This is a genomic window from Mycobacterium sp. BMJ-28, assembly GCF_054404835.1.
Genome location: NZ_CM136783.1, coordinates 1,357,278 through 1,814,567, shown reverse-complemented (window position 1 = coordinate 1,814,567; position 457,290 = coordinate 1,357,278). Strand labels below are relative to the sequence as shown.

The 457,290-nt window shown below is 66.6% G+C and carries 451 protein-coding genes, 2 tRNA genes, 3 rRNA genes and 2 pseudogenes (2 of these 458 running past the window's edge); 195 read left to right on the top strand and 263 right to left on the bottom strand.

What is annotated here, in order from left to right; genetic code table 11:
- Positions 1-1,267: the 3' portion of an MFS transporter gene (locus ACXPWS_RS09065; RefSeq protein ID WP_458712122.1), read on the top strand. It extends 11 nt beyond the left edge of the window; only the last 1,267 of its 1,278 coding nucleotides appear in the window; the start codon falls outside the window, past its left edge; its stop codon occupies positions 1,265-1,267.
- On the opposite strand, the gene ACXPWS_RS09060 is transcribed toward ACXPWS_RS09065, so the two are convergent.
- Complete coding sequence (locus tag ACXPWS_RS09060) at positions 1,264-2,928, bottom strand: alpha/beta hydrolase fold domain-containing protein (RefSeq protein WP_458712121.1); 1,665 nt, start codon at positions 2,926-2,928, stop codon at positions 1,264-1,266. The two genes, ACXPWS_RS09065 and ACXPWS_RS09060, sit on opposite strands and share 4 nt — an antisense overlap.
- 178 nt (positions 2,929-3,106) lie before the next feature.
- The gene (locus tag ACXPWS_RS09055; protein WP_458713469.1) at positions 3,107-4,315 is read right to left on the bottom strand and encodes a low temperature requirement protein A; all 1,209 of its coding nucleotides are present in this window, start codon (positions 4,313-4,315) and stop codon (positions 3,107-3,109) included.
- A 70-nt stretch (positions 4,316-4,385) separates the two neighbouring features.
- Between ACXPWS_RS09055 and ACXPWS_RS09050 the strand changes: the two genes are divergently transcribed.
- A complete protein-coding gene (locus ACXPWS_RS09050) occupies positions 4,386-5,099 on the top strand; it encodes an IspD/TarI family cytidylyltransferase (RefSeq protein WP_458712120.1) in 714 nt (237 codons plus the stop codon).
- Here the strand turns inward: ACXPWS_RS09050 and ACXPWS_RS09045 are convergent.
- The 5 genes from ACXPWS_RS09045 to ACXPWS_RS09025 are packed head-to-tail and all read right to left on the bottom strand — an operon-like array spanning position 5,083 to position 10,986.
- Positions 5,083-5,664, bottom strand: a complete 582-nt coding sequence (locus ACXPWS_RS09045) for a 2-C-methyl-D-erythritol 4-phosphate cytidylyltransferase (protein ID WP_458712119.1) — start codon at positions 5,662-5,664, stop codon at positions 5,083-5,085. The two genes, ACXPWS_RS09050 and ACXPWS_RS09045, sit on opposite strands and share 17 nt — an antisense overlap.
- A gap of 6 nt (positions 5,665-5,670) precedes the next feature.
- Complete coding sequence (locus tag ACXPWS_RS09040) at positions 5,671-6,684, bottom strand: patatin-like phospholipase family protein (RefSeq protein ID WP_458712118.1); 1,014 nt, start codon at positions 6,682-6,684, stop codon at positions 5,671-5,673.
- A gap of 22 nt (positions 6,685-6,706) precedes the next feature.
- Positions 6,707-8,143 (bottom strand): FadD3 family acyl-CoA ligase, encoded by a 1,437-nt coding sequence (locus ACXPWS_RS09035; RefSeq protein WP_458713468.1) that lies wholly within the window; start codon positions 8,141-8,143, stop codon positions 6,707-6,709.
- Positions 8,144-8,175: 32 nt separating this feature from the next.
- Positions 8,176-9,366: an amidohydrolase family protein gene (locus ACXPWS_RS09030; protein ID WP_458712117.1), complete on the bottom strand. Its 1,191-nt coding sequence runs from the start codon at positions 9,364-9,366 to the stop codon at positions 8,176-8,178.
- Positions 9,367-9,426: 60 nt separating this feature from the next.
- Complete coding sequence (locus ACXPWS_RS09025; RefSeq protein ID WP_458712116.1) at positions 9,427-10,986, bottom strand: AMP-binding protein; 1,560 nt, start codon at positions 10,984-10,986, stop codon at positions 9,427-9,429.
- Between the two features lie 58 nt (positions 10,987-11,044).
- Here ACXPWS_RS09025 and ACXPWS_RS09020 point away from each other — a divergent pair, with 58 nt between their 5' ends.
- Positions 11,045-11,761: an enoyl-CoA hydratase/isomerase family protein gene (locus ACXPWS_RS09020; protein WP_458712115.1), complete on the top strand. Its 717-nt coding sequence runs from the start codon at positions 11,045-11,047 to the stop codon at positions 11,759-11,761.
- Between the two features lie 78 nt (positions 11,762-11,839).
- On the opposite strand, the gene ACXPWS_RS09015 is transcribed toward ACXPWS_RS09020, so the two are convergent.
- From ACXPWS_RS09015 to ACXPWS_RS08990, 6 genes are all read right to left on the bottom strand, one after another.
- Positions 11,840-12,364: a VOC family protein gene (locus ACXPWS_RS09015; RefSeq protein ID WP_458713467.1), complete on the bottom strand. Its 525-nt coding sequence runs from the start codon at positions 12,362-12,364 to the stop codon at positions 11,840-11,842.
- A 7-nt stretch (positions 12,365-12,371) separates the two neighbouring features.
- Positions 12,372-12,632, bottom strand: a complete 261-nt coding sequence (locus ACXPWS_RS09010) for a cytochrome C oxidase subunit IV family protein (RefSeq protein WP_458712114.1) — start codon at positions 12,630-12,632, stop codon at positions 12,372-12,374.
- A 1-nt stretch (position 12,633) separates the two neighbouring features.
- Complete coding sequence (locus tag ACXPWS_RS09005; RefSeq protein WP_458712113.1) at positions 12,634-13,203, bottom strand: cytochrome c oxidase subunit 3; 570 nt, start codon at positions 13,201-13,203, stop codon at positions 12,634-12,636.
- On the bottom strand, positions 13,203-13,952 hold the full coding sequence (locus tag ACXPWS_RS09000) for a hypothetical protein (RefSeq protein WP_458712112.1): 750 nt from the start codon (positions 13,950-13,952) through the stop codon (positions 13,203-13,205). Before ACXPWS_RS09000 ends, ACXPWS_RS09005 begins: the two co-directional genes overlap by 1 nt.
- The gene (locus ACXPWS_RS08995) at positions 13,949-14,647 is read right to left on the bottom strand and encodes a hypothetical protein (RefSeq protein WP_458712111.1); all 699 of its coding nucleotides are present in this window, start codon (positions 14,645-14,647) and stop codon (positions 13,949-13,951) included. The genes ACXPWS_RS09000 and ACXPWS_RS08995 overlap by 4 nt, the downstream gene beginning before the upstream one ends.
- A 74-nt stretch (positions 14,648-14,721) precedes the next feature.
- Positions 14,722-15,393: a TetR/AcrR family transcriptional regulator gene (locus tag ACXPWS_RS08990; protein ID WP_458712110.1), complete on the bottom strand. Its 672-nt coding sequence runs from the start codon at positions 15,391-15,393 to the stop codon at positions 14,722-14,724.
- A gap of 169 nt (positions 15,394-15,562) precedes the next feature.
- Here ACXPWS_RS08990 and ACXPWS_RS08985 point away from each other — a divergent pair, with 169 nt between their 5' ends.
- The 5 genes from ACXPWS_RS08985 (at position 15,563) to ACXPWS_RS08965 (ending at position 19,698) form a co-directional block, all read left to right on the top strand.
- Positions 15,563-16,843 (top strand): cytochrome P450, encoded by a 1,281-nt coding sequence (locus tag ACXPWS_RS08985; protein ID WP_458712109.1) that lies wholly within the window; start codon positions 15,563-15,565, stop codon positions 16,841-16,843.
- Between the two features lie 79 nt (positions 16,844-16,922).
- Positions 16,923-17,534, top strand: a complete 612-nt coding sequence (locus ACXPWS_RS08980) for a TetR/AcrR family transcriptional regulator (protein ID WP_458712108.1) — start codon at positions 16,923-16,925, stop codon at positions 17,532-17,534.
- Positions 17,535-17,644: 110 nt separating this feature from the next.
- Positions 17,645-18,097 carry a hypothetical protein gene (locus tag ACXPWS_RS08975; protein ID WP_458712107.1) on the top strand — a complete coding sequence of 151 codons (453 nt, stop codon included), beginning with the start codon at positions 17,645-17,647 and terminating at the stop codon, positions 18,095-18,097.
- Between the two features lie 174 nt (positions 18,098-18,271).
- Complete coding sequence (locus tag ACXPWS_RS08970) at positions 18,272-19,069, top strand: VirB8/TrbF family protein (RefSeq protein WP_458712106.1); 798 nt, start codon at positions 18,272-18,274, stop codon at positions 19,067-19,069.
- A complete protein-coding gene (locus ACXPWS_RS08965) occupies positions 19,066-19,698 on the top strand; it encodes a hypothetical protein (protein WP_458712105.1) in 633 nt (210 codons plus the stop codon). Before ACXPWS_RS08970 ends, ACXPWS_RS08965 begins: the two co-directional genes overlap by 4 nt.
- A gap of 9 nt (positions 19,699-19,707) precedes the next feature.
- On the opposite strand, the gene ACXPWS_RS08960 is transcribed toward ACXPWS_RS08965, so the two are convergent.
- The 13 genes from ACXPWS_RS08960 to ACXPWS_RS08900 form a co-directional block, all read right to left on the bottom strand.
- Complete coding sequence (locus tag ACXPWS_RS08960) at positions 19,708-20,172, bottom strand: hypothetical protein (RefSeq protein WP_458712104.1); 465 nt, start codon at positions 20,170-20,172, stop codon at positions 19,708-19,710.
- Positions 20,172-20,573, bottom strand: a complete 402-nt coding sequence (locus ACXPWS_RS08955; protein ID WP_458712103.1) for a hypothetical protein — start codon at positions 20,571-20,573, stop codon at positions 20,172-20,174. Before ACXPWS_RS08955 ends, ACXPWS_RS08960 begins: the two co-directional genes overlap by 1 nt.
- 9 nt (positions 20,574-20,582) lie before the next feature.
- Complete coding sequence (locus ACXPWS_RS08950) at positions 20,583-21,083, bottom strand: Rv2253/PknI dimerization domain-containing protein (protein WP_458712102.1); 501 nt, start codon at positions 21,081-21,083, stop codon at positions 20,583-20,585.
- A gap of 31 nt (positions 21,084-21,114) precedes the next feature.
- Positions 21,115-22,779, bottom strand: coding sequence for an MCE family protein (locus ACXPWS_RS08945; protein ID WP_458712101.1), 1,665 nt, complete (start codon positions 22,777-22,779; stop codon positions 21,115-21,117).
- Positions 22,780-24,093, bottom strand: a complete 1,314-nt coding sequence (locus ACXPWS_RS08940; RefSeq protein ID WP_458712100.1) for an MCE family protein — start codon at positions 24,091-24,093, stop codon at positions 22,780-22,782.
- Positions 24,090-25,544 carry an MCE family protein gene (locus tag ACXPWS_RS08935; protein WP_458712099.1) on the bottom strand — a complete coding sequence of 485 codons (1,455 nt, stop codon included), beginning with the start codon at positions 25,542-25,544 and terminating at the stop codon, positions 24,090-24,092. Before ACXPWS_RS08935 ends, ACXPWS_RS08940 begins: the two co-directional genes overlap by 4 nt.
- Before the next feature lie 20 nt (positions 25,545-25,564).
- Positions 25,565-26,641: an MCE family protein gene (locus ACXPWS_RS08930; RefSeq protein ID WP_458712098.1), complete on the bottom strand. Its 1,077-nt coding sequence runs from the start codon at positions 26,639-26,641 to the stop codon at positions 25,565-25,567.
- A gap of 25 nt (positions 26,642-26,666) precedes the next feature.
- The gene (locus ACXPWS_RS08925; protein ID WP_458712097.1) at positions 26,667-27,695 is read right to left on the bottom strand and encodes an MCE family protein; all 1,029 of its coding nucleotides are present in this window, start codon (positions 27,693-27,695) and stop codon (positions 26,667-26,669) included.
- Positions 27,692-28,888: an MCE family protein gene (locus tag ACXPWS_RS08920; RefSeq protein WP_458712096.1), complete on the bottom strand. Its 1,197-nt coding sequence runs from the start codon at positions 28,886-28,888 to the stop codon at positions 27,692-27,694. Before ACXPWS_RS08920 ends, ACXPWS_RS08925 begins: the two co-directional genes overlap by 4 nt.
- A gap of 13 nt (positions 28,889-28,901) precedes the next feature.
- Entirely contained in the window at positions 28,902-29,759 is an 858-nt protein-coding gene (locus ACXPWS_RS08915) for an MlaE family ABC transporter permease (RefSeq protein ID WP_458712095.1), read from the bottom strand.
- 5 nt (positions 29,760-29,764) lie between these two features.
- On the bottom strand, positions 29,765-30,574 hold the full coding sequence (locus tag ACXPWS_RS08910) for an MlaE family ABC transporter permease (protein ID WP_458712094.1): 810 nt from the start codon (positions 30,572-30,574) through the stop codon (positions 29,765-29,767).
- Between the two features lie 504 nt (positions 30,575-31,078).
- Entirely contained in the window at positions 31,079-32,287 is a 1,209-nt protein-coding gene (locus ACXPWS_RS08905; RefSeq protein ID WP_458712093.1) for a CaiB/BaiF CoA transferase family protein, read from the bottom strand.
- Positions 32,287-33,780: an aldehyde dehydrogenase family protein gene (locus ACXPWS_RS08900; RefSeq protein WP_458712092.1), complete on the bottom strand. Its 1,494-nt coding sequence runs from the start codon at positions 33,778-33,780 to the stop codon at positions 32,287-32,289. The genes ACXPWS_RS08905 and ACXPWS_RS08900 overlap by 1 nt, the downstream gene beginning before the upstream one ends.
- A 241-nt stretch (positions 33,781-34,021) precedes the next feature.
- On the opposite strand from ACXPWS_RS08900, the gene ACXPWS_RS08895 reads away from it, so the two are divergent.
- From ACXPWS_RS08895 to ACXPWS_RS08870, 6 genes are all read left to right on the top strand, one after another.
- Positions 34,022-34,723: an SDR family NAD(P)-dependent oxidoreductase gene (locus ACXPWS_RS08895; protein WP_458712091.1), complete on the top strand. Its 702-nt coding sequence runs from the start codon at positions 34,022-34,024 to the stop codon at positions 34,721-34,723.
- 19 nt (positions 34,724-34,742) lie between these two features.
- Positions 34,743-35,603 (top strand): mycofactocin-coupled SDR family oxidoreductase, encoded by an 861-nt coding sequence (locus ACXPWS_RS08890; protein WP_458712090.1) that lies wholly within the window; start codon positions 34,743-34,745, stop codon positions 35,601-35,603.
- Positions 35,604-35,622: 19 nt separating this feature from the next.
- Positions 35,623-35,814 (top strand): ferredoxin, encoded by a 192-nt coding sequence (locus ACXPWS_RS08885; protein ID WP_458712089.1) that lies wholly within the window; start codon positions 35,623-35,625, stop codon positions 35,812-35,814.
- A gap of 25 nt (positions 35,815-35,839) precedes the next feature.
- A complete protein-coding gene (locus ACXPWS_RS08880; RefSeq protein WP_458712088.1) occupies positions 35,840-37,204 on the top strand; it encodes a cytochrome P450 in 1,365 nt (454 codons plus the stop codon).
- A gap of 75 nt (positions 37,205-37,279) precedes the next feature.
- On the top strand, positions 37,280-37,822 hold the full coding sequence (locus ACXPWS_RS08875; protein WP_458713466.1) for a TetR family transcriptional regulator: 543 nt from the start codon (positions 37,280-37,282) through the stop codon (positions 37,820-37,822).
- A gap of 233 nt (positions 37,823-38,055) precedes the next feature.
- On the top strand, positions 38,056-38,394 hold the full coding sequence (locus ACXPWS_RS08870; RefSeq protein WP_458712087.1) for a hemophore-related protein: 339 nt from the start codon (positions 38,056-38,058) through the stop codon (positions 38,392-38,394).
- A gap of 54 nt (positions 38,395-38,448) precedes the next feature.
- Here the strand turns inward: ACXPWS_RS08870 and ACXPWS_RS08865 are convergent, their stop codons facing one another.
- Both ACXPWS_RS08865 and ACXPWS_RS08860 read right to left on the bottom strand, forming a co-directional pair.
- Positions 38,449-39,636, bottom strand: a complete 1,188-nt coding sequence (locus ACXPWS_RS08865) for an acyl-CoA dehydrogenase family protein (RefSeq protein ID WP_458712086.1) — start codon at positions 39,634-39,636, stop codon at positions 38,449-38,451.
- Positions 39,620-40,648, bottom strand: coding sequence for an acyl-CoA dehydrogenase family protein (locus ACXPWS_RS08860; RefSeq protein ID WP_458712085.1), 1,029 nt, complete (start codon positions 40,646-40,648; stop codon positions 39,620-39,622). The genes ACXPWS_RS08865 and ACXPWS_RS08860 overlap by 17 nt, the downstream gene beginning before the upstream one ends.
- Positions 40,649-40,901: 253 nt before the next feature.
- On the opposite strand from ACXPWS_RS08860, the gene ACXPWS_RS08855 reads away from it, so the two are divergent.
- The 4 genes from ACXPWS_RS08855 (at position 40,902) to ACXPWS_RS08840 (ending at position 44,506) form a co-directional block, all read left to right on the top strand.
- Positions 40,902-42,011 carry an amidohydrolase family protein gene (locus ACXPWS_RS08855; protein WP_458712084.1) on the top strand — a complete coding sequence of 370 codons (1,110 nt, stop codon included), beginning with the start codon at positions 40,902-40,904 and terminating at the stop codon, positions 42,009-42,011.
- A 19-nt stretch (positions 42,012-42,030) separates the two neighbouring features.
- A complete protein-coding gene (locus tag ACXPWS_RS08850) occupies positions 42,031-43,173 on the top strand; it encodes an amidohydrolase family protein (protein ID WP_458712083.1) in 1,143 nt (380 codons plus the stop codon).
- Positions 43,173-43,562, top strand: a complete 390-nt coding sequence (locus ACXPWS_RS08845; RefSeq protein ID WP_458712082.1) for a Rieske (2Fe-2S) protein — start codon at positions 43,173-43,175, stop codon at positions 43,560-43,562. The genes ACXPWS_RS08850 and ACXPWS_RS08845 overlap by 1 nt, the downstream gene beginning before the upstream one ends.
- 86 nt (positions 43,563-43,648) lie before the next feature.
- The gene (locus tag ACXPWS_RS08840; RefSeq protein WP_458713465.1) at positions 43,649-44,506 is read left to right on the top strand and encodes an alpha/beta fold hydrolase; all 858 of its coding nucleotides are present in this window, start codon (positions 43,649-43,651) and stop codon (positions 44,504-44,506) included.
- A gap of 7 nt (positions 44,507-44,513) precedes the next feature.
- On the opposite strand, the gene ACXPWS_RS08835 is transcribed toward ACXPWS_RS08840, so the two are convergent.
- A complete protein-coding gene (locus tag ACXPWS_RS08835; protein WP_458712081.1) occupies positions 44,514-44,975 on the bottom strand; it encodes a hypothetical protein in 462 nt (153 codons plus the stop codon).
- Between the two features lie 54 nt (positions 44,976-45,029).
- On the opposite strand from ACXPWS_RS08835, the gene ACXPWS_RS08830 reads away from it, so the two are divergent.
- From ACXPWS_RS08830 to ACXPWS_RS08790, 9 genes and pseudogenes are all read left to right on the top strand, one after another.
- A complete protein-coding gene (locus tag ACXPWS_RS08830; protein WP_458712080.1) occupies positions 45,030-46,301 on the top strand; it encodes an NADH-ubiquinone oxidoreductase-F iron-sulfur binding region domain-containing protein in 1,272 nt (423 codons plus the stop codon).
- The gene (locus ACXPWS_RS08825) at positions 46,301-46,519 is read left to right on the top strand and encodes a ferredoxin (RefSeq protein WP_458712079.1); all 219 of its coding nucleotides are present in this window, start codon (positions 46,301-46,303) and stop codon (positions 46,517-46,519) included. Before ACXPWS_RS08830 ends, ACXPWS_RS08825 begins: the two co-directional genes overlap by 1 nt.
- A 1-nt stretch (position 46,520) precedes the next feature.
- On the top strand, positions 46,521-48,179 hold the full coding sequence (locus tag ACXPWS_RS08820) for a thiolase C-terminal domain-containing protein (RefSeq protein ID WP_458712078.1): 1,659 nt from the start codon (positions 46,521-46,523) through the stop codon (positions 48,177-48,179).
- On the top strand, positions 48,172-49,035 hold the full coding sequence (locus tag ACXPWS_RS08815) for an alpha/beta hydrolase (RefSeq protein WP_458712077.1): 864 nt from the start codon (positions 48,172-48,174) through the stop codon (positions 49,033-49,035). The genes ACXPWS_RS08820 and ACXPWS_RS08815 overlap by 8 nt, the downstream gene beginning before the upstream one ends.
- On the top strand, positions 49,035-49,853 hold the full coding sequence (locus ACXPWS_RS08810; protein WP_458712076.1) for an NAD(P)-dependent oxidoreductase: 819 nt from the start codon (positions 49,035-49,037) through the stop codon (positions 49,851-49,853). The genes ACXPWS_RS08815 and ACXPWS_RS08810 overlap by 1 nt, the downstream gene beginning before the upstream one ends.
- A 31-nt stretch (positions 49,854-49,884) precedes the next feature.
- The gene (locus ACXPWS_RS08805) at positions 49,885-50,667 is read left to right on the top strand and encodes an NAD(P)-dependent oxidoreductase (RefSeq protein ID WP_458712075.1); all 783 of its coding nucleotides are present in this window, start codon (positions 49,885-49,887) and stop codon (positions 50,665-50,667) included.
- 116 nt (positions 50,668-50,783) lie between these two features.
- Complete coding sequence (locus tag ACXPWS_RS08800; protein ID WP_458712074.1) at positions 50,784-51,986, top strand: cytochrome P450; 1,203 nt, start codon at positions 50,784-50,786, stop codon at positions 51,984-51,986.
- Positions 51,983-52,177 carry a ferredoxin gene (locus ACXPWS_RS08795; protein WP_458712073.1) on the top strand — a complete coding sequence of 65 codons (195 nt, stop codon included), beginning with the start codon at positions 51,983-51,985 and terminating at the stop codon, positions 52,175-52,177. The genes ACXPWS_RS08800 and ACXPWS_RS08795 overlap by 4 nt, the downstream gene beginning before the upstream one ends.
- 56 nt (positions 52,178-52,233) lie before the next feature.
- Positions 52,234-52,608 (top strand): annotated as a pseudogene (locus ACXPWS_RS08790) (alpha/beta fold hydrolase); the annotation flags it as partial.
- 21 nt (positions 52,609-52,629) lie between these two features.
- On the opposite strand, the gene ACXPWS_RS08785 reads toward ACXPWS_RS08790, so the two are convergent.
- Complete coding sequence (locus tag ACXPWS_RS08785; protein WP_458712072.1) at positions 52,630-53,703, bottom strand: NAD(P)H-dependent amine dehydrogenase family protein; 1,074 nt, start codon at positions 53,701-53,703, stop codon at positions 52,630-52,632.
- 49 nt (positions 53,704-53,752) lie between these two features.
- Positions 53,753-53,875: a hypothetical protein gene (locus ACXPWS_RS08780; protein WP_458712071.1), complete on the bottom strand. Its 123-nt coding sequence runs from the start codon at positions 53,873-53,875 to the stop codon at positions 53,753-53,755.
- Positions 53,876-53,951: 76 nt separating this feature from the next.
- On the opposite strand from ACXPWS_RS08780, the gene ACXPWS_RS08775 reads away from it, so the two are divergent.
- The 11 genes from ACXPWS_RS08775 to ACXPWS_RS08725 all read left to right on the top strand — a co-directional run bounded on the left by ACXPWS_RS08775 (position 53,952) and on the right by ACXPWS_RS08725 (position 63,222).
- On the top strand, positions 53,952-54,668 hold the full coding sequence (locus tag ACXPWS_RS08775; protein WP_458713464.1) for a hypothetical protein: 717 nt from the start codon (positions 53,952-53,954) through the stop codon (positions 54,666-54,668).
- Positions 54,669-54,723: 55 nt separating this feature from the next.
- Positions 54,724-55,326, top strand: a complete 603-nt coding sequence (locus tag ACXPWS_RS08770) for a TetR/AcrR family transcriptional regulator (protein WP_458712070.1) — start codon at positions 54,724-54,726, stop codon at positions 55,324-55,326.
- 151 nt (positions 55,327-55,477) lie between these two features.
- On the top strand, positions 55,478-57,013 hold the full coding sequence (locus tag ACXPWS_RS08765) for a MorD protein (RefSeq protein ID WP_458712069.1): 1,536 nt from the start codon (positions 55,478-55,480) through the stop codon (positions 57,011-57,013).
- 31 nt (positions 57,014-57,044) lie between these two features.
- Complete coding sequence (locus ACXPWS_RS08760) at positions 57,045-57,848, top strand: AAA family ATPase (RefSeq protein WP_458712068.1); 804 nt, start codon at positions 57,045-57,047, stop codon at positions 57,846-57,848.
- 15 nt (positions 57,849-57,863) lie between these two features.
- A complete protein-coding gene (locus ACXPWS_RS08755) occupies positions 57,864-57,995 on the top strand; it encodes a hypothetical protein (RefSeq protein ID WP_458713791.1) in 132 nt (43 codons plus the stop codon).
- Entirely contained in the window at positions 57,992-58,678 is a 687-nt protein-coding gene (locus ACXPWS_RS08750; protein WP_458712067.1) for a hypothetical protein, read from the top strand. The genes ACXPWS_RS08755 and ACXPWS_RS08750 overlap by 4 nt, the downstream gene beginning before the upstream one ends.
- 22 nt (positions 58,679-58,700) lie before the next feature.
- The gene (locus ACXPWS_RS08745; RefSeq protein ID WP_458712066.1) at positions 58,701-59,123 is read left to right on the top strand and encodes a hypothetical protein; all 423 of its coding nucleotides are present in this window, start codon (positions 58,701-58,703) and stop codon (positions 59,121-59,123) included.
- Positions 59,120-60,340, top strand: coding sequence for a cytochrome P450 (locus ACXPWS_RS08740; protein ID WP_458712065.1), 1,221 nt, complete (start codon positions 59,120-59,122; stop codon positions 60,338-60,340). Before ACXPWS_RS08745 ends, ACXPWS_RS08740 begins: the two co-directional genes overlap by 4 nt.
- Positions 60,337-61,386, top strand: a complete 1,050-nt coding sequence (locus tag ACXPWS_RS08735; protein WP_458712064.1) for an NAD(P)H-dependent amine dehydrogenase family protein — start codon at positions 60,337-60,339, stop codon at positions 61,384-61,386. The genes ACXPWS_RS08740 and ACXPWS_RS08735 overlap by 4 nt, the downstream gene beginning before the upstream one ends.
- Positions 61,383-61,949 (top strand): isomerase, encoded by a 567-nt coding sequence (locus ACXPWS_RS08730; protein WP_458712063.1) that lies wholly within the window; start codon positions 61,383-61,385, stop codon positions 61,947-61,949. Before ACXPWS_RS08735 ends, ACXPWS_RS08730 begins: the two co-directional genes overlap by 4 nt.
- A 37-nt stretch (positions 61,950-61,986) precedes the next feature.
- Entirely contained in the window at positions 61,987-63,222 is a 1,236-nt protein-coding gene (locus ACXPWS_RS08725) for an HNH endonuclease signature motif containing protein (RefSeq protein ID WP_458712062.1), read from the top strand.
- On the opposite strand, the gene ACXPWS_RS08720 is transcribed toward ACXPWS_RS08725, so the two are convergent.
- From ACXPWS_RS08720 to ACXPWS_RS08710, 3 genes are read right to left on the bottom strand one after another with little or no spacing between them, the layout of a single operon-like run.
- Entirely contained in the window at positions 63,219-63,458 is a 240-nt protein-coding gene (locus tag ACXPWS_RS08720) for a DUF1330 domain-containing protein (protein ID WP_458713463.1), read from the bottom strand. The two genes, ACXPWS_RS08725 and ACXPWS_RS08720, sit on opposite strands and share 4 nt — an antisense overlap.
- Before the next feature lie 55 nt (positions 63,459-63,513).
- The gene (locus ACXPWS_RS08715) at positions 63,514-63,711 is read right to left on the bottom strand and encodes a ferredoxin (protein WP_458712061.1); all 198 of its coding nucleotides are present in this window, start codon (positions 63,709-63,711) and stop codon (positions 63,514-63,516) included.
- Positions 63,708-64,988 (bottom strand): cytochrome P450, encoded by a 1,281-nt coding sequence (locus ACXPWS_RS08710; RefSeq protein ID WP_458712060.1) that lies wholly within the window; start codon positions 64,986-64,988, stop codon positions 63,708-63,710. Before ACXPWS_RS08710 ends, ACXPWS_RS08715 begins: the two co-directional genes overlap by 4 nt.
- Before the next feature lie 166 nt (positions 64,989-65,154).
- Between ACXPWS_RS08710 and ACXPWS_RS08705 the strand changes: the two genes are divergently transcribed.
- The 4 genes from ACXPWS_RS08705 to ACXPWS_RS08690 are packed head-to-tail and all read left to right on the top strand — an operon-like array spanning position 65,155 to position 69,108.
- On the top strand, positions 65,155-65,805 hold the full coding sequence (locus tag ACXPWS_RS08705; protein WP_458712059.1) for a TetR/AcrR family transcriptional regulator: 651 nt from the start codon (positions 65,155-65,157) through the stop codon (positions 65,803-65,805).
- Positions 65,806-65,807: 2 nt separating this feature from the next.
- The gene (locus ACXPWS_RS08700; protein WP_458712058.1) at positions 65,808-67,109 is read left to right on the top strand and encodes an acyl-CoA dehydrogenase family protein; all 1,302 of its coding nucleotides are present in this window, start codon (positions 65,808-65,810) and stop codon (positions 67,107-67,109) included.
- Positions 67,106-68,125: a phosphotransferase family protein gene (locus ACXPWS_RS08695; RefSeq protein WP_458712057.1), complete on the top strand. Its 1,020-nt coding sequence runs from the start codon at positions 67,106-67,108 to the stop codon at positions 68,123-68,125. The genes ACXPWS_RS08700 and ACXPWS_RS08695 overlap by 4 nt, the downstream gene beginning before the upstream one ends.
- On the top strand, positions 68,122-69,108 hold the full coding sequence (locus tag ACXPWS_RS08690) for an NADPH:quinone oxidoreductase family protein (RefSeq protein ID WP_458712056.1): 987 nt from the start codon (positions 68,122-68,124) through the stop codon (positions 69,106-69,108). Before ACXPWS_RS08695 ends, ACXPWS_RS08690 begins: the two co-directional genes overlap by 4 nt.
- Here ACXPWS_RS08690 and ACXPWS_RS08685 read toward each other — a convergent pair.
- From ACXPWS_RS08685 to ACXPWS_RS08675, 3 genes are all read right to left on the bottom strand, one after another.
- On the bottom strand, positions 69,092-69,955 hold the full coding sequence (locus tag ACXPWS_RS08685; RefSeq protein ID WP_458712055.1) for a cyclopropane mycolic acid synthase family methyltransferase: 864 nt from the start codon (positions 69,953-69,955) through the stop codon (positions 69,092-69,094). The genes ACXPWS_RS08690 and ACXPWS_RS08685 overlap by 17 nt on opposite strands.
- Positions 69,956-70,248: 293 nt before the next feature.
- A complete protein-coding gene (locus ACXPWS_RS08680) occupies positions 70,249-70,752 on the bottom strand; it encodes a hypothetical protein (protein WP_458712054.1) in 504 nt (167 codons plus the stop codon).
- Entirely contained in the window at positions 70,749-71,420 is a 672-nt protein-coding gene (locus ACXPWS_RS08675; RefSeq protein WP_458712053.1) for a TetR/AcrR family transcriptional regulator, read from the bottom strand. The genes ACXPWS_RS08680 and ACXPWS_RS08675 overlap by 4 nt, the downstream gene beginning before the upstream one ends.
- Positions 71,421-71,621: 201 nt before the next feature.
- Here ACXPWS_RS08675 and ACXPWS_RS08670 point away from each other — a divergent pair, with 201 nt between their 5' ends.
- The 9 genes from ACXPWS_RS08670 to ACXPWS_RS08630 are packed head-to-tail and all read left to right on the top strand — an operon-like array spanning position 71,622 to position 79,227.
- The gene (locus ACXPWS_RS08670) at positions 71,622-72,893 is read left to right on the top strand and encodes an aromatic ring-hydroxylating oxygenase subunit alpha (protein WP_458712052.1); all 1,272 of its coding nucleotides are present in this window, start codon (positions 71,622-71,624) and stop codon (positions 72,891-72,893) included.
- Positions 72,890-73,219, top strand: a complete 330-nt coding sequence (locus tag ACXPWS_RS08665; protein WP_458712051.1) for a hypothetical protein — start codon at positions 72,890-72,892, stop codon at positions 73,217-73,219. The genes ACXPWS_RS08670 and ACXPWS_RS08665 overlap by 4 nt, the downstream gene beginning before the upstream one ends.
- Entirely contained in the window at positions 73,216-74,469 is a 1,254-nt protein-coding gene (locus ACXPWS_RS08660; RefSeq protein WP_458712050.1) for a metal-dependent hydrolase family protein, read from the top strand. Before ACXPWS_RS08665 ends, ACXPWS_RS08660 begins: the two co-directional genes overlap by 4 nt.
- 2 nt (positions 74,470-74,471) lie before the next feature.
- Positions 74,472-74,924 (top strand): MarR family winged helix-turn-helix transcriptional regulator, encoded by a 453-nt coding sequence (locus ACXPWS_RS08655; RefSeq protein ID WP_458712049.1) that lies wholly within the window; start codon positions 74,472-74,474, stop codon positions 74,922-74,924.
- Between the two features lie 33 nt (positions 74,925-74,957).
- The gene (locus ACXPWS_RS08650; RefSeq protein ID WP_458712048.1) at positions 74,958-75,989 is read left to right on the top strand and encodes a 2Fe-2S iron-sulfur cluster-binding protein; all 1,032 of its coding nucleotides are present in this window, start codon (positions 74,958-74,960) and stop codon (positions 75,987-75,989) included.
- Between the two features lie 15 nt (positions 75,990-76,004).
- Positions 76,005-76,748, top strand: a complete 744-nt coding sequence (locus ACXPWS_RS08645) for an SDR family NAD(P)-dependent oxidoreductase (RefSeq protein WP_458712047.1) — start codon at positions 76,005-76,007, stop codon at positions 76,746-76,748.
- Between the two features lie 12 nt (positions 76,749-76,760).
- Complete coding sequence (locus ACXPWS_RS08640) at positions 76,761-78,023, top strand: aromatic ring-hydroxylating oxygenase subunit alpha (protein ID WP_458712046.1); 1,263 nt, start codon at positions 76,761-76,763, stop codon at positions 78,021-78,023.
- Positions 78,020-78,355 (top strand): hypothetical protein, encoded by a 336-nt coding sequence (locus tag ACXPWS_RS08635; protein WP_458712045.1) that lies wholly within the window; start codon positions 78,020-78,022, stop codon positions 78,353-78,355. Before ACXPWS_RS08640 ends, ACXPWS_RS08635 begins: the two co-directional genes overlap by 4 nt.
- A gap of 26 nt (positions 78,356-78,381) precedes the next feature.
- Positions 78,382-79,227: a TauD/TfdA dioxygenase family protein gene (locus tag ACXPWS_RS08630; RefSeq protein ID WP_458712044.1), complete on the top strand. Its 846-nt coding sequence runs from the start codon at positions 78,382-78,384 to the stop codon at positions 79,225-79,227.
- A gap of 4 nt (positions 79,228-79,231) precedes the next feature.
- Here the strand turns inward: ACXPWS_RS08630 and ACXPWS_RS08625 are convergent, their stop codons facing one another.
- The 9 genes from ACXPWS_RS08625 to ACXPWS_RS08585 all read right to left on the bottom strand — a co-directional run bounded on the left by ACXPWS_RS08625 (position 79,232) and on the right by ACXPWS_RS08585 (position 88,991).
- A complete protein-coding gene (locus tag ACXPWS_RS08625) occupies positions 79,232-80,659 on the bottom strand; it encodes an aldehyde dehydrogenase (protein ID WP_458713462.1) in 1,428 nt (475 codons plus the stop codon).
- An 83-nt stretch (positions 80,660-80,742) separates the two neighbouring features.
- Positions 80,743-81,195 carry a MarR family winged helix-turn-helix transcriptional regulator gene (locus ACXPWS_RS08620; RefSeq protein ID WP_458712043.1) on the bottom strand — a complete coding sequence of 151 codons (453 nt, stop codon included), beginning with the start codon at positions 81,193-81,195 and terminating at the stop codon, positions 80,743-80,745.
- Between the two features lie 70 nt (positions 81,196-81,265).
- Positions 81,266-82,414 carry an acyl-CoA dehydrogenase family protein gene (locus ACXPWS_RS08615; protein ID WP_458712042.1) on the bottom strand — a complete coding sequence of 383 codons (1,149 nt, stop codon included), beginning with the start codon at positions 82,412-82,414 and terminating at the stop codon, positions 81,266-81,268.
- Between the two features lie 15 nt (positions 82,415-82,429).
- Positions 82,430-83,575, bottom strand: coding sequence for a thiolase family protein (locus ACXPWS_RS08610; RefSeq protein WP_458712041.1), 1,146 nt, complete (start codon positions 83,573-83,575; stop codon positions 82,430-82,432).
- A 5-nt stretch (positions 83,576-83,580) separates the two neighbouring features.
- On the bottom strand, positions 83,581-84,369 hold the full coding sequence (locus ACXPWS_RS08605) for an enoyl-CoA hydratase/isomerase family protein (protein WP_458712040.1): 789 nt from the start codon (positions 84,367-84,369) through the stop codon (positions 83,581-83,583).
- Positions 84,366-85,535 (bottom strand): CaiB/BaiF CoA transferase family protein, encoded by a 1,170-nt coding sequence (locus ACXPWS_RS08600; RefSeq protein WP_458713461.1) that lies wholly within the window; start codon positions 85,533-85,535, stop codon positions 84,366-84,368. The genes ACXPWS_RS08605 and ACXPWS_RS08600 overlap by 4 nt, the downstream gene beginning before the upstream one ends.
- A 46-nt stretch (positions 85,536-85,581) precedes the next feature.
- Positions 85,582-86,340 carry an SDR family NAD(P)-dependent oxidoreductase gene (locus tag ACXPWS_RS08595; RefSeq protein WP_458712039.1) on the bottom strand — a complete coding sequence of 253 codons (759 nt, stop codon included), beginning with the start codon at positions 86,338-86,340 and terminating at the stop codon, positions 85,582-85,584.
- A gap of 91 nt (positions 86,341-86,431) precedes the next feature.
- On the bottom strand, positions 86,432-87,610 hold the full coding sequence (locus ACXPWS_RS08590; RefSeq protein ID WP_458713460.1) for an acyl-CoA dehydrogenase family protein: 1,179 nt from the start codon (positions 87,608-87,610) through the stop codon (positions 86,432-86,434).
- 82 nt (positions 87,611-87,692) lie between these two features.
- A complete protein-coding gene (locus ACXPWS_RS08585) occupies positions 87,693-88,991 on the bottom strand; it encodes an amidohydrolase family protein (RefSeq protein ID WP_458712038.1) in 1,299 nt (432 codons plus the stop codon).
- A 302-nt stretch (positions 88,992-89,293) separates the two neighbouring features.
- Between ACXPWS_RS08585 and ACXPWS_RS08580 the strand changes: the two genes are divergently transcribed.
- The 10 genes from ACXPWS_RS08580 to ACXPWS_RS08535 all read left to right on the top strand — a co-directional run bounded on the left by ACXPWS_RS08580 (position 89,294) and on the right by ACXPWS_RS08535 (position 98,566).
- Positions 89,294-90,640 carry an aromatic ring-hydroxylating oxygenase subunit alpha gene (locus ACXPWS_RS08580; protein WP_458712037.1) on the top strand — a complete coding sequence of 449 codons (1,347 nt, stop codon included), beginning with the start codon at positions 89,294-89,296 and terminating at the stop codon, positions 90,638-90,640.
- Positions 90,633-90,962 (top strand): hypothetical protein, encoded by a 330-nt coding sequence (locus ACXPWS_RS08575; protein WP_458712036.1) that lies wholly within the window; start codon positions 90,633-90,635, stop codon positions 90,960-90,962. The genes ACXPWS_RS08580 and ACXPWS_RS08575 overlap by 8 nt, the downstream gene beginning before the upstream one ends.
- A 2-nt stretch (positions 90,963-90,964) precedes the next feature.
- Positions 90,965-92,200 (top strand): metal-dependent hydrolase family protein, encoded by a 1,236-nt coding sequence (locus ACXPWS_RS08570; protein ID WP_458712035.1) that lies wholly within the window; start codon positions 90,965-90,967, stop codon positions 92,198-92,200.
- Complete coding sequence (locus tag ACXPWS_RS08565; protein WP_458712034.1) at positions 92,178-92,612, top strand: nuclear transport factor 2 family protein; 435 nt, start codon at positions 92,178-92,180, stop codon at positions 92,610-92,612. The genes ACXPWS_RS08570 and ACXPWS_RS08565 overlap by 23 nt, the downstream gene beginning before the upstream one ends.
- Positions 92,609-93,745: an acyl-CoA dehydrogenase family protein gene (locus ACXPWS_RS08560; protein WP_458712033.1), complete on the top strand. Its 1,137-nt coding sequence runs from the start codon at positions 92,609-92,611 to the stop codon at positions 93,743-93,745. The genes ACXPWS_RS08565 and ACXPWS_RS08560 overlap by 4 nt, the downstream gene beginning before the upstream one ends.
- 2 nt (positions 93,746-93,747) lie before the next feature.
- A complete protein-coding gene (locus tag ACXPWS_RS08555) occupies positions 93,748-94,560 on the top strand; it encodes an acyl-CoA dehydrogenase family protein (RefSeq protein WP_458712032.1) in 813 nt (270 codons plus the stop codon).
- 139 nt (positions 94,561-94,699) lie between these two features.
- A complete protein-coding gene (locus ACXPWS_RS08550; RefSeq protein ID WP_458712031.1) occupies positions 94,700-95,419 on the top strand; it encodes a TetR/AcrR family transcriptional regulator in 720 nt (239 codons plus the stop codon).
- A gap of 44 nt (positions 95,420-95,463) precedes the next feature.
- Entirely contained in the window at positions 95,464-96,504 is a 1,041-nt protein-coding gene (locus tag ACXPWS_RS08545) for an NAD(P)H-dependent amine dehydrogenase family protein (protein ID WP_458712030.1), read from the top strand.
- A 141-nt stretch (positions 96,505-96,645) separates the two neighbouring features.
- The gene (locus tag ACXPWS_RS08540) at positions 96,646-97,491 is read left to right on the top strand and encodes a mycofactocin-coupled SDR family oxidoreductase (protein ID WP_458712029.1); all 846 of its coding nucleotides are present in this window, start codon (positions 96,646-96,648) and stop codon (positions 97,489-97,491) included.
- 4 nt (positions 97,492-97,495) lie between these two features.
- On the top strand, positions 97,496-98,566 hold the full coding sequence (locus ACXPWS_RS08535) for an NAD-dependent epimerase/dehydratase family protein (protein ID WP_458712028.1): 1,071 nt from the start codon (positions 97,496-97,498) through the stop codon (positions 98,564-98,566).
- A 74-nt stretch (positions 98,567-98,640) separates the two neighbouring features.
- Here the strand turns inward: ACXPWS_RS08535 and ACXPWS_RS08530 are convergent, their stop codons facing one another.
- The 17 genes from ACXPWS_RS08530 to ACXPWS_RS08450 form a co-directional block, all read right to left on the bottom strand.
- On the bottom strand, positions 98,641-101,034 hold the full coding sequence (locus tag ACXPWS_RS08530) for a CaiB/BaiF CoA transferase family protein (RefSeq protein ID WP_458712027.1): 2,394 nt from the start codon (positions 101,032-101,034) through the stop codon (positions 98,641-98,643).
- Between the two features lie 9 nt (positions 101,035-101,043).
- The gene (locus tag ACXPWS_RS08525) at positions 101,044-102,003 is read right to left on the bottom strand and encodes an enoyl-CoA hydratase/isomerase family protein (RefSeq protein ID WP_458712026.1); all 960 of its coding nucleotides are present in this window, start codon (positions 102,001-102,003) and stop codon (positions 101,044-101,046) included.
- Positions 101,996-103,129, bottom strand: a complete 1,134-nt coding sequence (locus tag ACXPWS_RS08520; RefSeq protein ID WP_458712025.1) for a M24 family metallopeptidase — start codon at positions 103,127-103,129, stop codon at positions 101,996-101,998. Before ACXPWS_RS08520 ends, ACXPWS_RS08525 begins: the two co-directional genes overlap by 8 nt.
- The gene (locus ACXPWS_RS08515) at positions 103,119-104,390 is read right to left on the bottom strand and encodes a M24 family metallopeptidase (RefSeq protein ID WP_458712024.1); all 1,272 of its coding nucleotides are present in this window, start codon (positions 104,388-104,390) and stop codon (positions 103,119-103,121) included. The genes ACXPWS_RS08520 and ACXPWS_RS08515 overlap by 11 nt, the downstream gene beginning before the upstream one ends.
- The gene (locus tag ACXPWS_RS08510) at positions 104,387-105,583 is read right to left on the bottom strand and encodes an amidohydrolase family protein (RefSeq protein WP_458712023.1); all 1,197 of its coding nucleotides are present in this window, start codon (positions 105,581-105,583) and stop codon (positions 104,387-104,389) included. Before ACXPWS_RS08510 ends, ACXPWS_RS08515 begins: the two co-directional genes overlap by 4 nt.
- Before the next feature lie 25 nt (positions 105,584-105,608).
- Positions 105,609-106,826, bottom strand: a complete 1,218-nt coding sequence (locus ACXPWS_RS08505) for a cytochrome P450 (protein ID WP_458712022.1) — start codon at positions 106,824-106,826, stop codon at positions 105,609-105,611.
- 1 nt (position 106,827) lies between these two features.
- Complete coding sequence (locus ACXPWS_RS08500; protein WP_458712021.1) at positions 106,828-107,022, bottom strand: ferredoxin; 195 nt, start codon at positions 107,020-107,022, stop codon at positions 106,828-106,830.
- A complete protein-coding gene (locus tag ACXPWS_RS08495) occupies positions 107,019-107,684 on the bottom strand; it encodes a TetR family transcriptional regulator (RefSeq protein ID WP_458712020.1) in 666 nt (221 codons plus the stop codon). Before ACXPWS_RS08495 ends, ACXPWS_RS08500 begins: the two co-directional genes overlap by 4 nt.
- An 84-nt stretch (positions 107,685-107,768) precedes the next feature.
- Complete coding sequence (locus ACXPWS_RS08490) at positions 107,769-108,575, bottom strand: SDR family NAD(P)-dependent oxidoreductase (protein ID WP_458712019.1); 807 nt, start codon at positions 108,573-108,575, stop codon at positions 107,769-107,771.
- Positions 108,568-109,398, bottom strand: a complete 831-nt coding sequence (locus tag ACXPWS_RS08485; RefSeq protein ID WP_458712018.1) for an alpha/beta fold hydrolase — start codon at positions 109,396-109,398, stop codon at positions 108,568-108,570. Before ACXPWS_RS08485 ends, ACXPWS_RS08490 begins: the two co-directional genes overlap by 8 nt.
- On the bottom strand, positions 109,395-110,381 hold the full coding sequence (locus tag ACXPWS_RS08480) for a cyclase family protein (RefSeq protein WP_458712017.1): 987 nt from the start codon (positions 110,379-110,381) through the stop codon (positions 109,395-109,397). The genes ACXPWS_RS08485 and ACXPWS_RS08480 overlap by 4 nt, the downstream gene beginning before the upstream one ends.
- Positions 110,382-110,390: 9 nt before the next feature.
- Entirely contained in the window at positions 110,391-111,224 is an 834-nt protein-coding gene (locus ACXPWS_RS08475; RefSeq protein ID WP_458712016.1) for a coniferyl-alcohol dehydrogenase, read from the bottom strand.
- Positions 111,225-111,226: 2 nt separating this feature from the next.
- Entirely contained in the window at positions 111,227-112,537 is a 1,311-nt protein-coding gene (locus ACXPWS_RS08470; protein ID WP_458712015.1) for an LLM class flavin-dependent oxidoreductase, read from the bottom strand.
- Positions 112,534-114,192, bottom strand: a complete 1,659-nt coding sequence (locus ACXPWS_RS08465; protein WP_458713459.1) for an FAD-binding protein — start codon at positions 114,190-114,192, stop codon at positions 112,534-112,536. The genes ACXPWS_RS08470 and ACXPWS_RS08465 overlap by 4 nt, the downstream gene beginning before the upstream one ends.
- A 56-nt stretch (positions 114,193-114,248) precedes the next feature.
- Positions 114,249-115,190, bottom strand: coding sequence for a 3-carboxyethylcatechol 2,3-dioxygenase (locus ACXPWS_RS08460; protein ID WP_458712014.1), 942 nt, complete (start codon positions 115,188-115,190; stop codon positions 114,249-114,251).
- On the bottom strand, positions 115,114-116,799 hold the full coding sequence (locus ACXPWS_RS08455) for a bifunctional 3-(3-hydroxy-phenyl)propionate/3-hydroxycinnamic acid hydroxylase (protein WP_458712013.1): 1,686 nt from the start codon (positions 116,797-116,799) through the stop codon (positions 115,114-115,116). Before ACXPWS_RS08455 ends, ACXPWS_RS08460 begins: the two co-directional genes overlap by 77 nt.
- Positions 116,796-117,662 (bottom strand): alpha/beta fold hydrolase, encoded by an 867-nt coding sequence (locus tag ACXPWS_RS08450; protein ID WP_458713458.1) that lies wholly within the window; start codon positions 117,660-117,662, stop codon positions 116,796-116,798. The genes ACXPWS_RS08455 and ACXPWS_RS08450 overlap by 4 nt, the downstream gene beginning before the upstream one ends.
- A gap of 108 nt (positions 117,663-117,770) precedes the next feature.
- Between ACXPWS_RS08450 and ACXPWS_RS08445 the strand changes: the two genes are divergently transcribed.
- The gene (locus tag ACXPWS_RS08445; protein WP_458712012.1) at positions 117,771-118,505 is read left to right on the top strand and encodes an IclR family transcriptional regulator; all 735 of its coding nucleotides are present in this window, start codon (positions 117,771-117,773) and stop codon (positions 118,503-118,505) included.
- Positions 118,506-118,520: 15 nt separating this feature from the next.
- The gene (locus ACXPWS_RS08440) at positions 118,521-120,164 is read left to right on the top strand and encodes an FAD-dependent oxidoreductase (protein WP_458712011.1); all 1,644 of its coding nucleotides are present in this window, start codon (positions 118,521-118,523) and stop codon (positions 120,162-120,164) included.
- A gap of 55 nt (positions 120,165-120,219) precedes the next feature.
- Here the strand turns inward: ACXPWS_RS08440 and ACXPWS_RS08435 are convergent, their stop codons facing one another.
- The 6 genes from ACXPWS_RS08435 to ACXPWS_RS08410 all read right to left on the bottom strand — a co-directional run bounded on the left by ACXPWS_RS08435 (position 120,220) and on the right by ACXPWS_RS08410 (position 125,799).
- Positions 120,220-121,128 (bottom strand): enoyl-CoA hydratase, encoded by a 909-nt coding sequence (locus tag ACXPWS_RS08435; protein WP_458712010.1) that lies wholly within the window; start codon positions 121,126-121,128, stop codon positions 120,220-120,222.
- Between the two features lie 47 nt (positions 121,129-121,175).
- A complete protein-coding gene (locus tag ACXPWS_RS08430; RefSeq protein WP_458712009.1) occupies positions 121,176-122,321 on the bottom strand; it encodes a thiolase family protein in 1,146 nt (381 codons plus the stop codon).
- 20 nt (positions 122,322-122,341) lie between these two features.
- Positions 122,342-122,755: a Zn-ribbon domain-containing OB-fold protein gene (locus ACXPWS_RS08425; protein ID WP_458712008.1), complete on the bottom strand. Its 414-nt coding sequence runs from the start codon at positions 122,753-122,755 to the stop codon at positions 122,342-122,344.
- Positions 122,756-122,797: 42 nt separating this feature from the next.
- The gene (locus ACXPWS_RS08420) at positions 122,798-123,703 is read right to left on the bottom strand and encodes an ArgK/MeaB family GTPase (RefSeq protein ID WP_458712007.1); all 906 of its coding nucleotides are present in this window, start codon (positions 123,701-123,703) and stop codon (positions 122,798-122,800) included.
- Positions 123,704-123,820: 117 nt separating this feature from the next.
- Positions 123,821-124,567, bottom strand: a complete 747-nt coding sequence (gene nagB / locus ACXPWS_RS08415; protein WP_458712006.1) for a glucosamine-6-phosphate deaminase — start codon at positions 124,565-124,567, stop codon at positions 123,821-123,823.
- 20 nt (positions 124,568-124,587) lie between these two features.
- Positions 124,588-125,799 carry an ROK family transcriptional regulator gene (locus tag ACXPWS_RS08410; RefSeq protein ID WP_458712005.1) on the bottom strand — a complete coding sequence of 404 codons (1,212 nt, stop codon included), beginning with the start codon at positions 125,797-125,799 and terminating at the stop codon, positions 124,588-124,590.
- A gap of 110 nt (positions 125,800-125,909) precedes the next feature.
- Between ACXPWS_RS08410 and ACXPWS_RS08405 the strand changes: the two genes are divergently transcribed.
- The 3 genes from ACXPWS_RS08405 (at position 125,910) to ACXPWS_RS08395 (ending at position 128,952) form a co-directional block, all read left to right on the top strand.
- Positions 125,910-127,364 (top strand): APC family permease, encoded by a 1,455-nt coding sequence (locus ACXPWS_RS08405; RefSeq protein ID WP_458712004.1) that lies wholly within the window; start codon positions 125,910-125,912, stop codon positions 127,362-127,364.
- Positions 127,365-127,453: 89 nt separating this feature from the next.
- The gene (locus ACXPWS_RS08400; protein ID WP_458712003.1) at positions 127,454-128,218 is read left to right on the top strand and encodes an SDR family NAD(P)-dependent oxidoreductase; all 765 of its coding nucleotides are present in this window, start codon (positions 127,454-127,456) and stop codon (positions 128,216-128,218) included.
- Positions 128,215-128,952, top strand: coding sequence for an SDR family NAD(P)-dependent oxidoreductase (locus ACXPWS_RS08395; protein ID WP_458712002.1), 738 nt, complete (start codon positions 128,215-128,217; stop codon positions 128,950-128,952). The genes ACXPWS_RS08400 and ACXPWS_RS08395 overlap by 4 nt, the downstream gene beginning before the upstream one ends.
- Here ACXPWS_RS08395 and ACXPWS_RS08390 read toward each other — a convergent pair.
- A complete protein-coding gene (locus ACXPWS_RS08390; RefSeq protein ID WP_458712001.1) occupies positions 128,942-130,315 on the bottom strand; it encodes a class I adenylate-forming enzyme family protein in 1,374 nt (457 codons plus the stop codon). The two genes, ACXPWS_RS08395 and ACXPWS_RS08390, sit on opposite strands and share 11 nt — an antisense overlap.
- A gap of 71 nt (positions 130,316-130,386) precedes the next feature.
- Between ACXPWS_RS08390 and ACXPWS_RS08385 the strand changes: the two genes are divergently transcribed.
- Complete coding sequence (locus tag ACXPWS_RS08385) at positions 130,387-130,683, top strand: 2Fe-2S iron-sulfur cluster-binding protein (RefSeq protein WP_458712000.1); 297 nt, start codon at positions 130,387-130,389, stop codon at positions 130,681-130,683.
- Here the strand turns inward: ACXPWS_RS08385 and ACXPWS_RS08380 are convergent.
- The 4 genes from ACXPWS_RS08380 to ACXPWS_RS08365 form a co-directional block, all read right to left on the bottom strand.
- Positions 130,671-131,705, bottom strand: a complete 1,035-nt coding sequence (locus tag ACXPWS_RS08380) for a CaiB/BaiF CoA transferase family protein (RefSeq protein WP_458711999.1) — start codon at positions 131,703-131,705, stop codon at positions 130,671-130,673. The genes ACXPWS_RS08385 and ACXPWS_RS08380 overlap by 13 nt on opposite strands.
- A gap of 67 nt (positions 131,706-131,772) precedes the next feature.
- Positions 131,773-132,729 (bottom strand): LLM class F420-dependent oxidoreductase, encoded by a 957-nt coding sequence (locus tag ACXPWS_RS08375; protein ID WP_458711998.1) that lies wholly within the window; start codon positions 132,727-132,729, stop codon positions 131,773-131,775.
- 22 nt (positions 132,730-132,751) lie between these two features.
- Positions 132,752-133,162 (bottom strand): cobalamin B12-binding domain-containing protein, encoded by a 411-nt coding sequence (locus ACXPWS_RS08370; protein ID WP_458711997.1) that lies wholly within the window; start codon positions 133,160-133,162, stop codon positions 132,752-132,754.
- On the bottom strand, positions 133,162-134,739 hold the full coding sequence (locus tag ACXPWS_RS08365; protein ID WP_458711996.1) for a methylmalonyl-CoA mutase family protein: 1,578 nt from the start codon (positions 134,737-134,739) through the stop codon (positions 133,162-133,164). The genes ACXPWS_RS08370 and ACXPWS_RS08365 overlap by 1 nt, the downstream gene beginning before the upstream one ends.
- A gap of 208 nt (positions 134,740-134,947) precedes the next feature.
- Between ACXPWS_RS08365 and ACXPWS_RS08360 the strand changes: the two genes are divergently transcribed.
- From ACXPWS_RS08360 to ACXPWS_RS08320, 9 genes are all read left to right on the top strand, one after another.
- Complete coding sequence (locus ACXPWS_RS08360) at positions 134,948-135,784, top strand: SDR family oxidoreductase (RefSeq protein ID WP_458711995.1); 837 nt, start codon at positions 134,948-134,950, stop codon at positions 135,782-135,784.
- The gene (locus ACXPWS_RS08355; RefSeq protein WP_458711994.1) at positions 135,781-137,304 is read left to right on the top strand and encodes a class I adenylate-forming enzyme family protein; all 1,524 of its coding nucleotides are present in this window, start codon (positions 135,781-135,783) and stop codon (positions 137,302-137,304) included. The genes ACXPWS_RS08360 and ACXPWS_RS08355 overlap by 4 nt, the downstream gene beginning before the upstream one ends.
- The gene (locus ACXPWS_RS08350) at positions 137,301-137,603 is read left to right on the top strand and encodes a hypothetical protein (protein ID WP_458711993.1); all 303 of its coding nucleotides are present in this window, start codon (positions 137,301-137,303) and stop codon (positions 137,601-137,603) included. Before ACXPWS_RS08355 ends, ACXPWS_RS08350 begins: the two co-directional genes overlap by 4 nt.
- Positions 137,604-137,752: 149 nt before the next feature.
- Positions 137,753-138,862, top strand: coding sequence for a TetR/AcrR family transcriptional regulator (locus ACXPWS_RS08345; protein WP_458711992.1), 1,110 nt, complete (start codon positions 137,753-137,755; stop codon positions 138,860-138,862).
- Between the two features lie 586 nt (positions 138,863-139,448).
- The gene (locus ACXPWS_RS08340) at positions 139,449-140,138 is read left to right on the top strand and encodes a response regulator transcription factor (RefSeq protein WP_458713457.1); all 690 of its coding nucleotides are present in this window, start codon (positions 139,449-139,451) and stop codon (positions 140,136-140,138) included.
- Between the two features lie 41 nt (positions 140,139-140,179).
- Positions 140,180-140,308 carry a hypothetical protein gene (locus tag ACXPWS_RS08335; RefSeq protein WP_458711991.1) on the top strand — a complete coding sequence of 43 codons (129 nt, stop codon included), beginning with the start codon at positions 140,180-140,182 and terminating at the stop codon, positions 140,306-140,308.
- A 309-nt stretch (positions 140,309-140,617) separates the two neighbouring features.
- Positions 140,618-141,067, top strand: coding sequence for a hypothetical protein (locus tag ACXPWS_RS08330; protein WP_458711990.1), 450 nt, complete (start codon positions 140,618-140,620; stop codon positions 141,065-141,067).
- A 175-nt stretch (positions 141,068-141,242) separates the two neighbouring features.
- Entirely contained in the window at positions 141,243-141,641 is a 399-nt protein-coding gene (locus ACXPWS_RS08325) for an MmpS family transport accessory protein (protein ID WP_458711989.1), read from the top strand.
- Entirely contained in the window at positions 141,620-144,484 is a 2,865-nt protein-coding gene (locus ACXPWS_RS08320; protein WP_458711988.1) for an MMPL/RND family transporter, read from the top strand. The genes ACXPWS_RS08325 and ACXPWS_RS08320 overlap by 22 nt, the downstream gene beginning before the upstream one ends.
- Here the strand turns inward: ACXPWS_RS08320 and ACXPWS_RS08315 are convergent.
- Entirely contained in the window at positions 144,465-145,172 is a 708-nt protein-coding gene (locus ACXPWS_RS08315) for a M24 family metallopeptidase (RefSeq protein ID WP_458711987.1), read from the bottom strand. The genes ACXPWS_RS08320 and ACXPWS_RS08315 overlap by 20 nt on opposite strands.
- A 44-nt stretch (positions 145,173-145,216) precedes the next feature.
- Entirely contained in the window at positions 145,217-145,672 is a 456-nt protein-coding gene (gene cynS / locus ACXPWS_RS08310; RefSeq protein WP_458711986.1) for a cyanase, read from the bottom strand.
- A 188-nt stretch (positions 145,673-145,860) separates the two neighbouring features.
- Between cynS and car the strand changes: the two genes are divergently transcribed.
- Positions 145,861-149,361, top strand: coding sequence for a carboxylic acid reductase (gene car / locus ACXPWS_RS08305; protein ID WP_458711985.1), 3,501 nt, complete (start codon positions 145,861-145,863; stop codon positions 149,359-149,361).
- Positions 149,362-149,370: 9 nt separating this feature from the next.
- Here the strand turns inward: car and ACXPWS_RS08300 are convergent, their stop codons facing one another.
- Complete coding sequence (locus ACXPWS_RS08300) at positions 149,371-150,339, bottom strand: esterase family protein (RefSeq protein WP_458711984.1); 969 nt, start codon at positions 150,337-150,339, stop codon at positions 149,371-149,373.
- Positions 150,340-150,719: 380 nt separating this feature from the next.
- Between ACXPWS_RS08300 and ACXPWS_RS08295 the strand changes: the two genes are divergently transcribed.
- Positions 150,720-151,907, top strand: a complete 1,188-nt coding sequence (locus ACXPWS_RS08295) for a cytochrome P450 (RefSeq protein WP_458711983.1) — start codon at positions 150,720-150,722, stop codon at positions 151,905-151,907.
- Between the two features lie 12 nt (positions 151,908-151,919).
- Entirely contained in the window at positions 151,920-152,114 is a 195-nt protein-coding gene (locus ACXPWS_RS08290; protein ID WP_458711982.1) for a ferredoxin, read from the top strand.
- A gap of 2 nt (positions 152,115-152,116) precedes the next feature.
- Here ACXPWS_RS08290 and ACXPWS_RS08285 read toward each other — a convergent pair whose 3' ends face one another.
- Positions 152,117-152,779, bottom strand: a complete 663-nt coding sequence (locus tag ACXPWS_RS08285; RefSeq protein WP_458711981.1) for a TetR/AcrR family transcriptional regulator — start codon at positions 152,777-152,779, stop codon at positions 152,117-152,119.
- A gap of 133 nt (positions 152,780-152,912) precedes the next feature.
- On the opposite strand from ACXPWS_RS08285, the gene ACXPWS_RS08280 reads away from it, so the two are divergent.
- The 5 genes from ACXPWS_RS08280 to ACXPWS_RS08260 are packed head-to-tail and all read left to right on the top strand — an operon-like array spanning position 152,913 to position 160,053.
- Complete coding sequence (locus ACXPWS_RS08280; protein WP_458711980.1) at positions 152,913-154,034, top strand: VOC family protein; 1,122 nt, start codon at positions 152,913-152,915, stop codon at positions 154,032-154,034.
- On the top strand, positions 154,031-154,966 hold the full coding sequence (locus ACXPWS_RS08275) for a fumarylacetoacetate hydrolase family protein (RefSeq protein ID WP_458711979.1): 936 nt from the start codon (positions 154,031-154,033) through the stop codon (positions 154,964-154,966). The genes ACXPWS_RS08280 and ACXPWS_RS08275 overlap by 4 nt, the downstream gene beginning before the upstream one ends.
- A complete protein-coding gene (locus ACXPWS_RS08270) occupies positions 154,963-156,849 on the top strand; it encodes an acyl-CoA synthetase (RefSeq protein WP_458711978.1) in 1,887 nt (628 codons plus the stop codon). The genes ACXPWS_RS08275 and ACXPWS_RS08270 overlap by 4 nt, the downstream gene beginning before the upstream one ends.
- A 28-nt stretch (positions 156,850-156,877) precedes the next feature.
- Entirely contained in the window at positions 156,878-158,419 is a 1,542-nt protein-coding gene (gene mhpA, locus ACXPWS_RS08265; protein WP_458711977.1) for a bifunctional 3-(3-hydroxy-phenyl)propionate/3-hydroxycinnamic acid hydroxylase MhpA, read from the top strand.
- Positions 158,416-160,053: a bifunctional 3-(3-hydroxy-phenyl)propionate/3-hydroxycinnamic acid hydroxylase gene (locus ACXPWS_RS08260; protein WP_458711976.1), complete on the top strand. Its 1,638-nt coding sequence runs from the start codon at positions 158,416-158,418 to the stop codon at positions 160,051-160,053. Before mhpA ends, ACXPWS_RS08260 begins: the two co-directional genes overlap by 4 nt.
- A 64-nt stretch (positions 160,054-160,117) precedes the next feature.
- Here the strand turns inward: ACXPWS_RS08260 and ACXPWS_RS08255 are convergent, their stop codons facing one another.
- Together ACXPWS_RS08255 and ACXPWS_RS08250 are read right to left on the bottom strand one after the other, a co-directional pair.
- Positions 160,118-160,741, bottom strand: coding sequence for a flavin reductase family protein (locus tag ACXPWS_RS08255; protein WP_458711975.1), 624 nt, complete (start codon positions 160,739-160,741; stop codon positions 160,118-160,120).
- Between the two features lie 146 nt (positions 160,742-160,887).
- Positions 160,888-161,556, bottom strand: coding sequence for a hypothetical protein (locus tag ACXPWS_RS08250; protein WP_458711974.1), 669 nt, complete (start codon positions 161,554-161,556; stop codon positions 160,888-160,890).
- A 104-nt stretch (positions 161,557-161,660) separates the two neighbouring features.
- On the opposite strand from ACXPWS_RS08250, the gene ACXPWS_RS08245 reads away from it, so the two are divergent.
- The 3 genes from ACXPWS_RS08245 (at position 161,661) to ACXPWS_RS08235 (ending at position 164,244) form a co-directional block, all read left to right on the top strand.
- Positions 161,661-162,809 carry a Rieske 2Fe-2S domain-containing protein gene (locus ACXPWS_RS08245; protein WP_458711973.1) on the top strand — a complete coding sequence of 383 codons (1,149 nt, stop codon included), beginning with the start codon at positions 161,661-161,663 and terminating at the stop codon, positions 162,807-162,809.
- Between the two features lie 54 nt (positions 162,810-162,863).
- Entirely contained in the window at positions 162,864-163,604 is a 741-nt protein-coding gene (locus tag ACXPWS_RS08240) for an SDR family NAD(P)-dependent oxidoreductase (RefSeq protein ID WP_458711972.1), read from the top strand.
- Between the two features lie 67 nt (positions 163,605-163,671).
- Positions 163,672-164,244 (top strand): TetR/AcrR family transcriptional regulator, encoded by a 573-nt coding sequence (locus ACXPWS_RS08235; protein ID WP_458711971.1) that lies wholly within the window; start codon positions 163,672-163,674, stop codon positions 164,242-164,244.
- Here ACXPWS_RS08235 and ACXPWS_RS08230 read toward each other — a convergent pair.
- Positions 164,235-164,960, bottom strand: a complete 726-nt coding sequence (locus ACXPWS_RS08230; protein WP_458711970.1) for an SDR family NAD(P)-dependent oxidoreductase — start codon at positions 164,958-164,960, stop codon at positions 164,235-164,237. The two genes, ACXPWS_RS08235 and ACXPWS_RS08230, sit on opposite strands and share 10 nt — an antisense overlap.
- 15 nt (positions 164,961-164,975) lie before the next feature.
- A complete protein-coding gene (locus ACXPWS_RS08225; protein ID WP_458713456.1) occupies positions 164,976-165,752 on the bottom strand; it encodes a FadR/GntR family transcriptional regulator in 777 nt (258 codons plus the stop codon).
- Positions 165,753-165,791: 39 nt separating this feature from the next.
- On the opposite strand from ACXPWS_RS08225, the gene ACXPWS_RS08220 reads away from it, so the two are divergent.
- The 9 genes from ACXPWS_RS08220 (at position 165,792) to ACXPWS_RS08180 (ending at position 174,600) form a co-directional block, all read left to right on the top strand.
- Positions 165,792-166,934: an acyl-CoA dehydrogenase family protein gene (locus tag ACXPWS_RS08220; RefSeq protein ID WP_458711969.1), complete on the top strand. Its 1,143-nt coding sequence runs from the start codon at positions 165,792-165,794 to the stop codon at positions 166,932-166,934.
- Positions 166,931-167,827, top strand: coding sequence for an acyl-CoA dehydrogenase family protein (locus ACXPWS_RS08215; RefSeq protein ID WP_458711968.1), 897 nt, complete (start codon positions 166,931-166,933; stop codon positions 167,825-167,827). Before ACXPWS_RS08220 ends, ACXPWS_RS08215 begins: the two co-directional genes overlap by 4 nt.
- On the top strand, positions 167,824-169,011 hold the full coding sequence (locus ACXPWS_RS08210) for an acyl-CoA dehydrogenase family protein (RefSeq protein WP_458711967.1): 1,188 nt from the start codon (positions 167,824-167,826) through the stop codon (positions 169,009-169,011). The genes ACXPWS_RS08215 and ACXPWS_RS08210 overlap by 4 nt, the downstream gene beginning before the upstream one ends.
- On the top strand, positions 169,011-170,045 hold the full coding sequence (locus tag ACXPWS_RS08205; protein ID WP_458711966.1) for an acyl-CoA dehydrogenase family protein: 1,035 nt from the start codon (positions 169,011-169,013) through the stop codon (positions 170,043-170,045). Before ACXPWS_RS08210 ends, ACXPWS_RS08205 begins: the two co-directional genes overlap by 1 nt.
- A 54-nt stretch (positions 170,046-170,099) precedes the next feature.
- Positions 170,100-170,630, top strand: a complete 531-nt coding sequence (locus ACXPWS_RS08200; protein ID WP_458711965.1) for an anti-apoptotic protein — start codon at positions 170,100-170,102, stop codon at positions 170,628-170,630.
- 140 nt (positions 170,631-170,770) lie between these two features.
- Positions 170,771-171,139 carry a heme-binding protein gene (locus ACXPWS_RS08195; RefSeq protein ID WP_458711964.1) on the top strand — a complete coding sequence of 123 codons (369 nt, stop codon included), beginning with the start codon at positions 170,771-170,773 and terminating at the stop codon, positions 171,137-171,139.
- Between the two features lie 66 nt (positions 171,140-171,205).
- Positions 171,206-172,651 (top strand): neutral zinc metallopeptidase, encoded by a 1,446-nt coding sequence (locus ACXPWS_RS08190; RefSeq protein WP_458711963.1) that lies wholly within the window; start codon positions 171,206-171,208, stop codon positions 172,649-172,651.
- Positions 172,651-174,084, top strand: coding sequence for a serine/threonine-protein kinase (locus ACXPWS_RS08185; protein WP_458711962.1), 1,434 nt, complete (start codon positions 172,651-172,653; stop codon positions 174,082-174,084). The genes ACXPWS_RS08190 and ACXPWS_RS08185 overlap by 1 nt, the downstream gene beginning before the upstream one ends.
- 6 nt (positions 174,085-174,090) lie before the next feature.
- Positions 174,091-174,600 (top strand): DUF4333 domain-containing protein, encoded by a 510-nt coding sequence (locus tag ACXPWS_RS08180; RefSeq protein WP_458711961.1) that lies wholly within the window; start codon positions 174,091-174,093, stop codon positions 174,598-174,600.
- Here ACXPWS_RS08180 and ACXPWS_RS08175 read toward each other — a convergent pair.
- Together ACXPWS_RS08175 and ACXPWS_RS08170 are read right to left on the bottom strand one after the other, a co-directional pair.
- Positions 174,597-175,796, bottom strand: a complete 1,200-nt coding sequence (locus ACXPWS_RS08175) for an ammonium transporter (protein WP_458713455.1) — start codon at positions 175,794-175,796, stop codon at positions 174,597-174,599. The two genes, ACXPWS_RS08180 and ACXPWS_RS08175, sit on opposite strands and share 4 nt — an antisense overlap.
- A gap of 124 nt (positions 175,797-175,920) precedes the next feature.
- Entirely contained in the window at positions 175,921-176,565 is a 645-nt protein-coding gene (locus ACXPWS_RS08170) for a TetR/AcrR family transcriptional regulator (protein WP_458711960.1), read from the bottom strand.
- Positions 176,566-176,666: 101 nt separating this feature from the next.
- On the opposite strand from ACXPWS_RS08170, the gene ACXPWS_RS08165 reads away from it, so the two are divergent.
- From ACXPWS_RS08165 to ACXPWS_RS08145, 5 genes are all read left to right on the top strand, one after another.
- Positions 176,667-177,635, top strand: coding sequence for an NADP-dependent oxidoreductase (locus ACXPWS_RS08165; protein ID WP_458711959.1), 969 nt, complete (start codon positions 176,667-176,669; stop codon positions 177,633-177,635).
- A 157-nt stretch (positions 177,636-177,792) separates the two neighbouring features.
- The gene (locus ACXPWS_RS08160) at positions 177,793-178,053 is read left to right on the top strand and encodes a hypothetical protein (RefSeq protein ID WP_458711958.1); all 261 of its coding nucleotides are present in this window, start codon (positions 177,793-177,795) and stop codon (positions 178,051-178,053) included.
- The gene (locus tag ACXPWS_RS08155; protein ID WP_458711957.1) at positions 178,035-179,021 is read left to right on the top strand and encodes a zinc-dependent alcohol dehydrogenase family protein; all 987 of its coding nucleotides are present in this window, start codon (positions 178,035-178,037) and stop codon (positions 179,019-179,021) included. Before ACXPWS_RS08160 ends, ACXPWS_RS08155 begins: the two co-directional genes overlap by 19 nt.
- A 54-nt stretch (positions 179,022-179,075) precedes the next feature.
- Positions 179,076-179,843 (top strand): isochorismatase family protein, encoded by a 768-nt coding sequence (locus tag ACXPWS_RS08150; RefSeq protein ID WP_458713454.1) that lies wholly within the window; start codon positions 179,076-179,078, stop codon positions 179,841-179,843.
- A gap of 3 nt (positions 179,844-179,846) precedes the next feature.
- Positions 179,847-180,773, top strand: coding sequence for an SDR family NAD(P)-dependent oxidoreductase (locus ACXPWS_RS08145; protein ID WP_458711956.1), 927 nt, complete (start codon positions 179,847-179,849; stop codon positions 180,771-180,773).
- Positions 180,774-180,863: 90 nt separating this feature from the next.
- On the opposite strand, the gene ACXPWS_RS08140 is transcribed toward ACXPWS_RS08145, so the two are convergent.
- Positions 180,864-182,003 carry an MFS transporter gene (locus ACXPWS_RS08140; RefSeq protein ID WP_458711955.1) on the bottom strand — a complete coding sequence of 380 codons (1,140 nt, stop codon included), beginning with the start codon at positions 182,001-182,003 and terminating at the stop codon, positions 180,864-180,866.
- A gap of 172 nt (positions 182,004-182,175) precedes the next feature.
- Here ACXPWS_RS08140 and ACXPWS_RS08135 point away from each other — a divergent pair, with 172 nt between their 5' ends.
- Positions 182,176-182,712 carry a CGNR zinc finger domain-containing protein gene (locus tag ACXPWS_RS08135; RefSeq protein WP_458711954.1) on the top strand — a complete coding sequence of 179 codons (537 nt, stop codon included), beginning with the start codon at positions 182,176-182,178 and terminating at the stop codon, positions 182,710-182,712.
- On the opposite strand, the gene ACXPWS_RS08130 is transcribed toward ACXPWS_RS08135, so the two are convergent.
- The 4 genes from ACXPWS_RS08130 to ACXPWS_RS08115 are packed head-to-tail and all read right to left on the bottom strand — an operon-like array spanning position 182,706 to position 186,608.
- On the bottom strand, positions 182,706-183,119 hold the full coding sequence (locus ACXPWS_RS08130) for a thioesterase family protein (protein WP_458711953.1): 414 nt from the start codon (positions 183,117-183,119) through the stop codon (positions 182,706-182,708). The genes ACXPWS_RS08135 and ACXPWS_RS08130 overlap by 7 nt on opposite strands.
- Entirely contained in the window at positions 183,116-184,258 is a 1,143-nt protein-coding gene (locus ACXPWS_RS08125; protein ID WP_458711952.1) for an acyl-CoA dehydrogenase family protein, read from the bottom strand. The genes ACXPWS_RS08130 and ACXPWS_RS08125 overlap by 4 nt, the downstream gene beginning before the upstream one ends.
- On the bottom strand, positions 184,255-185,583 hold the full coding sequence (locus ACXPWS_RS08120) for an aminotransferase class III-fold pyridoxal phosphate-dependent enzyme (protein WP_458711951.1): 1,329 nt from the start codon (positions 185,581-185,583) through the stop codon (positions 184,255-184,257). The genes ACXPWS_RS08125 and ACXPWS_RS08120 overlap by 4 nt, the downstream gene beginning before the upstream one ends.
- Complete coding sequence (locus ACXPWS_RS08115) at positions 185,574-186,608, bottom strand: 3-oxoacyl-ACP synthase III family protein (protein ID WP_458711950.1); 1,035 nt, start codon at positions 186,606-186,608, stop codon at positions 185,574-185,576. Before ACXPWS_RS08115 ends, ACXPWS_RS08120 begins: the two co-directional genes overlap by 10 nt.
- Before the next feature lie 130 nt (positions 186,609-186,738).
- Here ACXPWS_RS08115 and ACXPWS_RS08110 point away from each other — a divergent pair, with 130 nt between their 5' ends.
- Entirely contained in the window at positions 186,739-188,184 is a 1,446-nt protein-coding gene (locus tag ACXPWS_RS08110; protein WP_458711949.1) for a preATP grasp domain-containing protein, read from the top strand.
- Positions 188,185-188,416: 232 nt separating this feature from the next.
- Here the strand turns inward: ACXPWS_RS08110 and ACXPWS_RS08105 are convergent, their stop codons facing one another.
- From ACXPWS_RS08105 to ACXPWS_RS08095, 3 genes are all read right to left on the bottom strand, one after another.
- Positions 188,417-188,944: a helix-turn-helix domain-containing protein gene (locus tag ACXPWS_RS08105; protein WP_458711948.1), complete on the bottom strand. Its 528-nt coding sequence runs from the start codon at positions 188,942-188,944 to the stop codon at positions 188,417-188,419.
- 123 nt (positions 188,945-189,067) lie between these two features.
- Complete coding sequence (locus tag ACXPWS_RS08100; RefSeq protein WP_458711947.1) at positions 189,068-189,715, bottom strand: MspA family porin; 648 nt, start codon at positions 189,713-189,715, stop codon at positions 189,068-189,070.
- A 316-nt stretch (positions 189,716-190,031) separates the two neighbouring features.
- Positions 190,032-190,358: a hypothetical protein gene (locus ACXPWS_RS08095; protein WP_458711946.1), complete on the bottom strand. Its 327-nt coding sequence runs from the start codon at positions 190,356-190,358 to the stop codon at positions 190,032-190,034.
- A gap of 324 nt (positions 190,359-190,682) precedes the next feature.
- On the opposite strand from ACXPWS_RS08095, the gene ACXPWS_RS08090 reads away from it, so the two are divergent.
- The gene (locus ACXPWS_RS08090) at positions 190,683-190,952 is read left to right on the top strand and encodes a helix-turn-helix domain-containing protein (protein WP_458711945.1); all 270 of its coding nucleotides are present in this window, start codon (positions 190,683-190,685) and stop codon (positions 190,950-190,952) included.
- A 75-nt stretch (positions 190,953-191,027) separates the two neighbouring features.
- Here ACXPWS_RS08090 and ACXPWS_RS08085 read toward each other — a convergent pair whose 3' ends face one another.
- The 8 genes from ACXPWS_RS08085 to ACXPWS_RS08050 all read right to left on the bottom strand — a co-directional run bounded on the left by ACXPWS_RS08085 (position 191,028) and on the right by ACXPWS_RS08050 (position 196,234).
- Entirely contained in the window at positions 191,028-191,426 is a 399-nt protein-coding gene (locus tag ACXPWS_RS08085) for a hypothetical protein (protein WP_458711944.1), read from the bottom strand.
- A 79-nt stretch (positions 191,427-191,505) separates the two neighbouring features.
- Positions 191,506-192,555 (bottom strand): hypothetical protein, encoded by a 1,050-nt coding sequence (locus ACXPWS_RS08080; RefSeq protein ID WP_458711943.1) that lies wholly within the window; start codon positions 192,553-192,555, stop codon positions 191,506-191,508.
- A complete protein-coding gene (locus ACXPWS_RS08075; RefSeq protein WP_458711942.1) occupies positions 192,543-193,718 on the bottom strand; it encodes a sensor histidine kinase in 1,176 nt (391 codons plus the stop codon). The genes ACXPWS_RS08080 and ACXPWS_RS08075 overlap by 13 nt, the downstream gene beginning before the upstream one ends.
- The gene (locus tag ACXPWS_RS08070; protein ID WP_458711941.1) at positions 193,715-194,356 is read right to left on the bottom strand and encodes a response regulator; all 642 of its coding nucleotides are present in this window, start codon (positions 194,354-194,356) and stop codon (positions 193,715-193,717) included. The genes ACXPWS_RS08075 and ACXPWS_RS08070 overlap by 4 nt, the downstream gene beginning before the upstream one ends.
- A gap of 207 nt (positions 194,357-194,563) precedes the next feature.
- The gene (locus ACXPWS_RS08065; protein WP_458711940.1) at positions 194,564-194,842 is read right to left on the bottom strand and encodes a hypothetical protein; all 279 of its coding nucleotides are present in this window, start codon (positions 194,840-194,842) and stop codon (positions 194,564-194,566) included.
- Between the two features lie 305 nt (positions 194,843-195,147).
- Entirely contained in the window at positions 195,148-195,510 is a 363-nt protein-coding gene (locus ACXPWS_RS08060) for a hypothetical protein (protein WP_458711939.1), read from the bottom strand.
- Positions 195,511-195,556: 46 nt separating this feature from the next.
- Positions 195,557-195,931, bottom strand: coding sequence for a hypothetical protein (locus ACXPWS_RS08055; protein WP_458711938.1), 375 nt, complete (start codon positions 195,929-195,931; stop codon positions 195,557-195,559).
- A 216-nt stretch (positions 195,932-196,147) separates the two neighbouring features.
- Positions 196,148-196,234, bottom strand: a tRNA-Leu gene (locus ACXPWS_RS08050).
- A gap of 90 nt (positions 196,235-196,324) precedes the next feature.
- On the opposite strand from ACXPWS_RS08050, the gene ACXPWS_RS08045 reads away from it, so the two are divergent.
- The 3 genes from ACXPWS_RS08045 (at position 196,325) to ACXPWS_RS08035 (ending at position 197,691) form a co-directional block, all read left to right on the top strand.
- Positions 196,325-196,894 (top strand): hypothetical protein, encoded by a 570-nt coding sequence (locus ACXPWS_RS08045; RefSeq protein ID WP_458711937.1) that lies wholly within the window; start codon positions 196,325-196,327, stop codon positions 196,892-196,894.
- Between the two features lie 87 nt (positions 196,895-196,981).
- Entirely contained in the window at positions 196,982-197,350 is a 369-nt protein-coding gene (locus tag ACXPWS_RS08040; protein WP_458711936.1) for a hypothetical protein, read from the top strand.
- The gene (locus ACXPWS_RS08035) at positions 197,347-197,691 is read left to right on the top strand and encodes a DUF3817 domain-containing protein (protein WP_458711935.1); all 345 of its coding nucleotides are present in this window, start codon (positions 197,347-197,349) and stop codon (positions 197,689-197,691) included. The genes ACXPWS_RS08040 and ACXPWS_RS08035 overlap by 4 nt, the downstream gene beginning before the upstream one ends.
- Here the strand turns inward: ACXPWS_RS08035 and ACXPWS_RS08030 are convergent.
- From ACXPWS_RS08030 to clpS, 11 genes are all read right to left on the bottom strand, one after another.
- Complete coding sequence (locus ACXPWS_RS08030) at positions 197,639-199,066, bottom strand: MFS transporter (RefSeq protein WP_458711934.1); 1,428 nt, start codon at positions 199,064-199,066, stop codon at positions 197,639-197,641. The two genes, ACXPWS_RS08035 and ACXPWS_RS08030, sit on opposite strands and share 53 nt — an antisense overlap.
- Positions 199,067-199,159: 93 nt before the next feature.
- Entirely contained in the window at positions 199,160-199,765 is a 606-nt protein-coding gene (gene rdgB / locus ACXPWS_RS08025) for an RdgB/HAM1 family non-canonical purine NTP pyrophosphatase (RefSeq protein WP_458711933.1), read from the bottom strand.
- A gap of 5 nt (positions 199,766-199,770) precedes the next feature.
- On the bottom strand, positions 199,771-200,553 hold the full coding sequence (gene rph / locus ACXPWS_RS08020) for a ribonuclease PH (RefSeq protein WP_458711932.1): 783 nt from the start codon (positions 200,551-200,553) through the stop codon (positions 199,771-199,773).
- A gap of 22 nt (positions 200,554-200,575) precedes the next feature.
- The gene (locus ACXPWS_RS08015; protein WP_458711931.1) at positions 200,576-201,343 is read right to left on the bottom strand and encodes a cyclic nucleotide-degrading phosphodiesterase; all 768 of its coding nucleotides are present in this window, start codon (positions 201,341-201,343) and stop codon (positions 200,576-200,578) included.
- Positions 201,344-201,466: 123 nt separating this feature from the next.
- A complete protein-coding gene (locus ACXPWS_RS08010; protein ID WP_458711930.1) occupies positions 201,467-202,180 on the bottom strand; it encodes a rhomboid family intramembrane serine protease in 714 nt (237 codons plus the stop codon).
- Entirely contained in the window at positions 202,140-203,111 is a 972-nt protein-coding gene (locus ACXPWS_RS08005; RefSeq protein WP_458711929.1) for a cysteine synthase, read from the bottom strand. Before ACXPWS_RS08005 ends, ACXPWS_RS08010 begins: the two co-directional genes overlap by 41 nt.
- 3 nt (positions 203,112-203,114) lie before the next feature.
- Positions 203,115-203,396 carry a MoaD/ThiS family protein gene (locus ACXPWS_RS08000; RefSeq protein WP_458711928.1) on the bottom strand — a complete coding sequence of 94 codons (282 nt, stop codon included), beginning with the start codon at positions 203,394-203,396 and terminating at the stop codon, positions 203,115-203,117.
- 10 nt (positions 203,397-203,406) lie between these two features.
- A complete protein-coding gene (locus ACXPWS_RS07995; protein WP_458713453.1) occupies positions 203,407-203,790 on the bottom strand; it encodes a M67 family metallopeptidase in 384 nt (127 codons plus the stop codon).
- 129 nt (positions 203,791-203,919) lie between these two features.
- On the bottom strand, positions 203,920-204,945 hold the full coding sequence (locus ACXPWS_RS07990; RefSeq protein ID WP_458711927.1) for a P1 family peptidase: 1,026 nt from the start codon (positions 204,943-204,945) through the stop codon (positions 203,920-203,922).
- A gap of 34 nt (positions 204,946-204,979) precedes the next feature.
- Positions 204,980-205,558, bottom strand: coding sequence for an oxidative stress transcriptional regulator AosR (gene aosR / locus ACXPWS_RS07985; RefSeq protein ID WP_458711926.1), 579 nt, complete (start codon positions 205,556-205,558; stop codon positions 204,980-204,982).
- Between the two features lie 4 nt (positions 205,559-205,562).
- Positions 205,563-205,877 (bottom strand): ATP-dependent Clp protease adapter ClpS, encoded by a 315-nt coding sequence (gene clpS / locus ACXPWS_RS07980; protein ID WP_458711925.1) that lies wholly within the window; start codon positions 205,875-205,877, stop codon positions 205,563-205,565.
- Between the two features lie 104 nt (positions 205,878-205,981).
- Between clpS and ACXPWS_RS07975 the strand changes: the two genes are divergently transcribed.
- From ACXPWS_RS07975 to ACXPWS_RS07965, 3 genes are read left to right on the top strand one after another with little or no spacing between them, the layout of a single operon-like run.
- Positions 205,982-207,262 carry a nicotinate phosphoribosyltransferase gene (locus tag ACXPWS_RS07975; RefSeq protein WP_458713452.1) on the top strand — a complete coding sequence of 427 codons (1,281 nt, stop codon included), beginning with the start codon at positions 205,982-205,984 and terminating at the stop codon, positions 207,260-207,262.
- Complete coding sequence (locus ACXPWS_RS07970) at positions 207,259-209,235, top strand: ATP-dependent DNA helicase (protein ID WP_458711924.1); 1,977 nt, start codon at positions 207,259-207,261, stop codon at positions 209,233-209,235. Before ACXPWS_RS07975 ends, ACXPWS_RS07970 begins: the two co-directional genes overlap by 4 nt.
- Positions 209,236-209,278: 43 nt before the next feature.
- Positions 209,279-210,715 carry a neutral zinc metallopeptidase gene (locus ACXPWS_RS07965; protein ID WP_458711923.1) on the top strand — a complete coding sequence of 479 codons (1,437 nt, stop codon included), beginning with the start codon at positions 209,279-209,281 and terminating at the stop codon, positions 210,713-210,715.
- Here ACXPWS_RS07965 and ACXPWS_RS07960 read toward each other — a convergent pair.
- The 3 genes from ACXPWS_RS07960 to glgP all read right to left on the bottom strand — a co-directional run bounded on the left by ACXPWS_RS07960 (position 210,712) and on the right by glgP (position 214,992).
- Positions 210,712-211,434: an MspA family porin gene (locus ACXPWS_RS07960; RefSeq protein WP_458713451.1), complete on the bottom strand. Its 723-nt coding sequence runs from the start codon at positions 211,432-211,434 to the stop codon at positions 210,712-210,714. The genes ACXPWS_RS07965 and ACXPWS_RS07960 overlap by 4 nt on opposite strands.
- A 100-nt stretch (positions 211,435-211,534) precedes the next feature.
- A complete protein-coding gene (locus ACXPWS_RS07955; protein ID WP_458711922.1) occupies positions 211,535-212,386 on the bottom strand; it encodes a Vgb family protein in 852 nt (283 codons plus the stop codon).
- Positions 212,383-214,992, bottom strand: coding sequence for an alpha-glucan family phosphorylase (glgP, locus tag ACXPWS_RS07950; protein ID WP_458711921.1), 2,610 nt, complete (start codon positions 214,990-214,992; stop codon positions 212,383-212,385). The genes ACXPWS_RS07955 and glgP overlap by 4 nt, the downstream gene beginning before the upstream one ends.
- Positions 214,993-215,159: 167 nt before the next feature.
- Here glgP and ACXPWS_RS07945 point away from each other — a divergent pair, with 167 nt between their 5' ends.
- Both ACXPWS_RS07945 and glgB read left to right on the top strand, forming a co-directional pair.
- Positions 215,160-217,229 carry an alpha-1,4-glucan--maltose-1-phosphate maltosyltransferase gene (locus tag ACXPWS_RS07945; RefSeq protein ID WP_458711920.1) on the top strand — a complete coding sequence of 690 codons (2,070 nt, stop codon included), beginning with the start codon at positions 215,160-215,162 and terminating at the stop codon, positions 217,227-217,229.
- A 4-nt stretch (positions 217,230-217,233) separates the two neighbouring features.
- Entirely contained in the window at positions 217,234-219,429 is a 2,196-nt protein-coding gene (gene glgB, locus ACXPWS_RS07940) for a 1,4-alpha-glucan branching protein GlgB (protein WP_458711919.1), read from the top strand.
- 76 nt (positions 219,430-219,505) lie between these two features.
- On the opposite strand, the gene ACXPWS_RS07935 is transcribed toward glgB, so the two are convergent.
- From ACXPWS_RS07935 to ACXPWS_RS07925, 3 genes are read right to left on the bottom strand one after another with little or no spacing between them, the layout of a single operon-like run.
- Positions 219,506-220,393, bottom strand: coding sequence for a tetratricopeptide repeat protein (locus ACXPWS_RS07935; protein WP_458711918.1), 888 nt, complete (start codon positions 220,391-220,393; stop codon positions 219,506-219,508).
- A gap of 13 nt (positions 220,394-220,406) precedes the next feature.
- The gene (locus ACXPWS_RS07930) at positions 220,407-220,763 is read right to left on the bottom strand and encodes a DUF3817 domain-containing protein (RefSeq protein ID WP_458711917.1); all 357 of its coding nucleotides are present in this window, start codon (positions 220,761-220,763) and stop codon (positions 220,407-220,409) included.
- A gap of 53 nt (positions 220,764-220,816) precedes the next feature.
- Positions 220,817-221,998 (bottom strand): acetyl-CoA C-acetyltransferase, encoded by a 1,182-nt coding sequence (locus ACXPWS_RS07925; RefSeq protein ID WP_458711916.1) that lies wholly within the window; start codon positions 221,996-221,998, stop codon positions 220,817-220,819.
- 83 nt (positions 221,999-222,081) lie between these two features.
- On the opposite strand from ACXPWS_RS07925, the gene mce reads away from it, so the two are divergent.
- Positions 222,082-222,558 (top strand): methylmalonyl-CoA epimerase, encoded by a 477-nt coding sequence (gene mce / locus ACXPWS_RS07920; RefSeq protein ID WP_458711915.1) that lies wholly within the window; start codon positions 222,082-222,084, stop codon positions 222,556-222,558.
- A 6-nt stretch (positions 222,559-222,564) separates the two neighbouring features.
- On the opposite strand, the gene ACXPWS_RS07915 is transcribed toward mce, so the two are convergent.
- Together ACXPWS_RS07915 and nucS are read right to left on the bottom strand one after the other, a co-directional pair.
- Positions 222,565-222,852: a hypothetical protein gene (locus ACXPWS_RS07915; protein WP_458711914.1), complete on the bottom strand. Its 288-nt coding sequence runs from the start codon at positions 222,850-222,852 to the stop codon at positions 222,565-222,567.
- Positions 222,852-223,526 (bottom strand): endonuclease NucS, encoded by a 675-nt coding sequence (nucS, locus tag ACXPWS_RS07910; protein WP_458711913.1) that lies wholly within the window; start codon positions 223,524-223,526, stop codon positions 222,852-222,854. Before nucS ends, ACXPWS_RS07915 begins: the two co-directional genes overlap by 1 nt.
- Before the next feature lie 47 nt (positions 223,527-223,573).
- Here nucS and ACXPWS_RS07905 point away from each other — a divergent pair, with 47 nt between their 5' ends.
- Complete coding sequence (locus ACXPWS_RS07905; RefSeq protein WP_458711912.1) at positions 223,574-225,178, top strand: adenylate/guanylate cyclase domain-containing protein; 1,605 nt, start codon at positions 223,574-223,576, stop codon at positions 225,176-225,178.
- A 1-nt stretch (position 225,179) separates the two neighbouring features.
- Here ACXPWS_RS07905 and glsA read toward each other — a convergent pair whose 3' ends face one another.
- Complete coding sequence (gene glsA, locus ACXPWS_RS07900) at positions 225,180-226,460, bottom strand: glutaminase A (protein WP_458711911.1); 1,281 nt, start codon at positions 226,458-226,460, stop codon at positions 225,180-225,182.
- A gap of 11 nt (positions 226,461-226,471) precedes the next feature.
- Positions 226,472-228,340, bottom strand: coding sequence for a DUF1214 domain-containing protein (locus ACXPWS_RS07895; protein WP_458711910.1), 1,869 nt, complete (start codon positions 228,338-228,340; stop codon positions 226,472-226,474).
- Positions 228,341-228,523: 183 nt separating this feature from the next.
- Between ACXPWS_RS07895 and ACXPWS_RS07890 the strand changes: the two genes are divergently transcribed.
- Entirely contained in the window at positions 228,524-229,195 is a 672-nt protein-coding gene (locus tag ACXPWS_RS07890; RefSeq protein WP_458711909.1) for a TetR/AcrR family transcriptional regulator, read from the top strand.
- Positions 229,192-229,818 (top strand): TetR/AcrR family transcriptional regulator, encoded by a 627-nt coding sequence (locus tag ACXPWS_RS07885; protein WP_458711908.1) that lies wholly within the window; start codon positions 229,192-229,194, stop codon positions 229,816-229,818. Before ACXPWS_RS07890 ends, ACXPWS_RS07885 begins: the two co-directional genes overlap by 4 nt.
- On the opposite strand, the gene ACXPWS_RS07880 is transcribed toward ACXPWS_RS07885, so the two are convergent.
- Positions 229,801-231,180 (bottom strand): ABC1 kinase family protein, encoded by a 1,380-nt coding sequence (locus ACXPWS_RS07880; RefSeq protein WP_458711907.1) that lies wholly within the window; start codon positions 231,178-231,180, stop codon positions 229,801-229,803. The two genes, ACXPWS_RS07885 and ACXPWS_RS07880, sit on opposite strands and share 18 nt — an antisense overlap.
- Before the next feature lie 162 nt (positions 231,181-231,342).
- Between ACXPWS_RS07880 and ACXPWS_RS07875 the strand changes: the two genes are divergently transcribed.
- The 3 genes from ACXPWS_RS07875 (at position 231,343) to ACXPWS_RS07865 (ending at position 233,739) form a co-directional block, all read left to right on the top strand.
- A complete protein-coding gene (locus ACXPWS_RS07875; RefSeq protein ID WP_458711906.1) occupies positions 231,343-231,657 on the top strand; it encodes a hypothetical protein in 315 nt (104 codons plus the stop codon).
- Positions 231,658-231,745: 88 nt separating this feature from the next.
- Positions 231,746-233,245: an AlkA N-terminal domain-containing protein gene (locus ACXPWS_RS07870; RefSeq protein WP_458711905.1), complete on the top strand. Its 1,500-nt coding sequence runs from the start codon at positions 231,746-231,748 to the stop codon at positions 233,243-233,245.
- Positions 233,242-233,739, top strand: a complete 498-nt coding sequence (locus tag ACXPWS_RS07865; protein ID WP_458711904.1) for a methylated-DNA--[protein]-cysteine S-methyltransferase — start codon at positions 233,242-233,244, stop codon at positions 233,737-233,739. The genes ACXPWS_RS07870 and ACXPWS_RS07865 overlap by 4 nt, the downstream gene beginning before the upstream one ends.
- Before the next feature lie 91 nt (positions 233,740-233,830).
- Here the strand turns inward: ACXPWS_RS07865 and rrf are convergent.
- The 4 genes from rrf to murA form a co-directional block, all read right to left on the bottom strand.
- A 5S ribosomal RNA gene (rrf, locus tag ACXPWS_RS07860) occupies positions 233,831-233,943 on the bottom strand.
- A gap of 164 nt (positions 233,944-234,107) precedes the next feature.
- A 23S ribosomal RNA gene (locus tag ACXPWS_RS07855) occupies positions 234,108-237,230 on the bottom strand.
- Between the two features lie 414 nt (positions 237,231-237,644).
- Positions 237,645-239,164 (bottom strand): 16S ribosomal RNA (locus ACXPWS_RS07850).
- Together the 16S, 23S and 5S rRNA genes form the textbook arrangement of a ribosomal RNA operon.
- A 373-nt stretch (positions 239,165-239,537) precedes the next feature.
- Positions 239,538-240,791, bottom strand: a complete 1,254-nt coding sequence (gene murA, locus ACXPWS_RS07845) for a UDP-N-acetylglucosamine 1-carboxyvinyltransferase (RefSeq protein ID WP_458711903.1) — start codon at positions 240,789-240,791, stop codon at positions 239,538-239,540.
- 83 nt (positions 240,792-240,874) lie between these two features.
- Between murA and ACXPWS_RS07840 the strand changes: the two genes are divergently transcribed.
- Positions 240,875-241,471, top strand: a complete 597-nt coding sequence (locus ACXPWS_RS07840) for a cob(I)yrinic acid a,c-diamide adenosyltransferase (protein WP_458711902.1) — start codon at positions 240,875-240,877, stop codon at positions 241,469-241,471.
- Here ACXPWS_RS07840 and ACXPWS_RS07835 read toward each other — a convergent pair.
- From ACXPWS_RS07835 to fadD1, 16 genes are all read right to left on the bottom strand, one after another.
- A complete protein-coding gene (locus ACXPWS_RS07835; protein WP_458711901.1) occupies positions 241,468-241,902 on the bottom strand; it encodes a DUF2550 domain-containing protein in 435 nt (144 codons plus the stop codon). The genes ACXPWS_RS07840 and ACXPWS_RS07835 overlap by 4 nt on opposite strands.
- Before the next feature lie 12 nt (positions 241,903-241,914).
- A complete protein-coding gene (locus ACXPWS_RS07830) occupies positions 241,915-242,280 on the bottom strand; it encodes a F0F1 ATP synthase subunit epsilon (protein ID WP_458711900.1) in 366 nt (121 codons plus the stop codon).
- 127 nt (positions 242,281-242,407) lie between these two features.
- Positions 242,408-243,838, bottom strand: coding sequence for a F0F1 ATP synthase subunit beta (atpD, locus tag ACXPWS_RS07825; RefSeq protein ID WP_458711899.1), 1,431 nt, complete (start codon positions 243,836-243,838; stop codon positions 242,408-242,410).
- 24 nt (positions 243,839-243,862) lie between these two features.
- Positions 243,863-244,786 carry a F0F1 ATP synthase subunit gamma gene (locus tag ACXPWS_RS07820; protein ID WP_458711898.1) on the bottom strand — a complete coding sequence of 308 codons (924 nt, stop codon included), beginning with the start codon at positions 244,784-244,786 and terminating at the stop codon, positions 243,863-243,865.
- Positions 244,787-244,793: 7 nt separating this feature from the next.
- Positions 244,794-246,443: a F0F1 ATP synthase subunit alpha gene (gene atpA, locus ACXPWS_RS07815; protein ID WP_458711897.1), complete on the bottom strand. Its 1,650-nt coding sequence runs from the start codon at positions 246,441-246,443 to the stop codon at positions 244,794-244,796.
- A gap of 43 nt (positions 246,444-246,486) precedes the next feature.
- Positions 246,487-247,815 carry a F0F1 ATP synthase subunit B/delta gene (locus tag ACXPWS_RS07810; protein WP_458711896.1) on the bottom strand — a complete coding sequence of 443 codons (1,329 nt, stop codon included), beginning with the start codon at positions 247,813-247,815 and terminating at the stop codon, positions 246,487-246,489.
- A complete protein-coding gene (locus tag ACXPWS_RS07805; RefSeq protein WP_458711895.1) occupies positions 247,816-248,352 on the bottom strand; it encodes a F0F1 ATP synthase subunit B in 537 nt (178 codons plus the stop codon). It abuts the gene before it with no gap.
- 13 nt (positions 248,353-248,365) lie between these two features.
- On the bottom strand, positions 248,366-248,623 hold the full coding sequence (locus ACXPWS_RS07800) for a F0F1 ATP synthase subunit C (protein WP_036395845.1): 258 nt from the start codon (positions 248,621-248,623) through the stop codon (positions 248,366-248,368).
- Positions 248,624-248,695: 72 nt separating this feature from the next.
- Positions 248,696-249,502 (bottom strand): F0F1 ATP synthase subunit A, encoded by an 807-nt coding sequence (gene atpB / locus ACXPWS_RS07795; protein WP_458711894.1) that lies wholly within the window; start codon positions 249,500-249,502, stop codon positions 248,696-248,698.
- Between the two features lie 10 nt (positions 249,503-249,512).
- Positions 249,513-250,004, bottom strand: a complete 492-nt coding sequence (locus ACXPWS_RS07790) for an ATP synthase subunit I (protein WP_458711893.1) — start codon at positions 250,002-250,004, stop codon at positions 249,513-249,515.
- 278 nt (positions 250,005-250,282) lie between these two features.
- Positions 250,283-251,455, bottom strand: a complete 1,173-nt coding sequence (locus ACXPWS_RS07785; RefSeq protein WP_458711892.1) for a glycosyltransferase family 4 protein — start codon at positions 251,453-251,455, stop codon at positions 250,283-250,285.
- A gap of 30 nt (positions 251,456-251,485) precedes the next feature.
- Entirely contained in the window at positions 251,486-252,139 is a 654-nt protein-coding gene (locus tag ACXPWS_RS07780; protein WP_458711891.1) for an L-threonylcarbamoyladenylate synthase, read from the bottom strand.
- 13 nt (positions 252,140-252,152) lie between these two features.
- Positions 252,153-252,986: a peptide chain release factor N(5)-glutamine methyltransferase gene (gene prmC, locus ACXPWS_RS07775; protein ID WP_458711890.1), complete on the bottom strand. Its 834-nt coding sequence runs from the start codon at positions 252,984-252,986 to the stop codon at positions 252,153-252,155.
- A complete protein-coding gene (gene prfA, locus ACXPWS_RS07770) occupies positions 252,983-254,056 on the bottom strand; it encodes a peptide chain release factor 1 (protein WP_458711889.1) in 1,074 nt (357 codons plus the stop codon). The genes prmC and prfA overlap by 4 nt, the downstream gene beginning before the upstream one ends.
- A 72-nt stretch (positions 254,057-254,128) precedes the next feature.
- Positions 254,129-254,359 carry a 50S ribosomal protein L31 gene (rpmE, locus tag ACXPWS_RS07765; protein ID WP_458711888.1) on the bottom strand — a complete coding sequence of 77 codons (231 nt, stop codon included), beginning with the start codon at positions 254,357-254,359 and terminating at the stop codon, positions 254,129-254,131.
- 182 nt (positions 254,360-254,541) lie between these two features.
- Positions 254,542-256,110 (bottom strand): fatty-acid--CoA ligase FadD1, encoded by a 1,569-nt coding sequence (gene fadD1 / locus ACXPWS_RS07760; RefSeq protein WP_458711887.1) that lies wholly within the window; start codon positions 256,108-256,110, stop codon positions 254,542-254,544.
- A gap of 131 nt (positions 256,111-256,241) precedes the next feature.
- On the opposite strand from fadD1, the gene ACXPWS_RS07755 reads away from it, so the two are divergent.
- Positions 256,242-256,850 (top strand): TetR/AcrR family transcriptional regulator, encoded by a 609-nt coding sequence (locus ACXPWS_RS07755; RefSeq protein ID WP_458711886.1) that lies wholly within the window; start codon positions 256,242-256,244, stop codon positions 256,848-256,850.
- A gap of 57 nt (positions 256,851-256,907) precedes the next feature.
- On the opposite strand, the gene rho is transcribed toward ACXPWS_RS07755, so the two are convergent.
- The 6 genes from rho to argS form a co-directional block, all read right to left on the bottom strand.
- Positions 256,908-258,827, bottom strand: coding sequence for a transcription termination factor Rho (gene rho / locus ACXPWS_RS07750; RefSeq protein WP_458713450.1), 1,920 nt, complete (start codon positions 258,825-258,827; stop codon positions 256,908-256,910).
- 367 nt (positions 258,828-259,194) lie between these two features.
- The gene (thrB, locus tag ACXPWS_RS07745; RefSeq protein WP_458711885.1) at positions 259,195-260,142 is read right to left on the bottom strand and encodes a homoserine kinase; all 948 of its coding nucleotides are present in this window, start codon (positions 260,140-260,142) and stop codon (positions 259,195-259,197) included.
- A gap of 16 nt (positions 260,143-260,158) precedes the next feature.
- Positions 260,159-261,235 carry a threonine synthase gene (gene thrC, locus ACXPWS_RS07740; protein WP_458711884.1) on the bottom strand — a complete coding sequence of 359 codons (1,077 nt, stop codon included), beginning with the start codon at positions 261,233-261,235 and terminating at the stop codon, positions 260,159-260,161.
- Positions 261,232-262,554 carry a homoserine dehydrogenase gene (locus tag ACXPWS_RS07735; protein ID WP_458711883.1) on the bottom strand — a complete coding sequence of 441 codons (1,323 nt, stop codon included), beginning with the start codon at positions 262,552-262,554 and terminating at the stop codon, positions 261,232-261,234. The genes thrC and ACXPWS_RS07735 overlap by 4 nt, the downstream gene beginning before the upstream one ends.
- The gene (gene lysA / locus ACXPWS_RS07730) at positions 262,551-263,942 is read right to left on the bottom strand and encodes a diaminopimelate decarboxylase (protein WP_458711882.1); all 1,392 of its coding nucleotides are present in this window, start codon (positions 263,940-263,942) and stop codon (positions 262,551-262,553) included. Before lysA ends, ACXPWS_RS07735 begins: the two co-directional genes overlap by 4 nt.
- Complete coding sequence (gene argS / locus ACXPWS_RS07725; protein WP_458711881.1) at positions 263,939-265,588, bottom strand: arginine--tRNA ligase; 1,650 nt, start codon at positions 265,586-265,588, stop codon at positions 263,939-263,941. Before argS ends, lysA begins: the two co-directional genes overlap by 4 nt.
- 110 nt (positions 265,589-265,698) lie before the next feature.
- Here argS and ACXPWS_RS07720 point away from each other — a divergent pair.
- From ACXPWS_RS07720 to ACXPWS_RS07710, 3 genes are all read left to right on the top strand, one after another.
- Positions 265,699-265,771 (top strand) — tRNA-Arg (locus tag ACXPWS_RS07720).
- Positions 265,772-265,853: 82 nt separating this feature from the next.
- On the top strand, positions 265,854-266,135 hold the full coding sequence (locus tag ACXPWS_RS07715) for a hypothetical protein (RefSeq protein ID WP_458711880.1): 282 nt from the start codon (positions 265,854-265,856) through the stop codon (positions 266,133-266,135).
- Complete coding sequence (locus ACXPWS_RS07710; protein WP_458711879.1) at positions 266,132-266,320, top strand: hypothetical protein; 189 nt, start codon at positions 266,132-266,134, stop codon at positions 266,318-266,320. The genes ACXPWS_RS07715 and ACXPWS_RS07710 overlap by 4 nt, the downstream gene beginning before the upstream one ends.
- Before the next feature lie 145 nt (positions 266,321-266,465).
- Here the strand turns inward: ACXPWS_RS07710 and ACXPWS_RS07705 are convergent, their stop codons facing one another.
- Entirely contained in the window at positions 266,466-266,675 is a 210-nt protein-coding gene (locus ACXPWS_RS07705; RefSeq protein WP_458711878.1) for a three-helix bundle dimerization domain-containing protein, read from the bottom strand.
- A 98-nt stretch (positions 266,676-266,773) separates the two neighbouring features.
- On the opposite strand from ACXPWS_RS07705, the gene ACXPWS_RS07700 reads away from it, so the two are divergent.
- The 3 genes from ACXPWS_RS07700 to ACXPWS_RS07690 all read left to right on the top strand — a co-directional run bounded on the left by ACXPWS_RS07700 (position 266,774) and on the right by ACXPWS_RS07690 (position 268,431).
- The gene (locus tag ACXPWS_RS07700) at positions 266,774-267,019 is read left to right on the top strand and encodes a hypothetical protein (RefSeq protein ID WP_458711877.1); all 246 of its coding nucleotides are present in this window, start codon (positions 266,774-266,776) and stop codon (positions 267,017-267,019) included.
- A gap of 17 nt (positions 267,020-267,036) precedes the next feature.
- Positions 267,037-267,333 carry a hypothetical protein gene (locus tag ACXPWS_RS07695; protein WP_458711876.1) on the top strand — a complete coding sequence of 99 codons (297 nt, stop codon included), beginning with the start codon at positions 267,037-267,039 and terminating at the stop codon, positions 267,331-267,333.
- A 246-nt stretch (positions 267,334-267,579) separates the two neighbouring features.
- The gene (locus ACXPWS_RS07690) at positions 267,580-268,431 is read left to right on the top strand and encodes a hypothetical protein (protein ID WP_458711875.1); all 852 of its coding nucleotides are present in this window, start codon (positions 267,580-267,582) and stop codon (positions 268,429-268,431) included.
- A 233-nt stretch (positions 268,432-268,664) separates the two neighbouring features.
- On the opposite strand, the gene ACXPWS_RS07685 is transcribed toward ACXPWS_RS07690, so the two are convergent.
- The 23 genes from ACXPWS_RS07685 to ACXPWS_RS07575 form a co-directional block, all read right to left on the bottom strand.
- Positions 268,665-269,219 carry a hypothetical protein gene (locus ACXPWS_RS07685; protein WP_458711874.1) on the bottom strand — a complete coding sequence of 185 codons (555 nt, stop codon included), beginning with the start codon at positions 269,217-269,219 and terminating at the stop codon, positions 268,665-268,667.
- The gene (locus ACXPWS_RS07680; protein ID WP_458711873.1) at positions 269,219-269,584 is read right to left on the bottom strand and encodes a hypothetical protein; all 366 of its coding nucleotides are present in this window, start codon (positions 269,582-269,584) and stop codon (positions 269,219-269,221) included. The genes ACXPWS_RS07685 and ACXPWS_RS07680 overlap by 1 nt, the downstream gene beginning before the upstream one ends.
- A 67-nt stretch (positions 269,585-269,651) precedes the next feature.
- Positions 269,652-270,842 (bottom strand): phage major capsid protein, encoded by a 1,191-nt coding sequence (locus tag ACXPWS_RS07675; RefSeq protein WP_458711872.1) that lies wholly within the window; start codon positions 270,840-270,842, stop codon positions 269,652-269,654.
- Entirely contained in the window at positions 270,839-271,411 is a 573-nt protein-coding gene (locus ACXPWS_RS07670) for an HK97 family phage prohead protease (RefSeq protein ID WP_458711871.1), read from the bottom strand. The genes ACXPWS_RS07675 and ACXPWS_RS07670 overlap by 4 nt, the downstream gene beginning before the upstream one ends.
- Positions 271,408-272,604, bottom strand: coding sequence for a phage portal protein (locus ACXPWS_RS07665; protein ID WP_458711870.1), 1,197 nt, complete (start codon positions 272,602-272,604; stop codon positions 271,408-271,410). The genes ACXPWS_RS07670 and ACXPWS_RS07665 overlap by 4 nt, the downstream gene beginning before the upstream one ends.
- Positions 272,605-272,609: 5 nt before the next feature.
- Complete coding sequence (locus ACXPWS_RS07660) at positions 272,610-274,025, bottom strand: terminase TerL endonuclease subunit (protein WP_458711869.1); 1,416 nt, start codon at positions 274,023-274,025, stop codon at positions 272,610-272,612.
- A gap of 90 nt (positions 274,026-274,115) precedes the next feature.
- Positions 274,116-274,472 carry a hypothetical protein gene (locus ACXPWS_RS07655; protein ID WP_458711868.1) on the bottom strand — a complete coding sequence of 119 codons (357 nt, stop codon included), beginning with the start codon at positions 274,470-274,472 and terminating at the stop codon, positions 274,116-274,118.
- Positions 274,466-274,987, bottom strand: coding sequence for a hypothetical protein (locus ACXPWS_RS07650; protein WP_458711867.1), 522 nt, complete (start codon positions 274,985-274,987; stop codon positions 274,466-274,468). The genes ACXPWS_RS07655 and ACXPWS_RS07650 overlap by 7 nt, the downstream gene beginning before the upstream one ends.
- Positions 274,988-275,307: 320 nt before the next feature.
- Positions 275,308-275,550, bottom strand: a complete 243-nt coding sequence (locus ACXPWS_RS07645; protein ID WP_458711866.1) for a hypothetical protein — start codon at positions 275,548-275,550, stop codon at positions 275,308-275,310.
- Between the two features lie 151 nt (positions 275,551-275,701).
- Positions 275,702-275,788, bottom strand: coding sequence for an HNH endonuclease (locus ACXPWS_RS07640; protein WP_458713449.1), 87 nt, complete (start codon positions 275,786-275,788; stop codon positions 275,702-275,704).
- 188 nt (positions 275,789-275,976) lie between these two features.
- Positions 275,977-279,207: a hypothetical protein gene (locus ACXPWS_RS07635; protein ID WP_458711865.1), complete on the bottom strand. Its 3,231-nt coding sequence runs from the start codon at positions 279,205-279,207 to the stop codon at positions 275,977-275,979.
- 348 nt (positions 279,208-279,555) lie between these two features.
- Positions 279,556-279,717, bottom strand: coding sequence for a hypothetical protein (locus ACXPWS_RS07630; RefSeq protein WP_458711864.1), 162 nt, complete (start codon positions 279,715-279,717; stop codon positions 279,556-279,558).
- Positions 279,718-279,722: 5 nt separating this feature from the next.
- Positions 279,723-279,956 (bottom strand): hypothetical protein, encoded by a 234-nt coding sequence (locus ACXPWS_RS07625; protein ID WP_458711863.1) that lies wholly within the window; start codon positions 279,954-279,956, stop codon positions 279,723-279,725.
- A 326-nt stretch (positions 279,957-280,282) separates the two neighbouring features.
- Positions 280,283-280,681: a hypothetical protein gene (locus ACXPWS_RS07620; protein WP_458711862.1), complete on the bottom strand. Its 399-nt coding sequence runs from the start codon at positions 280,679-280,681 to the stop codon at positions 280,283-280,285.
- Entirely contained in the window at positions 280,668-280,844 is a 177-nt protein-coding gene (locus ACXPWS_RS07615; RefSeq protein WP_458711861.1) for a hypothetical protein, read from the bottom strand. Before ACXPWS_RS07615 ends, ACXPWS_RS07620 begins: the two co-directional genes overlap by 14 nt.
- Positions 280,841-281,086: a hypothetical protein gene (locus ACXPWS_RS07610; protein WP_458711860.1), complete on the bottom strand. Its 246-nt coding sequence runs from the start codon at positions 281,084-281,086 to the stop codon at positions 280,841-280,843. The genes ACXPWS_RS07615 and ACXPWS_RS07610 overlap by 4 nt, the downstream gene beginning before the upstream one ends.
- A 71-nt stretch (positions 281,087-281,157) precedes the next feature.
- A complete protein-coding gene (locus tag ACXPWS_RS07605; protein WP_458711859.1) occupies positions 281,158-281,481 on the bottom strand; it encodes a hypothetical protein in 324 nt (107 codons plus the stop codon).
- A 602-nt stretch (positions 281,482-282,083) separates the two neighbouring features.
- Positions 282,084-282,461 (bottom strand): hypothetical protein, encoded by a 378-nt coding sequence (locus ACXPWS_RS07600; protein WP_458711858.1) that lies wholly within the window; start codon positions 282,459-282,461, stop codon positions 282,084-282,086.
- On the bottom strand, positions 282,458-282,631 hold the full coding sequence (locus ACXPWS_RS07595) for a helix-turn-helix domain-containing protein (RefSeq protein ID WP_458713448.1): 174 nt from the start codon (positions 282,629-282,631) through the stop codon (positions 282,458-282,460). The genes ACXPWS_RS07600 and ACXPWS_RS07595 overlap by 4 nt, the downstream gene beginning before the upstream one ends.
- A gap of 171 nt (positions 282,632-282,802) precedes the next feature.
- Positions 282,803-283,894 carry a tyrosine-type recombinase/integrase gene (locus ACXPWS_RS07590; RefSeq protein WP_458711857.1) on the bottom strand — a complete coding sequence of 364 codons (1,092 nt, stop codon included), beginning with the start codon at positions 283,892-283,894 and terminating at the stop codon, positions 282,803-282,805.
- Positions 283,895-284,112: 218 nt separating this feature from the next.
- On the bottom strand, positions 284,113-284,745 hold the full coding sequence (locus ACXPWS_RS07585; protein WP_458711856.1) for a GIY-YIG nuclease family protein: 633 nt from the start codon (positions 284,743-284,745) through the stop codon (positions 284,113-284,115).
- Positions 284,746-284,768: 23 nt separating this feature from the next.
- Entirely contained in the window at positions 284,769-288,959 is a 4,191-nt protein-coding gene (locus ACXPWS_RS07580) for an Ig-like domain-containing protein (protein WP_458711855.1), read from the bottom strand.
- Between the two features lie 173 nt (positions 288,960-289,132).
- Positions 289,133-289,657: a nitroreductase/quinone reductase family protein gene (locus tag ACXPWS_RS07575; protein ID WP_458711854.1), complete on the bottom strand. Its 525-nt coding sequence runs from the start codon at positions 289,655-289,657 to the stop codon at positions 289,133-289,135.
- A 26-nt stretch (positions 289,658-289,683) separates the two neighbouring features.
- On the opposite strand from ACXPWS_RS07575, the gene ACXPWS_RS07570 reads away from it, so the two are divergent.
- On the top strand, positions 289,684-290,841 hold the full coding sequence (locus ACXPWS_RS07570) for an acyltransferase family protein (RefSeq protein ID WP_458711853.1): 1,158 nt from the start codon (positions 289,684-289,686) through the stop codon (positions 290,839-290,841).
- On the opposite strand, the gene ACXPWS_RS07565 is transcribed toward ACXPWS_RS07570, so the two are convergent.
- Complete coding sequence (locus tag ACXPWS_RS07565; RefSeq protein WP_458713447.1) at positions 290,838-291,719, bottom strand: LLM class flavin-dependent oxidoreductase; 882 nt, start codon at positions 291,717-291,719, stop codon at positions 290,838-290,840. The genes ACXPWS_RS07570 and ACXPWS_RS07565 overlap by 4 nt on opposite strands.
- Positions 291,720-291,774: 55 nt before the next feature.
- Between ACXPWS_RS07565 and ACXPWS_RS07560 the strand changes: the two genes are divergently transcribed.
- The 4 genes from ACXPWS_RS07560 to ACXPWS_RS07545 all read left to right on the top strand — a co-directional run bounded on the left by ACXPWS_RS07560 (position 291,775) and on the right by ACXPWS_RS07545 (position 295,104).
- Positions 291,775-292,188 (top strand): VOC family protein, encoded by a 414-nt coding sequence (locus ACXPWS_RS07560; protein WP_458711852.1) that lies wholly within the window; start codon positions 291,775-291,777, stop codon positions 292,186-292,188.
- 74 nt (positions 292,189-292,262) lie between these two features.
- Entirely contained in the window at positions 292,263-293,579 is a 1,317-nt protein-coding gene (locus ACXPWS_RS07555; RefSeq protein ID WP_458711851.1) for a sensor histidine kinase, read from the top strand.
- Positions 293,567-294,211 carry a response regulator gene (locus ACXPWS_RS07550; protein ID WP_458711850.1) on the top strand — a complete coding sequence of 215 codons (645 nt, stop codon included), beginning with the start codon at positions 293,567-293,569 and terminating at the stop codon, positions 294,209-294,211. Before ACXPWS_RS07555 ends, ACXPWS_RS07550 begins: the two co-directional genes overlap by 13 nt.
- Positions 294,212-294,237: 26 nt before the next feature.
- Positions 294,238-295,104 carry a DUF4097 family beta strand repeat-containing protein gene (locus ACXPWS_RS07545; protein WP_458711849.1) on the top strand — a complete coding sequence of 289 codons (867 nt, stop codon included), beginning with the start codon at positions 294,238-294,240 and terminating at the stop codon, positions 295,102-295,104.
- Here the strand turns inward: ACXPWS_RS07545 and ACXPWS_RS07540 are convergent.
- On the bottom strand, positions 295,097-296,113 hold the full coding sequence (locus tag ACXPWS_RS07540) for a nitronate monooxygenase (protein WP_458711848.1): 1,017 nt from the start codon (positions 296,111-296,113) through the stop codon (positions 295,097-295,099). The genes ACXPWS_RS07545 and ACXPWS_RS07540 overlap by 8 nt on opposite strands.
- 104 nt (positions 296,114-296,217) lie before the next feature.
- On the opposite strand from ACXPWS_RS07540, the gene ACXPWS_RS07535 reads away from it, so the two are divergent.
- Complete coding sequence (locus tag ACXPWS_RS07535) at positions 296,218-296,607, top strand: VOC family protein (RefSeq protein WP_458711847.1); 390 nt, start codon at positions 296,218-296,220, stop codon at positions 296,605-296,607.
- Between the two features lie 26 nt (positions 296,608-296,633).
- On the opposite strand, the gene ACXPWS_RS07530 is transcribed toward ACXPWS_RS07535, so the two are convergent.
- The 3 genes from ACXPWS_RS07530 to ACXPWS_RS07520 are packed head-to-tail and all read right to left on the bottom strand — an operon-like array spanning position 296,634 to position 298,469.
- Positions 296,634-297,104, bottom strand: a complete 471-nt coding sequence (locus ACXPWS_RS07530; RefSeq protein ID WP_458711846.1) for an Rrf2 family transcriptional regulator — start codon at positions 297,102-297,104, stop codon at positions 296,634-296,636.
- Positions 297,105-297,130: 26 nt separating this feature from the next.
- On the bottom strand, positions 297,131-297,820 hold the full coding sequence (locus ACXPWS_RS07525; RefSeq protein ID WP_458711845.1) for a pyridoxamine 5'-phosphate oxidase family protein: 690 nt from the start codon (positions 297,818-297,820) through the stop codon (positions 297,131-297,133).
- A 55-nt stretch (positions 297,821-297,875) separates the two neighbouring features.
- Positions 297,876-298,469 carry a cysteine hydrolase family protein gene (locus tag ACXPWS_RS07520; RefSeq protein WP_458711844.1) on the bottom strand — a complete coding sequence of 198 codons (594 nt, stop codon included), beginning with the start codon at positions 298,467-298,469 and terminating at the stop codon, positions 297,876-297,878.
- 62 nt (positions 298,470-298,531) lie between these two features.
- On the opposite strand from ACXPWS_RS07520, the gene ACXPWS_RS07515 reads away from it, so the two are divergent.
- Positions 298,532-299,350 (top strand): mycofactocin-coupled SDR family oxidoreductase, encoded by an 819-nt coding sequence (locus ACXPWS_RS07515; protein WP_458711843.1) that lies wholly within the window; start codon positions 298,532-298,534, stop codon positions 299,348-299,350.
- On the opposite strand, the gene ACXPWS_RS07510 is transcribed toward ACXPWS_RS07515, so the two are convergent.
- The 6 genes from ACXPWS_RS07510 to ACXPWS_RS07485 form a co-directional block, all read right to left on the bottom strand.
- On the bottom strand, positions 299,347-300,078 hold the full coding sequence (locus tag ACXPWS_RS07510; protein WP_458711842.1) for a 3'(2'),5'-bisphosphate nucleotidase CysQ: 732 nt from the start codon (positions 300,076-300,078) through the stop codon (positions 299,347-299,349). The genes ACXPWS_RS07515 and ACXPWS_RS07510 overlap by 4 nt on opposite strands.
- Positions 300,075-301,925 (bottom strand): sulfate adenylyltransferase subunit CysN, encoded by a 1,851-nt coding sequence (gene cysN, locus ACXPWS_RS07505; RefSeq protein WP_458711841.1) that lies wholly within the window; start codon positions 301,923-301,925, stop codon positions 300,075-300,077. The genes ACXPWS_RS07510 and cysN overlap by 4 nt, the downstream gene beginning before the upstream one ends.
- Positions 301,926-301,958: 33 nt before the next feature.
- Positions 301,959-302,888: a sulfate adenylyltransferase subunit CysD gene (cysD, locus tag ACXPWS_RS07500; RefSeq protein WP_458711840.1), complete on the bottom strand. Its 930-nt coding sequence runs from the start codon at positions 302,886-302,888 to the stop codon at positions 301,959-301,961.
- 100 nt (positions 302,889-302,988) lie between these two features.
- The gene (locus ACXPWS_RS07495; protein WP_458713446.1) at positions 302,989-304,320 is read right to left on the bottom strand and encodes an MFS transporter; all 1,332 of its coding nucleotides are present in this window, start codon (positions 304,318-304,320) and stop codon (positions 302,989-302,991) included.
- Between the two features lie 54 nt (positions 304,321-304,374).
- The gene (locus tag ACXPWS_RS07490; protein WP_458711839.1) at positions 304,375-305,391 is read right to left on the bottom strand and encodes a phosphotransferase family protein; all 1,017 of its coding nucleotides are present in this window, start codon (positions 305,389-305,391) and stop codon (positions 304,375-304,377) included.
- Positions 305,385-306,500, bottom strand: coding sequence for a hypothetical protein (locus ACXPWS_RS07485; protein ID WP_458711838.1), 1,116 nt, complete (start codon positions 306,498-306,500; stop codon positions 305,385-305,387). The genes ACXPWS_RS07490 and ACXPWS_RS07485 overlap by 7 nt, the downstream gene beginning before the upstream one ends.
- Before the next feature lie 72 nt (positions 306,501-306,572).
- Between ACXPWS_RS07485 and ACXPWS_RS07480 the strand changes: the two genes are divergently transcribed.
- Entirely contained in the window at positions 306,573-307,139 is a 567-nt protein-coding gene (locus tag ACXPWS_RS07480; protein ID WP_458711837.1) for a TetR/AcrR family transcriptional regulator, read from the top strand.
- Here the strand turns inward: ACXPWS_RS07480 and ACXPWS_RS07475 are convergent.
- Entirely contained in the window at positions 307,129-307,467 is a 339-nt protein-coding gene (locus tag ACXPWS_RS07475; protein WP_458711836.1) for a 4Fe-4S binding protein, read from the bottom strand. The genes ACXPWS_RS07480 and ACXPWS_RS07475 overlap by 11 nt on opposite strands.
- Positions 307,464-309,050: an FAD-binding protein gene (locus ACXPWS_RS07470; RefSeq protein ID WP_458711835.1), complete on the bottom strand. Its 1,587-nt coding sequence runs from the start codon at positions 309,048-309,050 to the stop codon at positions 307,464-307,466. Before ACXPWS_RS07470 ends, ACXPWS_RS07475 begins: the two co-directional genes overlap by 4 nt.
- Positions 309,051-309,205: 155 nt before the next feature.
- Between ACXPWS_RS07470 and ACXPWS_RS07465 the strand changes: the two genes are divergently transcribed.
- Genes ACXPWS_RS07465 through ACXPWS_RS07455 form a run of 3 tightly spaced genes read left to right on the top strand, consistent with a single transcriptional unit; the run spans position 309,206 to position 311,920 of the window.
- A complete protein-coding gene (locus tag ACXPWS_RS07465; protein WP_458711834.1) occupies positions 309,206-310,267 on the top strand; it encodes an ABC transporter substrate-binding protein in 1,062 nt (353 codons plus the stop codon).
- The gene (locus ACXPWS_RS07460; protein ID WP_458711833.1) at positions 310,264-311,088 is read left to right on the top strand and encodes an ABC transporter ATP-binding protein; all 825 of its coding nucleotides are present in this window, start codon (positions 310,264-310,266) and stop codon (positions 311,086-311,088) included. Before ACXPWS_RS07465 ends, ACXPWS_RS07460 begins: the two co-directional genes overlap by 4 nt.
- Positions 311,081-311,920 (top strand): ABC transporter permease, encoded by an 840-nt coding sequence (locus tag ACXPWS_RS07455; protein ID WP_458711832.1) that lies wholly within the window; start codon positions 311,081-311,083, stop codon positions 311,918-311,920. Before ACXPWS_RS07460 ends, ACXPWS_RS07455 begins: the two co-directional genes overlap by 8 nt.
- A gap of 67 nt (positions 311,921-311,987) precedes the next feature.
- Here ACXPWS_RS07455 and ACXPWS_RS07450 read toward each other — a convergent pair whose 3' ends face one another.
- Genes ACXPWS_RS07450 through ACXPWS_RS07430 form a run of 5 tightly spaced genes read right to left on the bottom strand, consistent with a single transcriptional unit; the run spans position 311,988 to position 319,383 of the window.
- Positions 311,988-313,931, bottom strand: a complete 1,944-nt coding sequence (locus tag ACXPWS_RS07450; protein WP_458711831.1) for an ArnT family glycosyltransferase — start codon at positions 313,929-313,931, stop codon at positions 311,988-311,990.
- Positions 313,932-313,957: 26 nt separating this feature from the next.
- Entirely contained in the window at positions 313,958-315,193 is a 1,236-nt protein-coding gene (locus ACXPWS_RS07445) for a glycosyltransferase (protein WP_458711830.1), read from the bottom strand.
- Between the two features lie 47 nt (positions 315,194-315,240).
- Positions 315,241-317,088, bottom strand: a complete 1,848-nt coding sequence (locus tag ACXPWS_RS07440) for a glycosyltransferase family 39 protein (protein ID WP_458711829.1) — start codon at positions 317,086-317,088, stop codon at positions 315,241-315,243.
- 23 nt (positions 317,089-317,111) lie between these two features.
- A complete protein-coding gene (locus ACXPWS_RS07435; protein ID WP_458713445.1) occupies positions 317,112-318,635 on the bottom strand; it encodes a sensor histidine kinase in 1,524 nt (507 codons plus the stop codon).
- A 43-nt stretch (positions 318,636-318,678) separates the two neighbouring features.
- On the bottom strand, positions 318,679-319,383 hold the full coding sequence (locus ACXPWS_RS07430) for a response regulator transcription factor (RefSeq protein WP_458713444.1): 705 nt from the start codon (positions 319,381-319,383) through the stop codon (positions 318,679-318,681).
- Between the two features lie 211 nt (positions 319,384-319,594).
- On the opposite strand from ACXPWS_RS07430, the gene ACXPWS_RS07425 reads away from it, so the two are divergent.
- Complete coding sequence (locus ACXPWS_RS07425; protein ID WP_458711828.1) at positions 319,595-320,131, top strand: hypothetical protein; 537 nt, start codon at positions 319,595-319,597, stop codon at positions 320,129-320,131.
- Here ACXPWS_RS07425 and ACXPWS_RS07420 read toward each other — a convergent pair.
- The 3 genes from ACXPWS_RS07420 to ACXPWS_RS07410 form a co-directional block, all read right to left on the bottom strand.
- On the bottom strand, positions 320,128-320,379 hold the full coding sequence (locus ACXPWS_RS07420) for a hypothetical protein (protein ID WP_458711827.1): 252 nt from the start codon (positions 320,377-320,379) through the stop codon (positions 320,128-320,130). The two genes, ACXPWS_RS07425 and ACXPWS_RS07420, sit on opposite strands and share 4 nt — an antisense overlap.
- A gap of 106 nt (positions 320,380-320,485) precedes the next feature.
- Positions 320,486-320,719, bottom strand: a complete 234-nt coding sequence (locus tag ACXPWS_RS07415; RefSeq protein ID WP_458711826.1) for a hypothetical protein — start codon at positions 320,717-320,719, stop codon at positions 320,486-320,488.
- Between the two features lie 108 nt (positions 320,720-320,827).
- A complete protein-coding gene (locus ACXPWS_RS07410) occupies positions 320,828-321,055 on the bottom strand; it encodes a hypothetical protein (RefSeq protein ID WP_458711825.1) in 228 nt (75 codons plus the stop codon).
- 115 nt (positions 321,056-321,170) lie between these two features.
- On the opposite strand from ACXPWS_RS07410, the gene ACXPWS_RS07405 reads away from it, so the two are divergent.
- From ACXPWS_RS07405 to ACXPWS_RS07390, 4 genes are read left to right on the top strand one after another with little or no spacing between them, the layout of a single operon-like run.
- The gene (locus ACXPWS_RS07405) at positions 321,171-322,148 is read left to right on the top strand and encodes an ABC transporter permease (protein WP_458711824.1); all 978 of its coding nucleotides are present in this window, start codon (positions 321,171-321,173) and stop codon (positions 322,146-322,148) included.
- A 28-nt stretch (positions 322,149-322,176) separates the two neighbouring features.
- Positions 322,177-323,109 (top strand): ABC transporter permease, encoded by a 933-nt coding sequence (locus ACXPWS_RS07400; protein WP_458711823.1) that lies wholly within the window; start codon positions 322,177-322,179, stop codon positions 323,107-323,109.
- Positions 323,106-324,956 carry an ABC transporter ATP-binding protein gene (locus tag ACXPWS_RS07395; protein ID WP_458711822.1) on the top strand — a complete coding sequence of 617 codons (1,851 nt, stop codon included), beginning with the start codon at positions 323,106-323,108 and terminating at the stop codon, positions 324,954-324,956. Before ACXPWS_RS07400 ends, ACXPWS_RS07395 begins: the two co-directional genes overlap by 4 nt.
- Positions 324,943-326,622 (top strand): ABC transporter family substrate-binding protein, encoded by a 1,680-nt coding sequence (locus ACXPWS_RS07390; RefSeq protein WP_458711821.1) that lies wholly within the window; start codon positions 324,943-324,945, stop codon positions 326,620-326,622. Before ACXPWS_RS07395 ends, ACXPWS_RS07390 begins: the two co-directional genes overlap by 14 nt.
- Here the strand turns inward: ACXPWS_RS07390 and ACXPWS_RS07385 are convergent.
- The gene (locus ACXPWS_RS07385; RefSeq protein ID WP_458711820.1) at positions 326,609-327,838 is read right to left on the bottom strand and encodes an alpha/beta fold hydrolase; all 1,230 of its coding nucleotides are present in this window, start codon (positions 327,836-327,838) and stop codon (positions 326,609-326,611) included. The two genes, ACXPWS_RS07390 and ACXPWS_RS07385, sit on opposite strands and share 14 nt — an antisense overlap.
- Positions 327,839-327,928: 90 nt before the next feature.
- Between ACXPWS_RS07385 and ACXPWS_RS07380 the strand changes: the two genes are divergently transcribed.
- Both ACXPWS_RS07380 and ACXPWS_RS07375 read left to right on the top strand, forming a co-directional pair.
- Positions 327,929-329,131, top strand: coding sequence for an acyl-CoA dehydrogenase family protein (locus tag ACXPWS_RS07380; RefSeq protein ID WP_458711819.1), 1,203 nt, complete (start codon positions 327,929-327,931; stop codon positions 329,129-329,131).
- A gap of 71 nt (positions 329,132-329,202) precedes the next feature.
- Positions 329,203-330,552, top strand: coding sequence for an LLM class flavin-dependent oxidoreductase (locus ACXPWS_RS07375; RefSeq protein ID WP_458711818.1), 1,350 nt, complete (start codon positions 329,203-329,205; stop codon positions 330,550-330,552).
- Here ACXPWS_RS07375 and ACXPWS_RS07370 read toward each other — a convergent pair.
- Positions 330,514-331,413 carry a LysR family transcriptional regulator gene (locus ACXPWS_RS07370; RefSeq protein ID WP_458711817.1) on the bottom strand — a complete coding sequence of 300 codons (900 nt, stop codon included), beginning with the start codon at positions 331,411-331,413 and terminating at the stop codon, positions 330,514-330,516. The two genes, ACXPWS_RS07375 and ACXPWS_RS07370, sit on opposite strands and share 39 nt — an antisense overlap.
- Before the next feature lie 66 nt (positions 331,414-331,479).
- On the opposite strand from ACXPWS_RS07370, the gene ACXPWS_RS07365 reads away from it, so the two are divergent.
- Positions 331,480-332,139 carry an O-methyltransferase gene (locus ACXPWS_RS07365; protein WP_458711816.1) on the top strand — a complete coding sequence of 220 codons (660 nt, stop codon included), beginning with the start codon at positions 331,480-331,482 and terminating at the stop codon, positions 332,137-332,139.
- A 6-nt stretch (positions 332,140-332,145) separates the two neighbouring features.
- Here the strand turns inward: ACXPWS_RS07365 and ACXPWS_RS07360 are convergent, their stop codons facing one another.
- Positions 332,146-334,767, bottom strand: coding sequence for an AAA family ATPase (locus tag ACXPWS_RS07360; protein WP_458711815.1), 2,622 nt, complete (start codon positions 334,765-334,767; stop codon positions 332,146-332,148).
- A complete protein-coding gene (locus ACXPWS_RS07355) occupies positions 334,764-335,909 on the bottom strand; it encodes a metallophosphoesterase family protein (RefSeq protein WP_458711814.1) in 1,146 nt (381 codons plus the stop codon). Before ACXPWS_RS07355 ends, ACXPWS_RS07360 begins: the two co-directional genes overlap by 4 nt.
- A gap of 80 nt (positions 335,910-335,989) precedes the next feature.
- On the opposite strand from ACXPWS_RS07355, the gene ACXPWS_RS07350 reads away from it, so the two are divergent.
- The gene (locus ACXPWS_RS07350) at positions 335,990-336,481 is read left to right on the top strand and encodes a SixA phosphatase family protein (RefSeq protein ID WP_458711813.1); all 492 of its coding nucleotides are present in this window, start codon (positions 335,990-335,992) and stop codon (positions 336,479-336,481) included.
- On the opposite strand, the gene ACXPWS_RS07345 is transcribed toward ACXPWS_RS07350, so the two are convergent.
- Together ACXPWS_RS07345 and ACXPWS_RS07340 are read right to left on the bottom strand one after the other, a co-directional pair.
- A complete protein-coding gene (locus tag ACXPWS_RS07345; protein WP_458713443.1) occupies positions 336,482-337,024 on the bottom strand; it encodes a DUF3558 domain-containing protein in 543 nt (180 codons plus the stop codon).
- Positions 337,024-337,614, bottom strand: a complete 591-nt coding sequence (locus ACXPWS_RS07340; protein WP_458713442.1) for a DUF3558 domain-containing protein — start codon at positions 337,612-337,614, stop codon at positions 337,024-337,026. Before ACXPWS_RS07340 ends, ACXPWS_RS07345 begins: the two co-directional genes overlap by 1 nt.
- A gap of 105 nt (positions 337,615-337,719) precedes the next feature.
- On the opposite strand from ACXPWS_RS07340, the gene ACXPWS_RS07335 reads away from it, so the two are divergent.
- Both ACXPWS_RS07335 and ACXPWS_RS07330 read left to right on the top strand, forming a co-directional pair.
- Positions 337,720-339,444, top strand: a complete 1,725-nt coding sequence (locus ACXPWS_RS07335; protein ID WP_458711812.1) for an ABC transporter ATP-binding protein — start codon at positions 337,720-337,722, stop codon at positions 339,442-339,444.
- Between the two features lie 8 nt (positions 339,445-339,452).
- On the top strand, positions 339,453-341,330 hold the full coding sequence (locus ACXPWS_RS07330; protein ID WP_458713441.1) for an ABC transporter ATP-binding protein: 1,878 nt from the start codon (positions 339,453-339,455) through the stop codon (positions 341,328-341,330).
- On the opposite strand, the gene ACXPWS_RS07325 is transcribed toward ACXPWS_RS07330, so the two are convergent.
- The 3 genes from ACXPWS_RS07325 to ACXPWS_RS07315 form a co-directional block, all read right to left on the bottom strand.
- The gene (locus tag ACXPWS_RS07325; protein ID WP_458711811.1) at positions 341,331-342,908 is read right to left on the bottom strand and encodes a phospholipase D-like domain-containing protein; all 1,578 of its coding nucleotides are present in this window, start codon (positions 342,906-342,908) and stop codon (positions 341,331-341,333) included.
- A gap of 145 nt (positions 342,909-343,053) precedes the next feature.
- Positions 343,054-343,578: a hypothetical protein gene (locus ACXPWS_RS07320; RefSeq protein WP_458711810.1), complete on the bottom strand. Its 525-nt coding sequence runs from the start codon at positions 343,576-343,578 to the stop codon at positions 343,054-343,056.
- 71 nt (positions 343,579-343,649) lie between these two features.
- On the bottom strand, positions 343,650-343,853 hold the full coding sequence (locus tag ACXPWS_RS07315; RefSeq protein WP_458711809.1) for a hypothetical protein: 204 nt from the start codon (positions 343,851-343,853) through the stop codon (positions 343,650-343,652).
- Between the two features lie 63 nt (positions 343,854-343,916).
- Here ACXPWS_RS07315 and ACXPWS_RS07310 point away from each other — a divergent pair, with 63 nt between their 5' ends.
- The gene (locus tag ACXPWS_RS07310) at positions 343,917-344,756 is read left to right on the top strand and encodes an AIM24 family protein (RefSeq protein ID WP_458711808.1); all 840 of its coding nucleotides are present in this window, start codon (positions 343,917-343,919) and stop codon (positions 344,754-344,756) included.
- A gap of 6 nt (positions 344,757-344,762) precedes the next feature.
- On the opposite strand, the gene ACXPWS_RS07305 is transcribed toward ACXPWS_RS07310, so the two are convergent.
- A complete protein-coding gene (locus ACXPWS_RS07305; RefSeq protein ID WP_458711807.1) occupies positions 344,763-345,371 on the bottom strand; it encodes a DUF305 domain-containing protein in 609 nt (202 codons plus the stop codon).
- Positions 345,372-345,443: 72 nt separating this feature from the next.
- Between ACXPWS_RS07305 and ACXPWS_RS07300 the strand changes: the two genes are divergently transcribed.
- Together ACXPWS_RS07300 and ACXPWS_RS07295 are read left to right on the top strand one after the other, a co-directional pair.
- A complete protein-coding gene (locus ACXPWS_RS07300; RefSeq protein WP_458711806.1) occupies positions 345,444-345,647 on the top strand; it encodes a cation transporter in 204 nt (67 codons plus the stop codon).
- The gene (locus tag ACXPWS_RS07295) at positions 345,644-347,863 is read left to right on the top strand and encodes a heavy metal translocating P-type ATPase (protein ID WP_458711805.1); all 2,220 of its coding nucleotides are present in this window, start codon (positions 345,644-345,646) and stop codon (positions 347,861-347,863) included. Before ACXPWS_RS07300 ends, ACXPWS_RS07295 begins: the two co-directional genes overlap by 4 nt.
- Here the strand turns inward: ACXPWS_RS07295 and ACXPWS_RS07290 are convergent.
- Entirely contained in the window at positions 347,849-348,991 is a 1,143-nt protein-coding gene (locus ACXPWS_RS07290; RefSeq protein ID WP_458711804.1) for an adenylate cyclase regulatory domain-containing protein, read from the bottom strand. The genes ACXPWS_RS07295 and ACXPWS_RS07290 overlap by 15 nt on opposite strands.
- An 18-nt stretch (positions 348,992-349,009) precedes the next feature.
- Here ACXPWS_RS07290 and ACXPWS_RS07285 point away from each other — a divergent pair, with 18 nt between their 5' ends.
- Both ACXPWS_RS07285 and ACXPWS_RS07280 read left to right on the top strand, forming a co-directional pair.
- Positions 349,010-349,498: a DNA-deoxyinosine glycosylase gene (locus ACXPWS_RS07285; protein ID WP_458711803.1), complete on the top strand. Its 489-nt coding sequence runs from the start codon at positions 349,010-349,012 to the stop codon at positions 349,496-349,498.
- A gap of 9 nt (positions 349,499-349,507) precedes the next feature.
- On the top strand, positions 349,508-349,963 hold the full coding sequence (locus tag ACXPWS_RS07280) for an SRPBCC family protein (protein WP_458711802.1): 456 nt from the start codon (positions 349,508-349,510) through the stop codon (positions 349,961-349,963).
- Here the strand turns inward: ACXPWS_RS07280 and ACXPWS_RS07275 are convergent, their stop codons facing one another.
- The 4 genes from ACXPWS_RS07275 to ACXPWS_RS07260 all read right to left on the bottom strand — a co-directional run bounded on the left by ACXPWS_RS07275 (position 349,964) and on the right by ACXPWS_RS07260 (position 353,972).
- Entirely contained in the window at positions 349,964-351,361 is a 1,398-nt protein-coding gene (locus tag ACXPWS_RS07275) for an HNH endonuclease signature motif containing protein (protein ID WP_458711801.1), read from the bottom strand.
- Between the two features lie 124 nt (positions 351,362-351,485).
- A complete protein-coding gene (locus ACXPWS_RS07270) occupies positions 351,486-351,746 on the bottom strand; it encodes a ribosomal protein L7/L12 (RefSeq protein WP_458711800.1) in 261 nt (86 codons plus the stop codon).
- Positions 351,730-353,127 carry an amidase gene (locus ACXPWS_RS07265; RefSeq protein ID WP_458711799.1) on the bottom strand — a complete coding sequence of 466 codons (1,398 nt, stop codon included), beginning with the start codon at positions 353,125-353,127 and terminating at the stop codon, positions 351,730-351,732. The genes ACXPWS_RS07270 and ACXPWS_RS07265 overlap by 17 nt, the downstream gene beginning before the upstream one ends.
- 17 nt (positions 353,128-353,144) lie before the next feature.
- Positions 353,145-353,972, bottom strand: coding sequence for an AraC family transcriptional regulator (locus ACXPWS_RS07260; protein ID WP_458711798.1), 828 nt, complete (start codon positions 353,970-353,972; stop codon positions 353,145-353,147).
- A gap of 27 nt (positions 353,973-353,999) precedes the next feature.
- Here ACXPWS_RS07260 and ACXPWS_RS07255 point away from each other — a divergent pair, with 27 nt between their 5' ends.
- Genes ACXPWS_RS07255 through ACXPWS_RS07245 form a run of 3 tightly spaced genes read left to right on the top strand, consistent with a single transcriptional unit; the run spans position 354,000 to position 355,381 of the window.
- Complete coding sequence (locus ACXPWS_RS07255) at positions 354,000-354,467, top strand: VOC family protein (RefSeq protein ID WP_458711797.1); 468 nt, start codon at positions 354,000-354,002, stop codon at positions 354,465-354,467.
- Positions 354,468-354,490: 23 nt separating this feature from the next.
- Positions 354,491-354,928 (top strand): HIT family protein, encoded by a 438-nt coding sequence (locus ACXPWS_RS07250; protein ID WP_458711796.1) that lies wholly within the window; start codon positions 354,491-354,493, stop codon positions 354,926-354,928.
- 3 nt (positions 354,929-354,931) lie between these two features.
- Positions 354,932-355,381, top strand: a complete 450-nt coding sequence (locus ACXPWS_RS07245) for a nitroreductase family deazaflavin-dependent oxidoreductase (RefSeq protein ID WP_458711795.1) — start codon at positions 354,932-354,934, stop codon at positions 355,379-355,381.
- 97 nt (positions 355,382-355,478) lie between these two features.
- Here the strand turns inward: ACXPWS_RS07245 and ACXPWS_RS07240 are convergent, their stop codons facing one another.
- Positions 355,479-355,898, bottom strand: coding sequence for a ChaB family protein (locus ACXPWS_RS07240; RefSeq protein WP_458711794.1), 420 nt, complete (start codon positions 355,896-355,898; stop codon positions 355,479-355,481).
- A 226-nt stretch (positions 355,899-356,124) separates the two neighbouring features.
- On the opposite strand from ACXPWS_RS07240, the gene ACXPWS_RS07235 reads away from it, so the two are divergent.
- Positions 356,125-356,889, top strand: a complete 765-nt coding sequence (locus tag ACXPWS_RS07235) for an STAS domain-containing protein (RefSeq protein ID WP_458711793.1) — start codon at positions 356,125-356,127, stop codon at positions 356,887-356,889.
- Between the two features lie 47 nt (positions 356,890-356,936).
- Here the strand turns inward: ACXPWS_RS07235 and ACXPWS_RS07230 are convergent, their stop codons facing one another.
- From ACXPWS_RS07230 to ACXPWS_RS07220, 3 genes are all read right to left on the bottom strand, one after another.
- Positions 356,937-358,127, bottom strand: coding sequence for a glycosyltransferase (locus ACXPWS_RS07230; RefSeq protein WP_458711792.1), 1,191 nt, complete (start codon positions 358,125-358,127; stop codon positions 356,937-356,939).
- A gap of 325 nt (positions 358,128-358,452) precedes the next feature.
- On the bottom strand, positions 358,453-359,505 hold the full coding sequence (locus tag ACXPWS_RS07225) for an LLM class flavin-dependent oxidoreductase (RefSeq protein WP_458711791.1): 1,053 nt from the start codon (positions 359,503-359,505) through the stop codon (positions 358,453-358,455).
- A gap of 39 nt (positions 359,506-359,544) precedes the next feature.
- Entirely contained in the window at positions 359,545-360,363 is an 819-nt protein-coding gene (locus tag ACXPWS_RS07220) for a uracil-DNA glycosylase (RefSeq protein ID WP_458711790.1), read from the bottom strand.
- Positions 360,364-360,431: 68 nt separating this feature from the next.
- On the opposite strand from ACXPWS_RS07220, the gene tap reads away from it, so the two are divergent.
- From tap to ACXPWS_RS07200, 4 genes are all read left to right on the top strand, one after another.
- On the top strand, positions 360,432-361,655 hold the full coding sequence (gene tap, locus ACXPWS_RS07215) for a multidrug efflux MFS transporter Tap (protein ID WP_458711789.1): 1,224 nt from the start codon (positions 360,432-360,434) through the stop codon (positions 361,653-361,655).
- 77 nt (positions 361,656-361,732) lie between these two features.
- Positions 361,733-364,327: a helix-turn-helix transcriptional regulator gene (locus tag ACXPWS_RS07210; RefSeq protein ID WP_458711788.1), complete on the top strand. Its 2,595-nt coding sequence runs from the start codon at positions 361,733-361,735 to the stop codon at positions 364,325-364,327.
- A gap of 23 nt (positions 364,328-364,350) precedes the next feature.
- Positions 364,351-365,715: an FAD-binding oxidoreductase gene (locus ACXPWS_RS07205; protein ID WP_458711787.1), complete on the top strand. Its 1,365-nt coding sequence runs from the start codon at positions 364,351-364,353 to the stop codon at positions 365,713-365,715.
- A 2-nt stretch (positions 365,716-365,717) separates the two neighbouring features.
- Positions 365,718-368,060 (top strand): arylsulfatase, encoded by a 2,343-nt coding sequence (locus ACXPWS_RS07200; RefSeq protein ID WP_458711786.1) that lies wholly within the window; start codon positions 365,718-365,720, stop codon positions 368,058-368,060.
- 4 nt (positions 368,061-368,064) lie between these two features.
- On the opposite strand, the gene ACXPWS_RS07195 is transcribed toward ACXPWS_RS07200, so the two are convergent.
- From ACXPWS_RS07195 to ACXPWS_RS07170, 6 genes are all read right to left on the bottom strand, one after another.
- A complete protein-coding gene (locus ACXPWS_RS07195) occupies positions 368,065-369,486 on the bottom strand; it encodes an aldehyde dehydrogenase family protein (RefSeq protein WP_458711785.1) in 1,422 nt (473 codons plus the stop codon).
- Positions 369,487-369,584: 98 nt separating this feature from the next.
- Entirely contained in the window at positions 369,585-370,151 is a 567-nt protein-coding gene (locus ACXPWS_RS07190) for a YdcF family protein (protein WP_458711784.1), read from the bottom strand.
- Positions 370,152-370,273: 122 nt separating this feature from the next.
- The gene (locus ACXPWS_RS07185; RefSeq protein WP_458711783.1) at positions 370,274-371,218 is read right to left on the bottom strand and encodes an AraC family transcriptional regulator; all 945 of its coding nucleotides are present in this window, start codon (positions 371,216-371,218) and stop codon (positions 370,274-370,276) included.
- Between the two features lie 31 nt (positions 371,219-371,249).
- Positions 371,250-371,990 (bottom strand): SDR family oxidoreductase, encoded by a 741-nt coding sequence (locus ACXPWS_RS07180; protein ID WP_458711782.1) that lies wholly within the window; start codon positions 371,988-371,990, stop codon positions 371,250-371,252.
- Between the two features lie 132 nt (positions 371,991-372,122).
- Complete coding sequence (locus tag ACXPWS_RS07175; RefSeq protein WP_458711781.1) at positions 372,123-372,668, bottom strand: GNAT family N-acetyltransferase; 546 nt, start codon at positions 372,666-372,668, stop codon at positions 372,123-372,125.
- A 77-nt stretch (positions 372,669-372,745) separates the two neighbouring features.
- A complete protein-coding gene (locus ACXPWS_RS07170) occupies positions 372,746-373,354 on the bottom strand; it encodes an LGFP repeat-containing protein (RefSeq protein WP_458713440.1) in 609 nt (202 codons plus the stop codon).
- Between the two features lie 276 nt (positions 373,355-373,630).
- Between ACXPWS_RS07170 and ACXPWS_RS07165 the strand changes: the two genes are divergently transcribed.
- The 3 genes from ACXPWS_RS07165 to ACXPWS_RS07155 all read left to right on the top strand — a co-directional run bounded on the left by ACXPWS_RS07165 (position 373,631) and on the right by ACXPWS_RS07155 (position 376,349).
- Positions 373,631-374,122 carry an Lrp/AsnC family transcriptional regulator gene (locus tag ACXPWS_RS07165; RefSeq protein ID WP_458711780.1) on the top strand — a complete coding sequence of 164 codons (492 nt, stop codon included), beginning with the start codon at positions 373,631-373,633 and terminating at the stop codon, positions 374,120-374,122.
- Between the two features lie 406 nt (positions 374,123-374,528).
- Entirely contained in the window at positions 374,529-375,758 is a 1,230-nt protein-coding gene (locus tag ACXPWS_RS07160) for a cytochrome P450 (protein WP_458711779.1), read from the top strand.
- Positions 375,759-376,349 carry a TetR/AcrR family transcriptional regulator gene (locus ACXPWS_RS07155; RefSeq protein WP_458711778.1) on the top strand — a complete coding sequence of 197 codons (591 nt, stop codon included), beginning with the start codon at positions 375,759-375,761 and terminating at the stop codon, positions 376,347-376,349.
- On the opposite strand, the gene ACXPWS_RS07150 is transcribed toward ACXPWS_RS07155, so the two are convergent.
- The 6 genes from ACXPWS_RS07150 to ACXPWS_RS07125 are packed head-to-tail and all read right to left on the bottom strand — an operon-like array spanning position 376,321 to position 383,552.
- Positions 376,321-377,034, bottom strand: coding sequence for a siderophore-interacting protein (locus ACXPWS_RS07150; RefSeq protein ID WP_458711777.1), 714 nt, complete (start codon positions 377,032-377,034; stop codon positions 376,321-376,323). The two genes, ACXPWS_RS07155 and ACXPWS_RS07150, sit on opposite strands and share 29 nt — an antisense overlap.
- Positions 377,035-377,077: 43 nt before the next feature.
- Entirely contained in the window at positions 377,078-378,313 is a 1,236-nt protein-coding gene (locus ACXPWS_RS07145) for a lysine N(6)-hydroxylase/L-ornithine N(5)-oxygenase family protein (RefSeq protein ID WP_458711776.1), read from the bottom strand.
- Complete coding sequence (locus tag ACXPWS_RS07140) at positions 378,300-379,109, bottom strand: GNAT family N-acetyltransferase (RefSeq protein ID WP_458711775.1); 810 nt, start codon at positions 379,107-379,109, stop codon at positions 378,300-378,302. The genes ACXPWS_RS07145 and ACXPWS_RS07140 overlap by 14 nt, the downstream gene beginning before the upstream one ends.
- Before the next feature lie 47 nt (positions 379,110-379,156).
- On the bottom strand, positions 379,157-380,689 hold the full coding sequence (locus ACXPWS_RS07135) for an MFS transporter (RefSeq protein ID WP_458713439.1): 1,533 nt from the start codon (positions 380,687-380,689) through the stop codon (positions 379,157-379,159).
- Positions 380,690-380,730: 41 nt separating this feature from the next.
- The gene (locus tag ACXPWS_RS07130; RefSeq protein ID WP_458713438.1) at positions 380,731-381,858 is read right to left on the bottom strand and encodes an acyltransferase family protein; all 1,128 of its coding nucleotides are present in this window, start codon (positions 381,856-381,858) and stop codon (positions 380,731-380,733) included.
- A gap of 5 nt (positions 381,859-381,863) precedes the next feature.
- Positions 381,864-383,552, bottom strand: coding sequence for a DEAD/DEAH box helicase (locus tag ACXPWS_RS07125; protein WP_458711774.1), 1,689 nt, complete (start codon positions 383,550-383,552; stop codon positions 381,864-381,866).
- 188 nt (positions 383,553-383,740) lie between these two features.
- On the opposite strand from ACXPWS_RS07125, the gene ACXPWS_RS07120 reads away from it, so the two are divergent.
- Both ACXPWS_RS07120 and ACXPWS_RS07115 read left to right on the top strand, forming a co-directional pair.
- Positions 383,741-384,283 (top strand): LppP/LprE family lipoprotein, encoded by a 543-nt coding sequence (locus tag ACXPWS_RS07120; RefSeq protein WP_458713437.1) that lies wholly within the window; start codon positions 383,741-383,743, stop codon positions 384,281-384,283.
- Positions 384,284-384,321: 38 nt separating this feature from the next.
- The gene (locus ACXPWS_RS07115) at positions 384,322-387,732 is read left to right on the top strand and encodes a TM0106 family RecB-like putative nuclease (protein ID WP_458711773.1); all 3,411 of its coding nucleotides are present in this window, start codon (positions 384,322-384,324) and stop codon (positions 387,730-387,732) included.
- On the opposite strand, the gene ACXPWS_RS07110 is transcribed toward ACXPWS_RS07115, so the two are convergent.
- The 6 genes from ACXPWS_RS07110 to ACXPWS_RS07085 form a co-directional block, all read right to left on the bottom strand.
- A complete protein-coding gene (locus tag ACXPWS_RS07110) occupies positions 387,733-388,149 on the bottom strand; it encodes a hypothetical protein (RefSeq protein WP_458711772.1) in 417 nt (138 codons plus the stop codon).
- Positions 388,150-388,173: 24 nt separating this feature from the next.
- The gene (locus ACXPWS_RS07105; protein WP_458711771.1) at positions 388,174-388,650 is read right to left on the bottom strand and encodes a hypothetical protein; all 477 of its coding nucleotides are present in this window, start codon (positions 388,648-388,650) and stop codon (positions 388,174-388,176) included.
- Complete coding sequence (locus tag ACXPWS_RS07100; protein ID WP_458711770.1) at positions 388,650-390,647, bottom strand: TNT domain-containing protein; 1,998 nt, start codon at positions 390,645-390,647, stop codon at positions 388,650-388,652. The genes ACXPWS_RS07105 and ACXPWS_RS07100 overlap by 1 nt, the downstream gene beginning before the upstream one ends.
- Before the next feature lie 17 nt (positions 390,648-390,664).
- Positions 390,665-390,988, bottom strand: a complete 324-nt coding sequence (locus tag ACXPWS_RS07095) for a hypothetical protein (protein ID WP_458711769.1) — start codon at positions 390,986-390,988, stop codon at positions 390,665-390,667.
- A gap of 275 nt (positions 390,989-391,263) precedes the next feature.
- On the bottom strand, positions 391,264-393,306 hold the full coding sequence (locus tag ACXPWS_RS07090; protein ID WP_458711768.1) for an MFS transporter: 2,043 nt from the start codon (positions 393,304-393,306) through the stop codon (positions 391,264-391,266).
- Positions 393,307-393,358: 52 nt separating this feature from the next.
- Entirely contained in the window at positions 393,359-394,594 is a 1,236-nt protein-coding gene (locus ACXPWS_RS07085) for a multidrug effflux MFS transporter (RefSeq protein WP_458711767.1), read from the bottom strand.
- A 173-nt stretch (positions 394,595-394,767) separates the two neighbouring features.
- Here ACXPWS_RS07085 and ACXPWS_RS07080 point away from each other — a divergent pair, with 173 nt between their 5' ends.
- Both ACXPWS_RS07080 and ACXPWS_RS07075 read left to right on the top strand, forming a co-directional pair.
- Positions 394,768-395,520, top strand: a complete 753-nt coding sequence (locus ACXPWS_RS07080) for a hypothetical protein (protein WP_458711766.1) — start codon at positions 394,768-394,770, stop codon at positions 395,518-395,520.
- A 241-nt stretch (positions 395,521-395,761) separates the two neighbouring features.
- On the top strand, positions 395,762-399,406 hold the full coding sequence (locus ACXPWS_RS07075; protein WP_458713436.1) for a multifunctional oxoglutarate decarboxylase/oxoglutarate dehydrogenase thiamine pyrophosphate-binding subunit/dihydrolipoyllysine-residue succinyltransferase subunit: 3,645 nt from the start codon (positions 395,762-395,764) through the stop codon (positions 399,404-399,406).
- A gap of 83 nt (positions 399,407-399,489) precedes the next feature.
- Here the strand turns inward: ACXPWS_RS07075 and ACXPWS_RS07070 are convergent, their stop codons facing one another.
- Positions 399,490-399,855, bottom strand: coding sequence for a DUF732 domain-containing protein (locus tag ACXPWS_RS07070; protein ID WP_458711765.1), 366 nt, complete (start codon positions 399,853-399,855; stop codon positions 399,490-399,492).
- 107 nt (positions 399,856-399,962) lie between these two features.
- Here ACXPWS_RS07070 and ACXPWS_RS07065 point away from each other — a divergent pair, with 107 nt between their 5' ends.
- Positions 399,963-400,787 carry an SDR family NAD(P)-dependent oxidoreductase gene (locus ACXPWS_RS07065; protein ID WP_458711764.1) on the top strand — a complete coding sequence of 275 codons (825 nt, stop codon included), beginning with the start codon at positions 399,963-399,965 and terminating at the stop codon, positions 400,785-400,787.
- On the opposite strand, the gene ACXPWS_RS07060 is transcribed toward ACXPWS_RS07065, so the two are convergent.
- The gene (locus ACXPWS_RS07060; RefSeq protein WP_458711763.1) at positions 400,784-401,614 is read right to left on the bottom strand and encodes a glycine betaine ABC transporter substrate-binding protein; all 831 of its coding nucleotides are present in this window, start codon (positions 401,612-401,614) and stop codon (positions 400,784-400,786) included. The genes ACXPWS_RS07065 and ACXPWS_RS07060 overlap by 4 nt on opposite strands.
- On the bottom strand, positions 401,614-402,783 hold the full coding sequence (locus ACXPWS_RS07055) for an NAD(P)-dependent malic enzyme (RefSeq protein WP_458711762.1): 1,170 nt from the start codon (positions 402,781-402,783) through the stop codon (positions 401,614-401,616). Before ACXPWS_RS07055 ends, ACXPWS_RS07060 begins: the two co-directional genes overlap by 1 nt.
- Before the next feature lie 213 nt (positions 402,784-402,996).
- On the opposite strand from ACXPWS_RS07055, the gene corA reads away from it, so the two are divergent.
- Complete coding sequence (gene corA, locus ACXPWS_RS07050; protein WP_458711761.1) at positions 402,997-404,106, top strand: magnesium/cobalt transporter CorA; 1,110 nt, start codon at positions 402,997-402,999, stop codon at positions 404,104-404,106.
- A gap of 3 nt (positions 404,107-404,109) precedes the next feature.
- On the opposite strand, the gene ACXPWS_RS07045 is transcribed toward corA, so the two are convergent.
- The 6 genes from ACXPWS_RS07045 to ACXPWS_RS07020 all read right to left on the bottom strand — a co-directional run bounded on the left by ACXPWS_RS07045 (position 404,110) and on the right by ACXPWS_RS07020 (position 409,627).
- On the bottom strand, positions 404,110-404,703 hold the full coding sequence (locus tag ACXPWS_RS07045; protein ID WP_458711760.1) for a suppressor of fused domain protein: 594 nt from the start codon (positions 404,701-404,703) through the stop codon (positions 404,110-404,112).
- Positions 404,700-405,860, bottom strand: coding sequence for an ABC transporter ATP-binding protein (locus ACXPWS_RS07040; RefSeq protein ID WP_458711759.1), 1,161 nt, complete (start codon positions 405,858-405,860; stop codon positions 404,700-404,702). Before ACXPWS_RS07040 ends, ACXPWS_RS07045 begins: the two co-directional genes overlap by 4 nt.
- A gap of 3 nt (positions 405,861-405,863) precedes the next feature.
- Positions 405,864-406,700, bottom strand: coding sequence for a carbohydrate ABC transporter permease (locus ACXPWS_RS07035; RefSeq protein ID WP_458711758.1), 837 nt, complete (start codon positions 406,698-406,700; stop codon positions 405,864-405,866).
- On the bottom strand, positions 406,701-407,597 hold the full coding sequence (locus tag ACXPWS_RS07030) for a carbohydrate ABC transporter permease (protein WP_458711757.1): 897 nt from the start codon (positions 407,595-407,597) through the stop codon (positions 406,701-406,703).
- Between the two features lie 28 nt (positions 407,598-407,625).
- Positions 407,626-409,023, bottom strand: a complete 1,398-nt coding sequence (locus tag ACXPWS_RS07025; RefSeq protein WP_458711756.1) for an ABC transporter substrate-binding protein — start codon at positions 409,021-409,023, stop codon at positions 407,626-407,628.
- A 91-nt stretch (positions 409,024-409,114) separates the two neighbouring features.
- Positions 409,115-409,627, bottom strand: coding sequence for a general stress protein (locus ACXPWS_RS07020; protein WP_458711755.1), 513 nt, complete (start codon positions 409,625-409,627; stop codon positions 409,115-409,117).
- A 140-nt stretch (positions 409,628-409,767) separates the two neighbouring features.
- Between ACXPWS_RS07020 and ACXPWS_RS07015 the strand changes: the two genes are divergently transcribed.
- Together ACXPWS_RS07015 and ACXPWS_RS07010 are read left to right on the top strand one after the other, a co-directional pair.
- Complete coding sequence (locus ACXPWS_RS07015) at positions 409,768-410,601, top strand: DUF4190 domain-containing protein (RefSeq protein ID WP_458711754.1); 834 nt, start codon at positions 409,768-409,770, stop codon at positions 410,599-410,601.
- A gap of 10 nt (positions 410,602-410,611) precedes the next feature.
- Positions 410,612-411,034 (top strand): DUF4190 domain-containing protein, encoded by a 423-nt coding sequence (locus ACXPWS_RS07010; protein WP_458711753.1) that lies wholly within the window; start codon positions 410,612-410,614, stop codon positions 411,032-411,034.
- Here ACXPWS_RS07010 and ACXPWS_RS07005 read toward each other — a convergent pair.
- Positions 411,031-411,987 carry an HpcH/HpaI aldolase/citrate lyase family protein gene (locus tag ACXPWS_RS07005; RefSeq protein ID WP_458711752.1) on the bottom strand — a complete coding sequence of 319 codons (957 nt, stop codon included), beginning with the start codon at positions 411,985-411,987 and terminating at the stop codon, positions 411,031-411,033. The genes ACXPWS_RS07010 and ACXPWS_RS07005 overlap by 4 nt on opposite strands.
- A 25-nt stretch (positions 411,988-412,012) precedes the next feature.
- Here ACXPWS_RS07005 and ACXPWS_RS07000 point away from each other — a divergent pair, with 25 nt between their 5' ends.
- The 4 genes from ACXPWS_RS07000 to ACXPWS_RS06985 all read left to right on the top strand — a co-directional run bounded on the left by ACXPWS_RS07000 (position 412,013) and on the right by ACXPWS_RS06985 (position 416,416).
- On the top strand, positions 412,013-413,299 hold the full coding sequence (locus ACXPWS_RS07000) for a magnesium transporter MgtE N-terminal domain-containing protein (protein ID WP_458711751.1): 1,287 nt from the start codon (positions 412,013-412,015) through the stop codon (positions 413,297-413,299).
- A complete protein-coding gene (locus ACXPWS_RS06995; protein ID WP_458711750.1) occupies positions 413,296-413,865 on the top strand; it encodes a DUF1003 domain-containing protein in 570 nt (189 codons plus the stop codon). Before ACXPWS_RS07000 ends, ACXPWS_RS06995 begins: the two co-directional genes overlap by 4 nt.
- A 192-nt stretch (positions 413,866-414,057) precedes the next feature.
- Positions 414,058-415,230, top strand: a complete 1,173-nt coding sequence (locus ACXPWS_RS06990; RefSeq protein ID WP_458713435.1) for a lytic transglycosylase domain-containing protein — start codon at positions 414,058-414,060, stop codon at positions 415,228-415,230.
- 43 nt (positions 415,231-415,273) lie between these two features.
- Positions 415,274-416,416: an Mrp/NBP35 family ATP-binding protein gene (locus ACXPWS_RS06985; protein ID WP_458711749.1), complete on the top strand. Its 1,143-nt coding sequence runs from the start codon at positions 415,274-415,276 to the stop codon at positions 416,414-416,416.
- On the opposite strand, the gene tatB is transcribed toward ACXPWS_RS06985, so the two are convergent.
- From tatB to sigE, 4 genes are all read right to left on the bottom strand, one after another.
- Complete coding sequence (gene tatB / locus ACXPWS_RS06980) at positions 416,413-416,814, bottom strand: Sec-independent protein translocase protein TatB (protein ID WP_458711748.1); 402 nt, start codon at positions 416,812-416,814, stop codon at positions 416,413-416,415. The genes ACXPWS_RS06985 and tatB overlap by 4 nt on opposite strands.
- A 4-nt stretch (positions 416,815-416,818) precedes the next feature.
- A complete protein-coding gene (gene htrA, locus ACXPWS_RS06975; RefSeq protein WP_458711747.1) occupies positions 416,819-418,318 on the bottom strand; it encodes a serine protease HtrA in 1,500 nt (499 codons plus the stop codon).
- Positions 418,319-418,381: 63 nt separating this feature from the next.
- Positions 418,382-418,777 carry an anti-sigma E factor RseA gene (rseA, locus tag ACXPWS_RS06970; RefSeq protein WP_458711746.1) on the bottom strand — a complete coding sequence of 132 codons (396 nt, stop codon included), beginning with the start codon at positions 418,775-418,777 and terminating at the stop codon, positions 418,382-418,384.
- 88 nt (positions 418,778-418,865) lie between these two features.
- The gene (sigE, locus tag ACXPWS_RS06965; protein ID WP_458713434.1) at positions 418,866-419,480 is read right to left on the bottom strand and encodes an RNA polymerase sigma factor SigE; all 615 of its coding nucleotides are present in this window, start codon (positions 419,478-419,480) and stop codon (positions 418,866-418,868) included.
- Between the two features lie 327 nt (positions 419,481-419,807).
- Between sigE and ACXPWS_RS06960 the strand changes: the two genes are divergently transcribed.
- A complete protein-coding gene (locus ACXPWS_RS06960; protein WP_458711745.1) occupies positions 419,808-420,455 on the top strand; it encodes an O-methyltransferase in 648 nt (215 codons plus the stop codon).
- Between the two features lie 67 nt (positions 420,456-420,522).
- Here the strand turns inward: ACXPWS_RS06960 and ACXPWS_RS06955 are convergent, their stop codons facing one another.
- Entirely contained in the window at positions 420,523-420,693 is a 171-nt protein-coding gene (locus tag ACXPWS_RS06955) for a CsbD family protein (RefSeq protein WP_458711744.1), read from the bottom strand.
- Between the two features lie 129 nt (positions 420,694-420,822).
- Between ACXPWS_RS06955 and ACXPWS_RS06950 the strand changes: the two genes are divergently transcribed.
- The 5 genes from ACXPWS_RS06950 (at position 420,823) to ACXPWS_RS06930 (ending at position 425,528) form a co-directional block, all read left to right on the top strand.
- Positions 420,823-421,482 (top strand): TetR family transcriptional regulator, encoded by a 660-nt coding sequence (locus tag ACXPWS_RS06950; RefSeq protein ID WP_458711743.1) that lies wholly within the window; start codon positions 420,823-420,825, stop codon positions 421,480-421,482.
- Positions 421,482-422,375, top strand: coding sequence for an ABC transporter ATP-binding protein (locus ACXPWS_RS06945; protein ID WP_458711742.1), 894 nt, complete (start codon positions 421,482-421,484; stop codon positions 422,373-422,375). The genes ACXPWS_RS06950 and ACXPWS_RS06945 overlap by 1 nt, the downstream gene beginning before the upstream one ends.
- Positions 422,372-423,994: an ABC transporter permease gene (locus ACXPWS_RS06940; RefSeq protein ID WP_458711741.1), complete on the top strand. Its 1,623-nt coding sequence runs from the start codon at positions 422,372-422,374 to the stop codon at positions 423,992-423,994. Before ACXPWS_RS06945 ends, ACXPWS_RS06940 begins: the two co-directional genes overlap by 4 nt.
- Positions 423,991-424,665, top strand: a complete 675-nt coding sequence (locus ACXPWS_RS06935; protein ID WP_458711740.1) for a methyltransferase family protein — start codon at positions 423,991-423,993, stop codon at positions 424,663-424,665. Before ACXPWS_RS06940 ends, ACXPWS_RS06935 begins: the two co-directional genes overlap by 4 nt.
- Before the next feature lie 278 nt (positions 424,666-424,943).
- Positions 424,944-425,528 carry a DUF4126 domain-containing protein gene (locus ACXPWS_RS06930; protein WP_458711739.1) on the top strand — a complete coding sequence of 195 codons (585 nt, stop codon included), beginning with the start codon at positions 424,944-424,946 and terminating at the stop codon, positions 425,526-425,528.
- On the opposite strand, the gene glgC is transcribed toward ACXPWS_RS06930, so the two are convergent.
- Entirely contained in the window at positions 425,525-426,739 is a 1,215-nt protein-coding gene (gene glgC / locus ACXPWS_RS06925) for a glucose-1-phosphate adenylyltransferase (protein ID WP_458711738.1), read from the bottom strand. The two genes, ACXPWS_RS06930 and glgC, sit on opposite strands and share 4 nt — an antisense overlap.
- A 142-nt stretch (positions 426,740-426,881) precedes the next feature.
- Between glgC and glgA the strand changes: the two genes are divergently transcribed.
- Entirely contained in the window at positions 426,882-428,045 is a 1,164-nt protein-coding gene (gene glgA, locus ACXPWS_RS06920; RefSeq protein ID WP_458713433.1) for a glycogen synthase, read from the top strand.
- Between the two features lie 33 nt (positions 428,046-428,078).
- Here the strand turns inward: glgA and ACXPWS_RS06915 are convergent, their stop codons facing one another.
- From ACXPWS_RS06915 to ACXPWS_RS06885, 7 genes are all read right to left on the bottom strand, one after another.
- Positions 428,079-428,246 (bottom strand): DUF3117 domain-containing protein, encoded by a 168-nt coding sequence (locus tag ACXPWS_RS06915; protein ID WP_003406247.1) that lies wholly within the window; start codon positions 428,244-428,246, stop codon positions 428,079-428,081.
- Between the two features lie 155 nt (positions 428,247-428,401).
- Positions 428,402-428,986: a DNA-3-methyladenine glycosylase I gene (locus tag ACXPWS_RS06910; protein WP_458711737.1), complete on the bottom strand. Its 585-nt coding sequence runs from the start codon at positions 428,984-428,986 to the stop codon at positions 428,402-428,404.
- On the bottom strand, positions 428,983-429,336 hold the full coding sequence (locus tag ACXPWS_RS06905) for a DivIVA domain-containing protein (protein WP_458711736.1): 354 nt from the start codon (positions 429,334-429,336) through the stop codon (positions 428,983-428,985). Before ACXPWS_RS06905 ends, ACXPWS_RS06910 begins: the two co-directional genes overlap by 4 nt.
- A 34-nt stretch (positions 429,337-429,370) precedes the next feature.
- Positions 429,371-430,312 (bottom strand): glucosyl-3-phosphoglycerate synthase, encoded by a 942-nt coding sequence (locus ACXPWS_RS06900; RefSeq protein ID WP_458711735.1) that lies wholly within the window; start codon positions 430,310-430,312, stop codon positions 429,371-429,373.
- On the bottom strand, positions 430,309-431,139 hold the full coding sequence (gene folP, locus ACXPWS_RS06895; protein WP_458713432.1) for a dihydropteroate synthase: 831 nt from the start codon (positions 431,137-431,139) through the stop codon (positions 430,309-430,311). The genes ACXPWS_RS06900 and folP overlap by 4 nt, the downstream gene beginning before the upstream one ends.
- A 116-nt stretch (positions 431,140-431,255) precedes the next feature.
- Entirely contained in the window at positions 431,256-433,031 is a 1,776-nt protein-coding gene (gene fadD6 / locus ACXPWS_RS06890) for a long-chain-acyl-CoA synthetase FadD6 (RefSeq protein WP_458711734.1), read from the bottom strand.
- Positions 433,032-433,042: 11 nt separating this feature from the next.
- A complete protein-coding gene (locus ACXPWS_RS06885; RefSeq protein ID WP_458711733.1) occupies positions 433,043-433,606 on the bottom strand; it encodes an LOG family protein in 564 nt (187 codons plus the stop codon).
- A gap of 71 nt (positions 433,607-433,677) precedes the next feature.
- On the opposite strand from ACXPWS_RS06885, the pseudogene ACXPWS_RS06880 reads away from it, so the two are divergent.
- From ACXPWS_RS06880 to ACXPWS_RS06860, 5 genes and pseudogenes are all read left to right on the top strand, one after another.
- A pseudogene (locus ACXPWS_RS06880) lies at positions 433,678-434,826 on the top strand (AAA family ATPase); the annotation flags it as partial.
- 27 nt (positions 434,827-434,853) lie between these two features.
- Complete coding sequence (locus tag ACXPWS_RS06875; RefSeq protein ID WP_458711732.1) at positions 434,854-435,603, top strand: type VII secretion target; 750 nt, start codon at positions 434,854-434,856, stop codon at positions 435,601-435,603.
- 317 nt (positions 435,604-435,920) lie between these two features.
- Complete coding sequence (locus ACXPWS_RS06870) at positions 435,921-436,691, top strand: hypothetical protein (protein ID WP_458711731.1); 771 nt, start codon at positions 435,921-435,923, stop codon at positions 436,689-436,691.
- Positions 436,692-436,852: 161 nt separating this feature from the next.
- Positions 436,853-437,824: a hypothetical protein gene (locus tag ACXPWS_RS06865; protein ID WP_458711730.1), complete on the top strand. Its 972-nt coding sequence runs from the start codon at positions 436,853-436,855 to the stop codon at positions 437,822-437,824.
- 1,514 nt (positions 437,825-439,338) lie between these two features.
- A complete protein-coding gene (locus tag ACXPWS_RS06860; RefSeq protein ID WP_458711729.1) occupies positions 439,339-440,139 on the top strand; it encodes a secretion protein EccK in 801 nt (266 codons plus the stop codon).
- Here ACXPWS_RS06860 and ACXPWS_RS06855 read toward each other — a convergent pair.
- Together ACXPWS_RS06855 and dapE are read right to left on the bottom strand one after the other, a co-directional pair.
- Entirely contained in the window at positions 440,123-441,670 is a 1,548-nt protein-coding gene (locus ACXPWS_RS06855) for an ABC-F family ATP-binding cassette domain-containing protein (RefSeq protein ID WP_458711728.1), read from the bottom strand. The two genes, ACXPWS_RS06860 and ACXPWS_RS06855, sit on opposite strands and share 17 nt — an antisense overlap.
- Before the next feature lie 105 nt (positions 441,671-441,775).
- Complete coding sequence (gene dapE / locus ACXPWS_RS06850) at positions 441,776-442,843, bottom strand: succinyl-diaminopimelate desuccinylase (RefSeq protein ID WP_458711727.1); 1,068 nt, start codon at positions 442,841-442,843, stop codon at positions 441,776-441,778.
- 86 nt (positions 442,844-442,929) lie between these two features.
- On the opposite strand from dapE, the gene dapD reads away from it, so the two are divergent.
- The 3 genes from dapD (at position 442,930) to ACXPWS_RS06835 (ending at position 444,614) form a co-directional block, all read left to right on the top strand.
- A complete protein-coding gene (dapD, locus tag ACXPWS_RS06845) occupies positions 442,930-443,883 on the top strand; it encodes a 2,3,4,5-tetrahydropyridine-2,6-dicarboxylate N-succinyltransferase (RefSeq protein WP_458711726.1) in 954 nt (317 codons plus the stop codon).
- A 114-nt stretch (positions 443,884-443,997) separates the two neighbouring features.
- Positions 443,998-444,291 carry a WXG100 family type VII secretion target gene (locus ACXPWS_RS06840; RefSeq protein ID WP_458711725.1) on the top strand — a complete coding sequence of 98 codons (294 nt, stop codon included), beginning with the start codon at positions 443,998-444,000 and terminating at the stop codon, positions 444,289-444,291.
- 35 nt (positions 444,292-444,326) lie between these two features.
- Positions 444,327-444,614 carry a hypothetical protein gene (locus tag ACXPWS_RS06835; protein ID WP_458711724.1) on the top strand — a complete coding sequence of 96 codons (288 nt, stop codon included), beginning with the start codon at positions 444,327-444,329 and terminating at the stop codon, positions 444,612-444,614.
- Positions 444,615-444,893: 279 nt separating this feature from the next.
- Here the strand turns inward: ACXPWS_RS06835 and ACXPWS_RS06830 are convergent, their stop codons facing one another.
- From ACXPWS_RS06830 to ACXPWS_RS06820, 3 genes are read right to left on the bottom strand one after another with little or no spacing between them, the layout of a single operon-like run.
- Complete coding sequence (locus tag ACXPWS_RS06830; RefSeq protein WP_458711723.1) at positions 444,894-446,135, bottom strand: glycoside hydrolase family 27 protein; 1,242 nt, start codon at positions 446,133-446,135, stop codon at positions 444,894-444,896.
- A gap of 55 nt (positions 446,136-446,190) precedes the next feature.
- Entirely contained in the window at positions 446,191-446,538 is a 348-nt protein-coding gene (locus tag ACXPWS_RS06825; protein ID WP_458711722.1) for a VOC family protein, read from the bottom strand.
- Positions 446,529-447,935, bottom strand: a complete 1,407-nt coding sequence (locus tag ACXPWS_RS06820) for an acyl-CoA synthetase (protein WP_458711721.1) — start codon at positions 447,933-447,935, stop codon at positions 446,529-446,531. Before ACXPWS_RS06820 ends, ACXPWS_RS06825 begins: the two co-directional genes overlap by 10 nt.
- Before the next feature lie 23 nt (positions 447,936-447,958).
- On the opposite strand from ACXPWS_RS06820, the gene ACXPWS_RS06815 reads away from it, so the two are divergent.
- Positions 447,959-448,504, top strand: a complete 546-nt coding sequence (locus ACXPWS_RS06815; RefSeq protein ID WP_458711720.1) for an NUDIX domain-containing protein — start codon at positions 447,959-447,961, stop codon at positions 448,502-448,504.
- Between the two features lie 7 nt (positions 448,505-448,511).
- Here ACXPWS_RS06815 and ACXPWS_RS06810 read toward each other — a convergent pair whose 3' ends face one another.
- The 4 genes from ACXPWS_RS06810 to ACXPWS_RS06795 all read right to left on the bottom strand — a co-directional run bounded on the left by ACXPWS_RS06810 (position 448,512) and on the right by ACXPWS_RS06795 (position 452,286).
- Positions 448,512-449,831, bottom strand: a complete 1,320-nt coding sequence (locus ACXPWS_RS06810; RefSeq protein ID WP_458711719.1) for a hypothetical protein — start codon at positions 449,829-449,831, stop codon at positions 448,512-448,514.
- The gene (locus ACXPWS_RS06805) at positions 449,828-450,484 is read right to left on the bottom strand and encodes a class I SAM-dependent methyltransferase (RefSeq protein WP_458711718.1); all 657 of its coding nucleotides are present in this window, start codon (positions 450,482-450,484) and stop codon (positions 449,828-449,830) included. The genes ACXPWS_RS06810 and ACXPWS_RS06805 overlap by 4 nt, the downstream gene beginning before the upstream one ends.
- Positions 450,485-450,565: 81 nt before the next feature.
- Complete coding sequence (locus ACXPWS_RS06800; RefSeq protein WP_458711717.1) at positions 450,566-451,597, bottom strand: alpha/beta fold hydrolase; 1,032 nt, start codon at positions 451,595-451,597, stop codon at positions 450,566-450,568.
- A gap of 26 nt (positions 451,598-451,623) precedes the next feature.
- Positions 451,624-452,286 (bottom strand): hypothetical protein, encoded by a 663-nt coding sequence (locus ACXPWS_RS06795; protein WP_458711716.1) that lies wholly within the window; start codon positions 452,284-452,286, stop codon positions 451,624-451,626.
- 197 nt (positions 452,287-452,483) lie between these two features.
- On the opposite strand from ACXPWS_RS06795, the gene ACXPWS_RS06790 reads away from it, so the two are divergent.
- On the top strand, positions 452,484-452,978 hold the full coding sequence (locus tag ACXPWS_RS06790; RefSeq protein ID WP_458711715.1) for an Rv2253 family sensor-like surface protein: 495 nt from the start codon (positions 452,484-452,486) through the stop codon (positions 452,976-452,978).
- Here ACXPWS_RS06790 and ACXPWS_RS06785 read toward each other — a convergent pair.
- Positions 452,975-456,406, bottom strand: a complete 3,432-nt coding sequence (locus tag ACXPWS_RS06785) for a bifunctional proline dehydrogenase/L-glutamate gamma-semialdehyde dehydrogenase (protein WP_458711714.1) — start codon at positions 456,404-456,406, stop codon at positions 452,975-452,977. The genes ACXPWS_RS06790 and ACXPWS_RS06785 overlap by 4 nt on opposite strands.
- Before the next feature lie 72 nt (positions 456,407-456,478).
- Here ACXPWS_RS06785 and ACXPWS_RS06780 point away from each other — a divergent pair, with 72 nt between their 5' ends.
- Positions 456,479-457,290, top strand: partial view of a LysR family transcriptional regulator gene (locus tag ACXPWS_RS06780; protein WP_458711713.1) — the 5' portion only. The gene runs 112 nt beyond the window's last position; 812 of the gene's 924 nt are visible here — the first part of the coding sequence; it begins with the start codon at positions 456,479-456,481; its stop codon lies beyond the right edge, outside the window.

Sequence of the window (457,290 nt, the reverse complement as noted above, 5' to 3'; positions counted from 1 at the left end):
GATCGTCTGGGCCACCGGGCTTCTCGCCTACGTCGTCGCCGTCCTCAACCGCACCACCCTCGGAGTCTCCGGGCTGGAAGCCGCCGATCGCTTCCACGCCAGCCCGAGCGTGCTGTCCAGCTTCGTCGTGCTGCAGGTCATCGTCTACGCGGGGGCTCAGGTGCCAGCCGGTGTGCTGCTGGACCGCTACGGCTCCAAGATCCTGATCGTGTCGGGTGCGGCCCTGATGGCGGCCGGTCAGTTGGCCATCGCGGTCACCGATTCGCTCCCGCTGGCACTGGGCGCGCGGGCGGTCGTCGGCCTCGGTGACGCCATCACCTTCATCTCGGTGCTGCGCCTGGTGCCGCATTGGTTCCCGCCCCGCCAGGTGCCCCTGCTCACGCAGTTGACCGGAATCTCCGGACAGCTCGGGCAGGTGCTTTCGGCCATTCCGTTCCTGTCGCTGCTCGGCGTCTCGGGCTGGACGCAGGCTTATCTTTCGGTGACCGCATTCGGCGTGCTGGCCCTGATCCTCACGGTGCTGATCGTGCAGAACACCCCGCACGGACGGCTGGTCACCACCGAGACCATGAACGTGCGCGACACCCTGGCCAGCGTGCGGACGGTGTGGCTGCGGCCGGGCACCCGGCTGGGGTTCTTCACCCATATGGGCACGCAGTTCTCGGTGACGATCTTCGCTCTGATGTGGGGGGTGCCCTACGTGACGGTGGCCCAGCACCAATCCCGCGCGGTGGCCGGCACCCTGTTGACCATCTCGGTCGGCACCGCCATCGCGGCCGGCGTCGTGCTAGGCGTCTTCACCGGCCGCTACCCGCACCGCCGGTCGTGGATGGTGCTCGGCATCATCGGCAGCAACGCCGCCATCTGGACGGTGGTGCTGGCCCTGCCCGGCCCGGCACCGCTGTGGCTGCTGATCGTGCTCATCGTGATCATCTCGGTCGGCGGGCCGGGTTCCATGGTGGGCTTCGACTTCGCCCGCACCTTCAACCCGAGCTCCACACTGGGCACCGCCCAGGGCATGGTGAACATGGGCGGCTTCCTTGCCTCGCTGATCCTGATGCAGGCGATGGGCTGGATCCTCGACGCCGCGGGCGGCTACTCCTTCGAGTCGTTCCACCTTGCCTGGACGCTGCAGTACGCCGTGTGGGTGCTGGCCGTCATCGGCATCCTGATCACCCGCAAGAAAGCGCGAAAGCTGATGGCCGAAGATGAGCGGGAACTGCTGGAGACCGTCGATTTCGGGACCACACACCCATCCGGCCGTTAAGTCGCCACCGGGATCAGTCCGAGCTGACGATAGATGTCCCGGCGGACCTTCGGCGCCTGTGAATTGATCGGCAGGCCGCCGAGCGGCCAATCGTGGATCTGCCCGGTACCCACCACCACGGAGATCGGCACGCCTTCGGCCACTGCCCGGTTGTAGAGCAACAGCGTGTCGGGCAGCAGGAACTCCGTCGACCCGACGTAGATGGTGGTCGGCGGGAGCGCTTGAAAGACCTCGGGTTCCATGAACAACGGGCTCAGGATCGGATCCCTGCGATCGGTGATGCCGTCGCTCCAGTGGCCGTTGGCGGCATAGAAGTCGAGGTTGTTCACGTCGATGATCGGGTCGTCGGTCTTCTTGATGTCGGGGTTCGACAAGGTCGCATCGGGGGCGAAGGAGATGAGCACCATGCTCGCCGGTATCGGCTCACCGCGCAGGATCAATTCCCGCACTGCCGACAGCGCCAGATTAGGGCCGGCCGAGTCGGCATAGACGCTGACGTTCTCCGCCCCGTGCAGCGCGATCTGATAGGACAGGAAATCAGCCATCCCGGGCACCACCTGCAGCGCTGTGCCGCCTTCGGTGGTAGCCAGCGGATACAGCGGCACCACGACCGTCGCACCGGTCTGCCGCGCCATGTTCGAATAGTCGATCCAGTGCGTCACGAGGGGCTGCAGGACGAACCCGCCGCCATGCACGGCCATTACCGTCTTGCCGGTGGGATCCGGCGGGGTGAATTCCCAGACCTTCCAGACATTTCCGGGTGCGACCTCGAAATCGGCCCGATGAACGTCGAGGCCGTACTTGACGAAGAACGGCGGATCGGAGCCGGCAATCAGCTTGGCGATCTCGCCGTAGATGTCGATGCCGATGATGTTGGACACCACTCGCGCCACCCGCATGGCGAACAGAGTCAGGCGGTCCGAAAACGTCGGCGGCGCGGTGTACGTCAACGAATTCTGCACCGCGGCGGCCTGCGCCTCCGGCGCCTCGGTCGCTGTCACGAGAGCCGTGGCGCCGATGGTCTGGCCGGTGGTCTGTGCGGCGGCCGCCCGATCGGTCGCCGACTGCCTGGCCTCGAACTCCCTTCGGGCACTGGCTAACATCGTCCAGAGTTGCGGCTCGGCGGCAGGCGATTGCGGACCATGCGATGCCCACGGCTTGAACAGGGCGCCGACGAATGACGACAGCGCACCGACCGCCGCGGTGACGACATTCGGCGCAGACCTCTTCGGTACCGGGACCGGATCGGCATCGCCAGCGGGATCCGATATGGTGCCCGCCACCGCTGTCATCGCCGGCTCGTTGTCGGCGGTCGGCGGAACCGCCGCGTCAATCTTGGTCGCAGAGCCGCCCGCCGTGGTGGTCGCACCCGGTGTCCGGTCCACCGCGACCGCCGGTTTACCGACCTCGGCGCGCGCATGGCTGCCGTGCGCGACGGTGGTGCCGCTCTTGGGGGTTGGGCGTCTGGAGCCCTCACTTTTCTTGGTTGCCGCGGTTGCGCCGCCGGTCTCGGTGCCGGTGTCAGCCGGATCTGCGTCCTTCGGCGGCCCAGCCGAATGATCCGTCTTCGGTGTCGCGTCAGGCGATTCCTTGGCCGCCGACGAGTCGCTCGGCGGGGAATGCGAGCCCGCCTCGTCGGCCCACGCGGGGCCGGCACCCAAACAAGTCACCGCCGCCGCACCGACGCACACCACAACAGTCAACTCCCCGACACGGCCCGCTTTCGACGTTCTCCCCATGGGTCTAGCTATAGCGCCCGCGACCTGTCGACGTATCAGCTTTCGCCGGATCTGTAATGCACAGTCGACGACCAGCTGGCAGTTCTTGCGTCCTTGCCGGTCACGCCACCAGACGGCGAGCCAGCGCGTCGGCCATGTGCCGGTGACCGACCACCTCGAAACCGATCACCGAGACCAGCGGCGCGGCGGTGGCGACCAGTAGGCACACCGCCATCGACACTCCCGACAGCGCCAGCAGGACCGCAACCACCAGCACCCCAGCGGTCAGCACCAGCAGCACCAGATGGAACACATCGATCTGGCGCACCATCAGCGAATAGATCAGGAACACCAGGCAGACGAACATGCCGACCGGGATCACCACCGACAGCACGGTGCCCACCGATCCCAATCCGGAATGCCCCTCCAAGAAGTAGGCGGCGACGTGCAGGCCCGCCCCGGTCGCGACGATCGACCCGAACAAGAAGATGGGCAGGTAGCCGAACCAGAACGCCTCCTCCCGGTGGGCGTGCAGCAGATCGGCGGTCGGCACGGTGAAGTACACCCACCACATCCCGAACGTCAGCCCGACACCGGCGACGGTGACCAGGACCGCGTCGGTGGTCCAGCCCTGCTCGTTCACCACCGCCGACAACGTTGCCACCGTGCCGACGACACCCTCGCCGAGGGCGATGATGGCCATCAGGCCGTACCGCTCGGCGATGTGGTGCGCATGCCAGGGTGTGCCGCCAACCTGCCGCTCGGCCAGCACCGGCGCGGTCATCTCGAGCGCGATGAGCGCGCCGCACCAGACCAGGGTCACCGTCAGTGAGGTGTGCGTGAAGATCTGCACGATCCAGCCGATCTGCACCACGCTCACCGAGATCGCATAGGTCAGGCAGGCCCGCCGCCGCGCCGGGTCGCCGGCCGCCGCGCGCAGCCATTGCGCGACCAGGCCGACGCGCATCACCACGTATCCGGCGACCAGCACCGCGTTGTCGACGTGTTCGCCGTGCTCGATCGAGGCGAACAAGTCGGGGATCCCCAGTGTCAGGATCACCACCCCGACCATCTGCACCATGGTGGTCAGCCGGTACACCCAGTCGTCGGTGTCATAGGCCGAGGCGAACCAGGTGAAGTTGATCCAGGCCCAGCAGATCGCGAACGTCGCGAAGGAGAACGAGATCAACCCGGTGGAAACGTGGTTGGCCGTCAACGCATGCGCGAACTGCGAAGCCGCGGTGCCGAAGCCGACGACGAAGGTGAGGTCGAAGAGCAGCTCCAGCGGTGTGGCGACCCGGTGCCGCTCATGCGGGTCCCGCCCCGACATCACCTGCAGCCGGTGTGCGTTATCGCTCACGGCACCGTCCTTTCCCCGCGTGGCGCGCTAGCGTGGGCGGATGCCCACCCCCGTCACCCTAGGGTCCGCCGTCGGCGTCGTGCTTGCCGCAGGTATCGGATCGCGGGTAGGCGCCGACGGCAACAAGGCGTATCTGCGGCTGGCCGGGCGGTCGATGGTGGCCTGGTCGGTGCTCGCCGTCGCGGCCACCCCCGAGATCGACCGAACCGTGCTGGTGTACCGCAGAGGCGAACGCGATATCGCCGAAAGTACGGTGCGCCAAGATCTTCCGGACACCGTGGTCGAATACGTGGAGGGCGGCGACACCCGCCACGACTCCGAGTCCAACGTACTGCGGTACCTGGCCGGCGACATCGAATCCGGCGCCGTCGACGTGGTGCTGATCCACGACGCCGCCCGGCCGCTGGCCGCCCCGGAACTGATGCGCGCCGCGCTGATAACCGCGCGCACCTTCGGCGGTGCGGTGCCGGCAGTGCATGCCCACGGCGCGCTGCGGGCCGACACCCTGGCGGGCTTCAGCGACACCCTGGTGCGGGTGCAGACACCGCAGGCCTTCCGGGCGGCTCCGCTGCTGGCGGCCTACCGCAGCGCGGGCACCGAAGGGTTCGACGGCACCGACACCTCGTCGTGCGTCCAGCACTTCACCGACGTCGACGTGCGAGTGTTCCCGGGAGCGGCGGCCAATCTGAAGGTGACCTTCGGCCATGACGTCGCCCTGGCCGAACACCTGCTGCGCGTCAGCGACACGCGATGAGGGCCTCGATCAGCGGCACGTCGGCGGGCAGGTCGGCCAGGATCGCGTCGGGATCACCCTCGACGGTGACGGTACCGGCGCCCTGCACGGCGTCCAGGGCGACACCGTAGGGGTACTGCCCGGTCCGCAGGCCGGACCGGTCCACGGTGGTCAGGATGCGCCCCTGGGCGTCAACGGTTTTGACGGTATCGGTGACGGGCACGATCGGCACCACCTTGGCCGCTCCGCGCCCCAGTGCCGCCACCACCCTGCCGATCACCGCGGCCGACGTCAGCACCTGGCGGGGGTCTGCCACCAGCACATGCGAAATTCCTTGTCCGCGAAGTTCTTCCACGGCCGCAGCCACCGGGTCTCCGGCCGGGACGGAGAGGACGACGGCCGGGGTATCGGCCAGGCACCGTCGCACCTCGGCGGCCAGTGGCGCCACCGAGGCCACCACCACGCTGTGCAGGTCGGCCGCCAGCAGCGACTCGACCACCCGCAGTAGGGCCGGCCGGCCGGCGATGATGGCCAGCACTCCCGTCGGGGCGCCGTCGGGGACCGGCACGATCGCTGAAATCTTCACCGCGGGTCAGGGTATCGCGCTCGCCGAACGGAAGCGCAGCAGGTAGGCATCCCAATCCCAGCCGGCCAGGAATGCCTGCGCGGCGCGGTAGCCCTTGCCGTACAGCGCTTCCACTTGTGCATCGGTGATGTCGAAGTCCAGGAACCCGACCTCGGTCGAGTCGACCCGAATGGTGCGGGCACTGACCCAGGGCTGGTTGAGGTAGGCCTGATCCCGGCCCACCAGCACGGTGGTGATGACATCGTCGAGCAGGCGCGGCGGCCCCAGCCGGCGCAACAGTCCCCAGTCCGGAAGGACCTGGTCGATGCCGTCGGGCAGGTTGGGCAGCAGCGTGATCCCAAAGCTCGGCCACCGCGGCGCCGCGCCGTCGGTGCGGTCCAGCGAGTCGACCGGGAAGTTCGACAGCAGCCCGCCGTCCAGCAGGGTCGAGGTGCGCCCGGCGGCACTGGTCAGTTTGACCGGACGGAAATAGAACGGGATGGACATCGACGCGCGCACCGCGTCGGCCACGCTCTGCTCGTCGGGGTCGAGGCCGTACACCCGCCGGTAGTCCCAGGGCAGGCGCACCAGCTGCCCCGTGGTGACGTCGGCGACCGTCACGACGAGCTTGTACCGCCGTTCGGGTGGCAACTCGTCGTCGTCGACGGCCAGGTCACCGAAGGTGCGGACGCCCAGATTCTTGAGCTGGCTGCGCACCCAGTCCCTGGCGTAATCGCCCTTGTACATCCCGTCGCCGCGCAGCGCCGCCAATGAGCCGCCGACGAACGGCAGTCGCTGCAACGGGACCGGGTCCCGAAATTTGTGGTAATCCAATTGCAGCGCAAGGTCTTTGACCTCAGCGCCGGTGAGTTCCCGGGTTGGCTGGGCGCCGGCCGCCACGATGGCGCCGACGATCGAGCCCGCCGAGGTGCCCGACACCCGTTGCACGTCGTAGCCCGCGTCCAGGAGTGCCACCACGGCGCCGACCAGTCCGACACCCTTGACTCCCCCACCGGAGAGCACCAGATCGGCTGACGGCACGTCCCGACGATACCGCGATGGCTCAGACGCGGGCTTCGAGTTCGCTCTTCATCACCTTGCCGGAGGCATTGGTGGGCAGCGCCGCGAGGAACTCCACATACCGCGGCACCTTGTACCCGGCCATCCGCGCCCGGCTCCAGTCGATCAACTCGGCAGCACTGAGCCCCGTCGCTTCGCTCGCCCCGGCATGCAGCACCACGAATGCCTTGCCCACCTGACCCATCCGCTCATCCGGCACGCCGATCACCGCCACCTGGGCCACCGCGGGATGCTCCAGCAGAAAACCCTCGATCTCGGCCGGATAGGCGTTGAATCCGCCGACGATGAACATGTCCTTCTTGCGTCCGACGATCTTGAGCCGGCCGGACTCGGTGAACTCGCCCAGATCTCCGGTGTGCAACCAGCCGTCGGCATCGATCGCCTCGGCGGTGGCAACCGGGTCGTCGAGGTAGCCGCGCATCACGCTGTAGCCGCGCACCAGCACCTCCCCGTCCTGCGCGATGCGCACCTGCACACCCTCGCACGGCACGCCGGCGGTGGTGGCGACCTCTTCTGGGGTGTCGCCCGGCCGAGACAGCGTGACGTTGCCTGCCTCGGTCAGGCCGTAGCCGGTCATCAGACTCTGAAAGGGCAACTCGTCGCGGATCCGGCGGATGAGTTCGACGGGAATGTCTGCGGCCCCGGTCACCGCCGCGCGCAGCGTCGCCAGTTTCGACTTGTCGGCGACGCTGAGCAACGAGTGATACAGCGTCGGCGGCCCCGGCAGCATCGTGATGCGCTCGCGCTCAATCAGATCCACCACCGCGTCCAGGTCGAAGACGGCAACGGGCAGCATGGTCGCGCCGCGCAGGAAGGACGCGATGAGGCCGGCCTTCAGACCGAAGGTGTGGAAGTACGGGTTGATCATCAGGTAGCGATCGCCCCGGCGCAGATCTGCCAGCGTCGCCCATTCCTCATACATTCGAAGCGTCTGACGGTGCCCCATCATGGCGCCCTTGGGCCGTCCGGTGGTGCCCGAGGTGTAGATCACATCGGACACATCGTCGCCCGACAGATATCCCGCCGGCACCTCGAACGGCTCACCGCTGCCCAGGAAGTCCGACTTCAGGTCGATCAGCGGAACGCCGGGTAACGCGAATTCCTGTCCAAGGAAACCTTTTTGGACCAGGACAGCCTTGGCGCCACTGCGCGCCACCACATCTGCGGCCTCGTCGGCCTTGAAGCGGGTGTTGACCGGCACCAGCACACCGCCCGCGGTCATGATACCGAAGGCGGCGATGATCCACTCGGCGGAGTTCGGCGCCCACAGGGCCACCCGTTCGCCTTTCGCCACCCCGAATTCCGTGAAAGCCCCTGCGGCGACACGGATGCGGGCGGTGAGTTCGGCGAAGGACAGCCGCAGCGAACCGTCGGCGACCGCTTCGGCATCACCGAAGCGGTCGCCGGCCGCCAGGACCATCTCGGGAATGGTCCGCCACACGTCTGTAGGTGTCACGTAGTGATGAGACGACCCAAGTTGCCGCCCATGATCTTGGCCTGGTCCTCGACGGCCAGATGCTCGAGCGCGGTGATGTAGTGGGTCGGCTCGGCCAGGCCCTCGGGGTGCGGCCAGTCCGAACCGTAGAGCACCTGATCGACGCCGATCAGGTTGATCAGGTCGTCGATGCCCTCTTCGTAGAACGGGCTGACGTAGATGCGGTTCTTGATCTCTTCCATCGGGTTACCCAGGAAGGCCTCCGGTGCCTTCTTGTACACCTCGGCCATCGAGTCCAGCAGCGGGAACATCCACTTCGAACCGGCCTCGACGATCCCGACCTTCAGCTTCGGGTGCCGGAACAGCGCACCGTGGATCACCCAGGAGGCCACCGCATCCTGGATGGGGCGCCACTCGTTGAGGATCGACATGGCGTTGGTCTGGAACGGCAGCATCTCCTGCGCGCCGCCATCCCACTCCGAGGTGTAGCGGGAGTAGCCGCTGTCGCTGGAATGCATGCCGACGAAGACGTCGTGATGCACGCATCGCTCCCAGAACGGATCGAACTCGGGCAGCGCGAACGAGCGCGGCCCGCGGAAACCGGGCACCGGTGCCGGGCGGATCAGGATGGCGCGGGCACCGCGCTTGACCGCCCACTCCAGTTCCTCGATCGCCTTCTCGACGATGGGCAGGGTGATCACCGGCGTGGTGAAGATCCGGCCCTGGTAGTTGAAGCCCCACACCTCGTGCAGCCATTCGTTCAGCGCGTGGATGATGACGTGGATGGCGACCGGGTCATCGGACAGCCGCTCCTCGATGAGGCTGGCCAAGGTCGGGAACATCAGCGAGCGGTCCAGGCCCAGCTCGTCCATCACCTTGATGCGGGGCTCGGGCTCGAAGAAGGCCGGGATGGCTTTCATCGGCTCACCGAACAGCTCGCGCTTGCTCTTGCCGTCGGGGTTGCCGTACTTGAAGTACTCCTCCCACGCACCGGGCTTGGCGACCACCGAGAAGGTGGGGTTGGGGATGTAGTTGCTGATATGCCCCTTGAGCGCGATCTTGGTCCGACCGTTGATCTCGACGTACTGGACGATGTCCTTGTATTCCTTGGGCAGGTACTTCGTCATCGCCTCGGGCGGCTCGTAGAGGTGGTTGTCCGCATCGAAAAGCGGAAACGGAACGTCGACGCGATGCGACAGCTGACCCATGAGATGCTCCTTTTCGGTTCGTGAGAATCATATTCTCACGAACGTGATGTCGCAATGCCCTCAGGTCGCGGTAACCGCCGAATCGGCCACGGCCTGCCGGATCCGGAACTTCTGCACCTTGCCGCTCGCGGTGCGCGGATAGTCCTGACCGTCGGGAACCTGGTGCAATTCCTCCGGCCATTTCTGCCGGGCCGCACCCGCCCGCCCGAAATGATCCCTGACCTGGTCCAGCGTCGGCATCGGGTGGCCACTGCGAACCCGCAGCACGGCCGCCACCCGCTCGCCGAGCCTGGCGTCGGGGGCGCCCACCACTGCCGCCTCGGCGATCTGCGGCATGCTCAGCAGCACCTCCTCGACCTCAAGGGCGCTGATGTTCTCCCCACCCCGGATGATCAGGTCCGCGGTGCGGTCGGTGATGGTGAGGTAACCATCCTCATCCAGCACGCCGATGTCACCGGTGCGGTACCAGCCGTCGGCGTCGAAGTGTTTCGCGGTCAGCTCGTCGTCGGTGTAGCCCAGACACAGGTCCGGACCCCTGCTGAAGATCTCGCCGTCGGGCGCCAGCCGGATCTCTACGCCGGGGCGGACATTGCCGTCGGTGAACAGCCTCTTGTCCTCCGGCGCGGTGGCTCCGGAGCCGGTGATCGACGGATGTTCGGTGCTGCCGTAGGAGCGGTAGACGAACAGGCCCTGGTCGGCCAGCCGCCGGGTAACGGCCGCCGGCACGGTCGAGCCGCCCAGCCCGACCGTGGTGAACTTCTTGAGATGCTCCTCGGTGAACCGCGGGTGGTCCATCAAGCTGGTGACGAAGTAGGGCGGACCGCCACCGATGGACAGGCCCTCACGCTCGATCAGGTCCAGCACCATGCCTGGATCCCATACGTCGCACAAATCGATCGGCGCACCCTCCAGCACTGGGATGAGGAAGGCACCGATCATGCCGATGAAATGGCCGACGGGGGTGGCGGTGAGCTGGCGACCGCGGTCGGGCGGATAGTTGTCCAGCAGCTGGCGGGTCTCGAAGCCCAGCGTTTGATGGCTGTGCACGACCCCCTTGGGGTCCTTGGTGGTGCCGGAGGTGAAGGCGATCAGCGCGCGTGCCGCCGGGTCCGCGGCCAGGGTTCCCGACAGCGGTTCGTCGGCCAACAGTTCGTCGAATGAACTCTGCCCGACCAGCCCGACGATGGGGATGTCGGTGCACAGATCGGGCGCGAAGGTCATCCGGCCGAACCGCTCGGTGGACAGGAAGACCTTCGGCTGGGCGGTGGCAATGATGTGGCCGAGTTCCCTGCGCCCGTAGAAGTGCACGATCGGCACGGTGACCGCACCGAGGAACGCCGACGCCCAGAACGCGACGGCGGCTTCCATCCAGTTCGGCAGTTGCATGGCCACCACATCGCCGGGGCCGACGCCGCGGTCGGCCAGCCCGGCGGCCAGCCGTCGGGCCTGCAGTTCGACGTCACCGAACGTGCCGCGGTAGGGCCGGACCTCGGAATGTACGAAGAACCCGGCGTCCGGGTGTGCGGCCAGGCCGTCGGCCAGCATCTGACCGAGGGTCTCCGGCCGCCACCAACCTTGCGCCACGTACCGTTTGGTCAGGTCAGCAGGGATGACGCGCACCTTGGTGATGCTATTCTCACTGCGCGAGAATGCCAATATCGAATCTGGAGAATGCTTGATGGTCGACCTCGAGATCGAGGACGGATTGGCGGTCGTCACGATCGACCGGCCGCACGCGCGAAACGCCATTTCGTTGGACACCATGAACGAACTTGCCGTCGCCCTCGACGGTGCCGAGGGAGCCAGCGCCCTTGTCATCACCGGTGGCGGCGACAAGGCGTTCGTCTCCGGTGGCGACCTCAAGGAACTGGCGGCGCTACGTACCGAGCTGGAAGCCGCCGAGATGGCCTGGCGCATGCGGACCATCTGCGACCGTATCGCCGGTTTCCCGGGCCCGGTGGTGGCCGCGCTGAACGGTCACGCCCTCGGTGGTGGCGCCGAATTCGCCGTTGCCGCCGATATCCGGATCGCCGCCGACGACATCAAGATCGGCTTCAACCAGGTGTCCCTGGCAATCATGCCCGCCTGGGGCGGGGCCGAGCGATTGGGCGCGCTGGTCGGCCGCAGTCGGGCGTTGCTCCTGGCCGGCACCGGCCGGGTGCTCACCGCCGCGGAGGCCTACCGGGTGGGCCTGCTCGACGAGGTGGTGCCGCGCGCCGAATTCGCCGCGCACTGGCGCACGACGGCCAAGCTGCTGGCCCGCCGTCCGGGCGGGGAGATCAAGCGTGTCATCAACGGCACCACCACCACGGATGCGGTCGCCGCCTTCGCCCGGCTGTGGGTGGCCGACGAACATTGGGACGCGGCGGACAAGGTGCTGAACAAGGGCAAGTAGCCCCCGCTGTCGCCGAGTGTCCGGTTGTGGCACACATTTTCGGACTCGGCGTGTCCCAACTGGCCATTCAGTCGCTGGTCAGCCCAATTCCCGAATCGGGTCGGTGCCATCCCAATCCAGTGCCGCCTGCCGCACGTGCGCGGCCATCCCAGCCGACGCCTCCGTGAGTTCCATGATCTCGACGATGGAAGCCCCGGTGGGCGGCTCGGCATAGGCGAAGCGCACTCCCCCGTCCTCACCTCCGGACCACACCACCGGCCAGCCGGCCACCCCGATCGCGGCCATGGTGGCATCGAAATCGTCCGTCCAGTAGGCCAGTTGGTGGAATCCGCCGGCCGGCCCGTGGGAATCGAGGAACTCGGTGAAGATGCTGGGGGTGTCGCCGTGCTGGGTGATGAGTTCGATCTGCAGGTCACCGCTGTTGGCAAGCGCCAGCGACAGCGTCACCTCGCAGGGGGCGCCGCGGTAGGTGACGCGCTGGGGCAAGGCGCGCATGACGATCCATGGACCTATTCCCAGCCGTACCCAATCTCGTAGCGCGGCATCGAGATCGGGAACCACATACCCTATTTGACGGATATTGCCGGGGAGCACAGGCGCCAGCCTAGCCTCACCACAGGTAGATCACCAGGACGGTACCCCAGAGCAGCGCCAGCCAGGCGTCGGTGGCCAGCCGCAACCAGGGCGGTGCGCTCCGCACTTCCATGAACTCGCGAATGATCAACCGGCACTTCAGGACACCGAGTGCGACGACGGCGACGGTGACGACCACGCTGGCGTGCACGGATTCATGGCCCAGCCACCATGACACCACGGTGACGGCGCACAGCAGCATCCAGACGTATGTGGTGCGGCCGGCAGCGATCAACATCTCACCTCAGCACGTAGACGAGCGCGAAGATGACGACCCACAGCAGGTCGACCATATGCCAGTAGGTCGCCCCGGTTTCGACGGTGGAGAGCTTGCCGATGCCTCGCCAGCTCACCCCGAGGAATACCAGCCCGAGTGCGACGTGGAAAACGTGGATGCCGGTGAGCATGAAATAGAACATGAAGAAATCGTTGCTGGGAAAGGTGTTTCCCAGCAGAATCTCCGATGTCCACTCGTATGCCTTCACCGCCAGGAACAGCACCCCGCACAGCCCGCACCACAGCGTGAGCCGACGGGCCCGGTCGGATTCACCGCTGCGCACGGCCAGCACGCTGCGCGCAGCGAACCACGAACTTGTCAGCAGCACAAGGGTGTTCACCACGCCTACGGTGAGATTCAGATGCTGCTGCGAGGACAGGAACAACTCCGGCTGCTGCGCTCGGTAGACCATGAAGATGATGAAGTAGCCGGAGAAGATCACCAGGTCGCCCAGGACGAACACCCAGATGTCTTTGTCGGCAGGCAGGTAGGGGGCGCGCGTGCCGGCCGGAGCGGTCTGCGTGTCGGCCATCAGTCCTGCACCCGCTCGCCGGCTTCTTGGGTCTTGATCGCGGTGTAGAGCAACCGGATGATGCACACCTCCCACACCACGAACACCGCGGTGCCCATCCAGAAGCTGATCGAGCCGTTCCAGGCCAGCGGGCCCGCCTTGAAGACGAACACCGGCCCCGCCAGGATCTCGGTGACGATCATCCAGATGCACATGTACCCGAACCACTTCGGGAAGATCGCGTTGCGGTCGAGGAAGATCGCCAGCGCCAGCACCATGTTCTGGGTGGCAAAGCAGCCCAGCGAGCCGACGAACGACAGCAACGCGAGGTCGTAGAGCATCATCAGGATCTGCGGGTCCCGGTCGGGCCGGAACGCGGCGACCAGGAAGGTGAATGCCGGGATCAGGCAGCCCGGTACCGCGCCGACGACCAGCGCGGCGATATAGGCGTAGGCGAAGACGGGGGCCACCGACATCCGTTTGATCTGGTACGCGATCAGCCCGTTGGCCACTCCGGTGAACCCGATCAGAAACATCAACAGTGCGAAGCCGATTCGGATGCTCAGTGAGTGGGCGTCGAAGAATGCGGCGATCTGGTCGGCCCCGACATCCGGGCGCGGTGGCGGCATCACCCGGGTCAGCACACAAAAGATGAGCCCGAACAGGTTGTAGAACACCGGAAGCGTCCACCAGCAGATCCACAGATCGATCTTGGGGCGTGCGGTCCATCCCGACGCCGGCTCCGGCGGGGCGGCCAGCGTCGCGCTCACGCGGTGACCGCCTGTTGTTGCCGTGCCAGTGCGCCCCGCACCGCGATGAACAGCGCCACCAGGTACACCGCGAACGCACCCCAGCGCAGCCAAAACGACACCGCGCCATCCCAGGCGAACGGCCCGGTGCGCACGATCGCCGCGCCCACGGCCGGCGTCATCGCCACTGCCACCGCGACACTCAGCCACGCCACCCATCGCCCGAACACCGGCTGCGGGCCGGCGTCCAGCCAGACAGCCAGCGCCAGAACCAGATTCGCCACCACGATCAGGCCGACCGGCGCGATGAAGATGAGCCAGGCGAAGTCGTTGAGCACCATGATCAGCTGCGGATCACGCTCCGGACGGAACGCCGCGACCAGCCAGAAGATGTCGGCTATGGCGAACATGGTGGCGCCGGTCGCGACGGCTGCCAGATAGCTGTAGGCCAGCACCGTGGTGGGAGTGGCCATGCGTTTGATCTGCAGCACGACCACCATGAAGAACGGCACCAGCATGATGGCGCACAGGTTCACCGTCACCATCGAGAACCGGATCGCGGGGGCGTTGTCCCGGTAGAAGGCAGCGACCTGTTCGGCACTCAGGTTCGGCGACATCGGCGGCCAGAATCCGGGAAACGCCGCGAGGGCAACCAGCAGGATGGCCCCGAAGACCGGGGTCAGCCACAAGCTGATGCGTTGCGCACTGTTGTTCATCTTCACATCTCCCACTAGCCGATCGGCTACTGGGTCACGCTAGCCGGTCGGCTAGCGACGGGTCAATGCTTGATTCACGCCCGACTGGGAGCCGGGACCACCTCGGGGACTCCGCCCTCGATGCGCAGCAGCTGGCCATCGGGCAGCGGAATCTCCAGCGGCAGTGGATCACCCTCCAGTTGGTGGAGCCAACGCTCCACGAACTGCAGCGTCTCCGCGTGCCCCGAGGACATGCCGAGCTCCTGCTCCATGACGAGCACCCGGGACAGACTGGTGGCGAACACCGTCCACACCACCGGCGGCACCTCGGAGGTGTCCACCCCGTAGCGATCCAGCGCGGCCGTGACCGCGGCACGCTGGTCGTCGCGGAAACGCTCGGCGAAGTAGCCGATCTCGGCGCGCAACGCCTTGCGATGATTCGCCAGCCCCATGAACTCCATCGTCAGCCGGGTCGCGGCGGGGTCCGTGCCGAACCGCCACAGCGCCCACAACGGCTGCGCGGTCTGCAGCGCCGCCGCCTGCACCGCCAGCCCCTGCTCGGCACGGCGGCGGAACACCGCCAGAAACAGGTCGTCCATGGTGCGGAAGTAGTAATGCACCAGCTGCGGCTTGAGGCCGGCCTTGTCGGCGACGCGCCGCGATGTGACGGCGGCATAACCTTCCGCGAGCATCAACGCCTCGGCGGCATCGAGCAGGACACCACGATTCTTGGCATCCGGTGCCCCGATCCTGCGCGACGTCGTCATGCTCTCCCCACTCTTGCCCGGCGTGCCCCGATGGTAGCGATCGACAGCCTTGTGATCTTGACCACGACTCTATCCCCATGCTAAGCAGGTGCACAGCACTTTGAGTCGCAACCACTTTGGACGAAGGCGCCGACAGCCCGATCCCGCACAGCCCTGGGAGCACCCGAATATGACGACCGACTACGCGACACTGGACTTCCTCACGGATCAGTCGCTGGTACCCAACCCGTACCCCTACTTCGACTACCTGCGTGAGCAGAACCCGGTGTTGCAGGTCCCGCCCTGGGGCGTTTACGCGGTGACGGGCTACGACGAGGCCGTCGCGGTCTACAAAAACACCGACGACTTCTCCAATGCGATCGCCGTCGGCGGACCGTTCCCGCCGCTGCCGTTCACCCCCGAGGGCGACGACATCTCCGAACAACTCGAGGCACACCGGCACCTGCTGCCGATGTTCGAGCACATGGTCACGATGGACCCGCCCGACCACACCAAGGCCCGCTCGGTGCTGAACCGGCTGCTGACCCCGCGCCGGCTCAAGGAAAACGAAGACTTCATGTGGCGGCTGGCCGACACCCAGCTCGACGAGTTCCTGGCGCACGGCCGATGCGAATTCCTCGCCGAGTACGCAAAGCCGTTCTCCCTGCTGGTGATTGCCGACCTGCTCGGGGTTCCCGAGGAGGATCACAAGGTGTTTCGCACCGTGCTCGGTGCTGACCGCCCCGGCGCCCGAGTCGGGTCTCTCGAGGGTGAGGTCGTCTCGGAGAACCCGCTGCAGTTCCTCGACGACCAGTTCGTTGCGTACCTGGAAGACCGGCGCGCCACCCCGCGTGACGACGTGCTCACTTCGCTGGCCACCGCGCTGTACCCGGATGGCTCGGTGCCCGAGGTGATCGACGTCGTCCGCTCGGCCACCTTCCTGTTCGCCGCCGGTCAGGAGACCACCACCAAGTTGCTCAGCGCGGCAATGCGGGTGCTGGCCGACAGCCCCGAGGTTCAGCAGAAGCTGCGCGACGACCGCAGCCTGATCCCGACGTTCATCGAGGAATCGCTGCGGCTGGAGAGCCCGGTCAAGTGCGATTTCCGGCTGGCTCGTCGGAAGACCGAGATCGGCGACGTCCAGATCCCGGCCGGCGCCATGGTGATGGTGCTGCCCGGCGCGGTCAACCGCGACCCGGACCGATTCGATGATCCGCACGAGTTCAAGCTGGACCGCAAGAACGTGCGCGAGCACATGGCCTTCGGCCGGGGTGTGCACTCCTGCCCCGGCGGACCGCTGGCCCGCGTCGAAGGCCGGGTGTCCATCGAACGACTGCTGGACCGGATGGGCGATATCGCGGTCGACGGCGACAAGCACGGCCCGGTCGGCGACCGCAACTACAACTACGAGCCGACGTTCGTGCTGCGCGGCCTGACCGAACTGGACATCACCTTCACCCCGCTGACCTGACCCCAGAGACCGACGGCATGGCTGCGCTCCGGCAGGAACGCAGCCATATCGTCGTTTTCGGGCCGGCGATAATGGCGGGGTGACATCCCCGAGCCCCACCAATCCCGACGCCGGTGCCACCCGGCGCCGGATTCTGGATGCCGCGCTGGAGCTGGCCGCCACCACCGGACTGCGCAAGTACTCCATGGAGCAGATCGCGCGGACCGCCAAAATCGGCCGGGCCACCCTCTACCTGTACTTCAACGGCCGGGAAGCGCTGATCTCGGCCCTGGTGGAAACCGAATTGACCCGCTATTTCGCCGGAATCCAGGCCGTCATCGACGACTACCAGGACACCGACGACCGGCTCGTGCACGGCTTCGCCGCCGCATACCGGCTGCTGCGCGACCATCCCGCGTTCCTGACCGTCTTGCGCGTCAATCCCGAACTGCTCACGCCATACCTGATCGCGGACAATTCGCGCGCGCTGGACCTCGCGCGCGGCTTCGTCTACTCCACGATCCGAGCCGGCGAACTGCCCGACGGGGTGCGCGCCCAGTTCGCCGAACACGTGGCGCGGACCATCCACTCGTTCATCCTCATCCCCGGCGGCGTGCTGGAACTCGACTCGGCCGACGGCCCCGAGGCGTACGCCCGGCGTTTCCTGCTGCCGGTGCGCACGGCCCTGGCTGCCGAAACTCCGCTCTCCTAGAGTGAGAACAGCGTTCTTCAAATGAGCGAAGCTGGGAATCGCGTTTCCACCTAATAGCGCCAGCAACCGTTCTATAGTCAGCCGGAGAATGCCTAGCCTGGAGGACGCCCATGAAGTCGGTCGTGATGGACGCCGGGACCCGCGTCGCAACCGTGGCCGCAGTAGTGGGCACCACGATGACGGCAACGCTCCTCGCGGCGGGGCCCGCGCACGCCGACGATCCGGTGTTGCTGCACCACGTCAAATACACGGTGGGCGCCAGCCAGCCGATCAACGCCGAGATCTACTACCGGGATACCCAGCCGCCCAACTTCGGTGAATACAGCCACAATCCCTACCAGTACAGCCCCAAGGCGGTGGCCGAACTGGGCCCCGGCAAACCCTGGGTTCTGGAGGCCACCTTGGCCGATCCGCAAGACTGGGCGATGGTCGTGGCCACCAAGAACGGTCACGATCCAGAACTCGCCGCACCCGGCTTCGTCTGCGAGCTTCGCGTTGATGACATAGTGGTCGCGACGGACTCGGGAACCAAAGGGGCGCTCTGCTCACTGCGCACGTGGTAGCACACCCCGCGATGGCGGGTTGCTGACACTGCGAGCGGAACGACGTTTCCGCTGGCAAATGCCTGTTAATCGCACCCGGCCGGGCAACTTCCGGCCCTCGGGTACCGTAGGAAAGATAATGCCATTCTCAAAACGAACGCCAGGCCCCAGGGTGCAGAACGGACAGGAGGTCGGATGCCGTCCCGCAAACCTGCCCTGCCCGACATCCCCGATGACGATGCCGGCATGAGCACACCGACCAACACCGACGCCGACGACTCCCTCGCTCTCGCCGAGGCGGAGGCCCGCGAGGCGGAGACCACCGCGGCCGCAGCCCGGGCCAAGGCGGAGGTGCTCCGGCTGCGCCGTGATGCCGAAAAGGCCAAAACGGAAGCCGAGGCTGCCGATACCGAGGACGACTCCGAGGACCACGTCGAGGACAGGACCGGGGACGGCGCCGAAACGGACGCCGATGAGGAGACAGTCGCCGTCAGGTCGGGCCGACTGGGCCGCGTGCTGCCCTGGACCGCCGCGGTGGTGACGGTACTGATCATCGGCGCCCTGATCGCGACCGGCACCTGGATCGTCATCCAGCACCGCGGAGTCCAGGCCCACCAGCAACGGACCTCCGAGTTCGAGGCCGCGGCGCGGCAGGGCGTGGTGACATTGATGTCGCTGGACTACAACAAGGTCGACGACAACGTGAAGGCCATCGTGGACAATTCCACCGGCGAGTTCAAGAAGGACTTCGAGAGCGCCGCCGACGACTTCAAGAAGACGGCCCGCGATTCCAAGGCGGTCACCGAGGCCATGGTCAGCTCAGCTGCGGTGGAAACCTCTACCGACAGCGATGCCGTCGTACTGGTGGCCGCCACCACCAAGGTCACCAATGCCGCCGGCGCCAGACAGGACCCGCGCAACTGGCGCCTGTCGGTCAATCTCGTCCGTGAGGGCGATCAGATCAAACTTTCGAAAGTCGAGTTCGTGCCGTGACCGCAGACGATAAAGACACCACCGAGTCCGAGGCGGTCGAGCGCTCCGAGAACAGTGCCGAGCACGACACCCAGGACGTCCCGGAGCCCGAAAAGGACCGCGGTGCAACGGAAGCGGTCGTCGCCGCGGCGCCACGGCGCGGCACCCCCAAATGGCTGGCGGCAGCGGTCCTGGCGGTGCTGCTGGTCGCCTCGGCCGGGGCGACGACGTGGCTCTACTTCTATCAATACCGCCCGGATCAACTGGTGGACAACGACGCCCAGCAGGCGGTCCTCAAGGCCGCCAACGATGGCACGGTGGCGCTGCTGTCGTATTCACCGGACACGCTGGACAAGGACTTCACTACCGCCAAGGGTCACCTGACCGGTGACTTCCTCTCGTATTACACGAATTTCACCCAGCAGATCGTCACGCCGGCGGCCAAGCAGAAGGCCGTGAAGACCTCGGCCGCCGTCATCCGCAAGGGAATCGCCGAGATTCAATCGGATCGGGCCGTGGTGCTCGTCTTCCTCAACCAGGTGACGACCAGCAAGGAAAATCCCGACGGCTCTTACACCACCAGCGCGGTCAAGGTCGGCTTGGAGCGCCATGACGGCGCCTGGTTGATATCGGCCTTCGATCCGGTCTAGCGCACCCGTTCACATCCGCGTCAGCGCGAAAGTCCAGGTGTTCATCCCGGGCGGACCGTTGAAACAGCCCACGTCGAACCGTGATTCGACCACACCCGCCAGGGTGGTCGCGTCCCAGGTGTAGGTGTCTCGGGTGGGTAGCACCTGACCGAAGCAACGTAGCCCGTCCGGGACGTCCGTCGTGTAGGAGTACTGGCCGTTGACGAGGTTCGCGACGCCGCCGTAGTAGGCGCCGCGCTGCGGACTGGGCATTGCGGAGATCCGCACGCAGTTGATCTGGGCAGCCGCAGGGCCAGGGTGGCCTGGATCGCACGGGTAGGCCGCCCAGATCCAGGCGGCATCCGTCCATCGGTTGCTCAGCACGTTGTAGTTCCCGTACAGCATCGTCGCCTGCGCTGCCGGTGCCATGACGGTGGCCGCCACCGCCGGAGCCAACGCGGCAGCGAGTATGGATCTGTTCAACTGTCTCCCCATCACAAGTCACCACGCAGCCATAGGGCGGCACCGTCTTTGGGCACGCAGGTCAGGAAAAGACCATCGGGCGCCTGTGCCACCTCGCCGTCGTAGCCGGCGCAGTCGGTGTTCTCCACCTTGACGCCGTGCATCTCGGGTGATCGGAACCAGCGCGGCTCGTACCGGCGCGGCGATCCGCAGAACACCAGGCGGCCCCAATCCGTCACACCGAACACGTAGTAGGTGGCGTTGGAACAGTTCGCACCCAGCACCACGTGCGGTGCGATACCCGGTGTGCACGCCGGATAGTTGCAGGACTCCGGGGTGGGGTCCGCTACCGACGGCGCCGCGGCGATCACCGACGTACTTGCCAGAGCGAGAAGCAATCCCGGTACCGCCACCTTCACACGACGCAGCTTCATGGCGGTCTCCTACAGCTTCCGAAGGGTCAACGGAATGCTGATCACCAAGGGCGTGTTGATTCCACACGCACCGCTGATGCCGATGGTTCGGTCGTACCCCATCAACGTTGTGACGTCCAACCTCTCGATCTGCCCGTTGGCGTCGGCAGGCTGGAACTGGTAACGCTGCCGCCCCGGCGAAAAAGTGCCATCCGGGCAGGGTTCCCACTGTTCGTGATAGCGATCCAGGATCCACCGTGTGGTGCGGAATTCCACCGGTGCGCTCCAGCCCGCATCGCTGTTCACCGTTCCGGTGCAGGTGTGCGCATCGGCGCACGACGTCGAGAATGTCCAGATCTCACGAACCGGCACCTCATCCCGGTACTTCTCGTTGGTCTTGGCCCAGTCACCGTTCGAGGTCACCTCGTATGGGCCGTTGAGCTCGAACCCGAAGTCCGCGTGGGCATCCGGAGCCGAGATCAGGCACAGAGCCAAACCCGCGGCCGCAATACTCAGTCGGTTCGTCCGCATCGAATCTCCTCCCACTCGGCCTGGTGCCCGCTCACGTGGGCATCAGGTCTTTCCACGAGGTCGGCGCATGTGCACTGGTGACCAGGTTCGTCTGCTGCTCCAGTTGGCCACTGCCCGACATGTATTTGCCGGTGCGGGGGTCGTAGGGCACCACCGCGACCGACGGTCCGCCGGCGCCGCGGTCGGCATAGCCACTGGGCGCCGCGGGCACCGCGCCGTCGGCGGGCGGCCCCTCCACCGGTGGGATGGGCACACCGTTGAGCGAGTTGCCCGGTGGCGGCGGTGGCGGCGGCACGTAAGCGGGTGCCGGGGCCGCCGGCGCGCCGGGGGCCGGGGGCACTGAACCCGGGGCGTCCGGCGGTGTCCCGGAGGGCACCGCCCCCGGGGGCAACGGGGTGCCTTCGACCGGCGCGAAGATCCGGTCGCCGAAATCCACCCTGTCATCGGGTGGGACGCCCTGGGAGATCAGGTTCGGGTCGAACGGCAGCGGCCCCAGGACATGCTGTCGCTGCGCAAGCGGGATGAATCCCCTTGGATCGTCACACAATTGGACGGTCGGCGCGCGCTTACCCGGGTGCTCGATGCACGGGAAGTTCCGGGCACCGCGCACCGAGACCGGCGAGTCCTGTGGCAGCTTGCAGTACAGGTTGTCGGGCGTGTCGATCGTGGTGGTGTCCGCGGGCGAACGCCACGACGACGGCGGCAGAAAGCCGACGGTGCACGGCTGCGGGTCACCCAGGGTGAGGGTGAAGTCGCCCTGCGGCCACCCGGTGGCGTTGTTCTTGGGAAGACCGAAACTCTGCTGTGCCCCGATATAGCCCGGCAGCAACACCATCAACTGCTCGATCGACGGGTTGTACGCGAGCAGCACCTGACCGACCGTGTTCATGTTGGCCAGCAACAGCGGCAGCGTCGGCTTCAGGTCGTTGAGCAGGCCCGACACTTCCTGAGCGAAGCCCGGCCCGCGCTGCAGTACGGTGCGCAGCTGAGGATCGTTCGCCACGACCTGACCGGTGATACCGGCCAGGCTGTGCGCCCAGGTACGGATGGCGTCGGTGGTCTGCGCCTGCGAATCCAGCAGCGGCCCACTGTCGTCGATCAGCGTGCGCATCTGATCGGACACCCCGTTGGTTGCCGTGCTGATCTTGGTGGCCGAATCCATCAGGGACTGAAAGTCTTCACCGGCCCCGTTGAACGCTTTATATGTTTCGTCGAGGAGGTCGCTGATCCTGTCCTTGGGGATCGAGTCCACCAGTGCACTGACCTTGTCGAGCGTCGGCCCCACCGCCTGCGGCATGACCGCACGATCGCGCGGGATCACCGAGCCGTCCTGCAGATAGGGGCCGTTCCCGGAGTGCGGCCTCAGGTCGACGTACTGCTCACCGACGGCGGACACGCTGCGTACCTCGGCCTGCAGATCCGCCGGAACTTTGGGCGAACGATCCAGCGACAGGGTGGCCACGGCACCGTTGTCGGTCAGCGCCACGTCGGTGACTTTGCCGATCTGCACACCGTTATAGGTCACGTTCGAGAAGCGGTATACACCACCGGTTTCCGGCAATTCCAGCTTCACTGTCAGGCGTCCCACTCCCAGCAGCGTGGGCACCTGCATATACGTGAAGAGCATGACGGCAACGCCGACGACCGAGGCGATGGTGAAGATGATCAACTGGGTTCGGACGAATCTGGTCAGCATCTAGCCACCACTCCCCGGTGTCGGTGCGGCTTCCGGTGCAGGCGCGGGCGTGGGCGCAGAACTGCCGGCATACGGCCCTGCGAAGACGGGCCCGCCTGGGGTGGGCGGGGCGACCAGCGGCATCAGCGGTGGCGGCGCCACCGGCAGTATCGGCTCGTTCACGACCGGCATGGCACCGGGCGGCGGCGGAGCCGCATCGGGCGGCGGTGACAGCGGCATGCCCAACGGGTCGTAGCTGTAGTTCAGATACCACGGTTCACCAGGAGCGGGAACGAGTTTCGCGTTCTCGTCACCCCAGCGAGTTCCCAGGAACAGCGAACGCTTCAACCGAGGGTAGGAGAGGTCGAATATCGCGTACAGGTTCAGGTAGTCGCCCTTTACTGCGCGTTCGACGGCGTTGGGCCCGTACGGGAAGGCCGTCGCGTAGTACAGCGCGGAGGTGATGTCCGGCCCGATATCGGCGAGCGACCGGATGGCCGGTTCCAGGTGCTTGAGATCGGCCACGAGCTGATCACCGGCGTCGTTGACCAGTCCGGTCGCGGTATCGCTGAAGTTGCCCAATCTCTGCAGCGCCGCGGTGAAGTTCGGCCGCTCCTTGACCAGTACGTCGATGGCCGGCGGGATGTCGCGCAGCGCGCGTTCCAGCACCGGGGTCTGGTCGGCGAAGGTGTGTGCCACCCGGTTGAGCTGCTGGACGGATGCGACGATGTTGTCGCGCTGGTTGTCCAGCACTCCGACGAACCGGTCCAGCCGGGTGATCAGCTCACGGATCTCGGGTTCGCGGCCCGACATGGAGGTGCTGAAGTTGTGGATGATGTCGCCGACCTGGCCCAGCCCCCCGCCGTTGACCAGAACCGACAATGAGGACAACGTCTGCTCGGTGGACGGATAGGTTGACGAGGCATTCAGCGGGATTGTCGTCCCGCTGGCCAACCGGCCCGCGGGCTGCTCGCCGACGGGCGGATTGAGCGCCAGGTGCATGGAGCCCAGCAGGCTGGTCTGTCCGACCGACGCGACCGCGTTGCCTGGGATCACCACCCCCGGATTGACCCTGACCTCCACATCGGCGTGCCAGTTGTCGGCGGTCATCGTGCCGACACTGCCCACCACCACATCGTCGACCATGACCGGTGAATTCGATTCGAGGGTACCGATATTGGCGACCTCGACGTGGAAGATCTGCGCGTCGCTCTCGGTGCCCTTGACCCCGGGCAGAGCCAGCGAGTTCACTCCCTGGAACGCGCAGCCACTGGCGGTGAGCGCCACTGCACACCCAGCCACCAGGGCACGGTGGATCGTTGCGAGGCGGTTCATGGCGTCGGCGTCCCTTCGGCGGGCAACAGCGGTCCGGCGGCGGGATCCGGCCCCGGCCCCGGCGCAGGGCCGGGCGCAGGGCCGGCGGGAAGCATCAATCCGTTGAACGTCGTCGGACTCGGCGGCGGGGCACCCGGATACACCGCGGGCGACGGATTGGCCGGCATGGCGCCGTTCGGCAGGAACGCACTCGGCGGCCCCGGTGGCGCGTTCCATCCGGGCGGCGGCGCCACGTCACCGTTCAGTCCCGTGAATGCGGACACCGTAGGTGGTGTTTCCGGCGGGCTGACGGGCTGGGTCGTACTGCCCGGCAACATGTTCGGATCGGTGTACACCAACTCGTTCGGGCTGGGCGCCTTCGTCAGGTACGGGTTGATCGGGAACGGAACCCCGTTGAAATTGAGCAACCGCAGCGCAGGCCCGAGGTACTGAGAGCACAGCTTGGCGGTCTCCGGGGCGGTCGTGTTCTCCACCGCGCCGACCATCGAGCAGATCATCTGGACCGGGTTGCTGAAGTTCGCGAACGCGAACGATCCCACGGGCGTCCCACTGCTCGGGTTGTACATGTTGAACGTGTTCGCAATCGCGTTCGGAGTGACGTGCAGGATGTTGCGGATCGCATCCTTCTGTTCGGCCAGCACCTGGGTCACGTTGGCCAACCGCTGCACCTGCTCGGTGGTCTCCTTGCGACTGCCGGCCACGAAGCGTTGCACCTCGCCGACCGCCACGGACAGTTCGTTGAGCATGTCGTCCAGGCTGGACCGACTGTCATCCACCACGCTGGTCAAGGTGGCCAGCCGATCCTCGAACACCACGATCTGCTCGCTGCTCCCGCGTAGCGCAGTGACGAACGTCTGAAGGCCTTTGACGATATCGACGATGTCGCCGCTGCCATTGGCGAAAATCCTTGCCACCCCTGACAGTTGAGCCAGCATCTCCCGCAGCTTGGCGCCGTTGCCGTCCATGGCGTTGGCGGCGCTGTCGATGAACCGGGAAGCCGATGTCCCCGACACCCCACTCTGAGGCCCGAGTTCGGTTGCCAGCCGGTTCAATTGGGTCTTGACATCATCCCACTCCACCGGGATGGCGGTCCGGTCCCTGGGGATCACCGCACCATCGGGCATCGTGGGCCCACCACCGCCGCGATAGGCGGGTGTCAACTGTACGAAACGGGCCGCGACAAGGTTCGGAGCCACGATGATGGCCTTGGCATCGACCGGAACCTGGATGCCGTGATCCACCCGCAGGGTCAGTTTCGCCTGATCGCCCTGCGGCTCGATGGTCGTGATCTTACCGACCTTCACCCCGGCAACTCGTACTTCGTCGCCCGGGTAGATCGCCGTCGCGCTCGGGAACACCGCGGTGATGGTGGTGGGCTTGAACACCGTTTGGCGGGCCAGGAATACGGCGCCGGCAACCAGTGCCACCGCCACCGCGGCGACGCCGAGCATTGTCAGAGGTTTGCGTGTTTTCATCGTGGCGGTATTCCGTTGAACGGGATCGGGAACTCTGCTCGGGGGCCGGCATTGTCCGGTGGCTGTCCGGCGTTGACGCCGCGCCGGAATCCGAATGCATAGTCCAGGAACGGCTGGAAGAACTGGCCGAACTGGAGATTCGGGACGTAAGCGCTGTAGTAGAAGCCGTTGGAGACGGCCTCACCCTGCGTGAGTTCGTACTTGGCCAACCCGGGGAGCGCCTTGGCGATGTTGTCCCGGTTCTTCTCCAGCACCGCGGACACCGAGTTGAGCCGATCCAGGGTCGGTTTGAGTTGCGCCTCGTTGTCCGCCACCACTCCGATGAGGGTCCGCGACACCTGCGCGGTCTGTGCCAACAGGGCCACGATCGCCTGACGGCGGGTGTCGAGCACCCCGACCAGGTCGTTGGCATTGAGGATCAGGGTGTTGACCTGGTCGCTGCGCTGCGCCAGTATCCCGGTGACGTCGCCGGCGCTCTTCAGCAGCTCACCCAGACTGTCGTTGCGGCCGTTCAGCGACTTCGACAATCGGCTGAGCCCGTCGAACGTCGGGCCGAGTTGCGGGGCGATCTGGTCGATGGTGTCCGAGAGGGTGTCCAGCGACTGATTCAGCGACGTCGTATCGGTCGCGGCCGTATTGCTGGTCAACTCGCCCACCGCGTCGGTCAGGGAGTACGGCGACGACGTCCGCGACGTCGGGATGACATCCATGGCGTGCATGCGTCCGTTGCCCGCCGGCTCCAGAGCCAGCACACGCTCGCCGAGCAACGACCCGGTTCGGATGTGTGCCAGGGTGTCCGACCCGAGGCCGTACTTGCCGGCCAGGGTGAACGTCACCAATGCGTCGCCCTTGTCCAGTTCGATGTCCGACACCGAACCGACCTTGATACCGGACAAGGTGACGTCGTTCCCGCTCGACAACCCGCCCGCCTCATCGAAGCGCGCCTGATAACGCACCGAGGTGGCCCATTCCGTGAGCTTGCTGGGCTGCAGGCCGATCGCGATGACCATGACGATGAGAACGACGCCGATCACGCCGGACCGAATGAGGTGCGCGCCACGATATTTCAGCATCGGGGCTCACCTGCCCCCGCCGCGGTCAGTCCGTGTCTTTGCATCGTCCCTCTTCCTGCTTGATCCACGGGTACATCACGGAACGACCCTGCAGATCGCTGAAGCGGAGGGCAACACCGCAGATGTAGTACTGGATGAACCCGCCGTAGGCGCCCAGCCGGATCGCCTTGCGAAAGTTGTCCGGGGCCTTCTGCAGGGACTTGTCCAGACCGGCCTTGTCGGTATCGATGTTGGTGGCCAGTCGGTTCACCTGGGCGATGGTGTCCCTTAGCGGCTGGCGGGCATTGCCCAGGAAGTCCGCCAGCGAGGCGGTGCCGTTGTCCAGCGCGGTGACAGCGGTGCCGATCGGGTCGCGGTCCTCGGACAGCCCACCGACGAGCTTGTCCAGCTTGTCGATCGCGCCGGAGAACTTGTCGCCGTCCTTGGACAGCGTGTTCAGCACGGTGCGCAGATCATCGATGAGCTGCTCGACCACCTGGTTGTTGTCGGCCAGCGAATTCGAGAAGGACGACGTCTTGGACAACAGCGACTCGATGGTGCCGCCCTGCCCCTGCATCACCTGGATCAACGAGGCCGTGAGCGCATTGACATCTTTGGGGTTGAGTCCCTGTATCACCGGTTTGAGGCCACCCAGCAGCAGATCGAGATCGAGCGCGGGCAGCGTGCGGTCAACGGGGATCTGAGATCCGGCCGCCTGCACCCTGGTGGACCCGGGGCCGTCGACCAGTTCCAGGAACCGGTCACCGACCAGATTCAGGTACCGCACAGCCGCTTTCGTCCCGGTGGTCAGCGCGACGGTGCGGTCGGCATCGAAATCCACCAGGACGGTGCCGTCGGATTGCAATGAGACGTCGTTGACGGTGCCGACCCGCACCCCGGCCACCCGGACGCTGTCGCCCGATTTCAGCCGGGAAGCATCCTTGAACACCGCCGAATACGGGTTGGTCGAACCCACCCGAACCTCGCCGAAGACTGCCAGTAGCGCCGCGGTCAAGAGCACCATGATGACCGCGAAGGTGCCGAATTTGGCAATGGTCTTGCCCATACCCGTCATCCCGGCTGTCCGATCTGCGCAGAGTTGCGCGGCGGGCCGCCCAGCGGCCCGAACAGCCACTGCTTGAGCGCGTCGGAGTTCAGCAGGATGCCCTGATTGCCGTACTGGTCGCGGCGTGCTCCGACGTCGGCGATCATGCCCGGCTGCTTGACCTCCGCGGGCACGTTCGGCATCTGGTACTCCTTGCAGAACGGATGATCGGCCTTGGCCGCCACCTTGGGCAGATCGTTCGGGTAGCGGTAGCGCTCCTCGCCGAGCACGAAGCTGGCGGCGATGATGATGCCCGGCACCGGGAACGGCGGCGACTTCGCGAACGGCACCAGACCGCCGATCGAGCAGTACAGCGCGTCGTGGTACTTGTCGAGAAGTTCGGCGGTGGGCACCAGGATCTGCGCCAGGTTGGTCAGCGCCGGCCTGTTGCTGCCCACCACATCGTTGCCGACATCGGCCAGGCCGATCGCGCTGAGCAGGAACGCATCCAGATTGTTCTGTTCCTCCACGATGCTCTTCGACAGCTTGCTGGTGTTGTCGACCGCGGTAGTGAGATCCGGTGCCGCATCGGCATACGCGGTGAACACCTGCGGCATGGTCCCGATCATCCGGTCCAGGTTCGGCAGGCTGGGGTCGATCTTGCCGAGGAAGGTGTTGAAGTCCGACAGCGCCTGACCGATTTTCTCACCGCGGCCGTTGAAGGCCTTGGCGACCGCACCGAGCGTCTGGTTCAGCTTGGCCGGGTCTATCTTGTCGAGCACCTGGGTGAGCTGCTGGAAGACGGTGTTGATCTCGACGGTGACATGGTCACCCTGCAGCACCGCGCCCTGCTGGATTGGCTTGGGAGACGGATTCTCCGGAGCCTGGAGCTGGACGAACTTGGCGCCGAACACCGTCGACGACGTGATGTCGGCCCGCACATTGGAGGGAATCAGCTTGAGCTGTGCGGGATCCATCGCCAGGTGCAGGACCGCGGATCCATCGGGGCGGGACTCGATGGAGGACACGTTGCCCACCTGCACACCGCGCATCTTGACCTTGGCATCGGGATTCATCACCAGGCCGGCACGCTGCGAGACCACCGTCAATGGAACAGTTTTGGTGAAGCTACCCGCGAACAGGCCGACCGCCGTGGCCACGATCAACACGATGACGATGACGGTGCCCAGGCCGGCGAGCACGCGAATGTTGTTGCTCTTCATATCGGTTCTTCCCCTAGCCCGACAGGTTGAAGTTGCCGTTGGAGCCGTAGACGGCCAGCGACACCAGCAGGGTCACCGATACCACCACGACCAGCGAGGTGCGCACGGCGTTACCCACCGCCACTCCCACCCCGGACGGTCCGCCGGTGGCGAAGTAGCCGAAGTAGGTGTGGATGAACAGGATCGTCAGGGCCATCAGGATCGCTTGCAGGAAGGACCAGAACAGGTCGATCGGGTTCAGGAATGTGTAGAAGTAGTGGTCATACAGGCCACCGGACTGGCCGAAGAGCACCGTGGTGGTGAACTGCGACGCCAGGAACGACAGGATCACCGCGATGGCATAAAGGGGCGTGATGGCGATCATGCCGGCCACGATGCGCGTGCTCACCAGGTATTCGACGGGCCGGATGGCCATCGCCTCGAGCGCGTCGATCTCCTCGTTGATCCGCATGGCGCCCAGCTGTGCGGTGACGCCGGCACCGAAGGTGGCCGCCAGCCCGATGCCCGCGATCACCGGAGCGGCGATCCGCACGTTGATGAACGCCGACAGGAAGCCGGTCAGCGCCTCGATACCGATATTGCCCAGGCTCGAGTACCCCTGCACGGCCAACGTGCCACCGGTCGCCAAGGTGAGGAACCCGACGATCACCAGTGTCCCGCCGATCATCGCCAATGCGCCTGCGCCCATGGATATCTCAGCGATCAGCCGGACGACTTCACGGCGATAGTGCACCGCCGCGTGTGGGATACCGGCCAGCGCACGGATGTAGAACAGCGTGTGGTCGCCGAGGCTGGACAGCGTGTTGATCGGCTTCTTGACCGTGCGCACCACCCGCGGATAGGTGGAGGCGAGGACCGCTCTGTTGCCCATTGCGCTCACCGCGCCGTCATCTGGATGCCGATGGCGGTGACCACGACATTGACGACGAACAGTGCCATGAAGGCGTACACCACCGTTTCGTTGACCGCGTTGCCGACGGCCTTGGCGCCACCGCCACTGATGGTCAGGCCCCGGTAACAGGCGATCAGACCGGCGATGAGTCCGAACAGGCCGGCTTTGACGCACGAGATGATGACTTCGGGCACCCCGGTCAGCAGCGTGATGCCGGCGGCGAAAGCCCCGGGGTTGACGTCCTGGACGAACACCGAGAAGAAGTATCCGCCGAGGATGCCGATGATCACCACCAGACTGTTGAGCAGCAGCGCCACCAGGCCCGAGGCCAGCATGCGGGGCGTCACGAGGCGCTGCACGGGATTGATGCCGAGCACCTCCATGGCGTCGATCTCCTCGCGGATGGTGCGCGATCCCAGATCGGCACACATCGCCGTCGCGCCCGCGCCGGCCACGATCAGCACGGTGACCATCGGACCCACCTGGGTGACCGCTCCGAAAGCGGCGCCGGCGCCGGACAGATCGGCCGCACCCAATTCGCGCAGCAGGATGTTGAGGGTGAAGCTCACCAGCACGGTGAACGGGATGGCCACCAGCAGGGTGGGCCCCAGGGCCACCCGCGCGACGAACCAGGCCTGTTCCAGGAACTCCCGCCAGAAGAACGGGCGCTGGAACAAGAATTTCACGGCGTCGGCCGACATCAGGAACAGCCCGCCGACGGCCTGCATCGGTCCCGACGCATTACGCCCGATCGACACTCCCGACGACCAGCGTTCCGGGCCTTTAATCCCCATTGCCAGCCGGTCCTTCCAAGAGAGTCACCGCGACCACCACTGTGGGGCCACCGACATTGTGTGCCAACGCAACTGGATATCCGCCCATTCGACTGACGGCCTCCCACACAGTTGCGCGAACAGTTCGACGCACTGTGCCACACCAGTGCCACCCTGCGGGCGCCCTTTGACGTTTAATCCCCCATCGGGATTTGCCGGCAGATCCCCGAGACCGGGCGCGAAGCGCTGCCCGACGGTGGTCATTGCGGCGTCGACCGCGCCGACATTGCTCACGACCTCCCTCCCCCGAGTCCGGTGGATCATACCGAATGGACTACCGTAAATATCACGAGACCGCCCGGCGCCCGCCGGCACCGGGGTCATGCCGCGACCGGCTTCGACGACGAGGGTGGCCTTCTCGCCGTCACCGGTACCCCGCTGCGGGGTATCACCCCAGCACGGGAAGTGGGCGCCGATAGAAGCGACGTCGGGCATGGGCTGTGTGGTCTACCTCTCCGGTGGTCTTTAGGTAACCGCGCCAGCGGTTTTCAGTTCGATGATGCGGTCCCAGTCCAGCCCGAGTTCCAGCAGGATCTCCTCGGTCTGTTCGGCGAACCCGGGCGCACCCGCGGTGTGCGGCGCACCCACATCGAACTGCACCGGGTTGGACACCAATTCCAGATCGCCGGCGGTGACGATGTATTCGTTCGCGCGGATCTGAGCGTCGTCGGCGGCCTGCAGGGTGTCCTGGACGGGAGCCCACGGGCCCGCCAGGGTGGCGAATCTCTTGCTCCACTCGGGCAGCGTCCTGGTGGCCATCACCTTGCGCAGGATCTCGACCGCCTCGGCGGTGTGTTCGGCAATCGACTCGGCGGTCGCGAATCTCGGGTCGTCAGCCAGTTCCGGCAGGTCGACGTGCTGGCACACATCGGCCCAGAACTTGGTGGGCTGCATCATGACGAACGAGATGTAGCGTTCGTCAGCGGTGCCGTAGACCCCGACGAGGGGATTGATCGGCGATCCGTGCACGCCCGGCGCCGGGGCGACCATCCGCTGTTTCAGGTGCGAGGTGAGCGCGACGGTATGGCCCATCGCCCACAGCCCGCTGCCCAACAAGGACACATCGACCACCGATGGCTCGCCGGTCCGCTCCCGTTTCAGCAATGCCGCGGCGATACCGCCGGCCAGGTTCGTGCCCGAGATGGTGTCGCCGTAGGCCGGCCCCGGCGGACCGATCATGCCTTCGATACCGGGTGGGGTGATGGTGGCGGCGGTGCCGGCCCGGCACCAGAAGGCGGTCATGTCATAGCCGCCCTTCTCGGATTCCTCGCCGCGGGGACCGAGCGCACTGCCGCGGGCGTAGACGATGCCGGGGTTCACCGCACGGATGTCCTCGACATCGATTCCGAATTTCCTGCGGTGCCCGGGCAGGAAGCTGGTCAGGAACACATCAGCGCGCCGCGCCAGTTCCAGCAGCACCTCTTTGCCTTCCGGCACCGACATGTCCAGGCCCACACTGCGTTTACCGCGGTTGGCATGTTCGATGTTCGGATTCGGGTCACCCTCGACCCGCAGCGGCCCGGTCTGGCGTAACCCGCGTTGCGGGTCACCGGTCACCGCGTGCTCGACCTTGATGACGTCGGCGCCCCACTCGGCCAGCACCGCGCCGGCCGACGGCACGAATCCGTACATCGCGACCTCAAGAACGCGAATCCCGTCCAGCGGCTTGCTCATTACTGGGCCGCCGGTCCGATCACGGTGGCGAAGGTCTTGGCCTCCAGGAACTCCTCCAGTCCGGCGGCCCCCATCTCACGGCCGATCCCCGACTGTTTGAAGCCACCGAACGGACTGTCGGGGCTGAAGTAGTTGCCGCCGTTGATGGAAAAGGTGCCGGTGCGGATCCGGCGGGCGACCGAGAGTGCCCGTTCCTGGCCACCGAACACCGCGCCGGACAGCCCGTAGATGGAGTTGTTGGCGATCACCACCGCGTCGTCGTCATCGTCGTAGGCGATCACGACGAGCACCGGTCCGAACACCTCTTCCTGGGCGATCTCGCTGTCGGGGTCGACATTCGTCAGCAGCGTCGGGGTATAGAAGTATCCGGGCCCCTTCTTCTCACCACCGGTGACCAGCGTGGCGCCGGCCGCCACGGCGCGCTGCACCATGGCATCGACCTTGTCGCGCTGCTTCTCACTGATCAGCGGGCCCATATAGGTTCCCGGGTCGGTGGGATCGCCGTACCGGACATGCGAGAAGTTGGTCTTGATCAACTCGACGATCTCGTCGTGGTGGCTGCGCGGCACCAGCAGCCTCGAGGTCAGGGCGCAGCCCTGGCCGGCATGGGTGACCATGCTGAATGCCGAGAACATCGCTGCCAGACCGAAATCGGCGTCGTCCAGCACGATGGCCGCCGACTTGCCGCCGAGTTCCAGGAAGACCTTCTTCAAGGTGGCGCTGGCGGCCGACATGATCGCCCGCCCGGTCGGCGTCGATCCGGTGAAGGTCACCATGTCGACATCGGCACTGGTGGTCAGCACGGCACCGACGGCGGGATCGGCACCGCTGATGACGTTGACGACGCCGGCCGGGATGTCGGTGTGATTGGCGATCAGCTCGCCCAGCGCCAGCGTGATCAGCGGCGTGTCGGGAGCGGCCTTGAGCACCACCGTGCAACCGGCGGCCAGCGCCGGGGCGAGCTTGGCCAGCGCCAGTTGATTGGGGTAGTTGTACGCGATGATCGCGGCGACGACGCCGGCGGCTTCCTTCTCCACCCAGCGGTGGTGCACGGCGCCGCGGCTCTCGATATTGCCGAGGTCTTCGGTCAGCGGATAGTCGCGCAGCAGGTCCGTGTAGTACTTCACGATGGCGATCGGCTGGTCCAGCTGGGCGCCCTGCAGCAGCGCGGGTGTCGCACCCACCTCGGCGGTGGTGAGTGCGCCGAGCTCGTCCCGGTGATCGACGAGCGCCTGGTGGAACTGCTCGAGGCAGCGGATCCGAAGTTCGACATCGGTGGCCCAGCCCGACTCGTCGAAGGCGCGGCGTGCGGCCGCCACGGCCGCTTCCGCATCGGCGACGGTGGCGTCGGGCGCGTGGCCGAGCACCTCCCCGGTGGACGGATTGAGCGTCGCGAAGGTCTGCGCCGCATCGACCAGCTTCCCGTCGATCAACATCCGCCGGTCGGCGGTCGCCGATCCCTGCTCAGCGGCGATCGTCGAGGTCTCGCTCATCCAGGCTCCTCACTGTGATGGAAATTTCATTCTCATCAACGGCGAATCATACATTCGCTCGATGAGAACGCAAGGACGCGTAGATGTGCTAGTTGAGCTGCCCGACCGCCGAATCGAGCCAAAGTTTTGTTCCGCGCGCCGACGCCGCATGTCTTGCGGGATCAACCCGGGCGAGAGTACGGTTCTCATATTCGAAAGGCCGATTCTTGAGATCGCGACCACACATGAGGAGGCTCTCTAGGTGAAGAACGCTGTCGTCACAGGCGGCGGGTCCGGGATCGGGCAAGCCATCGCCGACCGACTCCGCGCCGACGGTTACCACGTGGCCATCCTCGATCTCACCCCATCGGACACCCCGAACTCGTTCGTCGCCAACGTGACCGACCGAGCGGCCGTCGATGAGGCGATGAATGCCATCCGCGCCCAGCTGGGCCCGATCACGATCCTGGTCAACGCCGCGGGCCTGGACAGTTTCAAGAAGTTCATCGACACCTCGTTCGAGCATTGGCAGCGTGTCATCGACGTGAACCTCAACGGCGTCTTCCACTGCACCCAGGCCGTGCTGCCGGACATGATCGAGGCCGGCTGGGGACGCATCGTCAACATCTCGTCGTCGAGCACCCGTTCCGGACAGCCTTATATGGCGCCCTACGTGGCGGCCAAGTCGGCGGTCAACGGCCTGACCATGACGCTGGCCCAGGAGTACGGCCCGGCAGGCATCACGGTCAACGCCGTCCCGCCGGGTTTCATCGACACCCCGATGCTCCGCAAGGCCGAAGACCGTGGCTTCCTCGGCGACACCGAGGAGCAGATCGCGAAGACGCCGGTGCGGCGGATGGGGAAACCCGACGACATCGCCGCGGCGTGCGCCTTCTTCATCTCCGAGGAAGCCAGCTACATCACCGGACAGATCCTCTCCGTCAACGGCGGCCGGACCAACTAGAACCGAAGGGACAACCACCGTGGGACGTGTTGAAGGCAAGGTCGCATTCATCACCGGTGCCGCTCGCGGCCAGGGTCGCAGCCATGCGATCCGGCTCGCCGAAGAGGGTGCCGACATCATCGCCGTCGATCTGTGTAAGAACATCGACACGATCGGCTATGCCCTGGCCACCCCCGAAGATCTCGAAGAGACCGCACGTTTCGTCGAGAAGACCGGCCGGCGCATCGTCACCGCGCAGGCCGATGTTCGCGAAGCGGGCCAACTCAAGGAGGCGCTCGAGACGGGCCTGGCCGAACTCGGCAAGGTCGACATCGTGGTGGCCCAGGCCGGTGTCGCCGCGATGAAGGGCCAGCCGCCGATGCAGGCCTGGACCGACGGCATCAACACCAACCTGATCGGCACCATCAACGCCATCCAGGTCGCGTTGCCGCACCTGGCCGAAGGCGCCTCGATCGTGGCCACGGCGTCCGCGGCCGCGCTGATGGACGCGAGCAACAAGCCGAATCCGGGATCGGATCCCGGCGGCATGGGTTACATGGTGTCCAAGCGGATGATCTCGGAGTACGTGCACTACCTGGCCACCGAGCTCGCGCCGCGCGGTATCCGGGCCAACGTCATCCACCCGACCAACTGCAACACCAACATGCTGCAGAGCGAACCGATGTACCGGTCGTTCCGGCCGGATCTGGAGAATCCCGAGCTCAAGGACGCCGAGCCGGTGTTCTACGTGCAACAGGCCATGAAGGTGCCCTGGATCGAGCCCGTCGACATCAGCAATGCCGTGCTGTGGCTTGCCTCCGACGAGGCCCGGTTCGTCACCGGCATGCAGCTGCGTGTCGACGCCGGCGGTTACCTCAAGTGGTACGACTACCACGTCTGATCGGAAAGGTGCTGACGCAGTGAAGGTTTCAGTCGACGGCTCACGCTGTCAGGGACACACGTTGTGCTCGATGATTGCGCCCGACGCGTTCGAACTCGACGATCTCGACGGACATGCGTCACCGGTGAACGAGATCGTGCCCGACGACCAGCAGGACGCGGTGCGCGAGGCTGCGCACTCCTGCCCGGAACAGGCCATCGTCATCGAATGACCAGATCACAAAGGAAGACAGCGCCGTGACGATCGACGATCTCGCGACAGACGACGACCGCAAGAAGAACACCTACCATTTCGACCGGCACACCCCGGAGTACCGCGATCAGTTTGCAAAGATCACCCAGGAGATGCAGTCCAAGTGCCCGATGGCGTGGACCGACACGTACAACGGGCACTGGGTCGCCGCCGACAGCAAACACGTCTTCGAACTTGCCCGCTGCCCGGTGGTGTCCAACCACCACGATCTGAGCGGAGAGACGCCCTACCAGGGCATCACCATCCCCAAGGCGCAACGGGCCACGGTCGTGCGTGGCGGCATCCTCGAGATGGACGAGCCCGAGCACAGCATCTACCGCGGCGCGCTCAACCCGTACCTCTCCCCCGCGGCCATCAAGCGGTGGCAACCGTTCGTGGACGAAGTGGTTCGGGCCGCCCTCGACGAGAAGATCGAAAGCGGCCGAATCGATTTCGTCGACGACCTGGCCAATATTGTGCCCGCGGTACTGACGCTGGCCATGATGGGCATCGAACTCAAGAAGTGGCCGGTCTACAGCGAGCCTGCGCACCTGTCCGTGTCCACTCCGGAGCACTCGCCCGACGCCGCGCGCGTCGCCGAGATGAGCAGGCAGATGGGCATCGACATGCTCACCACCATGTTCGAGATGAAGGAGAACCCCCGGCCCGGTCTGATCAACGCGCTGCTGCAGTTGCGCATCGACGGTGAGCCCGCGCCCGACATGGAGATCGTGGGCAACCTGGGCCTGATCATCGGTGGCGGCTTCGACACCACCACGGCACTGACCGCGCACTCGTTGGAGTGGCTGTCGGAGAACCCGGAGCAACGCGACCTGCTCAGCCGCGAGCGCGATACGCTGCTCAACCCCGCCACCGAGGAGTTTCTGCGCTTCTACACACCGGCCCCCGGTGACGGCCGAACTTTCTCGGCAGACGTGGAAGTCGAGGGCCACCGCTTCAAAGAGGGTGAGCGGCTGTGGATATCGTGGGCCATGGCCAACCGCGATCCGTCGGTGTTCGAAGATCCCGACGAGATCATTCTCGACCGAAAGGGTAACCGGCACTTCAGCTTCGGCATCGGCGTGCACCGCTGCGTGGGATCCAATGTGGCCCGCACGGTCTTCAAAGCCATGCTCACGGCTGTCCTGGACCGAATGCCCGACTACGTCTGCGACCCCGAGGGCACCGAACACTACGAGACCATCGGCGTCATTCAGGGCATGAAGCATTTGCCCGCGACGTTCACCCCAGGGAAGCGGTTGGGCCTCGGCCTCGACGACACGCTGGAGAAACTGCAACGGATCATCGACGAGCAGCAGTCGGCCCGGCCGATCACCGAGCACAAGGACGCGGTCGACCTCAACCGCTGACCGCGCAGATACTGTGTCGCTGTGGTGGAGGTATCGGCGCGTGAGGCCAAGCGGCTACAGACCCGCGAGCGTCTGATGGGCGCGGCGATCGCGGAGTTCAAGCGTTCCGGACTGGCGGCCGCCGACGTGGCCGCCATCGTGGCCGCGGCGGGCGTGGCCCACGGCACCTTCTTCTTCCACTTCCCCACCAAGGAACACGTCCTCCTGGAACTGGAGCGGCGCGAAGAGGAGCGGATCGCCAAGCAGTTCAGGCAGTTCCTCAAGACGCATGACGACCTGGCCTCGGTGCTGCGCGAAGCCGCCCGGCTCATCATGGGCCTGGAACGCAGGTTGGGCGACGTGCTCTTCAGGGACTTTCTGGCCTTGCATTTCTCGCAGACGCGGCCGCCGGCCGAGGACGGCCGCGATCACCCGATCATCGTGCTGGTCGCCGAGCAGATCGAGCAGGCCCGCGAGCGCGGCGACGTCGACGAGGCCGTGCAACCGATGAACAGTGCGGTGTACTTTCTGCTGGGCCTGTACGCCCTGTTGATCACCACCGGCGACTGGCCGGCCCGCGGGGATCTGCTCGACGACTACCTCATCCGGACTTTGCGCAGCATGCAGCCGCCGGGTTGATTACCACATCTAATAGGTGTTTCACCAAGGCCTGAATACTGTGAGTTCAGTAATATTTTCGGCCGAATGGAATAAAAGGCGAAGGTGCACGTCAGAGGCCCTTTTCGGATCAAGTTCGTTGCATGTCCGTCCGTCCTGTTAGCCTGTAAAAATCAGCGTGTAACGCAACCGGCGCGAACACCGAAAAGTCTGTGTCGCCGGAAACTGGTCGGGCGGGGAAAGGTACTTAGGCAATGGTGAAGGTGTCGGGAAAGAAACTGGTGTTCACCCTGGTCGGGATGGCAGCTGCGCTGCCGCTGACCGCAGGAATCGCGTCGGCGACCCCCGATTTGGGCCCGGTGGTCAACACGACGTGCTCATATGACCAGGTGATCGGGGCGATGAACGCTCAGCGGCCCGATCTCGCGGCGGAGTTCAACGCGCAGCCCGTCGGACAGGCGATGCTGCGCAACTTCCTGGCTTCGGGTCCGGCGGAGCGCCAGCGCACCGCCAACCAGATCGCCAACGCGCCGGGTGCGTCGAAGTACTTCGACGGGATCGCGCAGATCATCACGACCTGCAACAACTACTGATCAACCGCGGATTCGGCGCGTTTCGTCATCGGACGAAACGCGCCGAATCCGTTTTCAGCCGCGGGGCAACCCCAGGACCTGCTGAGCGATGATGTTGCGTTGGATCTCCGACGTGCCCCCGGCGATGGTTCCGGAGAAGCTACGCGCGTACCGCTCGAACCAGCTGGCGTAGTAGTGGTCCAGGTTCATGTGGGCATACGGCCCGCTGAACGACGGATGGATCAACCCCTCCGGGCCTGCCGCGAGCAGGGCATTGTTCGCCGCCCGCAGCTCGGCCTCGGCGCCGAGCAGCTTGGGCACCGACACCGCGGCCACATCCACCTCACCTCGGGCCGCCTTGGCCAGCCCGACCGATCCGAGCAACCGCAGCGCCTGGTAATCCATGATGGTGGAGGCCAGCTGATCGCGCTCCAGCGGCGTGGACGGTTTGAAATCGCCGATCGAGTTGGCGATCCGGTCCGCGAAGCCCAGCCACATCATGGTGCGCTCGTGGCCCAGTGACCCGTTGGCCACCTTCCAGCCGCCGTTGAGCGGGCCGACGAGGTTTTCCGCAGGCACCCGCACATCGGCGAAGAAGACCTCGTTGAAGTCCTTGTTCTCCTCGCCGGTGAGGTCGGCGAACGGCCGGCACACCACGCCTTCGGTGTCGGTCGGGATGATCAGCACGCTGATGCCCTTGTGCTTGGGCGCGTCCGGATCGGTGCGCACGAAGGTCAGCAGCCAGTCGGCGTCATGCGCGCCCGAGGTCCACACCTTCTGGCCGTTGACCACGAACGCCCCGCCATCTGCGGCATCCTCGAACGTTGCCTTGGTGCGCAAGGACGCCAGGTCGGAACCCGCGCTGGGCTCACTCATGCCCAGCGAGGCGGTGCGCTTACCCTTGAGCACCGGCACCGCCCACTGCTGCTTCTGCTCGTCGGTGCCGAATGTCAGCAGTGACGCCGCGATGATGTTGACACCCTGGGGGTTGAAGCTGTGGTAGATCCGTCGCCGGCACAACTCTTCCAGGTGCACGAAGCTCTGCAGCACCGATGCATTGCGGCCGCCGAACTCGGGTGGCTGCGCCGGTAGCAGCCAGCCATTGTCGAACAGCAGTCGCTGCCAGTCGCGCGCCCACTGCGGCATGTGCGATACCGACCGTGGGCGCTCCAGAGTGTCTGCCGCAGAAGGCAAGTGCTGGTCGAGGAAGGCCGAGAACTCGGCACGGAACTCTTCGACGTCGGGATCAAATTCGAGTTGCATCAAACTCCTCGGCGATGAGGGCGCGGTGTTCAGCGGCACCGCCGAGCAGCAGCTCGCCGGCCTTGGCCCGCTTCAGCGCGAACTGAAGGTCGTTCTCCCAGGTGAAGCCCATCGCTCCGAAGGTCTGCAGGCCGTGCTGGAACACCAGCGTCTGGCACTCCCCCGCGCTGGCTTTGGCCATGGCGGCGGCGATCCGGCGCCGCGGGTCATCGGCCGCGATGGTGAGCGCGGCGAAATACGACAGCGCCCTGGCCCGTTCGATGGCCACGTACATGTCGGTGGCCTTGTGCTGAATGGCCTGGAACGAGCCGATCGGCACCCCGAACTGGTGACGACTCTTGGCATGCTCGAGTGACAGGTCGAGGATCCGCTGACAGGCCCCGACCATGGTGATCGCCATACCCATCAGCGCGACGTGCCGGCCCCGTTCGACCAGAGCCAGCGCGGCCGACGGTTCCAGATCGAGGCGGTCGGACTCCTGGACCCGCAGCCGGTCGAAGGTCACCTCGGCGACATGCAGTACCGGGTCGAACACATCGCGCCGCCGGGTACCGATGCCTTCGGCGCCGATCACGAACACCCCCGCGGGTGTCACCACGGCGAGCTGTTCGGCACGGTCCCCGTCCAGCACGAACTTCGAGGTGCCGTCCAGCACCCAACCCTCCCGGCTCCAGTTGGCGCTGACACCGTCGTAGATCGCGGTTCCGGCCTTGGCGGCGTCGAACCGATCACCGGCCAGCGGCGCGAATTGCGACAGCGTGGCCAGGAACGGGGTGGGGTCGGTGGCCCGCCCGAGTTCCTCGAGCACGATGGCCAGTTCGACCGCGTTGTCCGGGTCGGTCAGCTCGGTCCAGCCCGCTTCCAGATAGGACTTCCACAACCGGGCGGCACTGTCACCGTTCTGTTTGCCCTCCGCGATACCGCGCACCAACGACGGTGGGCACTGCTTGCCCACCGCGTCGCGCACCGTCTCCTGCCATAGCCGCTGGTCAGCATCGAACTCAAGCAGCACGCGGCACCTCCCGCCTCATCGTCCGGATCACGCGAGAATAGCATTCTCGTCAACGGAGTCCGTGTTCTCCGGCCCGCAGTATGGAGTTTTGCTAACGAATGGCGACCCGATTGACCAGCACACTCTCTCACCAGCGGGAATGTAAGCGAACCGCTGGAGAACATTGTTCTTGCTTTGGAAGAACAAGGATCTACACTGGGAGCAACTCCGGGCCGGTTCCCGGCCTGGGATGAGAACACAAGGATGGCCCCTGGTGAAGCAGATTCGTGACGGTTCGACAGTGGTGGACGTCCCCGTCATCGACGCCAGCGTGCACATCTTCGTCGCCTCCAACAAGGACCTGCGGCAGAACTTCCTGCGCGAACCGTTCAGCAGCCGCGGCTTTCCCGATTACGAGATGGACTGGTACGGGGCGCCGGGCGGTGAGTACCTGAAGGACGCAAAGGGTCCGAACCGCGAGTACCCGGGGTCCGACGTCGAACTGGTCGCCAAGCAGCTGTTCACCGATCGCGGCGTGGACGTGGCGGTGCTGCACCCGATGACCCGCGGCATCATGCCCGACCGCCATCTGGGATCGGCGATCGCCGCGGCGCACAACGACATGATGGTGACCCGCTGGCTCGACGACGCCCGATACGGGGAGAAGTTCCGGGGCACCATCCGGGTAAATCCCGACGATATCGCCGGCGCGTTACGCGAGATCGAGAAGTACAAGGACCATCCGCGGGTGGTGCAGATCGGCGTGCCCCTGCAATCTCGCGAGCTGTACGGCAAACCACAGTTCTGGCCGCTGTGGGAGGCCGCGGAGGCGGCCGGCCTGCCGGTCGCCGTGCACATCGAGGTGGGCGCGGGAATCCAGTTCTCGCCCACACCTTCTGGCAAGACCAGAACCTACGAGCAATACCTGTCCTTCATGTCGCTGAACTACCTCTACCACCTGATGAACATGATCGCCGAGGGCGTGTTCGAACGGATGCCGAACCTCAAGATGGTGTTCGCCGACGGCGCGGCCGACATGCTCACCCCGTTCATGTGGCGGATGGACTGTTTCGGCCGGCCGCATCTGGAGCAGACGCCGTGGGCGCCGAAGATGCCAAGTGACTATCTGCCCGGCCACGTCTACTTCATCCAGGGTGCCTACGACGGACCCGGCAACGTCGACTTCGCGGGCGAGTGGTTCGGCTTCACCGGTAAGGAAGATATGACCATGTTCGGGTCGAGCTATCCGCACTACAACGCCGCCGAACTGACCGTGCCGGCGTCCTACAGCGCCGAGCAGCGCGACAAGCTGTGCTGGCGCAATGCCGCCGAGTTGTACGGCATCCAAAGTTCGGTCTTTTCGTCCGTATCGGGCGCACAGTAGAGGCAGCGAGGAGACCCTGATGACCGTTACCGCCATACCCCGTGTCGCCCCTGCCGAGCGCATCGCGGTGCGCTGCGTCGACTCCGACGTACACCCGATGCCGCGCCGCGGCGAACTGGGCCCGTATCTGCCCGAGCCGTGGCGCAGCAAGTATTTCGGCTCGCACCCCATCGGCGAGCAGATCTACTACGACGCGCCCGACTACGCGCACTCATATGCCATGAGGGTGGACGCCTTCCCACCCGACGGCCAGTTCGCCTGCAGCGACCCGGATTTCGCGTTCAAGCAGCTGATCATGGAAGCCGGTTCCGATATCGCCATCCTGGAGCCGACGCATGTGGAGTACCGCCTCGGTGAGGCCACTCATGCGTTCTCCCAGGGCGTGAACTCGTGGCTTGCCGAGAACTGGCTCGATTCGAAGAACAATTGGCACGAACGCTGGCGCGGGTCCATCTGCGCGGCGATCGAGGTACCGGAACTGGCGGCCGCCGAGATCCACAAGTGGGCCCAACACCCCTTCATGGCGCAGGTGCTGATCAAGGCCGAACCGCGCCCGTCCTGGGGTGACCCGATGTATGACCCGATCTGGGCGGCGGCCACCCAGGAGGACATCACGGTGTCCTGCCACCTGTCTCGTGGGTATTACGAGACGCTGCCGATCCCGCCGGTCGGCTTCCCCAGCTACAACCACGACTTCATGGTCACCTACTCACTACTGGCCGCCAACCAGGTCATGAGCCTCATCTTCGACGGCGTCTTCGACCGCTTCCCCACCCTGCGCATCGTGTTCGTCGAACACGCCTTCAGCTGGATCCTGCCCCTGATGTGGCGGATGGACGCCATCTACCAAGCCCGCAAAGGCTGGCTCGACATCAAACGCAAACCCAGCGAATACGTCAAAGAACACATCAAATTCACCACCCAACCCCTGGACTACCCCGAAGACAAAACCGAACTCACCCGGGCCCTGGAGTGGATGGAATGCGACAAGATCCTGCTCTACTCCAGCGACTACCCACACTGGACCTTCGACGACCCCCGCTGGCTGGTCAAACACCTACCCGAACACGCCCGCGAGAACATCATGTTCCGCAACGGCATCAACACCTACAAACTCCCCGACACCGTGCCCGCCCTCGAAGGACAGGTCCGGGTGTTCTAGTGACGGATCCCCAACCGCCCCGGCTCGCGCAGGGGCGCGAGCACATCGTCGCCACCGTCGATGAAATCCCCTCCGGCACTCATAAACTGGTTCCGATCGGCAGACACGGTGTGGGTGTCTACAACGTCAACGGCACCTTCTATGCGATCGCGAACTACTGTCCGCACGAGGGTGGCCCCCTGTGCTCCGGGCGGGCCCGCGGCCGCAACATCGTCGACGAGAACGTGCCCGGCGACGCGGTGATGGTGCGGGACAAGGAATACATCTTCTGCCCCTGGCACCAGTGGGGCTTCGAACTGGCCACCGGCACCACGGCGGTGAAACCCGAGTGGAGTATCCGCACCTACCCGGTGCGGGTGGTCGGCGACGACGTGCTGGTGCAGGCATGAGCGAGCGTGCGAGCGAATCATCGGTGACGGGCGAGCGTGCGAGCGAATCATCGGTGAACTACGAGCTCAAACGCGGCGAGAAGGTCATGGAGATCAACGGCGGCAACGTCGTCTACGAAATCCTGGGCAAGACCGGCGATCTGATCGCCCTGACCCCGGGTGGCCGGTTCAGCAAGGACATCCCCGGCCTGCGTCCGCTGGCCAATGCGCTGGCCAAGGGCGGCTACCGGGTGCTGCTGTGGGACCGGCCCAACTGCGGCCGCTCCGATATCCAGTTCTACGGGCAGAGCGAATCTCACATGCGCGCCGAGACGCTCTACACCCTGATCTCCAAACTCGGTGTGGGCCCGTGCATCATCGCCGGAGGGTCCGGCGGGGCCAGGGACTCCATGCTGACCACCATGCTCTACCCGGAGATCGTCACCAAGCTGGTGGTGTGGAATATCGTCGGTGGCGTCTATGGATCGTTCGTCCTGGGCGGGCATTACATCACCCCGAGCATCCTGGCGGTGCGCGGCTTGGGCATCAAGGGCCTGCTGCACGTTCCCGAGTGGCGGGAGCGCATCGAACAGAACCCGGCCAACCGGCAGCGCTTCCTCGACCTGGACGACGACGAGTTCCTCAAGGTGATGCTGCGCTGGCTGAATGCCTTCGTGTCCAAGCCGGGACAGACCATCCCCGGCGTGCCGGATGAGATGTTCGACAACATCACCGTGCCGACCCTGATCATCCGCGGCGGCGAGAACGACTGGGATCACCCCAAGCGCACCTCGCTGGAAGTGAGTTGTCTCATCAAGGGATCCACCCTCATCGATCCGCCGTGGCCCGAAGACGCGTGGGAACGCGCCGGGGAGAAGTTCGCGCGCAGCGGCGGTAAGAAGTTCTGCCTGTTCGACACCTGGGTGCAGGCCGCGCCGGCCATCCTGTCCTTCCTGGCGACGTGATGGACGGCTACTCCAGCAGGATGCGCACCTCGCTGTTCAGTGACGCCTCCAGCGCGGTGTGGATCCGGCTCTCCGGAATCCGCTCCATGTCGGTGCGCCGCAGTGTCACCTCGACGATGTCCCAGCCCTGCCCGCCGGGGAACCGGTGCACCCGGCCGGCCAGCCCGAAACCGGCCAGCACTCCGTGCGCGTCGTCATCGGTACCGCGGCTCACGAAGGTCAGCACGCCGGCCACCGGATCGGTGCCAAACGCCTTGCTGCACAGCCCGATCACCTCGGCCGTCAGAGCTTGCGCGTCGTCACCGGCGAGCAGCACCTCGATCTGGCGCCGGCCGGCGGGCAGCGCTGCCAGATCGGAGTCGATCACGTCGGCGCCCAGTGCGCGCAAGGCCGCCATCCCCTCGGTCAGCCTGGCGGGCGTCAGCTGCCCGAACGGATCCACATCGACTCGCACCACTGCGGTTCTCACGGCCGCCAGCCTAACCGGATGCCGCGCCGGTGAGGAGCCTGAAGGGATGCCAGCATGACCACCACCGCAACGGATCTCGCCACGTCGGTCTGGCCGGGCCTGACGCCGCGGCTGTTGCTGACCGAGCGGGGCCCCGAAGACCTCGCCGACTACCGCACTTCCGGCGGCTACCAAGACCTCGACGATCCCGAACAGCTGCTCGGTGAGATCGCTGCCGCCGGCCTGCTCGGCCGTGGTGGCGCGGCGTTCCCACTCGCGGTCAAGCTGCAGACGGTGCGCTCGGCGCACCTTACCGGCTGCGCGACCGTCATCGTGGCCAACGGCGAGGAGGGCGAACCAGCCTCGGCCAAAGACCGCTGGCTGCTGCGCAATCGGCCACATCTGGTGCTCGACGGGCTGCGGCTGGCCGCAGGCATCGTCGGCGCCGACCGCGCCTATGTCTACGTCTCCGATCCGCACGCGGCGAGCGCAATCGAGACGGCGCTGGCCGGAATCGACATCACACCACCGGTGACGGTGGTGCGCGTCGCCGCCGGCTACGTCGCAGGCGAGGAATCGGCGGCGGTGCGGGCGATCAACGGCGGACCGGCCAAACCGACCGACAAACCACCGAGGGTGTTCCAGGAGGGTGTGGCCGGACTGCCGACGCTGGTGAGCAATGTCGAGACCCTGGCACACCTGCCCTACATCCTGCGCCACGGTGCGGATGCCTTCCGCGCGCAGGGCACCACAGCCTCACCGGGCACCTTCCTGGCGACCATCGCCGGCGCGGGCAAAGCGCCCGTGCTCTACGAACTTCCGCACGGCGCCTCGATGACGGATCTGCTTGTTCTGCATGGTGTTTCGCCTGCTGAGGTGACGGGTTTGCTGATGGGCGGCTACTTCGCCGGCCTGCTGGGCCCTGGCGCGGTGACCGCAGGCCTGGACCACGAGACACTGCGCGGCCTCGGCAGCGGCCTGGGCTGCGGGGCGGTGGCCGTGCTCACCACCGACTGCCCGGTGGCGGTGGCGGCGGCGGTGCTCGCCTATTTCGACCGGGAGAACGCCGGGCAGTGCGGCTCGTGCTTCAACGGAACGGCGGCGATGTCCGCGGTGGCCGGTGCCCTGCGCGACGGCTCGGCCACCGAACAGGACGTCGCCCGGCTGCAGCGGTGGTCGGTGGTGTTGCGCGGCCGTGGCGCGTGCGCGACGCTCGACGGTGCGGCCAACATCGCGGCCAGCCTGTTATCCGAATTTCCCGACCTGGTGCGGGCGCATCTCGCCGCACCGTGCGAGGGGTGCCGCGGCTTCGAGGCGCAGCGGCCATATGAGGTGGAGGCGATCTGATGAAGGTCAAACTGGATCGCACGCTGTGCGACGGCTTCGGGATCTGCGCCAAACATGCGCCCGAGTACTTCTCCCTCGATGACTGGGGCTACGCCAAACTCGAAGGCAACGGTGAAGTCCCCGAACGGGATCGCGACGCGGTGATGCGAGCGCTGCTGGACTGCCCGGTGCACGCCATCGTCGAACTGCAGGGTGCCGAGACCGTGGCGGGGCGCTGACATGGCAGGCATTCCCGGACGCCCACTGCCGCAGCTCACATCGCAGAACGAATTCTTCTGGACCTCTGGCGCCGACGGGCGACTCCGCATTCAGGAATGCCAGAGCTGCAAGTCGCTGATCCATCCGCCCGCCCCGATCTGCCGGTACTGCCGCAGCCAGGATCTCGGGGTGCGCGCGGTGTCCGGGCGGGGAACTCTGGCCGGTGTCAGCGTCAATCATCGGTTCGGTTTCCCCGACCTGCCGCCGCCGTATGTGATCGCCGAAGTCGCCGTCGCCGAGGATCCGCGGGTGCGGCTGACCACCAACATCGTCGACTGCGACCCGGAAAAGCTGGAACTGGGCCAGCCCGTCGAGGTTGCCTTCCAGCAGCACGACGATGTGTGGCTGCCGGTGTTCACCCTCGCGGCAGACCAGACCGCACCGGCGATGATGCCCGAGGACCAGATCGCGCCGACGGATTTCGCGAAGTACGTCCGGCCCATGGTGACCACCGACAAGTTCGAGGACCGCTCGGCCATCACCGGCATCGGCGCCTCCACGCTGGGCCGCCGACTGATGGTGCCCCCGCTGTCGCTCACCATCGAGGCGTGCAAGGCCGCGGTCGCCGACGCCGGACTGACGTTCGACGACATCGACGGTCTGTCCACCTATCCGGGCCTGGACATTGCAGGTATGGGTGAGGGCGGAGTGTCGGCCCTGGAGGGCGCCCTGGGCCTGCGTCCCACCTGGATCAACGGCGGTATGGACACCTTTGGCCCCGGCGGCTCGGTGATCGCGGCGATGATGGCGGTGGCCACCGGGATGGCCCGGCACGTGCTGTGCTTTCGCACCCTGTGGGAGGCCACTTTCCAGCAGTTGCTGAAGGAAGGCAAGGTGTCGCCCCCCGGCGGCGCCCGCACCACCAGCTGGCAGCAGCCGTTCGGTGGCATCTCGGCGGCGCACACGCTGGCGCAGAACGCATCCCGGCACTTCCACCGCTACGGCACCACACGCGAGACCCTGGGCTGGATCGCATTGAATCAGCGTGCCAACGCCGCACTCAACCCCACTGCCATCTACCGCGACCCGATGACGATGGACGACTACCTGTCCGCGCGGATGATCACCACCCCGTTCGGGTTGTACGACTGCGATGTGCCTTGCGACGGCGCCGTCGCGGTGATCGTCTCGGCCGTGGACGCCGCCAAGGACATGCCGAAGAAACCGGTGCGGGTGGAGGCCGTCGGCACCCAGATCATCGAACGGCTGGACTGGGACCAGACCACGCTGACCCACGAACCGCAGGTGCTCGGTCAGTCCGCGCACCTGTGGAGCCGAACCTCGTTGCGGCCCGATGATGTCGATGTCGCGGAACTCTACGACGGGTTCACCTTCAACTGCCTGTCCTGGCTGGAGGCCCTCGGATTCTGCGGTATCGGTGAGTCCAAGGATTTTCTGGACGGCGGCCACGCCATCGCCCGCGACGGCGTCATCCCGCTGAACACACACGGCGGCCAGCTCTCGCACGGTCGCACGCACGGCATGGGCCTCATCCACGAGGCGGTCACCCAGCTGCGCGGCGAAGCCGGCCAACGCCAGGTCGCCGGTGCCAAGGTGGCGGTGGCCAGCAGTGGCGGTCTGACGCCGAGCGGTGTGCTGTTGTTGCGGACCGATGACTAGCATCCACCCGACCAGCGTGCAGCGCCGCATGGTGATGGTCGGCGCGGTGCCGATGACGGCCCTGGTCGCATCGGTCCCCGAGCCGCGGGCGGTGATCGTGGCGATCCACGGCGGGGCCACCTCGTCGGTGTACTTCGACTGCCCGGGCCGGCCGGAGTTGTCCCTGTTGCGCCAGGCCGCGGCAGCGGGATTCAGCGCGATCGCTCTGGACCGCCCGGGCTACGGTGCGTCGTCGCTGTACCAGGACACCATGGATGTCCCGGCGAACCGGGTCGCGCTGGCCTGGGGTGCCGTCGACACGATCGCACCGCAGGGACGCGTGTTCCTCCTCGGTCATTCGTTGGGTTGCGAACTCGCGCTGCGGATGGCCGGTCACCCGCGCGTCGTCGGCATCTCGCTGGCCGGTACCGGACTGAACTATCACCCGGACGCGAGGACCCTGCTCAGCCAAGCGACGTTGTCGCGCACCCCGGCCGGGCTGCGCGACCTGCTGTGGCAGCCGACGAAGCTGTATCCCGACGAGGTGCTCTCCGGTGGGCTGTCCGCACCGGGAGTCGCGTACGAGGGTGCGGTGTCGGCGAATTGGCCACGCGGAGACTTCGCCGACACCGCCGCGGGCGTGCGGGTGCCGGTGCAGTTCAGCGCCGCCGACCACGAGAGCGTGTGGGAATCCGGCCCCGAGGCGCTGGCGGCCATCGCGGCCCTGTTCACCGCGGCGCCGCGGGTGGAGCTCAACGAAATGGCTGACAGCGGACACAATCTCAGTGTCGGGCTGTCGGCCGCCGAGTATCACCGGCGGGTGCTTGCATTCGCCGGACAGTGTGTGTCCAGCGATGTCGAAGCGGAGGCAGGTTGATGCGGGTCGGATTCATCGGATTGGGCAGCCAGGGCGGCCCGATGGCGCGCCGGATCGTCGAGGGCGGTTATCAAACCACCCTGTGGGCGCGACGAGCGGCGTCGCTGCAGCCCTACGCCGATACCGCGGCGAAGACGGCAGGCACACCCGCCGAACTCGGCGCGGCCAGTGACCTGGTGTGCGTGTGCGTGGTCGGCGACGACGATGTGCGCGAGGTGCTGTTCGGTGCGGACGGTGTGCTCGAAGGCCTGGCTCCCGGCGCCATCGTGGCCATCCACTCCACCATCCACCCCGACACCTGCCGCGAGATTGCGGAAACGGTTTCTGCACAGGGCGTTTCGGTGATCGATGCTCCGGTCAGCGGAGGCGCCCCGGCCGTCGAAGCCGGCCAGTTGCTGGTCATGGTCGGCGGTGCGGACGCCGACGTGGAACGGGCACGCCCGGTGTTCGCCACCTACGCCGACCCGATCGTGCACCTGGGACCGCTGGGCAGCGGGCAGGTCGCCAAGATATTGAACAACCTGCTGTTCAGCGCCAACCTGGGCGCGGCGATGAGCACGCTGGAACTCGGCGAGGCGCTCGGTGTGCCACGGGACCGGCTGTGCGAGGTGATCTCCCGCGGGTCGGCCAACAGCAAGGCGCTCGGCAGCATCGCGGCGTTCGGCGGCACGCTGGACCGGCTGGCCCCGATCGCGGGTGCGCTGTTGCAGAAGGACTGCCGGCATGCGACCGCACTGGCCGAGGAGGCCGCGGCCCCGCAGGGTTCGGTGTTCACCGCCGCCGACACGGCGTTGGCCATCATGGGTCACCCGCGCTGATGAGCGCTTGCGCGAAGAAGAACGTGCCCTGATGCGGGTCGGCTTCATCGGTGCCGGCCGGATGGGTGCCCCCATGGTGGGCCGCCTGGTCGAGGCCGGCCATCAGGTCGGCGTGCTGGCGCGCGGGCCGCAACGGCGCGCGGCGATTGTGGAACTCGGGGGCGCCCCGGTCGACGACGTCACCGACCTCGCCGCCGAGGTGGTGGTGGTGTGTGTGTTCACCGACGATCAGGTCCGCGAGGTGTGCGCCGGCCCGTTGCTGGATGCGATGGCGCCAGGGGCCATTCTGATCATCCACACCACCGGCAGTCCGCGCACCGCCGAGGCGATCGCCGAGCGGGCTCGGCACATCGGCGTGGTGGACGCGCCGGTGAGCGGTGGCCCGCACGATATCGCCGCCGGACATGTGACGGTGTTCGCCGGCGGCTCCGATGAGGCGGTCGCCAGGGCGAGGCCCGTGCTCACCAGTTATGCGGACCCGGTCCTGCACATGGGTCCACTGGGCTCCGGACAGGGCATGAAGCTGGTCAACAATACGATGTTCGCCGCCCAGATCGGGTTGATCGCGGAGGCCGTGCGGATGGGTTCGCACCTTTCGATCGACGAATCCACCCTGTTGAGTGCGCTCGAACACGGCAGCGGCGCCAGCCGCGCGCTCGGGATGATCGAGCGGGCCGGTTCCACCCAAAAGTTCATCGGCGCGGTCGGCCAGTTCCTCAGCAAAGACGTCGCCGTCGTGCAAGGGACGCTGGCCGAACTCGGCTTCGGCCTCGGCGCCCTCGAACCGGTGGTCACTGCCGGCGTGCCGGAGTGAGGCACAACGAAAGCCGGCATTTCGTCACGCCCCGACGGCATTACTGTTAGCGTTACAGTTTCAGAGACTTCCGTAATGGTTGGGGATGGCAGCTCCATCCCGAAGGAGGACCACGAATGACGACGGCGGAACTCGTTTTCGACCCATTCTCCGAGGAGTACTTCAACAACCCGTTCGAGATCTACCGGCGCATGCGCACCGAGGCGCCGCTCTACTACAACGCCGATCGGGATTTCTACGCGCTCACCCGCCACGAGGACGTCGCCGCGGCGCTCAAAGACCACGAGGCCTTCTCGTCCTCCCGCGGATGCGACCTGGCGATGGTGCAGAGCGAGGTGCCGCCGCAGAAGTCGATCATCTTCATGGATCCACCCGATCACCGGCAGATGCGCAGCCTGCTGAACAAGGCGTTCACGCCGCGGGCCGTGCAGGCCCAGAAGGACACCATCGTCGAGCAGATCGACCGGTTCCTGGGCAAGATCACCGGTGACGAATTCGACGTCGTGCAGGACTTCTCCGGCCCCTTCCCGGTCGAGGTGATCACCCGGATGGCCGGTGTCGAAGAGGATTACCGCCAGATGGTGCGGCATTGGATCGACACCAGCCTGTCCCGCGAACCGGGCCAGTTCGGCACGTCCGAGGCCGGGATGCAGGCCAATATCGACACCGGCATCTATTACTACTCCCTGGTCCAGAAGCGCCGGGAGAACCCGCAGGACGACATGATCAGCCGGCTCATCGCCGCGGAGATCCCGCGCGAGGACGGGCGGTTGCACAAGCTCGACGACATCGAGATCACCGCCTTCGCCACGCTGCTGGGCGGTGCAGGCGCCGAAACCGTCACCAAGCTGATCGGCACCGCGGTGGTGTTGTTCGCGAAGAACCCCGATCAGTGGCAGAAGTTGCTCGACAACCGCGACCTGGTCCCGGCCGCCGTGGAGGAATTGCTCCGGTACGAGGGCCCGGTGCAGTACAACGTGCGCTATACGCTCAAGGACGCGCACGTGCCCAGCGGGGTCATTCCGGCTGGCAAGCCGGTGTTCCTCATCAGTGCGGCCGCCAACCGCGATCCCGACGCGTTCACCGACGCCGACATCTTCGATATCGAGCGCGACCGCACCGAGGCACAGAATCTGGGGCTCGGGTACGGCATCCACAGCTGTCTCGGTGCGGCACTGGCCAGGATGGAGAGTGTCATCGCACTGGAGAAGCTGCTCGATTTCATGCCGCACTTCGAGGTCGACTTCGCGGGCCTGGAGCGGGTACGGATGCAGAATGTCGCGGGCTATGCCAGGGTCCCGGTGAAGGTGATTCGATGAGTCACATCGCGGTCGATTTCGGGCTGTGCGAGAGCAACGGCGTCTGCATGGGCGTCATCCCCGAGGTGTTCGACCTCGACGACCAGGACTACCTGCATGTGCTCACCGACGAAGTGACGCCGTACAACGAGGACCAGGTGCGCGAGGCCGTCCGGCAGTGCCCGCGTCAGGCCATCGCGATCGTGGACTGAGGGTGCGATTCGTCTTCGTGCACGGCGGCTTTCACGCGGCATGATGCTGGGACCGGGTGATCGACGAACTGGCTGAGCTCGGTCTCGACGGCGTCGCGGTGGACCTTCCCGGTCACGGAGCGCTCGTCGATCAGGAGTCCACCCTGGCGAATCGGCGCGATGCCGTGCTTGCCGCGTTGGCGCCCGGCGATGTCCTGGTCGGGCACTCCGGTGGCGGGTTCGACGCCACCCTGGCCGCCGATGCCGCGCCAGACCTGGTGCGGCACATCATCTATCTGGCTGCCGCACTGCCCCGCGAGGGCCGCACGTACCCGGAGGCGATGGCCATGCGCGACTCAGAAGACGGCGACTTCGACGGTGACGTCGGAGAGATGCTGGGCTACCTGCGGTTCGCGGAAGACGGCGCGATGACCTTCGCGGACTTCGACGGTTTCCTGAGCCGGCTCGACACGTCACCACATCAGGCCGCGGATCGTCGCGCTGAGCGGGATGTCCTCCACCGAGACGAGTCCGCTGGGGGCGCGGCAGATCCAGTCGATGGCGTTGACCACCCGTGCCGCGGTCGAGATGCATCCGGCGTCGGTGGCGTCGAGCACCGGGTGCGACACGTGGGTGTTCAGCACCACCCGCGGATCGCCTTCGACCACGACACGGTGCACACCGGTCTGGCCGTCGGGCGGATATGGCCACTCCGGAGCGGACGCGCCGGTCAACCGGTTGATGTGTTCCAACGTGATCACCGGTTCGCCGTCGCGCACGCCCTCGACCGCGAATCGGGCCGCGGCCATCTGGCCGGGCTCCACGGTGCACATCTTGCACTCGATACGGGTGTCGGCATACCAGGGCTCGACCCGCTGCCGGATCTCGTCGAGCTGCACGCCAAGTTGCTCGGCGAGATTGCGCACCGGACCACCCCACATCGACGCGATCACCCCCGGCAGGAACAGCATGGGGTCGCCCTCCTCGGGTGCCATCCCGAAACCCATTGACTTGCCGGTGAATTCGTAGTCATCGTAGTTGCCGTAGTCGAAGATCTCCTGGACGGTGATCGATCGGGCGCGGGTCACCAAGCTCAACGCCGCGAGCACCTCGGTGTCGCCGGAGTAGCCGGGGTCGACCCCGTTGACGTACAGCGACGAACCACCGGCCGCACATGCTTGTTCCAGCGGCACCCGCAGCCAGTCCTCGGCGTGCCGGGGCGCCACCAGCCACACCATCGACGTCGCGGCAACGTTGATTCCCGCGGCCAGGAACCCGGCCATCTGCCCGATCGCTTCCATCGGCCGCGTCTCACCCTGTGCGGTGTACACCACGCAATCGGGCTGCAACGCAGTGAGGGCGCCGATGTCATCGGTGGCGATGATGCCCGTGGGCCGGCTCAGTCCGCACAGGTCGGCGGCGTCGCGGCCCACCTTGTCCGGGCTGGCCGCATGGACGCCGACCAACTCCAGGTCAGGTCTTCCGATGATGGCCCGCAGCGAGTGTCTGCCGACATTTCCGGTAGAGAACTGCACGACTCGTGTCATCTGGGCCCTCCCCGTCGAGGCGCTTCTCATCTAACGACCAAACCTGACTTTAGTCAACCACCGTCTCAGGATCGTCCAGCGCATGCGCGTGCGTGGCATACCCGGCAGAGAACAGCCGGAACATCGGTGCCAACAACGCCTTTTCCCGCACCATGCCCGAGAGAGGCGGCATGCCGGAACGCACCGTCCTTGCAGGATTGACTAAGTCATTCAATTGACTATAGTCAGCGTTTGTGAACCTGCCGACAGTGAATCGCGGCCGTGATCGTGGGCAAGCACATCGACCGCAGATATCGGCCGGCGGCCTCGACGAGCACTTGGAGAAATCCCGCCTGGCCCAACGCCAGGCCGACAAATGGCTGACCTCGGGGAGCTTGCTGATCGGCACCGCGGCACTCGGGATCTTCGGTCTGCCACTGTTCCTGCGCGGCGTCTGGCTGCTTCGCAAGGCGCAGCGCGACGGGTTGACGGTACGGCCCATGCTGGTGACCCTGATCGGCTATCTGGTCATCATCGACGCCGCGATCAACACGGTCGGCTGGGCACTCGACCTGTTCGCCAACCACACCATCCTCGCGCGGGTTCTGTTGAACGGGTGGGGAAACATGTTCGACGCCGGATACTTCTGGCACTACAACGAACTGTGGATGGGCGGCGCCGCGGGCCCCGGCGAGAAGGCCATGGAAGTCGGCATGATCCTCACCGTCTTCACCATGCGCATCGCGGCGGCCATCGGCTTCCTGCAGACGAAGCGCTGGGGCCACCAGTGGATGGTCATCACCTGCTGGATGGGCGTACTGATCTGGTGCGTCTACGTGTTCAACATGACGATGTTCGCCGACGTCCGATTCGCCGGCGTGGTGTTACCCGTGGTGGGTTGGTGGCTCTACGACATCTTCTACATCACGCCCTTCTTGGCGATTCCGTACCTGCATTCGGTGAACCGCGAGATCTTCTCGGACTGAACGGATGACTTCACACTCACTGACTTCCATCGGCTCAAGATCAGGAGGATGCGCCGTGGCACCACCGGTCAGGCAATCGACGCGCGCAATGCGCCGCCTCCAAACCCGCGAACGGATCCTCGGCGCCGCCATCGCCGAGTTCACCTCGTCGGGAATGGCCGGTGCCGACGTGGGCGCCATCGTCGCGGCGGCCGGGGTGGCACACGGCACGTTCTTCTTCCACTTCCCCAGCAAGGAGCATGTCCTGCTGGAACTCGAAACCCGCGAAGAAGCGCGGATGGCCGCCGAGTTCGCCCGTTACCTCCAGACTCCGCACGAGCTGCGCGCCACGCTCGATCACATCGCACACCTGATCGCCGGGCTGGAACGGCGACTTGGTTCCACGTTGTTCAAAGAATTTCTTGCGCTGCACTTTTCGCCGAGCAGGCCGAGCGCCGACGAGTGGACCGATCACCCGCTGATAGTCCTTCTCGTGCGCGAGATCGAACGGGCCCGCGGGGTCGGAAAGGTGCCGCCGGAGGTCGACGCCTTTTACAGCGCCACCTTCTTTCTGCTCGGGATCTACGGGGTCCTCACCACGACGGTGGACACCGACACCCGCGACGCCATGCTCACCGGGCTGGTGACCACCGCACTGCGCGGCCTGGAAATCCGATGACCACCCGGCACCGACGACGATCCGACAACAGAGAGGCGTGAAGTGGACTGGGTATGGGAGATATTGCGTTACGTCGCCGCATGGGGCGGCACCGGTTTGGTCATCTGGTTCTGGTACTGGATGTTCTCGAATATCGGCACGTTCTGATCCGATGACCACCGAACTCTCCGAAACACACGCGATGGCGATCGAGCGCAGTTGCGCCGTGACCGCCATGGCCCTCAGCGGTGAACGACGCCTGGGTGCGCGCCTGGTCACCGGACAGCGCCGAGGGTTCGGACTGAGTTCCCAGCTGGATTTCGTCCACGTGCCCTATCCCCCGACACACCGAGGGTGGTCCCGCCGGACCGTGACATGCGGTGTGGCGCTGCAATGCTCGCCCTCGAAAGACCGGCTGCTGAGCTATCACCTCAACGAGCTGTCAGCCCGCGAACTGCGTGCTCTCACCGTCGTCGAGGCCGGCGTGGCATTCGGGTGGGTCACCGCGCACTGGCCGGGCTTGGTCGCCGAGCTGCGCAGGGTGGTTCCCGATCTGACGCCAGCGGAGCCCGACATGGATGCCAGGGAAATGCTCGCCCGCGCCGTCGAACTTGCCCGCGCCAACCAGCCCTTGCCGGTCGATCCGTTGTACGGCAATCTGCCGACGTCCTACACACTGCCGCGCAGCATCACCGACAAGCTGCGCCGGACGTTCGGCCGGATGCCATGGACCATCGCCGAGAAGCGGCTGCCGCGTCCGTATTCGATACCGGTGGGCGGTGAGGGCGGCATCCGCAACTCTAATCTGCCACCGCCCAGCCGTCCGCAGGACAACGACCAAGACGTCACTCCTGAACACCGCCCCGGTATCCCCTACCCGGAATGGAATGCCTGGACCCAGAAGTTCATGAAAGATCACGTCGCCGTCGTCGAACGCGCACATGCCCCCGGCGCCCGGCGGCCGGCCCCGGTGCGCGTCGATATCCGGAAGTGGTTCGAGGAGAACACCCATCGCTCGATGCGCAATCGGCTCGAAGACGGTTCGGATCTGGATGTCGAGCAGTACGTCGACCACTATCTCGACCTGGTGACCGGCGACGCCGGCGAACCGCGAATCTTCCGCGAGTTGCTGCCCAGCAGCCGTGATGTCACCACGGCGCTGCTGTTGGACGGCAGTTCGTCGCTCGGTGTACACGGTGGCACCATCTTCAAGCTCGAGTTGGCCTGTGCGGACGCGCTGTCGCGCGCCATGGCATCGGCACAGGAGCGGCACGGCATCTTCCTGTTCACCGGAAACACCCGGCACCGGGTCGAAGTCGGCTGCCTCAAGGATTTCTCGGAGCGGCGCTTCGTCCCGCCCGGCGCCCTCGGGCTGTCCACCGGTGGATACACCAGACTCGGTGCACCACTGCGGCATCTGACCCACCGCCTGCTCGACCAGCCCTCCGAACGCAGGTTGCTCATCGTCGTCGGCGACGGCCTGATCTCCGACGAAGGCTACGAAGGGCGCTACGCGTGGGCCGATGCCGCGCACGCCGTCGAGGAGGCCCACGACGCCGGAGTGGCCATGTACTACATCGGTGTCGGGCCGGTCCGGGTGGACCCGCTGCCCGAGATCTTCGGTCCGCGCAGATCCCAGCGCATTCGCCGGATCGAGGAACTTCCGCGCGTTCTCGCCCACGTCCACAGGGAGCTGGTCGCAGCATGAGTTTCAGCGAGGAGCCGGAGGCGGATCGCGCATGACATCAGACACCTATTACTCGATCGGCAACGAAGTCCAGCTGTTCGAGCAGGCCTATCAGCGTCGCCTCCCGGTGATGCTCACCGGGCCCACCGGATGCGGCAAGACCAGACTCGTCGAGCACATGGGGTCATTGCTACGGCGCCCCGTCGTCACCATCAGCTGTCATGACGACCTCACCAGCTCCGATCTGGTGGGACGGTTCATGGTCACCGGAGGCGACGTGGTGTGGACCGACGGTCCCCTCACCAGAGCAGTGAAGGCCGGCGCCATCTGCTATCTGGACGAGGTGGTCGAGGCGCGGCACGATTCCCTGGCCATCCTGCACTCACTCACCGACCACCGGCGCGCGCTGTACCTGGACCGGGCCGGCGAGGTCGTCCACGCTCCCGCGGAGTTCATCCTGGTCTGCTCCTACAACCCGGCCTACCGCAGCTCACTCAAGGAGCTCAAACCCTCATTCCGCCAGCGGTTCGTCACCTTGCCGATGCACTATTTACCCCCCGAGCGAGAGGCCGAGGTGATCGTCGCCGAGACAGGTGTCGGCCTCGACTCGGCGCAGCGGCTGGTGAACTGCGCCAACGCGATCCGCACCGCCGACGAGGCATTCCACTTCGAACCGCCGTCCACCCGGGTGCTGGTCACCGCTGCGCAGTTGATCGCTATCGGCGCAACGGAACTGGATGCCGCGCAGGCCTGCATCCTGGCGCCGCTGTCCAGCGACGGCGCCATCACCGAAGGTCTCCGAGAGGTCGCCGCAGCCAGTCTGATCGGTGCCGGCAGCTCGAAGCACACACTCTAGGAAGGAGTCACCACCGTGGTGGATCAGCAGGAGAAGAATCGCAAGAAGGCCCTCATCGTCCTCCAGATCGTCATCTACGGCTATCTGCTGACGATGTTCGGAATCCAGTTGTACATGTCCTTTGCTCGCGGGTGGTGGGACCTGTGACGCTGTCGCAGGCGTCCGTGAGCTTGGAGGGACATCATGACGAGTCCCGTTCGGCGCAGCGGCGCGCCGACAAATGGATGATCGTCGGGGCCGCTCTGATGGGCATGTGGGTTCCCGGACTGATCGGCTTCCCCATTTTCATGCGCGGGGTCTGGCTGCAGCGTCAGGCCCTGCGCTCCCGGCTGTCGGTGCGCCCGATGATCGTCACGCTGATCGGGTACCTGACGTTGATCGACGGCATGCTCAACAGCTTGGGGTGGGCACTGGATCTCGTGGCCAACCACACGCTGATCAACCGGGTCCTGATGATCGGCTGGGGCAACATGTTCGATGCCGGATACTTCTGGCACTACAACGAACTGTGGGTGGGCGGTGCAGCCGGGCCCGGTGAGAAATCGATGGTCTTCGGGATGATCGTCACCGTTTTCGCGATGCGCTGCGCGGCGGCCATCGGCTTCCTGCAGATGAAGCGCTGGGGCCACCAGTGGATGGTCATCACCTGCTGGATGGGCGTACTGATCTGGTGCGTCTACGTGTTCAACATGACGATGTTCGCCGACGTCCGGTTCGCCGGCGTGGTGTTTCCGGTCATCGGCTGGTGGCTCTACGACATCTTCTACATCACGCCCTTCCTCGCCATCCCCTACCTGCACACGGTGAACCGCGAGATCTTCTCCGACTGAACCCTTTTCAAGGAGTCCGACAATGACAACCACACCCGAAGCCACCGACGAGAAGACCGACGACGATCTGCCACCTGGCACCACGCCCTACTACGCACGCATGCACAAGTGGATCAAACGTGCCGTTCTGGTCTGCTTGATCGCCCTGGTCATCGAGGGCGCCTTCACCCTGCCGTTCATGGCGATCTACTACGGCTACCCGACGCTCAGTCTGACCCAGATCTGCAGCGAGCTGCTCAAGGTGCGCTACTCCGATGACACCCTGGAATGCAAGGTGCCCTACCCGGCGTTCGGTCCGCCTGAGGGCGCCGAGGGCAAGGACACCGCCCAGGATCAATGGGGTATCCAACCGGTGCCGAAATATCACCGGATCGGTTTCCGCGAACTCGTGCGCATCCACCAGGAACGAGAAGCGCGGATGTCGACCGGAAAGCCTGCGCCGTGACCGCCGCCCCCGGACAGCACGCCCAGAACTGGGATCTGCGCCATCCGGACTTCAATGACAACGATCTGCTCTACGACGTCTACGCCGCGATGCGACAGGACTGTCCTTTTCCCCACACCGACAAGCCTTTTCTCGCCGACATACCCGGCGGTGTCCGGATCGCGGTCAACTACGACGACTGTTACCGGATAGCCCAGGATTGGGAGAACTTCTCGAACAACCCGATTCCCGAGTCGGCCGACTTCGTCGTCGGCGACCTGGTCGTGATGATGGATCCGCCGCGGCAACAGAAGCTCCGCAAGGTCCTCAACCCCTACTTCTCACCGGCCCAGATGAAGGCACTGCGCCCTCAGATCGCCGCCGAAACCGACCAACTCATCGACGATTTCATCGCTGATGGAAACGGCGACCTGGCCCACGTGGCCTGGCGGCAGCCCGGGATCGTGCTGTTCAAGTATCTGCTGGGGCTGTCCATCGACGACGTGTCGGTGTGCTTCGACCTGACCGATGACGCCCTCAACGGCGCGACCGAGGAGGTTCGGCTCGCGGCGTGGGCCGGGTTGTACCAGCGCATCCACGATGCCGCGACGGCGCATATGGACCGGCCACCGCGGGGTGACATGATCGACATCCTGCTCGCCGCGGAGATCGACGGGGAGAAGTTGCCGCTGCAGGACGTCGTCGCCAATGCGATGCTGCTGGTCCAGGCCGGTCTGGAGACCACCGCCAGCGCAATGTCTTTCGCCTTTCACTACCTGGCGACGCACCCGGGCGAACGGGACAGGCTCATCGCCGACCCAGAACTGGTTCCCCGCGCCGTGGAAGAACTCATCCGTTACGCCGGCTCCATCCATGGGCTGCACCGGACCGTCACCAACGACGTCGAAATGAGCGGCCATACCTTCCTGGCCGGGGACACGGTGGTGGTCAACTTCGCTGCCGCAAACCGAGACGAAACCGTGTTCCCCGACGCGAACCGCTGCGTGCTGGATCGGCGGGAGAACCGGCACCTCGGCTTCGGAGCGGGCGTGCATCGCTGCCTCGGATCCAACCTGGCGCGGATGGAGTTCCAGGTGGGGGTGGAGCGGACGTTGGCTCGACTGCCCGATTGCCGCCTCGCGCCGGGTGCCGAACCGGAGTTCCACGGAAACTCGATCACCCGCGGATTCCGTTCCATACCTGTGGAGTTCACCCCGGGGGTACGGTCCAGAACATGACCTATCGGGTGATCCAGTGGATGACGGGCGATGTCGGCCAGGCCGGCATCCGGCACTTCGCCTCCTGTCCGGAGTTCGACCTCGTCGGCGTCCTCGTGCACAGCACCGACAAAGTCGACCGCGATGCCGGTGAGATCGCCGGGATCGGGCCGATCGGCGTGCTTGCCACCGACAACGTCGACGCCGTCGTCGGCCTCGACGCCGACTGCGTCTTCTACACCCCGATCATCATGGATGTGGACACGGTGTGCCGGCTGCTGCGGTCCGGCAAGAACGTGGTCACGACCTCCGGATTCTTTCACCCCAGCAAGGACTTCCGCGACGGAGGCAGTCAGATCCGGGCCGCCTGCGCCGACGGTGCCACGTCGTTCCACGGCGGCGGCATCCACCCCGGGTATGCGGGCGACATCCTGCCGCTCACCCTGGCTCGGGTGATGAGCCGGGTCGACACGATCAACGTGCACGAAGTCGTGCACGTCCTCGACGATGCACCGCTGGATCACATCGACTGGATGGGTTTCGGTAAAGACAAGGACGCATTCCTGTCCGAGCCGACCATCCTGGGCCTGGGTATGCCGTTCTTCGCGCAGTCCATGTACATGATCGCCGATGGACTCGGGGTGACGATCGATGACGTGACCGCGGGCGAGGTCGGTGTCGCCACCGCGACCCGGGACATTCCCCACGTCGAGGGCATGATCCCGCGTGGCACCGTTGCCGCGCAGCGTCACGAGTGGACCGCCTGGGTCGGCGGCAAGCCCCTCATCGTGTTCCGTGCCAGCTATGTGACAGCGGGCCCCGAAAGTCTCGACCCGCCATGGGATTGTGGCACCACCCGGTACGAGATCCTCATCGAGGGTGACCCACCCAGCCAACTGACCATGCAGGGGGCTCGGCAGCCTGACGGCAGTATGACCCACCCCGGATATGCCTGGACGGCGATGGGTGCCATCAACGTCATCCCCGATGTCTGCGACGCCCCGCCCGGATGGCTCACGCATCTGGACCTCGGATTGGTGCGGCCCCGCGGACTCGTCTGCGGATGACGTACCGGATCGACCCGGCCGTCCTTCTCGACATCGCCGGACAGGCCGCCGCCGCCACCGATGATCCGGTACTCCGCGCCGTCGAACTCCTTGCGCAGGCATACCCGGATCTCATCGACCCCGCACCCAGCCGCTGGGTCGGCAGCAAGGCCGGCGGCATCCTGGGAAAGGTCCGCTTCCTCTACTTCAGCCCGCGAGAGTATGTCGTGATCTTCGGATCACCCACGGGGACACAAGGATTCTCGGGACGTTACAAACACGTCGACATCCACAAGTTCCTGCTCGCCGGCCAGATAGACTCCTACGACCTGGAATCCGACGACACCGCGCCGCTACCACCCCTGCGCCCCGGAGAGGGCACGTGCCTGCAGCGCGGGCGTGCCCGCGGTCTCACGATTCACCCCGCCTCGTGGCATATCGAGTACGGCCGCGGAGCGGTGGCCACCACGCTGCCGTTCGCGATGGTCGACACCCTGTTCGTGTCTCTGGAGTTCGAGTCGGTACGCCGCTCGACGGCCGAGTTCGCCAAGCTCGTCCGCCGACAACTGAAGCGACGTCCGTAGCCCCTGACTTGTCGGTCCCCTCTGCGACAATGGTGTCATGTCCAGCACCGCAGTAACTTTGGCCGCCGAGGCAGATCCTGCCGAGCGGCTTGAGGTGTTGTTCGGGGAACTGGCCGAGTTGTGCGGGCAGCGCAATGCGATCGACGGTCGACTGGTCGAGATCGTGGCCGCGTTGGAGCGCGAGGACCTGGCGGGGTTGACCGGGGCCCGGTCGCTGCCGGCGCTGGTGGCCTGGAAAACCGGTGCCACCCCGCGCAACGCGGACACCGTCGTGGCGGTGGCGCGCCGGATCGAGGAGTTGCCGGTCTGCGTTGCCGGCCTGTGTGAGGGTCGGTTGTCGTTGGATCAGGTCGGGGTGATCGCCGAACGCGGCGCCCACGGTAGCGATGCGCATTACGCCGAACTGGCCGCCTCGGCGACCGTCGCCCAGTTGCGCACCGCGATCAACCTGGCACCCCAACCCGAACCGGAAGCCAAGCCTGAGCCGGGGCCCGAGGTCACCAAAACCAGCGAAAGCCCGGACTACACCACCTACCGGATCCGGTTACCGCGCCTGGACGCCGCAAAATTCGATGCGGCCATGCAGTCCCACCACGACGGCCTGATCACCGACCACACCGGAGACACTGGCGCGGACACCCCGTTTCCGACCCGGGTGGATGCGTTCATGAGTGTGGTCGAGGCCGGCTGGGACACCGAAGTGGCGCGGCGCCCGCACGGCCAGCACACCACCGTCGTCGTGCACCTCGACCTCGAGCAGAAGACCGCCGCCTTGCACCTGGGTCCGGTACTGACCGAGGCGGAACGACAATTCCTGACCTGTGATGCGACCTGCGAAGTGTGGTTCCAGCGGCACGGCCGACCGATCGGGGCCGGGCGCACCACCCGCACCATCAGCCGCCGGCTACGCCGCGTGTTGGAGCATCGTGATCGCTGCTGTGTGATCCCGGGCTGCGCCGCCACCCGGGGTTTGCATGCCCACCACATCACACACTGGGAAGACGGCGGCCCCACTGAGCTGTCCAACCTGGTGCTGGTCTGCCCCCATCACCACCGGCTGCATCACCGCGGCGCCCTGAACATCACCGGACCCGCCGACCGGCTCGTCGTCACCGACCACAACGGACAACCACTGCACCGCGGAACCCTGGCCCACCCACCGGCCACACCACCACCCGCAGTCGCCCCCTACCAAGGACCGACCGGCGAACGCGCCCAATGGTGGTGGTACCAACCCTTCCCACCACCACCGCCGGGCGAGATTGCCTCTTAGGCGCCGAAGCCGTTCAGAATCACCGCATTACACGTCGCAGCGGCCTGGCGCAGTTTGACTGCGGCCTGGTATGCGTCGGAGTAGTACCAGTCGTTGGCGGCCTGAACCGATTCGAATTCCAGCAGCACCGTCTGCGTGCACTCCCAGGTCCCCTCGACCACGGTCGGCTTCTGGTCGACCACCAGAATGGTGGCTCCGGCCATCGCCGGGCCCGCCGCCTTGGCGTACTCCCCCATGCCTGCGGGGTCGGTGATGGTCTCGGTCAGTAGGACGTAACCTTTTGGCACGCTTCTAGTCTCCTTCAGCCATGCTGATTGCTTGTTCCGGACACCACTCGATGGCATCCCTTACCCCAGAGGCGTATTCGTCTGGTACGTCGTCGAGGAGCACCTCGGCGTAGCCACCGTCGGCCAGGGTGAAAACCTCCGGGCATGCGGTCAGGCACATGCCGTGACCCCGGCACTTGTCCTCGTCGACGGTTACTTTCACGTGTCGAACTCCAGGTGCAGGTCGATCAGACCGCGCAGGATGAACGTCGGGATGTACCTGTAGTGGCGCTCATCGGCGGTTCCGTGCTTGTCCTCGGCGATCCGGATATCGGTGGTGCGGTCCAGTAGCCGCTCCAGCGCCACCTTGGTCTCCGCGCGGGCCAGCGGTGCGCCGGGGCAGCTGTGGATTCCGCGGCCAAAGGCCAGATGCTGGCGCGCATTCTTGCGGGCCGGGTCGAAAGTGTCGGGATCCTCGAAGCGCCTGGGGTCACGGTTGGCCGCACCGTTGAGCACCATGACGGTGGTGCCCGAACCGAGTTCGGTGTCCCCGACCGTGACGGGACACCGCGACAGCCGGAAGTCGCCCTTGACCGGGCTCTCGATCCGCAGCGCCTCCTCGATGAAATTCGCTATGAGGCTGCGGTCTTCGCGCAGTTTGGCCTGGACTTCGGGCTGCTCGGCGATCACCTTGAGCGCGGTGCCCAGCAACCGCACGGTGGTTTCCTGCCCGGCCGAGAACACGTTGGTGGCCACCCGCGCGACGTCGCCGACGTCGGGGATGGATCCGTCCGGGAAGGTGGCCTCAGCCATCCCGGTGAGCACATCGTCCCGCGGATTGTCCCGGCGGTCCTGGATGTAGTCGGCGAAGATACCGTAGAGGAATTCCAGCGGGCTGTGCGACATCGCCTGCTCGCCGGTGCCGCCGACGCCTCCGCCGGCATGGTTGGCGATGTTCTTGACGAACGAGTCGCGGTCTTCCTCCGGAATGCCCAGCAGGTCGGCGATCACCAGCAGGGTGAACGGGCCCGCGAAACCCTTGATGAACTCGCCCTGGTTGCCCTCCAGGTAGGTGTCGAGCACCTCATCGGCGAGCTTCCACATCGCGTCCTCGTTCTCCTTGAGGCGCTTGGGCGTGATCAGCCGCATGAGCAACGCGCGGTGATCGGTGTGCGTCGGCGGATCCAGTGTCGGCAGCTGGTCACTGAACGGCAGTTCGTTGCGGTGCTTCTCGATGAGCGCGGTGACCTCGTCCTTGCTCAGCCCCTCCAGCGGCACCGGGAAACCGGGGAACGGTCCGGTGACCGAGGTGACCGAGGAGAACGTCTCGGCGTCGTTGTACACCTGGACGGCCTCGTCCCAGCCGGTCACCATCGTCACGCCGTGCGGGCCGTTCTGGTGTACCGGGCACCCGCTGCGCAGGGCCTCGAAGTAGGGATAGGGATCCTCGACCAGCTTCTGGTCCCGGAAGAAATCCAAGTCGGTCAGGCCGTCCGCCATCTGTGCTCCGTTTCGGCAATCTCGCTTGGCGAGAATCTAATTCTCATCTTTGCGTATCAGATTTCCACAGCTGCCGGGGTCCGTCAACGGGCGGCTGTCGGTTTGCCCTGCCGACCCGATAAAGCTGACCCTGGTCAATTTATTCATTCGCCGTTATGGTGCAGCTATGCCCGCCACTCCCGCGATCTCAGTGCCTGACCGTGGTCAGCGCCGGAGCGCGCTCGTGCAGGCCAGGTCCAAGGAGACCAAACGCATGCTGGTGCAGGCGGCGATGGCACTGTGGCGCACCAACGGGTACGCGCGCACCACCGTCGCCGATATCTGCCGGGCGGCCGGCGTCTCCAAAGCGCTGTTCTACTTCTATTTCCCGCGCAAGGAGGACGTGCTGTTCGAGGTGGGCGTGATGTCCACCCGGTCAGCCCAGCGCGTCATCGCCGGCATGCTCGACCGGGACTACGACGTACCGGCGGTGATCGCTGCGGCGCTCTCGGACCTGGAGCGGTCGATGGTGCGCAATCCCCGCGAACTGATCGTCGAGACCATCCTCGAGGGCTACCGGCACGAGCACCGGATCATGGCGGACAACGCACACGCCACCGACCTGGACGGCGGGATGTTCACCGCGCTGTTCGAACGGGCCGCCGCCGACGGCAAATTGCCCGCCCACACCGACGTCACCCATCTGGCCTACCTGGCCATGACGTTGGTAAGCGAAGGTGCCCGGCACTGGGCAGCGGGCGCCTTCGGCAACCGTTCGTTCGCCGACGTCGTCGGTGCGGACATTCTCACCCTCGTCGCCGGATACCGAAGGAGCTAGCCATGGCATGGGATTTCGAGACCGATCCGCAGTTCCAGGAACTGCTGGACTGGGCCGACGCATTCGTCAGCGATGAGGTCGAACCACTCGACCTGATCTGGCCGCATCTGCAGTTCACCCCGCTCGACGACACCCGCCGCGCGGTGATCGACCCGCTCAAGGAACGGGTCCGTCAAAAAGGCCTGTGGGCCACCCATCTCGGGCCGGAGCTGGGTGGGCAGGGTTATGGGCAGCTGAAACTCGCTCTGCTGAACGAGATCCTGGGCCGCTCGCAATGGGCGCCCGTCATATTCGGCTGCCAGGCACCCGATACGGGCAACGCCGAGATCATCGCGCACTACGGCACGCCCGAACAGAAGGAGCGCTACCTGCGCCCGCTGCTGCACGGAGAGGTCTTCTCCTGTTATTCCATGACCGAGCCGCAGGGCGGCGCCGATCCCACCCAGTTCAAGACCGCCGCGGTGCGCGACGGGCACGACTGGGTGATCAACGGTTACAAGTTTTTCTCCTCCAACGCCTCGACGGCCTCGTTCCTGATCGTGATGGTGGTGACCAACCCGGATGTCAACCCTTACCAGGGCATGTCGATGTTCCTGGTGCCCACCGACACGCCCGGGGTGAAGATCGTCCGCAATGCCGGTCTCTATGGGGAGGCCGACGGTAAGGGCTCGCATGCCCTGATTCATTACGACAATGTGCGCGTGCCGGATTCGGCGCTGCTGGGCGGTGAGGGCCAGGCTTTCGTCATCGCGCAGACCAGGTTGGGCGGCGGCCGTATCCACCACGCGATGCGCACCATCGGCCTGGCCCAGAAGGCGATCGACATGATGTGCGAGCGAGCGCTCTCCCGACATACCGCCGGCAGCCTGCTCGCCGACAAACAGGCGGTGCAGGGCTACATCGCGGATTCCTACGCCCAGCTCAAGCAATTCCGGCTGCTGGTGCTGCACACCGCATGGGAGATCGACAAGTACAACGACTACAAGAAGGTGCGCAAGGACATCGCCGCGGTGAAAGTGGTGATGCCTACGGTGCTGCACGACATCGCCTGGCGGGCCATGCAGGTACACGGAGCCCTCGGCGTGACCAACGAGATGCCGTTTCTGGGCATGGTCACCGGGGCGGCGGTGATGGGCCTGGCCGACGGACCCACCGAGGTGCACAAGACCACGGTTGCCAAACAGGTGCTGCGCGGCTACACGGCCTCCGACGACCTGTGGCCCTCGGAGTGGATTCCGCGCAAACGCGAAGCGGCACAGGCAAAGTACGCGCAGTTCCTGGAGGCCGAGGTCGGCAACCTGTGACCATCGATACCGCCCGGCTGGCCGACTGGTTGGACGCTGCCGCGATCCCCGGCGCCGGTGAGCCCATCGAGGCCCGATTCCTGTCCGGCGGCACGCAGAATGTCATCTACCGCATCATCCGCGGTGCACACGAGTGCGTGCTGAGGATGCCCCCGCCCGGCGCACCCGCCGACCGTGACAACGGCATCCTGCGCGAGTGGCGCATCATCGAGGCGCTCGACGGAACCGAGGTCCCGCACACCAAGGCGATCGGCGTCTGTCCGGACGCCGCGGTACTGGGCCGGCCCTTCTATCTGATGGGTTTCGTCGACGGCTGGTCACCGATGGATTCCCGGCACTGGCCCGAACCGTTCGACTCCGATCACTCGCTACGGCCGGCGCTGGCCTACCAACTGGCCGAAGGCATTGCGCTGCTGTCCAAAGTGGATTGGCAGGCCCGAGGTTTGGGCGATCTGGGTCGTCCCGAGGGCTATCACGACCGCCAGGTCGCCCGCTGGACCGGCTTCTACGAACGCATCAGGGCCCGCGAGCTCGACGGCCTCGACGTCGCCACGGAGTGGTTGCGCAGGCACCGCCCGCTGGACTTCATCCCCGGCCTGATGCACGGCGATTATCAGTTCGCCAACGTGATGTATCAGCACGGCGCGCCCGCACTGTTGGCCGCGATCGTGGACTGGGAGATGGGCACCGTCGGCGATCCGAAACTGGATCTGGCGTGGATGGTGCAGGGCTGGCCGGCGGATCCGAGCGCGCCGGAAGCGGCCGATGCGGGGTATGTCGACATGCAGGGCATGCCGACGCAGGACCAGGTGGTGGCTCATTACGCCGAGGTCTCCGGGCGCCAGGTGGACGATCTGGACTACTACCTCGTGCTGGCGAAGTGGAAGCTGGCGATCGTGCTGGAGCAGGGATTTCAGCGCGCCGGCGAGGACGAGAAGCTGCTGGCGTTCGGGCCGGTGGTGGCCGATCTGATGCGTTCGGCGGCCGAACTCGCCGAGTCCAGCGACTACCGGTGAAGGCAGCCGTCTGCCCGCAGTTCGGGCCGCCGGAGGTGGTGCGGATTCGGGATATCATCTCCCCTGCGCTGCAAGCCGGTCGGGTCAGGGTGCAGATCCACGCGGCGGCGGTGAATTTCCCGGACGTGCTGCTGGTCGCCGGCGAATACCAGGTGAAGGTGCCGCCGCCGTTCGTCCCCGGTAGCGAGTGTGCCGGGATCATCGCCGAGTTATCCGATGGTGTAACGGGTCTCGCGGTGGGTGACCGGGTGACCGGCACCGCGCTGTTCGGCACGTTCGCCGAGCAGGTGTGCCTGCCGGCCACCGCGCTGGCACGCATCCCCGACTCCCTCGACGATCACACGGCGGCCGCATCCGGGGTCGCCTATCGCACCGCCTATCACGCGTTGCGCTCGATGGCGCGGATACGGTCCGGCGACGAGGTGATCGTGCTGGGCGCCGGCGGTGGCGTCGGCCTGGCGGCCGTGCAGCTGGCGACGGCGATGGGTGCCCGCGTCGTCGCGGTGGCCTCTTCTGCGGAGAAGCTCTGCGTCGCAGAGCAGTACGGTGCGGCCGCAACGGTCAATCACCGAGCCGGTGAGCTGCGCGCGGCTCTGCGTGCCGCGGTACCGGACGGCGCGCACGCCGTGCTCGATCCGGTGGGCGGAGAACTGTCCGAGCCGGCGCTGCGCGCACTGCGCCGCGGCGGCCGGTTCGTCACGGTCGGATACGCCGCCGGATCCATCCCCCGCATTCCACTGAACCTGGTGCTGGTCAAAGGTCTTCACCTGCTCGGGTTTCAGTTCCAGGACGTACCACCCAAGGAGTTCGCCCGCAACGAGGCGGAACTGGCCGCCCTGCTGGCCACCGGCACCGTCGTTCCACATGTCGGTGCGGTCTATCCGCTCGAACAGGCGGCCGCCGCGCTGCGGCAGGTCGCCGACGGGCGCGCGGTCGGGAAGGTGATCGTGCAGGTCGCCGAGGCGCCTACTTCTCCATGGTGAACTGAACGACGTCCATCTGGCGATTGCGGAACAGATCGGCGCATCCCGTCAGGTACTTCATATAACGGTCGTAGACCTCCACGGACTGGATGGCGATCGCCTCGCCTCGATGCGCCTGGAGGTTCTGCGCCCAGATGTCGAGAGTCTTGGCGTAATGCGGTTGCAGCGACTGCTCTCGGGTGACCCGAAAGCCGGCGGTGTCGGAATGCTGCTCGACCTTCTCGATTGACGGCAGCCGCCCGCCGGGGAAGATCTCGGTGAGGATGAACTTGGCGAAGCGGGCCATCGCCCAGGTCAGCGGAATGCCCAGCTCCTTCGCGCGGTCCGGATGAAGCGCGGTGATGGTGTGCAACATCATCACGCCGTCGGAGGGCAGGAGGTGGTAGGCCTTCGCAAAGAAGTCGTCATACCGGTCGAAGCCGAAGTGCTCGAAAGCCCCGATGGACACGATTCGGTCCACCGGCTCATCGAACTGCTCCCACCCCTGCAGCAGCACCCGCCGGCTTCGGGACGTGTCGAGTTCGTCGAAGCCGGCCTGGACGTGAGCGGCCTGGTTCTTGGACAGCGTCAGCCCGACGACGTTGACGTCGTATTTCTCGAGGGCACGACGCAGCACCGCGCCCCAGCCGCACCCCACATCGAGCAGCGTCATACCCGGTTGCAGCCCGAGCTTGCCCAGCGACAGGTCGACCTTTGCCAGCTGCGCCGCGGCGAGCGTCATATCGTCGCGCTCGAAGTAGGCACAGCTGTACGTCTGCGAAGGATCCAAGAAAAGGCGGAAGAAGTCGTCTGAGAGGTCATAGTGCGCCTGGACGTCTTCGAAGTGCGGTCTCATCGATTCAGCCATGGCCTGCGGCCTTTCGCTACCCGTGCAGCGCAGTCGAACCATCGACTCGAGATCGAATCGTCACGCCGTTGTGGCAATCAAGCCAGAAATCAACACAAGGACGCCGATATGCGTCCATGGCGCCGCACTGCTGCCGACCTACATGGTAGGCGACGATCGTGCGCGCGCGCTGACGAACCGAGGGACCTTGACCCGGGACTGGCCCGGTGGGTGGCGTTCGGTGCCCAACACCGTTCAACTGCGTTGCAGGGCATTCAATCCCACAAGGTTGCGGCACGAATGACTGAGGACGGTCAGCTGGCGGGCACCAGGTCGGCCGCCACCGGCGGACACGACATGACGCCACACCGGAACACCTCCACGCGGCCGACCGATTCCTGCGCACCGATGGCCGTCAGGGCATGTGCCTTGAAAGCCCTTGCCGCGGCGCTGAGTTCATGCAGGACCGCATCGACCGTGCTGTCCAGCTCCTGCGGCCAGCTCTCGCCCCAGAGGGTCACCTCGGTGAGACCCTGATCCAGGGCGCCGAGCACGCCCTCGCGCACCCGGGCGTCGGTCGCGAACAGATCGGCGGCCACGGCCACGGTCTGCGGGTGCGGGCGCTCCTCCCATTCGCGCATGGCGGCCTCCAGATCACCGGTCTGCACGCCGAGGATGCGTAATGGACGCGGGTCGTCTTGACCGGAGATCAGCACCGTGACATCCCAGCCGGCCATCACCCGATCGACCAGCCAGCCGCCCGCGGAGCGGACCACGTCGGCCACGCTGGGTGCCACCACGTCGAGCCGATACCTCATGGCGCCGTCCCGTTCGCCCGTGTTGATCCCCGTGTTGCTGCGCTCCTGCTCCCCGACGGGGCGAAGTCGCGGGCCAGCGCTTCGGCGTAGCCCTTGAACACCTCGGCTAGGGGAATCGAAGGATCGAGTAGCCATGCGGTCTCCATTCCATTGACAAAGGCGAGAATCTCCACGGCCTTGGTGGCCGCGTCGAAGTCGGTGCGGTAGTGGCCGTCGCGCTGACCACGACGGATGCCCCCGGCGACGATGTTCACCGCCGCCTGCTGACGGGCCACCAGACGGTCGTGCAGCGGGGCGTCGGGCTGGATGTTCTCGACCAGCAGCACGGTGAAGGTGCCGACCAGCGATGGCGCCCGATCGAAACGCTCGGCAACCCGGCTGATCTGGGCGATCAGATCTCCCCCGCGGTCGGCGTGGGTGTCGTCGTCGAAGTCCCTGGCATCGAGCACAGCGTGCAGCAGCGCTTCTTTGGACGGGAAGTGGTGCAGCAGGCCGGCCGTGCTGACCCCCGCTTCCCTGGCGATCTGCGCCAGGGAGGTGTTGCGCCAGCCGTTCCTGGCCAGCAGCGTCTCCGCGGCAGCGAGAATCCGCTGCTTACGGTCCTCGCCCTTGGCCAGCAGCGATTCATAGGGCCGTGGCCCCGGCGCCGCCGCAGATAACGCTGTCACCGATCTCCCTCGCGTTCGCGAACCAACCAACTGAACACACAGTAGGTTGGTTGAGGCCCTGTGACAAGGGTCTCAGTTAACAATTTCTTCGACAGGTGTCACGCGACCTGGACGCCGGAGGGCGTGAATGTCAACTACTTGTCATTCGAGGCATGGCCGACTAACTTCGACTTTGTTGTCCCCACCGCGGAGGAGTTGGACATGGCGCGATTCCCCAAGCCTGCCGAAGGCAGTTGGACCCAGCACTACCCCGAACTGGGCACCGGGCCCATCTCGTACGAAGACTCCATCAGTCCGGAAATCTACGAGCTCGAGCGCGCGGCCATCTTCAAGAGGGCCTGGCTCAACGTGGGCCGGGTGGAGCAGCTTTCCCGCAAAGGAAGCTACTTCACCAAGGAGATGAAGGCAGCGAACACGTCGATCATCGTGTGCCGCAATACCTCCGGTGAGATCAATGCGTTCCACAATGTGTGCCGGCACCGCGGCAACAAGCTGGTCTGGAATGACATGCCGTTGCAGGACACCAGCGGGGTGTGCCGCCAGTTCACCTGTAAGTACCACGCCTGGCGGTATGACCTGGACGGCAATCTCACCTTCGTTCAACAGGAAGAGGAATTCTTCGATCTCGACAAGAGCCGGTACGGGCTGGTGCCGGTGCACTGCGAAGTCTGGGAAGGCTTCATCTTCGTCAACTTCGCCGAGAAACCCGAGCAGTCGCTGACCGACTTCCTCGGCCCGATGATCACCGATCTGGCCGGCTATCCATTCCACAAGCTGACGTCGCGGTTCACCTACCGCTCAGAGGTGAAGGCGAACTGGAAGCTCTACATGGACGCGTTCCAGGAGTTCTATCACGCGCCCGTGTTGCACGCGAACCAGTCCCCCACCGCCTATTCCAAGGCCGCCGCACAGGCCGGATTCGAAGCGCCGCACTACCGTCTCGAAGGCCCGCACCGGCTGGTCAGCACCTCCGGTGTGCGGGCCTGGGAGATGGCTGATGAGATGCGCAAGCCAATCGAGGACATCTGCCAGAGCGGCCTGTTCGGACCTTGGGACGCACCGGATCTCGGTCCGATGCCGGCCGGCCTCAATCCGGCCAACTGCGAGCCGTGGGGTCTGGATTCATTTCAGCTCTTCCCGAACTTCGTCATCCTGTTCTGGGGCCAGGGCTGGTATCTGACGTATCACTACTGGCCGACGTCGTTCAACACCCACACCTTCGAGTGCACACTGCACTTCCCCGAGCCGCGCAGCCCACGTGAGCGCCTGGCCCAGGAGTTGGCGGCGCAGTCGTTCAAGGAATACGGATTACAGGACGCCAACACCCTGGAAGCCACCCAGACTTCGATCGAATCCCGGGTGGTCGACGAATTCCTGCTGTGCGATCAGGAGATCCTGCTCCGTCACCTGCACAAGGAGACGGCCGCCTGGATCGCCGACTACCAGCGCGCCACCGAGGTGACGACCGTATGAGCGCCCTGCTGCCCCCCGAGTTCGCCGATCTGGAGCCGTTCACCGAGTGGTGCCTGACCACCGAAGCGCAGAGGTACGCAAAACGGCTGGGCTCCAACATGACCGAGATGCAGGCCTTCTACGACGCGATCACCGCCCGCGCCGAGGACGCCATTTCATTCTGCGACAAGTTCACCCTCGGCGAGCTGCCCGACGACGTCCTCAACCTGATGCACCTGCTGTACTCGATGATCACGGTGTCCTTCCCGGTGGAGTGCTGGAAGCAGCCCCGCGTGCCCGATTCCGGCGCCACGTCGCTGGATTGCGTCGCCGAGCCGCGTACATGACCGACACAACCGTACTGCGGGCGGCACGCTGGGTGGATGTCGACGCCGGCGAGGTCCGCGCACCGGCGGTCATCATCATCGAGGACAACCGCATCACCTCGGTGGATCCGCAGGCGCCCGTGCCGGATTCGGCGACCGTCGTCGATCTGGGTGACGTGACACTGCTGCCCGGCCTGATGGACATGGAGCTCAATCTGCTGATCGGCGGGCCCGGCGGTCCCGAGGGGCTGCCGTCACCGATGCACGGCGTGCAGGACGACCCGGCCTACCGCACCCTGCGCGGCGCGGTCAATGCCCGGACCACGCTGGACGCTGGGTTCACCACGGTGCGCAACCTCGGCCTGATGGTGAAGACCGGTGGCTACCTGCTCGACGTCGCACTGCAGCGCGCCATCGACCAGGGTTGGCACGCCGGGCCGCGCATCTACCCCGCCGGGCACGCGGTCACCCCGTATGGCGGGCACCTGGATCCCACCGTATTCCAACGGCTTGCGCCCGGCATAATGCCGCTGTCGGTGGCCGAAGGTATCGCCAACGGTGTACCCGACGTCATCGCCTGCGTTCGCTACCAGGTGCGCCACGGCGCCAAGCTGATCAAGGTGTCCGCCTCCGGCGGCGTGATGTCGCACAGCACCGCGCCAGGCGCGCAACAGTATTCGGATGCCGAGTTCGCCGCGATCGCCGACGAGGCCCACCGCGCCGGCGTACGGGTGGCCGCCCATGCCGTCGGCGACAGCGCCATCCAGGCGTGTATCCGCGCCGGCATCGATTGCATCGAGCACGGCTTCCTGGCCACCGACGAGACCATCCAGATGATGGTCGACCACGGCACCTTTCTGGTCTCCACCACCTATCTGACCGACGCCATGGCGATCGACCGGATCGCCCCCGAGTTGCGCAAGAAGGCACTGGAGGTGTTCCCGCGGGCCAAATCCATGTTGCCCAAGGCGATTGCCGCCGGTGTGAAGATCGCCTGCGGCACCGACGCGCCGGCCGTGCCACACGGGCAGAACGCCAAGGAACTGGTGGCACTGGTCGAGCGCGGGATGACTCCCCTGCAGGCGATCCGGGCTGCCACCGTGGTCAGCGCCGACCTGATCGACGAGCTCGACAACCTGGGCCGGCTGGCCCCGGGCTACCTCGCCGACGTGATCGCCGTCTCCGGTGACCCGTCCCAGGACATCGCGACGCTGCTCGATGTGCGGTTCGTGATGAAGGACGGGCAGATTCACAAGCACGAGAGCACCTGACGATGGAACTCACCGACAACATCCTGTGGCTGCTCAAGCAGGCGTTCTACTTCTCCCTCACCACCGTCAACGATGCGGTCAAACCGCACGGCGTCAGTACCTCTCACGTCGGGGTGCTGCGCCAGCTGATCAGCGAACCCGGGTTGTCCAACGCCGAATTGGCGCGGCGGTTGCTCATCACGCCCCAGGGCGTCCAGTTGGCCGTCAATGAACTGACCAAGCGCGGGCTGGTCGAACGCAAACAGGATCCGCGACACGGCCGCATCCAGCAGGCCTTCCTCACCGAGCACGGCCGGGAGCTGGCCACCGCCGTGATAGGCGACGCAATCTCGGTGCACGACAGGGTGTTCGGAGTTCTCAGCGTGGCCGAGCAGACCCAGCTGCGCGCCTTGCTGACCCGCGTGGTCGAGCAGGGTACCGGCCACACCATGGCCGTCGACCACATCGATCCTTGAGTTGAATAACAAGTACTTGATATGATTCTGTCGATGAGTCACGCAGCCACCCCGCAGGTCGACGAGGGCTTCGCCGCCCTGCTCGTCAAGGACGTGGTGCGCGAAACGGCCGACGCCGTGTCGCTGGTGCTCGACGTGCCCACTGCACATGCCGACCGATTCCGGTACCGCGCGGGCCAGTTCCTCACGCTCCAGGTGGTCGTCAACGGCGAGGCGCACCGCCGGTGCTACTCGATGTCCTCGTCGCCGGCAGCCGAGGCCGACCTACGGATCACCGTCAAGCGCGATCGCGACGGCTTGGTGTCCAATTGGCTCAACGACACCGTCGAACCAGGCCAACACCTGCACGCGGCGCCGCCCGACGGACGGTTCGTGCTCACCGACACCGACCGCGAACTCGTCACGTTCGCCGGCGGCAGCGGCATCACCCCGGTCTACTCCCTGATCCGGCACGCGCTGGCAGCCACCGACCGCCGGGCACGGCTGTTCTACGCCAACCGCACCGCGGATTCGGTGATCTTCGCCGCGGCGCTGGCCGACGTGCTTGGCGCGCACCATGATCGACTGAGTGTGCACCATCATCTCGACGAGTCGCACGGCACCGTGGCCGCCGATCACATCGACGCCTTCCTGGACGGCTGCGATGACGCCGAGTACTACATCTGTGGGCCCGCCCCGTTCATGGACGCGGTGGAATCGACCCTGCTGGGGCGCGGCGTTCCCGCGGACCGGATCCATCTCGAACGGTTCTCCGTCGCCACCGTCGAGGTGGACGACAGCACCCCCGTGGTGACCGAGGATGTCACGATCGTATTGGGCCGGAACACCGTCACCGTGCCCTACCGCGCCGGCAACACCCTGCTGCAGACGGCACGGCTGGCCGGCCTCAACGCCCCGTCATCCTGTGAAACAGGTTCGTGCGGAACATGTATCGCGGCGATCACCGAAGGCGGCGCACGCATGCTCAACAACGATGCGCTGGACGAGGACGAGGTCGCCGAAGGGCTGGTCGTCACCTGCCAGGCAATACCGACCAGCCGCACCGTGCGGGTGGTCTACGAATGAAAGTCAGGTGAGTCGATGAAGCGGGTGGCTGTGGTGACCGGCGGCGGTTCCGGTATGGGCGAGGCGACCTGCCACGAGCTCGGCAGGCGCGGGCACCGGGTCGCGGTGCTGGACGTGAATGCCGATGCCGCCCAGCGGGTTGCCGACGACTTGCGAGCGAACGGCGTGTCGGCGCTGGGTATCGGCACCGATGTCACCGACCGGCCGGGAGTCGACGATGCGCTGGCCAAGGTGCGCAGCGAACTGGGTCCCGTCGGCGTGCTGGTGACCAGTGCCGGTCTTTTCGCCTATGCCGGCTTCGCCGATATCACCACCGAGTCCTGGCAGAAGATGCTCGACGTGAACCTGACCGGCACCTTCCACTGCTGCCAGTCCGCACTACCGGATATGGTCGCCGCCGGCTGGGGTCGCATCGTGATGATCTCATCCTCCAGCGCGCAGCGCGGCACGCCGTTCGCTGCGCACTACGCGGCGTCCAAGGGTGCATTGCTGACCCTGACCAAATCGCTGGCCCGTGAGTACGCACCGCACGGCATCACCGTCAACAACATCCCACCGTCGGGCATCGAGACGCCCATGCAGCATGCCTCGCAGGCGGCCGGTTACCTGCCTTCCAACGAGACCATCGCGGCGAACATCCCGCTGGGCCGGCTGGGTACGGGTGCGGATATCGCGGCGGCAGTGGGTTTTCTGGCTTCCGAGGAAGCCGGCTTCATCACCGGGCAGACGCTCGGTGTCAACGGCGGCTCGGTGATGTAGGAGAGGATGCAGATGACGCAATCGACCACGCCGGCACGGCGGTCCTGGACCGAACGGTACCCGGAGCTGGGCACCGCACCGATACCGTTCCGCGACTCCATCTCGCCCGAGTTCTACGAGCTGGAGCGGGAGGCGATCTTCAAACGCGCCTGGCTCAACGTCGGCCGGGTGGAGGAACTCCCCGACCGTGGCAGCTTCATCACCAAGGGGATCGAAGCGGCCGGTGCCTCGATCGTCCTCATCAAGGGTCAGGATGACCGTATCCGCGCCTTCCACAACCTGTGCCGGCACCGTGGCACCGTACTGGTGCCCAACGGTGGTCCGGGCCATGATGTTTCGGGTACCCGCGATGAGTTCGTCTGCGCACATTGCGGGTGGCGCTACGGCACCGAGGGCACCCTGACCCACGTGCCCAACGAGGCGTCGTTCGTCGGGTTCGACACCGCCGACTACGCCCTGGCCCCGGTGCACTGTGATGTCTGGGCCGGGTTCGTCTTCGTCAACTTCGATCAGACGCCGCGGCAGAGTCTGCGCGATTTCCTCGGGCCCATGCTGACCGGACTGGACGATTACCCGTTCGGCAAGCTGACCGAACGCTACGACTGGACGGCGCACAACAACAGCAACTGGAAGATCTTCGCCGACGCCTTCCAGGAGTATTACCACGTGCCCTCACTGCACAGCCAGCAGGTTCCCGATGCGGTGCGGAACCCCAACGCCGGGTTCACCTGTGGTCATTTCCAGCTGGACGGTCCGCACCGGCTGGTGTCCACCGCGGGGACCCGCCGCTGGCTGCTGGCGCCCGAATACATGTATCCGATCGAGCGAGCCACCCGCAGCGGCCTGGTGGGACCCTGGCGCACACCGGATATCGGCGATCTTCCGGAGGGATTGAACCCTGGCGGCATTGAGCCGTGGGGTATCAGCAACTTTCAGATCTTCCCCAACACCGAGATCCTCATCTACGGCGGCTGGTACCTGCTGTACCGATACTGGCCGACCGCCCACAACACCCACCGTTTCGAGGCGTACACCTACTTTCACCCGGCGCGGACGGTGCGCGAACGCATCGAACACGAGGTGGCCGCGGTGGTGCTCAAGGAGTTCGCGTTACAGGATGCGGGCATGCTGGGCGGCACCCAGGCGGCGCTCGAGTACGACGTCGTCGACGAATTCCCGCTCAACGATCAGGAGATCCTGGTGCGTCACCTGCACAAGGAAGCGGTGGACTGGGTGGCGGCCTATCAGCGTGAGCGCAGCGGGGCGCCGGTATGAGCACCAAAGCGCTTCCCAGCGCGTTCGCCGAACTGGAGCCCTACACCGAAGCCTGGTGCCTGCCGACCGAAACCGAGCGCTGGAACCGACGGCTGTCCAGCAGCATGCCGCAACTGCGCGAGTTCTACGACGCGTTCTTCCCACGACTGGAAGAGGCGATCGACTACTGCGACAAGTTCCCGCTCGACGAACTGCCCGAGGACGCCACCAACCTGCTGCACCTGGTCTATTCGCTGATCATGGTGGCCATGGCCGTGGAGATCATGCATCAGCCCGCGCCGGTGGACGCCGCGGATGCCGTGATGATCCGCACCGGCGAACCGCGGCCCTGAATCCGATTGCACTGTAGAGGAATACGATGAGCGTCTTGACCATCAACAAACTGACCGATTCGGTGGGCGCCGAAGTCAGCGGCCTCGATTCCGAACGGCTGGGCACCGATCCCGGTTTGGGTGCCGCCGTCCTCGACGCGCTAGAGGAGAACGGCGTCCTGGTTTTCCGGGGTCTACACCTGAGCCCGCAGGACCAGGTCGCCGTCTGTGAGCGGCTCGGCGAGGTGGACCGGTCCTCCGACGGTCACCACCCGGTCTCCGGGATCTACCCGATCACCTTGGACAAGACCAAGAACAAGGCCGCCGACTACCTCAGGGCGGCCTTCATCTGGCATATCGACGGGTGCACACCACTGGCCGACGAGTGCCCGCAGAAGGCCACCGTGCTGTCGGCGGTACAGGTGGCCGCCCAAGGCGGTGAGACCGAATTCGCCAGCGCCTACGACGCGTACGAATCACTGTCCGCCGCCGAGAAGCAGCGCTACGAATCGCTGCGGGTGGTGCATTCGCTGGAGGCCTCCCAGCGGCGAACCCACCCCGATCCCACCGAAGCGGACCTCACCCGGTGGCGGTCCCGCCGCGCCAGCGAACATCCGCTGGTGTGGACCCACCGCAACGGACGGAAGTCACTGGTACTGGGTGCATCTGCGGACTATGTGGTGGGCATGGACCTCGACGAGGGCCGCCGACTGCTGTCCGAGTTGCTGGCCCATGCCACCACGCGAGACAAGGTGTACAGCCACCGGTGGTCGGTCGGTGACACGGTCATCTGGGACAACCAGGGCGTCCTGCACCGTGCCGCCCCGTACGATCCGAACTCGCCGCGTGAGATGCTGCGCACCACCGTCAACGGCGACGAGCCCATCCGGTAGTCGGCTACCGGGCAGCCACCGCAATCGATTTGGTGTCCAGGTAGCCCTCCAGCCCCTCGCGGCCGAGCTCACGGCCGTACCCGCTGCCTTTGACGCCGCCGAACGGCGCGAAGGGATCCATCGGGTAGCCCTGGTTGACCCCGAACGTCCCGGTGCGAACCCGGGTCGCCACTGCGACGCCCCGGTCGCTGTCGGCGGTCCACACCGAACCGGCCAGACCGTAATCCGAATCGTTGGCGATGCCCACGGCCTCGTCCTCGTCACGGTAGGGAATCACCGTGAGCACCGGCCCGAAGATCTCCTCCCGCGCGATCCGCATGGCGTTGTCGGCCTCGGCGAACAACGTCGGCTGCACGTACCAGCCCTGGTCGACACCGGCGGGTAGTTGCGTCCCGCCGATGACCAGCTCGGCGCCCTCCCGCTGGCCGGTGCGGATGTAGTCACGGACCCGCTCTTGCTGACGGGCGCTCACCAGCGGCCCGACCTGGGTTTCCGGATCCGCCGGGTCGCCGACCTTCAGCGCCGTGATCTCGGCGACGAGTGCATCGACGAACTCAGCGGATCTGCGCGCCGGAACCAGGATGCGGGTCAACGCATTACAGATCTGCCCGCTGTTGGACAGGCTGGCCGAACGGACACCGGCGGCCACCACCGCCGGATCGGCATCGTCGAGGACGATCGCCGCGGATTTCCCGCCGAGTTCCAGGCTCACCTTGGTCAGGTTGGCCGCGCACGCCGCGGCGACGGCTTTCCCGGCCGCGGTCGATCCGGTAAACGACACCTTGTCGACGCCGGCTGCACCCACCAGGTGCGCACCTACGTCGACCCCACCGGGCAGCACGCTGACGACACCGGGCGGGAATCCCGACTCGTCCAGGATGTCGGCCAGCAGCAGCGCGTCCAGCGTGGACTCGGGCGCGGGCTTGACGATCACCGTGCATCCGGCCAACAGGGCCGGGACGAGTTTGGTGATGGTCAGAAACTGCGGCATGTTCCACGGCACCACGGCCGCGACCACGCCGACGGGCTCCTTGCGGATGCGGACATCGGCGCCGAAGAAGCCCGGCCGATCTTCCTGCCACACATAGGATTCGGCGAGAGCACAGAAAGCGTTCATCATCATCGACGGCAAACCGACCTGAGCGCGCTGCGCGAAGGTGATCGGTGCACCGATCTCGGCACTGATCAGCCGGGCAAGGTCGGCACGCCGGCCGTCATATGCGGCCGCGAACGTGCGCACCGCCGCGATCCGCTCCGTTGGTGTCAGCCGTGGCCATGGCCCGTGGTCGAACGCCGTGCGCGCCGCCGCCACCGCATGATCGACGTCGGCGAGCGATGCCGAACCCACCTCGGCGATCGGCCGTTCGGTGTGCGGAGAGATCACGGTGATCGGAGCGCCTGCGCGGGTCACCGACCAGCCGTCGACACCGATGAGCGACGCAATACCTTGATCCACGGGAACCCCTCACATCACGCAATATCAACTACTTGCCAATATAGCGTGGTGGGCGGGGCTCAGGTCTCCGGGTGATCGCTGAAAAGCTCGTGCCCGGTGCCCTTTTCCACCACCCGGCTCAACAGGTCGCGCAGCGTCTTCTGCTCCTGGGCGCTGAGCACCCCGAACACGGCCTCGTGTGCGGCCACCGCATCCTGGATCACCGCCGCGGCGACCGACCGCCCCTCGTCGGTGAGATAGGCCTTCAGGATGCGCCCGTGCGAAGGGTCCTGCTTGCGCTCCAGCAAGCCGCGGCGCTCCAGAGCGGTGAGGGCGAGCAGCACCCCCTGCGGGCTGATCAACAACCGCCGGGCCAGCTCCGCGCCGGACAATCCGGACTCATTGGCCAGCTGGCGCAGCACACCGATCTGGGCGGTACTCACACCGTGCGGACTGATCGCCTCGTTCACCGAGGTCAGCGAGAAGTAGAAAGCCTGCTTGAGCAGCCACAGAAGATTGTCGGTGAGCTCCATGCGGCCTCCCCTTCAGCGGTGTGTGCACGATTCGTCACGCCCAGCGTGACAGATCGTGCCCACATCGCGACTACAGACCGAGGTCTTTGGCGATGATCACCTTCATCACCTCGCTGGTCCCGGCGTAGATCCGGGCCACCCGGGCATCGGTGTACAGCCGGGCTATCGGGTACTCCATCATGTACCCGTATCCGCCGAACAGCTGCAGGCAGCGGTCGATCACCCGGGCCTGCATCTCGGTGCAGAACAATTTCACCCGGGCCGCATCCGGCGCCGACAGCTCACCGTCGACGTGCAGGGCGACGGCCCGGTCCAGCATCGCCTGGGCTGCCTCGACCTCGGCCGAGCACGCGGCCAGTTCGAACTTGGTGTTCTGGAAGGAGGCGACCGGAGTGCCGAATGCCTTGCGGTCCTTGGTGTACCCGATAGCCGCCGCGATCGCCGAACGGGCCTGGGCCACCGAACCGACCGCCACGGTGAGCCGCTCCTGCGGCAGGTTGTGGCCCAGGTAGGAGAATGCCTCGTCCACCTCGCCCAGCACATTGGCCGCGGGCACCCGGACGTCGACGAAGGACAACTCGGCGGTGTCCTGCACCTTGCAGCCCATCTTCTCCAACTCGCGGCCCCTGGTGAAGCCGGGCATCCCGTCCTCCACCACGAACAGCGTCAAACCCCGGCGTCGATTGTCCGGGTCGGTGGAGGTACGCGCGACCACGATGACGAGGTCGGCCTGCATCCCGCCGGTGATGAAGGTCTTGGCGCCGTTCAGGATCCAGTCATCCCCGTCGCGCACCGCGGTGGACCGCATCCCGGCCAGATCCGACCCGGTGCCGGGTTCGGTCATCGCGACCGCGGTGAGCAGGGTGCCGTCGGCCAGCCCGGGGAACCAGCGTTTGCGCTGTTCTTCGTTGGCGTAATGCAGGAAGTACGGCAGGATCACTTCGAGCTGGGTGCGCACCGTGGACAGGGTGACCAGCGCGCGGGCGGCCTCCTCCTGCAACACCACGTTGTAGCGGTAGTCGGGCACCCCGCCGCCGCCGTATTCCTCGTCGATGGCCATGCCGAGCATGCCGAGCGCGCCCATCTTCGCGAAGACGGCGCGGGGCATCCGGCCGCCCTTCTCCCATTCGGGATAGGCCGGGACGACCTCTTTCTCGACGAAGTCGCGGGCGAGCTCGCGGAACGCCTCGTGGTCCTCGGTGAACAGATTGCGTTGCACGTGTTGCCCTTTCGACTAGAAGACGTACTCGACCAGCGTGGCGTTGGCGGTGCCGCCGCCCTCGCACATGGTCTGCAGTCCGTACCGGATGCCGTTGTCGCGCATGTGATGGATCATCCGGGTCATCAGCACCGCGCCGGATGCGCCGAGCGGGTGTCCGAGTGCGATCGCCCCGCCCAGTGGATTGAGCTTCGCCTCGTCGACGCCGGTCTCGGCCATCCAGGCCAGCGGTACCGGCGCGAACGCCTCGTTCACTTCGAACACCCCGACCTCGTCGATCCCGACACCGGCCTTGTGCAACACCTTCTCGGTGGCCGGGATGGGCCCGGTCAGCATCAGTACCGGATCGGCACCGGTCACCGCGCCGGCGCGGTAGTACACCAGCGGGGTCAGCCCGAGATTCAGCGCCTGGTCGGCGGTCATCACCAACAGCGCCGCGGCACCGTCGGAGATCTGCGAGGAGTTCCCGGCATGGATGACGCCGTCCTCGGTGAACGCGGGCTTGAGGCCGGCGAGCTTTTCGACGGTGGTCCCCCGGCGGATACCCTCATCGGTGGCGACCACGTCACCCTCGGTGAACACCGGCAGGATCTGTTCGATGAACGCGCCGGCATCCTGTGCGGCGGCGGCCCTTTCGTGCGACTGCGCGGAGTACTCGTCGCAACGGGTGCGGGACAGATCCCACTTCTGGCAGATCATCTCGGCCGAGATGCCTTGGTTGAACGAGAAACCGTCATAGCGGGCAAGCGCTTTCGGTCCATACGGCTGACCCGTCTGGCGGGCCGCGCCCAGCGGTACCCGGCTCATCACCTCGACACCACCGGCGACCACGATGTCCTGCTGACCCGACATCACCGCCTGCACCGCGAAATCCAGCGCCTGCTGGCTTGATCCGCAGGCCCGGTTGACGGTCGTTCCGGGGATGTGCTCGGGCCAACCGGCGGCGAGCACCGAATAACGGCCGATATTGCTGGACTGGTCGCCGACCTGGGATACGCAGCCCCACACCACATCGTCGATGAGGGCCGGGTCCACCCCGGTGCGTTCGACGAGCTCTTTGAGCACCACGGCGGACAGGTCGGCGGCGTGCTGGTCGGACAGCCCGCCGTTGCGCTTGCCCACCGGGGTGCGGACGGCGCCGACGATGACGGTTTCTCGCATGGCTTCTACTCCTTGGTGGGCGGGACCGCCCAGGTTCCGGTGAATGACGGGTCACGTTTGGCGGCGAACGCCGCATACGCCTCGAGTGAGTCGGCGGTGGCGAAATTGCCCGGCTGGGCGCGTGCCTCGTTGGCCAGTGCTTCGGTGAAAGTCGCGTTGGCGCCGTCGTCGAGCAGTGCCTTGCTCTGCGCCAGCGCGAACGGCGGGCCGGCGGCCAGGCGGCCCGCCAACTCCGCCACGAAGACGTCGATCTGGTCGGCGGCCTGCACCCACGTCACCAGGCCCAGCGCATGCGCCTCGGCGGCGGAGATCATGTCCGCCAGCATCACCAGACGCTTGGCCTGTTGCAGCCCGACGAGTTTCGGCAACAACCACGACCCGCCCAGATCCACCGACAACCCGCGCTTGGCGAAGATCTGACAGAACCGCGACTCCGGGGTGGCCACCACGAAATCGCACCCCAGCGCCAGATTCCAGCCCGCGCCCACCGCGACGCCGGTGACCTTCGCGATGGTCGGAACGCTCAGATTGTGCAGTGCCAGCGCGACATCGGTGAGTCGCTGCAGTTTGCGGCGGGGGTGGATGGCCTCCCCGGTGCCGATATCGGCGCCCGAGCAGAACGCCCCGCCGGCACCGGTCAGCACCACCGCGCGCACGGTGTCGTCGGTGTCGGCGGCGCGCAGCGCCTCGGCCAGCGCCTGCCACAGCTGCGGGTCGATGGCGTTCTTGCGGTGCGGCCGGTTCAGCGTCAGGGTGCGCACACCGTCGTGATCCTCGGTCAGCAAGACGCTCATGCGTACTCCGGCCCGATGGCACCCTCGGCGCGCAACTCCGCGATGTCTGGCGCCGAGAAGCCCAGCTCCCCCAGCACCGCGTCGGTGTGCTCCCCCAAGCCGGGCACCGCACCCATCCCCATCTCGAAACCGCTGATCACCGGCGGCGGCAGCAGGGCTTCGATCTTGCCGTTGGGAGTGCCTACCTCGCGCCAGCGGTCTCGCGCCTTCAGGTGCGGGTGCGTGATGACCTCACTGGGCAGGTTGTAGCGGGAGTTGCCGATCCCCGCCTTGTCCGCAGTCTGCTGGATGTCCACCAGATCGTGCTGGGCGCACCAGCTTTCGATGGCGGCGTTGAGTTCGTCGCGGTGCGCGCACCGATCGGAGTTGGTGGCGAACCGCGGGTCGTCGGCCAGGTCCGGCCGTTCGATGATTTCGCGGGCCAGTCGCTGCCACTCCCGGTCGTTGGTGGTGCCCAGCACCACCGTCTGCCCGTCCCGGGTCGGGAACGACCCGTAGGGCGCGACCGCCGGTGAACTCATTCCCAGCGGCGTCTGGTCGATACCGGAGTGCTGGGTGTAGGTCAGCTGATAACCCATGATGTCGGTCATGGTGTCGAACAGGCTGACCGCCACCGACGGAGCGGCACCGGTGTCACCCCGGCGGGCCCGGCCCAGCAGTAGCGCCATGATGGACAGCGCCGAGTACAGGCCCGTGGTGATATCGGCGACCGCCGCACCTGGCTTGGCCGGCATCCCGGCGTAACCGGTCGCGGCGCATGAGCCCGACTCGGCCTGCACCAGCAGGTCGTAGGCACGCTTCTGGGACAGCGGTCCCCCCGGGCCGTAACCGTCGATTTCGACCGGGATGACCTGCGGGTGGCGCACTTTCAGGTCCGCCGGGGACAACCCCAGCCGGGCGGTGGCACCGGGCGCCAGGTTGGAGACGAAGGCGTCGGCACCGGCGAGCAGCCGGTGCAGCACCGCCATTCCGGCCGGCGACTTGAGGTTGAGCGTGACCGATTCCTTGCCGCGGTTCGCCCACACGAAATGGGCGGCCTGGCCCAGCACGACGTCGTCGTAGTCGCGGGCGAAGTCGCCACCCTTGGGATTCTCGATTTTGATCACCCTGGCGCCGAAGTCGGCCAGCACCCGGGTGCACATCGGTGCGGACACTGCCTGCTCCATGGCAACGACGGTGATGCCGGACAGCGGCGCGGTACTGGTCACAACGTCACATAACCATGCCGCCGTCGACCGGCAGCACCTGCCCGGTGATGTAGGAGGCGGCGTCGGAGGCCAGGAAGACGAACGCGCCGGCCACCTCTTCGGCGTCTGCCCAGCGCTTGAGCGGGATGCGGTTCATCATGTTGGCCGCGAATTTCTCGTTGGTGCGGATGGTCTCGGTCATCGGTGTGGCCGCCAGCGGAGCCAGCGCGTTGACCATGATGTTCTTGGTGGCGAGCTCACGGGCCAGCGATTTCGTCATGCCGATGATGCCGGCCTTGGCGGCCGAGTAGTTGACCTGGCCCAGGGTGCCGGTGATGCCCGCCGAGGAGGTCACGTTGATGACCCGGCCGGTCCCGTCGGTGGGAATGTGCGGCAAGGCCGCCTGGGTGACGTGGAACGTGCCCATGACGTGGATGTCGAAGGTCAGCCGGAACGTCTCATCGGTCAGTTTGGCGAACATGGCCGGGGAGGTGACGCCGGCGTTGTTGACCACGATGTGCAGGCTGCCCGCGCCGAGGCCGGCCGCACGCTCGGCGGCGGCGACGGCGGCGTCTCGGTCACTGACGTCCAACGGCGCGCTGTCGGCCTTGCCGCCGGCCAGATTGATCCGCTCGGCCACGGCGGCGGCCGCGTCCCCGCTGGTATCGGTGACCAGCACCGCCGCACCCGCGGCCGCCAGTGCCTCGGACACCCCGGCGCCGATACCGGCCCCGGCACCGGTCACCAGCGCCGAACGGCCGGTCAGATCGAAGTAGGTCCTCATCAGATTCCGCTCTCTCCGCGAGATTGTCGTTGGTGCGACAAAGTTCGAGTGCGCCCCGCGTCAACTGCAATCTGGTGGCGGGGCGCGTGGGTCAGTAGCTCTTGGGCAGGCCCAGCACGTTCGCGCCGAGGAAGTTCAGGATCATCTCCTGGCTGACCGGCGCGATCTTCATCAGACGCGACTCCCGGAAGAACCGGGAGATGTTGTATTCCTCGGAATAGCCCATCCCGCCGTGGGTCTGCAGGGCGCGGTCCGCCGCATCGAACCCGGCGTCGGCGCACAGGTACTTGGCCATGTTCGCTTCCCGGCCACACGACTGTCCGTTGTCGTAGAGCCAAGTGGCCTTGCGCAGGATCAGCTCGGCGGCATCGAGGCGCGCCAGCGAGTCGGCCAGCGGGAACTGGATGCCCTGGTTCATCCCGATCGGGCGGTCGAACACCACCCGCTCGTTGGCATATTTGACCGCGCGGTCCAGCGCCACCCGGCCGATCCCCAGTGCTTCGGCGGCGATCAACATCCGCTCCGGGTTGAGTCCGTGCAGGATGTAGGAGAAGCCCTTGCCCTCTTCGCCGATACGGTCCTGCACGGGGATGCGCAGATCGTCGATGAACAGCTCGTTGGAGCTGACGGCGTTGCGGCCCATCTTCTTGATCGGCCGGATGTCGACATGCGCGCGATCCAGATCGGTGAGGAACAACGTGAGCCCCTCGGTGGGCTTGCCTCCCCTCTTCCCGACGTCATCGCGGCTCTCGGTACGGGTCAGCAGCAGGATCTTTTCCGATTCCAGCGCCTTGGAAATCCACACCTTGCGGCCGTTCACCACGTAGTGGTCGCCGTCGCGCTTGGCGAACGTGGTGATCCGCGAAGTGTCCAGTCCCGCACCGGGTTCGGTGACGCCGAAGCAGACGTGCAGGTCCCCGTTGACGATTCGCGGCAGCGTCGCGGCCTTCATCTCCTCGGACCCGAACACCACCACCGGTTGCATGCCGAAGATCGACATGTGGATGGAGCTGGCGGCGTTCATCCCGCCACCGGAGCGGGCCACCTCCTCGGCCAGGATGGTCGCCTCGGTGATGCCCAGGCCATGACCGCCGTATTCCTCCGGAATCGTCATACCGAGCCAGCCGCCCGCGGCGATGGCGTCGTAGAACTCGGTCGGGAATTCGTGGGCCTGGTCTTTTTCCATCCAGTAGTGGTCGTCGAACCTGGATGCCAGTTCGGCCACCGACTTGCGGATCAGCTGCTGATCCTCGGTCAGCTCGAAGTTCATTCCGCCGGACACTGTTCACTCCTTGAGTCGCATGCTGGCGCACCGGCGCGGGGGACGCCGGTGCCCGGGTACCGCTGTCTGGTCAGTCTTTGACGCCGGTCACCGCGCGGGCGTTGGCGGTGAAGTCGGCGACGCTGGATCCCGAACGTTCCTTGTGATGGCTCAGCGCCTGGATCGACACGTCGTGGCCCCGCGCCTGTTCCCGCAACGCGCCGACGGTGGCCTGCTCGCGCGGGATGTGGGTGAACGGCTCGAAGTGGTACAGGCGCATCGCGTTCTCGTGGGTGATCTTGTTGATCTCGTCATCGGGTACGTCATAGGTGTCGAACACCGCGCCCAGTTCCTCGGGAGCGCCTGGCCACATCGAGTCCGAATGCGGGTAGTCCATCTCCCAGCAGATGTTGTCGACGCCGATCATGTGCCGGTTCTTCACCCCGACCGGATCGGAGATGAAGCAGGTCATGAAGTGCTCGCGGAAGACCTCGGAAGGCAGCTTGCCGCCGAAGTCCTGGTGGGTCCAGGTGGAGTGCATCTCGTAGGTGCGGTCCACCCGGTCCAGGAAATACGGGATCCAGCCGGTGCCGCCCTCGCTCAGCGCGATCTTCAGGTCGGGGTAGGCCTTGATCGGCGCGGACCACAGCAGGTCCGCCGCCGCCTGCACGATGTTCATCGGCTGCAGGGTGATCATCACGTCCATCGGCGCATCCGGCGCGGTGATGGCCAATCGGCCGGAGGACCCGATGTGCACGTTCATCACGGTTTCGGTGTCCACCAGCGCATCCCACAGCGGCTTCCAGTACTCCAAGTCGTGGAAGCTGGGATAGCCCAGGGCCGACGGGTTTTCGGTGAAGGTCAGCGAATGGACGCCCTTCTCGGAAACGCGGCGGATCTCCTGGGCGCAGAGCACGGGGTCCCAGATCGCCGGGATGGCCATCGGAATGAACCGGCCCGGGTGCGAACCGCACCACTCGTCGATATGCCAGTCGTTGTAGGCCTGCACCAGTGCCAGCGAGAACTCGGCGTCCTCGGTGGCGAAAAGCCTTGCCGCGAAACCGGGGAACGACGGGAAGTTCATGGTCGCCAGCACACCGCCGGCGTTCATGTCCTTGACCCGCTCGGCGGCGTCGTAGCAGCCCTTGCGGATCTCATCGAGGCCTTGTGGCTCCAGGCCGTACTCCTCTTTGGGCCGGCCGGCCACCGCGTTGAGGGCCACATTGGGGATGACCGTGTCGCGGAACTGCCACGTGTCCGATCCGTCCGGGTTGTGCACCAGTCGCGGCGCCTCGTCCACGTACTTGGCCGGCAGGTGGTTCTTGAACATCTCCGGCGGTTCGATGATGTGGTCGTCAACGCTGATCAGAATCATGTCGTCGTGGTGCATAGCTGTCCCTTCGCCGATCGATCAGGCTCGCCGAGCTGGTTCTCCATCAATGCAAACTAACTTCTCACAGTACGAGAATCAACGTCCGGCGATGGTCGTCAGGCCGCTGACCGCGCTTTTCGCCCGAGGCCGGGCGCCCCGCCCGAGTGGCGCCGATGACGTCGACATCGACCCTACGGCCAAAGACTGGAAATCTGTTAGTCAGATATGAGAATATGATTCTCGTAGCGGAGAAGGCGAGGCCAAAACCATCGTGGAACCGGCTCTCGACACCGTCGCACCAACACAGGAGAGGTATCACCGTGGCGTTTTTCCCCAAACCGGCCGCCGGGAGCTGGACCGAGAACTGGCCGGAACTCGGCACGGCGCCGGTCGACTACACCGACTCGATCGATCCGGAGCACTGGAAACTGGAGCAGCAGGCCATCTTCCGCAAGACCTGGCTGCATGTCGGCCGCGTCGAGCTGCTGCCCAAGACCGGTAGTTACTTCACCCGGGAGATGCCGTCGGTCGGCCCCGGCACATCGATCATCATCAACAAGGACAAGGACGGCACCATCCGAGCGTTCTACAACTTGTGCCGCCACCGCGGTAACAAGCTGGTCTGGAACGACTACCCGGGCGAAGAGGTGTCCGGTTCCTGCCGCCAGTTCACCTGCAAGTACCACGCCTGGCGCTACGCGCTGAACGGCGACCTGACCTTCATCCAGCAGGAGCAGGAGTTCTTCGACGTCGACAAGGCCGACTACCCGCTCAAGTCGGTGCGTTGCGAGGTGTGGGAAGGGTTCATCTTCGTCAACTTCGACGACGACGCCGAACCGCTGGTCGACTACCTCGGCGACTTCGGCGAGGGCCTCAAGGGCTATCCGTTCCACGAGATGACCGAGCATTACAGCTACCGCTCGGAGATCAATGCCAACTGGAAGCTGTTCATCGACGCGTTCACGGAGTTCTACCACGCGCCGATCCTGCACATGAAGCAGGCGGAGAAGGAGGAGGCCGAGAAGCTGGCCAAGTTCGGCTTCGAGGCGCTGGCCTACGACATCAAGGGCGACCATTCCATGGTGTCGTCATGGGGCGGGATGTCCCCGCCCAAGGACCTCAACATGGTCAAGCCGATCGAACAGATCCTGCACAGCGGCCTGTTCGGTCCGTGGGACCGGCCCGACATCGACGGCATTCTGCCCGACGAGCTGCCGCCGGCCATCAACCCCGGCCGCAACAAGACTTGGGGCACTGACTCTTTCGAGTTCTTCCCGAACTGGACCTTGCTGTTCTGGGCGCCGGGCTGGTACCTGACGTACAACTACTGGCCGACCGCGGTGGACAAACACATCTTCGAGGCCGACCTGTATTTCGTGCCGCCCAAGAATCTGCGCGAACGCCTCTCGCAGGAGCTGGCCGCGGTGACGTTCAAGGAGTACGCGTTCCAGGACGCCAACACCTTGGAGGCCACCCAGACACAGATCGGCACCCGCGCCGTCACCGAGTTCCCGTTGTGCGACCAGGAAATCCTGCTTCGCCACCTGCACATGACCGCGCACCAGTACGTTGACAGGTACAAGGCGAGCCTCGAAGCGAAGGCAGCCAACGGATCAGCGAACGGCGCGGCAACCACGAAGACCGAGAAGGAATCAGCGAATGTCTAAGTTGCCCGAAGAATTCGCCGACCTGGAGCGGTTCAGCGACTGGTGCCTGGCCACCGAGGAGGAGCGCTACGCCAAGCGGCTGAGCTCGACGATGGACGAGATGCAGGAGCTGTACGACGCGGGGATGAAGCGCCTCGAGGACATCATGGTCTACGTCGACGCGCGCTTCCCGCTCGCGGGAATGCCGGACGACGCCAAAGCCCTGGTGCACCTGGGACAGTCGATCGTGATGGTGAGCTTTCCGATCGAGGTGTGGAAGCAGCCACGCGTGCTCGACAGCGGCGCGGCCTATATCAAGCTGATCAAGGAGCCGGTGGTTTAGACGTGTTGACCCTCAAAGCTGCGGGTCTTCTCGACGTCGATGCCGGGGCGATCATTCGCCCCGGCATCGTTCGTGTCGACGGAGACCGGATCGTCGGCATCGGAGAAGGACCCGAAGGCGAGAGCTCCGATGTCATAGACCTCGGCGACGCCATCCTGCTGCCGGGCCTGATGGACATGGAAGTCAACCTGCTCATGGGTGGTCGCGGGGAGAACCCGGGCCTGTCGCAGGTGCAGGACGATCCGCCCACCCGGGTATTGCGTGCGGTCGGCAATGCCCGGCGGACCCTGCGGGCCGGGTTCACCACGGTGCGCAACCTCGGACTGTTCGTCAAAACCGGCGGCTATCTGCTCGATGTCGCGCTGGGAAAGGCCATCGACGCCGGCTGGATCGAGGGTCCACGCATCGTCCCTGCCGGACATGCCATCACCCCGACCGGCGGGCACCTTGACCCCACCATGTTCGCCGCGTTCATGCCGGGCGCACTCGAACTGACGGTGGAAGAGGGCATCGCCAACGGGGTCGACGAGGTCCGTAAGGCGGTCCGCTACCAGATCAAGCACGGCGCTCAACTGATCAAGGTGTGTGTGTCCGGTGGCGTGATGTCACTGACCGGTGAAGCTGGGGCACAACACTATTCGGACGAGGAGCTGCGCGCGATCGTCGACGAGGCGCATCGCCGCGGATTGCGGGTGGCCGCTCACACGCACGGCGCCGAGGCCGTCAAGCACGCCGTCGCGTGCGGCATCGACTGCATCGAGCACGGTTTCCTGATGGACGACGAAGCCATCCAGGCGCTCGTCGACAACGACCGGTTCCTGGTCACCACCCGCAGGCTGGCCCAGGCCATGGATGTCTCACACGCCCCGAAGGTATTGCAGGACAAGGCAGCCGAGATGTTCCCCAAGGCCGAGACGTCACTCAAGGCCGCGTATGAAGCCGGGGTCAAGATCGCCGTCGGCACCGACGCACCGGCCATCCCGCACGGCAAGAACGCAGACGAACTGGTCACCCTGGTCGAGTGGGGCATGCCACCGGCCGCGGTGCTGCGGTCGGCCACCACGATCGCCGCCGACCTGATCAACGCCACCGACCGGGGACGACTGGCCGAAGGGCTCCTCGCCGACATCATCGCCGTCCCCGGTGACCCGCTGCAGGACATCACCGTTACACGGGCGGTTACATTTGTAATGAAGGGGGGTAAGGTCTACCGCAATGACTACGCCAAGCAGAACTGATGACCTGATCGATATCCAGCAGGTACTGGCCAAGTATGCGGTCACCATCACCCAGGGTGACATCGAGGGCCTGGTATCGGTGTTCACTCCCGACGGCACCTACAGCGCCTTCGGTGAAACCTATGCCCTGGAACGCTTTCCGGTGCTCGTCGATGCCGCCCCCAAGGGCCTGTTCATGACGGGCACCGCCCTGATCGAGTTCGACGACGACCCGCGCAGCTCGGCGACGGGCACCCAGCCGCTGTGCTTCATCGAGCACTCGGCGCACGACATGCGGATCGGCTACTACCGCGACACCTACCTGCGCACCGACGCCGGCTGGCGGATCAAGACCCGGGCGATGACCTTCATCCGGCGCAGCGGCGCCCACGACCACGGCAAGCCGCACGCCATCGGACGGCCATCAGCGTGACCGAGATCGATCTCCACGACCCCACCAGCTTCCGCGCCGCGCTGCAGGCCTGGCTCGCCGAGAACGACCTCACCCCACCCGAGGACCATTCACTGGAAGGCCACATCCGCCAGTTCGCACGCGTGCAGAAAGCGCTTCACGGCGCGGGCTGGAGCCGCTACGGCTGGCCCGAGCACGCCGGAGGCCTGGGCGGCCCGGCGGTGTTGCGCGCCATCGTCGGTGAGGAAGTGGTCGGCCGACGGCTGGCCGAACCGGGTCCGTACTCGATGCTCGAGGTGCTGGCGCCGACCATGATTGACTACGCACCGGATGCGCTGGCGGCCGAGATGGTGCCGAAACTACTTTCCGGCGAAGAACAATGGTGCCAGGGATTCTCCGAACCCGGGTCGGGCAGCGATCTGGCTTCGCTGACCACCAAGGCCGAGCAGCGGGGCGACAAGTGGGTGATCAACGGGCAGAAGGTGTGGACAAGTTTCGCCCAGTATTCGCACCGGTGCATCCTGCTCACCCGCACCGGCGACGGCACATCTGAATCCGCGTCGCCTCATGCCGGCATCACCGCGTTCTTCGTCGACACCGACTCCCCCGGAATCACCATCCGCCCGCTCAAGACCATGCACGGCGTCGATGAGTTCTGCGAGGTCTACTTCGACAACGTCGAGGTGGACGCGAGCCGAATGCTCGGCAAGCCTGGTGACGGCTGGCAACTGGCGATGGATCTGCTCCCCTACGAACGTTCGACGTGTTTCTGGCAACGCATCGCCTATCTCTATTCGCGGTTCGACGCCCTGATCGATGAGGTCAAACGGGACGGCCAGGTGGTGGACACCGATATGGGTGAGGCGTATCTGGCGTTGCACACCCTGCGTTGCCGGTCCAGGGCCACCCAGCAGCGACTGGCCGCCGGCCACAAGCTGGGCGCGGATACCTCGATCGACAAGGTGCTGCTGGCCAGTGCCGAACAGCGGCTCTACGACACCGCGCGCGATCTGTTGCCCGGTGCCATCGAACTCGACGACACCCCATGGCGCACCGAATACCTGTATTCGCGGGCGGCCACCATCTACGGCGGCACCGCCGAAGTGCAGCGCAACATCATCGCCCGTCGCCTGCTCGATCTCGGTAAGGAGTGAAGATGTCCGCTCACCTCGATACCGAGTCGCTGACGCTTCTGGAAGACACCCTGCGCAAGACGATGCTCGCCACGTCGGGCCCCGCGCTGGACGCCGCACTCACCGAACTCGGGTGGGCCGAGATGCTGACCGACATCCCGGAACTGGCGGTGCCGCTGGTGTTCCGTCTACTCGGCGAAACCGGCTCGCACGCTTCGGTTCTGGTCGATGTCGTGCTGCACGCAACCGGCAACACCATCGGGGACACCGTGGAGCTGCCGTTGCCCTACACCGGCAACACCTGGGTGGTGTGGGATCGCATTTCAGCGGAGACCACCGAACCCACCCTCGGCGGGCTGCCGCTGCGCCGCGAGGAGGAGGGCTATCCGATCCGGGTGGCCGAGGCCCGCATCGCGGTGGCCTGGTGGCTGGTCGGTTCGGCCAGGGCGATGCTGTCGCTGGCCCGTCAACACGCGCTGGACCGGGTGCAGTTCGGCAAGCCGATCGCGTCGTTCCAGGCCGTCCGGCACCGGCTGGCCGAGACACTGGTCGCGATCGAAGGCGCCGAGGCCACGCTGAATCTGCCCGGTGCCGACAATCCCGACCTCACCGCGCTGCTGGCCAAGGCCGCCGCGGGCAAGGCCGCGCTGACGGCGGCCAGGCATTGCCAGCAGGTGCTGGGTGGGATCGGCTTCACCGAGGAGCACGACCTCGCGCACCATGTGAAACGGGTGCTGGTGCTCGACGGGTTGTTGGGCAGTGCGCGGGAGTTGACCAAGAAGGCCGGGGCCGGACTGCGCGCCCGCGGCTCTGCTCCGCGGCTCGCGCACCTGTAGCCGTTTCGCCCGACGTGCGCCCGGACGGAAAGGCGCTTTCCCCGTAGGCCTTCTTAAAATGCGAAAATGAGAATAATATTCTCATCATGAGAAAGCTAGAATCTCCGACACGAGCGTCAGGAGGGGGGCGAGCACCGCGATGCCCAGGCGTTCTCCGGTACAGTCCACTCATGTTCTCCCCATTCGGCAAGCGATTGAGCAGCCGGTGACCACGGCAAGCGAAGAGCCTGCCTGGAAGCAGCGCGCGGTCGAACGGTCCATCAAGACCGCCAAGCTCCGCGCCGGTCAGCGCGTGCAGCGTTTTCTCGACGCCGCGCAGTCGATCATCATCGAAAAGGGCAGCACCGACTTCACCGTGCAAGAGGTCGTCGACCGGTCGCGCCAGTCGCTGCGCAGCTTCTACCTGCAGTTCGACGGCAAGCACGAGCTGCTGCTGGCCCTCTTCGAGGACGCCCTGAGCCGTTCGGCCGACCAGATCCGGGCCGCCACCTCCGGCCAGGGCGATCCGATCGATCGACTGAAGGTCGCCATCGAGTTGCTGTTCGAGTCTTCCCGCCCCGACCCCACCGCCAAGCGTCCGCTGTTCACCGACTTCGCGCCGCGCCTGCTGGTATCGCATCCGTCCGAGGTCAAGGTGGCCCACGCGCCCCTGCTGGCCCTGCTCACCGAGCTGATGGAGGAGGCCTCCGAAGCAGGCAAGCTGCGCGCGGAGGTCAACCCACGCCGGATGGCCGCCATGACCATGCAGACCGTGATGTTCGTCGCACAGTCCAGCGGCAGCGACGACGCCACCAACAAGCCGATCTCCGCCCAGGAAGTCTGGGACTTCGTCGCGCACGGTTTCGCCGCCCGACCCTGAGAATTCCATTCTCGTTGGGATAGAGCGCCACTTACACTGGCGTGGTGTCAAAGCAGCAGCCCAATGTGCGCGTCGCGCAGTGGGCCACCGGGACCATCGGGCTGCGCGCCCTGCGTGCCGTCATCGAACATCCACAGCTGACGCTGGCCGGCGTGCATGTGAACTCGGCGGCCAAGGTCGGCAGAGACGCCGGTGAGCTGTGCGGGCTCGGCCCCGCCGGCGTCACCACCACCGACGACATCGGGGCGATCATCGCGGCACGGCCGAACTGCGTGCTCTACATGCCCCCGGCGCTGAACGTCGACGAGGTCTGCACGCTGCTGGCCGCCGGCATCAACGTCGTCACCACGGCCGGCGCCTTCCATCACCCGCCGAGCATGGACCCGGCCATTCGGGAGCGCGTCGAACACGCCTGCGCCGCGGGCCACACCAGCGTGCACAGCACCGGCAGCAGTCCCGGGTTCATCACCGAAGCACTTCCGCTGGTCATCTCGTCTCTGCAACGCCGACTGACCACCCTCGCCATCGACGAATACGCCGATCTCTCCCGCCGCGATTCCCCGCAGCTGCTGTTCGACGTGATGGGGTTCGGCAAGCCGATGGGCCCTTTCGATCAGTTCCGCGCGGACTACTTGAAGGCAAGCTTCGGGCCGTCGCTGCGCCTGGTGGCCGACGCAGTGGGCCTGCCCCTCGACGAGGTCACCGCCGCAGGCGAATTCGCCGCCGCTCACACCGACGTGGTCATCGCCGCGGGCACGTTGGCCGCCGGCAGCGTCGCTGCACAGCGCATCACCATCACCGGGGTCCGGGCCGGCCGGCTGCTCCTGCAGTTCCGGGCCAACTGGTACTGCACGACGGAGCTGGACGCAGACTGGCCCCTCGGCGCGACCGGATGGCACATCTCCGCCGCCGGTGATGCGCCGCTGGAGATCGACTTGCGGATGCCCGTACCGCTGGAGCGGATGGCCGAGGTCTCACCTGCCTACACCGCCAACCGTGCGGTCAATGCGGTGCCGTATGTCTGCGCGGCCCAACCCGGGATCCGGTCCACCCTCGACCTTCCGCAAATCCTCGCCAGACTCTGAAGAGAAGAGCATTCTTCTAAGCAGAGAGGTTAATTATCCAGAATTGATTCTGTCATTGACATGGGTAGACCTGCGGTGACAGAGTGCTGAGCAAGTGCACAAAGAGTGCTTTGCGGAAACGAGCACAGAATCGAGGACCAGATGGCTGGGCGGGTAGAGGGCAAGGTCGCATTCGTCACCGGAGCCGCACGCGGACAGGGCCGCAGCCATGCCGTGCGGCTGGCCGAAGAGGGCGCCGACATCATCGCGATCGACATCGCCGGCCCGATCCGGCCCGGTGTGGAGACGGCCATCCCGGCCTCCACCCCCGACGATCTCGCCGAGACCGCCAATCTGGTCAAAGGACTCAACCGGCGCATCGTGACCGCCGAGGTCGACGTCCGCGATGCCGCCGCCGTGAAGGCCGCCGTCGACAGCGGCGTCGAACAGCTGGGCCGGCTCGACATCGTCGTTGCCAATGCCGGCATCGGCAACGGTGGTGACGTTCTGCACGAGACCAGCGAGCTGGACTGGGACGAGATGATCGACATCAACCTGTCCGGTGTGTGGAAGTCGGTGAAAGCCGCTGTGCCGCACATCATTGCCGGCGGCCGCGGCGGGTCCATCATTCTCACCAGTTCGGTGGGTGGCCTGAAGGCTTATCCACATTGCGGTAACTACGTCGCCGCCAAGCACGGCGTCGTCGGTCTGATGCGCGGCTTCGCCGTCGAACTTGGCCAGCACAACATCAGGGCCAACTCGGTGCATCCCACCCATGTGAGCACCCAGATGCTGCACAACGAAGGCACCTTCAAGATGTTCCGGCCCGATCTGGAGAATCCGGGCCCCGACGACATGGCGCCGATCTGCCAGCTGTTCCACACACTGCCGATCCCGTGGGTGGACGCCATCGACATCAGCAATGCCGTGCTGTTCCTGGCCTCCGACGAAGCCCGTTACGTCACCGGCGTCACGTTGCCGGTGGACGCCGGTAGCTGCCTGAAGTAGGACGATGTCCGACACCGTCCTTGTCACGGGGGCGTTCGGCCTGGTCGGTTCGGCCACGGTCCGGGCATTGGCAGCCGAGGGTCGCCGGGTGGTGGCCACCGATCTCGGGACCGACGCGAATCAGGCCAAGGCTCAAGCACTTCCCATCGGCGTGGAAACGCACTGGGCCGACCTGACCACGCCTGCGGACGTCCAGCGGCTCGTCGCCGACGTCGCCCCCGAAGCGATCATCCACCTCGCGGCGGTGATCGTCCCGCCGATCTACCGCAATCGCGCACCGGCCCGAAAGGTCAATGTCGACGCCACCAAGACCCTGGTGGATGCTGCCGCCGCAGCGCCGAATCCACCGCGGTTCGTTCAAGCGTCCAGCAATGCGGTCTACGGCTCCCGTAATCCGCACCGCAACCCTGATCCGGTCACCGCGGACACCCCGCCCCGGCCGACCGAGCTGTACGGCGGACACAAGCTGGAATCCGAGGCCTACGTCCGTGCTTCGGCCCTGGATTGGGTGGTGCTGCGACTCGGCGGGGTGATGAGCACCGACCTGTTCGCCATGCCCTTGGGTCTGGAGGCCCTGTACTTCGAGAGCGCGCTGCCGGTCGACAACCGCATCCACATGGTGGACGTGCGCGATGTGGCAAGCGCTTTCGCCGCCGCCACCGTGGCCGATGCGGTAGGTGAGATCCTGCTGATCGCCGGCGACGACACGCACCGGATGCGCCAGGGCGATGTCGGCGCGTCGCTCGCCGCGGCGCGCGGCCTGCCCGGTGTGCTACCGCCCGGTCGGCCCGGGAATCCCGACAGCGACGACGACTGGTTCATCACCGACTGGATGGACACCGCCAGGGCCCAGGAGGTGCTGAAGTTCCAGCATCACTCCTGGCCCGCCATGCTCGATGAGATCCGCTCCGAGACCGGATGGAAACGCCATCCGGCCCGGCTGATCGCGCCGCTGGCCCGTGCGTTCGTCAAACGCCAAGGTGCCTACCGCAACTCGCCGGGTGTCTATGCCGAGCCGTGGCGGGTGCTCAGTTCACGGCTGGGCGACACCGCGCTGGACACCGCCGCGCCGTGACGCACTGCGCGACCCGTATGCTGAACATCTGCCAGACAACCGATTCGGTGCGCTGAGGGACCGGATCGGATAGCTCAGCGCGCCGCCTTGCGCCGGCCACCCTTACCGGGTTCGGTGCCGATCACGCCGTCCTCGGTCAGCGTCGCGATCTCCTCGTCGGACAGTCCCAGCCCGCTCAGCACCGCATGGTTGTGTTCACCGAGCAGCGGTGCCGGCGCACGGTGGAACGCCGCGGGCCCGTTGGCCAGCCTGACCGGCAGGGTGCTGTGCGGCGCGGCGATGTTCACCGGGTGCCCGACATGTTCGAAGAACCGACGATGCCGCAGCTGAGCCAACTCGGTCTGGCGGTGCGGCTGCATCACCTTGGCCACCGGAACGCCGGCCGTCCACAATGATTCGACGATCTGGTCACCGGTGCGGCCTCGGCACCACGCGGCCAGATGCTCGTCGAGCAGATCGTGGGCGGCACGGCGCCCGTCGGCGCTGGACAGCGCGGGGTCGGCCGACCACTCCGGATGGCCGAGGGCGGCACGCAGCGCGTCCCACTGGGCGTCGGTCTGCACGGCGATCGCCACCCAGCTGTCGTCCCGGCCGAACTCGTCCAATTCCGCGCTCTGATAGAGGTTCTGCGGCGCGGCGGCGGGCCCGCGATTGCCGTCACGCTGCAGCAGCGCCCCGTACGCGGAGTGTTCGATGACCTGTTCGGCGGCGATGTTGAGCGCGGCATCCACCATCGCCGCTTCGACCAGCACCGCCTGCCCCGTCGTGCGCCGGTGTTCCAGCGCCAACATCACCGCGTTGAGCGCATGCACCCCGGCGTTGGGGTCACCGACCGAATAAGGCTCGAACGGTGTGCGGTCCGGGTAACCGGTCAACCAGCTCAGCCCGGAGGCGTCCTCGATGATGTAGGCGAACGCCGGGTTGTCCCGCCACGGACCGTCCAGCCCGAAGCCCGGCATCCGGACCATGATGATGTCCTCGCGCAGCGCCCGTACCGAGTCGAAGTCCAGCCCCAGCTGGTCGATGACCCGCGGGGTGAAGTTCTCGACCACCACATCGCTCTCGGCGATCAACCGGCGCAGCACCTGCACGCCCGCCTCGGTCTGGAAGTCCACCGTGACGCTCTTCTTGTTGGTGTTCAGCGCGCTGAAGATCGGTGAACGTTCCCACCACTGCCCCACCGTCGCCGGGATCCCCGCGATCAGTCGGGTGCCGTCCGGCCGCGATGTCGATTCCAGATGGATGACGTCGGCGCCCAGCATGCCCAGTGCATGCGTGCACGACGGGCCGGCCCAGAACGTGGTCATGTCCAGTACCCGCAGCCCGCTGAACGGCAGCCGGTCCCGGCCCGGCGGCCCGATGGGTGCGGGTCGGGGCTCCAGCGCGGCCGACCGCAACGCCAGGGTGTGCTCCCCCAAACGTGGTGCGGGAGACGGCGCGCGCAGGGCCGCGCCGGTGAACCGGTACGGGTGTGCGGGCTGGACGAAGTCGCCCGACGGGTTGCGCACGAACGCCCCCCGTTGCACGAAGTGATCCATCTCGGTGACGTTGCCGCCATTGCCGACGGGTGAATTGGGGATCCGGAAGGCAGACGCCAGATCTCGGACGTCGTCCACGTTCTGCTCGCGCAGCCATGCGTACAGTTCGCCGGCGTGCAGAGTGGCCTGCTCGGTGATGGTGAGCTGCGTCGTCTCGTCGATCCAGTCGTCGTGACCGGACATCGCACACAGATCCCACCACTGTTGGGCGGTGCCGCAGCCCAGTGCCACCAAGCCGTCGGCGGCCTGCGCCACGCCGGGCACGGTGGGACGCCGTTCGGTACGCCACGGCCGGCCGAGCGTCTCGAAAAAGGTAACCGGATAGTAAGTGAGGCAGAGGATCTGGGCTTCCAACATGGACAGGTCGATGAGCTCGCCGTGCCCGTCACGCAGTGCGCGCGCCCGGAACGCCAGTGTCATCGCGGCCGCGTAGGCACCGGCCAGCCAATCCCCCACCTGCCCGCCGATCGTCACCGGGGCCCGGTCCTGGGTGCCCCGGCCGATTCCGATCGCCCCGCCGGACCAGGCCTGCAAGGTGAACTCGGTGGCCGGCCGGTCACTCCACGGCCCGTCCAGACCGAACGGGGTGATGGCGGTGACGATCAAGTGCGGATGGCGCCGGAACAGTTCGGCCGGGGATACCGACTGCGCCACAGCCGATTCCGGTGACCACACCACCGCATCCGCCGAGGCCACCAGCCGTTCCAACAAATCGGGATCGGCGAACACGCTGCGCTTGCCGCCGGCCAGAAAGCCGAACAGCGCGCCCCCGGCACCGGCCGAAGCCGACCAGGCGCGCAACGGATCACCCTCGGGTGACTCCACTTTGACGACATCGGCGCCGCCGTCTGCGAGCAGCTTGGTGCAGTATCCGCCGGCAATCCCGCTGGACAGGTCGACGACGGTGTAACCGGTCAGTGGTGGGTTCATGGTTCCGCGCTATTCGGGCTTCGCCCGGTTCTTCTTGGACAGCCGGAATTCGGGCGGGAACTTCCCGTCGTTGTCGTTGACCGCGGCCGACAGCCCGGTATCGATCGAGGAGAACATGTCCATGTCCTCGTCGCTGTCGTTGGCCACTCCGTTGCCCATCGACTCGAAGAACGCACTCAGCAAGCTGCCCATGTACTCGCCCTGCTGTTGCTTGAAGATCTCGAAGAACATCTTCTGCTGAAACACGGTGTCCACCGGACGGTTCCGTGCGCAGGCCTGTGCGTACTTGTCGGTTTCGGCCTCCAGCCGGTCGCGGGCCACCACCTTGTTCAGGAAGTTGCAGTCATACATCTCCGCGGCGGTGAACGGCCGCCCGGTGAAGACCATCTCCTGGAACTTGCGCAACCCCATCATCTGCACCCATGTCCACATCCTGGGGCCCCACCCGTGGTACCGGAACGATGGATGACCGAACAGGGCGTCATCGCTGGAGATCACCAGATCCGCGTCGGCGCACTGATAGAAGTGCCAGCCGTAGCAGTAACCCTTGGCCTCGACGATGCTGATCTTCTTGAAGTCCTGCAGCGCCCGATTCCCGGCTTGGGAGTTGGCATACCAGGAACTGATGGTGGCGCCGTTGCGGAAGGTGCCCTTCGGCGGGTAGCTCACCTCGCCTACTCCGTCGTCCTCCAGCCGCAACTCCGCCAGCCGCGCGGCCGGGTTGTCGTTGCCCTCCATGAACTCCGGCAGGTCCGCGCCGCTTCCCAGGTTGTCCCCGACGCCGCGGATGATCACCACTTTGACGTCATTGTCGGCGTTGGCGGCCCGCAGGATGTCGGCGTAGCGCAACCTGGCCATCGAGGTCGGCGCGTTGAGGAACTCCGGCCGGTTGAACGTGATGGTCGCGATCTTGGTCTTGCGGTCCTTCTCGTAGAGGATGATCTCCTCGGGAGTGGGGCGATCAGGCATGAGCGGCCTCACTGTAGGAAGGTGCCTTGGTCAACACTTCGGGGCCGTCGGCGCCGACGAGCACGGCGTCGCGGGTGAACACCGCACCCACGCCCTGTTCCCAGACGTAGCCGGTGACCGCGAGGACCATCCCGGGTTCCAGGACGTCGGACTCGGCGGTGGCACGCAGAAGCGGCGATACCACCGGCGGATCGAATCCCAGCCCGAGGCCGTGTGCCACCGGCATCGCCGGAATTCGCTCACCGGCCCGCTCGTAGGCATCCAGCAATGCACTGGCCGGTTTGCCGGGGCGGCAGGCGTCAATGAGCCTGTCCCACAGTTCGTCCCGGCGCCGGTACAGCGATCGAACGGCTTCCGTCGATTCACCGGTGTGGACCGTGCGCGCGACCTCGCCGACGTAGCCGTCGGCGAGCACCCCCGCCGACAGGGCCACCAGGTCACCGTCGCGGACCCGGCCGTCGCCTGCGGCGCGCCGCCACGGATGATCCTTGGAGGTGATCCACGCGGCGTCCTGCGTCGCCGGGGTGCTGACGCCGCCGGCCGCTTCGGCCTGCAACACCGCACCGGCCAGGTTCTGCTCGGTGGTTCCCGTCGCGAGCTCGGCAACACCCCTGGCCAGACCCTCTTCGGCGACCGCGAGCGCGCCGCGCAGCGCCCCGATCTCCTCGGCCGTCTTGACCCGTCGCGCGGCCCGCATCGCCGGCTCGCCGTCGACCAATTCGGCCTGCGGGAAGGCCATCGGCAGTAACTTGGCGAAAGTCGGTGTCAGGGCGTCGGTTCCGACCCGGCGTGCGGTATCGGTGCCTTCGATATCCCGCAGCACGCCGATCAGCGTCATCGGATTCCAGGCCAGCCCATACAGATTCGCGTGCGGAATCTCCTCGGGAATGCCCTCATCCCAGGTGCTGTTCAGGTGGATCTCGCCGGTGGCCCGCACATACGTGCAGATCGGCCCGAACGGCCGGGTGCCCACCACCCACAGCTGCGGCGCGCCGCTGATATAGCGGACATTGGCCTGCCTGCCGAGCACCAGCACGTCGAGGTCATGAGCCTCCATCTGCGCGATGGCACGCTCGCGGCGGCTGAAACGCAATGCCCGGTCGTCGGCCTCGATCTCAATTCCCACTGAACACCTCATACGGGTCGTACGGATAGGACGTCAGCGGCATCCAGCCACCGTCGGTGACCACCACGATCTCCTCGCCGCGGTAGCCTCCGGTGCCGTCCTCCCACACCACCGGTTCGAACACCAGCAACATGCCGGCCGGAAAGACGAAATTGTCATCCCATTCCTGGCCGAGATCGGTGCCGATCATCGGCATCTCGGCCGCACTCGTACCGATACCGTGGCCCAGGTAGAAATGCGGCAACCACGGCTTCTGACCACCGGCGGCCGCCGTCGCCGCGCGCCCGAGGTCGCCGCACGTGGCGCCGGCCTTGGTCACCGCCAGCACGCCGTCCACGATCTGGCGCCATTTGTCGAACTGTGCCTGCTGAGCGGGGGTCGGGTCCTGGCCGACGATCCACGTCCGGCCGTGGTCGGAGCAGTAGCCGTGATACGCGATGGACACGTCGGTCCACAGCACGTCGCCCGCAGCGACCTCACGCTCGGTGGTCAACAACGGCAGGGCCAGATCACCGGTGGTGGTCCAGGTGCCCTCGGCCTTCGACGCGGGCATAACCTGCCAGATCGAGTCGAACATGTTGGTCGTGGCGCCGAGTTCGAAAGTGCGGCGCACGAATTCGGCGGACAAGTCGATCTGCCGCGCTCCCGGCGCCAACGACCGCTGTATCTCGGCGACGGCCTGCTCGGTGATCTGGCACGCGCGCCGGATACAGGCGATCTGGTCGATCGTCTTGACCAGTTTGGCCGCGCCGATCACCGGAGCGGCATCCCCCGGCGCCGCGCCGGGGAACAGCGCGGTTCCTGCCCGGCGCATCGCCCCGGTCAACTCGTCGACACCGATGGTCGCGCCGGACGGCACCAATCCGGCCAGCGTCCTCGCGAATTGGGCGACACCCTCGTCGAATTCGAGGTAGACGGGCCCGTGCAGATGGTCATCCGGCAGATCGGATTCCATCGCCGAGCCCTCCCGGAACGGGAGGAACAGATGCGGGTGCTCATCGTCGGCCAGAATCACCGCGACCGGTCGTTCCACATGGGACAGGCCCGCATCCGCCAGCGGCCAGCTGATACCGGTGGCGTACATGACGTTGCTGTTGCCCAGCAACACCAACGCGTCCACGCCCTGATCGACCATCGCGGCGTGCAGCCGGGCCCCCACCTCGCGGCGCAGCCGCGCCAGATCCGGCTCGGCGGGGATGTCGAGCCACGTGTAACCGGTCCGCGCGATCTGAGTGACGCCGGACCGTGTCGAGGTGGTCATGCCGTTGCCAGCCCCAGGAACTTCTGGATGTTGGTGCTGACGATCTTGACGGCGTTCTCGGGGCCGACCGCCTCTACCACCGTCGCCAGCGACTTCTCCGAGTATCCGAAGGTGGATTCGTTGTGCGGGTAGTCGCTGGACCACATCACGTTGTCGACGCCGATCTGGTCGATCAGCCGCAGGCCCAGCGGGTCGACCATGAACGACGCACTCATGTGATGGTCCCAGTAGTAGCGGATATCGTGGCGCAGTTCGTGATTGAACATGTGCCGATACGACGCCAGCATGTGTTCGGCATCCTGCAACGCGGTGGGCACCCACGCGATGCCGCCCTCGAACCAGCCGATCCGCAACGATGGGTGGCGGTCCAAGATGCCGGAGAACACGTATTTGGCGAACTGTTCGCGGAACGAGTCGACGTTGACCATCATGCCGACGACGACGCTGTTGTTCTGGCACGGGGTCTTCGGCGGCGTCTCGCCGATGTGGTGACTGACCGGCAGGCCGGCGGCCTCGATCTCGTCCCATACCGCGTCCATCTCGGTGCTGCCGTAGTCGTAGATGTTGCCCTCGTCGTCCTTACCGGGATTCAGCGGCAGCAGGAACGTCTTGAGTCCCAGTGACTTCAGCTGCTCCAGCGTGCTACGGGTTCCCGACGGATCCCACCAGTTGATCAGCCCGACGCCGTAGAAATGGCCGTTGCTGCTCTCCTGCAGCTCGGCCATCACCTCGTTGTAGATGCGGAACACCCGCTCCCGGATGCCCTTGTCCGGGTAGTGGAACAGGGCCAGCACCGCGTTGGGGAAGGCCAGCTCCCGGTCGATGCCGTCCTCGCGCAGTTCACGGATCCGGGCGTCGATGTTGTTGGTGGCCGCACCGGCCAGATCGTCGTACTGCATCAGGACGCGGCCGAAGTCCCCACCGGTCCAGGCTTTGCCTTTCATGCCGACCATGTAGGCGCCGTCCTCGTACCAGATGCGCGGCGCGGCGCCTTTCAGGTCGTCGGGGAACCGTTCGTAGAAGATGTCGTCGGCGACCGAGATGTGGTTGTCGGCCGAGAAGACCTCGGTGCCGGCCGGCAGTCCGAGATCACCTGCGACCGAATTGCTCCTCGCGTCCGCAGCGGCGTGACCTTTGCGGTTCTTCGGTGCGCCAAAGCCTTCCGGCGGGTAGAGGGTCGTCAGAGCAGACATGTGATTCTCCAATCGGGGCTGTGGGCTACCACGTAACGGGAAGTTCGTACACGCCGTAGGCCAGACGGTCGTGTTTGAACGGCACCTTCTCCAGCGGGATGGCCAGACGCAGCGTCGGGATCCGGCGCAGCAGGGTGTGGAAGACGATCTGCAGTTCGGCGCGGGCCAGCTGCTGGCCGACGCACTGGTGGCGGCCGTAGCCGAAGCCCAGTTGCTGTCCGGCGTCCCGGCCGAAGTCCAGCTTGTCGGGTTCGGGATAGGCCCTGGCATCCCAGTTGGCCGGCGCCAGATCGATGATGATGCCTTCGCCGGCCCGGATGGTCTCGCCGCCGATTTCGATGTCCGCGAGAGCAACCCGGCGCTGGCCGTTCTGGATGATGGACAGGTAGCGCATCAGTTCCTCGACCGCGTTGGCGATCACCTTCGGATCGTCGGCGGTGCGCAGGAAATCGGCCTGTTCCGGATTCTCCAGCAGGGCGAGGATGCCGATGCCGATCATGTTGGCGGTGGTTTCGTGTCCCGCGATCAGTAGGCCGGTGCCCAGCTGTGCGGCCTCCTTGACGCTGATCTCACCGGCGGTCACCCGTTCGGCCAGATCCGACACCGCGTCCTCGGACGGATTGGCCTGCTTCTTCTCGATGAGGTCGATCAGGTACTGGTGCAGGCTCATCGCACCCTTTTGCATGGCGTCCGCGGCGGCGTAGCGAGCCAGGCCGGCGTTGGCATGCTCCTGGAAGAACTCATGGTCTTCGTATGGGACGCCCAGCATTTCGCTGATCACCACGGTCGGGACCGGCAGGGCGAGGTTGGCGACGAGGTCGGCGGGCCGCGGACCGGCAAGCACCGCGTCGATGCACTCATCGGTGATCTTCTGGATCGCCGGGCGCAGGCCCTCGACGCGCCGGAAGGTGAATGGCTTGGACAGCATCCGGCGGAACCGGGTGTGCTCCTCGGCGTCGGAGGTGAACACCGAGCGCGGTCGTTTGTCGACCGTGGAGAGCATGTGCTCGTTCCAGTGCGGGAAACCCGAGATCCGGTCGTCGACGCTGACGCGCGCGTCGGAGAACAGGGTGCGCGCTTCCTCGTGCCCGGTGATCAACCACGGCGTGCTGCCGTTCCAGATCTTCACGCGGAAAAAGCCTTTGGGGTTTCCGAGCATCGGTGGTGGTGGCGCGAACGGGCAGCGCGCGTCCCGCTCCATCGGGTACTCGGGGATGTCGACTTCGGTGAGCGTTTCGGACATGTCATTCCTCGATGTCGATGGCCAGGGCCGGGCAGGCTGCCGCGGCGCGGCGGGCGTTGTCGAATTGGTCTGGGCTGGGCTCGGATTCGAGCAACTCGACGACACCGTCGTCGTCGCGCTGGTCGAACAGGTCCGTCGCGTTCAGGACGCACTGTCCGGACGAGACGCATTTGTCCTGGTCTACCGAGATTTTCACGCGACGTCTCCGCTCGCGGTGACGGGCGCCCGCCACAACCCGACGATGGCGTCGATCAGGCCGGCGCCGGCAGCACTCCAGGACCGCCCGGCCACGGCCGCGGTCCCGGTCGCGAGCGCACGCTCCCGGTCGGCGCAGCTGTGCATGAGCAGATTGCGGGCCATGATGTTGCGCTCGAACCGGACTTCGGCGGGCAGGTCGGGCAGGCACCGGTTGATCCGGTCGATGACCTGCACCAGCGAGGGCGAGCTCAGCGCGTCTTTGACGACGATGGTGTGGTATTCGGGATCGGTCATGGCCTGGGCGGCGAACCGCGCGTACCACGTCGGGGTGCCGAGTTCGGCGAGATGATCGGTGAGCGGGCAGACCAGACAGGCCACCCAGTCGCGCAGTTCGCGCGAACCTGCCACGGCTTCGATCATCGTTTCCCGCAGCAACTCGATCGGCTGACGGTGCTTGTGCTCGATGGCGCGGACCAGGTCGGTCTTGGTGCCGAAGTGGTAGCCGACCGCGGCGTTGTTGCCTTGTCCGGCGGCCTCGCTGACCTGCCGGTTGGAAACGGCGAACACGCCGTGCTCGGCGTACAGCCGTTCGGCGGCCACCAGAATCGCTTCTCGGGTGCCACTGGCACGTTCGGTACGCAGGGATCTCGCCGCTGTCACCGTTACAGTCAACGCCCCTCCTGTAATTAAGTCAAGCAGTTGATTTAAATGAAGGTGCCGGGTCGGCCTGCCGCTCGCACCCGGCTATTTCTCCTTGCGCACCATGACCTTGCCCGCCACCGTGCCGCCGTCGATCGGCAGGATGGTGCCGGTGACGTACCGCGACCTGTCGGTGGCCAGATACAACGCGGCCTCGGCGACGTCGTCGACGGTGCCCTCGCGCTTGAGTGGCCGGTCCGCGCGCATCTGGGCGCGGATCTTGGCCTCGAACTGCTCGAGCTGCTCCCGGTCCTCCCCGGCGGCCGACTTGCGCACGATGGCGGTGCGGATGTTGCCCGGCGCGATGGCGTTCACCCGAATCTCGTGATGCGCCAGTTCAATTGCTGCCGACTTGGTGAACTGGATGACCGCGGCCTTGGACGCCCGGTAGGTCTGCACTCCCCCGCCGGCCTGGATGCCGCCGATGGAGGTCAGGTTGATGATCGAGCCACCACCGTGGTCGGCCATCTGCCGCGCCGCGTCGCGGGTTCCGGCCATCACGGCGCGCACGTTGACCCGCATCACGGCGTCGAAGTCGGCGAGGTCGTCATCGAGGAAGCGCCGATGCATGGTGCCCGAGACTCCGGCGTTGTTGACCATGACGTGCAGGCCGCCGAACTTCTCGACGGCGGTGCCGACCAGGGCACCGATCTGTTCGAGATCGCTGACGTCGGTGCGCAGGAACTCCGTCCCTGGACCCAGTTCGGCGGCCAGTTCCTTGCCACCGCGCTCATCGACATCGCCGAACACCACCTTGGCGCCCTCGGCAGCGAACCGCCGGACCAGTCCGGCGCCCAGTCCGCCCGCACCACCGGTGATGACGGCGACCTTGCCGTCGAGCTCGTCAGACATCTGCAACCTCTTTCAGAAAGTTCAGCAACAGCCCGGTGAGCGCATCGGGCTGTTCGATCTGCGGACAGTGCCCGGCGCCGGCCACCACGGCCGAGCGACCGTCCGGAATCTGTGCGGCGATATCGGCTGCCCAGCCGGGAGGCAGCAGTTTGTCACCGGCTCCCTCGACGACGAGCACCGGCACCGAGATCCGGCCATAGGCTCGCGTGGACGACGGCGTCGACGGCGGCTGCAGTCCTGGGCGGCGAAAGCGCGCCGCGGCCAACGATTCCCACGCACCCGGCGCGATGCTCGCTTGGTACCGGCGCTGCACATAGGCCTCATCGGCCGGATAGGACGGGTCGAAGAACAGCGCGGTCACGATCCGGCGCATCGCCGCCACGGTGGCGTCATAGTCGTACAACGCACCGCTGTGCTCGTTGCGCACGATGTCGCCGCCGCCGCAGATGGCCACCAGGCTGCGCACCGGCAGCACGGGCGCCTCCGAGGTGGTGTCGACGAACAGGTTGATCGCGCCCATCGAGTTGCCGACGAAGTGCGCGGATTCGATGCCCAGCACCTGACAAAACCGGGCGATATGCCGGATGCGCATGCCGCGGCCGTCATTGAAATCGATGACCTTGGCCGACTCGCCGAAGCCGAGCATGTCCGGGGCCAACACTCGGTACTGCTGCGCCAGCGTGCCGATGATGCGTTCCCAACCGATCTCGGCGCTCGCACCGAACTCGCCGCCATGCAGCAGCAGCACCGGATCGCCTGCGCCGGCCTCCAGATAGCCGGTCAGCAATCCGTCGACCTCGATGGTGTTGCGTGTGAAGGTCATTTGATCGCAATCGGGCTGACGGGCGCCCCCACGGCGCCGACGACCTTCAGCGGCGGCGCGATGAGCTGGAACTCGTAGACGCCGTCGGCGCGGCAATCCGCCACCAGCGCGGTCAGGTCCCAGTACTCGCCGAGCATCAGCCCCATATCGCGCAGGCAGAGCATGTGCATCGGCAGGAACGTGCCCTCCACTCCGTTGGCCGGATCCGGGTCCTCGACCATCAGATTGTCCGACGCAACCGCGGCGATCTGGTGGTCGTGCAACCACGAGGCGCACGTCCAGTGCAGGCCCGATCCCGCCTCGTGACCGTCGCCGGTGCTCAGGAACCGCGTCCACCAGCCGGTGTGCACCACCACGATGTCCCCGGGACCGATCGCCACGCCCTGCGCGGCCGCGATGTCGTCGAGCTCGGTCGCGGTGATGGGCCGCCCGGGCGCACAGAACACCTCTTCGCCCCGGTGGGCGACGACGTCGAGCAGCACGCCGCGCGACACGATGCCCTTGTCCGCCACCTTTTCGATACCGCAGCGGTAGGCCCCGAAACTCGTCACCGAATCCGCGGGGAACCCGTTGTACAGCTTGTCCTCGTAATAGACGTGTGACAGCGCGTCCCACTGGGTGGCGGCCTGCAGCGACATGGTGATCATGTCGTCGTTGAACCGGAAGATGTTGTCGACGAAGAACGAACTGAGCTCCTGCGCAACGGATTTGCGTGCCCATTCCGGGGCGTACCGGACCAGGGTCTCGGCATCGCCGCCGTCGACGGTCATCACGTGGATAGGGTTGAAGCGGAACTTGAACGCACCTTGTGGCCCGTTGGAACCGAAATCACCGCCCAGGGATATCACCGCGCCGCGCTTCACCAGGGCCGCGGCCTCGGCGACCTTGTCTGCGGTGATGAGATTGAGCGTGCCGAGTTCGTCGTCGTCGCCCCAGCGGCCCCAGTTGCGCACATCGTCTGCAACCCGGCGAAAGTCTTTCATCGTCGACATTCAGTGGACTCCCTTCTGGGTCTCATGTGCCGTCTCCGACGGCAGGGTGGCTGCGATCCTGCCGGCGACGGCCCCGCCGTCCACCCAGATGACCTGCCCCGAAATGTAGCTTGCCGCTGGACTGTTCAGGAAGGCCAGCACCGAAGCCTGTTCGTCCGGTCCGCAGACATGGCCCAGCAGTGTCGGGAACGAATCCAGGTAATCCCGGCCGTAGGCGCCGCGCAACTGATCGAGGATCGGGGTCTCGGTGACGCCGGGGCCGGTGCAGTTGATCCGGATTCCACGCTGCCCCAACTCCAGGGCGCGGGACATGCCGTAGAGGATGATCGCCTCCTTGGACAGCCGATACCCGCCGTCGGCCAAGGCATCCGGGTTGGCCTCGCACCACTGCGCACCGTCGGCCATCGATGTGGTGGCCAGTAGACCCGCCGTCACAGAGGTGTTGGCCAGATAGTTGGCAGCCGCCAGCGAGGATACGTTGGCGATGGCCGATCCGGCCGGCATCTGCGGTAGCAGCGCCTCGGTGAAATGCCGCATCCCGAGGAAGTTGATGGTGACCACCAGCAGCGGCTTGCCGATCCCCGACGACACCCCGGCCACGTTGAACAACGCGTCGACCGGGCCGTCGATCCGGGCGACCGCCGCGTCGATGGAATCCCGGTCGGCGAAGTCCACCTCGATGAACGCCGCCGGTGTCCGTTCCGGGCGGCGCAGATCCAATCCGGTGACGTGGGCACCGAGGTCGGTCAGCTGGGCGGCCAGGTGCGCGCCGATACCCGACGCGCACCCCGTCACCACCACCCGGCGACCGTCATAGCGCCAACGGTCACTCATAGCTACTGGGCGGCCTTGCGCTGATCCTTCTCCAGCTGGGCGGCCTTGACGCGACCCTCGTTGATCTCGGCCATCGCCTCGGGGATCTCACCGGCGGTGAACTTGCCGCCCCGGCCGGTGGGCAGGCCGCCGAAGGAGTACGTCTCATCGAACAACGGGGTGTTCGACGGCTGACGGCGCGCCTCGACCTTCTCGATCACCGGCGCCAATCGAACTGCTTTCTCCGCCACCTGCTTTGCGTCCCGCTCGATGAACTCCGGCAGGATCTCCTTGCCCATGATCTCGATCGATTCCATGGTGCCCTCATGGCTGCGCGGGTTGAGCAGCAGGATGATCTCGTCGACCCCACTGGCCTCGTAGCCGCGCAGGAACTCCCGAACGGTGTCCGGGGAACCGATGGCGCCGCGGCCGGGACCGTAGGCCAGCGTCGGATCCTCCTTGACCGCCTCCTGGTAGAGGTCCCACACACCGGTGCGACCGGGAGTGTGCATACCGGTCAGGTAGTAGTGCATGATCCCGAACGAGAAGAAGCCGCCGCCGGTGCCGAGGCGCTTGAGTGCCTCGTCGTCGCTCTTTGCCACCATCATCGACAGATCGCCGCCGATGGCCAGGATGTTGGGGTTGATGGCCGGGGTGATCGGCGCGCCCTGCTCTTCGAACTCCTTGTAGTAACCGTCCACCCGGTCCTTGAGCGCTTCCGGTCCGGTGTAGGCGAAACTGAGTGCGCCGATGGCCTTCTGCGCCGCCATCTGCACCGAGGATGGCCGGGTGCAGGCCACCCACACCGGGGGGTGCGGCGACTGCAGCGGCTTGGGGATCACGTTGCGGGCCGGCATCTCGACGTGTTCACCCTTGAACCCGGTGAACGGCGCCTCGGTCATACAGCGGATGGACACTTCCAGCGCCTCTTCCCACATGGTGCGCTTGTCCGCGGGATCGATGTCGAACCCGCCCAGCTCGGCGACCGAGGAACCCTCACCCGTGCCGAATTCCACGCGGCCGTTGGACAGGTGATCCAGGGTGGCGACCCGCTCGGCGATCCGGGCCGGGTGGTTGATCGGCGGCGGCAGGTGCATCACGCCGAAACCGAGCCGGATGTCCTTGGTGCGCTGGCTGGCCGCCGCGAGGAACATCTCCGGCGCGGTGGAGTGACAGTACTCCTCCAGGAAATGATGCTCGGTGAGCCATACGGTGGAGAAACCGGCCTTGTCGGCCAGCTCCACCTCGTCCAGACCGTGCTGGAACAGCTGGTGCTCATCGTCTTCAGACCACGGCCGCGGCAGCGGGAACTCGTAGAACAATGAGATCTTCATGCGGGTACCTCTCGATTGGAGTTGTGGGAAATGTGTTCTGCCGCTATGTAACCGAATGTCATGGCGGGTCCGATGGTGGCGCCGGCACCGGCATAGCTGCGGCCCATCACCGCCGCAGACGCGTTACCGGTGGCGTAGAGGCCGGCAATGACGGTGCCGTCCGCACGCAGCACACGGGCGTGCTCGTCGGTCAGCAGGCCACCCGAGGTACCCAGGTCGCCCAGGATGATCTGAAAGGCCAGGTACGGCCCCTTGCCCAGCGGAGCCAGGTTCGGGTTCGGCAACGTCGGGTCGCCGTAGTAGTTGTCGTAGGCACTGTCGCCGCGGTTGAAATCATCGTCGTGGCCTTTGGTGGCGAGCTCGTTATACCGGAACGCGGTGCGCTGCAGATCATCCGGCGGAACATTGATCTTCGCCGCCAACTCGCCGATGCTGTCGGCGGCCACCACGATGCCGGAGTCCAGCCAGGCCTGCGGGATGTTGCGCCCGGTGGGCACCGGCGCGAACGGCACTTTCGGGATCGGCAGGTGCCCGCCGACCACATACCGGCGGAACGACTTGATGTCGGTGACCAGCCAGCACGGCACGTGGTCGATCCCGGATTTCTGGCCGTCGATCATGGCGTGCGCGAAATCCATGTACGGGGCGGCCTCGTTGATGAACCGCTTCCCCGCACCGTTGACCACGAACTGCGACGGCATCATCCGTTCGTTGAGCATGAACTGCAGGCGCCCGTCCGGCCAGCACATCGCAGGGAACCACCATGCCTCGTCCAGCAGATCGGTCGCCGCGCCGACCTTCTCACCCGCGCGGATCCCGTCACCGGTGGCCGCGGGATTGCCGAAGCTCCAGTCCTTGTCCAGGATCGGCAGGTACTGCCGGCGCCAGGCCATGTCGTGATCGAATCCGCCGGAGGCCACCACCACGCCGCGGCGCGCGGCGATCCGCACCGGCTGACCGTCTCGCTCCACCACTGCACCGACCACCGCCCCGTCGATGTCGGTGATGAGCTCGGTCATCGGCGCAGAGAGCCACAGCGGGATGTTCTTTTCTTTGAGCGCCAGGCGCATCCGCGCCATCAGCGACTGCCCGATGGCAGCCATCCGCTCGCCGAACACCCGCGCCCGGACCATCCGCCAGATCAGCTTGACCAGCACGGCCTTGCCGCGCCAGTTCTGCCGAACCTGATAGAACAGCCGAAGATCCTTCGGGGCGAACCAGATTCCCTTGGGCGCCAGTGCCAGCGGCGCGAGCATGTTCTGCTCCTCGTCACCGAGGCTGCGTAGATCCATCTCGGGCACGTTGATCGTGCTGCCCCGCTCGGATCCGCCCGGGAGTTCCGGATAGTAATCGGCGTAGCCCGGTTTCCAGACGAATTCGAACCACGTGCTGGACCGCTCCAGGAACTCCATCATGTCCGGGGCGGTATCGACGTAGGCGCGCAGCCGTTCGTCGCTGACCAGCCCGCCGGTGATGGTCTTGAGGTACTCGAACACCGCGTCGGGGTCCGGCGAATAGCCGGCCATGCGTTGCGACGGCGCCCCGGGCACCCAGATGCCGCCACCCGACAGTGCCGACGAACCGCCGAATTTCGCCGACTTCTCCACGACCAGGGTGTCCAGCCCCGATGCGTCGGCGCGCAGCGCCGCGGTCATGCCACCGGCACCGGAGCCGATGACCAGGACATCCACCGAATGATCGAACTGGTCGCTCACGCGCACACCGCCGTTCGGATCGCGAATCCCGCGATCAGCTCAGGAGCAGCGCGGTAATAGCGCTGCTGGGTCCGGTAGTCGCCGTGGGCGGCCAGCGCGGCGAACGCCGCCACCCAGGTGCGGATCTCATGTGCCGAGTTGCCGGCCTCACGTGCTATCCACTCGTTGCTCCAGCCGTCCACCTCGGCCAGCCGGTTGGTGTCGATCAGGTCGAGCAGGGCACGGTCCCATTCCGGGTTCAGCGGCTGTAACGTGCTGGCGCCGTGCGCGAAATCGTGTGCCGCCGCGATCACGGCGTCCTGCCGCGCGGCCCGGCCTTCCGGGGACATCGGGGCCCCGCCCACGATGCGCGCCAGCGCGGCCGGCGGCGCGGTCGCGAGCGTCGGCACCGGCGGATCATGCGACAGCCCACCGGAACCCACCACCAGCACCCGCTTGTCGAGCGTCATCAGGTAGGCACCGATCGCCGCGCCCAGGGCTCGGGTGCGCTTGAGCGGACCGAGCGGGGTGGCCACCGAGTTGATGAACACCGGGATGACCGGTCGCGAACCGGCGTCCCCGAAGAGCACCTCCAGCGGCTGCACGGTGCCGTGGTCGACATCCATGGCGGCCGACAGCGCCACGTCCACATTTGCCTCCCAGGCCGCGGCGGCCATCTCATCGGCCAGTGCGGCGGGCACATCGAGCGGTCCGGCGTGGGTGCCGTAGTCACCGACCCCGTTGGCGGCGCTGCCGATACAGAACGGTGGCATCAACCGGTAGAAGAAGCCGTTGTAGTGGTCGGGGGCGAAGATGACGACCAGCTCGGGGTCGAAATCGGCCACGAAGGCGCGGGTTTGGGCGAGCTCGGCATCGATGTCATCAAGCAGTTCCGCCGACGGGCCGGGCAGATTCAGCAGCGGGCTGTGCGACATGCAGCACAGGGCGACTCGGGACATGGGATTCACCTCCCTCGGCGAGACAGAGGACGTCGAACAAGGTGCTGCTCAGTTCGGTGGCCACCTGGGCGATGCCGGCGGCGGCGATGGCGCGGTCCGGTCGCAGGAACAGCACCGATTCGGTGTGGGCGTCGAAGAATTTCTTCAGTGCGCCGGTGCGGTCGCCGACGATGGTGATGTCGGGATCGTCGTGCCCGGTCCAGTGCAGTTGAGTGCTGGGCCGTGCCTCGACGAGCGTGGCGCCGAGCGCCTTCCAGCGGGCAAAGGTGGCTTCGTCGAGCAGTTCGCGCAGGTTGTTGTTCCACGCGAGCACCGCGAAGCCGGTGCCCAGCACATCGTCGAGAAGCACGTTGGTGGCGGTTCGGGTGTCCACCCGCGGCTGGATGAACAGAGTGCCCGTCGGTGAGGTGGCCGACGGGGTGCCGTCGTGCACCACGGCGCCGGTGTCATACCGCGGCATGGGCTTGAAGCGCATCTCCAGCACATAGCGCTTGAGGGTGGGCACCACCGAGGCGGCCCGGATCACCTTGTCCCGCAACGTTGCGACGTGCCGATTCGTCGGCGAGATGACGCGGCCGACCAGCGTGGACAGATCGATCATGGCGCGCGCATGCTTGCGGCGCTCGGCGTCATAGCTGTCCAGCAGGGCGTCGCCGGCCTGACCGCCGACCACGGCGGCCAGCTTCCAGCCGAGGTTGGCTGCGTCCCGGATACCGCTGTTGTACCCCTGGCCTTGCCACACCGGCATCAGGTGCGCGGCGTCCCCACCGATCAGGATTCGGCCGTTGCGGAACGAGCTCGCGATCCGGGAGTGGTGGGTGTAGACCCGGTGCCGGATGATGTCGACCCGTTCGGGGTGTGGAACGAACGGCGCCAGCATCGCGGCGATGAACTCCGGGCGCTCCACCTGCTCGTCGGTCTCACCTGCGTGGATCATGAACTCGAAACGCCGGATACCGTGCGCGATCGAGATGGAGGCATACGGCCGGGACGGATCGGCACCGACCTCACTGTTCGGATGGCCGAGCGGATCGTTGGCCAGATCGATGACCAGCCAACGTGTTTCGGAGGTGGTTCCCTCGAAGCTGACGTCCATCGCATGACGGGTGGCACTACGCCCACCGTCGCAGCCGACCAGATAGCGGGCCCGGATGCGCGACGGAGCGTCGCCGCGCAGCAGGTGCACGGTCACCCCGTCGGCGTCTTGGACGCACCGCTCCATGCGGGTGCCCCAACAGATGTCGACCTGTTCGAAACGGTCCAGCCCCTTCAGCAATTCGGCGTCCACGAGCGGCTGGACGAATCCGTTGCGCTTGGGCCAACCGAATCTCGCGTCGGGCGGCGCCATCTCGGCCAGCAGGCCACGGTTACCGTCGTAGAACCGCAGGATCTGGTTGGGCACGGTGTGCGGCAGAATCTGCTCGACCAGGCCGATCGACTGGAACGTGCGCAGCGATTCGTCATCGAGTCCGACGCCGCGCGGATAGTCGATCAGGGTGTCGCGGTCCTCCACCACCGTGGTGCGAACCCCCTGCAGTCCGAGGATGTTCGCCAGTGTCAGGCCGACGGGCCCGGCGCCCACGATGAGGACGTCGACGTCGCCGGTCATGAACGTCCCAACAGGAAGTCGATGTGCAGGCGGTTGAACGTCTTGGGATCTTCGTACTGCGGCCAGTGTCCGCAGCCGGGCATCACCTCGAAGCGGGCGCCCGGGATCATCTCCGAGATGCGCCGGCCTTCACTGACATCGGCGGTCGGGTCGTCGCTGGTCCACAGCACCAGGGTGGGCGCGGTGATGGCGCCGTACTCGGCAGGTCCGAGCAGGTTGCGGGCCCGGATATCGGGATCCTGTAGCGCCATGATGTCACTCATCGCGGCCACGAAACCCTGCTGCTGATACACCTTCTGGCGACTGGCCACGATGTCGTCGTAGCCCTTGGACTTATCGGCCATCAGCCACTTGATGCGTGCCTGCACGGTGTCCCAGTCCGGGTTCTGCGCCGCCGCCATGGACAGCGTGATGATGCGTTTCATCACTTCCGGGTCGGCTTGCGAACCGCCGGCGGTGTTGAGCACCAGGCGCTCGATGCGGTCCGGGTGGTCGGATGCGGCCCGGGCGGCCACCCAGCCGCCGAGCGACTCACCGGACAGATACACCGTCGGGGCACCGATGGCGTCGAAGACGGCCAGCAGGTGATCGACGTAATGCGCGACCTCCAACGGGTGCCCCGGCTTGTCGCTGTACCCATGCCCGAGCATGTCGATGGACCAGGTGGAGAAGTGCTCGGCGTGCGACTCGAGGTTGCGCACGTAGGCCTCGGCGTGCCCCCCCGAGCCGTGCAAGAGGACCAGCGCCGGTTGGGTCTCGTCACCCGCGTGCAGGTAGCGGGTGCGCACGCCGCCCGCATCGAGGTAGCCCTGTGTGAACGCCACGCCCTGAAGGTCACTCCAGATGCTCTCGTGCGCAGGCATCCCTGCCATGCCACCCCTTCCTGCGGAAATATCATTCTCATTCATTGCGAATGATGTGTGCTAATATCGAACATCAATGTGCACTATGTATAGAGCATCACTCTCACGATGACGTCTGTCAAGGGACTCGACGGCGGGTCCACAGCGGGATCGACGCCGGACAACCCGGCGCGCACCGCCGCCGGGTCGCAGACTCTGGCCAGGGGTCTTTCCGCCCTGCAGGCGGTCGCCAGCGCGCCGGCCGGGGTGACGGCCGCCGAGGTCGCCGATTTCGTCGGCGTGCACCGCACCATCGCCTACCGGCTGCTGAGCACGCTGACCCAGGCCCGCTTCATCACCAAGGGCGAGGACGGCAAATACCGGCCCGCCGCCACCCTGGCCGTGCTGGGCGCATCGTTCGACAACAACGTGCGTCAGCTCAGCGTGCCGACCCTGCGGCTGCTCGCCGATGACTTGGGCACGACGGTCTCGTTGCTGGTGGCCGAGGGTGACCAGCAGGTCGCGATCGCGGTGATCGTGCCGACGCTGGTGTTCTACCAACTGTCCTTCCACGAAGGCAGCCGCTACCCCTTAGACCGCGGTTCGGCGGGTATCGCGCTGCTGTCCAGCATGCCGGCGCGGCCCGGTGAGCGGGATCTGGTCCGCCAAGCCCGTGAACAGGGATACGTGATCACCCACGGCGAGATCGAGCCCGATACCTACGGACTGGCCGTCCCGGTGCGGCGCCGTCCGCCCTCACCCCCGACGTGTATCAACCTCATCTCCCATCGGGAGGACGTGATGCTGCGCGGCCGCGATGCCGTGATCCGCGCCGCCAAACAGCTTTCCGAAATCCTCGGCTGAAAGGACAGGTCAAACGTGTCGGATTGGGACCATGAAGTCGATGTCGTCGTCCTCGGCAGCGGCGGCGCGGGATTGTCCGCGGCACTGACCGCCGCCGTGAACGGCGCGTCGGTGGCGATTTACGAGAAGGCACTGACCGTTGGTGGGACCACCGCGGTGTCCGGTGGCATCGTTTGGATTCCGTCACACAACCGGCTGGCCGATGGTGTGCTCAGCGTCGACGACGCCCTGAAATACCTTGAGGCGCAATCCCTCGGATTGATGGATCGGGCACTGGTGGAGACGTTTGTGCGGACCGGCCCGGCCATGCTCGACTTCCTGGAGGCGCACAGCGAGTTGCGCTTCGAGGTCGCCGAAGGCTTCCCCGACTACAAACCCGAGCTACCCGGCGGGCGACCCGGTGGTGGCCGATCGCTCAATGCCGCACCATTCGACCTGGCCGCCCTCGGCGACTGGCGTCACCGCATCACCGCGTTCCCGGTGGACTTCAGCAACGTCGGCATCGACGCCGAGACGCGCGCCCGCATCCACGCCGCGGTCGACGATATGGATGGCGACTACTGCGTGGCCGGCACCGCGTTGATCGCCGGGCTGCTCAAGGGCCTACTGGACCGCGGCGTGACGCCGGTGACCGAGGCCCGCGCGGTGGAGCTGATCGCCGAGCGGAACGACGGAGAGAACACCGGCGGGCGGATCGCGGGTGTGCGAATCATCTTTGACGGCACAGATGTCCGGGTACGCGCCCGTCGCGGCGTCGTGCTCGGCACGGGCGGGTTCGAATGGGATCCGCACCTGGTGGAGGCATATCTGCGCGGCCCGATGCACGGTGCGGTCTCCCCGCCGAACAACACCGGCGACGGGCTGCGGATGGCGATGGCACACGGCGCCGACCTGGCCAACATGGGTGAGGCGTGGTGGGTGCCGATCGTGCAGATCCCCGGGGACACGCTCGACGGCAAACCGCGCAGTCGCAGCGTCCGGCTGGAACGCACCCGGCCACGCAGCATCATCGTCAACCGCGCCGGCAAGCGATTCCTCAACGAAGCCGGCGAATACAACTCGATGGCCGGGCCGTTTCACCATCTCGACCCGCGCACCGGCTATCTCAACGACCCCGCCTGGATCGTCTTCGACGACCACCACCTCAAACGGTATGGCTTCCTGGGCGTCGAACCGGGTGGCGAAGCTCCCGATTGGTTCAACAAATCGGCGACACTGGAGGACCTCGAGCGCAAAACCGGGATCGCCGCCGAGGGCCTGGCCCGTACCATCACGGCCTGGAACGCCAACGTGGCCGACGAACACGATCCCGACTTCAACCGCGGCGCAAGCGCTTACGACGGCTACTGGGGCGACAACTCCGCAACGACGCCGGCGTTGCAGACACTCGGCCCGCTGGACACCGCGCCGTTCTATGCGGTGCCGGTGGCCGTCGGGGCGATGGGCACCAAGGGCGGTCCCCGGACCGACCGGGACGGCAGGGTGCACCACGTCAACGGCGGCGTGATCGAGGGCCTGTTCGCCGCGGGCAATGCGATGGCCGGGGTGACCGGAAAGGCCTACGGCGGGGCCGGCGGCACGCTCGGGCCGGCCATGGTGTTCGGCTACCGCTGCGGATACACCGCCGCGACCGGCGAATCCGCACCCACTTCAGCGTGATTTCGGCGCGCTTACCCGCGGTGGCCGCGCGTAAGCGCGCCGAAATCGCAGGGAACTAGGGCTGGTCTTTGACCGCGGCGGCGGGCGGGCCTGCGTTGCGCCAGTCCTCCAGGCCGTCCTCGACCAGGCCGACGGGAAACTTGTTCTCGTGCACCTGCGCCCAGTGGCTGTGGTTGAGCTCGTGCAGCGTGAAACACGCGTTGAGCGAGTTGTAGAACCCCTGGTTGTCCTGGGTCTGGTTGACCGACTCCTTGACCAGTAGTGCCGCCATGGTGGGAACCTTGGCAATCCGCCGGGCGAATTCGACCGTCTTGTCGGCCAATTCGTCTGCCGGGAAGATCTTGGACACCATGCCGAGCGCGTGCGCTTCCTCCACCGAGAGGGTGTCGCCGGTGAGCATCAGTTCCTTGGTCTTGCGGGCCCCGAATTCCCAAGGGTGGGCGAAGTATTCGACGCCGCACATGCCCAGCCGGGTGCCGACGACGTCGGTGAACCGGGTGTTGTCGGCGGCCACGATCAGGTCGCAGGACCACATCAGCATCAGCGCCGCGGCGTAGACATCGCCGTGCACCGAGGCCACGGTGATCTTGCGCAGATTGCGCCAGCGCCGGGTGTTCTCGAAGTAGTGGTGCCACTCCTGCAGCATCAGGCTCTCGGCGCCTTGACGGGTGCCGCCGTTCACCGTGAAGCTGGGATGCTGATCCGGACCCGGGGTGTACTCGGCGCGCTGCACCTTCGAACCGACGTCATGGCCGGCCGAGAACATCGGCCCGTTGCCGCCGAGAATCACCACGCGCACGGTGTCATCCGCCTCGGCCCGCAGGAACGCGTCATGCAACTCCACGAGCATGCCGCGGTTCTGCGCGTTACGCGCCTCGGGGCGGTTCAGCATGATCCGCGCGATGACGCCGTCGTCGAGTGTTTCGTATGTGACGAAGCGATATTCAGGAGTTTGGTCAGCCATGAATCGCACTCTATTCCTCTGAGAATGGCGTTACCGCGCCGGGCGCGCTAGAGCGACAGGATGGTCGCCGAGGCGGTGCCCGGCGCGCCGTACACCTGGGCCAGACCGACCCGCGGAGCGCCCGGCACCTGCCGATCCCCCGCCTCGCCCCGGAGCTGCCGGACCAATTCGTGCATCTGCCGCAGGCCCGAGGCGCCGATCGGCTCGCCGTTGGCGATCAGGCCACCGTCGGTGTTGACCGGGATGGAGCCGTTGATCTCGGTGGCACCGTCGATCAGCAGCTTCTCCTGCTCGCCGTCGGCGCACAACCCGGTCTCGGCCATGTGGATGATCTCCGCGCCGGCGTCAGTGTCCTGCAACTGGGCGATGTCGACATCTTCCGGCCCGATTCCGGCCGCTTCGTAGGCGGCCTTGGCGGCGAACACGGTCGGCGAGGGATCCTCGTCCAACGGCGCCGAGGTGGCGTGCACCTCGTACGCACCGAAGGTGCGGGTGCGAATCTCGCTGGCCCGCACGTAAACCGGCTTGTCGGTGTACTTGTGGGCGATGTCGGCGCGGCACATGATGACCGCGGCGGCCCCCTCATCGGGTGCGCAGAACATGTATTGCCGCAACGGGTAGTTCAGCACCGGCGAAGCCATGATCTCGTCGACGGAGATCTCCTTGCGCCGGAACGCATTCGGGTTCAGCACGCCGTTGCGGAAGTTCTTGTTGGCCACCCGCGCCAGCGTCTCCTCGGAGATGCCGTGCTTGTGCAGGTAGTGGTTGGCCTTCATGCCGAAGAACTTGGTCGTGACGAACTGGCCGTTGTTGGCGTACCACTGCGGCAGTGCCAGCTTGGCCGGGTCATCGGTGAAGGCGCCACGGGGATGCTTGTCCAGGCCGATGGCGATGCCGATGTCGTACTTGCCCAACCGGATGGTGTCGGCGGTCTGCTGGATGGCGCTGGCCGAGGTCGCGCAGGCGTTGAACACGTTGGTGAAGGTGATGCCGGTGAGCCCGACCAGGCGCGTGACGGCGTCGGGATTGGACACCTCGTAACTGCCACCGAACCCGAACTGGATGTCCTTCCATTCCAGCTTCGCGTCGGCCAGCGCGCTGGTGATCGCCTCGGCACCCATCTCCATCGCGGTCTTGTCGAACCGGCCGAACGGGTGGATGCCGACGCCGATGATGGCTACGTCATTGCTCATGTTGATGTCCTCCCCCGGGCCTAGACCGGCTGGAATGCGAAGGTGACGATCTCGTCGCCGTCGGCGTCGGTGGTGAACGGCACCATGGTCAGCTCGACCTCCATGCCGAATTTCAGCTTGGCCGGGTCGTTTTCGGTCAGTCGGCCCTCGACGCGGATCTGATCACCCAGTTGTACGAGCCCGACGCCGAACGGGACGAAGTCCTTGCCGGTGGGTCCCGCGTACGGCGCACCGGGCGGGAATCCCTGCGTGGTCCAGGCCACCACCGTGCCGCGGCGCGGCAACAGCACATCGGACATCTGCGCCTTGCTGCATTTGGGGCAGCGCTGCTGACGCGGGAATGTCGTCGCCGAACACGCGCCGCACTGACTACCGATCAGCTGCGGATCCTCGTCCGGCCACGTGGAGATCTCGGGGGCAAGTGCCTTCGGCATCGGACTCCTCGCAACAGAATACGTTAACGATTTCGTACAGTATCACTTCCGAAACTCGGAAACCACATTCTCATTCGGCGTGACCTGGACGCCGTCCAACAGCCGGGCCGTGGCGGTGTACACGTCGAGGTCGCCTCCCGCGACGCCGCCAGCCAACTCGGCCAATCCCGGATGTGAGCGCAGTGCGCTCTGCGCCAGCGACAGGATCTGCAAGCGGGCCCGGGCGGCACGCCGCGGCGCGTCGTCGGACCGGTGGTGGGCGTCGATGGCGTCGACCAATTCGTCGATGCCGGTGTTTTCCGCGGCGATGATCTTCAGCACCGGCATGCCGGTTTCGATGTGCAAATCGCGCACCGTCTGATCGGCACCCTCGCGGTCGGCCTTGTTGACGACGATGATGTCAGCGACCTCCAGCAACCCGGCTTTCGCGGCCTGAACCGCATCCCCCGCACCGGGATTGAGGATGGCCACCGTCGGGTCCGCGACGGCGGCGATCTCCACCTCGGACTGTCCGACGCCGACCGTCTCCAGCACGACGACGTCGAAGGACAGCGCGGCGAGCAGACGGATCGCCGCGGGGACGGCGGCCGAGAGCCCACCCAGATGCCCACGGGTGGCCACCGATCGGATCAGCACGTCGGGATCGTTGATATGGGCGGCCATCCGGATCCGGTCACCCAGCAGCGCGCCCCCGCTGTACGGCGAGGACGGGTCGACGGCCAGCACTGCGACCCGGAGCCCGCGGGCTCGGTAAGCGGCCACCAGCACCGCGACCGTCGTCGACTTACCGGCGCCCGGCGGCCCGGTGATACCGACGGTGCGGACGGCACGCGTCTCCAGTGCGGCCAGCACCTCGCCGCGGCGATCGCCCTCGACCATGCTCAGCAAGCGGCCGGTCGCTCGTTGCGAACCGCCACGGGCAGCTGCCAGTAAATCGATGATTGTCATTGCAGCTGACTCTAAGACCAGGCCCCCGCGTTCGGGCCCAGAGGCCGCCGTTGAGCCGGAAAAATACGGCGGAGCACCCGCACATCGGCGACTCCGCTTGCGGTCAGCGGGGTTTGGTCACCTGACGGCGTAACCCGAATGCGCCAGCCGCCCCGCCGCGGCCGTGTCCAGGACAACGGTCACCTGCGGGTGCCACTGCAGCACCGACGCCGGGCAGTCGGCGGTGACGGGCCCTTCGACGGCCGCGGCGACGGCGGCGGCCTTGTGTTCACCGGTGGCGATCAGGACAAGGTGCCGGGCCGATCGAATGGTGCCGAGGCCCTGGGTGATGACCCGGTGGGGCACCTCGTCGATGCTGTCGAAGAACCGCGCATTGTCCTGCCGGGTCTGCTCGGTCAGCGTCGTCACCCTGGTACGTGAATCCAGCGGCGAGCCCGGCTCGTTGAAACCGATGTGCCCGTTGCCACCGATGCCGAGCAACTGCACGTCCACCGGGCCCGCCTCGGCGATCAACGCGTCGTATTGCGCTGCGGCAGCGACGATGTCGGCAGCGGATCCATCTGGGCCGCACACCCGCGCCCGGTCGATGTCGACGTGGTCGGTGAACTCCGTCCGGATGACGTGCGCGTAGGACTGTGGGTGCCCCGCCGGCAGGCCCACGTACTCGTCGAGCAGGAAGGCCTGCACCGCCGCGAAACCCAGGCCCTCGTCGCGGTGCCGGCGGATCAGTTCCCGGTACACCGACAGCGGTGACGACCCGGTCGCCAGCCCGAGGGTGGCGGCCCCCGACCGGACGGCGCGGTCGAAGACGTCGGCGACGATCACACCGCATGCGGCGTCGTCGTGGCTGATGATGACTTCCATCGTCGGCTTTCTCTCCAGGCTCAGGCGTCGCGGGCCGGGCGGCCCAGGACGCGACGGTCGAATACCAGATCCCATGCGGTGTCCATGGCGATCACGGTGGCACCGATGAGGACGGCGTCGTCCCCGAGGTCGCCCCCGACGATGTCGGGTACCCACGGGATGGTCTCGGCCAGCTCGCGGCGCATGGGGTCGGACAACAGGTCCGCGTTGCGCCCGATACCACCGGCCAGCACGATGAGGCCGGGGTCCAGCACCGCGGTGATCACCGAGACCACCCGCGCCAACTTGGCCGCCTCGTCCACCACGACCCGCATCGCGCGTGCGTCACCGTCGCGAGCCGCGTCGAAGATCGCCTTGGCACTCGGCAGGTTCAGCCCGGCATCGCGGGCAGCCGACACCACGGCCTCACCGGCCGCCACCACCTCCACCGGGCCGGGCCTGCGCGTCGGCACTCCGGCGGGCACCCGGCCATAGGGCAGGTCGGCGATCTCGCCCGCAGCGCCGTGCGCACCCCGAAACAGTCTGCCGCCGAGCAGGATTCCCAACCCGATGCCGGTACCGACGGTGAGGCAGGCCACCACGTCGACGCCTTGCGCCGCGCCTCGTGCGTGCTCGCCGACCGCACACAGGTTGGCGTCGTTCTCCACGATCACCGTGGAGCCATTGGAACCCAGCTGAGCCGTGAGCTCGCCGAGCAGCCCGCGCCGCTCCCAACCGGGCAGGTTCGGCGAGCGATGCACGGTGCCGGCCGCCGTGTCCGGGATACCCGGCGTCCCGAGGACGGTGACCACGATGTCGTCGCCGGCGAGCCCGGCCTCGGCGGTGGCCCGCCCGACGAGGTCGGCGAGCGTGCGCACCAGCATTGCACCCGAGCGGCTGCGGTTCGGCTGCTCGACGCGGGCCACCACCTCACCGTCGAGGTTGGCGACCGCGACGTGCAGCGCACGACGGCCGATGTCGACGCCGACGATGTGGCCGGCATCCGGTGCGGTGCGGTAGACGACCGCCGCCCGGCCGGGCCGATCAGCGCGCCGGCCGATCGCCCGCACCAGCCCGTGCTGTTCGAGATCCAGAAGCGCTTGTCCCACCGTCGGTTTCGACAAGCCGGTGTTGGCGGCGATTTCCGGACGGGTCGCCTCGCCATGCTCTCGCAGCCGGTCGAGTACCAACCGCTGGTTGAGCGCACGCATGCTCGCCGGAGTGCCCGCCTGTGGTGCTGCACGGTCTTGCACCGCCACCTCCGCTCTGTCGGCTCCAGAGTTTACAAACAAACCCTTCCACACCGATGCCACATATGTTAAGAAACTTTACTAACAAACTACGTCAGCCAAGGAGGTGCCCCGTGAACGCCCCCGAGACCGGAGCCCCAGCTCGCCAGCCCGCACTCGAACGCAAGATCGGCCCGCTCCAGGCCACCGCCATCAACATGACCCAGATGTGCGGCATCGGACCGTTCGTCACGATTCCCGCCATGGTCGCCACCATCGGTGGGCCGGAGGCCATGTTCGGCTGGATCATCGGCGCCATCCTGTCGCTTGCCGACGGCCTGATCTGGGCCGAACTCGGCGCGGCCATGCCCGGCGCCGGCGGCACCTACATCTATCTGCGGGAGGCGTTTCAGTACCGCACCGGCCGGCTGATGCCGTTCCTGTTCGTGTGGAGTGCCGTGCTGTTCATCCCGCTGATCATGTCCACCGGCATCATCGGTCTGGTCCAGTACCTGGGCTACCTGATTCCGGGCGTTACCGACGCGTCCGGAAACACCGCCCTGGGCAAGGTGATCGGCGTCGGCATCACGCTGCTGATCATGGTGGCGCTGTTCCGCAAGATCGGCCAGATCGGCAAGCTCACCACCGGCCTGTTCGTGGTCATGCTGGTCGCCGTGCTCAGCACGATCGTCGCCGCGTTCAGCCGCTTCAGTGCCGCGCAGGCATTCGCGTTCACCCCCGGCGCGTTCGGCGGCCACGGCACGTTCTGGGCAGGCCTGGGCGCCGGCCTGATCATCGCCGTCTACGACTACCTCGGCTACAACACCACCGCCTACCTCGGCGCGGAGATGCGCGACCCCGGCCGCACCATCCCGCGGTCGATCATCTTCGCGATCCTCGGCATCATGAGCCTGTACTTCCTGTTGCAGGTCGGCGTGCTCGGCTCGATCCCGCTCGACGAGCTCAAGACCGCCACCTCGGTCGCATCGTCGGTGCTGGAGCAGGCGTGGGGTTCCACCGCCGCCCAGATCATCACCGGCCTGATCGTCGTGGCGGCCGTCGGTTCGGTGTTCGCCGGACTGCTCGGCGGCTCCCGGGTGCCCTACGAGGCCGCCCGCGACAAGGTTTTCCTGCCCGTGTTCGGCCACCTGCACCCGAAGTTGCACCTGCCCACCGCGGGCGTGATCGCCATGGGCGCGATCACGATGATCGGATCGCTGTTCACGTTGACGACCATCATCAACGCGGCCGTCGCAACGCTGCTGTTGGTGCAGTCGCTGGCGCAGGTGGCGGCGATCATCGTGCTGCGCCGGCGCCAGCCGAATCTGGTTCGGCCGTACCGGCAGTGGCTGTACCCGGTGCCGACGGTCATCGCGCTGGTCGGGTGGATCTACATCTACCTGTCGGCCACCTGGCTGTCGATCGGATTGTCCGTCGGCTGGATCATCATCGGCTGCGTCGCCTTCCTGGTCTACGCCAAGACCGAGAACACCTGGCCCTTCGGCCCGAAGGAGATCAAGGAGATCAAGGAGATCAAGGAGACCTTCATCGACGATGTCGGCGGGCGATCGGACCTGCCGGCCCGTTAGGCCACCCGATTGGCGGCTGAGCCCCTTCCCACCATCGAGAGAATGCTATTCTCGCAAGTCGAGAGTGACAGTTTCACGAAGGGAATCACATGGAGATCGCCGGTAGCTCCGCGCTCGTCGTCGGTGGAGCGGGAGGCCTGGGCGAAGCGACCGTCCGGCGACTGCATGCCGCCGGCGCCAAGGTGGTCGTCGCAGACCTGGCCGACGAAAAGGGCCCCAAGCTCGCCGATGAGCTGGGGGTGCGGTACGTCCGCACCGACGCCACCTCCGAAGAGTCCGTCAACGCGGCGATCGCCGAGGCCGAAGCGCTTGCCCCGCTTCGCATTTCGGTGGACACCCATGGCGGTCCGGCCGCCGGCGGACGGCTGATCGGCAAGGACGGATCCCCGCTGGACCTCGAGGGTTTCGAAAAGACGATCAAGTTTTACTTGACCGCCGTGTTCAACGTGCTGCGGCTGACCGCGGCGGCCATCGCCCGCACCGAACCGCTGGAGGAAGGCGCCCGCGGCGTCATCATCAACACCGCCTCCATCGCCGGCTACGAGGGGCAGGTCGGCCAGTTGCCGTATGCCGCCGCCAAGGGGGGCGTGCTGGGTATGACCCTGGTGGCCGCCCGCGATCTGTCCCCGCTGGGCATCCGCGTCGTCACCATCGCCCCGGGCACCATCAACACTCCGGCGTACGGGCAAAATGCGGACAAGCTGGAGCAGTACTGGGCACCGCAGATCCCGTTCCCCAAGCGCATGGGCCGTTCGACCGAGTACGCCCAGCTGGCGCAGAGCATCGTCGAGAACGACTACCTCAACGGCGAGATCATCCGCCTCGACGGAGCGCTGCGGTTCCCGCCCCGGTGACCCTGCTGGGTAAGACCGCGTTCGTCGCCGGCGCCAGCCGAGGGATCGGTGCAACCATCGCCCGTGCGCTGGCCGCGGCGGGGGCGTCGGTGGCGGTCGCGGCCCGCTCCGAGCAGCCGGGTAAGTTGCCGGGCACCGTCGGGTCGGTGGCGGCGTCGATCACCGCGGCCGGCGGCCGGGCGCTGGCCCTACCGTGCGATGTCACCGACGAACGATCGGTCGATGACGCTGTGGCGGCGACGGTTTCGGAGTTCGGCGGCATCGACATCCTGGTGGCCAACGCCGGGGTGTTGTGGCTGGGACCGATCGAGTCCACCCCGCTCAAGCGCTGGCAGCTGTGCCTGGACGTCAATCTGACCGGCGTCTTCCTGGTGACCAAAGCGGTGATCCCGCACGTGCGGGCCCGCGGCGGCGGATCGCTGATGGCCATCACCACGACCGGCGTCGGGATGCCCGGCGCCAACGCCTACTGGGTGTCCAAGGCCGCCGCCGAACGCCTCTACCTCGGCCTGGCCGACGATCTGTCGGCCGACAACATCGCCGTCAACTGCCTCAGTCCGTCCCGGGTGGTACTCACCGAAGGGTGGCAGGCCGGCGGCATGGGCGTCGAGATCCCGCCGGAGATGGTGGAACCGCCCGAGGCGATGGCCGCGGCGGCGGTCTTGCTGGCCGGTCAGGATGCCAACGGAATCACCGGCACGGTGGCACGGTCAGAGGAGCTGATCAAGGATTGACTACCGACCGGCAGTACCGGTCGCGCAGCAACCGGCGCAGCACCTTTCCCGAAGGCAGGCGCGGAATCTCATCGACGACGACCACCCTGCGCGGCTTCTTGTACGACGCAAGGCGCTGCCCCACCCAGTCGACGGCCTCGGGTTCTGAGACCTGGCCCACCACCGCCGCGACAACCGCTTCGCCGTCGGCCGCATCGGGAACGCCGAACACCGCGCAGTCGGCGACCGCCGGGTGAGCGTGCAGCACCGCCTCCACCTCCGCGGGCGCGACCTGGAACCCACGCACCTTGATCATCTCCTTGAGCCGGTCGGTGATGTGCAGCCAGCCGTCCTCGTCGAGATGGCCGATGTCTCCGGTGCGATACCACGGCCCGTCGAACACCGCGGCGGTCTCACCTTCGGGCAGATAGCCGGCCATCGCCGAATCCGAGCGGACCTCGATCTCCCCGGTCCGCGCGATCCGCACCGCCACCCCGGCCACCGGTTTACCCACGGTGTCCAACCTGGCCGCCCCGATCGGACAGCACGCGATGACCGGCAGCTCGCTGGCTCCATACGCCGAAACCCACTGCACACCAACCCGTCCGGTGACGGCATCGGCGACGCTCTTGGTCACCGGGGTGGCGCACCACATGATGTAGCGCAGCGAGGACAGATCGTAGGATTCCAGGTCCGGGTGGGCAGCCACCGCGAGCGCGATGGGTGCGACGGCCATTTCGATGGTGATCCGGTCGCGTTGGATGTGCTCGAGCATGGAATCGATGTCGAACCGGCGGTGCAGCCGCATCCACGCGCCGGTGTCGAGCACCGTGGCGATGTTGAGCAGGCCCAGGATGTGCGACGGCGGCGTCATGATCTGCATGCGGTCGGCCGCCGTCAGGCCGAGTGCGGTTCGCCAGTGCGCAATCGCCGTGGCGAATCCGGCGTGCGTGTGCCGGACCGCCTTGGGCATCCCGGTGGTCCCCGAGCTGAAGACGAACAGCGCATCGGATTCCGGCGCCGCCGGATCCCCTCGACCGGCGCCCGGTTCTATCGGCTCGTCGAGGTGCACCACCGGCAGCAGCTCGGCCAGCAGCGGCTGATCCCCCACCCCCAGCACCGGCGCCGTCAACGCCAGCGCGTGGGCGACCTCGGCGTGTTTCCAGGACGGGCTGATCAGCACCACCGCCGCACCGACGCGCCAGATGGCCCGCAGCGCGATCACGAACTCGGGACGGTTCGACGACATCATCGCCACCCGGTCCCCGGACCGGACGCCGCGCTGCGACAGGGTGTCCGCCATTCCGTCGGCGAGCGCATCGAGCTCCGCCAGGGTGTACTGACGGTCATCGAACGCGAGCACGCCGGCTACCGCATCACTCATCGTCGAGTATCTTATCCAGATAAGAGAATGATATTCTCCATTTGTCAGAACCACACGCCCAGGAGAGTGTCATGACGGCAGAACCCGTGCCCGCAGACGAGGTGACGATCCTGCTGGATCGCGCGCGCACGACGGTGACCGGCAAACCGGGCGAGACATTACTGGAGACCGCCCGCCGCAATGGGCTGACGCCGCCGTTCTCCTGCGAAGCAGGCAACTGCGGCACCTGCATCGCCAAGCTCACCGAGGGCAGCGCCACCATGCGGGTCAACGACGCCCTCGACGATGACGAGGTGGCCGAGGGCTACGTGCTGACCTGCCAGGCCGTGCCGAATCCCGGCCCCGTCGTCGTCGATTACGAGGACTGAGTCTCGAACACCGGCGCCGGGCGGTACTCGGGCTGGTAGCCAGCCACCTTGATCGGGCTGCCCACCAACCGGAAGTCACCGGCCTGCACCACCATCTCGGGCGTCTCGGCGAGCGCCTCGGGCAAGGTGCGGACCGCCGCGGCGGGGATGCCCAGCGGTTTGAGCCTGGCCTCCCAGTTGGCCGCGGTATCGGCGGCAAGCGCCACCGATACCAGGGCCAGCACCTCGTCCCGGCGCGCGGCACGTTCGGCCATGGTGAGGAACCCACCGATCCCGGCTTCGCCGGCGAACGACTTCCAGAAACCGTCATGGGTGATGAACAGCGCCAGATACCCTTCGGCGGTCGGGAAAAGCTGAGCCGGAACGTAATACGAATGCGCCCCGAACGGGTACCGGCGCGGATGCACACCGTCGTTGAGGTAGGCCGACGCGCGATAGTTCAGTTGCGACAGCATGACATCGCGCAGCGACACATCCACCTGGCCGCCGCGGCCCGAGACGATCTGGGCCAGCAGCCCGAGAGCCGCCGTCAGCCCGGTGGAGTTGTCGGCAGCCGAATACCCGGGCAGGGTGGGGGGCGCCTCGGGGTCGCCGGTCATGGCGGCCACGCCGGTCGCCGCCTGGATCACGTAGTCGAAGGCCGGGTCGTCACCGCCGTGCAGCCCGTAGCCGGTCAGCGCGACGCACACGATCTTCTCGTTGTGCGAGCGCAGTGCGTCATAGGTCAGGCCGAGTTTCTTGATCGCCGACGGTTTCATGTTCACCAGCAGCGCGTGCGAATCGGCCACCAATTCGGCGAGTTTCGCCTGCCCGTCGGCTGAACGCAGGTCCAGGCACACGCTGCGCTTGTTGCGATTCAGGCTGGCGAAGTAGCTGTCGCTGACCTGGCGCGAGATCTCGCCGCCGGGTGGCTCGACCTTGATCACCTCGGCGCCGAGATCGGCCAGCAGCATGGTGGCGTACGGGCCGGCGAGCATCACCCCGACCTCGACGATGCGGATACCGGACAGTGGGCCGTTCATGGCGCCGACACTACGGTTTGTGCCGCCATCGGACCGAGAACTCGTGACAAACCGTGGTGTCGGCGACTCACCGCACCTGCTTCGCGAGTTCGGCGATCACCTCACGCGTGCGGTACTTCGACGCGATCAGTTCGTCTCGGGTGTCCCCGATCGGCAGCAGACGCACCGACAGGTCGGTGACACCGGCGTCGGCGAACTGCTTGAATCGCTTCAGGATCGACTCTTCATCACCGGCGGCGCACAGGTCACCGACGCTGCGGGCCTCCCCGCGGTCCAGCAGCCGCTGATAGTTCGGCGACGTCTCGGCCTCGGCCAGGATGCGGTTGGCCCGCTCCTTGGCCGCCTCGATCTCGGAGTTGGCGCACAGCGTGACGGGGATGCCCGCCACGATGCGCGGCGCCGGCTTGCCCGCCTCGGCGGCCGCCTTGTTGATCTTCGGCGCGATGTGCTCGCCGATCGCCTTCTCGTCGGCCATCCACAGCGAGGTACCGTCGGCGTGCTCGCCGGCGATCTGCAGCATCACCGGGCCCAGTGCGGACACCAACACCGGCATCGGGGTGTCGGCCGCCAGCACCGTCGGGTTGTGCACGGTGAACGAATCATTCTGCACATCAACCGGTCCCGGCCCGGCGATCGCCGTGTTGAGCACCTCCAGATAGTCGCGCGTGTATGCCGCGGGCTTCTCGTACGGCAAGCCCAGCATGTCACCCACGATCCAGTGGTGCGACGGCCCGACCCCGAGCGCCAGCCGCCCGCCAGACATCGCGTGCACCGAAAGCGCCTGGCGTGCCAGTGCGACCGGATGTTGCGCCTGCAGCGGTACCACCGCGGTGCCCAGTTCGATGCGCGACGTGTTCGCCGCCATCAACGCCACCATGGTGAGACAGTCGAAATCGTTGGGCACCTGCGGCATCCACGCGCTGTCCAGCCCCGCGGACTCGGCCCACTGGACGTCGGACACCAGCTTGGAGACCTTGCGGGCCATATCACCACGCTCGGCCCCGATCATCACGCCTAATCGCATAACCCGCCCCGCTCCGCCCGCCCTAATCGCATGCCGGCTCACCAGCCTTCTCAGTCAGTGCCCGGACCTCGGTCACCAGGGCGTCCAGCCCGGTCCCGGTCGGGAATACCGCCGCCGCACCGGCGTCGAGCAACTTCTGCACATCACCCTGCGGGATGGTGCCGCCCACCACGACGGCGATATCCCCGGCGTCGGCGGCGCGCAGCGCATCCACCGTGCGCGCCGTCAACGCGACATGTGCCCCGGACAGGATGGAAAGGCCCACCAGTGCAACGTCTTCCTGCAGCGCGATCGAGACGATGTCCTCGATGCGCTGCCGGATACCGGTATAGATGACCTCGAAGCCGGCGTCACGCAAGGTCCGGGCGACGATCTTGGCGCCGCGGTCGTGTCCGTCCAGACCGGGCTTTGCGACCAGCACTCGGGTGGCCACTAGAACACCACCGGCTGCTGGAACTCGCCCCATACGGCCTTGAGCGCCGCCACCATCTCGCCGACGGTGCAGTACGCGTTGGCGCAGTCGATCAGCTTGTGCATCAGGTTGTCGTCCCCCTCGGCCGCATTGGACAGGGCCACCAACGCTTGTTTGGCGGCAATCGGATCCCGCTCGGCCTTCACCCGCGCCAGTCGTTTGAGCTGCAGGTCGCGCCCGGCGGCGTCCAGTTCGTAGGTCGCCAGATCTGGCGCCGGCTCGTCGACGACGAACTTGTTCACGCCGACGACGGGACGTTCGCCGGATTCGACCTCGTGATGGATCTTGAAGGCCTCGTCGGCGATCAGGCCCTGCAGGTAACCGTCCTCGATGCAGCGCACCATGCCGCCGTGCGCCTCGAGGTCACCCATGATCTCGATGATCTTGGCCTCGGTGGCATCGGTGAGCGCTTCCACGAAGTACGAACCCCCCAGCGGGTCCGCGACTTTGGTGACGCCGGTTTCGTAGGCCAGGATCTGCTGGGTGCGCAGGGCGAGGGTCGCCGACTCCTCACTGGGCAGGGCGAACGGCTCATCCCAGGCCGCGGTGAACATCGACTGCACGCCGCCGAGCACGGCCGCCATCGACTCGTAGGCCACCCGCACCAGGTTGTTCTGGGCTTGCGGCGCGTACAGCGACGCACCGCCGGCTACACACCCGAACCGAAACATGGACGCCTTGTCGGTGGTCGCGCCGTAGCGCTCCCGCACGATGGTGGCCCAGCGTCGCCGTCCGGCACGGTATTTGGCGATCTCCTCGAAGAAATCGCCATGGGTGTAGAAGAAGAACGAGATCTGCGGGGCGAACTTGTCGATGCTCATCCGGCCACGCTCGACGACGGTGTCGCAATAGGTCACACCGTCGGCCAGGGTGAAGGCCATCTCCTGCACGGCATTGGCGCCGGCATCGCGGAAGTGCGCGCCCGCCACCGAGATCGCGTTGAAACGCGGCACCTCGGCGGCACAGAACTCGATGGTGTCGGCGATCAGTCGCAGCGACGGCGTCGGCGGCCAGATCCAGGTGCCGCGGGAGGCGTACTCCTTGAGGATGTCGTTCTGGATGGTGCCGGTCAGCTTTTCCCTCGGCACCCCCTTCTTCTCCGCGGCCGCCACATAGAACGCGAGCAGGATCGCCGCGGTGCCGTTGATGGTGAAGCTGGTGCTGATCGCCTCCAGCGGGATGCCGTCGAACAGAATCTCGGCGTCGGCGAGGGTGTCCACCGCGACACCGACACGACCGACCTCTTCGCCGTACTCGGGATCGTCGGAGTCATAACCGCACTGGGTGGGCAGATCCAACGCCACCGACAGTCCGGTGCCGCCCTGGTCGAGGAGGTACCGGTAACGCTGGTTGGACTCCTCGGCGGTGCCGAAGCCCGAATACTGCCGGAAGGTCCAGGTCTTGCCGCGGTATCCGGACGCGAAGTTGCCGCGTGTGAAGGGATACTCACCTGGCGCGGGCGGCTCGCCGGCACGGTCACCCGGTCCGTAGACGGGCGCCAGCGGGATGCCCGATGGGGTCTGTACGTGCTCGCTCATCAGTGGATAACGTACTTGCAAAAAATGAGAATGCCAATACCGCACGCGGGAAACATGCACGGTGCAGCGTTATCGGACCCTTTTCTGCGGTCCTGGCGCGCCGCAAACCACCCCCCGCGCGGGCGTCGTGCCTGTACATGAGCGATTATGACACTTGCTGAAAATGAGAATGGCAATACCATCAAGAGGTAAGAGCTCAGGGAGGCCCATGTCCACCGCGCACCGTCCACTAGCCGACCGCACCCTGGTGGTGTCCGGGGGCAGCCGCGGCATCGGCCTGGCCATCGCGCTCGGCGCGGCCGAGCAGGGCGCCAACATCGTGCTGCTCGCCAAGACCGCCGAGCCCCACCCCAAGCTGCCGGGCACGGTCCACACCGCAGTCGCCGACGTCGAGGCGGTGGGCGCCAAGGCCGTCGCGGTCGTGGGCGACGTGCGCAAGGAAGAAGATGTGCAGCGCGCGGTCGACACCGCGGTGCAGACCTTCGGTGGCGTGGACATCGTGATCAACAACGCCAGTGCCATAGCGACCGAAGCCAGCGAGTCCCTGTCGGCCAAGAAATTCGACCTGATGATGGACATCAACGTCCGCGGCACGTTCCTGCTCACCAAGGCCGCGCTGCCGCATCTGCGGGCCGCCGCGAACGCGCACGTCATCACCTTGGCCCCGCCGTTGAACCTGAACCCGTACTGGCTGGGCGCGCACCCCACCTACACGGTGAGCAAGTACGGCATGACGCTGCTGTCGCTGGGATGGGCCGTCGAGTACGCCGACGCCGGGATCGGCTTCAGCTGTCTGTGGCCGCAGACCTATATCGCCACCTCCGCGGTGACGAATCTGGCCGACGGCGACAGCTTGGCGGCGTCGTCGCGCGACCCGCAGATCATGGCCGACGCCGCCGTCCAGATCTTGACCCGCCCGGCCGGCGAATCCAACGGCCAGACCTACATCGATGCCGACGTGCTGACCGCGGCTGGGATCACCGACCTGTCCGGCTACGGCGGTGGCGAGGAGCCCATCTGGGATATCTTCGTGGACAAGCCATGAGTATTTCGCTGCTGTTGGAGATGTCGTCGTCGGCGAACCCGGACCGCACGGCGGTGGTGTCGGGCGATCTGCGGCTGACGGTGCAGGAGTTGAGCGCGCTCGCCGACGGCGGTGCCGGCGTGATCGCCGCCTCGGGTGCGCGCCACGTCGCCTACGTCGGCTCCGGCGGTGCGCTGTTGCCCCTGTTGCTGTTCGCCGCAGCACGTGCCGACGTGACCTTCACTCCTCTCAATTACCGGCTGTCCGCGCAGGGGTTGCGTGCCCTGATCGACCGACTGCCCGACCCGCTGGTGGTGGTCGACGACGAGTACCGCGACGCGGTCGGCGATGGATACCGGGTGATCGGTTCCCAGGAGTTCCTGGCCCGGGCAGGCACCGCCGAGCCGGTGGCTGAGTTCGCCGATCCGGACGCGGTGGCGGTGGTGCTGTTCACCTCCGGTACCACATCGCAGCCCAAAGCCGTTGAGCTCAGCCACAATAACCTCACCAGCTATATCACCGGCACGGTTGAGTTCGACTCCGCGGACGCCACTGATGCCGCACTGATCTGCGTGCCGCCGTATCACATCGCGGGGGTGAGCGCCGCGCTGTCGAATCTGTACGCCGGCCGGAAGATGGTGTACCTGCCCCATTTCGACGCCCGCGAATGGGTGCGATTGGTGGCCTCCGAGGACGTCACGTCGGCCACCGTCGTGCCGACCATGCTGGACCGCATCGTCACCGTGCTCGAAACCGAGAACGCCGCCCTGCCCACCCTGCGGACGCTGGCCTATGGGGGCTCCAAGGTGGCATTGCCGTTGGTGCGCAAGGCGCTCGGGCTGTTTCCCGGCGTCGGCTTCGTCAACGCCTACGGCCTCACCGAGACCAGTTCCACCATCGCCGTCCTCACCCCGGACGATCACCGGATCGCGCTCGGCTCATCCGACGGCGCGCTGGCCAAACGGCTCGGCTCGGTCGGCCGGCCGGTGCCCGGTATCGAGGTGCAGATCCGCGCCGAGGACGGCACCGTGCTCGGCCCGAACCGGACCGGCGAACTGTTCGTCCGCGGCGAGCAGGTATCGGGGCGCTACACCGGCATCGGCTCGGTGCTCGACGACGAAGGCTGGTTCGCCACCAAAGATGTTGCCACCCTTGATGAAGACGGCTATCTCTACATCGGCGGCCGCTCGGACGACACCATCATCCGGGGTGGGGAGAACATCGCCCCGGCCGAGATCGAGGACGTCCTCGTCGAGCATCCCGAGGTGCGCGACTGCGCCGTCGTCGGCGCCGAGGATCCGCAGTGGGGGCAGATCATCGTCGCGGTCGTGGTGCCGGCGGCCGGCGTCAATCCCGATCCGGAAGAGCTGCGATCCTTTGTCCGGGGTCAGCTGCGCGGCTCCCGCACCCCCGACCGCGTCGTCTTCCGCGACGAACTGCCCACCAACGCGACCGGCAAGGTGCTGCGCCGCGAACTCGTCAGCGAGTTGACTGATGCCCGAATTCCGGCCCCGCCGGAGGTCAGTAAGGAGCCAGCATGATCAAGAACGGCACCCGCTTGCAGAGCCAGGTCTGTGACACCCAGGTGATCGTGGTGCGCAGCAGTGACAGTCTCGACGACCTCCGCGCAGGTGGGGCGCCCATGGTGCCGGTCGGCGGCGCCGTCGCCGACGGACTGGCGCTGGACGCCGCGCTGTCCGATGGCAATCTGATGGGCAAGCGCTACGTCGACGACAGCGGCGCCGAAGTCCTGGTGACCAAGGCCGGGGCCGGAACTCTGAGCATCGGCTCCACCCCGCTGAGCATCAAGGAAGCCAAGCCGCTGCCCGCCAGCGACTGAGTGGGTCGGCGCGAATGCTGTGGAACCGCACAGCTGAGTCCTGGTTGCGTGCGGCGGCTTTGCCCAGCGGCTAGCATCCTGGATGCCAGTAGCCACCGGACGACGGCGCGGATCGGAAGTCAGTAGCGTCCGCGACGAGAGGTAGCAGCGTGTCTGGGCAGGCGCCCGACCCCACCGGAGCCAAGATTCTCGACGCGGCAACGCGTGTGCTGGCCGATTTCGGGTTCAAACGCTCGACCGTGGAGCTGGTGGCCAAATACGCGGGCGTGTCTCACATGACGGTTTATCGTCGCTGGTCGAGCAAGAACGAACTGCTCCGCGCGGCCGCAATGGGTGAATTGCGCGCCGTTCTCGACTCCGCCTTCACCGGCACGGGCGAATACGAATCTTTTGACGATCGATTCATCGAGGCTTTCGTCGACACCGTGTGGTCGATTCACCGCCACCCCTTGATGCGCAGGGAATTGGACACCGACCGCGACACGCTCCTGGCAATGCTGACGGTGAGCTCGGGGACCGTGCTGAACCTGGTGCTCCCGCAGGTTGTCGAGCATCTGCACGTTCTGGCCGCCCAGTCGCACGTGGTGATGACGGACCCTGACGCGCTTGCCGACGTCTTCGTGCGCCTGGCGCATTCGCTGCTGTTGTTGGAGCGGGCTGAGCATTCCATGAACGTCCGGTCGGATGTCGCCGACTACGCGCGCAGGGCGCTCGGGCCGCTGGCCGGCGCAGTCGTCCCGGCCGCCGAGGCCACACCCTTGCGGCGCCGCCCCCAGCTGCATCTGGCGGCGGCCGGCGTGCTGGTCGCCGGATTGCTCGGCGGCGCGCTGCTGGTCTATCCGGTCCAGCGCGAGTTCACACCGACGGATTCCTCATCTACGTCGACATCCACGTCGACGACCGCGACCACGCCTGCCGCTGCGCCCGTCACCCCGCCCGCTCCCCTGCCCGGTCCGTCATCCACACTGACGACACCGGCGCCGCCCACACCGGCAGCCGAGCCGGCTCCGACCAGCACGACACCGAACGCCCCCGGGGTGGTGCGCACCGCAACACCCGAGGACCCGGGTACGGCCACCGGCGACAAGCCGAGCCGGCCACGCCGGCCGTCGGGTACGTCCGGCATGCCGCCCAGACCACCGACGCAACCGTTCCGACCTCCCGGCCCAGGCTTCGGCGCACCACCCCCAGTCGGGCCCGGGATGCCCGCACGCCCAGGCCCAGGTCCGGGCGGGCCGGGTAGCCCCGGCCCGCCGTAGGCGCCGCGGCGTCCCAGCGCCGGGCACACCTTTACTATTCTTTGCTGAGTGCCAACTGTGCGCGCCGTGAGAGCGAGATGAGCGCGAGGTGGGCCGGGCCGTCGGTTCGATGCCGACCGCCACGGCACTCTGGTCGCCGAATCTGCCCGCCAGACCGCGCTGCGTTCATGCACCCGACCGCACCCGCCCGGTGAACCGACGGCCGCCGGTGTCGCACTCGAATCGACCGTCATCTGCGACACTGTGCATCTTCACAGTATTCAAATCGAGAAAAGACCAGTTCAGACCGCTATTGTTAGGGTGTGTCGGGATACCTAACATGCTCTCTTCTGGCTGAAACGAGGCCAGCCGCCGGTGGCGCATGGCATCGCCGAGGGACGCGCAGACACGGATTCCCTCCCCGGATTTCCGTGCGCCGGTCGCATCGGACCGTCGGGCCCCATTCGCCGTCGGCCGGCGATCCGGACGCCGGCCAAGCACGTCTCCCGCTACGCGGGACACTGTCGTGACTTCCGTTGCTGAAACCCCCGAGTGGCGAGATCCGCGGCAGCCGGACTGGCACCACGCCAGGGATCCGGTCCGCGCCTTGGTCGTCGACGGCGAACCGCTCATCCGGGAACTGATGTCGATCGCGTTGCGGCACGAAGGGTGGGCGGTGGCCACAGCCGGCGACGGGTCGGCAGCCATTCGAAGCGCGCAGCAGGTACGTCCGGACATCGTGGTGCTCGAGGCCGAGCTGCCTGATACCGATGGGCTGGGTGTGATGCGGGCGCTACGAGCGGAGACCCTGGGCCTTCCGGTGATGATTCTCAGCGGCAAAGCCAGCGTCGAGGACCGGATCGCCGGCCTGGAACAGGGCTGCGACGACTACGTCGGCAAACCCTTCAGCCTGGACGAGGTGGTGCTGCGGCTTCGCGCACTGATCAACCGATCGGCCGCCTTCTCGGAATCCGGTATCGGGCTACTCACGATCGGTGATCTGGTTCTCGATGAATGGTCCCTTGAGGTCACCCGGGCCGGCCGAAAGGTCATCCTGTCGTTCACGGAGTTCCGGCTGCTGCGGTACCTGATGCGCAATTCGGGCCGGGTCGTCTCCAAGACCGACATCCTGCAGGAAATCTGGGGTTCGCACTTCGCCAGGAGTACCAACCTCGTCGAATTGTTCGTCTCGTATCTGCGCAAGAAGATCGACGCCGGGCACCCGCCGATGATCCACACCGTGCGCGGCGCCGGTTACCTCCTCAAGCCGCCGGCAAGGGTCGGCAGCCGAGGGTGACGACGGGCGAGCGGCCGCACCGGCACGGTTAGGCTCCGACGATGACGACAGTCGGTAAAGCGCGCTCGCTGAGCTTGGTCACCGCCGGCTACGTCATCGCCATCGCGGTGGCGCGCGGTCTGGCTGGGGTGGGGCCCCAGCGACGAAAGGGGCAGCGGCGTGCTGATTGAAGTCGGCGGACTCCTTGGCCTCCTGGCCTAGAAGAACGGCGATTCTACCGGTTTCCGCGAAATTATCCCTCCGCCATCATCATTCGCTGATCGAGCGTTGAAACCTCGGGTCGGGGTCAGCCCGACGGCCCATCGCCGCACCGCCTAGCTCGCCTGGCATTCCGAAATTATTCCCCGACGCCTGAATCTGTGACTTTTTCCCGGCACCTCCGTATCTCAAGCTAGTTGAGGTACCGTCTGCAGGTCATCGGCGAGTCGGCACGTGCGCAGCCGCTCGCGAATTTTACGGCGGCGCAAAGGAACAGCGTGATGGATTCCAATACGTACGGCGATCTGGCGGTGATCGCATTTGTGGCACTTCTGGTATTCGCGACCGGGATGTTCGTGCACACCCGGCGGTTGCGGAACCGCCCGCCCTCACCCTTGGGCGACGAAGTCGGTGGCACCAAGGCAATGCTCAACAAAGTGCGCAACCGGGAGCCGATGACCGAGCCCGAACTCGCATTCGCCACCCAATCCATCGCCGACCGGAGCTCGTTTCTGGCGTTCTCGATTCCGGCCGCCATCTTCAGCCTGGGCTGCTTCTATGTGCTGGGCAGCCTGGAGCACCTGCACGGGGCGACCCCGTCCGAGCGGACCTTTCTGGGAGTGATCCCGATGTTCTCCTCGATCAACATCACCATCCAGATCCTGCGAAACAAGGCACTCAAGCGCCGCGTGCCGCAGGTACCGGTGGTCGCCGCCCAGCCGGCGGCCTGACAGCCGATTCACAGAGTCGCCGGACTTCGATCAACCCCGAAGCGCTGATAGTGTCTATTGATCCATATATCAACCAAATTGATATCAGATCTGTTGTCCCGTTCTACCGCGGGTGCCGAAAGGTGGCGTGGTGAGCTCACAGTCGTCCGGCAGGACCGTGCTCACGCGTGCGTGGATGCCCATGGTGGCCGTCGTGGCACTCGCCCTCGGCGCGCTCTGCATGTGGAAGGTCCACCAGATGTCAGCGCCCGGCCCGGTCGTCGCCGTCAACCTGCCCCAGGCGCCTCCGGAATTCACCCCGAAGAAGCTGACCTACGAGTTGTACGGCTCGTCCGGCAGCGGAGGAATCGTTTCCTATGTGGACATCGACGGACATCCTCACCAGGAAGATCTCACCGCTTTACCGTGGTCTCACGACGAGACGACCACGCTCACGGTGGTCTCCGGCAGCATTTCGGCCCAGGTCCACGGCGGCCAGGTCGGCTGCCGGATCTTGGTGAACGACGTTGTGCGCGACGAGCACTCCGATGACCGTCAGGATGCGAACGTCACATGCCGGGTGAAGTCGGCATGAGCGCACACCGGACCACCCGCCCGTTCTTCGCCCGAATGGTGCGCGTCCTGGCCGTGCCCATCATCCTGTTCTGGGCGATTCTCGCCGTGTCCACCAATACGTTTGTGCCGCAGGTGGAACGGGTGGCCGAGGAACTCGCCGGCCCGCTCGTCCCGCACTATGCGCCCTCTCAGGTGGCCATGCTGCAGATCGGCCAGAAGTTCCAGGAGTCCACGTCCACCAGCATGACCATGCTGGTGCTGGAGGCCGACCGCCCACTGGGCGAAGCGGACCACCAGTACTACGACGACCTCGTCCGGCGGCTCAGAGCCGACACCGCGCATGTGCAGTATGTGATGGACACCTGGGGCAGGCCCATCACCTCGGCCGGGGCCCAGAGCCTGGATGGCAAGTCCGCCTACGTATTACTTCGACTGGCCGGCGACATCGGCCAGATCCAGGCCAACGACTCGGTCAACGCGGTACGCGACACCGTCGCGAAAGACACCCCGCCGAAGGGACTCAAGGTCTACGTCAGCGGTGCCGCGCCGCTCGCCGCCGACACGGTGAACATCGCGAACTCCAGCCTGAACAACATCACCATCGTCACCATCTTCCTCATCATCTTCATGCTGCTGCTGGTGTACCGGTCGATCACCACACTGCTGGTGCCGCTGTTCGGGGTGCTGGTCCTCATGTTGGCCGCCAAGGGCGTCATCGCGACCCTCGGGCATTTCGGCTACATCGAACTTTCCTCCTTCGCCGTCAACATGGTGGTCTCGCTGACCTTGGGCGCGGGAACCGATTACGGCATATTCCTGCTGGGCCGCTACCACGAGGCACGACTGAACGGCGAGACCCGCGAAGACGCGTACTACACCGCGTACCGGGGTGTTTCGCATGTCATCATCGGTTCCGGGCTGACCATCGCCGGCGCGTGTTTCTGCCTGACATTCGCGCGGCTGAACTACTTCCACACCATGGGGCCGGCGGTGGCAATCAGCATGGTGCTCACCGTCACCGGCGCCCTCACATTGGTACCGGCCCTGCTGAGTCTGGGCAGCCTGTTCGGCTTGTTCGACCCGAAGCGCAAGGTCAAGGCGAAGGTGTACCGCCGGATCGGCACCAGCGTGGTGCGCTGGCCCAAACCGATTCTGGTCGCGGCCGTCACGATCGTCTCGCTCGGTGCCGTCTTCGTCCCGACCTATCAGGTGAGTTACGACGACCGGACGTATCAGCCGACCGACGCGCCCGCCAATCAGGGCTTTCAGGCCGCCGACCGCCACTTTCCGCAGAGCAAGCTGTTCAGCGAGATGCTGATGATCGAGTCGGATCACGACATGCGCAACTCGGCGGACTTCATCTCCCTGGACCGGGCCGCCAAGGCACTGATGCGACTTCCCGGGGTGGCGATGGTGCAGAGCATCACCCGGCCGATGGGCAGAGCGCTCGAACATGCCAGCCTGCCTTATCTTTTCACCACCCAAGGCAGTGGCAACGGTATGCAGCTGCCCTTCGTCCGACAGTCCAACAGCAACACCGACCAGCAGGCGCAGATCATGGCGCACACCATCACGGTGCTCGACCAGACGATCGATCTCACCCAGAAGCTCTCCGACGAGATGCACGCAACGGTCCTGACCATGGAGGACATGCAGCAGGTCACCGATCAGATGAATTCCGAGGTCGCCAACCTCGACGACTTCATGCGGCCGCTGCGCAACTACTTCTATTGGGAACCACACTGTTTCGACATCCCCGCGTGCTGGGCCTTCCGATCGCTGTTCGACATGCTGGACAGCGTGGACAGCCTCGCCGGCGACATCAAAGAGGCGGTCGGTTCACTGGAGGTCGTCGACAAACTGCTCCCCCAGATGGTGACACAGCTCAAGCTGATGGCCAATGACATGCGCGGCTTGCAGGCGCTGATCGTCAACACATACGGCCCGTCCAACATTCAGGCCGACAACACCGATCAGACCTTCGACGACATGATCAACGTCGGCAATGACTTCGACACGGCGCGCAGCGATGACTTCTTTTACATTCCGCGGGAAGCATTCGACAACGAGGACATCAAGACCGGTGAGCAGTTGATGATGTCGCCGGACGGCAAGGCCGCCCGGCTCATCGTCACCCATGAGGGCAATGCGATGGGACAGGAGGGTATCGACCACGTCCAGCAGTTCCCCGACGCCATCAAGGTGGCCCTGAAGGAAACCTCCCTCGCCGGCGCCAAGATCTACATCGGCGGTTCGGGCTCGAACAACCGGGACATCCAGGAGTACGCCAAGTCCGATCTGCTCATCGCCGCCATCGCCGCATTCGTTCTGATCTTCCTGATCATGATGTTCATCACGCGAAGTTTGGTGGCCGCCTTGGTGATTCCAGGAACGGTGGCCTTCTCCTTCGCCGGGGCGTTCGGGTTGTCGGTGCTGATCTGGCAGCACCTGATCGGACTGCATCTGCACTGGCTGATTCTGCCGCTGACGTTCATCATTCTGGTGGCCGTCGGTTCGGACTACAACCTGTTGCTGATCGCCAGATTGAAGGAAGAAGTGCACGCCGGGATCAACACCGGGCTGGTTCGCGCTCTCGGGAGCACCGGCGGCGTGGTGACCTCGGCCGGTCTGGTCTTCGCGTTCACCATGCTGGCCATGCTGTCCAGTGACCTGCGGACCATCGGTCAGGTCGGCTCCACGGTGTGCATCGGCCTGTTGCTCGACACCCTGATCGTCCGGTCGTTCATCGTGCCGTGCCTGGTCCGGCTTCTGGGACCGTGGTTCTGGTGGCCGACCTTCGTGCGCCAGCGCCCGCTACCGTCACGGCTGCGGTCGCGCTCGGTCACCCCGGAATCGGTGTAGGGACGGGCAGGTCGAGGAGCTCCTCGTGGAACCCACCGTATCGGCGGCCGGGCTCGACGAGGTGCACCTCGAGAATCCAATGACATTGGTTGCCCGAGCGATCTTTTCGACGCATCGGGTGTACGGACCCCGGTGCCACGTAGGATTCGATCTTGTCGCCGGGAATGTTCTCGTGCGGGAACTGGCCGACCAGGTGTCCCGCGATGGTCCCTCCGAAATGCCAACCGGCACTTGCACTCAGCGCCACAACATGGCTGAAGAGCTCGGCACCGGTGATCTCCTGGTGTTCGAAGAAGAACTCCCGGGCGGCCGTCCAGATCCGCGGGAGGTCGTCACGCAGGGCCAGTTTGCGCGGATCGTCGCCGAGGACGAAAGTGCGGCCGAAATCGGCTTCCCATTCCTCGAAGATGGGTCCGAGATCCACAAAGAGGATGTCGTCCTCGGCGATGGTGAGATCCGCAGGATTGTCGCGGGCGGTCTCCAGCGTGTTCACACCGGTGCGCACGATCCGCTTGTGCCAGTGCCGGGTGACGCCGAACAGGTCGGCTGCCAGATCGCGGATTTCGCCCGACAGTTGCCGCTCGGTGATCCCGGCGCGGACCATCTGACGCCCGCTGATCTCGTCGAACAGTTCGGCGGCCTTGTCCTGGGCGTCCAGCAACCGGATCGCGCGCGTACCTTCGTCCACGCCTCCAGGCTAGTGAACCACCAGCCGGAGCGGCCGCTACGGTGTCATCCCCACTGGTAGGGCAGAAACTTGCCGTCGAACGTCACGACCACGCGGTCACCGCCGGGATCGGGCTTCCGCTCGAACGACACCGCGAAATTGATGGCGCTCATGATGCCGTCGCCGAATTCCTCGTGAATCAGTTCCTTGAGCGCAGGGCCGTAGACATCGATCGCCTCATGCAGCCGGTAGACGGTGGGGTCCGTCGATACCCCGGGGTCTGCGATGCGGTACGGCTGCCGTCGCAGCGCCATCTCGACGTCGGTACCCAGCCCCAGCTCGGCGCAGATCGTCGCCGCGTCGTCGGCGGCCACCGGATGCTTGCCGAGCAATGCGGCCACGGTCCACACCAGCGGCCGGTTGATCGCGGCGGCCAGCTCAGCCCAGGTGATTCCCTTGGCGGCACGCGCATCGTTGATGATCCGCCCACAATCGGACCTGTCCAGCTGCAGCTCTGACATCGGGCACCCTCCTGCATTCGGTTTCATGCGGTGACGCTTCGATTGTCTGCCGTCCGGACCGATGCCGCATGCGTTGCACACATGGCCGAGGTATACCGCGCAGTTTACATCGGGGGTAGGCCGTCCTATCGTGGGCTGAGTTGAGTACACTATACCTAGATTGAGCGACCGCCAGCGAAAGGCGCGATATGACCACCGAGACCCGCACCGACACCCGTGCCGAACGCCTGGCGTGGCTGTACGCCACCGACGCCGACCTGCAGGCCGCGCGGCCGTCGGCGGCCGCCGTGGCGTCGGCCCGGCGCCCCGGCACCCGCCTCGCCGAGATCTTGCGGATCTACGCCGAGAGCTACGCGGACCGGCCGGCCTTGGGAACCCGGGACACCGCCGTCGTGCGCGATCCCGCCACCGGCCGCAGCGAGCAGCGACTGTTGCCTTCCTTCGACACCATCTCCTATCGCCGGTTGTGGTCGAACGTGCGGGCCATCGCCGCCGCGTGGGACCACGGTCCCGACCATGTCAGCCCGGGTGACTTCGTGGCCACCATCGGCTTCGCCAGTGCCGACTACCTGACCGTCGATCTGGTCACCAATTACCTAGGCCTGGTTTCGGTTCCGCTGCAGCATAATTCGCCGGCGTCCCGGCTGCTGCCGATCTTCGCCGAGACCGAGCCCCGGGTGCTCGCCGTCAGCGCCCGTTATCTCGACCTGGCCGCCGAATGCGCCGCGAGCAGCCCGTCGGTGCAACGGCTGACCGTGTTCGACTACGACGCGGCCGTCGACGCGCACCGGGAAGCGCTGGCCCGAGCCCGCATTCGTCTCGCACACAAGGACGTCGCCATCGAGATCCTCGCCGAGGTGATCCACCACGGACAGACCCTCCCGGCACCCGAGGGCTTCGACGGCGCCGACGACCAGCGGCTGGCGATGATCCTGTACACCTCGGGCAGCACCGGCCTGCCCAAGGGTGCCATGTGGACCGAACGCATGCTCGCCATGATGTGGACCAGCGGCTTCGTCTCCGACGGCGACGTGCCGGTGCGCAACGTGAACTTCATGCCGCTGAACCATCTGGGCGGCCGGATCGCCCTGGTGGCGTCGTTCCAGGCAGGCGGCACAAGCTACTTCGTACCCGAGAGCGATCTGTCCACCCTTTTCGAAGATTGGCAACTGGTCGGCCCGACCCAGCTGGCGGTGGTCCCACGCGTCGTCGACATGCTCTTCCAGCGCTACCAGACCCGCATCGACAGCCTGCGGGCCGAGGGCGAATCCGCCGCAGAAGCCGACGCGCACGCCAAAACCGAATTACGCGAGTATCTACTCGGCGGACGGGTGCTCAACGGATTCGTCGGCACCGCACCGCTGGCGCCGGATATGCGCGCGTTTCTCGAAAACACCATCGAAGCACCGCTGTTCGACGTCTACGGCCTCACCGAGGTGGGCGGCGTCACCCGCGACGGCGTCGTCACCCGTCCGCCCGTGCTGGACTACAAGCTGATCGACGTCCCTGAACTCGGCTACTTCGGCACCGACCGCCCCCACCCTCGCGGCGAACTCCTGGTCAGGACGGCGACCGCGACACCGGGCTACTACAAGCGCCCCGATGTGACCGCCGAGGTGTTCGACGCCGAGGGTTACTACCGCACCGGTGATGTGATGGCCGAGGTCGCACCCGATCGGCTGGTCTACCTCGACCGCCGCAACAACGTCATCAAACTCGCGCAGGGCGAGTTCGTCGCGGTCTCCAATCTGGAGGCCGTCTACGCCGGCGCCCCGCTGGTACGCCAGATCTTCGTCTACGGCAACAGTGAACGTTCCTCGCTGCTGGCGGTCATCGTGCCGACCGACGAAGCCCTCACCCACCATCCCGACCCTGACGACCTCAAGGGGGCGCTCCACGACGCGCTACGCACCACCGCCCAGGCCACCGAGCTGCAGTCCTACGAGGTGCCCGCCGACTTCCTGATCGAAACCGAGCCGTTCACCACCACCAACGGCCTGTTGTCGGGCGTCGGGAAGCTGCTGCGCCCCAGGCTCAAAGAGCACTACGGCGAACGACTGGAGCAGCTGTACACCGATCTATCGCAGGCCCGCACGGATCAGATGCGGGCCCTGCGCGAGGCCGCCGGCACCCAGCCAGTGCTGGATACCGTGACCAAGGCGGCGCAGGTACTGCTCGGATTGCCCGGCGCCGCACCGAGCGCCGACGAACACTTCACCGACCTCGGCGGCGATTCACTGTCCGCACTGAGCTTCTCCAATATGCTCGGCGAGGTGTTCGGCGTCGACGTGCCCGTCGGCGTGATCATCGGACCGTCGGCGGACTTGAAAGCACTGGCCGAATACGTGGAATCCGAACGGGCATCAGACGGGAAGCGCCCCACCGCCTCGAGCGTGCACGGCGCAGGCGCGGCCACCCTGGCTGCCGCTGACCTCACTTTGGACAAGTTCATCGATCACGCCACGCTGCGCACCGCGGCATCGGCACGCCCGGTGACCGACCGCGTCAACACCGTGCTGTTGACCGGCGCCAACGGCTATCTGGGACGCTTCCTGACGCTGGAATGGCTGCGGCGACTGTCGGCCACCGGCGGCCGGTTGGTGACTCTGCTTCGCGGCGACGATCCCGAGTCTGCGCTGCGTAGGCTGGCGCAGGTGTTCGACTCGGATCCGGCGTTGGCGCATGAGTTCGGTTCGCTGGCCGCCGATCACCTCGAGGTGATCCCCGGTGACATCGGTGAGCCGAATCTGGGCCTCGACGACGTGACCTGGCAGAGACTGGCGCGCGAGGTCGACCTCGTCGTGCACCCGGCCGCACTGGTCAACCATGTGCTGCCGTACGGACAACTGTTCGGCCCCAACGTCGTTGGCACGGCCGAGGTGATCCGGCTGGCTATCAGTGAGCGGCTCAAGCCGGTGACCTATCTGTCCACCGTGGCGGTGGCCATGACGGTGCCCGATTTCACCGAGGACGGTGATATCCGCACTGTCAGTTCCGAACGCCCACTCGATGCCGGGTACGCCAGCGGCTACGCCAACAGCAAGTGGGCCGGCGAGGTCCTGCTGCGTGAGGCGCACGACCTGTGCGGGCTGCCCGTGAGCGTCTTCCGGTCCGATCTGATCCTGGCGCACAGCACCTACGCCGGTCAGGTCAACATGCCCGATGCCTTCACCCGGCTGCTGATCAGCCTGGTGACCACCGGACTCGCGCCGCACACGTTCTACGCCGCAGACGGCTCCGACGAGCGGCCGCGGGCGCATTACGACGGACTGCCCGCCGATTTCGTGGCCGAGGCCATCGCCACCATCGGCGGCCACAGCCTCACGGGCTTCCGGTCGTACGACGTGATGAACCCGCACGACGACGGCGTCTCACTGGACGTCATCGTGGACTGGCTGATCGACGCGGGCATCCGGATCACCCGGGTGCGCGATCACACCGAGTGGCTCGCCCGGTTCGAGGGCGCGTTGCGTGCGCTGCCGGAGCGTGTGCGCCAACGTTCCGCGCTAGCGTTGTTGGATGCCTACCGTGAACCCGAGCAGCCGCTGCGCGGTGCGGTGGCGCCGACGGCGGTGTTCCGAGAGGCCGTCCGTGCGGCGAGAATCGGCAGCACGCACGATATCCCGCACATCACCGAGGACCTGATCGGCAAGTACCTGACAGACCTGCGGCAGCTGGGAATGATCTGACGACAGGTGCTAGGCGGTATGGATTCCCAAGGTGCGCCGGATGTCCGGCTTCATCTGTTGTAGCTGCTGACCCCAGTACTCCCAGGCGTGCAGGCCTTTCGGCGGCAGCTCGAAGGTGGCGTTCTTGCCGCCCGCGGCGAGGTAGGCCTGCTGGAAGTTCTGGTTGCTCTGCAGTGTCAATCCTTCCAGGATGCCGGCCCCCGGATTTGCTTGCGCCGCGGCGGGAACCAGGTCACCCGGGGTGCCGTTGCCACAGTAGATCCAGATGCGGGTGCCGTTGGCCACCAGCTCAGGGATGTGTAACGACGGATCATTGCGGGTCCAGGCGGGATCGATCGGCGGACCCCACATGTCGGTGGCACGGAATCCGCCGGCGTCGTTCATCGCCAGACCCACCAGCGTGGGCCACCACCCCTGAGAAAGGTTCAAGAACCCGGACAGGGCGCCGGCGAAGACGAACCGGTCAGGGTGGTAGATCGCGAACGTGAGTGCAGGCGCACCGCCCATCGAAAGCCCCACCACCGCATTTCCGCCCGGATCGATTCCCTTGTGGTCCGAGAGCCAGGCGGGCAGTTCCTCAGTGAGGAACGTCTCCCACTTGTAGGTCTGGGTGCCGCCGTTGCCGACTGCCGGCTGGTACCAGTCGGTGTAGAAACCGGACTGGCCACCCACCGGCATCACCACCGACAATCCGGACTGGAAATACCACTCGAACGCCGGGGTGTTGATATCCCAGCCGTTGAAGTCGTCCTGGGCGCGCAGTCCGTCGAGCAGGTACAGGGCATGCGGACCACCGGGCTGGAACTGCACCCGGATATCGCGGCCCATCGCCGCCGATGGCACCAGGAGGTACTCGACCGGCAGTCCCGGGCGTGATTGCGCAGCCGCGGTCCCGGCGCCGGCAAGCGTGGTGGTCAGGGCGGGCAGTAGGGCAATCGCCAAAATGCTTGCAGCCCAGCGCCGCAGTTGCTTCTTCAATGTTCTCACCCCGCGTCGGCCATACCTCTTCGGTTAGTCCCACTACCCTATTGGCCGGGCTCGCCAAACCCCTCGGGCGACGGGGGTGCGGCTTCTCACATTCACCACGCCACGAGGCGAATGCCACTCCAGGGGCGCCGATCCCGCGATCGTCGCCCTCGTTCGAGGTATCGGCACACTTCGTCATCGACGGCAGAGCAGCACCGCGCGGTCGTGCGCGCGTTGAGGAAGTTGAAGAATCTGCCGCGGACACAGTTTCCCGTTGCCGGGTGAGGTGACACCATTACTGGATCTAGTCATACTTGACGAAATCGTCATTGTTTGATTTGGTAGTGGTGACCACGGGGCCGCACCGCACCCGCCGCAGGGAGGGAGCCGCCATGAGCAACACCGCCAAGGCGCCGGTGTATCGACGGGATATCTACGCGCGCAGCGCGATACGTGACCCCTACCCGCATTACGCCCGGCTACGCCAACTCGGTGCGGTGGTGTGGCTGCCGCGGCAGCGGGTCTACGCACTACCCCGCTATGCCGAATGCAAGACGGTGCTGCGTGACGACACTCGCTTCGCCTCCGGTCAGGGTGTGGCACTGAATCCGCTCACCAACCGGCTCTCCCGGGGCACCACGCTCAACAGCGATGGCGCCGACCACGACCGGCGACGCAAGTTACTCGCCCACCGCCTCACGCCAAAGGCGTTGCGGACCATGGCGGAAGCCATCGATCGGCAAGCCGCGGCGGTCGTCGAAGCGGCGGTTGCCCGCCGCTACGTCGACGGAGTCCGCGACGTCGCCACCGCGCTTCCGGTGGCGGTGGTACCCGACCTGGTGGGATGGCCCGAGGACGGCCGAGATCACCTCATCGAATGGGCCGGTGCCACCTTCGACTCGCTGGGCCCACTGAACCGACAATGGCTGCGCACCATGCCCACCGCCTTGTCGATGCTGCGATTCTCCCGCCGCGTCGTTCGCGATCGCGACGTGCTACCCGGAAGCATGGGAGACGATGTGCTCCGCGCGGCCGACGCCGGCGAGCTGCCCCGCTCGGAATGCTCGGCGCTGATGATCGACTATCTGGCCCCATCGCTGGATACCACGATCAGTGCCATCAGCTCCGCCCTGTACCTCTTCGCGGCCCACCCCGAACAGTGGCAGGCACTGCGGGAGGACCCGTCACTCGTCGCAAATGCCGTCAACGAGATCGTACGCCTCGAATCCCCGTTGCGGGCGTTCTCCCGCAAGGCCGTCGCAGACGTGGAGATCGGCGGCTCGCGGATTCCACGCGATTCGCGAGTACTGGTCGTCTACGCCTCCGCCAACCGTGACGAGCGTGAATGGGATGATCCCGACACCTTCGACATCACCCGTGATGTCAACCGGCACTTGGGTTTTGGTTACGGAACCCACGGTTGCGCCGGACAGGGATTGGCGCGCTTGGAGTCTGCGGCCATTCTGCGGGAACTGGTCGCCCGGGTGGAACGCATCAACCTCACCGGCTCGCCGACGTGGGCAATCAACAACATCATTCACCGCTACCAGCGACTGCCGCTGGAGCTGGTACCCGCCTAGGAAGGACGAGCCATGCGTGTCATCGTCGATCAGGACCGGTGCGAAGGGCACGGCCTGTGCACCCAGTCTGCTCCGATGATCTTCTCCTTCGACGACGACGGAGATCTGGTCAATGAGTTCACCGACACCGACGTGCCCGAGGGCCTCGCCGGCGCCGCGCGGGATGCCATCGACGTATGTCCGGTCGCGGCGCTACGCGGGTCCTGACCTCACGCCGCCGAGTGCGGCGGCGTGATCGCACCCAGGTCGGGAAGCGGGCGGGAACAGACCTCGGCCGCATCCGCCGCGGACATTCCGAACAGTCGCAGCACGTCGGCCGTGACGGAATCGGCGGCTTGGGCGTCATCACGATCGGGGTCACTGGTCAGCAGGGCGCCCAATCCCATGATTGCGCCGCCGGCAATGGCCAATGCCAAGTGCGGATCCTCGACCGTGAACCGCCCGGCGCCGACGGCGGCTTCGATATCGCGCAGCGCGCGGGGCGCTAATCCGCGGTCCGAAGTCAACAACGCAACACCATTGGCCAGCAGGATCTGGCTCTCCTGGGGGCGGCGGCGGAACAGCCGCCCGGTCAGCCTGAACCGGCAAGCGAACGTCTCCGCGGGGTCTTCGATATCGGACGTCAACACGTCCAAGAGCGCGCCGTGCGCATCAAGAGCTTCGGCCACCGCGGCGGCGAACAAGTCTTCCTTGCTGTCGAAATGGTTGTAGAACGAACCCATTCCGACATCGGCAGCCTGGGTGATGTCCAGCACGGGGACGCTGAGCCGGCCTTCGGCGATGAATTTCTGCGCGGCGCCGATCAGCGCGGCGCGGGTGCGTTGCTTTCGTCGCTGCACCCGACTGATGCCAGGTTCCACCAACTCACTCATCACGACCCCGCCCAACTCGAAGAGAAGCTCAATCTAGCAGCCGACTCATTTCTGAGGATATCGTCACTCTTCTTGACTGAGCATTACGTCGTATGTGACGATTTCATCAGAATATGGGAGGAGTGGGCAGCACATGGCTGGTAGCCACAGCGATCTGCACAGCGAGCACGGTGCATTGCCCGGGGAATTCGTCGGGCGTGCGAAGAATCCCACCATCAAAATCCGCGACATCGCCTGGCTCGAGTTCGAGAAACCCGATCTGGTGCGTGCCGAGGCCTTCGCCCGTGCCTTCGGCTTTCAGACGACGCTGCGCACCCCCGATGAATTACATTTGCGCGGAACGGATGCGAGCGGACCGTGCGTGATCCTGCGGCGCGGCGAGAAGTCTCGCTTCACCGGCGTCGCTTTCCGTGCCGCCGATGAAACTGACGTGGCACGGCTCGCCGCCAAGACCGGCGCGCCCGTGCAACCGCTGCCCGAGAGCGTCGGCGGCACAGCGGTCCGACTTGTCGATCCGAGTGGATTCCCCGTTCGGGTCGTGGCGGGTACCCACGATCTCCCCCAGCTCCCCACGCAGACGCCGCTGCTGTTCAACACCGGCGACCACGTGGTCCGAATCAACGCCGTCCAGCGGCCACCCCGGGCACCGGCCCGGGTGCAGCGCCTCGGTCATGTGGTCGTGCAGTCGACGAAATACGCCGAGGCACTGAACTGGTACCTGAACAACTTCGGGATGATCGTCAGCGATTTCCTGTTCTTCCCCGGCCAACGCGAGCGCGGCCCGGCCATGAGCTTCATCCGCTGCGACCGCGGCACCGAGCCCGCCGATCATCACACGCTGGCCATGGCGTTGGGGCCGGCAAACCGCTACGTGCATTCGGCGTATCAGGTCAGCGATCTGGACGCGCTGGCAGCCGGCGGGGAATACCTGCGCCAGCGCGGCTACTTCCGGTCGTGGGGTATCGGCCGCCATATCCAGGGCAGCCAGTTGTTCGACTACTGGCGCGATCCCGACGGCTTCCTGGTCGAGCACTTCGCCGACGGCGACATGTTCGACAACACCCTGGAACCCGGGTGGGCACCGTTCACCGCAAGCGGCTTGTCGCAGTGGGGTCCACCGGTGAGCGCTGACTTTCTGGGCACCAGCCCGCGCGCGGCCCGCGCCGAAGCCCTGTCCATCCTCACCGCTCTGCCGAAGCGCAACGAGTTCGACGTCCACCGCCTCATCGGCCTACTGAAAGTTGCCCGCTCATGAGCATTTCCATCCTGCGCACCTCCGACGGCTGGTGGGTCAAGACCGCCGGCGGCGCCGCCAAGATCGCCACCTCCGCCACCACCACCGCGCAACTGTTGGCCGACCGTGCCGCGATCGATGCCGCCGTCACCGACGACACCGTCGCGGTGGACAGTCTGGACCTGCTCTCACCGGTGACCCGGCCGTGCCGGGTGGTAGCGCAGATGACCAACTTCGAGTCCCACGTCAGAGATTCCGGGATGGATCCCAAGACCATCCCGTTGACGTTCTTCCGCAAATCGTCGGCGTCCATCAGCGGCCCGTTCGACGACATCGTCAAGCCCGCGCATGTGCGGTTCCTCGACTACGAGGTGGAGATCGGCCTGGTCATCGGGCGCGATCTACCGGTCGGTACTGCTGTGACAGCGTCCGAGCTCGCCAGTTACGTTGCCGGACTGGTCATCACCAACGATGTGTCCGCGCGGGATATCCAATTGCCTCAGACTCAGTTCTACGAGGCGAAGTCCTACCCCACCTTCACCCCGGTCGGACCCGAACTCGTCCTCCTCGATCCCGATGAGCTCGCCCGCTTCGGCGACCTGCGTCTGCGGTTGAGTGTCAACGGCGCTGAGCGCCAAAACGCCGTAGTCGAGGGTGACATGCTCTACCGGCCGCTGGCCGCGTTGCAGTCGCTGGCCCGGTTCCAAGATCTCGCCGCCGGCGACCTGGTGCTGACCGGCACGCCGGCCGGCACGGCGCTGAGCGCACCGCCCAAACCCATCGAGATGATCGGCGCGTTGCTGCCGCCGGCGGTGAAGTGGAAAGCGTTCTTCAAACGTCAGGCGTCCAACCCCAAGTACCTGAAGCAGGGCGACGTCGTCACGTCGTCGGTGGCCACCGACGACGGTGCGATCGATCTCGGCAGCCAGCGGATGACGGTTGTCGACGCATGACGACCGGTGAGCTGTGGCCGCGCTACGCCGGACCCGCTGACCTCCCCGACGTCGAGCGCATGCCGCTGCACCAACGGGGCCTGCCGGATTCGACATTTCAGATCCTGGAGCGGGCGGCAATCCGGTGGCCGGGCGCCACCGCGGTGACCGTCTTGCCGGACGCCACGCGCTGGCAGAACGGCCCGTCACAGACATTCGGTCAGTTGGCCACGGACGTTCGCCGAATCGCCAACTTCCTGCGTGCCACCGGGATACAGCGCGACAGTGTCGTCGCGTTGCTGTCCCCGAACTGCGACGGATTGATCACCGCAACCCTGGCGGCGCAGCTGGCCGGGATAGCCGCACCGATCAACAGCGGGCTCAGCGCCGAGCAGGTCACCGAGCTCGTCTCACGGTCCGGGGCCCGTACCGTGATCAGCGCGTCACCCGGGTTCGATACGGCGAGTTGGGATTTGGCGAAAGCACTGGCCGAAAGCGGTCTGATCGACCGCGTCTTGCTGCTTTCGCCGACCGGCACGGCGGCGACCGAGCCGGCACCCACGCTGGCCGACGTCACCGTCGGATATCTGATGGTCATGGCATCCGGATACGACGGTGCAGTCTTCGACGGCGAGCCACCCCAACCTGGCGACCTGGCAGCGATATTCCACACCGGCGGCACTACCGGAACCCCGAAGCTCGCCGCGCACACCCACGCCAATGAGGTCACCGACGCCTGGATGGTGGCCGCCGCCGACACCGTCCTCGACCAGGATTCGGTCGTCTTCGCGGCGTTGCCCCTGTTTCACGTCAATGCGTTGGTGATCACCTTGCTCGCGCCGCTCCTGCGTGGCCAGCAGGTGGTGTGGGCAGGTCCGCTCGGATACCGCGATCCCGCTCTGTATGCGAACTTCTGGAGGATCGTTCAGCGGTATCGGATCGCGGCGATGAGCGCGGTGCCGACCGTCTATGCGGTGCTGGCTCAATGCCCGGTCGACGCCGACATCTCCAGCATGCGGATCGCCGTCGTCGGCGCGTCTGCGCTCCCGCCTGCGGTGCGTAAGGACTTCGAATCCCACACCGGCATCACCCTGGTCGAGGGTTACGGGCTCACCGAGGCGACGTGCGCGAGCGCTCGCAGTTTCGGTGAGTACCCCCGCCCCGGTTCGGTGGGCCAACGCCTACCCTACCAACACATCACCGCAGCCAGGGTCACTGAGCAAGGACATCTGGAAGATCTCCCGCCCGGCGCGATCGGCACGTTGATCATCGACGGGCCAACCGTATTCGCCGGCTATGTAACCGGCCGCAGCGAGCGCGGGCTGCAACTCGACGGGCGCGGCACTCTCCATGGTGGACGGCTGGACACCGGGGATCTGGGCTGGGTAGACGACGACGGTTTCGTGTACCTGACCGGCCGCGCCAAAGACCTCATCATCCGGGGCGGGCACAACATCGACCCCGCACAGATCGAGGACGCACTGCTCACCCATAGCGACGTCGCCGCCGCGGCCGCGGTCGGCGCACCGGACGCTCATTCTGGCGAGTTGCCGGTCGCCTACGTCACGCTGCATCCCGGGTCCACGGTCAGCGGTGATGAGTTGACGCAGTGGGCCGCCACCCAGGTCGGTGAACGTGCTGCCGCACCCCGAAAGGTGACCATCCTGGACGCGTTGCCGGTCACCGCGATCGGCAAACCGTACAAACTGCCCCTGCGCGCCGATGCCGCCCGTCAGGTCTTCACCGATGCATTGTCCGGATGGCCCGGCGTCTCCGTTCACGCGCTGATCGAGGACGGAGCGCCGGTGGTCAGCGTCGAAATTGCCGATCCGGCCCACCGCGATGACATCGACCGCGTGTTGGCACGCTATGCGGTGACCTATCGCATGGTCGCCACGCAGTGAGCTCAGTCAGGTGATTGCGCATCCGCACGTGAACTCGCACCACGCTGTTGCGGGACCACCCATCGTCATCGTCGGCGCGGGTCCCACCGGCGCCACCGTGGCGACATTGCTGGCGCAGTACGGCATCGGCAGTCTCGTGCTCGACCGCTGGGACGGGGTCTATCCGCAACCACGTGCGGTACACCTGGATGACGAGGTCTACCGCATCATTGCGCGGCTGGGCATCGCCGAACAGTTCGCGGCCATCTCCCGGCCGGCACACGGACTGCAACTGCGCGACCACGACCACCGCGTCCTGGCCGAATTCCGCAGGGATATCCGCCCCGGCACCAACGGCTTTCCGCAAGCGAACATGTTCGACCAACCCCGGCTCGAAGCCGTCATGCGGGAGAACCTCGCGCGCTACCCCGGTATCGAAGTGCGGGGCAACTCCGAGGTGACCGGTGTCGAACAACGGGCAGATGGCCGGATCCGGGTCGCTTACCGCGACCGCGACGGCGGCACCACCGAGTACGTGGACGCGGATTACGTGCTGGGTTGCGACGGCGCCAACAGCTTCGTGCGCTCGGCGATCGGGTCGCGGATGGATGACCTGCGGTTCCAGCAGCGCTGGTTGGTGATCGATGTCGAAACCACCGCAGATCTTGGCCAGTGGGAGGGCGTCCACCAGGTTTGCGATCCGACACGGGCCGGGACCTATATGCGTATCGGAGATGCCCGCTACCGGTGGGAGTTCCAGCTGCTCGACCAAGAGGTCGCCGGGCAGTTCGCCGACCTGGCCAAGCTCAAGCCGCTGATCGCGCCGTGGACGGCAACCGTAGGGGACGACCAGCTTCAACTCATCCGGGTTGCCGAATACACCTTCCGCGCGCAGCTCGCCGACCACTGGCGCCGAGGCAACGTTTTCTTGCTCGGCGACGCCGCTCATCTCACCCCGCCCTTCATCGGGCAGGGCATGGGCGCCGGGCTGCGGGATGCGAACAACCTCGCATGGAAACTGGCTGGTGTGCTGTCCGGTGACCTACCGCCGATCGCCCTGGACAGCTATGAAGCAGAGCGAAAGCCGCACGCGCGAGCCATGGTTCGACTGGCCCTGGCTGTCGGCAGATTCATGACCGCAGGCGGTAGGGCGGGCACGGTGCTACGTCGCATCGCCGTGCCACGGCTGAACCTGATCCCGGGTGTCCGCAATCGGATCGTCGACTCATCGACACCGGCGCTGCATCGCTCGTTCTTTGTGCAACGCCGGTATGGCCCCCGGTCACTGACCGGTACGTTGTGCCCGAATGCCGCATTGCCCGACGGCCGCCGGGTCGATGACGCCCTGGGTCCAGGTTTCGCGCTCATCACCGCGGTACCGCTCACGTCGGGCCAGCAATCGCTGATCGAACAGCGCGGTGCCACATCGTATTTCGCCGCTCCCGGTACCGCGTTGGCCCGATGGTTACGCCGCGGCCGCACCGGCGCGGCACTGATCAGACCCGATCACACGGTAATGGCGACCTCCAGGCGGGTCGCAGACCTGCTCGCGGTGGTTCCGTACTTCCGCTGGACTGAAGGACAGCCATGAACCCTCACCAGTGGCCGACGGCCGACGGCGGTACAGAATCCGCGATCTATGACGTGGTGATAGTGGGGCTGGGCCCATCAGGCGCCGCCGCGGCGAATGCGTGCGGCCAGCTGGGATTGCGAACACTGGTCGTCGAGCGGGATCTCGCCATCTTCGAACGCCAACGCGCGATCGCACTCGACGACGAAGCACTGCGAGCAATCGAGAATCTCGGTCTCTACGAAGAGGTCACTGCGCATATGCACCTCGGGGTGACGGCGCGCTTCATCGGTCTCAACGGCAAACCGTTCATCACCGGCCCCACCGGGCCCGCCCGCCATACCGGACACGCGGTAGCCAATTTCTTCCACCAACCGCTACTGGAACACGCACTGCGCGAGGGACTCACGCGATGGCCGCATGTCGAGGTGCTCGCCGGGTGGACCGCCGATTTCGTCGACCAAGGCGACCAAGCTGTCACCCTCCGGGTCGAGGATGCCGAGGGCACCAACCGTCTGGTCCAGGCTCGCTACGTGCTGGCCTGCGACGGCGGAAGCAGCCCGATGCGCAAACAGCTGGGCATCGAGTTCGCCGGCAAGTCCTACTCCGAGCAGTGGATGGATGTGCAGGCGCGCACAAAGCGGCCGCTGCATCGTGGTCCGCATTTCGACTTCGTATGTTCCCCCACCCGGCCCGGGGTGCGCTGCCCCTGCCCCGGCGGTTACTACCGCTGGGAGTGGCGGATCAATCCCGGCGAAGACGCCGACGCAATGCTCGAATCGGACAACGTCTGGCGCATGCTCGCCGAGGAGGGCGTGACCGCCGACGACATCGAGATCGCACGTACCTGGTCCTACACCTTCCACGTCCGTAAAGCCCAGCAATGGCGCAACGGCCGGGTGCTGCTGTTGGGCGATGCCGCCCACGTCATGCCACCATTCGCCGGCCAGGGCATTTCCGGCGCGTTCCGCGATGCGGCGAACGTGGTCTGGAAACTCCATGCTGTGCTTGCCGGCCACGCGGTCGACGACCTGTTGGACACCTACCAAAGCGAACGTGAACCCCACCACGACGCCATGACCAACCGTGCAATCTTCTTCGGCCGCTTGGTCATGCCACCCAACCGCACCGTCGCGCGTATTCGCGATTTCGCGCTGCGGGCAGCAGGCCGGGTGCCCGGCCTGACCACCGCAATAACCCGCAAGGTTGTCGAACCCACCCCACTGGGCCCAGGTTGTCTTGCAACGGTTCCGCGCAAACGGCTTCCGGTGGGTTATCTGCTGGCCCCGGCCCGGGTGGCAATAGGGCAGGCGCAGCAGCTCCAGGTCGATCAGGCACTCGGCACCAGCTGGAGCATTCTCGGCCTCGACGTCGATCCTCGCCACGAAATGACCGCCGCGCATCTCAGTACCTGGCAGCGAATCGGCGCGCGCTTCCTGACGATCCGACCCGGTACGTCGGTGGTCGGCGACGGCGAACTCGGCGACCCCACCGGTCAACTCTGGGATGCGTTCAGCGTCAACGACACCCGCTATCTGCTCGTCCGGCCCGATCGGTACGTGTATCAGGCCACCGACGACGCCACCTCCCTGGCGCCACCGAAGTTCTATCTCCCGGTCACCGCGCAACGCGCAGAAGAACAGGCCTCGCGATGAAGGCGGCAATTGCAGCGATGATGCTGTGTGGTGTTTCGATGGGCCCGGCGTGACCGACCTCGGGTCAGGCCGGTCGCGTCATCTTAAACATCACGTCAGCGTTGACCTCGGCGTAGTCGGCGGGACCGCCGGCACGCAGTATGGGCTGTGGCCCGGCGGTGTTGTAGATGCCGTCGTCGAGCCATCTCGGATCGATGTGTACCGCGACGACCTCCCCGAGTACCAGCCAGGTGTCCAATTCGGTGCCGTCGACTCGTTGAAGCCGAGTCAGTTGCGTCAGCCTGCATTCGAAGTTGACCGGGCTCTCGAGCACCCGGGGCGCCGAAACCACGGTTGAGGGCACTGGCGTCAGACCGGCACGAACGAACTCGTCCTGTTCGGACGGCAAGGTGGCTGCCGTCTCGTTCATCCGGGTGGCCAATGAGCGGGTCGCCAGGTTCCACACGAACTCGCCGGTGGAATCGACGTTGGCCACGGTGTCCTTCCAGCCGATCGACGAGAACCCGATGATCGGCGGGTGGTAGTTGAAACCGTTGAAGAAGCTGTACGGGGCCAGGTTTCGTATGCCACCGGCATCATGAGTGGAGATCCAGCCGATCGGGCGCGGTCCGATGATCGCATTGAACGGGTCATGCGGCAGACCCGTGCCGTCGGCGGGCCGGTAGAAGTGTGCATCATCGCCTGCCATGCCAACCCTCACTCTCCGCGGCCGGGGTCATGACGTGAATCCCCAGCGTCTCAACAGTCCAAGACTTGTTCTCGGCCGGTGTCGGATAGTACTGGTCGAGCGGGCATCACGCGGTGTGTGGCCGTCACGCCGACGCCGGCAGCAACTCAGCGTGACGACGCTGCCTGCGTGTGAACCGACCCGGCCGGACGCACGTCGGCGACGTCAGCGCGCAAGGCACTGGTCAGGATGGCGATGATCTCATCGTGGGACAGTGCCGAATGGCCTTCGGCGAGAGCTCTTTCACGGTCCGCCGCGAGCGCAAACAGCAGTGTGCTCATGGCCCCGATCTGGCGGCGCCGTGCGGATACCGAGAGATGAGTCAACTGCGCGGCGATGAGATCGGTCAGCTTCTTGGTGGCCGTCCACTCCCCTCTTCCACGCAACCACTGAACGATGACGGGATGCCCGCGGACTTGTTCTGCGAACCTCGCGTAGTGGGTCGATCCCTGTTCGTAGGGCGTGATCAGCATTGGTTCGGCGAGAATCCGCACCAGTTCGGGTAGGTGGAGATCGGTGCCGATCGATTCGGTGAGAAGGCGACCGCGCCGCTGCTCCATCGCCCCGGTGCGCTCGTCGACGACGAACTGAATGAGGCCATCGCGAGACCCGAAGTGATAGTTGACTGCTGAATTGTTGCGTTGACCGGCAGCTACGGCGATGTCTCGCAACGGCACCGCCGCGCCGCGCTCTGCGATCAGAACTTCCGCTGCCAAGAGCAGCCGCTGACGGGGGTGGTCGCGCTGGTCCGAAGGCGTGCTCATGAAGCCATTCAAGCATGGTCATTTAAGTGCGTGCGTTGAACTATTAAGCAATATCGCTTAACGTGCATGACGGACGGGAACGCCGCGGACGACGAGCAGACGACCAAGGGGGACACATGGCGGGCCACGAAGACGTCCGGGAGATCGACACGGGTAAGCCCATGGAGCGATTCGCTCGGGGCTGGCACTGCCTCGGACTCGCCGACGATTTCTCCGACGGCACCCCGCACGGTGTCGACGCATTCGGCACGAAGCTCGTCATCTTCAGAGACGACGCCGGCGAACTTCACACACTGGACGCGTACTGCCGCCACATGGGCGGCGATCTCTCCCAAGGATCCGTCAAGGGGGACTCCGTCGCCTGCCCATTCCACGACTGGCGCTGGCAGGGGTCAACAGGACGGTGCTCCCTGGTTCCCTACGCCAAGCGGACACCGCGCCTCGCCCGCACCAGACGCTGGCCTACCAGAGAAGTCAACGGCCAACTCCTGGTATGGCACGACCCCGAGGGGTCATCCCCACCACCGGAGCTCCTTCCCCCCGAGATCGAGGGATACGCCGGCGGAGTCTGGTCACCGTGGGTGTGGAACAAGCTCCTGATCGAGGGTTCGCACTGTCGGGAGATAGTCGACAACAACGTCGACATGGCGCACTTCTTCTACGTTCACCGCGCTTACCCGACATACTTCAAGAACGTCATCGAAGGCCACACCGCCACCCAATTCATGGATTCCAATCCTCGTCCTGACGCCACGCCGAATTTTGAGAAGCTCTGGGAGGGAACCAAACTGAGATCCGAAGCGACCTACTTCGGCCCTTCCTACATGATCAACTGGTTGCACAACGACGTTGCCCCGAATTTCACCATCGAGGTCGCCCTGATCAACTGCCACTACCCGGTTACCCACGATTCCTTCGTGCTTCAGTGGGGTGTCGCCGTTCAGAACCTTCCAGGCCTAACCGGCGACAAGGCCGCAGCACTGGCGAAATCAATGGCGAAATCGTTCGGCGAAGGCTTCATGGACGACGTCCGCATTTGGCAGCACAAGGCACGCATCGATAATCCTCTTCTCACCGAAGAGGACGGGCCCGTCTATCAACACCGTCGGTGGTACGAACAGTTCTACGTCGACCTCGCCGACGTGACACCGGACATGACCGACCGCTTCGAACTCGAAGTCGACACAACTCACGCCAACACGTTCTGGCAGCACGAGGTCGCCGAGAACATCCGGCGCGCAAGTGAATCCGCCGACCTCCGCTGATCGCCTTCCCGGCATTGGACAACCACGCAGAACCGAAAAGAGAGATCAGCATCGATGACCGCTTTGCACGGCAAGATCGCCCTCGTCACCGGCGCCTCGTCTGGACTAGGGGCCGAAACGGCGAGGTTGTTCTCCGAACAAGGCGCGACCGTGTTCGGGATCGGTCGCGATCGGGACCGACTGGCATCGGTGTTCGCGAACGTTCACGGTGGCTCGCACGCGGCCTTGGACATCACGTCTCCGAACGCATGCAGGACAGCAGTCGAACAGTGCCTCGGTGAGTTCGGGGCGTTGGACGTCCTCGTCAATGTCGCCGGACAGCATCAGATGCGGCGCACGGAGTCGATGACCGACCATGACTGGGAAGGTGACCTTGCTGTCAATCTCAACGGCCCCTTCTATCTGTGCCGGTCGGCGCTGCCGCACCTGCTCGAACGCGGTGGCAGCATCGTCAATGTCGCGTCGATCGCCGGCGTCGAGGGCCAGGCCTACTCGGCCGGCTATTGCGCGGCCAAACATGCACTCATCGGGCTCACCCGAGCACTTGCCGTCGAGTACACCGCAGACCGTTTGCGGGTGAATGCCGTATGCCCTGGGGGCATGATCACCCCGCAGATCGAGAAGTTCACTGCGCCAGAAGAAGCGAACTTCGAATTGATCATGCGTACCGCAGCACCGCGCGGGATGATGTCGCCGCTGTCGGTGGCCAATGTCATCGCCTTCCTCGCCAGCGATGCCGCCTCTGCTGTCCACGGCGCGGTGTACCGCGTCGACAATGGCAAGGGCGCGGGCTAGCAGCCCCCGGTCCCTGTCCACCTCACAACCGCCTCACCCGCTCTAGCCGCTCGGCTAGCATTGAGCGGTGACCGACCGGCTGGCCCGCACCGACTACAGCGCCGCGCAGACCCGCGTACTGCACGCCGCCCATGACCTGTTCGGCACGCACGGAGTCAGCGGTACTTCGTTGCAGATGATCGCCGACGCCATCGGCGTCACCAAAGCCGCTGTATACCACCAGTTCAAGAGCAAAGAAGAGATCGTCATCGCGGTCGCCGAGACCGAACTGATCGCGTTACAGGATGCGCTGGACGTCGCCGAGGCCGAGCCCGACAAGACCAGGGCACGCGATCTGCTACTCGTCCAGGTCGTCGACATGGCGGTGACGAAGCGCCGCCTCACCGGCGTGCTGCAGTTCGACCCGGTGGTGGTGCGCCTGTTGGCCGAGCACCGGCCCTTCCAGCAGTTCATCGAGCGCCTGTACCGGGTGCTGCTCGGCGAAGGTGACGGCGTCGAAGCCCGGGTGAACGCGGCGGTGATGTCGGGAGCGCTGAGCGCGGCGGTGATGCATCCACTGGTCACCGACGTGGGTGACGATGTGCTGCGCACGCAGATCCTCAAGGTCACCCGGCGCATCCTCGACCTGCCTCAGGCGTGACGGCTGGTCACTCCCCCGTCGACCACCAGGTAGGTCCCGGTGATGAACGACGCCTTGTCCGACATCAGGAATGCCACCGCCGCGCCGACCTCCGCCGGACGGCCGAGCCGGCCCAGCGGTGCGGCCTGCTCGAAGCCGGCCCGGATCTCCTCGACGTCGAGCGCGATCTGCAGCATCGGCGTGTGAATGAACCCGGGGCACACCGCATTCACCCGGATACCGAGGGGACCGAACTGTGCGGCCATCGACCGGGTGAGGCCCAGTAAGCCCGCCTTGGAGGCGCAGTAGGCCGGGATGAAGGGGTTGGCGCTGAGCCCTTCGATACTCGAAATACCCACCACCGCGGGCGATTCCCCGGCCTGGGCGGCCGACTCCAGCCCCGGCAGCATGGCCTGCACCAATAGTGCCTGCGCACGCAGGTTCACATCGAGCACCGCATCCCAGGACTGCGCGGTGTACGCACCCACCGGCTCCGGAATGACCCGGCCCGCCGCATGCACCAGCCCGCCGAGCTCACCGGCCGCCTCCAGCGCATCGGCCACCACCGCCATATCGGTGACGTCGACAACGGCGCCTCGCATACCCATCGCGTCGGCCACCTCGGTCACTTCGGCCGCGATATCCCACAGCACCACATCGCGCCCGTCGGCGACCAGCGCCTCCGCGCTTGCCCGCCCGATACCCGACGCCGCACCCGTCACGATCACAGCTCCCATGTGCGACAACCTAAGTCAGCAGCGCCGCCCCGCGTGCGACTTTGCGCCACGAACCGCATGCACGACATCATCGGTGAACCGCTCCAACAGCAACTCCTGCGTCGCGGCCAGATGCCGCCGCGCGATGCGTTCGGCTTCCTCCGCGCGGCCGGCCGCGATCTCGTCGACCAATCGGCGGTGGGTCCGCACGGCACCACGCGCTTCGGCCGCCGACGGATACTCGCCGCGGCGCACCAGCGCGTCGGCCCACTTCTCCTCCTGCGCCGACCACAGCGCCACCAGGCTGCCCACCACGTATCGGACCGTCGCATTCGGCGTGAATTCGACCATCAGATCGTGGAATTCGCGGGCGCAGCGGGTGAACGCCGCCCCGTCGGCCACCACTTTCGCGCTGGCATCCACATTGCGGGTGAGCGCGGGCACCACCGCGGTGAGCCGGTCCGGACGCCGCGCGACCTCGGCCGCGCACAGTGGCTCCAGCAGTTGCAGTCCGGCGGCCAGATCCCCGATCGGTACCGCGCCACCCTGCAACGCCAGACCCAGGTGATAAGCCGCCGACGATTCGTCCGGCCGGTGCACCTGCGCACCACCCACACTGCCCCGGCGCACCGTCACCAGGCCTTCGGTCTCCAGGATGCGCAGCGCTTCGCGCACCGAGGGATAGCTGACGCCGAATTCGGTGACCAGCTGATCCTGCGTGGGCAGTCGGTCGGCACCGGCCAGGATCCGGTTGCGCAGATCGGCGGCCACCGTCTCGGCGATACGGCGCTGCGGGGTCGGCACGAAATCAATACTAGCAATCCTTATAAGGATTGTCGTACGATCGCCGCCGTGGACTTCGACATGGGGCCCGATGCCGCCGCCCTGCGCACCGAACTACGGGCACTGGTGAAAACCCATGTGCCCGACGACTACCTGGGCGCCTTCACCGATGACCCGGCCGATCTGGAGATTGCGCAGCGCTTTTGCAAGGTGCTGGCCGAGCAGGGACTGCTGTGCATGTCCTGGCCCACCGAGTTCGGTGGCCGGGCCTCGTCGCCGTGGGAACAGACGGTGGTGCGCGAGGAGATGTGGGCCCATCACGAACCCAGAGGCGCGCAATACATGGGCGTCAACTGGGTCGGGCCGATCATCATGCGGTTCGGCACACCGGAGCAGCAGCGCACCCATCTGCCGCCGATCGCCCGCGGCGAGGTGATCTGGTGCCAAGGCTTCTCCGAACCCGAGGCCGGCTCGGACCTGGCCTCGCTGCGCACGTCCGCGGTGCGCGACGGCGAGGGCTGGCGCATCAACGGCCAGAAGATCTGGACGTCCTACGCGACGATGGCGCAGTGGTGCTTTCTGCTGGCCCGCACCTCCAAGCAAGACAAAAAACAGCGCGGCCTGAGCATCTTCCTGGTGCCGATGAACGACCCCGCCATCACGGTGCGCCCCATCCGCACCATGATGGGACCCCACCACCTCAATGAGGTCTTCTTCGACGATCTGCGGGTCACCGACGCCGACATCCTCGGCACCGTGGACGACGGCTGGACCATGGTGCAGAACGTGCTGGCCTTCGAGCGCGTCGGGATCGCCCGCTACGCCCGGTGTGAACGGCTCCTGCAACTGGCACCCGACGCCCTGGGCGACCGCTGGCCGGCGCTGCCCGCCGAGCTGCGCGGGCGGTGGGCCCGCATGCTCACGCACTGCCGCCGGGCCCGGCTGATGGCCTACCGGATCGTCGCACTTCAGAGCACCGGCCAGGTACGCCCCACAGATTCGGCGGCCTACCGCATCGCGGTGACCAGACTCGACCAGGACAGCGCCGAGGTGCTGATGGAGATCGCCGCCGCGTTACCCGAAGGGCGCTCCCGCCACTTCCGGGCCGAGGTCGAGGACCACTGGCGGTACTCACAGGCCTCGACGGTGTCCTCCGGAAGTATCGAGATGCAGCGCATCCTGTTGGCGCGCAACTTGATGGCGGCCTCGTGAACATCGACCTGAGCGCCGAAGCCACCGAATACGGCGTGCAAGCCCGCAAGGCCTTCGAAGCCGCCGGCGGCGACGAACTGCTGCGGCAGGCGGAGGCGGATCCCAGCACGCGCGCAGCACTGGTCACCCCGGTGTTGGATGGCCTGGGCGCCTGGGATCTGGAACCGCGCACCGATACCGACTCCGCCGAGGCGGCGGCCGCCCTGTGCCGCAGCGCCGGTTACTGGGGATTGCCCTACCCGGTGGCCGAACGGCTGGCCCGCACGACCGACGCCGACGGACTGATCGTCGTCACCGAGCACGCCCCTGCGGGCACCATCGCCGGGATCGACGGGAATTGGATCACGGTCACCGCCGACGGACACCGCGGCCAGGTGACGGGCACCCTCGACGACCGGGCCGGGTTCGTCACTTCCCTGCAGGTCGGCTCCCTGGACAAGGACGGTGCCGCCGATCTCGCGCTGGCGATCACGCTGCCGTGCTGGACGCTGCTCGGAATGTTGGACCGCGCAATGGAACTCACTGTCGCGCACGTCCGCCTGCGCCAGCAGTTCGGGCAGCCGCTCTCGGCCTTCCAGGGCGTCCAGTTCCAGCTCACCGATGCCGAGGTGGAGCGCAGCGGGCTGGAGATGCTGGCCCGGTACGCGCTGTGCAGCGGCGCAACGGCCGATGCACTGGCGCTGCGACTGGCCGCGCTGGAAGCCGCCGACGTGGTGTTCCGGGTGACCCATCAGCTACACGGCGCGGTGGGCTTCTGCGAGGAGACGACGTTGTCCTGGCTGTCGCGGTACAGCCAACCGCTGCGCCGGTTGCCCTGGGGATTGTCGGCGACGCGCGAACTGCTGGCCGACGTGGTGGACGTGCACGGTCTGACCGGGCTGTACAGCACATGAGCCTGGAGGACTTCCGCCGTCAGGTCCGGCACTGGTGTGACGAGCACGTGCCGACCGACTGGCGCGCCGCCCAGACCGGGGTGAGCGACGCGGAATACGTGCGCTTCCAGAAGGCGTGGTTCGCCGAATTACACAGCGCCGGTTACGCCGTGCCGCACTGGCCGGCCGAATGGGGCGGCGGGTTGCGCACGCACGGAGCACATCGGCAGATGTCGGTCGCCGAGCAGGTGGTGCTGTACTCCGAGCTGGCCGCCCATGATGCGCCCAGGCTGGTGCTGGCGTTCGTCGGCATCCATCACGCCGCCTCGACACTGCTGGCCGCAGGCACCGACGAGCAGCGCCGCCGCCACCTACCGGCGATCCTGGACGGCGAAATCTGGGTGCAGGGGTTCTCCGAGCCCGAAGCCGGATCCGATCTGGCCGCGCTGCGCACCACGGCGCGCCGCGACGGCGACCATTACGTGATCAACGGCCAAAAACTGTGGGCCAGCGGCGGATTACACGCCGACTGGTGTCTGCTGTTGGCCCGCACCGACCCGCAAGCACCCAAACGTCATGGCATTTCCTACTTCCTGATGGATATGACGAGCCCCGGTATCGACGTGCGGCCGATTCGCCAGGCCACCGGCGAATCCCACTTCTGTGAGATGTTCCTCAACGACGTCCGCATCCCGGCCGCCGATCTGATCGGCCCGGAGAACAGGGGCTGGCAGGTCGCGCAGGAAACCCTGGGCGCCGAACGTGGGATGACCATGCTCGAGCTGGCCGAGCGGCTCGGGAATGGGTTCAGTTGGCTGGTCACCGAATGCGCCCGCGCCGGCGTGCTCGACGACTCTCTGGTACGGGACCGGCTGGCGCAGTTCGAGATCGAGATCACCGGGCTGCGCGGCATCTGCCGCCAGTTCGTCGAGGCGCCGGTCCCGGCGCCCGCCGATGCGTCGGTGGTGAAGTTGTTCTACAGCGAACTGCTGCAACGGATGACGGATTTCGGCGCCGAGATCGCCGGGCTGGCCGGTCACACGATCCTGGCCAAGCCCATCTCCAGCGGCTGGGAGTCCGGGGCCTGGGTGCTGGACTTCATCGGCTCGTGGGAGTGGACGATTCCCGGCGGCGCCAGCGAGATCCAGCGCACCATCATCGCCGAACGGGGCCTGCGGCTGCCCCGTGAGCCGGTGGTGTCCTGATGACCCGCGAGTACGCCGAACTGCATGACGAATTACGCAGCGTGGCACGAGAACTACTGACCAAGGGCGATCCGGACGCGGGATCGATCGCGCAGGCCGGCTGGACCGGTCTTGAGATCCCGGACGCCCTCGGCGGCGCCGGGGTGTCCTTCGCCGAGACCGCGGTCATCGCAGAGGAGCTGGGCCGCGCCGCCTCCCGCACCGGCTATCTCGGCACCGCGCTGGCCATCGGCACGCTGCTGCAGGTGAGCCCGGATGAGGCCCGTGACGGCTGGCTCAGGACCATCGCGGCGGGCGGGGTGGGCCCGGTCACCGTGCTGCCGACCGGCCAGGAGTCCGGAATCGACTTCACCCTGCACGGCTCCCGGTTGGACGGCTGTGCCGATTTCGTTCCCGACGCCGGCTGTGCGCCAATGCTTCTGGTGCTCGCCCGAGACGACGCGGGCAGCCCCGTGGTCACCGCCCTCGCGCCGGACGCTGACGGGGTCACGGTCACCGAGCGGCCGGTACTCGATGAGACCCGGCGCCTGGCCGCCGTGCACGCCGAGGGCGCCGCCGTACAGCGGGTGTGGCAGTTGGCCGGAGATCCGGAGCCGGCCGCCCGGCGGATCGCCGACCGTGCCGCCGTCGTCATCGCATGTGACAGCCTCGGGCTGGCCGAGGCGATGCTGGCGGCAACCGTCGAATACGTGACCGTGCGGCACCAGTTCGGCCGCCCGATCGGGTCATTCCAGGCGGTCAAACACGCCTGCGCCGACATGGCCGTGCACATCCGGGTGACGCGCCAACTCGTGGACGCCGCCGTGGACGCCGTGGCCGAGGGCGCGGATGCGTCGGTGCCGGCGGCAATGGCCAAGGCCTACGCGTGCGACACCGCCGTGCAGGTGGCAGGCAAGGCGATGCAACTGCACGGCGGCATCGGCTACACCTGGGAGAGCGGTATCCACGTCTACCTGAAACGGGCGACGCTCAACCGTGCCCTGTTCGGTTCGTCTGCCGGACATCGCAAAGCGCTTGCCGTTCGCTACGAGTAGCGCCCACCCCCGGCGATCTGTGCCATTGTTGTACATCGTCTTGGAGGAGGCTCGATGAATCGGTGGTTGGCTGCCCCAATGGTGATGGCCGCCGCGGCGACGATGGCCGCGTGCTCGTTCTCGGGCTCGGTCGGCGACACGACGGTGAGCAAAGACCAGGTGCAGAGCCAGATCAGCGAGAAAGTCACCGAACAGGGCGGCACCAAACCGGATTCGGTGACCTGTCCGGGTGACCTCAAGGCGCAAGTCGGGGCCACCCTGGATTGCAAGATGGCCGAAGGTGCCAAGAATTACGGCGTCAACGTCACGGTGACCAGCGTGGACGGCAAGACGGTGAATTTCGACATCGTGCAGACGGTCGACAAGGACGCCGTGGCCGAGCAGATCGCCCATCAACTCACCCAGCAGGTGGGGCGTGCCCCGGAATCGGTGACCTGCCCCGCGGATCTCAAGGGCGACAAGGGTGAGACGCTGCGCTGCGAGCTCACCGACTCGGGCGCGACCTACGGGGTGACGGTGACCGTCACCAGCGTCGACGGCGGGGACGTCAAGTTCGATTTCAAGGTCGACGACCAGCCGCAGTAGCGCCGCGGACGGGTGACGACCGCGCTGTGCACCCTGTCCGAAGTCCCTGCGAGTTGACTGTGGCCGCCAGCGGCGGCCCGCCTGGGTGGACACACTTGGTGAACGGCGATACCGCGTCGCCATGCGCAAAGGAGTCCACGATGCACGTCCGATCGACCCGTCTGGCCATCGGCGCCGGCGCTCTCGCCGCATCCGCATTGTTCGGCTTGTTCGGGGCCATCCCCACCGCACTGGCCAACGAGGACCCTGCGGCGAACCCGCCGAACTGCACGGCGGGCGACCTGGAGCAGGTGCGGGCCGGCGTTTCGGCAGCCACCTCGGTCTACCTGTTCACCCACCCGGACGTGAACGACTTCTTCTCCAGCCTCAAGGGGCTCACCCGGGAGCAGACAGTGGCCAAGGTCAAGGTCTACATGGCGCAGAACCCGCAGACCCACGACGAGCTGGCCGCCATCCGGCAGCCGCTGCTGGACCTCAAGGACCGTTGCGGACGCGCGCCGGGCGCCTGATTCGGCCGTCACGCCCGGGGTGCGACGGCGACACCCCGGGACGTTCGCCTTGTTAGCCTTCTCGTCATGCAGCGGTGGACGCGACGCACGGTCACGGTGACTGCGGGCGTGCTGGCCGCGATGCTGATGCTGACGGGTTGCAGCACGACGGTGCTCGACGGGCACGCGGTGTCGATGCTGTATGACCCCAGCCGGGCCGGCGGCCTGCCGGCCAAAGACGGTTACAGCGGTCCCCGGGCCGGAGCGCCGGAGCCCGGCACGGCCATCGTCAACAGCGACGGTGGTCCCGCCGATCACCTTGCCCTGCTCGCCGTCGACGACCTGGACGATTTCTGGTCGCACAACTGGGGCGGCGCGCTGACCGGGACGTTCACCCCGGTGTCGGGTCTGGTCTCCTACGACTCCACCAGTGCCGCCAACCCGGATGTGTGCGGCGGGAACCTGACCGATATGGCCAACGCGTTCTACTGCTTCGACAACGACACGATGGCGTGGGATCGGGGCCAGTTCATCCCGGGCGCGGCGAAGTACTTCGGCGATATGGGCGTCGTCGGGATCATCGCGCACGAGTTCGGCCATGCCGTCCAGGCCAAGGCCCACCTGGTCGAGAAGGGCGCACCGGTCCTGGTCAAGGAGCAGCAGGCCGATTGTTTCGCGGGTGTCTATCTGCACTGGGTGGCCTCGGGCAAATCGCCGCGGTTTTCCCTGTCCACCGGCGACGGCCTCAATCACGTTCTGGCCGGAGCCATCTACATCCGCGATCCGCTGATGACGCAAGAGGAAGCGCTGCTGTCCGGGGACACGCACGGCTCCGCGCTGGACCGGATCAGCGCATTCCAGATCGGCTTCAGCGGCAACGCCGACCAGTGCGCGGCCATCAACATGGCGGAGATCAAGAAGCGCCAGGGCGACCTGCCGCAGTTCCTGTCCTATGACGCCTACGGCGAACCGGCCAACGGCGACAGCACCATCGACGAAGACCTGCTCACCAAGTTGATGGCCTCGTTGAATCAGGTTTTCGCGCCCGCCGACCCGCCGAAGCTGAGCCTGGACCCGGGGAACTGCCCGGACGCCAAACCCACCTCGCCCGCGTCCTACTGCCCGGCCACCAACACCATCGGCGTGGATCTGCCCGCGCTCAAGGAGGTCGGTACACCGCGCAGCGAGAGTCAGGGTGTGCTCCTGCAAGGCGACAACACCGCGCTGTCGATGGTCACCTCACGCTATGTGCTTGCGCTGCAACATGACCGCGGCGTCCCGCTGCAATCGACCACCACCGCGTTGCGCACCGCCTGCCTGACGGGCGTCGGGCAGAGCAAGATGAGCGAACCGGGAAGCCCGCTGATGCTGTCCGCCGGCGACACCGATGAAGCGATCTCCGGCCTGCTGACCAGCGGGCTGGTCGCCAGTGACGTCGACGGTTCGACCGCGCTGGCCGGCTTCACCCGCATCCTGGCCTACCGCGCCGGACTGCAGGGCGACGCCGAGCAGTGCTACCAGAGGTTCTCCTGATGACGATTCAGATCGGCGGGACGTTCGGGCCCTACGAACTGCGCGCGCTGTTGGGCGTCGGTGGGATGGGCGAGGTGTATCAGGCCTTCGACACGGTCAAGGGGCGCATGGTCGCCCTCAAGCTGCTGCGGCCCGAACTGGCCGCCGATCCGTCCTTTCAGGAACGGTTCCGGCGCGAGTCCCGGATCGCCGCGCAGCTGCACGAGCCACACATCATCCCCGTGCACGATTTCGGGGCGATCGATGGCGTGCTCTATATCGACATGCGATTGGTGTCCGGGCACAACCTGAAATCCGTGCTGGCTCAACAAGGGCCGATGAACCCGCACCGGGCGGCAGCGGTGCTGACCCAGGTCGCGGCCGCGCTGGACGCCGCGCATGCCGGCGGCCTGACGCATCGCGACGTGAAACCCGAGAACGTCCTGCTGACACCCGAGGACTTCGCCTATCTGGTGGATTTCGGCATTGCCCGGTCCGGCACCGACAGCGGACTGACCACCGCCGGCTCGGCCATCGGGTCATGCGCATACATGGCACCCGAGCGATTCACCGATGGTGCCGTGGGCCCGCCGGCCGATGTCTACTCACTGGCCTGCCTGCTCTACGAACTCCTCACGGGTAGTTCACCATTCCCGTCCGGTGACATCGCCATGCTGATGAATGCGCACCTGTTCGCGGCGCCGCCGCGGCCCAGTGCGGCCCGGCCCGGGATCAGCGCCGCGTTCGACGACGTGGTGGCCTGGGGCATGGCCAAGGATCCCGCCCATCGCTGCCCGACCGCCGGTGGGCTGGCTCGCGCCGCCACCGCCGCGGCGACCGCGTTGTCCACGGCGCCGTCAGCCCCCACGATGCTCAACCCGGCCCAGCCGGTCTCCGGAAAGCTCACGGCATCAAAGGGTTCCGCCCGCGCGGTGGCACTGGCGGCGATCGGGCTCGCGGTGCTGGTGGTGGCCGCCGGCACCGTGGCATGGCTCGCGCTCGGCGATCGCGAAAAGCCCACCGCGAACCCGCCGACGGTGACGCGCACAGCAGCCACTACGCCACCCCGCACCACCGCAGCCTCGGCCACGACGACCGCCTCGACCGTCGCCCCCAGGGCATCCCTGCCGGGCACCGACGCCCTCGGCTTCCTCGCCTACCCCGGGGCCCGGTGCGATGCCGGCCAGCTGCCGGTGACATTGGCGCTGACGGCACAGTCGGCGGTGGTCATCTGCGAAACACCCTCAGGAGACTTCGTTTACCGGGGCGTGCGGCTGAGCGACAACGCCGGTATCGAGCTCGGCAATGCCGTACCCGTACCGGGTGGCGGCTTCGATATCACCAATCCCATCGACGGCACCCGCTATCAGATCCGCAATTCCGCGCTGACCATCACCGGACCCAGCGGCACCGAGCACACCGAATCGATGGAGCAGTATGCGTCCACGTTCTGAGATCTCATGACGACACCCACCGACCCACAGCAGCCGTGGTGGGCCCGGCCCGGCGGCGCCCCCGCGCCGGGCGCCGCACCGCCACCGCGGCCGTCGTACCCGCCGCCCGCGCCGCCCCCCGATCCGGCCCGTTACCGGCTGCCGCCGCAGCCGCCCATCTCGCACCGGGCTCCGGACAAAGCTAAGGGCCCGAACATGTTGCTCCTCGGCGGAATCGCCGGCGCCATCGTGCTGATCGCCGTCGTGGCGGTGAGCGTGTGGGCGTGGATGTTCCGCGCCGCCAACGTCATCACCGTCGCACAGGCCGAAGCCGGTGTACGGCAGATCCTTTCGGATCCCGTCAACGGCTACGGCGCCAACACGATCAGCGCCCTGCGGTGCAACGGCGGTAAGAACCCGGCAGCGGACAAGGGCGACAGCTTCACCTGTGAGGTGGAGATCGGCGGTACCGTCCGGCACGTCACCGCGGTGTTCCAGGACGACAAGGGCACGTTCGCCGTCGACGGGCCGCGCTAGAGTGCGCCGGGCCGCTTGTGCTGATGCCCATGCACGCCTTCGGCATACGCCGTCTCTGCGTGTTGGGTGAAGTCGATTCCGGCCATCTCGTCCTCCCTGGTGACCCGGAAACCGAACGTCGCGTTGATCAGTTTGCCGATCGCGTACGTCACGGCGAAGGCGAACGCCGCGACGGCCACGATGCCCACCGCCTGCTTGCCCAACTGGGTCAGCCCGCCCCCGTACAACAGGCCCTGCGGACCACCGGAGATCATCTCGGCGGCCAGCAGACCGATCAGGAAAGTGCCCACCACACCGCCGACGAAGTGCACCCCGACCACGTCCAGGGAATCGTCGTAGCCGGCCCGGAACTTCCACCCGATGGCGAAGGAGCAGACCACACCCGCGGCGGTACCGACGACGGCCGCGCCGATCGGCGTCACGAAACCGCATGACGGCGTGATGGCGACCAGACCGGCCACCACACCGGAGGCCGCGCCGAAGGTGGTCGGACGGCCGTCGCGAACCCGTTCGACCGCAAGCCAGCCCAGCATGCCCAGGCAGCCCGCGACCAGCGTGTTGAGGAAGATGACCGCGGCTTTGCCGTCGACGGCGAACGCCGAGCCGGCGTTGAAACCGAACCAGCCGAACCACAGCAGGCCGACCCCCAGCAGCACGAAGGGCAGGTTGTGCGGGCGCATCGCCTCGGATTTGAACCCGATCCGCGGACCGAGCACCAGTGCCAGCGCCAAAGCCGAGGCACCCGAGACGATTTCGACGACCAACCCGCCCGCGTAGTCCAAGGCGCCGAACGCCGCCAGCCAGCCGTCCGGCCCCCACACCCAGTGCGCCACCGGGGCGTACACGAGCAGCGTCCACAGCGGCAGGAACACGATCCACGCCGAGAATCTGGCCCGGTCCGCGATCGCGCCGCTGACAAGTGCGGCGGTCAGGATGGCGAATGCCAGCTGGAACGTCACGAACAGCAGCTCAGGGACATTGGACCGGACGGCCGCCAGGTCGATGTTGGCCAGCCCGAGATGGTCCAGATTGCCGATCACACCACCGCCGGCATCGGCACCGAAGGCCAGGCTGTACCCGGCCAGCAGCCAGGTCACGGTGACCACCGGGATGGCGATGAAGCTCATCATGATCATGTTGAGCACACCGGTGGAACGGACCATGCCGCCGTAGAAGATGGCCAGGCCGGGGGTCATCAACAAGACCAACGCGGTGCTGGCGAGCAGCCAGGCGGTCGCCGCCGGATCGATCTGCACACGGACTCCTTCGTCTCAGGGCAAACGCTCGGACGAGAGTACGACACATTGGTGCCGGGCAAACCTAGGCAGGGCCCCTGTACGGGGGCAGCCGCGTCCCCGAATCGTGTAGCGCTCGACGGGCCTGGGCTTCGGTGGGCGGTCGCGGCACCTCGACATGTCCAGGGGAGATCAGGCCGGCCAGCCACAACCCGACCAAGCGGGCGCTCGACCGCGGAGCGTCGTCGACGGTGCGATGGATGAGGCCGGCGTTGGCGATCAAGAGCACGGCCAAGTCGACGGGTGAGGCGTCTGTGCGCACCCTGCCGCTGCGCACTGCGCGCCGGAAGACCGAGGTGATGGCACGGTGATGACGGGCCCGCAGCTCCTCGACGTGCGCAGACAACGGCCGCAGAGACGCCAGCAGGTCGGCCAGACCGCGATTCGTGGCCTGCAGTTCGCACGTTGCCGTGACGCAGTCCCGCAACGCCGCCACGGGATCTTCGGCCCGCGCGGCATCCTCGGCGATGGCGCAGTACCGCTCGAGATGCCCCGCATACACCTCGGACAACAGTGCCTCCCGCGTCGGGAAATGCCGGTACAAGGTGGCGTTGCCGATCTCGGCACGCCTCGCGATCTCGTTCAGCGACACCTCCACGCCCTGCTCGGCGTATACCGCTTCGGCCGCGGCCAGCACGGCGGTCCGGTTGCGCTGAGCATCGGCTCGCACCACGAACTCCTCGATCGTCAGGCGAAATATCTGGGGATGCTTCCCCGTTTGATCCTACGTTCCGACAAGTGGGGAACGTTCCCCAATTAGGAGGCGACACGGTGAGAGCAGTGGTGGTCAGCGAATACGGCGGCCCGGACGTGCTGCGGCAAGTCGACATCGCAGAGCCGCATGCCGGTCCCGGTCGAGTGCGCATCAGGGTGCACGCCGCGACGGTCAACCCTGCCGACGTGCTGTTGCGGATCGGCGACATCGACGAGGCGCTGCGTGCCAGCACGTTGTCGGCGCCGTACCGCCCGGGGATGGAGGTCGCCGGGATCCTCGACGAAATCGGCCCGGGCGCGCGCGTCGACGTCCCCATCGGCGGGCGGGTCATGGCGATCATGATGCCGATCGACGAATCCGGCGGCGCCTACGCCGAATACGTCGTCGTCGACGCCGATCAGGTCACCGCCGCGCCCGCCGGAAGCAGTCACGCCGAAGCCGCCACCCTGCCGATGAACGGGCTGACCGCCCGGCGGGCGCTCGACGTGCTGAACCTGGCACCGGGTGAGACGCTGGCGGTCACGGGCGCAGCCGGCGCCGTCGGCGGCTACGTCGTAGAACTGGCCAAGGCTGACGGGCTCCGGGTGGTCGCCGACGCCGCCCGCGCCGACGAGCAGCTCGTCACCGCACTCGGCGCAGACGAGATCGTCACGCGAGGACCTGGCGTGGGACGGCGGATTCGGAAGGCACATCCAGAAGGGGTGGCAGCCGTCGTCGACGCCGCACTGCAGGGTGACGACGTGATGGCCGCGCTGCGCGACGGCGGTCAGATCGCCATCGTGCGGCGCCCCGGCGAGCGCGGCACCTCGACACTGCATCCCGAACGCGACATCGCGGTCCGCGACGTCTGGGTCCCCGACTACACCCACGCCACCGACAAGCTCGACGGCCTGAGGGTGCTCGCCGAGCAGGGCAAAGTCACGCTGCGGGTCGCCCAGACCTACCCTGCCGCAGATGCCGCCGCGGCACACCGCGCGCTCGAAAACGGCGGCATCCGTGGCCGTCTCGTCCTCATCTTCGATTAAGCGGCCTGCCATGAAACCCATCGGAGTCGGCATCAGGGGCGCGGGCTGGGCTGCCGGTTCCGGCATTACGAGCGCTGCCGCAGTACGACTTGCGTGCCGTCGCCGTGGAAGTGCCCGACCACAGCGATCTCCCGGCGCGAGCCGTCGCCGCGGAAAGATGGTCTTCAGCGAATGGCCGCTCGGCGTCGATCCGGCCCAGGCCGAGTACCTGGCGTCGAGGGCCGTCGACGCCGGCGTGCAGACCGTGATCGGTCTGGGATTCCCCCACGATCTGGACGAAGGCACTACGGTTGCCCCAACCTTCGGTGACGCCGTGCGATTGCACCGCCTGGTCGACCGGATAGCCGGCGGCGCGTCCAACGCCGGGGCAGTGATGGCGGCCGAACACGAGGAGGATTCATGCGCGCTGCAGTCCTGACCGCATACAACATTCCGCTGCAGATCGGTGAGATCCCCGATCCGGTTGCCGGCCCGGGCGAAGTCTTGGTGCGGGTCATGGCGAGTGGAGTGAACCCGCTCGACACCAAGATCCGCCGAGGCGAAGCCGCGCACGCGAAGATGGACCCGCCGGCCGTCCTCGGCATCGATATCGCCGGCGTGGTGGAAGCGGTGGGGTCCCAGGTCGACGGATTCCGCGCCGGGGACGAGATATTCGGCATGACCGGAGGAGTCGGCGGCGTGCAAGGTTCACTGGCCGAACTCGCCGCTGTCGATGCGCGGCTGATCAGTCGCAAGCCCGGCGCGCTGTCGATGGAGCAAGCCGCTGCCCTCCCCCTGGGTTTCATCACGTCTTGGGAGGGACTGGTCGACCGTGCGGGTGTCGAGGCGGGCCAACAGGTGCTGATCCACGGCGGATCGGGTGGGGTCGGTTTCCTCGCGGTACAGCTCGCCATTGCCCGCGGCGCAGAGGTATTCGCCACGGGGGGCCCGTCGAGCCAGGAGGTGATTCGGCAGGCCGGGGCGACGCCCATCGACTACACGTCAACCACCGTCGACGACTACGTCGATGCGCACACCGCCGGGAAGGGTTTCGACATCGTGGTCGACAACGTGGGTGGCGCCACCCTCGACGCCTCGTTCACCGCCGTCAAACGCTACAGCGGCCACGTGGTCAGCGCGTTGGGATGGGGCACGCACAGTCTGGCTCCTTTGTCCTTTCGTGGAGCGAGCTATTCGGGCGTGTTCACCCTGATGCCACTGCTGACCGGGGAAGGCCGTGAACACCACGGCCACATCGTGGCCCAAGCCGCGGCGCTGGCTGAGGCAGGGCAGTTGGTCCCGCGACTGCATTCGACGACGTTCACCCTCGATCAGGTCAATGAGGCGTACACGATGGTCGAAACAGGCACCGCGGCAGGAAAAGTGGTGGTGCTGCCGAACACCTGACGGCACCTCTGCCTGCCAGCAGGTAGAGGCGATGGGTGTCAGCGGGTGGCCGCGATGGCGGCAGACACTGACGACATCGCGGGCAGGCGGCGCAATCATCGAGGAGCGACGGCCGGTCACGCCGCCCCACCAGAAGGAGTCAACCCCATGAACTGGAACCCTAGCGACACCGCCGTCGTGTTCATCGATCCGCAGAACGACGTGCTCAGTCCCACCGGAATCAACTGGGCCGCAACCGGCGCAAGTGTCACCGAGAACGACACGGTCGCGCATATGCTCGCCATCTTCGAAGCGGCGCATGCGGCGTCGTTCGGGATGTTCATCTCGCCGCACTACTTCTATCCCACTGACCACCGCTGGTTGTTCAACGGAGCGTTGGAGGCCGACGAACTGCGAACCGGCACGTTCGACCGGCCGGGTCCACTTAATCTTGATGGGCTCCCCGGCTCGGGAGCCGACTGGCTCGAAGAATTCAAGCCCTACATCGAGGACCCCGAGACCGTCGTGGTCAGCCCACACAAGGTATTCGGCTCGCAGACAAACGATCTGGTGCTGCAGTTGCGCAAACGGCGGATCAACAAGGTCCTTCTGGGCGGAATGCTCGCGAACATGTGCGTCGAATCGCACCTGCGCGATCTCCTCGAACAGGGCTTCGAGGTCTACGTCGTCCGCGACGCCATCGCAGGCCCGCGCCACCCGGAGTGGGGGGATGGCTATCAGGCCGCGCTGGTCAACTACGCATATCTCGCGCACGGCGTGGTCTGGACCGACGATGTGGTCGCGGCGATGCACGCCGCGATCCGCGCGGCGAACGGAGGCTGATCGATGACACTTTTCTCAACGGCGTTCGGATTCCACACGACCGCTGCCGATGTCCTGAAAGGTCTCGACCTGTCGGGGCGCCGCGCCATCGTCACCGGCGCGACATCGGGCATTGGCGTGGAGACCGCTCGTGCGTTGGCGGCCGCAGGCGCCGAGGTCGTGCTCGGAGTACGCCGGCTCTCCGCAGGGCACCAGGTCGCGGACCAGATCACCGAATCAACCGGCAATCCGGCCGTCTCCCCGGCCGCTCTGGACGTCGCCGATCTTGAATCGGTGCGGGACTTCGTCGCCCGCATCGGTGACAGGCCTGTGCACATGCTGATCAACAACGCCGGCGTGATGGCACTGCCCGAACTGTCGCGAACTCCAAGCGGACGCGAGATGCAGTTCGCCACAAACTATCTCGGCCACTTCGCGCTCACCCTCGGACTGCATCCCGCGCTGAGGGCGGCCGGCGGCGCCCGGGTCGTGTCGGTCAGTTCCAGCGGACATCTGCTGTCGCCGGTCGTTTTCGACGACGTCGACTACCGTTTCCGGCCGTATGACCCGTGGACGGCGTACGGCCAGTCTAAGACTGCTGACGCCCTGCTGGCTGTCGGGGTGAGTGACCGTTGGCGGGAGGACGGCATCGTCGGCAACGCCCTCAATCCCGGCGCGGTCGCGACCGGACTCCAGAAACACACCGGAGGCCTGCGGACCCCGGTCGAGCGCCGCAAAACCATCGAGCAAGGGGCCGCGACGTCGGTGCTACTGGCGGCATCGCCGCTGGTGGACGGGATCAGCGGGCGCTACTTCGAAGACTGCAACGAAGCGCGCGTCGTCACCGCTCGCCCCGATGACTTCAGCGGTGTCGCGGCGTACGCCCTGGACCGGGACAACGCCGCTCGACTGTGGGACCTTGGCGCCGCATTGGCTGCGCAGTCCACGTAGCCACGCGCACAGCGCTCGACAACTGTAGTGCGGGTGCTGCAGTCGCAAGCGTGCCGTGAATGCAATCTTTCGTCGCCGGTCGAGCCCGAACTAGACCGCTGCCGGGCCTGCGCCAGCTTCGGCGGTCGAGCGATGTCGTTGGGTTCGTTGTGACCGGTGTTCGGCGGCCGTCACCACAGTCCCGGCGGCCAGGACGGCAATTCCGACGGTCGCGAACGCCGAGGCGGCTGTCATGCGGTCGACGAGTTGCCCGGCGACCGTGCTTCCCACGGTGTACCCAATGCCGCCAGCGGAATACAGCAGGCTGAATCCCACTGTCCAATCGCGTTCGGGTAGTTGCGTGGTGAGCGCAATGTTTCGGCCGAGCAGTGCCGGCGCTTCGGCGGCGCCGATCAGTACGCACAGCGCCAGGCTTAACCACAGAAGTTCTGCACTCAGCCCAATGATGGTCATGAGTACTCCCATGGTCAGAATCCCCGCCTGGGAATGTATCCAGGGCGTTCCAGGCCACCGCCGCATGCCATATATCGCACTGGCGCTCATGCTGACAGCGGCCAGTCCGGCAAGAATGAGACCAGAGAGGACTTGCGGAGCGCCGCTGACTGCTATGTGCGCGGGTAGGAGCACGTCAAGTGCGGCCAGCGTTGCCATGATCACCGCCGATACCACGACTGGAGTTAGCAAGGTGCGTGCAAGCCGAATCGGAGATGTCCGCATTTCACCGAGGTCATCGTGGCGAGGGCTTCCGGTGAGCCGCGCTAGCGCTGGCAACGTAAAAACTAGCCCGACCGCGACAATGACAAGCGGCGCCCAAGGATCGACAGCAGCGCCGAGGGCGGCGAGAGTGGGGCCGATTAGCCAGCACGCTTGGCTGATGATGTTGTCGATGCTGAGCGCTTGGTCGCGCATCGTCACATCGGTCGCCGAGGCGATGTAGCTGCGTAGTGCACCTGGCACCCCGGAGGCCACACCGCCGGCAGCCGCCATGGTCGCGACGGCCAGCGGCCACCATCCTGGTCTCCAGGCGATGACCGAGAGCGTGGCGACGATAAAGATCGCTTCGGCGGAGACCGCCACCGCTAGCTCACGGCGTAGGCGTCCCTCTTGCGCGCGCCGCCCCATGATCGGCGCGAGCAGCGCCTCACCGGCGGCGTAGCCACCTGCCATCATGCCGCCGATGGCGTAGCTGTCGACAACGTCGGCCGCCAGCAGCACGCACGCCAGCGGCACCGTTGACACCGCGAGGCGAGTACCCGTTGTCGCCAGCGCCCACGTCAGAACAGCGCGGGACGTCAGCATATGTCGGTAAGACATGTCACTCGCTTTCTACGTTACCATTCATTGTTTACGTTGGTAACGTCTCGTTGCAGGTCGATGAAGACCCGGCAGGAAGGAATGCGGGATGATTGAGGATTCGGAGCGCAGCGGTGCACCCGAGGGGCTCGAGGATGTTCGAACGCTGTTGAACAGCTGGCACATCCCCAACGACACGCGCATCCCTCGTGATGATCTGTCATCGTGGCTTGACGACGGAGAATTCTGGTACAACCACTTCGAGGTAGTCCCCTTCCCGCGCAGAGGGATACAAGCACGCAAGCTACGTGTGGTCCGTGACGCCATTCGGGCCCTGGTTAATGGCGACCCGCACGAGTTCGACGCGCTTCTCATCGAGCAACCGCCGACGATCACAGTCAGGAACGGACAACTCGAATTCATCTCTGCTGCGTCGGCATCCAGTCGCGTCATGTCCTTGGTGCTGGATGCCGCAGCGGGCGGCACGTTGCCTCGACTGCGGACCTGCCTCGACTGTGGATGGGCATTTTATGACTCATCCCGCAACAACCGTCGTCGCTGGTGCGCGATGAGTCCGTCTCCGCGGGGCCGTGGATGTGGCTCGGCGGCAAAGGCCCGTACCTATCGCGCACGGTCCAATCAGTGACCCACATGTGATGCCAGTTCGAGCACTTTGGTGCTGAACGCCTCGGCGTTGACCACCGCTCGCTTGTGCCTTCCTTGCAGGATCGCGGCCTTTGCGTCATGTGCCCGTACCTCGAAGGTGAGCGTGCGCGACCCGATTTCGATGAGTTGGGCTGTGACCGTCACGGTGTCGCCGGTCGGCGTCGGGGCTTGGTGGACGCTGTCGTGCGCCGCGCCGACGGTCATGCATTCGGACGGCAACTGACCCTCGATCGCCTTCATTGCTGCGATTTCGCTGAGCCACAGTAGGACTGGGGTTGCCAGGACGTCGAGTTCGTTGCCCCAAGCACTCGCCGAATCCTCGGGTGTGACCTTGTGGGTGATCGTCGCCTGCGCTCCGATGGTGAATGTGCCGCTTGTCGTGGTCATGCTGCCTCCTCGGTGAATTGACGGTGCATCTGGTTGAAGATGTTCTTTCGCTGCATCTCGGCGGTGCCGCCGGCGATCAGGCAGCCGTATGCATCGACGAGCCGTTGGACGGTGGGGCCAGCCATGTATCCGAGGTGGCCTTGGATCCGCAGGGCGTGCTCAGTTCCCGACCGCAGGGTCTCGGCACCGTAGAATTTCGCGGTGGAGCACAATCGGTTCGCGTCGGGATGTTCGGCAATCAGGGCATCGAGGGCGGTGTAGGAAATGGATCTTGTCACATCAATCGACATGCGAATGTCGGTGAGGCGCTGCTGGATGTACTGGTAGTCGATGATCCGGTGCTTGAATGCCTCGCGCTTGGCGCTGAACGCAATCGCCTCGTGGAGAACAGGTTCGAGGTAGCTCGCCGCGAGAACGCCATACAGCAACCGGTCGAAACTGATCGTCTGGTAGATGGCTCGCAACCCATCGCCTGGAGTTCCGACCACGGCGTCGTGGCGCAGAGGTACTGCGTCGAGAGTGAAGGGACCCGTCGGGCTGCTTCGGTTTCCCGCCATGTCTTCGATTAATCCTCGTTCGACGTTGGGGGCGTGCATATCAACGACGAACAGCGTGATATCGCGGTCGCCGAGCGACGGGACGCGCCCGAGGACGAATGCGAGGTCCGCGATCGGACCGTGGGTAACGTGATCCTTCGATCCGGTCAACACGTAGCCATCTGGCGTTTCTTGAGCGAACGTCTCAACGCGCGCTACGTCGGAGCCACCGCGAGTTTCGGTCAGGGCCGTGGCTCCGACGCCGCCTTCGATCAGGATCGGCAAATAGTGCCTGATCTGGTCGTCCGTGCAGAAGGTGAGCATGCTTCGGATCAGGCCAGCATGTGCGACCAGCGAGAGGGCGAAACCGAGATCGCGGCCGCCGACTGCGATGCCCTCGAATGCCGACACGAAATCCCACCATGTTCCGCCGTCGCCGCCGAATCGCTTCGGAACTGCCAGCCGCCACAGACCCTCCGAAGCGAGCTCGCGCCACGACTCGAGGTCGAGAGTTCCCTGTTCATAATGTGTTTGAGCGCGTTTGGCCACGCTCGCCTCGGCCACCGCCGTATATCGGCTCTTCAGGGCGTGATCGATGCTCATTGGTTGTTCTCCTTTGGCTCGAAGGTCGTGAGGGCTTGGTGAAGGCGGTCGAGTAGGTCGTCGACCTCGCCAGACGTGCTGTTCAGCGGTGGTGCGATCAGCAGGGACGCCGAGCGCGCGTCGACTCCCGCCGGATACACGGCAACGTCGTGTGTGAGGCAATGTCCGACAAGTAAGGACGCGGTATCGGATGCGCTGTCGCCGAGAACCGGTAGCGCGTGCAGAAGGCCTCGCCCGCGTGGTGGTCCGACGTACGGCGTGTGCTCGGCGATGGCGGTCAGGCCGTCCGACAGCCGTCGACCCGTGGCACCGACGTTGGTGATGATGTCCTCCTCATCGAGGATCTTGAGCACGGTGTTGGCGACGGCGGCAGCGACGGGGCTCTCTGCCATGGTGTGGCCGAACGTGCCGAGGTCGGGCGCGTCGGACAGCACGCCGCCTACTGCGGCCCGTACCATCGTGGCTGCGATCGGCATGTATCCCGCGCCCAGACCCTTGCTCGCGACGACGATGTCGGCGTCGAGGCCCATGTCTGCGGATGCCAAGAGGGCGCCGGCTCGGCCAAATCCTGTCATCACCTCATCGGCTATGACCAATGCGCCGACATCGCTGGCCGCCTCGCGGATGGCTCTCAGCGTTTCGGGCTCCTGCGGAGCCGCGCCGGAGGCGGCACCGCCGACAGGTTCGACGACGACGGCCGCGAGGCGTTCCCCGGCGCGGTGAATGGCACCCCGCCATGCCTGAGCCGATGCCCGCGCACCGATTCTCTCCGGTGCGCGGACCCATTCGGGAGCCGTGTAGCGGTCCATGTCGCCGAATGACCGATGCCGGACCGGATGCCCAGATACGCCCAGGGCGCCGCTGGACATACCGTGATACGACGGCCATTCCGCAAGCAGCTGAGTCCTCGGGGTTGCAGATGCACGTCCGCGATGCCGCACACGAGCGTGGTACGTCCAGGCCACGCGGAAAGCCTGTTCGAGTCCGTCCGAACCCGAACTTGCCAGGAGGTGGTGAGTCATCGCCCCATTGGTTGCCGCCGTCAGCCGGGAACGCAACTCATTTGTTGCTGCGCTGGAAAAGAGCCCGCGCCAGGCGAAGTGGAGATCCGCCGCCTGGGAAGACATGACGTTGACAACGTCTGGATGCGTGTGCCCGAGGTTGACGTTGATGGCGCCCGAGCAACCGTCGAAGATGGTCCGACCGCAAGTCGTCGTCAGGTAGGCGCGATGGGCCGACGTCACGGTGAGTCGCCGGTCGCTAGTCGGCGTGGAGGCATGGGGCGGTATCCGGCCGGTGTCTGTAGATTTCAGGATCAGTACCATCGCAGGATCACCGCACCTGTCGTCATTCCACCGCCGACTGCGAGCATCATCACTGTTTCGCCCCGAGAAATCGGGGATCGCGCATGCTCGACTGCCAATGTCATGGGTACCGAAGCCGAGGCGGTATTGCCAAAACGGTCCGCTGTCACGGCGACTCGCCGCGGATCAACACCCAACTCGGCGGTCAGTGCTTCAACGAGACGAACGTTGCCCTGGTGCATGATGATTCGGTCGACATCGCCCATTTGAAGGTCTGCCTCATCGCAGGCTTGTTGAGCCGCCTTTGGCACAGCGACCAAGGCGAACTCTTTGACTAATTTGCCGTTCATCTGGAACCGGTCGAGCCCTTGTTGTAGTGACGCCGCGTCAAGCGGGTGAGCCGAACCGCCGGCCGGGACTTGCACGTAGTCGGCCAAAGACCCGTCGGAAGTGAGGCAATGTCCGATCATCCCGAAACCAGCTGGTACGGAGCCGATTACCGCTGCCCCCGCGCCATCACCGAACAGTGAGACCGTCCTACGATCGCCTCTATTCATGATGCGCGAGTACGTATCGGCACCGATCACCAGCGCAGTCTCCGACGCTTCGCCCCCAACTGACAACACGCCAGCCGCAGCCACGAAGGCGTAGAGGAATCCGCAGCAGACAGCATTAACGTCGAAGGCGGCGGTGCCGTTGAGGTTGAGGTTGTTCTGGACACGAGCTGCCGTCGAAGGCAATTGCTGATCTGGAGTACTCGTCGCAACGACGATCGTATGGACTTGGCCTGCTGATACTGCTGCCATCGACATAGCGTGGCGACCCGCTTGGCTGGCGAGGACTGACGTTGGCTCATCGTCTTTCGCATACCGCCGTTGCCGCACCCCCGTGCGCTCTACCACCCATTGTCCGTTCACCTGGCACCACTGTGCGATCTCGTCGTTGCCGACGATCCTCGATGGCACCGAGAATCCGGTGCCGAATATTCCAATCCCCACTAGAACGCCCCCCTTGGTGATCCATCTGCAGTCACGGTACGTCACCATTCACTTGATTAGAAGGTGACGCTCATGAATACTAAGAACAGTTGAGCAAACACGTCAACACAGAACACGAGCGGCGACGGACCACGCGCAGGCTCCAGGTCGGCCCGATACAGGTTCGTGTGCAGGCGATTTGAACGATGCCCCGAACGCACGTTCGTTTAGCCAGCACGCCGATTCGAATGCAATCCACCCACAGCAAGACACCATCCAGAAGGGCAGCGAGATGCCACGGATAATCATTGGCAACGTCGACAGCGAGTACATGAACACCGCTCCCGAGCGACTCGACTGGGCCACGCTCTGCACCGACTCAGCCGTAGCCAACCGACTCGCGTGGTACCTGGCCGATCACTGCGCCCTTGTACTGCCGAGTCCGGCCACGCCGGAGTTCTTAAGCTACGTAGCACAGCTCACAGGGGTGGATGCCGCCACCGTGACGGTCATATCGCCGGCCGATTCGCCGATCGCAACACCGAAACTATTGACCAGGACGAACTTGTTCGAGCCTGCTGTCATGTCCGAGGTGGTCGAGTGGGCGAAGAACAGCGACGGAACCGCAGAAGTGCTTGCCTACCTCTATGACCCCAACGTCAGCCGCCTCGCCGAAGCGATAAGCGCTCGTCCGATTGACGACACGGCCTTCGTCCGCGGCGGCGGAGCGATCGAGCTCAACCAAAAGTCGGTCTTCAAACGGACCGCGAAGCTGCTCGGTATCCCACAGCCCGAGGGCACGTCGGTCGACACGCCGCAAGAGATGGCAGCAACCATCTCACGACTTCTGACCACAACGGGTCGAGTGATCGTCAAGATGAACTCGGCCGCAGGAGGGGACGGCAATACCCTGATTTACGTGCGGGGACGCGCCTGCCCTGGCATCGGGACAGTCACGCAGATCGAGGTCGACAGCGGAGCCCGTGACGACGACATCGAGTCGGCTGTAGCGATGATTTGGGGCAACGAGAGCGGCGGGAGCACACCGAACCAGAGCTTCGTCGTCGAGGAATATCATGCGAACGCCGAGTCGTACTACGCAGAGTTCTATGTGCCCGACGGCCACCGCAGTCCCGAGCTTCGAAACTTCGGCCGGATGCGCATGGAGCCCGTGTGGAACGGCTTTGAAATCCCGTCGGACCGCATGTCTCAGGTGCAGGCAGCTCAATTCTGCTGCTATTCAAATAGTCTCGCGCATCATGCACAGCACATGGGATACGCAGGCCTGCTTAACGTCGACGGGCTGGTCACCGAAGACGGTAAAGTTCTGGTCAACGAATTCAATGGACGCTACGGTGGCTGCTCTCACATCGACCACATCTCCCGTCAGCTCTACGGCGACTCCTACGCAAACAAGATCACCATCGTCAGCAAGAATCACGTACCAACTACGTTGTCGTTCGTTGAATTAGCAGGCAAACTAAACGAACATCATCTCGCTTGGGATCCAGGCACCCGAACCGGATGCATCATCGCTACCGAAGACTGCGCCCGCACCCAGACATTCGAGTACATCGCCTACGCGCAAAATCCCGCCGCGGCAACACAACTTGAGACGGCAATCGCAGAGGTTGCCACCCCTTAACGCGGGTGGTCGTAACCAGGAGCCGTCGGAGTCCGCGTGGACCCCGAGGTGTCGCTTCGCCTATCGCCCAGTGGGTTACGGCGCCGCTGGGCGAACCAGCCGTGCCGGGTACATCGGAGCAAGTCAGGATTCTTCCCGCGATTAGCGCCAGTTGCTGCGGTTGTGGTCCCTGCCTGCCGACTACGAGGAGAACTTCACTGGTAACGCGCACCACAGAAAATTCCTGCTCCGCTCATGCAAATCGTTTGTGCAGAATGACATCCCGAATAGTGATGTGCGAGACGCCGTATGCGCGGGCGAGAGCCCGATAGGAATATGTACCGGTCGCGTACAGCGCTCGTATCTTCAGAGCATCATCGACTGTCAGGCGTCGGTAGAGCGGATCGCTCGCGTCATAGTGAGCATCGCCAGCTCGCCACATCCGGTAGTGCACATGACACAACCCACGCGCATACGCCTGATCGGAGCACGCCCGGCACTGTCGGACCTCATCGACCGCCTCCGGCGTTGCAGGAGCGTTTGCGAGGGAAGGCATATCAAGGTCGTCTGCAAAGATCGCGTTTGGCGCTACGTTCAGCGCATCGGCAATACGCAACATGATGCTCAGTTTGGCATCGTAACGACCACGTTCAAGATTCGCGATACTTGAGCGCGACACCCCCACGGCGAACGCCAAATTATCTTGCGTCCAACAACATTGGCGACGATAGAAAGCGATACGCTTCCCCACCGCTACGAGATCGGGACTGACGGTCAACATCTGGCATCGGTCCTTGAAAGGCGCAGCGGCCCCACTCGACGGCAGGGCCGCTGCTGCTTCACGCGAAGGCGATCTTGTTGGACGCGCGATCCACCGCGATGTGCATCTGGCGTGGGCCGTGGATCAGTTCATGTTCCAGGGCTCGCCGTAGGTGGTGACCGAGTCACCCTCCTTGGCGATCAACCGAGCGAACGGACGCAGCAGCACACCACCGGCAGCACCGGTCACCGTGCCATGCGCATTCGACACCGCAACCGCACCATTGGCACCCTCCACATCGGTGGAGAAGGTCGCAACCTCCTGGATACCGGGGCCGTTACCCAGGTCAGCGCTGATCGACGCACCGGGAAACAGGTTCGGCGTGATGAACTGGGTCGTTCCGGTGGCCAAGGACACCGGTGTCGCGTCGTCGAGCAGGATGTTCGGCGTGGTGTAGCTGAAGTTGATACCCACACCCAGCGACCACGGGAAGCCGATCTGGTAACCCAGCTCCAGCGACCCGGTGAAGTCATCAGCACCCGGGCCGGAGACGATGTACTTGGCCTTACCCGAATGGAACCACTCACGGGTCAGCCGGTTGCGGTCCAGCGGGAACACGCCGTTGAGGAACGTATCCCACTGCTGAATGGTCAGGGTCCGGTCCTTGCCGTCCACGAGGCTCAGCTCGTTGTCCAGACCTGCGTGAGAGGTGCCCGAGCTGATGAACAGCGTCGCAAGAGCTCCGGCCACTACGGTGACCATCGCAAGCAGCACCCGACTGAATGCCTTCATGTTCTCCCTAGCTGGTTGCGCGCGGACACGTTTCGTCTAGCCGCACTCGTTTTGTTTTGTTGTTCAGCCGTTCCTGGCTTGAAGCGAGCATGTGGGCTCACTTGGGGTGCAATTGCGGTCGTGGTTCACCTGGTAGCTCGACTCGGCGGGGCCATCGAAGAGGCGTCCGGCTGGGCCACGGACACCGCCACTGCGTTCCGCCTCACGCGAACGAGGACTCACCTGCCGCCGTGAAGGGATAGCGCCGCAATGTGGACTCTCTCGTCCCTAAATCCACATCTACTGAGCTGCTAATCCGGCGCCCGGTGGCTCAGGCTCAGTTGTAGGGGATGAAGTCTGAACCGCAGTCGATGTGGCCTTTGAACCAGTAGCCGGTCTGAGCCTCGTTGCAGAGCACCCAGTTGCCCACGTTGCCGGGCGACGTGGCGTTGCCGTCCTTAATCAGGCCGCCGCCGTTGAGATTGCTCGGGACGCCGCCGAGTATCGCGCCGCTCTTGGCGGTGCGTACCTCGCTGGGACCGGCAGTCACGGTGCCCGGGCCATTGCCGCGGATGACCGGTGCGCCGGGAAGGGTGTCGTCATCGGCAACGGCGGTGCCGATGGGCGCCAGTGCCATCCCGCAGGCAATGACCCCGATCACCATGGCTGCCCGCGCACCCAACCTCCGCGCTGCGGTGTCCACTCCAATCGCTCGCACTGGGTTACCGCCAGTGGCACACAGTTCCGTCATCGTCGCACGGGATTCCTTCGGAAAGGCCATCCTGACCAGCCCCTTTCTGCCCTCTGCGCGAGGGCCAAACGTGGCGGATTTCCCGTCATCGGGGTCCGGTCAGGTCATCGTAAGGGTCAATACGACTGGGTGCAACGCGACTGAGTCGAATTCACCTGGGTTTTATCCAGCTAGACTAGATACGACTGGGCAATAGCCACTCTGGCCTGTTACGCCCGGGTCATATGTGGTTTATTGATGCCAACCGATCGCGCCAAAGATGCGCTCAACGACGTCACCCGCGCCTTCGGCGAACGGGTGCGTGATCGACGCAACGAACTCGGCATCAGCCAAGAGGCCGCCGCCGACCGCATCGGTATCCATTGGTCGGCACTGGGCAAGATCGAACGTGGTCAGCGCAGCTTGCGGCTGGAAACCATCACCAGAATCGCCGCAGGTCTCGGCATCGATGCGGGCACGTTGGTGGCAGGCCTACCGGCTCCGCCAGACGAGTCGGACGCCGATTAGCAGCGCGTGAGCGTAGGTGGGGTAGGTGGCTACGCGGCCGCGTGAGGCGATAAGAGGCCGAACGGTGGTCGCGGATCAGCTCTCAGTGGTGACCGCCGAGGTCAACACATTAGCGATTGTCAGGACAGCCGCGACTGCCCGCGCCGCAGCCGCAGCGTCCACCGCAGGCCGACCGTCCCGTCGACGGACGACGTTTTCGCTTGCCACCACCGCGTCGAGGCAGTCCGCCACATGCACAAGCCCGAAAGAGAAATCCATCAGCAACAGCATGGCTACCAGGTCGGCGTCGTCGTCAGCGAGGCCATCGAGCACCCGTTCGCGCTGGCACGCCGCGGTGAACCCCCGCAAGCCGGCGCTGTTGAACGGATCCGCAGCCGCTGTAGCCAGCGATGGGTCCGCCGCGAGCACCGCCGCCCCCTGCGTAAGTCTCTGATATCGATCACCGGTGAACCGTGTTGCTCCCCCAAAGGTCATGCACAGATTTCTATTAGCTAGCAACGTCCGGGACAAGACCTCAAAACGGTGCCCCCACTAACGGGGGCTTGCCCGGTTGTCAGCCGTGATGTAGCAGGCCGTCGGTGAACATGTCGACACGTCGTGACACCCCACCGTCCGACACGGCCACGATAGAGCCGAGCGACAACCGCCCGGGCGGCTGAACGCGCACCGTGACCACACCATCGGTCGCGTTGTCCAGCCACTGGGCGGCCAGCGCGCAAAAATCGGCGCGGAACCTCGATCGGCCGTCAGCGAAGCCGCCCTCATCGAAGAGCGCTACCTTTACCCCTCGCGCTCGCGCTGCCCGGGCGGCCGCCATCACCACCGGAACAGCCAGCGCTTTGGCCCGCACGCTGTCACGCAGCTGACGTTCGAGAAGATCCACCTCAACGGCCTCGGCCGTTGAGAACGCCTTACCGGCGGCGACGGCTTGCATTGTCGGCCAGGTCGATTCACGTAGCTCGTCGCGTCGGGCGATCCCTTCGGTGCGACGGGCCTGTACGGCCGCGATTTCGCGCGACTCTTGCACGGCGCGATCCCGAAGCCGGGTGATGTCCGCGGCAGCCGGACGCATGATGAGCGCAAACAGTGTCGACATGCCAACCACCGCGGCATTGGGCACCACCACCAGCAGGCCCGCGACGGCACCTTGTCCGGTGCGCTGCGCCCACACCGCGAACAACACCGTCATCGTCGCCATCGCCAGCCATGCCATTGCGGTCCGGCCGCGCACGCAAAGGAAGGCGCACACCGCCACGCTTGCACCAAACGCGTTGGTCTGGTTCGCATTCACGGGTGCACCGGGCAGCGCAAGGAACATCACCACACATGCTGCGGGGCCAGTGAGCGCCGTCATCGCGGCAAGCAGCCATGGCATCGGATCGGCATGGCCGCGGGCGAGCACACCCATCACCCCAAGCGCACTCACCACCACCGACGCCCACAACAGGGCCATCGAACTCACCCCGCGCATATCGCTGGTCACCGATGCTGCAAGAGCGGCAATGAACGCCAGCGCCACCAGTCTGGCCCCCTGAGTATTCATCCCCAGCAGACCCGGTGCAGCGGTGACCAGGCGATCCGCGCTGTTCATCACGTCGGCCATGCCAACACCACCTGCGTGCCGTGGCCGATCTCGCTCTGCACGGTGGCCCGGCCACCGACTTCGGCCATCCGTGCAATGATGCTGTGCGCCAGACCCATTCGGTCCGTCCCTACGGTCGCAAGGTCGAATCCTGGTCCATCGTCGACGATGTGCACCCGCACCTGGGCCGCATCGATATCGACACGCACGCCCACCTCATTGCTGCCGTGACGCACCGCGTTGCGGACCGCTTCAGCCGCCGCGTCCACCAACTCCCGTGTCACCTCCGGTGACAGGTCCAACGCAGACTCCTCGACGTCACTCACCTGCACGGTGATGCCGGGGGCAATCGCTGCCAGCACCGTCCGTAACAGCGGCGCCAGGTCACCGTCGAGAGCGCGGGCCGCCGGGCTATCGGCGTCGAGTTCGCGCATCGCCTGCTCTGCATAGGCCACCAGATGCGGTTGCGCGACGCCAGCACGGATCTGCTGCAGCACCATCAACACCCGGTCATGAATCAATCGGTCATACCAAGCCTGCTCTGCTGCGCGGGCTTGCTGCGCCGCCGCCCGGCCGGCTAGGTCGGCGACCCGTTCGCGGGTCGCGTCCAGCACGTCACCGGTGCGCACGGCCATGATGCCCGCCAGTACGAATACCGCACTGAACAGCACCGCCCATGCCAGATCACCGAGAAGCACTCCGTGCCCATACCGGTCCGAGCGCCCCAACGCATTGGCCAGTTGCGCCACCGGCGCGCTGACACCCAGATGCGCGATGGCCAACCAAGGTCGGCGAACAAGGACCACCGCCAGACTGGCCAGGCCGGGGAACAACACCAGCCACGTGCCGCGCTGCCCCTCGACCTCACCACCATTCCAGGCCACAAACCACAAACCCAGCGCCATCAGATAGCCGCCACCACAGGCCGCCGCCACAAATCCGCCCAACAGTGCCGATAGTCGCGGCACGAAGCTCACCGCGAACAACACCCAACCTGGACCGAACGCCGCGACCAGCGCCAGCGGTGTCCACCACGGCGCAACGATCGCCGCTTCAGCGCGGATTTCGGCGATCGCCGCCACGAAATAGGCCAGGTAGCCGCCACCGATGAAACGGCCCATGTACATGCGAATGCGGTGCGCCTCGCCGCCCACACTCGGCATCGGCGCCGAAAAGCCGCTCATCCCAGCGGTGTACGCCGAATCGGATACTCCACGAAGCCGTCTTCCATCGCCCGCTTCAGAAAATCCTGTTTAGTCGACGTCGGTCGGCCCGCTTCCGCGTACTTCAGCTGAATCCGGCGCTTGTAGTCGTTAACCGTCTCCGGGCTCACGTTCAACCCCCGAGCAATCGCCCCGACCGTCTCACCCTCAGCCCACCGCGTCAGCACCCGCTGCAACTGCGGACTCAAGTCCACCCGATGCAACTCCGGGTCCGCATCCACCGCGGCCGCCCACTCAACAGTGGTCACCGGTTCGCCCCGCGCGGCAGCTTCAATCGCTGCCAACACCGTCGCCTCCGGCTCGGACTTGAGCACCACCCCGAGTGCGCCGGCGCGCGCCGCTGACCGTAACAACTCCGGATGCTCACCGGAGGTGTAGACCAACACCTTGACCCCGCGCTCGTGGAGTCGCGTGATGTTGTCATGCGGAATCGTCCCGTCCGAGAGGCGCAAATCCAGCACCACCACATCAAGCTCAGGAGACCGCTCGACAAGTTCATTCACCGTCGCCGCCGAACCCTCCCACTGCAAACCATCAGCATCCGACAGCAACTGCTCCAACGCCCGCGCCACCAACGGATGATCATCCACCAATGCCACTCGACAAACCGTCATTCGTCCCCCCGACCATCCGCAACACACGTGGCTCCGGCGTCATCATGGCAAATTTCCGTATCCTCTGTCATGACAGAGCTGTGGCACTTGTTTCGCCGATGCGATTGGCGTTTGGACTCCACGATGAGCAAAACCGTCCCTTGCTTTGAGAGAGGGTGCCCTTGACCCGGATGAGCGACCACCGTTGGCTACTCAACACCGGGCAACCCTGGCGGCGCGATGACGCGGACCCGCCAGGCCATCCGCGTCGCTGGGATCTACCGGACAGTCGTGGATAAGCACGACTATGTCGCGGTCCTCGGCGACCTGAACGACACCCCCGACGGCCAGGCGCTCAGGCCGCTCGTCCAGGACACCGATCTCGTCGATGTCAGCGCGCACACCAACTTCGATTGGCAAGGTCGGCACGACATACGGCAACTCCAAGATCGACAACATGTTGTTGTCCCCCAAGCTGTTCGGCCAGGTCACCCACGCCGGCGCCTTCCGCAAAGGCGTCTACCGCTGGTCACAGCGTAACCACAGCAGGTACGTACTCGGCCAAGTATCCGAACGTCGACCTACCGAGGCCCCACCGCATACTCTTCAGGCTTCCCGCGTTCGCGGCAGGGCGTTCCTCGGCCTTGTTCGTGCGGTGCAGATTCTGGGCCCGACCGCGGCGTGGCCCAGGACCAACGAGCGTGCCGCGCTATGGAGTGTTATCGGACCCATTCGCGCTGGGGGGGGCAAAGTAGCAACAAAGTGTGCGGAAAGTTCACGAGCCCTACCGAAGAGCGTTAATCGCAGATCTCCGACAGCGTGCTGCGCGCTAGCCAGACGGTGCGCTGCCCGCATTCGGGGTCCGAGACAACGTGTCTGAGAACGTCGAAGTCGTTGTCATTCAGTAATAACTGGTACTCCGCTGGGTCGAGACTGGCGTTATAGAGAGGATCACCGTGGTAGATGCCGATTTGCTCGCCGGCTGCTGCCCCGCTGTTGAACATCAGCGCCGCACCAGGTGCTGCGTGGGCTGCGAAAATAGAGAACATGCGTCGTTGATCGCGGGCAGAGAGGTGAAAAAGGCTGTCCCAGGCAATGATCCCATCGAATCGCTGCCCGAGCGCCAGCGCACGCATGTCGGCGACGTCGGCCCAGCTCATGACGGGCGGAAACAGCGTTGACTCGGCCAAACCGACAACAACCCGATCACATCGGCTCGCCAGTCAGCTGTCCCAAAAAGCGAGGGCATACGCGCCATCGGCGAGCAACGTGACCTTGCTCGCCGCGATCGCCTGCCCAGCCTGCGTGACCGAAACTGTCACCTAATCGTGCAGCAGAGCCATCTGCTCGACCTCGCCCGCTGCCGGCACCTTCGCCAAGGACAAGATTCAACAGCGGCTCCGCGACATCGAGAGTCAGCGAACCAGACTCAATGAACAGCTCGCCGGGATCGTCGACGACTTGCCGGGCGCCGAGCAGTACCTCGATCTCTGCCTGCGGCTGCTCCAAGACCCGCATGTGCTCTATCAGCGGGCGAGCGACCAGACACGGCGTCGCCTCAACCAAGCCATCTTCAGTCACCTGTTTGTCTACAACCACAAGGCCACAGGCACGTCGGTGAAGTCACCTCGCCGAGCTGCTCGGAGTCGACCGCGCTCGGCGCTCTCGAAGAGAGGCTCCGCTCTTTCCACCCCAGCAACGCAAAAGCCGCCGGAACAGCGTCCGGCGGCACGATCGCCCTGGCGAAAGACCTACTCCAGGCCGTTCGCTCTCGCGATGATCGCAGTAAGCACTCTATGGTGCGCGAGAAGGGACTCGAACCCTCACGCCCGTTAGGACAATGGCACCTAAAGCCATCACGTATGCCAATTTCGTCACTCGCGCGAACGCGTTCAGAGTACCGCCCACGTCAGTCGGACCACTTGTCGGTCGCCTTTTCTAGGTTGGATCACAACACGTGGAAGGCGGCCGCCCGTGCGCTCCATCGAGCAGTTCAACGATGTCCAGCAACTAATTGAAGCGGGAATCAACGACGGCGCGATCGCCCGAATAACGGGCATCCCACGACGCACCATCTGCGATTGGCGACGAGGGCTGCATTCAACGCTGCCGCGAGACGCTTGCAGTACTCACCACTTCGGTGAACTACCAAGCGCTCCCTACGCTTACCTCCTAGGCCTGTACCTCGGCGACGGCTACATCAGTCGGAATAGGCACGTCTGGCACCTTCGCATCACCCTCGACAAGAGGTACCCAGGCATTATCGAAAGTTGCCGCGAGGCGACCGATGCGGTCATGCAAGGCCAGCATGCGGGGATCTACGTGAGAAAACACGGATGTGTCGATGTCTATCTGTGCTCGAAACACTGGCCCTGCGTCTTCCCTCAGCACGGCCCCGGGCGGAAACACCTACGCCCGATAGTGCTCGAACCCTGGCAACAGGCCCACGTCGACGCCGCCACCGAGGACTTCATCCGCGGCCTCATCCACAGCGACGGCTGTCGAGTCCTGGCCAACGAAGGCCGCGACCGCGCGCCTCGATGAGTTCATCGGCCCCAAGGCCTGACCCGGCCTTCACCACCACCGCCGCCGACCAGCCAACGCCCGAAACCCGCACGGTACCGTTGACGCATGTCCACTACACGGCGTAGGAGGCCGGCGCTCATCGCGCTGGTGATCCTCGGCGCCGTGGGCTGCCTGCTGCTGGCGTGGTGGCAATGGACCCGCTTCGAATCGGCGTCGGGCACCTTCCAGAATCTCGGCTACGCACTGCAATGGCCGATGTTCGCGGGCTTCTGCGTCTACGCCTACTACAAGTTCGTCCGCCTGGAAGAGGCACCGCCGGCCGAGCCCAAACCCGATTCCGAGATCCCCGCCGGCCTGCTCCCGGAACGCCCCGAAACCCCGGCGCGGACCGAGGACGACCCCACCTTGCGCGAGTACAACGCCTATCTCGCCGAGCTCGCCAAGTCAGATGAGAAAGACAGGACCACCGAATGAGCACCCCCGAAACACCGGCCGCTGCCGCCCCCGCCGAATCGATCCGCAAGGCGCTGCTGAGCTACCGCGTGATGGCGTGGGCGACGGGCCTGTGGCTGATCGCGCTGTGCTACGAGATGGTGATGAAGTACATCTTCAAGGACGCCTCACTCAGCTGGATCGGCATCGTGCACGGCTGGGTGTACTTCGTCTACCTGCTCTGCACGGCGAACCTGGCCGTCAAGGCGCGCTGGCCCATCGGCCGCGCGATCGGCACCCTGATCTCCGGAACGGTGCCACTGCTGGGCATCATCGTCGAGCACTTCCAGACGCAAGACGTGAAGAAGCGCTTCGGTCTGTGACCGCCTCGGTGTGAGCGCTGGAACGCGCGACCGGGATCAGCAGCGCGAGCACCGCAGCCAGACCTGCCACACCCGCGGTCACCAGCAACGCCACCCGAAATGCTGCCGCCGTCGGCACTTCGTGTCCGGCCGCCGACACGGTCAAGCCTGCCAGGATCGCGCCGAGCACCGCGCTGGAGATGGACGTGCCCAGCGACCGTGCCAGGGCATTGATGCCATTGGCCGCCGCCGTCTCCGAGATCGGCACGGCCGCATTGATCAAGGCAGGCATCGACGCGTAGGCGAAGCCCACGCCGATGCTCACCAGCACGTTGAGCGCGAGCACCTGCGGACCGCTGCCGAGTAACCACAGCCCACCGAGATAACCGCCCGCGATGACCATGCACCCGACGAACAGGGTGAATTTCGGCCCACGCGCCGCCGCCACCCGCGCAGCCACGGGTGCCGTGGCCATCATCGCCAGGCCCCCGGGTGCCATCCACAACCCGGCCTCCAGCATCGACATGCCCAGCCCGTAACCGGTGGACGCGGGCAACTCGAGGACTTGCGGTGCGATCAGCGACAGCCCGAACATCGCGAAACCGACACCGATCGACGCGATATTGGTGGTCAACACCGGCAGCCGCATCGTGGTCCGCAGGTCGACGGTGGGCGAATCGATGCGCAACTGCCACGCCGCGAACAATGCAAACACCACCAGAGATCCCGCGAACATGCCCAGCGTGGTCGCCGAGGTCCAGCCCCACCCGCGACCCTTGGTGATACCGACCAACAGAGTGACCAGACCGACGGCGAGCAGCACCGCGCCCAGCGGGTCCAGGCGGTCGGACGAGGTGGCGGGCACCGACGGCACCAGGAAGACGAACATGAGCAGCGCACCGACACCGAGGGCCGCCGACACCCAGAACAACGCATGCCAGTTGAAGTGCTGAGCGATGGCCGCCGACAACGGCAATCCGAGCGCTCCGCCGACGCCAAGGGACGAACTCATCAAACCCATTGCAGAGCCGACCTTTTCGGCCGGAACCGTCATGCGAAGCGCACTGATACCCAGCGGGATGATGGGTATCGCCAGACCCTGCAGACCACGTCCGGCGATGAACGGGATCAGCGATGACGTCAGCGCACACATCAGCGACCCGGCGGTGAGCAGCACCGCGCACACGATCATCACCCGCTTGGGGCCGTAGATATCGCCGAGCCTGCCGAACACCGGGGTGGCCACCGCTGCGGTGAGCAGCGTGGCGGTGATGGCCCAGGAGGCGTTGGCAGGGTTGGTGTCCAACAGCCGCGGCAGTTCCGGAATCAGCGGGATGATCAGCGTCTGCATCAGGGAGACGCCGATGCCCGCGGCCGACAGCACAGCGATCAGCATGCTGGGATGGGCCGATAACGGCCGCCGCTGAGCTGTGGACACCACGGCCGCGAGCATTACACGTTAGTTTGCCTATGTAAAATTCTGGGCGGATTACGCCAGCGCGCGCAGCGCAGGCACCAGCAAGGCCAGTGCCCGGCCCCGGTGCGAGGCCGCATCCTTCTCGGCCGAACTCAGCTCGGCCGCGGATCGGTCCGACCCGGCCGGCACGAAGATCGGGTCGTACCCGAAGCCGCCGTCCCCGCGCGGCGCACGCGCGATGGCGCCGGCCCACTCGCCGCGCACCACCACTTCGTGTTCGGCGCCGGCGCCGAACACCAGCGCGCACGCCGACACGAAAGCGCCGCCTCGGCGCTCGTCGGGCACATCGCGCAGCTGCCCGAGCAGCAGCTCCAGGTTGGCCACGTCGTCACCGTGGCGGCCGGCCCAACGGGCCGACAACACCCCCGGCATCCCGTTCAGCGCATCGACTGCCAGCCCTGAATCATCGGCGACCGCCGCGATGCCGGTCGCGGCGAACGCATCCCGGGCCTTGGCCAAGGCGTTCTCCTCGAAGGTCGCGCCGGTCTCGGGCGCCTCCTCGAAGGCCGGCACGTCATCGAGGGAGAGCAGCTCCAGCCCCGTCACGCCGGCCGCGTCGAGCACCCGTCGCAGTTCGGTCAGTTTCTTGGCGTTGCGACTGGCGACCAGCAACTTCACTGGGCTCAGCTCCCGAAGGCTTTCTTCGCCGGCCCCGACGGCTCGGGCAGCACACCGGGATACGGCAGTTCCAGCGCCGCCTTCTGCAGGGCGAAGAGCTGGCCGCAGGCGGCCAGCGCCGCGTCGAGCAGCTTGTCCAGTGTGGAGCGCGGGAACGTCGCGCCCTCGCCGGTGCCCTGCACCTCCACCAGCGTGCCGGTATCGGTGGCGACGACGTTCATGTCGACCTCGGCGCGCGAGTCCTCGGTGTAGGGCAGGTCGGTGCGGACCCGGCCGTCGACCACGCCGACCGACACCGCGGCGATGGCGCAGGACAGCGGGCGGGGGTCGGAGAGCTTGCCCGCCGCCGAGAGGTAGGTGACCGCATCCGCGAGCGCCACGTAGGCACCGGTGATGGCCGCGGTCCGGGTGCCGCCGTCGGCCTGCAGCACGTCGCAGTCGATGGCGATGGTGTTCTCCCCCAGTGCGCGCAGGTCGATGCAGGCGCGTAAGGACCGGCCGATCAACCGGCTGATCTCCTGGGTGCGTCCACCGACGCGGCCCTTGACCGATTCGCGGTCGGAGCGGGTGTGGGTTGCGGCGGGCAGCATCGCGTACTCGGCGGTGAGCCAGCCCAGGCCGGAGCCCTTGCGCCAGCGCGGGACGCCTTCGGTGACCGAGGCCGTGCACATGACCCGGGTCTGACCGAATTCGACCAGTACCGAACCCGCGGGGTGAGCGGTGAAGCCACGGGTGATGACCACCGGCCTCAGCTCGTCGTCAAGCCTGCCGTCTTCTCGTCTGGACACCCGCCAACCCTAACGGGTGCGGTCAGCGCCGGGTGACGTCGATGGTCTCGCCGCACACCACCGCGTGCACGGGACCATCGAACTCGGCCTTGGCCTCGCTGATCACGTCCTCGCGCGAGGTCCACGGCGGGATATGGGTCAGTAGCAGTTCGGCCACGCCGGCGCGGGCGGCGATCTGGCCGGCCTCGGTGCCGGAGAGGTGAAGTTTCGGTGGGCGGTCGGGCGCATGGGTCCAGGACGCCTCGCACAGGAAGACGTCCACTCCGCGGGCCAGTTCGACGACCGCGTCGCAGACCCCGGTGTCGCCGCTGTAGGCGAAGGTGACGCCGTCGCGGTCGGTGAACCGCATGCCGTAGGACTCCGTCGGATGGCACACCAGCCGCGGCTCCACCGTCAGCGCACCGAACTGCACCGGCTGCCCGTCCACCCACGGCCGCACGTCGAAGATGTCGGAGATGTCGTCGATCTCCCCGCCCTCGGGCGACGACGCCGCACCGAGCCGCTCCCCGGTGTGGGTGGGCCCGTAGAGCAGCGCGCGCCCCTTGGGCGGCGTGGGGTGATAGCGGCGCCAGACGAACAGCCCCGGCATGTCCAGGCAGTGGTCGGCGTGCAGATGCGACAGCAGAATGTTCACCGCACCCGGGTCGGCGTGCCGCTGCAACGCGCCCAGCACTCCGCCGCCGAAGTCGATGACCATCGGCGTGGTGTCGGGTTCGGTCAACAGGTAACCGGACGCCGGCGAATCGGGCCCGACGACACTGCCGGAACAACCCAGTACGGTGATTCGCACGAGCTCTAGCTTGCCACGTCTGCTATCCAGGCGACGAAAGCATCACCGCATTGCGCGACCAGATTCATTTTCGCCGCACGTAGTGACGCGGACCGCACCGCAGACATCCCAGCAAACACGACGTCAGCTGCCCAGCGGTGCGGCGCTCGCGCGCCGTTGCCGGCCTTTGCGTTCCCGGCCGGACAGCAGGTAGGCGGCGAAGATGCCGGCCAGCGCGCCACACAGATGCCCCTGCCAGGACACCCCCGGAGTGCCGGGCAGCACGCCGAGCAGCACACCGCCGTAGATGAATGCCACCACGATCCCGACGAGGATCTGCCACACCGTGCGGGTGAAGAAGCCGAGCACGATGACAAACGTCAGCCAGCCCATGATCAGGCCGGATGCGCCGACATGCGTCGTGGTGCACTGCACGCCGACGTAGGGACAGTGCGCGCCGATGTTGCCGATCAGCCAGGTACCGAATCCGCCGAGAATCCAGATGATCCCGGTGGCGGCCAGGAAGCGTCCGTAACCGGACAGGCCGGCCAGAAAGCCGAAGATGAGGGCCGGCACGGTGTTCGCGACCAGGTGTGGCCAGCCGCTGTGCAGCAGTGGCGACCACAGGATGCCCCAAAGCCCATCGGTCTGCAGCGGCTGAATGCCGTCGTGGTCGAGCCGGCCGCGGAACACCGTGGCGTCCACCGCTTCGATGACGTACAGCAACGCGACGAACCCGACGACCGTCGCGCCCCCGAGTTTCCAGGTTGCCGGCTTCTTCGCCTCCTGCGGAACCGGGACGGTCACGGCTGCTCCATCAGGCCCATAGCTGCCCTTCCAACGCGTCCTCGGCGTCATCCAGGCTACCGGCGTAGGCGCCGGTGGACAGGTACTTCCACCCGGCGTCACACACGGTGAACGCGATGTCGGCGCGTTCACCCGCCTTGATCGCCTTGGCCGCCATGCCCAGCGCGGCGTGCAGGATCGCGCCGGTGGAGATGCCGGCGAAGATGCCCTCCACCTCGACGATCTCGCGGGTCCGTTTGACGGCGTCGAATGCGCCCACCGAGTACCGGGTGGTCAGCACGTCGGGGTCGTAGAGCTCGGGTACGAAACCCTCGTCGATATTGCGCAGGGCGTACACGCCCTCGCCGTAGCGCGGTTCCGCGGCCACGATCTGGATCCCCGGCACGCGTTCACGCAGGAACCTGCCGGTGCCCATCAGCGTGCCGGTGGTGCCCAGCCCGCCGACGAAATGCGTGATCTCGGGCAGATCGGCCAGCAGTTCCGGTCCGGTGCCCTCGTAGTGCGCGGCGGCATTGGCCGGATTGCCGTACTGGTACAGCATCACCCACGACGGGTTTTGCGCCGCAAGCTCTTTGGCGTGTGCGACGGCGGTGTTCGATCCGCCCTCAGCGGCGCTGTAGATGATCTTCGCCCCGTAGAGCTCCAGCAGCTGGCGCCGCTCGATCGAGGTGTTCTCCGGCATCACGCAGATCAGCCGGTAACCCTTGAGCAGCGCGGCCATCGCCAGCGAGATGCCGGTGTTGCCGCTGGTCGGCTCGAGCAGGGTGTCACCCGGCTTGATCAACCCGTCCCGCTCGGCCTGCTCGATCATCCGCAGCGCCGGCCGGTCCTTGATGGAACCGGTCGGATTGCGGTCTTCCAACTTGGCCCACAACCGCACATGCGGGCCCGCCTCGTCGTCCTCCCAGCGCGGCGAAAGCCGCTGCAGGCCGACCAGTGGGGTGTTCCCCAGCGCCTGCAGCAAGGAGTCGTACCGGGTCAACGCTTATCCCCCGGCCACGGCGGGCAGGATCGTCACCGAATCGCCGTCGCTGATCGGGGTGTCCAGGCCACCCGAGAAGCGCACGTCCTCGTCGTTGACGTAGATGTTGACGAAACGGTGCAGCTTGCCTGGATTGGCCGGGTCGACCAGCCGGTCGGAGATTCCGGAGTAGTTGGACTCCAGGTCGGCGATGACCGCTTGCAGGGTGTCCCCGGCGGCGTCGACGCGCTTCTCCCCTCCGGTGTGCGGGCGCAAGATGGTGGGAATCGAAACGACAACTGACACGGTGGCTCCTTTATCCGTACTGCTCGACGATGCTGACAGGTTCTTCGGTGACGACGCCGTCGAGGATGCGATAACTGCGCAACTCGTGCTCTTGCGGATCACGGGTCGAGACGAGAACGTAGTGCGCGTCAGGTTCGGACGCGAACGAGATGTCGGTGCGGCTGGGGTAGGCCTCGGTCGCGGTGTGCGAGTGGTAGATGACGACGGGGACCTCGTCGTTGTCGTCCATCTCGCGCCACACCTTCAATTGCTCCCCGGAGTCGAACCGGTAGAACGTCGGCGAGCGCTCCGCATTGGCCATCTGGATGAATCGCTCAGCACGATCCGAACCCTCCGGTCCGGCGAGCACACCGCACGCCTCGTCGGGGTGGTCGGCGCGCGCGTGGGCGACCATGGCGTCCACCAGGTCGGCGCGGATCACCAGCACGTCAGAACTCCCGTTCTCTTCGTTCCGTTGCGCCGAAACTGTATTCCAGCAGCGAAAATGCGAGTAACCGGCTTCCGGAATACAGTTTCGGCGCCATCACCGGAATGCTCCCGGCAACAGCCCACGGTAGGTCGGTATTCCGGCGATCGACTCCGCTGCCAGCACGCCGACCAGGACCGCGCGCGCCAGGCAATCCGCCGCAGCGGCGCCCACCGCGGTGACGACCCCCGTTTCCGGGGACATGGCCACCGGTGTCTTGGGCGCAGGCGGTACCTGCACCGCCCCGGTCGCCAACGCGAAGATTGTGTCCCCGTCCAGCGGGGTGTGCGCGGGGCGGATGGCGTGTGCCAGCCCGTCCTGGGCGGCGACGGCGACCCGCCGGCAACCCGCGGGGCTCAACGCGGCGTCGGTGGCCACCACCGCGATGGTGGTGTTCAGCGGACCGCTCTTCTTGTCCAGGGCGGCATACGCCGCCAGCTCCTCGGCCGGCGGCGGGATCAAGCCGAACGCCGAGATCAGGTCGACCATCCACGGCAGCCCGGTGGCGGGGTCGACGACGTTGCCGCCCGGGTTCACCGCGACGATCGCCCCGACCGTCACCCCGATATCGGGCAGGGTCACCGAGGCGGTGCCGATACCGCCCTTGAGCACTCCGGCCCGGGCACCCGCCCCGGCGCCCACGTTGCCGACCGTCACCTCGGTGGTGGCGGCTTGTGCAGCCGCGTAACCGAATTCCGCGGTGGGCCGGCATCCCCAGCCGCCGACGGGTAGATCGAAGATCACCGCGGCGGGCACGATGGGCACGACTCCGCCGTCCATCGCCACTCCTCGGCCGCGCTCCTCCAGCCAGGTCATCACCCCGTCGGCGGTCACCAGCCCGTACGCGCTGCCACCGGTGAGCACGACGGCGTCCACGTGCCGGACGCTGTTGGCCGGATCGAGCAGGTCGGTTTCGCGACTCCCCGGCGCACCGCCGCGGCAGTCCACCGCGCCGACGGTGCCCGGCGGCGCCACCACCACCGTGGTGCCGCTGGCCCATCCGCTGCCCAGCGCCGCGTCCTCATCGATGCGGTGGTGATGGCCGACGAGGATGCCCGCCACATCGGTGATCGCACCTGACACGGCTAGCCCTGCCCGATTCTCGGCGCGCGGGCGCTCATCGGCCCATCATCCCGAGGACCAGGTACTCCTGCAGCACCGTCAGCCACTGGTAGACGTCGAGGTGACCGGCCATCGGATGTTCGGGTGGCAGATGGTCGAGCCCGTCGGGACCGATGTCGAGCATGGTACCCAGCGCCAGCCGCACATCGTTGACCGCCGAAGCCCAGGCCTGCGCGTCCGCCTCGACCAGCTCGAGCTTGCCGCCACTCTCCGGAAGGGTCTGCAGAAGTCGTTGCGCCGCTTCGCGTTTGGCATCAATGATGGCCGGCTCGTGCAAGCTGCGCAGCGCGCGATTGAGACTTTCGGCCGCGGTCGCGCCGGCCGGGTGCTCGCTGCGGGACCGATAGAAGTCCGGCAGCAGCCGCCTCATGGTGTCGTCCTCGGGCGGCTGCGAATGACCGGTCCGGATGCCGGTGATATCGGCCAGCTCGTCGGACGGGGCGGTGGATTCGCGATCGGCGAGCATGTCCACCATGGAGCTCACCAGGTTGCGCAGCAGCGCCGCCTCATGAGCGGCCAGGGCCGACCGGAACCGCGGGCCGGTGGGACCGTCCACCCGCTTCCATCTACGCACGCGCTCAGCGGTCCTGCTGCATCGTCGCCCACAGGCCGGCGGCATGCAATTTCGTCACGTCGACCTCCATGGACTCGCGGCTGCCTGCCGACACGACGGCCTTGCCTTCGTTGTGCACCGCAAGCATCAGTTTGGTGGCGTGCGGCTCGCTGTAACCGAACAGCTTCTGGAACACGTACGTCACGTAGGACATCAGATTGACCGGATCGTCCCAGACGATCGTCACCCACGGACTGTCCGTGGCGGCGTCTTCTTCGCGGCCGGTGTCGGCCTTGTGCTCCTCACGGGTACCCGGACGAGTCCGCGCTGGGGTAACCATGGCGCTCACGATACCGGGGCGCGGTCATCGCCTGAGAATCGGAACCGTACCGATAGATTTGTCAGGTGAGCACCGCGTTGTTGACCGACAAGTACGAGCTGACCATGCTCGCGGCCGCACTGCGGGACGGGTCCGCGCACCGGCGCTGCACCTTCGAGGTGTTCGCCCGCCGGCTCGCCGAGGGCAGGCGCTACGGCGTGGTCGCCGGTACCGGCCGGTTCCTGGAAGCGCTGGAGGAGTTCACCTTCGACGACGGCGCCCTGGCCTCGGTCGCCGACTTCCTCGACCCCGCCACCCTGGACTATCTGCGCGGTTACCGGTTCTCCGGCGACGTGGACGGCTACCCCGAGGGCGAGCTGTACTTTCCCGAATCCCCGGTGCTCTCGGTGCACGGCAGCTTCGCCGAATGCGTCGTGCTGGAAACCCTTGTGCTGTCGATCCTCAACCACGACAGCGCCATCGCGTCGGCGGCCGCGCGGATGGTGAGCGCCGCCGAAGGCCGGCCACTGATCGAGATGGGATCGAGGCGCACCCACGAGGGCGCCGCGATCGCCGCCGCGCGCGCCGCCTGGATCGCCGGCTTCGCCGGCACCTCGAACCTGGCCGCCCAGCGCGAGTACGGCGTCCCCGCACTGGGCACCAGTGCGCATGCCTTCACCCTGCTGCACACCACGGACGCCGGCCCGGACGAGCGTTCCGCATTCAAGGCCCAGGTCGACGCCCTGGGGGTGGGCACCACCCTGCTGGTGGACACCTACGACATCACCGCCGGCGTGGCCAACGCGATCGCCGTGGCCGGCCCCGAACTAGGTGCGGTGCGCATCGACTCCGGCGATCTCGGTGTGCTCGTCCGGCAGGTCCGCGACCAACTCGATGCCCTGGGCGCCACCGGAACGAAGATCGTGGTCTCCAGCGATCTCGACGAATTCGCGATCGCGGCGTTGCGCGCCGAACCCGTCGACAGCTACGGCGTGGGCACCTCGCTGGTGACCGGATCGGGCGCGCCCACCGCGGGAATGGTCTACAAGCTGGTCGAGGTGGACGGCCTGCCCGTCCAGAAACGCAGCGCGCACAAGGAATCTCACGGCGGCCGCAAGGCGGCGCTGCGACTGGCCAAGCCGTCGGGCACCGTGGTCGAGGAGGTCGTGCACCGGGCGGGCCACCAGCCCGAGACGCCGGCCGGGCTGACCGTCAAGCCGCTGACGGTCGAGTTGGTGCGGGCCGGCGAGCGGGTGCACCAGACGGACGTCGCCCAAGCCCGCGACACAGACCTGTCGGCCGCCCGCGACCGTGTCGCCGCGGGCCTGCTCAGCCTGCCCTGGGACGGGCTGGGTCTGTCCAAGGGCGACCCGGCCATCCCCACCCGCCTGGTCACGCCGGCGTGACCGGCACCCCGGTCGGCGACCTGCTCGCCACCGCGGTCGCCGCGCTCGGCGGCACCCAGCGCGACGGCCAGATCGAGATGGCCGAAGCGGTGGCGCGGTCCTTCGACACCGGCGAGCACCTCGCGGTGCAGGCCGGCACCGGGACCGGCAAGTCGCTGGCCTACCTGGTGCCCTCCATCGCACGCGCCGCCTCCGGGCACGCCCCGGTGGTGGTGTCCACCGCCACGATCGCGCTGCAGCGCCAGCTCGTGGACCGCGACCTGCCCAGGCTGGCCGACGCGCTGGCTCCCGCGCTGCCCCGCAAACCCACCTTCGCGCTGCTCAAGGGCCGCGGAAACTACCTGTGCCTGAACAAGATCCACAACGGGGCCAACACCGGGCCGGCCGAGGACCGGCCGCAGGAGGAACTGTTCGACCCGGTCGCCGCGACCGCGCTGGGCCGCGACGTGCAGCGCTTGACGAAATGGTCGTCGGACACCGAGACCGGTGATCGCGACGAACTGGTGCCCGGGGTGCCGGACCGGTCCTGGAGCCAGGTCAGCGTGTCGGCGCGCGAATGCATCGGCGTATCGCGCTGCCCGTTCGGGACCGACTGCTTCTCCGAACGGGCCAGGGGTAAGGCCGGCACCGCGGACATCGTGGTCACCAACCACGCACTGCTGGCCATCGACGCCATCGCCGACGCATCGGTGTTGCCCGAACACCAGCTGCTCGTCGTCGACGAGGCGCATGAACTCGTCGACCGGGTCACCGGGGTGGCCACCGGCGAACTGTCGGCCACCATGCTCGGCGCCGCGCAGCGGCGCATCGGCCGACTGGTCGGCGATGAACTCGCCGACCGGCTGGACGCCGCCGGGGCCACCCTGGCCGCGGCCATCCATGACGGCGAATCGGGGCGCATCGACTTTCTCGACGACGAGCTGGGTACCTATCTGACGGCATTGCGCGACGCCGCGCACGCCGTCCGGACGGCCATCGACACCTCGCCCACCGACCCGCAGGCCGCCGCCGCACGAACCGAGGCGGTCACCGCGGTGACTGAGATCGGCGACATCGCGTCGCGGATGCTGGACTCCTTCGTGCCGGCCATCCCCGACCGGCTCGACGTGGTGTGGCTGGAACACGAGGAGACCAAGAGCGCCGGCAAGCGGGCGATGCTGCGGGTGGCGCCGCTGACGGTATCCGGCTTGTTGCGTACCAGGATCTTTGCGCGTTCGACCGTGGTGCTGACCTCGGCCACGCTGACCCTCGGCGGCAATTTCGAGGCGATGGCCGCCGGCTGGGGGCTCGGCGGGGACGACGGAAGCCCGTGGCGCGGAATCGATGTCGGTTCGCCGTTCGAACACGCCAAATCCGGCATCCTCTACGTCGCCAAGCATCTGCCCGCCCCGGGCCGCGACGGCACCAGCCCCGCGCAGCTCGACGAGATCGCCGAACTCATCACCGCGGCCGGCGGACGCACGCTGGGCCTGTTCTCCTCGATGCGGGCGGCCAAGGCCACCGCCGAGGCGATGACCGGGCGGCTGGACACCCCGGTGCTGTGCCAGGGCGAGGACTCCACCGCCACCCTGGTGCAGCGGTTCAGCGACGACCACGCCACCTCGCTGTTCGGCACGCTCTCGCTGTGGCAGGGCGTCGACGTGCCGGGGCCGTCCCTGTCGCTGGTGATCATCGACCGGATCCCGTTCCCGCGCCCGGATGACCCGTTGCTCACCGCGCGGCAGCGCGCCATCGCCGCGCGCGGCGGCAACGGATTCATGGCGGTCGCCGCCAACCATGCCGCCCTGTTGCTGGCCCAGGGCGCGGGCCGGCTGCTGCGCCGTACCGACGACCGCGGCGTCGTCGCGATCCTCGATTCACGGATGGCGACGGCCCGCTACAGCGGCTACCTGCGCTCGTCGCTGCCGCCGTTCTGGGCGACCACCGACACCGACCGGGTGATGGCGGCACTGCACCGGTTGCGCGGCGACTGATCAATCTGCCCCCGCAAGCCGCTGGTCACCTATTGTTTCGGTCATGAATGGCCGACGGGTGGCGGGGACCGTGTTCGCCGCATGCGCGTTGCTGCTGGCGACGTCCTGCGCACACACCTTGCAGGGCACAGCGGTATCGGTGTTCGCCGACCCGTTCCGGGTGGCCGGCATGCCCGCCACCGATGGGCCCACCGGCCTGCGTGACGACGCCGCCGAACCCACCAGGGAGGCACGCGACACCGACGGTGGCGAAATCGACCGCTTGGCCGCGAGTTCGGTCAGCGACATCGAGGAGTTCTGGACGCAGGCCTATCCGCAGGCCTTCGACGGCGAGTTCACCCCCGTCGACGAACTGATCTCCTGGGATGCCGACGGTTTCGACGGCGAGTTCTGCGGCTCGGACACCTACAACCTGGTCAACGCGGCGTTCTGCCATGACGACAACACCATCGGCTGGGATCGCGGCGTGCTGATGCCCTCGCTGCGCAAGGCCAACGGCGATATGGCCGTCACCATGGTGCTGGCCCACGAGTACGGACATTCGGTGCAGGAGCAGGCCAAGATGGCCCGCAAGTCCACCCCCACCCTGGTCTCCGAACAGCAGGCCGACTGCCTGGCCGGGGTGTACATGCGCTGGGTGGCCGAGGGCCACTCCACCCGGTTCACGCTGTCCACCGGCGACGGGCTGAACAAGCTGCTGGCGGCGATGATCTCGTTCCGCGACCCGTTGCTGAACGAGGGTGACTCGGCCGTCGGCGAGGATGAACACGGTTCGGCGTTCGAACGGGTGTCGGCCTTCCAGACCGGTTTCACCGATGGCGCCTCGTCGTGCGCGGCCATCGATCCGGCCGAGATCAAACAGCGCAGGGGCGACCTGCCGGTGTTGCTCCCGGAGGACCAGTCCGGTGAATTGCAGATCACCGAGGCGTCGGTGCGGTCCGTCTTCGACGCGATGGGCATCCTGTTCGCTCCGACGAGCCCGCCGGAGCTGACCTTCGACCGGCCCGACTGCTCCGACGCGCACTCGGACGCGGCGGTGACGTTCTGCCCAGCGACCAACCGCATCTCGGTGGATCTGCACGCGCTGGAGTCGATGGGCACCCAATCCGATGACGAGCACGGCACCGGCCTGACGACGGGTGACAACACCGCTTACTCGGTGCTGGTGTCCCGCTACATGCAGGCGATCCAGCATGAGCACGGCGGGCTGGCCCTCGACAGCGCCGCGGCCGCGCTGCGCACCGCCTGTCTCACCGGGGTGGCCACGGTGAAGATGACCCACGAGGTGAACACCCCGGACGGCAACACGATTCAGCTCACCGCGGGCGACGTGGACGAGGCAGTCTCCGGCATCTTGATCAACGGCCTGGTGGCCAGCGATGTGAACGGCGAATCCGTGCCGTCCGGATTCTCCCGGATCGACGCATTCCGGGTGGGCGTGCTGGGCGATGAGGACCGCTGTTTCAAGCGGTTCCGTTAAACCTGCTTGGTGACGCCGTAGTAGCCGAGCACCACGTCGGACTGGTCGGTGGATCGGGTCAATACGGCGTAGGAGCGCAGATAGGACTGGCCCACACAGCCGTCGATCTTGATGTGGAAATTGGACACCATCACCCAGGGATCGGGTCCTTTGAACTCCTTCTTCACCACCGGGACGATGTTGACCAGACCGGGCTTCATCGCGACCGCGATGCCACCGGTGACCGGGATGGAGAAGATCGGCGCCGCGCCGGTCGGCAGCGCACCCAGCGGCCCGCTCAGACCGAGGCCACTGGTCATACCGACCGAGCCGGTCAGCGTGACACCGTTGGACGTGCTCATGTCGATCCCGCAGCCGATCTGGTAGCCCACCTCGAGTACACCGCGCGGTGATTCGCCGTTCGGCGCCACCAGAGCGCCGTTGAAGACGCCGCCCGCGGTGTACTCCCGCGAGGAGATCGCGGTGGTCAGCGGTGCGATCGCCATCTGGGTCTCGTCCTTGGACGACACGGTTAGCGTCCAGCCGTCGGGTGTCTTGATGGTCTGTGGCGGCGCCGACGCGACCTTGCCGTCATCCACCGGGACGGGCGGTACCGCGTCAGGATCGAGCGGGGCGTCGGCGACCGGTTCGATCACCGGGTCGGCCACCGCAACACCGGCGCAGAGGGGCACGCACACCATGAGTGCGACGGCACTGGCGCCGAGCGTCATCGACCGAATGAGCACGGCGGCCCCTTTCAGGACAGTTCCAAGAAGACAATTCTCGGAATGTACCCAACCGCCTTCTCGGCGGTCCCGGGTGTGCCGAAACCCGCGATGCTCACCCGACGGGCAGACGCAGTACGTATCCCGATTCCAGGGCCACCCACAGCGCACCGTCCGGCGCCACCATCAGTCCGTGTGGTTCGCTGCCCGCGGGCAGGTCGATCGTGGCCACCTCGCCGTCCGCACCGACCCTGGCGAGCTGGTCGGCGCCCCACAGGCTGACCCAGACGCCGTCGGCCTGGTCGGCCACCACCGCGTGCGGTTTACCGGGTAGCTCGAGTTCCTGGATGGCCTCGTTCATCGGGATGCGGCCGAGTTTGTCGGCGCGGACGGCGGTGAACCACACCGCGTCGTCGTGGGTCGCGGTGATACCCACCGGCCCGGCCGACGGTGTCGGGGTCTGCCGGATGCTCACCTTGCCTGCCGAGTCCACCCGCCCGATCGCGCTCGCCTGGTTGAGGGTGAACCACACGGCACCATCGGGGCCCGCGGTGATCATCGCCGGGCTGCCGCCGGGGACGGCCACCAGATCCACCTCGCCGCCGGTATCGATCCGGCCCACCGCGCCCGAGGACATCGCGGTGAACCACAGCGCCTCGTCCGGCCCCACGCAGAGCCCGAACGGCGCACTGCCATAAGGCAATTGAATGTCACTGAGCGCGCCGTCCACCCCGATGCGGCCGATTCGGTCGTCGCCGCTGCGGGTGAACCACAGCGCACCATCCGGACCGGCGACGATGATCGACGGCTTGCTCTGCGGATCCACCGGATAGATGTCCAGCGCGCCGCCGGGCGCGATGCGCGCGATCTCGCCACTGTGCACCAGCGTCACCCAGACGGCGCCGTCGGGCCCGGCGGCCAGCGCGTAGGGGCCGCCGGGCACGGCGATGTCGAGGACCCGGCTCACGCCAGTGTGACGAGCCCGAGTTCACCCGTGCCGGCCAGCAACCGGTGGTGCGGCAGCACCCGCACGGTGTACCCGACGGATCCGGCCGCGGGCAGCGGCGTCGTGGTGGAGAAGATCTGATTTCCACCATCGCCGGACCCGGTGTGCGTCATCTGCACGGTGACCGGATTCTGCAGGATGTCGGCGCCGTCGACGCTGCCGAGCACGGCCTGCACCACGACCTCGTCGGGGGCCAGCCCGGCCAGGAACACCGACGCCGTCAGGGTCAGCTCGCTGCCCAGCAGCGGGGTATCGGGCAGGCCGTAACTGTCCACATCGGTGATCTGGATTTTCGGCCACGCCTGCACCGCCCGCTGCCGGTAATCGGCCAGTTCCCTGGCCGCGCCGAACGGCGCCCCGGTGGGTTCACCGTCGGGTTCGATGGTGGCACGCAGCGACTGCGCCGCGGGCGCGTAGTACTTCTCGGTGTAGTCGCGCACCATCCGCGATGCCAGCACCTTGGGTCCGAGCGCCTGCAGGGTGTGGCGCACCATCTCTACCCACCTGGTCGGCACACCATGTTCGTTGCGCTCGTAGAACTTCGGCGTCACCGAGGATTCCAGCAGGTCGTAAAGCGCGCCGGCCTCGATGTCGTCACGCCGGCTCTCGTCGGCCAGGCCGTCGGCCGTCGGGATCTCCCACCCGTTCTCGCCGTCGTACCACTCGTCCCACCACCCGTCGCGGATGGAAAGGTTCAGCCCGCCGTTGAGCGCGCTCTTCATGCCCGACGTGCCGCACGCCTCCAGCGGGCGCAGCGGGTTGTTCAGCCAGACATCGCAGCCCCAGTAGAGGAACCGCGCCATCGACATGTCGTAATCGGGCAGGAACGCGATGCGATGCCGCACCTCGGGACGGTCGGCGAACCGCACGATCTGCTGGATGAGGGCCTTGCCGCCGTCATCGGCGGGATGCGATTTACCTGCCACGATCAGCTGCACCGGCCGCTTCTCGTCGAGCAGCAGTTTCTCCAGCCGGTCCGGATCCCGCAGCATCAGCGTCAACCGCTTGTAGGTGGGCACCCGGCGAGCGAACCCGACGGTCAGCACATCGGGGTCGAAGGCGGTGGCGATCCAGCCCAGCTCGGCCTCCGAGGCACCGCGCTCCAGCCAGGACCGGCGCAGCCGGGACCGGACATCCTCGACGAGCAGGGCGCGCAGCTGGGAACGGATCCACCACAGATGGCCAGGATCGACCTGTTGCAGCCGCTGCCAGGTCTGCGCCTCGTTCAGCGAACCCAGGTCGTCGCTCCCGATCAGCTCGCGTGCCAGCTCCACCCACTGCGGGGCCGCCCAGGTGGGGGCATGCACCCCGTTGGTGATCGAGCCGATCGGCACCTCGGCGGTGTCGAATCCCGGCCACAGCTCGTTGAACATCTGCCGGCTGACGCGGCCGTGCAGCAGTGACACGCCGTTGGCGCGCTGCGCCAACCGCAGGCCCATGTGAGCCATGTTGAACTTCGACGGATCGTCCTCGGCGCCGAAGGCGATGATGCGGTCCAGCGGAACGCCGGGCAGCAGGGCCGAATTCGTCCCGGCCGGGGTGGCACCGAAATAGCGCTTGACCATCTCCACCGGGAACCGGTCGATGCCGGCCGGCACCGGCGTGTGGGTGGTGAACACCGTCGACGAGCGCACCACCGTGAGGGCGGTGTCGAAATCCAGTCCGGCGTCGATGAGCTCACGAATGCGTTCGGCGCCGAGGAAACCCGCGTGCCCCTCGTTCATGTGGAACACCTCGGGCGCCGGACGGCCCTCGATCTCGGTGTACGCCCGGATGGCCCGGACGCCGCCGATCCCGGCGAGGATCTCCTGTTTGATGCGGTGTTCCTGGTCACCGCCGTACAGCCGGTCGGTGACGGTGCGCAGCTCGTGCTCGTTTTCGCCGATGTCGGAATCCAGCAGCAGCAACGGAATTCGGCCCACCTGGGCCACCCAGACATGGGCGAACAGTTGCGCGCCGTCGGGCAGCGCGAGGTCGATCAGCACCGGGTCACCGACGGCGCGGGTCAGCAGCCGCAGTGGCAGACCCTGCGGATCCAGCGAGGGATAATTCTCGTGCTGCCAGCCGTCGGCGGTCAGCGACTGGCGGAAATAGCCGGACCGGTAGTACAGGCCGACGCCGATCAGCGGCAGGCCCAGATCGGATGCGGACTTCAGGTGGTCACCGGCGAGAATGCCAAGGCCGCCAGAATAGTTCGGCAGCACCTCGGCGACACCGAACTCCATGGAGAAATAGGCGATCCCGCTGGGCAGCGGGTCCCCGGCGCTCTGTTTCTCCTGGTACCACAGCGGGCGGGTCAGGTAGTTGTCCAGATCCGCGGCCAGATCGTCGATGCGGTTCAAGAACCCGTCGTCGACCGCCAACGCGTCCAGGCGTTTCGGGCTGACGCCCCCGAGCAGCGCGATGGGATCCTGGCCGACCTGCTGCCACAGCTCCGCATCGATGGTCGCGAACAGGTCCTGGGTCGGTTTGTGCCATGACCACCGCAGATTGTTGGACAGACGCTCCAGCGCACCGAGTCGGTCAGGGAGGTGGGCTCGGACAGTGAACCGGCGAAGAGCTTTCACGCGACCTCACCTTACTGACAATTCACGGCAGCGCAGGCCGTCCAGAACGAAGGCCCAGGGTTGGATTACAGAGTGAGCTCATCGGGCACTCTGGGACCGACGGACTACTACGGTGGTCATCGAAGCGTGGCGAGCGAAGCCGCGCCCACCAAAAGGGAGTTGAACGGGTGCCCGGTCGTATCGAGATCGATGACGTCGAGCCCGTACTGTCCGGCGGACGTTTCCCCGCCAAAGCTGTGGTCGGCGAGGTTGTCCCCGTCAGTGCGGTGGTATGGCGTGAAGGCCACGACGCGGTGGCCTCCACGCTCGTGGTGCGCTATCACGGGTCGGCCTATCCGAAACTGGTCACCGATCCGCCCGGAGTCGCCCCCGGTCCCCCGGCGCCGGTGACGCCACCGCGGATCAAACCGCAGGCCCTGCCGATGACGCCGGGCCGGACACCGGATGTGCTGCACGGCCAGTTCACCCCGGACAGGATTGGGCTCTGGACTTTCCGGGTAGACGGCTGGGGTGACCCGATCAGCACTTGGCGCAAGGCGGTCACCGCCAAACTCGACGCCGGCCAGGGCCAGACCGAACTGTCCAACGACCTGCTGGTCGGCGCCCAATTACTGGAACGCGCGGCGACCGGCGTCCCGCGCGAGCAGCGCCAGCCGCTGCTGGATGCGGCCGCGGCCCTGCGTGCGCCGGGGGATCCGCTGACCCGCGCCGCAGATGCCCTGTCCCCCGCGATCGGCGATCTGCTGCAGAAATATCCACTACGTGAATTCCTCACCCGCGGTGAGCAATTCGGGGTGTGGGTGGACCGGCCACTGGCCCGGTTCTCGTCGTGGTACGAGCTGTTTCCGCGGTCCACCGGGGGCTGGGACGGCGACGGAAACCCGGTGCACGGCACCTTCGCCACGGCAGCCAAGGATCTGCCGCGGATCGCCCGGATGGGCTTCGACGTGGTGTACCTGCCACCCATCCACCCGATCGGCAAGGTGCACCGCAAGGGCCGCAACAACTCCGTGACCGCGGCGCCGGGCGACGTCGGTTCGCCATGGGCGATCGGCAGTGACGAGGGCGGTCATGACGCCGTGCACCCCGATCTGGGCGGCATCGAAGGCTTCGATGATTTCGTCGCTGCGGCAAAGGATCATGGCCTGGAGGTGGCGCTGGACCTGGCCTTGCAATGTGCGCCAGATCACCCGTGGGCGCGGTCGCATCCGGAGTGGTTCACCGTGCTACCCGACGGCACCATCGCCTACGCGGAGAACCCGCCGAAGAAGTACCAGGACATCTACCCGATCAACTTCGACAACGATCCCGCGGGCCTCTACGCGGAGGTGCTGCGGGTGGTTCGGCACTGGATTTCGCACGGCGTCAAGATCTTCCGGGTGGACAACCCGCACACCAAACCGCCGAACTTCTGGGCCTGGCTGATCGGCAAGGTCAAGGACGAGAACCCGGACGTGCTGTTCCTGTCCGAGGCGTTCACCCGGCCGGCACGGCTGTACGGCCTGGCCAAACTCGGCTTCACCCAGTCCTATTCGTATTTCACCTGGCGCACCGCCAAGTGGGAGATCACCCAGTTCGGCGAGGAGATCGCCGAGTACGCCGACACCGCGCGCCCCAACCTGTTCGTCAACACTCCCGACATCCTGCACGAGTCGCTGCAGCACGGCGGGCCCGGCATGTTCGCCATCCGGGCCGCACTTGCCGCAACGCTCAGTTCGGCGTGGGGGGTGTACTCCGGATACGAACTGTTCGAACACGTCGCGGTGAAACCCGGCAGCGAGGAATACCTGAATTCCGAGAAGTACGAACTCCGGCCACGCGACTTCGAGGCCGCATTGGCCTCAGGTCACTCACTGGAGCCGTTCCTGGCCCGGCTCAACGAGATTCGGCGCCTGCACCCGGCCCTGGCCCAGTTGCGCACCATCAAGTTCCACCATATCGACAACGACGCTCTACTGGCCTACAGCAAGTTCGATCCGGTCAGCGGCGACTGCGTCCTGGTGGTGGTGAGCCTGAACGCCTTCGGACCCGAAGAGGGCACCCTCTGGCTGGACATGAGCGCGCTGGGCATGGAGGCCTACGAACGGTTCTGGGTGCGCGATGAGGTGACCGGCGAGGAATACCAGTGGGGCCAGGCCAACTACGTACGCCTGGACCCCGTCAAGAGCGTCGCGCACGTCATCAACATGCCGCTGATCCCGCACGACGCCCGACTCGACCTACTGCGAAGGGAGTGAGCCGATGACCCGCACCAAAACTGTCACCAGCACGCACCTGCGGCCCGACGATGCCGCCCTGCACCGACTGCTGTCCGGTGAGCACCACGACCCGCATTCGATCCTGGGTGCCCACGAATACGGCGACCACACCGTCATCCGGGCCCTGCGCCCGCATGCCGAAACGGTCGCCGCGCTGATCGGCGGGGAGCGCTACGAGGCCGCCCACCTCGACGGCGGTCTGTTCGCCGTTGCCGTGCCCATCACCGATCTGATCGACTACCGGCTCGAGGTGGGTTACCCGGGTGCACCCGCCCTCACCGTGGCCGACCCGTACCGCTTCCTGCCCACCCTCGGCGACATCGATCTGCACCTGTTCGCCGAGGGCCGGCACGAACGGCTGTGGGAGATCTTGGGCGCCCATCCGCGCACCTTCACCACCGCCGACGGCCCGGTCGACGGTGTCTCCTTCGCGGTCTGGGCCCCGAATGCCAAGGGCGTCAGCCTGATCGGCGAGTTCAACCATTGGGACGGCCACGACGCGCCGATGCGCAGCCTGGGTTCGTCCGGGGTGTGGGAAGTGTTCTGGCCCAACTTCCCGATCGACGGCCTCTACAAGTTCCGCGTGCACGGCGCCGACGGCGTGGTCACCGAACGCGCCGACCCGATGGCGTTCGCCACCGAGGTTCCCCCGCACACCGCGTCGCGCGTCACCACCAGCAGCTACGAGTGGAACGACGGCGACTGGATGGCCGAGCGAGTGCTGCGCAACCCGGTGTTCGAGCCGATGAGCACCTATGAGGTCCACCTGCTGTCGTGGCGGCCGGGACTCAGCTACCGGCAGCTGGCGACCGAGCTCACCGAATACGTGGTGCAGCAGGGCTTCACCCATGTGGAGTTGCTCCCGGTCGCCGAGCATCCGTTCGGCGGGTCGTGGGGCTACCAGGTCACCTCCTATTACGCACCGACGTCACGACTGGGCACGCCCGACGATTTCCGGCACCTGGTCGACACCCTGCACCAGGCCGGCATCGGGGTGATCGTGGACTGGGTGCCCGCCCACTTCCCGAAGGATGCCTGGGCGCTGGGCCGGTTCGACGGCACCGCCCTCTACGAACACGCCGACCCCCGCCGCGGCGAGCAGCTCGATTGGGGCACTTACGTTTTCGACTTCGGCCGGTCGGAGGTGCGCAACTTTCTGGTGGCCAACGCACTGTACTGGCTGCAGGAGTACCACATCGACGGGCTGCGGGTGGATGCGGTGGCTTCCATGCTGTACCTCGACTATTCGCGGCCCGCCGGCGGCTGGACGCCCAACAAGTACGGTGGCCGGGAGAACCTTGAGGCGGTGCAGTTCCTCCAGGAGATGAACGCCACGGTGCACAAGATCCACCCCGGCATCGTCACCGTCGCCGAGGAATCCACCTCGTGGCCCGGCGTCACCCGGCCGACCAACCTTGGCGGCCTGGGCTTCTCGATGAAGTGGAACATGGGCTGGATGAACGACACCCTGGCCTATATCGGCCGGGACCCGATTCACCGCAGCTTCCACCACCACGAGATGACGTTTTCCATGTTGTACGCGTTCAGCGAGAACTACGTGCTGCCGATCAGCCACGACGAGGTGGTGCACGGCAAGGGCACGCTGTGGGGCCGGATGCCGGGCAACGACCACAACAAGGCGGCCGGGGTGCGCGGGCTGCTGGCCTACCAGTGGGCCCATCCGGGCAAGCAGCTGCTGTTCATGGGCCAGGAATTCGGCCAGCGCGCCGAATGGTCCGAGGAGCGCGGGCTGGACTGGTACCAGCTCGGCGAGCAGAGCTTCTCCACCGGCGTCCAGCGGCTGGTGACCGATATCAACGCGCTGTACCGCAGCCGTCGTGCGCTGTGGTCCCGGGACACCGTGCCGGAGGGCTATTCGTGGATCGACGCCAACGATTCGGCGAACAACGTGCTGAGCTTCCTGCGTTTCGGCGACGACGGTTCGGTGCTGGCCTGCGTCTTCAACTTCTCCGGCAGCGAGCACGCCCAGTACCGGCTCGGGCTGCCACACGCCGGCTCCTGGCGCGAGGTGTTGAACACCGATGCGACCATCTACAACGGTTCGGGTATCGGCAATTTCGGCGCGGTCGAGGCCACCGCCGAACCGTGGCACGGTAGGCCCGCGTCGGCGGTGATGTCGCTGCCGCCGCTAGCCGCGCTCTGGTTCGAACCCGCCTGAGTTCCCCGGTGGCCCAAACCCACCTTTGGGCCACAAAGTGCGAGTGGATTGCGGCGGTTCGTCGATCTCGGCGAAGTCAGTACAGCGCGTTGGCCAGATTGCGCCGGCCGGCGATCACATCCGGATCGGCCGCATCGAACAACTCGAACAGTTCGATCAACCGGGTGCGCACGGCCGTGCGGTCATCGCCCGCGGTGCGCTTGATCAGCGCGATGAGCCGGTTGAACGCGGCCGCGACGTTCTGCTGCAGGATCTCGACGTCGGCCGCCTCGAGGGCGGCTTCGATGTCGCCCGGTGCGGCGTCGGCCACCGCAACCGCGTCGGGATTGCGGGTGGTGGCCCGCTGCAGGAAGGTGATCTGACGGATGGCCCCGGACGCCTCCGCATCCCCGGGCCTGGCCGCCAGGATGTCCTGGTAGGCGGCCAGCGCGGCGTCGAAATCGCCGTTGTCCAGGTGCGCGCGGGCGGCTTCCAGTTCGGGGTCGGCCTGGTCGGGTTCGTCTGCGGGTCCGCCGCGCAACTTGCCCGCCGTGGCCTGCAGCAGCGAATCGATCCACTGCCGGAGCTGCTCGGGCGGCTGGGGCCCCTGGAAGCTCGCGACCGGCTGCCCACCGGCCAGCGCCACCACGGTGGGCACCGCCTGCACACCGAACATCTGCGCCACCCGCGGCGTGGTATCGACGTTGACCAAGGCCAGCGCCCACCGGTCGCCGTCGGCCTGGGCGAGTTCGGCCAGCGCGTCACCGAGCGCGGCGCTGGCCTCACTGCGCGGCGTCCACAGCAGCACCACGACGGGTATCTCACCGGAGCGGACCAGCACCTCGGCTTCGAGATTTGCCTCGGTCACCTCGACGGCGCCGGACGGGGCCGCCGCAGCCCGCGCGGACGGCGGCGGTTGTTTCAGGGCAGACAGATCGACAGCGCCAGCCAGCGCGGGACCGAGAGAAGACCGGGGTCGTGTCACACCGATAATTCTGTCACGTCGCCGGCGAAGCGGACCCGGCCGGTGACATCCGCCGGCCCAGCTTGCCGCTGCGATCCGCCCAGATGACGAAGATCACACTGGCCAACGGCACGATGCTGGCCAGCAACGCCAGCACCCACGTCGACAGCGACCACTTGAACGCCAGCCCGACCAATACCGCCAGCACCACGAAGGCGATGAAGATGCCGCCATGAATCGGCCCGAACACCTTCACACCGATCTCGGTGCGGGGTGTGCCCAGGTACTTGAAATACATCCCGACCAGCAGGCCGACCCAGCTGACAGCTTCGGCTCCGGCCACCAGGCGGAACCAGCCGGCGGCGCGGTTTCCGCTCACAATGCTTGCCATGCCAATCATTGTGCCCGAGCCGCCGGCCGGCTACTACAAGCTGTCGTTGTCAGTCAGGGGCGGCGCAGGATCAGCGCGTCGCCCTGGCCACCGGCGCCGCACAGCGCCGCGACGGCGTAGCCGGATCCCTTACGGGCCAGCTCCAGCGCCGCGTGCAGGGTGATCCGGGCACCGGACATCCCGATCGGGTGGCCGATGGCAATGGCGCCACCGTTGACGTTCACCTTCTCCGGGTCGACGCCGAGTTCCTTCGTCGACGCCAGCGACACCGCGGCGAACGCCTCGTTGATCTCGATGACGTCCAGCTGATCGACGGTGATGCCCTCGCGCGCGATGGCCTTCTTGATGGCATTGGCGGGCTGACTCTGCAGCGTCGAGTCCGGTCCCGCGACGACGCCGTGCGCGCCGATCTCGACCAGCCACTCCAGCCCGAGCTCCTCGGCCTTGGCCTTGCTCATCACCACGACCGCGGCCGCACCGTCGGAGATCTGCGAGGCCGACCCGGCCGTGATGGTGCCGTCCTTGCGGAACGCCGGGCGCAGCCCGCCGAGGGACTCCGCGGTGGTGTTGGCCCGGATGCCCTCGTCCTCGGTGAATTCGATGGGATCACCCTTGCGCTGCGGGATCTGCACAGGCACGACCTCGTCGGCGAACACGCCGTCCTTCCACGCAGCCGCGGCCTTCTGGTGCGACTGCGCGGCCAGCCCGTCCTGCTGAGCCCGGGTGAACTGGTCGACGTCGTTGCGCTGCTCGGTGAGCGCACCCATGGGCTGGTCGGTGAACACATCGTGCAGACCGTCATAGGCCAGGTGGTCGACCAGCGTGGTGTCCCCGTACTTGAAGCCCTCGCGGCTCTTGGGCAGCAGGTGCGGTGCCTGGCTCATCGATTCCTGACCACCGGCCACCACGACGTCGAACTCCCCGGCGCGGATCAGCTGATCGGCCAGCGCGATGGCGTCGATCCCGGACAGGCACATCTTGTTGATCGTCAGTGCCGGGACATCCCAGCCGATACCGGCGGCGACAGCGGCCTGGCGGGCCGGCATCTGACCGGCGCCCGCGGTCAGCACCTGGCCCATGATCACGTAGTCGACCGCCGACGCCGCCACACCGGCCTTCTCCAGGGCGCCCTTGATGGCGACGGCGCCGAGATCGCTGCCCGAGAAGTCCTTGAGCGAGCCCATCAGCTTGCCCACCGGGGTGCGGGCGCCCGCAACGATCACCGAGGTCGTCATTTCCATCCTCCAAGCATTCTGTAAAGCCTAGTGTGGCCTATCACACAGGCATAAAAACCACCATGTCAGGTTACTTTTACTTTATGACCACCGAGCACGTCGACGCCCGTCCGGCCCTTGCAAGCGCACTGGTGACCGCGATCGATCACGTCGGGATCGCCGTGCCGGACCTGGACGCGGCCATCAAGTGGTACCACGACCACCTCGGCATGATCGTGCTGCACGAGGAGATCAACGAAGACCAGGGCGTCCGCGAGGCCATGCTGTCGGTGCGCGGCGCGGCCAAGGGCAGCGCCCAGATCCAGCTGCTCTCGCCGCTGGACGAGAAGTCGACCATCGCCAAGTTCATCGGTACCCGCGGCCCCGGCCTGCAGCAGCTGGCCTACCGCACCAGCGATATCGACGCGCTGTCCGAGCGTCTGCGCGCCGAAGGCGTCCGGTTGCTCTACGACGCGCCGCGGCGCGGCACCGCCGACTCCCGGATCAACTTCATCCACCCCAAGGATGCCGGCGGCGTGCTGATCGAACTCGTCGAGCCTGCCGCCGACGCCGAGCACTGACCAGCACTAGGACCATCTGCGCGTCGGCGCCCGATTTCCCCGGTTCGTCCAGCACGGCGAATGCCAGTGCCGGCGATCGTCCATGTCGGCGCCGTCTGCCGGCCAGACCAGCACATGCGCCGTTCCCGGCTTGATCTCGTGATCGCAACCAGGGCATCGGTAGGTCTTTTCGGCGCGGGCTCCCGCCACCGGCCGGACGTGGTAGTCATAGCCGTCCGGTCCCACCTCCAGGCGCGGCGGCGTGGGCAGCGACCTGTTCGGTTGAGCGCGCCGGTTGGTCCCGCGCCTGCCCATCAGAACAACCGGAACTCGTCGTTGTCCATCCCGCGCATCTTGTCGTAATCCAGCACCACGCAACGGATTCCGCGATCTTCGGCCAGTGTACGAGCCTGCGGCTTGATCTGCTGCGCGGCGAACACTCCACTCACCGGCGCCAGCACGGTATCCCGGTTGAGCAGCTCCAGATACCGGGTGAGCTGTTCGACACCGTCGATCTCTCCGCGCCGCTTGATCTCCACGGCCACCGACCGGCCCGTCTCGTCCCGGCACATCAGGTCCACCGGGCCGATCGGCGTCATGTATTCACGGCGCACCAGGGAGAAGCCCGCGCCCAGCAGTTCGACATGCTCGGCCAGCAGTATCTGCAGGTGTGCCTCCACCCCGTCCTTGACCAAGCCGGGATCCACGCCCAGCTCATGGCTGGAGTCGTGCTCGACGTCCTGCACGGTGATGCGTAGTTGCTCGCCGGCTTTGTTCTCCACCACCCACAGCAGTTCGGCGCCCTCGGCTGTGGACTCGGTGACCCAGCAGGGCGGGCTCATCCAGTTCAGCGGCTTGTACGCACGGTCGTCCGCATGGATGCTCACCGAGCCGTCGGCCTTGAACAACAGCAGCCGACGGGCCGAGGGCAGATGGGCGGTGAGACGGCCGACGTAATCGACGGTGCATTGGGCGATGACGAGGCGCACCGAACCACCATAGATTGCCCCGGCTTTATCACTAGGCTGGCGCCACGATGACTCCAGAAAAGACCGCTGCCCAACGCCTCGGCCGTGTCCTGGAGAGGATGACCCGCCAGACGAGCCACGGCAGCGCCACTCCGGAGTACGGGTCGTGGATCCTGGGCCGGGTCTCGGAGAGCCAGCGCCGTCGCCGCGTCCGCATCCAAACCATCCTCACCACGGTGGTGCTCGGCGCCAACCTGATCGGTGTCGGTGTCGCGATCCTCGTGGTGACGGTGACGTTCCCGGTGCCGAGCGTGTTCGCCCCGAAGGTGCTGTGGATCACGTTCGCGGTCGCGCCCGCCTACATCGCGCTGGCGTTCATCGTCGGCGTCATCTGGGCGACCAACCGGGTGATCAACAATGTCCGGTGGGCCATCGAGGAGCTCGAACCCACGCCACGCGACCAGCGCAACACCTTCTTCGCCCCGTGGCGGCTGAGCCGGGTGCTGCTGGTGCTGTGGGCGGGCGGCACGCTGCTGCTCACCCTGTTGTACGGCCTGCAGGACAGCCAGTACATCCCCAAAGTGCTTCTGGGCATCAGTTTCCCCGGCATCGTGGTGTCGGCGAGCTGTTACCTGTTCACCGAGTTCGCGCTTCGCCCGGTGGCCGCCCAAGCGCTCGAGGTCGGGCCCCCGCCCCGGCGGTTCGCCCCCGGCATCATGGGCCGCACCCTGACGGTGTGGGCGCTGGGCTCCGGCGTGCCGGTGCTGGGCATCCTGTTGGCCGCCATCATCACGCTGTCGCTGCAGATCGTCTCGCCGACCCAGTTCACCGTCGCCGTGATGATCCTCGCGCTGTTCGCCCTGATCTTCGGTTTCATCCTGATGTGGATCCTGTCCTGGCTCACCGCGACACCCGTGCGGGTGGTGCGCGCCGCGCTCAACCGCGTCGAACGCGGAGACCTGGACACCGAACTGGTGGTGTTCGACGGGACCGAACTCGGCCAGCTGCAGCGGGGCTTCAACTCGATGGTCGTCGGGTTACGCGAACGGGAACGGGTCCGCGACCTGTTCGGCAAGCACGTCGGGCGCGACGTGGCCGCCCTCGCCGAGAAAGAACGCCCCGAACTCGGTGGCGAAGAGCGCCATGCCGCAGTGATTTTCGTCGACGTCATCGGCTCCACCGCACTGGTCACCAGCCGGCCTGCCAAGGAGGTGGTCGCACTGCTGAACCGGTTCTTCGCCGTCATCGTCGACGAGGTGGACCGGCACCACGGGTTGCTCAACAAGTTCGAGGGCGACGCCGTGCTGGCGGTGTTCGGCGCGCCCGTCTCCCTGCCGAACGCCGAGGACGAGGCCCTGGCCGCGGCGCGGGCCATCGCCACCCGGCTGCGCAGCGAGGTGCCCGAACTGGACGCCGGGATCGGAGTGGCCGCCGGTCAGGTGGTGGCCGGCAACGTCGGCGCCAAGGAGCGATTCGAATACACCGTGATCGGCGAACCGGTGAACGAGGCGGCCCGGCTGTGCGAGCACGCCAAGTCCGTGCCGGGACATCTGGTGGCCTCGTCCGGCACCCTGGCCGGCGCCACCGAAACCGAAAGCGCCAACTGGACTCTCGGCGACACGGTGGCCCTGCGCGGCCTGGACGAACCGACCAGGTTGGCGCTGCCGGTCTGAGTCACCGTCCGTGCATGAACGCCTGGGCGGCGTCCACCGCATCCTCCACCGTGGAGTAGCGCACACTCTCGAACTCCGACCCCTGCGGGATCACCACCCGGTCCGGATCGACGATGAGGCCGGCCTTCCCACGGTCCTGCAGCGCGGCGCTCATGCCCGAGAGCAGACCTCTGGCGGCGTCGTCGATATCGTCGACGCGGGAGACGTCGAGGATGCTCACCGCGAAATCGTCGCAGGCCCGGTCGACGGTCCGCACCACCTGCTCTGCCCCGCAGAACAACAGATCGCCCTGAGTCTCGTACACCCGGATGTTGTCCCGCGGTTGGTAGATCGCCCGCAGGCTGGCCCGGGAATCGCGCGACACGGTCAGGAAGTGCAGCCCGAGCTGTTCGGACAGGCTGCGGCACAACAAGACTCCGCGCACACTGTTGCCCTTGGCGTCCAGCAGCGGCGAGTAGACACCGATGCCCACCTGGCCGGGCAGCACGGCCACGATTCCGCCACCCACCCCACTCTTGGCGGGCATGCCCACCGCGCTCACCCAGTCACCGGCTGCGTCATACATCCCGCAGGTGACCATCACCGACAACGTGCGCCGGACCACCGCCGCATCGGCGACCCGGCGACCGGTCATCGGGTTCACCCCACCGCGCGCCAGGGTCGCCGCCATCCGGGCCAGGTCGGTGGTGGTGACATTGAACGAACACTGCCTGAAATAGACGTCGAGCACCTCATCCGGATCCCCGTCGAGCACGCCGAAACTGGCCAGCATGTAGGCGATCGCCCGGTTGCGGCTGCCGGTCCGCTTCTCCGACGCGTACACCTGCGCGTCGATCTCCAACTGCCGGCCGGCGAACGCCGAGTAGAACTCCCGGATCAGCGCGAACTTCTGCTCCGGGGTGTCGCCGGGAATCAGCGAAACGGCGGCGATCGCACCGGCATTGATCATCGGGTTCTTCGGCGTCTTGGTGAGCCGGTCGACGCTGATCTCGTTGAACGCCTCGCCGGAGGGCTCGACACCGATCCTGGCATCCACCGCCGATTGGCCGAGGTGTTCGAGAGCGAGCGCGTAGGTGAACGGTTTGGCGATGGATTGGATGGTGAATTGCACTGCCGCATCGCCAGATTCGTAGACGAAGCCATCGGAGGAGGACAGTGACACCGCGAAACCGCGGGGGTCGACGCCGGCCAGTTCGGGGATGTATCCCGCCAGTGCGCCGTCGGTCACGCCGGCGTGCTCGGAGCGGATCGAGTCCAGGTACTGCTGCACCAGTGCGGTCACAGCAGCCGATTCTACGGCTGCGGGTACGGCGCGAAGCGGTTGTCGAATCCGCTCTTGCGGGTGGCGATCTGCGCCGCGCGCTGCTCGGCGGTGAGGTATTCGGTGCCCGGCGGCAACACCGTCGAAAGGTCGCCGAGCGGGACGAGCCGGCTGTCCACCGTCGGCGATGCACCGTCGTCGAGCACCTGGAACCGGATCGAGATGGTGCCCTGGTGCAGCCCGCCGGTGGAGACCCAGTTGGCCACACCGGGATCGGTCGGGGACACCACGATCGTGTAGGTCCCGTCATCGTTGCGCACCGCCTGTGAGATGTTCAGGCTGGTCTGCTCGTTCCAGTAGTCCTTGGTGACCGTCCAGTCGTCGGTCACCGGCACCACGAAATACCCGGCGCCGCCGGGGTCGATGGTCAGTACCAGGGCCTGGTCGGCATCGAGCTGGAAGTAGCCGGCGCTCTGCAGCTGGGTGGCGAGGAACTCCGCATTGCGGGTCGGGTTGTGAAACACGCTGGGCTGCTGGTGCTGACCTGTCGCCGGATCCGTGGTCGCCACGGCGATGTACTTGGCTTCCCGCTGGACGCCCAGTGCCATGATCACCGCCGTCACCGTGCCGCGCACCAGTGGCGGCACGGAAGGTAGCGGCGGCACCAGGGACACCAATTTGGTCAGGATCGGATTGCGCACCACGGCCGGCCCGAGTCCCGGGATCGCGAATCCGCCGAGCTGGCTGAACAGGCTGTTCGGCGGGCCGCCGACGCGGGTGATCTGCAGCGACATCGGGACCTCGGTCCCCCAGTCCGCCAACGTGTTCCGGGTCGCGATCAAGGTGGCATCGGCGGGCAATTGCAGGTGATTGTCGCGGCCATCGGCCGGCGTCGAATCGGCGGTGATGGTGAACGTACCGTCCGGGTTGATCACCAGCTTGTCCTTGGTGAGCACCGCCTTGGTGTTGCCGGTCAGGCCGGTCAGCACGCTGAAGGTGGTGTCGGCCGGCATGTGGTCGGGGTCCGCGAAGCGGCCGGTGATCACATAGTTGGAGGCGCCGTTGACACCCATGAACCGGTAGATGGTGTCCGGATTGTCGTACAGGATGCGCGAGGCACCGGCATCCTGTCCGTACCAGGTGTGCGGCGGCGCCACCTGCATGACAACGGTCGGTTTGGCCGAGTTGAGCAACTGCTGCTGGAACGCCGAGGCCATTGCGTACGCGTCGACGGCCGCGTCGAGCCGGTCGACGTTGCCCTGGTCGGGGCCGCCGACCTGGTCGAACTGCTTCTTGGCCGCGGACAGGAATCCCGCCCGCAGAACGAGTTTGACCAATCGGACCGGCAAGGTGTCGGCGGTGCGCTTGGCAAGTTTCTCTGCCGCGAGTTGATCGGCGGTGCCCAGTGGACTTGCGCTCACGGCCGGCTCCGCCGCGGCGGCCACCGTGGGGTTGGCTGCGGCGCTGACCGCCCGCCCCGTGGTGGCGCTCTGCCGGTCATGGCCGATCTCGCGGCGCGCGACCGCGGCCAGCGCCAGCGCGACCGGGTTGTTCTTCGGTGCGCGACGACGATCCGGTGCCTCGCTCGCCGGCTTGTCTGCGTCTGAATCCGGCTTCTCGGCCGCCGCCCGCGACGTCGTCCGGTGGGCGCGCACGACCGGACGACGCGAGGCGGTGCTCCGCGGCGCGGCCGCGGCGCTGGCTTCGCCGGCAACGGGGCCGGCTTCTGCCGTCTCGGTTTTCGTTTTCGACTCGGCCGCCGCGGTTGCGGGCTTGGCATCCGATGACGGGGCGCCGGCGTCGGCGGCGGCGATGCCCGGACTGCCGGCGATCGCGGCACCGATCCCCAGCGCCACGGCCAAGCCGCCGATACGACCGATGAATGCCGCACTGCTGGTCATCTGCGCCCTCTTCTGTGACAGCGATCAGAAACTTGTATAGCAGTGCATCGAGCACGACATCTCGGAACTCCCGGATGCCCACCCCATCGATGCCGCCGGCCAGGCGCGAAGCGACCGCTCGCCCGCCGAACCGGGCGGCCGTTACCGGGGCAGTTCATCGTGGGATCGCTGTACACTCGCCGGGTGCAAGGGGCGGATGCTGCGGCTGAGAGCAGCAAACCACGGCGCGGCCGGCCCAAGATCGCAGGACTTCAGGAAGCCCGGCGCAAGACCATCGTCGCCGCCGCCTTCGCGGTGTTCACCCAGAACGGGTATGACGACACCTCGATCGCCGACATCGCCGCGCATGCCGGCGTCGGGCACGGCACCATCTACCGTTACTTCACCAGCAAACGCGAACTGCTCGATCACGTCTTCGACTTCGCGGTGGAGAAAACCGTCGACGCACTCGCCGTCGACGAGCTGGCGCAGGCCCCGGCCGACCGTGAAGAGGCGCTGCAACTGGTCCGGACGGTGGGCACCCGCCTTTTCGATCTGGTCGATCGCGAACCGGGTCTACTGAAGTTGATCACCGTGCAGTGCAGCGCGATCGACGCCGAACTACGCGACCGGGTCACCGGGCTGATGTCCATCCTGGACGGCCAATTGTCCCGCGGCCTGGACCATCTGGCGCCCTCGGGCGATGACGACGGTGACTGGACGCGAATGGGCCGCCTGGCGGTGGGCATGATCGGCCCCGGTCTCGTCATGACGCTGCTGGGCGATTCCGACGACGCGAAGCGCACCCGCTTCCTGGAGTCGGCGCAGGCGATGATCGATCGTGGTGTCCTGGTGCCGCAGGACTCGGCGCAATGACGGCGACATCATCCACCGGTTCCGACCGAGCATCCCAGCTGTACGCCGCGGCCGTGGGCCTGTTCATGGCCAACGGATACCGCGAAGTGGACGTCGCCGAAATCGCCGCCGCCGCCGGCGCCAGCCACGGGACGTTCTACAACTATTTCCGCAACAAGCGCGATGTGCTGACCACGATCCAGCGCACCACCGAGACCGAGCTGGTTGCCGCGGTCAGTCCCGTCGACGGCGCGCCCGAGCTGGCCGACCGCGAAGAGTTCGTCGCCGAGCTCGGCGTCCGGATTGCCCGTGCCATAACCTATTTCGTCGAGCATGCCGAGTTCATGAGCTTCATCGCCCTGACCGCCGCAGGAGTCGACGACGACGCGCTGGCCGCCACGCTCGTCACCTATCAGCGCGCCGCCGACCAGTTCACCACCCTGTTCGAGCACGGCCGCGAACAAGGCTGGGTGCACCGCGATCTGGATCTCGATGTCGCGGGGCAAGCGGCGGTGTCGGCAATCGTCACGACGGTGTTGCCCGCGTTGGTCGGCGCGGCTGCCGAGATGAACACCGAGCACGCCGCGACGTTGTGCACCGACTACCTACTGCATGGGATGAGCGGACTAGCGGGTTCTCGCTGATTCCCATCTCGCGATGCGCAGACCCATCTCGGTGGCGGGCTCCCGGCCCAGAATCCACTCCTCGGATATCGCTCGCCAGGGTGCGCTGGCCTGCAGGTCCCCGAGCAGCGCGCATACGCTCATCTCGGTTCGGCGGGAGAACAGATGCTCCCGCGGAACGCGTTGGCGATACATGCCTTTGCGAAATTCCGATCGGGGCAGCATCGCCTGGGCCAACGACCGATGCGCGATCTTCGGGGTCACCGTGACCACGCCTGGTGCCAGATGCCAGCTCGCCACCGTGGTCAGGTAATCCATCACCATCTCTTCGGGCATCGCCGATTCGTCGACGATGAACCCGCCGGCGCGGGCCGATGCATACGCCGTGCCGGTGTCACCGGCCAGCACTGCACCGAGAATCGTTCGTTCCAACTCCAACTGTTCGGAGTCCATGCTCACGTAGAGACCGAAGTCGACGAAACCGACTGCACCGTCGGCGAGTACGACGATATTGCCGGGATGGGGGTCGGCGCAGAACCGGCCGTTGGTGTACAAACCACCGCAGTAGAACCGGTACACGGCCTCGCCGAGATGGTCAGCCACTTCGGGTGTCACCGGCCCCAGTTGATCCAATGTCGTACCGCTCAGATACTCACTGGTCAATACCCGTGCCGTAGAGAGGTTTTCGATGGGTTCGGGAATGCGGAACACCGGATGGCCGAGGTGATCCAGGTACACGCTGCGGTGATTGTCGAACTCGCGCTCGTAGTCCAGCTCCAGACGAATCTGGTGGCTGATCTCATCGACCAGTTCCTCGAGGCCGAGATTGGGGAAATCCCGGGAGCGCAGCCGCACCAGCAGTGCAAGGTTCTTCAGGTCCGCGCGGACCGACGACTGCACGGACGGGTACTGCACTTTGATCGCCACCGTCCGGCCGTCGTCGAGTCGACCGCGGTACACCTGCCCCAGCGAGGCGGCCGCCAGCGGTACCGGGTCGATCGATGCCAGCCGGCCGCGCCGGTTGCCCAGTTCGCGATCGAGCAGGGCGAACATGACCGCGTTGTCGACCGCCGGGGCCCGCCGGTACAGCGGAGCCAGCCGCCGGGAGAACTCGTCGCGGGCCTGGGCAGAGCTCAGCCCGAGATTGAGCAGCGACAGTGCCTGCCCCAGCTTCATCGCGGCGCCCTTCATCGAGCCGAGCGCCGACACCAGATCGTCGGCCAACCGCAGCACCTCGGCATCCCGGGCCGCGGCCCTGTCCTCGTCGGACATGAAAGGCTCGCGGGCGCGGCGGACGGCAGTGCGCGAGGCGTGGGATACCGCCACCCGGCCGAGACGGGTGCCACGGGCCACGCGACCGCGTGGCTGCTGATCATCGGGCACGCGCCGGGCCACCCCCTCGTGTGCCGCCACTTTATGCGACGCGCGTGTCAACCGGCAATGCCGGACCACTCTGGTCTTTAGCGGATTGGCGTGTCAGTATGGCGTTGATCGCGGCTATCGATGTGCGACGGCCGCGCGATCGCACCACGGGGAGGGCAACGGATGACGGCTTTCGCACGCTCGGCGAGGTTGGCAGGACTGCTTGCCGCCGGTGTCGGACTGGCCCACTTCATCGAGCCACGATCCTTCGGGCCGATCACCCGCATCGCGTTCCCCCATCACACGCGGACCTATGTGTACATCAACGGTGGCCTGGAGACGGCGATCGGACTGCTGATCAGCCGTCCGAAAACCCGCGAAGCGGGAGTGGTGTCGCTCATCGCTTACGGCGTCTACCTGGCCGGCAATGTCGCCCGCAACATCGGCCGGCGCACCCGCGGCAAGAAGCACGCGACGACCATCGCCTGCGACCGATAGGGCTCACCCGTTCGCGCGGGCTCGCCGCCGGCACATCGGTGTCGTTTTTCCGCCAGTGGTGTCGGTGGGTGCGTGTAATGCTGAAGCCATGCACGACGATTTCGACCGTTGTTACCGGGCCGTCCAATCCAAGGACTCCCGGTTCGACGGCTGGTTCGTCACCGCCGTCCTCACTACCGGAATCTATTGCCGCCCAAGCTGTCCGGTACGCCCGCCGTTCGCGCGCAATGTTCGGTTCTATCCGACGGCGGCCGCCGCCCAGCGAATGGGCTTCCGCGCCTGCAAGCGGTGCCGGCCGGACGCTTCACCCGGTTCGCCGGAGTGGAATGTCCGTGGCGACGTGGTCGCCAGGGCCATGCGGCTGATTGCCGACGGGACCGTCGACCGGGACGGTGTCACCGGACTGGCGGCCCACCTGGGCTACACCACCCGCCAGCTGGAGCGGCTGCTCCAGGCCGAAGTCGGCGCTAACCCCCTCGCGCTGGCGCGTGCCCAACGGACGCAGACCGCCCGCGTGCTCATCGAGACCACCGAACTGCCGTTCGGCGATGTCGCGTTCGCGGCGGGGTTCGCCAGCATCCGCCAGTTCAACGACACCGTGCGCGAGGTCTGCGCACTCACCCCGACCGAGCTTCGGCGACGGGCCAGATCCCGGTACGGCCGGGATCACCCGGTCGGCTCCGACGTGTTGGCACTGCGCCTTCCGGTCCGGATGCCGTTCGCCTTCGAGGGCCTGTTCGGACATCTGGCGGCCAGCGCCGTGCCCGGCGTCGAGGAGGTCCACGACGGCGCCTACCGCCGCACCCTGCGCCTAGCGTCCGGTTCCGCGGTGGTGAGCCTGACGCCGTTTCCCGACCACGTGCAGTGCCGGCTGGTAGTCGACGACTTCCGTGACCTGTCCGCGGCGATCGCCCGCTGCCGAAGGCTACTGGACCTGGATGCCGATCCGGCGGCCGTCGTGGAGGCGCTCAGTGCGGACTGCCAGTTAGCTCCGCTGGTAGCCAAGGCGCCCGGGCAACGCATCCCACGCACGGTGGACGAGGATGAACTGGCGATCCGGGTGGTACTGGGCCAGCAGGTGTCCATCAAGGCGGCCCGAACCCACGCCGGCCGGCTGGCCGCGGACCACGGCACCCCGATCGCCGATGCGCACGGTGGGCTGACGCATACCTTTCCCTCCGTTGAACAACTGGCCGACCTCGATCCCGACCGACTGGCCATGCCAAAGACCCGGCGCAAGACCATCACCTCGCTGGTGGCCGCGTTGGCCGCCGGAGACGTCGAGTTGGATGCCGGCGCGGACTGGAACCGGGCCAGGGCACAACTGCTCGCCCTGCCGGGAATCGGGCCGTGGACTGCCGAGGTCATCGCGATGCGCGGACTGGGCGACCCCGATGCATTCCCGGTGGCCGACCTCGGAGTGCAAGCCGCGGCCGCATCACTCGGGTTGCCTGCCGGCACCGCCGCGCTCGCGGCCCATAGCGCCCGCTGGCGGCCGTGGCGCGCCTACGCCACCCAGCATCTGTGGACCGCACTGGACCATGCCGTCAACGATTGGCCACCCAAACAGAGCGAGCAGGAGAGATGATCGCCGTGATGAAATACCGATCCATCGACAGCCCGGTGGGGCTACTCACCCTGGCCGGGATCGACGGCCGGCTCATGCACCTACGCATGGTCGATCAGACGTACGAACCGAACCGGGATGATTGGCAGCACGACCCGAACGCTTTTTCCGACGCAGTGGAACAACTTGATGCGTATTTCGCCGGTGAGCGTGTGGACTTCGACCTGGCCCTGGATTTGGTCGGCACCGCATTCCAACGCAGGGTGTGGCAGGCGTTGTTGACCATTCCCTATGGCGAAACCCGCTCCTACGGCGAAATTGCCGAACAGGTGGGTTCTCCGACCGCCTACCGTGCCGTGGGTCTGGCCAATGGCCACAATCCGGTGGGGATCATCGTGCCCTGCCATCGCGTGATCGGCGCAAACGGCAGTCTCACCGGATATGGCGGCGGATTGGACAAAAAGAGAGTTCTGCTGGAAATGGAGAAGAGCCGAAACGCGCCGGCGCTGTTTTGATTCATCCAGAATGCCGCACCATTGTTTGGCGTGAAATACAAAAATGCCCCGACCCTCCAATCGAAATTGGAGGGCCGGGGACTTAAATTGTGTTCGGCGGTGTCCTACTTTTCCACCCGTATGGGTAGTATCATCGGCGCTGGTAGGCTTAGCTTCCGGGTTCGGGATGGGTCCGGGCGTTTCCCTGCCGCTATGGCCGCCGTAACTTTATTCACTCTTTTTTGAGTGTCCCCCAACATTGTGGTGTGGGGGAAGTGTGTTTTGGTGGTGGGGTGCGCATCGCTTTGATGTGCTTGTGGTGTGGTTGCGGGCATTGTGTTGTGCGTCTTTTTCTTACACGGTTGTTTTGCTACCCCCGGTGTGGGGGTGTGTGTAAGTTTTCGGCCGGTTAGTGCCAGTTCCCTGAACCTATTGCTAGGTGTACAGGTCTGGTCTATCAATCCCGTGGTCTGCGGGGGGCCTTATCCCACTTAATGGGTGAGAAGCCTGGTCTTGGAGGGGGTTTCCCGCTTAGATGCTTTCAGCGGTTATCCTGTCCGAACGTAGCTATCCAGCCGTGCCCCTGGTGGGACAACTGGTAGACCAGAGGTTCGTCCGTCCCGGTCCTCTCGTACTAGGGACAGGTTTCCTCAAGCTTCTGACGCGCGCGGCGGATAGAGACCGAACTGTCTCACGACGTTCTAAACCCAGCTCGCGTGCCGCTTTAATGGGCGAACAGCCCAACCCTTGGGACCTGCTCCAGCCCCAGGATGCGACGAGCCGACATCGAGGTGCCAAACCATCCCGTCGATATGGACTCTTGGGGAAGATCAGCCTGTTATCCCCGGGGTACCTTTTATCCGTTGAGCGACACCCCTTCCACTCAGAGGTGCCGGATCACTAGTCCCGACTTTCGTCCCTGCTCGACATGTCCGTCTCGCAGTCAAGCTCCCTTGTGCACTTACACTCAACACCTGATTGCCATCCAGGTTGAGGGAACCTTTGGGCGCCTCCGTTACATTTTAGGAGGCAACCGCCCCAGTTAAACTACCCACCAGGCACTGTTCCTGAACCGGATATACGGTTCGAGGTTAGAGGCCCAATACGGTCAGAGTGGTATTTCAACAACGACTCCACAATCACTGGCGTGACCGCTTCACAGTCTCCCACCTATCCTACACAAACCGAACCGAGCACCAATACCAAGTTGTAGTGAAGGTCCCGGGGTCTTTTCGTCCTGCCGCGCGTAACGAGCATCTTTACTCGTAGTGCAATTTCGCCGAGTCTATGGTTGAGACAGTTGAGAAGTCGTTACGCCATTCGTGCAGGTCGGAACTTACCCGACAAGGAATTTCGCTACCTTAGGATGGTTATAGTTACCACCGCCGTTTACTGGGGCTTAAATTCTCCGCTTCACCCCGAAGGGTTAACGGGTCCTCTTAACCTTCCAGCACCGGGCAGGCGTCAGTCCGTATACATCGTCTTGCGACTTCGCACGGACCTGTGTTTTTAGTAAACAGTCGCTTCTCACTGGTTTGTGCCACCCCCCACCGCTGCCCACCGTAAAGGTGATGACAGTAAGGGGTCCCCCTTCTCCCGAAGTTACGGGGGCATTTTGCCGAGTTCCTTAACCATAGTTATCTCGTACGCCTTAGTATTCTCTACCTGACCACCTGTGTTGGTTTGGGGTACGGGCCGTGTGTGAGCTCGCTAGAGGCTTTTCTCGGCAGCATAGGATCACCGAATTCGCCTCAATCGGCTATGCATCACCTCTCGGACTTCATGACACCCGGATTTGCCTAAGTGTCGTCCTACAGGCTTGCCCCAGTATTACCACTGACTGGTACGGCTACCTTCCTGCGTCACCCCATCGCTTGACTACTACCAGAGAAGGTCCCGCGCAGCCCCGCCAATCCTCACACCCGAAGGTGATCGGTAACGACGGTTTTGGGCGGTTAGTACCTCTGATTCATCATGGGCGCGCACACACGGGTACGGGAATATCAACCCGTTGTCCATCGACTACGCCTGTCGGCCTCGCCTTAGGTCCCGACTCACCCTGGGCGGACTGGCCTGCCCCAGGAACCCTTGGTCTTTCGGCGGGCAAGGTTCTCACTTGCCTATTCGCTACTCATGCCTGCATTCTCACTCCCACACCCTCCACAGCTCCATTACCAGGCTGCTTCACTGGGTGCAGGACGCTCCCCTACCCATCGAACAAAGTTCGATGCCGCGGCTTCGGCGGTGTGCTTGAGCCCCGCTACATTATCGGCGCACAATCACTTGACCAGTGAGCTATTACGCACTCTTTCAAGGGTGGCTGCTTCTAAGCCAACCTCCTGGTTGTCTTCGCGACTGCACATCCTTTTCCACTTAGCACACGCTTAGGGGCCTTAGCCGGCGATCTGGGCTGTTTCCCTCTCGACGCACGGAGCTTATCCCCCGCCGTCTCACTGCCACGCTTACACTTACCGGCATTCGGAGTTTGGCTGACGTCAGTAACCTTGTGAGGCCCATCGGCCATCCAGTAGCTCTACCTCCGGCAAGAAACACGCAACGCTGCACCTAAATGCATTTCGGGGAGAACCAGCTATCACGGAGTTTGATTGGCCTTTCACCCCTACCCACAACTCATCCCCTCAGTCTTCAACCTAAGTGGGTTCGGGCCTCCACGCGGTCTTACCCGCGCTTCACCCTGGCCATGGGTAGATCACTCCGCTTCGGGTCCAGAACACACCACTACACCAACCCCTACGGATTGGATACGCCCTATTCAGACTCGCTTTCGCTACGGCTACCCCACACGGGTTAACCTCGCGACATGTCCCTGACTCGCAGGCTCATTCTTCAAAAGGCACGCCATCACCCCACGACAAGTCGAGGGCTCTGACGGATTGTAGGCACACGGTTTCAGGTACTATTTCACTCCCCTCCCGGGGTACTTTTCACCATTCCCTCACGGTACTAATCCGCTATCGGTCATTGGGAAGTATTCAGGCTTACCGGGTGGTCCCGGCAGATTCACAGCAGATTTCACGGGCCCGCTGCTACTCGGGGACAATCTCACAACAGAGCATGCATTTTCGCGTACCGGGCTCTCACCGTCTACGGCAGGCCATCCCAAGACCACTTCCGCTAACACACACTTTTATCACTGTTGCCCCAGTCGGCGGACCGGAGAAGAAACGCCCCACAACCCCGCACACACAACCCCCGCCGGGTATCACATGCATACGGTTTAGCCATCCTCCGCTTTCGCTCGCCACTACTCACGGAATCACTTTTGTTTTCTCTTCCTACGGGTACTGAGATGTTTCACTTCCCCGCGTTCCCCCCCGCACCCTATATATTCAGATGCGGGTAACACGACATCACTCGTGCTGGGTTTCCCCATTCGGACATCCTCGGATCCACGCTCGGTTGGCAGCTCCCCGAGGCATAACGCAGCCTCCCACGTCCTTCATCGGCTCCCAATGCCAAGGCATCCACCATGCGCCCTTAAACACTTACAACACAAAAAAACCAGAATAAAGAAAAAGAAATTGCACATCACAACACACAAAAAAACATGACCACCAACCCCAAAAGGCCAACAGCCACACAATCCTGTGTGCAAGATGCTCGCAACCACTATCCACAAATCAAAGAGCACACCCCACCACCAAAGCGGGGCAACAACAAGCACCCCCAACCCAACGGTCAAGAGCCGACATCCCTTCCTCACAAGGCGAGGACGCCGCGGGGCCTGTTGTCTCAAAGCCCAATAGTGTGTCTGGCAGCCAGGCACCCACAAACGCGGGAAACCCAAAATGTTTGTTGTGCACCAGACCCCCGCCCACTACAGGCGCGAGGCCATCCAACGAATCGCCTGACATCAGCTGATCCCGCAATCTACGGGGCCGGCCAGGTCTCGTGGTGCTCCTTAGAAAGGAGGTGATCCAGCCGCACCTTCCGGTACGGCTACCTTGTTACGACTTCGTCCCAATCGCCGATCCCACCTTCGACGGCTCCCTCCCACAAGGGGTTAGGCCACCGGCTTCGGGTGTTACCGACTTTCATGACGTGACGGGCGGTGTGTACAAGGCCCGGGAACGTATTCACCGCAGCGTTGCTGATCTGCGATTACTAGCGACTCCGACTTCACGGGGTCGAGTTGCAGACCCCGATCCGAACTGAGACCGGCTTTAAAAGGATTCGCTCCACCTCACGGCATCGCAGCCCTTTGTACCGGCCATTGTAGCATGTGTGAAGCCCTGGACATAAGGGGCATGATGACTTGACGTCATCCCCACCTTCCTCCGAGTTGACCCCGGCAGTCTCCTACGAGTCCCCGGCATAACCCGCTGGCAACATAGGACGAGGGTTGCGCTCGTTGCGGGACTTAACCCAACATCTCACGACACGAGCTGACGACAGCCATGCACCACCTGCACACAGACCACAAGGGAATACCTATCTCTAGGCACGTCCTGTGCATGTCAAACCCAGGTAAGGTTCTTCGCGTTGCATCGAATTAATCCACATGCTCCGCCGCTTGTGCGGGCCCCCGTCAATTTCTTTGAGTTTTAGCCTTGCGGCCGTACTCCCCAGGCGGGGTACTTAATGCGTTAGCTACGGCACGGATCCCAAGGAAGGAAACCCACACCTAGTACCCACCGTTTACGGCGTGGACTACCAGGGTATCTAATCCTGTTCGCTCCCCACGCTTTCGCTCCTCAGCGTCAGTTACTGCCCAGAGACCCGCCTTCGCCACCGGTGTTCCTCCTGATATCTGCGCATTCCACCGCTACACCAGGAATTCCAGTCTCCCCTGCAGTACTCAAGTCTGCCCGTATCGCCCGCACGCCCACAGTTAAGCTGTGAGTTTTCACGAACAACGCGACAAACCACCTACGAGCTCTTTACGCCCAGTAATTCCGGACAACGCTCGGACCCTACGTATTACCGCGGCTGCTGGCACGTAGTTGGCCGGTCCTTCTTCTATAGGTACCGTCACTTGCGCTTCGTCCCTATTGAAAGAGGTTTACAACCCGAAGGCCGTCATCCCTCACGCGGCGTCGCTGCATCAGGCTTGCGCCCATTGTGCAATATTCCCCACTGCTGCCTCCCGTAGGAGTCTGGGCCGTATCTCAGTCCCAGTGTGGCCGGTCACCCTCTCAGGCCGGCTACCCGTCGTCGCCTTGGTAGGCCATTACCCCACCAACAAGCTGATAGGCCGCGGGCCCATCCCACACCGCAAAAGCTTTCCACCACAGACCATGAAGCCCGTGATCATATTCGGTATTAGACCCAGTTTCCCAGGCTTATCCCAAAGTGCAGGGCAGATCACCCACGTGTTACTCACCCGTTCGCCACTCGAGCACCCCGAAGGGCCTTTCCGTTCGACTTGCATGTGTTAAGCACGCCGCCAGCGTTCGTCCTGAGCCAGAATCAAACTCTCCAAACAAAAACAACCCAGCACCAAAGCACCAGGTGGAATTCGAATCAGAAAAACCTGATATCCAAACCAAAGACACCAAAAACTGGCATCAAAAAAACAACCACCCCAAGTAGCAGGAAGACGGGAAGTCCCCCACCAAGATGGCATAAAAACAACAAACAAAAACCACCAAACACACTATTGAGTTCTCAAACAACAGACTTGCTTTGTCTCGAATGTCCCGTTTCAGGGCAACCCTGCCAGCTTAAACTATCTGCGGCAGCGAGTCAAATTTTCGTTTCCCCGGTGTCCGGGGCAACTCGACTAGATTAAGACTTCCGCGCTTCCGAAGTCAAATCCGCTGGTCAGAGGCATTTGACTGCGTTCACACCAACGAACATCAGCTTACCCGCTCGATCTCGGCACCCAAAGCCGCCAGGTTCTCCACGAACAGCGGGTACCCGCGATCGATGTGGTAGACGTCGTGCACCTCGGTGTCACCGTCCGCGACGAGGCCGGCGAGCACCAACCCCGCGCCGGCCCGGATGTCGGACGCCCACACCGGAGCACTCGACAACTGCGGCAGACCTCGCACCACGGCGTGGTGCCCATCGGTCCTGGCATCGGCACCGAGCCGGATCATCTCCTCGACGAACCGGAACCGCGCCTCGAACACGTTCTCGGTGATCATCGACGTGCCGTCGGCGATGCAGGCCAGGCCGATCGCCATCGGCTGCAAGTCGGTCGGGAAACCGGGGAACGGCAAGGTGGCGACGTTGACGGCTTTCGGCCGCTCGTACTGCACCACCCGGAAACCGTTGTCGTGCTGGGTGACCGTCGCTCCCGCGTCGTGCAGCTTGTGCAACACCAACTGCAGGTGAGCCGGGTCCACGCCCGTCACCGAGATGTCGCCGCGCGTCATCGCGGCGGCGATCCCCCAGGTCGCGGCGACGATGCGGTCGCCGATGACCCGATGCTCGGTGGGATACAACCGGTCCACCCCGGTGATCGTCAGCGTGGACGACCCCGCACCCTGGACCTGGGCGCCCATCTGGTTGAGCATCTCGCACAGGTCGACCACATCGGGTTCACGCGCGGCGTTGTGGATCGTCGTCACGCCTTCGGCCAGCACCGCGGCCATCAAGATGTTCTCGGTGGCACCGACCGACGGGAACTCCAGCTGGATCTCGGCACCGCGCAGATGGTCGGCCTCGGCCACCACACAGCCGTGCTCGATATTGCAGCGCGCACCCAGTTGCCGAAGACCGGCCTGGTGCATGTCCAGTGGCCGTGATCCGATCGCGTCACCGCCAGGCAGGGCCACCTTGGCGCGCTTACCGCGACCCACCAGCGGGCCCAGCACACACACCGACGCGCGGAACTGCCTGACCGCGGCGAAGTCCGCGTCGTATTTCGGCTCGTCCGGGGACGTGATCCGGACGGTGGAGCCGTCCAGCTCGACAGTGGCTCCCAAACCCCGCAGCACCTCGGCCATCAAGGGCACATCGAGGATGTCGGGGCAGTTGGTGATGGTGCTCACCCCCTCAGCCAGCAAGGACGCGGCCATCAGCTTGAGGACGCTGTTCTTGGCGCCCCCGACCGCGACTTCGCCGGATAACCGACTGCCACCGGTCACCACGAAACGCTCGCTCACGCCGGCCAGTGTAAGCAGATCAACGATCAGATTCAGAACGCCTGGCCAGGTTGCGACGCCACCGTGACCGGTACCGTTGCCCCATGGCTGTGCACCTGACCCGCATCTATACCCGCACCGGCGACGACGGGAGTACAGGTCTGAGTGACTTCAGTCGCGTCTCCAAAAACGACACCCGGCTGCAGGCGTACGCCGACTGCGATGAGGCCAACGCAGCGATCGGCGTGGCCATCGCCCTGGGCAGTCCGGACCCTGCCTTCGTCGACGTCCTGCGCCAGATCCAGAACGATCTGTTCGACGCCGGCGCAGATCTGTCGACACCGGTCGTGGAGAACCCGGAGTACCCACCACTGCGCGTCCCACAGGAGTACATCGACCGGCTGGAAGGCTGGTGCGATCAGTTCAATGAAGGTCTGGCACCGCTGAACTCGTTCATCCTGCCCGGCGGTACGGCGCTCTCGGCGCTGCTCCACGTGGCCCGTACGGTGGCCCGCCGCGCCGAGCGGTCGGCCTGGGCCGCCGTCGAACAGTACGGCGATTCGGTGAACGTGCTGCCGGCGAAATACCTCAACCGGCTCTCGGATCTGCTGTTCATCCTGTCCAGGGCGGCCAATCCGGATGGCGACGTGCTGTGGAAGCCCGGCGGCGGGCTGTCCGCGGAACCGACGAAGGACGCCTAGCCGGTTCGACGCTGAGCGCGGCGCGAGGGGCGGGATTCCACCCAGGACGTGAATGCGGTGAGTGCGCCGCGGTCGAGTGCCACCTCGTAGCCCCGCCCGGCGTCGCGTAGTTCCAGGATCGCGATCTCCTGGGTCATGATGTCGAACTCGTCGCCACGAGGGGCACGGCGTCCGACCACCTCCAGCGCCGAGCGGCTCAACCGCCGATCGGGCCACCAGCGGATGCTCGACAGCCGGTAGAAACCGGCTTCGCCTCCGCGATAACGCATCACACCGTGGCGCCAGCCCTGCCCACCGACGGCCGGCCAGTCCCGCAGGATGGCGGCGGTACCGCCGACTTGACGCAGCTTCCACAGCCGATAGGCCAGGGCGGCAACGGCGACCATCAGCACGCCGATGAGCGCGACCATGATCATCATGACCGCGCTCATCGACCGAACCTACTAGTCGAGCTGTCCGACGGCGCGCAGGCGTGCACGCCCCCACGCCGCTTTGGCGGGGTCATCCGATTCGGAGTCCCGCTTGGCGGCCTCGGCGTCCACTTCCGACTCGAACTGGGCGTTCTCGACCAGGATGCTCACCCCGGTCTCCGATACCGACAGGAACCCGCCGTCGATGGCGATCCGCAGGTCGTCGTCGCCCTCACGCTCGACCCGGACCATCGCGTCGTCGACCAACTGCGCCACCAACGGGATGTGCCGCGGCAGGATGCCGATCTCACCTGCGGTGGTGCGGGTGAACACGAACGTCGCCTTACCCGACCACAGCGCGCGCTCGACCGCGACGATTTCGACGTCCAAATCAGCCATGGCACACCACCTTTCTATGAGATGAGACGAGCCCAACCCATTGGTTCTTCGCGCAAGCGCTCATCGTCGTTCTCGGTTCTTCGCGCAAGCGCTCATCGTCGTTCTCGGTTCTTCGCGCAAGCGCTCATCACAGCTTGGCGCCGAGGCTTTCGGCCTTCTTCGCCAGGTCGTCGAGACCACCGATGAGGAAGAACGCCTGCTCGGGCAGGTGGTCGAACTCACCCTTGGCCAGCTTGTCGAAGGCCTCGATGGTCTCCTTCAGCGGCACGGTCGAACCCGGCTGGCCGGTGAACTGCTCAGCCGCCATCATGTTCTGGCTCAGGAAACGCTCGATCTTGCGGGCGCGGTAGACCAGGACCTTGTCCTCTTCGGAGAGCTCGTCGATACCGAGGATCGCGATGATGTCCTGAAGGTCCTTGTAGCGCTGCAGGATCCGGATGACTTCCTGCGCGACGCGGTAGTGCTCGTCGCCGACCACGCTCGGGTGCAGGATGGTCGAGGACGACGCCAGCGGATCCACGGCCGGGAAGATGCCCTTGGAGAACACCGCACGGGACAGCTCGGTGGTGGCATCGAGGTGGGCGAACGTGGTCGCCGGGGCCGGGTCGGTGTAGTCGTCGGCGGGCACGTACACGGCCTGCATCGAGGTGATCGAGCGACCACGGGTCGACGTGATCCGCTCCTGCAGCTCACCCATCTCGTCGGCCAGTGTGGGCTGGTAACCCACGGCCGACGGCATGCGGCCGAGCAGGGTCGACACCTCGGAACCGGCCTGGGTGAACCGGAAGATGTTGTCGATGAACAGCAGCACGTCCTGGCCCTGCTCATCGCGGAAGTACTCCGCCATGGTCAGCGCGGACAGGGCGACGCGCATACGCGTGCCCGGCGGCTCGTCCATCTGGCCGAACACCAGGGCGGTGTCCTTGAGCACGTTGGCATCCGCGAGCTCGACCCAGAGGTCATTGCCCTCACGGGTGCGCTCCCCCACGCCGGCGAACACCGAGGTGCCACCGAAGTTGCGGGCGATGCGGTTGATCATCTCCTGGATCAGCACCGTCTTACCGACGCCGGCACCGCCGAACAGGGCGATCTTGCCGCCACGCACATACGGGGTGAGCAGGTCGACGACCTTCAGGCCGGTCTCCAGCATCTCGGTGCGGGGTTCCAGGTCGGCGAAGGCCGGCGGCTTGCGGTGAATCGACCAGTGGTCGAAGTCCTTGCCGTAGCCGGGCTCATCGAGGCAGTCACCGAGGGCGTTGAACACGTGGCCCTTGACGCCGTCGCCGACGGGCACCGAGATGGACGCACCGGTGTCGGACACCTCGGTACCCCGCACCAGACCGTCGGTGGGCTGCATCGAGATGGTGCGCACCAGGCTGTCACCGAGGTGCTGGGCGACCTCCAGGGTCAGGGTCTTGGCCAGCGCGCCGTAGCTGATATCGGCGTGCAGGGCGTTGAACAGCTCGGGCACCGAACCACGTGGGAACTCGACGTCCACCACCGGGCCGGTAATGCGGACCACACGACCCGCGGTCTTGGTATCTGCCACAGCAGTCATATCTCTCTTCGCTTCCTACGGGGCTTATCTGGCGTCGGCCAGCGCGTTGGCGCCACCGACGATTTCGCTGATTTCCTGGGTGATCTGCGCCTGACGCTCACGGTTGGCCGCCAAGGTGAGCGCCTTGATCAGATCGTCGGCGTTGTCGGTGGCCGACTTCATGGCGCGCCGGCGCGATGCCGACTCCGAAGCCGCGGCCTCCAGCAGCGCGGCGTACACGCGGGTGGCGATGTAGCGCGGCAGCAACGCGTCGAACAGGTTCTCGGCGTTCGGCTCGAACGAATACAGGGTGTGCGGGCCGGTCTCCGGCTCGCCGACGTACTCGACGACCATCGGTGCGACCCGCAGCGCCACCGCAGTCTGCGACAGCATGGAGCGGAACTCGGTCGAGACGATATGCAGCTCGTCGACGCCCAGAATCCCGTCGGCACCCGCGTCGTCGCCCTCGTCGTCGGCACCGGACTGGAACGCCTGCACCAGGGTGTCGGCGATCTCCTTGGCGTGCTCGTAGGTCGGCCGTTCGGAGAAGCCGGTCCAGGACTCGGCCACATTGCGCTGCCGGAAGCTGTAGTAGCCCAAAGCCTTCCGGCCGACCACGTAGACGACCGGGGTCTTGCCCTCGTCGCGCAGCAGCGAGAACAGCTCCTCGGCGCGGCGCAGCACGTTGGCGTTGTAACCGCCGCACAGGCCGCGGTCCGAGGACACCACCAGCACACCGGCCCGCTTGGGGTTCTCCCGCTCCACGAGCAGCGGGTGATCCAGCGCGCTGGCCCCGGCGAGCTCGGTGAGCATGTTGGTGATCTCGGTGGCGTAGGGCCGGGCCGCGTCGACCCGGGCCTGCGCCTTGGCGATCCGCGACGTGGCGATCAGCTCCTGTGCCTTCGTGATCTTCTTGATCGACGAGGCGGATTTGATGCGTCCGCGTAGCTCGCGAAGTGTGGCTGCCATGGGTTACCTAGGCCTTCTTGGGAGCAGGCTTGCGGACCTTGACCGATTCCTTCTCCAGGTCCTCGGGATCGAGCGCCTCGGCGTCGGATTCCTTGACGACCACGGAGCTGCCATCGGTTGCCGAGAAGCCCTTCTTGAAGTCGTTGATCACCGAGACCAGCTTCTCCTCGTTCTCCTCGGAGAGCTTCTTGGTCTCCTTGATCCCGCTGAGAATGTCGGAGTGGCTGGCCTTGACATGCTCCAGCAGCTCACTGACGAAGCGCGAAACATCCTCTGCCGGTACCGAATCCAGGTGACCCTGGGTGCCGAGGAAGATCGAGACGACCTGGTCCTCGACGGCCAGCGGGCTGTACTGCGCCTGCTTGAGCAGCTCGACCAGGCGCACGCCGCGGTCCAGCTGGGCCTTGGAGGCTGCGTCCAGGTCGGAGGCGAAGGCCGCGAAGGCCTCCAGCTCGCGGTACTGCGACAGATCCAGTCGCAGCGAGCCCGCGACCTCCTTCATGGCCTTGATCTGCGCGGCGCCACCGACACGGGACACCGACACACCGACGTTGACTGCCGGTCGCACGCCCTGGTTGAACAGGTCGGACTCCAGGAAGCACTGGCCGTCGGTGATGGAGATGACGTTGGTCGGGATGAACGCCGAGATGTCGTTGGCCTTGGTCTCGATGATCGGCAGCCCGGTCATCGAGCCACCGCCGAGCTCGTCGGACAGCTTGGCGCAACGCTCCAGCAGCCGGGAGTGCAGGTAGAACACGTCGCCGGGGAACGCCTCGCGGCCCGGCGGGCGGCGCAGCAGCAGCGAGATGGCGCGGTACGCGTCGGCCTGCTTGGACAGGTCGTCGAACACGATGAGGACGTGCTTGCCGTCGTACATCCAGTGCTGGCCGATGGCCGAGCCGGTGTAGGGGGCAAGCCATTTGAAGCCGGCCGGGTCCGAGGCAGGGGCTGCGACGATGGTGGTGTACTCCATCGCACCGCCCTCTTCCAGCGCCCGCTTGACGCTGGCGATGGTGGTGCCCTTCTGGCCGATCGCGACGTACACGCAGCGCACCTGCTGCTTGGGGTCGCCGGTCTCCCAGGCTTCGCGCTGGTTGAGGATGGTGTCGACGCAGACCGCGGTCTTGCCGGTCTTACGGTCGCCGATGATCAGCTGGCGCTGGCCGCGGCCGATCGGGGTCATGGCGTCGATCGCCTTGATGCCGGTCTGCAGCGGCTCGCCGACGCCCTGGCGCTGCACCACCGAAGGGGCCTGCAGCTCGAGCTCACGACGGGTATCGGAGGCGATGTCGCCCTGGCCGTCGATCGGCTGGCCGAGCGGGTTGACGACGCGGCCCAGGAAGGCGTCACCGACGGGCACCGAGAGCACCTCGCCGGTCCGCTTGACCTGCTGGCCCTCTTCGATCTTCTCGAACTCACCCAGGATGACCGTGCCGACGCTGTGCTCGTCGAGGTTCAGGGCCACCCCGAGGACGCCGCCCGGGAACTCCAGGAGTTCCTGGGTCATGACCGAGGGCAGGCCCTCGACGTGGGCGATGCCGTCACCGGCGTCGATGACGGTGCCGATCTCTTCGCGCTCGGAGTCGGCGGAAAACGAGGACACGTAGTCCTCGATGGCACCTTCGATATCAGCAGCCGAGATTGTCAACTCTGCCATGGTTTTTCGTCTTCCTACCTAGTTCTTTGGGTGGTTCGGGGGGTCAGTCCGGCAGGCCGGTTTGAGCGGCAGCCAGGCGTGACGCGATGGAGCCGTCGATCACCTCGTCGCCGACGGCGATCGTCAGACCGCCGAGCAGGTTCGGATCGACATACAGCTGGACGGACACCGGGTGGCCGTAGATGCGGGAAAGCACCTCGGTCAACTGGGTGTGCTGGGCCGCCGTGAGATCGGCTGCGGCCGTCACATGCGCGACGATCTCACCCCGGCGGGCCACGGCGAGTTCGGCCAGATCGATGACCGCTTCGTCGGCCCGCTCCCCGCGCAGCAGCCCGATGGTCTGCGCCAGCAGTGCCTTCGCGGTGCCGTTCGCGCCGCCGAGGACCTTGTCCAGCAAGGCGACCCGGCCTTCCGGCGCGGTGGTGTGGTCGCTGAGCAGGCTCGACAGCTTGGGCTCGGCGTCGAGCAGGCGACCGAACTGGAACAGCTGGTCCTCCACGTCGTCGACCTCACCGGCCACCTGGGCACGCTGTAGCAGCGCCAACCGCGCGGTGTGTTCGATGCCGTCGACCAGATCGCCCTCGGCCGACCACCGTTGCGCGGCGGCGGTGCGCACCAGACCGAGCGCGGGCGCGCCGATCTTGCCGCTCAGCAGCCGCTCGACCAGCTGGGTCTTGGCCTCGCTGCTGTCGGTCGGCTCGGCCAGATGCTTGTTCAGCGTGTTCTGGGCAACCAGCAACCGGGCCACCGAGGCCAGGTCGGCCGCCAGGGCGGTCAGCCCGTCGGCATCCAGATCGGCTGCCACCGAGTCGAAATCACCGGTCAGTGCCGCCAGCGCAGCGCGGCTGGCAGCCCGCAGGCCCGCGGTGGCCGCGGTGTCGATCACCGCGGTCGACGGCGCCATCGCGCCGAGTTCGGCCAGGAAGCGGTCGACCGTCGCGGCTTGGGCGGCCGGGTCGGCGACATGCTGGCGGACCAGCTCGCCCGCCTTCTGCACGGCCTCGTCACCGAGGCCCTGACGCAGCTGGCGGACCAGCTGCTGACGTGCCAGCTGGACCTGCTGTGCGCCCTGGGTCTTGATGCGCTCGGCATCCACACCGGCCTGCTCGCTGAGCGAGGCGGTGATCCGCACCGAGTCCTGGCGAGCCTCCTCGGTGACCCTGGATGCCTCTGCGGCGGCATCGGCCAGCGCCTTGGCGTGCATGGCGTCGGCGTCGGCGAGCTTGCGCTCCGCCTCGGCACTCTCGGCCAGCGCGGTGCGGACGGCGTCCTGCTGCTTGGTCATGAGCGTCTTCACCGGCGGCACCACATAGCGCCACAGGATGTAGGCGATCACGGCGAAGCCGATCAGCTGTCCGATGAAAATCGACATCTACTTGTTCCGTCCCGAATTCACGTCGACGCCGAGGATGCGGCCGGCCAGAGTGCTCGACAGACCGTCGACCGAGGCGGCGAGCTGACCTTGAGTGGCCGAACCCTGTTGGGACAGCTGCTCGTTGGTCTGGCGTAAGGTCTCGGCCACTTCACCGCTGGCCTCGGCCCGCTTGGCGTCCACCACCTCGCGGCCGGCCGTGCGGGCCTCGTCGCGGATTGCGGAGGCCTCGGTTCGCGCGCCTGCCATTGCTTGGTCGTAGTCGGCCTGAGCGGCCGCTACCTGCTCGGCCGACTTACGGCTGTCCGCAGCGGTCTTGGCGAGCATCGCCTCACGCTCGGCGAGTACCTTGCTGACCGGCGGCACAACCCACTTCCAGATCACGGCCAGCGTGATCAGGAAGATGATCAGCACGGCGAAGAAGGTGCCGTTGGGCAGCAGGAAGTTGCTCTGCCCCCCGCCGCCTTCTTCCGCCGCCTGGCTCGACGCCAGGATGTTGATGCTGTCCGCCAGGACAGTCGAAGCGAGTTCACCCATGCTTGCGGATTACTCAGCCCGAGTACGCCGGCGTGGCGAAGACGAACAGCGCCATGAATGCCAGGTTGATGAAGTACGCGGCTTCCACCAGACCGACGGTGATGAAGAACGGGGTGAACAGCCGGCCCTGGGCCTCGGGCTGCCGGGCGATACCGGAGATCAGAGCGTTACCGGCGATACCGTCACCGATACCGGCGCCGATCGCGCCGCCACCCATGATCAGCCCGCCGCCGATCAGCGCACCCGCCGTGATGAGGGCGTTTGCATCCATTCCTATTTCCTCCTTGATAGCTGGTGGCGTTGCCACCAGGACTTCTGGTTCGTACGGGTCGTGCAGGTCAGGTCAGTGGTGCGCGTTCTCTTTGGAGTCGTGGTCGTCGTGGTCGAGCTCCATCGACTGGCTGAAGTACAAGATCGTCAGCAGCGCGAAGATGAAGGCCTGGATGAGGCCGACGAAGAGATCGAAGGTCTTCCAGATGGCATTGGGCGCCCACTGGATGTACCAGGGGAACATCGCGATGAGCGACACCAGGATGCCGCCGGCGAAGATGTTGCCGAAGAGTCGCAGTGCCAGTGAGATCGGCTTGGCGATCTCCTCGACGATGTTGATCGGCGCCAGGATGCTGACGTGCCCCTTGAGCACCTTGACCGGGTGCCCGATCAGGCCGCGGCGCCAGAAGCCGGCCGCGTGGTAGCAGAGGAACACAAACAGTGCGAGCGCCAGCACGAAGTTGATATCCGAGGCCGGCGGCTTGTACCACTCGGCCGCGGCGCCGTCGGCCCCGCCGTACTGCAGCGGAAGTACGGCCAGCCAGTTGGACACCAGGATGAACGCGAACAGCGTGATCGACAGCGGCAGCACGAACGGGGCGATCTTCATGCCGATCGAGCCCTCGATCTGCTGGCGCATCTGAATGGTCAGCGCCTCCCAGAACAGCTGCACCCCACCGGGAACGCCGGTCGAGGTCACCTTGGCCTTCAAGACGAAGGCCAGACCGATGATGATGACGGCCGTGATGGCGGTCGCGAGGATGGTGTCGCCGTTGAAGGTCATGCCCAGCCACTCGAACACCATGGTGTGGTGCCCGACGTGGATGGCGGCGCCACCGCCCCCTTCGGCGCCCTCTGCGGCGAGAACGATCTCAGTCATCTGTGTCAGCTCAATCCTTCGATTCCGTACCAGAGGTGTCGGGAGTGCCCGCGCTGCTTGCCGTGCCTTCGGTGCTCTCTACGTCAAGGCCGTCTTTGCGGATCTTCTTCAGCACCGGAAGGCTGGTGGCCAGCACCAGCAGCGCCTGGAAGATGGCCAAGCCGAACAGCACCGCAATCCCGCCGTGCGCCTTGAAGCCGATCGCGACGGCCAGCGCGACCGCGGTGATCACCAACAGCCGCGTCGCGGAGTTTATGGCCATCTTCTTCTTGAGTGGGTGGTCCTCTGCCGTGATCGACTCGACGGCGCGGCGCACCAGCAGCGCATTGAGCAAACCAAGTCCGAGTCCGACACCGAAGAAGACGCCGAAGAAGATGTGGCCGGTGAATCCGGCGGCCAGAATGGCCAAGGCCGTGAGTACGGCGCAGATGACGAGGAGACGCAACGGGCGGAATGCCACGGAGGGGAACACCAACGGCGCGTTCTGCGCTGGCGTCGTCACCTGGCTCACCTCAATCCCGCGTCTTCGAGGGCGTTAGTCATCGGTCCTGCAAAATTCCTGTGCGTGCCCGCCGAGCGTATCGGAGGGCAACGGGTGCGCTGGAATCACCCAAGGGGTAGCTCCCTTTGTCGGTCGTATATCGGCGCCGATCGGTGCTTGCACCGATGGGCCGGGCCGGCAACCCGTGAGGTTTTTCGGGTTATGCGCAGAACCGTACCACAAGGTAGGAGGCCCAAAAACAGGCCTACTACTTTTCGTCGTACAAGCCCTTCGGCCGGTCAGTCCGAGGACTGTTCCCGACGGCGCAACAGAGGAATCAGCGTGACGATCACGGCGACCACAATGGCCGCCAGCATGACGGCGCCGGTATGGCGCGGGTCGAAGAAAATGGTGCTGGCCGCCCCGAGCGCCACGATGCCGACCCACAAATAGATCAACAGCACCACCCGCCGATGCGAGTGCCCGATCTGCAGCAAACGGTGATGGAGATGCATCTTGTCCGGGCTGAACGGGCTCAGGCCTTTGCGGGTGCGCCGGATGATGGCCAGCAGCATGTCCAGTGCGGGCACGAACATCACCGCGACCACCAACAGGAACGGCGACAACAGAGCGAACACGTCGCGGGCGCCGTACGCGTTCTGGGAGATGGGCCCCGCGGCGGTCGTCGACGCGGCGGCGAGCATCAGACCGATCAGCATCGAGCCCGAGTCGCCCATGAAGATCTTGGCGCGGTGGAAGTTGTGCGGCAGAAACCCCAGGCATGCGCCGGCGAGCACCACCGAGATCATCGCCGGCGGGTAGAACAGCACATCACCGCCGTGGTCGCGGAGCAGCCCGACGGAGAAGATGCAGATGGCCAGGGCGGTGATCAAGCCCAGCCCGGCGGCAAGGCCGTCGAGTCCGTCGACGAAATTCATCGCGTTCACGATCGAGACCGTGAGTGCCAGCGTCAACAGAATGGAGGTGACCTGGTCGAGCACCAGCGTGCCCACCCCGCCGATCGGGATGTACAGCACGCTCCACGCCACACCCATCGTCACCAGCACACTGGCGGCGGTGATCTGGCCGGCGAACTTGGTCAGCGCGTCCAGACCCCAGCGATCGTCGATCAGGCCGACGACCATGATGAGCCCGCCCGCGACGACGACGGCGGGCATACCGGTCGAATAGACGAAGCCGCGGTTGAGGGCCGGCAGCTGCGACGCCAGCAGGATGGCGGCGGCCACCCCGATGTACATCGCCAGCCCACCCATCCGGGGGGTCGGAGCCACATGCACGTCGCGTTCGCGGGGGTAGGCGACCGCACCCACCCGGGTGGCGATCACCCGGGCCCATCCGGTGGCGAAGTAGGTGATGATCGCGGCCGTCAGGCCGACCAACGCGAGCTCGCGCAGCGGGACACCGGCTCCACGGTCCGAAAGCGCCACCAGGCGCACCGTTTCGCTCACCACTCGGTGAACCGTACGCGACGATGCTGAGGGTTAACCGGTGAGCGTCCCGGGTTCGACGCCGAGCACGTTGGCGACGTCGGTGACGCTGACCGGTCCCTCGCGCAGGACCCGCGGGCTCTCGCCGGTGAGGTCCACGATTGTCGAGGCGGCGCCCTGGGGCGACGGGCCGGCGTCGAGGTAGACCTCGACCCGCTCCCCCAGCTGGGTGCGGGCGTCCTGGGCCGTCACCGCGGCGGGACTGCCGGAGATGTTGGCGCTGGAGACCGCCATCGGGCCGACCTCGCGCAGCAGTTCGATGGCCACCGGGTGCAGCGGCATCCGCAGCATCACGGTGCCCGCGGAGTTACCCAGGTCCCATTGCAGGGACGGCGCGTGCCGCACCACCAGGCTCAGCGCCCCGGGCCAGAAGGCCTGGATCAATTCGCGCGCGGACGGCGGCACCGCGTAGACCAGGCCGTCGATGGTGTGCCAGGAACCCACCAGCACGCCGACGGGCATGTCGCGGCCCCGGCCCTTGGCCGCCAGCAGTGCGGTCACCGCGGCGGCATCGAAGGCGTCGGCACCGATGCCGTAGACGGTGTCGGTGGGCAGCACGACCAGCCGGCCGCCCTTGGCGGCGCTGATCGCCGAGGCCAGCCCGGCCGCACGCTGGTCGGGGTCGGCGCAGTCAAACAGCTCAGCCATAGTCGTCAGCTTCTCATTCGTTCCTGGTAGCCGTCACGAAGCGGGGCCGCCCGGTGAGATCGCGGCGGGCGGTGATGTCGGTGAATGCGGCCGACCGATCGAACAGGGCGGCCGTCGCGGCGGAGGTGGTGTCGTCGTGCTCGATGCCGATGCGCCCGCCGGGGCGCAGCAGCCGGGCCGCCGCTGTCACGATCGGTCCGATGATCGACATCCCGTCCACCCCACCGAACAGCGCACGGTGTGGATCATGTTGTGCCACTTCGGGTTCCAGCTGAGCGCCGAGTGGGATATAGGGCGGGTTGCTGACGATCAGGTCGACGGTGCCGTCGAGTTCGGTGAGCAGGTCGGCGGCGGTGACATCGGCGTGGCGCAATTGCACCGTCGATTCGCGACAGTTGCGCCGCGCGTAGACCAAGGCGTCGACGGAGTCCTCCACAGCGATGACCCGCGCGGCGGGCCGGTGCCGCGCCAGCGCCAGCGCCAGCGCGCCCGATCCGGCGCACAGGTCCAGGACCACCGCATCGGTGGCCAGCGGCTGGGCCTGGGCCCACTCAAGCAGCGCCTCGGTTTCCGGCCGCGGGATGAACACCCCGGGGCCCACAGCCAGCATGAGCGGCCCGAACGCGGCGGTTTCGACGATGTGCTGCAACGGAATTCGCTGCGCCCGACGTGCCACCAGCGCGCGGTAGCTATCCAGGAAGCCGGGGGCGGGGTCCAGCACGGCAAGCCGGCCGCGGTCCACACCCGCAGCGTGGGCGGCCAGCTGTTCGGCGTCCGCACGCGCGGAATCGATCCCCGCGGCGGCCAGTGTCGCGGTGGCCTCGGCGATGGCCTGCCGGAGTGTCATGCCTGTTGCAGGCGGGCTTGCTTGTCGGCGGCAGCCAGGGCGTCCAGCAGCGCATCCATATCGCCATCGAGCACCTGGTCGAGGTTGTGCGCCTTGAAGTTGATCCGGTGATCGGCGATCCGGTTCTCCGGGTAGTTGTAGGTCCGGATCCGTTCGCTGCGGTCGACGGTGCGGATCTGGCTGGCCCGGTCGGCCGACGCGTCGGCAGACGCCTGCTCTTCGGCGAGGGCCTGGAGCCGGGCGGCGAGCACCACCATGGCGCGGGCCTTGTTCTGCAGCTGCGAGCGCTCGTTCTGGCAGGTGACGACGATGCCGGTGGGCAGGTGCGTGATGCGCACCGCCGAGTCGGTGGTGTTGACGCCCTGGCCGCCCTTGCCCGAGGACCGGTACACGTCGATGCGCAGGTCGGATTCGTCGATCTGGACCTGTTCGACGTCGTCGGGCTCGGGGTAGACGAGCACGCCGGCGGCCGAGGTGTGCACGCGCCCCTGCGATTCGGTCACCGGTACGCGCTGCACCCGGTGCACGCCGCCCTCGAACTTCATCCGTGACCAGACGCCGTCGGCCGAATCGCCCTTGCTGGCGATGGTGATGGTGGCGTCCTTGTAACCGCCGAGGTCCGACCACGTCTCGTCGAGGACCGTGACGGTCCACCCGTGCCGCTCCGCGTACCGGATGTACATGCGCGCCAGGTCGGACGCGAACAGGGCTGACTCCTCGCCACCCTCACCGGACTTCAACTCGAGCACCACGTCGTCGGCATCGTGCGGATCGCGGGGGGCGAGCAGATCGGTCAGCCGGGCATCCAGTTCGGCAGCACGGGCCTCCAGTTCGGGCACCTCGGCGGCGAAAGCTTCGTCTTCGTCGGCCAGCTCGCGGGCGGCCTCCAGATCACCGCGGACCGCCTCCAGCTTGCGGTAGGTCGAGACGATCGGCGAGATCTGCGCGAAACGCCGGCCGACGCGGCGCGCGGCACCGGCGTCGGCGTGCAGCGCGGGGTCGGCGAGCTGACGTTCCAGGTCCGCATGCTCGGTCAGCAACGCCTGGATCGCGGGTGCGGTATCCGTCATCGTGACCTCCAGTAAACGCAGATCGGCGCCCGGCCTGACAAGGATCTGACAGAACGGGCGCCGATGGAACAGCTAGTTGTCGGCAGCAGCCTTGGTATCGCGCTTGCCGTACCGCTTCTCGAAGCGGGCCACGCGGCCACCGCTGTCGAGGATCTTCTGCTTACCGGTGTAGAACGGGTGGCACTGCGAGCAGACCTCGACCACGATGTGGCCGCTGTCCTTGGTGCTGCGCGTGGTGAAGCTGTTGCCGCAGCCGCAGACCACAGTGGTCTCTGCGTAGGTGGGGTGAATACCCGATTTCATGTGTTTTCCTCTGCAATCGTTGGCCGCCGGGTCGCCCGCCTCTGACCTGAGGACGTACGGACGTGAACCGGAACCGAGGGTCGACGGTCCATTATGCCAGGTCAACCGCCAACCGCGAAAACGCCCAAAGACCGGCCGGTATTCCCGCCCCGATCGGGTGTCGTCGGTCAGCCGTCGGTCACCTACGGCTGATCGACGAAGTCGGTGCCGTGGCGCCGCCAGATCACCCGGCCGCGCGGTTCGGTGCCCATCGCGACGAGTTCGCGTTTGAGGATCTTGTTGGTGGCGGTGCTGGGCAGGTCAGGCGCGACCCACAGATAGCGCGGCCACGCCTTGGGTGACAGGTCGCGCTGGGCGGTCAGGAATTCGGCGAACCCCGCCGGGGTCAGTTCGGCGCCGTCGTTGAGCACCACCGCGGCCATCACCTGGTCGCCGACGAACTCGTCGGGCACCGGGTAGACGGCGACCCGGTTTATCGCGGGCAGGCGCAGCAGGATCCGCTCGATCGGTGCGGCGGTCAGGTTCTCGCCGTCCACCCGCATCCAGTCGGCGGTGCGGCCGGCCAGATAGATCCAGCCGTCGGCGTCCCGGTAGGCCAGGTCACCGGACCAGTACACGCCGCCGCGCATCCGCTCGTCGGTGGCGGATCTGTCGTTGTAGTAGCCACGGAACAGTCCGCTGCCCGAGGTGTTGACCAGTTCGCCGGTCGCCTCCTCGGCGTTCATCAGAGCCCCGGTCTCGTCGAAGCGGGCCACCGCGCATTCCTCGCCGGTGTCACGGAAGATGGCCACGCCGGGGAAGCCCTTGCCGATCGACCCCGCCGGGCAGTCCTCGGTGCGGGTGATAATGACGGCGGTCTCGGTGGAGCCGAACCCATCCCAGACCGTGCAGCCGAACCGCCGGCTGAACGCGTCGATATCCCGGTCGGCTGCCTCGTTGCCGAACGCCACCCGCAGCGGGTTGTCGGCGTCGTCGGGCCGCTCGGCGGTCGCCAGGATGTAGGCCAGCGGCTTGCCGACGTAATTCATATAGGTGGCGCCGTAGCGTCGGATATCGGCCAGGAAGCCCGAGGCGGAGAACGTGGCGGGCGCCATCGCCGCGCCGGCACCCAGCGCCACGCTCCACCCCGCGTAGACGGCATTGGAGTGAAACAGCGGCATGGCCAGGTAACAGGTGTCGGTCGCGTCGAGCTCGTACCGCGCCACCAGCGCGGTACCGGCGAACAGCACCGTGGCATGGGGCACCTCGACCGCTTTGGGGTCGCCACTGGTCCCCGAGGTGAAGATCATCATGAAGGTGTCGTCGGCGCCGACCTCTTTGTGCGGGGTCAGCTCCGGTGCCGCGGCGAGCAATCGATCCCATTCGCCGGTGCCGGCCGCCACCACCGTGACGCCGCGCAGATCAAGACCCTCGAGCAGCGGCCGGTGTGCGGCATCGGTGATCAGGATCTGAGTGTCCACTTTGGCGATATCGCGGGCCAGCGCGTCACCGCGTCGCGTGGTGTTGATCCCGCACAGCACGTATCCACCGAGGGCCGCGGCCGCCAGCGCGGTGAGCATGTCCGGGGTATTGCCCAGCAGCACGGCGACGTGCAGCGGCCGGGCCGGATCCGCCAATTCGATGAGGGCCGCGGCCTGCCGCGAGGCCTCGGCGACGTGCGCGCGCCAGGTCCAGGTACGGTCGCCGTGCTTGACCGCGACGGAGCCCAGGTCCGCCCGTTCCCGCAGCAACTGCTGGAGTGTGTCGGCCACTGACGCTCCCTCGGAAACGGTGAACAGTATCGGGAAAGTGTCTACCATGACGAACGGTTACACCAGAGCGGCGCTGCGCTTGGCACAATCGATGCTGCCCACCCGCCACGCCTGACCAGGAGCCGGCACCCTTGACGAGCACCACCACCCCACGCAGCGTTCGCGATCGGCTCATCGACGCCGCTGAAGTCTGTCTGCGTGCCAAGGGCATCCGGGCCACCACGGTCTCCGAGGTGGCCGAGGCCGCCCAGGTGTCCCGCGGCTGGCTGTACCGGCACTTCCCCGACAAAGTGACGCTGCTGGGTGCAGCGATCGTGCGACTCAACGACGCGTACTGGTCGCAGGCGCACGCCATGCTCGAACAGTTCGACACCCTGGACCAGCGGATCGCCGCCGGCGTCAGGCATGGCCACACCGCCTACGAAGACCCTGGCGCGCTGCTGATGAAGTTGCGGATGGACGAGCCCGAGGAGTTCGCCGCCTGTGCGGGCGCGGGTGTACAGGGCTTGGTGCCCGACCTGGCGGCTTTCTGGAGCCGCTATCTGGTGCACGCCCAGGACAACGGCGAGATCCACCCCGGCCTCGATGTCGCCGAGGCCTCGGAATGGGTGGCGCGGTCGCTGTTGTCGCTGGCCACGATGCCCGGTCAGCATCTGGACCCCGGTAATTTCGACGCCGTGCTCGCCCACGTGCGCCGCTATGTCATGCCGGGGCTGACCAACGATCCCGCGCTGGCCTGACCGAAAAAAGTCCCGCCCCTCGATATCGAGAGGCGGGACTTTTGGGGGCTGTGGGGACTAGTCGTCGCCGTTGCTGCCCGGAGCGGTCTTGGAGACCTGGACCAGGAACTCGTAATTGGTCTTGGTCTTGCGCAGCTGGCTCATCAGCAGATCGATGGCCTGATGGCTGTCCAGCCCGGACAGCACGCGACGCAGCTTGTGCACGATCGCGAACTCGTCGGGCCCCAGCAGCAGCTCGTCCTTACGGGTACCGGACGGATTGACGTCGACCGCCGGGAAGACCCGGCGCTCGGCGATCTTGCGGTCCAGCTTGAGTTCGGCGTTACCGGTGCCCTTGAACTCCTCGAAGATGACGGTGTCACCGGTGGAGCCGGTCTCGACCATCGCGGTGGCGATGATGGTCAGCGAACCGCCGTGCTCGATGTTGCGGGCCGCGCCGAGGAACCGCTTGGGCGGGTACAGCGCGGTGGAATCCACACCACCGGAGAGGATGCGGCCCGAGGCGGGCGACGCGTTGTTGTAGGCGCGGCCCAGCCGGGTGATCGAGTCGAGCAGCACCACGACATCCTTGCCCTGCTCGACCAGGCGCTTGGCCCGTTCGATGGCGAGCTCGGCGGCCTGGGTGTGGTCTGACGGCGGGCGGTCGAAGGTCGAGGCGATGACCTCACCCTTGACCGAGCGCTGCATGTCGGTGACCTCTTCGGGGCGCTCGTCGACGAGCACGACCATGAGGTGACATTCCGGGTTGTTCTTGGTGATCGCGTTGGCGATGTCCTGCATGATCGTGGTCTTACCGGCCTTGGGCGGGGACACGATCAGCGCGCGCTGACCCTTACCGATCGGCATGATCAGGTCGATGACGCGGGTGGTCAGCCGGTCCGGGGTGGTCTCCAGGCGCAGCCGCTGGTTCGGGTAGAGCGGCGTCAGCTTGGTGAAGTCGGGCCGGTTCTTCGCGTTCTCCACGGGGCCGCCGTTGACGGTGTCCAGCCGCACCAGCGGGTTGAACTTCTGCCGCGGGTTGTTGCCGCCCCCACCGCTGCCTTCGCCCTCACGTGCGACCCGCACGGCACCGGTCACCGCGTCGCCGCGGCGCAGACCGTTCTTGCGCACCATGTTCATCGAGACGTACACGTCATTGGGTCCGGCAAGGTAGCCGGAGGTGCGGACGAACGCATAGTTGTCCAGCACGTCGAGGATGCCGGCGACCGGCTGGACGACGTCGTCCTCGCGCAGTTCGGTATCGCGGTCTCCGCCGCCGCTGCCCGCACCGTCACCACCGGTGCGCTCGCCCCGGCGCCTGCGATCGCGGAACCGGCGACCGCGACGGCCCTGACGGCTGTCATCGTCGTCGTCGCTGTTGTCGCTGCGGTTGTCGCTGCGGTTGTTCTGATTGTTGTTGTTCTGATTGTTCTGGTTGCGGTTCTGGTTGCGGTTCTGCTGACCGCCCTGCTGATCGCCGCCGGATTCACCGGCGTTGTCCGGCTTCTCCTGCTTGTCCTGCTGCTTTTCCGGCCTGTCCTGGCCTGCGGACTTGGCCCTGTCCCTGGACTTGGCGTCCTCGGTCGGCGCATCCTGCTTGGCCTCGGCCTGCCCGGCGCCATCCTGCTCGGCGGTGGCGCGCGGCGAAGCCTGCTCCTGCGGTGCCGAGTCCTGACCGGCAGCGGGCGCACCCGTCTGGCGGGAGGCGCCGCGACGCTCGCGACGCGGCCGTTCGGCCTGCGGTGCATCGGCGGTGGTGGCCTCGGCGGCCCCGGCGGCCTCGGTGGGCTGCGGTTGCGCGGCGGGCGCGGTCGCGCCGCCTCCCCCGCCACGAACTTCCTTGATGGCGGAGATGAGTTCGCTCTTGCGCATACCGGAGGTGCCCTTGACGCCGACCTCGTTGGCCAGTGCGCGCAGATCCGGGAGCAGCATCGATGTGAGCGAGCCGCCGCGTCCACCTCGGCTGGCGCCCGTACTGGGCGCGTCGGTGGTTTCCACAACAGCCTGCGGTGCGACGGTCACGTCGCTGTCGCTCGTCGTGAAGAGGTCCGTATCAGTCACGGATTTCCTTTCTTTCCTCGCCGTCCATCCGACGCGAGGGGTCCCCGAAGGTCATGTGCAGTCAGCCGAATAGCCGATTGCGTTGTCTTCCACAGCGCCACCGCCACCATTGCGACGGTGATCGCCGGGATTCGCCGCTATGCGGAGGACCGTCAGCCCACGAGTGAAATACGAGAAGATGAGGTAGTCGTCCTAGTGTCGGCGCAGCTAGAGTCGCTGCGATTGCTGGACGAAAGCGAGAATAACTCGCATCACTGCGGGAAGCAAGAAACGCCATCTTTCGCGTGTTACGCCGACGGCCGATTCAGGCTGCACCGGATGACCAGCGCACCGGCTGGCCGACGGACATCTCGGTGACGGCAAATCCGTTCGCGGCGCCTATCTCCAGAGCCTCGGCCGGTAGGGCAACCCCGTTAGTGAGAGCTATCACCGCAGGTCCGGCTCCTGAAAGCACCGCTGGAACCTTCAAACGCCGCAGCGCCGCGAGATATTCCGCCGAGGCCGGCATGGCCGGCGCGCGTTGCGGTTGATGCAGCCGATCTTGGGTGGCCTGCAGCAGCAGATCCGGGCGTCGCGTGAGCGCCACCACAAGCATGGCCGCGCGACTCACATTGAAGCGCGCGTCGGTGTGGGGCACCTGTTCCGGCAGCACCGCCCGCGTCTCGGCGGTCGAGGACCGGTTCTGCGGAATGGCGGGGAACAACCGGATGGCGGGGTGCAACTCCAGCTGCACCGCACCGTACTGATCCGGGCCGGGCGTTGCCCCGTCGTCGGACACGGTCCAGGACACCACCGCGCCGCCCAGCACTGCCGCCGCGGCGTTGTCGGGATGACCCTCGAATTCCGACGACAGTTGCACCAGCTCGTCGCGGCTCAGTTCTCTCGAACCGGCTTCGCGGGCAAGGCCATTGACCACGGCCAGCCCACCGACGACCGCGGCGGCAGACGATCCCAGGCCGCGTGAATGCGGAATCACGTTGCAGCACTTGACTTTCAACCCGGCCGCATGCAAGCCCGCGGCGTCCAGACCGCGGCGGATAGCCCGCACCACCAGGTGTGTGCCGTCCAGCGGGACCTGACCGGCGCCCTGCCCCTCCACCTCCACGATGAGCCCGGATTCCGTTGTCTCGACGATGATCTCGTCATACAGGCCGACCGCGAGGCCGAGGCTGTCAAAGCCCGGGCCCAGGTTGGCACTGGAGGCGGGCACGGTGGACGAGGCCGTCAAACCGGCCCGCAGAATCTGGGTCACCGAGAACAGCCGCCCGTCAGCCCAGGCCGAGCTTCTCGACGACGGCGACCGGATCGACCGGTACCGGCGTCACCGGCGGCACGCCCTTGAGGGCGGTGTCGGGGTCCTTGAGTCCGTTGCCGGTCACGGTGCAGACCACCGTCGAACCGGGCTTCACCCAGCCGTCCTCGACGGACTTGAGCAGGCCGGCGATGCTGGCCGCCGAGGCCGGTTCGACGAAGACACCCTCGGCGCGCGCCACCAGGTGATACGCCGCCAGGATCTCCTCATCGGTGGCAGCCAGGAAGCGGCCGTCGGACTGCTGCTGGGCTTCCACGGCCGAATTCCAGGAGGCCGGCGAACCGATCCGGATGGCGGTGGCGATGGTCTCGGGGTGGCTGACCGGGTGCCCCGACACCAGCGGCGCGGCGCCGGCGGCCTGGGTGCCGAGCATGCGTGGCAGCCGGTCGCTCACGCCGTCGCGGTGATACTCGGAGTAGCCGCGCCAGTAGGCGGTGATGTTGCCGGCATTGCCGACGGGCAGCGAGTGCACGTCCGGAGCGGTGCCGAGCGCGTCGACGATCTCGAACGCGGCGGTCTTCTGACCTTCGATGCGGACCGGGTTCACCGAGTTCACCAGGGCGATGGTCGGGAAGTCGGCGGTCAGCTTGCGGGCCAGTTCCAGACAATCGTCGAAGTTGCCGTCGACCTGAATGATCTTGGCGCCGTGCATTACCGCCTGCGCCAGCTTGCCCATCGCGATCTTGCCCTGGGGCACCAGCACCGCGCAGGTGATCCCGGCCTTGGCCGCATAGGCGGCCGCCGACGCCGAGGTGTTACCCGTGGATGCGCACAGCACCGCCTTCTGCCCGCGGGCCAGCGCATCGCTGACGGCCATGGTCATCCCGCGGTCCTTGAACGACCCGGTCGGGTTGAGACCCTCGACCTTCAGGTGCACCGTGCAACCGGTCTGCTCCGACAGCCGCTTGGCGTGGATGAGTGGAGTGCCACCCTCCAGCAGGGTGACCGGCGTCCATTCGTCGGTGACCGGCAACCGGTCCCGGTAGGCCGCGATCAGACCGGGCCATGGCGTGTGCACGGCGGATGTGCTCATTCTGCGGTTCCTTCCAGGCGCAGCACACTGTTGATGCTCTCGACGGCCTCGTGGTCGGCAAGGGCGGCAACGGTTTCCGACAAAGCGGCATCGGTGGCCTTGTGCGTGACCACCACGATGCGGGCGCCGCGCTGCCCGTCGTCGTCCACGGTGCCCTCCTGGCGCACCTCGGCGATGCTGACCTCGCGCTTGCTGAATTCGGCTGCCACCGAAGACAGCACGCCCGGCCGGTCGGCGACGTTCATGCTCACGTAGTACCGGGTGGGGATGAAGCCGATGGGCGCGATGGGCAGCTGCGCGTACTTGGATTCGCGCGGGCCCGTCCCGCCCTGTACCCGGTTACGAGCGGCCATCACGACGTCGCCCATCACCGCCGACGCGGTCGGTGCGCCGCCGGCGCCCTGACCGTAGAACATCAGCCGGCCGGCGGCCTCCGCTTCGACCACCACGGCGTTGAACGCACCGTTGACCGAGGCCAGCGGATGCTCCAGCGGCACCAGCGCGGGATACACCCGAGCCGAAACCCGTTGTTGTCCTTCGTCGTTGGTCAGCCGCTCACAGATGGCCAACAACTTGATGTTGCAGCCGAGCGCCTTGGCGGACTCGAAATCGGCGGCGTCGACCTTGGTGATGCCCTCGCGGTACACGTCGTCGGCGGTGACCCGGGTGTGGAAGGCGATCGAGGCCAGGATGGCCGCCTTGGCGGCCGCGTCATAGCCCTCGACATCCGCGGTCGGGTCGGCCTCGGCGTAGCCCAGCGCGCTGGCGTCGGCCAGGGCACTGGCGTAGTCGGCGCCGGTGTCGTTCATGGCGCTCAGGATGTAGTTGGTGGTGCCGTTGACGATGCCTGCCACCCGCAGCACGGTGTCACCGGCCAGCGACTGGGTCAGCGGCCGGATGACGGGGATGGCGCCGGCCACTGCCGCCTCGAAATACAGGTCCACATGCGCGTTTTCGGCTGCCTGGGCAAGTTCGCCGGTGGACTGCGCCATCAGCGCCTTGTTCGCGGTGACGACGGACTTCCCGGTCTCCAGCGCCCGCAGGATGGCCTTGCGCGCCGGTTCGACCGGGCCCATCAATTCGACCACGATGTCGACATCGTCGCGGGAGACCAGCGCGTCGATATCGTCGGTGAGCAACTCCAGCGCAACGCCACGGTCGGCCGAGACGTTGCGGACCCCGATACCGCGCAGCTCCAGCGGCGCGCCGATGCGGGCGGCCAGGTCGGGGGCGCTGTCGTTGATGATGCGCACCACCTCGGTGCCCACATTGCCCAGACCCAGTACCGCTACGCCGATGGGCTTGTCCTTCTTGCTCATTGGCCGCTCACCTCCAAACTCAATAGATCGTCGACGTTTTCCCGTCGCAGAATCAGCCGGGCTTTCCCGTCGCGGACCGCGACCACCGCGGGCCGGGTCAGCAGGTTGTACCGGCTTGACATCGAATAGCAGTAGGCGCCGGTGGCGGCCACCGCCAACAGGTCACCCGGGGCGACGTCGTCGGACACCCAGGTATCACGGACCACGATATCGCCGCTCTCGCAATGCTTTCCGACAATCCGAGCCAGCACGGCCGACGCGGCACTGGTGCGTGACACCAGCCGAGCGTCGTACTCGGCGTCGTACAGCGCCGGGCGGATGTTGTCGCTCATGCCGCCGTCCACGCTGACGTAGCGCCGCTGCGCGGTGGCGCTGACCGCCACGTCCTTGACGGTGCCGACCTCGTAGAGGGTGATGGTGCCCGGGCCCGCGATGGCGCGCCCCGGTTCCACCACCAGCTTGGGCGCCGGCAACCCGACGGCGGCCGATTCGTTCGCCACGATGTCCTTGAGCTTGTCTGCGAGCTCCCGCATCGGCGGCGGGTCGTCGGCCGGGACGTAGGAGATACCCAGTCCCCCACCGAGATCGAGGATCGACATCTGGGTGGTCTTCTCGACGCCGAATTCCGCGACGACATCGCGCAGCAGGCCGATCAGCCTGCGCGCGGCGATCTCGAAGCCGGACACGTCGAAGATCTGCGAACCGACGTGACAGTGCAGGCCGACCAGGCGCAGGTTGTCGGTGCCGAACACCTTGCGGACCGCCGCCATGGCCGCGCCGCTGGCCAACGACAAGCCGAACTTCTGGTCCTCATGCGCGGTCGAGATGAACTCGTGGGTGTGCGCCTCCACCCCGGGGGTGACCCGGACCAGGACGTCCTGCACCACACCCGCCGCGCCGGCGATGCCGTCCAGTCGCTCGATCTCGATTTCGGAGTCGAGCACGATGTGCCCGACCCCGACCTTCACCGCGATCGCCAGCTCGTCGACAGATTTGTTGTTGCCGTGCAAGGTGATTCGCTCGGCCGGAAAGTCGGCGTGCAGCGCCACGGCCAGCTCACCGCCGGTGGCCACGTCCAACGACAGGCCTTCGGACTGCACCCAGCGCGCGATCTCGGTGCACAGGAACGCCTTGGACGCGTAGTGCACGTATTCGCCTCCGCCGAACGCCGCGGCGATCTCGCGGCACCGCGCGCGGAAGTCGTCCTCGTCGATGACGAACAGCGGGGTGCCGAACTGGGCCGCCAGGTCGGTCACCGTCACCCCGGCTATCGACACCACACCATCGGGGCGGCGGATCAGGTTGCGCGGCCACACATTCGGGGCGAGCAGCAGGATCTCGTCGGGGGTCTGGGGCTGCGCCGGAGCGGCCCCTGGGTTGGTGCTCACATCCGCTCCGGGGCGGAGACGCCGAGGATGGCCAGACCGTTGGCGATCACCTGGCGGGTGGCTTCGCACAGCGCGAGCCGGGCCTGGTTGAGGGCGTCCGGCGTCTCGTCGCCCTGCGGCAGCACCCGGCAGGAGTCGTAGAACCGGTGGTAGTCCCCGGCGAGGTCCTCCAGGTACCGGCACACCCGGTGTGGTTCCCGAAGTGCAGCTGCGGTTTTGAGCACCCGGCCGAATTCGCCGAGGCTGCGCATCAGGGTGGCTTCACGGTCGTGGCTGAGCAGTTCCAGGTGTGCGGTGTCGGCGGCCAGGCCCAGGTCGGCGGCGCTGCGGGCCAGAGCCGAGAGCCGGGCGTGCGCGTATTGCACGTAGTAGACCGGGTTTTCGCTGGACGCCGAGGACCACAGCGCCAGGTCGATGTCGATCGGGCTGTTCACCGAGGAGCGGATCAGCACGTACCGGGCGGCGTCCACGCCGATGGCGTCCACCAGGTCGTCCAGGGTGATCACGGTGCCGGCGCGCTTGCTCATCCGGACCGGCTGTCCGTCGCGGACCAGGTTGACCATCTGCCCGATCAGCACCTCGACGGTGTCCGGGTCGTCGCCGAGCGCGGCGGCGGCCGCCTTGAGCCGGGCGATGTAGCCGTGATGGTCCGCACCGAGCATGTAGATACACAGGTCGAAGCCACGTGCGCGCTTGTCCAGGTAGTACGCGAGATCGCCGGCGACATAGGCGGGATGGCCATCGCTCTTGATGACGACCCGATCCTTGTCATCACCGAACTCGGTGGTGCGCAACCACGTTGCGCCATCCTTCTCGTAGATGGCGCCGTTGTCCCGCAGCTTCGCGATAGCCTGGTCGACCCGGCCGGAAGTGTGCATCGAATCTTCGTGGGTGTAGACGTCGAAGTCGGTGCCGAAATCGTGCAGCGACTGCTTGATGTGGGTGAACATCAGGTCCACCCCGATCGCGCGGAACTTCTCCTGCCGCTCTTCGGCGGGCAGGCTCAACGCGTCGGGCGCCTTGGCGAGCACGGCTGCGGCGATCTCGTTGATATAGCTGCCGGCGTATCCGTCCTCGGGCGCGGGTTCGCCCATGGCCGCGGCGACCAGCGAGCGGGCGAAGCGGTCGATCTGGCCACCGTGGTCGTTGAAGTAGTACTCGCGGGTGACCTCGGCGCCCTGGGTGGTCAGCAAGCGGCCCAGGGCGTCGCCGACGGCGGCCCAGCGGGTGCCACCGATGTGGATGGGCCCGGTCGGGTTGGCCGAGACGAATTCCAGGTTGATATTCAGGTCGAGGTCAGCCGAGTGCCCGTAGGCGGCGCCGGCGGTCAGCACGTTGGTGACCACGATGCCCTGGGCGGCGGCCTCGATGCGCAGGTTGACGAAGCCGGGCCCGGCCACCTCGGCGGCGGCGATGCCGTCGGCGGCGGTCAGCGCCTCGGCCAACCAGCCGGCCAGTTCGCGGGGATTGGCGCCGACCTTCTTGGCGACCTGCAGGGCGATGTTGGTGGCATAGTCACCGTGTTCGGGGTTGCGCGGACGCTCGACGGTCACCGTTTCGGGCAGCGCGGAGGTGTCCAGGCCGTGTTCGGCCAGTACCGCGGCGGCGGTGGTCTTGAGCAGGGCAGCCAGGTCGGCGGGTGTCACGGGGGTCCATCCTATGGTCTGGGGTGGTCACCGCCCGAATCCATTCCGGTTCACGGGTGCAGACTCCGATGCGCTAGTCTGTGCAAGCCCAACGGCGCGTTGTTCTACGCGCCCCCGTAGCTCAGGGGATAGAGCGTCCGCCTCCGGAGCGGAAGGCCGCAGGTTCGAATCCTGCCGGGGGCACCCTTTGACCAGCACAAATGGTCGTCCGTGCAAGATTCGTGCAACTGACCTCCCAGTTTTCCTTGAGAGGTTGCACATCCACATGACCGCTGCTCTGATCGAAACCGCCTCACGCATCCCGAACTGCGAGTGGATCGACAACGATCCAGTCGGCCGGACATGGCGCACGTTCACGTCGCGGGAGTACGTCGTTGACACTCCCAACGCGGGCCTAGAGGGATGGACGCCCGAGAGCGTCACCATCGCCCTGGGAGGTATCGAGTACACCGACGGGGAGATCCACCAGTGGGTGCGTATCGGCGACCAGGCCATCCCGTTGGCCGGCCTTCGCGACGTGATCGCGGCGCTGGAAGGTCTAGCGTGACCGGCCGAGAATCGCGGATCGTCGCCCAGCACCTCATCGACAACGGACAGATAGTCCTCAAGCCCGAGGCGCCGGCCGAAGGCCCGTGGACTTGGGCCGACGTCCAAGAGTTCATCCCTACTCGGCTTCAGTGGGATGCGATGCGTTGGCTCTTCGAGGAGCGCGACGACGAGGCCGAACAATGAGGGCTATGTTCGCGGCGTCGCTGACACTCGCCGTGGTCAGTCTCATCCCTTACTACATTGGTGCGCTGCCACTGCTCTAGCCCGAACTACGCTGGACAGAACCGCCTCGGTCGCCCTTCGGCCGGGGCGGTTCCGGCCGTTCGCTCTAGACCGACAGGGGTTCTTTCTCGGCCAGCGCGGCGGTTGCACGACGCTCAACCAGCAGTGGCACAAAGTCCCGGATCGAACTTGCCTCGAATCGGCGGTGGTTCTCGTCGATGATCTCCACCACTCGTTCGGGTGAGAACTCCGGATGCTTCTGAATCAACCGCGAGGTAACGGCCGCGATCATCAATTCTTCACTTACGCCAGCCATGCACACAGCATCCGCCATGACCTGAGAGCCGTCAATACAAACCCCGCCAGTCCCTCGTTCACCACGCGCCACTGTCCAGTTCGTGCGACCATCGCACCGTGGGAGAGGCTGCAGATGTCGGGCAGGCGATACGCCTGCATGCGGAATTGTGGGATGAAATCGAGGCGATCTCGCGCAAGCTTGAGGCCGCCGAACACCGCGCGCAGACCGCCTCGGCAAGCCGCGCAAGGTGTAGTCGGCGCCTCGCCGCCCAACTCCGCCGCGACCTGTACGCCGCCCACCATCTAGTCGACGGACTGCACCGCCGCTTCCCGCAGACGCGATCCGCCCGCCACGAGGGATAGCCCGTAGTATCGAACAGGTGTTCGATACCTGGCGGAATCCACGCATGCTGATCCTGCGCGACGAGCCGGTGGAAGTGTTGACCAACAACGTGTGGCCCGACGCCCTCGGGGTGATGTCTCTAGCACCGGCCGATGTCAGGAACCGTGGCTTACATGTCGATGCGATCGCACGCGGGCGGCTGCTGGCGTGGGTACGCCGATCGACCGGGACCTGGCTGGCGGTCGTCCAGATTGAAGGGCGATCCCGCGATGGCCAGTCGTCGTTGACTATCACGTTGTGGGTATTGCCCAACGCGGTGCGGCCCGTGCGGTAGTCCCCCGAAAATGTGTCGACCGGCCACATGGTGATTGGTACTTTCGGAGCATGGACGAAGACGACACGCTCAGCCCCGAGGAGCGCGAGCGACTGCTCAACGAGGCCGCAGACCGCATCGCCGAGGTCAGCCGAGAGCTGTTCGAGCGCCTTCGCTGATTGCCCACCACACCAAGGCGTCGCGGCTGACGTGTTCATCTCCCCAACGAACAAGCTAGCGCCGCCCCGACTGTCGTACATTCGGGAAGTGCCCAAGGAAGTAGTCGCCGCGTTGATCGCGGTGGCCGGCGTGATCCTCACGCAGTTCGTTACCTACACGATCAGCCGGCAGAGCGCGCGAGATCTGCGCGTGAGCATCGGACGCGAGATCGATATCGTAAAGAACCTCGTGCCGGAATCCTCAGAAGCGCAACAACTCGAACGCCACATCGCCGACTCCATCGCGAAACTGATCGCTCGTGATGAGAACCGCGAGCGCCTGCTAGGAGCGCTCGCGAGTGCAGCGCCGCTACCGATACTCGCCACTACAGCCTGGGGGGCCGCCTTCTGGCTCCAGCACGATCCGCCGGACGGACTAAAGCCTGCTCTTTATGTTGCACTTGCCTCCGTAACCGGCGTACTGATCGCCCAGTTCGTCGTCTACCTTTTCCGAACGACCCAACTCGCATACCTCATCACCAAGCTGTGGATATTCGGCCTGCGCAACAGATGGAAGTTGATGAGGCGAATTAAGCGCAATGAGCGTCGACTCGCCAGCTCCCGCAAGGCTAAGCGCGCTCTGCAGGAGTATGTCGCGAAGCTTGAAGGTCAACCACTCGATGACGAACGCCGTCGTAACCTCGAAAGCTTCAAGCAGGCACTCGCTGAAGGGGATGAAGCCCACGCCGAGGTGGCCGATGAACTTGCCAGCATCAAGCGCGATCTCAGCGCAGCAAGACCAGTTCGACTTTTCATTGAGGAGTACCGAAAGGCCGGGTCCGAGAGACCAGCTCTAAGCACTGACTCGCTTGCAGATCACCGTCACCTTGTACTGCGCCCCGACAGCATCGGTGAAAAGTCGCGGCAGGCCGACGATTTGGTAAGTGACCCCGTCGACTAGAACCTCATCGCCGGCCTTCGCGGCCAGGACCGCCGGCACGGGTGGGCAGGTGGCTTTCCAAGGGTCTGTTACCACAACACCAAGGTCCATCTTCTCGTCGGCCTTCAGCGGCCGGAAGTGGCACCCCGGGACAGCGGTCGTGGTGCGCACCGTGGCGGCGTTGTTGTACCTGTCGACTTCGGTCAGGTCTTCGGTGACCGTGACGAACGTCAACACCTGCTTGCCGAACGGCCTCACGCCGCCACCCACAACTTGCGGAAGGGCTTAACGCTCGTTAGTACGTCGCTATCCAAGTCTTGGCTGGCCACCGCAGACCAGTTCCGTTGAATGTCGTCAACCTTCTCGACTGACAGCGGGCCGGCGGGGTTGTCGCGCCGTGCGTAGAAGCGTCCCGCCTGAATCAGCGTGGCGAGCTTGATTGCGTCGGGTACCGCAGTCCATCCCCACACCGCCGTGACTGCAACGTCAGAACCCACAGACCCGGGAATACGAATCTGTCTCCAGGGCTTACCCTTTGGGTTGCGCGGGTACAGGGTGAATACGTTCACCCCGGCCACGGTCAGATCTGCATCGAACGTGTCGTCAATACGAACAACCGTCTCGCCACAGTGATAGTCGCCCGTGTAGTACCAGGTTTCGGCCGTATCAGTCTTGCCGAACTGCCGGCCGGTCGCTTTATCGATGGCCCGTGACGCTGCCTCTAGGGCCAGGGAAAGCTGGACGGTGTCTCCACCGTCCAGCCAATCCTCTAGTTCGTCAGCAGTCGCGTAGGCCGGAGCCCACGGCACTAGACCCCCGAGCCGACCGCGAACACCCGCGCGATGGCGGTGTGGGCGTCGGTACCCGAGTTGGTCACGCGCAACCGCAACCACGGCCGGCCAGACTTCACCCGCACAAAGGTGTGCGCGTACTGGTCACCGGCACCGCCGGTAAGGGTGCCGTCTGTCGTAGCGGTGGCCGGCGTGCCAATAGCGCCACTGCTGTCGGGCGCGTCCTGTACCGAGAACGACACGATGGACGTTGCGCTGGCGCTCGTGCTGGAGAACACCACGAGCAGCTTGTCACCGTGGCGGTAGTTCGGGTTCGCGGCCAGGTTCAGATCATCGGGCGTGCCGAAGTCGAAATTGGTTGTGGTGGCGGTGGAAATGGCCACCTTCGCAGAGCCGAGAGGCTTAAGGGCTGCGCTTGCCAGATCGTTGATAGTCAAAGTGATTACTCCTCTAGGAATTCGTGAGGGTGGTGTAGGCGTACGGCTGCACCACAGCGGAATCGGCGTCGATGTGCGCGATGAACTTGACTCCACCCTCTGCGCCAGCAGTGAGTTCGTCCCGAATGAGCCGGATACCGTTCACGCGGCGCGTCCAGAAGCCAGTCTTGATCGATCCGAAGACACCCCAACGGTTGGCGGTGCCATCGGCGTACGGTGCAAACCCGTTATCGATAACGACTCTGTGGCCCAGCAGGTTACCGGCGTTGAAGCCTTCCAGGCCCGCCTGCGCGTTCGGAGTCCACAGTGGCCGGCCCTGATTGTCCTCTAGCTTTCGAATGACGGCGAGCGTCGCACTGCTGAAGATCCACACAGCGTCACCCCAATAGCCCGTATCGATGTCGTGCTGGGCGTCGACCAGTTCAGTCCAATCGATAGCGGCTGCGGTGAATGCCGATTCGATCGTGGTGTTCTTGGTGATACCGGTGGGTTCACCTACACCCGTGCCGTTGACGAAATAGTGGGACAGTCCGCGTCCGAACCGTTCGCTGATACGGTCGGTGATCAGGTTCTCCAGGTTCGCCGAGTCGCGCAAAACCTGGTAAGACACCTTGATCGGGTCGTTGTTCGCGCCCGAAGTGGTCAGTGAGTACGCATTCAGCACAACATCGTCGAACACCAAGTCTGCGCCGCCGGATGTCGGAGCCGTGAGTTCGGAGACTACGACCGCACGGTTGGCCGTGTCATCGTTGCGCGGCAAACGGATCTCACCACCGGTGTCGGTGTTGTAGTTATAGGCTTCGGACTCGACACCGCCAAAGACCTTGATGCGCTTCTCAATGCGATCAAGCAGCGTCGCAGGGACGAGCACGCCACCAGCCGATGGCGTGCCTTCATTCTGCGCGCGAAGCTCGGTCATATCGGCGTTTACCTGACCGGTCTTGACCCATTCGCCGAACGCGCGTTCAAGCGTGTCATCAACTTTCGCTGCCGCCACGTGCACGCCAACATGGTTGACGGGGGTCATGTAGCCCTGGTGACGCTGCAGGAATTCGTCGGTGTCGTTGGCGCGCTTCAGTTGCACCTCAAGGTCGGTGAGGGTAGCGAACTCGTCATCGGTCAGCGAGCGCTTCTCCGGGCCGGTCGCAATCACGGCGAATTCATCGATCTTGGCGACGAGTTCTTCTTTGGTCAGAGTGGTCAAATGCTTACCTTTCGGTAGAGGGCGCCATAGCGCGCCAGGAACAGTTGGGTACGGCCATCAATGGCCGGTTGGGGGATGCTGTCCAGACTTCGGAGCTGGACAGTGGTGGAGCTGTACGCCGGTATGCTGCAAGGGCTTATCTCGACCAGATGGGCGACCGAGGTGTGGGTACGCAGCGCACGGTTGCCGACCCGGCCGGTGTGGTCCTCTTCGCCGGGGCGGAAGCCGATCGACACGCCACCAATATCGCCGCGCTCGGCTAGTTCGCGAACATCGTTGCCAGCCGATGTATTCGGTAGGTGGACCTCGAAACCGAGGCCCGTCGAATCGGTCCAGACTTTCAGCGTGCCCGTGGACTGCCTGCCTAGCAGCTTGGCCGAATCGTGGTTCCAGAAGCTACGCACGTCGGTGCCGGCACCGCCCAGAGCCTTGTCGAATGACCCAGGGGCGAAGGATTCTACGTAGCCGCCCAGGTCCGCGTAGGACCCATACACACTCGCGTAGCCCGTCAAGGTGTTGCCAGCAACCTCGGAGCGGAGCTCGACGGATCTGAGTTGAATATCGGTCATGCTGCGACCTCCTTTTCGTCTGGCTGCGACGCCGGCCCCGTCCTCAAGACGTCGCCGCCCTCGATTGGTGGCAAGTCGTCAATACGCCGAACCTCATTGGGTGTCCGATACGGACCACCGCATTGCATGGTGAGCAACTTGATTTGCTCGGCTTGAGTGCCCTTGAAAAGTTGCTTGAAGTCGAACTCAACTTTTTGATGGACCGGCAGTAAGCGCGACAGCCGCGCCTCGATACGGGACGTCCACGACTGCAACGTGAACTTCTGGAATCCCAATACTTGCTCGGCGATCCCGGTGCCCCAACTCGACGAACGTTCTACGTCGGCGATCATGTGCGGCGGAACCCGAAACCATCGGGCGACCTCAGCAAGTTGAAACTTGCGGCTCTCCAGCCATTGGGCGTCAACCGGGTTAACCGTCCATGGGTCGATCTGAAAGCCCTTGGATAGAAACGCCAATGCACCGGATTTGGCCTGCCCAGTCGCCATGAGTTCCAGCACTTGGCGTGCTTCTTCTGCTTCCTCCTCGGAGATTTCCTCGGTAGGTGACACGATTGCAGACGGCCGGAATCCGGTGTCCATGAATCGGGCGGCGGTGCGCTCGCCGGCCAGAGACATGCCAAGGCTGTTGCGCGCGATCGTGATTGGTGAGTATCCGCGCACGCCGTCCAGTGATGGACCGGGAATGTGCAAGATGTCGTAGTCGCTGAAGTCCCGAGAGGTGCCGTTGTCCATCTGTACCCGGTACACCTTGCGGCCGTTCTTTACCTCGATGTCGACGCACTGCGGTGGGATCGACTGCAGCCACAGGATTTGGCCCGCGCCACCGCGCACCTTGAGGGCGTAGAAGTTTCCGGCTAGGAGAAGGTTGACCATCAGCGAGGCCACGAACTCATTGGAAGTCGGGCCGTCGATCCCGCCGGGTTCGTCCAACCACGATGTGGTCCGCTCGTGGGTGTCGCCGTTGGTTTGGATAGTGCGCAGCGGTAGACCGCCGATCACTTCTGACAGCAGCCCGACGCAGGCGTTGACCGCACTCAATCCCATTGCTGATGTTTCGGTGACCGACACACCTGATAGCGACGGGGCGCCGCCGAAGATTTCAGCGATCCGCGGGTCCCCCACACTCCAGGACCGGCTTTCCTGCGGTGGTTCCTGTTCTGCTACGCGGAACATCCGCGTCAGCCAATTCAATTCGATTATCCTCCAATGATTGTGGCCACGAGCTTGTGGCGTTTAGGTGGGTGGCCGGCGGCGGCGTGGCACAAGACCAAGGCGATAGCCGCGTCGATCTGGCCGCGAGATTTGGATTTGGTGAGGCGGAATCCGGTGTTGTCAGTGTAGGTCAACATTCCGTTGAGAATGTGACGCTCGAAATCTGCTGCGCCGTCGTGTGATATCTCGCCGCGCATGATCGCCTCATAGAGGTCGCCACAGGCCGGCACCATTCGTTCCGGAGACTGCGGGTGTTCCACCATCGGGAGACCCTCATCAATGAGACTGGTTGCGGGCAGCTCGAAATGACGGGGGTCGTAGGCCACCTCTGCGAGGTTGTATAGCCCGTCCAGTTCCCGAAGGTGCTGCATTACCGCCGAGACGTCGATAGCGCCGTCTTTACGCGGACTCCAAGTGCGCGCGGTGCAGTGCAACTTGCCTTCCACCCACTGTCCGATCACAACGGCGGTGGAGTCACGTTTCAGGCCAACGTCAACGCCGGCCCACGTGTCGGCACCAGGCGTCAATGCATGGTCGCTGATCAGGTTGCGCCAGACCTTGCGGCCGTCCACACCCAACCAGCACTCGGTGCCTTCCACCCACTGCGCCAGCCGGAACATTCGGAACTCGGATTCCGGCGACATGGCTACGTCGTTGCGAAGCGCCTCAATGTCTAGGTAGCCCTCGGCGATGGCCGGATTGGCTTTCAGCCAGTTGGCCTCGTCGCGGTAGTCACAGTCATCAGGCGCGGACAGCTCAGTGAACGAAAAGCCGGCCGGCGCTACGCCTTCGAGGTACTTCTCGCGCAGGTGCCACAGTGCAGACTTGTCGCGGTCCACGCCAGGCGTTCCGATACCCACCACCAGCGAGCGAGCGCGCTTACCTGACGCCAGAACCATTGCGGTCCAACTGGCCAGAGGTTGAAAGCCGATCTCGTCGACAATCGCGCAGGTGGGGTCTAGACCCTGCAGACCGTCCACGTCGTTGGCGATGGGATAGCATTCGCCGTCGTTATAGCCCACCACGATCTTGGCGTTGGACATGGCCGTGTAGACCAGCGCGCGGCTGTCCAGTTCGGGTTCTGCGGCGACCATCTTGCAGGCCACGTCATAGACCGCCCGCGCGGCCTGGCCCACTGTGGTGGCCATGATGGGCACCTGCGGCTGGCCGGTCTCGCTCTTGTCGAACGTGGCCCACACCGCTATAGCGGCTAGGAGGGTGGACTTACCCTGTCCGCGTGGGGCCTGTAGGACCGCCTGTCTAACGCCGGGTTTCAGGATCGCGCGTATCCATGCTTTCTGGAACTCGGCAAGCCGGATCGGCTTACCGAAGCCCACACCCTTCGGGGATCTGCAGTATGTCTCTATGAATCGAATGCAGCGTTCGGCCGGGTCGTTCATATCGCGGCCCTGCCAGGGCCGATTCCAGCGGTACCAGGGCGGCTCTGACAGGTCTTCGAACTTCGACCGCGCGTTACCGCCGGTCGCCAACTACAGCTCTAGGTTGCGAAGCGCGTTGGCAGCGCGGCGGAACGGTGCAAATTCGGGAGTGTCGCCTTGTTCCCCGTTGTGCCGGCCGTACTCGATGGCCGCCATTTTCTTGGGGTCCCCATCGCTGTAGACGCGGCCAAGCTTGGTCTTACGCGTGGACAGTTTCTTTAGCTCGGACTTGCGCTTGTCGACCCGCACGCTGTCCCTGGCGGCACCGGTACGTACCGGCATGAATGCCCGCACCAGATCGGCGCCCCTGTCGGGCAGGCTTTCCAGCTTCCGCCGAAGGTTCGGGGTCTGCTCGTTGATGGCGGCGATGAGTGCCTTTTCGATTTCCTTGGGAGTAGAGGTCACCACTCGGTGATCCGCTTCTCTTTGGCCATCCGCGCCCACTCAAGCGAGATCCGGTTACCGGACACGCCGGCAGCCTTCGCCGCCTCGTAGTCGTCGCCGAACACCACCTGTCCAAGCCGGGTGCTGTAGGAGGGCGCCAGCGGCTCACCATCGATCCGGTAAGGCGTCAGCAGGTCCCCATCGTCGTCGGTGTCGCAGCGCTCCAGATCAAACTGCAGGGCTTCCCAGCGGTCCTGTTGGTCGTCGTCCAGTAGTGCCGGGTTAGGGATCTCGAAATCCCCCACAATCACGCTCGGGGCCAGACCGAAATAGTCGGCAACGTCGCTCATTTCGCCGGCCTTTCGGGGCGACATACCAGAGCTCTTTGCGGCGCGGGCGGCTGACAGCTCGTGCCAAAGGTCCCGCTGTTCGGCGTCGAGCATGGGCATCGCGTCAAGAGCTGAGAGCTTTGCTGACAGCTCTAGGGCTGCATCCGCAGTGATGGCTTTGGTGGTTTCGGTTACTTGTCCTGCTGGCATGAAAAATCCCCTAAAATGGGTAGTGGCTACATTTGCGACCTGCGGTTTTGCAGCTTCGCTAGCGAGTGGAATTTATGCATATATGCACGTCATGGTGCATATTGCTGGCCGTGAATGGCCTTGGTTATAAGTGTGCGAAACGGACCCGGCGTTCACCAGGGCGTTTGCCTTGGTAACTTTCCGAGGCTCTGACATGCAGTGATGCGATTGGCGCACGCCTACAGGGCTCTGACCTGCGACAATCCGTCGATACGTACCATCCACCTGCTATGCATAGTTATGCAGTTCGTATGCATGGCGGGTGGATTGTCGATTGTTTGCTAGCCGCGCCTGAACCACACCTCGTATGTAGCGACCCAGTCGAGGATGGATCGGTCGTCGGTGTATCCGACGTTCTCGCGCGGTCCCTCGCGGACAATCACATTGCTAGCCCACACCCTGCGGCCATCATCGAGCGTGACGGGCTGTCCCATACCGAAGGGGGGTGCTAGCCCGACGATCTTGTCGTACGCCTGCATTGCAGCGGCCTGCGCTTCGGCATCGGTAGCGGCGAACGCGTGCACGCTGTAGAGACCCTGATCCTCTAGCGCAGTGACTGGCCCACCAATGCGGCGTACCACCCAACTGGGCAGCGGTGCACCCGTCTTGCGTGAGGCGTTCACGGTGCCTAGCGATTTCAGGCACGCTATGAGTACCTCGGTGCCATCGGGAATATCAACCAATTCTATTGCCTCGCTTTGAGTTGCAGTGTGCGCAGGCCGGCCGAATATTCGATGGATGGTGGCCGCCGCCCTTAGACACCGGGATGATGTGATCACGGGTGCCCGTGCCAGTGCATCCAGGTAGACGCAACTGGCACGGGCCAACCGGTTTTGGTAGCGCCCGGTATGCCGGGTGTTCGTAAGTTGCCTTGCGGCGCTTGCGATGACACGGATAGCAGCGGGTGTTGGCTGTCAACTGGCCACAGTCGAGACAGTGCCGAACTGCCACTAGCGCGGCATTCCTGCCTCGTAGCCTTGCGCCTGCAGGTGCGCCGCGATATCGAGGGCCGTGCTCTTCCCGCCCTGGTCCATACCCATGTTCTCGATGTGCACCAGCGGGCCACTCTGCTGATTGCCCTGTTGCTGCTGCTGACCGTTCTGGCCCTGCTGCTGGCTCTGGGCCTTCTTGTTGGCCGACTTGTCGAGCAGGCCGGCCCCACCACTACCGATGGCCGGAGTCGCACCAGCAAGGGCGCCCACCGCCCGCCACAACCAAGAGTCTTTGAGCGGATTCTTGCCCGTGTCGGGATTGGATACCGAGAACGTGTCAATTAGACCTTCGGCGCCGATGCCAGCAGCCTGGCCAGCGAATTTGATGCTTCGGTCCATGAGCTGCATGCCCATCTGTGCGGCTGCTGCCGCTGCCTGACCGCCGAACGGTGCGCCAGCGGTACCCATGGCGCCAATACCTGCTTGCATCGCTGCGCCGAGAAGGCCGCCCGTAATGCCAATGCCGCCACCACCCTTGGGCTGCCAAGACGGGTCCTGGTAGTCGATCCCTTGGGCCTGATACGGCACGCCAGGCATGAGACCTTGAGGTGCACCTGCACCCGGGAGCATGCTGCCGCCGCCCGGGAGTGAGCCCGGAGGCGGCAGCGGGTTGCTCAGCCCCGGATCGGTGTTCGTGGGTCCGTACAGGTCCACAGGGCTAGGGGTGCTCGGCGTCGCAGTAATCGACGGGACTGCTGGCGGGATTGTCGCCGGGCCGGCCGTTGGGCGGAAGTAGTGCGACGTGAACGACGGGTCGTAAGCGCCGGCACCGCCGTCGAGGCCACCGGCTTGGATTGCCGAGGTGCTGCCGAAGTTGACGTTGGTGCCGCCAGGCAACGTGGCCTGCATGTGACCTTCGTTGTAACCAACACGGAAGTCGCCAGGACCGCCCATACCCGGCTTGAAGCCCATTCCCGGCAGGACACTGGAGGCGTTACCCGTCCAGAGTGAACCGCCGACAGTGGACTTTCCATCCAGGATGTTGACGAGATCCTCGACGCCACTGGCGCAGTCGACAAGTCCCTTTGAGAGATCCTTAGTGGCGTTGTCGTACTGGCCAATCCCCTTGGGGACGCGAGACAGGAGAGCCTGATCGCCGGGATAACCACCGAGGGTCATACCCTGCGCAGCCGCGCTAGCCGTGCTAGCCGTGCTGTTCGACCCACCGAATGCCACGCCGAGTGCGCCGTAGGCGCCATTGCCCTGCGCCGCAATCGGGGCCAGCATTCCCATCAGAGGTGCAGTAGCGAGAGACGCCACAAACTTGACCATGTTGTCAGCCAAGCCCGGAAGGCCCTTTGAGAATCCGAGATCCTTATCGAGACCGGCGCTCAACTCACTGAACGCGCCGTGCGCGTCTTGCAATCCCTTGAGCGACTTCTTATTAGCGTCGTCCTTGGCCTCTTGCAACCGCAGTTCGGCTTGCACCTGGTCCTGTTGGGCCTGAGCCAGATCGTTTCTGGCTTTGGTGATCTGGTCCTCTTTGGCCGCATTCGACGCTAGGAGCTTCTGCAGGTTGGCGTTGTCCTGAGCCACCTTGAACTGTGCGTCCAGGACACTCGACGCGGCGCTGTAGAGACCTGAGCTGACCGGGTAGCCTGAAATCAGAGACGTGGGGTCAGTTCCGGGGCGAGCCACGGTAGGCATTTCGATGGCCTTACTGCTCGCACCGCCGCCGCCCGCGTGGGGCAGGCTATCCAAGGGCAAGCCAGACCAGCCGGCCACAGGGCCATTCGCCTGGCCGACGCTGTGGCCCAAGCTGGCGCCCGGAACTGGTAATCCGTTGGCGGGCATACCAGGAACATTTACGTGGGGAGCGCCGAATGAGCCACCGCCGCCGCCGAAGCCTTGCGGCGAGCCGGCCAGTGATGGGATATGCGGGATCTGAGAGATACCGGCGCCGAACGAATTGGCTACGTCGATCGCCGCACGCATCGGGCCGAGAACGTATGTATCGATCGCTTCGCCGATGCCTTGGAACGTGGACGCTGCGATATCGCCGATCGACGGGAACACGTCGTTCCATGCCGACATGTCGCCGCTGACAATTTTCACCGCTGTATCAACGGCATCTACGCCCACGACAAGATCGGCCATCGCGTTCTTACCGTCGCCGCCCAGCGTCATGAACATGTCAGCGACTTCCGCGACAACATCCACCATCTGATCGAGGACGGTAATTCCGTCTTGCATCCATTGCGCCAGTTCGCCGGATTGGCTCGCTTCGTGAATAAAGTTGGCGAACTCACGTGCCGCATCAGCCGCACCCTGGGCGAGTTCAGGCATGAAATCCGATCCGACCGCGACCAACTCGCCGATGGCGCTGGTCAGCGATTGCGCTGCGGGAGCTAGGTTCCCAAACGCCTGAACAATGTTGTTGACCGTGCTCGCGATGCCCGTTTGGCCGGCAGCGCTGTTCATGGATGCGAACACACCGGAAAGCGCGGAGTTCAGTCCGTTGGCGATGCCGGTGGTGAGCTGCTGCACCTGCGGCAGGAACGTGGCGGCGAGGTTGTTGAGCTGTGGCGCAATGTCTTTGAACAACGCATCTTGAGTTGCTGCCTTGAGCTGGTCAAGCGCCGGCATCAACTGTTGGATCTCCAACACTGCCTGCTGTGCGTTGGGGGCCAGCTTGGCGATGGCCTCGGCGAACTTCTCGGGATCGGACATGGCGTCCAGGGCGTCGCTGAAGCCCATCAGGCCAAGCTTCGCCGTGCCGAAACCCGCACCCACACCGGCGAGCACACCGGGTAGGACACCGAGGGCGCCGGCCGCTGTGCCGATCGCGCTGGCTAGTTGCAGTGCACCCACCGCCATCGTGGCGAGACCGGCGGGACCGGCAACCTTGCCGATGCCGGCCATTGCCTGACCCAACGTGGCAGCGGAATCCGTTGCGGCATTCAATGAGTTGGTAATCGACCGCGTGTCGCGACTCACGTCTTGGGCGATGTTTCCCATCGGCTGGCGTGCCGCGATGCGAAAGCCCTCGGTCCAATCCTTGCCAGCGCGCAGACCATCGGTGCGGAAGTCGCCGCGCACCTCGGGGCGTGGCTTCGCGGACCTGTTGAAAGCATCGGTGAAACGATCGCCGCCGTCGTCGCCCGCTTTACGGAGGTTGTTGATAATGGTCTGCACGGACCGGCGATCAAGCTCGCCGAAAATCGTAAAGTCGACGTTGTCTTTAGCCATATGTTCCCCCTTTCGGAGACATGCCAAATGCCGCCCATGCAGGAAGGCACGGGCGGGCGAAAGGGCTTGGGGTTGTGTGAATGTGTGGGCGCGGAGATTCAGCGCCTAGAAAGTTTGGGTGAGTCGGCTCAGCCGCCTACCGACTCACGGACCACCGCCGCCCCTCGCGGGGTGCACTCGACGGTTGGGTGTCTGCGGGGTCATGGGAGGGGATCTCTTGCGAACCCTCTCGGCTGCCGCAGGTTGTGGGGCGCCGGGGAGTCGCTGCGCGTTACGACTCGACCCGGCGCCGGGTTCCGCCGCCCCGCGCTGGAAGGATAAGAACTCACGAGGGCGGCGGAAAGTCTTCTAGGCCGGCCGTTCCCACTTCGCGGGCGAGACCCGGCGGGCGCCGGTAGGTGTGATGCTCACGTGAATGACACACGGCTGGCCGTCGATGTCGATATGGCCGACGTAGCCGGTGGCGTCTTCAGTCAACGGAACGACCTCGGAGCCGACTCCGATAGTCACCGGTTTCATTGGATCTCGTCCAGCGCGTCAACGAGGGCGGTACATACGTTGATGATGTCTTCGCGGGCGAGCATGATCGAGACGAAAGCCCCGTCGCGCTGCTGACGTCCCAGCCGTAGCACTGATGGACGCGACCCGGGTCGCCGCTCGATAATGTACGGCGAGCCTTTCGTTGCCGCGATACGAGCGAGTTCGATGCTGCGTGGTGATACGTCGTCGGGACGTAGGAAGTCGTTCAAAGTTCCCCTTGGAAATTATCTGTTAGATGTACTAATGACCGCGGAACCCTTGCGCCTGGCCGACCACAGCCCCACCAGAGATACAGCCACAAACACCACCGCGTTAGCGGTCGCCTCCCGGGCGGCGAAGCCGATCCGGACGCAGCCCTGGCTGCCAAGGTGATTCGGCAACGACTAGAGATGACTTGTTCTTCATTCTCTTTGCACGACGGTTCTTTAGAACGTCGTCATGGTGACCCTGATAGGTGGTCACCCGTGACGGCAAACTCGCTGGGATTTCTTGGCATTTTGAAGGGAAGCTTCCCTTCACCCGTGACGGGAAGCTCTCAACTCCACGGATCTTCTCGTGGCGCCTGGTCGGCATGCTGGTTGCGGCCGGTTGGATTGTTGGGACGCCTGGCTGGCTTTCGAGCTGCCGGCGTCCTGGCTGGCGGAATGACGACGTCGTAGGTTGACGGGCTATCGCCATGCCGGCCGTTGTGACCGCGCTTGCGTTCGATCAGCCAGCCTTTGTCACGGAGTTCTTTACGGCTGCGCTGCAGTGTCGACACGCTGGTTTGCAGATACTCCGCCAGCCGCGCCTCGCTAACGCGCGAGTCTCGACCATTGGCGTGGGTACCGAACTTCAGCTGAGCCATCAGTACCGTCCGCGCATTCAGGGACAGGTCAGACCCGTCCATAGCATTCAGAAGCTGGATGGCATAGGGAGGTTTACGCTCGGTCAATTCCTGTCGTCTCCTCAACCCGTATCGGGTCATCAAGATAAGTGTTCAGCTCGCGAACGAGCGATTTGATTTCGTCGCGTTGCAGCGTGACGTACGACCGGCCCTGTCTGATAACGACGCCGCCGGCTTGACGATTCTGCAGGCGATACGGCGTGCCGCTCACGACTGGAATACCAGCGTTGCCGGGTCATAGTCGGGCGCCGGCCGAATTCCTTTGGCTGCGCATTCCTGCAATGTCAAGTAATCAGCGTGCTGTAGCACGGCAATAGCTTCAGAACCGGCCAGTCCGCGCGATTCAGCGGCGTGCAGAAGCGCCATCGCCAGCCGCTGACGACGGCGGTATTTTCGCTGCCTGTCACGGGTCAACGTGGCGTTCTCACCATTCGTGTAGTACTCAAAAGTCACATCAGGTCCCCTTTCGAGACGATGTCCATACGGGAAATGATCAAAAAAATAGTGGGAGGAAACCCCAAAGGTTACTTACCCATATCGGCCGCAGCGCGGAGTATGTCGCCCACGTTGTAGCGGTATGAACGACGTTCGCCACGACGCTCTAGGCCGAACTTCTTTGCCCAGTTGGTGACGTCGTAGCGGGTGATTGGGAAGCGCTCTGAAAACTCCACCGGCGTCAACCACTCGTGTGTATTGACCACATATCCGGCGACCAGCCAACCAAAGCCGTTCATCGCCGCCCAATCGTCAAACTCGTCGGCAGCCTTCGGTGAGACATCGCGTAGACGAAACCGCAGATTTTCGACCAGCAACAGAAGGAAATCGACAGACTTTGTGGGCAATTGCATCCTCTGATAAGCTGAACATGGAAACGGGACCTAACCTCAAAATGGGTAGGGTTTTCCCCTTCAAGTTTGATATATACCATACGGATTTGGCGATAGATCGCTTTTTAGCGATTATACGAATGCCTCTAGTGAGGATTTTTGTCCGCATTTCGCAATAGCGCCTGAATACGCTATATGACGCGAATCACACAAAGAATTACTGGAACGCGTTTCAATATTTCTGTTGTACCGGTTTTTTGTTCCGGCGGGCCTTCACTGACTTCTCCGCAAGACGGAGGAAATACGCCTTGCGGAGGGCCGCAGCGCGCTTGGGATCTCCCCCAGCCTCGTCTAGAAACCTCCGCTCGAATGCCGAGCGCGCGGGCGCTGTACGGGCCGTCCGATCCACAGTGTTACCCCACGACACATACGACGCGAGCCTTGACCGTCGTGCCCGTTCCTCCGGAGTCACGGCGCCCGCCACCAATCCCCACCCTCGTCGGCCTCGGCTACCCACTTCGCGATTTCCTGATCGGTAGGCGGTGGATGAATGAACGTCGGGTGTTCCGCCGATTGGCGCCGGAGGCGGTGCACGACTCGCAGCACTACGTCGGACATGAGGCTCATACCGTGACCTCCCACAGGTCACCAGACTCCATGTCATCCGCCAGCGTTCGCATGAGGCGCACCATTTGAGCCGCGTCGGGATCGCGCCGCCGGGACTCCAGTGCGCACGCCCTATCCCGCATGACCTCCGGTGTCGGGTAGGTGTTCACGAGACCAAGCACCACTTCTGTTAGGTCATCGGGGTCCGGTCTAACTGCATAGCCGTCCGACCGCCCGGTGATGAGGTTCAACTCGGCGTCAAGATCCTCCTCCGGCGTCTGGCAGTTCGGGCACAGGTGCCCGACAACCAAGCCGGCGATCATGTCGACGTTCCAGCCCGCCGTGTTGCGGCAGCGCCGCCGGCAGCGGTCGCAGCGAATCACTTTGGCGCTCATCGAGCACCTACCGGACGAGTCAGCTTGATCAGCGAATCCCGATGGATGCGAATCATTCTGGGACCGATTCGGATACCGGTAAGCAAGCCATTGGAGAGATACCGGCGGATAGTGCGCTCATTGACCTGTAGAACATCGGCCGCTTGCACGAGGGTTAAAAGGTCGGGCATGTCTGGTCTTTTCATGACAACAACTGTGCGGCAGCACTATCCGCAGTGTCCAGCGTTTTCCGCCTTTCGGGAAAAAGTTCTTCGGGAAGTCACACGAAAAGCCTTACCACCAGCGCAGTTCCCGATTTCGGAAACTATCAGACTCGTAAGTGGCAACGCTTACAACGGAATTCAACTCTGCCCAGCGAGCTTGGATAGCCGCTCCGCAATCTCGGCGTCGCGCCCCTCGGCCACGTGCTGATAGCGCAGAGCCATCCCCGGCGTGGTGTGCCCGATCCGGTGCATCAGCTCGGCTGTGGTGGCGCCGGCCTGGGCAGCTAGGACGGCACCCACGTGCCGCAAGTCGTGAACTCTGAGTGTCGGCTTCCCGATGGCCTTGCGGGCCTTCTCCCAGTGCGTCCGGTATTGGTCGCCGTGCATGTGCCCACCATTCAGTCCGAACAACAGCGCGTCTGGCTTGCCGTCCACGTGCGCCTTGAGATGCGCCTTGAGCACCGCGCGGATGTGCGGCGGTACAGCCACGTCACGCACACCCGCGGCGGTCTTGGGTGGCCCGACTGTGAACTGACCCGCGCGGTAGGTGACCGCGCGGCGGATTTTAAGTACGGCGCATTCGTCGCCGATGTCCTTGCGGCGAAGCTCGGAGGTCTCACCCCATCGCAGCCCGCACCATGCGGCCAGCACGACACTTGCCGCGAGATCTGCCGGCATCTTGCGCGCCAGCTTGTCGACCTCGGCAGGGGTCAGGATGTCGATGTCGCGCTTGCGTTTGGTCTGCATCGCCGCGCGGATACGACACGGGTTGGCGTCCAGAATCTCATCTTGGATGGCGGTCTGGCAGATCCCGTGGAGTAACGCGTAGGCGTGCGCATTGCGCGTCTCGTGATCGGTACCCAGCGCTGTGTGCCACTCCCGCACCTTTGTCGGAGTCAGGTGGGCGAGCTTCACGTCACCGAGGTCGGGCAGGATCAAGCGCTTGAGCATCGACTCGTAGTGAGCCTTGGTGCGCGTCCGAAGATTGCGTTGCGCGATCCACTTGTCGGCGTAGGCACGGAGCGTGATCGCGTCGGATCGTTCGACCGCTCCCCACGTCCCGAGGTCGATCTTGCGGCGCTCTATGGACAGCCAGCCGACCGCGTCATCCTCGTTGTCGAACGTTCGGCCCGCTTTGTGCAAATTCCCGTCAGGCCCGATATAGGCTGCCTGGTACCGGCCAGACGGCAGCTTCCGCAGCCGCCCGAACCCGCGTCGATTCCCGGCCATTCAGCCACCTTTCCCGTGCAACATTCGTGCAACTAAGGTGTACCGATTTGCCCGGCAGTGTGCAATACTGCCGGATAGGTGAAAGTGCCTAAGCCGCAGGTAAGGGCCTAGAAACCTAAGGTAGAGAACCCACCCACCACGGGGACGTCAGTCAGGTTCGAATCCTGCCGGGGGCACCCATTTCACCGGGCGGATGCAGGTCAAGCCCTGCGCACCGGCTACGACCACTCCGCGAGCACCCGCAACTTCCCGGCCTTCACCGCCGCCTCCTTGCGCCGCCGCTTGAGCTCCGGGGCGAAGGCGTTACGCCCGTTCTCCTGGAAGTTCAGCGGCAGGTCCAGCGCGTCGATCAGCTTGGGTTCCAGGTACCACGGCTCGGGGTGCAGCACCCAGGACACCGCGGCGTTCTCGGCCATCCAGCGGGTCAGCACGGCTTCGCCGCCGGCGAAGGTCTGTCGTTTGCCCGATCCGATGCGGCGCAGCTCGAAGCCGAGCTGTTCGCCGAGCAGCACCCCGAGTGACTTACGCAGCGTGGACCCGTCGGCGCCGGCGTTGTTCGCACCGAAGTGGTACCGGATCCGCTTACGCAGGTCCTGCGGAATCTGGGCCTTGCCGTCGGTCCGCGGCGGACCGGGGCTGATCCCGACGTACAGCAGCGTCCAGCCCTCTCGCTGCGCGCAGCCGGAGACATCGATGCCGTCGGGCACCTCCCGGAACCACCAGCCGTGCGCGCCGGCCGCGGCGGGCACCGGGCAGGGGTCGGCGAACACCTCGTCACGCGTATACCGCTGAGCATCAAGAAAATTCGTGACCGCAACTGCGGCCCTCTTCGAGGACATCGACTCAGCCATCTGGTCAGCGTAGCCGCAGGTGACTACAGCACGGAGTCGTCGGCCCCGGCGTTGATGGCCTGGTTCTCCCCGATCACGTCCTGGACCACACCCCAGGCCGGCTTGGGCGTCCAATCCTCGTGCAGCAACCCGAACGTGTCCTGGACCGGGTCACCGGACTGATAGTCGGCGAAGGTGTGGATGAACGCCGGGCCGGCGAAGTCCAGGGTGCGCCAGGTGCGCAGGAAGTCACCGATGTATGCGGCCTGGACGGCCTCGGAGACATCCGAGGTGGGCTCGCCGTACTCGGTGGCCCAGATCTTCTTGGTGCCGTCGCCGTTGGCGACCATCACCGCGTGCAGCTGTTCGGCCTGGGTGAGCGGCACACCGGCGTGGCCCTCCCCCGCCGAGAACAGCACCGAATACAGATAGGGGTGAAAGGCCAGTGCATCGAAGTATCCGGCCGCGCCCGCGGCGTACATCTGCGACAGGAACGTGACCGGATTGATCGCCGGTCCGCCGGGCGTTTCCATCACCGCTGCCACCGAACCCGCGATGACAACGGCGTCCGGGTCCGCGCCCTTGATGGCGGTGTAGGCGACCTTGAGCAGGGCGGTGTACTGCGCCGCGTCCGGGGTGGGCGCCCAGAAACCGCTGTAGTTGGGCTCGTTCCACACCTCGTAGTCGGCGATCTGGCCCTGGTACCGGGTGGCCACCGCGGTGACGAAGTCGCCGAAGGCGTTCAGGTCCGCCGGCGCCCCGGCGTAGTCGGGTTGGCCGGGCACCGCCGCCCATTGCGGGGTCGAGTTGATCGCGGCGAGCACCTTGATGCCGTTGGCGTTGGCACTGGTGATCATCCGGTCCACCGCAGCCCAGTCGAAGGTGCCGTCTTCTGGTTCGACGCCGCCCCAGGGCAACATGATCCGGATGGTGCCGACGCCGGCGTTCTTCAGCAGCGCCATCGCCTTGTCAGTGTCGGTCTGCGAGTAGAAGTACATCTGCTGGGTGGTGACGGCCACTGTGGTCGCACGCTGGTCGATGGCGGTGGCCGACGGCGGCGCGATGACGACATCGACCGTGGCCGTGGTTGTTCCGCCGAAGGCGTCGCGGATGTCGACGGTGAAGCTGTCGGTGTCCTCGCCGGCGGTCACCAGCGCGCGGTACCGGGCGTCGACATCGGGGGTGTAGGTGAACTTTCCGGTCGAACTGACCTTCACCTGTCCGTATGCCGGCCCGGAAGCCAGCGCGTAGGTCAACGCGTCACCGTCGTCGTCGATGGCGGAGACCGTGCCGGTCACGGTGCCGATGGCGGTCGACGTGTCCTGCACCGTGCCGACGCCGTCTCGGGGCGCCGTGTTCGCGACCGGGTTCGGGGCGATGGCCACCTTGACCGAAGTCGTTGTGGTGCCGCCGAATCCGTCGCTCACGGTGAAGGTGACGGTTTCGGTCTTGGTGGCCGAACTGGCCCCGGCCTTGGAGGCCGCCAGCCGGGCCGCGGCCGTGGGCGTGTAGGTGAACGAGCCGTCCGCGTTGACGACGATGGCACCCTTGGTGGTCTTGCCCGCCGTGTAGGTGAGGGTGTCGCCGTCTGCATCGGTTGCGCTGACCGTTCCGGTGGCCACTCCCGAGCGCGGGTCGGGGCTACCGGTAATCGCCTTGGCCCCAGTGGGTTTGATGTTGGCCGCGCCGATCTTGACGTTCACCGTGACGGGCACGACGCCGCCGTGGCCGTCGTCGACCGTGACGGTGAAGCTGTCCTGGCGCTGATCGTGCGTCGCTCCCGGCGCCAGGGCATCGGCGCGCGCCTGTGCCGACGGTGTGTAGGTGAACGCCCCGGTGCTGGATACGGTGACGGTGCCCTTCACCGGCTGCCCGGTCAACGTGTAGGTCCGCTTGTCGTTGTTGGCGTCCGCGCTCGCCACGCTGCCCTTGACGACACCGGTCGTCGTGCTGGGGTTGCCGATGGTCGTTTTGACGGTGGGCACCGCGTTCAGGGGCACGATCGCAAGCGGGATCGTGGTGGTCACCGTGCCGTAACGGCCGTCGGAGACCGTGACGGTGAACGAATCGGTGGTCACCGCGCCGGGGACGGCGGCCGCGTGCCGGGCGGTGGCGGTCGGTGTATAGGTGTACGTCCCGTCGGCGTTGAACACCAACGTGCCCTTGGTGGGTTTACCGGTCACCACGTAGGTCAGCGGGTCACCGTCGAAGTCGACGACACCGACCCGTCCGGTGAGCGCACCGGTCGTCGGATTGGACACCGACGCAACCGGATCGCTGGAGAACGGCGCGGTGTTCGGCGGGACCAGGGACACCACCCGAACGGTGCCGTTGTCCGGGTCGGTCACCCACATCGTCCTGCCGTCCGGGGTGAGCACCACACCGGATTGCGCGGAGGCCGCGGTGACCCCGACATTGGTGACCCCGACCACCGAGCCGTCGGTGGTGCGCAACGCAGCGACCAGGCCCGTCCTGGTGGTGACCATCAAGGCGCTCTTGTCCTTGGTGAGCGCGATACCGGACAGCGGTTGCCCGACGTTCAGGGTGCCCGCTGTGCCTGCGACGAGGTCGATCAGGGTGACGCCGCCGTCCGCGTCGGCGACGTAGACCTTGCCGTAGGTGGAGTCGACCGCGATACCCACCGGGGTGCCACCGACGTCGACGATCGAGGTGGCCGTCGACGCGCCGGACGCGAAGAACGAGACATTGCCGCCGCCAGCAGATTTCGTGCTGACGACGAAGATCATCTTGCCGTTGGCGCTCACGGCGAGCTCGGTGGGCGTCAGGCCGGCAGCCAGGGTGACGGTGCCGGCGAGCTTGTTGGTCGACGTGCTGATCTTGGTGACGGTCGCGGCAGCACCGTTGGCGATGTATACCGTGCTGCCGCTCGGATTGATGGTGATGGCGGTGGGATTGCCGACCGCGATGGTGGCCTTCACCGCGTTGGTCTTGGTGTCGATGACGGTGACGGTGTTGCCGGTCGAACTCGACACGTAGAGCCTGGTGCCGTCGGCTTTGACCGCGAGGCCGTCGGGCGCGTTGCCCGCCGCGAAGCTGGTGATGACGGTGTTCGTGGTGGTGTCGAAGACGGTCACTTTCCCGGTACTGCGATCGGTGACGTAGGCCCGGTTCCCCGAGGTGATGACCGCGCTCGGATCGGTGAGGCCGGTGAGGGCGGCTGCCGAGTAGAACGGCGACGGGCTGACCGGGATGTTCACCTGCACCAGCACGGGGTTGACGCCGTCGGTGACGGTGAGTGTCATACCGATGGTGTCGTCGGTGGGCGTCGCCGACGCGTCGAACCGCTGCGTCGTGGTCGGCGTGTAGGTGAACGTGGATGTCTTGGCGTTGTAGGCCAGCGTGCCCGTGGCCGCCGGGCTGGACAGCCCGACGGCCACCTTCTTGCCTTCCGGATCCGAGGCGACCAGCTTGCCCACCACCGTGCCCGTCGTCGCATCGGGACGGCCCCACGTCACCGTTGCGGTGGGCGGCTGGTTCACCACCACGGCGGCGACGGTCTGGGTCGCCATCGAACTCACCTGCTGCTCGGTCTGTCCCACCTGGCGGCGGGCGGCAGCCAGCATCACCCACGCCAGCGGCGACTCCGCAGGGCCGCCGGGCAGCATGCTCAACAACGAGGACAGCAGCGGCCGCAGGGCCTTGGTCAGCAGATTGCCGACGGCTTGAATCGGGTTCGTCACGACCGGTTTGGGCGCCGTGACCGCGGCGGGAACGGCAGTGACGGCCTGCAGGGTCGCGACGGCCGATACCGCGGCATGCACCACGGCGGGTTCGTTCGCCGGGTCGGGTGCCGCAGAGGTGGCCGTCTTCGCCCGCGCCTGGGGCGCCGGCGCATCGACGGACGACGATTCGGTGGCCCGGGTGTGTGGTTTGGCGGTCGCCTTCTTCTTGGCCTTCGGTTTGGCGGTGATCGCCGCATCGGCACCGGTATGCGAATCTTTCGGGCCGGTCGTCACCACCACGGGGTCCGGGTCTTGCACCTTGACCGGGTCCGATTTCGGGGTCTCGGATTCGGCGGGCGACGAAGCCGCCGGCGCCGAGTGGCCGGTGGTATCGGTGCCGGACGTCGAGGAGTCCGATGTCGAGGAGGGCGACGAAGAATCCTCGGGAGTGGCCCAGGCGATACCGGCCGGCGCCGCGACCGCCGACCCGATGCCCAGCGCGACGGCCAGTGCGCCGACCCGGCCGATGTGTGCGCCGTACCGCAGTGGCATTGCGCCTCCTCATCGGCCGCCGGCGGGTCACCGTGGGGAGCGCCGGCCTGGTTTCAACTGCATAAAGCGGCAGTAATTGTCGGCAGTGTAACTGTTTGCCCGGCGCCGCCGATGGCTGTTCGGTGGATTTGCTGCGCTTCGTCTGTGTGCGGGGACCGTTCGGCGGCTGCGGATCACTCGCGACGCGGGGTGAGCCGGAAGGCCGGGATATGCCGACCCGTTTTGGCGGTCTTTGCCCGATAGTCGGCATAGCCGCCGTACGCCTGCTCGGCCAGCGCGTAGATCCGCGCGTACTCGTCGGGTTCGGTGATCTCTGTCGCGACGAACTTCTCGTCGCCGAATTCGCACTCGGGGTGGGCCTTGAGGTTGTGATACCACTTCGGGTTCTTCCGGCTGCCGAAGTTGGACGCGATCAGGATCGGGTCCCCGTCGTCATGGAAGTAGGCCAGTTGGTGCACCTTCGGCTCGTGCGACTTGGCTCCGATCGTGGTCAGCGGCGCCTGGTCGACGGCGCCCACCAGCGAGGTGTAGCTGCGGCCGGTCAGCCGGTAGAACCACGGGTCGATATGGCGCGCGATCCGTCGCGCGAAAAGCTGGCCCGGCGCCGACCTGCCGAAGGTCTCGGCCAGCGTGGCGAACGGACCGTGCTTCTTGTGCGGGTCGGCATACGGCAGCGGCATGACATCCCGGATACCCACAAAAATAGTTAGCTACACTTGAAGAAATGACTGCCGGCCCGTTCCTCCCGCTACGGCCGGCCCCTTCACCGGTCCGCGAGTCCACGTCCCGTCAGCCCTCCCTCACCGGATTGCGGGCCGTGGCCGCGCTGATGGTGGTCGGCACCCACGCCTCGTTCGCCACCGGCGCCGGCAACCTCGGCTATGCCGGCGCCTTGCTGGGACACCTGGACATCGGCGTGCCGATCTTCTTCGCACTCTCGGGATTCCTGTTGTTCCGGCCGTGGGTACGTGCCGCCGACGGTCGCGAATCCGGCACGGCGCGACCGCAACTCCGCCGCTATGCCGCGGCCCGGTTCCGGCGCATCATGCCCGGCTACGCCACGGCCGTGCTGTTCACCTACGTGGTCTATCTGTACTTCACCCCGGGCCCGAATCCCGGTCAGACCTGGGTCGGGTTGCTGCGCCATCTCACCCTGACGCAGATCTACACCGACAACTTCCTGGTCACCTATCTTCATCCGGGGCTGTCCCAGATGTGGAGCCTGGCCGTCGAGGCCTCGTTCTACGCCGCGCTCCCCCTGCTGGCGCACCTGCTACTGGGACGGCGGCCGGGCGTGCTGCTGGCCGGACTCGGTGCGCTCGCCGCGGTCGCACCGCTCTGGCTGCTGGTGGTGCTGCACACCGACTGGTTGCCCAACTCCGCGGGGATGTGGTTGCCCGCGCATCTCGCGGCGTTCGCCGCCGGAATGGCGCTGGCGGTGCTGCACCAGAACGAGATACGGGTGCGCGCGGCAGTCACCCTTCCGGTGGCGGCGCTGGCCTACCTGGTCGCCGCCGCCCCGCTCGGTGCGGATCCGATATGCAGGGCATTGCTGTACGCGGGCATCGCGCTGATGGTGACGGCGCCGCTCGTCCTCGGCGACACCGGGCGGTGGACACGGCTGCTCGGCAGCCGGCCGATGGTGTGGCTGGGCAACCTGTCCTACGAGATCTTTCTACTCCACGTGGTGATCATGGCGACCACGATGCACCTGGTGCTGCGCTGGCCACTGTTCACCGGATCGACAATCGTGCTCATCGTCGTGACGCTGGCCGTCACGGTGCCATTGGCATGGCTGCTGCGGGAGGCAACCGGACCACGCGGCATCCGAAAGCCGTTGAACCCCAACAGCGGCGGAAAACGCGGGCCGGCGCTGGTTTAGCCGAACTCCTGCACCGCGTCGGCGACGCGACGCAGCTGGCCGATATCCGAGGACGTCGGGATGAGATGCACTTCGTCGGTGCCGATCTCGGCGAACCGGCGCAACACGGCGAGGAGCTCATCCTCGGTGCCGGCCCACCCCGTGCCGGGAGCCATCGCGTCGACGATGTCGGCGGGGATCCAGTTCATGTAGCGGCGCAGATGCCGGTGCACCTGGTCGCGGGCGGCGCCGGGCTCGCCGAGGGCGAACCAGAACGATGTGGCCAGGTGCGGCGCGGGCCGACCGGCTTGCGCCCATGCGGTCCTAGCGACCTCGAAGAGCTCGTCCTGCTTGACCACGTCGAGATCCAGCGTGGTGCCGGCCAATCCGGCCGCCCAGCTCGCCGCGCTGCGCACGGTCTTGGGCCCCAAGGTGCCGACCAGCAGTTCGGGCCCGCCCGGCTGCACCGGCGCCGGACCGACCGGCAGCACCGAATCGGTCACCTTCTCCCCCGCCCACACCCGCTTCATCACCGCGACGCGGTCGGCCAGCTGGCGGACGGTCTGGGTGGCCGGGTCCGCCCCGGCCGCAAGGTAATCCTCGTGCCGGCCGCCGACCCCCAGCCCCACCGTGAGCCGGCCCCCGCTGAGCACGTCGCCGGTCGCCAGTGCCTTCGCCAGCAGCACGGGGTCGTGCAGTTGCGGCACCACCACAGTGGTCACCAGGCGCACCCGGTCGGTCCAGGCCGCCAGCGCCCCGAGCAGGGTCAGCGAGTCCGGATTGTCGAACGCGACACGCTCACCCCAGCACAACGACGAAAAGGGTCCCTCGTCGATGGTGGTCGCCCACTGTCGGAGGATCGCGGCATCCAGTTCCGGTTCCATCACCGGCAGCGTCATTCCCACTCGCACGTCCGGGATTCTGGCACGGGGCGCGGGCTGCCAGTATGTGGCTATGGCGATCTCCACGACATCCATCGCGCACGTGCGGCTCACCGTGACCGATATCGAACGGTCGCGGCAGTTCTACGAGGGTGTCTTCGGCTGGCCGGTGCTAATCGAGACGCCGGTCGGCGCCGATGCCGCGACCAGGGACGCACTGGCGTTTCTGTACGGCGGGGTGATCTACGACCTGGGTGGCACCCTGATCGGGCTGCGCCCGGTCGGCGCCGATCGGTTCGACGAGGACCGCACCGGCCTGGATCACCTGGCCTTCCGGCTGGCCGACAGGACCGAGCTGGACGCCGCGGCCGCGCATCTGGACACCCTCGGCATCGCCCATGAACCCGTCAAGGACATCGGGCCCTCCCTCGTCCTGGAGTTCCGTGACCCGGACAACATCGCGCTGGAACTGACCGCGCCCAGGTAGCCGGGGGTTATCCCCCGCACAGTTCGGCGGAAAACGCGGTGTCGCAGCGAGCCGACGGTCCATAGGTTGTTCTCATGGTCGCAATTTGGTCCGGTCCAAGAAACGACACCGCAGAGGTCGCCGACGGCGCGCAGGTGCAGCTCCCCCGCCGTCACCTCGGGGTGGTGCCCACCGCCTCCATGGTCGCCGGCGCCGCCGTCGCCACCGTGTGGCTGTGGATTCCGTTGTCGATCATGGTCATTGGCATCTCCTCCATCCCATCGGTGATCGGCTTCGCGCTCTCGGCGGTGGTGTTCGTCTACCTGATGCGCGGTGTCGAATGGGTCGAACGGGTGCGCAGCGAGGCGGTGTTCGGCCTGCAGATAGCGGTGCCGCCACGGGCGATGTCGCCGTACACGGGATTTCAGCGCTGGGCCCACCAACTGTGGCTGGACATCAGCAGCAGCCGATTCTGGAAGGGTGTCGGCCAGCATTACCTGCGGATGACCTACGACCTGGTGGTCTGCACGCTGGCCCTGGCCCTGTTGACGTTCGCCTTCCTGGCCCCCGCCTTCGCCTCGGCGATCCGCCGCAGTGACGCCGACTCCGGGCTGTCCTTCATCTCCCCGCCGCTGGCCTGGTTGCTGGCCGTCGTCGCGCTGGGCGCCGCGGTCGCGCTGCTGGTGTTCGCGCCCGCCGTCGACGCGAAGATCGACCGCTGGCTGCTGGCCGCCTCGCCCACCGCGGCGCTGCAGTACCAGGTGAGCGCGCTGTCGCAGGCCCGGCAGGGGGCGGTGTCCTCGGCGCAGACCGAACGCCACCGCATCGAGCGCGACCTGCACGACAGCGTGCAGCCCCGGCTGGTGTCGCTGGCGATGACCATCGGTCTGGCCCAGACCAAACTCGACACCGACCCGGCCGCGGCCAGGGAGCTGATCGGTGAGGCGCATGCCGACGCGATGAGCGCGCTGGCCGAGCTGCGCAATGTGGTGCGCGGGATCGCCCCGACCATCCTGACCGACCGTGGCCTGGATGCCGCCCTGTCGGCGGTGGTGCAGCGGGCCCAGATCTCGGGCGTGCCCACCACCCTGGACATCCATCTACCCAGGCGGTTGCCGGACGAGATCGAATCGGTCGCCTATTTCGTGGTGGCGGAGGCCCTCACCAATGTGGCCAAGCACGCCCACGCCGGTCAGGCCGTGGTGACGGTGCGCCTCGATGAGACAGCCGAGGCACTTCACGTGTCGGTGTTCGACGACGGCCGCGGTGGCGCCGAGACCGGAGCCGGCGAGGATGCCACGGGTCTGCGGGGCCTGACCGAGCGGGTGCGCGCCGCCGGCGGCACCTTCACGGTGTCCAGCCCGGACACCGGCCCCACCATGGTGACGGCGGTGCTGCCATGCGCATCGTGATCGCCGAGGATTCGGCACTGCTGCGCGCGGGCATCGAACGCATCCTCGCCGACGCCGGGCACCAGGTCGTCGCCGGTGTCCCGGACGCCACCGGCTTGCTGCACATCGTCAACTCCGAACACCCGGATCTGGCCATCGTGGACGTCCGGATGCCGCCGACGTTCACCGACGAAGGCATCCGCGCCGCGGCCCTGCTGCGCTCACAGAACCCCGAGTCCGCGGTCCTGGTGCTGTCGCACTACGTCGAGGAGCGGTACGCCGCCGACCTGATCGCCTCCGACACCAAGGGATTCGGCTATCTGCTCAAGGACCGGGTGGCCGACGTGCCGGCATTCCTGGACGCGGTGCAGGTGGTCGGCGGCGGCGGAACGGTGCTCGATCCCGAGGTGGTCTCGCAGATCCTGGTGCGTTCGCGGCGCCGCGTCGTGCTCGACGAGCTGACACCGCGCGAGCGGGAAGTGTTGCAGCTCATGGCCGAAGGGAAATCGAATTCGGCGATCAGCGCCGCACTGCACGTCTCGGTCGGATCGGCCGAGAAGCACATCGCGTCCATCTTCGCCAAGTTGACGCTCACCCCCGACGACAGCGAGAACCGCCGCGTGCTGGCAGTGCTGCGCTACCTCGAATCCTGACTCGACACCCCTGGAAGGGAATCGCTGTGACCACTACCCTCACCCCGCCGGCCGGCCCGCCGCCACTGTCCGGCGGCGGACGAAGCATCATCCGTGTCCTGCTCGTCGCCACCGCGATCGTCGTCATCGTCGGCGCGGTCGCCGCGGTGGCGGCGCTGGCCTGGGGGCTGAGCGCGTTCCGGGTGGTGACCGACCACCAGACGCTGCCCGCGGCGATCAAGTCGCTGACCCTGGACACCGCCAATTCCCCGGTGGCCGTGCGGATCATCGCCGACCGCAACGCCACCGAGCCCCGCATCGACCTGCGCATGGTGGCATCCAGCCGGAGCAACGATCAGTATCTGCGGGTCACCGGTGACACCAACGGCACCCAGGTCACCGTCGACGGCGCGGCGCACGGGATCCTGGACTTCGGCGATCCCGGCGAGGTCACCGTCACCCTGCCGCCGGAGACCGGGCGACGGCTCGCGCTGACCGTGCGCCAGGACACCGGGGTGCTGATCGCGCAGGCCGATCTGGATCAGCTGACCGCCAGCACCTCGGACGGCGCGGTGGTACTGCGCGGCGCGGTCCGGCGCATCGAGGTGCGCGCCCAGGACGGCGATATCACGGCGCGGCAACCCATTTCGGTGGCGGAATCGTTCGACGCGGCCACCACGGACGGCAACATCTCGGTGAACTTCGCCGACGTCGCGCCGCGCCGAGTGGACGCGGTGACCCGCGACGGCGACATCTCCCTGTCACTGCCTGCCCCGGGACCGTACGCGGTGCACGCCCAGTCCGGCGGCTCGGCCAGCGTCCGGGTGCCGGAGACGACGGACCCGGCCCGGGCCGCCGCCCAGGTCAACGTCCGCTCCGACGAGGGCAACGTGTCGATCGACACGCTCAGGTGAGAGCGGCGATGATCCGCGCGGCCGGACCCGAGGTGACCTGCCGGAAACCGGTCCCGGCCCAGATGTTGGTGGCCTGCGGATCTCCGGCCCGCACCGACGCGGCGCGCACCGGGCTGGTCAGGTAGTGCACCTCGGGGTAGCCCAACGGGGCCGCACCGTCGTGCTCATCGATGAACCGGTTGCGCAGCCCGCGCGCGTACCGTCCGGAGAATGCTTTCGTCACAACGGTTTCGGTGAATTCCGGGTTCTGCAGCGCGGCGCGGTGCACCGGGCTGCTACCGGCCTCGTCGGCGAGCAGGAACGCGGTGCCCAGTTGCGCGGCGGCGGCGCCGGCTGCCAGCACCCGGCCGACATCCTCTGCGGTCATCAGGCCACCGGCCGCCACCACCGGAACCTCCGTCGCCGCGAGCACCTCGGCCAGCAGCCCGTCGAGGGGCTGGCCGGCCGGCCGCGCCGCGGGGTCATAGGTGCCGCGATGGCCGCCGGCCGCCGGCCCCTGCACCGCCAATACATCGACGCCCCGGCCGGCCGCCTCGCGCGCCTCGGCCAGCGTGGTGACGGTGGCGACGGTCGTGATGCCCGCGGCACGTAGCCGGGCCGTCTCGTCGGCACCGGGTGCCCCGAAGGTGAAGGACACCACCTCCGGCCGGATGTCGAGGACAACCTCCAGTTTGGCCGCCCAATCGTCGTCGTTGAATTTCGGCTCCCCCAGGGCGACCCCGTAACGGTCGGCTTCACCGGCCAGCTCGGCGACATACCGGTCGATATCGCCGGGTTGCACCGCGCTGGGTTGGGGGGCAAACAGATTCGCCCCGAGCGGCCGGGAGGTCAGCGTGCGGGCGGCGCTCAGCTTTTCGGCGAACTTGTCCGCGCTCAGGTATCCCGCGGCGATGAAGCCGAGGCCACCGGCCGCGGAGCCGGCCGCGGCGAGTTCCGGGGTGGACGGGCCGCCGGCCATCGGCGCCACCAGGATGGGGGCCGTCAGGTCCCACAGGTCGAAGTCACCCATCACACACCGCCCTTTCGCGCCGACATCGCAATCCGACAACACCGCCGGGCGCGGTCATCATCCCATCCTGGGCAGGTCGCCCGGACGGTGGTTGACTGGATGAAATGGCTATCACGTTCAACCACACCATCGTGGCCGCCGCCGACCGCGAGGAGTCGGCGACCTTCTTCACCGAGATCTTCGGGCTGCCGGCGGCCAGGGAGTTCGGCCCGTTCCTGGCCGTCGAGCTCAACCACGGCGTCAGCCTGGACTTCGCGCAGTTGCCCGGGGTTGCGGACATCCGTCCGCAGCACTACGCGTTCCTGGTCTCCGAGGCCGAGTTCGACGAAATCTACGGCCGGATCCGGGCACGGGGTCTGCAGCACTGGGCGGATCCGCACGGGCAGCACCCCGGCGAGATCAACCACAACGACGGCGGCCGTGGCGTCTACTTCCAGGACCCGGGCGGGCATTACCTGGAGATCCTCACCCGGCCGTACGGATCGGGGAGCTGAGCGACCGGCCCAGACGCCGTGCACGCTCAGGAATGACCGCGGTCGGTCTCCTGCCCCAGGTAGTCGGTGGCCAGTGTCGCGACGTGCGCCGGGAGCTCACCGGTGGCCACATCGGCCAGGGTGGTCTGCTCCAGCACCGACCGCATGCTGGCCCGCAGCGCGCGCCAGACATCGGTGAGCGCCGCGGTCGGTCCGGAGTACGGCAGGTCGCCCAGGCCGATGTCGCGCACGCTGGCCAGCGGCCCGTCGATGCAGCGCAGCACGTCGGCGATGCTGATCGCCGCCGCCGGGCGGGCCAGCTCGTACCCACCGTCGCGGCCGCGGTGACTGCGGACCAGGCGGTCGGTGCGCAGATCGGAGAGGATGTCGGCGAGGAACTGCGCCGGGATGCCCTGCGCGTTGGCCAGGTCGTCGGTCTTGACCAGCTCGCCCTCGTCGACGGTGGCCAACTGCACCATGGCGCGGACGGCGTACTCCGCCTTCGCCGACATCCGCATACCGCGGATTCTGCCAGGCGGGCCGGTCAGCCCACCGGCGGCGCGACGTTACGCACCATCCCGGTCATCCCGCGCACCGAATCGGGCACCGGGATGGACGGGTCGCAATCCGGTGCCGCCGCCGGCGTCCCGTAGGTCAGTTCCAGCGGGACGAGCCCGGCCCAGGCGCCCGCCTCGATATCGGATTCGGGGTCTTCCGACCAGCCCGCGCTGACTTTCAGCGACCAATTGTCCGCCCCGATCGGCAGCCGCAGCGCCATGCTGGCGGCCAGCTCCTTGCGGGTGCTCGGCCGCAGTTCGGCCACCCGTCCCGGGATGAAGGTGTCGGTCAGCGCGTTCAGGTAATCCGACTTCTCGGCTTCCGGAACGGCCTCGAAGGCCCCGAACAGCACCGCGCTGCGATAGCGGAACGACGACTCGAAACCGCTGCGCGCCACCACCACACCGTCCAGTGTGGTCACCGAGACCGCGGCGGGCGATCCGCCGGCCAGCGCCAGCAGCCAGGGCGAACCGGTCGAACCGTGGATCACCAATTCATCTGCCAGCCGGGCGAATCCGATCGGGAAAGCGATCGGATGCCCGTCCCGCACCAGCGCGACGGTGGCCAGCGGGGTGCTGTCGAGCAGTTCGTACAGCCCGGCCCGCGAGGTGTCCTGCTTCTCGCGCAGCCGGGTGACCCGGGTGGAAGGGTGGTTCGTCGGCGCCTCGGTGTTCACGCTGCAAGCTTCGCCGATGTCACGCGCCTTCGCCCGTCATTTATTGCCGGTGGGGTCAGTCCGGGATCTGCGCGCCGTCGCGCACCACCACGGCGAACAGATCCGACAGCGCGGCCAGGCTGGCGGCCTGGACGGCAGCGGCGGACACCGGACCGTCGGGACCGGGCAACGATCGGGTGGCGGTGGCCGCCGATACCACCGTCGGGGCGAACCCGAGATTGAACGCGCCGCGGGCAGTGGAGTTGACACACATGTGCGTCATGAACCCGGTCAGGATCAGGTTCGACGCCCCGACGGTCTTCAGTTCGGACTCAAAATCGGTCTGCACGAACGAGTTCGGGTAATTCTTGACGATCACCGGCTCGCCACCCCGCGGGGCGACCTGCGCGGCGATGGCACCCGACTCCCCCGTGATGTCGTACAGCGAGCCGGGGCCGTCGTCGTGCTGGATGTGGATGACCGGGATCCCGGCGGTGCGAGCGCGATCCAGCAGTGCCGCCGTCTCGTCCAGTGCGGCCGCCACACCGTCGAGTTCCATCACCCCGTGGGTATAGGTGTTCTGGCAGTCGATGAGGATGAGGGTGGACTCGGACAGTGGAGCCGGAGACGCCGGCAGGCTGGCCAGTTCGCGCAAGGTCGGTCGGGTCATCCCAGGAAGCCTAGTCAGGCCGGTCCCCGATGAGTTTCGCCGGTGATGGCAGTCTGTCCGGCATGGGAGTACTCGACGGCAAGGTCGCCCTGATCACCGGCGCCGCCCGCGGCCAGGGCCGGGCGCACGCCACCACACTGGCCCGGGCCGGCGCCGATGTCGTGCTGTGCGATATCGCGGGACCGGTCGAGGACGTCAGCTATCCACCCGCCACGCCCGAGGAGTTGGCGCAGACCGCGGCGGCCGTCGAGGACCTCGGCGGAGGCTGCCTGGCGATGACGGCGGATGTGCGTGACCTCACCGGGTTGCAAAAATTGGCGGATCAGGCGGTCGAGACCTTCGGCCGGCTCGACATCGTCATCGCCAACGCCGGCATCGCCACCGGCGACCCGATCGCGACGATGTCCCAGCAGCGCTGGCGGGCCATGATCGACATCAACCTGACCGGCGTGTTCAACACCTTCCGGGCCACGGTGCCGCACCTGATCGACCGCGGGGCCGGACATCTGGTGGCCACCTCCTCGATCGTCGCGACGACGGGTGCCCGCAACTCCGGCCACTACGCCGCCGCCAAGGCCGGTGTGGTGGCGCTGGTGAAATCGCTGGCCTACGAGGTCGCCGAGCACGGCATCGTGGTCAATGCGGTGCTGCCCGCCGGGGTGGACACACAGATGATCCAGCACGACGAGATCTACCGGATGATCCGGCCGGACCTGGCGAACCCGGGCCGCTCCGATGCGGAAGAGGTATTCGCCCAAGGCCGTCCGCGTCCGGGACTGCTGGACGCCCAGGATGTGGCGAACGCCGTACTCGCCCTGGTGTCCGATCAGGTGAAGTGCCGGTCCGGCGAGTCGATCACGCTGGCCAACGGGATGGATTAGCCGGCGGTGACCGCCAGCACCGCCTGCGCCAGTTCGGGGCGGCACACCACCAGATCGGGCAGCAGCACGTTGTCCTGGTTGTAGATCAGCGGCGAGCCGTCGATGCGTGAGGTGTGTAGTCCGGCGGCCCGAGCTACGGCCACCGGGGCCGCCGAGTCCCATTCGTACTGTCCGCCGGCGTGCACGTAGACGTCCGCGATGCCCTGCACCACGGACGCGACTTTGACTCCCGCCGAACCCATTTCGACCAGCGTGCCACCCAGTGCATCGCGCACCGCGAGCGCCACGGCGGGCGGGCGGGTGCGTGACACCACGATGCGCGGCGTGGCAGGCCCGGCGGGCGGTGCGGCCACCGCCGGGGTGGCCAGCGTGACGCCCTGGGCTGGCAGCGCGACCGCACCGGCGACCAGTTCGCCGCGTTCCCACAGGGCGACGTGCACGGCCCAGTCCTCGCGACCGAGTTCGGAGAACTCGCGGGTGCCGTCCAGCGGGTCGACGATCCACACCCGATCGGCGTTCAGCCGGGCTTTGTCGTCGGCACCTTCTTCGGAGAGCACCGCGTCACCCGGCCGGTGCTCGGTCAGCGCGGCCATCAGGAAATCGTGGGACCGCTTGTCCCCGGCGGCCTTACGTTCCGCTTCGGTGCCGTCCGCGAGATCGCTGCGCACCCCGAGCAGCAGATTGCCCGCCTCGGTCGCTAGCTGCGCGGCGAGTTCGTGGTCACTCATTCCCGACCACCTAACAGGTCGATGACCTGTTGCGCCAACTCGTCCGGCGACAGATCCGGCGTCAAACGCAGATCGGGGTTCTTCGGCCGCTGGTAGGGGCTGTCGATACCGGTGAAGTGGGTGATTTCACCACGGCGAGCTTTAGCGTAGAGACCCTTCGGGTCGCGCCGCTCGCAGTCGGCCAGCGGGGTGTCGCAGAACACCTCGATGAAGTCGAACCCGCGCTCGCCATGCACCCGGCGGGCCAGCTCGCGGTGTTCCTCCAGCGGGCTGATGGCGGGCACCAGCACGATCTGGCCGGAATCGGCGAGCAGCGTGGCGATATGGGCGAGCCGGCGCAAATTCTCGGCGCGGTCGTCCATCGAGAACCCGAGATCGGCGTTCAGGCCGTGCCGCAGGTTGTCGCCGTCGAGGACATAGGCCGGCCGGCCGGCGGCCAGCAGCTTCTGCTCGACAAGCATTGCCACCGAAGACTTTCCGGAACCCGACAGTCCGGTGAACCACACCGTGCAGCCCTTCGACAGCCGGTCGGCGGCGGTCACCAGATTCTGGTGCCGCACCGCGTTGGGGCTGGCGGCGCGGTGGGCTGCCGGCGTGGTGTCGCGCACCATGCCCGCGGCGACGGTGCCGTTGGTGTCCGGATCGATCAGGATGAACGATCCGGTGGCCGCATTCCGGGAGTACTCGTCGAGCAACAGGGGGACCTGGGTGCGCAGCGTGACGCGGCCGAGCTCATTGAGCTTGAGCGCCGTTGCACTCTTGTCGCGGTGCAGCGTATTGACGTCGAGGCGGTAGTCCAGCGCGGACACCCTGGCCCTGGTGGTGCGGGTGGTGTGCTTGATGATGTAGTCGCGGCCGGGCTCCAACGCCGAGCCGTCGGCCATCCAGCACACCATGGCGTCGAATTCCTGGCTGGCGTCGGGCTGGTTGTTGGCGCGGGCCAGCATGTCGCCGCGCGAGATGTCGATATCGTCGGCGAGACTGATGGACACCGCCATCGGCGGAAACGCCTCGGCGACAGGGCCGGTCGGTCCGTCGATGGTGGTGATGGTGCTGGTTTTGCCGGCCGGCAGCACCACGATCTCGTCGCCCGGGCGCAGCACCCCGCTGGCCACGGTGCCCGCATAGCTGCGGTGATCCGCGTGCTCGCGGGTCTGCGGCCGGATGACGTACTGCACCGGGAAACGCACGTCGACCAGATTGCGGTCACCGGCGATGTAGACCTCTTCGAGGTGGTTCAGCAGCGCCGGACCCTCGTACCAGGGCGTGACATCCGACTTGGTGACCACGTTGTCGCCGTTGAGCGCCGACAACGGAATGGTGGTGACATCGTGGATGTCCAGCCTGGCGGCGAACTCGTGGAAGTCGTCGCGGATCTGGTTGAACCGCTGCTCATCCCAGTCGACGAGATCCATTTTGTTGACGGCCAGCACGATGTGCTGCACGCCGAGCAGCGAGGCGAGGAAGGCGTGCCGCCGGGACTGTTCCAGCAGGCCGTGCCGGGCGTCGACGAGAACGATCGCCAGCTGCGCGGTCGACGTGCCGGTCACCATGTTGCGGGTGTACTGCACGTGGCCGGGGGTGTCGGCGATGATGAATTTCCGCTTGGCCGTGGCGAAATAGCGGTAGGCCACGTCGATGGTGATGCCCTGCTCACGCTCGGCGCGCAGGCCGTCGGTCACCAAAGCCAGGTCGGTGTAGTCGTTTCCGCGTTCCTTGGAGGTGCGCTCGACGGCGGCCAGCTGATCCTCCATGACCGCCTTGCTGTCAAAGAGCAGCCGGCCGATCAGGGTGGACTTGCCGTCGTCGACGGAGCCCGCGGTCGCGATGCGAAGAAGCGTTGCCATGTTATTTTCCCGTCGCTTCGCTAGCCCTGGACATCAGAAGTACCCCTCGCGCTTGCGGTCTTCCATACCTGCCTCGGAGATGCGGTCATCGGCGCGGGTGGCGCCGCGTTCGGTCAGTCGTGAGATGGCGGTCTCGGCGATCACCTCGGAGACGGTGCCCGCCAGCGATTCCACGCAACCCGTGCAGGTGACGTCGCCGACGGTGCGGAACCGCACCGTCTTCTCGATGATCGGCTCGTCCTTGCGCGGTTGCAGGTACTTGTGCACGGCCAGCAGCATGCCGTCGCGCTCGAACACCTCGCGCCGGTGCGCGTAGTAGATGGACGGCAGCGTGATCTTCTCGGCCCCGATATAGGACCAGATGTCGAACTCGGTCCAGTTCGAGATCGGGAACGCGCGAATGTGCTCACCTTTGTGGTGGCGCCCGTTGTACAGGTTCCACAACTCGGGGCGCTGCGCCTTGGGATCCCACTGGCCGAACTCGTCACGGAAGCTGAACACCCGCTCCTTGGCGCGGGCCTTCTCCTCGTCGCGGCGGGCCCCGCCGAACGCGGCGTCGAACTTGTTCTCCCGGATGGCGCGCAGCAGCGTGAAGGTCTGCATCGGGTTGCGCGACGGGATCGTCTCGACCACCCGGCCGGCATCGATATCGTCCTGCACCTTGGCCACGACCAGACGCACACCGTGCTCGGCCACCATCTCGTCGCGAACCTGCAGCACCTCGTCGAAGTTGTGCCCGGTGTCCACGTGCATGACCGGGAACGGCAGCCGTCCCGGACGGAACGCCTTGATGGCAAGGTGCAGCATCACGATGGAATCCTTGCCGCCGGAGAACAGCAGCACCGGCTTCTCGAACTCGGCGGCGACCTCACGGATGATGTGGATGGCTTCGGCCTCCAGCGAGCGCAGGTGGCTCAGCTCGTAACGGGCCGCGGCCGGGTCCAGTTCGGTGGGAGCGCTCATCGCATCTCCATAAAGTCGGTAGAGATGGCCAAGATTGCAAACATAACCGGGAATCTAGCGGCCGAGGCGCGGCGATGTCAATGGTTGTGCTCGGCCGACGTCAGCGCGTGCCGGAGACGTGCGCCCCGGCGTTGCCCGGCAACCGCAACGATTCCACCAGCGTCAGTGCCATCACCGCGCCGAACACCAGGAACGTCAGCGGGTAGGACGTCAGCTGGCTCAGCAGCAGGGCGGCGAGCGCGATACCGAGTCCCGCGGCCAGTTCCTGCACCGCGGCGTTGAGCGTGTTGGCGTGGGTGAGCTCGTCACCGTCGACATCGGAGAAAGCGAGGCTGTTGTAGGCGGTGAACCCGATCGAGCGCAGCGCCCCGCTGAGGTAGAGCACGGCCGCGATGAGCGCCACCGGCAGTCCCGGCCGCAAGGCCGCCAGCAGGGCGAAGCAACCGACCGAGGCCACCCCGTTGACCAGCAGCACGGTCCGGATGCCGAACCTGCGCATCAGTGGTGTGGTCGCCGGTTTGATGGTGAGGTTGCCCGCGAACAATGCCGCCACCATCAGGCCCGCCGCGAACGGAGTCCAGCCGAACTCCAACTGGAACTGCAGCGGCAGCAAGAACGGCACCGCGGTGATCACCAAGCGGTACAGCGATCCCGCGGACACCGTGATCCGCAGCGTGCGCACCCGCAGCACCCGCAGCGCCACCAGGGGCGCATCGGTGTGCAGCAGATGCCACACCGCGGCCATCAGCAGCGCCGCCGCGGCCGCGCCGCACACCCCGACCAGCAGCCAGTCGGTGCCGCTGACCCTGATGTGTTCCAGGGCGATCAGCGCCGCGGCGATCCCGCCGCCGAGCAGCAGAATCCCCGGCCAGTCCAACCGGGACCGCTCCGGTGCGGGATCACCCCGAATCAGCTTGAGCGCCAAGAGGAATCCGACGATGCCCAATGGGATGTTGACCAGAAAGATCCAGCGCCAGTTGCCGACGGTGGCGATGGCGCCGCCCAGCACCGGAGCCAGCACCGGGGCGGCCAGCGCCGGCCAGGTCAGCAGGGCGATCGCGCGCACCAGATCGCCCTTGCCGCTGAAGCGCAGCACGGCCAGCCGGCCGACGGGCACCATCATCGCTCCGCCGACGCCCTGGGCGATCCGCATGCCGACCAGCATCGGCAGCGACACGCTCGCCGCGCAGCCGACCGAGGCCAGCGTGAACACCGCGATGGCAGCGATGAACACCCGCCGGATCCCGAAGCGGTCGGCCATCCAGCCACTGGCCGGAATCAGCACGGCGACGGTGACCAGGTAGGCGGTGATCGCCACATTGACGTCGATGGGCTCGACACCGAATTGCGCCGCCATCACCGGGATCGCCGGGGTCAGGATGCTGGCGTCCAGGATCTCCATGAAGAAGGCGCCGGCCACCAGCAACGCCATGCCCCGGGGAAATCGGGAAGTGTCGGGGGCGGCCACCCCAGAAATGTAGTGAGTTCAGCTGTTCAGGACAAAGTCGATCCGCCGGGCACAGAGATCGGCCAGATCGACCCCGGGGATGTCCAGCCGGCGATTCAACCGCACCAACGCGACGGCCAGCAGCAGCGGGGCCGTCACATCGGAGAACGCCAGATTGCCGATCCGGTGCCCGACGCCGTGCTGGTACCGGTCGACGGTCTCCTCTCGGCTGGGCGTGCCCGGCGCCGCGGCGTTGTCAGGCAGCGGGCTGCTCACCCAATCGGTCATCAGCAGCCAGCTGATGTCGGCGGCCTGGTCGCCGAGGTAGGCGAGCTCCCAGTCCAGCGCCGCCTTCGGGGTCAGATCGGGCCGGTACAACACATTCGACATCCGGGCGTCCCCCCAGCACAGCCCCACCCGCTGCGGCCGGTACGGGTGCGCCTCCAGCCAGGCCAGCGCCCGGGTGAATGTCGGGTGCAGCGGAAGGCCGTCATACGCCCAGCCCAATCCGTAGCGCAGGAAACCGGTGAGCGCCTCGGGGGTGGACGCGCCCAGGAAGCCCAGCCGGCGGGATCGCGTGTCGATGCGGTGCACGGCAGCGATCAGGTCGACGCAGCCGTTCCACAGGGTGGCCCGGCCGGCGTCGTCGGTGTCGGCGAAGATCCCGGCGCTGTGATACGGCGGCACGTCGCTGACGCCGACCACATCATCGACGCGGTCCATCACCAGATACGGGGTGCCCAGGGCGCCGCCGTACGGGTCGATCCAGCGCATGGACGGCACCGGGACCGGTGAGGACGCCAGTCGCTGCATGACGAGGTACTGCCGGCGCAGGTCGTAGTCGGGCAGGGTCTGGAATTCCGGCGGCCGGCGGAACACCAGACCGAGCGTGGAACCGTCATCCCTATCTGTGACGTCGAAAAGATATGTCTCGGTTGAGAATCCACCCGGACTCGGCACCCAGTTGACGACACGCGCCTTGGCCGATCCCGGAATACGCTGCCGGACGACATTTTCCAGCGCCACGGGCAGTTCCTCGACGAGCGTCCTCACCATCCGGCATATCCGTATCGCGGGTAGGCGCCGACGAACACCATCTCCACCAGGCCGTAACCGGTCTTGCCGTCCATCCGCACCTCGCAGAGCGTCTCGGACAGCAGGCTCACCGGCCTGATCACATCCAGGTCGGTGGTGTCGGCGGTGAAGCCATCCAGGAAATCGGTTCCGCGCCAATGCCCGGAGGCGTAGCCGCCGACCTCGACGTAACCGGCCAGACCCGGCCAGAAGTCGGTGATCGGGGCGACCTCGACGGTACTGGTGCTGCGGTCGGAGCGATGCACGGTGAAGGTGCCGCCGCTGATCACCCGCAGGTCATCGCGAAACTTCAGATCGTGCTCGACATCGATGAGGGAAGCCGTCGGACGCCCCGAGGCCACCGGCTGCAGGATCTCGCCCTCGAACTGCCAGCGCTCCCCCGTGCTGGTCTCGCGTTGCGCGAAATGCACCAGCTCATCGTCGAATTGGAATATCCCCATGTAGTAGAGGATGCCGTCCGGAATTTCCTGCGGCTGCAGGTTCGCACCCTCGGGCAAACTGCCCCCGCCGGGTCCATTGCGCACGCCCCACGAGTGGTCGCGCCCGAACCACCAACGCGCCGGGTCGATCTCGATCCGCTCACCATCGATCTCGATCCAACCCTCCAGCGCGCCGTTCTGGTAGAACCGCCGCGCATCCTCGCTCACCCGGCCGCGGCTGCGGTGAAACGCCGGAGTCTGCTCATAAGCGGGAAACTGGCCGCGTAGCCGCAGGTCCAGACTGACACCCTGGTCGTTGGGCGCCAACTGGGCCCGGACCGTGCGCAACGGATCTTCCACCGTGTAGGTGAACGGCCCCACCGAATACGCTCCGAGAGAACCTGTTTGGGGGTTCAGTTCGGTCGACATCCGGACCACCCTGGCCTGGCCGTCGCGGCGGGTCACCATCGCGTAGGCGTCGGTCACGTTGCGATTGGGATAGCGCGCCAGACCGGTCATCACGTTGATCTCGCCGGAGCGGTCGAACCCGTACATGACGATGCGCTCGGTCCAGCGCAGGTCCGACTGGGCGACATGGTCGAAGGTGGTGGGCAGTTGATGGCAGAGCAGTTCGTCGTGCGGAGTGAGCATCGGGTGAACCTTCCTAATTACGTTATACGTCGTAACGTAACACTTCATTTCGGAAGGGACTAGGTTTTTGGCATGACTACCGCAGCGGGGCGCCCGCGCGACCCCGCCAAGGACGTGGCCGTCCTGCAGGCCACCCGCGAACTCCTGGTCGAAAAGGGCTACCAGGACACCACCATGGTCGCCATCGCCAAACGCGCGGGGGTCGGCGCACCGACCCTGTACCGGCGCTGGCCGAGCAAGGAGGCACTGGTCGAGGACGCGGCGTTCGGCCCCACCGACTCCGTACCGGCACCGGCTGCCACCGGCGACCTGTACCGCGATCTGCGCGGCTGGGTCGCGATGTTCCTGAACAGGCTGGCCGACCCGGTGACGCGCGCGGCGCTGCCCGGACTGCTCACCGCCTATCACCACGACGAGTCGATCTACGAACGGCTGGTGCTGCGCGCCGAAGCCGACGTCCGGGTGATGATGACCGAGCTGCTCGGCGACTCCGACCGGGCGAACACCGTGTTCGACTTCCTGGTCGCCACCACCGTGGTCCGCGCCATGACTCGCGGGCTGGCCGGATGCGACGCCTTCTGCGATCGCACCGCCGCCGCGCTCACCGCGCTGGCCCGCGCCGAAATCGCTAGGAGATGAGCGGTGTGGCCCCCGGCTCCAGCGCCGGGCCGATGGCATTGCGGGTGCCCGACGCACGGCCCTTACCCCAGCCGATGCGTTCCCGGTAGCTGCCGAGCAGTCCGGTACGCACCAGGGCGTCCTCTTCGACCGGTGCGGGTGCGACGTACGGCGATACGAACAGTGCATCGACGGGGCAGTTGGCCTCGCACTGGAAGCAGGTCTGGCAGTCGCTCTGCCTGCTGATCAGCGGGACACCGCCCGGCCCTCGGTCGAACACATTGGTCGGGCACACCTCGACGCACTTGTCACAGGCGATACACCGCTGCGCCGACACCAGTTCGATCACGAAGCCACCTCCAGCGGGTGCACCGACTCCGGGCGCACCCAGATCTCGTCCAGTCCGCCGGTGATGAGCCGATGGTGCTGTCCGGGATCCTGGTCGGGGAAGTCCAGCCGTTTGGCCATGCCCCTGGTCTCGGTCCGCGCCAGGGCGGTGCGGTACATCCACCGGGCGTGTGCCGTCATCGCCGCTGCCTGCCTGCTGCGGATCAACTGCTCGCCGTCGCCGGTCAGCGAGGCGTTGACGTCGGCCCACACCGCGTCGAGCACGCCGAGCGCGGTGGCCAGCACGGGTCCTCGGCGTAGATAGTTCTTGTCGTACGGCAGCACCTCGGCCTGCACGGCGGTCACCACCCCGGCATGGTCCGCGGACCGACGGCCGGAGCGTGGCCGGATGCCCGCACCGCCGATCGCGGTCACCTTGCGTGCCTTCGCCGCCTGCCCGACCGCCCGCGCGTAGCGCGCGGCTCCGGCACCGGCCCAGTTCCCCGACGAGATCGCCCACGCGGCATTGTGGCTGCCGCCACCGCTGAATCCGCCGCAGATGAGTTCCCGGGTGGCGGCGTCACCGGCCGCATAGAGTCCCGCCACCGTGGTGGCGCACTCGTCGTCGACGATGCGGATGCCGCCGGTGCCACGCACGGTGCCCTCGCCGAGCAGCGTCACGGCGAACTTCTGGGTGAACGGGTCGACGCCCATCCGGTCGAACGTCAGGAAGAAGTTCGGCTGCGCCCGGCGCATCGCCGCTCGGTTCGGCCCGTCGGCTTTGTCCAGTTGGCAGAACACCTTGCCGCGCAACAACTCCGCAGCGATCGGTGACCGTTGCCGGCCACTGGCCCCGTCCAGCACCGAACCGTCTTCCCGGTAGAAGGTGGCGAAGTGGTAGAACGCCGTCTTGGTCACCGAGGTGCCCAGCGGGGCGATCCCGTAGGCGTTGGAGAATTCCATCCCGGACAGCTCGGCTCCGGCCTCGACCGCGAACAGCGTGCCGTCCCCGGTGTTCACGTCGCAGCCAAGGGCTTTGGATTGGAAGGCGCAGCCGCCGGTGGCCAGCACCACCGCACCGGAACGCACCCGGTATGCCTTCTGTCGCCGGCGCTGGTACCCGACCGCTCCGGCGGCCGCGCCGTCGGCGGCCACCAGCAGTTCGGTGACGGGGCTGTGGTCCAGAATCCGCACCCCGGCCCTGCGCAACAGGATTCGCATCCGGCGCATGTACTCCGGGCCCTGCAGGCCGTTGCGCAACTGCACGCCATCCGGCCCGACGGGGAACGGGAACCGGGCCGCATCGGCGAATTCGTTGATCCGGTGATAGGTCTCGTCGAGCACCCGGGCCGCCCACCGGTGATCGGCCAGATGGCCGCCCAGCCCGTCGCGGCTGGCGATGGCCTCGGCGCGGGCCGCCGGATCCGGCGCGACGTACCAGACACCGGTCCCCGCCGACGCGGTCGCACCGCTGGTGCCGCAGTAGCCCTTGTCCGCCAGCACCACATCGGCACCGCCGGCAGCAGCACGCAGCGCGGCCCAACACGCGGCCGGCCCACCTCCGGCGACGAACACGTCCGCCACCAGTTCATCGAGATCGGCCACGTGCACACCCCCTGACGGCGCGAATGATCGACTTCGCGTTCGCACCACGGTAAGCATGGCCGCCCCAACGCACCACGGCTGCAATCGTGCCGAGTAATAATCGCGCGGGCGCCGAACTGTTGTCGCCCGCGGCCGTCCTGGGCAACATCGCAGCAATGAGATCACGTGCACTGGCCCTGGCGATCTCGACCCTGGCGCTGGCCGTCCTGGTCTCGGCGTGTGGGTCGTCTTCGCACAAGGCGGCGGTCGAGGACGGCAGGTCCGTCATCCGATATCAGGGGTGGGCCAGCCAGGTCACGTATCCCGAACTCGCCGAGAACCTGGGCTATTTCCAGAAGATCAAGCTGAAATGGGTGGGCAACACCACCAGCGGACCGCAGGACATCCAGTCCGCCGCGACCGGCGACATCGACGTGGGCGGCGCGTTCAACGGTGCGGTGGTCAAGCTGGCCGCGGCGGGCTCGCCGATCACCTCGATCATCGGTTACTACGGTTCGGACAAGGAGAACTTCACCGGCTACTACGTGCCGGACGGCAGCCCCATCCACAGCGCGCGCGACCTGATCGGCAAGAAGTTCGGGATGAACACCCTTGGCGCGCACCAGGAATTCGTCATGCGGGAGTGGCTGGCCCGCCAGGGGCTGTCCAGTGCCGAGACCAAACAGGTCGAGCTGACCGTCGTTCCGCCGGTCAACGCCGAACAGTCGCTGCGTCAGGGAAACATCGACGCGGTCGCCTTGAACGACATCTGGCGGGACCGGGCGCTCACCCGCGGCGGCATCCGCCCGTTGTTCACCGACGGGTCCCTTTTCGGCGATTTCACCTACGGCACCTACGTCGTGCGCAACGATTTCCTGGCCGCCAACGAGGACGCCGTCGCCGACTTCACCCAGGGCACCGCCCGCGCCATCCGGTGGGCGCAGCTCACGCCCCGCCCCGAGGTCATCGCCAAGTTCAAACAGATCATCGGCGCTCGCGGGCGCAACGAGAGCGCCGACAACGCCGACTATTGGAAGAGCACCGGGGTGGCCGAACCCGGCGGTGTCATCACCGAACAGTCCCTGCAACTCTGGATCGACTGGCTGGTCCGCAACGGTGAACTGCAGCAGAACAAACTGCAGGCCAAAAACCTGTACACCAACCAATACAACCCGTACGCCAACGGCACCTACCCCGACGGCAGCGGACCCGACGGACAGGCCCTGGCGAAGAAATGACCGAAATCCCCAAACTCAGTCTGCGGCAGGTGACCAAGCGGTTCACCATCCGCGGCGAGGCCACCCCGTTCACCGCGGTCTCCGATATCACCATCGACCTGGCCGGCGGCGAGTTCCTGGTGCTGGTCGGACCGAGCGGCTGCGGGAAGTCGACCCTGCTGGATCTGCTCGGCGGCCTGACCGCCCCCACCTCGGGTGAGATCCTGCTCGACGGACGACCCATCACCGGGCCGGGATTGGACCGCGGCATCGTGTTCCAGCAGTACGCGCTGCTGCCCTGGCGGACGGCCCGCAAGAACATCGAATTCGGCTTGGAGGCAAAGGGACTGCGCGCGGCGGAGCGCCGGGATCGGGCCGAATACTACCTGAATCTGGTCGGCCTGCGCAGTTTCGGCGACCGCTATCCGCACGAACTCTCCGGCGGGATGAAGCAGCGGGTGGCCATCGCCCGCAGCCTGGCTTTCGACCCCGAGGTACTGCTGATGGACGAACCCTTCGCCGCGCTGGACGCCCAGACCAGGGAGTCCCTGCAGGACGAACTGCTGCGGATCTGGGAAACCACCGGAAAGACCATCCTCTTCATCACCCACGGCATCGACGAGGCCATCTACCTGGGTCAGCGGGTCGCGGTACTGACCTCGCGGCCCGGGCGGATCAAGAACATCGTCGATGTCGAAATCGACCGCAGCGCGCCGGATGTCCGCTCCGAGGAGGGTTTCCGGGCGCTGCGCCACCACGTCTGGTCACTATTGCACGACGAGGTCGAGCGGGCCCGCTCACTGGAACTCGCCGCGTCATCGGCCGGGGTATCGCATGTCTAGTCTGCTTGCCCCGGCTCCCCACGCGCAGACCGCTGCACTGCCCGCCGGCTCACCGCCGCGGCGGGTGGGCAGGCGGTTGACCTCCCTCGCCTGGGCCCTGTTGAAGCCGGCGGTGGCAATCCTGGCGTTCCTCGCGGTGTGGGAGGCGGCCCCGCGGATAGGCCTGGTCGACAAGGTGTTCCTGCCGCCGTTCAGCGAGGTGGCGGCGGCCTTCGTGGAACTGGTCGGCAACGGCCAACTGACCGAGCATGTGTCGGCGAGCCTGTCCAGGGCCGTCGCCGGCTTCGCCATCGCGGTGCTGGTGGCGATTCCGCTGGGCGTCGCCATCGCCTGGTACCGCCCGGTCGCCGAGTTCCTCAACCCGATTCTGGAGCTGTTCCGCAACACCGCGGCCCTGGCACTGCTGCCGGTCTTCATCCTGATCCTCGGCATCGGCGAGACGTCCAAGGTGGCGCTGGTGGTCTACGCGTCGACGTTTCCGATTCTGCTGAACACCATCTCGGGGGTGCGCACCGTCGACCCGCTGTTGATCCGGTCGGCACGCTCGCTGGGCCTGTCGCCGGTCAGGCTGTTCCAGAAGGTGGTCCTGCCCGCATCGGTGCCCACCATCTTCACCGGCCTGCGGATGGCCGCGGCGTCATCGATCCTGGTGCTCATCGCCGCGGAGATGGTCGGCGCCAAAGCCGGCCTGGGATACCTGATCACGGCGTCACAGCTGAACTTCCAGATCCCGAACATGTACGCCGGGATCGTGGCCATCGCCCTCGTCGGGCTGGCGTTCAACGGCTTACTGGTCGCCGTCGAGCACCGGTTGTCGCGCTGGCGGACGTGACGCTCGTCGAAGTGATTTCGGCGCGCCTACCCGCGTCTGTCGCGGGTAGGCGCGCCGAAATCGCTCATCAGGTGAGTGGCTTGCTCAGGTCGTACACCGTCGTGCCACCGACATCCAGCTTGGCGTAATGCTGGGGCACCCACGCCGAGATCTGCGCGCCCGCACTGTCGCTGGCCGAGCCCGGGCCGCCGTGCCCGCCCGGTCCCCGGTCACCTGCGATGAAGTACCGCACCTGGCCCTCGGTCACGTAGTGCTGGAACTGCTCCAGTGTCGGTGCGTCGTCACCGCCGGCGAAACCGCCGATGGACATGATCGAGGCGCCCGTTTTCAGTTCCAGGTCGCCGGCCTGCATCGAACCGATCGTCGCTGCGGCCCAACGGTTGTCGAGTCCGGTGATCAGTGCGGCCAGAGCGGCGTCGTCGCCGTGCCGGCCCCATCCGCCCGGTCCATCGGCACCGGGCGGGCCGAAGCCACCGCCGGCGCGGGCCGGCCCAGAGCTGGGCATCGGCCCACCGGAATGCCCGTTGGCCACCGTCGAGATCGCGTACGCAGCACTGCCGGCGAAGCCGAAAAGCATTGCCGCTGCGGCTACCGCAAGGGTCGCCTTGCCCAGCTTGTGCATCCCCACCGCCAGCACCGCGGCCAGCAGGACCGAGCCGATCAGCACGATCCAGCGCAGCGCCGGCCACCATTCCGGTGTGCGGTTGAGCAGGATGAATGTCCACACCCCGGTGCCGGCCAGCATGACGGCCAGCACCAGCCGCGGCGCCAGGAACTGCCGTCCCTGCCACAGCTCGGCCACCGAGATGCCCACCAGGGCCGCCACCGCCGGAGCCAGGGCCACGGCGTAGTACGGGTGCACGGTGCCGTCCATGTAGCTGAACACCGCACCGGTGACCACGAGCCAGCCGGCCCACAGGATCAGCTGTGCGCGCACCTTCGCGGTGCGCGCGCTGCGCCGGGTGAACCACAACCCGGCCGCCAGGCCGATCAGCGCCGCGGGCAGCAACCAGGACACCTCGGTGCCCATGAAATCGTTGAACAGCCGGCCGATCCCGGGCTCGCCGCCGAAGAACACGTTCCGGCCGCCCTCCCCGCCGGGACCGCCCGGGAGGTGTCCCCCGCCGCCGGGCTGATTGTTTCCGGTGATGCGCTGGATTCCGTTGTAGCCGAAGGCGAGCTGCAACAGGCTGTTGTCGGTGGAGCCGGCGATATAGGGCCGGGCGTCGGCCGGCCACAGGCCGACCAGGGCGATGTACCAGCCGGCGGCGAACACCATCGACACCACACCGACGGCCAGCGCGCCGACCCGCCTGCCGACCGTCGCACCGCCGGCGATCAGGAAGGCGATGCCCAACCCGGGCAGGACCAGGAATGCCTGCAGCATCTTGGTCAGGAACGCGAAGCCGACGGCGCACCCGGTGAGCGCCATCCATTTCGTCATGGCGCCCGCCGATGCGGTGGTGCTGGCCCGCACCGTGCAGTAGGCGGCGATCACCAGCAGCAGCACCAGCAGTGCGTCGGGATTGTTGTAGCGGAACATCGAGGCCGCCACCGGGGTGAGCGCCAGGGCGGCACCGGCGATCAGGCCCGCGCCCGGCCCGCTGCACCGCCGCACGGTGGCGTAGAGCACGCCCACCGCGGCCACACCCATCAACGCCTGCGGTAACAGCATGGTGAATTCGTTGAAGCCGAACAGCCGGCCGGACAGGCCCATCACCCACATCGCCGCGGGCGGCTTGTCCACCGTGATGGCATTGCCCGCATCGAAAGAGCCGAAGAACAAGGCTTTCCAAGACTGGGTACCGGCCTGCGCGGCCGCGGCGTAGTAGCTGTTGGCCCAGCCGTTGGAGCCCAGACCCCAGAGGTAGAGCACGGCGGTGGCGGCCAGCAGGCTCAGCAGTCCCGGCCGCTCCCAGCGCGCCTGCGTCTCGTCGCCGAGTAGCAGACGCGCGGCCCGGCCGGGCCCGGCGGGCGCCGCCTCGGCCGGCCGGGAATCAGTCACAGTCATCTCAATCCTTCTGCGTAGCAGGGGCTCTAGGCGGCGCGGCGGGGGTGGAACACCCAGCCGCGCAGCAGTACGAAGCGGACGGCGGTGGACACCAGGTTGGCCAGCACCAGGACGGTCAATTCGACGAGTTTGTGGGGTTGTTCGACGAAGGCGTGCAGGCCGGCCAGCGAGCCGCTGGTGATCGCCAGCGCGATACCGAACACGATCAGGCCCTCGAATTGATGCTTGGCCGCACCGGCGCCACCGCGCACCCCGAAGGTGAACCGGCGGTTGGCCGCGGTGTTGGCGACCGCGGTGATCAGCAGCGCCACCAGGTTCGCCGCCTGTGCACCGATCGAGGCGTGCAGGGCCATGAACAACAGCAGGTAGGCGATGGTGGATGCGACGCCGATGGTGCCGAAGCGCACCACTTGGCGCAGCAGCGAACGCGGCGCCGCCGCACGGCGCGAACCGAGCTGGGCGGCAATGGTGTTGATCGGGATGGAGCCGTTGGCAAACCCACGCAACAACCGGCCCACCCCCAACAGATCGGCCGTCGCGGTGGCGATGATGTCGACGCGGCTGTCGGGGTCGTCGACCCAGTCCACCGGCACCTCGTGGATGCGCAGCCCGGTGCGTTCGGCCAGCACCAGCAGCTCGGTGTCGAAGAACCATCCGGTGTCCTCGACGTAGGGCAGCAGTTCGCGGGCGACGTCGGCGCGGATGGCCTTGAAGCCGCACTGCGCGTCGGAGAAGCCCGCCGCCAGGGTGGACTTGAGGATGAAGTTGTAGCAGCGCGAGATGATCTCGCGCTTGGGTCCGCGCACCACCCGGGCGTTGCGGGACAGCCGGGTACCGATCGCCAGGTCGGAATGTCCGGAGATGAGCGGGGCCACCAGCGGCGCCAGCGCGGCCAGGTCGGTGGACAGGTCCACGTCCATGTAGGCCAGCACCGGCGAGTCCGACAGCGACCACACGTGGTGCAGGGCCCGGCCACGGCCCTTCTGCTCGAGGCGCACCACCCGGACATCTTCCAGTTCGGCAGCCAGCTCGGCGGCGATCCGCGGGGTGTCGTCGATGCTGGCGTTGTCGGCGATGGTGATGCGGACCGGAAACGGGAAGTTGTCCTGCAGGTGGCGGTGCAGTCGCCGCACCGAGGTGGCCAGGGCGGCCTGTTCGTTGTACACCGGCACCACCACGTCGACCACCGGGACGGCTTGCGAGCGGGCGACCTGTACGGCGTTGGGCCGTGCGGCGAAGGCGATGTCTGTCATGACGTCCATATTTGGCTCGTGGCGTGTGTCGGCCGTTGGCGCAAGCTATGCGAAACCTATGAATCCAGGGGCCGGGTCAGGTCGTAGACCGTGACGCCGGCCACCGGTACCGCGGTGTAGTGGCTCTGCACCCAGGACGCGATATCTGCCGCATCGCGACTGCCGCTGTTCTGACCCCGCCAGTTGCCCATCATCACCGCACGGATGAAGTAGTGGATTTCCTTGTCCGCCACCAGTTTCTGAAACTCCGCCAAGGTGGGCGCGGGATCGGTGCCGTTGAAGCCACCGACGGCCATCACGGGCGCGCCGGTGGCCAGCTGATAACCGGCGGCATTGGTGGAGCCGACGGTGGCCGCCACCCAGGTGTAGTCCCCGGCGTCGGCGGTCAGCATCGCCGTCAGGGCGGGTTTGGGGGTGGGCGAGTCGAACGGCCCGCCCCCGAATCCGGCGCCGAAGCTACGCCCGGGACCCACCGACGGGATGGCGCCGCTGTGCGGGCCGGCCGCGGTGGCGATGGCATAGGCCCCGGGTCCGGCCAGGCAGGCCGCGATCGCCAGGGCGCCGGCGATCGTCGACACCGGCCGGGGCAACCGGCCTGCCACCACGATCAGGACGGCCGCGGCGATCCCGAGGATCGCCACCGCCGCGCGCAGCCACGGCATCCACTCGGCCTGACGGCCCAGCAGCACCGCCGCCAGCACCACGGTGACCACGACGGTGCCGGCCAGCGCGGTGCTGCACCGAAGATCGGATCTGTTGCGCCACAACAGGTTTGCTCCGATGCCGACGCAGGCCCCGATCGCCGGGGCGAGCGCCACGGTGTAGTACGGGTGCAGAATGCCGTTGGCGTAGCTGAACACCACCGCCGTCACCACCAGCCAGCCACCCCACATGATCAGCGCGGCCCGGGTGACGTCGGTACGTGGCGAGTGCCGGGTCAGCACCAGCCCGGCGGCCAGGCAGATCAGCGCGGCCGGCAGCAGCCACGCGATGTGAGTGCCCATCTGGGAGCCCAGCAGCCGGTCCCAGCCGACATCGTGGTTCAGATTGCCCAGCCCGCCGACCTCGTCGCCGGTCAGCCGGCCGACCCCGTTGTAGCCAAGGGCGAGCTCGAAGATGCTGTCGTGTTGCGAGCCGCCGATATACGGCCGTGCGGCGGCCGGCCAGACCTCGACCAGCAGCAGATACCAGCCACCGGACACCACCAGCGCCACCACGCCGGCGCCGAGGCGCGCCAACCGGGTGCGCAGCGGCGCGGCGGCGCAGATCAGGTAGGCCGCCGCGAACGCCGGCAGCACCAGGAATGCCTGCAACATCTTGGCCAGGAACGCGAATCCCCCGGCCACCCCGACCCCGATCATCCACCAGCGGCTGCTGTCCGGCTCACACGCCCGCTGCACGCAATAGGCGCCGGCCACCAGCAGCAGCACCAGCAGCGCATCGGGATTGTTGAACCGGAAGATGAGTGCCGCGGCGGGCGTCAGTGCCAGCACCACGCCGGCCAGCAGGGCCGCGCCGGGGCCGGCCGCCCTGCGCACCGCGGCATACAGCACGGCCACTGCCGCCAGCCCCTCCAGGGCCTGCGGCAGCAGCACGCTCCACGGGTGTAACCCGAAGAGCCGCACCGAGATATCCATCAACCACAGCGCCGCCGGGGTCTTGTCGACGGTGATGGCGTTGGCGGCGTCACTGGACCCGAACAGCATGGCGGTCCAGTCGCTCGCACCGGCCTGCGCGGCGGCGGAATAGAAACTGTTGGCCCAGCCGCTGATCGACAGGTTCCACAGGTACAGCACCGCCGTCCCGGCGAGTAGCACCGTCAACGCGGCCCGCTCCCCCACCGCACGGCGGCGCGGGGTCGATGCGGGCACGGGCACAGACACCTCGGACAGTACGGCGGTCACCTACTCGATCCTGACCATCCCCGCTACGAGGCGGTTTTGTCCGGGCTGTGTGTTGGCTGTGACTGCCCTCCGGGCAGGGTGACGACGAACTTGGTGTCACCCGGCACGCTGTGCAGTTCCAGGCGCCCGCCGTGCGCCCGGATCACGGCGGCCACGATCGCCAGGCCGAGCCCGGTACTGCCCATCCGGCGCGAGCGCGACGAGTCCCCCCGGGCGAACCGCTCGAACACCTCCGGCTGCAACTTGGCCGGAATGCCAGGGCCGTCATCGGCGACGGTCAGCTGCACATCGCCGGCGGAGGTGACACTCAGGGAGGTGACCACCGACGTCCCTGCCGGTGTGTGCGTGCGGGCGTTGCCCAGCAGGTTGGCCAGCACCTGATGCAGCCGGGCATGGTCGCCGATGATCTGCACCGGCTCCTCGGGCAGGTCCAGCGACCATTCGTGATCGGGCCCGGTCGCGTGCGCATCGCTGACGGCGTCGACCACCAGCTGGGACACGTCGACCTGCACACGCTCCAGGGGCCGGCCCTCGTCCAGCCGGGCCAGCAGCAGCATGTCCTCCACCAGGGTGGTCATCCGCTGGGCTTCGGACTCCACCCGGCTCACCGCGTGGGCGACGTCGGGCGGCAGTTCGTTGCGCTTGCGCTGCGCCAGCTCGGTGTAGCCGCGGATGGCCGCCAGCGGTGTGCGCAGCTCGTGGCTGGCGTCCGATACGAACTGGCGGACCCGCGTCTCGCTGGCGTGCCGGGCCGACAGCGCACCGGCGATCCGGTCCAGCATCCGGTTCAGCGCGGACCCGAGCTGGCCGACCTCGGTGTGCACGGTATCTGGAGCGACCGCGACGATCTGGGTGGGCAGCATGACCTCCCCATGGTCCAGCTCCAGGTCGGCCACGTCGCGGGCGGCCGCGGAAAGCCTTGACAGCGGCGCCAATTGACGACGGATGATCCAGATGCAGGCGATGATCGCACCGGCCAGGGCGATCGCGGCGACGACGCACAGCATCGCCAGCACCCACAGCAGGGTGTCGTCGACGACGGTGGTCGGCAGGCCCACCACCACGACCCGGCCGCTGCGATGGGCGTGCAGGGCCAGCACCCGGTAGGAACCCAGGCCGTCCAGGTGCATGCCGATGGCGGTGTGGGTCGGCGGCACGGCGGCCAGCTGGGCGGCCGCGGTCGAGCTGATATCGGCGGTCGCGCCCTCGGAGGTGATCACCCCGGCGTCCAGGGACCCGTCGTGCCCGATCACCATGCCGACGGTGCGGATGGCCTGCCCGGGCGCGTTGAGGAACCCGGGACCCGGGCCGACTTCCGGATCGAACCGGAACAACGGCGGGCCGCCGTTGTGCTGCGGCCCGTCGCCGGGCGGCGGCGGGAACGGGGGTGGCGGCAGGTCCACGATGCCCGCCGAGCGCCTGCCCGCCTCCAGCAGCTGGGTGTCGAGCTGGTGGATCAGGAAGCGCTGCAGGGCGAACTCGATGGCCACGCCGATGCCCAGGCACAGCAAGGCCAGCAGGGTGACCTGGGTGACCAGCAGCCGCATCCGCAGCGACCAGGTCCGTGGTGCCAGGACGCGACTTCTCACCTCAGCGCGGGGGCCGCAGCACGTACCCGGCGCCGCGCAGTGTGTGGATCATCGGCTCCCGGCCACTGTCGATCTTCTTACGCAGGTAGGACACATAGAGCTCGACGATATTGGAACGGCCGCCGAAGTCGTAGCTCCACACCCGATCGAGGATCTGCGCCTTGCTCAGCACCCGCTTGGCGTTGCGCATCATGAACCGCAGCAGCTCGAATTCGGTGGCGGTCAGCGAGATCTGGTCGCCGCCCCGAGTGACTTCATGGCTGTCCTCGTCGAGCACCAGGTCGCCCACCACGATCTGGGCGCCGCCGGCTTCGTTGGCCACCCCGGTGCGGCGCAGCAGCGCACGCAACCGCAGCACCACCTCTTCGAGGCTGAACGGCTTGGTGACGTAGTCGTCTCCGCCGGCGGTCAGGCCGGCGATCCGGTCCTCGACCGAGTCCTTGGCCGTGAGCAGCAACAGCGGCAGGCCGGGCTGCTGGTCGCGCAGCTTGCGCAGCACGTCCAAGCCGCTCATGTCCGGCAGCATGACGTCGAGTACCACCACGTCGGGCGGGTTCTCCTTGGCCAGCTCGATCGCGCTGGCACCGTCACCCGCGGTTTCGATGTCCCAGCCCTCGTACCGCAGCGCCATGGACACCAGCTCGGCCAACACCGGCTCGTCGTCGACCACCAAGACATTGATGGGCTTGCCGTCGGCCCTGCGCATCACGACGCGCGCCGGGTCGGAGTCGAAGTTCGATCCGTTGGTCATCCCGTTTGCCACACCGTTCATCGCTGTCGTCACATCGTTCAGTATGCAAACGACGAGTAGGCAAGCACTGTGCCGTTCCTATGCGCAACCTATGAATGATGCGCCATCTGTGCACAACCGTCACGTCTCACAGCCGGCGCATAGCCGAAGCGGTCAGAGTTGACCTATGAGCGAGCCGAGCATCGAGCCAGTGACCGAAGAGGGCCCGTGGGGACATCCACAGGACCGTCGGTGGGGTAAACGCGAGACGATCGCCGCGGTCGGGGTGGCCGCGGTGATCGGGGTGCTGGGCGGCGGCGCGGTCTACGCGGCCAGTGCCGCCGGCAGTCATGGCGGGGGTTTCGGCCCGGGCTTCGGTCCCGGCTTCGAGGGTGGGCCGCCGGGCGTGGCGGGACCGTTCGGCGGCGGCCAGGGCCGGTCCGGTCACGGCGCCGTGGATCCGGCGGCCCTGCACGGCGAATTCGTGGTGCCCGACGGGCACGGCGGATTTCAGACCGACATCGTGCAGGTGGGCAGGGTGACGGCGGTGTCGGCCGGTTCGATCACCGCGCGCAGCGAGGACGGTTTCACCAGCACTTACGTGATCCCGCCGACGGCAGCCGAGAGCGTCGTGCCGTTCGGGGTGAACGCCGTGGTCGACATCCGCGCCACCCGCACCGGGGCCACCCAGACGATCACCACCATCGGCGAGCCCGACCACTAGTGCGGCGCCGCGAAACCCGACGGCGTGGTGAAGGTGAACGGCGGCGCGTACACGGTCGGCTCGGGTGATTGCACCGCCGTCGTCTCGGTGACGGTCTCGCCGGTGGTGATCGGCGTGGTGCTGACCGGTCCCGGCGGTGGCGGATCTGCCCGGCTGACCTCCGGGCCGGCCACCGACAGCGCGCCCATCGCAAGGACGGCGCCGCCGCCGACGGCAGCGGACAACAGTTTGACTCTGCTTACGTTCACGGCTGAACCCCCGCTTGTGCGCCCGATTTGACGGTGCGGGCGTCCGCCCGCACCTTCGGGGTAGCCGAGAAGCCGGTCCGGGAAACCTGGGGATCGGCCGGCAGGGTCAGCCCTGCGGATCCGAGTTGGGTGCCTCCCCGGGATAGAGCGGCACCTTTCCGCGGATCGCCGGGACGGCCATGGTGGTGGCCTCGACGGTCGGGACGGCGGAGGTGGTGGTGGCCACCCCGCCCGAGGGTCCGGCTGCCTGCGCCGATGTCATGCTGGTGGCGACGACGACGCCCACGACGAACAGCGCGGCCGTCGCAATACAACCGATCAGGGTGATTATCAGTTTCATGCAGTCCAGCGAACTCCGCCGCGCTGGAAACGCGCTGCCCCGCCGGTATGAGAAAGCTCGATATGAGCGGGCTGTGTGATTTCCCGTCGCTTCGCTCGCCCGGGTCGATTACTTGGCGGGCCCCCGGATGGCGGGCACGGCCCGCGCCACCTCGGGCGCCGTCGGCGGCGACGATTCCAGGGTGGTGGTCACCCCGACCTGCATGGTCTTGTCGGCCAACGGCCGCTGGCCGTCGGCATGCGAAAACAGTGCATTGAGCACGCCGATCGCCAGGAGTGCGCAGACACCGAGGGCGGCGGCGCACATTTGCAGTTTCTTTGTGCCCGGTGCGTTCATGCTGTGAGAGTGAAACCGATCACGCTGTGAGGCTCCTGACGCGCAGGTGTCAATACGCCGGTAACGGGCTTGTGCCGCTGTCATCTCCTACCCTGTGCGTCATGCGGGAGGTTCGATGACGCGGTTTCTGACGCGACGATTGTTCAACTATGTGGTGCTGCTGTTGTTGGCGTCCTTTCTGGCATTCGGGATGGCGTCGCTGACCTTCCGGCCGCTGGAGAGTCTGCAGCAGCGCAATCCCCGCCCCCCGCAGGCGGTGATCGACGCCAAGGCCGCCGAATTGCACCTCGACGAGCCCATCCCGGCGCGCTACCTGACCTGGCTCTCGGGAGTGACCCGCGGCGACTTCGGTACCACGGTGGCCGGCCAGCCGGTGAGCGACGAGTTGGGGCGCCGCGTCGGGGTCAGCCTGCGATTAGTGGTCATCGGCTCGATCGCCGGTGCCGTACTCGGCGTCGTGGTCGGCGCCTGGGGTGCCATTCGGCAGTACCGGCTCTCGGACCGGGTGATCACCGCGCTGTCGCTGCTGATCCTCAGCACGCCCACCTTCGTCATCGCCAGCCTGCTGATTTTGGTTGCGCTGCGGGCGAATTCGGTACTCGGCGTGCAACTGTTCGAATACACCGGGGAAACCTCACCCGACGCGATCGGCGGCGGCTGGAACATCTTCATCGACCGGATCCAGCATCTGGTGCTGCCGACGCTGACCCTGGCGCTGGGATCGATCGCCGGTTTCAGCCGGTATCAGCGCAACGCGATGCTCGACGTGTTGGGCCAGGACTTCATCCGGACCGCCCGGGCCAAAGGGCTGACCCGCAGGCAGGCGCTGGTCAAGCATGGTCTGCGCACCGCATTGATCCCGATGGCCACGTTGTTCGCCTACGGCGTCGGTGGCCTGGTCACCGGCGCGGTGTTCGTCGAGAAGATCTTCGGCTGGCACGGCATGGGTGAATGGTTCGTGCAGGGCCTGGCCACCCAGGACACCAACATCATCGTGGCGATGACGGTGTTCTCCGGCGCGACGGTGCTGATGGCGGGGGTGCTGTCGGATCTGATCCTGGCGGCCCTGGATCCCCGGGTTCGGGTGCGATGAGCGCCCGCGCGAAGAGCCGAGGTACCCGATGAGCGGCGACCCGGTCATCTCCGAATCGTCGACCACCGCCAAGTCCGGCGTCGACGTGCACACCTTCGCGTCCCGTCGCACCCTGGTGTGGCGGCGGTTCGTGCGCAACCGCCCGGCCGTGGCGGCGTTGGTCCTGCTGTGCTTGCTCTTTGTGGGCTGCTACACGCTGCCCTCGCTGCTGCCTTACAGCTACACCGATCTGGACTACTACGCCTTGCAGACCCCGCCGAGTCCCAAGCACTGGTTCGGCACCAATGCCCTGGGCCAGGACCTGTTCGCGCTGACCTTGCGGGGCATGCAGAAATCGATGTTGATCGGCTTGTGCGTGGCCCTGATCTCGACGGTGATCGCCGCCGCGGTCGGTGCGGTGGCCGGCTATTTCGGCGGCTGGCGCGACCGCGTCCTGATGTGGGTCGTCGACCTGCTGCTGGTGGTGCCGAGCTTCCTGCTGATCGCCATCGCCACCAGGAGCACGCAGGGTTCCGGGGCGCTGCTCGCGCTGATCGTGCTGTTGGCGTCCTTCTCCTGGATGATCAGCTCGCGGATGGTGCGTGGACTCACCATGAGTCTGCGCGAACGCGAATTCGTCACGGCTGCAAGGTATATGGGGGTCAGTGACGCCCGCATCATCGCCCGGCATGTGCTGCCCAACGTGGCCTCGATCCTCATCATCGACACCACGCTCAACGTGGGCGTGGCGATCCTCGCCGAAACCGGGCTGAGCTTTCTGGGTTTCGGCGTGCAGGCGCCCGACGTGTCGCTGGGCACCCTGATCGCCGACGGCACCCCGTCGGCCACCACCTTCCCCTGGGTGTTCCTGTTCCCCGCCGGCGTGCTGATCCTGATCGTGATGTGCGCCAATCTCGCCGGGGACGCGTTGCGTGATGCCGTGGACCCCGGATCGCACCGGCTGCGGAGGCGCGCGAAATGACTCTGCTCGAGGTGCGCGACCTGACCGTCGCCTTCCCCACCGACACCGAATGGGTGCCCGCGGTGCGCGGGGTGTCCTTCGATGTCGCCCCGGGCGAGGTCGTCGCCCTGGTGGGCGAATCCGGGGCGGGCAAGTCCGCGAGTGCGATGGCGGTGGTCGGCCTGTTACCCGGATACGCCGACGTGTCCGGGTCGGTGCGGCTGCACGGTGACGAACTGCTCGCGCTCGATGACCAGCAGATGTCGCGGATCCGTGGACGTTCGATCGGGACGGTGTTCCAGGATCCGATGTCTGCGCTCACCCCCGTCTACACCGTCGGCGACCAGATCGCCGAGGCGTTGCGGATTCACCAGCCCGGAATCGACCGCCGCCAGGCCGGGATCCGGGCCACCGAACTGCTGGAACTGGTGGGCATCACGAACCCCGCCGCGCGGGCGCGGGCCTTTCCGCACGAGCTGTCCGGCGGTGAACGCCAGCGGGTGGTCATCGCGATCGCGATCGCCAACGATCCCGATCTCATCATCTGCGATGAGCCCACCACCGCCCTGGACGTCACGGTGCAGGCTCAGATCTTGGACCTGTTGCGGACCGCCCGCGATGTAACCGGCGCTGGCGTGCTGATCATCACCCACGACCTGGGCGTGGTAGCCGAGTTCGCCGACCGGGCCTTGGTGATGTACGCCGGCGCGGTGGTCGAAAATGCTTCGGTGGCAGAGCTTTACCAGCATCGGGCGATGCCGTACACGGCGGGCCTGCTCGGCTCCGTGCCGCGGCTGGACGCACCACGGGGTCAACGGCTGGTGCCGATTCCCGGCGCCCCGCCGTCGATGGCGGCGCTGCCGCCGGGCTGCCCGTTCGCCCCGCGCTGCCCGCTGGCCGCGCCGGACTGCCTGGCCGCAGAACCGGCACTGCTGCAGATCGGACCCGCGCACGGTGCCGCCTGCATCCACACCGATCAGGTCATCGGGCGCTCCGCGGCCGAGATCTACGGTGTGCGAACCGAACCGGAGGCCGCCGAGCAATCGGCGGCACCGCCGGTGGTGCTGCGGGTGCACGATCTGGTCAAGACGTATCCGTTGACCAAGGGGGTGCTGTTGCGCCGCCAGGTCGGCGAGGTGCGGGCCGTCGACGGGATCAGCTTCGAATTGCACCAGGGCCGCACCGTCGGCATCGTCGGCGAATCGGGCTCGGGTAAATCGACCACGCTGCACCAGATTCTGGAGCTGACGGCGCCGCAGTCGGGCTCTATCGAGGTACTGGGCACCGATGTGGCGACGCTGGACCGGCGGGCCCGGCGGCATTTGCGCACCGACCTGCAGGTGGTGTTCCAGGATCCGGTGGCCTCCCTGGACCCCCGGTTGCCGATATCCGAGGTCTTGGCAGAACCATTGTCGGCCAACGGATTCGACAAGACCGCCATTGCGTCCCGGACGGCCGAACTGCTCACCACCGTCGGGTTGCGCCCGCAGGACGCCGGACGTTACCCGGCGGAGTTCTCCGGCGGGCAGAAACAGCGCATCGGCATCGCCCGGGCACTTGCGCTGCAGCCCAAGATCCTGGCGCTCGACGAACCGGTCTCCGCGCTGGACGTGTCCATCCAGGCCGGCATCATCAACCTGCTGCTGGATCTGCAGGAGCGCTTCGGTCTGTCGTATCTGTTCGTGTCCCACGACCTGTCGGTGGTCAAGCATCTGGCCCACGACGTGGTCGTCATGCACCGGGGCAAGGTCGTCGAACAGGGGCCCGCCGAAACGGTGCTCGGCGCACCGCAACACGAGTACACCCGGCGGTTACTGGCCGCGGTTCCGCAGCCGGAGGATAAAGTCGGTCGCCATGAAGACCCGTAGCCTGACTTATGGGCTGACTTCGATGGCCCTGGCCGTGGTTCTGGTCGTGTCCGGCTGTTCCAGCGGCGACCAGAACATCCCGCCGATCGGTGGTGACGCGACGGTCGGCACCACCAACGACATGAACCCGCAGGACCCCAACACGTTGCAGCAGGGTGGGAATCTGCGGTTGGCGCTGGCTGCCATGCCTGCCAACTTCAACCCGCTGAGCATCGAAAGCGAAGGGACCGGCGCGGCGATGCTGCGTGCCACCCTGCCGCGTGCCTTCACCATCGCCCCTGACGGGTCGACGACGGTGAACCCCGACTACTTCACCAGCGTCGAACTCACCAGCGAGAACCCGCAGGTGGTCACCTACACCATCAATCCCAAGGCGGTGTGGACCGACGGCACCCCGATCACCTGGGAGGATCTGGCCTCCCAGATCCAGGCCACCAACGGCAAGGACAAGCGCTACCAGATCTCCAGTTCGGCGGGCCAGGACCGGGTGGCCTCCGTGACGCGCGGTGTCGACGACCGCCAGGCCGTCGTCACTTTCGGCCAGCACTACACCGACTGGAAGGGCATGTTCGCCGGCAACACCACGCTGCAGCCCAAGAAGATGACCGAGAACCCGGAGGTGTTCAACAAGGGACAGCTCAACGGGCCAGGGCCGTCGGCGGGGCCGTTCATCATCTCCAATATCGACCGCACCGCCCAGCGCATCACGCTGACCCGCAATCCGAAGTGGTGGGGCGCCACACCCAGGCTGGACAGCATCACCTATCTGGTGCTCGACGATGCCGCCATGGTCCCCGCCCTGCAGAACAACACCATCGACGCCACCGCGATCGCGTCCCTGGACGAACTGCAGATCGCGCGCAACACCCCCGGCATCGCGATCCGGCGGGCATCGGCGCCGTATTGGTACCACTTCACTTTCAACGGCGCGCCCGGATCGATCCTGGCCGACCCGGCACTGCGCGTGGCGGTCGCCAAGGGCATCGACCGCCAGGCCATCGCCAACGTCACCCAGCGCGGCCTGGTGGACAATCCGACGCCGTTGAACAATCACGTCTTCGTCGCCGGTCAAGAGGGTTATCAGGACAACAGCGCGGTGGTGGCCTTCGACCCGGAGAAGGCGAAGCAAGAACTGGACGCGCTGGGCTGGAAGATGAACGGCCAGTTCCGTGAGAAGGACGGCCGCCAGCTGGTGATCCGCGATGTGTTCTATGACTCCAAGAGCACCCGGCAGATCGCCCAGCTGGCACAGAACAGCCTGGCCCAGGTCGGGGTGAACCTGCAGCTGGAGGCCAGGCCGGGCGACCGGTTCTTCACCGACTACATCACCGTCGGCAATTTCGACATCGCCCAATTCGCCTGGCAGGCGGATGCCTTCGCGCTGTGCTGCCTGACCCAGATCTACACCACCGGCGCCGAAAGCAATTTCGGCAAGATCAGTACACCCGAGATCGACGCCAAGGCGAACCAGGTACTCAACGAGCTGGACGCCGGCAAGGCCCGCGACCTGGCCAACGAGGCGGACAAGCTCATCTGGGCCGAGGGTTTCAGCCTGCCGCTGTTCCAGACCGCCGGCAACGTGGCGGTCCGCAGCACCCTGGCCAACTTCGGCGCGGCCGGCCTCGGCGACGTGAACTACACCGCGATAGGTTTCATGAAAACCTGATCCGCGGCAGTACCGATTCGGTGCGAGTGGCCGCGGCCAGCGCCGAAACACCAAGGCGGACAGCAATTTTTGCTGGCAAGGCGTCGAGCTCGGCGGCGCGGCCCGGCAGTGCGCCCACCGCGCCGGCCCGTATCGCCGCGATGATCTCCAGCGCGGCCCGCTCGCGGGTGTCGAGCACGCTGTGTCCCGCGTGGGGCAACTGCACCAGCACCGCGGCGGGAATCAGTGCGGCCACTTTGCGCGCCACCGCCGGCGGCGTGACCAGATCACGCCCGCCGGAGACGACGACGGTGGGCCAGCTGAACCGCGGCATCTCCGCGGCCAGGTCGAACGGTTCGCGCTCGAAGGACTGCCGGTCGGGATTTGCCTCGGCGATACCCACCGAGGGGTCCAGTGGCAGGCCGTCGGGGACCCCGGCGAAGTTCAGTTCCCTGAACGCGATTCGGTTCACCAGGTCTTCCTCATGGTGGAACGGCGCGGCGTGGTGCGGGAGCCGGCGCGCCAGATTGAGCGCCGACCAGACCCAGGTGCGCCCCTTGGACAGCAGGTCGATCTGGCGGCCCAGCAGTGCGGTCCCGCCGTACCCGTAGAGCGCGCCGGCCACCTGCCCAGCGGAGTCGGCGAGCACGCCGTCCTCGACCAGTTTGCGCACCTTCGGCGCGACGGCCGCCGTCTCCGGATCGGTCCCGTCGAGCAACAGGCCGCGGATCGCGGCACGCATGTATTCGATGTCCCCCGCCGACAACAGCGGTGAATCGAGCACCATCTGCGCCACCCGGTCCGGATACCGCGCACCGAACCCGGCAGCCAGATAGGTGCCGTAGGACGCGCCGTAGACGACCGCCGAACCGACGCCGGCATCGTCGAGCACGGCGGCGATATCGTCGACGACCTGCTCGACGGTGATCGCGTCGGGCGGCAGATCGGCACCGGAGTCGTCGTGCCTGGACAACCCCACCCCGCGGTGCTCGATCATGATCACATCGAGTCCGGCGGCGGCCGCGTGCCTGCGCAGCCCCCGGTACGGCGCCACCGACGCCATCCCGGGGCCACCGGGGATGATGACCAGCGGATGTGCCGATTTCAGGCCGGTGCGCACGTAGTACAGGTCGAACTCAGCCGGGTGTCCCGGCGCGATCGGCCTGCGGACCGGGCGCACGCCGGGCAGCGCGGCGAGCTTGGCATGGGCCCGTCGGCGCGTGGCGGTCATGGTCATCGCCCCTCATTCTGCCCTGCCCCTGGTCTCAGGATCGCGGTGATCGCAAGCAGTGCGCTCCGGCGGCTCCGCTCAGTAGAACTGATTGGCATGACCACCGTGCAACACACTTCCCGGATCCTGCCCGGTTCGCCCGAATGGACGGAGCTGCTCACCCGTATCGGGTCGGGCGCCAAGGATCGAGACCTGAACGACGAGAACCCTTTTGACCAGGTTGCCGCCCTTAAGCGGGCCGGCTTCGGGACCCTGCGCCTGCCCACCGAACTCGGCGGAGCGGGATTGACTGTCCCGCAATTGTTCTCCGCCGTCATTGACGTCGCACGGGCCGACCCGATCGTCGCGCACATCTTCCGGGCGCATTTCTGGTTCGTCGAAGAGCGGCTGCGCTCCGATGACCACCGCTGGCTGGACAAGGTGGCCGCCGGGAAGACGTTCGGCAACGCGTTCAGCGAGAAGGGCACCCTGGCCGTGGGCAGCCTGGTGTTCAACACCCGGCAGTTGCCGGCCGCCGACGGTGGATTCCGCCTGGACGGCGAGAAGTACTACAGCACCGGAACCCTGTTCTCCGATTACCTGACGACGACGGCCACCACCGACCACGATTCGGTGGCCACCGTGGTGGTGCCCGCCGACCGCGCCGGGGTCAAGCTGATCGACGACTGGGACGGCTTCGGCCAGCGCCGCACCGGCACCGGCACGACCACTTTCAGCGGGGTCGTGGTGTCCGCCGACGAGGTGCTTTCGGATTCCCCGTACGACGCCGAATCCACCCCGACCGTGCAGTACGCCTCGTTGCAGCTGTACATCCACGCCATCGTGGCCGGCATCCTGGCCGCCGTCGTCGACGACGGGATCACGCTGCTGCGGTCCCGGGATCGCAGCTTCAGCCATGCGCTGGCCGAGAAGCCGACCGACGACCCGCTGCTGCAGCGCCAGCTCGGCGAGTTGGCCAGCACTGCCTACATCGCGCGGACCGCGGTACTGGATGCGGCTGCCGCCATCGCCGCGGCCACCGACTCCGAGGTCGACGGCGTGCCCGACGCCGAGCTGGCCGCCCAGGCTCAGCTCAAGGCCGCCAAGGTCAAGGTGCACCTGGATGACGTCGCACCGCTGGCGGCCAGCAGGCTGCTGGAACTCGGTGGGGCCAGCGCGGCCAGCCGGGCCCGCAACCTCGACCGGCACTGGCGCAACATCCGCACCATCACCCTGCACAATCCCGTCGGGCTGAAGGCCCGCGCCATCGGGCAGAACCTGCTGCACGGCACCCCCGTTCCGGCGAACGCCTACTTCTGACCACTCGCGATTTCGGCGCGCTTACCCGCGGTGGCCGCGGGTAAGCGCGCCGAAATCACATAGGAGACGACATGCCCAAGCAACTACATCTCGGTGGCTTCCAAATCGCCTCGCAGGTCACCCACAGTCACGCGGCGTGGCGCCATCCCGGCAGCGACACCGCGTTCACCACACCGGAGTACTACCACCGCATCGGCCGGATCCTGGAGCGCGGCAAGTTCGACTTCGTCTTCTTCGCCGATCTGCTGGCCGCGCCGACGCGCTACCAGTCCGACATCGCCGAACCGCTGCGCCGCGGCACCCAGGCGACCGCCACGCTGGACCCGTCCATCGTGGCGGCCAGCATCGGCGCCGTCACCGCCAAGCTGGGGGTGGCAATCACCAAGTCCGCCACCTTCTTCCACCCGTACGAGCTGGCCCGGATCTTCGCCAGTCTGGACCACATCACCCGCGGCCGGGTGGCCTGGAACATCGTCACCTCGCTGACCCAGAGCGAGGCGCAGAATTTCGGCCACGACGAGCACCTCGACCACGAGTTCCGCTACGAGCGGGCCGAGGAGTTCGTCCGGACCGCGATCGAGCTGTGGTCCAGTTGGGATCCCGACGCGCTGGTGCTGGACAAGGAGACCGGCGTGTTCGCCGACCCGGACCGGATCCGCCGCGTCGAGCACGAGGGCCGGTACTTCCGCACCCGGGGCCCGCTCAACGTACCGCGCTCCCCGCAGGGCCGGCCGGTGCTGATCCAGGCCGGTGCCTCCAGCACCGGCCGTGATTTCGCCGCGCGGTGGGCCGAGGCCATCTTCGAGATCGACCCGACGCCGGAGGGCAGGCGGGCCTACTACGACGACATCAAGTCGCGGGCAAGCGATTACGGCCGCAACCCGGACGGTGTGCTGATCTTCCCCGCCTTCATCCCGTTCATCGGCGAAACCGAGTCGATCGCCAGGGAGAAGCAGGCCTTCCACAACGAGCTGGCCGACCCGATCTCCGGCCTGATCACCCTGAGCGTGCACACCGATCACGACTTCTCCCAATACGATCTGGATGCCCCGGTGGAGGACGTGCAGGTGACCGGCACCCAGGGCCTGTTCGACACGGCGCGCCGGGTGGCCGACCGGGACAACCTGACCCTGCGCGATATCGGCAAGTGGTACGCCCAAGGCGTGCTGCTGCCGCAGTTCGTGGGCACCGCCGCCCAGGTTGCCGATCAGATCGAGGCCTCGTTCACGGCCGGTGAGGCCGACGGATTCATGGTGTCGGCGGCCCAAAGCCCGGGCACCTTCAACGATTTCGTCGACTACGTGGTGCCCGAACTGCAGCGCCGCGGCTTGTTCCGCACCGAGTACGAGGGTGACACGCTGCGCGATCACCTGGGGTTGAGCTCACTCGCCCCGGGTCGCGTCGCGCACGCGGTCGCGTAGCCAGCGGTGCCCGCCGTCAGCGGCATTGCGCGGATGCCACGCCATCGCCAGCGACAGCGGCGGTAGCGGCAACGGGACCGGAAAACTCACCAGCCCGAAGGTTGCGATGGCGTCGGCGCCCACCCGCTCGGGCAGCAGGCCGACCAGGTCGGTGTTCTGAACCAGCACCAGGCCGCCGGCCGGGCTCGGCGCGCTGGCCACCACACGGCGCGCCAATCCGCGCTCGGCCAGCAGTTCGTCGACCGGTCCGCGCAGCCTGCCGCGGCGGGAGAACACCACGTGTTCGGCATCGGCGAACCGGCGCAGGGTGACCCGACCGCGGGTCAGCGGGTGACCGGCCCGCACCACGCCGACGAACCGGTCGTCGAGGAGATGCTCGACGACGGTTTCGGGCTCACTGAGCCGGATCTGGCCGATCTCGATGTCGACGGTCCCGTCCCGCAGCGAGTGGGTGTCCTCGTGGCTTTCGCCGACGAAACGCAGTGTGACACCGGGGGCTTCGCGGCGAACGGTGGCCAGCAGCCGCGCACCGATCTGACTGAACAGTCCGTCGCCGGCCTGGATGGCGAACACCCGTTGCAGGGTGGCCGGGTCGGGCGCCTCCGGCGGGACGAAGATGGACCGGGCCGCGGCCACCAGCTCGTGCACCGGACTCTGCAGTGCGAGCGCCCGCGGCGTGGGCACCATGACCCGGCCGGCACGCACCAACACCGGATCGTCCAGGATGCGGCGCAGCCGGGCCAGGGTGCGGCTCATGGCCGGAGCCGAGGTGTGCATCCGTTGCGCCGCAGCGCCGACGCTGCGTTCCTGCAGCAGCGCGTCGAGCGCCGCCAGCAGATTCAGATCCAGATTCAATTCCATTCTGGATAACTATCCATGACCAAACATGCACTGGAGTCAATCACGATTCGACCATAGCGTGAGCTCATGACCAATTCACTGCAATCCCCACCGATCGCCGCCGTGCTGACCCGACTGCTCGCCACCGAACACGCGCAGGACGCGGCCGAGTTCGCCCGCCTACCGGCCTTCCCGCTGGATCTCGATGCGGCACAACGAGCCGAACTGTTCAAGGACGTCTACATGTCGGTCTCCGACGACGGCGGCCGGCTGCTGTATCTGCTGGCCCGCGCCACCGGGGCCCGCCGGATCGTCGAGTACGGAACGTCATTCGGGGTGTCCACGCTCTACCTGGCCGGCGCGGTCCGCGACAACGGCGGCGGCTTCGTCATCGCCACCGAACTGCAAACCGCCAAAGCCGAAGCTGCACAGCGTAATTTCACCGAGTCCGGACTCGACGACCTGATCGAACTCCGCGTCGGCGACGCCCGGCAGACGCTGGCCGAACTGCCCGACGGGATCGACCTGTTGTTACTGGACGGCTGGCCCGACCTCGCCCTGGACGTGCTCCGGTTGGTCGAACCACGGCTGCGGCCGGGCGCCCTAGTGTTGGTCGACGATGTCGAGATGGACTGGGGCAGCGATGTGCACGGTCCGCTGCTGACCTATCTGGACCAGTCGGGCCGGTACGTGTCACTGACGCTGCCCGTCGGCGACGGCATCAGGGCCGCCGTGCACACACCGTAGCCGCGCTCAGGCGGTCAACTCGATGAGCCGGGAATCGGCGATGCCCGCGTACCGGCCCGGATCACACGTCAGCACGATGACCTGACCGTCGCCGCCCACCGAGTCGAACACCGCGGCCATCCTGGTGAGCCGGTCGGGATCGCTGAACCCCAGAGCGTCGTCGATCACCACCGGCACGGTGTCTTCCTTGGCGACCAGTGCGGCGCAGGCCAACCGGGCCACGATGCCGATCTGTTCCTTGGCGCCACCGGACAGCGATTCGTACCCGACGGTCCGGCCACCCACCGTGCGGCTGCAGATACGCAGCGAGCTGTCGATGTCGACCTCGAAGTCCGCTCCGAAGACCATCCGGCCCAGCCGCTGGATCTCTCCGCGGAACGGTTCGATATAGCGCAGCCGTGCCGACTCGCGGTGCCGGGTCATCACCGAGCGCAGCAGTTCGGCGGCCCGGGCCCGGCGCTCGATGCGCTGGTACTCCGAGCGGGCATGCTCGCATTCGGACTCGGCCTCGTCCAGGGCGCCCTTGCGGCCTTCGGTTCCGTACAGCCGCAGGGCGGTCGCGATGTCGGCGAGCGCCGCGGCCGCGGACGCGCGGTCCCGCCGCAGTGCGTGGGCCTGCGCGCCCGCCTCGGCGAGTGCGGCGGTCACCACATCGGGTTGCGCCGCGGCGATCTCGGTGTCCAGCGTGGTCACCGCGGCGGCGGCGAGGCGCGCGTGTTCGGCGTCCGATTCGGCCCGCAACCGAAGCGCGTCGTCGGTGGCGACCGCACGCTCACCGGCCAGCCGTTCGGTGGCGCCGCCCAGTTCGGCCTGCGCGGTGCCGAGTTTCTCGCGCAGCACGCTGGCCTCGACCGTCGCCTGGTTCGACTTGGTCGCCAGCGCCGCGGCCAGGTCACGCAGTTCTTGTGCCGCACGCCCGGCCCGGCGGGCCGCCGCCACCGCCGCGTCCAGGTCGGCGCGGGCGGTGTCCGTATCGCCGTCGGGTTGCGGCCCGTCCTGGCTCAGGGCGAGGTGCCGAGCGCGCAGCTGGTCCACGGACTCGTCGCCGGTGAGCGCATCCACGGTGGCGCGCAGCCGATCCCGGGTGGCGGTCAGCTCGGCACGCCGGGCATGCAGCGCGCGGGCAGCGCAGGCATCGGCGGCGTCACAACGGTGCAGCACCTCTGCCAGCGCGTGCCGGGCCGCCTCCAGCTGCGCCGCCGTGTCCACCGCGTCGGCACCCGGGATCACCCGCGCCGACAGCACGCCCGCTACGTCGATCTCGGTGGGGACCGCGATACCGGTGGACCACTGCTGGCCGGCGGCGAGCACCGTGCGCTGTTGCCCGGACCGCACCTCGATATCGGCCAGCGCAACGAGTTCCACCCGGGCCGAGGCGAGTTCGGCCCGGTCGGCCGCGCGGTGCACGGCGCGTTCGGCGGCATCCACCTCCCCCAGCAGCGCGTCGGTGATGACGATGTTCGCCAGCTCGGTGTCGATTCGCCCCAGTTCACCCGCGGCGGTGTCGATCCGCGCCAGCCGGGCGGCCAACCGGGCCGCCTCGTCGCGGGCGGCCAATGCGGCCACGACGGTGCGGGCCGCCTCCACGCCGGCCTGTGCCTGCTCGGCTGCGGCCTGGCCGGCCACGGCGGCTTGCTCGGCGGCAGCATGCTCCTCCCGTGCTGCGCCCTGGTCGCGCGCCGCCGCGGCTGCGACGGCGATCAGTTCCGCTGCGGCCACCGACCTTTCGTCGATCTCGGTGCGCAGCCGCTGCCGGTCGGCGACCGCGGCCGCCGACATGTCGTGGGTCGCCTTGGCCGCCGCGGCGATCAGGGCCGCCTTGTCCCGTTCCGCGGTGAGGCGCTCCACGGCCGCCGCCACCTCTCTGGCGGCTTCCAGGCGCACCTCGGCGGCGTCGAGCTGTACGGACAGTTCGGCGACGGTGGCGGTGAGAACGCCATGGCGTTGCACCGCGTCGTCGACCTCCGCGACCGCGGCGGCGCGGATGGCCACCTCGGCCTCGGCCTCCCGCAGCCGCTGCGCGGCCGCCGCCCACACTCCGGTCGGGCGGCCGGTCTGGGTGAAGTAGCTGAGGTACTCGGCGTCGATGCGGTCGATCAGCAGCGGGTCGGCGTCACCCGAGGTGGCCCCTCCGTCGCCGGCCGCTCCGGCGGCCACGTCCAGGGCACGGGACAGCGCGTCGCAACCGGACAGGTCCACCGGCGCGGTCGCGGTCGCCTGCAGCACCCGCTGCGCCTGCCACAGCGCGGTGTCGACGGTCTCGTCCAGCATGGCCAGCACACGTTCGTGCGCCTCGTCGCCGGTGACCTGCTCGCGGCGCGGAGCCAGCACGGTGAGCTCGGTCTCGGCGCGCTTGTGGAATCGCTTGCGGTAGATGAAATGGTATGGACCGGTGGATATTTCGGCAATCACCTCGGACCCCACATCGGCGTGGGTCGGCTTGACCGCCTTGACTTCTTTCTTCGCCGACCGGTCCTTGGCCATCAGCAGCAGATCCAGCGCCTCGATCATCGAGGACTTGCCGATCTCGTTGGCGCCGCTGATCACCACGACACCACGATCGGGAAACTCGATCTCGCGGTGCGCCACACCGCGATAGTTGGTCAGGGTCAGCCGGTGCAACTTCATGCGACCTGCCCTTCGGCGAGGCGCAGCAGCAGGGCGAGCGCCGACCGTGCGTCATCCGCCCCGGCGCCGTCGGTGCGCGCGGTGGCCATCAGCTCCTGCACCGCACCGGCGGCGAAGCCGCCGATCGACAGGTCGTCGAACTCACCGTCGGCGGGGACCACCGCGATGTCGGTGTGCCGTTCCCACAGCCGCAACGAGGCGAACAGCCGCGCATAGCGGTCCAGGCAGGCATCCAATTTGGCCTTGTCGGTGACGGTGAGCGAACCCCTGAGCACCAACCGCACGACGGTGCGGTCCTTGTCCGGCAATTGATCCAGGTTGATGTCCAGGCCCGCGATATCGCGGTCGTCGTCCACGTCGTGGCGCAGCGTGATGAACCGCCACCGCCCGATGTGCCGGCCCTGCACCCGGACCTGCGTCTCGTCGAGGTCCACCAGCAGTACGTGCCCCGGATCGGATTCCACATCGTCGTAGTTGGTGACCTCCGGGGAGCCGGAATACCAGACCCGCCCGGTGTCACCCACCTGGGTGCGGGAGTGCTTGTCCCCCAACGCGACATAGTGCACCGCACCGCGGTCCAGTGCGTCGTGCAGGGCGGCCAGCCGGATCAGCGACGGCTTGGCCGGGTCCGGGTCGAGGATGTCGACGCCACCGTGCGCGACCAGCACGCGCACGGTGCCGTCGGCGGACAGGGACTTCAGCACGGCGCCGGCCAGATCGGTGGTCGGCGCCTTGGAGCGCCAGGGGGCGGCGACGATTTCCAGGCCCGGGCGCACCTCGAAGACGCCGTCGCGGTCGAGCACGGTGACGTTGTCGGGCCGTTCCGCGAGGAACAGCGCGCTGGTGTACACCGAGCCGGCGTCCAGCGGGTCGTGGTTGCCCGGCAACAGATAGACCGGAACCCCGATGGCGCGCATGGCCTCGAGCGATCTGCTGATCTCGGCGGGGGCCAGTTGGTTGTGCTCGAACACGTCACCGGCGACCACCACGAATTCGGCCCCGGTCTCGGCGGCCAGCGCACCGAGCCCCGCCACCGCCTCCCGGCGGGCCGCCGAGTAGCGGTGCTGTGCGTCGGCTCCGCCGGCACTCAGGAAGTGCCGCGTCATACCGAGCTGCCAGTCGGCGGTGTGCAGGAAACGCATGACGGGAAGTCTAGGTTCGACCGCCGACAAGTCCCGGGAAGCGCATCGGCCCGCCGTTCCACAAACCGTAGGGTGTCCTCATGAAGACGCTGATCCTGCTGCGGCACGCGAAATCGGATTACCCGTCGGGGGTGCCCGACCACGACCGTCCGCTGGCCCCGCGCGGCATCCGGGAGGCCGCGCTGGCCGGGGATTGGCTGCGCGCGCACGCACCGGGGATCGACTCGGTGCTGTGCTCCACCGCGACGCGGACCCGGCAGACCCTGGCCCGCACCGAGATCGACGCACCGGTGCAGTTCGTCGACCGGCTCTACGACGCCACACCGGGGATCGCGCTGGCGGAGATCAACGGTGTCGACGACGAGATCGGCACCCTGCTGCTGATCGGGCACGAGCCGGTGATGTCATCGCTGGCGCTGGGGCTGGCCGGGCCGGACAGCTCCGCGGAGGCGGTCGAGGACATCCACCACAAGTACCCGACGTCGGCGCTGGCGCTGCTACGGCACGAAAAACCGTGGGATCAGCTGGAACTGGGCGCCGCCGCCCTGGTCGACTTCCACGTGCCCCGATAGTCAGGAGCTGGTGGCGAGCGTCAGCTCCATCAGCTTGAGCGCCATCGCACAGGCGTCGATACCGGGCGTCTGCGGGTTCACCCACCACCCGACCACACCGCTGGCATCGCTGGCCACCCCGCACGCACCGTTGGCGGCCGGGTTCTTCATCACGATCGACGGCACGCCTGCCACGGCGCGACTCTCGACCTGATACTTCAGGTTGTCGGCCACTTTGCGCTCGTTGTCCAGGCTGCCCTGCTCGAACCAGAACCGGGTGATGTCGATCAGGCCGGCCGGGTTGGCCGCCTGCCAGCGGCACACCGCACCGACGAAGGTGCTCTGGATGTCCAGCGGGTCGGCCCCGACCGTCTTGGCCAGGATGTCCTCGGTCAGGACGTCGCATTCCTTGAGCAGGTTGGGGTAGGTCTTCTGGGAGTCGTCGTTGCGCGGCACATCGCCGGAACCGGCCTTCACCGCGGTGCCGTCCACCGTCGAGGAGCAGCCGGCCAGCAACACGGCGGCCGCGGCCGTCGCGGCCAGCACGGCGCGCACACTGCGGATCATTTGGCGTTCACAATCGATTGACGGGCCAGTTCCTTGGCGACATCACAGGCATCGGGGAACGGCTTCTCGGCGAAGCTGACAGACCATTCGATGAAGTCGTCGTCGAACTGGATGCCGATCTCACACAGGCTCTTGCCGAGCGCCGGATCCTCCCCGACCGCCACGAAGCCGTTGTGGCCTTCGATGGTGACGTCGTCGACGCTGGCCCGGGACAGCTCCTCGGTCTTACGTTCGCGCCCGATCGGGCTGCCACGGAACGTGGTGAACGAGAAATGCGGGCCGACGATGCCGCCACCGGCCAGCCACTGGCATCCCACCGAGTTGCGCGCCGTGTTGACCAGGCCGGTCACCTTGGTCAGCTGCGCGATGGTCTGATCGGTGACACCGCCGCATTCGGGAAACAACGGGCCGTGTTTGGCCGCCGGCGCGGCGGCGGTGCTGGAGGGCACCTGCGGCGAGTCCGGGGTGTCCGAACCGGAGCAGGCGGCAACCAGCGGGATCGCGGCGGCCGCGGCGGTCACCAGGACCAACGTTTTCGCGGGACCGCTGAATCGGCGGTGGCCTCGTCTTGGGGTCACGACATGCACTGTAGCGGCAGCCCGGCCGAGAACCGCTGACATGCGCATTGACCTGCCTTTTCGTGTCTCGGGCCAATAATGGGCGGGCACAGGAGGGTATGCGACAGTAGCCAGATGCTCTGGGCGTTGCTGCGACGGTATGTGCGGCCCTACCGCGGGCTGCTCACCATCGTGGCGGTACTGCAGGTGATCAGCACCCTGGCGTCGCTGTACCTGCCGACGATCAATGCCGACATCATCGACGAAGGCGTCGCCAAGGGCGATACCGGCGCCATCATGCGGCTGGGCGCGGTGATGCTCGGGGTGACCGCCATGCAGGTGCTGTGCGCGGTGGGCGCGGTGTTCTTCGGTTCACGGGCCAGTGTCGGCTTCGGCCGCGATCTGCGATCGGTGATCTTTCACCATGTGCTCGGCTTCTCGACCACCGAGACGGCGCGATTCGGTGCGCCGACGTTGTTGACCCGTACCACCAACGACGTGCAGCAGATCCAGCTGCTGGTGCAGATGACGTCCACGATGCTCATCACCGCGCCGATCATGGGCGTCGGCGGTATCGCGATGGCCGTGCATCAGAACGCCGGCCTGTCCTGGTTGCTGGCGGTCAGCGTGCCGGTGCTGGCACTGGCCAACTTTCTCGTGATCCGCAAGCTGATGCCGATCTTCCGCTCCATGCAGCGACTCATCGACGGCATCAATCGGGTGATGCGCGAACAGTTGTCCGGCATCCGGGTGGTCCGGGCGTTCGCGCGGGAATCCCTGGAGCGCAGCAGGTTCGACGAGGCCAACCAGGCGCTGGCCGATACCGCGATCACCGCGGGGCGGTGGCAGGCGCTGATGCTGCCGGTGACCACCCTGGTGATCAACGTCTCCAGCGTCGCGCTGATCTGGTTCGGGGGCCATCGCATCGACGCCGGCGGTATGCAGGTCGGCTCCCTGATCGCGTTCCTGGCCTACTTCATGCAGATCCTGATGGCCGTACTGCTGGCCACTCTGCTGCTGGTGCTGCTGCCCCGCGCTTCGGCCTGCGCCGAGCGCATCTCCGAGGTGCTCGGCACATGCGCGCAGATCACCGATCCGGCCGATCCGGTGCGCGTCGATGCGGTGCGCGGCGAGATCACGCTGCGTGCGGCGACCTTCAGCTACGCGGGCGCCGACCGGCCGGTGGTGCAAGGGATCTCGCTGACCGCGCGCCCGGGCACCGTGACCGCGATCGTCGGCAGCACCGGTTCGGGCAAGTCGACGCTGGTGTCGCTGCTGTGCCGGCAGTACGACGTCACTGCGGGGGCGGTGCTGGTCGACGGCCACGACATCCGCAACTACGACACCGAAACCCTCTGGTCGGCAATTGGATTGGTACCGCAACGGGGCTATCTGTTCACCGGGACGGTCGCGGACAATCTGCGCTACGGGCGCAGTGCGGCCACCGAGGACGAGATGTGGGCGGCCTTGCAGGTAGCGGCCGCCGACGATTTCGTGCGGGCCGACCCCGATGGTCTGCAGATGCGGGTGGCGCAGGGCGGCATCAACTTCTCCGGTGGTCAGCGCCAGCGGCTTGCCATCGCCCGCGCGGTGATCCGCCGGCCGGCGGTGTATCTGTTCGACGATGCGTTCTCCGCCCTCGATGTGCGCACCGACGCGCGGGTGCGTGCGGCACTGCGTGAGACATCGGCGGACGCGACGGTGATCATCGTGTCGCAGCGGGTCTCCACCGTGGCCGGCGCCGATCAGGTGATCGTCATCGACGCCGGCCGCGTCGTCGGTGCGGGCACCCACGACTCGCTGCTGCGGGACTGCCCCGAGTACGTCGAATTCGTCGAATCGCAGTCGGTGACGGCGTGACCCGCCCGATGCGCGGGATGCCGCAGCCGCCGGCCGCCCGGTCCAGGGATTTCCGGGGGTCGGCGCTGCGGCTGCTGAGAAGGCTGATCCCGCAACGCGGTCTGGCGTCCGCGGTCATCGCCCTGGGCATGTGCGGGATCGCCATCGGGGTGATCGGTCCGCGCATCCTCGGCCACGCCACCGATCTGTTGTTCAACGGGGTGATCGGGCGCGGCCTGCCCGCCGGTATCAGCAAGCAGCAGGCGATCGAAGCGGCAAGGGACCGCGGCCAGGACACCTTCGCCGACCTGCTGTCCGGAATGAACGTGGTGCCGGGCCGCGGTGTCGATTTCGGCGCGGTGGGCCGCACCCTGCTGCTGGCTCTGGGGTTGTATCTCATTGCCGCGCTGGTGGTCTGGGTTCAGGCCCGGATCCTCAATGTGGTGGTGCAGCGCACCGTCGCCACCTTGCGCGCCGAGATCGAGGACAAGGTGCACCGCCTGCCGCTGTCCTACGTGGATGCCCGCCAGCGCGGTGAACTGCTCAGCCGGGTGACCAACGACGTCGACAATGTCGCCTCCTCGCTGGCGATGTCGATCAGTCAGCTGCTCACCGCGGTGCTGACGGTCATCGCCGTACTGGTGATGATGCTGACGATCTCACCGCTGCTGGCACTGCTCACCGTGTTGACTGTGCCGCTGTCACTGCTGGCGACCCGCGCCATCACCCGCCGGTCGCAGAAACTGTTCGTCGCGCAGTGGACCAACACCGGAAAGCTCAACGCGCACATCGAGGAGACCTACAGCGGTTTCACCATCGTCAAGACCTACGGCCACCGCGATCACGCCTCGGCGCAGTTCGCCGGATACAACGCCGACGTGTACCGCTCCAGCACCGGCGCGCAGTTCCTGTCCGGGCTGGTCGGACCGGCCACCACCTTCGTCGGCAACATCAGTTACGTGGCGGTGGCGGTGGTGGGCGGTATGCAGGTGGCCACCGGTCAGATCACCCTCGGCAGCATCCAGGCGTTCATCCAGTACGTGCGCCAGTTCAACCAGCCGCTGACCCAGGTGGCCGCCATGTACAACACGCTGCAATCCGGAATCGCCAGCGCCGAACGGATCTTCGACGTACTGGATGCCCCCGAGGAGGCCGCCGATCCCGCGCCCGTACCCGCCGTGGGCCCGGCCGCCGGCCGGGTGGAGTTCGACCGGGTCAGTTTCGGTTACCGCCCGGGCGCCCCGGTGCTGCACGACCTCTCCCTGGTCGCCGAACCCGGGACGACGGTCGCGATCGTGGGGCCGACCGGGGCAGGCAAGACCACGCTGGTGAACCTGCTGATGCGGTTCTACGACGTGGATTCCGGCCGGATCCTGCTGGATGGCACCGACATCACCGCGATGCCGCGTGCCGCGCTGCGCTCGCGGATCGGCATGGTGCTGCAGGACACCTGGCTGTTCGGCGCCAGCATCTACGACAACATCGCCTACGGCCGTCCCGATGCCGGCCCCGACGAGGTGCACGAGGCCGCTCGCGCCGCGTTCGTCGACCGGTTCGTGGCCACCCTGCCCAACGGTTACCACACCAGGGTCGGCGAGGACGGCGGCCGGCTCAGCGCCGGCGAGCGGCAGTTGATCACCATCGCCCGTGCGGTGCTGGCACGCCCCCAGCTACTGATCCTGGACGAGGCGACCAGTTCGGTGGACACCCGCACCGAGTTGCTGATCCAGCAGGCGATGGCCGAGTTGCGCAGGGACCGGACCAGTTTCATCGTCGCGCACCGGTTGTCCACCATCCGCGACGCCGATCGGATCGTGGTGCTGGACGCCGGCCGCATCGTCGAGCAGGGTACCCATGCCGAACTGCTGGCGGCGCGCGGCGAGTACTGGGCGATGACACTGTCCTGACTAACCGCCTGCGGGCAGCCGGACACCGACCAGACGGGCGAGCGTCTCGACGGCGGACAACACCTCGGGTGCCGCTCGGGTCAGGGGCCAGGTGACCGCGCCGGTGACCAGCGAGCACACACTGCTCGACACCGAAGCGGGTACGTGTGCCGGATCCATCAGGTCGTTCTCACCGAACGGGCCCGCGTCCGCCGACACCATGTATTCGGTGAACCTGCGCAAGGACCGGCCGGTGCCGCGCAGCGCCTCGATGGCCGCGACGACGGACCCGTGGCGGTCCACTTCGGCGCGCAAGGTCTCGATCGGCACCCCGAGATGCTCGGCCAGCAGATCGGCTCGCAGATGGTCGATGTGGCTGCGGATATCGTCACGCCCCTCGGCCGGGGCCTCCAGCGCCAGATCGCACTCACTGTCGAAGCCCAGCGATCGGTTGTTCAGATTCGACGAGCCGATCCGCAGGAACCGGTCATCGACCACCATGACCTTGGAATGCACGTACACCGACGCGCCACCCGGGACGGCCGGCCAGTAGACACCGAACCGACCGTGCACGTCGGCCTCCCAGAGCCGGCGAACCAGACGTTCACGCGCGCTGTCCATCGACTCGTGCTCCAGGCGGCTCTCGGAGGTGCGCGGCAGCACGATCACCACCTCCGGGCCGTCGGGTTCGCGCAGCCGCTCCGCGAGGGCGTCGGCCAGGCCACGCGCGGCCAGATACTGGTTCTCCAGGTAGATGAGGTGGCGCGCCGCGGCGATCGCGGCCAGGTTCAGCGCCTCGACCTCGCGAACCTCCTGGCGGGTCGCGAATGCCGGCAGCGTGCGGGCGATCCCGACCTCGACGTCTCGCAAGGCCGGGTGACAGCGGCGCGGCCAGGCCGACGGTCCCGGCGCGAGCGCGGGCAGCGTGCGGCCGGTGGCCGCGCCCCAGCGATCGCGCGCCTGCTCGGCCAGGATCCGGGCGGCCGGGCCGTCGACGACCGCGGCCACCTCGTGGCGGGGCCCGTACGGTGCACCGGTGGCCCGCCGGCCGGGATCGTCGCGCGAATGGGCGCGGGTGTCCCACCGCCCGAGGGTGAGATCGATGCCGCCGCAGAACGCCACGGCGTCATCGACGACGACGATCTTCTGGTGATGCACCGCACCGGTGGGCCGGGCCCCGTCCACGGCCAGATGCATGCGTGCCGAGGTGAGGTTGTTCAGCAGCGTCACCGGCACCAGGCCGAACCAGAACGGGTCGAACGCGGGCAGCAGACGGAGATTCGACTTGAGCACGTACACCTGCAGCTTGGGCTGCCGCCACATCATCCAGAGCAGGAAGTGCGCGAGCTGGTTGGGCCCAGGCAACGTAGCCCGGCCCGCTTCGAAGGTCATCCGGGAATCGAAGTCCCAGCCGATCAACATGATCCGGTGCCGGGCGCGCAACATCGCGGATTTCACCTGGAACAGATATTCGGCACCATCGACGATGGGCGCGAACCGGTCGGCCGGAGCCGACTGCCAGCACGTCCGGCCGGGCAACAGCAGCCGATCGGTCTGCACCGGCGCGTTGTCGGCGTCCGGCACCGTCGGCCCTGACATCGGAAACCTCATTCGCCTCAGGCCGGGATACCCGGCGCCACCACATCCCTACATTGGACGGATCCGGTACGCCGATCCGAACGCCGCAGGACGTATGTGCTTGCTCACAGTCAAGCGTCGCACGCCGCGGCACCATCGGGCAGCGTCAGAGTCCGGGCCCCTCGGCGCGCAGATCGTCCACGGCTGTCATCGCCGCTCGCAGCTTGGACAGCCACTCGTCGGTGTGCTCGCCCACCAGCCGCACCGACCAGGCCAGCGCATCGGAGCGGGACCGGGCCACGCCTGCGTCGACCAGGGTGTCGAGCACCTGACGCTCGGGCTGGCGCAGGCGCGTCATCACCGGTACCGCCAAGTGGGTGAACAGGATTCGTTCCGCACCCGCCTGGACACCCCAGGACACCTTGCGACCGAAGCGGTCCTGCGCCTCGTCGGCGATCCGCATCCGTTCGCCGCGGGTCTCCTCCCGGAACTTCGCCGCCCGGCCCGAGACTCGGGAGGCGCTCTCGTCGCCGTCGGCGTCGGGCAACCTGCCGACGACGGTGATTTCTTCTCGGTCGACCACGACGTCCGGGTCCCCCGCGAACCAGCCGTCGGGCAGCCGGCCGGCGAACCAGTCGACGGCCTCTGCGGCGTCATGGGTGGCGTGACGATGATGATGATGTGTCTTCATGATTACATGATTACACCGTTACAACCGCAAAAGAGCACGGTTCACCGACAGTGAACGCCCGGGTGATGTCGTCAGCGCTTGAGCCACGCGGCGGCGCCGCCGGCCAGCACCAGGGCGACAAACAACAGGGCCGCCCAACCGCTGCCTGCCAGCCACCACACCGCGGCCACCGCCGCGATGGCCGGCGACAGCAGGAACAACACCATGCCCGGATGTTGCCGGACCACCGCCAACGCGCTCTTCGCCCGCACCCGATCGACCTCGTCGCCTGCCATGGGAAAAGGATGCCAGCCTAAGGTGGCTTGAGTACCAAAACTCTGGCGACCTGAGGAGACACGGTGAGCGGTCAGTGGCTGCGCGACCCCGAAGGCCGGTTCGAATACCGGTGGTGGGACGGACAGAAGTGGACCGATCAGGTCTCACACCAAGGACAGGTGCACGCCGCACCATTGGGCGCGCCGCCCGTGCAGCAGCAGCCGCAGCCGGTGCCCACCCCGGCCGGTGACGGCTTCAGCGGCATCACCGGCGACCTGGTCGACGGCCGTTTCAGCGAGAAGGAATCGGCCGCGGTCGCCAACCAGAACAAGAAGTTGCTCCGGGTGCGCGTCGGGGAACCGTTCCTGGCCCGACAGGGCGCGATGGTGGCCTATCAGGGCAATGTCGAGTTCGCCTATGAAGGCGGCGGCGCCGGGAAGTTCCTCAAGAAGGCGCTGACGGGTGAGGGCCTGCCGCTGATGCGGGTGGCCGGACAGGGCGATGTGTTTCTCGCCGAGCAATCCTTCGATGTGCACCTGCTGCATCTGAACAACTCCGGCCTGTCGATCAGCGGCAAGAATGTGCTGGCCTTCTCTTCGAGCCTGAACTGGAACATCGAGCGGGTCAAAGGCGGCAGCATCGCCACCGGCGGCCTGTTCAACACCACGTTGCGCGGCACCGGCTGGGTGGCGCTGACCACCGACGGGCCGCCGGTCGTGCTCGACGCCGCCGAGGCGCCCACCTTCGCCGACACCAATGCGGTGGTGGCGTGGTCGGCCAACCTGCAGACCACGCTGAAGACCAGCTTCAAGGCCGGGGCGCTGATCGGTCGTGGATCCGGCGAGGCACTGCAGGTTGCCTTCGCCGGTCAGGGTTTCGTCATCGTCCAGCCGTCGGAGGGCATCACCGTCGCGCCCCAGTGACCGGTTCTACAACGTGGTGAGGATCGACCTCATGGTGTCGATCTCCTTCTGCTGGGTATCGACGATGGCATGGGACAACGCGATGGCCGGGCCGTATTGCCCCTTGGCGATCTCGTCCTGAGCCATCGTGATGGCGCCCTCGTGGTGAGCGATCATCTGCGTGACGTAGAGCTTGGCGGCCGCCGGGCCGGGCGCATTGCGCAGCGTCTCGATGTCCTGCGCGGACACCATGCCCTGCATCGAATCGTGGTTCATCGGTGCCATCGCCGGGCTGCCCCAGGATGTCAACCAACCCTGCATCTGCGCGATCTCGGGGGCCTGAGCGGCCTTGATCTCGGTGGCGAGCTGCACGACGCGCGGGTCGACGCCCTGTTTGGCCAGCAGGATGTCGCTCATCTGCACAGCCTGGGTGTGGTGCGGAATCATCATCTGGGCGAACATCACGTCGGCGTCGTTGTGCGCCGCCGCGTCCGCGCTCGCCGGCGCCGGACTCGCGGCCGAGCTGGTGTGTCCCTGACCGGTGTGCCCGTCCCCGTTCGCCGGACTGGGCTGATTGGTACAACCCGCCACCAGCACACCGACCGCCACCGCGAGCACTGCCGCCGTCTTCACCATGTCTGTCTCCTCACAACCTTCAAGCCGTACGTGCCCATTTACCCATACCCCCTACCGGTATATCATGGCGTCATGAACATCGTTCTCCATGTCGAGGGTATGAGTTGCGGCCACTGCGTCTCGGCCATCACCACTGCGGTGCGGGCGCTGCCCGAAGTCACCTCCGTGGACGTCGACCTCACCGCGGGCACCGTCACGGTGGGCGGCGGCCCCGATGCCGACGCGGTGGCCGCGGCCATCGAGGACTGCGGATACGACATCGCGTACGCGGCATGAGTACCCTCACCCTCGACGTCGGCGGGATGACGTGCGCATCGTGTGCAGCACGAATCGAGAAGCGGCTCAACCGCATCGACGGCGTGCAGGCCAGCGTCAACTTCGCCACCGAGCAGGCCAGGGTGGAATTCCCCGACACCGTCAGCCCCGACCAGCTGGTCGCCGCGGTTGAGGCGACGGGCTATACGGCCGCCTTGCCTGCTCCGGAACCGGCGGCCGCCACCGAGCCGGACGAGCGGGACGAGTCTGCGCCGTGGCGGCAGCGGCTGCTGATCAGCGCCGCCCTGAGCATCCCGGTGGTCGCGTGTTCGATGATCCCTGCGCTGCAGTTCACCAACTGGCAGTGGCTGGCGTTCACGCTCGCCTCGCCGGTCGTGGTGTGGGGGGCGTGGCCGTTCCACCGGGCGGCGTGGACCAATCTGCGCCACGGCGCGGCGACGATGGACACCCTCATCTCGGTCGGCGTCGGCGCCGCGTACCTCTGGTCGGTATGGGCGTTGTTCTTCACTCACGCCGGAATGCCCGGCATGAAGATGCAATTCGAGTGGGTGTCCCGCGGCGGCGAACCGCATCTCTATCTCGAGGTGGCCGCGGCCGTCACCACCTTCCTGCTCACCGGGCGGTATTTCGAGGCACGCGCCAAGCGCAAGTCCGGTGCGGCGCTGCGGGCACTGCTCGACATGGGCGCCAAGGATGTGGCGGTGCTGCGTGGCGACGCGCCGTCCGGCACCGAGACCCGCATCCCGATCGCGCACCTCGCGGTCGGTGATGTGTTCGTGGTGCGGCCGGGCGAGAAGATCGCCACCGACGGCACGGTGACGGCAGGAACCTCGGCGGTCGACGCGTCGATGCTGACCGGCGAGCCGGTGCCGGTGGAGGTCGGCCCCGGTGACACCGTGGTCGGGGCGACCGTCAACGTCGGCGGCCGGATCGAGGTGCGGGCCACCCAGATCGGGTCCGGCACCCAGCTGGCACAGATGGCCCGGCTGGTATCGGAGGCGCAGAGCGGTAAGGCCGACGTGCAGCGGCTGGCCGATCGGGTGTCGGCGATCTTCGTGCCGATCGTGATCGGGCTGGCAGTGCTGACCCTGGCCGGCTGGTTGGTCAGCGGCAGCTCGGTGGCGGCCGCGTTCACCGCCGCCGTCGCGGTGCTGATCATCGCCTGCCCGTGCGCGCTGGGCTTGGCCACCCCGACCGCATTGCTGGTCGGCACCGGCCGGGGTGCTCAACTGGGCATCCTGATCAAGGGGCCGCAGGTGCTGGAGTCGACCCGGCGCATCGACACCGTGGTGCTGGACAAGACCGGGACGGTCACCACCGGTCAGATGTCGGTGGTCGCCGTCCATGTCGCAGAGGGTGACGCGCAGGCCGAGATCGTCCGGCTGGCGGGCGCATTGGAGCACGCCTCCGAGCATCCGATCGCCCGCGCGATCGCCGACTACGCCGGCGGCCCGCTGCCCGCGGTGTCCGGGTTCGAGAATCACGGTGGTCTCGGTGTCTCCGGCGTCGTCGACGACCGGGCGGTGGCCGCGGGACGGGTCACCTGGCTGTCCGAGGACTGGGCGCTGCCGGTGCCCGCTGAACTGCGCGCCGCCGCGGAAACGGCCGAGGCACAGGGGGCCACCGCGGTGTGGGTGGCCGCCGACGGACGGATCCGCGCGGTGATCGTCGTCTCCGACACCATCAAGGACACCGCCGCCGAGGCGATCGCACAGTTCCGGGCGCTGGGCCTGGCTCCGGTACTGCTGACCGGTGACAATCGTGGTGCCGCGGAAACCGTTGCCGCGCAACTGGGTATCGAGCGGGTGGTGGCCGAGGTGCTGCCCGCCGGCAAGGTGGCCGAGATCAAGCGGTTGCAGGCCGGCGGTGCGGTGGTGGCGATGGTCGGTGACGGGGTGAACGACGCCGCCGCGCTGGCGCAGGCCGATCTCGGGTTGGCCATGGGGACCGGCACCGATGTCGCGATCGAAGCCTCGGATCTGACCCTGGTGCGCGGCGATCTGCGGGCCGCCGCGGACGCGATCCGGTTGTCCCGGGCCACCCTGGGCACCATCAAAGCCAACCTGTTCTGGGCGTTCGCCTACAACGTCGCCGCGCTGCCGTTGGCCGCACTGGGGCTGTTGAACCCCCTGATCGCGGGCGCGGCCATGGCGTTCAGCTCGGTGTTCGTGGTGACCAACAGCTTGCGGCTGCGCCGCTTTTCACCGATCCGCTAGCCGTCGCGCCCGGAACAGTTTGGTGTCGTCCTTGATGCCCTTGAGCCTGCGTGCGCCGGCGAAGGACCATTCGAACCCGGCGCTGTCACCGATGGCGTCGCGGGCGGCTTCGGACACCAGCACCGAACCCGGCCGGGCGGCGCCGGTGATCCGGCTGGCCAGGTTGACCGGGCTGCCGAACCAGTCGCCGGTGCGGTTCACCGCCATGCCGGTGGTCACCCCGGCCCGCAGCCGCAGGAAGTCGTCTCCTGCCTCGGTGGCCTCGATCAGGGCCAGCATGGCCGCCAAAAGCGGCGCGGGCTCCGGGCTGACCAGCATCACCGCGTCACCGATCGACTTGACGAAACGCACCGGCGGGGCCACCACCTCGTGGGCCAGCTGGACCAGGCGATGCGCCAGGTCCTCCAGTTCTTCCGGTGGCACCGCCTCGCCGAGGCGGGTGAAGCCGACCAGATCGGCGAAGCCGACCGCGACCGACCGGGCACCGGGCAGCGGCAGGCCCTGGGCCCGTTCCCCGGCGGTGACGGCCTCGGTCTCCATGGTGTGACGCAACTGCAGGCGCAGCATGTCGTGCAGCATCGGGCCGAACAGCGGCTCCACCTGCATGAGCATGGCTTCGGAGCCCTTGGCGATATCGAGTTCGCTCGCGCCGGCCGACATCATCGCCAGCAACGCGGTGTACCGCATGGCCTCGGCGGCCTTGCTCAGGCCGTCGGCGATCACCCGGACCACCTCCACGATCCGGTCCTCGTCGAAGCCGATATCGGTGAACTTGCGGATATAAGAAGCGATTTCGCCGTCCACTTTGGGGTGGACCCGGGCATCGGGATCCTCGGACACCGGCAATCCGACGGCCCGCTGAATCCGCCCGAGCAGCGCGAGGTCGATACCGGCCGACTCACTGATCTCGCGGGCCGACACCAGCGTTCCATCGTCTCCGAGCACCCGGCGCGAGGCCAGCAGCAGTGGCGCGTACGAATCACGGATCTGCTCGGCGGTGATCCCGCGCTCCAGCAACCAGGGGATCAGTTCGGCACGTTCGGCACGCGCATCGCCCTCGAGCCCGTCGAGCAGTTCGGCGAAGTCTGGAGAGTCCACGAGGTCAACGTAGCGGTATGCGATCGTCATTGTGAGATCGTGGCCGGAATGACCGACCTGCTGCACGGGCTGCCTCCACTGGCCGCTCCCGATGCCCGCGTGCTGATCTGCGGCAACATGCCCAGCGTCATGTCACTGGCCGTGGGTGAGTACTACGGCAATCCGCGCAACGCGTTCTGGCGGATCACCGGCGCGGTGTTCGGGTTTGCCGCCGATGCGCCCTACCCCGACCGGGTGCAGGCGCTGCTCGGTCACGGCGTCGCGGTCTGGGATGTGCTGCGGTGTTGCGTGCGCGAGGGCAGCCTGGACTCCGCGGTGCGGCGGGATACCATGGTGCCCAACGATTTTGCCGGATTCTTCGCCGACCACCCGGGCATCGAGCGGGTGGTGTTCAACGGCGCGGCCGCCGAGGCGAACTTCCGCCACCTGGTGGGTGACGCGGCAGTCCCGGCCGTCCGACTGCCGTCGACCAGTCCCGCCCAGACCATGCGGTTCGCCGACAAACTTGCGGCCTGGCAGTCGGCCCTGGCCGACTAGGATCGCGCCATGGAAGCTTCGGTGACCGTACACATGAACGCGCCGGCCGATCAGGTGTGGAACCTGATCGCGGATATCCGCAACACCCCGAAGTACTCGCCGGAGGTATTCGACTCCGAGTGGCTCGACGGCGCGACCGGCCCGGCGCTCGGCGCCAAGTTCCGCGGTCACGTCAAGCGCAACGAGATCGGACCGGTGTATTGGACGACATGCCGCGTCACCGCGTGCGAGGCCGGACGCGAGTTCGGCTTCGAGGTGCTGGCCGGCGACAAGCCGGTGAACAACTGGCACTACGCCCTTTCGCCTTCGGCCGGCGGCACCGATGTCACCGAGTCCTTCCGGATGACCCCCGGGTTACTCGACACCGTGTTCGGCCTCTTCGGCGGCCAGTTGCGGACCCGGCGCAACATCCGGGACATGACCACCACCCTCAACCGAATCAAGGCCGAGGTCGAGGCGGGCTGATCACGCGGCGGTGCCCGGCGGCGCATCCGGCCTGGCCGTCCTGCCGGGGTACTTGTCACCCACGATGGTTTCCGGGTGGTGGTAGATGTTGGTGCGGGCTTGGCCGGTGTCCAGTGCCAGGGGTGGGATCCATTCGACCCTGCCGTCCTTGTTGATGACGGTGGTCCAGGCGTCTTCTTTGACGAGGCGGTTGTGCGGTCCACACGCGAGTACGAGTTCGTCGATATTGGTCTGGCCGTTTTGGGCGAAGCCGCGTTTGGCGTGATGGACCTGGCAGCCGTAGGCCGGCACTCGGCACCCCGGGTAGGTGCAGCCCCGGTCCCGGTAGGTGAGTACCAGCCGCTGATCGGCGGTGGCACAGCGTTTGGTGCGCCCGAAATACAACGGCCGCCCGGACACCTCGTCGAACACCGCCAGGCACAGCAGTGAATGCGACGCCAGCCGGATCGCGTCGCGCATCGGCACTCGCGACCCGGCCGCGGTGATGGCTTGTCCGGTGCCGGCCTCGAACTCTGCAGCGATGGCACCCAGGACCACGGTGACCGGCAACCCGTTGTGTTGACCCAACCCGCCGGACATCAACGCATCGCGGGCGATGGTGACCAGAGCGTCGTGTTGACGTTGCCCCCGGGTGCGGGTGTCGACCTCGATCACCTCGGCTGACGGAGTTCCGGTGGTGCAGGGGGTGTCATCTTCGGGATTGCACATCCCCGGTGCGGCCAGCTTGCCGAAGATCGGTTCCAGATAAGCCCGACCCTCCGGAGTGACCGTGCCATGAAAATCGCTCATCCCTTGGTCGTCTTGGGGCTCCAGCACGAACGTGCGGCGGTCTTCGCGGCGCTCGGCGATGTCGTCGTCATTGGGTTCGGGACCGTCCGGGTCGATGACGTCAAGCAGATGCTTGGCCAACCGGCGCAGCGTGTCCGGGTCATACACCGCCGCGTACGAGGCCAGCAGCGCCTCGGCATCGGCACGGGCCGGCTCATCCACGTACGGCGGCAGTTTCTTCATGGTTCTGGTGATGATCCGGACGTGCTCGCTCGTCAGTTCACCGCGGGCTTGGGCGGCCGAGGTGGCCGGATACACCGGCGCCAACGCCTGTCCGGTCACCGTGCGGCGCGGGGCCAGCAGTTCCCCCTCGGCCAGCCGGCGCCCGGCCTCCTTGTTCGACAGGCGTAACCGGATACCCAACGCATCGGCCCAGCTGCGCGCCCCCAGCTCACCGGGGCCGGACTGTGTTTTCACCGCCGCCATCACCCGGTGCTGAACCGCAGGCACCCGCCGGTACACCTGCTCCAGCGCGGACTGGACCTCCAACAGCTCGGTAACCGAGGCGTTGTCAAAGATGGTGTCGGACAGTCTGTCCAGCACCACCATCAGATCGACCACAACCTCCACGCCTCGAACATTAGTACGAGTCACCGACAAGTTCGGACGTTATCCACAGTCACCGATTTGTCCACAGATTCACGCGCACAACAGGATTCGACGTTGCATCGGCCACCAGACGTTGCTAAACCCGCTAACCCAGCCGGTCCACGATGTCCTTGGCTTCCTTCAAGCTCAGCCCGGTCTCCGAACGGAGCACCTTGATTGCCTCGATCTTCTTTCCCTGCAGGGCAAGATCGCGGACCACCGCACTCGCCCAGGTGTCGTTGGCGTCCCCGATCGGTCGCGGCGGCACGGCCCTGCCCACCGCCCGCTCCAGTGCCGCCACCCGGCGTTCGAGTTCCTCGACCCGCCGTTGTAGATCACCCTCGCTTGCGCTACCGAAAAGTCCCATGGGACTCAGTGTGCCCGGGCGGCCGCCGGTGCGCCCAGGGCCGGGCCGCCTCGATCTGCGCGCCCAGTGACAACAGCGTCGCCTCGCCGGACGGCCGGCCCATCAGCTGGATCGACGTCGGCACACCGTCGCGGTCCAGCCCCCACGGCACCACCGCCGCGGGCTGCCCCGTGACATTGCACATCGCCTGGAACGGCACCCGGCCGGCCACCAGCGCCAGCGTCGAGACCGCACCGCGCCGTTGGTAGGCGCCGATCTTGGACGGCCCGGTGGCCGCGCCGGGCGTGAGGACGACGTCGACGTCATCGAAGATGGACAGCACCCGCGCGGCGATGGCCGGTTCGGCGGCCAGGATCGCGGCCATCCGGCGCGGCGGGATCAGACCGCCGATCCGCGCGAAAGCCCTTGTCCGGGAGTCCAGCCGGTCCGGGTGCGGCAACGCGCGGACATCCTCGTACACACCGCGGAAGTACCGCGGCAACGCATGCCGGTACGCCACGCCGGCCGGATAGTCCGGGTCGCGCTCGAGGACGTCATGACCCATTTCGCGCAGCAACGCCACGGCTTCACGCACGGCAGCCTTCTGCGCGGCCCCGACCCGTGCGATCACTCCCGGCGGCGTCTTGAGGCTGACGGCGATCCGCAGCCGACCCGGGGGCCGAGCCGCCGCGGCCACGAAATCGCCGCCGGGTGCGGTGACGTCGAGGAACAGCGCGGCATCCGCCACCGTGCGCGCGATGGGTCCGTTCGCCACCAGGCCACACCAGGAGTGCTCGGGCGCCGCCGCAGGCACCCGGCCGCGCTGTGGTTTGATCCCGAACAGTCCACACCACGTGGACGGCACCCGAATCGAGCCCATCCCATCGGATCCCAGTGCCAGCGAGGCCAACCCCGCGGCCATCGCCGCGCCGCTGCCCCCACTGCTGCCGCCCGGCGCGAAGTCCCGGTTCCACGGATTGCGGGTCGCGCCGAAGGTGAGCGTCTCGGTGAACGGCCAGATCATCATCTCCGGTACCGACGTCTTGCCCAGCAGTACCGCACCCGCCGCCCGCAGCCGCCGCACCACCTCCGCGTCGGCGGTCGCCGCGGGCCCGTGCGCGCTGCTGCCGTAGGTGGTCACCTCACCCGCGATATCGGTGTCGTCCTTGATGGCGATCGGCACGCCGAGCAGCGGCAGCCGCTCCCCCGCGTCCAACCGGGCCTGGGCGGCCACCGCCTGTGCGCGCGCCGAATCGGCGAAAACCACACGGTATGAACGGATTTCTGGATCGATCCGAGCGATCCTGGACAGATAGAGTTCCACCAGGTCCGGCGCGGTGACAGTACCGGCGGCCAGCATGCGGGCGTGCTCGGCCGCTCCGGCGAACGCGATATCGCTCATCGGGGCAACGTTAGCGCTCAGGGGCCGTGCGTGGTGGCGTACTCACCGGGCGTGCAGCCCAGCATGACCCGGAAATCGTTGATGAAGTGCGCCTGGTCATACCAGCCCAGCCGGTGGGCCAGATCGGCGAAGTCCAGGCCGGGATGGCTCTCGATCTCCAGCGCGGCCTGTTGTAATCGGTAGCGGCACAACACCCATTTCACCGGAACCCCGACATAGTGCGCGAACATCCGTTGGGTGGTGCGGACACTCCACGGCGATATCGCCATCACCTGTGCCACCTTGTGCAACGTGGCATCGGTCTGCATCCGTTCGACCAGTTCGGTGACGCAGCCGTACGCCGGATCTGGTGGTTGCGCGCAGGCACCGATCGCGGTATCCATCCGGTTCCGCACCGTCTCCGCATCGTCACCGAATTCGACTGCGGTGCCGAATAACTCGTCGTCGGCCGGAACCACCCGTCCGGTGAGCCGGGCCGCGTCACGGCCGAACCGGGCGGTGAAACCGCCGGGCCGGAACCTGGCCCCCACCACGGTGCCGCGCTCGCTGATGGTGGTGCGGAACACCCGCGGCACCACCCCGTGCACCAGGGTGTTCGGCAGTGGGTGACCATGCCGTGCAGCATCATCGCCCCACTCCCTGGTCAGGTGCAACGCCGGGAACGTGATCACCGCGCTGGCGAACGGTCCGTCCCGCCGCCGGTCCCACCGCACCGACCAGAAATGCTCGACGAATCGGGCCGCCTCATCCGAGGGCGCCCAGCGCCGCAGCTCGAAGGCCGAGACGCTGCCCGCCCGTCCCACCACCCCGCGCACCGGCGCTGGCGCGTTTTTCCAAGCCACCACGCGCTCAAGGCTACGAAACTGGCCGGCATGAGCAACACCGCGATCCCCCAGGGATACACCAGCCTGACCCCCTTCCTGTGCGTCGACGGCGCCGCCGCGGCGATCGACTTCTATACCAGCGTGTTCGGCGCCACGCTGATCAGCCGGATGGACGGCCCGGACGGGACCGTCGCGCACGCGGAGCTGGACTTCGGCGCGGGACGGCTGCAACTCGGCGATCCGCAGGACGCCTATCAGCTGGCCGCCCCCGACCGCACCGCGTTCGCGACCCAGTCGATCGGGTTGTACTGCGCCGACGCCGACGCCGTGGTGGCGCGGGCGGTGGAAGCCGGCGCCACCGTCCGGGAGCCGCCGCAGACGTTCGTCACCGGCGACCGGTTCGCCTCCATCGTCGACCCGTTCGGCAGGCGCTGGACGGTGATGACCCGGGTCGAGGACGTCACCCCCGAAGAGCAGGAGCGCAGGCTGGCCGAATGGGCTGCCGCCAACGCATGACGTCCGGCGGCTAACGTGGCGGCATGACCTGCACGTTCTGCTCCATCGTGGCCGGTGAGGCCCCGGCCATCCGAATCCACGAGGACGAGGACTACCTGGCGTTCCTGGATATCCGGCCCTTCACCCGCGGCCACACCCTGGTCATCCCGAAACGGCACACCGTGGATCTGACCGACACGCCGCCGGACACCGTTGCCGGGCTGACGGTGCTGGGGCAGCGCATCGCGCGGGCCGCGCGGCGCTCCGGTCTGCACGCCGACGGCAACAACATCGCCATCAACGACGGCAAGGCCGCATTCCAGACCGTGTTCCACATTCACGTGCATGTGGTGCCGCGGCGCACCGGCGACAAACTGGCCTTCGCGAAAGGCATGCTGCTGCGCCGCGATCCGGATCGCGAGGCGTCGGCACGCCTGCTACGTGCGGCGTTGGCGCAGCCGGAGGAAACCGCGCACGATTGACCCATGACACATCTGTCCCCGATCGAGCAGGCCGGCCTGAAGGTCCTGCAGCTGCACGACCTGCTGTATCAGAAGACCAACGGGCTGATCGGGCACCGGATCCCCGGGCTGCCCAACAGCCTGCTGTTGCACACCGTCGGCGCCAAGACCGGAGCGCCGCGGGCCAACACTCTGAGCTATGCCCGCGACGGCAAGGACTACCTGGTGGTGGCGTCGATGGGCGGGGCACCGCGGTCGCCGGGGTGGTATCACAACCTCAAGGCCCATCCGGATGTCGAAATCAATGTGGGCCCAAAGCGGCTGAAGGCCACCGCCCGTCCGATCCTGCCCGACGACCCGGATTACGCGCGGCTGTGGCAGCTGGTCAACAAGAACAACGCCAACCGATACGACGGGTACCAGAAGCGCACCACACGGCCCATCCCCATCGTCGCGCTCACTCCGCGCGGGTAACCGAGCGTCACCCGGCGCCGATACTGCGGGAGCTGTGATCGGCGTCAAGACAACCCTTTTCACTCGTCACCGACGCAGGCGCTCGGCGACGGCCGCGTCACCGACTGCGGCGCGTCTCCCGACGGTTGGCCTTTTCGATGGCAGACACCAATTCGTGCTTGGTCATCTTGGACCGTCCCGCGATCTTCAGCCGGCGGGCAACGTCGGCCAGGTGTTTTTTCGTGGCGTTGGCATTCACTCCCTCGGCCGACTCACCCTGCGGTCGCGGCCCACCGCTGCGAGCTCTGTCATCTGACGGACCACGGTGCTCCTTGGGCTCCCAGTGATCGCCGACTTTCTCATAGCTGTGTTTGAGTGCGCTATAGGCCACCCGGTGCGCCCGCTCGCCCTCGCCGTATTCCTGCGCGGCCGAATCGTGGGTCTTGGCGAACGTCCGCTTGGCCTTCGCATCGGAGCGCTGCAACGTGCTCGGCAGTTCGCTTTCCTTCGGTTGACCCGACTTCGTCACCTTGGGCATCGACGACCCTCCTTTCCTGTCGCTCTTCCGGCCGAAAATCGGGTACCCGCACCCGCCCGGAAGTAACGCCAGGGAACATTTCACGCCGACCGTCGGCGGAAGGGGTCGACCCGCACATTCCGGGTACTCGCAGCCATGCCCGCATTCACCGCAACCACCTCGACCCCGCCACCGCGCGTCGTGGTGGTCGGTGCTTGCACGTACACCGATCATCTGAGCACCGACGATGTCAGCTGACCACGAGTGCGCGCTGTCCACCGCCGCCGGGTCCGTCGACTCCGCAGCCGTCATCGTCGCCACCGGAGTGCTGGACGGTCACTCATACCTGAACCTGCGCGACGTCATCATCAAAGCGGCGCTGGACGTCCCGGGCGCCGTCATCGTCGATGTCACCGGACTCGACGTGCCGGCGGAATCGGCGTGGACCGTCTTCACCAGCGCCCGCTGGCATGTCAGCGTGTGGCCGGAAGTGCCGATCCTGCTCGTCTGCGCGCACTACCACGGTCGGGAGGCGATCAACCGAAACGGCGTTGCCCGATACGTTCCGGTGTACCCGACGATCGACGAGGCGGTGCGCGCACTGAACGCCGCTGATCACCCGCCCGCGCGCCAGCGGGCCAGGATGCAGTTGCCCGCCGATCGCAGAAGTGTCGAGTTGGCCCGCGCATTCGTATCCGAACGCTTGGGGCAGTGGAACAACGCCGAGTTGATCCCGGCTGCCGGTGTGGTCGCCACGGCGCTGGTGGAAAATGTCCTCGAACACACCCGGAGTGCACCGGCACTTCGGCTCGAATCCGATGGCACCGCAGTCACGGTCGCGGTGGAGGACAACAGCAGCGCGCCGGCAGAACGGCACGAGGACCCTTACCGCGGCACCGATGTCGTGTCCGGCCTGTCGATCGTGTCGGCGATGTGCCGGGCGTGGGGCACCGCCCCGACCCCGGCAGGCAAGACGGTGTGGGCGGTCCTGGATCCGGAGAACAAGCTCTGAGAATCAGCAGTAGGCCATCCGCGGCCGAACGGTCCGCTACCTGGCCACTATCGCGATCCCGCCGAGGAAGGCGTTGGCACGTCATCCGCGGTCTCGGGAATCAGCCGGTCGTATACGCGAGCCGTGTCTCTGCCGATGCGATCCCAGCTATAACGCGACCGGGCGCGATCCCGCCCGGCAGCACCAAGACTGTTGCGGATGAACGGATGTTTGAGCATCAACAGGATGGACTCGGCGCATTCGCGTGGTTTGTAGGGTGACACGATCCGGCCGGTGATGTCGGACACCACCGTGTCGGCCAACCCGCCGACCGCCGACGCCACCACCGGCAAGCCGCACGCCATCGCCTCCAGGGCCACGGTCCCGAACGTGGGGTGTTCGGGTAGATAGGCAACGACGTCGACCGTGCGCAACAGTGCCGGCATCTCCCCATGCGGCACCTCCCCATAGAGCGACACCCGATCCGCAACACCCACACCGGACGCGAGCGTCATCAGGCGCGCCGCCCGCCCCGCCGAGGCGGGATCGTCGGCGGCGACTTTCCCGATGATGAGCAGCTCGGCATTGGGTACCCACCGCAGCGACTGGATCAAGGTGTCGCAGCCCTGGCCGGTGCTGTCGCTCGCCACGGTCAAAATTCGGTGCCGTTCGCCGCATGGCGACGCGGTCTCGCGCGGGGTGAACGCATCGGGGTCGACGCCCCAGGGCACCAGCGACGTTCGCGACCGGCGTCCGCCCATGCCGCCGAGCTGCTCCATCTGCGCGGCATGGGACGCGATCAGCCATGAGCTACCGCGCGCGACGAGCGCCTCCAGCCGGCGCCGCGTCTGCGTGCCCGCGGCCTCCGCACCGCGGAGGCCATTGGCCAACACGTGGAACGACTGCACCGTGGGAATACGCTGGGCTCTGGCCGCAAGCTGCGCAGCGAGCCCCGCACTCCAGGAGTGCGCGTGCGCCACATCGGGCGTGTCCCGCCACCATTGATCCTCGAGGAACTGCGTGAAGGCACCAAGATCCTTCAGCATGTGCGGATGGGCGTCGGTGCCAAGTGTCGCTGTGGGGCCCCGGATTACGAAGGTATCGCCGATGGAGTCCAAACCGTCCGGTTCCGCGGTCTGCTGCCTGCCGGTGTAGATCTTCAGGTGGTGGCCTTGGCGGACCAGTGCGGCCGAAAGCGCCGCGATGCGGCGACTCTGAATGGCGTCCCCATTGCTCAAACACACCATGGCGATCTTCATGGCGTCGCCCGCGCGCGAGGCCGGCGCCGGGTGTTCGAAAGAAATGTCACCAGGCGAGCACCTCCCACCTCACATGCCTATTGGGACCGATTACCCGGGCTCAGCGCAGCTAAACCACTCGGGAAGGTCACCCGGTGTGCGACGTGCCCTCCGCTGTGACGATTCGGGAGACGCCGGGCGGCGAACCGCAGGTCCTCGGCCAATCCGTTGAGTGCTTGTTCACGGTGTCCCGGTGGGCCCCGAAGGTCCGATTCGTTCGGCTTCGGCGGCCACAACGTCGCCCTGGCGTTCGGCAGGGCCTGACGGCGCCGACGCCGGCGGGGCGTCAGAGCAGCTCTTTGGCCAAGAGCTCCAGCGTGTCCTCGCGCGCCGGCGATGACGCGGCGTAGGTGCCGCGGTGGGCGGAGCCGACGGGACTGATCATCACCTCGTCGACATCGAACTCTGCTGCCAGGGAACGGATCTGGTCGGCGGCCTCGGCGGGGTCACCCACCACGGTGCGCGCCCTGCCGGCATCGACGATCGACTGTTCCTGCGCCGAAATGGTGGCCGCCAGTGCGTCCTCCACCAGATCGAGCGGGCCCAGCGGTCGGCCGGTGCGCAGCCGCCCCATCATCTGCAGGTTGGCCAGCAGCAGATCCTGCGCCTCGGCCCGGGTTTCGGCCACCGACGCGTTCACCGTCAGGAACGTCACCGGCGTGGAAAGCTCTGCGCTGGCACGGAATTCGGCACGGTAGGTGGCCAGCGCCTCGGCCGTGCCCTGTCCGCTGAAATGATTGGCGAACACGTACGGCAGCCCCTTGGCCGCGGCCAGGTGTGCCGAGTACATCGACGAACCGAGCAGCCACAACCGCGGCTCGCTGCCCGCGTTCGGGGTGGCCTTGAGAACGTAGTCCTGCTGCGCCAGCATGCCGCGGGACAATTCCACCCGCACACCGCGGGCCCCCATCAACGCGGCCACGTCATCGAGGTACTGCGGGAAGCGTTCGATATCGGTGTCGTCGCGCCCGGCGGCCCCCCGCAAGGCAACCGACGTCACCGGGTCGGAGCCCGGCGCACGCCCGATCCCCAGGTCGATCCGACCGGGGGCGGCGGCCTCCAGCAGCGCGAACTGCTCGGCTACGGCCAGTGGCGCGTGATTGGGCAACATCACCCCACCCGAACCCAGCCGGATGTTCGACGTCTGGGCCGCGAGATAGGCGATCAACACCGGCGGGCTGGTGGCCGCCACCGCCGCCATGTTGTGGTGTTCGGCCAGCCAGTACCGGGTGTAGCCCAGCCGGTCGGCAGCCTTGGCCAGCGCCGCCGTCGCGGCCAGCGCATCGGCGGTGGTCTGGTCGGATCGGACCGGGACGAGATCAAGAACAGATAGCCGCACGTGGGGTCAACGCCGAGACCGTGTGGATCGTTCCCGCCGTCAGCCGATTGCGGCAGCGGTAGCGAACACGTCGTCGAGCATCGCCGGGGTCAGCCGGCCGGTGAACATGTTCTGCTGACTCGGGTGGTAGCAACCCAGCAACACCCGGCCCGACGGTAGTGGCACCGCCACGTCGTGGCCGAACACCGGTTTCGGCGCCCCGGCGAGCTCATCGGTCAGCAACGCCTGCGCCGTCCGCCACGCGAACGCGCCGAGCGCCAGCACCACCCGGACATGGGGCGCCACCAGTCGCCATTCGGCGAGCAGCCACGGAGCACACGTCACGCGCTCGGCCGGGGTGGGTTTGTTCGCCGGCGGGGCGCAACGCACCGGCGACACGATCCGCACCCCGTTGGCCCGCATCCCGTCGGCGGCGTCGATGCTCAGGCCCGAACTGACCCAACCGGCCCGGTGCATCGCGGCGAACAACTGGTCGCCGGACCGGTCGCCGGTGAAGACCCGGCCGGTGCGATTGGCGCCGTGTGCGGCCGGCGCCAGCCCGACCACCAGCAGGCGGGGCCGGGCCGAGCCCCAACCCGCGACCGGGCGTCCCCAGTACGGCTCGTCGGCGAAGGCGCGGCGTTTGGTGACGGCCACCTCCTCCCGCCAGGTGACCAGCCGTGGGCATGCCGCACACACCGTCACCGCCGCATCCAGTTCGGCGATCGTGCCGGCACCGGCCGCCAGCGCCGTGACGTCCTGCGGGCCGTCGGCCACCGGTGTCGTGGACGTGGCCCGGTCCCCCGGCCAGCCGGTCCCGGCCGGCACCGGTGAGTGAAACAGGCGGCCGGTGCGCGGATGAGGCAGACTGCGCGACATCGGTCCATCCTGTCTGAAAATCGATGGCCGGGTGTGACGATGCGCTGTTAGATTCTGCGGCGATACACATGAACACACATCGCCGCGGCCCAGCGCTGCTCATTCTGTTCGCAGCGCTGGCGGCGGGTTCCGGCAACGGTATCTCGATGATCGCCTTCCCATGGCTTGTGTTGCAACGCAACGGTTCCGCGGTGGATGCCTCGGTGGTGGCGATGGCCGGGACGCTGCCGCTGCTGGCATCGACGGTGATCGCCGGTACCGCGGTCGACTACATCGGACGGCGCCTGGTGTCGATGATCGCCGACGGATTGTCCGCGCTGTCGGTCATCGGCGTGCCGGTACTGGCCCTGGTCTTCGGCGTGCAGGCCGTCAACGTGGCGGTGCTGGCGGGCCTGGCGGCCCTCGGGGCCGTGTTCGACCCCGCCGGGATGACCGCGCGCGAGTCGATGCTGCCCGAGGCCGCCGGCCGGGCCGGCTGGACGCTCGACCATGCCAACAGCATCTATGAGGCGGTCTTCAACCTCGCCTACATCGTCGGGCCCGGCATCGGTGGTCTGCTCATCACCACCCTGGGCGGGGTGAACACCATGTGGGTGACCGCCGCGACGTTCGGCGTCTCCATGGTGGCGATCGCAGCGCTGCGCCTGGAAGGGGCGGGCAAACCGGATCGCGACGCACTGCCCGAGCGGGTGTGGGCGGGCGTCGCCGAGGGCCTGTCCTTCGTGTGGAACACCAAGGTGTTGCGCACGCTGGCGATCATCGACCTGACGGCCACCGGGCTGTACATGCCGATGGAAAGCGTGCTGTTCCCCAAGTACTTCACCGACCGCAACGAACCGGCGCAACTGGGCTGGGTCCTGATGGCGCTGTCGGTCGGCGGCCTGATCGGTGCGCTGGGCTATGCGGTGCTGTCGAAATATCTCAAGCGGCGCACCACCATGCTGATCGCGGTGCTCACCCTGGGAGTGGCCATGACGGTCGTGGCGTTCCTGCCGCCGCTGCCGGTGATCCTGGTGCTGTGCGCCGTGGTGGGTTTCGTATACGGGCCGATCGCGCCGATCTACAACTACGTCATGCAGACCCGGGCGCCGCAGCATCTACGCGGCCGGGTGGTGGGCGTGATGGGATCGTTGGCCTATGCCGCGGGACCGCTCGGGCTGTTGCTGGCCGGACCGCTCGCGGACACGGCGGGCCTGCATGCCACGTTTCTCGCGCTGTCGCTGCCGATGCTGGCGATCGGTGTGGTCGCCGTGGCGTTGCCTTCGCTGCGTGAGCTGGACCGGCCCACCTAGCCCGGTCCGGTCATCCGAGCAGATGAAATCTGCGATAACGCTATGAATTTCCTCGGAGCTGCTCTTAATCTGCCTATGTGCGTTTGACGTGGCCGTTGTCGGGCCGCACCGAGGAAATCCGGGCTGTCCGTGCGGGGGTGTCGGCCCGCGACACCGCCGGGGTGGTGGTGTGCGGTCCGGCCGGCATCGGCAAGAGCCGCATCGTGCGCGAAGCCCTCGACGGCGCCGAGTGCCGGTGGGTTGTCGGCACCACCTCCGCCCGCGAATTGCCGTTGGGCGCCTTCGCCGCATGGACGTCCTCGGCCGACGGCGACCGGCTGGCGCTCGTGCGCAGCGTCATCGCGGCCGTCACCACCGCGCCGACCGGACGCGCCGTCGTCATCGCGGTCGACGACGCCCACCTGCTCGACGACCTGTCGGTGTTCGTGCTGCACCAGATCGTCGCCCGGGGCGCCGCCAAACTGGTGCTGACGGTGCGCGAAGGCTCGGCCGTACCCGAGCGCGTGCGGGAGATCTGGAAGGACAACACCTTTGACCGCCTCGACGTGCAGCCGCTGGCCCCGCGGGAAACGGCCGACCTGCTCACCGCCGCACTGAACGCACCGATCGATCCAGACGCCGCCGACCGGTTGTGGAAGCTGACCCGGGGCAACGCGCTGTATCTGCGCAACATCGTCGAGCAGGAGCTGGCCGACGGTCGCCTCACCCAGCGCGCCGGATGCTGGCAATGGGACGGTAATCCGGTGCTGCCCAACAGCCTGGTGGAGCTCATCGACTCGCGGATCGGCGACCTGCCCCCGGCGGTCGGCACGGTGGTCGACGCCCTGGCCGTCGGTGAGCCCATCGACCTGGCCACGCTGGTGCGCATCACCGACCGGGAATCCGTGGAAGACGCCAACGTTCGCGGTCTGATCACCGTGGATTCCACCGATTCCATTGTGCAGGTGCGGATTTCACATCCGCTGTACGGCGAGGTACGCCGGACGAGAGCGCCGTCGACGACGCTGCGCCGGTTGCGTGGACTGGTGGCAACCGAACTGGCCGGGGGCGCCGATCGCGACGAACTGCGCGTGGTGGTGCGCCGCGCCAGCCTCAGCCTGGACTCCGACCTCTCACCCGACGTCGACCTGCTGGTCCGCGCGGCCAAGGGCGCGATCTGGCTGGGCGACCTGGCCCTGGCCGATCGGCTGGCCAAGGCCGCCATCGCCGGTGGAGCGGGCCCAGAAGCACATTTCCTGCACGCCCACGCGCTGTCCTGGTCCTTCCACGGCGAGGATGCCGAAGCCGCCCTCGCCACGCTGTCCGACCAGAACTGGGACGACCGTGACCGCGCCAGGTTCGCCTACTTGCGGGCCACCAACCTGCTGTGGGCGCTGGGCCGGCCGGATGAGGCCAAAGCCCACATCGACGCGGCATCCGTGGGGCCGGAAGGCCGCAGCTGGATCGACGCGTTCCTGGTCATCTACTGGTACGCCGTCGACCGGCCCCAGGCCGCGTTGGAGGCCGCCGAGGCGATCAATCTGGCCGACCTGCCCGGGGTGGTGGGTGCCGAGACCGCCTTCGCGCTGACGGTCGTCACCGCCGACGCCGGCCGCACCTCGCAGGCGCTGACCACCGCGCAGACCGGCCACGCCGCCGCGGCACGCGCGAACGACGCCCCACACATGCGGTTCAACATCGCCGACGCCGAACTCAGCGCGCTGCTGCTGGCGGGCCGGGTGACCGAGGTGCAGCCGCTGGCCCGACGGGTTCAGGAGCAGGCCGCCGACATGCCCGGGGCGGCCCACGCCCTGGGTGCCGCGATCGCCGGCCGGGCCGCGCTGGGCACCGGCAACCTGCGCGAGGCCCGCACCCTGCTGAACCAGGCGGCGGTGGCTTTTGCCACCCAGCACTCCAACGGGTGGGGCTACCGGTACAACGTGGTGCGCGCCACCGCGCTCGCGATGCACGGCCAGTGCGCCGAAGCGGCCCTGATCCTCGATGAGATCGACGCGTTGGCGCGCCCGTTCCGGTCCCTGGATTACGAACGCAGCATCGCCCGGGCCTGGGTGGCGGCGGGGCAGGGCGTGGTGAGCGAAGCGGTCACCATCCTGGCGGCGGCGGCCCAGACCGCTGCGGCCAAGGGCCAGTTCGGGGCGGAGGTGCTGTGCCTGCAGCTGGCCACCCAGTTCGGCGAATGCACGCACGCCGACCGGCTGGCCGAACTGGCGGTGCTGACCGAAGGCCCACGGGCCGGGCTGGCCGCCCGGTTCGCCGTCGCGCTGCGTGATGACGATGCCGCCGCATTGAGTGCACTGTCCGACGATTTCGAGGCGATGGGCGATGTGGCCGCCGCTCTGGACGCCGCCGCCCACGCCTCGCTGTCCCACCGCAGCCACGCACGCCGCGGCTCGGCGCTGGGCTGCTCGGCGCGGGCCGACGCGCTGGCACAGGACAGCGGTGTGATCACCCCGGCGCTGCACCGGGCCGCCGATCCGTTTCCGCTCACCGATCGCGAATGCGAGGTGGTGGCGCTGATGGCCATGCCGCTGCCCACCAAGGCGATCGCCGAACGCCTGCACCTGTCCGGGCGCACGGTGGAAGGACATCTGTATCGGGCGATGGCCAAGACGGGCACAACCAGCCGCGAGGAACTGGCCAAGCTGTGGCGTAAACGCCGACCGTCGAACTGAGACACCCGCCATACACTGGCCCGGTGAGCTCCCCGCTGGACAGCCTCATCGCGGCACTGCCCGAGGGCACCGTGATCACCGACCCGGATATCGTCGCCTCCTACCGGCAGGACCGGGCGGCCGACCCCAGCGCCGGGCTCGCCCTGGCCGTGGTGCGCCCGACCCGCACCGAGGAGGTGCAGGCCGTGCTGCGTTGGGCCGGTGCCCACCGGATCGCGGTGGTCCCGCGCGGTGCGGGCACCGGTTTGTCCGGCGGTGCCACCGCTCTCGACGGCGGCCTCGTGTTGTCCACCGAGCGCATGCGTGACATCACCGTCGACACCGCCACCCGAACCGCCGTCGTGCAGCCGGGGCTGCTCAATGCCGAGGTGAAGAAAGCGGTCGCGGCCCACGGGCTGTGGTATCCGCCGGACCCGTCGTCGTTCGAGATCTGCAGTATCGGCGGCAACATCGCGACCAATGCCGGTGGGTTGTGCTGCGTGAAGTACGGCGTCACCACCGATTACGTGCTCGGCCTGCAGGTGGTGCTGGCCGATGGCACCGCGGTGCGGCTGGGCGGGCCACGACTCAAGGATGTCGCGGGGCTGAGTCTGACGAAGTTGTTCGTGGGCAGCGAAGGCACCCTCGGCGTCATCACCGAGGTCACGCTGAAACTCCTTCCCGCCCAGCACAGCCCGTGCACGGTGGTGGCCTCGTTCGATTCCGTGGAAGCGGCGGCGCGGGCGGTGGTGACGATCACCGGCAAGATCCGGCCCTCGATGCTGGAGTTCATGGACTCGGTGGCCATCAACGCCGTCGAGGACAAGCTGAAGATGGGTCTGGACCGCAGTGCCGCGGCGATGATGGTGGCCGCCTCGGACGAGAAGGGGCGGGCAGGCTCCGACGACGCCGAGTTCATGGCGCAGGTTTTCACCGACAACGGTGCCACCGAGGTCTTTTCGACATCCGATCCCGACGAGGGTGAGGCGTTCGTGGCGGCCCGCCGGTTTGCCATCCCCGCGGTGGAAGCCAAGGGCTCGCTGCTGTTGGAGGACGTGGGCGTGCCGCTGCCCGCGCTGGCTGAACTGGTCGCCGGGATCGAGAAGATCGCGGCGCACCGCGAGGTGATGATCTCGGTGATCGCCCATGCCGGTGACGGCAACACCCATCCGCTGATCGTGTTCGATCCGGCCGACGCGGCGATGGCGCAACGAGCCGAGCTCGCGTTCGGCGAGATCATGGATCTGGCCATCTCGCTGGGCGGAACCATCACCGGCGAGCACGGCGTCGGCCGGCTCAAGCGACCCTGGCTGGCGGCCCAGATCGGCACGGAGGCTTTGGAGCTCAACCGAAGGATCAAGGACGCACTGGACCCGGCCGGAATTCTGAACCCCGGCGCGGGGATCTGAGCATGGACTTCGACGGCGTCGTCGCGACCGATATCCGGGAGTCCACCGCGGACTGGGCACCGTATCGCGAAGCCCAGGCGCCCGCGGGCGCCCCGAATGTGTTGTATCTGCTGTGGGACGACACCGGAATCGCCACCTGGGACTGCTTCGGAGGCCTGGTGGAGATGCCCAATCTGGGCCGGATCGCCGACCGCGGTGTGCGGCTGACCCAATTCCACACCACGGCACTGTGTTCGCCCACACGGGCCGCCCTGCTGACGGGACGCAACCCGACGAGTGTCGGGGTGGCCTCGGTGCTCAACCTGGCCGACGGCTTTCCCGGCCACCACGGCCGCATCCCGCCGGAGTCCGCACTGCTGTCCGAGGTGCTGTCCGAGCGGGGGTGGTCCACCTACGCCGTCGGCAAATGGCATCTGGCGCCGATCGAGGATTGCCACGCCGCCGGCTCGCGCCGGTACTGGCCGTTGCGCCGTGGGTTCGACCGGTTCTACGGCTTCCTGGACGGGATGACCGACCAGTGGTACCCCACGCTTGTCCGGGACAATCAGCCCGTAGACCCGCCGGCGAGCCCCGAGCAGGGGTACCATCTGTCAAAAGACTTGGCCGACAACGCGATCGAATTCCTGCGCGACCACCGCGCGGCCGCGCCGGACAAACCGTGGTTCATGTACCTGTGTCCGGGCGCCGGGCACTCCCCGCACCAGGTGGCCACCGAGTGGGCCGACAGGTACCGCGGCAACTTCGATATGGGCTACGAACGTTACCGCGAGATCGCACTGGCCAACCAGAAGGATCTGGGCCTGATATCGGCCGACACCGAACTGTCTCCGATGAACCCGTACGCCGATGCCGTCAGCCCGGACGGACTGCCCTGGCCGGAGAACGAGAACGTCAAACCGTGGGATTCGTTGTCCGAGGACGACAAACGCGTGTCATGCCGGATGGCCGAGGTGTTCGCCGGCTTCTTGTCCTACACCGACGCGCAAATCGGCCGGATCCTCGATCATCTGGAGGCCACCGGACAGCTGGACAACACCATCGTGGTGGTGATGTCGGACAACGGGGCCAGTGGCGAAGGCGGCCCGGAGGGCACCCTCGACGAGTCGGTGCCCATGTTGGGCGGGTCCGACACCACCGCGGACGGCCTGCGGCTGTTCGGCGAACTGGGTGGGCCCGGGACGGCGATGAACTACTCCAATGGCTGGGCGATGGCCTTCAACACGCCGTACAAGCTGTTCAAGCGGTACGCCTCGCACGAGGGCGGGATCGCCGATCCGTGCATCGTCTCCTGGCCGGCCGGGTTGTCGTCCCATGGTGCGGTACGCGACCACTACGCGCATGTCAGTGACGTGACGCCGACGCTGTACGAATTGCTCGGCATCGCCGACATCAGCACCGTGAACGGCATTGCCCAGACCCCGTTGGAAGGCACCAGTTTCGCTGCCGCCCTGGATGATCCGGCTTCCGGTACCGCCAAGCACACCCAGTTCTACTCGATGATGGGTACCCGCGGGATCTGGCATGACGGCTGGTTCGCCAACACCGTGCATCCGCCGACGGCCGCCGGACTGCGGGGCTGGGCGGCGTTCGACCGGGACCGCTGGGAGCTGTTCCACATCGCCGCCGACCGCAGCCAGCTCCGCGATCTGGCCGCCGAACACCCCGACAAACTGGCCGAACTCCAGGCACTGTGGCATGAGCAGGCACTCGCGCACCGGGCGTACCCACTTGCCGATCTGAGCGTGCAGGAGATCGTGGCGCGCGCCGCCGCCGGGATGGGCGCACCGGTGGCGCGTGCGGTGTTCCATCCCGGCACCCCGGCCGGGCACACCGCGTTCCGCGGATTGGTCCGGGGTAGGTCCTTCAGCTTGCGGACGTCGGTGTCGATCGAGCGGCCCGGAGCCGAAGGCGTGCTCTTCTCGCAGGGCAGCCGGACGGGCGGTCAGGCGCTGTTCCTGACCGGCGGACGCCTGCACTACGTGTGCAACACCGCCGGGCGGGAGCAGGAAGTCGCCTCGGCCACGCCGGTTCCGTTGGGACGCCACGCCTTCGAGGTGCGTTATATCCGCACCGGCTCGGTGGACGGCACCCTGGACATGACCGGTGATGTCCAGTTACTGATCGACGGGCAGGCGGTGGGTTCGGCGGCGCAGGTGCGGATGACGGGCCTGGACATCATGCAGACGGTCTCGGCCGGACGCAGCGTCACCTATTCCGTGTCGGCCGGCTACAGCTCACCGTTCCCGCTCACCGGCGGTGCCTTCGATGAGGTCGTCCTCGATTTCAGTGGCACCGGCGCGGCCGCCGACGCCGCCCTGGTGGACACCGCGTTCAGGCGCGACTGAGTGGTCAGGGCGCGTACCCGACAGCCGCCTTGACCTCCAGGTATTCGTCGAATCCGGAGTGGCCCCACTCGCGTCCGTTGCCGCTGCGCTTGTAACCGCCGAACGGTGCGGCGATGTCGAACGCGTGATTGATCGCCACCGTGCCGGCGCGGATCCGGCGCGCGACGGCACGTGCCTGGTCCATATCGGCGGCCGAAACGTAGCCCGCCAGACCATAATCGGTGTCATTGGCCAGCTCCACCGCGTGGTCGAGATCGTCGTAACCGAGGATGCACAGCACCGGGCCGAAGATCTCCTCCCGGGCGATCACCATGTCGTTGCTGACGTGCGCGAAGACGGTGGGTTTGACGAAGTAGCCGGCGCCCAGCCCGTCGGGGCGGCCGGCGCCCCCGACGACGAGGGTGGCACCGCCGTCGATGCCCTGCTGGATCAGCGCCTGGATCTTGTCGTACTGCGCCTTGGAAGCGACCGGCCCGATGGCCGACTTATCCTGCAGATCTCCGACTTTCACACCAGAAGCGACCTGCTGGGCGATCGCGATCGCCTCGTCCATGCGCGAGTTGGGAACAAGCATGCGCGACGGCGCATTGCAGCTCTGCCCGCTGTTGAGCATCATCACCGTGACGCCGGCGGCGACGCCCTCGGCGAAGGCAGCGTCGTCAAGCACGATGTTGGGGCTTTTCCCGCCCAGTTCCTGACTGACCCGCTTCACGGTGGGCGCGGCGTTGCGGGCGACCTCGACACCGGCGCGGGTCGAACCGGTGAAGGACACCATGTCGATATCGGGGTGGCTGGAGATCGCCGCGCCCACGCCCGGACCGTCACCGAACACCATGTTGAACACACCGGCCGGAACCCCTGCGGTGTGCAGGATTTCGGCGAAGATCTGGGCGGAGTACGGCGCGACCTCGGACGGTTTGAGCACCATGGTGCAACCGGTGGCCAACGCCGGATAGACCTTGACCGCGATCTGGTTCAGCGGCCAGTTCCACGGGGTGATCAGCCCGCATACGCCGACGGGTTCCTTGATCAGCAGCGTGGAGCCGCGCTGCTGATCGAACTCGAACTTGGTGAGCACATCGATCGCGGTGGCCAGATGCCCGAGGCCGAGGTTGACCTGCGGTCCGGCCGCGAGCCGGGGCGGGGCGCCCATCTCCGCGCCGACAGCTTCGGCCAGGTCGCCCGCGCGGTGCTGATATTCGGCCAGGATCGCGCCGAGCAGCGCCAGTCGCTCCGCCTTGTCGGTGCGCGACCAGGACGGGAACGCCCGGCGGGCCGCCCGGACTGCGATGTCGACGTCGTCGGCCGAGCCGTTGGAGATCCGGCCGGACACCTGCTCGGTGCGGGGATCGTCGACATCGATGGTCGCGGGGCGCACCGGGTCGACCCACTGGCCGTCGATATAGAACTGGAGGTATTCACGCATGGGCTCAACCTTTCCGCAATCGGGCACGGTTCGGTGCGGTTTGGGCGCTTGGATGCAGGCGTGCCGCGGTTTCGGGTAGGGCGCAGCGCCGGAACTAGTCAGCCGATCGGAACGAACGGGCTCAGCACATCCCGGACGAACTGCACGATGTTCGTGCCCGGCGAACCGTCCGGAAAGCTCGCCGTCGCGAGCAGGTTCGCGCCGGCGTCGGCGAAGTTGCCGTCGGCCCGATCCTGATGGTTCGACGACGTCACCAGGATGATGCCCGACGTGCCGGCGTCCTTGGCCATCGGCACCGAGAACTTCGCGTTCTGCACGGTGCTGTTGGCCCGGTCCTCCAGCAAGATCCGCTGCGCCGGAAAGCCCAACATCATCAGCATTTTCCGCATCTCACCGGCTTCGGTTCGGCCGCTCTTGGGGTTGCCGCCGGTGACGATCACCGGCGACTGAGGGAAGAACTGGGCTATCGCCAGTCCTGCCAGCACCCGACGCTGCAGCACCGGGCGCATGGTGCCGTCGGGGCGCAGGCCATAGCCCAGAATCACGATGGCAGGCTTGGAGAAGTCTTTCCCGGCCGGACCTGGTGCGGCCTGCGCCGCCGGAGCCACCGCGGCCCAGGCCGCGGCCAACACCAGCACCAACGCCGCGATCCGGCTACGCGTCACCGCAGGCCCCCCTCGAGATGTATTTGACGTCGGCGCTACCTGATGTTCGTCGCGCCGGGGCGGCGAGGCGTTACACCCGCGTCAACCGGCCAGGTGCAAACCTCTTGTGCTGAAGCGATGACCTAGGGACCGACACCAAGTCGGGTCTGCTCCGATGCCGATTGGCGGGCATATTCGGTCGGCGAGCATCCAGCCACCCGGGTGAATGCGGTGCTGAACGCGGTCGCCGACTGGTAGCCGACGCGCTGAGCGAGTTGCGCGACGGCCGGCCGCTCGACCCGCAGCAGCTCCTTGGCCAGCGCCACCCGCCATTCCAGGAGATATTGCATGGGCGGCAATCCGACTGTGCGAGAGAATCTTTGAGCGAACACTGCACGAGACATGGCGGCAACCCCGGCAAGGTGTTCGACTGTCCAGCCGCGTGCGATGTCGGCATGCATCGCACGCAGCGCGGGCGCCAACATCGGGTCCGCCAACCCTGCGATCAATCCCCTACCGCCACTGCCCAACTCCGGTGCAGCGGGCACCCGTGCCGCTTCGATCAACAGCACTTCGACGAGGCGTTTCAGGATGAGGTCGCGGCTCGGGCCGTCCGTGTCCGCTTCCTCTGCGATGAGTTCCACGAGCCGGGTCAATCTGGCGGCGCCCGGTTGTCCACCCCGGACCAGGATGACCGGCGGAAGAAGCGCCACCAACAGCGCCGCGCTGGCCGGGTCGAATCGGAAGTACCCGCCCAGCATCCGCATGGTGACCGGCTCCGACGCGGAACCGTGGTGGGTGTCACGGGAGTGGTCGAGGGGCGTGAAGATCGGCGCGACGCCCGGAGTGCCGCTCATGGTGAACTCGGGTGTCTGAGGGAACAGCAGAAAATCCCCGCGGCGGAGCTCGACGGCGCTGAGCCCCTCGGCATCGAGCACACACGAGCCATCCAGCATCAGGCAGAACGCGGGGTCACCGTAGCGGGGCTTACGAATGCTCCACTGCCCTCCTCCGGTGATGACCTTGGCGAGCACCGCTTCGGGGCGCAGCAGAGCCATCAGCTCCTCCATCGGTTCCGCGTCGCCCATACCGAAGACGTTAGCGCGGCGTCCGGGTGGCTCAGATCGCCTCGGCCAACGCCACCGCATCCGGGCCCGCGGGGAACCTCAGCCGGTCCGACGTGTCGGTAGCGGCCAGGTAGACCACATCGGCGACATCTTCAGGGGTGGTCACCTCACCGGGCCGGCCGAACGCATCCAGGATTGGCGCCGCGAAGGGCCGGTACTCGTCGGAAATCTCGATCATACGTTCGGCGCCGTTTCTGGTGAACGCTGTCGATGGCCCATAACCCGGCTCGACGAGTTTTACCCGCACGCCGAAGAAGCCCATCTCCAAGGCCAGCGACCCGGAAAACCCCTCGATTGCCGACTTGCTCGCCGTGTAGACCGCAGCCAGCGGCATTGCCGCCAACGTGGTGCTGGAGGTCACGTTGACGATCACGCCGGAGCGGCGCGATCGCATCTGCGGAACCACGGCCTGAGTCATCGCCATGACGCCGAATGTGTTGGTATCAAACAGCTCTCGTATGGTACTCATCGGCGTGTCTTCGAATGCGCCGATGCCGCCGATGCCCGCGTTGTTCACCAGGACATCGATCGGACCACTGGCCTGGATCGCGTTCGCGATGCTGTCCGGCTTGGTGACGTCGAGAGGAAGCACCGTCAACTGGCCTGACCTCGGCAATATGCCCTGGCGCGGCGCCCGCATAGTAGCGACGACGTTCCATCCCTCGTTGAGAAACCTCTGCGCAGTCGCGAGGCCGTAGCCGGAAGAGCAGCCGGTGATGAGCACTGTTGTCATAAGTGAAAAGTTAACGAGCGCAGGCGGTCACGAACAACACTGCCTCGTCTTGAAATGCTTCGCGATCGTCTTGTCCGCTCACGCCGACGACCGAGACCTTGGCTCCCGTGAGGTGCTCGACAAGGCTGGGACCTACCAGAGATCTCCTAGTCGCCAATCGCAGACCAGAGCGGCGTCCGCGCTGAGTGGTTGGTCTCGTTCGGAGGCATCGAGAAGATAAATCCGGTCTGAAGTGTCGTAGGTATCGATGACACCGGCGGGGCCGCTGGCTTGAGTGCGTCCGGTCCATAGCCGCCAGCCGCGAGCCGCGTAGAAAGCTGCCGCAGTCTCGACCGCATTGAGTGCGCCCAACTGATGGCGTTCGATGATGATGCTCTCGGCATGATCCATGACGACACGGCCCAGCCCGCGGCCCTGCTGGTCGGCACGCACCGCGACACCTTCGACATAACCGGTGTCGAAGGCTATGCCGTTGTGGTGCAAAGTTCTACGAACGACGGCGGCGAACCCGACCAGTGACCGGTCCTCGTCGGTGACGACGACGTGCACCCCCTCGATGGCGTGCTCCCAGTCGTGCGGTCGAAACTCCGATCCGAATGCGCTCCGCACCAGAGCCTCGGCAGCGTCGAGCTGGTCAGCGCTCAGCTGGCCTGGCTCGGCAATCGACACTTGAACCATTGAGCAAGCGTGTCATGGCGACCTCACCTGCTCGCCACGCCACACCGGCGTCCGGCATGCGCTATCGGGACCGCCGCTCACAGCCCGGCGGGCACGAGCTTGCCGTTGACCGTGACCTCGACCTGATTGGTCTTGGGATCATAGGAAATCCTGCCGTGCTCGAACGTCGTCACCAGGAGTGCACCGTCGGCGTTCTCGTCGCTGGTAGGGACGCCCAGCGGACCTGCCGACCCGTTCTCGCCCGAAATTGCAGGCACGCCGTCCGGGCCACGCTGGACATTCCACGCTTCCCGGATCTTGCCCCAGGTGATGTACCCCGGCGTTCCGGCTTGGTCATTCTTGGCCACGATCACGCCGCCCTGAAACTGTTGAAAGACCACACCACTGTCCCGCGTGCCGGCATTGTGGTCACCCGTCAGGGCCTTGCCGAGAGCGTCCTTTTGACTCTGGGTTGCCACCGCATACTTGGCAGCGATAGGGCCGGTCAGCGTGACCTCGACATCCCTGTCCCCGATCAGTTTCACTTCCGCCGGCGGCGCCGGGACCTCGGATGTGGCGACCAATCCGACCTGGTGCGGGATCGCCGCCTCGATATCCTTGCCGTTGCTGTAGCCCACCGTCATCAGTGCGACGGCGGCCAGTCCGCCGGCGGCGGAAGCGGCAAGGCGGTATGCGGTCGTCCCCATGAAATTCCTCCCGAGCGTCTGATCCATTACCAAGCTACTTGTGTGTCGCAGATTTTGTAGCTCCAAAACAGACATACGAAAGCGGGCCCACCTGTGACCCGATTCCGACAGCTCGCGGCGGTAACGTGTACATCGACCATCGTTGTTGGCCGTTGATCGCAGCTGTCCCGCCTGATACTTACAGTGTGTCTTGACTTGGAGACCACAGAAAGCATCGGTAGCCGAGGCGAATACCTCGCAGGTCAAGGCACGCTTTTTGGGCGGAGAGGGATTGATATGGCCAAACCACCGGGCGTCGACCAACAGGACGCCAAGATTCTGATTGCACTCAACGCCGAACCACGAGCCACCGCGCTGGCACTCGCCGAGCGGACGAAGCTGTCACGCAACACAGTTCAGGCTCACCTCAACAAACTCGAAGAGCACGGTGCACTGCGGTCTTTCGACCGCCGTATCGATCCCGCCTCGCTGGGATATCCGCTCTCAGCAATGATTCTGACGCGCGTGGTCCAGCGAAAGCTGGATACGATCGCCGATGCTCTGGGTGCGATTCCCGAGGTGGTCGAAGTGAATGGCATGAGTGGAATCAGTGACCTGATGATCCATGTTGTCGCTCGGGAAAGCGACGACCTCTACCGAATCGCCGGCCGGATTCTCGATATCGAAGGTGTCGAGCAGACCACGACATCGATGATGATGCGCAAGATGATCGAATACCGACTCGAGCCGCTACTCGAAAGAATGCTGGGCGAATCGAGCACCGGCTAAGGGCACGCTCGTCCCACCCCGGCTCCGCCCAGCGACCCCGACCGGCTCTCGAGTGAGCATTCTGAGTAGCGCAGGACTGTCGGCTGCGGCCCGGGTGCGCATTCTGCGCAGTGAACCACCGTTTGGTTGATTTCCATCGGGCGAGATGGTGCGCTTCTGCTTCAGAACAACTTATGCGACAGGGTGATTGGCAGCCATCGCCGCACTCACCTCGCCGCGGCCTAAGTAGCCGACACGCCTTATTGCGCCGGCGAGACGATTGCGAAAGTGCCAGGCCGGCAAGAGATCCCAGTTGGCGATGGGCGCCTGCCGGCTGAATTACGGTCAGGCGGTGGGCCGCCCCGCAAACCCAGCGGCCCCCACCCCATCCATTGACAATTACGTCACTCTGTCGTAGACATGAGACATGCCACTTGATGTGTCTCACGCACCGCGGTTTCGGTTGGCCGGCGCCGACACCTGGCCGGACCCGTTCGGCATGTACGCCGCCCTTCGGGACCACGACCCGGTACACCACGTCATCCCGGATGATCCCACCCACGATTACTACGTCCTGTCCCGGCACGCCGACATCTTCGCCGCGGCCCGCGATCATCAGACGTTCTCCTCGGCACAGGGCCTGACGGTCAACTACGGCGAGCTGGAACTCATTGGACTGCAGGATAATCCACCGATGGTGATGCAGGATCCGCCGGTGCACACCGAATTCCGCAAGTTGGTGTCGCGTGGATTCACACCCCGCCAGGTCGAGGCGGTGGAGCCCAAGGTCCGCGAGTTCGTCGTCGAGCGCATCGAGGGGTTGCGGTCCAACGGCGGCGGCGACATCGTCGCCGAGTTGTTCAAGCCGCTGCCGTCGATGGTGGTGGCGCACTACCTCGGCGTCCCCGAGGAGGACCGGGACCAATTCGACGGATGGACCGAGGCCATCGTCGCCGCCAATACCACCGAGGGCGGAATAGCCGGTGCGCTGGAGACACTGGGCGATGCACTCGGCTCGATGATGGCGTATTTCACCGACCTCATCGAACGCCGCCGCGCCGAACCAGAAGATGACACCGTCTCTCACCTGGTCGCCGCCGGAATCGGCGCCGACGGCGATATCGCCGGGGTGCTGTCCATCCTGGCGTTCACCTTCACCATGGTGACGGGCGGTAACGACACCACCACCGGCATGCTCGGCGGTTCCGTCCAGCTGCTGCATCAGCGTCCCGACCAACGCCGGTTGCTGACACAGGATCCCAGCCTGATCCCCGATGCCATCGACGAGCTGCTGCGCCTGACCTCACCGGTGCAGTGCCTGGCCCGCACCACCACCCATGAGGTGGCCGTTGCCGACACCACCATCCCGGTGGGACGAAAGGTATTGCTGCTGTATGGTTCCGGCAATCGGGACGAACGCCAGTACGGACCCGACGCGGCCGAGCTGGACGTCACCCGGCGACCCCGCAACATCCTGACCTTCAGCCACGGCGCACATCACTGCCTCGGCGCGGCGGCCGCCAGGATGCAATCCCGGGTTGCACTCCACGAATTACTGACTCGTATACCGGATTTCACCGTCGACGAAGACGACATCGTCTGGGCGGGCGGCAGTTATGTGCGCCGGCCGCTGTCGGTGCCGTTCACGGTGAGCTAGATGCCGGACTGGCTGGCCGAGCGACGCACCGAGGCGGCGGCCGAACGCATCCTCGATGCCGCCGATGACCTGTTCACCCGCCACGATGCGGCGACCGTCGGGATGAACGATATCGCCGGCGCCGCAGGGTGTTCACGCGCGACGCTGTACCGCTATTTCGAGAATCGCGATGTGCTGTATGCGGCCTACGTGCACCGGGAGACACACCGGGTGTTCGGCGAGATCGGCGACCAGGTCGCCAACATCACCGACCCCGACGAGCGGCTGATCAGTGGCATGCTCGCCGCCTTGGCGCGGGTACGCGAAACCCCCGCGCTGGCATCGTGGTTCGCCAGCACGCAGCGCCCGATCGGTGGCGACATGGCCGAACGATCGGACGTGATACTGGCTTTGGTGCAAGCCTTCCTGGCCACCCTCGGTGACGACCGCGACGTCGAGCCGCGGGCCCGCTGGCTGATCCGGGTGCTGGTGTCGCTGCTGCTGTTCCCGGGCCGGGGCGCCGGTGACGAACGCGCGATGCTGGAGAGCTTCGTGGTGCCGGTGGTCAGCCCCGGAAAACGCGTCAGGCAGCCCAGTAGGCGCGCGCCTTGACCGAGCGCTTCGGGATCTTGTAGTCCTCGCGAAGCACCTTGGCGACGGCCCGGGTGGTGCGGTTGTCGCAGGCCACCCAGCCGAAATGTTCGGAGGCGTCGAACGCCGCCGCGGCCACCGCCTCGACGAGGGCCTCCCCCGCGTTCTTGCGGTCCACCCACGTGACATCGGTGCGGCCGACTGGCAATTGGCGATCATCGTCGTGCGCGGCTTCCAGGAACACCCGCGCGGGCGCATCACCGATGGCCTCCAGCAGTGAGTTGATGGCGGGCAGGGACGCGGTGTCGCCGACGATGACGTAGCCCTCCGGCGCCGGGGCAGGCAGCACGAAATCGCTGCCCAGCACCGTCACCTCCAAGACGTCGCCGGGTGTGGCCTCCGTCGCCCAGCGGGTGGCCAGACCGTCGTGCAGAGCGAAGTCGATATCGACGGTGCCGGCCACCGGGTCCGGGTTGACCAGGGTGTACCCGCGCTGGTGCGATTTCGCGCCGTCGGGAAACCAGCCGCGGATCCACATGGTCGGATGGATCGGCCGGTCGGCGAGCAACTCGGTCGCGGTGAAATGCAACCGCAGGTAGTGCGGGGTGATCTCGGTGCGGCCGGTCACCGTCAGTTCATAGTCGCCGCCGCGCCAGAGCTTGACCAAGGCGCCGGACAATCCACGAGACGGCTTCTGTTCGGACAATGTCCACCCCTCAATCCGAATCGGATACTTAGGGCAGCATAACCTATATACGTTGTGCGATGGCCGCTGCGATTTCCCCGCCCCGCACCGCGACATTGGACAACAGCGTCGCTCCGAGCCCGTGGGTGTGCTCCACCACCGACCCATTCAGGTAGATGTCGCCCGGCGCACTCGCCCGTGCCACCAACCGGTAGTCCCGGTCCACCACCGGCAATCCACGCTCGTCGAACACGTAGTCGCCGGCGAGCTCACCCAGGAACGCCGCCACCCCCATCGGTGCGTACCCCGTCGCGTAAATCACGGCGTCACAGTCCAGCACCTCTTCGCGGTGGCCGATGAGACTGCGAACTGTGAGCCGGACACCGTCTGCCCCTTCCTGGGTGTCGGCGACCTCGGAGGCCCGATGCAGAAACAGTCGTCGCTCGCCGCTTACCGACTCCTCATAGGTCAGTGCGTACAACTGCTCGATCAGGTCGACATCCACGGCCGAATAGTTGGCCGAGCGGTGGTAATCCAGCAGTCGCCGGCGGACCGGTTCCTCGGCGCCGAAGAACTCGTCGACGGCGGCAGGATCGAAGATTCCGTTCACGAACGCACTGTCATCGGCAAGGCTGTAGCCGTAGCGCCCGAACACCGCATGCACGTGCACATCCGGTTGCGTGCGGTGTAGATACGCCACCACCTCGGCCGCGCTCTGTCCGGCCCCGATGACCGCCACCTGCCGCAGCGGACCGAGCGCGGCCAGCGCACCGAGCAGTCGATGGCTGTGGAACCGTCGCGAGCTGGGCCCGACACCGCAAGGCAGCACCGGGTTCAATCCGGTACCGAGCACCAGGGTGTCCGCCGCCATCACCGACCCGGACTCGGTGCAGACGGCGAAACCCGCACTGGCACCCCGCGAAACCGCAACCACCCGCTGCCCGTATCGCACATCGCCGGCAAACGATCCCGCCGCCCATTCCAGATAGTCGTGGAATTCCCTTCGGCTCGGGAACACGTCGTGTCGGCCGATGAAGTCGACGAGCCTGCCCCGCTCGCTGAGATAGTTGACGAAGGTGAAGTCACTCTTGGCGTTTCGCAACGTGGCGAGATCCTTGAGAAACGGGATCTGCATCCGGGTGCCGGGCAGCAACATGTCGCGGTGCCAGCCGAACCGGTGCTGGGCCTCCAAAAACCGCCCATGCGAACCACATTCGGACAGCGCGATGGCCAGCGCCAGGTTGGCGGGCCCGAAACCGATCCCGAGTAACGCGGTACGATCGGGTTCAGGCTTGGACATGGGCACGGGTCAGCCGTTCGAGATACCGACGGACCACCATGTCCCGGTTGATCAGGACCACGAAGTCGGCCATGTCGAAATCCGGATCATACGAGGGCTCCCCGCAGATCACCCCACCGATACGCAGGCTACCGGCCACCATCGGCGGTATCCGCACCCGTCCCGGCGACGGCATATCGACCAGGCTCATTCCGTTGACCCGCACCGGATTTCGAGGGACCACCCGGAACTGCCCGGGAGCCGGGTGACGGCGGAACGCCTCGTCGAGCACACCGCGCACCAATGACCCGCGGGGGCCGCCGGCCTCCATCCGGACCGACAGGCAGCCGATCGCCCACTGATAGCCGGTGAGTTCCTGATATCGCAGGATGCCCGCCCACAACATCGCCATCACCGCACCGCTCCGGTGGTCGGGGTGCACGCTGGCACGGCCGAGTTCGACCAGGGACGGGCGCAGTGCATCGAGACCGGGACCGATGTCGAAGATGGTGTCGGCGAATACCCCACCGGCGGCCCGCGCCCCATCGGGCGGCAGCAATCGGTAGCAGCCGACAATATTGCCGGTGGCCTCCTCGCGGGCCAGCAGGTGGTCGCTGTGTTCGTCGAAATGGTCGACGTCGATCATCTCGCCGGTGCGCGGGCCGCGGACGGCATGCGGCAGCGCCGCACCCAACTCATCGGCAAAGGTGACAAAACGCAACCGCTGGGCGGCTTCGATCTCACCGGGATCATCTGAGACCACGATGCTGTAACGGCCGGAGTCGGTCGCTGGGATCAGCACGGCGCCACCCATCATGATTTGCCAAACGTAGCCGTATCGCGCTCAGTGCGGAGCGGATTCCGTCAATCCACAACCGACGGCGCCGGGTGGTCCGCTGTACGCCGAGAACCGGCTCCGACGAGCACCGCAACGAGTGCAGCGGCCCCCGTCGCGACCACCGCCGCCGCCACCAGCGCCGCCTGCATACCGGCCGCGCCTGCTTCTCTGGCGATGGTTGCCAGTATCGACATCAACGGACGCATGACGGCGGGAAGGGCATCCAGCACCCGCAGCCCGGCACCGGCGGACAAGCCGTCGGTCAGCAGTTGGGTGGAATCCGCACCGAGCGCGGGCAGGCCCGCGAGCCGGGCGATGGCGAGGTCGCCGGCGTCCCGGCTGAACAGGGCACCCAGGCCGGCCACCCCGGCCAGGATCCCGATCTGGCGCACGGTACTGACGGTGCCCGTGGCCATCCCCGCATCCTCGACGGAGACGAACCGCAGCGCGGCATCCGACGTCAGCGCCGACAAGCCGCCCAACCCCAGGCCCGCGACGATCGACCCCGCGATGAAATGCGTCCAGCGGGTGTCCGCCGTGACCCCGGTCATCATCCACAGCCCCAGAGCGATCAGCGCCACCCCACCCGGGACGGTCACCACGGTGGGGACGCGCCGCGCGGCCATCATCGCCACCGGCGCCCCCACGACGATCGCGACCGTCAACGGGAGCGCCCGCAGTCCGGCGTCGAAGGGGCTGTACCCCAAGGTGTTCATGAAGTAGAGCGCCAGATAGTTCGTGGACGCGATCAGCGTTCCACTGGCCGCAAACGCCGCCAGCGAGACCCCGGCAAAACCGGCGCCGGTGAGCATGCGCAGGTTGAGCATCGGTGCGGCGGTCCGGAATTCGTGCCGGCAGAATGCCAGCACGGCCAGCAGACAGAAGGCGCTCAAACCGAGCATGGCCGGACTGGTCCAGCCGTACTGATTGCCCTCGATGAGCACGTACACCCCGGCGAACAGGGCGACCGTCAACATCGCGGTGCCGTAGATGTCAACCGGGCGCGATTGTCCGGCAACGCTTTCCGTCACCGCGAAGACCGTGATCGCCAGCGCCACGATTCCGATGGGCAGATTGATCAAGAAGATCGACGGCCAGCCGTAAGCCGTCACCAGCGCACCTCCCAACAGCGGCCCCACCGCGCCGCCCGCCCCCATCACGGCGCCGTACAACGCGATGGCCACGGCCCGGCGTCGAGGCTCGGGGAAGGCCGCGGCGATCATCGGCAGCGAGACGCCGAGTAGGACGGCGCCGGCCGCGCCCTGGACCGCGCGGATGGCGTTGAGGACTTCGATGCTTCGACTCAGTGCACAGCCCGCCGAGGCGAACAGGAAGACGATCATGCCGCCCAGGTACAGCCGGCGCCGGCCGAGCCGATCCCCCAAGGTGGCCGCCGACAGCAGCAGCGCGGCCATCGGCAGGGCGTAGGCATCGACCACCCACTGCAGTCCGGACAGCCGGGCGTCGAGCGAGGACTGGATGTCGGCCAGCGCCGCGGACACGATCGTCATGTCCAGCAGCAGCATGAACACCGCCAGGCAGACGGCGGCCAGCGTCAGGCGGGCGGCACGGCTGGACACCGCTGCCTCCCCCGCGGTCATCACCGCACCCGGGTGAGGCGGTGCAGCAACCAGGCCAGCGGGATGGTCACCGCCAGCGTCCCGAAGAACAGCCACCACATCGGACCGGTGTAGACCGGATAACCCAGAATCTCCACCATCACCACTTCCATGACGACCAGGTGGATCAGGAAGATCTCGTAGGAGATCTCCCCGAGGAACACCATCGGCCGACTGCCCAGCAGTCGCGAGTACCAGCCACGGTTGCCCAATGCCAACGGCGCGACCACCAGAGTGGCGATCACGGCGTAGAACACAGTCTTGACCAGCGCCTCGCTCAGCTTAGTCGGCGACGTGGTCGGTTCACCGGCGATCGGGGTGGACGCGATGAGATAGCTGACCAATGCCAGCGGGATACACACCAACGCGTAAGCCCGCACCCTCATCGTCTGCAGCACCGCCAGCAACATGCCGCCGACGAACCACGCCAGATAGGTCGGCAGCCACAGCCGCGCGGCGTCGGGCAGATCGGGTGTGGAGTGCACCAGCACCAGCCACCCGGGGCTGATCGCGAACAGCCCGCACAACCCGCCGATCAGCAGTCCCGGCCGCCAGCGCCGCCGGCACAGCACCACCAGCAACAGCCAGGCGAGCAGCGGCAGCACGACATAGAAGGCGGCCTCCACCGCCAGGCTCCACATCTGGGTCAGCCCCTGATGCAGATAGGAGAACAAGTAGTTGTCGGTGTAGATCTGCGTCAGCGTCAGATTGCGCAGCAGGCCGGTCCAGTTGTGCCCGGGATTGGGGCCGGCCTCGCGGAAGTGGTACACGGCATAGGCGGCCAGCACCGTGACGATGTAGGCGGGCATGATGCGGCGCACCCGGTGCCAGGCGTAGCGGCGCACCGACGGCGCCGCCGCACCGTCCAACGCCGCGGAAACCCAGGGCCGGAACAGCAGATAGCCCGACAACACGAAGAAGATCGGCACCCCGATCTCGGCGCGGGACAGCAGCAGGCCGACGTAACCGTCGTTGTACCTGCCGGTGGTGTACGCCGCGTGGGTGAGCACCACCAACAGCGCGGCGACGGCGCGCACCCCGGTGAGCGACGAGACGCGGTCGACGGTGGCCGATTCGAGACCGCCCTGCGCGTCAGCTTCCCGTTGCAGCGCCACTACTCCTTGGGCCGGGACTTCGATCCGCGATCCAGTTGCAGATTGATCAGCACGCCCTGGATGCGGGTGTTCTCCAGGGCCTTGAAGACCTTGCCGGGCAACTTCGCCGGCAGTTCCACCAGTGAGTGGTCCACCCGGATGGAGATGTGCCCGAAGTCGCTGCGGTGCAGGCCGCCCTCATTGGCGATGGCGCCGACGATCGCACCCGGGGCGACCTTGTGCCGCTTGCCGACGGCGATGCGGTAGGTCGCCAGATCGCTGCGGGTGCTGTGCTTCTTGCGCCCCGGCCCGTCCTCGCGTGGCGCACGCTCCTCGCGCTCGCGCCGCTTCTCCGGCGGCGGCTCGGTCATCAGGAACGCCTCACCGTCCCGCGATTCCAGTGCCAGCGCGGCGGCGATATCGGCGATCGGCACGTCGTGGTCACGCTCGTAGTCCTCGATAAGCCTGCGGAACAGTTCGATCCCCGGCGCATTGAGCGCATCGCTGATCGAATCGTTGAACTTCGCCACCCGCTGGGCGTTGACGTCATCGACGCTGGGCAGTTCGATCTCGATCAACTTCTGCCGGCTGATCCGCTCGATCGACTTGAGTAAATGGCGTTCCCGCGGTGAGACGAACAGCAGTGCCGTACCCGAGCGGCCGGCCCGGCCGGTGCGGCCGATGCGGTGCACATAGGACTCCGGGTCGTGCGGGATGTCGTAGTTGAGCACATAGGTGATGCGGTCGACGTCCAGGCCGCGGGCGGCCACATCGGTGGCCACCAGGATGTCGATGCCCTTGGCACCGCCCGACTTGAGGTTGGCGATGGTCCGCTCGCGCTGCGCCTGGGCGATGTCACCGTTGATCGCGGCGGCCGAGAACCCGCGCGCCCGCAGCTTCTCGGCGACCTCCTCGGTGGCCTGCTTGGTGCGGACGAAGATGATCATCGCGTCGAATTCCTCGACCTCGAGGACGCGGGTCAGCGCGTCCATCTTGCGACGGCCGTCGACCTGGATGAACCGCTGGGTGATGTTCTCCGCGGTCGCGGTCTTGGTCTTGACGGCGACCTCGACGGCGTCCTGCAGGTACTTGCTGGTGATCTTGCGGATGGCCGGCGGCATGGTGGCCGAGAACAGCGCCACCTGCTTGTACTCGGGGGTGTCGGCCAGGATGCGTTCGACATCCTCGGCAAAACCCATCTGCAGCATCTCGTCGGCCTCGTCGAGCACCAGATAGTCCAGATGCGACAGGTCGAGGCGGCCCTTCTCCAGATGGTCGATGACACGCCCGGGCGTGCCGACCACGATCTGCGCCCCGCGCTTGAGCCCGGCCAGCTGCGGGCCGTAGGACGACCCGCCGTAGATCGGCAGCACGTTGATGCCGGGCAGATGGGCCCCGTAGCGGCCGAATGCCTCGGCGACCTGCAGTGCCAGCTCGCGGGTCGGGGCCAGCACCAGCGCTTGGGTGTGCCGGCTGGAGGGGTCGATCTTGGACAGGATCGGGATGGCGAACGCCGCGGTTTTACCCGTGCCGGTCTGGGCCAGACCGACCACGTCGGAGCCGGCCAGCATGGGCGGAATGGTCGCGGCCTGGATCGCCGAAGGCGACTCGTAGCCGACATCTTTGACGGCCTGCAGCACCGCCGGGTGAATCTGCAGGTCAGCGAAGGTCGTTTCGGCGCCGGTCGCGCCGTCATCAGGGGAAGTCATGTCAGGAGCAGTCTAGAGTGTGCAACCCACCCTGCCAGGCCAAGTCCGATCCCCGTCGCTTCGCTCGCCCAAGGCACGTCCGATCCCCGTCGCTTCCGCCCGCCCCGGGCACGTCCCTGGGCACGCCCCGGGTGCGTCCGAAAACACAGGTACGGTTCGGTGTTGTGCGGAGGGTGACGCTGGGGGCGATGCTGGCAATGGCAGTGACATCGGGAACGGTTCTGACGGCCTGCGGGTCCAGTGATTCGACGGTGTCCAAGACGCCGGAGGCCACCACCGGACACGGGCCGGCTCCCGCGGCCGCCACACCGGCACCCATCGTCACCCCGACCACCGCGGCGCCCGCGCCCGATCCGTGCGCGGTGAATCTGGCCGCGCCCGAGATCGCCAAGGCGGTGTCCACCCTGCCCCGCGACCCGCGCAGCAATCAGGCGTGGAGCCCGGAACCGTTGGCGGGTAACTACAACGAATGCGCACCGCTGTCGGTGGTGATCATCAAGGCCAACACCAACGCGCCGAACGCCAACACCCGGGCGGTGATGTTCCACCTCGGCAAGGTCATTCCCACCGGGGTGCCCGACACCTACGGATTCAACGGCATCGACGAGACCGCCAGCACCGGCGACACCATCGCCCTGAAGTTCAGCAATGGCACGCCCGGACTGGACAGCGTGGTGCGGTTCCGCTGGAACGGCAACGGCGTGGAATTGATCGGCAACACCGCCCGCTGACCACGAGGCATGTCGGCCCTCTCCCCTAGCCTGGGTTCGTGTTCCTCACCGATGGGGGCGAGGGTCTCGTCATCTACAGCGCCTCGGACCTGGCGGCCGCCGCCCGGTGTGAGTACGCGCTGCTGCGCTCCTTCGACGCACAACTGGGCCGCGGCCCCAAGGTGTCCTCCGCCGACGAACTGCTGGCCCGCACCGCCGCGCTGGGGCACGAGCACGAACAGCGCCATCTCGATACCCTGCGCGCCGACGGTGCCGTCACGGTGATCGGCCGGCCCCCGTACACCGTCGCCGGACTGACCGCAGCCGCCGAGCAGACCATGGCCGCGGTGGATCGCCGCGCACCCGCCATCTACCAGGCGGCGATGTTCGACGGCCGGTTCGCCGGATTCGCCGACTTCCTGCAGTTCGACGGCGAGCGGTACCGGCTGCGCGACACCAAGCTGTCCAGGTCGGTGAAGGTGGAGGCGCTGCTGCAGCTGGCCGCCTATGCCGACACGCTGGCCACCGCCGGGGTTCCGGTCGCCCCCGAGGTCGAGTTGGTACTCGGCGACGGCGCGGTATCGCGCTATCGGGTCGACGAGCTGCTGCCGGTCTACCTGCCGCGGCGCGCGGCCTTGCAACGGTTGCTCGACGAGCATCTGGCCGGTGATGCCCCGGTGTCCTGGGCCGACGAGAAGGTGCGGGCGTGCTTCCGGTGCCCCGAATGTGCGGAGCGCGTCCGCGATACCGACGACCTGCTGCTGGTCGCCGGGATGCGGACCAGTCAGCGGGCCCGGTTGCTCGACGCGGGCATCACGACGGTGCACGATCTGGCCGCGCACACCGGCCCGGTGCCGGAGTTGCCGGCCCGCACCGTTCATTCACTGACCGCGCAGGCGCGGCTGCAAATCGCCGAACGGGTCGACGGCAAGCCGCCGTTCGAGGTGGTCGACCCGCAACCGCTGATGCTGCTGCCCGATCCGGACAAGGGTGATCTGTTCTTCGATTTCGAGGGTGATCCGCTGTGGACGGTCAACGGCCGCGACTGGGGCCTGGAGTACCTGTGGGGCGTACTCACCATGACCGACGAGTTCACCCCCTACTGGGCACATGACCGCCCCGACGAACGCCAGGCACTGGTGGACTTTCTGGCCATGGTGCGCAAGCGGTTGAAGCGCTACCCGAAGATGCACATCTACCACTACGCCGCCTACGAGAAGAGCACGCTGCTGCGGCTGGCCGGCCGCTACGGCGTAGGCGAAAACGAAGTCGACGACCTGCTGCGCAACGGCGTGCTCGTCGACCTTTATCCATTGGTGCGCAAGAGCATTCGAGTCGGTACCGAGAGCTACAGCATCAAGTACCTGGAACCGCTCTACATGGGCGGTGAGCTGCGTGACGGCGAGGTGACCAACGCCGCCGATTCCATCACCCAGTACGCCAGGTACTGCGCGCTGCGCGACGACGGCCACGCCGACGAAGCGGCCAACGTCCTCAAGGAAATCGAGGACTACAACCGCTACGACTGCCGGTCCACGCGCAAGCTGCGGGACTGGCTGATGGCTCGGGCCATCGAATCGGAGGTGCCACCCCGCGGCCCACAACCGTTGCACGCCTTGGCCGCCCAGGGCGCCGTGGAGATCGCCGACGATCTGGACCGCACGCTGATGAAGTTTGCCGGCGACGGCACCGAAGAACGCGATGCCGCGCAGCAGGCGGTGGCGATGTTCGCCGCCGCGCGCGCCTTCCACAAACGCGAAGACAAGCCGTTCTGGTGGGCCCATTTCGACCGGGTCAACAATCCGGTCGACGAATGGGCGGACAACAACGACGTCTTCGTCGCCGAACGCGGTGAGGTCATCACCGACTGGCACCAGCCTCCACGGGCCCGCAAACCGCAACGGCACGTGCGGCTCTACGGCGAGATCGCCACCGGTGAACTGGCCAGGACGATGTACGCGCTCTACGACCCGCCGGCGCCCGCCGGGCTCAGCGAGGACCCCGACCGCCGCGGGTACGCCACCGTCGAGATCGCCGACTGCGACAACCCGGAGGCACCCACCGAGGCCCTGATCGTGGAGAAGCAACCGAAGGACGGCGAGCTCTTCCATCAGCTGCCGTTCGCGCTGGCGCCGGGTCCGCCGATCAGCACCCGGCCCCTGCAGGAAGCCATCCAGACCACCGCCGCGGCGGTCGGCGCCGGCCTGCCCGCCCTGCCCGCCGACGCCGTGACGGACATCCTGCTGCGTAGACCACCACGCTCGGTGAGCGGCGGCCCGCTGCCCCGGACCGGTTCGGCCGTCGACGACATCACCACCGCCACCCTCGATCTGGATTCGTCCTACCTGGCCGTGCACGGCCCACCCGGCACCGGTAAGACGTTCACCTCGGCCCGGGTGATCGCGCGACTGGTCGGTGCGCACGGTTGGCGCGTCGGGGTGGTGGCCCAGTCACACGCCGTGGTGGAAAACCTGCTGGACTGTGTCGTCGAGGCGGGCGCCGACCCGCAACGGGTCGGCAAGAAAAAGGGCAACCCGGACGCTGCATGGACGCTGGTGGCCGAGAAGGACTACCCGTCGTTCATCACCGACGGACCCGGTTGCGTGATCGGCGGCACCGCATGGGATTTCGCGAACGAGACCCGGGTACCGCACCAATGCCTGGATCTGTTGGTGATCGAGGAGGCCGGCCAGTTCAATCTGGCCAACACGATCGCCGTGGCACGGGCCGCGCGCAACCTGCTGTTGCTCGGCGACCCGCAGCAACTGCCACAGGTCAGCGCGGGCACCCATCCGGAACCGGTGAACGAGTCGGCACTGGGTTGGCTGGTGCAGGGTGCCCACACCCTGCCGGAGGAACGCGGCTACTTCCTGGACGTGTCCTACCGGATGCATCCGGCCGTCTGCGGACCGGTGTCGCGGCTGTCCTACGACGGCAGGCTGCGCTCGGATCCCGAGGTCAGCCCCGCGCGGCGGCTGGCCGGAATTCAACCCGGGATGCGGCTTCATCCCGTTGCCCACCTTGGTAACTCGACCGACAGCCCGGAGGAGGCAGACGCGATCGTCGCCGAGATCGGCCGGCTGCTCGGCACGTTGTGGACCGACGAGCAGGGCAGCACGCCGCTTCGCCAGGACCACATCCTGGTGGTGACGCCGTACAACGCGCAAGTGGTGACGCTGCGCCGGGCACTGGATGCGGCCGGGTTCGACGATGTCCAGGTCGGCACGGTGGACAAGTTCCAGGGCCGTCAGGCGCCGGTGGTGTTCGTCTCCATGACGGCGTCCTCGATCGACGACGTGCCGCGCGGAATCGGCTTCCTGCTCAACAGGAACCGCCTCAATGTGGCGATCAGTCGGGCCAAGTACAGCGCGGTGATCGTGCGCTCGGCGGCGCTCACCGATTATCTGCCCGGCCAGCCCGACGGCCTGATCGACCTGGGCGCGTTCCTTGCGCTGACCGCAGCGCAGTGATCAGAACTTGTCGGACCCCGATGCCGCAGCATCTTTGGCTCCTGCCGAGCGCGACTGCATCCTCGTCCGCATGGCCACCCGCTCGTTGACTACGACCTGTGCATCAGGATGCCTAGCTGCTGCCCTGAATGTTGCGGGGCGGCAATTCAAACCGACGTAGCGGCGGAAGGCCATCACCACATGAACTCTTTTGCCCTTCGTTGTGAGATCTTTCTTTACTGCTATCAAGATCGACCAGTCACCTTCCCGTAGGCGCCAGGAGACCTTTGCTTGATTTGAACAGAATTTGGTCAGCACTCGCTGCCTACTTCGATCGACGAGGTGTTGAACCGCAGCAGATTTGACCATTTTCAGTTTTTTCCATGGTTTTGAAAGCTTTTCAGCGGCCGTCGCGTTGTTCATCAGGTTTATGACCATGCCGCGAATACGATGAAAAACTATTCACGCATAACTCTTATTTATCATGCGCTCAATTTCCTCGAACGAATAAGATATCAGATGACTGAAAATCGTTGCATTTACCACCGACAGGATTGCCCACTCAGAATTCAACGATATTTTGTATCCGCCATCAACCTTTGTTACGTTGACTTGAGGAGAAAAACCTTGTTTAGCGAGATCCGCGCCCAAGGGTCCCGATGCCAAAGAAGAAAAGGCAGTAGTCGACCAGTCCCATAAGAGATATTTTTCAGCGAGCGAGAAACTGGAGACGGTGGCTACTGCATTCCGTCGCTGGTTGCGGTCGTTGACGGTATCCATCACCCACCAAGAATCTTCTTGGTGAAGATGCACGGTGTAGTCATTCGAGTGGAAACTTATCGCATGGTCAGCATTCTGTATCAAAACGGATACATCGCCACCGCCGATAGCGGGTCCCAGCTGTTTCCATAGCGTATCGATTCGTGCGAAATCAGACATTAGTATTTTACCTCTCGTAGGTATCCCCATCTGACAAGCTCTTCGACACTCCCATTGTTCCCGGCATCGTCTAGGATTCGGTACTGGGTGCCGCCGCCAGGTTGATGAAACCACGGTGCGGCTTGAGACTGCTCGATCCGCCACCCTGGCGGTAGTCCGACCTGATTGTTTACCTCGTATGTGAAATAGGGCTTCTCGGAAGACCCTGGAGGTAGGGCGCGTTCAGCGAATGGAACGCCTTCGGGCGATACCCACGATCCCCCCGGATACCCGAACCTGTCGAGTGTTGCGCCTTGGGGTAGTTCGGCGTTCGGGATCACTGTTCCTTGTATGGCGTATGGCTTGCTGGGCAGGGAGTCATCAGGGTAGACAAGGCTGCCGTCTGGTTTGGTGAATTCTGGTCCGGGCGGGGTGGGTTGATAGTTGTCGAATAGGGGCGTGTCCAGTGGCAGTGGGTGTGGTCCGCTGTTCACGGCTGGGGGTGCCGCGACGTGTTGTGTTGGTGCGTCAGGCGTTGGGGTGTGGCTGCTGACGTCGCCGTGATTTGGGTGTGTGGGTGGGTGTCCCGCGCCGGCGAGATCGTCTAGTGCGGTGGTGGGTTTGACGGCGGTAGCAGGGATGTCAAGAAATTCATGGGTCAGGGCGCCACGAGCGGTGATTGCTTCGGGTCCTAGCGCGGCGGATCCTGCGGTGACGGTGAGGTCGGCGGCGGCGTGTGCCCACTCTTCTTTGTTGCGGGGCAGAGGTGGTTCGTCGGGGTGACGCTCTTCGTAGCCCAGGGGGTCGACCATCGGGTTGTCGAAGGCTCCGGCGACCATCCCCTTCCAGGACTCGACAACTCCGGGTGAATCTGGACCGCCCAACCCGGTCAGGTTCGCAACGGTCTGCTCTAGCCCGTCCTTGATGTCTGAAAGTCGCTCACCGTAGAAGTCCGAGAACGACGGATCCCAGACACTGGCGATTCCAGTGGGCTCAACAGAGTTCGGTGTGGTCGCGAGGTGCTCGGCGAGACGATGGCCGCTGTCCAGGAAACGGTCGATAGCGGCGTCCATGGCTTCGGCAGGCACGCCTTGAGCGGTAAGCATGGCGCGCGCGGCATCGACGACTTTGGGGTCGGCTTTCAGTTCCTGGGCTGACGGGACCTGACTGAGTACCCGCAGACGTCGTTGATCGAGCGCAATGTTCAACCCTGGTGCGACGACGTTCATTGCATCATCGAGGGTGGCGGGTTGATCTGGTCGGGTGGTCTTGCCTTCGCCGAGTAGTGCGTCCAACGGTGACGGTGATGTCGTTGCGAGTGGCGGTGTGTCGGCTGTAGTTCCTGGGGGCAAGATCATGTCCTGCCAAGTTGGTGCGCCAGTCGGAAGGTCGGTGGTCCCCGAGGTTTTGGACACGGGCTGTTCGGGCGCTGGGTCGGGTTGTCCGGTGGCGCGGGCGATCACTTGCATTATGTCGGTGAATGCGGACGCGAAGTTGATGTGCTCAGCGACCGCGTTCTGCATTTCGTTGATCTGTTCGGCGGTTGTTTGTTCAGCGGTCCACCATTTCTCGGCGGATGCTTTTAGTTCGTCAGCGGCGTCTCGGATGGCTTGATGGTTCTTGGCAGCGGTCTGTTCGGAGGTACCTTCGGGCGGGTCGTAGGTGATGCTCAAGTCCTCATTAACGGTGACGCCTTCGTAGGATTCGGCGTTGGCGATGATCCGCTGAGCATTCGATAGTGCTGGCATCAGCTGGGAGGACACGATGTTCGCGATCTTCTGTGAAGCGGTGTCCACGGCGTCACGGGCGGCTGAGACCGCGCTGTAGTCCTGTCCAGCGCGGGCCTGCGCCGCCTCGGCGGTAGCGCCTTCCCAATAAGAACCCCCGGGCCGTTCCACATGCCCTTTGTAGGTTTCAGTATGAATTTCCAGGGTGGTGAACGCCTTTTTCCAGTCGTCCATCAGATCGAGGACGTGCTGCGGGTTTGTGTCGAGAACCAGAGTTTTCGTCGGGGTCATGCTCGTGTGGTTTAAGGCTAGGGGCGTTGCGGTTGCAGTGTCGGGATCGCGTTGACCACGGTGAGAAGTTGCTCGTCGGTCGTGACAAATCCTCGGCGTGCTATTTCGATCATTTCGGCTATCTTGACGAATCGTGCCGCGACTACCGATCGGATGAACGGAGTTGTCCCGGTCGCCATTGACTGCGCAGCGGCCAGGGAGGGGACCACGCCCTCAGCAACAGTGCCGGTCACAGAAATCGACGACGGCAACCCCTGCCTCACTTCGCCAGCGAGGTCCTGAACCTGCGGCAACAGTCGTCCCATCGCCGCCAAATCAGCAACAAGTGTCTCCTCAGCCACAGTGCCCCTACCCCAGTTCAGCAAACCTGTCGCAGTCGACTGTATCCGACGTGAATGCTGTCCTCGAGCAGATGTATCAAGCGGTCGCGGCGGTCATCGAAGACGAAGTGCAATGCCCATCGGGGTACGGGCTTTTGATGCAGTTCAGGCGGCAGGGTGCGACCAGGTAGTTCACGCGACTGGTCGCCCTGAACGCGCCCAATGGTGGTGGTACCAACCCTTCCAACCCTTCCAACCCCAAGCACCACCCTCGACCAACTAGGTCGTCGACAACATCAGTCGTCGCGGGAGTGCCTGCCGCGGCTGGGCCGGGAATGTCTGCCACCGGAATCCGGATCGGCTTCATCGGTGGGCGGTTGCAGCGGCTGCAGGTAATTGTGCTGATCGGTGTGAAAACCGTTGTGGGCGTGGCCGATCTCGTTGGCGGGTTCCTCTTTGAGCAGATCGTCGAGGATGCTGCGCCAGGCGCGCGGTGGCTCCGGCATGGGCTTGGGCGGCGGCGGGGGCACCGGCTCAGCGGGCACCACCGGCTCGTCGAGCACGCGTTCCCAGCTGTCGACGGGACCACCGTGCCAGGTGTCGGCCGGCGCATGCAGCGGATGCTCGACGTGTGCGTACAGCGGCTCGGTCTCGGGTTCGTCCGCTCGTATCGCGGGCAGCAGGTCGGTCGGTGCGTCCGCGCCCGGGATGGGGCGGGGGCGCAGGCCCGGGGCGTCTGCCCAATCCACCGTGTACTCGATGTAATCGTCCTCGTCGTGCCAGTGCTCGTCCACCGAATGCTGGGCGGGCGCCGGCAGCCGCGGCGCGGGCAGACCGGTGACCAATCGCGGCGCCCCGGCACCGGAGCCGCGCAGGTACAGCGCGGCAACCACGCCGAACAGCGCCACGAACGCGGGCAACAGCAGCGACTGGGACAACGCGGCCGAGAATGGTTCATGCAGGAACTCCGGCAGGACGGTGGCCTGCCCCTCGGCTCCGGCGGGTGCGGTGGCGCCGCCGGGCAGCTCGGCCCCGATCCGCGCGGTCATGAAGGCCGCCATGCCGGCACTGCCGAGTACCGAGCCGACCTGTCGAGTGGTGTTGTAGACACCCGATCCGGCGCCGGCCAGCTGCGGCGGCAGGTTTCGGGTCGCGGTGGCCGCCAGCGGTGACCAGATGAACGCCATCCCCGCGCCCATCACCGTCAGCGGCAGCAGCAGCCGCCAGATCGGGGTGCTCGGCGTCAGCTCGAGCGACAGCCAGGTCAGCCCGATTGCCATGGCCGAGAAGCCGAATCCGATGATCGGCGCGGGGTGGGCGCGGTCGACGATGCGGCCCACGAACGGGGCCAGTACACCCGTCGCGATCGCCATCGGCGCGGTCAACAACGCCGACCGGGTGTAGGACAACCCGCATACGGCGGGCGCGTAGAACATCACCGGCAGGATCATCGCGGTGACCGTGAAACCGATCACCGCGATACCGACATTCGCCCAGGTGAAATCGCGGTCCCGGAAGATCTTCAGCGGAATCAGCGGCTCGCGCGGGTTGACGGCCTGCCAATAGACGAACGCGGCCATGAACCCCACGCCCGCAACGATGGTGGCCCAGATCCAGGGCGCCCAGTGATGCGATTGGCCCTCCTGCAGGCCGAACACGATGAGGAACATCGCGATGCCGGACAGCGCCACACCGAGCAGGTCGAAACTGTGCTTCTCGGTGGGCAGCACCGGAACCAGCCACACCGCCAGCGCCAGGCCGATCACGCCGATCGGCACGTTGACGAAGAAGATCCACTGCCAGCCCAACCCGTCCACCAGGACACCGCCGGCCAGCGGCCCGACCAGGGTGGCGACCCCGGCCGTGGCGCCCCACACGCTCATCGCCACACCGCGGCGCTCCGGCGGGAAAATACGGGTGATCGTCGACAAGGTCTGCGGGGTCAGCAGGGCGGCACCGATGCCCTGCACCACCCGAGCCGCGATGAGCATCTGGATCGACCCGGACAGGCCGCACCACAGTGAGGCCAGCGTGAAAACCGTCAGCCCGATCAGGTAGAGGTTCTTCGGCCCGAACCGGTCACCGAGCCGTCCGGCCACCAGCAGCGGCACCGCGTAGGCCAGCAGGTAGGCGCTGGTCACCCAGATGACGCCGTCGTAGTCGGTGGCCAGTGCCTCCATGACGCGTTTGTTGGCGACGGCGACGATCGTCGAGTCGACCAGGATCATGAAGAACCCGACAAGCATCGCCCACAGGGCGTGCCAGGGGTTGGCTTGCCGAGCGGTCCCGGTCAGCCGGGTGGCCGGAGGCAGGCGTCGATCAGTCAGGTTCTCGGGCATCTACTCGGGTATCGGGGAGGGCGGCGCCACCGACGCGCCGTTCCCCGACAACTTACGCCGCGTCGTGGACGTGTTCGCCGACCGGCGCGTCGACCGACCCGGACGTACCGGACCCGACCGCCAGCAGTGCGAACAAGGCAATGCTCGATCCGACCACCATCACCGATGCCAGGGCAAACTCGTTGTTGCCGAGCACACCGACCAGCGGTGCCACGGCGGCGCCGAGTCCGAACTGGGCCGCGCCGAGCAATGCGGCGGCCGTCCCGGCCGCGTCGGTGTGCCGGGACAGCGCAACAGCCGGGGCGTTCGGGATGACCAGGCCCATGGCGGCGAGGATCAACCAGACCGGCACCAGGAATCCCCACAGCCCACCCACATGGCCCAGCGCCAGCGCCACGAACACCGCCGCCGTGACCGCCGAAACGGTCAGCGACCACAAGGTGATGGTCTGCGGTGTGAACCGCCGCAGCAGCAGCACGTTGGCCTGGGTGGCCCCGATCAGCGCGATCGCTCCGGCGGCGAACACCAGCGCGAAAGCCTGCTGATCCAGGCCGTACCGGCCTTGCAGCACGAACGGTGCGGCGGCGATATAGGCGAACAGCCCCGCCATGCCCAGGGCAGCGACCAGGACCAGGATGACGAACCGCGCATCGCGCAGCAGTTCGCCGTATGTGCCGATGATGTTGCGGAAATGCAGTGGGCGCCGGTGCGATACCGGCAGCGTCTCGGGCAGCGCAAGCACCGCGAGCAGAAGGAGGCCACCGGCGAGCACCACCAGCGCAGCGAACACCCAATGCCAGGACGCCTTGAGCAACACGGCCGCACCCAGCGACGGCGCGATCACCGGCGCCACCCCGAGCACCAGCATCAGCCTCGACATCACCGTCGCGGCCACGGTGCCGGTGTACAGGTCACCGACGACGGCGACCGCCACCACCGACGCGGCCGCGGCGCCGAAACCCTGCAGGCCCCGCCCCAGGCCCAGCACCACGATGTTCGGCGCGAACAGGCAGATCAGCGACGCGACCATGTGCAGCGCGATACCGGCCATCAACGGCCGACGCCTGCCCAGCGAATCCGACAACGACCCGACCACCAGCTGCCCCACCGCCAGCCCGGCCAGAGTGCCGGTCAACGTCAGCTGCACCACCGAAGAGGACACCGACAGGTCATCGGCGATCCGCGGCAGGGCAGGCAGATACATGTCGATGGTGAGGGGGCCCAGCGCGATCAGCAGGCCCAGCACCGCGATGATCCGGATGCGGCTCGGGGTCTGGGTCGCTTCCACGCTCAGGGATGTTGCCACGGTCAGAGGCAGCGTCGCACGCCGGTTTTTTCTTCCACGCAGGGCGAACAGTGACTGCCGTCACGTTCGGGCACCGGAGGTCCCGGGTCCGTCGTTGGACCAGAGTTAGCCTTGATGGGCATACCGCGCACGGGATTTTCACAGGAGACACAGCGATGAACGCTCGGTCCAGTAGCACCAGCCGGCTTCCGGCGACACAGGACAGCCGCGACGACGATCCCAGCGCGGCCGCCAAGGTACTTTCCCAGCTGCTGGAACGCAGCACCCGACTGCAGGCGCCGGCGGTGACGGCCTATGTCCGCCGGCTCCGGGACAAGAAGCCCGATGCCACCCCCGCCGAGATCATCGCGAGCCTGGAGAAGCACTACCTGGCCGCGGTGATGGCCAGCGGCGCGGCGGTCGGGTCTGCCGCCGCGTTCCCGGGTATCGGCACCCTGGTCGCCATGTCGGCGGTGGCAGGCGAGACCGTCGTGTTCCTGGAGGCCACCTCCGTGTTCGTGCTCGCGGTGGCCGAAGTGCACGGGATTCCGGCCGATCACCGGGAGCGGCGCCGTGCCCTCGTACTGGCGGTACTGGTCGGCGATGACAGCAAGCACGCCGTCGCCGATCTGCTGGGCACCGGGCGCACCAGTGGCGCCTGGCTCTCCGACGGGGCCGCGACGCTGCCGCTGCCCGCGGTGTCCCAGCTGAACAGCAGACTGCTGCGGTTCTTCGTGAAGAAGTACACCCTCAAACGCGGCGCCATCGCCTTCGGCAAGCTGCTGCCGGTCGGCATCGGTGCCGTGGTCGGCGGGGTGGGTAACCGGCTGATGGGTAAGCGGATCGTCGGCAACGCCCGCCGGGCGTTCGGCAGTCCGCCGCCGCGATGGCCGTCCACCCTGCTCGTGCTGCCCGCGCCGCGGGACTAGAACGGGGCAGTGACATAACAGGCCATATGTCAGCCCGGGTCGGCGGCCCGGTACCTCAGCGCGACGTGCCTGGTCGGGCCGCGACCGGAAGCGATAGCCTTTAAGGCGGCCGAGCGCGGGTAACCGCACACACGTGGTGGGCTGCATCACGCGCCCGCAGTAGTAGATGGAATCGAGGCGAAGAACTGCCGTGACCAGTTCCCCATCCCCCTTCGGACAGAACGAGTGGCTGGTCGAGGAGATGTATCGCAAATTCCGCGAAGATCCCTCCTCGGTAGATCCCAGCTGGCATGAATTCCTGGTCGACTACTCACCGGAACCGGTGACCGACACGGCCGCCGGTAACGGCGCCGCCCAGCCCGCGCCCGCCGCAGCATCGGCCCCCGCCCCGGCGCCGGTGAAAGAAGCGCCTGCCAAAGAAGCTCCCGCCAAGGCCGCGCCCGCCGCGGCCCCAGCTGCGGCGAAGGCCCCGGCCAGCCCTAGCCCCAAGCCCGCCGACGACGCCGAGGTCTCGGTGCTGCGCGGCGCCGCCGCGGCCGTGGTGAAGAACATGAACTTCTCGCTGGAGGTCCCCACCGCCACCAGCGTGCGGGCCATCCCCGCCAAGTTGATGATCGACAACCGCGTCGTGATCAACAACCACCTCAAGCGCACCCGTGGCGGCAAGATCAGCTTCACCCACCTATTGGGGTACGCGATCGTGCAGGCGGTCAAGAAGTTCCCGAACATGAACCGGCACTTCGCCGAGGTGGACGGCAAGCCCAGCGCCATCACGCCCGCACACACCAATCTCGGCCTGGCCATCGACCTGCAGGGCAAAGACGGCAACCGGCAACTCGTCGTGGCCGCTATCAAGCGTTGCGAGACAATGCAATTCGGCCAGTTCATCGCCGCATACGAGGACATCGTGCGGCGCGCCCGCGACGGCAAACTGACCGCCGAGGACTTCTCCGGCGTGACCATCTCGCTGACCAATCCGGGCACCATCGGCACCGTGCACTCGGTGCCGCGCCTGATGCGCGGCCAGGGCGCCATCGTCGGCGCCGGCGCCATGGAGTACCCGGCCGAGTTCCAGGGCGCCAGCCCCGAGCGGATCGCCGATCTGGGCATCGGCAAGCTCATCACCCTGACCTCGACGTACGACCACCGCATCATCCAAGGTGCGGAGTCCGGCGACTTCCTGCGCACCATCCACCAACTGCTGCTCGACGACGAGTTCTTCGACGAGATCTTCCGCGAGCTGGGCATCCCGTACGAGCCGGTGCGCTGGCGTATCGACAACCCGGATTCGATCGCCGACAAGAACGCCCGCATCATCGAACTGATTGCCGCGTACCGCAATCGCGGTCATCTGATGGCCGATATCGACCCGCTGCGCCTGGACAAGACCCGGTTCCGCAGCCACCCCGACCTGGACGTGCTCACCCACGGCCTGACGCTGTGGGACCTGGACCGCGAGTTCAAGGTCGACGGGTTCGCCGGCAAGGAGTACAAGAAACTCCGCGACGTGTTGTCGGTGCTGCGCGACGCCTACTGCCGTCACGTCGGTGTCGAGTACACCCACATCCTGGAGCCCGAGCAGCAGAAGTGGCTGCAGGAGCGCATCGAGGTCAGGCATGAGAAGCCGACCGTTGCCGAGCAGAAGTACATCTTGAGCAAGCTCAACGCGGCCGAGGCATTCGAGACTTTCCTGCAGACCAAATACGTTGGGCAGAAGCGCTTCTCACTCGAAGGTGCCGAGACCGTCATCCCGATGATGGACGCCGCCATCGACGTGGCCGCCGAACACGGCCTCGACGAAGTGGTCATCGGCATGCCGCACCGCGGCCGGCTCAATGTGCTGGCCAACATCGTCGGCAAGCCGTACAGCCAGATCTTCGGTGAGTTCGAGGGCAACCTGAACCCGTCTCAGGCGCACGGCTCCGGTGACGTCAAGTACCACCTCGGCGCCAGCGGCACCTACCTGCAGATGTTCGGGGACAACGACATCGAGGTCTCCCTGGTGGCCAACCCCAGCCACTTGGAGGCCGTCGACCCGGTGTTGGAGGGCCTGGTCCGCGCCAAGCAGGATCTGCTCGACAAGGGCGACGGTCCCGACGGTTTCACCGTCGTGCCGATGATGATGCACGGCGACGCCGCATTCGCCGGCCAGGGTGTGGTGGCCGAGACGCTCAACCTGGCGCTGCTGCGCGGCTACCGCACCGGCGGCACCATCCACATCATCGTGAACAACCAGATCGGCTTCACCACCTCGCCGCAGGATTCGCGCTCCAGCGAGTACTGCACCGACGTCGCGAAAATGGTGGGGGCACCGATCTTCCACGTCAACGGCGACGATCCGGAAGCCTGCGTGTGGGTGGCCCAGCTGGCCATGGAATTCCGCCAGGAGTTCAAGAAGGACGTCATCATCGACATGCTGTGCTACCGCCGGCGCGGGCACAACGAGGGCGACGACCCGTCGATGACGCAGCCGGAAATGTACGACGTGATCGACCACAAGCGCGGTGTGCGCAAGACCTACACCGAGGCGCTGATCGGCCGTGGCGACATCTCGATCAAAGAGGCCGAGGACGCCCTGCGGGACTACCAGGGTCAGCTGGAGCGGGTCTTCAACGAGGTTCGCGAGCTGGAGAAGCACACCATCGAGCCGAGCGAGTCGGTGGAGTCCGACCAGCTCACCCCGAAGGGGTTGAACACCGCTGTCGACAAGTCCCTGCTGGCCCGGATCGGCGACGCACACCTGGCCGCGCCGGAAGGTTTCAACGTGCACCCGCGCGTCCAGCCGGTGCTCGACAAGCGCCGCGAAATGGCCTACGAGGGCAAGATCGACTGGGCGTTCGGTGAACTGCTGGCGCTGGGAACCCTTGTCGCCGAAGGTAAGACGGTCCGGTTGACCGGCCAGGATGTGCAGCGCGGCACGTTCACCCAGCGGCACGCGGTGATCGTCGACCGCAAGACCGGTGCCGAGTTCACCCCGCTGGATCTGCTGACCACCGACGCCGACGGCAATCCGACCGGCGGCAAATTCCTGGTGTACAACTCGGCGCTGTCCGAATTCGCCGCGGTCGGTTTCGAGTACGGCTACTCGGTGGGCGATCCGGACGCAATCGTGTTGTGGGAGGCGCAGTTCGGCGACTTCGTCAACGGTGCACAGTCGATCATCGACGAGTTCATCTCCTCCGGCGAGGCCAAGTGGGGCCAGCTCTCCGACGTGGTGCTGCTGCTGCCGCACGGCCACGAGGGCCAGGGCCCCGACCACACCTCGGGCCGCATCGAGCGGTTCCTACAGGTGTGCGCCGAAGGTTCGATGACCGTGGCCCAGCCGTCCACCCCGGCGAACTACTTCCACCTGCTGCGCCGGCACGCGCTGGACGGTATCCACCGCCCACTCATCGTCTTCACCCCGAAGTCGATGCTGCGCAACAAGGCTGCGGTCAGCGACGTGAAGGACTTCACCGAGATCAAGTTCCGTTCGGTGCTCGAGGAGCCCACCTACGAGGAGGGCATCGGCGACCGGTCGAAGGTCAAGCGGGTGCTGTTGACCAGCGGCAAGATCTATTACGAGCTGGTGGCCCGCAAGGCCAAGGAACAGCGCGACGACATCGCCATCGTGCGCATCGAGCAGCTCTACCCACTGCCCAAGCGCCGGCTGGCCGCCACGCTGGACCAGTACCCCAACGTGCAGCAGTACTTCTGGGTGCAGGAGGAGCCGGCCAACCAGGGCGCGTGGCCGACGTTCGGGCTGTCGCTGCCCGAGCTGCTGCCGGAGAAGCTGACCGGGATCAAGCGGATCTCCCGACGGGCGATGAGTGCGCCGTCCTCGGGTTCCTCGAAGGTGCACGCCGTCGAGCAGCAGGAGATCATCGACGAGGCGTTCGGCCAGTAACCCATCGCAGACGCGTTTGTGCGGTTTGATCCGGGACACACCGGTCCCAGCGGATCAAACCGCACAAACGCGTTGGGCGGGTGTCAGAAGCCGGGCAGTCCGAACGGCAGCGGCGACTCGCCGTTGGCCAGTGAGGCGACCGCGCCGGGGCAGAACGCCTGGATCGCCAGGCCGGTGAACATGGTGGCCGGCCCGAGCGACTGGCCCAGGGTGTCGGCGACGTGCGCGGCGGCGTCGGCGGCCTGCTGACCGGGTTCGGCGAGCATCGGGCAGACCGACTGGCCGACCTGCGTGGCGGTGCCCGGGTCGATATCGCCCAGCCCGGACGCGTCGAGCGTCGACACGAACGAGTCGACACTGTCGTCGGCTTGGGCGGGGCTGGCCAGAGACAACGCGACGGCGCACGCAGCCAGGGGTGCCGCAAGCGCGGCAATCCGGGTTCGGTTCATGACACGAGTATCGCCGCTGTTTCTGTGCGCGTTACCCGATACCCGCGGTACCGACGGTTGCCGCTAAGCTCGACGCCAGTCGAAACCGCCTTATGCGAGGAGTGTCCATGGAGGGCTTTGCCGGGAAAGTCGCCGTCGTCACCGGCGCCGGATCGGGTATCGGCCAGGCACTGGCCGTCGAGCTGGGACGCTCCGGCGCCAAGCTGGCGATCAGCGATGTCGACCTGGAGGGCCTGGCGGTCACCGAGGAGCGCCTGAAGGCCATCGGCGCCCCGGTCAAGGCGGATCGCCTGGACGTCACCGAGCGGGAAGCCTTCGAGCTCTACGCCCAGTCGGTCAAAGAGCACTTCGGCAAGGTCAACCAGATCTACAACAACGCGGGCATCGCGTTCACCGGCGACGTCGAGATCAGCACCTACAAGGACATCGAGCGGGTGATGGATGTCGACTTCTGGGGCGTCGTCAACGGCACCAAGGCGTTCCTGCCGTACCTGATCGAATCCGGCGACGGGCACGTGATCAACGTGTCCAGCCTGTTCGGCATCTTCTCGGTGCCCGGCCAGGCCGCGTACAACTCCGCGAAGTTCGCGGTGCGCGGTTTCACCGAGGCGCTGCGCCAGGAGATGATCCTGGCCCAACGCCCGGTCAAGGTGACCACCGTGCACCCCGGCGGCATCAAGACCGCCATCGCCCGCAACGCCGGCGCCGCCGAAGGTTTGGATGCAGAGAACCTGGCCAAGGTGTTCGACAAGAAGCTGGCCAAGACCACGCCGGAGAAGGCAGCCCGGATCATCCTGGAAGCCGTCCGCAAGAACCACGCGCGGGTGCTGGTCGGCGCCGACGCCAAGGTGCTCGACGTGCTCGTGCGCCTCACGGGGTCGGGCTATCAGAAGCTGTTCGCCGGCGTCGTCGGGAAGATGCTGCCCCGCTAACGACCCAGGGGGTGGACGTCGAGATACGCGGCGGCCACCGCGCCCGGGTCCTGTCCGGCGGCCACCTTGGCGCGCATCTGCGCCAGCGCGTCGGTGTCGAGCACCCCGGCCAGCTCGTTGATGGACCGCAGCTGCGTCTCGGACAGGGTGTTGCGCCGGTAGACCGGCACCACGTTCTCGGCACGCACCAGTGCGGTGCGGTCCGACAGCACACTCACCTGGTCCGGGATGTCCGGCGCCGCCGCCGAGGTCCAGGCCACATCGATCTTGCCGGCCCGCAGCGCCGCGAAAAGCGCGTTGTCATCCGGGAATTCACGCGCCGCGGGGAGCACACAGCCGGCCAGCGACGCAGGCCCGGGCCGCCCGGCGGTGTGCCCGACCCGCAATGTCGCGCACCGTGGCAGCAGTGCCAGCGTGTCCGTGGCAGCCCAGTCGTGCGCGGTGCGGTCGGTCACCGCGGGCAGCGGCTTGTCCGACGTGGTGTCCGCATAGTCACCGGCCGCCAGCCCCTCCGGCAGCACCGACACCATCGCGCGGTACACCTGCGCGGCCGACCGTGCCGGCGCGTCGGGTTCGAATCTGGTCAGCAGCGCCCCGGTCAGACCGGGGACGACATCGACATCGCCGGAATCCAGGTCCCGCACCGGGTCGGGGGCCACCTCGACGTGCGCGGCACTGCCGTAGAAGCGCAGTGCCGCGGCGTACAGATGCGCCAGTAGCGACGACTCCGGGTCATGCTGGGCGCCGACGGCCACCGACGGCGCCGGCGCGGCCGCCGAACAACCGGCGACCACCAGCGCCACCAACAGCACCGCCAACCGGCGCATCAGGTTCGGGATGCCTCACCCACGGCCGCGGCGACCGCCGGGCCGACCCGCGGGTCCAGCGCACTGGGGACGATGTGGTCGACCGCGAGATCGTCGCCGACAACCGAGAAGATGGCATGTGCCGCAGCGACTTTCATCTCCTCGGTGATACGGCGGGCGCCCGCGTCGAGTGCACCGCGGAACACCCCGGGGAACGCCAGCACGTTGTTGATCTGGTTCGGGAAGTCACTGCGGCCGGTCGCGACGACGGCGGCGTACTTGCGGGCCGCGTCCGGATGGATCTCCGGGTCCGGGTTGGACAAGGCGAAGACGATGCCGCCGGGAGCCATCGTCGCGATGAGCTCTTCGGGAACCAGGCCCGCCGACACCCCGAGGAAGACGTCGGCGCCGTCCAGCGCCTCGGCCACCCCACCGGTGCGGCCGCGGGGATTCGTCCGCCCCGCCAGCTCCGCCTTGAACGAGTTGAGGTCGCTGCGCGAGGTTTCGACGATGCCCTTGCTGTCGAGCACGATGATGTCCTTGATCCCGCTGTTCAGCAGGATGTTGGTGCAGGCGACGCCGGCGGCGCCGGCACCGGACACCACGACCTTCAGCGAGTGGATGTCGCGGTCGAGCACCTTGACCGCACCGAGCAGCGCCGCGAGCACCACGATGGCGGTGCCGTGCTGATCGTCGTGCATGACGGGGCAGTCCAGCGCCTCGATCACCCGGCGCTCGATCTCGAAGCAACGCGGGGCGGAGATGTCCTCCAGGTTCACCGCACCGAAGGTCGGGCGCAACCGGATCAGGGTCTCGACGATCTCGTCGGGATCCTTGGTGGCCAGCACGATCGGAATGGAGTCCAGCCCACCGAACGTCTTGAACAGGGCGCTCTTGCCCTCCATGACTGGCAGCGAGGCGGCGGGCCCGATATCGCCGAGGCCCAGCACGGCGCTGCCGTCACTGACCACGGCGACGAGCCGGTTCGCCCACGTGTACTTCTTCGCCAGCGTCGCATCGGCGGCGATCGCGCGGCTGACCTGAGCCACACCCGGCGTATAAGCGATGGACAGGGCGCGCTGGGTGTCCAGCGGCTCGTTCAACGCGACCGAGAGTTTGCCGCCCTCGTGGGCGGCGAAGATCTCGGCATCCTCGACTACTACTTGCGGGGTACGCACCAATTCGGCCACGGCGACCACGGTAACCCACACCCTGAACTCACAGGGACCGGTTCCCCCCTCGTGAGAAGACCGAAAGATGCCCTTTACGTCGAGAAATAGGCTACCGGCGGGTAGGTTCCCAGGCAGTAGACAGCTCACGACGGCACGTATCGGACACCTTGGCCACGTAACATTCCTTGAGTTCCCGACCGGGACGAGCGCTGCAAGATCGGGAGGTTTGCGATGCCCTCATTCCGCGCATTGCCGCCGTCGCTGCTCCGTCCCGGGGTCCGAAAAACACCGGCTGCCCCCGATGCCCGCAGCATCCACGTTCCGGTCGCCCGGGCCATGGTGGACTGCGGCGTGTACGTCGACGGTGTCCGGTTGCCCGGCAAGTACACCCATGCCGCCGCACTGACCAAAGTGCGCGACTTGCAGGCCCAAGGCACCAGCCACGCGTTCGTGTGGATCGGTCTGCACGAACCCGATGCGCACCAGATGCAGGCCGTGGCCGACGTCTTCGGTTTGCACGAACTCGCGGTCGAGGACGCCGTGCACGCGCATCAGCGGCCGAAGCTGGAACGCTACGACGACACGCTTTTCCTGGTGCTCAAGACCATCAAATACGTCGAGCACGAGTCGGTGGCCAACGCCAGGGAGATCGTCGAGACCGGCGAGATCATGATCTTCGTCGGCACCGACTTCGTGGTGACGGTGCGCCACGGCGATCACGGCGGGCTGGCCAGCGTGCGCCGGCAGATGGACACCACCCCGGCCAACTGTGCGCTGGGCCCCTACGCGGTGATGCACGCCATCGCCGACCATGTGGTGGACTCCTACGTCGATGTCACCAATCTGGTGGAAACCGATATCGACGCCATGGAAGAGAACGTCTTCTCCCCCACCAGCAGCACCGCGATCGAGCACATCTATCTGTTGAAACGTGAAGTCGTCGAGATGCGGCGAGCGGTCAGCCCGCTGACGCACGCACTGCAGCGGCTCGGTTCCGACCACAACGACCTGATCTCCAAAGAGGTCCGGCGCTACATGCGCGACGTCCTCGATCACACCATTCTGGCTTCGGACCGCATCGCCAGCTACGACGAGGTGCTGAGCTCATTGGTGCAGGCCGCGCTCGGCAAGGTGGGCATGCAGCAGAACACCGACATGCGCAAGATCTCGGCCTGGGTCGCGATCGCCGCCGTGCCGACCGCGCTGGCCGGCATCTACGGGATGAACTTCGACCACATGCCCGAGCTGCATCAGGTATGGGGCTATCCGGCCGTGCTGCTGACGATGCTGACGGTGTGCGTGCTGATGCACCGCAACTTCCGCCGCAACCACTGGCTCTAGTTGTCAGGAGGGCGCGGACGCCCGGCGGTGCGCATCGAAGACGTCGACACCGTCGGTCTGCCACGCCTCGCGCATCGCCTCGGCACCCTTGAGCCGCACCCAGGCCGCCTCCGTCGGAGTGATCGGGGTGGCGGCGAAGAACCGCACCGGCTTCAGCGGCTCCGGGAGCACCACATCGCCGATATCGCTGTCGCCCAACAGGAATGCGGTGAAGGGCGCGCCGTCGAACAGCGGGGCGCTCAGATCCACCAGCGCGCCGGCCTCCAGGATCAGGCCTTCGACGGCCGGGGCGGCGGCCAGCACCGCGACCGACTTGGCCAGCCCGGCCGGGGACGGTGATCGCAGCGACACCACCACCTCCGCCCGCGGTCCGGCTTGCGTATCGGCCAGGAAATCCGTCGGGTCCACCATTGCGTATCGCGAACAACCCAGCGAGACAAAGTGATTCACACCGTCATCGGCCGGGCCGAAGCGCAGCACATCGATCCGGTCGGCACCCAGGAAGGTGATGCTGGCCTCCGCGGGATCGCCGTACACCCCGGCGCGGGTGAAGTGCGCGCCCAGGTGGGCGCGGACCTCGGCGAGGACGTCACTCACGGGATCGAAAGGTTGGCACCGGTGGCCCCGTCGAAGATCACCAGCTTGGACACGTCCAGCGCCAGCTCCGCCTTCTGCCCGGCCGCCACCTGGGACGACGCCGAAACCCTTGCCACGAACTCGTTTTCGCCGACACCGGACTCGGCGGCCAGCTGCGCCAGCTGCGCTGATTGCGCGCCTTGGCCCTCGGTGCGGAAATGCAGGTACTTCTCCGCTCCCAGCGATTCGACCAGATCGACCGTCACCTCGAACACGTGGGCACGGATCCGGGCATAGGAATCGATCTGGGCGGCGTCGTCGAAGTGTTCCGGACGGACACCGACGATGAGGTCCGCCACCTTCCTGGCGGCCAGCTCGGCGTGCGCCTCCGAGGTCAGGGTGACCTCGCCGAACGGCAACTGCAGCCCGACATCGGTCAGCGTGGCCGGGAAGAAGTTCATCGACGGGGAGCCGATGAATCCCGCGACGAACAGGTTCACCGGACTGTTGTAGAGCTCCTCGGGCGTGCCCACCTGCTGCACGACACCGGCCAGCATCACCACCACCCGGTCCCCGAGCGTCATCGCCTCGGTCTGGTCATGGGTGACGTAGACGGTGGTGGTGCCCAATCTGCTCTGTAGGCGCGCGATCTCGGTGCGCATCTGCACGCGCAGCTTGGCGTCCAGATTCGACAGCGGCTCATCCATCAGGAAGGCCTTCGGGCTGCGCACGATCGCCCGACCCATCGCCACCCGCTGCCGCTGACCACCGGACAGCTGCGCGGGCCTGCGGTCCAGAAGTTTGGTCAGGTCCAGGATTTCGGCGGTCTCGTCGACCTTGGCCGCGATCTCGGCCTTCGGCAGTTTGGCCAGGGTGAGCGGGAAGGCGATGTTCTGGCGCACCGTCATATGCGGGTAGAGCGCATAGGACTGGAACACCATGGCGATATCGCGGTCCTTGGGCTGCTTCTCGTTGACCCGTTCGCCGCCGATCCGCAGCTCGCCGGAACTGATGTCCTCCAGGCCGGCGATCATGTTGAGCGTGGTCGACTTTCCACAGCCCGACGGGCCCACCAGAATCAGGAACTCGCCGTCGTTGATGGTCAGCGACAGATCCTCAACTGCCACAGCACCATTGGCGTAACTCTTGGTGACGTGGTCCAAAACGATCTCGGCCATGAGCTACCCCTTCACCGCGCCGGAGGTCAACCCCGCCACGATCCGTCGCTGGAAAATCAGAACAAAGATGATGATCGGCACCGTGATGACCATCGCCCCGGCGGCGATGGATCCGGTCGGTTCCTCGAATTGCGAACTGCCGGTGAAGTTCGCAATCGCCACCGGCGCAGTGATGGCCCGCTGGGTCGCGGTCAGCGACAGCGCCAGCAGCAGGTCGTTCCACGCGAAGATGAACACCAGGATGGCGGCGGTGACGATACCCGGCGCGGCCAGCGGGGCGATCACCTTGCGGAACGCCTGCCCGGGGGTGGCCCCGTCGATCTTGGCGGCCTTCTCCAGGTCCCACGGAATCTCTTTGAAGAATGCGCTCATGGTGTAGATCGCCAGCGGCAGCGCGAAGGTGATGTAGGGGACGATCAGTCCGGGCCAGGTGTCGAACAACCCGATCCGGCGTTCGATGTTGAACAGCGGTGTCACCAGCGAGATCTGCGGGAACATCGCGATCAGCAGCGCCACCCCGACCAGCACCCGCTTGCCCGGAAAGGCCAGCCGGGCAATGGCGTAGGCGGCCATTCCACCGATCGTCACGGCGATCGCCGTGGTGATCAGGCCGATGCCGATGGAGTTGATCAGCGCCGAGCTGAACATGTTGCCGGTGAAGATGCCCTTGTAGTTGTCGAAGGTGATCGCCGACGGAATGAACTTGCCGTCCTTGACCGACGCAGTCGGCTTCAGCGACAGCGACAGGATCCACAGCACCGGGATCAGCGCGTAGACCACCACCAGGATGTTCACCACCGTCCAACCGGTGGCGCGGCCGGCACCGACCCGCTCGGTCATCTAGCGATCCTCCTCGTCGGCACCCGGCGCCGACGCGCCGAAAATCTTGATGTAGATGAACGCGATGACGGCCACCGAGAGAAAGATCAGCACGCTGATCGCCGAACCGAGACCCAGGTTGAAGGCCTTGAACAGGTTGTCGTAACCCAGGATCGACACCGACCCGGTGTCGTTGGCTCCGCCGGTCAGCACATAGATGTTGTCGAAGATCCGGAACGCATCGAGGGTGCGGAACAGCAACGCCACCAGGATCGCCGGTTTGATCAGCGGCAGGATCACCCGGAACAGCCGCTGCCACGCGCCGGCCCCGTCGACCTGTGCGGCGTTGAGCAGATCCTGCGGTACCAGGGCCAGCCCGGCCAGCAGCAGCAGCGCCATGAACGGCGTCGTCTTCCACACCTCGGCCAGCACCACCACGGCCAGCGATGGCAACTGCTCGGTGAGCGGGGCGGTGCCGGCGGGCAGCAGGTTGGCCAGGTAGCCGGTGCCGGGTGTCCAGGCGTAGTACCAGCTGTAGGACGCGGCGACGGTCACGATGCCGTAGGGCACCAGGATCGCGGTGCGCACCACGCCTTTGCCGAAGATGGTCCGGTGCATCACCAGCGCCAGCGCCATACCGAGCACGAACTCGATGGCCACCGATACCACCGTGATGGCCAGCGTGACGACGAACGCCGTCCACCAGTATCGGTCGGTCAGGATGGTGACGTAGTTGTCGATGCCCACGAACTTCGTGTCATCGGGGGTGGCCAGGTTGTAGCGCTGCAGGCTCAGCCATACCGCGTAGGCGATCGGGTAGGCCGTCACGGCCAGCATCAGCACGACGGCCGGGCTGATCAGCCAGTAGGCCAGCCGCCGCTGCGAGGCGCGGTCGTCGACGCCGGTCGCCGTATTCATGCGCGATCCCGCTTCGCTTCTCGCTGGATCACGGAATCAGTCCCTTACCGTCGATGGCCTGCTGCACCTGGTGAGTCAGTTCGTCGGCGGTGCGCTCCGGATCGATCGCGTTGATCGGCGCCAGGGTGGCCGAGATCCGCGTCGACACCGCCTGGTACACCGGCGTGGCCGGCCGCACCGCGGCGTTGGTGAGCTGCTGACGGATGATGTCGTACTGCGGGTACTTCTGCTGAAACTGCGGATCGTCGTACAGCGATGTCCGCACCGCGGGCAGCCCGCCCTCCACTGAGGTGAAGCGCTGATTGTCGACGCTGCGCAGGCACCGGATGGCCTCGAATGCCTCGGCCTTGTGCTGGGTGTTGCGTCCGACGGCCAGGTTGAGCCCACCCAGGGTGACCCGGGCCTGCTCACCCGGTGTCACCCCGGGGTACGGGGCGAAGCCGAAGACCTTCTTGCTGGCGTTGTAGGCGATGTCGAACTGTTCGTCGGTCGGTGAGAACGTGCCGACGCCGTTGATGGCCCCCTTCATCGCCGGGTCGTCGTTCAGCGGCAGGAAGTTCACTCCGCCCTTGGTGGCGTTCTCCAGCATGGAGGGCAGCACGAACGGCCAGTTGACCTCCAGTGCGGCTTTGCCCTGCTCGAGCGCCAGCCGTGCGGTGCCCTCATCGGTCTGGGTGATGGACGGGTCCGCGCCGGGCGCGGTGGCAACCGATTTGATGATCGACAGCGCCTTCACCGTGGCGGCGCGGTGCTCGGGGGTGTCGGTCAGCGTGACGGTCTTGCCGTCATCGGAGAGAACCTGACCGCCTGCGCTCTGCAGCAACGTGTTGAACCACACCACCAGGCCTTCGTACTGCTTGGCCTGCACGGCGATCCAGCTCGGCCCACCCTCATCGTGCAGGCGGGTCGCCTCGGTCACCATGGCATCCCAGGTCGGGGGCGGCTCCTTCATCAAATCTGCTCGGTACCAAAGCAATTGGGTATTCGTGGTGATTGGTGCGGCGTAGAGCTTGTCCTGCCAGCGCGCGGTGGCCAGCGGGCCGGGCAGCGTGTTGGCAACGGCGTCGGCCTCTGCCTCACCAGCGGGGTCATCCGATAACGGCAACGCCCAACCGGCTTCGGCGAATTCGGCGGTCCACACCACGTCGAGCGCCATCACGTCCAGCGATTTGTCGTTGCCGGTGAGCCGTCGGGCCAACTGCAACCGTTGATCGTCTGCGGCTTTGGGCAAGGACACCTGCTTGATGGTGAAACGGCCACCGAGTTGTTCGTTGCACCGCTTGGCGACCGCCGTGAAGGTAGCCATCTCGCTCGCCGGGGTGTAGTAGCTGACCACGATTCCGTCGTCATTGGCACCACACGCCGAGACCACCGAGCCCGCCGTCAGCGCGGCCAACACCGCAGCACAGAGCCGTCGTGTCCGCACTTCCGGCCTCCGTCCGTCGGGAACCTCCCGCGGGCAAACCGTAGAGCTATTCAGACGTGATATGCAACCGTATCGCGGGCGCGTCGCCCACTCAGATCGTCAAGCGCGCCAGCAGATCCCGGCCCTGTTCGGCGCCGGCCGGGTCGCACAGGACGTCGTAACGCCCGGCCACCAGTTGCGTCGTCGAGCTGAAATCCCTTGTGCCCCGGGCTATTGCGTAGGGAATGGCGGACGTGATGAGGCCGAAGAAGACACCAGCCACCAGGCCGGTGACCAGTGCGCCCCACGGGCTGGGGCTGAAGAATCCGAGAACCAGGCCGATGAACAGGCCCAGCCACGCACCCGAGAGGATGCCGCCGCCGATCACCTTGGGCCAGGTCAGCCGGCCGGTCACCCGTTCGACCTGCATGAGGTCGACACCGACGATGGTGACCTGCTGCACCGGAAACTGTTGGTCGGAGAGATAATCCACCGCGCGCTGGGCTTCGGCGTAGGTCGGGTAGGACCCGATGGGCCAGCCCTTGGGCGGGGTGGGCAGCGGCGCGGGGCCACGGCCGCCGGGGGTGGCACCCGGTGTCTGGCCGGGCTGTAGCGGACTGCTCATCGTGAGTTTCTCCTTCATGCGCGGGGAGGTGCCGGTTATCAACCTATCGGTATTCACCCGTACGCACCGACGGTCGGCCCGTCCAGACGCGTGCGACGCTCCAGCACCGCGGGGACCAGCACATACGCTACGTTGTGGGCATGACAGAACCGGGCCAGGACGCCGGCGCCACATCATCGTCGGGGCCATCTGAGACTTCATCGGAATCGGGTTCGGCGGCCGAGCCGCAATCGGGCGGATACGAGGCACCGCCGATCGAGCGGGCGCCCGAGCCCACCCAGCCGCCGGCCGGCGATTACCCGGGCTCCGGGGGCTACGGCCCGCCCCCCGGTTACGAGGCGCCGCCCGCCTATCAGCCGTCCAGCTACCCTCAGCCGGGCTACGAGCAACCGGGCTACGGACAGCCCAGCTACGACGTACCGCCCAGCTATCAGCAGCCGGGCTTCTCGCAGCCCGATTACCAGGGCGGCGGCTACCCACCTCCCGCCCAACAGCCCGGCGGCTACCCGCCGCCGGGCCAGCAGGTCGGCGGCTACCCGCCTCCGGGCCAGCAGGTCGGCGGCTACCCGCCTCCGTCGGCCGGCTTCGGCGCCCCGACCGCGCCCCCGTACAACGACCCATCCGGTTACGGGGTTCCCCCCGGCTACCCGGGCTCGCAGTACGGCACCCCGCCGCCGTCCTACGGTGCCCCCGCCGGCTATCCGCCGCCGAGTTACGGCCCCTCCTACGGATCGCCGTACGGAACAGGCGCCGAGCCGTCCTCCACCAATTCACTGGCCATCGGCTCGCTGATCGCCTCACTGGTCGGTGTCATCTGCGGTATCGGTTCGATCATCGGGATCGTTCTCGGCATCGTCGCGCTCAACCAGATCAAGCAGACCAACCAGAGCGGTCACGGACTGGCCATCGCGGGGATCGCGGTCGGGGCGGTATCGCTGGTACTCAGCATGATCCTTGCCGTCACCGTGTTGTGAGCTGCTTTTCGTGACCGAAAACCCGCCGCCGCACCCGCAACATCCGCCCGATCCGTTCGCCCCGGTGGACTATCCGGCCGATCCCGGGCTGCCGCCGCCGGTCTACTCCGCGCCCTACCCGCCGGCGCCGGGCTATCCGTACCCCGCGCCCTTCCCCGGCTACGACCCGTACCGGCAGAAACCGCTCGGCACCAACGGCAAGGCGATCGCGGCGCTGATCACCGCGCTGGGCGGGCTGGTGTTCTGCGGGATCCCGTCGGTCGTCGGACTCATCCTCGGGGTGATCGCCATGCGCGAGACGCGCCGCACCGGCCAGGACGGCTGGGGGCTGGCGCTGGCCGGCGTGATCATCGGCGGTCTGGCCGCCGCCGGGCTGGTGCTCTACATCCTGCTGTGGATCGGGATCATCGCCAGCGGCTTCAGCCTCGTCTAGGTCGGCGGCTGGAACGGGGCCTGACTCCGCGCCATCCCCGCGGCGCGGCCCTTGCCCGCGATCACCAGCGCCATCTTGCGGCTGGCCTCGTCGATCATCTCGTCACCGAGCATCACCGCGCCGCGGGCACCCCCCGCCCGGGAGGTGTGCCACTCGTAGGCCTCCAGAATCAGCTCGGCATGGTCGTAATCGTCCTGGCGCGGACTGAAAACCTCGTTGCCCGCCGCAATCTGGTCCGGGTGCAGCACCCACTTGCCGTCGTATCCGAGCGCCGCCACCCGGCCGGCGATCCGCCGGAACGCATCGGTGTCGCGCACCTTGAGGTACGGACCGTCGATGGCGTTGATGCCGTGCGTGCGGGCTGCTACCAGAATTGTCATCAGCACGTGGTGGTGGGCGTCGCCGACGTCATAGCCCTCCGGCTGTTCCCCGACCACCAGGGTGCGCATGTTGAGGCTGGCCATCATGTCGGCCGGGCCGAGCACCAGGGCCTGTACCCGTGGGGCGGCGGCGATCTGGTTCACGTTCGTCAGGCCGGCGGCGTTCTCGATCTGCGCCTCGATCCCGATGCGGCCCACCGGAAGTCCGTGGGTCAGCTCCAGCTGGGTCAGCAGCAGATCCAGGGCACGCACGTGTGAAGCGTCGGTCACCTTTGGCAGCACCACGATGTCCAGATGCGCGCCTGCGGTACCCACCACCTCGATGACGTCGGCGTGGGTCCAGGGCGTGGTCCAGTCGTTGACCCGCACGCCCCGCAGCTGGCCGCCCCACCCGGGCTCGGCGAGCGCGGCGGCCACCCGGGTGCGGGCGGTGGCCTTGGCGTCCGCGGCCACCGCATCCTCGAGGTCGAGGAACACCTGGTCTGCGGCCAAAGCCTTGGCCTTCTGAATCATCTTGTCGCTACTACCTGGAACCGAGAGGCACGTTCGGCGGGGGCGATACAGGTTGTCCACACCAACAGTCTCTACGCTGGCGTTCATGGTGGCGGTCAACCGGGTCTATGTGGCCCGACTTGCGGGAATGGTGGTGCTCGGCCCGGACGGCGAGTCCATCGGCCGCGTCCGCGATGTGGTCGTGAGCATCAGCGTCGTGCGCCAGCAACCTCGAGTACTCGGGCTCGTCGTCGAATTGCTCACTCGCAGAAGAATTTTCGTTCCCATTCTACGGGTGACTGCGATCGAGCCGAATGCGGTGACACTCAGTACCGGTAACGTGTCGCTGCGCCGGTTCGCCCAGCGCCCAGGCGAGGTGCTGGTCCTGGGCCAGGTGCTCGACACCCGGGTCCGGGTCAACGACCCCGAGCTGGTGACACTCAGCGGTACCGATGTCGTCGTGGTCGACCTCGGTATCGAGCAGGTGCGCTCCCGGGACTGGATGGTGACCAAGGTGGCGGTGCGCCAACACCGCAGGCTCGGCCGGCGCACCGCGATGCACATCGTGGATTGGCAGAACGTCACCGGCCTCACCCCGGCGGCGCTGAACCTGCCCGGCCAGGGCGTGGCGCAGCTACTGGCCCAGTTCGAGGGGCAGCGGCCGATCGAGGTGGCCGACGCCATCCGCGACCTGCCGCCCAAACGCCGCTACGAGGTGGTCGCCGCCCTGGGCGACGAGCGGCTGGCCGACATCCTGCAGGAGCTGCCCGAGAGTGAGCAGGCCGAGCTGCTGGATCAGATGGACACCGAGCGCGCCGCCGACGTGCTCGAAGAGATGGACCCCGACGACGCGGCCGACCTGCTCGGCGAGCTGGACGCCACCCGCGCCGAGCTGCTACTGGCCCGGATGGACCCGGAGGATTCCGAGCCGGTGCGCCGGCTGCTCAAGCACTCCCCCGACACCGCGGGTGGGCTGATGACCTCCGACCCGGTCGTGCTGGCCCCGGACACCACCGTTGCCGAGGCGCTCGCCCGGATCCGCGATCCCGACCTGACCCCCGCGCTGGCCTCGCTGGCATTCGTCGTCCGCCCCCCGACCGCCACTCCGACGGGCCGCTACCTGGGCTGTGTGCACCTGCAGCGGCTGCTGCGCGAGCCACCGGCAACACTGGTCAGCGGCATCGTCGACAAGGATCTGCCCAGCCTGACCCCGGAGACGTCACTGAACGCCGTGACGCGGTACTTCGCCGCCTACAACCTGGTGTGCGGGCCGGTGGTGGACGAGGAGAGCCACCTGCTGGGAGCGGTGTCGGTGGACGACGTGCTCGATCACCTTCTGCCGCACGACTGGCGCGTGCGCTCCGAGGAGCCGGAGCTGGGGGCAGCGACATGAGCGACCCGTCGACTCGTCAGCGCATCGATACCCCGCGGGTATCCCGGTGGCGGCTGACGCCACAGTTCGACGTCGAGGCCGCAGGCCGGTTCGGCGAATCGTTCGCCCGGTTCCTCGGCACCGGCCGCTACCTCGCCATCCAGACGGTCTTCGTCATCGTGTGGATCGCGCTGAACCTGTTCGCCGTCAAACTGCAATGGGACCCGTATCCGTTCATCCTGCTCAACCTGGCGTTCTCCACGCAGGCCGCCTACGCCGCCCCGCTGATCCTGCTCGCCCAGAACCGGCAGGAGAACCGGGACCGGGTAGCCCTGGAAGAGGACCGCCGCCGCGCCGAGCAGACCAAGGCCGATACCGAGTTCCTGGCCCGCGAGCTGGCCGCACTGCGTCTGGCGGTGGGCGAGGTGGCCACCCGCGACTACCTGCGTCACGAGTTGGAAGACCTGCGCGACATGCTCGTGGAACTGGTGCCGCCCAAGAGCAAGAAGAAGAGCAAACAGGCCCCGCCGGCCGTCGAGGCCGAGACCACCGAACCGGGCGAGATCGTGCTGGACAGCAATAGCTGACCATTGCCCCACCACAGTGATCACCGAATGGGTATGGTGACTTGGTTCACAACCAGTCGGGCACCGCATAACTAGGACGGTTGAGTGTTCAAAGGGGGAGTCGCCGCCCTTGCGGCAGCGCGGCGCCGAGCAGGCCGAACGGTGACCAAGCCCGTGTTCGGAATCGCCGTGCTCACACCGCTTGTGCTCGCGATGAGCGTGGGTGCCTCCGCACCGTCCATCAAGCCGGTGCGCGACACCTCGGTCACCACCCTGGCCGCCGTGGGACCCGTCGCCCCCGATGACACCGGCACCTCCGTCGTCGCGGCGTTCAAGACACCGAGGCCATTCCGCATCGCCGGCGCGGCGCTGTCCGCTCCCCCACCCGCCGTCGTGATGAATTCGCCTGGCAGCCTTCGCATTCCGTCGATCGCGCTGAACGCATACCGCAATGCCGAGCGGATGATGGCCGCCGGTGTGCCGGGCTGCGGGATGAGCTGGAACATCCTCGCCGGCATCGGCCGGATCGAGTCGATGCACGCCAACGGCGGCTCCACCGACGTCAACGGCACCGCGGTGCGGCCCATCTACGGCCCGGCGCTGGACGGCACGCTGCCCGGCAACGAGGTCATCGTGCAGAGCCGCAGCAATGACCGCGTCACCTTCGCCCGTGCCATGGGCCCGATGCAGTTCCTGCCCGGCACCTGGTCCAGGTATGCCGCCGACGGCAACGGTGACGGCAAGGCCGACGTGCAGAACGTGTTCGACGCGACCCTGGCCGCGGCCCGCTATCTGTGCAGCGGCGGTTTGAACCTGCGTGATCCCAACCAGGCGATGACGGCGATCCTGCGCTACAACAACTCGATCGCCTACGCCCAGAACGTGCTCGGCTGGGCGCGCGCCTACGCCACCGGCGTGGTGCCGGTGAATCTGCCGCCCATCACCGGCCCGGTGCCCCCGCTGGGCGATGCGCACCTGGACAGCAACCCCGAGGGCATCGGCCCCGGCCTGCCGCTGAACGCCATCGGCCTGCCGACCGGTGATCCGCTGGCGCTCACCCCGATCTTCGATGTGGGCCGCACCGACGTCGCCAGCCAGCTGCCGACCGCACCCGGCCCCGGCAGTGTGGCGCCGCAACAGAACTGCGCGGTGTTCTGCATCGGTACGAACGTGCCCGTGGCCGATCCGCTGCCCCCGGCCGCACCGGCGCCCTTCAATCCGTTCGCGCCGCCGCCGGAGGCTCCGGCCGCCGCGGTGGCACCACCCGCGGCGGTGGTTCCGATAGCGCCACCACCGGTCTTCAATCCGTTCGCGCCACCACCGCCACCCGCGCCGCCGGTCGCGGCACCGGCGCCGCTGGGGCCGGCGCCCGGCCCCGCGAACTGACCCGTGCTGGAGGCCGCCGGTCTGCGGCCTAGACTTGCAGGTGATGTCTGCGACGAATAGCGACCTGGTAGCCGCGGTGCGTGCCGCGCTCGGCAAAGTGATCGACCCCGAATTGCGCCGACCGATCACCGAGGTCGGCATGGTCAAGGATGTCACCATCGATGGTGACGCCGGCGTGCACGTCGAGGTGTATCTGACCACCTCGGCGTGCCCGAAGAAGACCGAGATCGTCGACCGGGTGACCGCGGCGGTGACCGACGTGCCGGGCACCGGTGCGGTGAAGGTGACCCTCGATGTGATGAACGACGAGCAGCGCGCCGAACTGCGCAAGCTGCTGCGCGGCGACTCCCGCGAACCCGTCATCCCGTTCGCCCAGCCCAACTCGCTGACCCGGGTGTACGCGGTCGCGTCCGGCAAGGGCGGGGTCGGCAAGTCCAGCGTCACCGTCAACCTGGCCGCCGCGCTCGCTTCCCGGGGGCTGTCGGTGGGCGTGTTGGACGCCGACATCTACGGCCACTCGGTGCCCCGGATGATGGGCGTCACCGACCGGCCCACCCAGGTCGACTCGATGATCCTGCCGCCGATTGCCCACGAGGTGAAGGTCATCTCGATCGCCATGTTCACCCAGGGCAACACCCCGGTGGTGTGGCGCGGGCCGATGCTGCACCGCGCGCTGCAGCAGTTCCTCGCCGACGTGTACTGGGGCGATCTGGACGTGCTGTTGCTGGACCTGCCGCCGGGCACCGGCGATATCGCGATCTCGGTGTCGCAGCTGATCCCGGGTGCGGAGATCCTGGTGGTCACCACCCCGCAGTCCGCGGCCGCGGAGGTCGCCGAACGCGCCGGTGCGATCGCGCTGCAGACCAGGCAGCGGATCGTCGGTGTGGTGGAGAACATGGCGGGGCTGACGCTGCCGGACGGCACCGTCATGCAGATCTTCGGCGAGGGTGGCGGCCAACAGGTCTCCGAGTCGCTGTCGCGTTCGATGGGTGCCGACGTGCCACTGCTGGGCCAGGTACCGCTGGACCCGGCGCTGGTGGATGCGGGTGACACCGGGGTGCCGCTGGTGCTCTCGGCGCCGGACTCGGTGGCCGGCAAGGAACTGCGCAAGATCGCCGACGGGCTCGGCGCGCGTAAGCGCGGGTTGGCCGGGATGTCGCTGGGTCTGGATCCCGCCGGACGCTAGGTCGCGTCGCTGTCGAACTTGGTGACGCCCGGTTCGGCCGGCGGGGTTTGTTCGGCGCTTTCCGCAGGCGTCGGCGCATTGGGCGAGACCGGCTTGGTGGGCTTGTCGAAATTGCCCGTCAGGAACGAGTCGTCACCGTCGAGCAGGTGTTTGGTGAGCGCCGCCCGCGGCGACATCCCGCGTAGCTTCTGCAGTTCCGACAGCGGTTCGCGCAGATCGTCGAACTCCGGCCCGAGGTCTTGACGCAGCTGACTGGTGGCCCCGCTGAGGTACTCCCTGGCCTGCTTGACCGTGCCCGCCGTCCACCGGATGGCGCCGGGCAGCCGTTCGGGGCCCAGAATCACCAGTCCGGCGATCACCAGGATCAGCATTTCGCCCCAGCCGACGTTTGCGAACATCGGATCAGGTCGGGTTGTCGCCGGTGGGCGTGACCATCAGCGTCACATGCCTGCCGTCCCGGACCACCTCGATCGGCGATTCCTGCCCGATCTTGAGCTGGCGCACCGCGACGACGAACTCGTCGGCGTCGGCGACCGAGCGGCCGCCGACCTTGACCACCACGTCGTTCTCCAGGATGCCGGCCTTCTCGGCGGGCCCGCCGGCCTTGACGTTGGCGACCTGTGCCCCGGAGGCGACGTCATTGCTCACCGACCGGGCGCTCAGACCCAGGGTCGGATGGGAGATCTTTCCCGCCTCGATGAGGGCCTGCACGACATCCTTGACCTCGTTCACCGGGATGGCGAAGCCGAGGCCACTTGCGCTGTCGGACAACGACTTACCGGCCGTGTTGATACCGATGACCTCGGAGTTCATGTTGATCAGCGGGCCGCCGGAGTTGCCGTGGTTGATCGAGGCATCGGTCTGCACACCGTCGATGACGGTGTCGGTGTCCGACCCCTCACCCGACAGCGGGACCGGTCGGTGCAGGGCGCTGATGATGCCCTGGGTGACGGTGCTGCGCAGGCCCAGGGGTGCGCCGGCGGCGATCACCTCTTCGCCGACGGTGAGTTTGTCCGAGTCACCCATCCGCGCGACGGTCAGGTTGTTGACGTTGTCGACCTTGAGCACGGCCAGATCGGTCTTGGGGTCGCGGCCGACGAGATTGGCCGGCACCTCCTTGCCGTCGTTGAAGACGACGGAGATCTTGAACTTGCTCGGGTTGGTCGCCGCCTCCGAGATGACGTGATTGTTGGTGACGATGTAGCCACGGCCGTCGACCACCACACCGGAACCCTGCGAGCCCTCCTGGTCGCTGACCGCTTCGATGGTGACCACCGAATCAGCAACGGCGGCAGCAACTTTGGCGAATCGCCCGGGCGGGCTCTGCTCGTTGTCGCCGGTCTCCAGTGTCACCTTGGAGGTGGTGAACGCCTCGACGACCTCGGCGGTCTTGCGGCCGACCCAACCCCCGGCAAAACCGATCACGAGCGCGACGATCGCCAGGATGGCCAGCGCCACGAAGGACACCCGGCCGCCGAAGAGCACGTCGCGCACGCCCAGCTTGCCCTGTGGGGCATCGGACACCACCGGCTCGGTGTGGGCCACCGCGGGGGCACCCAGTGCCGCACCGGCGGCGGGATCGCGCCACGGGTCGGCTGCCGCAACGGCGGCGGCGTCCTCGCGCTCACGTTCGGCCTGGAGTGCGCCGGCGTCGGCGGGATGGCGCTGCAGCGAGTCGCCAGCGGAATCCGGCCGGCCGAACGCCTCGGCCAGCACCCGGTCGGGCGCCTGGTCCCTGGGGGTGTACTCACCCTGGTCCCGGTATTGGTCTGTGGCGAGGAAGGAGCCGTCGAAGCCGTCGGGCCGACCGAACGCGCGCTGGGCCGCCGGATCGACCGGAGGACGCGAGACCGGGCGCGGTGCCAGCCGGGGCCGGTCGCCGGAGGGGTCCTGATTGGTCACGCGTGCATCACTTTCCGCTCCGGCGCGCCGTGGCGCACGCAGCTGTTTTTCTCTGCATGGAATCTACCGGCGCTTGCGGCGGGTCCGGGCCGACTCTTCGGCGAACTGCCGGGCCGCCTCTTCAGCGACTGGGTCTTTCGGATTCTCATCCGGGATCTGCGATAACAGGCCCAGCAGCGCACTCGGGATGGCGATCGGGCAGGAATCGCGCAAGGCCGAGCGGGCCTGCCGCTGCGCGTCCACTTCGGCGGCGCACAGCGTGCACATGGACAGATGATGCCCGGCCCGCAGGTGTGCGGTCATCCGCAACTCGCCGTCGACGAACGCGGCGATGGCCTCGGTGGACAGGTGTTCAGTGGACCTGAAGCGACGCGGCCCTACGGGCTCACTGCTCTGTGAGGCGAACTGGGTAGGCAACCAGGAGAACGCTCGACGGAAGACGTCCCCGGGGTCGACCATCACCCAGCTCCTCTCTGGCCACCGCGCTTCTTGCGCACACTGTTCTTTTGAATGTAGCGCGGGAAGCTGAAGCCCACACCTACGAGGCTCAGGCGGACGTCTGCAGCGTGTCGGAGTGCGTGGCCAGATATTCGCGCAGCGCCTGGCGACCGCGGTGGATGCGGCTGCGCACGGTGCCGAGCTTGACGCCCAGCGTGGCGCCGATCTCCTCGTAGGACAGACCCTCGATGTCACACAGGACAACGGCCGCGCGGAACTCCGGAGGCAGCGAGTCCAGCGCCGCCTGCAGGTCCGGGCCCAGTCGCGAATCGTGAAAAATCTGCTCGGGGTTCGGATCCTCGGCGGGCACCCGGTCGTAGTCCTCGGGCAGGGCCTCCATGCGGATGCGGGCGCGGCGGCGCACCATGTCCAGGAACAGGTTGGTGGTGATCCGGTGCAGCCAGCCCTCGAAGGTGCCCGGCTGGTAGTTCTGCACCGAACGGAACACCCGGATGAAGGTCTCCTGAGTCAGGTCCTCGGCATCCTGCTGGTTACCCGACAGGCGGTAGGCCAGCCGATACACCCGGTCGGCGTGCTGGCGAACGAGCTCGTCCCACGAGGGCATGGCGGCTTTGTCACCGGTGGCGTCGAAGACCGCCGTGCCGGTCAGCTCGTCCGAGGGCTCCACCCAGTCGCCGTCCGTGTACTGCTCCAGATGCGGCATCGAGACCGGCGTGGCCAGGCGCGTGGTGGTGTTCGTCAGATCCTCCGTATCGGTGTGGCAACCGGCCGTTTCCGGCGACTGCTCGGTGACTTTGGGAACGCGACCGTCAAAGTCGCTATTCCCCGAGTGCCAGCTTCCGCCGATGTTCATGCCAGTACCGTCGCTGACCGGTGTGAGGTAGGCATAGGAGAAAACTGAACCTTTCCTGAGAAAGCGTGTTACCCGTTATTCGACCAGGCAAAACCAGCCGGAATTCGGTGTGATCCTGAACTCCGGGGCGGGCGTGTCGCCGCGCAGCCGGGTCGGGGTTCGCTCTACGCTGCGGGCATGGCCAGCACCGACGACGATCACCGTGCCAGCGCGATCGTCTCGCACGCCGAAGGATCGATCACCGAGGACAGTGTCACCGCGGCGGCCCGGGAACGCGCCGTGGACAGCGGTGCCGGAGCCGTCACGCCGGCCGTGGGCGCACTGCTCAGCGTGCTGGCCCGGCTGACCGGCGCGAAAGCCGTGGTCGAGGTGGGTACCGGCGCCGGGGTCAGCGGACTGTGGCTGCTGGCCGGTATGCGCGAGGACGGCGTGCTGACCACCATCGATATCGAGCCCGAGCATCAGCGGCTGGCCAAGCAGGCGTTCGTCGAGGCCGGCGTGGGGCCGTCGCGCACCCGGCTGATCGCCGGACGGGCCCAGGACGTGCTCACCCGGCTGGCCGATGAGTCCTACGACCTGGTGTTCATCGATGCCGCACCGACCGATCAGCCCGCTTATGTGGCCGAGGCCGTGCGGCTGCTGCGCCCCGGCGGTGCCGTCGTCGTGCACCGTGCGGCGTTGGGCGGGCGGGCCGGTGATGCGAGCGCCAACGACCCCGAGGTGAGTGCCGTGCGGGAAGCGGCCCGGCTGATCGCCGAGGACGAGCGCTTCACCCCGGTGCTGGTGCCGCTGGGCGACGGGCTGCTCGCCGCGGCGCGCGACTAGGTCTTTCGCCCGACGCCATTCAGCCCGCCGGAAATATCTCCCAGCGGGCTGAACTCGGGTTGCAGGCCTAGTTGAAAACGTCCTTGACCTTCTCGACGGCATCCTTGATGCCTGCCTTGGCCTGGTCCACCTTGCCTTCGTTCTCGGTGTCTCGATCGTTGGTCGCGCGGCCGACCGCCTCTTTGGCCTTGCCGCCGAGATCCTCGATCTTGTTGCTGGCTTTGTCGCCCACGCCCATGATTCCTCCGAATGGATTGGTGTCCTGCTGAGTCGGGCTCGTCGCTGAGCCTGTCGGTGGATACCTCTGGAGCCCGATTCCCAAACTGACCCTTGACGCTCGACTGAACACACGTTTAACGTACTAAACATGCGTTCAGTCGACGATCTGACCGCCGCGGCCCGGATCCGCGACGCGGCGATCGAACAATTCGGCCAGCATGGCTTCGGTACCAGCGTGCGGGCCATCGCCACCGCCGCCGGAGTCAGCGCCGGCTTGGTGATCCACCACTTCGGCTCCAAGGACAAGCTGCGCCAGGCCTGCGACGACTACGTCGCCGAGTCGATCCTGGAGGCCAAGACCGAATCCATCCAGAGCACCGATCCGGCCAGTTGGTTCGCGCAGATGGCCGAGATCGAATCCTTCGCACCGGCGATGGCCTACCTGGTACGCGCCATGCAGAGCGGCGGCGAACTGGCCAACATGCTGTGGCGCAGGATGATCGACAATGTCGAGCAGTACATCGAGGAAGGCGTGCGGGCGGGCACCGTCAAGCCGAGCCGAAACCCCAAGGCCCGCGCCAGGTTCTTGGCGATGGCCGGCGGCGGCGGATTCCTGATGTACCTGCAACTGCACGAGAACCCGACCGACCTGCGGGCCGTGCTGCACGACTACGCCCAGGACATGGTGCTGCCCGCCCTCGAGGTCTACACCCAGGGCCTGCTCGCCGACTCCACCATGTACGACGCGTTCGTGGCACAGGAAGAACAAGGACTGCCCATCGTCACCTCTTCGGAAGGAAACAAATGATGACGCAGAACGCCATCGAGATACGGGGCCTGGTCAAGAATTTCGGCTCGGCCAGAGCCTTGGACGGACTGGATCTGACCGTCGCGGCGGGTGAGGTACACGGCTTCCTCGGCCCCAACGGCGCGGGCAAGTCCACCACCATCCGTACCCTGCTGGGACTGGTCCGGGCCGACGCGGGCACCGCACGCCTGCTCGGCGGTGACCCCTGGGCCGACGCCGTCGAACTGCACCGCGATATCGCTTACGTACCGGGCGATGTCACCTTGTGGCCGTCGTTGACCGGCGGTGAGACCATCGACCTGCTGGCCCGGATGCGTGGCGGGATCGACGACAACCGGCGCGCCGAACTGATCGAGCGGTTCGCCCTCGACCCGTCCAAGAAGGCCCGCAGCTATTCGAAGGGCAACCGGCAGAAGGTCTCGCTGATCTCGGCGTTTGCCTCGCACGCCCGTTTGCTGCTGCTCGACGAACCCAGCAGTGGCCTGGACCCGTTGATGGAGAACATCTTTCAGCAGTGCGTGCGCGAGGCCAACGACCGCGGGGCCACCGTCCTGCTGTCCAGCCACATCCTGGCCGAAACCGAGGCGCTGGTCGACCGGCTGACCATCATCCGCGCCGGGCGCACCGTCGAGACCGGCACCCTGGATTCGATGCGGCATCTGTCCCGCACCTCCATCACCGCCGAGATGATCAGCAGTCCAGGCGATCTCAGCCTCATCCCCGGTGTCGCGGACATCAGTGTCGACGGCGCCACCCTGCGGGCGCAGGTGGACAACGAGAGCCTCGGCCAGGTGATCAAGATGCTCGGCGATGCCGGGGTGCGCAGCCTGGTCAGCCAGCCACCCACCCTGGAGGACCTGTTCCTCCGGCACTACGACGTGGTGCACTCATGACCGCCACGCTGGACCGTCCCGCCGCCCGGACGTCCAGCTTCACCGGAACCGTCGGGTTGCTGCGGCTCTACCTGCGCCGCGACCGGTTGGTGCTGCCGCTGTGGGTGCTGCTTCTCTCGGTACCGGTAGCCACCGTCTACGTCGGCAGCACCGAGGCCGTCTACCCCGAGGCCGCCGACCGTGCCGCCTTCGCCGCCACCATCATGGCCAGCCCCGCCCAGCGGGCCCTGTACGGCAACATCTACAACGAGTCCATCGGTGCCGTGGGGGTGTGGAAAGCCGGGATGTTCCACCTGCTGATCGCGGTGGCCGTCATCCTCACCGTCATCCGGCACACCCGGGGCGACGAGGAGTCCGGCCGCACCGAGCTGCTGGATTCGACCGCCGTCGGACGGTACGCCGCACTGACCGCCGCGCTGGCGCTGACCGGATCGGCCGCCGTGCTCACCGGCCTGCTGACCACCGCCGGGCTGCTCACCCTCGACATCCCGCCGAGCGGATCGATCGCTTTCGGCGTCACGCTGGCCGCCTCCGGCCTGGTCTTCACCGCCGTCGCCGCGGTGACCGCACAACTGTCGTCCAGCGCCCGGTTCGCCCGTGGCGCAGCGTTTTCCGCGCTGGCGGCGGCGTTCACGCTGCGGGCGGTCGGCGACGCATCCGACACCCAGGGCGGTCTGCTGAGCTGGCTGTCCCCGCTGGGGTGGTCGCTGCAGGTGCGCCCGTTCGCCGGTGACCGGTGGTGGGTGCTGGTGCTGCACATGGCACTCACCGCAACGCTCACCGTGCTGGCGTACCGGCTGCTGGCGCGCCGCGATGTCGGCGCGGGTTTGTTCGCCGAACGTCCCGGGCGGCCCACCGCCGCCGCAAGCCTTGGCGGTCCACTCGGTCTGGCCCTGCGCCTGGACCGCGGCGCACTGCTGCTGTGGACCGTCGGCCTGTGCCTGTATGGCCTGCTGATCGGCAGTGTCGTGCACGGGATCGCCGACGAGGTCGGCAACAGTGCCGTCGCCCGCGATGTCGTCGTGCGCCTGGGCGGAAGCGCCGCCATGGAGGAAGCGTTCGTGGCGGTGGCGTTCAGCATGCTGGCGATGATCGCCTCGGCGTTCGCGATATCGCTGACACTTCGGCTGCACCAGGAGGAGTCCGACCAGCACGCCGAGACCGTCCTGTCCGGTGCGGTGAGCCGGACCCGTTGGCTGGCAAGCCATCTGCTGCCGGCTCTGGCCGGTTCGGCCGGAGCGCTGCTGATCGCCGGTGTGGTGGCGGGAGTGACCTACGGCGCCGCCGCGGGCGATATCGGCGGCAAGCTCACCATGGTGCTGACCGCCGCGGCGGTACAACTACCCGCGGTGTGGTTACTGGTCGCGGTCAGCGTGGCCTTGTTCGGCCTGGCGCCGCGGTTCACCCCACTGGCATGGGGTGTGCTGATCGGGTTCATCGCACTGTTCTTGCTGGGCTCACTGTCGGGATTCCCGCAGCTGCTGCTGGATCTGGAGCCGTTCGCGCATATCCCCCGGCCCGGCGCATTCACCGCCACCCCGCTGCTGTGGCTGCTGGCGATCGATGCGGCCCTGATCACTGTCGGGGTCAACGCATTTCGACGGAGGGATATCCGATGAAGCTCGTCATGCAGGCACTGGTATCGGGATTGGCCGGGCTGCTGTTCTTCGGTGTGTTGCTGTTCCTTCCGGCAGGCACGCTGAACTATTGGCAGGCCTGGGTTTTCATCGCCGTCTTCCTGGTCGCCACCATGGTGCCCAGCTTCTATCTGGCGGTGAACAATCCGGCCACCCTGGCAAGGCGGATGCACGGCGGTCCGACTGCCGAGACCCGGCCGTTGCAGAAGATCATCATCACGGCGACGTTCGCCTCGGTGGTGGTGCTGACCGTGGTGAGCGCACTGGATCACCGGTTCGGCTGGTCGCATGTTCCGACGGCGGTCGTCGTCGCGGGCAACGTGCTGGTGTTGGTCGGGCTGATCGCCGCCCAGGCGGTAGTCATGCAGAACAATTTCGCGGGGGCAAGCATCCAGGTCGAGGAGGAACAGCCACTGGTCTCGACCGGCATGTACGGGGTGGTACGCCATCCGATGTATTCGGGTGCGCTGGTGATGATGTTCGGAATGCCGCTGGCCCTGGACTCTTACTGGGGCCTGCTCGTCACCGCATCCGCCGTACCGATCCTGGTGCTCCGGATCCTCGACGAAGAGTCGCTGCTGCGCACGGAGCTGGCGGGCTACGCCGACTACAGCGCCAAGGTTCGGTGGCGGTTGATTCCCGGTGTGTGGTGAGCGCCGCGGCGACCGCCTTAGGATCAGGCCATGCCCAGCCCGTACGCATTCCCATGTCCCGGTGCCGGCAAGAGTTGGACGGTCGACAACGCCGGAAAGCCGGTGTGTCCACGCTGCCGATGCGCACTCAGCACCGTCGCGGGCAAAGGACGCACCCCACGCGATACGCCGAAAGTCCCGCCGCACGACCGGCCACGGAGCAACAACCACAAACAGCGACGCAAGTGAGCATCGCCGGGGTCCGCTGAAACACCCCTGGCGAACCGCATACTGACGTCGTGGAACTGCTGACCGGGTTCGGGCTGGCCACCGCCGCGGGGCTGAACGCCTATATCCCGCTATTGGCGCTCGGTCTGCTGTCCCGGTTCACCGATCTGGTCGGCCTGCCGGCCGGGTGGTCCTGGCTGGAGAACAGCTGGGTGCTCGCCATCGTCACGGTGCTGTTGCTCGTCGAGATCATCGCCGACAAGGTGCCCGCCCTGGACACCGTCAACGACACCATCCAGACGTTCGTGCGGCCCACCTCCGGGGGCATCGTGTTCGGATCCGGCACCGCGGCGCAGACCGCGGCGGTAACCGACCCCGGGGCGTTCGCCGGGTCGGGTCAGTGGATCCCGGTGGTCATCGGAGTGGTCACCGCGCTGGTGGTGTCGCTGACGAAGTCCGCCGTGCGGCCCGTCGCGAACATCGGCTCGGCCGGGATGGCCGCGCCGGTGCTGTCCACCGCCGAAGACGTCGTCAGCGTCGGCCTGGTGTTCAGCGCGATCCTGGTGCCGCTGCTGATCGCGGTGGCCCTGGTCGTGTTCGCGGTGCTGATCATCCAGGTGTGGCGGTGGCGGCGGCGACGCAAGGCGGCGGGTTAGATCCAGACGCCCTTGCCGACGGCAACCACTCCGCCGGCACTGATCGAGAAGCGCTCGCGGTCCTTGTCCAGGTCCACCCCGACCATCTCGCCGGGCCCGACGACGACGTTCTTGTCCAGGATCGCCTTGCGCACCACGGCGCCGCGGCCGATCCGCACACCAGGCATCAGCACACTGCCCTCGACGATGGCGCCGTCGTCGATGGCGACGTTCGAGGACAGCACCGAATTGCGGACCGACGCCGCCGAGATGATGCTGCCCGCGCCGACGACGGATTCCTGCGCGGAACCGCCGTTGACGAACTTCGCCGGCGCCAGGTTCTCCGAGCCGCCACGGATCGGCCAGCGCTTGTTGTACAGGTTGAAGATCGGGTGCACCGACACCAGGTCCATGTGCGCGTCGTAGAAGGCGTCCAGGGTGCCCACATCACGCCAGTAACCGTGGTCGCGCTCGGTGGCGCCGGGGACCTCGTTGTCGTTGAAGTCGTACACCGCGGCCATCCCGTCGGTCACCAGCCGCGGGATGATGTCGCCGCCCATGTCGTGATCGGAGTGGTCGTCCTCGGCATCGGCCCGGATGGCGTCGATGAGCACCTTGGTGGTGAAGATGTAGTTGCCCATCGACACGAACGTCTGTTCCGGGTCGTCGGGCGTGCCCGGCGGGTCGGCCGGTTTCTCCACGAACTCGCGGATCCGGCCGGACTCGTCGGCGTCGATGCAGCCGAAGGCCGACGCTTCCGCGCGCGGCACCCGGATGCCGGCGACGGTGGCGCCCGCGCCGCTCTCGATGTGGAACTGCAACATCTGCTCGGGGTCCATCCGATAGATGTGGTCGGCACCGAACACGACGACGTAGTCGGGGTCCTCGTCGTAGATCAGGTTCAGCGATTGCAGGATCGCATCGCCGGAACCGGTGTACCAGCGCGGGCCCAGCCGCTGCTGGGCGGGGACGGGCGTGATGTATTCACCGGCCAGTCCGGACAGCCGCCAGTTCTGCGAAATGTGACGATCGAGTGAATGCGACTTGTATTGCGTGAGAACGCAAATCCGTAGGAATCTGGCGTTGACCAGGTTGGACAGCACGAAATCGATGAGCCGGTAGGAACCACCGAAGGGCACCGCCGGTTTTGCCCGGTCGGCAGTCAACGGGTAAAGCCGTTTCCCCTCACCGCCTGCCAGGACGATGCCCAGCACGTGTGGCGCTTCCCTCATGCGTGCCAACTTATCGGCGATACCGCACCGAGGCCAGCCAATCGGCCCTATTGGCGCATGTCGGTCAAGACATTTCGTTGCAGCGCCGAAAAGGTGGACCGCAACGGTGCGCGCCGAACCGCGGCCCACTAGCGTGCAGACCATGCGGGTGGCGATGATGACGCGGGAGTATCCACCTGAGGTGTACGGCGGTGCCGGCGTGCACGTCACCGAACTCGTCGCGCAACTCAGACACCTGGTCGAGGTGGACGTGCACTGCATGGGCGCCCCCCGCGACACCGCGATCGTGGCGCAGCCCGACCCCACCCTGGCCGGTGCCAATGCCGCCCTGTCGACGCTGTCGGCCGACCTGGTCATGGTCAACAACGCAGCGGGTGCCACCGTCGTGCACTCGCATACCTGGTACACCGGGATGGCCGGGCATCTGGCCGCACTGCTGCACGGGGTCCCGCACGTGCTGACCGCCCACTCGCTGGAACCGTTGCGGCCGTGGAAGGCCGAACAACTCGGTGGCGGTTACCGGGTGTCGTCGTGGGTGGAGAAGACCGCGGTCGAGGCCGCCGACGCGGTGATCGCCGTCAGCTCCGGTATGCGCGACGACGTGCTGGCCACCTATCCGGCACTGGACCCCGGCAAGGTGCACGTGGTCCGCAACGGGATCGATACCACGGTCTGGTACCCGGCCACGCCGGAGCCCGGCGAGTCGGTGCTGGCCGAACTGGGCGTCGACCTGGCCAAGCCGATCGTCGCATTCGTCGGCCGCATCACCCGGCAGAAGGGCGTCGCGCATCTGGTCGCCGCGGCCCACAAGTTCGATCCCGACGTTCAGCTGGTGCTTTGCGCCGGTGCGCCGGACACCCCGGAAATCGCCGCAGAGATCAGTGCGGCGGTGGCGGAGCTGGCGGCCACCCGCACCGGGGTGTTCTGGGTGCGCGAGATGCTGCCGATCGGCAAGATTCGCGAAATACTTTCCGCGGCATTGGTTTTCGTTTGCCCGTCGGTGTATGAGCCGCTGGGCATCGTCAATCTGGAGGCGATGGCCTGCTCGACGGCCGTGGTGGCGTCGGATGTCGGCGGGATTCCCGAGGTGGTGGCCGACCACAGCACCGGCCTCCTGGTGCACTACGACGCGAAGGACACCGCGTTCTTCGAGCAACGCATCGCCGACGCGGTCAACGCACTGGTCGCCGAACCCGAGCGGGCACGCAGCTACGGTGCCGCCGGCCGGGAACGGTGCATCGAGGAGTTCTCCTGGGCACACATCGCCGAGCAGACCCTGGAGATCTACCGCAAGGTACAGCGCTGAACCCTGCGGGCCAGCGCTGCGGCTTGATGGGGTCTAGCTGGTCACGCCTTTGAGTTCGTCGCCCAGTGCGGCGGCCTCATCCGGGGTGAGTTCGACGACCAGTCGCCCCCCACCCTCAAGTGGTACTCGCATCACGATGCCGCGCCCCTCTTTGGTCGCTTCCAGTGGACCGTCACCGGTCCGGGGCTTCATCGCCGCCATCGTGTGCTCCCTCCGCGTGAGCCGGCCCGCGTGTGTGCGGACCCGATCATGCCGGCGCTAACCGGCCAAGTTTGTTACTGAACTAAACCTATTCTTCCCTATCCAAGCGCTTCGGTGTGAAAAGACCCGGTGATGGCACGCCGAACGTGTCCAGATCACATCACCGACGGCACCCAGCAGGAGGCGATGTGGTCGTCCACCATTCCGGTCGCCTGCATCAGCGCGTATGCCGTCGTCGGCCCGACGAAACGGAATCCGCGGCGCTTGAGTTCCTTGGCCATTGCCGTGGACTCGGCGGTCACAGCGGGTACCGCGGACATGTCCACCGGCCGCGTATGCGTCTCCGGCGCAAACGACCACAGCAGATCGGCCAGCTCGATATCGAGGTCGGCGACGGCCCGCGCGTTGGCGATGGTGGCCTCGATCTTGGCGCGGTTGCGCACGATGCCCTCATCGGAAAGCAGACGCTCGACATCACGCTCGGTGAAGCGGGCCACCTTCGCCACGTCGAACTGTTTGAAGGCCCGGCGGAAGTTGTCGCGCTTGCGCAGGATGACCAACCAGGACAGCCCACTCTGGAAAGCCTCCAGGCTGACCCGTTCGAACAGCGCAGCCGAGTCCCGTACCGGCTGCCCCCATTCGGTGTCGTGATACTCGCGGTAGAGCACCGAATCCGGCTTGGAATCCGTTGGCGCCCAGCCACAGCGGACCCGGACATCCGCGGAGACGAGATCGCTCACGATTCTTCGGCCCTGGCGTGCGCCGCCTCGTGTTCGGCCGGCTGATGCTCATCGGGGATGCCGTGCGCGGCCCGCACCGCGGCCAGTTCACCGCGCACCAGATCGAGTTCGGCACCCAACCGGTCGAGCACCCAGTCGACCTCACTGGTTTTGTAACCGCGGAAGGTCTGCGTCAGCTTGACCGCGTCGACGTCGGCGCCGGTCACCCCCGAAGCGGGCAGCACGGTGGCGGTGGTGCCGCGCGGGAGCGGTGGCAACGATTCGCCGCGGCCGAACAACACACTGCCCACGGCAAACAACACCACGCCGACCAGAACGAGTACGACCAGGTAGAGCAGGATCAGGGTCACGCTTCGATTTTGCCTTAAGGCACTGACAACCTTGTCAGGGTCGCAGCGTGTTCATCGGCGGCCGGTCCTGCAGGGACACCGCCGACGTGCGGGCGGTGTAGTCGTCGCCGTCGGCGAAAAACTGGGTCAGGCCGACACCGGAGTCCGGGATGCCGCATCGGGACAACAAGGTGGCGATCACCTGCCGGCTCATCGCCGCGAGTTCGGTGAGCGGACGGTTGCGGTGGGTCCGCACCCCGAGATTGACCTGTGCGATGGCGTCCAGACCGAGCTTGTCATAGGTGTCGACCAGCAGGCCGATCTCCACCCCGTAGCCCGGCGCGAACGGCACCGAGGTCAGCAGCTCGCGGGTGCCGGCGTATTCACCGCCCAGGGGCTGCAGCAGGCAGGTCAGCTCCGGGCGGAGCGCGGCCAGCAGCGGCCGGGCGACCAATTCGGTGACGCGGCCGCCGCCGTTGGAGTCCTCGGCTCCGCTGACCTTCAGCGGACGCCGGTAGAAGCCCTTGACCAGATGTACGCCGTCCGCGGTCAGCAACGGGCCGAGCAGCTTGGGCACGAACATCGGGTCCGGATCGATCAGATCGGAGTCGACGAACGCGATGATGTCGCCGGTGGTGGCGGCCAGCGAGCGCCACAGCACCTCGCCTTTACCGGGCTGCGGCTCGATTTCGGGCAGCGCGGTTTCGCGGCTGATCACCCGGGCCCCGGCGGCGACGGCCCGGATCTCGGTGTCATCGGTGGATCCGGAATCCAGCACGATCAGTTCGTCGACGAGCCCGCCCAGCAGCGGCGCGATGGTCTCCACCACCGAGCCGACGGTGTCCTCTTCGTTCAGGGCCGGCAGCACCACCGAGATCGTCCGGCCGGCCTTGGCGGCCTCCAGTTCGGCGATCGTCCACATGGGTCGACGCCAGCTGTGATCGGTGAGCCATTGGTGGCCGGTGATACCGGTGGCCAGGTCGGGCGTCAAAGTCATGCCAGTCCCCTCACGGTCCGCGTCGGTGGACGCTCCCCTTGGATCGACGCGACCATTTCCAGTACGCGCCGAGTAGGTCCCACCTCGTGTACCCGGAACATCGCGGCACCGTCGGCGGCCGCCAGAGCAGTCGCTGCCAGTGTGCCCTCCAGACGCTCGGTGAGGCCCACACCCAGAGTCTCCCCGACAAAATCCTTGTTACTCAGGGCCATCAGGACCGGCCATCCGGACTTAACAAGATCTTTTACATGGCGCAACAAACTAAGGCCGTGGTAAGTGTTTTTGCCGAAATCGTGCGTGGGATCGATCAAAATCGCGTCCCTGGACACGCCGACCGCCACCGCATGTTCGGCGGCCGCGGTCACCTCGGCGAGCACGGCGTCCACCACGCCCCGTTCGCTGATGCCGTAGTTGACCCGGAACGGCCGGGTCCGGGGCACCGCGCCGCCGGTGTGCGAGCACACCAACCCGGCGCCGAACTCCGCCGCCACTTCCGGCAACCCCGGGTCGGCACCGGCCCAGGTGTCGTTGATCAGGTCCGCCCCGGCCGCGCAGGCCTGTTTGGCCACGCTGGCCCGCCAGGTGTCGACGCTGATCAGCTGATCCGGGTAGGCGCCGCGCAGCCACTCGATGAAGGGCACCACGCGGGCGACCTCCTCATCGGGGTCGACGGTCTCGCCCGGACCGGCCTTCACGCCGCCGACGTCGACGACATCGGCACCGTCATCGATGACGCGGCGCGCAGCGTCCTTGGCGGCCTGGTCGTCGAAGGTGGCGCCGCGGTCGTAGAACGAGTCAGGGGTGCGGTTGACGATGGCCATGATCATGGCCCGGTCGCCGGCGACCGGGCGGCCCAAAAACGTCGACTGCACGTCCTCCAGGCTAGCGTCGCGCGATTGCGGCGCGCTTACCCGCGGTCAGCGCGGGTGCGCGCGCCGAAACCCTACGACTTGGGGCGCTTGCCGTCCTTCACCTCGTCGGTGTAGCCGTCGTAGAACGGCACATAGCCTTCGTCGCGGCCGGACAGCACGTACAGCGGGTCGGTCACGTCGGGCCCGTAGCCCTGCTTGCGCAGTTCGACCTTCTGACTCTTGAACGTCGAGGTGTGCGCGAGCTCCTCGACCACCCGCACGAAAAGCGGCACCGCATAGGCCGGCAGGCTGGCGTAGGCGGCCTTGGCCAGCGCTGCACCGTCGAACTCCTCACCCGCTTTGAGCTGCACGGCGACCATGCCGGCGCGGCCACCACAGCCGGGCACCTCGACGCCGAAGACGGTCGCCTCCTCGATCTGCTTGTCGGCCGAGATCGCGGCTTCCACCTGGGTGGTGGCGACGTTCTCGCCCTTCCAGCGGAAGGTGTCACCGAGCCGATCGGCGAAGGCGGCGTGGCCGAAGCCCTGCGAGCGCATCAGGTCGCCGGTGTTGAACCAGACGTCGCCTTCCTTGAACGCGTCACGGACCAGCTTCTTCTCACTGGCCGACTTGTCGGTGTAGCCGTCGAACGGCTGGAAGCTCGACACCTTACTCAGCAACAGGCCGGGTTGGCCGCGCTTGACCTTGCGCAGCCGGCCGTCTGAGCCGCGCGCCGGTTCGCCGGTGTCCAGGTCGTATTCGACGAACGCGACCGGGCTGGGGCAGATTCCGGTGGTCTTGTCGAGGTTGAAGACGTTGAGGAAGGCGGTGTTGCCCTCACTCGCGGCGTAGAACTCGCAGACCCGCGGGATGCCGAACCGCTTGGTGAACTCATCCCAGATGGCCGGGCGCAGCCCGTTGCCGCCGATCACCCGGATCTTGTGCGCCCGGTCGGTCGACTTGGGCGGCTGGTTGAGCAGGTAACCGCAGATCTCACCGATGTAGACGAACGACGTGGCCTCGTAACGGATGACGTCGTCCCAGAACCGCGACGCCGAAAACGACCTGCCCAGCGCGAGTGCCGCACCGGCGTTGATCGCCGATCCGGTGGCCACCGTCAGGGCGTTGTTGTGATAGAGCGGCAGGCAGCAGTACAGGGTGTCACTGCTGTTCAGCCGCAGTCCGAGGCCACCGAAACCGGCCAGTGCCCGCAGCCAGCGGTAGTGGGTCATGACGCTGGCCTTGGGCAGACCCGTGGTGCCCGAGGTGAAGATGTAGAACGCCTTGTCCTTGGCCAGCACCGCCGAGGTCACGGCCGGGTTGGTGGTCGGTGCGGTGAGCGCCAACTGCCGCAGGTCGTCGACGGTGATCAGTCCGTCAGGCTCGGCGCCGCTCTCCCCGATCGGATCGATGAGATCGTTTTCGGCGATGACGGCCTTGGCCTTGAGCAAGCCGAAGCTGTGCGCCAGCACGTCGCCGCGCTGGTGGTAGTTCAGCATGCCGGCGACGGCACCGCATTTGACGGCGGCCAGCATGAGCAGCACCGCATCAGGCGAGTTGCGCAACATGATGCCGACGACATCACCGTGCCCCACACCCTTGGCGGCCAGCACGGCGGCGTACCGATTGACCGTCTCGTTGGCCTGCTGGTAGGTGAACTGCTGATCCTCGAACTTCAGGAACACCTTGTCCGCGTACTGCGCGGCCCGATCCTGGAAAACTTTGCCGATCGACGTCTTGGCGGTCGGCCGCGCACCCAACCCGGTGACCAGCCCGCGCACGATGGCCGGCGCGTCGGCCAGCACTCCTGGCAGCTGGGTGGCGATGTCAAGCAGTCCGACGCTGGATCGGGATGTGTCGTCACTCATGAGCGTCTACCCTAGTGAGCGATCTCACCGGGGGCGCATGCGGCCATCGCCGCGTCGACGTTGTCCACCACCACCAAGCGATCCAGCGCGGTGGAGCCCACATATCCGGTGTTCACCAGACTGCGCAGCCAGGTCAGCAGGCCGTCGTAGTGACCGAACGGGTCCAACATGACGATCGGCTTGTGGTGCATGCCGAGGTAGCCAGCAGTCCAGGCCTCGAAAAACTCTTCGAGCGTGCCAATGCCGCCGGGTAGGGCGATGAAGGCGTCGGCGCGGTCCTCCATGACCTGCTTTCGCTCGCGCATGGTGTCGGTGACGATCAGCTCGTCGGCCTCGACGTCGGCCAGTTCGCGGTGCACCAGCGCCTTGGGGATGACCCCAATGGTGCGGCCGTTGTGCTGACGGGCGGCGTCGGCGACCGCCCCCATCGCCGAGACGTTGCCGCCGCCGGAGACCAGCGTCCAGCCACGGTCGGCGACGGCATGGCCGACGTCGGAGGCGAGCTTGAGCAGTTCAGGGTGCTTCGGTCCGGAGGCGCAGTACACGCACACCGCCCAGGATGGGGTTTCGGCCACGGAGCAAAACGTTACCGACGGTCCCGTGCCCGCCATACACTGCGGCGGTGCACGATCTTCCTGCCGACTCGTTGGCGGAGCGGCTGGCCCGGGCGCAGGAGCTGGCGTGGCTGGGCCGGGGACGCGAGGCCGATGACGTATTCGCCGCGGTGGACCCCGCCACCCTGAGCGAGGCCGACTTGTTGGCGTGGGCTTTGCCGCGGGCGGCCAATCAGTTCTGGATGCTCGACGAGCCGGAGCGGGCCACGGCGTTCCTGCGGGCGTTGCGCGGCCGGGTGTCCTCCGATGCGACGGTGGACGCGCTGCTCGGCACGTTCGCCATGAATGCCGGTGACCTGCAGCGGGCGCGGGAACTGTCGGCTGCGGTGCTCGCGTCTTCTGATGCCACCGATCAGGCGATCGGCTGGGCCGGGTCGGCGGCGGCCCTGGCGCATGCGCGGATGGGTGAGTTCGGCCCGATCGACGAATTGGCTTCGCGCGCCGTCGCGGCCGGACATCCGGGCCTGTTGCGATTCACGTCCGGCTACGGGCAAGTCCTGGCCGCGGTGTTCGGCGGTGAGCTGGGCCGGGCCGAATCAGTGGCCGCCGAGCTCTGCGCCGAGGCCGGACCTGGGCGCGCGATCGGTCAGCTGCTGATCGCCGAAGTGGTGACCTTTCGCGGCGACCTGGATGCCGCTGTCGGGTTATTACGTTCTGCAGCAGATAGTTTGGCGCCGACCGGCTACTCGTGGACGCCGCTGGCGTGGATGTTGTTGGCACAGACGCTCGGCCAGCAGGGTTCGACAGTGGCTGCGGCAAAGGCGTTGGGGCGGGCAGAGTCTCGGCACGGCTTGAAGTCGATGTTATTCGCGCCCGAGCTGGCGCTGGCTCACGCCTGGACCTGCTGGGCGCGCAAGGATTCCATCGGCGCCATCGGGGCGGCCCGGGAGGCTTTCCGCGCGGCCGAACGCGGCGGTCAGTCCGCCGTGGCGTTACGCGCGGTGCACGACGCGGTGCGTCTCGGCGACACCCGGGCGGTGGCAGCGCTGGAGGGCCTGCCGGTGCAGTGCGTCTTCGGGCGGGTGACGGCGTCGCATGCGCGGGCGCTGGCGGCGCACGACGCGATCGGGCTGGCATCGGTGTCCGAGGAATGGCAGGACCTCGGATTCGGCGCGGCCGCCGCCGACGCGGCCCGCCAGGTCGAGGAATTGGTGCCAGTCGACGGTGAAGCGCAGAAATAGGATTGGCTGCGAACCGAATGGGGGCCCATGACCACCGATCCGCTGCAGGTACAAACCGACGAAGTGCTGAGCTTCTCCCAGCGGCACGCCGACGTCGCCGCGGGACTGTCCGGTCTGGCCGACGGTGACGGTATCGGCATCGAGACCAGCCACGGGCCCATCGCCGCGGCGGTGAGCACCGCACTGTCGGGGGCCCTCACCGGTCGTCGCGACATGTTCGAGGTGACCGCGACGCGGGCCAGCACCATCTCTGATCTGCTGAACAAGGCCGCCGACGCCTACGCCCGGGGTGACCAGCAGGATGCGGAACGGTTCACCCGCGCCGCTGAAGTGCTCGAAGGCGGGGAACCGCCCGCGCCTGGCGGCACGGCAACCCCTGCCGGGAGCGGTCCGGCAGGCGCCGACATGGCCGGGCAGATGGGGCAGATTCTGGGCCAGGTCGGTCAACAGGTCGGCCAGTTGGCACAGTCCATCGCCCAGCCGTTGCAGGGGCTGGCCCAAGGTTTGCAGCAGATTCCTCAGCAGATCATGCAGGGCGTTCAGCAAGCCGGTCAGCGGTCAGCGGGTGGCGTCGACCTTCCGGGCACCGAGGAGGAGAAGGACGACCGCCGTCGCGAGGACGAACCGGAGAAGAAGCACGAAACCGACCGCGAGGAATCCGAGCCCGGGGCCGAGGCGTCGGCCCCGGCATCGGCATCGGCATCGGCCGAGCGCGCACCGGTGGACACCGCCGCCCCGCGGAAACGTCCGGCGGCCACCCACCCGCAGGCGGATTAGCGCCGCCAAAGCTGTTCTGGCAGAGCCGTAATTGAGCAGTCGCCGCCCGACTTCGGCTGCGCCACAAGCGGTTCGTCGGAAATGCCTGTTCTCACAGCAAACAAACGGCCCACCCGCAGCGGTCCGTGCCCGCTCGGTGCCGGCCGCCTTTGCGCTGCGTAAAGGCCGGAATGTTCTGCACCAACGCCCGTCCGGCGTTGGGTACTGTCTTAGCGGAGGCATGCGGAGGGGATTGTCGATGCTGGTTGAGCCCGGGGGGCCACACCGAGGCGCGGGGGTTTCGGGGGCTCGCGTTACGTCCGATGAGGTGAGCGGTCATGGCGCCTGAGAACCTCAAGGTGGACACGGTGGCGCTGGACCGCGCCGGAGACAACTTCCTCACCGCGTCGAACGCGATTCCGCAGGCGCCGGCGGGCTACACGCCAACCGGATCCGACCCATTGGCGACGGTCATCGCCGCGCTGGCCCCCCAGTTTCTCGCGCCTATCGTCGCCGGGTTGCCGTTGCTGAAAGCAGAAACGAACCAGTTTGCACAGAACATCAAGGCCGTCGCCGAGCGCTACGCGACCACCGATGCCCAGTCGCAAGCCAAGCTGTCCGCGCAGATGGGTGGCTCTGGAAGTGGTAACGGCGCTGGAAGCGGCGGCGCCGCGAATGCAGCGCCCGGCGTGTCTTCCGATGCGGGCGGGTCCGCAGCCGCCGCCGCGCAGGGCGCAGGTCAGCTGGGCCAGATGATGCAGATACCCATGCAGATCGCCGGCCAGGCCGCGCAAGTTCCCCAGCAGGTGATGGGGATGGCGGGGTCGCTGCCCCAGACCGCCATGCAGGGGGCACAGCAGGTCGCTGAACAAATCAGCCAGGCTGCGGGCAAGGCCAGTGGCGATGACAAACCGGGCGACAGGCCCGAGGACGAGAAAGAACACGAGGGCAAGCACCGGCGCGAGGACTCCCCGGACGACGCAGCGCAAGGCAGCGACTCCGGCGCGGCGCCGGGAACAGCACCCAATTCCGAACGAGCCCCTGACCACGTGCCCGAGGATGCCCACAGCCACTCCTCGCCGCGCCAATCCCCGGAGAGTGCCCTGTGACCCAGCCTCCCCCGCCGCCCAACGGTTCCTGGGATCCCGGCGCGGGCGGGTGGCCTCCGGGCTATCCCGGCGGTCCTCCAGGACCCCAGTGGAATCAGGGGTGGCCGAGCAGTCCGCCGCCCGCCCCGAAACGCGGCTTCGCAAAATGGATCATCGGCGGGGTGGCGCTCATCGCAGTCGTCGCGGTGACGGCCGTCGTTGCGGTGTCGTGCACGAAGAGTGGTGGCGGCGGAGGCAAGCCCACTGCGCCACCAACGACGAGCGGCGCACCGGCTTCGGAGTTCGCGAGCGCGAATGACACCGGGCCGGTGTCGGTGATTACCGAGGATCCGTCGTGTGCGCCGTGGATGCCGGTGCAACAAACTCTCGCCGACAGCGAGAAGAACGGATGGACGCAACGGGATCCGACCATCCCTGCGGACGTTTGGACGCCAGAACTCCGCTCGCAGTACGAGGGTGTGCGCACGGCAATGCGAAACGCCGCCGACCAGACCGAACCTCTCATCAAAATGACGACACATCGTGTAATGCGCGAACTATTTGAACAATTCATCGCCTATGCGCGCGCATACGCCGACCACATACCGGTATACGTGCCGACCGACAACGAACTTGGAAACGTCGCAAACTACGCAACACAGGTATTAAGTGATATCTGCCAAGCCATCGAATACGGCTCTGCGGCCGCTAGAGCTCCTCTAGTGGCCGCCGGCCCTTCTCCGACTCAAATCTCATCGACCGTTCAAACCGACCCCGTGAGATTTATGTCGAAGCCAGACGCCAACTGCGGTGATTGGAAACGCGAGCTTGGTGCGTTCGACTCTGACCCAAACGTCACAGCATGGCGCAGTGTGTCACCTAATATCCCCGCAGGCCAGTGGTCGCCCGAGCAACGCGCAATAAACGACGCGGTTATTCCGGCCTTACAAGCTTCAGCCGACAAACTCGAAAAGTCAGGACGGAATAGCGAAAACGCCGTATCCGAAGATATCGCCGTCTTGGCCGCCCAGTACCGTCGCGCCTTTGCAGCAGCTACGCCGACCTATGCGCAGACAGATACCTACCTAGAGAATCTCCCGAGGTCGGCAACTGCCCTTTTGATTTCGGCGTGCGCGGCGGCCGGAGTTAGCTGATGGGCCTACCGAGACCATCCGGGCCTTACGTTGAGGACCTTCTGATGTCAAACGGGTGGCCGGAAACCGATGAAGATCAGTTGTATGCGTGCGCCATCGATTGCACTCGGACGCTTCAGAACTTGACATTGAACGCGATCGAGCCGTGGGAACATCAACGAGGCGAAACCTTCGATGGCGGCGTCTGGAATGGCGGCGCTGCCAACGCCGCTAATAGCAAGGTGGGCGAACTCTTACGGTCACTCTATGAACAACAAAGTCACTTAGTGGCGGCAGCTACATGGCATAATCACGTGGCGGGAATGGTTACTCGCACGAAGACTACAATTATCGACAATGTGCGAGAAGCGCAGCAGCTGATCGAGCAAATAAAACGGTCGACTGATAACAATGTGAGCGAGGTTGAGCGGGATGCTGCAATCAAAAACGTCGTTAACACCTTTCACGCTTTAAACGTCAGCGTTGTCGCAGGCACCAGTGCACAAGTGCCGACGGTCCAGAGTTGGAAACCTGCGACGAACGCTCTCCCCAGATTACTGAGTCGGAATCTAATTTCAGCACCTTCTCCAGAAACTCCTCCGGTGCTCAACGACGGAAATAAAGATTCATCGCGCGGACCAAACTTGCCGCAAAACGCGACTGGGTCCCTGGCTCCGCGCGCAGGAGGCACTCCCCTTGCCGCCGCACCCGATGTCCCTCACTCAAGCCCGCCAACACAACTTCCTGCACGAGAGCCTGGCTCACCGGATGCGGTAGCACGCGACACCCCACCGCCACCTGCAAGCCAAAGCCCTGTCGCAATCCCTCCAAGGAGTGGAGGTGTACCGGCCGCTGCAACACCAGATGCCCCGCGCCCTTCACCGCTCACACCACAACCACCACGTCCGGGCATACCAGCAGCGCTGGGATCCGCTACAAACACACCGGCAAACCCCGTCGGAAGCGCCGGCCAACCGAACCTCTCCCCCTCCGGAGGCGGGTCACCGGCAGCCCCCAGCACGTCCGGCGGCACGCCGACGTCACCGCTATCCGCAGCCAGCGGCACGGGCAACCCCGGTGCGCCGACCACTCCGCAAGCAGGCCAAGGCGTGCAAGCCCCGGCCGCCAAGCCCGATTCACTCAGTGGCGCAGCGGGTCCCAAACCGACCGGCATGCAGGCACCAGTCCAGCCACCGGCCGCACCACTGAGCGGCCCGGCCCCCGCCACTCCGCTCAGCACGCCGACCCCATCGATCGAACAGCCCGCGGCCAATTCGCCGACTTCGCCCGCGGCCGCTCATCCGGCTGTACCCAGCGGCGCAGGTGGCGTCGCACCGCCATCCGCGCCCTCGGCTGCACCGGCGTCACCGACTCCTCCCATGCCACTCGGACCGCCGGCTACCCCACCACCGGCCGCGCCTGTACCGCCAACGGCCGGACCAGCGGTCCTCCCCGCGGCGACATCCAATGCTCAGGCCGGAAATGCTGCCGCCGCACCGATTCCGGTATCCGCGGCGCGCGCCGAACGTGACCTGATGGCTTCGTCGGCGGCCGCCGGTGCGTTGAAGCGCAAGGTCGGCGGTAACGATCCGTTGAGTGTGGCCCGCCGAATCGCGGCAGCCCTCAACGCACCGGATATGGCCCGTCCCAATGACATCGGCTTCTTCTGGTTGGTGGCCCTCGCCGCCGATGACACGATCGTGGTCGCCAACAGCTACGGAATCGGCTACCTTCCCGACGGCGTCAATCTGCCCGAGCAGGTCAAGTTGGCCAGCGCCGACTCGTCTGTTGCTGCCGGTGAGCGCGCCCGCTGGGCCACTTATCCGGTTGTCGCGCTGACCGCTTGGGCCCAAGCTCACGACACGACGTTGCGTGCCGTCATCGGCGCCAAGAGTCACCTCGAAGGCATCGACCCCGGTGCGCACAAGGTGCTCCTCGACGACGACGACATCCCGCCGAGCGGGAAGATGACCGGCCGCACCCGGCTGGAAATCCTGTCCCCCGACGCCGCGGCCAGACTCGCCGCGGTCAAAGACCCCGACCTCGTCGCTCAATTGCCGCCCGCAGGCGCGGACAACACGCCACCCGCCAACGAGACGTTCACGCTGTGGTTCGACGTCATGAAACCACTGATGAGTCAGGGCACCGGTCGAGAAGTCGCCCATCTCAACGCTTTTGTGCGCTACGCAGCCCACGCCGCCGACCTGGCCCTTTACCGGGCGCACAACGCCGTGGACATCACCGAGCAACGCGCCGCCGTCGCCGACTGGCTCTACTGGCTGCACCAATACGACCTGGTCACCGAGGCCCAAGCCACCGTCACCGCGACGTCGTGAGCTCACCCCGCTCCAACACCATTCGCCTGTCCACCCCGATGTTCTCCAAGAACCGCTCATCGTGGCTGACCACGACGAACGCGCCGCGGTAGGCATTCAACGCCGACTCCAATTGCCCGATACTCACCAGGTCGAGGTTGTTGGTCGGTTCATCCAACAGCAGTAACTGCGGCGCCGGCTCGGCGAACAGCACGCACGCCAACGTCGCGCGCAACCGTTCGCCGCCCGACAGCGCGCCCACCGGCAGATCCACCATGTCACCGCGGAACAGGAACTGCGCCAACAGATGCCGCCGCCGAGTCACCGAAAGCGTCGGTGCGAACAGCTCCAACGACTCCAACACCGTCGACGACGGATCCAGCAGGTCCAGCCGCTGCGACAGATAGGCCACCGGCACCTGCGCCCGCGTCACCACCAGTTGCAACAAGGTCGACTTGCCCGACCCGTTCGGCCCAGTCAGTGCGATCCGCTCCGGCCCGCGCACATCCAGGTCGACCCCTTCGAATGCCAGGGACCGTAATCCCTTACCGGAGAACAGCACCCGCCCCGCCGGCACTTCGGTTGCCGGCAGGTCCAGAGCCAGCACCTCGTCATCGCGCAAAGCTCGTTCGGCCTCGTCGAGCCGCGTGCGCGCATCGCCCACCCGGCGGTTGTGCACATCGTCGGCACGGGCCGCGGACTCCTGGGCATTGCGTTTGAGCTTGCCTGCAACGATTTTCGGAAGCCCGGCATCCTTGACATTGCGTGCGGCGTTCGACGCTCGCCGGTCGGCGCGCTCGCGGGCCTCCTGCATTTGACGCTTCTCCCGCTTGAGCTGCTGTTCCGCGTTGCGAATGTTGCCTTCGGCCACGCGCTGCGCGGCCTGTATCGATTCCTCGTAGGCGGTGAACCCGCCCCCAAAGGTCGACACCTCACCGGCGCGCAGCTCGGCGATCGCATCCATGCGGTCCAACAACGCCCGGTCGTGACTGACCACCACCAGCGTCCCCTGGAATTCATCCAACGATGCGTACAACCGTTGGCGTGCAGCCGAATCCAAATTGTTGGTCGGCTCGTCGAGTAGCAACACATCCGGGCGCTTGAGCAGTTGTGCTGTCAACCCGAGTGACACCACCTGCCCGCCCGACAGCGTGCCCAGCGCACGGTCGAATTCGATTTCGCCGAGGCGCGCCCGCAGCCGTTCCTCGATATCCCAGTCGTCACCGATCGCGGAGAACACAGCCTCACTGGCGTCGCCGGCCGCCAGTGCATCGAGCGCCGCCAGAATGGGAGTGACGCCAAGGACATCGGCGACCGTCTGGTCAGCCAGGAACGGAAGCTCTTGAGGCAGATAGCCCACCGTCCCGTCGACTGTCACGACGCCCGCGGTCGGCGACAACACGCCGGCGACGAGCCGCAGCAGCGTGCTCTTGCCGGCGCCGTTGGGCGCAACCAGACCCGTGCGCCCCGCGCCGACCGCGAACGACAAGTCGGTGAACACCGGGGTGCCGTCGGGCCAGGAGAACGAAAGATGAGAACAGACAATAGACATGCGGGAACTCCAGAAGAAAAGAGGATGTATGACGAAACGAAGGGCTCCGGGGACTACCCGGAGATGTCGTCGATTCCCAGCACGAAAGCCATAGTACCCGTGAGATCAAGCGGTTAAATAGGCCCGCAGCGTCTCGGTGGTCGCCGTGATTGCGGCGGTGTCGACATGCTCATCGACCTTGTGTGCCAGATTCGGGTCGCCCGGACCGTAGTTGACCGCGGCAATACCCAGCGCGGCGAACCGCGATACATCCGTCCAGCCGTACTTGGCGCGAACCTGCCCGCCCGCCGCGGCGACCAGCGATGCCGCCGCTGGATTGGCCAAGCCCGGCAGCGCGCCTGCGGCGGCATCGGTGACGTCCAGCGTGACATCAAGTCCGTCGAACACCTCACGAACGTGTGCGACGGCCTGCTCGACGCTGCGGTCGGGCGCGAACCGGAAGTTCACCGTCACCGTCGCCGCATCGGGAATGACGTTGCCGGCCACCCCACCGTCGATACGGACCGCCGACAGACCTTCCCGATAGACGCATCCGTCGATGTCGACACTGCGGGCCTGATAGCCCGACAGCCGATCCAGCACCGCGCCGAGTTTGTGAATGGCATTGTCGCCCAACCAGGATCGGGCCGAATGGGCTCGCGTTCCCGCCGCACTCACGACCACCCGGATGGTGCCCTGACAACCGGCCTCGATGAAGCCGCCGGACGGTTCACCGAGGATCGCGACATCAGCGGCCAGCCAGTCGGGCAATTCACGTTGGATGCGGCCCAGTCCGTTGGCGCTGGATTCGATCTCCTCACAGTCGTACATGACCAGGGTCAGATCGTGGCTGGGCTCGGCGAGGGTGGCGGCCAGGTGCAGGAAGACCGCGTCGCCGGATTTCATGTCCGAGGTGCCGCACCCGTACATCCGGCCGCCCTCGACTCGGCTGGGCAGGTTGTCGGCGGCCGGCACCGTATCGGTGTGTCCGGCCAGCAGCACCCGCGACGCCCGGCCCAGCTGGGTGCGGGCCAGCACCGCGTCACCGTTGCGGATCACTTCGAAGTGCGGCGCCTGGGCACGCAACGCCGCCTCGATCTCGTCGGCGATGCGCTGCTCGTGACGTGACTCGCTGGGGATGTCCACCAACGCGGCGGTCAGTGCGATCGGATCGGCGCGCAGGTCTAGCCCCATGGTGTTCGAGGCTAGTCCGGCACGGCTGGGGGCACCTCCCGCTTGCGGGGGAGAGCGAAGCGACCGGGGGATTTGGTGCAGTAACCTTGGCCAACGTGACTGCTGCATCTGGCGTCGGGCTGGCCACCATCGCCGCCGACGGAACCGTACTGGACACCTGGTTTCCTGCTCCGGAGCTGACCGGCGACGGGGTATCGGGAACCACCAGGTTGTCGGTCGCCGAGCTGACGGACAACCTGTCCGACCTGACCGGCCCGGACACCGACCGTGACGTCGAGGTGGTCGCCGTTCGCACCACCATCGCCTCGCTGGACGACAAGCCCGTCGACACCTTCGACGTGTACCTGCGGCTGCACCTGCTGTCGCACCGCCTGGTCAAGCCGCATGAGGCCAATCTGGACGGCATCTTCGGCCTGCTGAGCAACGTGGTGTGGACAAATTTCGGTCCCGCCCCGGTCGAGGGCTTCGAACTGGTCCGCGCCAAACTGCGCCGCCGCGGCTCCGTCACGGTGTACGGCGTCGACAAATTCCCGCGGATGGTGGACTACGTGTTGCCCTCGGGTGTGCGGATCGCCGACGCCGACCGGGTCCGGCTCGGCGCGCACTTGGCCTCGGGTACGACCGTCATGCACGAAGGCTTCGTCAACTTCAACGCCGGCACGCTCGGCACCTCGATGGTGGAGGGCCGGATCTCGGCGGGTGTGGTGGTCGACGACGGCTCCGACGTCGGCGGCGGCGCCTCGATCATGGGCACCCTTTCCGGCGGCGGCAAGGAGGTCATCTCGGTGGGCAAGCGCTGCCTGCTGGGCGCCAACGCCGGTGTCGGCATCTCACTGGGTGACGACTGCGTGGTCGAAGCCGGGCTATACGTCACGGGCGGCACCAAGGTGACCACCGCGGACGGGCAGACCGTCAAGGCCAAGGAGCTGTCCGGTGGCAACAACCTGCTCTTCCGCCGCAATTCACTGTCGGGCGCGGTCGAGGTCGTCAAGCGTGACGGCACCGGCATCACGCTGAACGAGGCACTGCACGCCAACTAGTGGTGGAGGTCCCGGCCGGGCTGCCCAAAATCAGTGCGTGGGTACTCCTTTCGCCGCCAGTAGTATCGACATACGACGGTTGATGCCGAGGATCAACGAGAGGCGGGCGGTGCGATGAGTCGAGAACTGCACGCCGACACCCGCGAACTTCGGATGACCGCTGACGTCCTTGACATGCACGCTGCCGATCTCCAGGGCGAGCATTCGGCGGCCTACACGAAAATGTCGTCAGCGGTTTCCGGATTCGGTGACACTTCCTCAGCCGCGGCGCTGAACGAACGAATCGCGCAGTGGGAGCGGGAAACCGCCGAGCATCACGCCGAACTGGTGGAGCACAGCGACGGACATCGGGCTGCGGGCGCCCATTACACAAACACCGACTCGCAGATGTGCCCACCATTCCGGTGATCGATCCGGTCGTGCTCCCGAAGTAGGCTGCCAGAATGACGCGGACCGACTGGCTCGTCAGCACTTACGCCGGCGCTGTGTTCGGGGGCATCTTTTGGATGGTGCTACCCACCCTGACCTCGCTGTTACGTTCCAATCCAGCACCGCAATCAGCACTGGTGACCGTAGCCGTGTCGATCGCCGTCGGCCTCGGCGGGCTAGGAGTGTTTCGTGTGACGCGCACTGCCACCATCCGCCGCGTCGGTGCCGCAGTCGCCTTGGGGGCGCTGGCCGGCCTCCCGGTGCTGGCATGGCTGGCACTGTGGCAGGCGGGATCTCACTGAGATCATCAACGATGAAGAGAAGCACGGCTTTCCGATTCAACCGCTGTTGGGCTTGACTCTCGGGGCGATCTCCGGCGTCATCCACCCGGGACTGTTCTACCTGTTGTTCCCGACGAGGATCATCCCGGCACTTATCGCCGGCTTGTTGTCGCTCAGCCCTAAAACCCGTGGCATGGCCTTGGGATTCGGGGCAGCGAGCCTGGGTTGGCTCGCCTTCTCGGTTACCTTGTTCGTCTATGGTTTGATCGGGTCTGCCTTCAGGTAAGGCCGCGTCCCCGATCAACACGCACTGACCCGCAGCAGCGCCACACCGTGACTCGGCACCGACGCTTGAACTACGCCGGTGGTCGTCGCATCGGTGTGCTGCCACAAATCACGCACCCTGTGACAAACGTTGCCCCGCAACCCGATCGCGCTCAATGACGTGCCGATGACGACGGTGGCGGCGGCCTGGTTGAACAATCCGACCGCCACCGAGCCGTCGGCCATCGGCTTGACCAGCACCCGCGGGTCATCCGACAACGGATGTGCCTGCACCACCAGTGGATCCTGGTCGACCGCGATCACTTCGCGGTTGGTCAGGATATCCCGGGTCTGCTCGGACATGGACCGAACGTCGTTGCCTGCCAACAACGGTGCCGCCAGCAGTGACCAGAGCGAGAAATGCGCCCGCTGCTCGGTATCGGTCAGATCGATCCGACTCGGACCGAGCGCCATGCTCGGATGCCCGACCACGAATTCATGCCAGCCCAGCCCGATGACCATCATGTCGGGGTCGTTGATATGCGATGGCCCGCTGGGGGATGCCGCTGCGCTCGCCTCCGTGAACGCCTGACTCACCCCGGCCAGGCCTTGCGACCACAGTGCCGAATCACCCCACGCTGGAACCAGATCGACGGCGTCGCGCGTGACGTCGGCGATGTGTGACCAGTCGTATTCCATGCCCGCACCCGGATCACCCGAGCTGTTGGGATTGATGCTGTAGACGATGTCGCGTCCGGTGGCACGCAGCGCATCGCGCATCGCCGCGAAGAACTTGACCTGGTCGTCATGGCCGGCAGCCAGCCGGCACCAGTCGTATTTGAGGTAGTCGACACCCCAATCGGCGAACGTCTGGGCATCGGCCTGTTCGTGGCCGGCGCCACCGATCCGCGGATCCTGCCCACAGCCCTGATTGAACGGGCTGTGATAGATGCCCAGCAGCATGCCCCGGTCGTGGGCATAGCCCGCGAGCGCCGCCATGCCGTGCGGAAATCGATCCGGGTCGGCCTGGAGCCGGCCGTCGGCGTCGCGGGTGGGCGCCGCCCAGCCCGCATCGAGATTGACGTAGCGGTATCCCGCGTCACGCATCCCGGACGACACCATGGCGTCGACGATCTGGTGCACGCTCTGTTCGGTCAACGCGATACCGGAATTCCAGGAATTCCAGCCCATCGGCGGGGTCAATGCGCGCGTCTGCGGTGCCGAGGTGCACCCGGCGAGCACCAGGACACAGGTCGCCAACCAGGCCAGTGCACGCATCCGGCCATCGTGGCATCGCTTTCTGGGAAAGCGCCCGGAGCGACCTATGCGCGCACTACTCGGCCGACAGGATGCAGAACTCGTTGCCTTCGGGGTCGGCCAGTACCACCCAGCTCTGCTCACCCTGTCCGATGTCGACATGGCGGGCACCGAGCCCGAGCACGCGTTGCACTTCGGCGTCCTGATCCTCCGGCCGGAAATCCAGGTGCAGCCGATTCTTGATGGACTTCTGCTCGGGCACGCCGAGGAACAGCCAATCCGGTCCGGCACCGGCCGGCGCTTTCAACACCACATCGCCGTCCTCGTCGACCTCGTGTGGCCGGCCCAGCACCTTGGACCACCACGCGCCTTGGGCCTGCGGGTCGCGGGCATCGATGCAGAGGGCAGTGAACGTCAGTCCCACGTCATCAGCTCCTTCTTGAGTACTTTGCCCATCGCGTTGCGTGGCAGCGCGTCGACCAGGCGCACCTCGCGCGGCCGCTTGTGCACCGAGAGTTGTTCTGCCACAAAGTCAGTCACCTCAGACGGCGCAACAGACCCGACCACGAACGCGACGATGCGCTGCCCCAGGTCGTCATCGGGCACGCCGACCACTGCCACCTCGTCCACTCCGGGATACCCGAGCAGCACCGTTTCAATCTCACCTGCGCCGATCCGGTAGCCACCCGATTTGATCAGGTCGATCGACTCTCGCCCGACGATGCGGTGCATCCCGGCCGCGTCGATCACGGCGACATCCCCAGTGCGATACCAGCCGTCGGTGTCGAATGCCTCGGTGGTGGCTTCCGGCCGGTTCAGATATCCGCTGAACACGGTGGGACTCTTGATCTGCAGCTGACCGATCGTTTCGCCGTCATGGGGCACCAGCGCGCCGTCCTCGTTCACCAGCCTGGTCTGCACCCCCGGTAACGGCAACCCGACCCAGCCGGGCCGACGTTCGCCGTCGAACATGGTGCTGATGGTGATCAGGGACTCGGTGCTGCCGTACCGCTCGATCGGTGCGTGCCCGGTGAGTCGCACCAACTCGTCGAACACCGGGACCGGCAGGGGCGCACTGCCCGACACCAGCAGGCGCGCCGAGGCCAGAGCCCGAGCGGACTGCTCGTCGGCGACCACCCGGGACCACACCGTCGGCACCCCGAAATACAGCGATCCGGCGGCCGCCGCGTACGCCTGCGGGCTTGGTTTGCCGGTGTGCACGAACCGGTTTCCGATGCGCAGCGAACCGAGCAACCCCAGCACCAGACCGTGCACATGGAACAGCGGCAATCCGTGCACCAGGATGTCCGCCGACGTCCACTGCCAGGCGGTGGCGAGGGCGTCGATATCGGCGGCGACGGCACGACGGCTGATCAGTACACCTTTGGGCAGTCCGGTGGTGCCGGAGGTGTAGATGATCATCGCGGCCGAATCCGGTGACGGTTCGGCGTAACGGTGCCAGGACCGCGCGTGCAACCGCACCGGAATGTGGGGCAGCCCTTCGGTTTCGGCGGGCAACTCACCCAGCCAGGCCTGCGCGCCGGAATCGGTGAGGATGTGCGCCCGTTCGGTGGCGCCGACATCCGCGGGCACCGGCACGAACGGCACACCGGCGATGAGGCACCCGGTGACGGCCAGCACGGTCGCGGCGGTGGGGGTGGCCAGGATGGCGACGCGACGGGCGACCGACACACGCTCGGCCACCGAGGTGGCCGCACCCACCAGGTCACTGCGGCTCAAGGTCACACCGTCGATGCGCACCGCGTCGACGAGATCATGTCCGGCGGCCACGGCTGCGGGGTCCAGCGAAGTCAACAACACGCTGGTGAGGCTACTCTGGCTGGGTGGACCCGATCGAAAGACTGGCCAGTCGTGAGGTGTACCGCAACAACTGGATGGTGGTGCGTGAGGACGACATCCGCCGCCCCGACGGCTCGGTGGGCATCTATGGCGTGATCGACAAACCCACCTTCGCGTTGGTGGTGGCGCAGGACGGGGATCGCTACCGGATGGTCGAACAGTTCCGCTACCCAATCGGGTTGCGGCGCTGGGAGTTTGTCCAGGGCACCGCGCCCGGCAGCCTCGGCGGCGTCGAACCGGAACCCGCGGACCTGGCCGCACAGGAACTCCGGGAGGAGACCGGCCTGCGCGCACAGACCTGGACGGTACTGGGCCGGCTCGATGTCGCGCCCGGGATGTGCAGCCAACGCGGCTGGGCCTTTCTCGCCACCGGTATCACCGAAGGTGAGCACGAGCGCGAGCACGAAGAGCAGGACATGCACAGCGAGTGGTTCAGCGCCGGCCAGATCGAACAGATGATCCGCGACGGCCTGATCACCGACTCACAATCGCTCGCCGCGTGGTTGTTCATCCGAATGCAGCGCGCCTAGCCAGCGGCTAGGTGGGGGCAGTCTGGCCGGCTCCGAGACCGCCGTCGCCGCCGTTGCCACCCGCCCCTCCGCTGGGCGGGCCGCCCGCGCGGCCACCTTGCCCGGCCCGATTTCGCGCTGCGCCGCCGTTGGCGCCGGAGCCGCCGTTACCGCCTGGTCTGGAAGTGCTGGACCCGCCGCGTCCCCCTGAGCCGCCATTGCCGCCGGTGACCCCACCAGCACCGCCCTGACCACCATCGCCACCCTGGCCGCCCGCACCGGCCGTGACGCCACCCCCGGTACCACCGAGACCGCCTCCGCCGCCCGTCAAACCGCCGTCACCACCGCGGCCGCCTTCCCCGCCCCGGCCGCCGGGGCCGGTGGTGCTGCTTCCGCCGAATCCACCGTGACCACCGGCGCCGCCGGCACCCAAGATCGCACCGCCATCGCCACCGTCGCCGCCCGAACCGCCGTTGAGGCCCCGCCCGGACCCGGCATTTCCGCCGGCTCCCCCTGCACCACCCGCGCCGCGGATCGCACCGCCGTTGCCGCCGTCACCGCCCTGCCCGCCGGCGCCGTTGGCACCGCCATTGCCGCCCGCTCCGCCACTGCCACCGCTGTGCAGCAAGCCGCCACTTCCGCCCGCCCCGCCGGCACCACCGTTGCTGTTGATTCCCCGGCCGGCATCACCACCCTTGCCGCCATTCCCGCCGAGCAGGCCGGCACTGCCACCGCGGCCGCCGTCTCCGCCGTTGCTGCCCACCGACCCGGTTCCCCCGCCGCCGCCGTCACCTCCGTCGCCACCGAACACACCTCCGCGTCCGCCTGCGCCACCGGATCCGCCACCGGTGGCGCCGGTCCCGCCGTTCCCGCCGCTGCCGGCCAGCAGGCCGCCGCGTCCGCCTGCTCCGGCGTTGATGCTGACGCTGGTGCCGTCGCCGCCACGCCCACCGGCGCCGAACAACCCGGCGTCCCCGCCGCGGCCGCTGTTGGCGCCGTTACCGCCGTTGCCGACCAGCCATCCGCCGTGGCCGCCGTTGCATTGGGCTCCGCAGGTGGCCGGGTCCGGGCTGTATCCGTTGCCGAACAGCAGTCCGCCGTCGGGGTGGGAGGCTGTGCCGTTGCCGACGAGCATGGGCCCGGCGACTGGGACGACCGCGCGTGCGCCGGCTTCTCCTACACACGCCTGGGCCGCCGGAATACATTGTGAGACCGGACTTTCGGGATCAGCTGCCGCAACGGCGGCATTGGTGACCGCTAGCAGATACCCGGACCCGACAAGCGCCGCGCCGGCGATTCCGCCCCGCAGGTACGGGATGTGCGAGGGCGCCTTCCTATGTCGGCTCATCGCGTCGCCCGCCCCAGTACCAGCGGATAGACGATCGTCGGCATCCCGCTCCAGATGGCTTCGGTGGCCTCGACGTCAAAGCCGCAGCCCCGCATCAGATCGAGGGTCGGACGGTTGCACATGCACCCGCCGGCGAACGCGCGCCAGAATCGCGCGAGCAGGTCCTGGTAGTGCGCCAGCGGCCGCCAACTCGCCCGGACATGCTCGATGAACAACAACTGGCCGTCCGGGCGCAGCACCCGTGCGATCTCGCGAAGCACACGTTCGGGGTCTTCGACGGTGCACAGCACCAGTGTGCAAACCACGGTGTCCACCGAATCGTTGGCGAACGGCAGGCGCTCGGCGGACGTTCCGGAGATGGCCGCCGGCCTGCCGTTGCGATCAAGGCGCCGAACAAGTTTGCGACGCATCCCGGCATCCGGTTCGGCGAGCACCAGTTCGTCGACGTGGTCCGGGTAGTGCGCAATGTTCAACCCGGTGCCCGCGCCGATCTCGACCACCCGCCCGCGCGCCTGAGCCAGTAACCTGCGCCGGCGGCGCCGCATGCCGGCAATCTCGCCGGACCAGAGAAACGGGTCGTACAACACCGCCATGATCGGTAGCCACCAGCGTGGCAGGTCGGCGCGCGGTTCGAGGCAGCTGAGCTCGGTCATGCCGCGAAACCTACGAGCGCACCGCCCACGACCGCATCGCTCGATCCGGCCATTCTGGTGAGATGGCCGTTTCCGGCTATGTCACAGCAGCCCGAGCCGGGACGCCTCCGCGACCGCGGCCGTGCGGGACGAGCAGCCGAGCTTGCGGCGGATGTTCGCGACGTGCCGGTGCACGGTGTGCTGGCTGAGCTGGAGCTGCTCGGCTATTTCGCGGTCACCCAGACCGCGTGCCACCCAATCGAGGACCTCGCGCTCACGACCGGACAGCAGTACCTGACCGCTTGGCTCGGAACGAGGGGGTTCCTTCTGCGGTGCCAGTGCTCGGCGGCATGCCCGAATCACCGAATCGACGTCGCCGTGCCATGGGAAGTGCGAACTTCCTTGCAGTGGAATGAATGTGGCGCCAGGTATGGCGGCGGCGACCTCGCGCCCGAACTCGTATGGGACGGCGCGGTCATGGCGGCGGTGTACCACCGTGGCCGGTACGCCGACCAGTGGGAAGCACCCGCGGACGTCGAGGCTGTAAACCAGCCGCAGCAACGCCGCAGCGGTCTCCGCCGTGGCGGACTCACGCTGCACGCGGGCGAAACGTTCGTGTTCTGCCGCGTCGGCGCCGCCGAGGAAGATGTCGCTGAGCACCCGCGAGCCCAAGCCCCAGTGCGCACCGACCGCGGTCACGATCGCGTCCGCCACGCCGGGTGGGGTCAGCACGTCACCGCTGGCGTAGGAGCCGTACAGCACCAAGCGTTCGACGCGGTGCGGGTAGGCCGCGGCAAAAGCGATGGCGGTGCAACTGCCGGACGAGCCGCCGACCAGAGACACCCGGTCGAGCCCGAGCTCGTCGAGCAGCGCTGCCAGGACGTCGATCTCGCCGTCGAGGGTGAGGTCGGCCTGGTGCACGGTGCGGTCCGACATCCCGACGCCCAGCCGGTCGTAGCGGATCAGCGTGAAACCGTCGGCGACGCCTTCCCAGAATTGCCGCACTCCGGGGTTCTGCCAGTCGAGTTCGAGGTGGCTGACCCACCACGCCGGCGCGACCAGAGGCGGCCCGGCCCCGCGCAATTCATACGCCACGCGGCGGTCGCCCAGCGGCAGGAAGCGGATCTCAGGCATCGCCTTCGAGCCTACGACGGCAGGGGTTACGGGGTGCCGTGGTGGCCGCGATTGCTGTATCTCTGCGCTTTTGCGATGAACCGGATCACCAGCGCGGCGAGCACGATGATGAGGAACGGCCCGTAGAACTCGGTGTAGGTCACGCCGCGGCGCCAGTAGGCGATGAAGAAGGCGAACCAGATGACGTAACTTCCCGTCACGTGCAGCCGATGCCAACGTGCGTAGGGCATCCGTTTGGCAACGCGGTCGAAGGAGGTGATCGTCATGGCGATGACGAACGCGTACGCGATGAAGTCGACGACGTACACCCCGTGCGGGGTGCGTTCCACGCCCGCGTCGAACCGCGCCTTGTTGAGCACGATGGTGGCGGCGATGAAAAATGCATGCACCACATGGGATCCGGCGAACGCGACGCCAAGATAGCGCCGGTTGCGCCGAATCCACTTGGTGGTGGCGGTGGGCCACAGTTGGTACAGCGATGATGCGGTGAAGGCGAGCAGGAACAGGATTGCCGATGTGCGTGCGGTGATCCGGATGCCCAGGTTGGCTCCGCTTGCCCCGCCGACCGAGGTCGCCGCCGCGACGGAGAAGACCGCGACGGCGATGATCAGGGTCCAGGTCAACTTCCAGCCGGAGAGCGTGGACGTCCGCCGCCCGGTGTCAGGGGCCGGTCGGGTGGTCGCTGTCATGCCTCCATTCGAGCAGCCGGCTCTCATCTCGTCCAACGAACGTCTGCGATCAGTCCCATCTACTTCATAGATGCACTCCGGCACCACCGGATTACGATGCGGTCACTAATTGACGCCGACGCACTGTGTGGTCGCTGAGATGTCGGTGCCCACCAATACCGTGAGCTGGTCGGATTCTAAAGAGAAGCAGGAATGAGATGGCTGTCGGTCGCGTGTGCGTCGCAATGACGCTCGCCGTGGTGGCATGTCCGGGATCTACGCCGACGGCGGCTGCGGCAGGCCAGCCGTTGAACGGCCGCTACCAGGTGATCAGCTACGCCTCGCAAAAGAACGGCACCAGCATTGCGGCCCGCCAGGCCGAGCCGGATTTCGGCGCCGTCTATACCTTCTCGACGACGTGCGCCGGTCGTTGCGTGGCGACCGTGATCGACGGACCCGCGCCGTCGAATCCCACCATCCCGCAGCCCCAGCGGTACACGTGGGACGGCACGAAGTGGTCGTTCAGCTATGACTGGCAGTGGGAGTGCTTCCGCGGGGAGGAGTACCCCCGGGTGTACAGCCCGGCAACCTCCTGGGTTACCTATGCACCCCAGCCCGACGGCTCCCTGCGCGGCAGCTGGTACACCGACATCCTCAGCGACGCGTGCCGCGGCAACGTGCTGATGCCGGTGGCGGCGTTCCCCGCGCCCTAGTCCCCGAACAATCCCTGAACGAGCGGGGTCGGCGAGCCGAACCGGTGCGCCGTGACCGCGACGGCCTGCTCGCGCAGGAAGGTGAGCAGCTCGACCCGTCCGGATTCGACAACCGGTTGGGCATAGAGCGCGATGTCGACCCTGCCGTCGCTGAGGCGAGCGAATTCCTGGCGGCCGCCGCCGAGCAGGCGGATGCGTGCGGGAGCGTTGTCCCGCAGGACTTTCTGCCAGGCCGCCGCGTCGTGCACGCCGCAGGAGACCCTTGCTGCCCGCAGCGCGTCGACGATCGCCGGGTCCAACGGCTCGGACGTGGACACGGTCACCTCGGCACCGGCCAGAATGCCCGCGCCGGCCACCCGTAACAGGGACGCGATGTCGTCGTGCTCCGCCCGCACCGTCACGGGTGTCGGCAGATACCGGAACACGTTCACCTCTGCCATCAAGCCGGACACGTCGCGAGCGACGCCGAACTCCTCCGTCCAGGCCAGAGCGTCCGACCTGAAGGATCTGTCGAGGAAGTCGATTCCCTCCCGATCCAGGGCGAAATGCTGCGCAGCTTCGAGTAATTCGCGGATGACGGGGGTGATCTGTCCGCCCTTGGTCGCCCTCGAGGGGCACCAGTCGCTCAGCCCGAACAGGTAGTTCGGTCCGCCGGCCTTGGCGCCGGCGCCCACCGCGGATTTCTTCCACCCGCCGAACGGCTGACGCCGCACGATCGCCCCGACGGTCGACCGGTTCACGTAGGCGTTGCCGGCATGGACCCCGTCGATCCAGCGTTCGATCTCGGCGCGGTCCAGACTGTGCAGTCCTGCCGTCAATCCGTAGTCGACCTGGTTCTGCACCTCGATCGCCTCGTCCAGGTCATCGGTGGCGATGAGCCCGAGCACCGGACCGAAATACTCGGTGAGATGGAACTCCGAGCCGGGCCGGACGCCGGTCTTCACCCCCGGCGACCACAGCCGGCCGGTGTCGTCGAGCCGGCGGGGCGCCACCAGCCACTGCTCCCCCGGCGCCAACTGCGTCAACGCTCGCAGCAGTTTGCCGTCGGCGGGTTCGACAATCGGACCCATCTGCACGGTCGGGTCGCTCGGGTAGCCAACCTTCAGCGACGTGACGGCGTCGACGAGCTGGTCGCGGAACCGCACGGACCGGGCGACGGAGCCCACCAGGATGCCCAGCGAGGCCGCCGAACATTTCTGTCCGGCGTGGCCGAAGGCCGAGTACACAAGGTCTTTCACCGCCAGATCGATATCGGCGTGCGGGGTGATCACGATGGCGTTCTTACCGCTGGTCTCGGCCAGCAATGGCAGGTCCGGCCGCAAGCTGCGGAACAGGGCGGCGGTCTCGAACGCGCCGGTGAGGATCAATCGGGCGACGCGGTCATCGGAGACGAGCTGCGTACCAAGGGAACCCTCGTCGATGTGCACCAGTTGCAGCACGTCCCGCGGCACTCCGGCATCCCAAAGCGCTTGCACCATAACGGATCCGCACCGGCGTGCCTGGGTGGCGGGTTTGATGATCACCGGGCTGCCCGCGGCCAGCGCCGCCAGGGCGGAACCGGCCGGAATAGCGACCGGGAAGTTCCACGGCGGCGTGACCACTGTCAGTCCGGCCGGGACGGCGACGGCACCGTCGACGGTGTCCAGGTTCTCTGCCAGCGTCGCATAGTAATTCGCGAAGTCGATCGCCTCGGAGACCTCGGGGTCACCCTGGTCGAGGGTCTTTCCGCATTCGGCGGCCATCACCTCCAGAAGTACCGCCCGGGATGACTCCAGGGTTCCGGCCGCACGTCTCAGCACGGCGGCACGCTGGGCGCCGGAGAGCGCCGACCAACCGGCACCTGCGGCCACACCGCCGGCGATCACGCCGTCGAGTGACTCTGCGGTGTGGACGGTGTGCGCGTCGACGAGCGCATCGCCTGCCGAGGACTGCGCGATCCGATCGGTGATCGCCCGTCCCCAGACCCGGTTACCGGGCAGCGACGGGTCGGTGTCGGCGACGTTGGCGAATGAGCCGGCAGGATTGGCCACGGCGTGCGGGTCCTCGACGCGGCGGTCCTGACGACGGTTCGGCGCGGGCACCGCGTCGTCCAGGCCCACCAACGATGCCAGGAAGCGGTCCCTCTCCCGCTCGAACAACGCACTGTCGCTGTGTAATTCGAAGACTGCGGACATGAAGTTCTGCTGGCTTGCGCCCTCTTCCAGGCGGCGTACGAGGTAGGCGATCGCGACGTCGAAGTCCTTCGGGTGCACCACCGGCACGTACAGGAGCAGGCCGCCGACGGTGCGCCGGACCACCTCGGCCTGCGCCTCGGCCATGCCGAGGAGCATTTCGAACTCGACCCGCTCGCGGACTCCGCGATGCCCCGCGAGCGTCCACGCGTAGGCGATGTCGAACAGATTGTGACCGGCCACGCCGAGTCGCACGTTCGCGGCGCGGTCGGGATGCAGCGCGTAGTCCAGCACCCTTTTGTAGTTGGTGTCGGTGTCCTGCTTGGTCGACCACGTCGCCAACGGCCAGTCGTGCAGCGATGCTTCCACCTGTTCCATCGGCAGGTTGGCGCCCTTGACCAGACGGACTTTGATGCCGGCACCGCCGCGCTGTCGGCGCGCGTGCGCCCACTCCTGCAGGCGGATCATCGCGCTCAGGGCATCCGGCAGGTAGGCCTGCAGGACGATCCCGGCCTCCAGATCGAGCAACTCGGGTCGGTCGAGAAGTCGGGTGAAGACCGCGATCGTCAGATCCAGGTCCCGGTACTCCTCCATGTCGAGGTTGATGAACTTCTTGGTCGGCGACGACGCCGCGAAGCTGAACAGCGGGAGCAGACTCTGCTCGATGTGGTCGACCGCCTCGTCGAACGCCCATGGCGAATGCGGCGGCACGGTCGCCGACACTTTGATCGACACGTAGTCGACATCCGGACGTGCCAGAAGTTCTTCGGTGCCCGCCAGGCGCCGCGCCGCTTCACGCTGACCCAGCACGGCCTCGCCGAGCAGATTGATGTTCAACCCGACGCCGCGCTTGCGAATACGTGCAATGGCACCGCCGAGCCGCGCCTCGGTCGCATCGACTAAGAGGTGGCCGACCATCCTGCGCAATGCGATCTGCGCGATGGGGATGACGATGCCGGGTGCGATCACCGAGACCAGCGCACCCAGTCTGACCAGCAGCCGCAGGTGCCATGGCAGGAAGCCGGGGGCGTTTCGGGCGAGCTCGCGCAAGTTCGCCGCCGCGACCCGGTCATCTTCGGGGCGGATCACCCGGTCGACGAATCCGACGGTGAAGTCCAGGCCGCGCGGGTCGCGCAGTACATCGGCCAGCCGACGCGCCGCCGGTGCCACCGGTTGGTCTGCGGCTTCGTCGAGCCAACTCCGCACCAGGGCGACGACGTCCGTCAGCAGGTTTTCTTCGCTGGTCAGCTTGGTCATATGCCCATCATGAGCGCAACAGACACTTAAAATAAAGCGATGTTTTCTGACAGAAAAGCTTAAGCGGAGATGATGAATCAACGGCCCGATCTGCTGGACACCCGTCGGCTGCGGTTGCTGTACGAGTTGAGCCTGCGGGGAACCCTGTCCGAGGTCGCCGAGGCCCTGCACCAGAGCCCGTCGTCGGTGTCCCAGGCGCTGAATCAATTGGAACGCGAAGTCGGGGTCCCGCTGCTGGAGAAGGTCGGCCGGCGGCTGCGGCTCACCCCAGCCGCCGAGGTGCTCGTCGAGCACACCGCCGTCATCCTGGCGCGGCTCGAACTGGCCGCCTCCGATGTCGCGGTGCAGAGCGACCAGGCCGCCGGCACCGTCCGGGTGGCCGTCTTCCAATCGGCGGCGTCCGCCTTCATGCCGCAGATGCTGACCGAGTTGGCCACCCGGCATCCACGACTACGGATCACGATGTCGCAGCGCGAACCCGAACAGGCCCTGTATGAGACGTGGATGCGTGAGTTCGACCTGGTGATCGCCGAGGAGTACCCCGGACATGCCGCGCGGGTCTATCCCGATCTGCATCGCGAGCCGCTGACCACCGACCTGCTCCGCCTGGCGGTGCCACCCACCGGCGACCCGTGGCGTCACATCACCTCGGTGAAGGACACCGCCGACCTTCCGTGGACCATGGAGCCGGTCGGCACCGCGTCCCGGCACTGGGCCGAACAACTCTGCCGCCAAGCCGGATTCGAGCCAGACATCAGGTTCGAGACCGACGACCTCGAGGCCCAGATCGCACTCATCGAGAACGGCAACGCGGTGGCCATCCTGCCGGACCTCATGCGGGTGCGCCGCCGGCCGGACGTGCGCGTCGTGGACGTCGATTCGCG

Coding starts and splice junctions, on each gene's coding strand:
- ACXPWS_RS06950 (WP_458711743.1), top strand. CDS start 420,823: ATGCGTTCAGTCGACGATCTGACCGCCGCGGCCCGGATCCGCGACGCG.
- ACXPWS_RS07715 (WP_458711880.1), top strand. CDS start 265,854: ATGACCGCTGCTCTGATCGAAACCGCCTCACGCATCCCGAACTGCGAG.
- ACXPWS_RS07020 (WP_458711755.1), bottom strand. CDS start 409,627: ATGAGCAGTCCGCTACAGCCCGGCCAGACACCGGGTGCCACCCCCGGC.
- ACXPWS_RS08585 (WP_458712038.1), bottom strand. CDS start 88,991: ATGCACCACGACGACATGATTCTGATCAGCGTTGACGACCACATCATC.
- ACXPWS_RS08960 (WP_458712104.1), bottom strand. CDS start 20,172: ATGGGGAGACAGTTGAACAGATCCATACTCGCTGCCGCGTTGGCTCCG.
- glgB (WP_458711919.1), top strand. CDS start 217,234: ATGACCCGCACCAAAACTGTCACCAGCACGCACCTGCGGCCCGACGAT.
- ACXPWS_RS07300 (WP_458711806.1), top strand. CDS start 345,444: ATGAACATCGTTCTCCATGTCGAGGGTATGAGTTGCGGCCACTGCGTC.
- ACXPWS_RS08635 (WP_458712045.1), top strand. CDS start 78,020: ATGAGCACCAAAGCGCTTCCCAGCGCGTTCGCCGAACTGGAGCCCTAC.
- atpD (WP_458711899.1), bottom strand. CDS start 243,838: ATGACTGCTGTGGCAGATACCAAGACCGCGGGTCGTGTGGTCCGCATT.
- ACXPWS_RS08205 (WP_458711966.1), top strand. CDS start 169,011: ATGACCCGCGAGTACGCCGAACTGCATGACGAATTACGCAGCGTGGCA.
- ACXPWS_RS07555 (WP_458711851.1), top strand. CDS start 292,263: ATGGTCGCAATTTGGTCCGGTCCAAGAAACGACACCGCAGAGGTCGCC.
- ACXPWS_RS07800 (WP_036395845.1), bottom strand. CDS start 248,623: ATGGATGCAAACGCCCTCATCACGGCGGGTGCGCTGATCGGCGGCGGG.
- ACXPWS_RS07350 (WP_458711813.1), top strand. CDS start 335,990: ATGAAGACGCTGATCCTGCTGCGGCACGCGAAATCGGATTACCCGTCG.
- ACXPWS_RS07315 (WP_458711809.1), bottom strand. CDS start 343,853: ATGGCAGGCGACGAGGTCGATCGGGTGCGGGCGAAGAGCGCGTTGGCG.
- ACXPWS_RS08700 (WP_458712058.1), top strand. CDS start 65,808: ATGGCATGGGATTTCGAGACCGATCCGCAGTTCCAGGAACTGCTGGAC.
- ACXPWS_RS06800 (WP_458711717.1), bottom strand. CDS start 451,597: ATGCCTGAGATCCGCTTCCTGCCGCTGGGCGACCGCCGCGTGGCGTAT.
- ACXPWS_RS07380 (WP_458711819.1), top strand. CDS start 327,929: ATGACCACCGTGCAACACACTTCCCGGATCCTGCCCGGTTCGCCCGAA.
- ACXPWS_RS07930 (WP_458711917.1), bottom strand. CDS start 220,763: ATGGCAAGCATTGTGAGCGGAAACCGCGCCGCCGGCTGGTTCCGCCTG.
- ACXPWS_RS07430 (WP_458713444.1), bottom strand. CDS start 319,383: ATGCGCAGGGCCGACGGCAAGCCCATCAATGTCTTGGTGGTCGACGAC.
- ACXPWS_RS08285 (WP_458711981.1), bottom strand. CDS start 152,779: ATGAGTGAGTTGGTGGAACCTGGCATCAGTCGGGTGCAGCGACGAAAG.
- ACXPWS_RS07330 (WP_458713441.1), top strand. CDS start 339,453: ATGCGCGGGATGCCGCAGCCGCCGGCCGCCCGGTCCAGGGATTTCCGG.
- ACXPWS_RS08385 (WP_458712000.1), top strand. CDS start 130,387: ATGACGGCAGAACCCGTGCCCGCAGACGAGGTGACGATCCTGCTGGAT.
- ACXPWS_RS06790 (WP_458711715.1), top strand. CDS start 452,484: ATGGCTGTCGGTCGCGTGTGCGTCGCAATGACGCTCGCCGTGGTGGCA.
- ACXPWS_RS08185 (WP_458711962.1), top strand. CDS start 172,651: ATGACGATTCAGATCGGCGGGACGTTCGGGCCCTACGAACTGCGCGCG.
- glgC (WP_458711738.1), bottom strand. CDS start 426,739: ATGAGGGAAGCGCCACACGTGCTGGGCATCGTCCTGGCAGGCGGTGAG.
- ACXPWS_RS08470 (WP_458712015.1), bottom strand. CDS start 112,537: ATGAAGATCTCATTGTTCTACGAGTTCCCGCTGCCGCGGCCGTGGTCT.
- ACXPWS_RS07965 (WP_458711923.1), top strand. CDS start 209,279: ATGAATGGCCGACGGGTGGCGGGGACCGTGTTCGCCGCATGCGCGTTG.
- ACXPWS_RS06855 (WP_458711728.1), bottom strand. CDS start 441,670: ATGTCTATTGTCTGTTCTCATCTTTCGTTCTCCTGGCCCGACGGCACC.
- rpmE (WP_458711888.1), bottom strand. CDS start 254,359: ATGAAATCGGGTATTCACCCCACCTACGCAGAGACCACTGTGGTCTGC.
- ACXPWS_RS08080 (WP_458711943.1), bottom strand. CDS start 192,555: ATGGCCGACGTGATGAACAGCGCGGATCGCCTGGTCACCGCTGCACCG.
- ACXPWS_RS07435 (WP_458713445.1), bottom strand. CDS start 318,635: ATGCGGCTGCTGGTCACCCAGGTCACCCTGCTGGCCTTGCTGTGCCTG.
- ACXPWS_RS07670 (WP_458711871.1), bottom strand. CDS start 271,411: ATGACCGATATTCAACTCAGATCCGTCGAGCTCCGCTCCGAGGTTGCT.
- ACXPWS_RS06935 (WP_458711740.1), top strand. CDS start 423,991: ATGAAGCTCGTCATGCAGGCACTGGTATCGGGATTGGCCGGGCTGCTG.
- ACXPWS_RS07915 (WP_458711914.1), bottom strand. CDS start 222,852: ATGGGCAGGCGCGGGACCAACCGGCGCGCTCAACCGAACAGGTCGCTG.
- car (WP_458711985.1), top strand. CDS start 145,861: ATGACCACCGAGACCCGCACCGACACCCGTGCCGAACGCCTGGCGTGG.
- ACXPWS_RS09030 (WP_458712117.1), bottom strand. CDS start 9,366: ATGGGTCAGCTGTCGCATCGCGTCGACGTTCCGTTTCCGCTTTTCGAT.
- ACXPWS_RS07590 (WP_458711857.1), bottom strand. CDS start 283,894: ATGGCCGGGAATCGACGCGGGTTCGGGCGGCTGCGGAAGCTGCCGTCT.
- ACXPWS_RS06915 (WP_003406247.1), bottom strand. CDS start 428,246: ATGGCGGCGATGAAGCCCCGGACCGGTGACGGTCCACTGGAAGCGACC.
- ACXPWS_RS07405 (WP_458711824.1), top strand. CDS start 321,171: ATGACGCGGTTTCTGACGCGACGATTGTTCAACTATGTGGTGCTGCTG.
- ACXPWS_RS07240 (WP_458711794.1), bottom strand. CDS start 355,898: ATGCCCAAGGTGACGAAGTCGGGTCAACCGAAGGAAAGCGAACTGCCG.
- ACXPWS_RS08365 (WP_458711996.1), bottom strand. CDS start 134,739: ATGAGCGAGCACGTACAGACCCCATCGGGCATCCCGCTGGCGCCCGTC.
- cysD (WP_458711840.1), bottom strand. CDS start 302,888: ATGAGCGCTCCCACCGAACTGGACCCGGCCGCGGCCCGTTACGAGCTG.
- ACXPWS_RS08540 (WP_458712029.1), top strand. CDS start 96,646: ATGGCTGGGCGGGTAGAGGGCAAGGTCGCATTCGTCACCGGAGCCGCA.
- ACXPWS_RS07735 (WP_458711883.1), bottom strand. CDS start 262,554: ATGAGCAAGAAGGACAAGCCCATCGGCGTAGCGGTACTGGGTCTGGGC.
- ACXPWS_RS07175 (WP_458711781.1), bottom strand. CDS start 372,668: ATGGTTCAAGTGTCGATTGCCGAGCCAGGCCAGCTGAGCGCTGACCAG.
- ACXPWS_RS08175 (WP_458713455.1), bottom strand. CDS start 175,796: ATGACCCCCGGCCTGGCCATCTTCTACGGCGGCATGGTCCGTTCCACC.
- ACXPWS_RS07895 (WP_458711910.1), bottom strand. CDS start 228,340: ATGACCAGCAGTGCGGCATTCATCGGTCGTATCGGCGGCTTGGCCGTG.
- ACXPWS_RS08910 (WP_458712094.1), bottom strand. CDS start 30,574: ATGGGGATTAAAGGCCCGGAACGCTGGTCGTCGGGAGTGTCGATCGGG.
- ACXPWS_RS07290 (WP_458711804.1), bottom strand. CDS start 348,991: ATGACGATCGCATACCGCTACGTTGACCTCGTGGACTCTCCAGACTTC.
- ACXPWS_RS07375 (WP_458711818.1), top strand. CDS start 329,203: ATGCCCAAGCAACTACATCTCGGTGGCTTCCAAATCGCCTCGCAGGTC.
- ACXPWS_RS08230 (WP_458711970.1), bottom strand. CDS start 164,960: ATGGGAGCTGTGATCGTGACGGGTGCGGCGTCGGGTATCGGGCGGGCA.
- ACXPWS_RS06835 (WP_458711724.1), top strand. CDS start 444,327: ATGACGCGGACCGACTGGCTCGTCAGCACTTACGCCGGCGCTGTGTTC.
- ACXPWS_RS08155 (WP_458711957.1), top strand. CDS start 178,035: ATGCGCGCTGCAGTCCTGACCGCATACAACATTCCGCTGCAGATCGGT.
- ACXPWS_RS09005 (WP_458712113.1), bottom strand. CDS start 13,203: ATGGCCGACACGCAGACCGCTCCGGCCGGCACGCGCGCCCCCTACCTG.
- ACXPWS_RS08435 (WP_458712010.1), bottom strand. CDS start 121,128: ATGGCTGACCAAACTCCTGAATATCGCTTCGTCACATACGAAACACTC.
- ACXPWS_RS08210 (WP_458711967.1), top strand. CDS start 167,824: ATGAGCCTGGAGGACTTCCGCCGTCAGGTCCGGCACTGGTGTGACGAG.
- ACXPWS_RS07015 (WP_458711754.1), top strand. CDS start 409,768: ATGACAGAACCGGGCCAGGACGCCGGCGCCACATCATCGTCGGGGCCA.
- ACXPWS_RS08830 (WP_458712080.1), top strand. CDS start 45,030: ATGACCACCACCGCAACGGATCTCGCCACGTCGGTCTGGCCGGGCCTG.
- ACXPWS_RS07460 (WP_458711833.1), top strand. CDS start 310,264: ATGACCGAAATCCCCAAACTCAGTCTGCGGCAGGTGACCAAGCGGTTC.
- ACXPWS_RS08600 (WP_458713461.1), bottom strand. CDS start 85,535: ATGGAGCAGGCAGTGTCCGCACCGATGTGCACCCGGGTGCTGGCCGAC.
- ACXPWS_RS08075 (WP_458711942.1), bottom strand. CDS start 193,718: ATGAGCGGCTTTTCGGCGCCGATGCCGAGTGTGGGCGGCGAGGCGCAC.
- ACXPWS_RS07490 (WP_458711839.1), bottom strand. CDS start 305,391: ATGGTGAGGACGCTCGTCGAGGAACTGCCCGTGGCGCTGGAAAATGTC.
- folP (WP_458713432.1), bottom strand. CDS start 431,139: ATGATCATGGCCATCGTCAACCGCACCCCTGACTCGTTCTACGACCGC.
- ACXPWS_RS09050 (WP_458712120.1), top strand. CDS start 4,386: ATGCCCACCCCCGTCACCCTAGGGTCCGCCGTCGGCGTCGTGCTTGCC.
- ACXPWS_RS07060 (WP_458711763.1), bottom strand. CDS start 401,614: ATGCGCCGGTTGGCGGTGCTGTTGGTGGCGCTGGTGGTCGCCGGTTGT.
- ACXPWS_RS07520 (WP_458711844.1), bottom strand. CDS start 298,469: ATGACCCGACCGACCTTGCGCGAACTGGCCAGCCTGCCGGCGTCTCCG.
- ACXPWS_RS07270 (WP_458711800.1), bottom strand. CDS start 351,746: ATGGGACTTTTCGGTAGCGCAAGCGAGGGTGATCTACAACGGCGGGTC.
- fadD6 (WP_458711734.1), bottom strand. CDS start 433,031: ATGAGTGACGACACATCCCGATCCAGCGTCGGACTGCTTGACATCGCC.
- ACXPWS_RS07000 (WP_458711751.1), top strand. CDS start 412,013: ATGGTGGCGGTCAACCGGGTCTATGTGGCCCGACTTGCGGGAATGGTG.
- ACXPWS_RS08680 (WP_458712054.1), bottom strand. CDS start 70,752: ATGAGGTATCGGCTCGACGTGGTGGCACCCAGCGTGGCCGACGTGGTC.
- ACXPWS_RS08550 (WP_458712031.1), top strand. CDS start 94,700: ATGCCCAGGCGTTCTCCGGTACAGTCCACTCATGTTCTCCCCATTCGG.
- ACXPWS_RS07230 (WP_458711792.1), bottom strand. CDS start 358,127: ATGAAGATCGCCATGGTGTGTTTGAGCAATGGGGACGCCATTCAGAGT.
- ACXPWS_RS07995 (WP_458713453.1), bottom strand. CDS start 203,790: ATGGTCGCCCACGCGCGCGCCGACCACCCCGACGAGGCGTGCGGTGTG.
- ACXPWS_RS07030 (WP_458711757.1), bottom strand. CDS start 407,597: ATGAATACGGCGACCGGCGTCGACGACCGCGCCTCGCAGCGGCGGCTG.
- ACXPWS_RS08735 (WP_458712064.1), top strand. CDS start 60,337: ATGACCTATCGGGTGATCCAGTGGATGACGGGCGATGTCGGCCAGGCC.
- ACXPWS_RS08195 (WP_458711964.1), top strand. CDS start 170,771: ATGCACGTCCGATCGACCCGTCTGGCCATCGGCGCCGGCGCTCTCGCC.
- ACXPWS_RS07605 (WP_458711859.1), bottom strand. CDS start 281,481: ATGCAATTGCCCACAAAGTCTGTCGATTTCCTTCTGTTGCTGGTCGAA.
- ACXPWS_RS08445 (WP_458712012.1), top strand. CDS start 117,771: ATGACGTCTGTCAAGGGACTCGACGGCGGGTCCACAGCGGGATCGACG.
- ACXPWS_RS07925 (WP_458711916.1), bottom strand. CDS start 221,998: ATGACGACCTCGGTGATCGTTGCGGGCGCCCGCACCCCGGTGGGCAAG.
- ACXPWS_RS08950 (WP_458712102.1), bottom strand. CDS start 21,083: ATGCGGACGAACCGACTGAGTATTGCGGCCGCGGGTTTGGCTCTGTGC.
- ACXPWS_RS08295 (WP_458711983.1), top strand. CDS start 150,720: ATGAGCAACACCGCCAAGGCGCCGGTGTATCGACGGGATATCTACGCG.
- ACXPWS_RS08320 (WP_458711988.1), top strand. CDS start 141,620: ATGCCGGGTGAAGTCGGCATGAGCGCACACCGGACCACCCGCCCGTTC.
- ACXPWS_RS07820 (WP_458711898.1), bottom strand. CDS start 244,786: ATGGCAGCCACACTTCGCGAGCTACGCGGACGCATCAAATCCGCCTCG.
- ACXPWS_RS08685 (WP_458712055.1), bottom strand. CDS start 69,955: ATGGCTGAATCGATGAGACCGCACTTCGAAGACGTCCAGGCGCACTAT.
- ACXPWS_RS08325 (WP_458711989.1), top strand. CDS start 141,243: ATGCCCATGGTGGCCGTCGTGGCACTCGCCCTCGGCGCGCTCTGCATG.
- ACXPWS_RS08430 (WP_458712009.1), bottom strand. CDS start 122,321: ATGAGCAATGACGTAGCCATCATCGGCGTCGGCATCCACCCGTTCGGC.
- ACXPWS_RS08870 (WP_458712087.1), top strand. CDS start 38,056: ATGGTGAAGGTGTCGGGAAAGAAACTGGTGTTCACCCTGGTCGGGATG.
- ACXPWS_RS07585 (WP_458711856.1), bottom strand. CDS start 284,745: ATGGCTGAGTCGATGTCCTCGAAGAGGGCCGCAGTTGCGGTCACGAAT.
- ACXPWS_RS06870 (WP_458711731.1), top strand. CDS start 435,921: ATGGCGCCTGAGAACCTCAAGGTGGACACGGTGGCGCTGGACCGCGCC.
- ACXPWS_RS08725 (WP_458712062.1), top strand. CDS start 61,987: ATGTCCAGCACCGCAGTAACTTTGGCCGCCGAGGCAGATCCTGCCGAG.
- ACXPWS_RS07870 (WP_458711905.1), top strand. CDS start 231,746: ATGCACGACGATTTCGACCGTTGTTACCGGGCCGTCCAATCCAAGGAC.
- ACXPWS_RS07570 (WP_458711853.1), top strand. CDS start 289,684: ATGACTGCCGGCCCGTTCCTCCCGCTACGGCCGGCCCCTTCACCGGTC.
- ACXPWS_RS08665 (WP_458712051.1), top strand. CDS start 72,890: ATGAGCGCCCTGCTGCCCCCCGAGTTCGCCGATCTGGAGCCGTTCACC.
- ACXPWS_RS07160 (WP_458711779.1), top strand. CDS start 374,529: ATGCCACTTGATGTGTCTCACGCACCGCGGTTTCGGTTGGCCGGCGCC.
- ACXPWS_RS08465 (WP_458713459.1), bottom strand. CDS start 114,192: ATGACCGCGGCGCTGCGCGCCGACGCATCGGGGCTGGACACCCTGGTC.
- ACXPWS_RS08390 (WP_458712001.1), bottom strand. CDS start 130,315: ATGAGTGATGCGGTAGCCGGCGTGCTCGCGTTCGATGACCGTCAGTAC.
- ACXPWS_RS06955 (WP_458711744.1), bottom strand. CDS start 420,693: ATGGGCGTGGGCGACAAAGCCAGCAACAAGATCGAGGATCTCGGCGGC.
- ACXPWS_RS07445 (WP_458711830.1), bottom strand. CDS start 315,193: ATGGACGTCATGACAGACATCGCCTTCGCCGCACGGCCCAACGCCGTA.
- ACXPWS_RS07535 (WP_458711847.1), top strand. CDS start 296,218: ATGGCTATCACGTTCAACCACACCATCGTGGCCGCCGCCGACCGCGAG.
- ACXPWS_RS07320 (WP_458711810.1), bottom strand. CDS start 343,578: ATGAAGACACATCATCATCATCGTCACGCCACCCATGACGCCGCAGAG.
- ACXPWS_RS07185 (WP_458711783.1), bottom strand. CDS start 371,218: ATGGGCGACGCGGAACCGATGGAGGAGCTGATGGCTCTGCTGCGCCCC.
- ACXPWS_RS08245 (WP_458711973.1), top strand. CDS start 161,661: ATGGCGGGCCACGAAGACGTCCGGGAGATCGACACGGGTAAGCCCATG.
- ACXPWS_RS08780 (WP_458712071.1), bottom strand. CDS start 53,875: ATGCCGCCTCTCTCGGGCATGGTGCGGGAAAAGGCGTTGTTGGCACCG.
- ACXPWS_RS08840 (WP_458713465.1), top strand. CDS start 43,649: ATGGAGATCAACGGCGGCAACGTCGTCTACGAAATCCTGGGCAAGACC.
- ACXPWS_RS07390 (WP_458711821.1), top strand. CDS start 324,943: ATGAAGACCCGTAGCCTGACTTATGGGCTGACTTCGATGGCCCTGGCC.
- ACXPWS_RS07510 (WP_458711842.1), bottom strand. CDS start 300,078: ATGAGTGACCACGAACTCGCCGCGCAGCTAGCGACCGAGGCGGGCAAT.
- ACXPWS_RS08785 (WP_458712072.1), bottom strand. CDS start 53,703: ATGACACGAGTCGTGCAGTTCTCTACCGGAAATGTCGGCAGACACTCG.
- ACXPWS_RS07325 (WP_458711811.1), bottom strand. CDS start 342,908: ATGTCAGGGCCGACGGTGCCGGACGCCGACAACGCGCCGGTGCAGACC.
- ACXPWS_RS08810 (WP_458712076.1), top strand. CDS start 49,035: ATGCGGGTCGGATTCATCGGATTGGGCAGCCAGGGCGGCCCGATGGCG.
- ACXPWS_RS07865 (WP_458711904.1), top strand. CDS start 233,242: ATGATCGCCGTGATGAAATACCGATCCATCGACAGCCCGGTGGGGCTA.
- ACXPWS_RS07975 (WP_458713452.1), top strand. CDS start 205,982: ATGCTCGCGGCCGCACTGCGGGACGGGTCCGCGCACCGGCGCTGCACC.
- ACXPWS_RS08530 (WP_458712027.1), bottom strand. CDS start 101,034: ATGAACCCACCACTGACCGGTTACACCGTCGTCGACCTGTCCAGCGGG.
- ACXPWS_RS07155 (WP_458711778.1), top strand. CDS start 375,759: ATGCCGGACTGGCTGGCCGAGCGACGCACCGAGGCGGCGGCCGAACGC.
- clpS (WP_458711925.1), bottom strand. CDS start 205,877: ATGGTTACCCCAGCGCGGACTCGTCCGGGTACCCGTGAGGAGCACAAG.
- ACXPWS_RS08975 (WP_458712107.1), top strand. CDS start 17,645: ATGAAGTCGGTCGTGATGGACGCCGGGACCCGCGTCGCAACCGTGGCC.
- ACXPWS_RS08655 (WP_458712049.1), top strand. CDS start 74,472: ATGGAACTCACCGACAACATCCTGTGGCTGCTCAAGCAGGCGTTCTAC.
- ACXPWS_RS07540 (WP_458711848.1), bottom strand. CDS start 296,113: ATGGGTGACTTCGACCTGTGGGACCTGACGGCCCCCATCCTGGTGGCG.
- ACXPWS_RS08650 (WP_458712048.1), top strand. CDS start 74,958: ATGAGTCACGCAGCCACCCCGCAGGTCGACGAGGGCTTCGCCGCCCTG.
- ACXPWS_RS08565 (WP_458712034.1), top strand. CDS start 92,178: ATGACTACGCCAAGCAGAACTGATGACCTGATCGATATCCAGCAGGTA.
- ACXPWS_RS08255 (WP_458711975.1), bottom strand. CDS start 160,741: ATGGCAGGCGATGATGCACACTTCTACCGGCCCGCCGACGGCACGGGT.
- ACXPWS_RS06960 (WP_458711745.1), top strand. CDS start 419,808: ATGGCCAGCACCGACGACGATCACCGTGCCAGCGCGATCGTCTCGCAC.
- ACXPWS_RS07140 (WP_458711775.1), bottom strand. CDS start 379,109: ATGATGGGTGGCGCCGTGCTGATCCCAGCGACCGACTCCGGCCGTTAC.
- ACXPWS_RS09035 (WP_458713468.1), bottom strand. CDS start 8,143: ATGGTCCTGGCGGCCGGCGACCGCTTCGGTGATGCCGAAGCGGTCGCC.
- ACXPWS_RS06940 (WP_458711741.1), top strand. CDS start 422,372: ATGACCGCCACGCTGGACCGTCCCGCCGCCCGGACGTCCAGCTTCACC.
- ACXPWS_RS08595 (WP_458712039.1), bottom strand. CDS start 86,340: ATGAGGACCTACTTCGATCTGACCGGCCGTTCGGCGCTGGTGACCGGT.
- ACXPWS_RS07480 (WP_458711837.1), top strand. CDS start 306,573: ATGACTACCGCAGCGGGGCGCCCGCGCGACCCCGCCAAGGACGTGGCC.
- ACXPWS_RS07595 (WP_458713448.1), bottom strand. CDS start 282,631: ATGCCCGACCTTTTAACCCTCGTGCAAGCGGCCGATGTTCTACAGGTC.
- ACXPWS_RS07410 (WP_458711825.1), bottom strand. CDS start 321,055: ATGAACGCACCGGGCACAAAGAAACTGCAAATGTGCGCCGCCGCCCTC.
- ACXPWS_RS08425 (WP_458712008.1), bottom strand. CDS start 122,755: ATGCCGAAGGCACTTGCCCCCGAGATCTCCACGTGGCCGGACGAGGAT.
- glgA (WP_458713433.1), top strand. CDS start 426,882: ATGCGGGTGGCGATGATGACGCGGGAGTATCCACCTGAGGTGTACGGC.
- ACXPWS_RS07650 (WP_458711867.1), bottom strand. CDS start 274,987: ATGCCAGCAGGACAAGTAACCGAAACCACCAAAGCCATCACTGCGGAT.
- ACXPWS_RS07365 (WP_458711816.1), top strand. CDS start 331,480: ATGACCAATTCACTGCAATCCCCACCGATCGCCGCCGTGCTGACCCGA.
- ACXPWS_RS07250 (WP_458711796.1), top strand. CDS start 354,491: ATGACCTGCACGTTCTGCTCCATCGTGGCCGGTGAGGCCCCGGCCATC.
- ACXPWS_RS06785 (WP_458711714.1), bottom strand. CDS start 456,406: ATGACCAAGCTGACCAGCGAAGAAAACCTGCTGACGGACGTCGTCGCC.
- ACXPWS_RS08815 (WP_458712077.1), top strand. CDS start 48,172: ATGACTAGCATCCACCCGACCAGCGTGCAGCGCCGCATGGTGATGGTC.
- ACXPWS_RS07040 (WP_458711759.1), bottom strand. CDS start 405,860: ATGGCCGAGATCGTTTTGGACCACGTCACCAAGAGTTACGCCAATGGT.
- ACXPWS_RS08485 (WP_458712018.1), bottom strand. CDS start 109,398: ATGACCTTCACACGCAACACCATCGAGGTCGACGGATTGCTGACCGGC.
- ACXPWS_RS08450 (WP_458713458.1), bottom strand. CDS start 117,662: ATGCCTGCGCACGAGAGCATCTGGAGTGACCTTCAGGGCGTGGCGTTC.
- ACXPWS_RS07305 (WP_458711807.1), bottom strand. CDS start 345,371: ATGGTGAAGACGGCGGCAGTGCTCGCGGTGGCGGTCGGTGTGCTGGTG.
- ACXPWS_RS08280 (WP_458711980.1), top strand. CDS start 152,913: ATGGCTGGTAGCCACAGCGATCTGCACAGCGAGCACGGTGCATTGCCC.
- ACXPWS_RS08900 (WP_458712092.1), bottom strand. CDS start 33,780: ATGAGCGAGACCTCGACGATCGCCGCTGAGCAGGGATCGGCGACCGCC.
- ACXPWS_RS08145 (WP_458711956.1), top strand. CDS start 179,847: ATGACACTTTTCTCAACGGCGTTCGGATTCCACACGACCGCTGCCGAT.
- ACXPWS_RS07360 (WP_458711815.1), bottom strand. CDS start 334,767: ATGAAGTTGCACCGGCTGACCCTGACCAACTATCGCGGTGTGGCGCAC.
- ACXPWS_RS08125 (WP_458711952.1), bottom strand. CDS start 184,258: ATGAGCATCGATCACGCCCTGAAGAGCCGATATACGGCGGTGGCCGAG.
- ACXPWS_RS08930 (WP_458712098.1), bottom strand. CDS start 26,641: ATGCTGAAATATCGTGGCGCGCACCTCATTCGGTCCGGCGTGATCGGC.
- ACXPWS_RS07830 (WP_458711900.1), bottom strand. CDS start 242,280: ATGGCTGATTTGGACGTCGAAATCGTCGCGGTCGAGCGCGCGCTGTGG.
- ACXPWS_RS07285 (WP_458711803.1), top strand. CDS start 349,010: ATGACCGACCTGCTGCACGGGCTGCCTCCACTGGCCGCTCCCGATGCC.
- ACXPWS_RS08350 (WP_458711993.1), top strand. CDS start 137,301: ATGATCAAGAACGGCACCCGCTTGCAGAGCCAGGTCTGTGACACCCAG.
- ACXPWS_RS08590 (WP_458713460.1), bottom strand. CDS start 87,610: ATGAACTTCGAGCTGACCGAGGATCAGCAGCTGATCCGCAAGTCGGTG.
- ACXPWS_RS08360 (WP_458711995.1), top strand. CDS start 134,948: ATGTCCACCGCGCACCGTCCACTAGCCGACCGCACCCTGGTGGTGTCC.
- ACXPWS_RS07780 (WP_458711891.1), bottom strand. CDS start 252,139: ATGGCTGAGCTGTTTGACTGCGCCGACCCCGACCAGCGTGCGGCCGGG.
- ACXPWS_RS07810 (WP_458711896.1), bottom strand. CDS start 247,815: ATGTCGATTTTCATCGGACAGCTGATCGGCTTCGCCGTGATCGCCTAC.
- ACXPWS_RS07200 (WP_458711786.1), top strand. CDS start 365,718: ATGGACTTCGACGGCGTCGTCGCGACCGATATCCGGGAGTCCACCGCG.
- ACXPWS_RS06995 (WP_458711750.1), top strand. CDS start 413,296: ATGAGCGACCCGTCGACTCGTCAGCGCATCGATACCCCGCGGGTATCC.
- ACXPWS_RS07065 (WP_458711764.1), top strand. CDS start 399,963: ATGGAGGGCTTTGCCGGGAAAGTCGCCGTCGTCACCGGCGCCGGATCG.
- ACXPWS_RS08135 (WP_458711954.1), top strand. CDS start 182,176: ATGATTGAGGATTCGGAGCGCAGCGGTGCACCCGAGGGGCTCGAGGAT.
- ACXPWS_RS08260 (WP_458711976.1), top strand. CDS start 158,416: ATGAACCCTCACCAGTGGCCGACGGCCGACGGCGGTACAGAATCCGCG.
- ACXPWS_RS06805 (WP_458711718.1), bottom strand. CDS start 450,484: ATGACCGAGCTCAGCTGCCTCGAACCGCGCGCCGACCTGCCACGCTGG.
- ACXPWS_RS08480 (WP_458712017.1), bottom strand. CDS start 110,381: ATGAAAGACTTTCGCCGGGTTGCAGACGATGTGCGCAACTGGGGCCGC.
- ACXPWS_RS08460 (WP_458712014.1), bottom strand. CDS start 115,190: ATGTCCCGAGTCGCCCTGTGCTGCATGTCGCACAGCCCGCTGCTGAAT.
- ACXPWS_RS08925 (WP_458712097.1), bottom strand. CDS start 27,695: ATGACGGGTATGGGCAAGACCATTGCCAAATTCGGCACCTTCGCGGTC.
- ACXPWS_RS08865 (WP_458712086.1), bottom strand. CDS start 39,636: ATGCAACTCGAATTTGATCCCGACGTCGAAGAGTTCCGTGCCGAGTTC.
- ACXPWS_RS07550 (WP_458711850.1), top strand. CDS start 293,567: ATGCGCATCGTGATCGCCGAGGATTCGGCACTGCTGCGCGCGGGCATC.
- ACXPWS_RS07195 (WP_458711785.1), bottom strand. CDS start 369,486: ATGCGTGAATACCTCCAGTTCTATATCGACGGCCAGTGGGTCGACCCG.
- ACXPWS_RS08330 (WP_458711990.1), top strand. CDS start 140,618: ATGGATTCCAATACGTACGGCGATCTGGCGGTGATCGCATTTGTGGCA.
- ACXPWS_RS07600 (WP_458711858.1), bottom strand. CDS start 282,461: ATGAGCGCCAAAGTGATTCGCTGCGACCGCTGCCGGCGGCGCTGCCGC.
- ACXPWS_RS08795 (WP_458712073.1), top strand. CDS start 51,983: ATGAGTCACATCGCGGTCGATTTCGGGCTGTGCGAGAGCAACGGCGTC.
- prmC (WP_458711890.1), bottom strand. CDS start 252,986: ATGACACTCCGGCAGGCCATCGCCGAGGCCACCGCGACACTGGCCGCC.
- ACXPWS_RS07660 (WP_458711869.1), bottom strand. CDS start 274,025: ATGAACGACCCGGCCGAACGCTGCATTCGATTCATAGAGACATACTGC.
- ACXPWS_RS07835 (WP_458711901.1), bottom strand. CDS start 241,902: ATGAGCGCGGTCATGATGATCATGGTCGCGCTCATCGGCGTGCTGATG.
- ACXPWS_RS07905 (WP_458711912.1), top strand. CDS start 223,574: ATGACTCCAGAAAAGACCGCTGCCCAACGCCTCGGCCGTGTCCTGGAG.
- ACXPWS_RS06860 (WP_458711729.1), top strand. CDS start 439,339: ATGGCTTCGTCGGCGGCCGCCGGTGCGTTGAAGCGCAAGGTCGGCGGT.
- ACXPWS_RS08375 (WP_458711998.1), bottom strand. CDS start 132,729: ATGCGATTAGGCGTGATGATCGGGGCCGAGCGTGGTGATATGGCCCGC.
- ACXPWS_RS07425 (WP_458711828.1), top strand. CDS start 319,595: ATGAGCGAGCCGAGCATCGAGCCAGTGACCGAAGAGGGCCCGTGGGGA.
- ACXPWS_RS08535 (WP_458712028.1), top strand. CDS start 97,496: ATGTCCGACACCGTCCTTGTCACGGGGGCGTTCGGCCTGGTCGGTTCG.
- ACXPWS_RS08290 (WP_458711982.1), top strand. CDS start 151,920: ATGCGTGTCATCGTCGATCAGGACCGGTGCGAAGGGCACGGCCTGTGC.
- ACXPWS_RS08190 (WP_458711963.1), top strand. CDS start 171,206: ATGCAGCGGTGGACGCGACGCACGGTCACGGTGACTGCGGGCGTGCTG.
- ACXPWS_RS08270 (WP_458711978.1), top strand. CDS start 154,963: ATGACGACCGGTGAGCTGTGGCCGCGCTACGCCGGACCCGCTGACCTC.
- dapE (WP_458711727.1), bottom strand. CDS start 442,843: ATGGGGCTAGACCTGCGCGCCGATCCGATCGCACTGACCGCCGCGTTG.
- ACXPWS_RS08620 (WP_458712043.1), bottom strand. CDS start 81,195: ATGGAGCTCACCGACAATCTTCTGTGGCTGCTCAAGCAGGCTTTCTAC.
- ACXPWS_RS07080 (WP_458711766.1), top strand. CDS start 394,768: ATGAACGCTCGGTCCAGTAGCACCAGCCGGCTTCCGGCGACACAGGAC.
- ACXPWS_RS09055 (WP_458713469.1), bottom strand. CDS start 4,315: ATGTCGGGGCGGGACCCGCATGAGCGGCACCGGGTCGCCACACCGCTG.
- ACXPWS_RS08085 (WP_458711944.1), bottom strand. CDS start 191,426: ATGACCTTTGGGGGAGCAACACGGTTCACCGGTGATCGATATCAGAGA.
- ACXPWS_RS07515 (WP_458711843.1), top strand. CDS start 298,532: ATGGGAGTACTCGACGGCAAGGTCGCCCTGATCACCGGCGCCGCCCGC.
- ACXPWS_RS07885 (WP_458711908.1), top strand. CDS start 229,192: ATGACGGCGACATCATCCACCGGTTCCGACCGAGCATCCCAGCTGTAC.
- ACXPWS_RS06810 (WP_458711719.1), bottom strand. CDS start 449,831: ATGAGCCGACATAGGAAGGCGCCCTCGCACATCCCGTACCTGCGGGGC.
- ACXPWS_RS07580 (WP_458711855.1), bottom strand. CDS start 288,959: ATGCCACTGCGGTACGGCGCACACATCGGCCGGGTCGGCGCACTGGCC.
- ACXPWS_RS07255 (WP_458711797.1), top strand. CDS start 354,000: ATGAGCAACACCGCGATCCCCCAGGGATACACCAGCCTGACCCCCTTC.
- ACXPWS_RS08945 (WP_458712101.1), bottom strand. CDS start 22,779: ATGCTGACCAGATTCGTCCGAACCCAGTTGATCATCTTCACCATCGCC.
- ACXPWS_RS08705 (WP_458712059.1), top strand. CDS start 65,155: ATGCCCGCCACTCCCGCGATCTCAGTGCCTGACCGTGGTCAGCGCCGG.
- ACXPWS_RS08240 (WP_458711972.1), top strand. CDS start 162,864: ATGACCGCTTTGCACGGCAAGATCGCCCTCGTCACCGGCGCCTCGTCT.
- ACXPWS_RS08120 (WP_458711951.1), bottom strand. CDS start 185,583: ATGGTACTGATCCTGAAATCTACAGACACCGGCCGGATACCGCCCCAT.
- ACXPWS_RS08040 (WP_458711936.1), top strand. CDS start 196,982: ATGTCCACTACACGGCGTAGGAGGCCGGCGCTCATCGCGCTGGTGATC.
- ACXPWS_RS06900 (WP_458711735.1), bottom strand. CDS start 430,312: ATGACTTTGACGCCCGACCTGGCCACCGGTATCACCGGCCACCAATGG.
- ACXPWS_RS06795 (WP_458711716.1), bottom strand. CDS start 452,286: ATGACAGCGACCACCCGACCGGCCCCTGACACCGGGCGGCGGACGTCC.
- ACXPWS_RS07265 (WP_458711799.1), bottom strand. CDS start 353,127: ATGAGCGATATCGCGTTCGCCGGAGCGGCCGAGCACGCCCGCATGCTG.
- ACXPWS_RS07705 (WP_458711878.1), bottom strand. CDS start 266,675: ATGGCTGGCGTAAGTGAAGAATTGATGATCGCGGCCGTTACCTCGCGG.
- ACXPWS_RS08380 (WP_458711999.1), bottom strand. CDS start 131,705: ATGAACGGCCCACTGTCCGGTATCCGCATCGTCGAGGTCGGGGTGATG.
- ACXPWS_RS09020 (WP_458712115.1), top strand. CDS start 11,045: ATGGTCGACCTCGAGATCGAGGACGGATTGGCGGTCGTCACGATCGAC.
- ACXPWS_RS07145 (WP_458711776.1), bottom strand. CDS start 378,313: ATGTCCAAGCCTGAACCCGATCGTACCGCGTTACTCGGGATCGGTTTC.
- ACXPWS_RS07395 (WP_458711822.1), top strand. CDS start 323,106: ATGACTCTGCTCGAGGTGCGCGACCTGACCGTCGCCTTCCCCACCGAC.
- tatB (WP_458711748.1), bottom strand. CDS start 416,814: ATGTTCGCAAACGTCGGCTGGGGCGAAATGCTGATCCTGGTGATCGCC.
- ACXPWS_RS08935 (WP_458712099.1), bottom strand. CDS start 25,544: ATGCTCGGCGTCGCCGCGGTGGCGGTGGCACTGGTTGCCGGCGCCGTA.
- ACXPWS_RS08720 (WP_458713463.1), bottom strand. CDS start 63,458: ATGGGGGAGTACGCCAAGGCGGCGGGCCCGGCGATGGCCGGAGCCACC.
- ACXPWS_RS08920 (WP_458712096.1), bottom strand. CDS start 28,888: ATGAAGAGCAACAACATTCGCGTGCTCGCCGGCCTGGGCACCGTCATC.
- ACXPWS_RS07105 (WP_458711771.1), bottom strand. CDS start 388,650: ATGTCTGATTTCGCACGAATCGATACGCTATGGAAACAGCTGGGACCC.
- ACXPWS_RS08335 (WP_458711991.1), top strand. CDS start 140,180: ATGACGACAGTCGGTAAAGCGCGCTCGCTGAGCTTGGTCACCGCCGGC.
- ACXPWS_RS08995 (WP_458712111.1), bottom strand. CDS start 14,647: ATGAACAACAGTGCGCAACGCATCAGCTTGTGGCTGACCCCGGTCTTC.
- ACXPWS_RS08420 (WP_458712007.1), bottom strand. CDS start 123,703: ATGACAATCATCGATTTACTGGCAGCTGCCCGTGGCGGTTCGCAACGA.
- ACXPWS_RS08905 (WP_458712093.1), bottom strand. CDS start 32,287: ATGAGCAAGCCGCTGGACGGGATTCGCGTTCTTGAGGTCGCGATGTAC.
- ACXPWS_RS08630 (WP_458712044.1), top strand. CDS start 78,382: ATGAGCGTCTTGACCATCAACAAACTGACCGATTCGGTGGGCGCCGAA.
- nagB (WP_458712006.1), bottom strand. CDS start 124,567: ATGGAAGTCATCATCAGCCACGACGACGCCGCATGCGGTGTGATCGTC.
- ACXPWS_RS08515 (WP_458712024.1), bottom strand. CDS start 104,390: ATGACCACCTCGACACGGTCCGGCGTCACTCAGATCGCGCGGACCGGT.
- ACXPWS_RS08985 (WP_458712109.1), top strand. CDS start 15,563: ATGACGACCGACTACGCGACACTGGACTTCCTCACGGATCAGTCGCTG.
- ACXPWS_RS08825 (WP_458712079.1), top strand. CDS start 46,301: ATGAAGGTCAAACTGGATCGCACGCTGTGCGACGGCTTCGGGATCTGC.
- ACXPWS_RS08275 (WP_458711979.1), top strand. CDS start 154,031: ATGAGCATTTCCATCCTGCGCACCTCCGACGGCTGGTGGGTCAAGACC.
- atpB (WP_458711894.1), bottom strand. CDS start 249,502: ATGACTGAGATCGTTCTCGCCGCAGAGGGCGCCGAAGGGGGCGGTGGC.
- ACXPWS_RS06990 (WP_458713435.1), top strand. CDS start 414,058: ATGAGCGTGGGTGCCTCCGCACCGTCCATCAAGCCGGTGCGCGACACC.
- ACXPWS_RS06945 (WP_458711742.1), top strand. CDS start 421,482: ATGACGCAGAACGCCATCGAGATACGGGGCCTGGTCAAGAATTTCGGC.
- ACXPWS_RS07875 (WP_458711906.1), top strand. CDS start 231,343: ATGACGGCTTTCGCACGCTCGGCGAGGTTGGCAGGACTGCTTGCCGCC.
- ACXPWS_RS07370 (WP_458711817.1), bottom strand. CDS start 331,413: ATGGAATTGAATCTGGATCTGAATCTGCTGGCGGCGCTCGACGCGCTG.
- ACXPWS_RS08490 (WP_458712019.1), bottom strand. CDS start 108,575: ATGTCTGACGAGCTCGACGGCAAGGTCGCCGTCATCACCGGTGGTGCG.
- ACXPWS_RS08090 (WP_458711945.1), top strand. CDS start 190,683: ATGCCAACCGATCGCGCCAAAGATGCGCTCAACGACGTCACCCGCGCC.
- ACXPWS_RS08400 (WP_458712003.1), top strand. CDS start 127,454: ATGGAGATCGCCGGTAGCTCCGCGCTCGTCGTCGGTGGAGCGGGAGGC.
- ACXPWS_RS07335 (WP_458711812.1), top strand. CDS start 337,720: ATGCTCTGGGCGTTGCTGCGACGGTATGTGCGGCCCTACCGCGGGCTG.
- ACXPWS_RS07090 (WP_458711768.1), bottom strand. CDS start 393,306: ATGCCCGAGAACCTGACTGATCGACGCCTGCCTCCGGCCACCCGGCTG.
- ACXPWS_RS08555 (WP_458712032.1), top strand. CDS start 93,748: ATGTCCGCTCACCTCGATACCGAGTCGCTGACGCTTCTGGAAGACACC.
- ACXPWS_RS07530 (WP_458711846.1), bottom strand. CDS start 297,104: ATGCGGATGTCGGCGAAGGCGGAGTACGCCGTCCGCGCCATGGTGCAG.
- ACXPWS_RS08200 (WP_458711965.1), top strand. CDS start 170,100: ATGAATCGGTGGTTGGCTGCCCCAATGGTGATGGCCGCCGCGGCGACG.
- ACXPWS_RS06840 (WP_458711725.1), top strand. CDS start 443,998: ATGAGTCGAGAACTGCACGCCGACACCCGCGAACTTCGGATGACCGCT.
- ACXPWS_RS07635 (WP_458711865.1), bottom strand. CDS start 279,207: ATGGCTAAAGACAACGTCGACTTTACGATTTTCGGCGAGCTTGATCGC.
- ACXPWS_RS08130 (WP_458711953.1), bottom strand. CDS start 183,119: ATGACCACGACAAGCGGCACATTCACCATCGGAGCGCAGGCGACGATC.
- ACXPWS_RS07100 (WP_458711770.1), bottom strand. CDS start 390,647: ATGACCCCGACGAAAACTCTGGTTCTCGACACAAACCCGCAGCACGTC.
- ACXPWS_RS07280 (WP_458711802.1), top strand. CDS start 349,508: ATGGAAGCTTCGGTGACCGTACACATGAACGCGCCGGCCGATCAGGTG.
- ACXPWS_RS08100 (WP_458711947.1), bottom strand. CDS start 189,715: ATGAAGGCATTCAGTCGGGTGCTGCTTGCGATGGTCACCGTAGTGGCC.
- rseA (WP_458711746.1), bottom strand. CDS start 418,777: ATGGTCGACCCCGGGGACGTCTTCCGTCGAGCGTTCTCCTGGTTGCCT.
- ACXPWS_RS08030 (WP_458711934.1), bottom strand. CDS start 199,066: ATGCTGATCGCTGTGCTGTCGGCCGCGGGCATCGGCGTCTCCCTGATG.
- ACXPWS_RS08760 (WP_458712068.1), top strand. CDS start 57,045: ATGACATCAGACACCTATTACTCGATCGGCAACGAAGTCCAGCTGTTC.
- thrC (WP_458711884.1), bottom strand. CDS start 261,235: ATGAGCACATCCGCCGTGCACACGCCATGGCCCGGTCTGATCGCGGCC.
- ACXPWS_RS07235 (WP_458711793.1), top strand. CDS start 356,125: ATGTCAGCTGACCACGAGTGCGCGCTGTCCACCGCCGCCGGGTCCGTC.
- ACXPWS_RS07415 (WP_458711826.1), bottom strand. CDS start 320,719: ATGAAACTGATAATCACCCTGATCGGTTGTATTGCGACGGCCGCGCTG.
- ACXPWS_RS08525 (WP_458712026.1), bottom strand. CDS start 102,003: ATGCCTGATCGCCCCACTCCCGAGGAGATCATCCTCTACGAGAAGGAC.
- ACXPWS_RS08645 (WP_458712047.1), top strand. CDS start 76,005: ATGAAGCGGGTGGCTGTGGTGACCGGCGGCGGTTCCGGTATGGGCGAG.
- ACXPWS_RS08850 (WP_458712083.1), top strand. CDS start 42,031: ATGACCGTTACCGCCATACCCCGTGTCGCCCCTGCCGAGCGCATCGCG.
- ACXPWS_RS08730 (WP_458712063.1), top strand. CDS start 61,383: ATGACGTACCGGATCGACCCGGCCGTCCTTCTCGACATCGCCGGACAG.
- ACXPWS_RS07035 (WP_458711758.1), bottom strand. CDS start 406,700: ATGACCGAGCGGGTCGGTGCCGGCCGCGCCACCGGTTGGACGGTGGTG.
- ACXPWS_RS07385 (WP_458711820.1), bottom strand. CDS start 327,838: ATGACCATGACCGCCACGCGCCGACGGGCCCATGCCAAGCTCGCCGCG.
- ACXPWS_RS06830 (WP_458711723.1), bottom strand. CDS start 446,135: ATGCGTGCACTGGCCTGGTTGGCGACCTGTGTCCTGGTGCTCGCCGGG.
- ACXPWS_RS07455 (WP_458711832.1), top strand. CDS start 311,081: ATGTCTAGTCTGCTTGCCCCGGCTCCCCACGCGCAGACCGCTGCACTG.
- ACXPWS_RS06875 (WP_458711732.1), top strand. CDS start 434,854: ATGACCACCGATCCGCTGCAGGTACAAACCGACGAAGTGCTGAGCTTC.
- ACXPWS_RS07805 (WP_458711895.1), bottom strand. CDS start 248,352: ATGGGTGAACTCGCTTCGACTGTCCTGGCGGACAGCATCAACATCCTG.
- ACXPWS_RS08970 (WP_458712106.1), top strand. CDS start 18,272: ATGCCGTCCCGCAAACCTGCCCTGCCCGACATCCCCGATGACGATGCC.
- ACXPWS_RS08940 (WP_458712100.1), bottom strand. CDS start 24,093: ATGAACCGCCTCGCAACGATCCACCGTGCCCTGGTGGCTGGGTGTGCA.
- ACXPWS_RS07075 (WP_458713436.1), top strand. CDS start 395,762: ATGTATCGCAAATTCCGCGAAGATCCCTCCTCGGTAGATCCCAGCTGG.
- ACXPWS_RS08805 (WP_458712075.1), top strand. CDS start 49,885: ATGCGGGTCGGCTTCATCGGTGCCGGCCGGATGGGTGCCCCCATGGTG.
- ACXPWS_RS08150 (WP_458713454.1), top strand. CDS start 179,076: ATGGCGGCAGACACTGACGACATCGCGGGCAGGCGGCGCAATCATCGA.
- ACXPWS_RS08105 (WP_458711948.1), bottom strand. CDS start 188,944: ATGTTGACCGTCAGTCCCGATCTCGTAGCGGTGGGGAAGCGTATCGCT.
- ACXPWS_RS09010 (WP_458712114.1), bottom strand. CDS start 12,632: ATGTTGATCGCTGCCGGCCGCACCACATACGTCTGGATGCTGCTGTGC.
- ACXPWS_RS07495 (WP_458713446.1), bottom strand. CDS start 304,320: ATGGCGTTGCTGGTGGCCGGCGCCTTCTTCATGGAGATCCTGGACGCC.
- ACXPWS_RS07110 (WP_458711772.1), bottom strand. CDS start 388,149: ATGGTCATAAACCTGATGAACAACGCGACGGCCGCTGAAAAGCTTTCA.
- ACXPWS_RS07170 (WP_458713440.1), bottom strand. CDS start 373,354: ATGGGGACGACCGCATACCGCCTTGCCGCTTCCGCCGCCGGCGGACTG.
- ACXPWS_RS08710 (WP_458712060.1), bottom strand. CDS start 64,988: ATGGCGGACGGCCTGACCGACTTGGATTTCTTCCGGGACCAGAAGCTG.
- ACXPWS_RS07120 (WP_458713437.1), top strand. CDS start 383,741: ATGCTGGCAATGGCAGTGACATCGGGAACGGTTCTGACGGCCTGCGGG.
- ACXPWS_RS07840 (WP_458711902.1), top strand. CDS start 240,875: ATGGCTGTGCACCTGACCCGCATCTATACCCGCACCGGCGACGACGGG.
- ACXPWS_RS08820 (WP_458712078.1), top strand. CDS start 46,521: ATGGCAGGCATTCCCGGACGCCCACTGCCGCAGCTCACATCGCAGAAC.
- ACXPWS_RS08115 (WP_458711950.1), bottom strand. CDS start 186,608: ATGGTGACGTACCGTGACTGCAGATGGATCACCAAGGGGGGCGTTCTA.
- ACXPWS_RS08455 (WP_458712013.1), bottom strand. CDS start 116,799: ATGACCGGCGACGTCGACGTCCTCATCGTGGGCGCCGGGCCCGTCGGC.
- mce (WP_458711915.1), top strand. CDS start 222,082: ATGACCACCGAGCACGTCGACGCCCGTCCGGCCCTTGCAAGCGCACTG.
- ACXPWS_RS08355 (WP_458711994.1), top strand. CDS start 135,781: ATGAGTATTTCGCTGCTGTTGGAGATGTCGTCGTCGGCGAACCCGGAC.
- ACXPWS_RS08640 (WP_458712046.1), top strand. CDS start 76,761: ATGACGCAATCGACCACGCCGGCACGGCGGTCCTGGACCGAACGGTAC.
- ACXPWS_RS08605 (WP_458712040.1), bottom strand. CDS start 84,369: ATGAGCGTCTTGCTGACCGAGGATCACGACGGTGTGCGCACCCTGACG.
- cysN (WP_458711841.1), bottom strand. CDS start 301,925: ATGGCAACGCTTCTTCGCATCGCGACCGCGGGCTCCGTCGACGACGGC.
- ACXPWS_RS08610 (WP_458712041.1), bottom strand. CDS start 83,575: ATGCGAGAAACCGTCATCGTCGGCGCCGTCCGCACCCCGGTGGGCAAG.
- ACXPWS_RS08875 (WP_458713466.1), top strand. CDS start 37,280: ATGGGCGCGGCGATCGCGGAGTTCAAGCGTTCCGGACTGGCGGCCGCC.
- ACXPWS_RS07220 (WP_458711790.1), bottom strand. CDS start 360,363: ATGTCGCGCAGTCTGCCTCATCCGCGCACCGGCCGCCTGTTTCACTCA.
- ACXPWS_RS07560 (WP_458711852.1), top strand. CDS start 291,775: ATGGCGATCTCCACGACATCCATCGCGCACGTGCGGCTCACCGTGACC.
- ACXPWS_RS08035 (WP_458711935.1), top strand. CDS start 197,347: ATGAGCACCCCCGAAACACCGGCCGCTGCCGCCCCCGCCGAATCGATC.
- ACXPWS_RS08915 (WP_458712095.1), bottom strand. CDS start 29,759: ATGGGCAACAGAGCGGTCCTCGCCTCCACCTATCCGCGGGTGGTGCGC.
- ACXPWS_RS08670 (WP_458712052.1), top strand. CDS start 71,622: ATGGCGCGATTCCCCAAGCCTGCCGAAGGCAGTTGGACCCAGCACTAC.
- ACXPWS_RS08475 (WP_458712016.1), bottom strand. CDS start 111,224: ATGAGTGACCGTTGGCGCTATGACGGTCGCCGGGTGGTGGTGACGGGG.
- atpA (WP_458711897.1), bottom strand. CDS start 246,443: ATGGCAGAGTTGACAATCTCGGCTGCTGATATCGAAGGTGCCATCGAG.
- ACXPWS_RS07485 (WP_458711838.1), bottom strand. CDS start 306,500: ATGCTCACTCCGCACGACGAACTGCTCTGCCATCAACTGCCCACCACC.
- ACXPWS_RS08745 (WP_458712066.1), top strand. CDS start 58,701: ATGACAACCACACCCGAAGCCACCGACGAGAAGACCGACGACGATCTG.
- ACXPWS_RS08660 (WP_458712050.1), top strand. CDS start 73,216: ATGACCGACACAACCGTACTGCGGGCGGCACGCTGGGTGGATGTCGAC.
- ACXPWS_RS07400 (WP_458711823.1), top strand. CDS start 322,177: ATGAGCGGCGACCCGGTCATCTCCGAATCGTCGACCACCGCCAAGTCC.
- ACXPWS_RS08800 (WP_458712074.1), top strand. CDS start 50,784: ATGACGACGGCGGAACTCGTTTTCGACCCATTCTCCGAGGAGTACTTC.
- ACXPWS_RS08180 (WP_458711961.1), top strand. CDS start 174,091: ATGACGACACCCACCGACCCACAGCAGCCGTGGTGGGCCCGGCCCGGC.
- sigE (WP_458713434.1), bottom strand. CDS start 419,480: ATGCCGCATCTGGAGCAGTACACGGACGGCGACTGGGTGGAGCCCTCG.
- ACXPWS_RS08765 (WP_458712069.1), top strand. CDS start 55,478: ATGACCACCGAACTCTCCGAAACACACGCGATGGCGATCGAGCGCAGT.
- ACXPWS_RS07070 (WP_458711765.1), bottom strand. CDS start 399,855: ATGAACCGAACCCGGATTGCCGCGCTTGCGGCACCCCTGGCTGCGTGC.
- ACXPWS_RS08510 (WP_458712023.1), bottom strand. CDS start 105,583: ATGTCTGCTCTGACGACCCTCTACCCGCCGGAAGGCTTTGGCGCACCG.
- ACXPWS_RS07355 (WP_458711814.1), bottom strand. CDS start 335,909: ATGCGTTTCCTGCACACCGCCGACTGGCAGCTCGGTATGACGCGGCAC.
- ACXPWS_RS07295 (WP_458711805.1), top strand. CDS start 345,644: ATGAGTACCCTCACCCTCGACGTCGGCGGGATGACGTGCGCATCGTGT.
- ACXPWS_RS08060 (WP_458711939.1), bottom strand. CDS start 195,510: ATGAGCTGGGCCGACGTCGCCGACATGCGTGCGCTGGCGCTCGGGCAG.
- ACXPWS_RS08010 (WP_458711930.1), bottom strand. CDS start 202,180: ATGACGCCGAGGACGCGTTGGAAGGGCAGCTATGGGCCTGATGGAGCA.
- ACXPWS_RS06985 (WP_458711749.1), top strand. CDS start 415,274: ATGTCTGCGACGAATAGCGACCTGGTAGCCGCGGTGCGTGCCGCGCTC.
- ACXPWS_RS08990 (WP_458712110.1), bottom strand. CDS start 15,393: ATGACGACGTCGCGCAGGATCGGGGCACCGGATGCCAAGAATCGTGGT.
- corA (WP_458711761.1), top strand. CDS start 402,997: ATGCCCTCATTCCGCGCATTGCCGCCGTCGCTGCTCCGTCCCGGGGTC.
- ACXPWS_RS07465 (WP_458711834.1), top strand. CDS start 309,206: ATGAGATCACGTGCACTGGCCCTGGCGATCTCGACCCTGGCGCTGGCC.
- tap (WP_458711789.1), top strand. CDS start 360,432: ATGAACACACATCGCCGCGGCCCAGCGCTGCTCATTCTGTTCGCAGCG.
- ACXPWS_RS07180 (WP_458711782.1), bottom strand. CDS start 371,990: ATGACAACAGTGCTCATCACCGGCTGCTCTTCCGGCTACGGCCTCGCG.
- ACXPWS_RS07565 (WP_458713447.1), bottom strand. CDS start 291,719: ATGACGCTGCCGGTGATGGAACCGGAACTGGATGCCGCGATCCTCCGA.
- ACXPWS_RS08160 (WP_458711958.1), top strand. CDS start 177,793: ATGGTCTTCAGCGAATGGCCGCTCGGCGTCGATCCGGCCCAGGCCGAG.
- ACXPWS_RS07450 (WP_458711831.1), bottom strand. CDS start 313,931: ATGACTGTGACTGATTCCCGGCCGGCCGAGGCGGCGCCCGCCGGGCCC.
- ACXPWS_RS08955 (WP_458712103.1), bottom strand. CDS start 20,573: ATGAAGCTGCGTCGTGTGAAGGTGGCGGTACCGGGATTGCTTCTCGCT.
- ACXPWS_RS07245 (WP_458711795.1), top strand. CDS start 354,932: ATGACACATCTGTCCCCGATCGAGCAGGCCGGCCTGAAGGTCCTGCAG.
- ACXPWS_RS08505 (WP_458712022.1), bottom strand. CDS start 106,826: ATGTCCGAAACGCTCACCGAAGTCGACATCCCCGAGTACCCGATGGAG.
- ACXPWS_RS07125 (WP_458711774.1), bottom strand. CDS start 383,552: ATGACTTCCCCTGATGACGGCGCGACCGGCGCCGAAACGACCTTCGCT.
- ACXPWS_RS08095 (WP_458711946.1), bottom strand. CDS start 190,358: ATGGTGATCGGGGTCATTGCCTGCGGGATGGCACTGGCGCCCATCGGC.
- prfA (WP_458711889.1), bottom strand. CDS start 254,056: ATGACGGATACCGCACCCGCGATCCAGGCGTTGCTGACCGAGCATGCG.
- ACXPWS_RS07165 (WP_458711780.1), top strand. CDS start 373,631: ATGGCCAAACCACCGGGCGTCGACCAACAGGACGCCAAGATTCTGATT.
- cynS (WP_458711986.1), bottom strand. CDS start 145,672: ATGTCAGAGCTGCAGCTGGACAGGTCCGATTGTGGGCGGATCATCAAC.
- ACXPWS_RS08575 (WP_458712036.1), top strand. CDS start 90,633: ATGTCTAAGTTGCCCGAAGAATTCGCCGACCTGGAGCGGTTCAGCGAC.